At 70.9% G+C, this 457,415-nt stretch carries 420 protein-coding genes, 3 tRNA genes, 2 pseudogenes and 1 riboswitch (2 of these 426 cut by a window edge); of the genes and pseudogenes, 261 read left to right on the plus strand and 164 right to left on the minus strand.

Annotated elements, in window-relative coordinates; genetic code table 11:
• Both OIE47_RS17200 and OIE47_RS17205 read right to left on the minus strand, forming a co-directional pair.
• On the minus strand, positions 1–695 hold the 5' portion of the coding sequence (locus tag OIE47_RS17200; protein ID WP_326562486.1) for an Lrp/AsnC family transcriptional regulator. 406 nt of this gene lie to the left of the window's left edge; the window shows 695 of its 1,101 coding nt (coding positions 1–695); its start codon is at positions 693–695; the stop codon falls past the left edge of the window.
• Positions 695–832, minus strand: coding sequence for a hypothetical protein (locus OIE47_RS17205; protein ID WP_326562487.1), 138 nt, complete (start codon positions 830–832; stop codon positions 695–697). Before OIE47_RS17205 ends, OIE47_RS17200 begins: the two co-directional genes overlap by 1 nt.
• Before the next feature lie 205 nt (positions 833–1,037).
• On the opposite strand from OIE47_RS17205, the gene rsmA reads away from it, so the two are divergent.
• From rsmA to OIE47_RS17230, 5 genes are all read left to right on the plus strand, one after another.
• Positions 1,038–1,907 carry a 16S rRNA (adenine(1518)-N(6)/adenine(1519)-N(6))-dimethyltransferase RsmA gene (gene rsmA, locus OIE47_RS17210; RefSeq protein WP_326562488.1) on the plus strand — a complete coding sequence of 290 codons (870 nt, stop codon included), beginning with the start codon at positions 1,038–1,040 and terminating at the stop codon, positions 1,905–1,907.
• 87 nt (positions 1,908–1,994) lie between these two features.
• Complete coding sequence (locus tag OIE47_RS17215; protein WP_326562489.1) at positions 1,995–2,948, plus strand: 4-(cytidine 5'-diphospho)-2-C-methyl-D-erythritol kinase; 954 nt, start codon at positions 1,995–1,997, stop codon at positions 2,946–2,948.
• 105 nt (positions 2,949–3,053) lie between these two features.
• A complete protein-coding gene (locus tag OIE47_RS17220) occupies positions 3,054–4,898 on the plus strand; it encodes an ABC-F family ATP-binding cassette domain-containing protein (RefSeq protein WP_326562490.1) in 1,845 nt (614 codons plus the stop codon).
• Positions 4,899–5,004: 106 nt separating this feature from the next.
• Positions 5,005–5,463, plus strand: a complete 459-nt coding sequence (locus OIE47_RS17225; RefSeq protein ID WP_326562491.1) for a DUF4383 domain-containing protein — start codon at positions 5,005–5,007, stop codon at positions 5,461–5,463.
• Positions 5,464–5,576: 113 nt separating this feature from the next.
• Entirely contained in the window at positions 5,577–6,053 is a 477-nt protein-coding gene (locus OIE47_RS17230; RefSeq protein ID WP_326562492.1) for a DUF4383 domain-containing protein, read from the plus strand.
• A gap of 33 nt (positions 6,054–6,086) precedes the next feature.
• Here OIE47_RS17230 and OIE47_RS17235 read toward each other — a convergent pair whose 3' ends face one another.
• A complete protein-coding gene (locus tag OIE47_RS17235) occupies positions 6,087–6,773 on the minus strand; it encodes a TetR/AcrR family transcriptional regulator (RefSeq protein ID WP_326562493.1) in 687 nt (228 codons plus the stop codon).
• Between the two features lie 52 nt (positions 6,774–6,825).
• Positions 6,826–7,797 carry an acyl-CoA desaturase gene (locus tag OIE47_RS17240; protein ID WP_326562494.1) on the minus strand — a complete coding sequence of 324 codons (972 nt, stop codon included), beginning with the start codon at positions 7,795–7,797 and terminating at the stop codon, positions 6,826–6,828.
• 153 nt (positions 7,798–7,950) lie between these two features.
• Here OIE47_RS17240 and OIE47_RS17245 point away from each other — a divergent pair, with 153 nt between their 5' ends.
• The 9 genes from OIE47_RS17245 to OIE47_RS17285 all read left to right on the plus strand — a co-directional run bounded on the left by OIE47_RS17245 (position 7,951) and on the right by OIE47_RS17285 (position 16,464).
• Positions 7,951–8,817 carry a helix-turn-helix domain-containing protein gene (locus tag OIE47_RS17245; protein WP_326562495.1) on the plus strand — a complete coding sequence of 289 codons (867 nt, stop codon included), beginning with the start codon at positions 7,951–7,953 and terminating at the stop codon, positions 8,815–8,817.
• A 16-nt stretch (positions 8,818–8,833) separates the two neighbouring features.
• A tRNA-Gln gene (locus OIE47_RS17250) sits at positions 8,834–8,905 on the plus strand.
• A gap of 67 nt (positions 8,906–8,972) precedes the next feature.
• Complete coding sequence (gene glmU / locus OIE47_RS17255) at positions 8,973–10,553, plus strand: bifunctional UDP-N-acetylglucosamine diphosphorylase/glucosamine-1-phosphate N-acetyltransferase GlmU (RefSeq protein ID WP_326562496.1); 1,581 nt, start codon at positions 8,973–8,975, stop codon at positions 10,551–10,553.
• A 49-nt stretch (positions 10,554–10,602) separates the two neighbouring features.
• Positions 10,603–11,583, plus strand: coding sequence for a ribose-phosphate diphosphokinase (locus tag OIE47_RS17260; RefSeq protein WP_326562497.1), 981 nt, complete (start codon positions 10,603–10,605; stop codon positions 11,581–11,583).
• A 266-nt stretch (positions 11,584–11,849) separates the two neighbouring features.
• Entirely contained in the window at positions 11,850–12,536 is a 687-nt protein-coding gene (locus OIE47_RS17265) for a 50S ribosomal protein L25/general stress protein Ctc (RefSeq protein ID WP_326562498.1), read from the plus strand.
• Between the two features lie 77 nt (positions 12,537–12,613).
• Positions 12,614–13,204, plus strand: coding sequence for an aminoacyl-tRNA hydrolase (gene pth / locus OIE47_RS17270; RefSeq protein ID WP_326562499.1), 591 nt, complete (start codon positions 12,614–12,616; stop codon positions 13,202–13,204).
• A 123-nt stretch (positions 13,205–13,327) separates the two neighbouring features.
• Positions 13,328–14,167 (plus strand): 3'(2'),5'-bisphosphate nucleotidase CysQ, encoded by an 840-nt coding sequence (locus tag OIE47_RS17275; RefSeq protein ID WP_326562500.1) that lies wholly within the window; start codon positions 13,328–13,330, stop codon positions 14,165–14,167.
• A gap of 78 nt (positions 14,168–14,245) precedes the next feature.
• Entirely contained in the window at positions 14,246–15,157 is a 912-nt protein-coding gene (gene cysD / locus OIE47_RS17280; RefSeq protein WP_326563138.1) for a sulfate adenylyltransferase subunit CysD, read from the plus strand.
• Complete coding sequence (locus OIE47_RS17285; protein ID WP_326562501.1) at positions 15,157–16,464, plus strand: sulfate adenylyltransferase subunit 1; 1,308 nt, start codon at positions 15,157–15,159, stop codon at positions 16,462–16,464. The genes cysD and OIE47_RS17285 overlap by 1 nt, the downstream gene beginning before the upstream one ends.
• A 60-nt stretch (positions 16,465–16,524) precedes the next feature.
• Here the strand turns inward: OIE47_RS17285 and galK are convergent, their stop codons facing one another.
• Both galK and galE read right to left on the minus strand, forming a co-directional pair.
• Positions 16,525–17,709: a galactokinase gene (gene galK / locus OIE47_RS17290; protein WP_326562502.1), complete on the minus strand. Its 1,185-nt coding sequence runs from the start codon at positions 17,707–17,709 to the stop codon at positions 16,525–16,527.
• Complete coding sequence (galE, locus tag OIE47_RS17295; RefSeq protein WP_326562503.1) at positions 17,706–18,695, minus strand: UDP-glucose 4-epimerase GalE; 990 nt, start codon at positions 18,693–18,695, stop codon at positions 17,706–17,708. The genes galK and galE overlap by 4 nt, the downstream gene beginning before the upstream one ends.
• Positions 18,696–18,930: 235 nt before the next feature.
• Here galE and OIE47_RS17300 point away from each other — a divergent pair, with 235 nt between their 5' ends.
• The gene (locus tag OIE47_RS17300) at positions 18,931–20,001 is read left to right on the plus strand and encodes a hemolysin family protein (protein ID WP_326562504.1); all 1,071 of its coding nucleotides are present in this window, start codon (positions 18,931–18,933) and stop codon (positions 19,999–20,001) included.
• A gap of 33 nt (positions 20,002–20,034) precedes the next feature.
• On the opposite strand, the gene OIE47_RS17305 is transcribed toward OIE47_RS17300, so the two are convergent.
• On the minus strand, positions 20,035–21,294 hold the full coding sequence (locus tag OIE47_RS17305) for a WD40/YVTN/BNR-like repeat-containing protein (protein WP_326562505.1): 1,260 nt from the start codon (positions 21,292–21,294) through the stop codon (positions 20,035–20,037).
• Positions 21,295–21,403: 109 nt separating this feature from the next.
• Positions 21,404–21,913, minus strand: a pseudogene (locus tag OIE47_RS17310) (RNA polymerase sigma factor); the annotation flags it as partial.
• Between the two features lie 134 nt (positions 21,914–22,047).
• On the opposite strand from OIE47_RS17310, the gene trpS reads away from it, so the two are divergent.
• From trpS to OIE47_RS17330, 4 genes are all read left to right on the plus strand, one after another.
• Positions 22,048–23,073, plus strand: a complete 1,026-nt coding sequence (gene trpS / locus OIE47_RS17315) for a tryptophan--tRNA ligase (RefSeq protein ID WP_326562507.1) — start codon at positions 22,048–22,050, stop codon at positions 23,071–23,073.
• Positions 23,074–23,168: 95 nt separating this feature from the next.
• Complete coding sequence (locus tag OIE47_RS17320) at positions 23,169–23,723, plus strand: 2'-5' RNA ligase family protein (protein ID WP_326562508.1); 555 nt, start codon at positions 23,169–23,171, stop codon at positions 23,721–23,723.
• Positions 23,724–23,812: 89 nt separating this feature from the next.
• Positions 23,813–24,703, plus strand: a complete 891-nt coding sequence (locus OIE47_RS17325; RefSeq protein WP_326562509.1) for a YihY/virulence factor BrkB family protein — start codon at positions 23,813–23,815, stop codon at positions 24,701–24,703.
• Between the two features lie 323 nt (positions 24,704–25,026).
• Positions 25,027–25,467: a hypothetical protein gene (locus OIE47_RS17330; protein ID WP_326562510.1), complete on the plus strand. Its 441-nt coding sequence runs from the start codon at positions 25,027–25,029 to the stop codon at positions 25,465–25,467.
• Between the two features lie 96 nt (positions 25,468–25,563).
• Here the strand turns inward: OIE47_RS17330 and OIE47_RS17335 are convergent, their stop codons facing one another.
• Complete coding sequence (locus OIE47_RS17335) at positions 25,564–26,169, minus strand: TetR/AcrR family transcriptional regulator (protein WP_326562511.1); 606 nt, start codon at positions 26,167–26,169, stop codon at positions 25,564–25,566.
• Between the two features lie 100 nt (positions 26,170–26,269).
• Here OIE47_RS17335 and OIE47_RS17340 point away from each other — a divergent pair, with 100 nt between their 5' ends.
• The 8 genes from OIE47_RS17340 to OIE47_RS17375 all read left to right on the plus strand — a co-directional run bounded on the left by OIE47_RS17340 (position 26,270) and on the right by OIE47_RS17375 (position 36,211).
• On the plus strand, positions 26,270–27,280 hold the full coding sequence (locus OIE47_RS17340) for a hypothetical protein (RefSeq protein ID WP_326562512.1): 1,011 nt from the start codon (positions 26,270–26,272) through the stop codon (positions 27,278–27,280).
• A gap of 329 nt (positions 27,281–27,609) precedes the next feature.
• Positions 27,610–28,674 (plus strand): BMP family lipoprotein, encoded by a 1,065-nt coding sequence (locus tag OIE47_RS17345; protein ID WP_326563139.1) that lies wholly within the window; start codon positions 27,610–27,612, stop codon positions 28,672–28,674.
• Between the two features lie 352 nt (positions 28,675–29,026).
• Positions 29,027–30,523, plus strand: a complete 1,497-nt coding sequence (locus OIE47_RS17350; RefSeq protein ID WP_326563140.1) for an ABC transporter ATP-binding protein — start codon at positions 29,027–29,029, stop codon at positions 30,521–30,523.
• 76 nt (positions 30,524–30,599) lie between these two features.
• Positions 30,600–31,955: an ABC transporter permease gene (locus OIE47_RS17355; RefSeq protein WP_326562513.1), complete on the plus strand. Its 1,356-nt coding sequence runs from the start codon at positions 30,600–30,602 to the stop codon at positions 31,953–31,955.
• A 3-nt stretch (positions 31,956–31,958) separates the two neighbouring features.
• The gene (locus OIE47_RS17360; protein ID WP_326562514.1) at positions 31,959–33,239 is read left to right on the plus strand and encodes an ABC transporter permease; all 1,281 of its coding nucleotides are present in this window, start codon (positions 31,959–31,961) and stop codon (positions 33,237–33,239) included.
• A gap of 75 nt (positions 33,240–33,314) precedes the next feature.
• Entirely contained in the window at positions 33,315–34,031 is a 717-nt protein-coding gene (locus OIE47_RS17365) for a cytidine deaminase (RefSeq protein WP_326563141.1), read from the plus strand.
• A gap of 84 nt (positions 34,032–34,115) precedes the next feature.
• Positions 34,116–35,396 carry a thymidine phosphorylase gene (locus OIE47_RS17370; protein ID WP_326562515.1) on the plus strand — a complete coding sequence of 427 codons (1,281 nt, stop codon included), beginning with the start codon at positions 34,116–34,118 and terminating at the stop codon, positions 35,394–35,396.
• Between the two features lie 188 nt (positions 35,397–35,584).
• The gene (locus OIE47_RS17375) at positions 35,585–36,211 is read left to right on the plus strand and encodes a DUF4272 domain-containing protein (protein ID WP_326563142.1); all 627 of its coding nucleotides are present in this window, start codon (positions 35,585–35,587) and stop codon (positions 36,209–36,211) included.
• 12 nt (positions 36,212–36,223) lie between these two features.
• Here the strand turns inward: OIE47_RS17375 and OIE47_RS17380 are convergent, their stop codons facing one another.
• Positions 36,224–37,111, minus strand: a complete 888-nt coding sequence (locus OIE47_RS17380; protein ID WP_326562516.1) for a putative RNA methyltransferase — start codon at positions 37,109–37,111, stop codon at positions 36,224–36,226.
• A gap of 103 nt (positions 37,112–37,214) precedes the next feature.
• On the opposite strand from OIE47_RS17380, the gene OIE47_RS17385 reads away from it, so the two are divergent.
• Positions 37,215–38,291, plus strand: a complete 1,077-nt coding sequence (locus OIE47_RS17385; protein WP_326562517.1) for an adenosine deaminase — start codon at positions 37,215–37,217, stop codon at positions 38,289–38,291.
• A gap of 13 nt (positions 38,292–38,304) precedes the next feature.
• On the opposite strand, the gene OIE47_RS17390 is transcribed toward OIE47_RS17385, so the two are convergent.
• Complete coding sequence (locus OIE47_RS17390; protein ID WP_326562518.1) at positions 38,305–38,592, minus strand: hypothetical protein; 288 nt, start codon at positions 38,590–38,592, stop codon at positions 38,305–38,307.
• A 577-nt stretch (positions 38,593–39,169) separates the two neighbouring features.
• Between OIE47_RS17390 and OIE47_RS17395 the strand changes: the two genes are divergently transcribed.
• The 4 genes from OIE47_RS17395 to OIE47_RS17410 all read left to right on the plus strand — a co-directional run bounded on the left by OIE47_RS17395 (position 39,170) and on the right by OIE47_RS17410 (position 44,068).
• Positions 39,170–42,592, plus strand: coding sequence for a nitrate- and nitrite sensing domain-containing protein (locus tag OIE47_RS17395; protein ID WP_326562519.1), 3,423 nt, complete (start codon positions 39,170–39,172; stop codon positions 42,590–42,592).
• On the plus strand, positions 42,589–42,993 hold the full coding sequence (locus OIE47_RS17400) for a roadblock/LC7 domain-containing protein (RefSeq protein WP_121157211.1): 405 nt from the start codon (positions 42,589–42,591) through the stop codon (positions 42,991–42,993). The genes OIE47_RS17395 and OIE47_RS17400 overlap by 4 nt, the downstream gene beginning before the upstream one ends.
• A 108-nt stretch (positions 42,994–43,101) precedes the next feature.
• The gene (locus OIE47_RS17405) at positions 43,102–43,479 is read left to right on the plus strand and encodes a DUF742 domain-containing protein (RefSeq protein ID WP_326563143.1); all 378 of its coding nucleotides are present in this window, start codon (positions 43,102–43,104) and stop codon (positions 43,477–43,479) included.
• A gap of 1 nt (position 43,480) precedes the next feature.
• Positions 43,481–44,068 carry a GTP-binding protein gene (locus OIE47_RS17410; protein WP_326563144.1) on the plus strand — a complete coding sequence of 196 codons (588 nt, stop codon included), beginning with the start codon at positions 43,481–43,483 and terminating at the stop codon, positions 44,066–44,068.
• A 313-nt stretch (positions 44,069–44,381) separates the two neighbouring features.
• Here the strand turns inward: OIE47_RS17410 and OIE47_RS17415 are convergent, their stop codons facing one another.
• The 3 genes from OIE47_RS17415 to OIE47_RS17425 form a co-directional block, all read right to left on the minus strand.
• The gene (locus tag OIE47_RS17415; protein WP_326562520.1) at positions 44,382–45,599 is read right to left on the minus strand and encodes an ABC transporter substrate-binding protein; all 1,218 of its coding nucleotides are present in this window, start codon (positions 45,597–45,599) and stop codon (positions 44,382–44,384) included.
• A gap of 150 nt (positions 45,600–45,749) precedes the next feature.
• Positions 45,750–48,440 carry a transposase gene (locus OIE47_RS17420; protein ID WP_326562521.1) on the minus strand — a complete coding sequence of 897 codons (2,691 nt, stop codon included), beginning with the start codon at positions 48,438–48,440 and terminating at the stop codon, positions 45,750–45,752.
• 40 nt (positions 48,441–48,480) lie between these two features.
• The gene (locus OIE47_RS17425; RefSeq protein WP_326562522.1) at positions 48,481–49,473 is read right to left on the minus strand and encodes a DNA primase; all 993 of its coding nucleotides are present in this window, start codon (positions 49,471–49,473) and stop codon (positions 48,481–48,483) included.
• Between the two features lie 154 nt (positions 49,474–49,627).
• Here OIE47_RS17425 and OIE47_RS17430 point away from each other — a divergent pair, with 154 nt between their 5' ends.
• Complete coding sequence (locus tag OIE47_RS17430; RefSeq protein WP_326562523.1) at positions 49,628–49,969, plus strand: PadR family transcriptional regulator; 342 nt, start codon at positions 49,628–49,630, stop codon at positions 49,967–49,969.
• A 46-nt stretch (positions 49,970–50,015) separates the two neighbouring features.
• On the opposite strand, the gene OIE47_RS17435 is transcribed toward OIE47_RS17430, so the two are convergent.
• From OIE47_RS17435 to OIE47_RS17460, 6 genes are all read right to left on the minus strand, one after another.
• A complete protein-coding gene (locus tag OIE47_RS17435) occupies positions 50,016–50,693 on the minus strand; it encodes a permease prefix domain 1-containing protein (RefSeq protein ID WP_326562524.1) in 678 nt (225 codons plus the stop codon).
• Positions 50,690–51,370 (minus strand): permease prefix domain 1-containing protein, encoded by a 681-nt coding sequence (locus tag OIE47_RS17440; RefSeq protein ID WP_326562525.1) that lies wholly within the window; start codon positions 51,368–51,370, stop codon positions 50,690–50,692. The genes OIE47_RS17435 and OIE47_RS17440 overlap by 4 nt, the downstream gene beginning before the upstream one ends.
• A 100-nt stretch (positions 51,371–51,470) precedes the next feature.
• Entirely contained in the window at positions 51,471–53,261 is a 1,791-nt protein-coding gene (cydC, locus tag OIE47_RS17445) for a thiol reductant ABC exporter subunit CydC (RefSeq protein ID WP_326562526.1), read from the minus strand.
• Positions 53,258–55,000 (minus strand): thiol reductant ABC exporter subunit CydD, encoded by a 1,743-nt coding sequence (gene cydD / locus OIE47_RS17450; RefSeq protein ID WP_326562527.1) that lies wholly within the window; start codon positions 54,998–55,000, stop codon positions 53,258–53,260. The genes cydC and cydD overlap by 4 nt, the downstream gene beginning before the upstream one ends.
• Entirely contained in the window at positions 54,997–56,004 is a 1,008-nt protein-coding gene (locus OIE47_RS17455) for a cytochrome d ubiquinol oxidase subunit II (protein WP_326562528.1), read from the minus strand. Before OIE47_RS17455 ends, cydD begins: the two co-directional genes overlap by 4 nt.
• Before the next feature lie 9 nt (positions 56,005–56,013).
• On the minus strand, positions 56,014–57,273 hold the full coding sequence (locus tag OIE47_RS17460) for a cytochrome ubiquinol oxidase subunit I (RefSeq protein ID WP_326562529.1): 1,260 nt from the start codon (positions 57,271–57,273) through the stop codon (positions 56,014–56,016).
• Between the two features lie 239 nt (positions 57,274–57,512).
• Here OIE47_RS17460 and OIE47_RS17465 point away from each other — a divergent pair, with 239 nt between their 5' ends.
• Positions 57,513–58,373 carry an alpha/beta fold hydrolase gene (locus OIE47_RS17465; protein WP_326562530.1) on the plus strand — a complete coding sequence of 287 codons (861 nt, stop codon included), beginning with the start codon at positions 57,513–57,515 and terminating at the stop codon, positions 58,371–58,373.
• A 91-nt stretch (positions 58,374–58,464) separates the two neighbouring features.
• Here the strand turns inward: OIE47_RS17465 and OIE47_RS17470 are convergent, their stop codons facing one another.
• From OIE47_RS17470 to OIE47_RS17485, 4 genes are read right to left on the minus strand one after another with little or no spacing between them, the layout of a single operon-like run.
• Positions 58,465–59,370, minus strand: coding sequence for a M56 family metallopeptidase (locus tag OIE47_RS17470; RefSeq protein ID WP_326562531.1), 906 nt, complete (start codon positions 59,368–59,370; stop codon positions 58,465–58,467).
• Between the two features lie 4 nt (positions 59,371–59,374).
• Positions 59,375–59,758, minus strand: coding sequence for a BlaI/MecI/CopY family transcriptional regulator (locus tag OIE47_RS17475; protein ID WP_442792115.1), 384 nt, complete (start codon positions 59,756–59,758; stop codon positions 59,375–59,377).
• A 53-nt stretch (positions 59,759–59,811) separates the two neighbouring features.
• Positions 59,812–60,009: a DUF397 domain-containing protein gene (locus OIE47_RS17480; RefSeq protein WP_326562532.1), complete on the minus strand. Its 198-nt coding sequence runs from the start codon at positions 60,007–60,009 to the stop codon at positions 59,812–59,814.
• A gap of 7 nt (positions 60,010–60,016) precedes the next feature.
• Entirely contained in the window at positions 60,017–60,865 is an 849-nt protein-coding gene (locus OIE47_RS17485) for a helix-turn-helix domain-containing protein (RefSeq protein ID WP_326562533.1), read from the minus strand.
• A gap of 150 nt (positions 60,866–61,015) precedes the next feature.
• On the opposite strand from OIE47_RS17485, the gene OIE47_RS17490 reads away from it, so the two are divergent.
• Entirely contained in the window at positions 61,016–61,396 is a 381-nt protein-coding gene (locus OIE47_RS17490; RefSeq protein ID WP_326562534.1) for a hypothetical protein, read from the plus strand.
• Positions 61,397–61,560: 164 nt separating this feature from the next.
• Here OIE47_RS17490 and OIE47_RS17495 read toward each other — a convergent pair whose 3' ends face one another.
• The 3 genes from OIE47_RS17495 to deoC are packed head-to-tail and all read right to left on the minus strand — an operon-like array spanning position 61,561 to position 64,794.
• On the minus strand, positions 61,561–62,403 hold the full coding sequence (locus OIE47_RS17495) for an aldehyde dehydrogenase family protein (protein WP_326562535.1): 843 nt from the start codon (positions 62,401–62,403) through the stop codon (positions 61,561–61,563).
• The gene (locus OIE47_RS17500) at positions 62,396–63,832 is read right to left on the minus strand and encodes an aldehyde dehydrogenase family protein (RefSeq protein ID WP_326562536.1); all 1,437 of its coding nucleotides are present in this window, start codon (positions 63,830–63,832) and stop codon (positions 62,396–62,398) included. The genes OIE47_RS17495 and OIE47_RS17500 overlap by 8 nt, the downstream gene beginning before the upstream one ends.
• 2 nt (positions 63,833–63,834) lie before the next feature.
• Positions 63,835–64,794 carry a deoxyribose-phosphate aldolase gene (deoC, locus tag OIE47_RS17505; RefSeq protein WP_326562537.1) on the minus strand — a complete coding sequence of 320 codons (960 nt, stop codon included), beginning with the start codon at positions 64,792–64,794 and terminating at the stop codon, positions 63,835–63,837.
• 127 nt (positions 64,795–64,921) lie between these two features.
• Here deoC and OIE47_RS17510 point away from each other — a divergent pair, with 127 nt between their 5' ends.
• Together OIE47_RS17510 and upp are read left to right on the plus strand one after the other, a co-directional pair.
• Positions 64,922–66,274, plus strand: coding sequence for a glycosyltransferase (locus OIE47_RS17510; RefSeq protein WP_326562538.1), 1,353 nt, complete (start codon positions 64,922–64,924; stop codon positions 66,272–66,274).
• On the plus strand, positions 66,255–66,887 hold the full coding sequence (gene upp / locus OIE47_RS17515) for a uracil phosphoribosyltransferase (RefSeq protein ID WP_326562539.1): 633 nt from the start codon (positions 66,255–66,257) through the stop codon (positions 66,885–66,887). The genes OIE47_RS17510 and upp overlap by 20 nt, the downstream gene beginning before the upstream one ends.
• 332 nt (positions 66,888–67,219) lie before the next feature.
• On the opposite strand, the gene OIE47_RS17520 is transcribed toward upp, so the two are convergent.
• A complete protein-coding gene (locus tag OIE47_RS17520; RefSeq protein WP_326562540.1) occupies positions 67,220–67,522 on the minus strand; it encodes an NUDIX domain-containing protein in 303 nt (100 codons plus the stop codon).
• An 82-nt stretch (positions 67,523–67,604) separates the two neighbouring features.
• Between OIE47_RS17520 and OIE47_RS17525 the strand changes: the two genes are divergently transcribed.
• Complete coding sequence (locus tag OIE47_RS17525; protein ID WP_326562541.1) at positions 67,605–68,282, plus strand: GOLPH3/VPS74 family protein; 678 nt, start codon at positions 67,605–67,607, stop codon at positions 68,280–68,282.
• A gap of 23 nt (positions 68,283–68,305) precedes the next feature.
• On the opposite strand, the gene OIE47_RS17530 is transcribed toward OIE47_RS17525, so the two are convergent.
• The 3 genes from OIE47_RS17530 to OIE47_RS17540 are packed head-to-tail and all read right to left on the minus strand — an operon-like array spanning position 68,306 to position 73,847.
• Entirely contained in the window at positions 68,306–70,141 is a 1,836-nt protein-coding gene (locus OIE47_RS17530) for a stealth conserved region 3 domain-containing protein (protein WP_326562542.1), read from the minus strand.
• 53 nt (positions 70,142–70,194) lie between these two features.
• Entirely contained in the window at positions 70,195–71,889 is a 1,695-nt protein-coding gene (locus tag OIE47_RS17535; protein ID WP_326562543.1) for a phospho-sugar mutase, read from the minus strand.
• Positions 71,890–71,945: 56 nt separating this feature from the next.
• Positions 71,946–73,847, minus strand: a complete 1,902-nt coding sequence (locus OIE47_RS17540) for a serine/threonine-protein kinase (protein WP_326562544.1) — start codon at positions 73,845–73,847, stop codon at positions 71,946–71,948.
• Positions 73,848–74,231: 384 nt separating this feature from the next.
• On the opposite strand from OIE47_RS17540, the gene OIE47_RS17545 reads away from it, so the two are divergent.
• Together OIE47_RS17545 and OIE47_RS17550 are read left to right on the plus strand one after the other, a co-directional pair.
• Entirely contained in the window at positions 74,232–75,683 is a 1,452-nt protein-coding gene (locus OIE47_RS17545; protein WP_326562545.1) for an amidohydrolase, read from the plus strand.
• A gap of 157 nt (positions 75,684–75,840) precedes the next feature.
• A complete protein-coding gene (locus tag OIE47_RS17550; RefSeq protein WP_326562546.1) occupies positions 75,841–76,887 on the plus strand; it encodes a hypothetical protein in 1,047 nt (348 codons plus the stop codon).
• 55 nt (positions 76,888–76,942) lie between these two features.
• On the opposite strand, the gene OIE47_RS17555 is transcribed toward OIE47_RS17550, so the two are convergent.
• Positions 76,943–77,932 carry a DUF4349 domain-containing protein gene (locus OIE47_RS17555; RefSeq protein ID WP_326562547.1) on the minus strand — a complete coding sequence of 330 codons (990 nt, stop codon included), beginning with the start codon at positions 77,930–77,932 and terminating at the stop codon, positions 76,943–76,945.
• Positions 77,933–78,150: 218 nt separating this feature from the next.
• Here OIE47_RS17555 and OIE47_RS17560 point away from each other — a divergent pair, with 218 nt between their 5' ends.
• Both OIE47_RS17560 and OIE47_RS17565 read left to right on the plus strand, forming a co-directional pair.
• Positions 78,151–79,140 (plus strand): hypothetical protein, encoded by a 990-nt coding sequence (locus OIE47_RS17560; protein WP_326562548.1) that lies wholly within the window; start codon positions 78,151–78,153, stop codon positions 79,138–79,140.
• Between the two features lie 81 nt (positions 79,141–79,221).
• The gene (locus OIE47_RS17565; RefSeq protein ID WP_326562549.1) at positions 79,222–79,956 is read left to right on the plus strand and encodes an SCO6745 family protein; all 735 of its coding nucleotides are present in this window, start codon (positions 79,222–79,224) and stop codon (positions 79,954–79,956) included.
• A gap of 26 nt (positions 79,957–79,982) precedes the next feature.
• Here OIE47_RS17565 and OIE47_RS17570 read toward each other — a convergent pair whose 3' ends face one another.
• Positions 79,983–80,438 (minus strand): gamma-glutamylcyclotransferase family protein, encoded by a 456-nt coding sequence (locus OIE47_RS17570; RefSeq protein ID WP_326562550.1) that lies wholly within the window; start codon positions 80,436–80,438, stop codon positions 79,983–79,985.
• 106 nt (positions 80,439–80,544) lie between these two features.
• Between OIE47_RS17570 and OIE47_RS17575 the strand changes: the two genes are divergently transcribed.
• The gene (locus OIE47_RS17575; RefSeq protein WP_326562551.1) at positions 80,545–81,948 is read left to right on the plus strand and encodes an NAD(P)H-quinone dehydrogenase; all 1,404 of its coding nucleotides are present in this window, start codon (positions 80,545–80,547) and stop codon (positions 81,946–81,948) included.
• Here OIE47_RS17575 and OIE47_RS17580 read toward each other — a convergent pair.
• Positions 81,905–82,654 carry a DedA family protein gene (locus OIE47_RS17580; RefSeq protein WP_326562552.1) on the minus strand — a complete coding sequence of 250 codons (750 nt, stop codon included), beginning with the start codon at positions 82,652–82,654 and terminating at the stop codon, positions 81,905–81,907. The genes OIE47_RS17575 and OIE47_RS17580 overlap by 44 nt on opposite strands.
• 321 nt (positions 82,655–82,975) lie before the next feature.
• Positions 82,976–83,251 carry a hypothetical protein gene (locus tag OIE47_RS17585; RefSeq protein WP_326562553.1) on the minus strand — a complete coding sequence of 92 codons (276 nt, stop codon included), beginning with the start codon at positions 83,249–83,251 and terminating at the stop codon, positions 82,976–82,978.
• Between the two features lie 729 nt (positions 83,252–83,980).
• Here OIE47_RS17585 and OIE47_RS17590 point away from each other — a divergent pair.
• The 6 genes from OIE47_RS17590 (at position 83,981) to OIE47_RS17615 (ending at position 90,468) form a co-directional block, all read left to right on the plus strand.
• Complete coding sequence (locus tag OIE47_RS17590) at positions 83,981–84,448, plus strand: hypothetical protein (protein ID WP_326562554.1); 468 nt, start codon at positions 83,981–83,983, stop codon at positions 84,446–84,448.
• A gap of 356 nt (positions 84,449–84,804) precedes the next feature.
• Complete coding sequence (locus tag OIE47_RS17595) at positions 84,805–86,445, plus strand: circularly permuted type 2 ATP-grasp protein (protein ID WP_326562555.1); 1,641 nt, start codon at positions 84,805–84,807, stop codon at positions 86,443–86,445.
• Positions 86,439–87,395, plus strand: coding sequence for an alpha-E domain-containing protein (locus OIE47_RS17600; protein ID WP_326562556.1), 957 nt, complete (start codon positions 86,439–86,441; stop codon positions 87,393–87,395). The genes OIE47_RS17595 and OIE47_RS17600 overlap by 7 nt, the downstream gene beginning before the upstream one ends.
• Positions 87,396–87,417: 22 nt before the next feature.
• Positions 87,418–88,281 (plus strand): transglutaminase family protein, encoded by an 864-nt coding sequence (locus OIE47_RS17605; protein ID WP_326562557.1) that lies wholly within the window; start codon positions 87,418–87,420, stop codon positions 88,279–88,281.
• Between the two features lie 250 nt (positions 88,282–88,531).
• Positions 88,532–89,734: a threonine--tRNA ligase gene (gene thrS / locus OIE47_RS17610; protein WP_326562558.1), complete on the plus strand. Its 1,203-nt coding sequence runs from the start codon at positions 88,532–88,534 to the stop codon at positions 89,732–89,734.
• Between the two features lie 143 nt (positions 89,735–89,877).
• Positions 89,878–90,468 carry a TetR/AcrR family transcriptional regulator gene (locus tag OIE47_RS17615; protein ID WP_326562559.1) on the plus strand — a complete coding sequence of 197 codons (591 nt, stop codon included), beginning with the start codon at positions 89,878–89,880 and terminating at the stop codon, positions 90,466–90,468.
• A gap of 36 nt (positions 90,469–90,504) precedes the next feature.
• Here the strand turns inward: OIE47_RS17615 and OIE47_RS17620 are convergent, their stop codons facing one another.
• Together OIE47_RS17620 and OIE47_RS17625 are read right to left on the minus strand one after the other, a co-directional pair.
• Positions 90,505–91,944 carry a GuaB1 family IMP dehydrogenase-related protein gene (locus OIE47_RS17620; protein ID WP_326562560.1) on the minus strand — a complete coding sequence of 480 codons (1,440 nt, stop codon included), beginning with the start codon at positions 91,942–91,944 and terminating at the stop codon, positions 90,505–90,507.
• Between the two features lie 64 nt (positions 91,945–92,008).
• Positions 92,009–93,775, minus strand: coding sequence for an acetyl/propionyl/methylcrotonyl-CoA carboxylase subunit alpha (locus OIE47_RS17625; RefSeq protein ID WP_326562561.1), 1,767 nt, complete (start codon positions 93,773–93,775; stop codon positions 92,009–92,011).
• A 303-nt stretch (positions 93,776–94,078) separates the two neighbouring features.
• On the opposite strand from OIE47_RS17625, the gene OIE47_RS17630 reads away from it, so the two are divergent.
• The 4 genes from OIE47_RS17630 to OIE47_RS17645 all read left to right on the plus strand — a co-directional run bounded on the left by OIE47_RS17630 (position 94,079) and on the right by OIE47_RS17645 (position 97,946).
• Positions 94,079–94,756 (plus strand): PadR family transcriptional regulator, encoded by a 678-nt coding sequence (locus tag OIE47_RS17630; protein ID WP_326562562.1) that lies wholly within the window; start codon positions 94,079–94,081, stop codon positions 94,754–94,756.
• A 152-nt stretch (positions 94,757–94,908) separates the two neighbouring features.
• Entirely contained in the window at positions 94,909–95,868 is a 960-nt protein-coding gene (locus tag OIE47_RS17635) for an ATP-binding cassette domain-containing protein (RefSeq protein ID WP_326562563.1), read from the plus strand.
• Between the two features lie 26 nt (positions 95,869–95,894).
• Positions 95,895–96,650, plus strand: coding sequence for an ABC transporter permease (locus OIE47_RS17640; RefSeq protein WP_326562564.1), 756 nt, complete (start codon positions 95,895–95,897; stop codon positions 96,648–96,650).
• A 66-nt stretch (positions 96,651–96,716) separates the two neighbouring features.
• The gene (locus OIE47_RS17645) at positions 96,717–97,946 is read left to right on the plus strand and encodes an MFS transporter (protein WP_326562565.1); all 1,230 of its coding nucleotides are present in this window, start codon (positions 96,717–96,719) and stop codon (positions 97,944–97,946) included.
• 51 nt (positions 97,947–97,997) lie between these two features.
• On the opposite strand, the gene OIE47_RS17650 is transcribed toward OIE47_RS17645, so the two are convergent.
• From OIE47_RS17650 to OIE47_RS17675, 6 genes are all read right to left on the minus strand, one after another.
• The gene (locus OIE47_RS17650) at positions 97,998–98,651 is read right to left on the minus strand and encodes an O-methyltransferase (RefSeq protein WP_326562566.1); all 654 of its coding nucleotides are present in this window, start codon (positions 98,649–98,651) and stop codon (positions 97,998–98,000) included.
• Between the two features lie 59 nt (positions 98,652–98,710).
• Entirely contained in the window at positions 98,711–99,331 is a 621-nt protein-coding gene (locus OIE47_RS17655; RefSeq protein ID WP_326562567.1) for a Maf family protein, read from the minus strand.
• A gap of 24 nt (positions 99,332–99,355) precedes the next feature.
• Entirely contained in the window at positions 99,356–100,513 is a 1,158-nt protein-coding gene (mycP, locus tag OIE47_RS17660; protein ID WP_442792116.1) for a type VII secretion-associated serine protease mycosin, read from the minus strand.
• On the minus strand, positions 100,510–101,844 hold the full coding sequence (locus OIE47_RS17665) for a hypothetical protein (protein ID WP_326562569.1): 1,335 nt from the start codon (positions 101,842–101,844) through the stop codon (positions 100,510–100,512). Before OIE47_RS17665 ends, mycP begins: the two co-directional genes overlap by 4 nt.
• 68 nt (positions 101,845–101,912) lie before the next feature.
• A complete protein-coding gene (locus OIE47_RS17670) occupies positions 101,913–102,359 on the minus strand; it encodes a hypothetical protein (RefSeq protein ID WP_326562570.1) in 447 nt (148 codons plus the stop codon).
• Positions 102,360–102,442: 83 nt separating this feature from the next.
• Positions 102,443–102,688 (minus strand): acyl-CoA carboxylase epsilon subunit, encoded by a 246-nt coding sequence (locus OIE47_RS17675; RefSeq protein ID WP_326562571.1) that lies wholly within the window; start codon positions 102,686–102,688, stop codon positions 102,443–102,445.
• A gap of 160 nt (positions 102,689–102,848) precedes the next feature.
• Between OIE47_RS17675 and OIE47_RS17680 the strand changes: the two genes are divergently transcribed.
• On the plus strand, positions 102,849–104,957 hold the full coding sequence (locus OIE47_RS17680; RefSeq protein WP_326562572.1) for a serine/threonine-protein kinase: 2,109 nt from the start codon (positions 102,849–102,851) through the stop codon (positions 104,955–104,957).
• 59 nt (positions 104,958–105,016) lie between these two features.
• Complete coding sequence (locus OIE47_RS17685; RefSeq protein WP_326562573.1) at positions 105,017–105,244, plus strand: hypothetical protein; 228 nt, start codon at positions 105,017–105,019, stop codon at positions 105,242–105,244.
• Between the two features lie 136 nt (positions 105,245–105,380).
• Here OIE47_RS17685 and OIE47_RS17690 read toward each other — a convergent pair whose 3' ends face one another.
• A complete protein-coding gene (locus OIE47_RS17690; protein WP_326562574.1) occupies positions 105,381–106,028 on the minus strand; it encodes a hypothetical protein in 648 nt (215 codons plus the stop codon).
• Between the two features lie 235 nt (positions 106,029–106,263).
• On the opposite strand from OIE47_RS17690, the gene OIE47_RS17695 reads away from it, so the two are divergent.
• The 4 genes from OIE47_RS17695 to OIE47_RS17710 all read left to right on the plus strand — a co-directional run bounded on the left by OIE47_RS17695 (position 106,264) and on the right by OIE47_RS17710 (position 110,052).
• Positions 106,264–107,004, plus strand: a complete 741-nt coding sequence (locus tag OIE47_RS17695) for a M50 family metallopeptidase (RefSeq protein WP_326562575.1) — start codon at positions 106,264–106,266, stop codon at positions 107,002–107,004.
• Between the two features lie 111 nt (positions 107,005–107,115).
• On the plus strand, positions 107,116–108,090 hold the full coding sequence (locus tag OIE47_RS17700) for a ketopantoate reductase family protein (protein ID WP_326562576.1): 975 nt from the start codon (positions 107,116–107,118) through the stop codon (positions 108,088–108,090).
• Positions 108,091–108,221: 131 nt separating this feature from the next.
• Positions 108,222–108,725 carry a sigma factor-like helix-turn-helix DNA-binding protein gene (locus OIE47_RS17705; protein WP_326562577.1) on the plus strand — a complete coding sequence of 168 codons (504 nt, stop codon included), beginning with the start codon at positions 108,222–108,224 and terminating at the stop codon, positions 108,723–108,725.
• Positions 108,718–110,052: a hypothetical protein gene (locus OIE47_RS17710; protein WP_326562578.1), complete on the plus strand. Its 1,335-nt coding sequence runs from the start codon at positions 108,718–108,720 to the stop codon at positions 110,050–110,052. The genes OIE47_RS17705 and OIE47_RS17710 overlap by 8 nt, the downstream gene beginning before the upstream one ends.
• 88 nt (positions 110,053–110,140) lie before the next feature.
• Here OIE47_RS17710 and OIE47_RS17715 read toward each other — a convergent pair whose 3' ends face one another.
• Entirely contained in the window at positions 110,141–111,730 is a 1,590-nt protein-coding gene (locus tag OIE47_RS17715) for an acyl-CoA carboxylase subunit beta (RefSeq protein WP_326562579.1), read from the minus strand.
• Between the two features lie 188 nt (positions 111,731–111,918).
• On the opposite strand from OIE47_RS17715, the gene OIE47_RS17720 reads away from it, so the two are divergent.
• Complete coding sequence (locus OIE47_RS17720; RefSeq protein ID WP_326562580.1) at positions 111,919–112,806, plus strand: biotin--[acetyl-CoA-carboxylase] ligase; 888 nt, start codon at positions 111,919–111,921, stop codon at positions 112,804–112,806.
• 140 nt (positions 112,807–112,946) lie between these two features.
• The gene (locus tag OIE47_RS17725) at positions 112,947–113,516 is read left to right on the plus strand and encodes a PH domain-containing protein (RefSeq protein WP_326562581.1); all 570 of its coding nucleotides are present in this window, start codon (positions 112,947–112,949) and stop codon (positions 113,514–113,516) included.
• 41 nt (positions 113,517–113,557) lie between these two features.
• Here OIE47_RS17725 and OIE47_RS17730 read toward each other — a convergent pair whose 3' ends face one another.
• The 3 genes from OIE47_RS17730 to OIE47_RS17740 form a co-directional block, all read right to left on the minus strand.
• A complete protein-coding gene (locus OIE47_RS17730; protein WP_326562582.1) occupies positions 113,558–114,118 on the minus strand; it encodes a MaoC/PaaZ C-terminal domain-containing protein in 561 nt (186 codons plus the stop codon).
• Between the two features lie 14 nt (positions 114,119–114,132).
• Entirely contained in the window at positions 114,133–114,804 is a 672-nt protein-coding gene (locus OIE47_RS17735; protein WP_326562583.1) for a GtrA family protein, read from the minus strand.
• Positions 114,805–114,871: 67 nt separating this feature from the next.
• Positions 114,872–115,414, minus strand: a complete 543-nt coding sequence (locus tag OIE47_RS17740) for a GtrA family protein (protein WP_326562584.1) — start codon at positions 115,412–115,414, stop codon at positions 114,872–114,874.
• A 489-nt stretch (positions 115,415–115,903) separates the two neighbouring features.
• Between OIE47_RS17740 and OIE47_RS17745 the strand changes: the two genes are divergently transcribed.
• From OIE47_RS17745 to OIE47_RS17760, 4 genes are all read left to right on the plus strand, one after another.
• The gene (locus OIE47_RS17745; protein WP_326562585.1) at positions 115,904–117,745 is read left to right on the plus strand and encodes a phosphoenolpyruvate carboxykinase (GTP); all 1,842 of its coding nucleotides are present in this window, start codon (positions 115,904–115,906) and stop codon (positions 117,743–117,745) included.
• 73 nt (positions 117,746–117,818) lie between these two features.
• Positions 117,819–117,983 (plus strand): hypothetical protein, encoded by a 165-nt coding sequence (locus tag OIE47_RS17750; RefSeq protein WP_326562586.1) that lies wholly within the window; start codon positions 117,819–117,821, stop codon positions 117,981–117,983.
• 2 nt (positions 117,984–117,985) lie between these two features.
• On the plus strand, positions 117,986–119,110 hold the full coding sequence (locus tag OIE47_RS17755; protein ID WP_326562587.1) for an NAD(P)/FAD-dependent oxidoreductase: 1,125 nt from the start codon (positions 117,986–117,988) through the stop codon (positions 119,108–119,110).
• Between the two features lie 45 nt (positions 119,111–119,155).
• Complete coding sequence (locus tag OIE47_RS17760; RefSeq protein WP_326562588.1) at positions 119,156–119,926, plus strand: isoprenyl transferase; 771 nt, start codon at positions 119,156–119,158, stop codon at positions 119,924–119,926.
• Between the two features lie 113 nt (positions 119,927–120,039).
• On the opposite strand, the gene otsB is transcribed toward OIE47_RS17760, so the two are convergent.
• From otsB to OIE47_RS17775, 3 genes are all read right to left on the minus strand, one after another.
• A complete protein-coding gene (gene otsB / locus OIE47_RS17765) occupies positions 120,040–120,864 on the minus strand; it encodes a trehalose-phosphatase (protein WP_326562589.1) in 825 nt (274 codons plus the stop codon).
• A 53-nt stretch (positions 120,865–120,917) separates the two neighbouring features.
• Entirely contained in the window at positions 120,918–121,283 is a 366-nt protein-coding gene (locus tag OIE47_RS17770; protein WP_326562590.1) for a hypothetical protein, read from the minus strand.
• Positions 121,284–121,444: 161 nt separating this feature from the next.
• Positions 121,445–121,885: an XRE family transcriptional regulator gene (locus OIE47_RS17775; protein ID WP_326562591.1), complete on the minus strand. Its 441-nt coding sequence runs from the start codon at positions 121,883–121,885 to the stop codon at positions 121,445–121,447.
• A gap of 264 nt (positions 121,886–122,149) precedes the next feature.
• Between OIE47_RS17775 and OIE47_RS17780 the strand changes: the two genes are divergently transcribed.
• From OIE47_RS17780 to OIE47_RS17805, 6 genes are all read left to right on the plus strand, one after another.
• Positions 122,150–122,494 carry a hypothetical protein gene (locus tag OIE47_RS17780; RefSeq protein ID WP_326562592.1) on the plus strand — a complete coding sequence of 115 codons (345 nt, stop codon included), beginning with the start codon at positions 122,150–122,152 and terminating at the stop codon, positions 122,492–122,494.
• A 31-nt stretch (positions 122,495–122,525) separates the two neighbouring features.
• A complete protein-coding gene (locus OIE47_RS17785; protein ID WP_326562593.1) occupies positions 122,526–122,861 on the plus strand; it encodes a hypothetical protein in 336 nt (111 codons plus the stop codon).
• A gap of 500 nt (positions 122,862–123,361) precedes the next feature.
• A complete protein-coding gene (locus OIE47_RS17790) occupies positions 123,362–124,774 on the plus strand; it encodes a PhoH family protein (protein ID WP_326562594.1) in 1,413 nt (470 codons plus the stop codon).
• Positions 124,775–125,061: 287 nt separating this feature from the next.
• Positions 125,062–125,736, plus strand: a complete 675-nt coding sequence (locus tag OIE47_RS17795; RefSeq protein ID WP_326562595.1) for a lytic transglycosylase domain-containing protein — start codon at positions 125,062–125,064, stop codon at positions 125,734–125,736.
• A 165-nt stretch (positions 125,737–125,901) separates the two neighbouring features.
• Positions 125,902–126,552, plus strand: coding sequence for a rhomboid family intramembrane serine protease (locus tag OIE47_RS17800; RefSeq protein ID WP_326562596.1), 651 nt, complete (start codon positions 125,902–125,904; stop codon positions 126,550–126,552).
• 135 nt (positions 126,553–126,687) lie between these two features.
• Positions 126,688–127,656: an NAD(P)/FAD-dependent oxidoreductase gene (locus tag OIE47_RS17805; protein ID WP_326562597.1), complete on the plus strand. Its 969-nt coding sequence runs from the start codon at positions 126,688–126,690 to the stop codon at positions 127,654–127,656.
• A 37-nt stretch (positions 127,657–127,693) separates the two neighbouring features.
• Here OIE47_RS17805 and OIE47_RS17810 read toward each other — a convergent pair whose 3' ends face one another.
• Both OIE47_RS17810 and glpX read right to left on the minus strand, forming a co-directional pair.
• Entirely contained in the window at positions 127,694–128,683 is a 990-nt protein-coding gene (locus tag OIE47_RS17810) for a DMT family transporter (protein WP_326562598.1), read from the minus strand.
• Positions 128,680–129,711 (minus strand): class II fructose-bisphosphatase, encoded by a 1,032-nt coding sequence (glpX, locus tag OIE47_RS17815; protein ID WP_326562599.1) that lies wholly within the window; start codon positions 129,709–129,711, stop codon positions 128,680–128,682. Before glpX ends, OIE47_RS17810 begins: the two co-directional genes overlap by 4 nt.
• Before the next feature lie 158 nt (positions 129,712–129,869).
• Here glpX and OIE47_RS17820 point away from each other — a divergent pair, with 158 nt between their 5' ends.
• From OIE47_RS17820 to OIE47_RS17855, 8 genes are all read left to right on the plus strand, one after another.
• On the plus strand, positions 129,870–130,547 hold the full coding sequence (locus OIE47_RS17820; RefSeq protein WP_326562600.1) for a DUF4245 domain-containing protein: 678 nt from the start codon (positions 129,870–129,872) through the stop codon (positions 130,545–130,547).
• 67 nt (positions 130,548–130,614) lie between these two features.
• Positions 130,615–131,280 carry a GntR family transcriptional regulator gene (locus OIE47_RS17825; protein ID WP_326562601.1) on the plus strand — a complete coding sequence of 222 codons (666 nt, stop codon included), beginning with the start codon at positions 130,615–130,617 and terminating at the stop codon, positions 131,278–131,280.
• Positions 131,281–131,422: 142 nt separating this feature from the next.
• The gene (gene atzF, locus OIE47_RS17830) at positions 131,423–133,273 is read left to right on the plus strand and encodes an allophanate hydrolase (protein ID WP_326562602.1); all 1,851 of its coding nucleotides are present in this window, start codon (positions 131,423–131,425) and stop codon (positions 133,271–133,273) included.
• A complete protein-coding gene (biuH, locus tag OIE47_RS17835; RefSeq protein WP_326562603.1) occupies positions 133,270–133,959 on the plus strand; it encodes a biuret amidohydrolase in 690 nt (229 codons plus the stop codon). The genes atzF and biuH overlap by 4 nt, the downstream gene beginning before the upstream one ends.
• Before the next feature lie 32 nt (positions 133,960–133,991).
• Positions 133,992–134,678: a cysteine hydrolase family protein gene (locus OIE47_RS17840; RefSeq protein ID WP_326562604.1), complete on the plus strand. Its 687-nt coding sequence runs from the start codon at positions 133,992–133,994 to the stop codon at positions 134,676–134,678.
• Positions 134,679–134,690: 12 nt separating this feature from the next.
• Positions 134,691–136,298, plus strand: coding sequence for a regulator (locus tag OIE47_RS17845; protein WP_326562605.1), 1,608 nt, complete (start codon positions 134,691–134,693; stop codon positions 136,296–136,298).
• Positions 136,299–136,301: 3 nt separating this feature from the next.
• Complete coding sequence (locus OIE47_RS17850; RefSeq protein ID WP_326562606.1) at positions 136,302–136,715, plus strand: AtzH-like domain-containing protein; 414 nt, start codon at positions 136,302–136,304, stop codon at positions 136,713–136,715.
• Between the two features lie 134 nt (positions 136,716–136,849).
• Positions 136,850–137,650 (plus strand): hypothetical protein, encoded by an 801-nt coding sequence (locus tag OIE47_RS17855; protein ID WP_326562607.1) that lies wholly within the window; start codon positions 136,850–136,852, stop codon positions 137,648–137,650.
• A 93-nt stretch (positions 137,651–137,743) separates the two neighbouring features.
• Here the strand turns inward: OIE47_RS17855 and OIE47_RS17860 are convergent, their stop codons facing one another.
• Positions 137,744–137,983, minus strand: a complete 240-nt coding sequence (locus tag OIE47_RS17860; protein ID WP_326562608.1) for an exodeoxyribonuclease VII small subunit — start codon at positions 137,981–137,983, stop codon at positions 137,744–137,746.
• Positions 137,984–138,096: 113 nt separating this feature from the next.
• Positions 138,097–139,317, minus strand: a complete 1,221-nt coding sequence (xseA, locus tag OIE47_RS17865) for an exodeoxyribonuclease VII large subunit (protein ID WP_326562609.1) — start codon at positions 139,315–139,317, stop codon at positions 138,097–138,099.
• Between the two features lie 155 nt (positions 139,318–139,472).
• Here xseA and OIE47_RS17870 point away from each other — a divergent pair, with 155 nt between their 5' ends.
• Together OIE47_RS17870 and OIE47_RS17875 are read left to right on the plus strand one after the other, a co-directional pair.
• Positions 139,473–140,501, plus strand: coding sequence for a 4-hydroxy-3-methylbut-2-enyl diphosphate reductase (locus OIE47_RS17870; RefSeq protein WP_326562610.1), 1,029 nt, complete (start codon positions 139,473–139,475; stop codon positions 140,499–140,501).
• Between the two features lie 126 nt (positions 140,502–140,627).
• Entirely contained in the window at positions 140,628–141,077 is a 450-nt protein-coding gene (locus OIE47_RS17875) for a hypothetical protein (RefSeq protein ID WP_326562611.1), read from the plus strand.
• Positions 141,078–141,149: 72 nt separating this feature from the next.
• On the opposite strand, the gene OIE47_RS17880 is transcribed toward OIE47_RS17875, so the two are convergent.
• The gene (locus OIE47_RS17880) at positions 141,150–144,407 is read right to left on the minus strand and encodes a S8 family serine peptidase (RefSeq protein WP_326562612.1); all 3,258 of its coding nucleotides are present in this window, start codon (positions 144,405–144,407) and stop codon (positions 141,150–141,152) included.
• 155 nt (positions 144,408–144,562) lie between these two features.
• Positions 144,563–145,738 carry a DNA recombination protein RmuC gene (locus OIE47_RS17885; RefSeq protein WP_326563145.1) on the minus strand — a complete coding sequence of 392 codons (1,176 nt, stop codon included), beginning with the start codon at positions 145,736–145,738 and terminating at the stop codon, positions 144,563–144,565.
• A gap of 79 nt (positions 145,739–145,817) precedes the next feature.
• On the opposite strand from OIE47_RS17885, the gene OIE47_RS17890 reads away from it, so the two are divergent.
• A complete protein-coding gene (locus OIE47_RS17890) occupies positions 145,818–146,690 on the plus strand; it encodes a hypothetical protein (RefSeq protein ID WP_326562613.1) in 873 nt (290 codons plus the stop codon).
• 196 nt (positions 146,691–146,886) lie between these two features.
• Positions 146,887–147,537 (plus strand): hypothetical protein, encoded by a 651-nt coding sequence (locus OIE47_RS17895; RefSeq protein WP_326562614.1) that lies wholly within the window; start codon positions 146,887–146,889, stop codon positions 147,535–147,537.
• A 75-nt stretch (positions 147,538–147,612) separates the two neighbouring features.
• On the opposite strand, the gene valS is transcribed toward OIE47_RS17895, so the two are convergent.
• The 5 genes from valS to OIE47_RS17920 form a co-directional block, all read right to left on the minus strand.
• Complete coding sequence (valS, locus tag OIE47_RS17900; RefSeq protein WP_326562615.1) at positions 147,613–150,192, minus strand: valine--tRNA ligase; 2,580 nt, start codon at positions 150,190–150,192, stop codon at positions 147,613–147,615.
• A gap of 122 nt (positions 150,193–150,314) precedes the next feature.
• Positions 150,315–152,165 carry an ABC transporter ATP-binding protein gene (locus OIE47_RS17905; protein ID WP_326563146.1) on the minus strand — a complete coding sequence of 617 codons (1,851 nt, stop codon included), beginning with the start codon at positions 152,163–152,165 and terminating at the stop codon, positions 150,315–150,317.
• 53 nt (positions 152,166–152,218) lie between these two features.
• Positions 152,219–154,027, minus strand: coding sequence for an ABC transporter ATP-binding protein (locus OIE47_RS17910; protein WP_326562616.1), 1,809 nt, complete (start codon positions 154,025–154,027; stop codon positions 152,219–152,221).
• A gap of 37 nt (positions 154,028–154,064) precedes the next feature.
• Positions 154,065–154,577: a methylated-DNA--[protein]-cysteine S-methyltransferase gene (locus OIE47_RS17915; RefSeq protein ID WP_326562617.1), complete on the minus strand. Its 513-nt coding sequence runs from the start codon at positions 154,575–154,577 to the stop codon at positions 154,065–154,067.
• A complete protein-coding gene (locus OIE47_RS17920; protein ID WP_326562618.1) occupies positions 154,574–156,097 on the minus strand; it encodes a DNA-3-methyladenine glycosylase 2 family protein in 1,524 nt (507 codons plus the stop codon). The genes OIE47_RS17915 and OIE47_RS17920 overlap by 4 nt, the downstream gene beginning before the upstream one ends.
• Before the next feature lie 106 nt (positions 156,098–156,203).
• Here OIE47_RS17920 and ychF point away from each other — a divergent pair, with 106 nt between their 5' ends.
• The gene (gene ychF / locus OIE47_RS17925; RefSeq protein WP_326562619.1) at positions 156,204–157,289 is read left to right on the plus strand and encodes a redox-regulated ATPase YchF; all 1,086 of its coding nucleotides are present in this window, start codon (positions 156,204–156,206) and stop codon (positions 157,287–157,289) included.
• A 39-nt stretch (positions 157,290–157,328) separates the two neighbouring features.
• On the opposite strand, the gene OIE47_RS17930 is transcribed toward ychF, so the two are convergent.
• Positions 157,329–157,910, minus strand: a complete 582-nt coding sequence (locus OIE47_RS17930; protein WP_326562620.1) for a Uma2 family endonuclease — start codon at positions 157,908–157,910, stop codon at positions 157,329–157,331.
• A gap of 296 nt (positions 157,911–158,206) precedes the next feature.
• Here OIE47_RS17930 and OIE47_RS17935 point away from each other — a divergent pair, with 296 nt between their 5' ends.
• Entirely contained in the window at positions 158,207–159,043 is an 837-nt protein-coding gene (locus OIE47_RS17935; protein WP_326562621.1) for a class I SAM-dependent methyltransferase, read from the plus strand.
• A 365-nt stretch (positions 159,044–159,408) separates the two neighbouring features.
• Positions 159,409–160,452, plus strand: coding sequence for a peptidoglycan-binding domain-containing protein (locus OIE47_RS17940; protein WP_326562622.1), 1,044 nt, complete (start codon positions 159,409–159,411; stop codon positions 160,450–160,452).
• A 19-nt stretch (positions 160,453–160,471) separates the two neighbouring features.
• Here OIE47_RS17940 and OIE47_RS17945 read toward each other — a convergent pair whose 3' ends face one another.
• Complete coding sequence (locus tag OIE47_RS17945) at positions 160,472–160,837, minus strand: PH domain-containing protein (protein ID WP_326562623.1); 366 nt, start codon at positions 160,835–160,837, stop codon at positions 160,472–160,474.
• 92 nt (positions 160,838–160,929) lie between these two features.
• On the opposite strand from OIE47_RS17945, the gene OIE47_RS17950 reads away from it, so the two are divergent.
• On the plus strand, positions 160,930–162,123 hold the full coding sequence (locus OIE47_RS17950) for an FUSC family protein (RefSeq protein ID WP_326562624.1): 1,194 nt from the start codon (positions 160,930–160,932) through the stop codon (positions 162,121–162,123).
• Positions 162,124–162,140: 17 nt separating this feature from the next.
• On the opposite strand, the gene OIE47_RS17955 is transcribed toward OIE47_RS17950, so the two are convergent.
• Positions 162,141–162,455 (minus strand): 4a-hydroxytetrahydrobiopterin dehydratase, encoded by a 315-nt coding sequence (locus OIE47_RS17955; RefSeq protein ID WP_326562625.1) that lies wholly within the window; start codon positions 162,453–162,455, stop codon positions 162,141–162,143.
• Positions 162,456–162,711: 256 nt separating this feature from the next.
• Here OIE47_RS17955 and OIE47_RS17960 point away from each other — a divergent pair, with 256 nt between their 5' ends.
• Positions 162,712–163,107 (plus strand): (deoxy)nucleoside triphosphate pyrophosphohydrolase, encoded by a 396-nt coding sequence (locus OIE47_RS17960; protein WP_326562626.1) that lies wholly within the window; start codon positions 162,712–162,714, stop codon positions 163,105–163,107.
• A gap of 232 nt (positions 163,108–163,339) precedes the next feature.
• On the opposite strand, the gene OIE47_RS17965 is transcribed toward OIE47_RS17960, so the two are convergent.
• The 6 genes from OIE47_RS17965 to OIE47_RS17990 all read right to left on the minus strand — a co-directional run bounded on the left by OIE47_RS17965 (position 163,340) and on the right by OIE47_RS17990 (position 170,895).
• Positions 163,340–164,380, minus strand: coding sequence for a succinate dehydrogenase/fumarate reductase iron-sulfur subunit (locus OIE47_RS17965; RefSeq protein ID WP_326562627.1), 1,041 nt, complete (start codon positions 164,378–164,380; stop codon positions 163,340–163,342).
• The gene (locus OIE47_RS17970) at positions 164,380–166,335 is read right to left on the minus strand and encodes a fumarate reductase/succinate dehydrogenase flavoprotein subunit (RefSeq protein WP_326562628.1); all 1,956 of its coding nucleotides are present in this window, start codon (positions 166,333–166,335) and stop codon (positions 164,380–164,382) included. Before OIE47_RS17970 ends, OIE47_RS17965 begins: the two co-directional genes overlap by 1 nt.
• 9 nt (positions 166,336–166,344) lie before the next feature.
• Positions 166,345–167,151, minus strand: coding sequence for a hypothetical protein (locus OIE47_RS17975; protein ID WP_326562629.1), 807 nt, complete (start codon positions 167,149–167,151; stop codon positions 166,345–166,347).
• Positions 167,152–167,439: 288 nt separating this feature from the next.
• Positions 167,440–168,828, minus strand: coding sequence for a TldD/PmbA family protein (locus OIE47_RS17980; RefSeq protein WP_326562630.1), 1,389 nt, complete (start codon positions 168,826–168,828; stop codon positions 167,440–167,442).
• A 49-nt stretch (positions 168,829–168,877) separates the two neighbouring features.
• The gene (locus OIE47_RS17985) at positions 168,878–170,314 is read right to left on the minus strand and encodes a TldD/PmbA family protein (protein WP_326562631.1); all 1,437 of its coding nucleotides are present in this window, start codon (positions 170,312–170,314) and stop codon (positions 168,878–168,880) included.
• 26 nt (positions 170,315–170,340) lie between these two features.
• Entirely contained in the window at positions 170,341–170,895 is a 555-nt protein-coding gene (locus tag OIE47_RS17990) for a Uma2 family endonuclease (RefSeq protein ID WP_326562632.1), read from the minus strand.
• A 473-nt stretch (positions 170,896–171,368) separates the two neighbouring features.
• Here OIE47_RS17990 and OIE47_RS17995 point away from each other — a divergent pair, with 473 nt between their 5' ends.
• The 5 genes from OIE47_RS17995 to OIE47_RS18015 all read left to right on the plus strand — a co-directional run bounded on the left by OIE47_RS17995 (position 171,369) and on the right by OIE47_RS18015 (position 177,301).
• A complete protein-coding gene (locus OIE47_RS17995) occupies positions 171,369–172,433 on the plus strand; it encodes an ABC transporter ATP-binding protein (RefSeq protein ID WP_326562633.1) in 1,065 nt (354 codons plus the stop codon).
• On the plus strand, positions 172,430–173,410 hold the full coding sequence (locus OIE47_RS18000) for an ABC transporter ATP-binding protein (protein WP_326562634.1): 981 nt from the start codon (positions 172,430–172,432) through the stop codon (positions 173,408–173,410). Before OIE47_RS17995 ends, OIE47_RS18000 begins: the two co-directional genes overlap by 4 nt.
• On the plus strand, positions 173,407–174,420 hold the full coding sequence (locus tag OIE47_RS18005; protein WP_326562635.1) for an ABC transporter permease: 1,014 nt from the start codon (positions 173,407–173,409) through the stop codon (positions 174,418–174,420). The genes OIE47_RS18000 and OIE47_RS18005 overlap by 4 nt, the downstream gene beginning before the upstream one ends.
• Before the next feature lie 12 nt (positions 174,421–174,432).
• Positions 174,433–175,428, plus strand: a complete 996-nt coding sequence (locus OIE47_RS18010) for an ABC transporter permease (RefSeq protein WP_326562636.1) — start codon at positions 174,433–174,435, stop codon at positions 175,426–175,428.
• 115 nt (positions 175,429–175,543) lie between these two features.
• Entirely contained in the window at positions 175,544–177,301 is a 1,758-nt protein-coding gene (locus tag OIE47_RS18015; RefSeq protein ID WP_326562637.1) for an ABC transporter substrate-binding protein, read from the plus strand.
• A 42-nt stretch (positions 177,302–177,343) separates the two neighbouring features.
• Here OIE47_RS18015 and OIE47_RS18020 read toward each other — a convergent pair whose 3' ends face one another.
• A complete protein-coding gene (locus OIE47_RS18020; RefSeq protein WP_326562638.1) occupies positions 177,344–179,542 on the minus strand; it encodes a S9 family peptidase in 2,199 nt (732 codons plus the stop codon).
• Between the two features lie 95 nt (positions 179,543–179,637).
• Between OIE47_RS18020 and mshB the strand changes: the two genes are divergently transcribed.
• The 3 genes from mshB (at position 179,638) to OIE47_RS18035 (ending at position 181,603) form a co-directional block, all read left to right on the plus strand.
• Positions 179,638–180,585 carry an N-acetyl-1-D-myo-inositol-2-amino-2-deoxy-alpha-D-glucopyranoside deacetylase gene (mshB, locus tag OIE47_RS18025; RefSeq protein WP_326562639.1) on the plus strand — a complete coding sequence of 316 codons (948 nt, stop codon included), beginning with the start codon at positions 179,638–179,640 and terminating at the stop codon, positions 180,583–180,585.
• 17 nt (positions 180,586–180,602) lie between these two features.
• The gene (locus OIE47_RS18030; protein WP_442792117.1) at positions 180,603–181,067 is read left to right on the plus strand and encodes a hypothetical protein; all 465 of its coding nucleotides are present in this window, start codon (positions 180,603–180,605) and stop codon (positions 181,065–181,067) included.
• Between the two features lie 71 nt (positions 181,068–181,138).
• On the plus strand, positions 181,139–181,603 hold the full coding sequence (locus OIE47_RS18035; RefSeq protein WP_326562640.1) for a hypothetical protein: 465 nt from the start codon (positions 181,139–181,141) through the stop codon (positions 181,601–181,603).
• A gap of 16 nt (positions 181,604–181,619) precedes the next feature.
• On the opposite strand, the gene OIE47_RS18040 is transcribed toward OIE47_RS18035, so the two are convergent.
• Positions 181,620–182,624, minus strand: a complete 1,005-nt coding sequence (locus OIE47_RS18040) for a GNAT family N-acetyltransferase (protein ID WP_326562641.1) — start codon at positions 182,622–182,624, stop codon at positions 181,620–181,622.
• Between the two features lie 79 nt (positions 182,625–182,703).
• Here OIE47_RS18040 and fdxA point away from each other — a divergent pair, with 79 nt between their 5' ends.
• The 8 genes from fdxA to OIE47_RS18080 all read left to right on the plus strand — a co-directional run bounded on the left by fdxA (position 182,704) and on the right by OIE47_RS18080 (position 195,456).
• Positions 182,704–183,030, plus strand: coding sequence for a ferredoxin (gene fdxA / locus OIE47_RS18045; RefSeq protein ID WP_326562642.1), 327 nt, complete (start codon positions 182,704–182,706; stop codon positions 183,028–183,030).
• Between the two features lie 77 nt (positions 183,031–183,107).
• Positions 183,108–184,193, plus strand: a complete 1,086-nt coding sequence (dapC, locus tag OIE47_RS18050) for a succinyldiaminopimelate transaminase (protein WP_326563148.1) — start codon at positions 183,108–183,110, stop codon at positions 184,191–184,193.
• Positions 184,194–184,490: 297 nt separating this feature from the next.
• Positions 184,491–188,441: a ThuA domain-containing protein gene (locus OIE47_RS18055; RefSeq protein ID WP_326562643.1), complete on the plus strand. Its 3,951-nt coding sequence runs from the start codon at positions 184,491–184,493 to the stop codon at positions 188,439–188,441.
• Between the two features lie 151 nt (positions 188,442–188,592).
• Positions 188,593–189,744, plus strand: coding sequence for an acyl-CoA dehydrogenase family protein (locus tag OIE47_RS18060; RefSeq protein ID WP_326562644.1), 1,152 nt, complete (start codon positions 188,593–188,595; stop codon positions 189,742–189,744).
• Positions 189,745–189,797: 53 nt separating this feature from the next.
• Complete coding sequence (locus tag OIE47_RS18065) at positions 189,798–190,469, plus strand: SIMPL domain-containing protein (protein WP_326562645.1); 672 nt, start codon at positions 189,798–189,800, stop codon at positions 190,467–190,469.
• Positions 190,470–190,479: 10 nt separating this feature from the next.
• Positions 190,480–191,118, plus strand: coding sequence for a nucleoside/nucleotide kinase family protein (locus OIE47_RS18070; protein WP_326562646.1), 639 nt, complete (start codon positions 190,480–190,482; stop codon positions 191,116–191,118).
• 203 nt (positions 191,119–191,321) lie between these two features.
• Entirely contained in the window at positions 191,322–194,420 is a 3,099-nt protein-coding gene (locus tag OIE47_RS18075) for a putative bifunctional diguanylate cyclase/phosphodiesterase (RefSeq protein ID WP_326562647.1), read from the plus strand.
• A gap of 118 nt (positions 194,421–194,538) precedes the next feature.
• Entirely contained in the window at positions 194,539–195,456 is a 918-nt protein-coding gene (locus tag OIE47_RS18080) for a DUF559 domain-containing protein (protein ID WP_326562648.1), read from the plus strand.
• 88 nt (positions 195,457–195,544) lie between these two features.
• Here the strand turns inward: OIE47_RS18080 and OIE47_RS18085 are convergent, their stop codons facing one another.
• The gene (locus tag OIE47_RS18085) at positions 195,545–196,102 is read right to left on the minus strand and encodes a sugar O-acetyltransferase (RefSeq protein ID WP_326562649.1); all 558 of its coding nucleotides are present in this window, start codon (positions 196,100–196,102) and stop codon (positions 195,545–195,547) included.
• Between the two features lie 288 nt (positions 196,103–196,390).
• Here OIE47_RS18085 and OIE47_RS18090 point away from each other — a divergent pair, with 288 nt between their 5' ends.
• Entirely contained in the window at positions 196,391–199,711 is a 3,321-nt protein-coding gene (locus OIE47_RS18090) for a S8 family serine peptidase (RefSeq protein WP_326562650.1), read from the plus strand.
• Positions 199,712–199,768: 57 nt separating this feature from the next.
• Here OIE47_RS18090 and dapD read toward each other — a convergent pair whose 3' ends face one another.
• Positions 199,769–200,728 (minus strand): 2,3,4,5-tetrahydropyridine-2,6-dicarboxylate N-succinyltransferase, encoded by a 960-nt coding sequence (dapD, locus tag OIE47_RS18095; protein ID WP_326562651.1) that lies wholly within the window; start codon positions 200,726–200,728, stop codon positions 199,769–199,771.
• Positions 200,729–200,832: 104 nt separating this feature from the next.
• On the opposite strand from dapD, the gene dapE reads away from it, so the two are divergent.
• Positions 200,833–201,906, plus strand: a complete 1,074-nt coding sequence (gene dapE, locus OIE47_RS18100; RefSeq protein WP_326562652.1) for a succinyl-diaminopimelate desuccinylase — start codon at positions 200,833–200,835, stop codon at positions 201,904–201,906.
• Positions 201,907–201,975: 69 nt separating this feature from the next.
• Here dapE and OIE47_RS18105 read toward each other — a convergent pair whose 3' ends face one another.
• Positions 201,976–202,155 (minus strand): hypothetical protein, encoded by a 180-nt coding sequence (locus tag OIE47_RS18105; protein WP_326562653.1) that lies wholly within the window; start codon positions 202,153–202,155, stop codon positions 201,976–201,978.
• 170 nt (positions 202,156–202,325) lie between these two features.
• Between OIE47_RS18105 and OIE47_RS18110 the strand changes: the two genes are divergently transcribed.
• The 13 genes from OIE47_RS18110 to nudC all read left to right on the plus strand — a co-directional run bounded on the left by OIE47_RS18110 (position 202,326) and on the right by nudC (position 220,687).
• Positions 202,326–203,171: a TIGR00730 family Rossman fold protein gene (locus tag OIE47_RS18110; RefSeq protein ID WP_326562654.1), complete on the plus strand. Its 846-nt coding sequence runs from the start codon at positions 202,326–202,328 to the stop codon at positions 203,169–203,171.
• 4 nt (positions 203,172–203,175) lie between these two features.
• Positions 203,176–203,721: a TIGR00730 family Rossman fold protein gene (locus OIE47_RS18115; protein WP_326562655.1), complete on the plus strand. Its 546-nt coding sequence runs from the start codon at positions 203,176–203,178 to the stop codon at positions 203,719–203,721.
• A gap of 128 nt (positions 203,722–203,849) precedes the next feature.
• Positions 203,850–207,383 carry an ATP-dependent helicase gene (locus OIE47_RS18120; RefSeq protein ID WP_442792166.1) on the plus strand — a complete coding sequence of 1,178 codons (3,534 nt, stop codon included), beginning with the start codon at positions 203,850–203,852 and terminating at the stop codon, positions 207,381–207,383.
• Positions 207,380–210,817, plus strand: coding sequence for a UvrD-helicase domain-containing protein (locus OIE47_RS18125; RefSeq protein ID WP_326562657.1), 3,438 nt, complete (start codon positions 207,380–207,382; stop codon positions 210,815–210,817). The genes OIE47_RS18120 and OIE47_RS18125 overlap by 4 nt, the downstream gene beginning before the upstream one ends.
• Before the next feature lie 225 nt (positions 210,818–211,042).
• A complete protein-coding gene (gene cspE / locus OIE47_RS18130; protein WP_326562658.1) occupies positions 211,043–211,246 on the plus strand; it encodes a transcription antiterminator/RNA stability regulator CspE in 204 nt (67 codons plus the stop codon).
• A 194-nt stretch (positions 211,247–211,440) separates the two neighbouring features.
• Entirely contained in the window at positions 211,441–212,745 is a 1,305-nt protein-coding gene (locus tag OIE47_RS18135) for a DEAD/DEAH box helicase (RefSeq protein ID WP_326562659.1), read from the plus strand.
• 253 nt (positions 212,746–212,998) lie between these two features.
• Complete coding sequence (locus OIE47_RS18140; protein ID WP_326562660.1) at positions 212,999–213,208, plus strand: hypothetical protein; 210 nt, start codon at positions 212,999–213,001, stop codon at positions 213,206–213,208.
• 106 nt (positions 213,209–213,314) lie between these two features.
• Entirely contained in the window at positions 213,315–214,196 is an 882-nt protein-coding gene (locus tag OIE47_RS18145; protein WP_326562661.1) for a hypothetical protein, read from the plus strand.
• Positions 214,197–214,396: 200 nt separating this feature from the next.
• Positions 214,397–215,785 carry an FAD/NAD(P)-binding protein gene (locus OIE47_RS18150; RefSeq protein ID WP_326562662.1) on the plus strand — a complete coding sequence of 463 codons (1,389 nt, stop codon included), beginning with the start codon at positions 214,397–214,399 and terminating at the stop codon, positions 215,783–215,785.
• A gap of 152 nt (positions 215,786–215,937) precedes the next feature.
• Positions 215,938–217,068, plus strand: coding sequence for an LLM class flavin-dependent oxidoreductase (locus OIE47_RS18155; protein WP_326562663.1), 1,131 nt, complete (start codon positions 215,938–215,940; stop codon positions 217,066–217,068).
• A gap of 9 nt (positions 217,069–217,077) precedes the next feature.
• A complete protein-coding gene (locus OIE47_RS18160) occupies positions 217,078–218,388 on the plus strand; it encodes a M16 family metallopeptidase (RefSeq protein WP_326562664.1) in 1,311 nt (436 codons plus the stop codon).
• Positions 218,385–219,740, plus strand: a complete 1,356-nt coding sequence (locus tag OIE47_RS18165) for a M16 family metallopeptidase (RefSeq protein WP_326562665.1) — start codon at positions 218,385–218,387, stop codon at positions 219,738–219,740. Before OIE47_RS18160 ends, OIE47_RS18165 begins: the two co-directional genes overlap by 4 nt.
• A gap of 11 nt (positions 219,741–219,751) precedes the next feature.
• The gene (gene nudC / locus OIE47_RS18170; protein WP_326563149.1) at positions 219,752–220,687 is read left to right on the plus strand and encodes an NAD(+) diphosphatase; all 936 of its coding nucleotides are present in this window, start codon (positions 219,752–219,754) and stop codon (positions 220,685–220,687) included.
• Between the two features lie 155 nt (positions 220,688–220,842).
• Here nudC and OIE47_RS18175 read toward each other — a convergent pair whose 3' ends face one another.
• The 3 genes from OIE47_RS18175 to OIE47_RS18185 all read right to left on the minus strand — a co-directional run bounded on the left by OIE47_RS18175 (position 220,843) and on the right by OIE47_RS18185 (position 222,852).
• Entirely contained in the window at positions 220,843–221,148 is a 306-nt protein-coding gene (locus OIE47_RS18175) for a hypothetical protein (RefSeq protein WP_326562666.1), read from the minus strand.
• Positions 221,149–221,579: 431 nt separating this feature from the next.
• Entirely contained in the window at positions 221,580–221,825 is a 246-nt protein-coding gene (locus OIE47_RS18180; RefSeq protein WP_326562667.1) for a DUF397 domain-containing protein, read from the minus strand.
• A gap of 70 nt (positions 221,826–221,895) precedes the next feature.
• Positions 221,896–222,852, minus strand: a complete 957-nt coding sequence (locus OIE47_RS18185) for a helix-turn-helix domain-containing protein (protein WP_326563150.1) — start codon at positions 222,850–222,852, stop codon at positions 221,896–221,898.
• A gap of 260 nt (positions 222,853–223,112) precedes the next feature.
• Here OIE47_RS18185 and OIE47_RS18190 point away from each other — a divergent pair, with 260 nt between their 5' ends.
• A complete protein-coding gene (locus tag OIE47_RS18190) occupies positions 223,113–223,766 on the plus strand; it encodes a winged helix-turn-helix domain-containing protein (RefSeq protein ID WP_326562668.1) in 654 nt (217 codons plus the stop codon).
• A 32-nt stretch (positions 223,767–223,798) separates the two neighbouring features.
• Complete coding sequence (locus OIE47_RS18195) at positions 223,799–225,070, plus strand: MFS transporter (RefSeq protein ID WP_326562669.1); 1,272 nt, start codon at positions 223,799–223,801, stop codon at positions 225,068–225,070.
• Between the two features lie 75 nt (positions 225,071–225,145).
• On the opposite strand, the gene OIE47_RS18200 is transcribed toward OIE47_RS18195, so the two are convergent.
• Positions 225,146–225,391 (minus strand): mycoredoxin, encoded by a 246-nt coding sequence (locus tag OIE47_RS18200; protein ID WP_326562670.1) that lies wholly within the window; start codon positions 225,389–225,391, stop codon positions 225,146–225,148.
• A 76-nt stretch (positions 225,392–225,467) separates the two neighbouring features.
• On the opposite strand from OIE47_RS18200, the gene OIE47_RS18205 reads away from it, so the two are divergent.
• The 3 genes from OIE47_RS18205 to OIE47_RS18215 all read left to right on the plus strand — a co-directional run bounded on the left by OIE47_RS18205 (position 225,468) and on the right by OIE47_RS18215 (position 228,589).
• On the plus strand, positions 225,468–227,693 hold the full coding sequence (locus tag OIE47_RS18205) for an ATP-dependent DNA helicase UvrD2 (protein WP_326562671.1): 2,226 nt from the start codon (positions 225,468–225,470) through the stop codon (positions 227,691–227,693).
• Positions 227,694–227,837: 144 nt separating this feature from the next.
• Positions 227,838–228,092 (plus strand): hypothetical protein, encoded by a 255-nt coding sequence (locus OIE47_RS18210; protein ID WP_326562672.1) that lies wholly within the window; start codon positions 227,838–227,840, stop codon positions 228,090–228,092.
• A gap of 131 nt (positions 228,093–228,223) precedes the next feature.
• On the plus strand, positions 228,224–228,589 hold the full coding sequence (locus OIE47_RS18215; protein ID WP_326562673.1) for a WhiB family transcriptional regulator: 366 nt from the start codon (positions 228,224–228,226) through the stop codon (positions 228,587–228,589).
• A 380-nt stretch (positions 228,590–228,969) separates the two neighbouring features.
• Here OIE47_RS18215 and OIE47_RS18220 read toward each other — a convergent pair whose 3' ends face one another.
• The 3 genes from OIE47_RS18220 to OIE47_RS18230 form a co-directional block, all read right to left on the minus strand.
• The gene (locus OIE47_RS18220; protein WP_326562674.1) at positions 228,970–230,364 is read right to left on the minus strand and encodes an ABC1 kinase family protein; all 1,395 of its coding nucleotides are present in this window, start codon (positions 230,362–230,364) and stop codon (positions 228,970–228,972) included.
• Positions 230,365–230,488: 124 nt separating this feature from the next.
• Complete coding sequence (locus OIE47_RS18225) at positions 230,489–231,562, minus strand: ThiF family adenylyltransferase (protein ID WP_326562675.1); 1,074 nt, start codon at positions 231,560–231,562, stop codon at positions 230,489–230,491.
• 240 nt (positions 231,563–231,802) lie between these two features.
• Entirely contained in the window at positions 231,803–231,970 is a 168-nt protein-coding gene (locus tag OIE47_RS18230) for a DUF5679 domain-containing protein (RefSeq protein ID WP_165436864.1), read from the minus strand.
• 513 nt (positions 231,971–232,483) lie between these two features.
• Between OIE47_RS18230 and OIE47_RS18235 the strand changes: the two genes are divergently transcribed.
• Positions 232,484–233,014, plus strand: coding sequence for a M48 metallopeptidase family protein (locus OIE47_RS18235; RefSeq protein ID WP_326562676.1), 531 nt, complete (start codon positions 232,484–232,486; stop codon positions 233,012–233,014).
• 29 nt (positions 233,015–233,043) lie between these two features.
• Positions 233,044–233,643: a hypothetical protein gene (locus OIE47_RS18240; RefSeq protein WP_326562677.1), complete on the plus strand. Its 600-nt coding sequence runs from the start codon at positions 233,044–233,046 to the stop codon at positions 233,641–233,643.
• A 28-nt stretch (positions 233,644–233,671) separates the two neighbouring features.
• On the opposite strand, the gene OIE47_RS18245 is transcribed toward OIE47_RS18240, so the two are convergent.
• On the minus strand, positions 233,672–234,901 hold the full coding sequence (locus OIE47_RS18245) for a zinc-dependent metalloprotease (RefSeq protein WP_326563151.1): 1,230 nt from the start codon (positions 234,899–234,901) through the stop codon (positions 233,672–233,674).
• A 182-nt stretch (positions 234,902–235,083) separates the two neighbouring features.
• Here OIE47_RS18245 and OIE47_RS18250 point away from each other — a divergent pair, with 182 nt between their 5' ends.
• The 6 genes from OIE47_RS18250 (at position 235,084) to OIE47_RS18275 (ending at position 242,512) form a co-directional block, all read left to right on the plus strand.
• Complete coding sequence (locus OIE47_RS18250) at positions 235,084–236,100, plus strand: YlbL family protein (RefSeq protein WP_326562678.1); 1,017 nt, start codon at positions 235,084–235,086, stop codon at positions 236,098–236,100.
• Positions 236,101–236,209: 109 nt separating this feature from the next.
• The gene (locus OIE47_RS18255) at positions 236,210–239,236 is read left to right on the plus strand and encodes a UPF0182 family membrane protein (RefSeq protein ID WP_326562679.1); all 3,027 of its coding nucleotides are present in this window, start codon (positions 236,210–236,212) and stop codon (positions 239,234–239,236) included.
• Between the two features lie 236 nt (positions 239,237–239,472).
• A tRNA-Met gene (locus OIE47_RS18260) sits at positions 239,473–239,546 on the plus strand.
• Between the two features lie 224 nt (positions 239,547–239,770).
• Entirely contained in the window at positions 239,771–240,964 is a 1,194-nt protein-coding gene (locus OIE47_RS18265; RefSeq protein WP_326562680.1) for an Nramp family divalent metal transporter, read from the plus strand.
• 68 nt (positions 240,965–241,032) lie between these two features.
• Positions 241,033–241,410 carry a hypothetical protein gene (locus OIE47_RS18270; protein ID WP_326562681.1) on the plus strand — a complete coding sequence of 126 codons (378 nt, stop codon included), beginning with the start codon at positions 241,033–241,035 and terminating at the stop codon, positions 241,408–241,410.
• Entirely contained in the window at positions 241,364–242,512 is a 1,149-nt protein-coding gene (locus tag OIE47_RS18275; protein ID WP_326562682.1) for an oxalate decarboxylase family bicupin, read from the plus strand. Before OIE47_RS18270 ends, OIE47_RS18275 begins: the two co-directional genes overlap by 47 nt.
• Before the next feature lie 64 nt (positions 242,513–242,576).
• Here the strand turns inward: OIE47_RS18275 and OIE47_RS18280 are convergent, their stop codons facing one another.
• The gene (locus tag OIE47_RS18280) at positions 242,577–244,622 is read right to left on the minus strand and encodes a LuxR C-terminal-related transcriptional regulator (protein WP_326562683.1); all 2,046 of its coding nucleotides are present in this window, start codon (positions 244,620–244,622) and stop codon (positions 242,577–242,579) included.
• Between the two features lie 354 nt (positions 244,623–244,976).
• On the opposite strand from OIE47_RS18280, the gene OIE47_RS18285 reads away from it, so the two are divergent.
• On the plus strand, positions 244,977–245,999 hold the full coding sequence (locus OIE47_RS18285) for a DUF695 domain-containing protein (RefSeq protein ID WP_326562684.1): 1,023 nt from the start codon (positions 244,977–244,979) through the stop codon (positions 245,997–245,999).
• Positions 246,000–246,101: 102 nt separating this feature from the next.
• On the plus strand, positions 246,102–246,350 hold the full coding sequence (locus OIE47_RS18290; RefSeq protein ID WP_326562685.1) for a hypothetical protein: 249 nt from the start codon (positions 246,102–246,104) through the stop codon (positions 246,348–246,350).
• A gap of 99 nt (positions 246,351–246,449) precedes the next feature.
• Here OIE47_RS18290 and OIE47_RS18295 read toward each other — a convergent pair whose 3' ends face one another.
• Positions 246,450–247,760, minus strand: a complete 1,311-nt coding sequence (locus OIE47_RS18295; RefSeq protein WP_326562686.1) for an ABC transporter substrate-binding protein — start codon at positions 247,758–247,760, stop codon at positions 246,450–246,452.
• 321 nt (positions 247,761–248,081) lie between these two features.
• On the opposite strand from OIE47_RS18295, the gene OIE47_RS18300 reads away from it, so the two are divergent.
• Entirely contained in the window at positions 248,082–248,912 is an 831-nt protein-coding gene (locus tag OIE47_RS18300; protein ID WP_326562687.1) for a phosphoribosylaminoimidazolesuccinocarboxamide synthase, read from the plus strand.
• A 149-nt stretch (positions 248,913–249,061) separates the two neighbouring features.
• Here OIE47_RS18300 and glpK read toward each other — a convergent pair whose 3' ends face one another.
• A complete protein-coding gene (gene glpK, locus OIE47_RS18305; RefSeq protein WP_326562688.1) occupies positions 249,062–250,549 on the minus strand; it encodes a glycerol kinase GlpK in 1,488 nt (495 codons plus the stop codon).
• Positions 250,550–250,633: 84 nt separating this feature from the next.
• Between glpK and OIE47_RS18310 the strand changes: the two genes are divergently transcribed.
• The gene (locus tag OIE47_RS18310) at positions 250,634–251,572 is read left to right on the plus strand and encodes a ribose-phosphate diphosphokinase (protein ID WP_326562689.1); all 939 of its coding nucleotides are present in this window, start codon (positions 250,634–250,636) and stop codon (positions 251,570–251,572) included.
• Here the strand turns inward: OIE47_RS18310 and OIE47_RS18315 are convergent.
• Positions 251,565–252,023, minus strand: coding sequence for an ATP-binding protein (locus OIE47_RS18315; RefSeq protein ID WP_326562690.1), 459 nt, complete (start codon positions 252,021–252,023; stop codon positions 251,565–251,567). The genes OIE47_RS18310 and OIE47_RS18315 overlap by 8 nt on opposite strands.
• Before the next feature lie 184 nt (positions 252,024–252,207).
• Between OIE47_RS18315 and macS the strand changes: the two genes are divergently transcribed.
• The gene (macS, locus tag OIE47_RS18320; RefSeq protein ID WP_326562691.1) at positions 252,208–253,350 is read left to right on the plus strand and encodes a MacS family sensor histidine kinase; all 1,143 of its coding nucleotides are present in this window, start codon (positions 252,208–252,210) and stop codon (positions 253,348–253,350) included.
• Positions 253,351–253,411: 61 nt separating this feature from the next.
• Complete coding sequence (locus tag OIE47_RS18325; RefSeq protein WP_326562692.1) at positions 253,412–254,074, plus strand: response regulator transcription factor; 663 nt, start codon at positions 253,412–253,414, stop codon at positions 254,072–254,074.
• A gap of 58 nt (positions 254,075–254,132) precedes the next feature.
• Here OIE47_RS18325 and OIE47_RS18330 read toward each other — a convergent pair whose 3' ends face one another.
• A complete protein-coding gene (locus OIE47_RS18330) occupies positions 254,133–254,729 on the minus strand; it encodes a DUF5709 domain-containing protein (protein ID WP_326562693.1) in 597 nt (198 codons plus the stop codon).
• Between the two features lie 504 nt (positions 254,730–255,233).
• On the opposite strand from OIE47_RS18330, the gene OIE47_RS18335 reads away from it, so the two are divergent.
• Entirely contained in the window at positions 255,234–256,433 is a 1,200-nt protein-coding gene (locus OIE47_RS18335; RefSeq protein WP_326562694.1) for a glycosyltransferase, read from the plus strand.
• A gap of 12 nt (positions 256,434–256,445) precedes the next feature.
• Here OIE47_RS18335 and OIE47_RS18340 read toward each other — a convergent pair whose 3' ends face one another.
• From OIE47_RS18340 to aroA, 4 genes are all read right to left on the minus strand, one after another.
• Positions 256,446–257,321 carry a hypothetical protein gene (locus tag OIE47_RS18340; RefSeq protein WP_326562695.1) on the minus strand — a complete coding sequence of 292 codons (876 nt, stop codon included), beginning with the start codon at positions 257,319–257,321 and terminating at the stop codon, positions 256,446–256,448.
• 72 nt (positions 257,322–257,393) lie between these two features.
• Entirely contained in the window at positions 257,394–258,185 is a 792-nt protein-coding gene (gene hisN / locus OIE47_RS18345) for a histidinol-phosphatase (RefSeq protein ID WP_326562696.1), read from the minus strand.
• Positions 258,186–258,282: 97 nt separating this feature from the next.
• A complete protein-coding gene (gene rsgA, locus OIE47_RS18350; RefSeq protein WP_326563152.1) occupies positions 258,283–259,473 on the minus strand; it encodes a ribosome small subunit-dependent GTPase A in 1,191 nt (396 codons plus the stop codon).
• 61 nt (positions 259,474–259,534) lie between these two features.
• Positions 259,535–260,842 (minus strand): 3-phosphoshikimate 1-carboxyvinyltransferase, encoded by a 1,308-nt coding sequence (aroA, locus tag OIE47_RS18355; protein ID WP_326562697.1) that lies wholly within the window; start codon positions 260,840–260,842, stop codon positions 259,535–259,537.
• Positions 260,843–261,018: 176 nt separating this feature from the next.
• Between aroA and OIE47_RS18360 the strand changes: the two genes are divergently transcribed.
• From OIE47_RS18360 to rsrA, 5 genes are all read left to right on the plus strand, one after another.
• On the plus strand, positions 261,019–261,855 hold the full coding sequence (locus OIE47_RS18360; protein ID WP_326562698.1) for an SOS response-associated peptidase: 837 nt from the start codon (positions 261,019–261,021) through the stop codon (positions 261,853–261,855).
• Between the two features lie 199 nt (positions 261,856–262,054).
• Positions 262,055–262,453 carry a WhiB family transcriptional regulator gene (locus OIE47_RS18365; RefSeq protein WP_326562699.1) on the plus strand — a complete coding sequence of 133 codons (399 nt, stop codon included), beginning with the start codon at positions 262,055–262,057 and terminating at the stop codon, positions 262,451–262,453.
• Positions 262,454–262,504: 51 nt separating this feature from the next.
• Positions 262,505–263,122 (plus strand): alpha/beta hydrolase family protein, encoded by a 618-nt coding sequence (locus OIE47_RS18370; protein WP_326562700.1) that lies wholly within the window; start codon positions 262,505–262,507, stop codon positions 263,120–263,122.
• Between the two features lie 289 nt (positions 263,123–263,411).
• Positions 263,412–264,314 carry a sigma-70 family RNA polymerase sigma factor gene (locus OIE47_RS18375; RefSeq protein WP_442792118.1) on the plus strand — a complete coding sequence of 301 codons (903 nt, stop codon included), beginning with the start codon at positions 263,412–263,414 and terminating at the stop codon, positions 264,312–264,314.
• A gap of 4 nt (positions 264,315–264,318) precedes the next feature.
• Positions 264,319–264,606 carry a mycothiol system anti-sigma-R factor gene (gene rsrA, locus OIE47_RS18380; protein ID WP_326562701.1) on the plus strand — a complete coding sequence of 96 codons (288 nt, stop codon included), beginning with the start codon at positions 264,319–264,321 and terminating at the stop codon, positions 264,604–264,606.
• A gap of 144 nt (positions 264,607–264,750) precedes the next feature.
• Here rsrA and OIE47_RS38025 read toward each other — a convergent pair whose 3' ends face one another.
• The gene (locus tag OIE47_RS38025; protein WP_369814844.1) at positions 264,751–264,825 is read right to left on the minus strand and encodes a 50S ribosomal protein bL37; all 75 of its coding nucleotides are present in this window, start codon (positions 264,823–264,825) and stop codon (positions 264,751–264,753) included.
• Between the two features lie 143 nt (positions 264,826–264,968).
• Here OIE47_RS38025 and OIE47_RS18385 point away from each other — a divergent pair, with 143 nt between their 5' ends.
• Positions 264,969–265,184: a biotin/lipoyl-binding carrier protein gene (locus OIE47_RS18385; protein WP_326562702.1), complete on the plus strand. Its 216-nt coding sequence runs from the start codon at positions 264,969–264,971 to the stop codon at positions 265,182–265,184.
• Positions 265,181–265,708 carry a GNAT family N-acetyltransferase gene (locus tag OIE47_RS18390; protein ID WP_326562703.1) on the plus strand — a complete coding sequence of 176 codons (528 nt, stop codon included), beginning with the start codon at positions 265,181–265,183 and terminating at the stop codon, positions 265,706–265,708. The genes OIE47_RS18385 and OIE47_RS18390 overlap by 4 nt, the downstream gene beginning before the upstream one ends.
• A gap of 46 nt (positions 265,709–265,754) precedes the next feature.
• Here the strand turns inward: OIE47_RS18390 and OIE47_RS18395 are convergent, their stop codons facing one another.
• Positions 265,755–266,327 carry a TetR/AcrR family transcriptional regulator gene (locus OIE47_RS18395; RefSeq protein WP_326562704.1) on the minus strand — a complete coding sequence of 191 codons (573 nt, stop codon included), beginning with the start codon at positions 266,325–266,327 and terminating at the stop codon, positions 265,755–265,757.
• 117 nt (positions 266,328–266,444) lie between these two features.
• Here OIE47_RS18395 and OIE47_RS18400 point away from each other — a divergent pair, with 117 nt between their 5' ends.
• The gene (locus OIE47_RS18400; RefSeq protein ID WP_326562705.1) at positions 266,445–268,043 is read left to right on the plus strand and encodes an MDR family MFS transporter; all 1,599 of its coding nucleotides are present in this window, start codon (positions 266,445–266,447) and stop codon (positions 268,041–268,043) included.
• A 60-nt stretch (positions 268,044–268,103) separates the two neighbouring features.
• Here the strand turns inward: OIE47_RS18400 and OIE47_RS18405 are convergent, their stop codons facing one another.
• A complete protein-coding gene (locus OIE47_RS18405; RefSeq protein ID WP_326562706.1) occupies positions 268,104–269,921 on the minus strand; it encodes a tetratricopeptide repeat protein in 1,818 nt (605 codons plus the stop codon).
• Positions 269,922–270,139: 218 nt separating this feature from the next.
• Between OIE47_RS18405 and OIE47_RS18410 the strand changes: the two genes are divergently transcribed.
• Both OIE47_RS18410 and OIE47_RS18415 read left to right on the plus strand, forming a co-directional pair.
• Entirely contained in the window at positions 270,140–271,174 is a 1,035-nt protein-coding gene (locus OIE47_RS18410) for an SIS domain-containing protein (protein WP_326563154.1), read from the plus strand.
• 48 nt (positions 271,175–271,222) lie between these two features.
• Positions 271,223–272,743: a sensor histidine kinase gene (locus tag OIE47_RS18415; protein WP_326562707.1), complete on the plus strand. Its 1,521-nt coding sequence runs from the start codon at positions 271,223–271,225 to the stop codon at positions 272,741–272,743.
• A gap of 25 nt (positions 272,744–272,768) precedes the next feature.
• On the opposite strand, the gene OIE47_RS18420 is transcribed toward OIE47_RS18415, so the two are convergent.
• The gene (locus OIE47_RS18420) at positions 272,769–274,178 is read right to left on the minus strand and encodes a glycosyltransferase family 39 protein (RefSeq protein WP_326562708.1); all 1,410 of its coding nucleotides are present in this window, start codon (positions 274,176–274,178) and stop codon (positions 272,769–272,771) included.
• Positions 274,179–274,662: 484 nt separating this feature from the next.
• Here OIE47_RS18420 and OIE47_RS18425 point away from each other — a divergent pair, with 484 nt between their 5' ends.
• From OIE47_RS18425 to OIE47_RS18445, 5 genes are all read left to right on the plus strand, one after another.
• Entirely contained in the window at positions 274,663–276,396 is a 1,734-nt protein-coding gene (locus OIE47_RS18425; protein WP_326562709.1) for a nitrite/sulfite reductase, read from the plus strand.
• Positions 276,393–276,551 (plus strand): hypothetical protein, encoded by a 159-nt coding sequence (locus tag OIE47_RS18430; protein WP_326562710.1) that lies wholly within the window; start codon positions 276,393–276,395, stop codon positions 276,549–276,551. Before OIE47_RS18425 ends, OIE47_RS18430 begins: the two co-directional genes overlap by 4 nt.
• Positions 276,548–277,312 (plus strand): phosphoadenylyl-sulfate reductase, encoded by a 765-nt coding sequence (locus OIE47_RS18435; RefSeq protein WP_326562711.1) that lies wholly within the window; start codon positions 276,548–276,550, stop codon positions 277,310–277,312. The genes OIE47_RS18430 and OIE47_RS18435 overlap by 4 nt, the downstream gene beginning before the upstream one ends.
• Positions 277,294–278,148, plus strand: coding sequence for a sirohydrochlorin chelatase (locus OIE47_RS18440; protein WP_326562712.1), 855 nt, complete (start codon positions 277,294–277,296; stop codon positions 278,146–278,148). The genes OIE47_RS18435 and OIE47_RS18440 overlap by 19 nt, the downstream gene beginning before the upstream one ends.
• 77 nt (positions 278,149–278,225) lie before the next feature.
• Positions 278,226–279,269, plus strand: a complete 1,044-nt coding sequence (locus tag OIE47_RS18445; RefSeq protein ID WP_326562713.1) for an aldo/keto reductase family protein — start codon at positions 278,226–278,228, stop codon at positions 279,267–279,269.
• Between the two features lie 101 nt (positions 279,270–279,370).
• Here OIE47_RS18445 and OIE47_RS18450 read toward each other — a convergent pair whose 3' ends face one another.
• Both OIE47_RS18450 and OIE47_RS18455 read right to left on the minus strand, forming a co-directional pair.
• Complete coding sequence (locus OIE47_RS18450; protein ID WP_326562714.1) at positions 279,371–279,628, minus strand: WhiB family transcriptional regulator; 258 nt, start codon at positions 279,626–279,628, stop codon at positions 279,371–279,373.
• Between the two features lie 434 nt (positions 279,629–280,062).
• Complete coding sequence (locus tag OIE47_RS18455; protein ID WP_326562715.1) at positions 280,063–281,013, minus strand: diacylglycerol/lipid kinase family protein; 951 nt, start codon at positions 281,011–281,013, stop codon at positions 280,063–280,065.
• Positions 281,014–281,074: 61 nt separating this feature from the next.
• Here OIE47_RS18455 and OIE47_RS18460 point away from each other — a divergent pair, with 61 nt between their 5' ends.
• Complete coding sequence (locus OIE47_RS18460) at positions 281,075–281,464, plus strand: hypothetical protein (RefSeq protein WP_442792167.1); 390 nt, start codon at positions 281,075–281,077, stop codon at positions 281,462–281,464.
• A 76-nt stretch (positions 281,465–281,540) separates the two neighbouring features.
• On the opposite strand, the gene OIE47_RS18465 is transcribed toward OIE47_RS18460, so the two are convergent.
• Positions 281,541–281,903, minus strand: a complete 363-nt coding sequence (locus OIE47_RS18465) for an ATP-binding protein (RefSeq protein WP_326563155.1) — start codon at positions 281,901–281,903, stop codon at positions 281,541–281,543.
• A 302-nt stretch (positions 281,904–282,205) separates the two neighbouring features.
• Between OIE47_RS18465 and OIE47_RS18470 the strand changes: the two genes are divergently transcribed.
• Both OIE47_RS18470 and OIE47_RS18475 read left to right on the plus strand, forming a co-directional pair.
• Positions 282,206–282,655 carry a GNAT family N-acetyltransferase gene (locus tag OIE47_RS18470; protein ID WP_326562717.1) on the plus strand — a complete coding sequence of 150 codons (450 nt, stop codon included), beginning with the start codon at positions 282,206–282,208 and terminating at the stop codon, positions 282,653–282,655.
• Positions 282,656–282,876: 221 nt separating this feature from the next.
• Complete coding sequence (locus OIE47_RS18475) at positions 282,877–283,038, plus strand: hypothetical protein (RefSeq protein ID WP_326562718.1); 162 nt, start codon at positions 282,877–282,879, stop codon at positions 283,036–283,038.
• 22 nt (positions 283,039–283,060) lie between these two features.
• Here OIE47_RS18475 and OIE47_RS18480 read toward each other — a convergent pair whose 3' ends face one another.
• Positions 283,061–283,495 (minus strand): VOC family protein, encoded by a 435-nt coding sequence (locus tag OIE47_RS18480; protein WP_326562719.1) that lies wholly within the window; start codon positions 283,493–283,495, stop codon positions 283,061–283,063.
• Between the two features lie 108 nt (positions 283,496–283,603).
• On the opposite strand from OIE47_RS18480, the gene OIE47_RS18485 reads away from it, so the two are divergent.
• From OIE47_RS18485 to OIE47_RS18495, 3 genes are all read left to right on the plus strand, one after another.
• On the plus strand, positions 283,604–283,858 hold the full coding sequence (locus OIE47_RS18485) for an ankyrin repeat domain-containing protein (protein WP_326562720.1): 255 nt from the start codon (positions 283,604–283,606) through the stop codon (positions 283,856–283,858).
• Positions 283,859–284,047: 189 nt separating this feature from the next.
• Positions 284,048–284,914: an aminoglycoside phosphotransferase family protein gene (locus tag OIE47_RS18490; protein ID WP_326562721.1), complete on the plus strand. Its 867-nt coding sequence runs from the start codon at positions 284,048–284,050 to the stop codon at positions 284,912–284,914.
• 250 nt (positions 284,915–285,164) lie between these two features.
• A complete protein-coding gene (locus OIE47_RS18495) occupies positions 285,165–285,923 on the plus strand; it encodes an SDR family NAD(P)-dependent oxidoreductase (protein WP_326562722.1) in 759 nt (252 codons plus the stop codon).
• Positions 285,924–285,952: 29 nt separating this feature from the next.
• On the opposite strand, the gene OIE47_RS18500 is transcribed toward OIE47_RS18495, so the two are convergent.
• Complete coding sequence (locus OIE47_RS18500; protein ID WP_326562723.1) at positions 285,953–286,369, minus strand: winged helix-turn-helix transcriptional regulator; 417 nt, start codon at positions 286,367–286,369, stop codon at positions 285,953–285,955.
• A gap of 103 nt (positions 286,370–286,472) precedes the next feature.
• Between OIE47_RS18500 and OIE47_RS18505 the strand changes: the two genes are divergently transcribed.
• Complete coding sequence (locus OIE47_RS18505) at positions 286,473–287,411, plus strand: NADP-dependent oxidoreductase (protein WP_326562724.1); 939 nt, start codon at positions 286,473–286,475, stop codon at positions 287,409–287,411.
• Positions 287,412–287,474: 63 nt separating this feature from the next.
• Here the strand turns inward: OIE47_RS18505 and OIE47_RS18510 are convergent, their stop codons facing one another.
• On the minus strand, positions 287,475–288,062 hold the full coding sequence (locus OIE47_RS18510; protein WP_326562725.1) for a TetR/AcrR family transcriptional regulator: 588 nt from the start codon (positions 288,060–288,062) through the stop codon (positions 287,475–287,477).
• A 139-nt stretch (positions 288,063–288,201) separates the two neighbouring features.
• Between OIE47_RS18510 and OIE47_RS18515 the strand changes: the two genes are divergently transcribed.
• Together OIE47_RS18515 and OIE47_RS18520 are read left to right on the plus strand one after the other, a co-directional pair.
• Positions 288,202–288,642, plus strand: coding sequence for a VOC family protein (locus OIE47_RS18515; protein ID WP_326562726.1), 441 nt, complete (start codon positions 288,202–288,204; stop codon positions 288,640–288,642).
• Positions 288,643–288,813: 171 nt separating this feature from the next.
• The gene (locus tag OIE47_RS18520; protein ID WP_326562727.1) at positions 288,814–289,830 is read left to right on the plus strand and encodes a TrmB family transcriptional regulator; all 1,017 of its coding nucleotides are present in this window, start codon (positions 288,814–288,816) and stop codon (positions 289,828–289,830) included.
• A 44-nt stretch (positions 289,831–289,874) separates the two neighbouring features.
• Here the strand turns inward: OIE47_RS18520 and OIE47_RS18525 are convergent, their stop codons facing one another.
• The 3 genes from OIE47_RS18525 to sodN form a co-directional block, all read right to left on the minus strand.
• Positions 289,875–293,636, minus strand: a complete 3,762-nt coding sequence (locus tag OIE47_RS18525; RefSeq protein ID WP_326562728.1) for a S8 family serine peptidase — start codon at positions 293,634–293,636, stop codon at positions 289,875–289,877.
• Between the two features lie 257 nt (positions 293,637–293,893).
• On the minus strand, positions 293,894–294,343 hold the full coding sequence (locus OIE47_RS18530) for a GNAT family N-acetyltransferase (RefSeq protein ID WP_326562729.1): 450 nt from the start codon (positions 294,341–294,343) through the stop codon (positions 293,894–293,896).
• 86 nt (positions 294,344–294,429) lie between these two features.
• Complete coding sequence (sodN, locus tag OIE47_RS18535) at positions 294,430–294,837, minus strand: superoxide dismutase, Ni (RefSeq protein WP_326562730.1); 408 nt, start codon at positions 294,835–294,837, stop codon at positions 294,430–294,432.
• 90 nt (positions 294,838–294,927) lie between these two features.
• Here sodN and OIE47_RS18540 point away from each other — a divergent pair, with 90 nt between their 5' ends.
• From OIE47_RS18540 to OIE47_RS18560, 5 genes are all read left to right on the plus strand, one after another.
• On the plus strand, positions 294,928–295,284 hold the full coding sequence (locus tag OIE47_RS18540) for a S24 family peptidase (RefSeq protein ID WP_442792168.1): 357 nt from the start codon (positions 294,928–294,930) through the stop codon (positions 295,282–295,284).
• Between the two features lie 141 nt (positions 295,285–295,425).
• Positions 295,426–296,604 (plus strand): NAD(P)-dependent malic enzyme, encoded by a 1,179-nt coding sequence (locus tag OIE47_RS18545; RefSeq protein WP_326562732.1) that lies wholly within the window; start codon positions 295,426–295,428, stop codon positions 296,602–296,604.
• A 120-nt stretch (positions 296,605–296,724) separates the two neighbouring features.
• On the plus strand, positions 296,725–297,687 hold the full coding sequence (locus OIE47_RS18550; RefSeq protein ID WP_326562733.1) for a zinc-binding dehydrogenase: 963 nt from the start codon (positions 296,725–296,727) through the stop codon (positions 297,685–297,687).
• 431 nt (positions 297,688–298,118) lie between these two features.
• The gene (locus OIE47_RS18555) at positions 298,119–299,387 is read left to right on the plus strand and encodes a hypothetical protein (RefSeq protein WP_326562734.1); all 1,269 of its coding nucleotides are present in this window, start codon (positions 298,119–298,121) and stop codon (positions 299,385–299,387) included.
• 558 nt (positions 299,388–299,945) lie between these two features.
• On the plus strand, positions 299,946–300,125 hold the full coding sequence (locus OIE47_RS18560) for a hypothetical protein (protein ID WP_326562735.1): 180 nt from the start codon (positions 299,946–299,948) through the stop codon (positions 300,123–300,125).
• A 90-nt stretch (positions 300,126–300,215) separates the two neighbouring features.
• Here the strand turns inward: OIE47_RS18560 and OIE47_RS18565 are convergent, their stop codons facing one another.
• The 4 genes from OIE47_RS18565 to OIE47_RS18580 form a co-directional block, all read right to left on the minus strand.
• Positions 300,216–301,403 (minus strand): acetate/propionate family kinase, encoded by a 1,188-nt coding sequence (locus OIE47_RS18565; RefSeq protein WP_326562736.1) that lies wholly within the window; start codon positions 301,401–301,403, stop codon positions 300,216–300,218.
• Positions 301,400–303,508, minus strand: a complete 2,109-nt coding sequence (gene pta / locus OIE47_RS18570; protein WP_326562737.1) for a phosphate acetyltransferase — start codon at positions 303,506–303,508, stop codon at positions 301,400–301,402. Before pta ends, OIE47_RS18565 begins: the two co-directional genes overlap by 4 nt.
• Positions 303,509–303,593: 85 nt before the next feature.
• Positions 303,594–303,773, minus strand: coding sequence for a DUF6104 family protein (locus tag OIE47_RS18575; protein WP_326562738.1), 180 nt, complete (start codon positions 303,771–303,773; stop codon positions 303,594–303,596).
• Between the two features lie 78 nt (positions 303,774–303,851).
• Positions 303,852–307,616 (minus strand): multifunctional oxoglutarate decarboxylase/oxoglutarate dehydrogenase thiamine pyrophosphate-binding subunit/dihydrolipoyllysine-residue succinyltransferase subunit, encoded by a 3,765-nt coding sequence (locus tag OIE47_RS18580; protein WP_326562739.1) that lies wholly within the window; start codon positions 307,614–307,616, stop codon positions 303,852–303,854.
• 347 nt (positions 307,617–307,963) lie between these two features.
• Between OIE47_RS18580 and OIE47_RS18585 the strand changes: the two genes are divergently transcribed.
• The 9 genes from OIE47_RS18585 to OIE47_RS18625 all read left to right on the plus strand — a co-directional run bounded on the left by OIE47_RS18585 (position 307,964) and on the right by OIE47_RS18625 (position 318,320).
• Complete coding sequence (locus tag OIE47_RS18585) at positions 307,964–308,761, plus strand: GNAT family N-acetyltransferase (protein WP_326562740.1); 798 nt, start codon at positions 307,964–307,966, stop codon at positions 308,759–308,761.
• A complete protein-coding gene (locus OIE47_RS18590) occupies positions 308,758–309,669 on the plus strand; it encodes a lysophospholipid acyltransferase family protein (RefSeq protein WP_326562741.1) in 912 nt (303 codons plus the stop codon). The genes OIE47_RS18585 and OIE47_RS18590 overlap by 4 nt, the downstream gene beginning before the upstream one ends.
• A 228-nt stretch (positions 309,670–309,897) precedes the next feature.
• Positions 309,898–310,740 carry a DUF4097 family beta strand repeat-containing protein gene (locus OIE47_RS18595; protein ID WP_326562742.1) on the plus strand — a complete coding sequence of 281 codons (843 nt, stop codon included), beginning with the start codon at positions 309,898–309,900 and terminating at the stop codon, positions 310,738–310,740.
• Positions 310,737–311,342, plus strand: a complete 606-nt coding sequence (locus OIE47_RS18600; RefSeq protein ID WP_326562743.1) for a PadR family transcriptional regulator — start codon at positions 310,737–310,739, stop codon at positions 311,340–311,342. Before OIE47_RS18595 ends, OIE47_RS18600 begins: the two co-directional genes overlap by 4 nt.
• A gap of 129 nt (positions 311,343–311,471) precedes the next feature.
• On the plus strand, positions 311,472–312,170 hold the full coding sequence (locus tag OIE47_RS18605) for a response regulator transcription factor (protein WP_326562744.1): 699 nt from the start codon (positions 311,472–311,474) through the stop codon (positions 312,168–312,170).
• The gene (locus tag OIE47_RS18610) at positions 312,167–313,735 is read left to right on the plus strand and encodes a sensor histidine kinase (protein WP_326562745.1); all 1,569 of its coding nucleotides are present in this window, start codon (positions 312,167–312,169) and stop codon (positions 313,733–313,735) included. Before OIE47_RS18605 ends, OIE47_RS18610 begins: the two co-directional genes overlap by 4 nt.
• A 91-nt stretch (positions 313,736–313,826) precedes the next feature.
• Entirely contained in the window at positions 313,827–315,551 is a 1,725-nt protein-coding gene (locus OIE47_RS18615) for a trypsin-like peptidase domain-containing protein (RefSeq protein WP_326562746.1), read from the plus strand.
• A gap of 219 nt (positions 315,552–315,770) precedes the next feature.
• A complete protein-coding gene (locus tag OIE47_RS18620) occupies positions 315,771–316,877 on the plus strand; it encodes a glycosyltransferase family 4 protein (protein ID WP_326562747.1) in 1,107 nt (368 codons plus the stop codon).
• Between the two features lie 105 nt (positions 316,878–316,982).
• Positions 316,983–318,320 carry an ABC transporter ATP-binding protein gene (locus tag OIE47_RS18625; RefSeq protein WP_326562748.1) on the plus strand — a complete coding sequence of 446 codons (1,338 nt, stop codon included), beginning with the start codon at positions 316,983–316,985 and terminating at the stop codon, positions 318,318–318,320.
• A gap of 17 nt (positions 318,321–318,337) precedes the next feature.
• Here the strand turns inward: OIE47_RS18625 and OIE47_RS18630 are convergent, their stop codons facing one another.
• Positions 318,338–319,549 carry a hypothetical protein gene (locus tag OIE47_RS18630; RefSeq protein WP_326562749.1) on the minus strand — a complete coding sequence of 404 codons (1,212 nt, stop codon included), beginning with the start codon at positions 319,547–319,549 and terminating at the stop codon, positions 318,338–318,340.
• Positions 319,550–319,788: 239 nt separating this feature from the next.
• On the opposite strand from OIE47_RS18630, the gene OIE47_RS18635 reads away from it, so the two are divergent.
• Positions 319,789–321,369, plus strand: a complete 1,581-nt coding sequence (locus tag OIE47_RS18635; RefSeq protein WP_326562750.1) for a chitinase — start codon at positions 319,789–319,791, stop codon at positions 321,367–321,369.
• 325 nt (positions 321,370–321,694) lie between these two features.
• Here OIE47_RS18635 and cutA (OIE47_RS18640) read toward each other — a convergent pair whose 3' ends face one another.
• From cutA (OIE47_RS18640) to OIE47_RS18650, 3 genes are all read right to left on the minus strand, one after another.
• Positions 321,695–322,030 carry a divalent-cation tolerance protein CutA gene (gene cutA / locus OIE47_RS18640; RefSeq protein ID WP_326562751.1) on the minus strand — a complete coding sequence of 112 codons (336 nt, stop codon included), beginning with the start codon at positions 322,028–322,030 and terminating at the stop codon, positions 321,695–321,697.
• 271 nt (positions 322,031–322,301) lie between these two features.
• The gene (locus OIE47_RS18645; protein ID WP_326563156.1) at positions 322,302–322,487 is read right to left on the minus strand and encodes a DUF397 domain-containing protein; all 186 of its coding nucleotides are present in this window, start codon (positions 322,485–322,487) and stop codon (positions 322,302–322,304) included.
• Entirely contained in the window at positions 322,484–323,284 is an 801-nt protein-coding gene (locus OIE47_RS18650; protein ID WP_326562752.1) for a helix-turn-helix domain-containing protein, read from the minus strand. The genes OIE47_RS18645 and OIE47_RS18650 overlap by 4 nt, the downstream gene beginning before the upstream one ends.
• A gap of 453 nt (positions 323,285–323,737) precedes the next feature.
• On the opposite strand from OIE47_RS18650, the gene OIE47_RS18655 reads away from it, so the two are divergent.
• Together OIE47_RS18655 and OIE47_RS18660 are read left to right on the plus strand one after the other, a co-directional pair.
• Positions 323,738–324,031, plus strand: coding sequence for a hypothetical protein (locus tag OIE47_RS18655; RefSeq protein WP_326562753.1), 294 nt, complete (start codon positions 323,738–323,740; stop codon positions 324,029–324,031).
• Entirely contained in the window at positions 324,028–324,339 is a 312-nt protein-coding gene (locus tag OIE47_RS18660) for a hypothetical protein (RefSeq protein WP_326562754.1), read from the plus strand. The genes OIE47_RS18655 and OIE47_RS18660 overlap by 4 nt, the downstream gene beginning before the upstream one ends.
• A gap of 267 nt (positions 324,340–324,606) precedes the next feature.
• On the opposite strand, the gene OIE47_RS18665 is transcribed toward OIE47_RS18660, so the two are convergent.
• Complete coding sequence (locus OIE47_RS18665; RefSeq protein WP_326562755.1) at positions 324,607–326,169, minus strand: protein kinase domain-containing protein; 1,563 nt, start codon at positions 326,167–326,169, stop codon at positions 324,607–324,609.
• A gap of 135 nt (positions 326,170–326,304) precedes the next feature.
• Complete coding sequence (locus tag OIE47_RS18670; RefSeq protein ID WP_326562756.1) at positions 326,305–327,486, minus strand: hypothetical protein; 1,182 nt, start codon at positions 327,484–327,486, stop codon at positions 326,305–326,307.
• Positions 327,487–327,808: 322 nt separating this feature from the next.
• Between OIE47_RS18670 and OIE47_RS18675 the strand changes: the two genes are divergently transcribed.
• The 11 genes from OIE47_RS18675 (at position 327,809) to OIE47_RS18725 (ending at position 339,626) form a co-directional block, all read left to right on the plus strand.
• A complete protein-coding gene (locus tag OIE47_RS18675) occupies positions 327,809–328,693 on the plus strand; it encodes an ABC transporter ATP-binding protein (protein WP_442792169.1) in 885 nt (294 codons plus the stop codon).
• Positions 328,690–329,547, plus strand: a complete 858-nt coding sequence (locus tag OIE47_RS18680) for an ABC transporter permease (protein WP_326562758.1) — start codon at positions 328,690–328,692, stop codon at positions 329,545–329,547. The genes OIE47_RS18675 and OIE47_RS18680 overlap by 4 nt, the downstream gene beginning before the upstream one ends.
• A 13-nt stretch (positions 329,548–329,560) precedes the next feature.
• On the plus strand, positions 329,561–329,818 hold the full coding sequence (locus tag OIE47_RS18685) for a helix-turn-helix transcriptional regulator (RefSeq protein WP_326562759.1): 258 nt from the start codon (positions 329,561–329,563) through the stop codon (positions 329,816–329,818).
• A gap of 128 nt (positions 329,819–329,946) precedes the next feature.
• Positions 329,947–330,690 (plus strand): SDR family NAD(P)-dependent oxidoreductase, encoded by a 744-nt coding sequence (locus tag OIE47_RS18690; RefSeq protein ID WP_326562760.1) that lies wholly within the window; start codon positions 329,947–329,949, stop codon positions 330,688–330,690.
• Positions 330,691–330,785: 95 nt separating this feature from the next.
• The gene (locus tag OIE47_RS18695) at positions 330,786–331,622 is read left to right on the plus strand and encodes a patatin-like phospholipase family protein (protein WP_326562761.1); all 837 of its coding nucleotides are present in this window, start codon (positions 330,786–330,788) and stop codon (positions 331,620–331,622) included.
• Positions 331,622–332,668: a 1-acyl-sn-glycerol-3-phosphate acyltransferase gene (locus OIE47_RS18700; RefSeq protein WP_326562762.1), complete on the plus strand. Its 1,047-nt coding sequence runs from the start codon at positions 331,622–331,624 to the stop codon at positions 332,666–332,668. The genes OIE47_RS18695 and OIE47_RS18700 overlap by 1 nt, the downstream gene beginning before the upstream one ends.
• Positions 332,669–332,678: 10 nt before the next feature.
• Complete coding sequence (gene cutA / locus OIE47_RS18705; RefSeq protein WP_326562763.1) at positions 332,679–332,999, plus strand: divalent-cation tolerance protein CutA; 321 nt, start codon at positions 332,679–332,681, stop codon at positions 332,997–332,999.
• A gap of 104 nt (positions 333,000–333,103) precedes the next feature.
• A complete protein-coding gene (locus OIE47_RS18710) occupies positions 333,104–336,922 on the plus strand; it encodes an SCO7613 C-terminal domain-containing membrane protein (RefSeq protein WP_326562764.1) in 3,819 nt (1,272 codons plus the stop codon).
• Positions 336,923–337,071: 149 nt separating this feature from the next.
• On the plus strand, positions 337,072–338,103 hold the full coding sequence (locus tag OIE47_RS18715; protein WP_326562765.1) for a fatty acid desaturase family protein: 1,032 nt from the start codon (positions 337,072–337,074) through the stop codon (positions 338,101–338,103).
• Positions 338,104–338,178: 75 nt separating this feature from the next.
• A complete protein-coding gene (locus tag OIE47_RS18720) occupies positions 338,179–338,472 on the plus strand; it encodes a 4a-hydroxytetrahydrobiopterin dehydratase (protein WP_326562766.1) in 294 nt (97 codons plus the stop codon).
• On the plus strand, positions 338,469–339,626 hold the full coding sequence (locus tag OIE47_RS18725) for an FHA domain-containing protein (protein ID WP_326562767.1): 1,158 nt from the start codon (positions 338,469–338,471) through the stop codon (positions 339,624–339,626). The genes OIE47_RS18720 and OIE47_RS18725 overlap by 4 nt, the downstream gene beginning before the upstream one ends.
• A gap of 118 nt (positions 339,627–339,744) precedes the next feature.
• Here OIE47_RS18725 and rocD read toward each other — a convergent pair whose 3' ends face one another.
• The 3 genes from rocD to OIE47_RS18740 form a co-directional block, all read right to left on the minus strand.
• Positions 339,745–340,944, minus strand: coding sequence for an ornithine--oxo-acid transaminase (rocD, locus tag OIE47_RS18730; protein ID WP_442792170.1), 1,200 nt, complete (start codon positions 340,942–340,944; stop codon positions 339,745–339,747).
• 11 nt (positions 340,945–340,955) lie between these two features.
• Complete coding sequence (gene ddaH / locus OIE47_RS18735) at positions 340,956–341,777, minus strand: dimethylargininase (RefSeq protein ID WP_326562768.1); 822 nt, start codon at positions 341,775–341,777, stop codon at positions 340,956–340,958.
• Between the two features lie 325 nt (positions 341,778–342,102).
• Positions 342,103–342,441, minus strand: a complete 339-nt coding sequence (locus tag OIE47_RS18740; protein ID WP_326562769.1) for a hypothetical protein — start codon at positions 342,439–342,441, stop codon at positions 342,103–342,105.
• A 774-nt stretch (positions 342,442–343,215) separates the two neighbouring features.
• Between OIE47_RS18740 and OIE47_RS18745 the strand changes: the two genes are divergently transcribed.
• The gene (locus tag OIE47_RS18745; RefSeq protein ID WP_326562770.1) at positions 343,216–344,409 is read left to right on the plus strand and encodes a low temperature requirement protein A; all 1,194 of its coding nucleotides are present in this window, start codon (positions 343,216–343,218) and stop codon (positions 344,407–344,409) included.
• 73 nt (positions 344,410–344,482) lie between these two features.
• Here the strand turns inward: OIE47_RS18745 and OIE47_RS18750 are convergent, their stop codons facing one another.
• Together OIE47_RS18750 and OIE47_RS18755 are read right to left on the minus strand one after the other, a co-directional pair.
• The gene (locus OIE47_RS18750) at positions 344,483–345,250 is read right to left on the minus strand and encodes an alpha/beta fold hydrolase (protein WP_326562771.1); all 768 of its coding nucleotides are present in this window, start codon (positions 345,248–345,250) and stop codon (positions 344,483–344,485) included.
• A 58-nt stretch (positions 345,251–345,308) separates the two neighbouring features.
• Positions 345,309–346,289, minus strand: coding sequence for a sigma-70 family RNA polymerase sigma factor (locus OIE47_RS18755; RefSeq protein WP_326562772.1), 981 nt, complete (start codon positions 346,287–346,289; stop codon positions 345,309–345,311).
• A gap of 438 nt (positions 346,290–346,727) precedes the next feature.
• Here OIE47_RS18755 and OIE47_RS18760 point away from each other — a divergent pair, with 438 nt between their 5' ends.
• On the plus strand, positions 346,728–347,396 hold the full coding sequence (locus OIE47_RS18760; protein WP_326562773.1) for a YceI family protein: 669 nt from the start codon (positions 346,728–346,730) through the stop codon (positions 347,394–347,396).
• 32 nt (positions 347,397–347,428) lie between these two features.
• Here OIE47_RS18760 and OIE47_RS18765 read toward each other — a convergent pair whose 3' ends face one another.
• From OIE47_RS18765 to OIE47_RS18775, 3 genes are all read right to left on the minus strand, one after another.
• The gene (locus tag OIE47_RS18765) at positions 347,429–348,184 is read right to left on the minus strand and encodes a hypothetical protein (protein WP_326562774.1); all 756 of its coding nucleotides are present in this window, start codon (positions 348,182–348,184) and stop codon (positions 347,429–347,431) included.
• A 319-nt stretch (positions 348,185–348,503) separates the two neighbouring features.
• On the minus strand, positions 348,504–348,992 hold the full coding sequence (locus OIE47_RS18770) for an isochorismatase family protein (protein WP_326562775.1): 489 nt from the start codon (positions 348,990–348,992) through the stop codon (positions 348,504–348,506).
• A 37-nt stretch (positions 348,993–349,029) separates the two neighbouring features.
• The gene (locus OIE47_RS18775) at positions 349,030–349,557 is read right to left on the minus strand and encodes a DinB family protein (RefSeq protein WP_326562776.1); all 528 of its coding nucleotides are present in this window, start codon (positions 349,555–349,557) and stop codon (positions 349,030–349,032) included.
• A gap of 100 nt (positions 349,558–349,657) precedes the next feature.
• Here OIE47_RS18775 and OIE47_RS18780 point away from each other — a divergent pair, with 100 nt between their 5' ends.
• Both OIE47_RS18780 and OIE47_RS18785 read left to right on the plus strand, forming a co-directional pair.
• A complete protein-coding gene (locus OIE47_RS18780; RefSeq protein ID WP_326562777.1) occupies positions 349,658–350,029 on the plus strand; it encodes an MmcQ/YjbR family DNA-binding protein in 372 nt (123 codons plus the stop codon).
• Positions 350,030–350,222: 193 nt separating this feature from the next.
• A complete protein-coding gene (locus tag OIE47_RS18785; protein WP_326562778.1) occupies positions 350,223–351,131 on the plus strand; it encodes a phytanoyl-CoA dioxygenase family protein in 909 nt (302 codons plus the stop codon).
• A 44-nt stretch (positions 351,132–351,175) separates the two neighbouring features.
• On the opposite strand, the gene OIE47_RS18790 is transcribed toward OIE47_RS18785, so the two are convergent.
• The gene (locus tag OIE47_RS18790; protein ID WP_326562779.1) at positions 351,176–352,027 is read right to left on the minus strand and encodes a DUF4262 domain-containing protein; all 852 of its coding nucleotides are present in this window, start codon (positions 352,025–352,027) and stop codon (positions 351,176–351,178) included.
• A 48-nt stretch (positions 352,028–352,075) separates the two neighbouring features.
• Complete coding sequence (locus tag OIE47_RS18795; RefSeq protein WP_326562780.1) at positions 352,076–352,465, minus strand: hypothetical protein; 390 nt, start codon at positions 352,463–352,465, stop codon at positions 352,076–352,078.
• Positions 352,466–352,736: 271 nt separating this feature from the next.
• Here OIE47_RS18795 and OIE47_RS18800 point away from each other — a divergent pair, with 271 nt between their 5' ends.
• The 3 genes from OIE47_RS18800 (at position 352,737) to OIE47_RS18810 (ending at position 355,681) form a co-directional block, all read left to right on the plus strand.
• Entirely contained in the window at positions 352,737–353,360 is a 624-nt protein-coding gene (locus OIE47_RS18800; protein WP_326562781.1) for a TetR/AcrR family transcriptional regulator, read from the plus strand.
• A gap of 202 nt (positions 353,361–353,562) precedes the next feature.
• The gene (locus OIE47_RS18805; protein ID WP_326562782.1) at positions 353,563–354,372 is read left to right on the plus strand and encodes an Fpg/Nei family DNA glycosylase; all 810 of its coding nucleotides are present in this window, start codon (positions 353,563–353,565) and stop codon (positions 354,370–354,372) included.
• 109 nt (positions 354,373–354,481) lie between these two features.
• Positions 354,482–355,681, plus strand: coding sequence for a low temperature requirement protein A (locus OIE47_RS18810; RefSeq protein WP_326562783.1), 1,200 nt, complete (start codon positions 354,482–354,484; stop codon positions 355,679–355,681).
• Here OIE47_RS18810 and OIE47_RS18815 read toward each other — a convergent pair.
• The 6 genes from OIE47_RS18815 to OIE47_RS18840 all read right to left on the minus strand — a co-directional run bounded on the left by OIE47_RS18815 (position 355,632) and on the right by OIE47_RS18840 (position 364,879).
• Positions 355,632–356,825, minus strand: a complete 1,194-nt coding sequence (locus OIE47_RS18815; RefSeq protein ID WP_326562784.1) for a low temperature requirement protein A — start codon at positions 356,823–356,825, stop codon at positions 355,632–355,634. The two genes, OIE47_RS18810 and OIE47_RS18815, sit on opposite strands and share 50 nt — an antisense overlap.
• Before the next feature lie 101 nt (positions 356,826–356,926).
• Positions 356,927–358,351 (minus strand): WGR domain-containing protein, encoded by a 1,425-nt coding sequence (locus OIE47_RS18820; RefSeq protein WP_326562785.1) that lies wholly within the window; start codon positions 358,349–358,351, stop codon positions 356,927–356,929.
• A gap of 90 nt (positions 358,352–358,441) precedes the next feature.
• On the minus strand, positions 358,442–359,818 hold the full coding sequence (locus OIE47_RS18825; protein ID WP_326562786.1) for an FAD-dependent oxidoreductase: 1,377 nt from the start codon (positions 359,816–359,818) through the stop codon (positions 358,442–358,444).
• A 9-nt stretch (positions 359,819–359,827) separates the two neighbouring features.
• Entirely contained in the window at positions 359,828–361,159 is a 1,332-nt protein-coding gene (locus OIE47_RS18830; protein WP_326562787.1) for a carboxylate-amine ligase, read from the minus strand.
• 444 nt (positions 361,160–361,603) lie between these two features.
• Positions 361,604–362,977 carry a DUF1501 domain-containing protein gene (locus OIE47_RS18835; RefSeq protein ID WP_326562788.1) on the minus strand — a complete coding sequence of 458 codons (1,374 nt, stop codon included), beginning with the start codon at positions 362,975–362,977 and terminating at the stop codon, positions 361,604–361,606.
• A 9-nt stretch (positions 362,978–362,986) separates the two neighbouring features.
• Complete coding sequence (locus tag OIE47_RS18840) at positions 362,987–364,879, minus strand: DUF1800 domain-containing protein (RefSeq protein WP_326562789.1); 1,893 nt, start codon at positions 364,877–364,879, stop codon at positions 362,987–362,989.
• 181 nt (positions 364,880–365,060) lie between these two features.
• Here OIE47_RS18840 and OIE47_RS18845 point away from each other — a divergent pair, with 181 nt between their 5' ends.
• From OIE47_RS18845 to OIE47_RS18860, 4 genes are all read left to right on the plus strand, one after another.
• Positions 365,061–365,357, plus strand: a complete 297-nt coding sequence (locus OIE47_RS18845) for a DUF6412 domain-containing protein (RefSeq protein ID WP_326562790.1) — start codon at positions 365,061–365,063, stop codon at positions 365,355–365,357.
• A 139-nt stretch (positions 365,358–365,496) separates the two neighbouring features.
• Positions 365,497–366,249 carry a YidC/Oxa1 family membrane protein insertase gene (locus OIE47_RS18850; protein WP_326562791.1) on the plus strand — a complete coding sequence of 251 codons (753 nt, stop codon included), beginning with the start codon at positions 365,497–365,499 and terminating at the stop codon, positions 366,247–366,249.
• A gap of 88 nt (positions 366,250–366,337) precedes the next feature.
• Positions 366,338–367,765, plus strand: coding sequence for a carbohydrate-binding protein (locus tag OIE47_RS18855; protein WP_326562792.1), 1,428 nt, complete (start codon positions 366,338–366,340; stop codon positions 367,763–367,765).
• A gap of 196 nt (positions 367,766–367,961) precedes the next feature.
• Positions 367,962–369,386 (plus strand): chitinase, encoded by a 1,425-nt coding sequence (locus OIE47_RS18860; RefSeq protein ID WP_326562793.1) that lies wholly within the window; start codon positions 367,962–367,964, stop codon positions 369,384–369,386.
• A 167-nt stretch (positions 369,387–369,553) separates the two neighbouring features.
• Here OIE47_RS18860 and OIE47_RS18865 read toward each other — a convergent pair whose 3' ends face one another.
• Positions 369,554–370,234: a DedA family protein gene (locus tag OIE47_RS18865; protein WP_326562794.1), complete on the minus strand. Its 681-nt coding sequence runs from the start codon at positions 370,232–370,234 to the stop codon at positions 369,554–369,556.
• A gap of 141 nt (positions 370,235–370,375) precedes the next feature.
• Here OIE47_RS18865 and OIE47_RS18870 point away from each other — a divergent pair, with 141 nt between their 5' ends.
• Positions 370,376–372,034, plus strand: coding sequence for an alpha-amylase family protein (locus tag OIE47_RS18870; RefSeq protein WP_326562795.1), 1,659 nt, complete (start codon positions 370,376–370,378; stop codon positions 372,032–372,034).
• Positions 372,035–372,087: 53 nt separating this feature from the next.
• On the opposite strand, the gene OIE47_RS18875 is transcribed toward OIE47_RS18870, so the two are convergent.
• Positions 372,088–374,106, minus strand: a complete 2,019-nt coding sequence (locus OIE47_RS18875) for a DUF7657 domain-containing protein (RefSeq protein WP_326562796.1) — start codon at positions 374,104–374,106, stop codon at positions 372,088–372,090.
• Between the two features lie 312 nt (positions 374,107–374,418).
• On the opposite strand from OIE47_RS18875, the gene fabG reads away from it, so the two are divergent.
• A complete protein-coding gene (gene fabG / locus OIE47_RS18880; RefSeq protein ID WP_326562797.1) occupies positions 374,419–375,177 on the plus strand; it encodes a 3-oxoacyl-ACP reductase FabG in 759 nt (252 codons plus the stop codon).
• A 6-nt stretch (positions 375,178–375,183) separates the two neighbouring features.
• Here the strand turns inward: fabG and OIE47_RS18885 are convergent, their stop codons facing one another.
• A complete protein-coding gene (locus OIE47_RS18885; protein ID WP_326563158.1) occupies positions 375,184–375,546 on the minus strand; it encodes a hypothetical protein in 363 nt (120 codons plus the stop codon).
• A gap of 82 nt (positions 375,547–375,628) precedes the next feature.
• Complete coding sequence (locus tag OIE47_RS18890) at positions 375,629–376,048, minus strand: hypothetical protein (protein ID WP_326562798.1); 420 nt, start codon at positions 376,046–376,048, stop codon at positions 375,629–375,631.
• A gap of 145 nt (positions 376,049–376,193) precedes the next feature.
• On the opposite strand from OIE47_RS18890, the gene OIE47_RS18895 reads away from it, so the two are divergent.
• From OIE47_RS18895 to OIE47_RS18920, 6 genes are all read left to right on the plus strand, one after another.
• Positions 376,194–376,910 carry a hypothetical protein gene (locus OIE47_RS18895; RefSeq protein WP_326562799.1) on the plus strand — a complete coding sequence of 239 codons (717 nt, stop codon included), beginning with the start codon at positions 376,194–376,196 and terminating at the stop codon, positions 376,908–376,910.
• 67 nt (positions 376,911–376,977) lie between these two features.
• Positions 376,978–377,883, plus strand: coding sequence for a Gfo/Idh/MocA family protein (locus tag OIE47_RS18900; RefSeq protein WP_326562800.1), 906 nt, complete (start codon positions 376,978–376,980; stop codon positions 377,881–377,883).
• Positions 377,884–377,973: 90 nt separating this feature from the next.
• Positions 377,974–378,102: a hypothetical protein gene (locus OIE47_RS18905; RefSeq protein WP_326562801.1), complete on the plus strand. Its 129-nt coding sequence runs from the start codon at positions 377,974–377,976 to the stop codon at positions 378,100–378,102.
• A 145-nt stretch (positions 378,103–378,247) separates the two neighbouring features.
• Positions 378,248–379,078 carry an ErmE/ErmH/ErmO/ErmR family 23S rRNA (adenine(2058)-N(6))-methyltransferase gene (gene erm / locus OIE47_RS18910; RefSeq protein ID WP_326562802.1) on the plus strand — a complete coding sequence of 277 codons (831 nt, stop codon included), beginning with the start codon at positions 378,248–378,250 and terminating at the stop codon, positions 379,076–379,078.
• Between the two features lie 236 nt (positions 379,079–379,314).
• Entirely contained in the window at positions 379,315–379,725 is a 411-nt protein-coding gene (locus OIE47_RS18915; RefSeq protein WP_326562803.1) for a hypothetical protein, read from the plus strand.
• Between the two features lie 8 nt (positions 379,726–379,733).
• The gene (locus tag OIE47_RS18920; RefSeq protein ID WP_326562804.1) at positions 379,734–380,990 is read left to right on the plus strand and encodes an erythromycin esterase family protein; all 1,257 of its coding nucleotides are present in this window, start codon (positions 379,734–379,736) and stop codon (positions 380,988–380,990) included.
• Between the two features lie 28 nt (positions 380,991–381,018).
• Here OIE47_RS18920 and manD read toward each other — a convergent pair whose 3' ends face one another.
• Positions 381,019–382,230 carry a D-mannonate dehydratase ManD gene (gene manD / locus OIE47_RS18925; protein ID WP_326562805.1) on the minus strand — a complete coding sequence of 404 codons (1,212 nt, stop codon included), beginning with the start codon at positions 382,228–382,230 and terminating at the stop codon, positions 381,019–381,021.
• Positions 382,231–382,434: 204 nt separating this feature from the next.
• On the opposite strand from manD, the gene OIE47_RS18930 reads away from it, so the two are divergent.
• Positions 382,435–383,121, plus strand: a complete 687-nt coding sequence (locus OIE47_RS18930; protein ID WP_326562806.1) for a hypothetical protein — start codon at positions 382,435–382,437, stop codon at positions 383,119–383,121.
• 50 nt (positions 383,122–383,171) lie between these two features.
• Here the strand turns inward: OIE47_RS18930 and OIE47_RS18935 are convergent, their stop codons facing one another.
• The 3 genes from OIE47_RS18935 to OIE47_RS18945 all read right to left on the minus strand — a co-directional run bounded on the left by OIE47_RS18935 (position 383,172) and on the right by OIE47_RS18945 (position 386,061).
• Complete coding sequence (locus OIE47_RS18935) at positions 383,172–383,687, minus strand: MarR family winged helix-turn-helix transcriptional regulator (RefSeq protein ID WP_326562807.1); 516 nt, start codon at positions 383,685–383,687, stop codon at positions 383,172–383,174.
• A 173-nt stretch (positions 383,688–383,860) separates the two neighbouring features.
• Entirely contained in the window at positions 383,861–384,871 is a 1,011-nt protein-coding gene (locus OIE47_RS18940) for a coiled-coil domain-containing protein (protein WP_326562808.1), read from the minus strand.
• A 3-nt stretch (positions 384,872–384,874) separates the two neighbouring features.
• A riboswitch (cyclic di-AMP (ydaO/yuaA leader) is annotated at positions 384,875–385,005 on the minus strand.
• A 189-nt stretch (positions 385,006–385,194) separates the two neighbouring features.
• On the minus strand, positions 385,195–386,061 hold the full coding sequence (locus OIE47_RS18945; protein WP_326562809.1) for a copper resistance CopC family protein: 867 nt from the start codon (positions 386,059–386,061) through the stop codon (positions 385,195–385,197).
• A 55-nt stretch (positions 386,062–386,116) separates the two neighbouring features.
• On the opposite strand from OIE47_RS18945, the gene OIE47_RS18950 reads away from it, so the two are divergent.
• The 5 genes from OIE47_RS18950 (at position 386,117) to OIE47_RS18970 (ending at position 391,605) form a co-directional block, all read left to right on the plus strand.
• The gene (locus OIE47_RS18950; protein ID WP_326562810.1) at positions 386,117–386,524 is read left to right on the plus strand and encodes a hypothetical protein; all 408 of its coding nucleotides are present in this window, start codon (positions 386,117–386,119) and stop codon (positions 386,522–386,524) included.
• Entirely contained in the window at positions 386,521–387,855 is a 1,335-nt protein-coding gene (locus OIE47_RS18955; RefSeq protein ID WP_326562811.1) for a hypothetical protein, read from the plus strand. The genes OIE47_RS18950 and OIE47_RS18955 overlap by 4 nt, the downstream gene beginning before the upstream one ends.
• 146 nt (positions 387,856–388,001) lie before the next feature.
• Positions 388,002–388,916 (plus strand): cation diffusion facilitator family transporter, encoded by a 915-nt coding sequence (locus OIE47_RS18960; RefSeq protein WP_326562812.1) that lies wholly within the window; start codon positions 388,002–388,004, stop codon positions 388,914–388,916.
• 77 nt (positions 388,917–388,993) lie between these two features.
• A complete protein-coding gene (locus OIE47_RS18965; protein ID WP_326562813.1) occupies positions 388,994–389,614 on the plus strand; it encodes a copper resistance CopC family protein in 621 nt (206 codons plus the stop codon).
• Complete coding sequence (locus OIE47_RS18970; RefSeq protein ID WP_326562814.1) at positions 389,611–391,605, plus strand: cytochrome c oxidase assembly protein; 1,995 nt, start codon at positions 389,611–389,613, stop codon at positions 391,603–391,605. The genes OIE47_RS18965 and OIE47_RS18970 overlap by 4 nt, the downstream gene beginning before the upstream one ends.
• A 158-nt stretch (positions 391,606–391,763) precedes the next feature.
• Here the strand turns inward: OIE47_RS18970 and OIE47_RS18975 are convergent, their stop codons facing one another.
• From OIE47_RS18975 to OIE47_RS18990, 4 genes and pseudogenes are all read right to left on the minus strand, one after another.
• Positions 391,764–392,750, minus strand: a complete 987-nt coding sequence (locus OIE47_RS18975) for a DUF1775 domain-containing protein (protein ID WP_326562815.1) — start codon at positions 392,748–392,750, stop codon at positions 391,764–391,766.
• 66 nt (positions 392,751–392,816) lie between these two features.
• A pseudogene (locus OIE47_RS18980) lies at positions 392,817–393,492 on the minus strand (response regulator transcription factor).
• The gene (locus OIE47_RS18985) at positions 393,480–394,859 is read right to left on the minus strand and encodes a sensor histidine kinase (protein ID WP_326562816.1); all 1,380 of its coding nucleotides are present in this window, start codon (positions 394,857–394,859) and stop codon (positions 393,480–393,482) included. The pseudogene OIE47_RS18980 and the gene OIE47_RS18985 overlap by 13 nt, the downstream one beginning before the upstream one ends.
• A 117-nt stretch (positions 394,860–394,976) precedes the next feature.
• Positions 394,977–395,963 carry a glycosyltransferase gene (locus OIE47_RS18990; RefSeq protein ID WP_326562817.1) on the minus strand — a complete coding sequence of 329 codons (987 nt, stop codon included), beginning with the start codon at positions 395,961–395,963 and terminating at the stop codon, positions 394,977–394,979.
• A 343-nt stretch (positions 395,964–396,306) separates the two neighbouring features.
• On the opposite strand from OIE47_RS18990, the gene OIE47_RS18995 reads away from it, so the two are divergent.
• Positions 396,307–396,966: a TetR/AcrR family transcriptional regulator gene (locus OIE47_RS18995; protein ID WP_326562818.1), complete on the plus strand. Its 660-nt coding sequence runs from the start codon at positions 396,307–396,309 to the stop codon at positions 396,964–396,966.
• Positions 396,951–397,676 carry a GAP family protein gene (locus OIE47_RS19000; protein ID WP_326562819.1) on the plus strand — a complete coding sequence of 242 codons (726 nt, stop codon included), beginning with the start codon at positions 396,951–396,953 and terminating at the stop codon, positions 397,674–397,676. The genes OIE47_RS18995 and OIE47_RS19000 overlap by 16 nt, the downstream gene beginning before the upstream one ends.
• 6 nt (positions 397,677–397,682) lie before the next feature.
• Here OIE47_RS19000 and OIE47_RS19005 read toward each other — a convergent pair whose 3' ends face one another.
• Positions 397,683–398,315, minus strand: a complete 633-nt coding sequence (locus OIE47_RS19005) for an NADPH-dependent F420 reductase (protein WP_326562820.1) — start codon at positions 398,313–398,315, stop codon at positions 397,683–397,685.
• An 89-nt stretch (positions 398,316–398,404) separates the two neighbouring features.
• Here OIE47_RS19005 and OIE47_RS19010 point away from each other — a divergent pair, with 89 nt between their 5' ends.
• The 3 genes from OIE47_RS19010 (at position 398,405) to OIE47_RS19020 (ending at position 399,823) form a co-directional block, all read left to right on the plus strand.
• Positions 398,405–398,848, plus strand: a complete 444-nt coding sequence (locus OIE47_RS19010) for a winged helix-turn-helix transcriptional regulator (RefSeq protein ID WP_326562821.1) — start codon at positions 398,405–398,407, stop codon at positions 398,846–398,848.
• Between the two features lie 88 nt (positions 398,849–398,936).
• A complete protein-coding gene (locus OIE47_RS19015) occupies positions 398,937–399,350 on the plus strand; it encodes a YciI family protein (protein WP_326563159.1) in 414 nt (137 codons plus the stop codon).
• Positions 399,351–399,358: 8 nt separating this feature from the next.
• Positions 399,359–399,823, plus strand: coding sequence for a hypothetical protein (locus OIE47_RS19020; RefSeq protein WP_326562822.1), 465 nt, complete (start codon positions 399,359–399,361; stop codon positions 399,821–399,823).
• Here OIE47_RS19020 and OIE47_RS19025 read toward each other — a convergent pair whose 3' ends face one another.
• Complete coding sequence (locus OIE47_RS19025; protein ID WP_326562823.1) at positions 399,824–400,282, minus strand: PPOX class F420-dependent oxidoreductase; 459 nt, start codon at positions 400,280–400,282, stop codon at positions 399,824–399,826.
• Between the two features lie 84 nt (positions 400,283–400,366).
• Between OIE47_RS19025 and OIE47_RS19030 the strand changes: the two genes are divergently transcribed.
• Both OIE47_RS19030 and gap read left to right on the plus strand, forming a co-directional pair.
• Positions 400,367–400,960 carry a TetR/AcrR family transcriptional regulator gene (locus tag OIE47_RS19030; protein ID WP_326562824.1) on the plus strand — a complete coding sequence of 198 codons (594 nt, stop codon included), beginning with the start codon at positions 400,367–400,369 and terminating at the stop codon, positions 400,958–400,960.
• Between the two features lie 4 nt (positions 400,961–400,964).
• Entirely contained in the window at positions 400,965–401,969 is a 1,005-nt protein-coding gene (gap, locus tag OIE47_RS19035) for a type I glyceraldehyde-3-phosphate dehydrogenase (protein ID WP_326562825.1), read from the plus strand.
• 169 nt (positions 401,970–402,138) lie between these two features.
• On the opposite strand, the gene OIE47_RS19040 is transcribed toward gap, so the two are convergent.
• From OIE47_RS19040 to OIE47_RS19055, 4 genes are all read right to left on the minus strand, one after another.
• Positions 402,139–402,210, minus strand: a tRNA-Arg gene (locus OIE47_RS19040).
• A 155-nt stretch (positions 402,211–402,365) separates the two neighbouring features.
• Positions 402,366–403,046 (minus strand): winged helix-turn-helix domain-containing protein, encoded by a 681-nt coding sequence (locus OIE47_RS19045; protein ID WP_326562826.1) that lies wholly within the window; start codon positions 403,044–403,046, stop codon positions 402,366–402,368.
• 102 nt (positions 403,047–403,148) lie between these two features.
• Positions 403,149–403,922 (minus strand): DUF305 domain-containing protein, encoded by a 774-nt coding sequence (locus tag OIE47_RS19050; protein ID WP_326562827.1) that lies wholly within the window; start codon positions 403,920–403,922, stop codon positions 403,149–403,151.
• Between the two features lie 15 nt (positions 403,923–403,937).
• Positions 403,938–404,762, minus strand: coding sequence for a DUF3105 domain-containing protein (locus OIE47_RS19055; protein WP_326562828.1), 825 nt, complete (start codon positions 404,760–404,762; stop codon positions 403,938–403,940).
• Between the two features lie 95 nt (positions 404,763–404,857).
• On the opposite strand from OIE47_RS19055, the gene argS reads away from it, so the two are divergent.
• The 4 genes from argS to thrC all read left to right on the plus strand — a co-directional run bounded on the left by argS (position 404,858) and on the right by thrC (position 410,467).
• The gene (gene argS / locus OIE47_RS19060; RefSeq protein WP_326562829.1) at positions 404,858–406,525 is read left to right on the plus strand and encodes an arginine--tRNA ligase; all 1,668 of its coding nucleotides are present in this window, start codon (positions 404,858–404,860) and stop codon (positions 406,523–406,525) included.
• 3 nt (positions 406,526–406,528) lie between these two features.
• Positions 406,529–407,914: a diaminopimelate decarboxylase gene (gene lysA / locus OIE47_RS19065; protein ID WP_326562830.1), complete on the plus strand. Its 1,386-nt coding sequence runs from the start codon at positions 406,529–406,531 to the stop codon at positions 407,912–407,914.
• A complete protein-coding gene (locus OIE47_RS19070; protein WP_326562831.1) occupies positions 407,911–409,257 on the plus strand; it encodes a homoserine dehydrogenase in 1,347 nt (448 codons plus the stop codon). Before lysA ends, OIE47_RS19070 begins: the two co-directional genes overlap by 4 nt.
• 160 nt (positions 409,258–409,417) lie before the next feature.
• On the plus strand, positions 409,418–410,467 hold the full coding sequence (gene thrC, locus OIE47_RS19075; protein WP_326562832.1) for a threonine synthase: 1,050 nt from the start codon (positions 409,418–409,420) through the stop codon (positions 410,465–410,467).
• 193 nt (positions 410,468–410,660) lie between these two features.
• Here thrC and OIE47_RS19080 read toward each other — a convergent pair whose 3' ends face one another.
• Entirely contained in the window at positions 410,661–411,152 is a 492-nt protein-coding gene (locus OIE47_RS19080; RefSeq protein ID WP_326562833.1) for a MarR family winged helix-turn-helix transcriptional regulator, read from the minus strand.
• Between the two features lie 204 nt (positions 411,153–411,356).
• Between OIE47_RS19080 and OIE47_RS19085 the strand changes: the two genes are divergently transcribed.
• From OIE47_RS19085 to rho, 6 genes are all read left to right on the plus strand, one after another.
• Positions 411,357–414,611, plus strand: a complete 3,255-nt coding sequence (locus OIE47_RS19085; protein WP_326562834.1) for an efflux RND transporter permease subunit — start codon at positions 411,357–411,359, stop codon at positions 414,609–414,611.
• Positions 414,612–414,719: 108 nt separating this feature from the next.
• Positions 414,720–415,967 (plus strand): MFS transporter, encoded by a 1,248-nt coding sequence (locus tag OIE47_RS19090; protein ID WP_326562835.1) that lies wholly within the window; start codon positions 414,720–414,722, stop codon positions 415,965–415,967.
• Positions 415,968–416,036: 69 nt separating this feature from the next.
• On the plus strand, positions 416,037–416,891 hold the full coding sequence (locus OIE47_RS19095; RefSeq protein ID WP_326562836.1) for an SPFH domain-containing protein: 855 nt from the start codon (positions 416,037–416,039) through the stop codon (positions 416,889–416,891).
• A gap of 14 nt (positions 416,892–416,905) precedes the next feature.
• The gene (locus tag OIE47_RS19100) at positions 416,906–417,145 is read left to right on the plus strand and encodes a hypothetical protein (protein ID WP_326562837.1); all 240 of its coding nucleotides are present in this window, start codon (positions 416,906–416,908) and stop codon (positions 417,143–417,145) included.
• An 87-nt stretch (positions 417,146–417,232) separates the two neighbouring features.
• The gene (gene thrB, locus OIE47_RS19105; RefSeq protein ID WP_326562838.1) at positions 417,233–418,309 is read left to right on the plus strand and encodes a homoserine kinase; all 1,077 of its coding nucleotides are present in this window, start codon (positions 417,233–417,235) and stop codon (positions 418,307–418,309) included.
• 295 nt (positions 418,310–418,604) lie between these two features.
• Complete coding sequence (gene rho, locus OIE47_RS19110) at positions 418,605–420,644, plus strand: transcription termination factor Rho (RefSeq protein ID WP_326562839.1); 2,040 nt, start codon at positions 418,605–418,607, stop codon at positions 420,642–420,644.
• 64 nt (positions 420,645–420,708) lie between these two features.
• Here the strand turns inward: rho and OIE47_RS19115 are convergent, their stop codons facing one another.
• Positions 420,709–421,605 carry a phosphatase domain-containing protein gene (locus tag OIE47_RS19115; RefSeq protein ID WP_326562840.1) on the minus strand — a complete coding sequence of 299 codons (897 nt, stop codon included), beginning with the start codon at positions 421,603–421,605 and terminating at the stop codon, positions 420,709–420,711.
• A 3-nt stretch (positions 421,606–421,608) separates the two neighbouring features.
• Entirely contained in the window at positions 421,609–422,700 is a 1,092-nt protein-coding gene (locus tag OIE47_RS19120) for an RNA ligase (protein ID WP_326562841.1), read from the minus strand.
• A 214-nt stretch (positions 422,701–422,914) separates the two neighbouring features.
• On the opposite strand from OIE47_RS19120, the gene rpmE reads away from it, so the two are divergent.
• Both rpmE and prfA read left to right on the plus strand, forming a co-directional pair.
• Complete coding sequence (gene rpmE, locus OIE47_RS19125) at positions 422,915–423,139, plus strand: 50S ribosomal protein L31 (protein ID WP_121156762.1); 225 nt, start codon at positions 422,915–422,917, stop codon at positions 423,137–423,139.
• Positions 423,140–423,253: 114 nt separating this feature from the next.
• On the plus strand, positions 423,254–424,342 hold the full coding sequence (gene prfA / locus OIE47_RS19130) for a peptide chain release factor 1 (protein WP_326562842.1): 1,089 nt from the start codon (positions 423,254–423,256) through the stop codon (positions 424,340–424,342).
• Positions 424,343–424,364: 22 nt separating this feature from the next.
• On the opposite strand, the gene OIE47_RS19135 is transcribed toward prfA, so the two are convergent.
• Positions 424,365–425,921 (minus strand): GGDEF domain-containing protein, encoded by a 1,557-nt coding sequence (locus OIE47_RS19135; protein ID WP_326562843.1) that lies wholly within the window; start codon positions 425,919–425,921, stop codon positions 424,365–424,367.
• Positions 425,922–425,995: 74 nt separating this feature from the next.
• On the opposite strand from OIE47_RS19135, the gene prmC reads away from it, so the two are divergent.
• The 16 genes from prmC to OIE47_RS19215 all read left to right on the plus strand — a co-directional run bounded on the left by prmC (position 425,996) and on the right by OIE47_RS19215 (position 439,274).
• Positions 425,996–426,964 (plus strand): peptide chain release factor N(5)-glutamine methyltransferase, encoded by a 969-nt coding sequence (gene prmC / locus OIE47_RS19140; RefSeq protein ID WP_326562844.1) that lies wholly within the window; start codon positions 425,996–425,998, stop codon positions 426,962–426,964.
• Entirely contained in the window at positions 426,964–427,608 is a 645-nt protein-coding gene (locus OIE47_RS19145) for an L-threonylcarbamoyladenylate synthase (protein ID WP_326563160.1), read from the plus strand. The genes prmC and OIE47_RS19145 overlap by 1 nt, the downstream gene beginning before the upstream one ends.
• A complete protein-coding gene (locus OIE47_RS19150; protein ID WP_326562845.1) occupies positions 427,609–428,232 on the plus strand; it encodes an arsenate reductase/protein-tyrosine-phosphatase family protein in 624 nt (207 codons plus the stop codon). It abuts the gene before it with no gap.
• 100 nt (positions 428,233–428,332) lie between these two features.
• Positions 428,333–429,610 (plus strand): serine hydroxymethyltransferase, encoded by a 1,278-nt coding sequence (glyA, locus tag OIE47_RS19155; protein ID WP_326562846.1) that lies wholly within the window; start codon positions 428,333–428,335, stop codon positions 429,608–429,610.
• A 55-nt stretch (positions 429,611–429,665) separates the two neighbouring features.
• Positions 429,666–430,109, plus strand: coding sequence for a hypothetical protein (locus tag OIE47_RS19160; RefSeq protein ID WP_326563161.1), 444 nt, complete (start codon positions 429,666–429,668; stop codon positions 430,107–430,109).
• 162 nt (positions 430,110–430,271) lie between these two features.
• A complete protein-coding gene (locus OIE47_RS19165) occupies positions 430,272–430,514 on the plus strand; it encodes an AtpZ/AtpI family protein (RefSeq protein ID WP_326562847.1) in 243 nt (80 codons plus the stop codon).
• Between the two features lie 12 nt (positions 430,515–430,526).
• Positions 430,527–431,321, plus strand: coding sequence for a F0F1 ATP synthase subunit A (atpB, locus tag OIE47_RS19170; RefSeq protein ID WP_326562848.1), 795 nt, complete (start codon positions 430,527–430,529; stop codon positions 431,319–431,321).
• Between the two features lie 67 nt (positions 431,322–431,388).
• A complete protein-coding gene (locus OIE47_RS19175) occupies positions 431,389–431,619 on the plus strand; it encodes an ATP synthase F0 subunit C (RefSeq protein WP_121156754.1) in 231 nt (76 codons plus the stop codon).
• Between the two features lie 31 nt (positions 431,620–431,650).
• The gene (locus OIE47_RS19180) at positions 431,651–432,190 is read left to right on the plus strand and encodes a F0F1 ATP synthase subunit B (RefSeq protein ID WP_326562849.1); all 540 of its coding nucleotides are present in this window, start codon (positions 431,651–431,653) and stop codon (positions 432,188–432,190) included.
• On the plus strand, positions 432,190–433,011 hold the full coding sequence (locus OIE47_RS19185) for a F0F1 ATP synthase subunit delta (RefSeq protein ID WP_326562850.1): 822 nt from the start codon (positions 432,190–432,192) through the stop codon (positions 433,009–433,011). Before OIE47_RS19180 ends, OIE47_RS19185 begins: the two co-directional genes overlap by 1 nt.
• Before the next feature lie 67 nt (positions 433,012–433,078).
• Positions 433,079–434,731: a F0F1 ATP synthase subunit alpha gene (gene atpA / locus OIE47_RS19190; protein WP_326562851.1), complete on the plus strand. Its 1,653-nt coding sequence runs from the start codon at positions 433,079–433,081 to the stop codon at positions 434,729–434,731.
• Positions 434,732–434,740: 9 nt separating this feature from the next.
• Entirely contained in the window at positions 434,741–435,670 is a 930-nt protein-coding gene (locus OIE47_RS19195) for a F0F1 ATP synthase subunit gamma (RefSeq protein WP_326562852.1), read from the plus strand.
• Positions 435,670–437,106 carry a F0F1 ATP synthase subunit beta gene (gene atpD / locus OIE47_RS19200; protein ID WP_326562853.1) on the plus strand — a complete coding sequence of 479 codons (1,437 nt, stop codon included), beginning with the start codon at positions 435,670–435,672 and terminating at the stop codon, positions 437,104–437,106. Before OIE47_RS19195 ends, atpD begins: the two co-directional genes overlap by 1 nt.
• A 190-nt stretch (positions 437,107–437,296) precedes the next feature.
• Positions 437,297–438,433, plus strand: a complete 1,137-nt coding sequence (locus OIE47_RS19205) for an LCP family protein (RefSeq protein ID WP_326562854.1) — start codon at positions 437,297–437,299, stop codon at positions 438,431–438,433.
• Positions 438,434–438,521: 88 nt separating this feature from the next.
• On the plus strand, positions 438,522–438,806 hold the full coding sequence (locus OIE47_RS19210; protein WP_326562855.1) for a F0F1 ATP synthase subunit epsilon: 285 nt from the start codon (positions 438,522–438,524) through the stop codon (positions 438,804–438,806).
• Positions 438,807–438,818: 12 nt separating this feature from the next.
• The gene (locus tag OIE47_RS19215; RefSeq protein WP_326562856.1) at positions 438,819–439,274 is read left to right on the plus strand and encodes a DUF2550 domain-containing protein; all 456 of its coding nucleotides are present in this window, start codon (positions 438,819–438,821) and stop codon (positions 439,272–439,274) included.
• A gap of 166 nt (positions 439,275–439,440) precedes the next feature.
• On the opposite strand, the gene OIE47_RS19220 is transcribed toward OIE47_RS19215, so the two are convergent.
• Positions 439,441–440,091: a class I SAM-dependent methyltransferase gene (locus tag OIE47_RS19220; protein WP_326562857.1), complete on the minus strand. Its 651-nt coding sequence runs from the start codon at positions 440,089–440,091 to the stop codon at positions 439,441–439,443.
• 121 nt (positions 440,092–440,212) lie between these two features.
• Between OIE47_RS19220 and OIE47_RS19225 the strand changes: the two genes are divergently transcribed.
• From OIE47_RS19225 to OIE47_RS19235, 3 genes are all read left to right on the plus strand, one after another.
• Positions 440,213–441,400, plus strand: coding sequence for a sensor histidine kinase (locus tag OIE47_RS19225; RefSeq protein WP_326562858.1), 1,188 nt, complete (start codon positions 440,213–440,215; stop codon positions 441,398–441,400).
• Positions 441,401–441,422: 22 nt separating this feature from the next.
• On the plus strand, positions 441,423–442,142 hold the full coding sequence (locus OIE47_RS19230; protein ID WP_326562859.1) for a response regulator transcription factor: 720 nt from the start codon (positions 441,423–441,425) through the stop codon (positions 442,140–442,142).
• Positions 442,143–442,223: 81 nt separating this feature from the next.
• Positions 442,224–442,988, plus strand: coding sequence for a DedA family protein (locus OIE47_RS19235; RefSeq protein WP_326562860.1), 765 nt, complete (start codon positions 442,224–442,226; stop codon positions 442,986–442,988).
• A gap of 17 nt (positions 442,989–443,005) precedes the next feature.
• Here OIE47_RS19235 and OIE47_RS19240 read toward each other — a convergent pair whose 3' ends face one another.
• Positions 443,006–443,578, minus strand: coding sequence for a cob(I)yrinic acid a,c-diamide adenosyltransferase (locus tag OIE47_RS19240; RefSeq protein WP_326562861.1), 573 nt, complete (start codon positions 443,576–443,578; stop codon positions 443,006–443,008).
• Here OIE47_RS19240 and murA point away from each other — a divergent pair.
• Entirely contained in the window at positions 443,577–445,178 is a 1,602-nt protein-coding gene (gene murA / locus OIE47_RS19245) for a UDP-N-acetylglucosamine 1-carboxyvinyltransferase (RefSeq protein WP_326562862.1), read from the plus strand. The two genes, OIE47_RS19240 and murA, sit on opposite strands and share 2 nt — an antisense overlap.
• 118 nt (positions 445,179–445,296) lie before the next feature.
• On the plus strand, positions 445,297–446,145 hold the full coding sequence (locus tag OIE47_RS19250) for a 3-hydroxyacyl-CoA dehydrogenase family protein (RefSeq protein ID WP_326562863.1): 849 nt from the start codon (positions 445,297–445,299) through the stop codon (positions 446,143–446,145).
• A 133-nt stretch (positions 446,146–446,278) separates the two neighbouring features.
• Here OIE47_RS19250 and OIE47_RS19255 read toward each other — a convergent pair whose 3' ends face one another.
• The 4 genes from OIE47_RS19255 to OIE47_RS19270 all read right to left on the minus strand — a co-directional run bounded on the left by OIE47_RS19255 (position 446,279) and on the right by OIE47_RS19270 (position 449,688).
• Entirely contained in the window at positions 446,279–447,115 is an 837-nt protein-coding gene (locus OIE47_RS19255; protein WP_326562864.1) for an ABC transporter permease, read from the minus strand.
• A complete protein-coding gene (locus OIE47_RS19260) occupies positions 447,115–447,960 on the minus strand; it encodes an ABC transporter ATP-binding protein (protein WP_326562865.1) in 846 nt (281 codons plus the stop codon). The genes OIE47_RS19255 and OIE47_RS19260 overlap by 1 nt, the downstream gene beginning before the upstream one ends.
• 108 nt (positions 447,961–448,068) lie before the next feature.
• Positions 448,069–449,001 (minus strand): polysaccharide deacetylase family protein, encoded by a 933-nt coding sequence (locus OIE47_RS19265; RefSeq protein WP_326562866.1) that lies wholly within the window; start codon positions 448,999–449,001, stop codon positions 448,069–448,071.
• Between the two features lie 69 nt (positions 449,002–449,070).
• Positions 449,071–449,688, minus strand: a complete 618-nt coding sequence (locus OIE47_RS19270) for a DUF4126 domain-containing protein (RefSeq protein WP_326562867.1) — start codon at positions 449,686–449,688, stop codon at positions 449,071–449,073.
• Positions 449,689–449,783: 95 nt separating this feature from the next.
• On the opposite strand from OIE47_RS19270, the gene nucS reads away from it, so the two are divergent.
• The gene (gene nucS / locus OIE47_RS19275; protein ID WP_326562868.1) at positions 449,784–450,443 is read left to right on the plus strand and encodes an endonuclease NucS; all 660 of its coding nucleotides are present in this window, start codon (positions 449,784–449,786) and stop codon (positions 450,441–450,443) included.
• A gap of 192 nt (positions 450,444–450,635) precedes the next feature.
• On the opposite strand, the gene OIE47_RS19280 is transcribed toward nucS, so the two are convergent.
• The 4 genes from OIE47_RS19280 to OIE47_RS19295 form a co-directional block, all read right to left on the minus strand.
• Positions 450,636–450,842 carry a DUF397 domain-containing protein gene (locus OIE47_RS19280; RefSeq protein WP_326562869.1) on the minus strand — a complete coding sequence of 69 codons (207 nt, stop codon included), beginning with the start codon at positions 450,840–450,842 and terminating at the stop codon, positions 450,636–450,638.
• A 15-nt stretch (positions 450,843–450,857) separates the two neighbouring features.
• Positions 450,858–451,493 carry a DUF5753 domain-containing protein gene (locus OIE47_RS19285; RefSeq protein WP_326562870.1) on the minus strand — a complete coding sequence of 212 codons (636 nt, stop codon included), beginning with the start codon at positions 451,491–451,493 and terminating at the stop codon, positions 450,858–450,860.
• Positions 451,494–451,609: 116 nt separating this feature from the next.
• Complete coding sequence (locus OIE47_RS19290; protein ID WP_326562871.1) at positions 451,610–452,269, minus strand: class I SAM-dependent methyltransferase; 660 nt, start codon at positions 452,267–452,269, stop codon at positions 451,610–451,612.
• An 81-nt stretch (positions 452,270–452,350) separates the two neighbouring features.
• Positions 452,351–453,850 carry an aldehyde dehydrogenase family protein gene (locus tag OIE47_RS19295; protein ID WP_326562872.1) on the minus strand — a complete coding sequence of 500 codons (1,500 nt, stop codon included), beginning with the start codon at positions 453,848–453,850 and terminating at the stop codon, positions 452,351–452,353.
• A gap of 213 nt (positions 453,851–454,063) precedes the next feature.
• On the opposite strand from OIE47_RS19295, the gene OIE47_RS19300 reads away from it, so the two are divergent.
• The 4 genes from OIE47_RS19300 to OIE47_RS19315 all read left to right on the plus strand — a co-directional run.
• Entirely contained in the window at positions 454,064–454,600 is a 537-nt protein-coding gene (locus OIE47_RS19300; RefSeq protein ID WP_326562873.1) for an FHA domain-containing protein, read from the plus strand.
• Positions 454,601–454,717: 117 nt separating this feature from the next.
• Positions 454,718–455,770 carry an alpha/beta fold hydrolase gene (locus tag OIE47_RS19305; protein WP_326562874.1) on the plus strand — a complete coding sequence of 351 codons (1,053 nt, stop codon included), beginning with the start codon at positions 454,718–454,720 and terminating at the stop codon, positions 455,768–455,770.
• Positions 455,767–456,678, plus strand: a complete 912-nt coding sequence (locus OIE47_RS19310) for an alpha/beta hydrolase (RefSeq protein ID WP_326562875.1) — start codon at positions 455,767–455,769, stop codon at positions 456,676–456,678. Before OIE47_RS19305 ends, OIE47_RS19310 begins: the two co-directional genes overlap by 4 nt.
• Positions 456,679–456,764: 86 nt before the next feature.
• Positions 456,765–457,415, plus strand: partial view of a 3-hydroxyacyl-CoA dehydrogenase family protein gene (locus OIE47_RS19315; RefSeq protein WP_326562876.1) — the 5' portion only. 1,026 nt of this gene lie beyond the right edge of the window; 651 of the gene's 1,677 nt are visible here — the first part of the coding sequence; it begins with the start codon at positions 456,765–456,767; its stop codon lies beyond the right edge, outside the window.

A 457,415-nucleotide genomic window follows, 5' to 3' on the forward strand; every position in this document is an offset into this window, starting at 1 on the left:
AACCCGAGCGCCGCCGCCGGCACCAGGGTGATCACCTGTACGCACCCGGCACCGTGGAGTGCCTCGAACCGCCGCCGTACGGTGCTCTCGCTGATCCCGAGGCCGAGCGCGACCGCGTGGAAACTGGTCCGCCCGTCGTGCCGGAGAGCGGCGACGATCCGTTCGTCCACCTCGTCGAGGTGGTCCGGTGGACAGTCGTGCACCGGCGGCGTCGGCGGCCGGCCGTCGTCCCCGAGCAGCCGGCGACTCCACTCGTGGTCCGACTTGTACGTGTGCAGCAGCAGGTCGGCGATGGTCGCCTGCACCCCCGGGATCCGCTGCACCGCGCTGAGCACGCTGTGCATGCTGGTCCCCCGGGGCACCAGGAGCTCGGCGACCAGGTCGTGGGCACCGGTCAGCACGGCGACGAACCGGACCTCGGGTCGGGCGGCCAACGCCCGCGCGGTCGGGAGCTGACTGCCCGGCGTACAGCGGACCCGGACGATCAGCAGGTCGACCGGGCCGCCACCGGGCTGGGGCGCGACGGCCACCTTGACCAGCCCGCCGGCGATCAGTTGCTGGGCCCGGCGGGCCACCGTGGTCACCGAGGTCCCGATCAGCGCGGCGATCTCCGTCCAACTCGCCCGGCCGTTGACCTGGAGCGCGGCGACGATGCGTCGGTCGGTCGGGTCGAGGTCGTACGGGCCGGAAGCCATCACGCGGGGGAGACGGTCGACGGGGCGCCGGAGATCGGCGCCGCGATCGTCCGGCCGTGACGGGCGGGCATCATCGGGTTCGGTCGTTCCACGGTGACCAGCGTGGGGTACGGAACGCCGGTCAGCAACGCCGCCATGTCCGGTTTTCGGCTAGCTCGTAGGCAAAGCGGAGTTGTACGCGAGGTGTCGGATCGGTAGGTTTCCGGCGGCGGCAGCCCGAGGACCCGACCGTCACCCCCGACCGAGGTCCCGTCCCGGTGCCCGGCCACCTCGCCGGTCGCGGGAAACGCCACGACGGCGCGCCGGTCGGCGGCCCGACGCCGCACCGTAGGCTCTGGCCTCATGACCGGACTCCTCGGCCCGGCGGAGATCCGGGAACTGGCCGCCCGACTCGGCGTCGCGCCGACCAAGAAACTGGGCCAGAACTTCGTCCACGACCCCAACACCGTCCGCCGGATCGTGGCCGCAGCCGAACTCACCCCGGACGACGTGGCCCTGGAGGTCGGCCCGGGACTGGGCTCGCTCACCCTCGGACTGCTCACGGCGGCCGCGCACGTACACGTGGTGGAGATCGACCCGACGCTGGCCGCGGCGCTGCCGGCGACCGTCGCCGACCGGGCCGGTGCCGCCGCCGACCGGTTGACCGTGCACCGCGCCGACGCGCTGCGGATCACCGCCGCCGAACTGGCCGAGCCGGCACCGACCGCGCTGGTCGCGAACCTGCCGTACAACGTGGCCGTGCCGGTGGTCCTGCACCTGCTCGCCGAACTGCCCACCCTGCGCCAGGGACTGGTGATGGTGCAGAAGGAGGTCGCCGACCGGCTGGTCGCCGGTCCCGGCTCGAAGACGTACGGCATCCCGTCGGTCAAACTCGCCTGGTACGCGACCGCGCGGGGCGCCGGCAAGGTCCCGCCGAACGTCTTCTGGCCGGTGCCGAACGTCGACTCCGGCCTGGTCGCCTTCACCCGCCGGGAGCCGCCCCGCACCGACGTACCCCGGAAGAAGGTTTTCGCGGTGGTGGACGCGGCCTTCGCGCAGCGCCGCAAGACCCTGCGCGCCGCGCTCGCCGGCTGGGCCGGTGGCGCGGACCGGGCCGCGGCGGCGCTGATCGCGGCCGGCGTCGACCCCGGCGCCCGGGGCGAGGCGCTGACCGTCGAGCAGTTCGCCGCCATCGCCGCGTCGGCCCCGACCGACCCCGAACGTGCCGAGTAGGCTGACGCCCGTGCTGTCGACGAGGCCCCTACCGTCCCCACCCGACGTCACCCCGGCGGTGGCGCCACGGGTCCGGGGCCGTGCCCGGTGACCGAGGCATGGCGGCCCGACGACGATGAACGGTCCCGACGCGCGGCGACCGGCCCGGTCCGGGTACGCGTCCCGGCGAAGATCAACCTGCACCTCGGGGTGGGTCCGCTGCGCCCCGACGGCTACCACGAACTCAACACCGTCTACCACGCCATCGCGCTCTACGACGAGCTGACCGCCCGGCGCGGCGACACCCTCACCCTCACCATGGAGGGAGAGGGGACCGGCGAGCTGGCGCTCGACGACGACAACCTCGTCATCCGGGCCGCCCGCGCGCTCGCCGCACACACCGGCGTGCCCGCACACGCCCGGCTGCACCTGCGCAAGCAGATCCCGCTCGCCGCCGGACTGGCCGGTGGCAGCGCCGACGCCGCCGCCGCCCTGGTCGCCTGCGACACGCTCTGGGGCACCAACCTCTCCCGCGACCAACTCGCCGCGATCGCCGCCGACCTCGGCTCCGACGTACCGTTCCTGATCTTCGGCGGCACCGCGCTGGGCACCGGCCGGGGCGAGACGGTCAGCCCCGTACTGGCCCGGCCGACGACCTGGCACTGGGTGGTCGCGATCGCCGACGGCGGCCTCTCCACCCCGACCGCGTACCGGGAACTGGACCGGTTGCGCGCCGACGGTGCCGCACCCCCACCGCTGCCGAACGCCGACGCGCTGCTCGCCGCCCTGCGCCAGCGCAGCCCCGCGGTACTCGCCGCGACCCTCGGCAACGACCTGCAGGCCGCCGCCCAGTCGCTGCGCCCCGCCCTGGCGGCGACCCTCAAGGCCGGCGAGACCGCCGGTGCGCTCGCCGGCATGGTCTCCGGCTCCGGCCCCACCTGCGTCTTCCTCGCGGCCGACGCCGCCGGTGCCAGCCGGATCGCCGCCGAACTCGAGGCCGCCGGGGTCTGCCGCGCCGCCCGTACGGCCACCGGCCCGGTTCCCGGTGCCCGCGTGATCTGACCGGCCGACGGGTCCGCCACCCGCGTAGGCTTGAACTACTCCAGGCGTCCCCTCGTGCCGGCCCGACCGGCACCCGGGGCGCCTTTGATCATGGAAGGTGGGCTCGTGGCCAACATCGTCAACCTGGACCGGGCGTCCAAGGGCTATGGCGCGGCCGGGCAACTGCTCACCGACGTGTCCCTCGGCCTCGACGACGCCGACCGGATCGGCGTCGTCGGGCTGAACGGGGCCGGCAAGTCGACCCTGCTCCGCCTGCTCACCAAGATCGAGGAACCGGACAACGGGCGGGTCACCCACCGCCGCGACCTGCGGGTCGCCTGGCTGCCGCAGACCCTCAACCTGGACGCCGAGGCGACCGTACGGGACGTGGTGCTCGGCACCGCCTGGCTGGACCAGAGCATGGGCGCCGAGCACGAGTGGGCCGGCGACGCCGGAGTCCGGGGCATCCTCGACGGGCTCGGCATGCCGTACCTCGGGCTGGACCAGCCGGTCGGACCGATGTCCGGCGGTGAACGGCGCCGGGTCGCGCTCGCCGCGCTCCTGGTCCGTACCGCCGACCTGCTGATCCTGGACGAACCGACCAACCACCTCGACGTGGCCGGGGTCGACTGGCTCGCCCGCCACCTGGTCAACCGCCGGGGAGCACTCGTGGTCGTCACCCACGACCGCTGGTTCCTCGACGCGGTCTGCACCACCACCTGGGAGGTCGGCGACCAGACCGTACGGGCCTACGAGGGCGGGTTCGCCGCCTGGACGCTGGCCCGGGTGGAACGGGAACGGGTCGCCGCCGCCACCGAGGCCCGCCGGCAGAACCTGCTCCGCAAGGAGATCGCCTGGCTGCGCCGGGGACCGCCGGCCCGGACCTCGAAGCCCCAGTTCCGGATCGACGCCGCGAACGCGCTGATCGCCGACGTGCCACCGCCGCGCGACACCATGTCACTGCAACGGATGGCCACCTCCCGGCTCGGCAAGCAGGTGTACGACCTGGAGAACGTCACCCTGATGGCCGGACCGAAACTGATCCTCGACGACCTCACCTGGCAGGTCGGGCCCGGCGACCGGATCGCGATCGTGGGCGCCAACGGGGCCGGCAAGACCACGCTGCTGCGCCTGCTGGCCGGCGTACGCGAACCGGAGAAGGGCCGGATCAACACCGGTTCCACCGTACGGCCGGCGTTCCTCTCCCAGGAACTCTCCGAGCTGCCCAACCAGTTGCGGGTGCTCGAAGCGGTCGAGGAGGTGGCCCGGCGGGTCGTACTCGGCGACCGGGAACTCGGCGCGTCGCAGCTCGCCGAGGTGTTCGGTTTCGACGACCGTCGACTCTGGACCCCGGTCGGGGACCTCTCCGGTGGTGAACGCCGCCGGTTGCAGATGCTCCGGCTGCTCGCCGCCGAGCCGAACGTGCTCCTCTTCGACGAGCCCACCAACGACCTCGACACCGACACCCTGGCCGCGCTGGAGGACCTGCTCGACTCCTGGCCCGGCACGATCATCGTGGCCAGCCACGACCGGTACCTGATCGAACGGGTCACCGACGTGGTCTACGGCATGTTCGGCGACGGCCGGCTGATCCACCTGCCCGGCGGCGTCGACGAGTACCTCGCCCGCGCCGAGGCGGGCCAGGGCGGCCGGACCCAGACGGCGACCGTCGCCTCCACGACCGCCGCGCCGGTGGACGCGAACGGGGCCGGCGGCACCGGCGACGGAGCCGGTACGCCCCACCTCAGCGCCGCCGAGGTACGGGTGGCGAAGAAGGAACTGAGCAAGCTGGAGCGGCAGATCGGCAAACTGGACCAGCGCGAGTCGGCGCTGCACGACCAGATGGCCGAGCACGCCACCGACTACGCCAAGGTCGCCGAGCTGGACGGCCAACTGCGCGCCGTACGGGCCGAGCGGGAGCAGATCGAGGAGAGCTGGCTGTCCCTCGCGGAGCAGGTGCCGGGGTCCTGACGTCGGGCGCCCCGGCGGTGGGGGCCGGGCGTGTGCGGCGTCACACCGCCGCATGCGGGACAATGGTTGACGACCCCCACCGGCACGGCGTTGGAGAGTTACGACTATGGCCCACAACCCCGTCAACCACCCCGCGCGCCCGATCTACCGGGCGATCGGCGGCCTGACCGGTCTATACCTGGTCATCTTCGGTGTCCTCGGCCTCATCGAGACCGGTGGCAGCGAAGCGTTCGCCCAGGACGAGACCACCACGGTGCTCGGCCAGGGCACCAACCTCGGCCACTCGGTGCTCGCCGTGGTCCTCGGCATGATCGTCCTGATCGCCACCGGCCTGGGCCGCAACATCGACGCCGCGGTCAACAAGTGGTTCGGCTACCTGCTGATGGCGGTCAGCCTGGCCGGCCTCGCGGTGATCCGTACGGACGCCAACTACCTCAACTTCAGCATCGCCGGAGTCGTGGTCACCATGCTCGTCGGGCTGGTCCTGCTGATGGCCGGCATGTACGGCCGGGTGGGCTCCGAGGACGAGGCGCAGGCCTGGCGGGACGGGCGCCTGGTCCTCTGAACCGGGACGGGCGCCGGGTGCGCTGACCGGGGCTGATCCGTGTTCGCCGGAAACCGCCTCCTCATCTGGGTGACAATTCGGAAGAATCATCACCCGTACGGGAGGAGAAGTCGGTGGCGCACATCCCCATCAACCACCCGGCGCGCACGCTCTACCGGGTCATTTCCGGGCTCGTCGGCCTCTACATCCTGATTTTCGGGATCTTCGGGATCGTCGAGACCGCCGGCGAGTCGCTCTTCGCCCGAGAAGGCAACTACGCCCTCGGTCTGCGTACCAACCTGGCGTTCTCGCTGGTGTCGGTGGCCTTCGGGATCGTGATCATGATCGGCGCATCCCTGCGGGGCAACCTCGGCCACTTCATGAACCTGACCGCCGGGGTGGTCTTCCTGGTCGTCGGACTGGTCATGCTCAGCGTGCTCCAGACCGACGCGAACATCCTCAACTTCTCCGTCGCCACCGTCGTGGTGTCGCTGATCTTCGGCCTGATCACGCTCGCCACCGGTCTCTACGACAAGATCGGACCACCGGAGCGCGCAGCGGCGGAAAGCCGATACCGGCGCGCCGCCTCCCCGGACAGCCAGCCCGGCTGACCCCGGCGACAACCGTCCCGCCGACCGCCGGGCTCAACGCCCCCGGCCGGTCAGCAGGGTCGGCTTCGCCTCCAGGTGGGACAGCCCGTGCCAGGCCAGGTTGACCAGGTGCGCGGCCACCGTCTCCTTGCGCGGCTTGCGTACCTCCAGCCACCACCGACCGGTCAGGGCCACCATGCCGACCAGCGCCTGCGCGTACAGCTCGGCCAGCTTCGGGTCAAAACCACGGCTGGAGAACTCCGCACCCAGGATGTGTTCCACCTGGTGCGCGACGTCGTTGAGCACGCTGCTGAAGTTCCCGGTCGCCGACATCACCGGCGACTCGCGTACCAGCACCCGGAACCCGCTGGTCTCCTCCTCGATGTAACTCAGCAGCGCCAGCGCGGCCTGCTCCAGCAACTCGCGGGGATGACCGGCGGTCAGCGCGGCGGCCACCCGGTCCAGCAGGGCCCGGACCTCCCGGTCGACCACAACCGCGTAGAGGCCTTCCTTGCCGCCGAAGTGCTCGTAGATCACCGGCTTCGACACCTTGGCCCGCGACGCCACCTCCTCTATGGAGGTGGCGTCGAAACCCCGCTCGGCGAAGATCTGCCGCCCGATGGCGATCAGTTGCTCGCGGCGCTGCGCCGCTGACATCCGTACCCGGGAAGATGGTTTGGTCGGCGCCGCCGGCGGTCGCCCACGCCCGCTGCCCCCGCTGCTGCTCGGGCTCTCTGTCACCCGGCCATCCTGCCAGGTGGCGGCTTCCGGCACGGTGCCCGGCGCGGCGCGGTCACTGTGGCGCGGCCGGTTTCACCAGTTTCGCCGCGATCCGCTCCGGCTTCGGCCACCGTACGTCGAACGCCGCACCGGTCTTTTCGAAGATCCAGATCACCCGTGCCGAAATGTCCACCTGACCGCGCAGCACCCCGTGCCGGGCGCAGGTCGGGTCGGCGTGGTGCAGGTTGTGCCAGCTCTCGCCGAAGGAGAGGATCGCGAGCGGCCAGAAGTTCGACGCCTTGTCACCCTGGCGCACCTCGAACGGGCGCTCCCCGTAGACGTGGCAGACCGAGTTGATCGACCAGGTCACGTGGTGCAGCAGCCCGACCCGGACCAGACCGGCCCAGAAGAACGCGGTCAGCGCGCCCTGCCAGGACCAGGTGACCAGGCCACCGATGGCGGCCGGGGCGAGCAGCGAGATGCCCACCAGCAGCGGGAAGAGGCGGTCGACCCGGCTGATGTCCTTGTCCGCCAGCAGGTCCGGGGCGAACCGTTCGCGGTTGGACAGCTCGCGGTGGAACAGCCAGCCCATGTGGGCGAAGAAGAGACCCTTGGTCAGACCCCAGACGCTCTCGCCGAACCGCCACGGCGAGTGCGGGTCGCCCTCCACGTCGGAGAAGGCGTGATGGCGGCGGTGGTCGGCCACCCACTGGGTGATGTTGCCCTGGACCGCGAACGAACCCGCGACCGCCAGGGTGACCCGCAGCCACCGCTTGGCCTTGAACGAGCCGTGGGTGAAGTAGCGGTGGAAGCCGACCGTGATCCCGATCCCGGCGACCACGTACCAGACCGCGGCGATCGCGACGTCGGTCCAGGTCAGCCAACCGCCCCAGGCCACCGGAACGGCGGCGATCAGGGCGATGAACGGCACGATCACAAAGGACCAGAGGGCGATCAGGATGCCCGTCTGCTGCTTACCTTCGGTGAGCGGCTTCGGGCCCTTTTCGGTGGCTTCCGTGGGCGGTCCGGTCAGGGTGGTCGACATGGCACCTCGCTGGGCGGAGACGGGGACGAGATCGGTAACTTACGCCTACGTCACCGTAACCTACGCTCCCGTAACTCGCCATGGGTGCGTTCCTGGCAGTTCCCTACGGGGTCTTGACGAAACCTGTCGTACATGCGTACTAACTTGCTGCTCATGACCGACAATCTCGCCGCCGAGGCCCGGCGGCTGCGTACCGTCGAGGGCCTTTCCGTGGCCCAGATCCGGGCCCGCCTGGGCATCGGCAAAGACCGGCTGTACGGGCTGCTGCGCGGTGTCCCGGCACCGGAGTGGACCCGACGGCCGAACGCCAAGGACGAGTTGCGCGACCGGGCGGTGCGGTTGCGGGAGGATGGCTGGTCGGTCACCGACATCGCCACCGAACTCGGCGTCGCCAAGTCCACCGCCTACCAGTGGGTCCGCCACCTGCCGCTCGACCCTGATTCGCCGCAGGTGAAGGAGCGGCATGCGGGGGCGAACCTGCTCCGGGCGACGAAGGCGGAGCGGCGGCGGGATGCGGTTGCGGACCAGGAGGACGCGCTGCGCCTGCGGGCGCAGCAGTGGACCGGTGACCTCAACCTGCGCGAGCTGATGCTGGTCGGCGCGATCATGTACTGGTGTGAGGGTGCCAAGAACAAGCCCCACCGTAAGCAGTACGAACTGGCCTTCGTGAACAGCGATCCTCGGCTGGTGGAACTCTTCCTGCGGTTCGTGGAGGCGACCGGGAGGAGCCGGGCCGAGTTGCGTTACCGGCTCAGCATCCACGAGACCGCGGACGTGGCCGCCGCGGGCCGGTGGTGGGCCGAGCGGCTGGGGATCGAGCAGGCGTTGTTCGGGGCGCCACAGATCAAGCGGCACAAGCCAAAGACGAACAGGCGCAACACCGGCGCCGACTACCACGGCTGTCTGGTCGTCCGGGTGCCGCGGGCGCGGGAACTATATGTGTGGATCGAAGGACTGACAGCTGGCACTGTGGCTGGAGTGACGCCCGCTGGCTTCACCCGAGAGGTGGCCTCGGGTTAGGCTGAACGAGTCACGATCGGCCGTGGTGTAATTGGCAACACGTCGCCCTTTGGAGGCGATTTTCTAGGTTCGAGTCCTAGCGGCCGAGCTGTTCCCTTAGTCCGTTTTGTTCGGTTCAAGGGAACCCCGCGACCGGTTCCGGTGGCGCGGCTAGCATGGGGCCGCAGACTGCCAACCGTTCTGACGGGAGCTCCCTCGTGTCCCAGCCCCGCGTCCGCACCGTAGTCGTCCTCGCCGCAGGCGAGGGCAAGCGGATGAAGTCGGCACTGCCCAAGGTGTTGCACCCACTGCTCGGCCGTACGTTGGTCGGTCATGTGCTGGCCGCCGCCGCGCCGTTGGCCCCGGACCACACCCTGGTCGTGGTCGGACACGGCGCCGACCAGGTCACCGGGCACCTCGCCGAGGTCGCCCCCGACGCCAACGCGGTCCTCCAGGCCGAGCAGCGTGGCACCGGGCACGCCGTCCGGATCGCCCTCGACGCCGCCCCCGACCGGGCCGGCACCGTGATCGTGATCAACGGCGACGCCCCCCTGCTCCGGCCGGAGACCGTGGCCGCGCTGGTCGAGGCGCACGAGACGGCCGGTGCCGCGGCCACCGTGCTCGCCGCCGAGGTGCCCGACCCGACCGGCCTGGGCCGGATCGTCCGGGACGAGGTCGGGCGACTGGAGCAGATCGTGGAGGAGCGCGACGCGACCCCCGCGCAGCGCGCCATCCGGGAGATCAACGCCGGCATCTATGCCTTCGACGCGGCCCGGCTGCGGGACACGCTCGGCAAGCTGTCCACCGACAACGACCAGGGCGAGGAATACCTCACCGACGTCTTCGGGCTGTTCGCCGCCACCGGTGAGCCGGTGGTCGTGCACGTCGCCGCGGACGCCACCGAGACCCTCGGGTGCAACGACCGGGTCGAGCTGGCCGCGCTGCGGCAACTGCTGCGCGACCGGGTGAACACCGGCTGGATGCGTGCCGGGGTGACCCTGCTCGATCCCGCCACCACCTGGATCGACGTCACGGTGACCCTCGACCGGGACGCGGTGGTGGACCAGAACACCCAGCTGCGCGGTGCGACCTCGGTCGGCACCGGTGCGGTTGTCGGCCCGGACGTGACGCTGATCGACACGAGCGTCGGCGCCGGTGCGACCGTACTGCGCAGCCACGCGGTGAGCGCGGTGATCGGTGACCGGGCGAGCGTGGGACCGTACGCCTACCTGCGGCCGGACGCCCGGCTTGCCGAACAGGCCAAGGTGGGTACGTTCGTGGAGGTGAAGAACTCCGAGGTCGGCGCGGGCGCCAAGGTGCCGCACCTGTCGTACGTGGGTGACGCCACCATCGGTGCCAGGGCCAACATCGGCGCGGCGACGATCTTCGTCAACTACGACGGGGTGGCCAAGCACCGCACCACGGTCGGCGAGGCGGCCTTCGTCGGTTGCGACACGACCCTGATCGCCCCGGTCGAGGTCGGCGCGGGTGCGTACGTGGCGGCCGGCAGCGCGATCGACTCCGACGTGCCCCCGGGCGCGCTCGGGGTGGCCCGTGGCCGGCAGCGCAACATCGAGGGTTGGGTGGCCCGTCGACGGGCCGGTACCCGGTCGGCGGAGGCGGCGGAACGGGCCCAGGCCGCAGCGGCGGAACGCGCACTGTCCGGTGCCGACGGCGCAAGCCAGGGTGAGGCAATCCACGCGGCGGCCGATGCGGGTGGCGTCGGCCCGGCCAAGGGAGATACTGCAACCGAATAGTCCCTGGTCCACCGCCGGGAACCACCGACCAACGGGAGCAGACGAGCCGATGGGCAGCATCGTCGCCGAAAACCGCAAGAGCCTGATGCTCTTCTCCGGGCGGGGCTTCCCGGAGTTGGCGAAGGAGATCGGCGAGGTACTCGGAGTGGCGCCCACGCCCTCCGATTCGTACGAGTTCGCCAACGGCGAGATCTTCGTACGGTTCAAGGAATCGGTACGTGGTTCGGACGCCTTTGTCGTCCAGTCCGTCACGCACGGGGTGAACCGGTGGGTGATGGAGACGCTGATCATGGTCGACGCGCTGAAGCGCGGTTCGGCCAAGCGGATCACCGTGGTCCTGCCGTTCTATCCGTACGCGCGGCAGGACAAGAAGCACCGGGGGCGGGAGCCGATCTCGGCCCGGCTGGTGGCGGACCTGCTCAAGACCGCGGGTGCGAACCGGATCCTCACCGTCGACCTGCACACCGCACAGATCCAGGGTTTCTTCGACGGGCCGGTGGATCACCTGTTCGCGATGGACATCCTGGCCGAGTACGTCGAGCGCCAGTACGCCGGGCGGCCGATGACGGTGGTCGCGCCGGACTCCGGCCGGGTACGGGTCGCCGAGCGGTGGACGGACCGGTTGGGTGGTTGCCCGCTGGCGTTCATCCACAAGACCCGTGATCCGATGAAGCCGAACCAGGTGGTGGCGAACCGGGTCGTCGGTGACGTGGAGGACCGGGTCTGCCTGATCGTGGACGACATGATCGACACCGGTGGGACGATCCGCAAGGCGGCGGACATCCTGTACGACTCGGGCGCCTCGGACGTGATCGTCGCCTCGACCCACGCGCTGCTGTCCGACCCGGCGACCGAGCGGTTGAAGAACAGCCGGATCAGCGAGGTGATCGTCACCAACACGCTGCCGCTGCCGGCGGAGAAGCAGTTGGACAAGATCACCGTACTGTCGATCGCTCCGCTGTTGGCCCGGGCGATCCGCGAGGTGTTCGACGACGGCTCGGTGACCACGCTGTTCGGTGGTCTGAGCTAGGCCGGATCCGGTCCGCGCCGGTGCTCGTCAGGGCGTCGGCGCGGTTACCCGGGGTACCGCCTGAATGCTTTGCTCGACCTCGGGTAGGATAGTGCGGTTGCCACGGCGAGGGTGCCCAGCGGGCCGCTGACAGAAGCGCCGCACGGAGGTTCCGTCATCGACGCGGTGCTCCGGGCAGTGCTCTGCACGCAAGAGCCCCAGCGAGCCCCTCGCCCCAGCACCGCCAGCCGACGTTCCGCCGTAGCGACGATATCAGGAGTTTCCCCGTGTCCGAGGTAAAGATCAGCGCCGAGCCCCGTACCGAGTTCGGCAAGGGTGGTGCCCGTCGTACCCGTCGGGCAGGCAAGGTGCCAGCCGTGCTGTATGGCCACGGTGAGGCCCCCAAGCACATCGCGCTTCCCGCGCGTGAGTTCGCCGCGGCGATCCGCCGTGGCGGCGCGAACCAGCTCTTCGCCATCGACGTGAGCGACGGCACCCAGGCGCTCGCCCTGCCGAAGGCGATCCAGCGTGACCCGATCAAGGACACCTTCGAGCACATCGACCTGCTCCTGGTCCGCCGGGGCGAGAAGGTCACCGTGGAAATCCCGGTGCAGCTCGTCGGCGAGGCGGCCCGCGACACCCTGGTCATGCCGCAGATCGACACGCTCTCGGTGAGCGCCGACGCGACCCGCCTCCCGGACCACCTCGACCTCTCGATCGAGGGACTGGGTGCCGGCTCGCAGATCACCGCCGGTGACGTGAAGCTGCCCGAGGGCGTCGAGCTGATCGCCGACCCGGAGCAGGTGCTCGTGGTGATCACCGGTGCGCCGACCGCCGAGCAGCTCGAGGCCGAGGGTGCCGGGGTTGTCGAGGAGGCGCCGGCCGAGGAAGCCGAGGAGGCTGCCGAGGGCGAGGAAGCCGCCGAGGGCGGGACCGCCGAGGCGAACGAGGCCGAGGCTCCGGCCCAAGCCTGATCGATGTCGTGACGCAGGCGCCCCCGACGAGGTCGGGGGCGCCTGTTCCGTACTGCTGACACGCAGGGGAGACGGGTGTGGCGGACGAGGCGGAGCCGTGGCTGGTCGCCGGGCTGGGCAACCCCGGCCGGGAGTACGCGGGTAACCGGCACAACGTCGGGTTCATGGTCGCCGACCTGATCGCTTCCCGGATCGGGGCGAAGTTCGGCCGGCACAAGCGGGCGGTCGCCGATGTCGCCGAGGGGCGGCTGGGCTTCGGCGGTCCGAAGCTGGTGCTGGCGAAGCCGCTGACGTACATGAATCTTTCCGGTGGTCCGGTGGTGGCACTGGCGCAGTTCTACAAGGTGCCGGCGGTGCAGGTGATCGCGGTCCACGACGAGCTGGACATTCCGTACGGGCAGCTCCGGGTGAAGGTCGGTGGCGGCGAGGGCGGTCACAACGGGCTCCGGTCGATGTCGAAGTCGCTGGCGACGAAGGACTACGTCCGGGTACGGGTCGGCGTCGGGCGACCGCCGGGGCGGCAGGATCCGGCGGACTACGTGCTCTCGGACTTCTCTGCCGTGGAGCGCAAGGAGCTGGACTTTCTGGTCGATCGGGCGGCCGATGTGGTGGAGTCGGTCATCCTCCGGGGAGTGGAGTGGACGCAAAACGCGTACCACAGCGCCTGACCACCACGAGGTCGGCGGTAGTGTGCCGCAGAGGGTGGGGAGGCGGGTTCCGTCAGCGAGGAGGCGGTCAGTGATCGTGTGTGTTGTGGTTCTCGAGGCCGCCCTGACTCCGGGAGTCCGCTGATGGCCACGCCGCCGGTGATCGACGGTGCCTTCGCCCGCTGGTTGGCGGCCCGGGCCGGGGATGCGCTGATGGAGTTGCGGACCGAGTTGGGGCACGCGGATCCGGGGGCGCTCAAGGCGGCCGGGGACAAGGTCTCGCACGATCTGCTCCGTACCGAGTTGGCCCGTTGGCGGCCGGCGGACGCGGTGCTCTCCGAAGAGGACGACGGGGCGCGGCGGGCCTGGTCCGCCGATCTGGGTCCGGCGGCGCCGCCGAGGATCACCGCCGACCGGGTGTGGATCATCGACCCGCTGGACGGGACGCGGGAGTTCTCCGAGGAGGGCCGGTCCGACTGGGCGGTGCACGTGGCGCTCTGGGCGCGTACCGCGACGAGCGAGCACGGGCTGGTCGGCGGGGCGGTGGCGTTGCCGGCCCAGCACCGGGTGCTGGGTACGGACCATCCGCCGGCGTACCCCCCGATGACGTTGCTGTCCGCGACCGCGCCGGGCGCGCGGACGATCCGGTTGGCGGCGAGTCGGAGTCGGCCGCCGGCGTTCCTGACCGAGTTGGCGGACGAGGTCGGTGCGGAGTTGGTGCCGATGGGGTCGGCCGGTGCGAAGATCGCGGCGGTGATCAGTGGTGAGGTCGACGCGTACGTGCACGCGGGCGGGCAGTACGAGTGGGACTCGGCCGCGCCGGTGGCTGTGGCGACGGCCACGGGGCTGCACGCTTCCCGAATCGATGGTTCTGCGTTGAAATACAACGAGGCCGATCCCCGGTTGCCGGACCTGGTGGTCTGCCGGAAAGATCTTGCGACCCGGCTGCTGGCAGCGCTGCGGCGGCATCTCCGGGTAGCCTAGGCACCAGTTTTCTCGGCTTGACCGACCGGAAAGGTCTGGAATGCGCATGGGTGGCGGCGGATGCAGCGGACGCGCGGCATGAACGGCACGGCGGCGTACCGGGTGTCGCATCTGGATGCGCTCGAGGCGGAGAGCATCTTCGTCATGCGTGAGGTGGTGGCCGAGTTGGAACGCCCGGTGTTGCTGTTCTCGGGTGGCAAGGACTCGATCGTGATGTTGCGGTTGGCGCAGAAGGCGTTCGCGCCGGCGCGGATCCCGTTTCCGGTGATGCACGTCGACACCGGGCACAACTTCGCCGAGGTTCTCGACTACCGGGACCGGCGGGTGGCGGAGTTGGGTTTGCAGTTGGTGGTGGCGAGTGTGCCGGAGGCGTTGGAGTCCGGCCTGGTGCGGGAGTCCGCCGACGGGATGCGGAACCGGATCCAGACGCCGGTGTTGTTGGCGGCGGTGGAGAAGTACCGGTTCGATGCGTTGTTCGGGGGTGCGCGTCGGGACGAGGAGAAGGCGCGGGCGAAGGAGCGGGTGTTCTCGTTCCGGGACGATTTCGGGCAGTGGGATCCGAAGAACCAGCGGCCGGAGTTGTGGTCGTTGTACAACGGGCGTCATCATCCGGGTGAGTCGATCCGGGTGTTCCCGTTGTCGAACTGGACCGAGCTCGACATCTGGCACTACATCGCCAGGGAACAGTTGTCGTTGCCGTCGATCTACTACGCGCACGAGCGTGAGGTGATCGAGCGGGACGGGATGCTGTACGCGGTGAACGAGTTCATCGCGCCCCGTGGCGCCGAGGAGCCGTTCGTGACCCTGGTGCGGTACCGGACGGTCGGTGACGCCTCGTGCACCGCCGCGGTCCGGTCGGTCGCCGACACCGTGGAGTTGGTGATCGAGGAGGTCGCCGCGACCCGGATCACCGAGCGTGGGGCGACCCGTGGCGACGACCGGGTCAGTGAGGCCGCGATGGAAGACCGCAAACGGGAAGGCTACTTCTGATGAGCACCACGGCGGTCACCGTCACCGAGACCGGGCCGGTCGAGGGTCGGGCGATGGACCTGTTGCGTTTCGCGACGGCGGGCAGTGTCGACGACGGTAAGTCGACCCTGATCGGCCGGCTGCTCTACGACACGAAGTCGCTGTTCACCGACCAGTTGGCGGCGGTCGAGGCGGTCTCCGCCGCGCGTGGGGACGAGTACACGAACCTGGCGTTGCTGACCGACGGCCTGCGGGCGGAGCGGGAGCAGGGCATCACCATCGACGTGGCGTACCGGTACTTCGCCACGCCGAGGCGGAAGTTCATCATCGCCGACACCCCCGGGCACATCCAGTACACCAGGAACATGGTCACCGGGGCCTCGACCGCCGACCTGGCGCTGATCCTGGTCGACGCCCGCAAGGGTCTGGTCGAGCAGTCCCGCCGGCACGCGTTCCTCTGCTCCCTGCTGCGGGTCCCGCACCTGGTGCTGTGCGTGAACAAGATGGACCTGGTCGACTGGTCCCAGGACGTCTTCGAGCGGATCTCCGACGAGTTCACCGCCTTCGCCGCGAAACTCGAAGCCCCCGACCTGACCGTGGTCCCGATCTCCGCGTTGCGCGGCGACAACATCGTCACCCGGTCCGAACACACCCCCTGGTACGAGGGCCCGTCGCTGCTGCACCACCTGGAACGGGTGCACATCGCCTCCGACCGGAACCTGGTCGACGTACGGTTCCCGGTCCAGTACGTGATCCGCCCCCAGTCGACCACCATCACCGACTACCGCGGGTACGCCGGACAGGTCGCCTCCGGCGTACTCAAGCCGGGTGACGAGGTGATGGTCCTCCCGTCCGGGTTCACCAGCAGGATCGCCGGCATCGAGACCGCCGACGGACCCGTCGCCGAGGCGTTCCCCCCGATGTCGGTCACCGTCCGGCTCACCGACGAGATCGACATCTCCCGCGGCGACATGATCTGCCGGCCGAACAACGCCCCCGCCGTCGCCCAGGACATCGAGGCGATGATCTGCTGGATGGACGAGAGCACCCCGCTGCGCCCCGGCGCCAAGTACGCCATCAAACACACCACCCGTACCGCCCGAACCGTCATCCGCGAACTGCACTACCGCCTCGACGTGAACTCCCTGCACCGCGACGAGACCGCCACCGAACTCGGACTCAACGAGATCGGCCGCGTCCGCCTCCGCACCACCGTCCCCCTCCTCGCCGACGAGTACCGGCGCAACCGCACCACCGGCGGTTTCATCCTCATCGACGAGACCACCAACCGCACCGTCGCCGCCGGCATGATCGTCGACACGGCCTGACGCGTAGGCAAAGGGGCCCTTTCCGTCGCGCTGGCGACAGGAAGGGCCCCTGCTCGCATCTCAGCCGAGGCGGTGGGCGCCGGGGGAGGGGATGGCGGGGAAGGCGCGGGGTGGGGTGAAACCCCGGGCGGCGTACGCCTCCGTGACGGCGGTGGCTACTGCTTCGACCCGGTTGGTGTCGACCAGGGCCAGTACGCAGCCGCCGAAACCGCCCCCGGTCATCCGGGCGCCGTACGCCCCGGCGGACAGGGCGGCCTCGACGGCGGTGTCGATCTCCGGGACGGTGATCTCGAAGTCGTCCCGCATCGACGCGTGCGAGGCGGTCAGCAGGGGACCGATCTCGCGTACCCGACCGGCGCGGAGCAGGGCCACCGTCTCCAGGACCCGCTGGTTCTCGGTGACTACGTGGCGGACCCGACGCCGTACCACCGGGTCGTCGAGGCGGGCGAGCGTCCCGTCCAGCCCGTCGACCGTGACGTCCCGCAGGGCAGGCACACCGAGTGCGGTTGCCGCCGCCTCGCAGGCCGCCCGGCGGGCCGCGTACTCGCCGGTGACGTGCCGGTGCGGGGCCCGGCTGTCCACCACGAGCACCGCCAGCCCGGCCGCGTCGAGGTCGAACGGGATCTGCTCGACCTCGAGCGACCGGCAGTCCAGGAAGAGCGCGTGCCCGTCCCGGCACCGGATCGACGCGGACTGGTCCATGATCCCGCAGGGCATGCCGGCGTAGACGTTCTCCGCCCGCTGGGCCAGGGCCGGCCGGTCGTCCACCGGCAGGTCCAGCCCGCCGAGGTCGGCCAGGGCGGTCAGCACGGCCGACTCCAGCGCGGCCGACGAGGAGAGCCCCGCCCCCAGCGGCACGTCGGAGGCGATTGCCAGCCTGGCTCCCGGTACGTCGAAACCGGCGTCGCGCAGCGCCCAGACCACCCCGGCGACGTACGCGCCCCAGCCGGTGACCCGGCCGGGTTCGGTCACGTCGGCGAGGTCGAAGTCGATCCGCTCGCCGGACTGCTCCGACCAGACCGTCCAACCCGGCTCCGGGCGGGGCGTGACGGCCACGACCGTCTGCTGCGGCAGGGCGAACGGCAGCACGAAGCCGTCGTTGTAGTCGGTGTGCTCACCGATCAGGTTCACCCGACCGGGGGCGGCCCATGTGCCGGCGGGCTGGTCGCCGTACCCGGAGGTGAAGCCGTCGGTGGCGCGGGCGGCGACCCCGGCCGCGACCTCGCGCTGGTCGACCCGGCTCATTCGACCGGCTCGGCGAGGATGTGCGCGCGGTAGAAGCTCCATGCGTCGGTGACCATGTCGGCCAGGGTCGGCTTCGCCGGCACCCAGCCGAGTTCGGTCCGGGCCCGCTCGGACGAGGCGACCAGGGCGGCCGGGTCGCCCTCCCGGCGCGGGGCCATCTCCACCGGCAGCGGGTGGCCGGTGACCTCCCGGACCACCTCGACCACCTGACGGTTGGAGAAGCCGTTGCCGTTGCCGAGGTTGTAGACCCGGTGCTCGCCCGGCGTCGCCGCGTCCAGCGCGAGCAGGTGGGCCCGGGCCAGGTCCTCGACGTGGATGTAGTCGCGTACGCAGGTGCCGTCGACGGTCGGGTAGTCGTCGCCGAAGAGCTGCAACTTTTCCCGGCGACCGGCGACGACGTCCAGCGCGATCGGGATCAGGTGGCTCTCCGGGTCGTGCCGCTCGCCGAGCGCCCGGTCGGGGCGGATGTACGCGCCGGCCACGTTGAAGTAGCGCAGCGACACCGCGCCGAGCTGGTGTGCGATCGCCTCGGAGGTGAGGGCCATGTCGACGGCGAGCTTGGTGGCACCGTACGTGTTGGTCGGCGCCTTGGTGGCCTGCTCGGTGATCGGCAGCTCGGTCGGGTTGCCGTAGACCGCGGCGGTGGAGGAGAAGACGAACCGGGGCACACCGGCAGCGCGTACGGCGTCGATCAGCGCGAGCGAGCCGACGGTGTTGTTCTCCCAGTAGATCTCCGGTCGGACCATCGACTCACCGGCGGCGATCAGGGCGGCGAAGTGCAGCACCCCGTCGAAACCGGCGTCCGGGGTGAGCACCTGGGCGGCGTCGTGGATCCGGGCCTGGACGAAGGTCGCCTCCGGGGCGAGCGCCTCGACGTGGCCGGTACGCAGGTCGTCCAGGACGACCACCTGGTGCCCGGCGTCGATCAGGAGCCGGGTGACGATGCTGCCGATGTAGCCCGCGCCGCCGGTGACGAGCAGTTTCACGTGGTGCCCTCCCTGCCTGGCCCGCCGGGGTGTGTGCGCCGCGCACGCGAGGACCCCGGGGGGTGTGCGGGACAGATTACGGGCGTTGCCGGACGTCGCCGAACCGACGCTGTCCCACCGCGGTCCGGACCTGTCCACTGTTATCAGGTTCCACCATAATCCAACAGACTCGAACACCGGGGTCGGCGCTGGCGTGTCCCCACCCCGTACGCGTCCGGTGTCTACCATTTCTGACATGCGGGTATCCGGCAGTACCGGGCCCCGGCGCAGACCGCCGGGGCGTCCTGTTCGACAACCCGGCCCGGTCGCCCGGGGACTGGCCAGGGTGGTGGTGCGCGCCGCCGACGCGGCGACCCGCCTGGTCACCGGGATGCTCGGGGCCAGCCCGATCTCCGGCCGGGAACGGATCAGCGAGGCAGAACTGCGCGCCCTGGTCGCCGCGAACGACCTGCTCGACCCGGTGGAACGCCGGATCATCGACGAGGTCCTGGTGGCCGGGGCGAGCCTGGTCCGCGAGGTGATGATGCCGCGTACCGAGGTGGTCTTCCTCAACGCCCGGCTCACCCTCGAAGAGGCGGCCAGGCTGGTCCGGGCGGAGACCCACACCCGGTACCCGGTGGTCGACCTGCCGCACGACGACGTGATCGGCTTTGTGCACCTGCGCGACGTGCTGCTCCACCCGGAGGACGACGGGCGGGCCACGATCCGCGAGCTGACCCGGGAGGTCAAGCAGCTCCCCGGCAGCAAACGGGTGCTCGCCGCCCTGACCGAGATGCGCCGGGAGGGGCAGCACCTGGCCGTGGTGGTCGACGAGTACGGCGGCACCGCCGGCATCGTCACCCTCGAAGACCTGATCGAGGAGCTGGTCGGCGAGATCCACGACGAGTACGACGCCGTACCCGAGCCGGTCCTCGCCGGGGCGCCGGCGGTGGTCGACGGCCGGCTCAACCTGGCCGACTTCGCCGAGCGGGCCGGGTTCGCCCTGCCCGACGGCCCGTACGAGACGGTGGGCGGGTTCGTGATGGCCGCACTCGGGCGGCTCCCGGCACCGGGTGACGAGATCCCGGTACCGGTGGAGGCGACCGGTGCCGGCGCAGCCCTCCGTAACCTCGACCCGGGCCCGGCGACCCCGGACGGTGACGACGGAACCGACCGGGGTGGATCCGGCCACGGCTGGGTGCTGCGGGTGCTCGCCCTGGAGGGTCGACGGGTGGCCCGGATCGGCATCTCCCCGGCCCGTCTGCTGGAGCAGCGCCGGGCGCCCCGGTCGACCCCGCCGGACGAGTCACCCGTCCGTACCGCCTGAGATCCGTGCCGGCCGGGAAGGCGCGGGGCCGGGTCAGCGGATCTGGAGCTTGCGCCAGGTCGAGCCGTCCGCCGAGTACGCCACCCAACCGTTGACGAACAGGTCGTACGCGACGTATCCGGCGTCGGTACGCGCCAGTCGACCCACCTCGGGCAGGTTCCCGGTGGCCCGGCCGAAGCTGTGGCCGTCGTCGGCGCTGACGTACCACCCGTTGTCGGAACCGGAGAGCAGCAGCCGGCCGTCGAGCAGGGGCACCGGGTCACCGGTCATCCGGTCCGGCCCACCCACCGGCACCCCGGCCGAGGTACGGGTGAAGTTCCCGCCCCCGTCCGTCGACCGGAACACGCCGCGCAGCTCACCGCCGGGGCCGAGGACCACCGCGTACACCCGGTTGCCGAGGACACCGACCCGTACCGTGCCGGGTCTGCCGTCCGGGGTGTCGAGCGGGGTTTCGGTCCAGGTCGCGCCCCCGTCCCGGGTCACCGCCGCGACCGGGTGCCCGTCCCGGGTTCCGCCGATCCACCAGCCCCCGTCGGCGGTGGCGTCGGTCGCCACCCAGCAGACCCCGATCCCGTCGACGGGGAGGCTGCCCACGTCTGCGAGCTGATCGGCGCGCCAGACCCGTACGGTCTCGGCGCAGCCGCCGTCCGGGGAGCCGCCCGGCGCCTGGCCGCGCAGCCGGTCGCCGGGTTGGAACCCGCCCGCCGCCGAGGTGCCGGCCGGCGCGCCGACCCGCCAGGTACGCCCCCCGTCGACCGAGGTGTACGCGGTGTCCCCGGTGACCGCCAGCCGCCCGCCGGGGAAGGCGAGCAGGTCCATCCCGGTCCGGTCACGGGTGGCACCGGGCAGCTCGGTCACCTGCCAGGTCCCGCCACCGTCCTCGGTCCGGGCCACGCTGGCCGGGCACGGCTCGACGTCGACGCACTCGGAGAGCAGGTAGCCATGGTCGGGGTCGGTGAACTCGATGTCGGTGATCGAGCCGGGCACGCCGGTCACCGGCCCGTTCAGGCCGTTGATGGTGATCCCGTCGTCGGTGTAGACCGGCCCGCCGGGCGGTGCCTGGGCCACCGGTGGCGGTTCGTCGGCCGCCGGGGTCCACGGGTGCAGCAGCAGGGTGCCGGTGACCGCCAGGGCCGCCAGGGCGCCGCCGGCCGCGCCGCGCCCACGCCGCCGGCGTCGGGCCGCCCGGTGCCGGATCCGGGCCAGCGGCGGCTGTTCGATCCGGTCCAGCAGGTCGGTCCGCCCGCGCGCCAGGTGGGCGTCGAGGGGGGTACGGGCTTCGGGCTCAGGCATGGGTCACCTCGGTCGTGCCGGCACGGGGCGGCTGGGCGGGGGTCGCGTCGGTGGTGCCGGCGGGGGTCGGCTGGGCCGGGGTTGTTCCGGGAGGCCCGCCGAGGGATTCGCCGTAGTCGCCGAGCCGGGCGGCGAGCGCGGCCCGACCCCGGTGCAGCCGCGACTTGACCGTGCCCACCGCCACCCCGAGCAGTCCGGCGATCTCGTCGACCGGCAGGTCGGCGAAGTAGTGCAGGACCAGGACCTCCCGGTAGCCGACCGGGAGCCCGGCCAGCGCCTCGCGCAGGTCGGCCCGCTCCGGTCCGGGCGCCGCCTCGACCAGCCGGAGGATCGGGCGGTCCCGGCGCAGGATGGTGTCGAGCAGTTGCCGGCGGCGCCAGCGGCGGCGGACGACGTTGATCGCGACGGTACGCAGCCACGCCTCCGGGTTGTCGACGTCGGTCAGCCCGCGCGGCCGGGACAGGGCCCGGGCGAACGCCTCCTGGACCACGTCCTGTGCCTCGGCGAGGTCGGCGGTGAACGCGTAGACCTGCGCGACGAGCCGCCGGTAGCAGGCGTGGTACAGCTCGCCGATCGCCTCGTCCGCCGTGGTGGACCCACGGCCGTCCTGGTCGCGCACCCGATCGCCACCCTTCAGATCCTCAGCGTACGAGTCCCCGCGAGCGGTCCGGGTTCCCGAGCCGGTGGAGGTCGGGCCGGGTTGGCATAGGCCCGTCATGACGCGGGTCCGGGCTTGCTGTCAGAATTGCCGGCATGCCCGACGTTCCTGCCCGCCCCAGAGTGCTTTCCGGCATCCAGCCGACCGCCGACTCGTTCCACCTGGGCAACTACCTCGGTGCGGTCCGCAACTGGGTGGCGATGCAGGAGACGCACGACACCTTCTACTGCGTGGTCGACCTGCACGCGATCACCGCCGGGCACGACCCGGTGGTGCTGCGCCAGCGCACCCGGGTCGCGGCGGCACAGTTGCTGGCGGTGGGGTTGGACCCGGAGCGGTGCACCCTGTTCGTCCAGTCCCAGGTGCCGGAGCACGCCCAGCTTGCCTGGGTGCTGAGCTGCATCACCGGGTTCGGTGAGGCCAGCCGGATGACCCAGTTCAAGGACAAGTCCGCCAAGCAGGGCGCGGACCGCTCCAGCGTGGGGCTGTTCACGTACCCGATCCTGCAGGCGGCGGACATCCTGCTCTACCAGGCGGACGCGGTTCCGGTGGGCGAGGACCAGCGCCAGCACCTGGAGCTGACCCGGGACCTGGCGCAGCGGTTCAACACCCTGTTCGGGCCGACCTTCACGGTGCCGGCGGCGTACATCGTGCGGGACACCGCGAAGATCGTCGACCTCCAGGACCCGACCGCGAAGATGTCCAAGTCGGCGTCGTCGCCGGCCGGTCTGATCGAGCTGCTGGACGACCCGGCCAAGTCGGCCAAGAAGATCAGGTCGGCGGTCACCGACACCGGCCGCGAGGTCCTCTTCGACCAGGAACAGAAGCCGGGCGTCTCGAACCTGCTCACCATCTACGCGGCCCTCACCGGCCGCGGCATCGAGGACCTGGTCTCGGCGTACGACGGCAAGGGGTACGGGGACCTGAAGAAGGACCTGGCCGCGGTGGTGACCGAGTTCGTCACCCCGATCCAGGAACGTACCCGGGCCTACCTGGACGACCCGGCCCAGTTGGACAAGCTGCTGGCGATCGGTGCGGAGAAGGCCCGTGCTGTCGCCTCGACCACCCTGGCCGCCGCGTACGACCGGGTGGGGTTCCTGCCGGCGGCGCGCAATGACTGACCGGCGGGGCGGCACCGGCCAGATCCGGACCGGGACGACCCGGCGACGTTGAGGGTCGGCCGGCGTGTCTCGCCGGCCGGTGGGCAGAGCGGAGCGTGGTTCGGACGGACGGGTCGCAGCAGACCGAGGGCACCTCGACCCGGATCGGGGTCGCGGTGGACATCCCGCAACCGTGGGGTGACGTGCTCACCCGACGCCGGGCCGAGGCGGGTGACCCGCAGGCGGCGTACGTGCCGGCGCACCTGACCCTGCTCGGGCCGACCGAGATCCCGTTGGACTACCTGCCGGCGGTGGAGGCACACCTGGACAAGGTGGCCGCCGACCACCAGCCGTACACCCTGCATCTGCGGGGGACCGGGACGTTCCGGCCGATCACCGAGGTGGTCTTCGTCGCGGTGGCGGCCGGGATCAGCGAGTGCGAGCTGCTGGCCGAGGCGATCAACGGGGCGCCGGGGCTGGTCCGGGACACCCGTTTTCCGTACCACCCGCACGTGACGGTGGCGCACGACGTCGCCGCCGAGGCGTTGGACCGGGTGTACGAGGACCTGGCCGGCTTCTCCGCCCGGTTCGAGGTACGGAAGTTCACCCTCTTCTCGCACAGTGGTGCGGCGCGCTGGCAGCCGCGTCGGGACTACCTGCTGGGCGGCTGAGACCCCGTGCGGACCCGCGTGGGGCGTACGGTCCGATCTCGTTGCGCGCCCGACGCGCCGAAAGCCGCCGGATCGGCGAGGATGACGGCGTGAACGTCCTGGATCGGGTGGTGTCGCGCGCCGAGCGGCGGGTGCAGGCGTGGCGTGACCGCTCGCCGGTGTTCGACCACTTCTGCCGTGCGGTCGGGCGTTACGTCGAGGTGCTCGGTGGACGGCTCGCCGCCGGGATCGCGTACTACGGCTTCTTCGCGGTGTTCGCCCTCGGCCTGGTCGCGTACTGGATCTTCGGCACGATTCTGGGTGAGAGCGCCCAGGTCAGTTCCGGAGCGGAGCACTTCTTCCGGCAGAACCTGCCGTTCCTCGACCCGGAGCAGATCCAGCAGGGTGCCCGTCGGGTCGGCATCATCGGCCTGGTCCTGCTGGTGATCACCGGCGTGGGTTGGGTGGAGGCGATCCGTTCGTCCCAGCGCCTGATCTACCGGCTCAACCAGCAGCCCGGGTACGTGGTGATCCGGCAACTGATCGACCTGGTGGTGGTCCTCGGGGTGTTCCTGCTGCTGGGCATCTCGGTCGGCGCGGTGGACACCCTGCAGTCGCTGTTCCGGATGGTGTTCGGTTCGCACTCGATCCTGGTCTCGATCACCAGTTGGCTGCTGGCCGTGGTGATCAACATGGTGCTGGCCACGGCGCTGATGTTGGCGGTGCCCCGGCTGCGGATAACCCCGCGCCGGCTGTTCTCCCCGGTGCTGCTGGTGGCGCTGGGGGTGACCCTGCTGAACTCGGTGGGTCGCTACTACGTGATCCGGTTCGAGCGGAACCTGGCGTACACCGCCGTCGCCGGTACGGTCGGCCTGCTGGTCTACCTGTACCTGTTGAACCAGTTGCTGCTGTTCGGTGCGGCGTTGGCGGCGACCAGTCGACGGGGTCGGGTGATCGACCTGGCGGCGGACGACCCGCTGCCGCCCGGTCCGCCCCGCTGAGCCTCGGCGGTTCTCCTCGGCCTGCCGCCCATCGCCACCCACCTATACGGTGAGTGAGATTGTCGCAGCCTCTTGTAACGAAGATCCACTTGATGGCATGCTGTCCCGGTGTTCGCGATCATCGCGTGAGCTGGGCCGACGCCTGTCGTCGACCGGTTCTCGGTACGCGTCACCGATGGGCCCCCGGCGGTTGTCGCTGCCTGAGCTGAGGCGACCGCCGGGCCAGTATCCCGTCCCGACTCGTCGGGATGATCGCCATCCTGAGCTAGGGCAATTCGGGCAAATGCCTACGAGACGGTCAATCGGCCGCCATGATGGTTCGCGTGGGCGCACTAGTGACGCTGGAACTGCCGGACGACTCGCCGATCCACGATCTGCCGTGGATCATCACGTTCGGCCCGTTGGGCGACGACGACGAGTGGGAGCCGGTGGTCTGCGGCCCGTACGAGCGACCGCACGCCCTCGCCCTGGCCGAGTCGGTGGTGGCCGACGAGGATCTGATGGCGGTGGTCGAACCGTTGTTGCCCCGGCTCAGCGCGGACGAGATCCGCGGCGAGATCGCGGCGTCCCGGATCGCGGCCGAGGACGACACGGTCCAGACCGAGGACGCCGACATCTACGGCGACTACGAGGACCTGCTCGAAGACGAACCCGGCCCGGAGACGGTGCAGCAGCACGCCGAGGCGCGACCGGCGCCGAGTCCGGAGGACCTGCGGGCGGGGATGGCCCGGATCGCCGACAAGCTGGGCAACCTGAGCGGCTGACGGAATAACCCCAGTCGCCCGTCGGCGCGGGGCACAACGGACGACCAGGTTGACGCCGGCATACCCGGCCGGCGGCGGTTCGAACCCCTGGGCCGGTCAGCCCCGCACCGGTGTCGCCGCCAGCAGGGCCCGTACGCCCGCGAGGTAGGTTGCCCGGTCCGGACCGTCGGCCAGGATCCGCTGGAGGAAGTAGCCGGGGATCAGACCGAACAGGGCCGTCCCCATGGCCTCGGGATCGGCGTCCGACGGCAGCTCGCCGGTGTCGCGGGCCCGCTCGGCGAGGGCCACGAAGTGGTTGCGGAACCCGGTGTACTTCTCGTTGACGAACTCCGCCAGTGCGGGGTCGCGCAGCGACTCGGCCCAGACCTGGATGGCGATCCGGAGTATGCCGTCCGGGCCGGTCTGGGCGTCGACGAAGGTCAGCGCCCGGTCCATCGCCGCGACCAGGGGTAGTGGCGGGTCGTGCTTGGTGATCTCCACGAAGAGCTGGTCGGCACTGTTGATCACGGTTTCGGCGATCGAGGTGATCAGCTCGTTCTTGCTCCTGAAGTAGCGGTACACGGCACCGACCGAGAGTCCGGCCTCGTTGATCACATCCTGCATCGAGGTGCTGTGGAAGCCGTTGCGCAGGAAGCAGCGCCTGGCCGCGTCGAGGATCTGCTGACGGCGGGCGGCGAGGTGTTCGTCGGAGACGCGGGGCATGACGCAAACAATAAAACGAGCGTTCGTTCTTGACGACCGATCCGGGCCGATGGGACGCTGGGTTTTAAAGAGAACGAACGCTCGTTTTAAGGAGAGGGAGATGGCTCAGCCAGCTCACCGGCTCGGCTCACCGATCGTCGTGGCGGTCCTGCTCGCCGCCGTTGCGGTGGTCCTGCAGGCGCTGCTCGTACCCCTGTTTGCAGCACCGGCGGCGAACCTGGCGCCGCGCGACCTGCCGGTCGCGGTCGCCGGGCCGGCGCCCGCCGCCGAGGCGTTCGCCGCGCGACTGGCCGCAGCCCAGCCCGGTGCCTTCGACCTGCGTACGCTGCCCGACCCGGCGGCGGGCGACCGTGCGCTGCGCGACCGCGAGGTGTACGCCGTTTTTGTCCCCGGCCCGGACGGGCTGACCCTGCGCACCGCCGCCGGTGCCAGTCCCACCGTGGCCGCCCTGCTCACCGAGGTCGCCCGAGGTGGCGGCGTCCCGGTACGGGTGGTCGAGGTGGTGCCGGCCGACCCGGACGACCCGCGCGGCACCGGTTTCGCGGCCGGTTTCCTGCCGCTGGCGCTGGTTAGCGTGCTGGCCGGAGCCCTGCTCGCGCTGCTCGCCGCCAACCGGCCCGCCCGGCTGACCGGCCTGGTGGCGTACGGCGTGCTGGCCGGCCTGACCGGCGCGGCCGTGCTCCGGGGCTGGCTCGGTGTGCTGCCCGGCGACTATCTTTCCAACGCCGGGGCGATCGGCCTGTTCGCGCTGGCGACCGCGGCGATGGTGACCGGGCTCGGCGCACTGCTCGGCCGGGCCGGGATCGGGCTCGGCGCGTTCCTGCTCTTCCTGGTCGGCAACTCGCTCGGCGCGGTGGCCGCCGCACCCGAACTCCTGCCCCGTCCGTGGGGGGACCTCGGCCAGTGGCTGCCGGTCGGTGCCGGGGCCGACCTGCTCCGTTCGGCCGCGTTCTTCGACGGGGCGGGCGCGGGCGCACCGCTGTCGATCCTCGCGGGTTACGCCGCACTCGGCCTGCTACTGGCTGTGACCGGTCGGGCGGCGATCGCGATCACCGAAAGCGCCCCCGCCGACACGGAGAAGAACCGAATGGTGTCGAATTCGGTAGCCTGAGGAATTGTTATTAACGCGGAACTTGGCCAAACGTTTCCGGTTAGTCACCGAGCGGTACGGCTCTGAGCAGGGAAAACTCCCCTTAGTGTCCGTTTAGGTGGTTGTGGCCGATCACGTACCAGCACGAAGAGTGATTTCGACCACGAGAGAGTTACGTGAGGGTAACAGCACCTCAACAGTCGGGCACGATTGTCGGCCGGTGGGTGGGCGCGGGCGTACGCTCCCGTCCTAACGTGGGACGCCGGGTGCAAGGTGCAGGCCGGCTTTTGGGCTGCCACCGCGAGTCGGTGTGCATGGGGAAGGAGACCGTCTTGCGCTCAGTGCGTGGGATGCGGATCGTTTCGGTATTCGCGGTTGGTGGGCTCGCGTTGGGCGTTGCCGCCTGCGGCGAGGCGCCGAGCGAGAGTGGTGGCACTGACGCCGCCGCGAAGAAGTACAACGCATGCATGGTGACCGACGTTGGTGGCATCGACGACAAGTCGTTCAACACCTCCGCCTGGAAGGGCCTGCAGGAGGCCAAGGCGGCGGACAGCAACATCGACATCAAGTACGTCGCCTCGAAGGCCGAGGCCGACTACGAGCCCAACCTGACCCAGTACGTCAACCAGGACTGCGACTTCATCCTCGCGGTCGGTGGTCTGATGGGTGACGCCACCTCCAAGATCGCGAAGGCGAACCCGGACCAGCAGTTCGGCATCGTCGACGCGAAGCTCCCGGAGAGCAACGTCTACCCGATGCAGTTCGACACCGCACAGGCCGCGTTCCTCGCCGGCTACGTCGCGGCGGGCATGAGCAAGACCGGCAAGGTGGGCACCTACGGCGGCATGAAGATCCCGCCGGTGACCATCTTCATGGACGGCTTCGCCGACGGTGTGGCCCAGTACAACAAGGTCAAGGGCAAGACGGTCCAGGTCCTCGGCTGGAACAAGGCCACCCAGGACGGGTCGTTCACCAACGACTTCGTCAAGCAGGACGAGGGCAAGAAGGTCAGCGACACCCTGGTCGCCCAGGGCGCGGACATCGTCATGCCGGTCGCCGGTGGCGCCGGTCAGGGCACCACCGCCGCCGCGCAGGCGTCCGGTGGCAAGTTCAACGCGATCTGGGTCGACGTCGACGGCTGCGAGAGCACCCCGAACTGCCCGGCCCTGGTCACCACCGTGGTCAAGAACATCCCGGACGTCGTCCGGGACGCCGTGACCAAGGCGGCCAAGGGCGAGAAGCTCGCGCACGACCCGGGCTTCACCGGCACCCTCGCCAACAACGGCGTCGAGCTGGCCCCGTACCACGACTTCGACAGCAAGGTTCCGGCCGAGCTGAAGGCCGAGGTCGACAAGCTGAAGGCGGACATCGCCGCCGGCACCATCACCGTCACCTCCCCGGCCCAGCCGAAGTGACGTCGAACCGGCCGCCGGGGGTGAGAACATCACCTCCGGTGGCCGGTTCACCCCAGCAGCAGCGACAGCCGGCCGCGCCGGCATTCGGGGTAGCACCCCGGACGCCGGGGCGGCCGTGTCGCGCCACGCCCGGCCGCACCCGGCCCGGACAGCCCCTGAGCGTACGTTCAGGCAGGCGCCGTACGATGCTCAGCCGTCGGCCGAACGGGTCGACACGGCTGACCCGTTCCCCCTCCCGCCCCGCCCCGGTGGCGGCTAGGCTGCACCATCGCCCGCACTCCAGGAGGTTGCGCTGAGACTCGAACTGCGCGGCATCACCAAGCGGTTCGGTGACCTGGTCGCCAACGACCACATCGATCTGACGGTAGAGCCCGGAGAGATCCACGCGCTTCTCGGAGAGAACGGCGCGGGCAAGTCCACTCTGATGAACGTGCTGTACGGCCTGATCCAGCCCGACGAGGGCGAGATCCTGGTCGACGGCGCCCCACTGCGGATCAAGGGCCCGGCGGACGCCATCGGTGCCGGGATCGGCATGGTGCACCAGCACTTCATGTTGGTGCCGGTCTTCACCGTCACCGAGAACGTCATGCTCGGCGCCGAGCAGGTACGCGGCGGCATCGCCGGGTTCCTCGACAAGCGGCGGGCCCGCAAGCTGGTGGCCGACGTCTCCGCCCGCTACAACCTGCGGGTGGACCCGGACGCGGTGATCGAGGACCTCCCGGTCGGCGTGCAGCAGCGGGTCGAGATCGTCAAGGCGCTGACCCGCGACGTCGACCTGTTGATCCTGGACGAGCCGACCGCGGTGCTAACCCCGCAGGAGACCGACGAGCTGCTCGCGGTGATGCGGGCGCTCAAGGAGTCCGGCAAGTCGATCGTGTTCATCACGCACAAGCTCAAGGAAGTCAAGGCGATCGCCGACCGGATCACCGTGATCCGGCGCGGCCGGACCGTCGGTACGGCGAGCCCGCAGGCCAGCGAGGACGAACTGGCCGCCCAGATGGTCGGCCGTACGGTCAATCTCCTGGTCGACAAGGGTCCCGCCGATCCGGGTGAACCGGTCCTGGAGATCGAGGGGCTGGTCGTCGACGACGAGCGCGCCTACCGGGCGGTGGACGGCGTCGACCTGACCGTGCGGGCCGGTGAGGTGCTCGGCATCGCCGGGGTGCAGGGCAACGGCCAGACCGAACTGGTCGAGGCGATCATGGGCCTGCGGCCGGTGCTGGCCGGCTCGGTGAGCCTGGTCGGGCAGCGGATCGACGGCTGGACCACCAAGAAGGTGCTCCGGGCCGGGGTCGGCTACGTCCCCGAGGACCGCAGCGTCGACGGGTTGGTCAAGGAGTTCAGCGTCGCCGAGAACCTGGTGCTGGACATCTACGACCAGCCGCCGTTCGGGGCCGGGCTCCGGCTGCGTCCGGAGGAGATCGCCCGGTCGGCGGCCGAGCGGATCGAGCAGTTCGACGTCCGTACGCCCAGCGCGGACGCGGCCGTCGGCACGCTCTCCGGCGGCAACCAGCAGAAGGTCATCGTGGCCCGGGAGCTATCCCGCCCACTGAAGCTCTTCGTCGCCGCGCAACCGACCCGCGGCGTCGACGTCGGCTCGATCGAGTTCATCCACCAGCGAATAGTGCGCGAGCGGGACATCGGCACCGCCGTATTGTTGATCTCCAGCGAGTTGGACGAGGTGATCGGCCTGGCCGACCGGATCGCGGTGATGTACCGCGGCCGGATTCTCGGCATCGTCGGCCCGGACACCCCCCGCGAGGAGATCGGGCTGCTGATGGCCGGGATCACCGACGAGTCGGCCACCCCGACTCCCGGTAGCACCCCTGCGGACGAGGAAACGGCATGAGCGAGCGGAGCGAGCGAATCATGGGGCTCAGTGCGTTTGTGCCTCGTGACGGCGGCGAGCGAAGCGAGGCGTCGGCATGAGCGAGTTGGCTGGTGGGGCGTCGCCGGACAAGGATCCGGCGGACCAGGCGCGGGCCGCGCGATCCGCGGCCGCGAACGCCGACCCGCCGAAGCCGGGTACGGGCGACGAGCCCACCACCCCGCCCGGCCGTGGTCCGGTCCTGCTGCGCAGCTTCCTGCAGAACCTCTGGGCGGCCAACACCGTCACGGTGACGGTGCTGGCCATCGTGCTGGCGACGGTGATCGGCGCGATCCTGATCATCATTTCCGACCCGGAAGTGCTGCACACCTACAGCTACATCACCGCCCGGCCGCAGGACGCGCTGAACTCGAGCTGGTCGGTGGTCAGTGAGGCGTACGCCAACCTGTTCAAGGGCGCGGTGTTCGACCCGGCGGCCGTACAGGGCTGGATCAACGGCACGAATGGCTGGGAACTGGTCTTCGCGCCGATCTCCGAGACGCTGACGTACACCGCACCGTTGGTCTTCACCGGGTTGGCGGTGGCGCTGGCGTTCCGGGGCGGGCTGTTCAACATCGGCGCACAGGGTCAGGCCACGCTCGGCGTGATCGTGGCCGCGCTGGCCGGCTTCCTGATCCCGCTGCCGCCGGTGATCCACCTGATAGTGGCACTGGTCGCCGGTGCGCTCGGCGGGGCGATCTGGGGCTTCATCCCGGGCTTCCTGAAGGCACGGACCGGCGCACATGAGGTGATCAACACGATCATGCTCAACTACGTCGCCGTCTACCTGCTCTCCTGGGTGATCCTGCAGAAGGTCGTCCACGACCCGAACCGGACCGACGCGATCAGCCGCCCGGTCGACTCGTCGGCCCAACTGCCCCGGCTGCTTGGCAGCGACCTGCGGGTGCACGCCGGGATCCTGCTCGCGGTGGTCGCCACCGGGGTGGTCGCCTGGCTGCTCAACCGGTCCACGTTCGGCTTCGAGCTGCGCGCGGTCGGTGCCAACCCGGACGCCGCCCGGACCGCCGGCATCAGCGTCACCAAGACGTACGTGCTGCTCATGGTGATTTCCGGGGCGCTGGCCGGACTCGGTGGGGCGAACATGGTGGTCGGCTCCACGGCCAGCGCGCTCACCCCGCTGGTGGTGGCACAGATCGGCTTCGACGGCATCCTGGTGGCCCTGCTCGGGCGGGTGAAGCCCTGGGGCGTCCTGCTCGCCGCGCTGCTGTTCGGCGCGTTGCAGGCCGGCGGCAACCGGATGCAGTCGTACGCCGGGATCTCGCTGGAGCTGGTGACCGTGCTGCAGGCGCTGATCGTCATCTTCATCGCCGCACCCGCCCTGATTAAGGCGATCTTCCAGCTCCGCGCCGCGCGAGCCGCCAGATTGCAGACGAGCCTGGCGAAGGGCTGGTAGTCGATGTCCACGATGGCAGTGGGGGATGTCGCTCTGGCCCCCGTACACCAGGGGTTCTGGACCCGTAACCGGCGGATCGGCCTCGGGCTGCTCGTCTTCGGCCTGGCCGCGGCGATCGCGTTCGGGGCGCTCGCCACCGGCGAGCTGGCCCGGTTCACCCTCAGCGAGGACGCGGCCGGTGCCGCACTGGAGATCAACGGTACGGCCGGCGCCATCCTGTTCGGCCTGATCGCCGCCGCGGCCGGTGGTGCGCTGCTGTTCGGGGTGCCCAAGCGCTGGTTCACGCTCCTGCTCGGCATCGGCGTGGTCGGCTTCGTCCTCTCCTTCCTCTGCTGGCAGGTCTCGGCCGCCCCGGCGGGGCAGAACTTCATGCCCCTGGTCAACATCGTCCGGAACACCTTCCTGCTGGCCCTGCCGCTGATCTTCGGGGCGCTGGCCGGGGTGCTCTGCGAACGCTCCGGTGTGGTCAACGTGGCGATCGAGGGCCAGTTGCTGATGGGCGCCTTCGCCGGTGCCCTCTTCGGCTCGCTCACCGGGAGCGTCTGGGTCGGGCTGGTCGCGGCGGCCATCGGCGGCGCGTTCATCTCGCTGCTGCTCGCCGTCTTCTCCATCCGCTACCTGGTCGACCAGGTGGTCATGGGCATCGTGCTGAACCTGCTCGCGGTCGGCCTGACCGGGTTCCTCTACGAGCGGCTGATGCAGACCGACGCGGCGACGTACAACCAGCCGCCGCACTTCGGCAACTGGTCGATCCCGGTGCTGTCGGAGATCCCGGTGATCGGGCCGGCGATCTTCGAGAGCAACATCTTCCTCTACCTGGCGCTGGTCCTGGTGCTGGTGATCCACTTCGGGTTGTTCCGGACCCGCTGGGGGCTGCGGACCCGGTCGGTCGGCGAACACCCGACCGCCGCCGACACCCTCGGCGTACGGGTGCTCCGGCTGCGCTACCGCAACGTGCTGCTCGCCGGCGCGGTCGCCGGGATCGGCGGTGCCTCGTACACCCTGGCGCTCTACACCTTCAGCAAGAACATGATCGGTGGTAAGGGGTTCATCGCCCTGGCCGCGCTGATCTTCGGCCGGTGGAGCCCGACGGGGGCCCTGCTCGCCGCGCTCTTCTTCGGCTTCGCCGACCAGCTCGGCACCTACCTGAGCGCGATCAACAGCGTCATCCCCAGCGACTTCCTGGCGATGCTGCCGTACCTCGCCACCATCCTGGCCGTCGCCGGGCTGGTCGGCCGGGTCCGGGCACCGGCCGCGGACGGCAAGCCCTACATCAAGGGCTGATCGGACAAGCGCAAGCGCGCAGCGCCGGTCGGTTGGCGGGTCTGACCAGCGGCGGGGCAGGATGGGGACGTGACTATGGAGATCGACTGGGTGCAGCTACGGGCCGCCGCGACCGAGGCCATGCGGCACGCGTACGCCCGGTATTCGAACTTCCCGGTCGGCGCGGCCGGGCTGGTCGACGACGGCCGGGTGGTGGTCGGCTGCAACGTGGAGAACGCCGCGTACGGCGTGACCCTCTGCGCCGAGTGCGGGGTGATCTCCGCCCTGCACGTCACCGGCGGGGGCCGGCTGGTCGCCCTCTCCTGCGTCGACGCCACCGGAGAGCCGCTGATGCCCTGCGGCCGGTGCCGGCAACTGCTCTGGGAACACGGCGGACCGGACTGCCTCGTCGAGGCGTACCCCCGGCCGCTGCGGATGGACGAACTGCTGCCGCACGCGTTCGACGTGGCGGACCTGGAAGCGGTCGTCGCACCACCGGTGCTGCCGACCGTGCCGGAACGCCTCGCCGCCTGGCGGGGGCGGGGCACCGTTTTCGTCCACCCGGACGTCTCCGGCGGGCAGCAGGTCTGGACCGGGTACTGGGAGCGGTCCGCGGGTGACGGCGGTGACGAGCCCACCGGAGTGCTGGAGGAGGCGCCGAGCTGGGAGAAGCCGGACGACGCGGTGGCCTGGGGCCACGCCCGTACGCCCCGGGTGGTGGTGGTCGACGCGGCCGGCACCCTCTACTGGGCCGGGGAGGGCGAACCGCCGATGGAGATCCCCGTCCGCTGGCCCGGATCCGACATCGACTGACCCGGCAACTCACCTGGTCCGCGCACGGGACCGAACCCGGTGCGGTCAGATCCGATCTCTCTCACAAGGCAGGGTGGAAGGCTCATGAGCACGTTCAGTGCGGTCGAGGTGATCCGGACCAAGCGGGACGGTGGGGTGCTCAGCGACGGGCAGATCGACTGGGTGGTCGACGCGTACACCCGGGGGCTGGTCGCGGACGAGCAGATGTCGGCGCTCGCCATGGCCATCCTGCTGCGCGGCATGACCCCGGCGGAGATCGCCCGGTGGACCGCCGCGATGATCAACAGCGGGGAACGGCTCGACCTGTCCGGCGTACGTCGCCCGACCGTGGACAAGCACTCCACCGGTGGCGTCGGTGACAAGATCACGCTGCCGTTGACCCCGCTTGTCGCCGCCTGCGGTGCCGCCGTACCGCAGCTCTCCGGTCGGGGTCTCGGCCACACCGGCGGCACCCTGGACAAGCTCGAGTCGATTCCCGGCTGGCGGGCCGCGCTCAGCAACGACGAGTTCATCGACCAACTCGCCGGCACCGGCGCGGTCATCTGCGCGGCCGGCGACCACCTGGCCCCGGCCGACCGCAAGCTGTACGCCCTGCGCGACGTCACCGGCACGGTCGAGGCGATCCCGCTGATCGCCAGCTCGATCATGAGTAAGAAGATCGCCGAGGGGACCGGCGCCCTGGTGCTCGACGTGAAGGTCGGCAGCGGAGCGTTCATGAAGTCCGTCGACGACGCCCGTGAACTCGCCCGGACCATGGTCGAACTCGGCACCGCGCACGGCGTACGCACCGTCGCCCTGCTCACCGAGATGTCCACCCCGCTGGGCCTGGCGGTCGGCAACGCCGTCGAGGTGACCGAGTCGGTCGAGGTGCTGGCCGGCGGTGGACCCGCCGACGTGGTGGAGCTGACCCTCGCGCTCGCCCGGGAGATGCTCGACGCCGCCGGGCTGACCGACGTCGACCCCGAGCCGGCACTGCGCGACGGTCGGGCGATGGACTCCTGGCGGGCCATGATCCGGGCCCAGGGCGGGGACCCGGACGCGCCCCTGCCGGTGGCGAACGAGACCGAGCTGGTCCGCGCCGACCGGGACGGGTACGTGTCGACCGTGGACGCGTACACCATCGGGGTGGCCGCCTGGCAGCTCGGCGCCGGGCGGGCCCGCAAGGAGGACCCGGTCAGCGCCGGCGCGGGTGTGCTGCTGCACAAGCGTCCGGGTGACCGGGTACGCGCCGGTGACGTCCTCTACGAGCTGCGCGCCGACACGGCCTCCCGGATCCCGGCGGCACTCGCCACGGCCGCCGCCGCGGTCACCGTCACCGACGCCGCCCCGGTACGGCCGCCACTGGTCATCGAGCGGATCGGCTGACCGGTGAGCCGTTCGGTCAGCCCACCCGGTACGACCGGCGGGGCGGCATGGTGCCGGCGCCCGGCAGCCGCTATTCTCGCTGGCCAGGGGGACCATCCGGCGCTGAGCCGCTGAAGACTTGCAGGGACGAAGCCGTGACCGTACCCGCTCCCGACCCCCGCGCCGTGCGAACGGCCAACCTCGACGAGATGAGCCGCCTCGGGCTCCCGCTGCCACCCGCCCAGTTCCCGCTCGTCTGGGAACCGGGCGACGAGGTGGAACTGCGGCCGACGGCCGAGATCGAGGCCCGGCTCGCGGTTCTGCAGGTCGTGCTGGCCCGCTGCTTCGGCATGCCGGCCGAGGCCGGGATGAGCTGGCTGCTCGGCTCGCACCTGGTCGAGACCGTCACCCCGCCGGAGTGGCAGTTCGTGATGGGCGGCCGGGGTGACCACCGCTCGTTCGTACTGCACCACGACGCGGCCTTCGCGCTCGCCTGGGTGCTCGGGCTGACCAAGCACCTCGACCCGTCGGAGCCCACCGACGAGCGGTTGACCGAGCTGCTGCCGAACCTGGTGGGGGGGGAGACGTTCGCCCAGTGGCGTTCGCGGACCCTGGTCGCGCCCAGGGACGCGGTGGAGGTCGCCGCCCTGCTCGACTTCTACTACTGCCTCGACTGGGGACACCTGGAACTGGAGCGGCTCGGCGGGACACACCCGAGCCTGATCGACGCGAACGCGATCGGTCAGCGCCGGTGGGCGCTGGAGTGGGCGGTGATCCTGCGCGGCCCGTACCACGACCCGCCGGCCGGCTGGGAGGAAGTCGACCTGTCGACCTGATCCCCGCCGGCCTCAGCGTGGGCGGTAGTGGCCGAGTTCGACGGTGGCGGTGACCGTCACCGGTTCCGGCAGCGACTCGATCCGGTCGGCGAGGCGGGCCGGGTCGACGTGCCAGGCACTCGGTCCCATGCCCACCAGGGTGGCCACCTCGCGCCGGTGCAGTCGCATCGGGTGGGTGTGCCGGCTCCGGTCGACCAGGTCGAACTCGCCGGCCAGGCTGCCCGCGACCCGGTCGGACTTGGTCGGGTCGACCCGGAGCAGGTCGAGCCGGTCGACCAGCTCGGCGAGATGATCGGCGGCCGGGGTGACCACCAGCAGGGCACCGTCCGGCCGGAGCACCCGCCGGAACTCCGGCCCGTTGCGCGGGGCGAAGACGTTGAGCAGCAGCGCGGTGGACGCGTCGGCCAGGGGGAGCCCGGCCCAGGTGTCGCAGAGCGCCGCCGCCGCCCGGGGATGGGCGCGGGCCGCCCGGCGCAGTGCCGGCTTGGAGACGTCCAGCGCCAGCCCGACCGCGTCCGGGACCGCGTCGAGCACCGCGGCCAGGTGCCATCCGGTCCCGGCCCCGGCGTCGACAACCAGACCCGGGTACGCCCCCTCGCCGTCGGTGGGGGCCTCGGCGTGACGGGCCGGGCTCATGACGGCGGCGGCTGCCTCGGCCAGGGCGGCGGAGATCATGTCGTAGTGGCCCGCGCCGAGGAACTCCGCCCGCGCGGTGACCATCTCCGGGCTGTCCCCGGTGTGCTGGGCGCGGCCGGCGAGCAGGTTGACGTACCCCTGACGGGCCAGGTCGAAGCTGTGCCCGCGCGGACAGCGCAGGGCCCGCGCGGTCCCCGTGTCGACCGCGTCGAGCGGCTGGCCGCAGAGCGGACAGCGCAACAACCGCAACGGATCGGGACTCATCCCCGCCAGCCTAGGCGGTGCCCGATCACCGGCCGCCCACCCCCGTGACGCGCCGACCGCTGGTCCCCGATGCCGCCGGCAGGCGGAGCACTAGGGTCTTGTCATGGTGGCAATCGCATACGAAGACATCGTCAAGGCACCCAAGGCGCTCCTGCACGACCACCTGGACGGCGGGCTGCGGCCGGCGACCATCATCGAGCTGGCCGACGCGATCGGGCACCCGCTGCCCAGCACCGATCCGACCGAGCTGGGCCGGTGGTTCGTCACCGCCGCCGACTCCGGATCGCTGGAGCGGTACCTGGAGACGTTCGCGCACACGGTCGCCGTGATGCAGACCGCCGACGCGCTGCGCCGGGTCGCCGCCGAGTGCGCGCTGGACCTGGCCGCCGACGGGGTCGTCTACGCCGAGATCCGGTTCGCCCCGGAGCAGCACCTGGAGCAGGGACTGAGCCTGGACGAGGTGGTCGAGGCGACCGTCGCCGGCTTCGCCGAGGGGGCCGCGGCCGCGGCGGCGGGCGGCCGGAACATCCGGATCGGCACGCTGCTCACCGCGATGCGGCACGCCGCCCGGTCGCAGGAGATCGCCGAGCTGGCGGTCCGCTTCCGGGACGCGGGCGTGGTGGGCTTCGACATCGCGGGCGCCGAGGCGGGCTTCCCGCCCACCCGGCACCTGGACGCCTTCGAGTACCTCCAGCGGGAGAACTTCCACTTCACCATCCACGCCGGTGAGGCGTTCGGCCTGCCGTCGATCTGGCAGGCGATCCAGTGGTGCGGCGCCGACCGGCTCGGGCACGGCGTACGGATCGTCGACGACATCACCGCGGGTACCGAACCGGTCCTCGGCCGGCTCGCCGCGTACGTCCGGGACAAGCGCATCCCGCTGGAACTCTGCCCGTCGTCGAACGTACAGACCGGTGCGGTGCGGTCCATCGCGGAGCACCCTATCGGGCTCCTGCGGGATCTGCGCTTCCGGGCCACCGTCAACACCGACAACCGGTTGATGAGCGGTACCTCGATGTCGCGGGAGATGCTCCTGCTGGTGGAGGCGTTCGGTTATGGCTGGGCCGAGCTGCAGTGGTTCACGATCAATGCGATGAAGAGCGCGTTCATCCCGTTCGACGAGCGATTGGCGATCATCAACGAGGTGATCAAACCGGCGTACGCCAAGTTGCTGCCCTGATCCGGTACGAGGGTCAGGCCGTACGCCCGGGGTTGCCGACCGCGGCGCCGGTGCCGAACGCGTTGCCGCCGTCGGCGACCGTCCCGGTCCCGGTCGCGGCGTGGTGCAGGGCGGCCACCCGCCGGACGACCTGACCGCCGCGGGCCGGCTGGCAGCCGAGACCGGTCTGCCGGCGCAGCACCACCGGTTCGTTGCGGGCGAGTGCGATTCCCCGACGAACCAGCAGCCCCGGTGCCTTACGCCGTTCGCTGAGGTCGCGTACCAGCCGGCGAAAGAACGTCGCGCCGCGCGGACGCCGCAACGTGTACGCTCCGGCGAGCAACCCGAGTCGACGGCATTCGGGTACTATCTCGGCAGCAAAAATCCCTTCGGCGATAAAGAGTGGCGATCCGGCTAGATCGAATGTCCGACTGTCCACCCGCCGGTCCGCGCCGATCGCGTAAACCGGCACTTCGGCACTGCCGTTCCGGACCAGCGCGGCAATCGCCGCCACGGCCGCTGTGGAGTCCCAGGCATGTGGTGACTCCCAGTCCACAAGACCGGCCCGGCGCGGCAGCGTAGGGTCGTCACCGTCCTTGTAGAAATCGTCGAGGGAGAGCACGGGAAGCCCGGTGCGACGGGCGATGTACGACTTTCCGGAGCCCGAAGGTCCAGCGAGCAGCACCACTCCGACAGAGGATCTCATTACTTTGAGTTACTCCCAGCAGACGGATTGCTAGCAAATTGCATGAACATCCCATCACACGGTCCGCGACGGACAACCTGGGCTTTCTCTTTGACTTGTGTCGTGATGGAATCTCGGAGGTCCGACCCGCCCGGGTCGGTCGATGGGCGGTGCCCGCTGCAACGCGCGGGCGCCGAAAAGGGAGGGCGGTGACGTGAGCAAGCGGCCGAACACGGCGAACTCTTTCCTGTCGCGTCTCCGCCGGCCAATGGGCCGGCTCCGTGACATGCCGATCTGGTCCAAGCTCGGCATCATCATGATCGTGCCGACGCTCGCCACCATCGTGGTCGGCACGACCGGGCTCATCGACCACCTGCAGACCTACAACAACGCGGAACGGGCACGCACCCTCGCCAACCTGGCCCAGGCGTCCGGCGCCCTGGTCGACGGGCTGCAGGACGAGCGGGCCGCCGCCGTACTGCTGCTCGGTTCGCCGAACCAGGAGGCGAAGGCGAAGTACCAGGACGCGTACAGCAAGGTGCACCCCCGGATCGACGCGGCCAAGGGCCCGTACTCCGAGCAGCGCGCCGAGCTCGACGACCTGCCGGCCAACTTCAACGGCCTGCTCACCCGGATCGACCGGAGCCTGGCCGACCTGCCCGGCACCCGCAGCCAGGTGGTCAACGCCAAGCTGAAGCTCACCGACGCCTCGCAGTCGTACGAGGGCCTGATCAGCGACCTGCTCGACATCCGCGACTCGGCCTCCCAGCTTGCCGGCGACAGCGCACTGAGCGAGCGGATGCGGGCCGCCACCGCGACCTCCCGGGCCAAGGAGTTCCTCTCCGTACGCCGGGTCGTGGTGCACCGGGCCCTCATCCAGAACGAGCTGACCCCGGTACTGCGCACCGACTACATCGCCACCGAGACCGGGCAGCAGCAGGCGCTGCAGTCCTTCCAGTCGGTCGCCACCCGGTCCGAGGCCGAGTTCTACGAGCAGACGGTCGCCGGTTCCGACCAGCGCGAGGCGGACAACTACAGCGGCTACATCCGGGGCAAGACCAACGACGACATGTCGGATGCCCCGTTCGACGCGGACAAGTGGGACGCGGCGATGGTCGGCAACGCGAAGCTGATCCGTACCGTCGAGGCCCGCCTCGACACCGACGCGGTCAACCGCGCGACGGAGATCCGCGACGACGTACGCCAGCAGGTCTTCGTCGAGACCACGCTGCTGCTCGCCACGCTGTTCCTGGCCATCCTGTTCGCCTGGATCGTGGCCCGCTCGATGGCCCGGTCGCTGCGCGAACTGCGCCACGGTGCGCTCTCGATCGCCCAGTACGGCCTGCCCCAGGCGGTCGCCCGGCTGCGTGACCCGGCGCTGTCGGCCCAGATGTCGCCGGTGCAGCTCGCCAACCAGATCGCCGAACCCCTGCCGGTACGCGGCAAGGACGAGTTCGGACAGGTGACCGAGGCCTTCAACGCGGTCCACCTCGAAGCCGTCCGGACCGCTGCCGAGCAGGCCGCGCTCCGCTCCTCGGTCGCGACGATGTTCGTCAACCTGGCCCGTCGTTCGCAGATCCTGGTCGACCGGTTGATCGGTCACCTGGACCGGCTGGAGCGCGGTGAAGAGGACCCGGACCGGTTGGCCGAGCTGTTCCAGCTCGACCACCTGGCCACCCGGATGCGTCGTAACGACGAGAACCTGCTGGTGCTCGCCGGTGCGGACTCCACCCGTGTGCAGCGGGAGCCGGCCGCCCTGATCGACGTGCTGCGGGCCGCCCAGTCCGAGGTCGAGCACTACACCCGGATCGAGTTCGGGGTGGTCGACCGCGATATCGAGGTGGCCGCGCACGCCGTCAACGACCTGGTCCACCTGGTCGCGGAGCTCTTCGACAACGCGACCGCCTTCTCGCCGCCCGACTCGCAGGTCATGGTCGAGGCCCGGCGGGTCGGCGACCGCGCGTCGCTCTATGTCGAGGACCGGGGCATCGGCATCACCGCCGACCAGCTCTACGACCTCAACGAGCGGCTCGCCACGCCACCCCAGGTGGACGTCGCGGTCTCCCGGATGATGGGCCTGGTGGTGGTCGCCCGACTGGCGGCCCGGCACGGGGTCAAGGTCGAACTGCGACCCGGCTCCGACCGGGGCACGGTCGCCGACGTGACCATGCCGACCTCGGTGCTCGTTCCGCGGGCACTCTCCGGTCGGGCCCAGCAGTCCGGTGGTTACACCACCCCGGCCCAGCAGCCGCCGACCCAGCGGCCGAACTTCGGGCCCCCGCTGGCCCTGGAGGGCACCCCGGTCCCGCCGGCCCAGCGGACGCCGGAGCGCGACTTCGGTTCGGCCGGGCGCCCGTTCGAGCCGGCCGCGTTCAACAGCGGCGGCCTCGGCAACGCCGGCTCCGGTCTCGGCAACGGTTCCGGTCTGGGCAGCAACGGTGGCGGGTTCGGTAACGGAGCCGCTCGCGGCAACGGTGCCGGGCGCGGAATGCCGGCCTGGTCCGACCTCACCGGCGCGAAGGCCGGCAACGGCAGCGACGGGTTCAACCCGCGTCCGTCCAACGGGCACGGTGTCGACCCGCTGCCGCAGCGCCGGGTGACCGAGTCGGGCAACGAAGGCGAACCGACCGGTACGCCGGGACCGAACATCCCCCGGCAGCTCCCGGCCAACCCGGAAGCGCGACCGGCCAGCGCCGGACTGGCGCCTCCGGCCGCTCCGCCGGTCTCGGCCCCGCCGATCTCCGCTCCGCCGGTCTCGGCCCCGCCGGTGTCGGCGCCCCCTCAGTCGGCACCGCCCGCGGTCTCCGCCGCAGGCGCCCCGCCGGCCTGGCCACCGGTCAGCGCCGCCGACCGGGAGGTACCCGCACCCTCGGTTCCGGAGCGGCTGGCAGCGGCGCTGGACATGACGGCCGAACTGCCCCGGGTCGTCCGGCCCCCGGTCGAGCCACCGATCACGGTGCCCTCGGCGGCGGCGGTCGAGGCCCGACCGAGGTTCGCCGACGAGACCATGGAACTGCCGATCTTCCGTGAGCTGGAGTCCGCCTGGTTCCGTACCCGGCGCACGGTCAACGACGAGACCAGTTCCGACGACAGTGCCGCTCCGGCGGGCAACGGCCAGTACGTCACGGCCGACGCCGCCCGGAGCACGGCCCAGAACGGTTCCGTCAATGCTCCGACCAGCCCCGCGATGGCGGCTCCGGCGGTTTCCACCGCAGCGAGCCGTGCCTCGGGGTCGACGGCGGAGACGACAGCGGGATCGGTCGGTTACGGCAACGGCGCCGGCCGGCCGGGAGGCTCGCCGGTGGGCGGCTGGCAGACGGCCGCCGACGACGGCTGGCGTGCCGCGTCAGCGGCTACCGACGTGCCGGTCGCCGAAACCACCCAGAAGGGTCTGCCCAAGCGGGTGCCGATGGCACAGTTGGTACCCGGCGGGGTAGAAAAGCCGAGCGTCTCGGTGCAGCGCCGGACACCGGAGGCGGTACGTGGCCTGCTGTCCGCGTACCACCGGGGTGTGCAGCGCGGTCGTACCTCGGAAGACCCGTCGACCAACCCGGAAGGGACTCCGGGAGGTCAGCAATCCCCGCAGGCCGGCTTAGGCCCCGCGGCCGGGAGCGGTCAGAAGGAGCATGAAGCATGACATCTACGCAGGATCTCGGTTGGCTGCTTGCCAACTTCGCCGACCGGGTGCCGGGCGTCGCGCACGCGATCGCCGTCTCCGCGGACGGTCTGCTCCTCGCGTCGTCACGGGACCTTCCGCGTGACCGGGCCGACCAGCTCGCCGCGATCGCGTCCGGACTGGTCAGCCTCACCCAGGGTGCGGCACGCTGTTTCGAGGGTGGCGCGGTTTTGCAAACCGTGGTCGAGATGGACAATGGCTTCCTGTTCCTCATGTCCATCTCGGACGGTTCCTCGTTCGCGGTGCTCGCCGCTCGCAACAGCGACGTGGGACAGGTCGGGTACGAAATGGCACTGCTCGTCGACCGGGTGGGAGACGCGCTCACGCCCGCGCCGCGCGCCGCGGCGGGGATGCTGGGCTAGGAGTGCCGCCGGTCGGCCACCCGGTCAACGGGTGCGACGGCAACGATAGAACGACGAGCTCCACGGGCTCGGGTCACGGACAGGACGAGAAGGGGGTGAACGGCGATGATGGCTGAACGCGACGAGCCAACTGGCGCGCTCGTCAGGCCATACGCCGTCACCCGTGGACGGACCCGGCCGAGGCTCAACATCGCCCTGGAGGCACTGGTCGAAACGACGGTGCGCGGCCGGTCCGCCGGTAACGGCAACGGCGGCCAGGGTCGGGAGCACCAATACATCGCCGCGCTGTGTGACGGTCAGCTGCAGTCGCTCGCGGAAATCGCGGCGCGGATGCAGCTACCGCTCGGAGTGGCCCGGGTCCTCATCGCTGACATGGCCGCCGAAGGCCTCGTCGCGGTGCATGAACCGACAATCCTGGACGACTCTAACGACGCGGTGGGCACTGAACTGCTGGAGAGGGTGCTGAGTGGACTTCGCAGGCTCTGACATGTCGCACCGCCCGATGCCCGGGCGCGTGACATCGGCGAAGATCGTCATCGCCGGTGGGTTTGGCGTCGGCAAGACGACGCTGGTCGGCTCGGTCTCGGAGATCACGCCGTTGACCACCGAGGCGATCATGACGTCCGCCGGCGTCGGCGTCGATGACACGCGACAGGTGCCGGGAAAGACGACCACCACGGTCGCCATGGACTTCGGTCGTATCTCGATCGACCGGGACCTGATCCTCTACCTGTTCGGTACCCCGGGCCAGACACGTTTCTGGTTCATGTGGGACGAACTGGTACGGGGCGCGATCGGGGCGGTGGTGCTGGTGGACACCCGTCGATTGGCCGACTGCTTCGCGGCGATCGACTTCTTCGAGCATCGGCGGCTGCCGTACCTGGTGGCCATCAACTGCTTCGACGGAATGCAGTACCACGATCCGCAGGACGTGCGGGACGCGCTCGCCATCTCGAGCGACGTTCCGGTGGTGGCTTGCGACGCGCGTAACCGCGAGTCGACCAAGCACGTGCTGATCTCGCTGGTGGAGTACGTACTCACCATGCGCAGGTCACGCGCTGTCGCGCCCGCCTGACGCGAGTTAGCGGATCAACCGCCCGGCTGGGAGTTCGCTCCCGGCCGGGCGGTTGGCGTGCGTACGCGGGCGTGGGGTGACAGCGGACCCGTGCGTGGCCCGGTGAGCGTGGTCAGGTGTGGCGGCGTGAGCGTCGAGGATGCCGGCTGGGCATGCGGAAGCGCCGGCTGGCGTCCGGGAGGATGCTGCTCGCCGCGCGTAGGGGAACTGTGCCGGCCGATGGTGGGCGTGCTGCGTGGGCAGGCGCGTACGGCGGCGGTTCGGGGGCTCAGAGAGCGGTTCAGGGCTCGGGAACGGCCCTCTGCGGATCAGGTCAGGAGATCCGGGTCCACTCGCCGCGGCTGACCGTGAACACTCCGAGCGAGTCCGGTTCCATGCCGCCGTGGCGGATCGGGGCGAACGCGTACGAGCCGGCGATTCCCTCGGTCACCTGGCGGGCCAGGTACACCCGGAGGCGGCCACGGTCGACGCTGTTCGCGAGCCGGGCGGCGGCCGTGATCAGGTGCACCGCGTCCGAGGCGTACGGCGCGAACCCGCTGAACGAGCCGTGCGCCTGGATGTAGCGGAAGACGAAGTCCCGTCGGGCGAGGCCGGCGCTGGTGGTGTTGGTCAGTGACGAGCCGCTCAGCGACATCGGGTGGACGACGAAGGATCCCTCGACGGCCTTGGCGTTCTCGGCCGAGAGTGTCTCCTCGGCGACCGCACCCGCGTCGAAGAAGATCGGGCCCTCGAACCCGGCGTCACGCAGCGCCCGAGCCGCCGCACCGGAACTCGGCGCGGTCGCCCAGACCGTCACCCCGTCCGGCTTGCTGCTCACGATCCGTTCCGCGGCACTGGTGAAGTCGGCACCGGTGGCCGGTAGACGCACGGTCTTGTTCAGGCTCACGTCGACCGTGTCCAGTGCCCCCGGCATGACCCGTACGCCGGAGTTTCCGTGCAGGCCTGGTGCGGCCAGCAGGGCGACCTTCTTGAGCCGCTGCGAGCTGATCAGGCGGGCCAGTTGGCGGGCGACGTCGGTGGCGTCGGGGGTGAGCTTGTAGACGAAGGTCCGCTGGGGCAGGGGGACCACGATCTCGTCGGCGGCGGCGAGGGAGACGAACGGGACCTGCGCCTCCTGCGCGACCGCGATCATCGACATCGAGGTCTCGGCGAGAGTGCCCCCCACCAGGGCGTGTACGCCCTCGCGGTTGACCATGTCGGTCGCCTGCTCGGCTGCGGTCTTCGGGTTGCTGCCGTTGTCCTGGACCACCAGACGAAGCTTGCGGCGGAGGTTGCCGACCGGCACGCCTTCCTCGTTCAGCGTGTCGAGCGTGATCCGTAGTGCCCGCTCCTGGAGGACGCCCAGTGCCGCGCCGGCGCCGGTCAGCTCCAGGCTGGCGCCGATGGCCAGGTCCTGGGGTCCCTTGCTGGTGGGACCGGTCTGCTCGTCCTCGTCGCCGTTCCCGCAGGCCGCGACGAACAGGGTGGAGGCGCTGGCCAGAAGCAGGCCGCGACGGGTCAGGGCTGATGAACCGATCGCCGGTGTCGTCATCAGATGCCGCCTCTCACGCCGCCAGGTTTCACCGGCCAGCTACTGGCCCGCCGGTATGTTGCCGAGCGGATAGTCCTGCCGTCAAATATTTATGGTGTGGCCCGTACCACTCAATGGGACGTGGGTCCGGTCACAGGAGTTGTCGGTCGGTCAGGAGCGGTATCCGGCGGACCGGTACTCGTACTCCCGATCGTCGTCGCGCTCATTGTGGTCGCGGGTGAAGTCCCAGCCCCCGGCGGCCTCGCGTCCGGGACGACCGCCGACAGCGAAGCCGCCGATCTCCTGGCCCCTGCGCCAACCACGGAAGTAGCCGGTGGTGTGTTCGGCGATCCGGGCCGCGTCGCGCACGATGCGCAGCGGTCGCTCGTCGCGCAGCGGTGAGCCGGGGACCAGGTTGGCCTGGGGCACCCGCTTGGGCAGACCGGCCCGTGTCTCGTCGCCGACCGATGGACGGGCGGCCTGTTCCGCTGCCCGCCAACCGGTGTCGGCGGTAGAGGCCCACTCCACCTGGGCGTCGTCCTCCGGATGTCCGGTGAACCAGGCCGAACGCGCGGCCGCGAAGATCAGCAGGTCACCGTCGCCCTCGTCGGCAACCGGCGGAGCGCTGGGCTCGGCGGCACGGCGGGCCGATCGGGTGAGCCGGCCGTTGCGGTCCGGGTCCTCGGGCTCCACCAGCCGCAGCGGCGGGCCGTCCAGACGTGGGTCCGCGGTCGGTCCGGCCGGGTCGCGCAGGGCGCGGTCGGCCAGCGGTGGCGGCTCGACGAGTCGCAGCATCGGTGGTTCCTGCGGCAGGTCGTCCGCGAGCCACGGGGGCGTCACCCGCCCGTCGCCCGGCCCGGACGCCGCGGGCAGGTCGAGACCGGCCGCGGTGCGCTTGTCGAACTGGTACGCGGGCTCGGCGCTGGCAGCCAGGTCCCGCCCGGCCCGGTCGCGCTCGCTCCGCTCCCGGTCGGCCCGGCTGCGTTCGGCACGCTCGTTCCGTTCCCGGTCGGCACGTTCCCGTTCGGCGCGCTCACCGCGTTCGCGGTCGGCCCGTTCGCGGTCGGCGCGTTCGCGGTCGGCCCGGTCACGCTCGGCGCGCTCACCGCGTTCGCGGTCCGCCCGGTCACGCTCGGCGCGTTCGCCGCGCTCCCGGTCGGCCCGGTCACGGTCGAGCTGCTCCAGCCCGAGCTGGTTCTGGTCCCGCTCGTCGCCGGGGCCGACCAGGGGCCAGTTGGCCCGGGAACCGGGCGGCGCGCTGACCGCGTCCGGACGGGGGGTGGGTACCGGCACGTTGAGGTCGGTGGCGCCGAAGCCGGTCGAGGAGAGACCCGGCTCCCCCTTCGTCTTCGGGCGCGGCACGATCGGCGTCGGGCGCTGGCGCTCGCTCCGGGCGCTGTTGATCGCGGCGGTGGTGAGGGTGGCGCGGAACGGTTCGCCCGCGTCGGCGGGCGGCACGCTGCTGCTGCGCTGTACCGGCACGATCGGGGTGATGCCCGGCGGCGGCGGGGGCGGCGCGGACACGGGCCGGTTGGCCGGCGAGTCGCGCCACTGCCCCGGTGATCCGGGTGCTGCGGGCATCGGGGCCGGCAGGTCGCGTTGCGGTTGCGCCACCGGCGGCGGGAGCTGCCGACCGGGCAGGCTGGCCGCGGGTGCGAGCGGCTGCGGTGCGACCGGCGGCGGGGCCAGTGGTGCGGGCGCGGTCGGCGGCGGTGACATCGGCTGCGGGGTGACCGGCATCCCGTTGCTGGATGCCGGCTGCGGGCGGCTGCGTCGACCGACGGCCGGCACCGGCTCGTGGTTCGCCGGCCGTACGCCGTGGTTGCCCGATCCCTGGTTGCCGACGCCGTGGCTGCCGACAACGCCGTGGCTGCCGGTCCCGTGTGCGCCGGTGGTGGTGGCATCCGCCGCGGCCCGGCGGACGGTGCGGCGGCCGGCGAGCGGCGGGGGCGTGGTGACCCGCGCGGCCAGGGTCGCCACGAGCGCGTCGCAGCCCGCGTCGCAGGCACGCACCGCGGCGACGGCCTGCCGGACCGCCTCGGCGACCGCCGAGGTGAGGGCCTTGTTGCTGACCGTGGCCCGGCGGGGCGTCTCGACGATCGCCACCTGGAGTGCGGTGATCGCCTCGGCGATCTCCTCCGGGTCGGCGATCCCGTCGCCGGCGAGATGCGCGGTGACGGCGTCGGCGACCGAGGTGTCCCGGCCGCGCCCACCGGTGCCGGCGAGCATGCCCGGCTCGGGTAGCGCGTCGAGCACCGCCAGCGGCACCGGATCGGCCGGATCCGGGTACGCCCGCAGCGCCGCCGGGTACAGCTCGCGGAGGACCTCGCGCAGCGTCGCCGCGGCCGAGTGGCGCCCACTGGCGAGCGCCGCGTGGGCCGCGAGTACGGGCTTGTAGCCGGCCAGGTCCCGGGGTGCGGGGAGGGTCATCGCGGAGAGCGCACCGGCCTGCAACGCGCGGGCCAGTCCGACCGCCCGACGTTGCGTGGGCGAGCCCTCCATCTCCTCCACCGACTCGTCGTCGGCGAACCGCTCGGCGAAGTCGTCCACCGAGTCGTCGTCGGCGATCGCGAGGGGTCGGCCGGCCGCGCTCAACAGCGAGGTGACCAGGTGGTCGTCGCTGTCGGCGGCGATCGCCACACCGCTCATGCCGCTCGAACGTTCGACGAGCAGCGTGCCCAGCTGGGCGTAGCCAGCCGGGTCGTCGCCGATCTCGCCGACGTGGAGCAGCCGGCCTGCGTCGTCAACCACAGCAGACGTCAGCGTGGATCCGGCCGAAGCCGGTCCAGCGGACGGATCCGCTGAGGCCAGACCGCAGTACACCCGCACGAGCGCCACGGCGTCGTCCTCCTCCCGAGACACAGGTGGTGTGTGCCAAAGACTGATGCTCCCTGGTGAGGGGTCAGTCGCGCCAGTCCACCGCTGCAGAGATCTTGCCGATAATCGTGCGCCAACCCAAACTTGCGGTTTGTGCCCCGATTTTCTTCAGTCGGCGCCGCCCCATGAACGCGCCGAGGCCGCCGTTGGCCGTCGCGCGCAGCGCCTCGTCCAGGTCATCGAGGCTGGAGCCGGTCGAGAGCATATCCAGTACGGACGGCAGGCGCAGCGCGTACGAGAGGTCGCGGGCGATCTCCCCGGCCGAGATCAGCAGCGTCGGATCCCACGTGTCGTGGCCGCCGCGGAGGTTCTCCACGACCAGGTCCAGCTCGTACGAGTCCTCGTCGAGCGGGACGATATCCGCTGGTTGGAGCCGTGCCACCAGGTCGTCCCAGGTGTCGAGCCCGGACATGTCGTGCGGTGCTCCGGACAGGACGAAGCTGACCAGTGCCTCGCGGCTCTTGAAGAGCAGCAGTTTGCCCCGGTGAGTGAGAAAGACCGCAACTTCTTCGGCTTCCTCATCGTCGTCGGCTTCGTCCGCTTCGTCATCGTCGAGCTCGTCGTCGGCGAGCAGTTCCTCGTCGTCGACCTCGTCGCCGTCGCGGGTCCGGCGGGGCCGTCCGGGCTTGTCGTCGTCCTCGAAGTCCTCGGCGAACTCCTCGTCGAGGAAGACGACCGTCTCCTCGTCCTCGACCCGGCGGGCGCGGGCGTCGAACGGGTCGACCTCCCGCTCGCCGATCTCCGTCGGGGTCACCGTGTTCGACAGCCGGTACGCCCGCAGGGTGAAGCCACTGCCGGAGGGCAGTGCGATCTCCACCGGGTCGATCCGTACGTCTTCCCACAGTGCGCGGTTCGCGGGCTCGGTTCCCTCGTTGTCGTCGAGGTCGGTGTCGTCCTCGACGGGGTCGGCTGCCGCGTCCGCTGTGCTGTCGGTCGCGGTGTCGGTGGTCCGGCTGCTCTCGTCGAACTCGGTGTCGGGTTCGTCGGCGTCGGGCCGGTGGGGCGACTGGCGGGCCACGCTGACCTCCGTGTGCACTCAAGGTTTGCGGCACCCGATCGGGGTGGAACTGTCGGGTGGGTGACTCTGCGCACATACCCTAGTGGGCGGCTCGACGGGGCGGGTGCCGGCACCCCGTTGGCGAACCCACCATCTATTAGTAGTCTTGCTACCTATGAAGGCCCAGGCGCTGCACGGCCACCTCGACGCGCTCCTGCTCTCGGTGCTCGAGCAGGGCTCGCTGCACGGCTACGCCATCATCGAGGCGCTCAAGGAGCGCAGCGGCGGCACGCTCAACCTGCCCACCGGGACCATCTACCCGGCCCTGCGCCGGCTGGAGCGGGCCGGCTACGTCGACAGCACCTGGAGCACCGTGAACGGCCGGGAGCGGCGCACGTACCGGCTCACCGGGGCGGGACACCGGGCCCTGGCCGGGGAGCGGACGAGCTGGCAGGAACTCAGTTCGACGGTGGGCCGCTTCCTCGGTGTGGGCGGCCCGTCCGAGGCACCGGCCTGATCGGTTCCGTCCGGGACGTGCCGGCGGGGAGCGAACTCCGCCGTACTCACCGGTTCGCGGTCCGCCCGGCCGGGTCGCCGGTTCCGGTCGCCAGGCAGGCGTACGCCGACCGCCCGAGCCACCCGTGTACGGCGATCAGCGCGATCCCGCCCACCAGCATCGGTGGCCAGGTCAGCGCGGAATCCCAGAGCGTCACCGACCAGGCGTAGACCGCGGCGGTGCCGATCCAGCCGAGGCAGAGCGAGGCCGACAGCCCGATCCCGGCCGCCCGCGCCACCCGTACCTTGCCGAGCCGTCCGTGCCGGGCGTGCCAGCCCAGCCACAGGTAGGCGCCGAGCGCGAGCAGGTCGATGCCGAGCCAGAGCCAGTCCAGCGAGCCGGCGAGCAGCCGGTACGCGGTCGGCGGCGGTGGGCCGTTCCACGGGGCTCCCTGCCACATCAGGTCGGCGGCCACCATCAGGACGACACCGACGACGAGGACCCGGACGGCCAGTGAGCGCAGGGTGCCGGCGAGCAGCTCGGACTGGTACTCGTGGGCGAGTCGGCGTACGGGTCCGAACTCGGTGACCGCCCGCCGTTCCGCCTCGACCGGGTGCAGACCGGCGTCCCGGTAACCCTCGGCGCTGTCGGTCAGGCTGTGCCGGGCCTCGGTCAGCAGGTCGGACTTGAGCCGGGCCGGGCCGTGCAGCGCCCGGTCCAGCGCGTGGACGTACTCGTCGATCATGCGGTGACCGGCCGGGGTCCGGTGGCCGCGATGACCCGTACGGTCATCCAGGTGAGCAGGCCGAAGGTGGCGTTCAACATGATCCAGGCGGCGATCATCGGCGGCCAGGTCAACGCCGCCGGTGACTCCAGGGTCGCGTTCACCCCGGCGAAGGCGCCGAGGGCCCAGATCAGCCCGCCGACGACCAGGGCGACCAGGGCCAGCGGGCGGACCACCGTACGCGGGGCGAGGTGCCAGCGGCGGCTGGCCGGACCGAGCAGGAGGAGGGTGACCAGGGCGAGCGCCCCGGCGGCGTACGACGCCCAGTCCAGGGCCCGGACCATGAGCAGGAAGCCCGACGGCGCCGAGGGGGTTGTTGCCGGCGGCTGCCACCACATCAGGTCGGCGGTCAGCATGGCGACCGGCACGAGCGCCACCACCAGCGCGAGCCGGCGTCCCTGTCCGGCGGTCAGCTCGGCCTGGTACGCCGGTGCGAGCTGGTCCGGGGTGCCGAACTCGGCCACCGCCCGGCGTTGCGCCGCGACCGCCTCCAGACCGGAGTCCCGGTACGCCTCGGTGGCGTCCCACAGGCTGTCGCGCGCCTCGGTGAGCAGGTCACGCTTGCGGCTGGCCGGGCCGCGCAGCCGTTCGTCGAGCAGTCGCAGGTAGTGGTCGATCGGGGCCTCGCACGTCGACATCCGTCCAGCCTGCCATGCCCGCCCGGTGCCGGGGGTCCGGCGGATCCCCGGTTCGGCCCCCGAGAACGCTCAGGGTTCGCCGCACAGGAGTGGTCGGAGTTCAGTGGACGGTGAGGGCGAGGTAGCCGCCCTCGGCCGCCTCCTGGGCCAGCCACTGCTCCCGGTACCAGCCGGGCTGGTCGAGCAGGTCGGCGTGCCGGCCGCGTTGCAGCACCCGGCCGCTGTCCAGGACCAGGATCTCGTCGTACCGGTCCAGGCCGCGCAACCGGTGGGTGACCAGGAGTACGGAGTGGTCGGCCGGGATCGTCTCGGTCGCCGCGGCGAGCACCCGGTCGGCGGCGGCCGGGTCGAGTCCCTCGGTCGGCTCGTCCAGCACCAGGACCGGTGGCCGGGCGAGCAGCGCACGGGCCAACGCCAGCCGCTGCCGCTGACCGCCGGAGAGCTGGCCCCCGTCCTCGCCGACCACGGTGTCCCAGCCGGCGGGCTGATCCCGTACCCAGTCGAGCAGGCCGGCGGCCCCGGTCGCGGCGGTCAGCTCGTCGTCGCCCGCGTCGGCCCGTCCGAGCAGCAGGTTCTCCCGTACCGACGCGTGGAACACGTACGCCTCGGCGAGCAGGCCGCCGACCAGCCGGGGCACCTGCTCGGCCGGGTACGCGGACAGTTCCCGCCCGCCGAGCGTGACCCGCCCCCCGTCCGGCACCACCGCACCGGTCAGTACGCCGATCAGCGTGCTCTTGCCGGCCCCGCTCGGCCCCACCACCGCGACCCGTCGCCCGGCCGGCAGGTCGAGGCTCACCCGGTCGAGGGCGGCCGGTGCCCCGTCCCGGTACCGGACGGTCACCTCCTCGACGAAGCAGTCGTGGTGCTCGACGTCGAGCACGGTCGTCTCCCGGTCGGCCGCCGGCCCGTCGCCGATCTCCGCCGTCAGCAGGGGTGCCACCCGGCGGAGGGCGGCGCGCAACTGGGTCCACTGGCGGGCGGCACCAACCAGGGCCAGGGTCACCTCCACCGCAGCCAGGGTGCCCACCGCCAGTACGCCGACCAGGACCCCGTCGACCCCGGCGGAGAGCGCGGTGGCGGCCACGGCGGCGCTGGTCGCGCCGGACACCAGCACCCCGAGCCCGTCGATCGCCCAGCCGGCGGCGGCCAGCCGTCGTTCCAGTCCGGCCAGCTCACGGGCCCGCCCGTCGGCCCGCTCCAGGGCGGCCCGGGTGGCACCGAAGGCGGCCAGGTCGGCGGCACCGTGGGTGAGGTCGACCGCGTCCACCGCGAGCGCACCGCGCAGCGGGGCGACCCGGTCGGCGGTACGTCGGGTCAGTGCGGTGGCGGCGACCGGCAGGGCAACCCCGGCCAGCAGCAGCCCGACGACCAGTGGGGCGGTCGCGGCGGGGGCGATGGCGGCCGTACCGGCGATGGCCAGGAGGCTGACCACCGCTGCCGCCCCGGCCGGCACCAGCACCCGCAGCAGCAGGTCCTGGACCGCCTCCACGTCGGAGACGAGCCGGCTGAGCGAGTCCCCGGTGTGCTCGGCGGCCGTGGTGCGCCGCCCGGCGAGGGTGGCGAAGACCCGGGCCCGTACGTCGGTGATGAAGCGCAGGGTGGCGTCGTGCCCGGCCAGCCGCTCGGTGTAGCGCAGCACGCCCCGGCCGATGGCCAGCGCCCGGACCGCGACGATGGCCACGGTGAGTACGTCCAGCGGCGGTTGCCCGGCGGCGGTGATCAGCAGCCAGGTCGCGGTCGCCATCAGCGCCAGCCCGGCCAGTTCGGTGCCGGCGGCGAGCAGTCCCGCCCCGACCAGCCGTCCCAGGTAGGGGCGGGCGAGCCGGAGCACCGCCCGTTCGGTCCCGAGGCCCTGTTGCCGATCCTGCCGCTGCCTGTCCTGCTCGTTCATCGGGCCGCCCCCGCGCCGCTCCGGTCGCCGGCCGCGTCCGGCCGTTCGACACCGTCGGGAACCTCCACCGGTTCCGGTAGCCGGCCGGGGGTGAGTTCGGTCACCCGGCCGTCCTCGATCCGCAGGACCCGGTCGGCCTCGGCCAGCAGCGCCGGCCGGTGCGCGACGAGCACGGCCGTACGCCCGGCGACGAGCTTGCGGGTGGCGGCCAGTACGGCGGCCTCGGAGACACCGTCGAGCCGGGCGGTGGGTTCGTCCAGCAGCACGATCGGTGCGTCCCGCAGGAACGCCCGAGCGAGCGCGACCCGCTGCCGTTGCCCGCTGGACAGCCCGTGCCCGCGTTCGCCGAGCAGGGTGTCCAGCCCCTCGGGCAGGTCCCGCAGTACGTCGTCGAGCACGGCGGCGCTCGCCGCGACGCGTACGGACTCGATCGTGGCCTCGGGCTGGCCGAGGCGGATGTTGTCGGTCAGCGACGCGGCGAACAGGTGTGCCCGTTGCGGCACCCAGGCCAGTCGCCGGCGCCACTGCTCCAGGTCGGCGGTGGCCAGGTCGACCCCGTCGACGGTGATCCGTCCGCTCGTCGGTACGACGTTGCCGAGCAGCAGGCCGAGCAGGGTGCTCTTGCCCGCCCCGCTGGGTCCGATCACCGCGATCCGGTCGCCCGGTCGGATGGTCAGGGTCACGTCCCGCAGTGCGGTGGTCCGCTCGTACTCGACCGTCACCCCCTCGAACCGGATCTCGCCGGGGGTGACGAGTGCCCCCCTGTCAGCGGGTCCGGTTGCGGAAGGGGCGCCGGCCAGGACGGTCAGGGCGTCGTCGAGGGCGGTCAGGCCCTCCATGCTGGCGTGGAAGCGGCTCCCGGCGGTCCGCAACGGCAGGTACGCCTCCGGCGCGAGCAGCAGCACCAGCAGGGCGGTCTGCAACGCCAGCCCGCCGTCGAGCAGGCGCAGCCCGATCGGAACCGCGACCAGGGCGACCGAGAGGGTGGCGACCAGTTCGAGCACCAGCCCGGAGAGGAAGGCGATCCGGAGCGTTTTCATGGTGGCGGCGCGGTGCCCGTCGGCCATCCGCCGGACCACGTCGACCTGGGCGCGGGCCCGGCCGAAGACCCGCAGTGTCGGCAGCCCGGCGACCATGTCCAGGAAGTGCCCGCCGAGCAGGCTGAGCCGGCGCCACTGCCGCTCGGTGGCGGCCTGGGCCTGCCAGCCGAGCAGGGCGCCGAAGACCGGGATGAGCGGCAGCGTGGCCGCGATGATCAGCGCGGAACTCCAGTCCGCGAACGTCAGCCGGGCGAGTACGGCAACCGGCACGGTCACGCTCAGCACGAGCTGCGGCAGGTAACCGGTGAAGTACGCGTCCAGCGCGTCCAGCCCGCGCCCGGCGAGGGTGGCGATCCTGCCCGCCTGCTGACCGGCGAGCCAGCCCGGTCCGCGCTGCCCGACGGCGTCGAGCAGGTCCGTACGCAGGGCCGCCTTGACCGTTGCCGCCATCCGGGCCGATACCGCGCCCTGGGCCCAGAGGACGGTCGCGCGTCCGGCCACGGCGGCGACGAAGCCGAGCAGCGCGGCCCGGTCGAGGTGCCCCCCGGCGGCGGTGGCGAGCAGGTCGGCGAGGGTGGTGGCCTGGGCGATCACCAGGGCGGCGGCGACCACCCCGAGCCCGCCGAGCACGGCCACCTGGCGCCGGGTCGAAGGGACCCGGCGCAGCAGCCGCGGATCGAACGGGGGGCGTCGGCTCACCAGTACACCGGCGCCCGGTTGTCGATCCGTCCGCGGAACACCCACCAGCTCATCGCCTGAAAGCCTAGTAGGGCCGGGATCAGCGGGATCAGCAGCCAGCTCAGCAGCCGCAGAGTGGGTGTGCTCGCGGCGGCGTCGGTCACAGTGAGGCTGGCCGCCGGATCGACGGTGGAGATCAGGGCGTGGGGCCACGTGGTCGCGGCGACCAGCAGCACCGGCAGGGCGAGGGCGGCGGAACTGGCGACGAAGGCGAGACCTGCGCGCCGTCGGGCGAGCCCCCGGCCGGCGGCGAGCAGGGCCACCGCCAGGAGCACCGGCAGGAGCAGCGCGGCGACGGGTTGCTGGGCGGTTTCGCGTACCCGGTCGGTGAGCAGGCCCAGGACGGTGGCCGAGGCGAGCGCGACGAGGGCGACCGGGACGAGCCGGCGGCCCAGTCGGGCGTAACGTTCGCCGGCCGCACCGGGCAGTCGCAGGGTGAGGAAAACCGCCCCGTGTACGGCAACCAGCCCGACCAGGGTCAGCCCGCCCGCGGCGACGAACGGGGTGAAGAGGTGGCCGACCCCGTCGATGTGCCCGTCGCTGTGCAGCGGCACCCCCTGGAGCAGCCCGGCGAGGACGGCTCCCCAGCCGAGCGCGGCAAGCGCGCTGCCGGCGATGATCAGCCCGTCCCAGCGGGCGCGGGCGGCGGCGCCGCTCGGCCGGCTGCGTAACTGGACAGCGGCGGTGACCAGGATCACCCCGGCCAGGGCGGCGGCGACCGCCGGATAGAGGCCGGAGAGGAGTTCACCCTCCAGCATCGGGAACGCGCCGAAGAGGATGCCGACGGCGGCGACCAGCCAGACCTCGTTGCCGAGGAAGAACGGACCGAGCGCGGTCAGCGCCTTCCGTCGGGGGTTCTCGCCGGGGGTGGCGGCGAGCAGGAGCCCGACCCCGTAGTCATAGCCGCCGAGGACGAGGTAGCCGGCGAGGAAGAGGCCGAGCAGGGCGTACCAGAGGATCTCCATGTCGGTTTCCTATCCGGCCAGTACGTGCGTGGGCTGGTGGTCGTCCAGGCCGTTGGTGGGCTGTGGCGGGCGGCCGAGGGCGAGGTCGTGCGCGCCCCGGTGGGCCCGGCGGGCGAGCAGGGTCCAGTTGGTCACGGCGAGGGCGATCAGCAGTACGGCGAAGCCGATCAGCGAGGTGAGCAGGACACCGGCGGAGATCGGGGTGACCGCGTCGGAGACGGGAAGCAGCCCGTACACCGCCCAGGGTTGGCGTCCGCCCTCGCGGGCCAGCCAGCCGAGGATGGCCGCGACGAACGGCAGCGGTACGGCGATCAGCATCAGGTAGAGCGGGAACCTGAGCCGGATGACCCAGTCCCGGAACAGCAGGGGCAGCAGCAGCCAGCTCCAGGCCAGCGCGAAGCCGATCAGGATCATGAAGCCGAGCGCGGCGGTGCTCCAGACCGGCGGGGTGTAGTCGCCGGGTCCGAACCGCGCGGTCCACTCGGTCACGATCGCGGACCGCTCGGCGTCGCCGCCGAACTTGGTCGGCTGGACCCCGCCGATCGCCCCGAACTGGGCGAACCCGAAGCCCATCACCATCGAGCTGGCCAGCGCCGAGGTGATCAGCCCGATCCGCAGTGACCGCCGGAACAGCGCGTAGTCGGCGGTACGCCGGATCAACTGGTACGCGCTGATCCCGGCCATCAGCAGCCCACCGGTGAGTACGGCGGCGCTCACCACGTGGCCGAACGCCATGCCGAGGGTGGGGTTGGTCAGGAGCGCGGTGAAGTCGGTCAGATGGGCGACGCCGCCTTCCATCCGGTAGCCGACCGGGTTCTGCATCCAGGAGTTCGCCACCAGGACCCAGAACGCCGAGGCGTACGCGGTGATCGCCACGCCCCAGATCAGCGCCAGGTGTACGCCCCGACGCAGCCGGTGCCAGCCGAAGATCCACATGCCGAGGAAGGTCGATTCGAGGAAGAAGGCGACCAGGGTCTCCATGGCCAGGGGTGCGCCGAAGACGTTGCCGACGTACCGCGACAGCCCGCTCCAGTTCAGCCCGAACTGGAACTCCATCACGATCCCGGTGGCGATGCCGAGGGCGTAGTTGATCAGGTAGAGCGTGCCCCAGAAGCGGGTCAGTCGCTCGTACTCCGGCTTCCCGGTGATGACCCAGGCGGTCTGCAGGTAGACCAGCAGCGTGACCAGGCCGAGGGTGACCAGCACGAACAGGAAGTGGATGGAGGTCGTGGTGGCGAACTGGAGGCGGGCGATCAGTAGCGCGTCCATGGCCATCCCCAAACCGGTCGACTCACTTGTCATAGCGAGCCTACACGTAGCTTCGCTACCTATATCTACTACGTCTCGTCGTAAATCAACTATACGACGAGACGTAGTAGATGGCCGCGAGCGTCTTGTCACCGCGAAGGGGGACCGGCCCCGGAAGTCGCCGATGACCGCGCCGACGCGCTGATCTGATGGCGGATGACGCCTGCGGGCCAGGTCAGACGCTCACGATGGGATCGGTCATGCGCCTCGACGAACTCGGCGACCTCGCCGACCTACGGCTCGACGACCAGCGGAGCGTCCGGTACCTCCGGGCCGGTTCCGGACGTCCGCTGGTGCTGCTGCACACGATCCGGACCCAGCTCGAATACTTCACCGACGTCGTACCGATGCTGACCGGGCACTACACCGTGTACGTCCTGGACCTGCCCGGCCACGGCCGCTCCTCGAAGCCCACCACCGTCGAGTACGACGAGCCCTACCTCCGGCGCGGGGTCGTCGACACCATGGCGAAACTCGACCTCCGCGACGTGACCATGGTCGGCGACTCGATCGGTGCCGTGCTCGCGCTCACCGTCGCCAGCCAGGTCCCGAAGTCGGTCGCCCGGGTCGTGGCGTCGAACCCGTACGACTACGACACCCGCTTCGCCGACGGGATCCGGCGCGGCAACCGGTTCGCCGACCTGATCCTCGGCGGTGTGGCACTACCGGGCGTGGGACCTGCGCTCGGCGCCGCCGAGAACAGGTACGTCACCAGCCGGATCTTCCAGGGCGGCCTGGCGGACGGTAAGCGGATTCCCGGACCGCTGCTCGACGAGTTCGACGCCACCCTCAAACGCCCCGGCTTCCACTACGTCGAACGGAACGTCTACCAGAACTGGCGCTCCTGGGGCGCCGCCCGGGACCTGTACGCCGGCGTCACCGCGCCGGTGACCCTGGTCTACGGCGAACAGGACTGGTCCCGCCCGGTCGAACGGGCCCGTACGGCACGGGCGCTGGACGTGGAACCGATCGTGCTGCCCGAAACCGGGCACTTCGCCTTCCTGGAACAACCCCAGCGACTCGCCGAGATCGTCATCGGCCACCCGGACCCGTCGATCTGACAGATGCCCGGTGTCCGGTCGGGCGCAGCGGTCCGGTGTCCGGTCGGGCGCAGCGGTCCGGTGTCCGGGCGGGCGAAGTACCGCCTGGGTGTCAGGCGAAGAAGAGGGTGATCGGCAGGGCGACCAGGGTCGTCGCGACGGCGAGACTGGTCAGGCCGCGTACCCACGGGCGGGGACCGGTGACCAGCAGGCGCTGCACCCGCGCGTCCAGGTGCGCGTCGGCGAGGCCGAGAGCGCCGGCCGGGGCCACCCGCGAGCCGGCGGTGGCGAACCGGAGCAGCGCGTTGGCCAGCGGCCCCTCCGCGTGCAGCCGCCGGGCCTTGTCGTCGGCCCGCATCTCCACCAGCAGCGCCACCGTCTCCGACGCCCGCCGCAGCCAGCCCACCAGGGGCAGCGCCCGGCAGAGCGCGCTGAACGGCAACAGCACCAGGTCGTGCCGCTCGTCGGCGTGCGCCCGCTCGTGGGTGAGCACCGCCGCCAGTTCGGTGCGGTCCAGCAGGTCCAGGGTGCCGGCGCTGACCACAACCGTCGGCCGCATCCCCGGCAGGCAGTACGCCGCCGCGCTCGGGTGGTCGAGCACCAGCGCGCCCGGCGCGGCCGGATCATCCCGACCCACCAGGTCGAGCAACTGCCGGTGCCGGGTCTGCACGCGTACGGCGCTGACCAGGCCCCGTACGGTCGAGCCGAGCAGGGCGGTGGCGATACCGAAGCCGACCCCGACGAGTGCGAGCTGGGTCACGCCCAGCCCGGCCGGCAGGGTTCCGTGCCACAGGTCACGGACCAGGTGCAGCAGCGCGCTCCCAATCCCCTCGTCATAGGCGGCCAGTCCGATCGACATCGGCAGCCCGATCGCGCAGAGCCCCAGGGCCAGCCCGATCGCCTGCCAGCAGATGATCGCCACCCGTGGACTGCGCGCGGTCCAGGTGGAGCGGAGCAGCACCGTGGCGGTGAGGTAGCACGCCACGGCCGTACCGGCGAGATGGGCGGCGTACGTCATGGTCTCAACCCTGCCGGTCCGCTGCCTCGTCGGTCAGTGCGGCCCGCAGCACCTCGGCCTCGGTGCCGGTGACCGACCGGGCGAACCGCACCAGGGCGGCGTCCCGGCTGCCGGCGAGGTCGAGCGCGTCCAGCATCAGCCGGGCGATGTGCGCCTCACGGGTGGCCGCCGGACGGTAACTCCACGCCCGGCCTTCCCGTTCCCGCTCCACCATGCCTTTGCCGGCCAGCCGGTCGAGCACGGTCATCACCGTCGTGTACGCCAACTCGCGCTCGCTCAGGGCGTCGGCGACCTCCCGTACGGTGACCCCCGCGCCGCTGGTCGAACCGGCGGTCCGGTCCCAGAGCACGTCCATCACCGCACGTTCGAGGTCACCCAGTCGTGTCACGCGTCCAGCCTACTACTCGCCGTCGTAACAGCCCAGGTCGCGGGCGGTGACCCTCAGGCCCGAGCCGTCTTCGTGGTGTTGAGGAACGTGGCCCACGCGGTGCGGTCGAAGGCGAGTGCCGGGCCAGAGGGGTCCTTGGAGTCGCGTACGGCGACCGCTTCGGGCAGTTCGGCGATCTCGACGCAGTTCGCGTTGGTGCCGCTGCGGCTGGACTTGCGCCAGGTGGCGGTCGACAGGTCGGGGGCGGTCATCCGGGGCTCACTCTCGTTCGTGCTCCGTTGCCACCCGCGCAACGAAGTCGACCGACTCGGTGGGGCTCAAGGCTACCGCCCCGAGCCGCTCCGCTTCCCGCCGGAAGAACGCCACCTGCGGCGCCTCCTCCAAGAACAGTCCGGAGATCTTGTGGTCGAGGTAGACCACCGACTTGTTGCGGGGGAAGTCGAAGAGTGCGAATCCGCCGTCGAGCCCGGAGTGCCCGCCGACCGCGAGCGGCACCACCCGCAGGGTGATGTTCGGCCGGTCCGCCGCCTCGATCAGGTGCCGCAGTTGGCGGGCCATCAGCCGATGGCTGCCGAGTACCCGGCGCAACACCATCTCGTCCATGATCGCCAGAAGTTCCGGCGGTTGTGGCCGGGTGAGGATCGCCTGCCGGCCGAGGCGGGCCGCGACCCGGGACTGGGCGTCGGACTCCTCGACGCCGCCGTCGCGCATCAGCGCCTGGGTGTAGTCCGCCGTCTGGAGCAGTCCGGGAATCAGCAGCGGTTCCCAGTTGACGACGGTGGTGGCCTCGGTCTCGAGGCGGATCAACGTACGGGACTCGTCGGAGAGCCCGCCGATCACCTCCCACCAACCCGACTCGGCGGAACGTTCGGCCAAACCGAGCAGGCGCTTGCGTTCGTCGCCGGTCACGCCGTAGATCACCAGCAGGGAGGCGACGTCCTCGGCCCGGATGCCCTGGATGCCGTTCTCCATCCGGGACAGCTTCGACGCCTGCCAGTCGAGCCGTGCCGCAACCCGGCGCAGGGCCAGCTTCTTCGCCTCCCGCAGACCGCGTAACTCGCCGCCGAGCCCACGTCCCACCACGGTTGGCTGATTCGACTTCGCCATCTCGCGCTCCCGGTTCCGATCGGCTGGCCGTCACGGTGATCGACTGTTGTCGTCGCGTTGAGTATTGACACTGGTGCCCGGTCAGCGCAAGCATGAGTTCGCAACGTTGCTCGATAGTCAGCTCAATCAGCAATACGCCGGGAGGTCGTTGTGAACGGGACAGCTTCAGCGAAATACACCCCGCCGTGGGCGCAGCCGTACGACCCGGCGGACTCGCCGGGGCCGATCGGCTCGGTGCTGGAACGGTTCCGGCGTGGCCGACCCGAGGAGCCGGAACCGAGCGAGGCCGAGGCGGAGGCCGCCCGGTACACGATCGTGCTGGTGCCACCGGAGGCGGCCGAGGTGGTCGGCTACGACCGCTCCGACGTGGGCCTGCGGATGTACCGGGGCGGGGACTGGGACCACAACCCGGGCGATCTGGACGAGGCGGCGGGCATCATCCAGGAAGCCTGCGGCGAGCCGATCAGCCTGGTCGAGCACCACTCCGACCTGACCTACTGGACCGCCCGGCTCCGCGAACTCCCCGGCTGATCCGTCGCTGCCGGTGGCGTCCGTCTCTGCAAGAAGCGGACACACAGTTTTTTCGTACATCTTCTTTGATGTATTTACGCCAAAGAAGATGTACGAAAAAATTCGCGTTAGTGCCTCCGGCGGCGCTGGGGAGCCGGAGCCGACCAGGCAGGGCCGGGTAGGGGTCAGATGCCCTTGGGGTGCCAGACGGTCTTGGTTTCCAGGAAGGCGGTCATCCGGCGCAGGCCGGGGTCGGCGGTCCAGTCGGTGGGCTGCGCCGGGGGGCGGAGCACCCGCTTCAGGTTGCCGGCCGCCGCCTCCTCCAGGCTGCGGGCCAGCTCCGGGTCGTCCACCCCGGTCAGGTCGATCGCGTTGACGTCGGCGTGCGAGGCCAGCCAGGGCGCGGTCTCGGCGGCCCGGCCGGTGAGCAGGTTGACCACCCCGCCGGGCAGGTCCGAGGTGGCCAGCACCTCGGCCAGGGTGATCGCCGCCAGCGGTGCCTGCTCGGCAGCCAGCACCACCACCGTGTTGCCGGTCACGATCGCCGGAGCGACGACGCTGACCAGCCCGAGCAGCGCCGAGTCGGCCGGCGCGACCACACCGACCACGCCGGTCTGTTCCGGGCTGGAGAGATTGAAGTACGGGCCGGCGACCGGGTTGGCGCTGCCGTACACCTGGGTGATCTTGTCGGCCCAGCCGGCGTACCAGACCCAGCGGTCGATCGCCTCGTCCACCTCGGCGGCGTCGAGGCCGAGGCCGACGAACTGGTCCCGCCGGCCCTCCAGCATCTCGGCCACCCGGTAGAGGATCTGACCCCTGTTGTACGCGGTCGCCCCCGCCCAGCCCTTCACGGCAGCGCGGGCCGCCACCACCGCGTCGCGTACGTCCTTGCGGGAGGCGAGCGCCACGTTCGAGTCCTGCACGAGATACGACCGTCCCGACTCACTGCGCGGGAACTTCCCGCCCACGAACAGCTTGTACGTCTTGCGTACCGCCAGCCGCTGCGACTGCTCCACCACGTCAGACATCGAGGTACGCCTCCAGCCCGTGCCGGCCGCCCTCGCGACCGTAGCCCGACTCCTTGAACCCGCCGAACGGCGAGGTCGGGTCGAACTTGTTGAACGTGTTCGCCCAGACCACACCGGCGCGCAGCCGGTCGGCCATCCACAGGATCCGGGAACCCTTGTCGGTCCAGATCCCGGCCGACAGCCCGTACGGCGTGTTGTTGGCCTTCTCGACGGCCTCGGCCGGCGTGCGGAAGGTGAGTATCGACAGCACCGGCCCGAAGATCTCCTCGCGGGCGATCCGGTGCGCCTGGGTGACCCCGGTGAAGATGGTCGGGGCGAACCAGAAACCCCGGTCCGGCAGCTCGCACGGCGGCGACCAGCGTTCCGCACCCTCGGCGCTGCCGACCTCGGAGAGTTCCCGGATCCGGTCGAGCTGTGCGGCCGAGTTGATCGCGCCGATGTCGGTGTTCTTGTCCAGCGGGTCGCCGACCCGCAGTTGCGCCATCCGCCGCTTCAACGACTCCAGTACCGGCTCGTAGACCGATTCCTGGACCAGCAGCCGCGACCCGGCGCAGCAGACGTGCCCCTGGTTGAAGAAGATGCCGTTCACGATCCCCTCGACCGCCTGGTCGATCGGGGCGTCGTCGAAGACGATGTTGGCGGCCTTGCCGCCGAGTTCCAGGGTGAGCTTCTTGCGGGTGCCGGCCACCGAGCGGGCGATGGCCCGCCCGACCTCGGTCGAGCCGGTGAACGCGACCTTGTCCACACCCGCGTGCTCGACCAGCGCCCGGCCGGTCTCACCGGCGCCGGTGACGATGTTGACCACACCCGGCGGCAGGTCCGCCTGCTGGCAGATCTCGGCGAAGAGCAGCGCGGTCAGCGGGGTGGTCTCGGCCGGCTTGAGCACGACCGTGTTGCCGGCGGCCAACGCCGGGGCGATCTTCCAGGCCAGCATCAGCAGCGGGAAGTTCCACGGGATGACCTGGCCGGCGACGCCGACCGGGCGCGGGTCCGGCCCGAAACCGGCGTGGGTCAGCTTGTCGGCCCAACCGGCGTAGTAGAAGAAGTGCGCTGCGACCAGCGGAATGTCGGTGTCCCGGGACTCGCGGATCGGCTTGCCGTTGTCCAGCGACTCCAGCACCGCCAGCTCCCGGCCCCGCTCCTGGATGATCCGGGCGATCCGGTACAGGTACTTGGCCCTGTCCCGGCCCGACATCGGACCCCAGACCTTCTTGTACGCCTTGCGTGCCGCGCGTACCGCCCGGTCCACGTCACCGGGGCCGGCCTCGGCGACCTCGGCCAGCACCTCCTCGGTGGCGGGGTTGACCGACTTGAAGCTGCTGCCGTCGGTCGGGTCGACGAACTTCCCGTCGATGAAGAGGCCGTACGACGGCCGCAGGTCCACCACGGACCGCGACTCCGGCGCCGGCGCGTACTCGAAGACAGCCATGATCAGTCCAGGGTGAAGTAGTCGGGACCGGAGTAGGTGCCGGTCGTCAGTTTGGTCCGCTGCATCAGCAGGTCGTTGAGGAGCGTCGAGGCACCGAACCGGAACCAGTCCGGTGACAACCAGTCCTCGCCGGCCGTCTCGTTGACCGTGACCAGGTACTTGATCGCGTCCTTGGTGGTACGGATACCGCCGGCCGGCTTGACCCCGACCTGGCGCCCGGTGGTCTCGCGGAAGTCGCGTACCGCCTCCAGCATCACCAGGGTCACGGGCAGGGTGGCGGCGACCGGGACCTTGCCGGTGGAGGTCTTGATGAAGTCCCCGCCGGCCAGCATGGCCAGCCAGGAGGCCCGCCGCACGTTGTCGTACGTGGCCAGCTCGCCGGTCTCCAGGATGACCTTCAGATGGGCGTCGCCGCAGGCCGCCTTCACGGCCACGATCTCGTCGTAGACCTCGCGGTACCGCCCGGAGAGGAACGCGCCCCGGTTGATCACCATGTCGATCTCGTCGGCACCGGCCGCGACCGCCGCCGCCGTGTCGGCGAGCTTCACCTCCAGCGGCGCCTGCCCGGACGGGAAGGCGGTCGCCACGCTCGCCAGGTGCACACCCGAGCCGGCCAGGGCCTCCGCCGCGACCGGAACCATCGCCGGGTAGACGCAGACGGCGGCAACCGCCGGGCAGGACGGATCGGCCGGATCGGGCCGCTGCGCCTTGGCGCTCAACGCGCGTACCTTGCCGGGGGTGTCGGCGCCCTCCAGCGTGGTCAGGTCGACCATGCGGATCGCCAGGTCGATCGCCCAGGCCTTGGCCGTGGTCTTGATCGAACGGGTGCCGAGCATGGCCGCCCGCTGCTCCGCGCCGACCTGGTCCACTCCGGGCAGGCCATGCAGAAAGGTGCGCAGCGTGGCCTCGGACCGCCCCAGATCGGAGAGGTCGGACCGCGCCGACGTCGTTGTCGCCGTCATGGCGGCAAGTCTACGCACCCGCGCGTCTATGTGATCTTGGTCACCGGTCGGACCGGACCGCCAGACTTCACCGCCCGGTCCAACCAACGACATCCGCCGTTGGCACCGAAGCCTCACCGTCCTCGGCGTGCGAGCAGTGCACTTCACCGATACGTACCTGCCCCGTCGAGACGGGGTGGTCAGCTCGATCCGCACCCTGGTGCGCGCGCTGGCCGACCGGGGACACCCCGGCCTCACCGTCGTGCCCCGGCACCCCGGCCAGGCCGGCGAACCCGACCTGATGCGGCTGCGGGCACTGCCCTGCGGCGTCGCCGACCTGCGGCTCTCGCCCTGGCTACTGCACGGCGCCACCGCCACCGGCACCATCGCCGAGATCGCCGCCACCGCACCCGAGGTCGTGCACGTGCACACCCCCGGCCCGGTCGGGCTGCTCGGCGTACTCACCGCGCGGCGGCTCGGGCTGCCGCTGGTCCAGACGTACCACACCGACCTGCACGCGTACGTCGACGCGTACCGGGTGCCGACCGGGGCGCTGCGCGGGGCCGTCCGCCTGTACGCCCACCGGCTCGGCGTACCCCGGCCGGCGGTCGGGACGGAGGCGGACTCCGGGAGCGCCGAACAGGCCCGACACGACCCGGCCGCACTGCGCCGACGGGCCGCCCTCGACGCCACCAACCTGCTCCTGCTCGGCGGCGCCGACGCGGTCGTGGTGCCGACCAGGGCCGTGCTCGACCGGATCAGCCTGCCGGTCCCCGCCGACCGGGTCTTCCTGGTGCCGACCGGCGTCGCCGCCCGCCGCACCACGGCCGGCGAGGTCGCCGCGTTCCGGACCGGGCACGGCATCGCCGACGCCGACAAGGTGATCCTCTTCGTCGGCAGGGTCAACCGGGAAAAGGGCGTCGACCTGCTCGTCAACGCCTTCGCGGCACTGCTCGGACGCTGCCCCCGCGCCCGGCTGGTGCTGGTCGGGGCGATCTACGAACCCCGCTGGCTGGCCGAACTGCTCCGCAGCGTCGGCGCCGAGGTCGCCGGCCGGATCAGCGTGATCGGGCAGCAACCGCCCTCGACCGTCGCCGCCGCGTACGGGGCCGCCGAGGTGCTCGCCTTCCCCTCCGGCACCGACACCCAGGCACTCGTCCTCCAGGAAGCGGCGCTGGCCGGTGTCCCCGCCGTACTCGTCGACCCGGTCCTGCACCGTCACGGACCGCTCGCCGGTGCCGCCGACTGCGCCGACCCGACCGCCACCGGTTTTGCCGCCGCCCTGCTTCGGCTCCTCGCCGACCCGGCCGCCGCCCGGCGACTCGGTGAACTCGCCGCCGACCGGGCCGCCGAACACACCCCCGAGCGGTACGCCGCCGCCATCTGCGACGTCTACCAGCACGCCGCCAGGAGGCAGGCGGAATGGGCCGGTCGACCCGGTCGGCCCCAACCGGTCGGGGCATTCGGTAGGTTGAGCGATCGTGGACGTACTCGTCGTTGATCATCCTGTCGCCCAGACGCGGCTCACCGCGATGCGCGATGCCCGTACCGACGCGGCGTCGTTCCGCGCCGCCCTACACGAACTGACCACCACCCTGGTGTACGAGGCCGCGCGCTCATTCCCGATCGTGCGGTACCCGATCCAGACCCCGGTCGCACAGACCGACGGCATCCGGCTGGCCAACCCGCCGCTGCTGGTACCCGTACTCCGGGCCGGCCTCGGGATGGCCGACGCGGCCCTCGCGCTGCTCCCCGAATCGTCCATGGGCTTCGTCGGGCTCGCCCGCGACGAGCACACGTTCGAGCCGCGCGCCTACATGGAGTCGTTGCCCCGCGACCTGGCCGGCCGCCCGGTCCTGGTGCTCGACCCGATGCTCGCCACCGGCGGGTCGCTCGAACACTGTTGCCGGCTGCTCGCCGAACGCGGCTGCACCGACATCACCGTCGTCTGCGTCCTCGCCGCCCCCGACGGCATCGCCCGCCTGGAACGCTCCGGTCTGCCCCTGCGCCTGGTCACCGCCGCCATCGACGAACAACTGGACGACCGCAAGTTCATCGTCCCCGGCCTCGGCGACGCCGGCGACCGCCAATTCGGCGGCATGCCCCGCTTCTAACCCCCGCCCCCGCCCCCGCCCCCGCCCGCCCCCGCCCCCCGCCCGCCCGCCCCCGCCCCGTCGATCTTGCAGTTATGGTGCCTCAGAAGTCGGATTCACGGCCTTTGTGAGGGACCACAACTGCATGATCAACAGGAGGGAGGGGTGGGGAGGAGGGTGGCGGTCCAGGGGGCGGGGGTGGTTTGGTGGAAGGGTTGGGAGGCGTGGAAGGTTTGCGGGGGTTTGCCGAGGACCAGGGGTAGGAAGTTCTGGTCGGAGGGCCGCACGGGGACGGTGCCGGCGAGTACGTCGGCGACCTCGTTCCAGATCAGAGTGCCCTCGGGACATGTCTCTTACGGCGTGCCGGACCAGCGGGTAATGCGGAACAGGAAGCCGAACCAGTTCTCGCCGTTGCGGCCGAAACCGGGCCAGGAGATGGTGCCGGCGAGTTCCAGCGCCTCGCACTCGATGCCGGCTTCCTCGCGGATCTCCCGCCGCATGCCGGCGACAACGTCCTCGCCGGGTTCGAGCTTGCCGCCCAGCCCGTTGTGATAGCCGAAGTGCAGGTCGTCGGGGCGGGTATCGCGCCGGATCATCAGCACTCGGCTGCCGTCGGGGGAGAGTACGTAGCCGAGGGTGGCGAGGATGGCCTGCACCGGGACACCCTACGGCGGGTTGGGGCTGGTGGCGGAGAGGCGACCTTCGCGTTGGTGCGTGGACCGACTACCGTCTCGGGCCATGACTGGTGTTGCGCTGGCCGAAGAACTGCTGTTGCTCGCGTACGACGACGAGTCGGGCAAAGCGACCGGATCGCGGATCGGGCTCGACCTCGCGATGGCCGCCGGGGTCCTGGTGGACCTGGCGCTCGCCGGCCGGGTCGCGTACGCCGACGGTTCGATCGTGGTGAGCGACCCGTCGCCGACCGGGTACCCGATCACCGACGAGGTGTTGGGGCGGATGGCGGCGGACACCCCGCACACGCCGGCCTCGTGGGTGCAGCGGCTCCGGCACGGCCTGCGGGACCGGATCCTGGCCGACCTCGTCGCCCGGGGAGTTGTCCGGGACGTCGACGAGACCGCGCTCGGGCACATCCACGTGCACCGGTACCCGGTGGTGGACCCGACGCTGGAGGCGGAGATCCGGGGCCGGTTGGCGGTCGCGCTCACCGGCGACCAGGTGCCGGACGAGCGTACGGCCGCGCTGGCCGCCCTGGTCGGGGCGAGCCGGATGGAGCCGAGCCTGGGACTGTCCGGCCCGGCCCTGACGGACGCGCACCGAAGGTTGGCGGAGATCGCCGGTGGTGCCGGGTTCACCGGTGAGGTGAGCCTGGAGGATTCCACCATCCGCCCCTCGGTGGCGCTGGTGATCGCCGCCCTGGCGAAGGCGATCACGGCCGCGCTCGGCGCGCCCCGCTGAGAGCCGACGGCTGACCCGAGCGCTCAGCGGGGTTGGAGCAGGCCGTTGCCGGTGGGACGGTTGGTCGTGCCGGGCTGGCCGGGGCGGGCGGTCGGCACCGGGCCGGCGACACCCACGCCCGGTTGAAGCAGGTGGGCGAGTTCGGTGGCCGTCTGCTGGGTGCGTTCCGCCTCGACCTCGGCGGTCACCTCCCACGGGGACCGGACCGGGAGGTAACCGGCCAGGAAACTCCGGGCCAGGACGTCCGCCCGGTCCCGGTCGACACCGGCGCCCGCGGTGCCGTCCAGGCTGATGGTGTCGTGGTCCCGCCGTGCCAGCAGGTCGTTGAGGCGTACCGGGGTCTGCGGGTCGGTGGGGTCGGCGTGGAAGTGCCGGAGCTGGCCGGGCACCGCCGTGGCGCGCAGGTACGACCAGTGGTGGTGCAACGCCGAAGCCAGGCTGACATCTCCGGGGTGCCCGAACTGGTGGCGCCTCGTCTCGGCGAGTTCCTCCGAGACGGCGGCGCAGATCTCGGCGAGCATCGATCGGCGCAGGGCGTACGGGGCCTGTTTGAGCTGCTGGCTGATCACCCGCCCGAACCGGCGGTTGATGATCCGGCGGTTGTTCTTGGCGGCTGCGGTGGCCGGGGCGTCCGTGTACGCGGGTTCGCCGAGGTCGATCTGTGCCGACCGGGACGGGAAGAACCTGGTCAGGCCGTTGGGGTGGAAGAACGTGCCGGGTAGCACCGGCCGCCCGAGCAGGACGTTTCCGCCCAGGTAGAGGAAGTGTTCGGCGAGGCCGGGGATCAGGTGCAGGACCGACTCGATCGCGTACGGGTTGAAGGTGGGCAGGACGGCGTCGGCGGTGAACAGTTCCCGGTGGCCGACCACGGTCAGGCCGGGTTGACGTACGTCCAACCAGCGGGGCACCTGCCCGTCGGTGACCAGGTAGATGTGTCGTAGCCAGGGCGCGTACAGGTGCAGCGAGCGCAGCGAGTGGCGCAGGTCGTCCCGGTCGGGTCGGTGGGGTTCGTCGGCGGTCTGCGTACCGGTCGGTGCCTGCCGGTGCCGGGCCGCCTGGTAGCGCGAACGCCAGTGCGGGTCGGTGCCGTCGAACCAGGTGTAGACGGCGTCGATCGGGAAGGTGACCGCGTCCGCGCCGACCCCGGCGAAGTCGGCCCTGACCGGGTAGCGGGCGTGGTACCCGGCCGGCACGAACGGGTTCAGTGAGGCGCCCGGCACCCGTACGTTCGGTCGGTAGCTGGGCAGGCTCCGGGACAGCGCGTTCGGTCGGGGCGCGGTGAGGCGGCCGTCGTCGGCGTGCCAGAACTCCAGCTCACAGGCGTACGCGGCGCCGTAGGCGAGGTGCTCCCCGGTCCACAGCGGTCGGTAGACGAGGACGACGTCGGCCCGCCGGAGGCGGTGTGGGCGGCGGCCGGGGCGTGGGCGTACGACCCGGCGGTTGGGGCGTCCGACCAGGACACCGGGCAGGCCGGCGACCGCCCGGAGCGCTTCGGTGCGCTGGCTGGCCGGCACGCCGACCCTGCTGCGCAGCCCCCGGTGGTGCGGGATGGCGAAGTGTTCGACCGAGGCGTCGGCGAGCGCGCCGAGGACCCGGTCGAGATTGCCCTGGTGCACGGTGAGCGGGGTGGCGTCGGGGTCGACGTCGGCGGCCACCCTGCGCCCGTCGAGGTGGACCCAGCGCCGCCCGGTGGCCCGTTCGGACCGGTCGTCGTACCACTGGCGCACGGTGACCGCGAGGGTTCCGCCCGGCCGACCCACCCAGCGGGCGAGTTGCACCTGGCGGTCGAAGGGCAGGCGCCGGTGCAGACGTCGTCGGAGGGCGGTCGGGATCAGTGCGTAACAGCGGCGTGCGAGCACACCTGCTGTAACGACTGGTCGCGAGCAAAGGTGGTGGGCCGGGCCCACCCCGGTCAGCCGATGCCGAGCGCCGTGGCGATCTCGGCCCGCAGCGTGACCAGGGCTTCGGTGGCGGACTGCCGGGCCAGCGTGACCGCTCGGGCGGGGTCCGCGTGCCCGTCCGGGCCGTCGGTCGGCGCCACCACCTCCAGGTACGCCTTCAGCTTCGGCTCGGTGCCGGAGGGCCGGATCACCACCCGCGCGGCGGCGGTCCGCAGGATCACCACGTCCGCCTCGGGCAGCAGGTCCTGCACCGAGGTCACCGGGGCGTCGAGCAGGGTGGTCGGGGTGTCGGTCCGGATCCGGTCCATCGCGTCCCGGATCTCCCGCAGGTCGTCGACCCGGAGCGAGAGCTGGTCGGTCAGGTGTACGCCGAACTCGGCGGCGAGTTCGTCCAGCCGGTCGAGCAGCGTACGACCCTCGGCCTTGAGGCCGGCGGCTAGTTCGGCGACGGTCAGGGCGGCGGTGATGCCGTCCTTGTCGCGGACCAGGTCGGGGGCGACGCAGTAGCCGAGCGCCTCCTCGTAGCCGTAGACCAGCGGGGTGTTGCCGGACTCGGCCCGGACGATCCACTTGAACCCGGTCAGCGTCTCGTCGTACGGCAGGCCCCGGGCGGCGCAGACGGCCCGCAGCAGCGAGGAGGAGACGATCGTGGTGGCGTACAGCCCGGTGACGCCGCGTCGGATGAGCCGGTCGGCGAGGAGTATCCCGAGTTCGTCACCGCGCAGCATGCGCCACTGCCCGTCGGGTCCGCGTACCGCGACCGCGCACCGGTCGGCGTCCGGGTCGTTGGCGATGGCCAGGTCCGCGTCGATCTTCTCGGCGAGGGCGAGCAGGAGGTCGGTGGCGCCCGGCTCCTCCGGGTTCGGGAACGCGACGGTGGGGAAGTCGGGGTCCGGTTCGGCCTGCTCGGCGACAACACCGGGTACGCCGAACCCGGCGCGGGCGAAGGCCGCGGTGAACACGGCGGCACCGACACCGTGCAACGGGGTGTACGCCACCTTCAGTTCCCGTGGGCCGTCCGGTTCGAGGACCGCCGCCGCGGCACCCACGTACGCGGCGACGAGGTCGTCACCGAGCACCTCACCGGCCGGGCCGAGCGGCACCTCGTGCAGCGGGCCGACCGCGCGGATGGCGGCCTCGATCTCCGCGTCGGCCGGCGGCACGATCTGCGCCCCCGCGCCCCGGGGACCGCCCAGTTCGGCGCCGAGGTAGACCTTGTAGCCGTTGTCCTGCGGCGGGTTGTGGCTGGCGGTGACCATCACCCCGGCCGCCGCACCGAGCGCCCGTACGGCGTACGCGAGCACCGGGGTGGGCAGCGGTCGGGGGAGCAGGAACGCCGGCCGTCCGGCGCCGGTGGCGATCTGGGCGGTCCGTTCGGCGAACGTACGGGAGCCGTGGCGTGCGTCGTACCCGATCACCAGCGGTCCGGTGGCGGCGCGGGCGGCGAGCCAGCCGACCAGCCCGGCGGCGGCCTGGCTGACCACGGCGAGGTTCATCCCGTTCGGGCCGGCGCGCAGGGGGCCGCGCAGCCCGGCGGTGCCGAAGGTGAGCGGGCCGGCGAACCGGTCGGCCAGCTCGGCGGCGCTGCCCGGCAGTTGGTCGACCAGCGCCCGCAGCTCGTCCCGGGTGGCCGGGTCGGGGTCGTCGGCCAGCCAGGACTCGGCACGGGTACGCAGGTCGTCGGGGTCGTTCGGGTTCGCCGTCACCCCGACTTGATAGCACGGCGGGGGACCCGGTCGGTGAGGGTCCCCCGGTCGGTGGGTCAGCCGATCCCGGTGATGGTGAAGCTGCGGACCATCTCGTCGAAGATCGGCTTGCTCTCCTGGAAGCGCGCGTCCGGGGTGGTGAGGTAGAACTCGTACGCCTTGCCGTCCTGGATGATCGCCCGCCAGATGCCGTGCCGCTTGGTGTCGCCCTCGCCGCAGGTGTATTCCAGCTCGCCGGCCGGCTTGCCGCCGATCTCGACGTCCTGGAGTGCGACCTGGGCGTACGGCTTGGTGCAGGACTTCGAGTCCGGCTTGGCGAGCTGGCCCCCGGCGGCCTCGAGGAACTTGGTCGGGGTCGGGTTGCTGCTGGCCTTCTCGATCAGCACCCGGACCCGGCGACCGGCGTCGGCGGGGTCGGTGAAGTCGATGTAGACCGCGTTCTTGGGGGCGTTCTTCTTCCAGCCCTCCGGCACGTTGACCGACACGCCGCGTTCGGCGTGGGTCTGGACCGGGAACGTCGGCCCGGCCGGTGCGGTGGGGGTCGCCCCGGCCTGGGGTACCGGGGCGGCCGGATCCGAGTCGCCGCCGGACAGGGCGATGATGCCGATCACCAGGACCAGGACCACGCCGCCGGCCGCGGCGAGCTGCATCTTGCGGGGCCAGCCCTTGACCGTGGTGAGGGCGGTGTCGCCGAACCGGCGGGCGCCGGCCACGGCGTTGCCGAGGGCACCGTTACCGCCGGACCGGGAGCCGCCATAGGTGCCGGTGCTGCCGCCCGGGGTGCCGTAGATCGCCGGCCCGGTCTCCTCCCAGCGCCCTCCGGCCGGCATGGCGCCGGTCGGGGTGCTGAGCGCTCCGCCGGCCTTGGTCTGGTCCCCGCCGCCGGAGTGGGCCCCCTGGCCGCCGGACTTGCGTAGCTGGGCCAGCCGGTCGGTCAGCGACTCGCCGGGTGCGAGCATCGCCGAGCCGCCGATCTGGCCGCTGGGCTGCGGGGTCGCGGGCGGGGTCGGCGGCTGCCACGGGGCTCGCTGGGCCGGCACCACCGAGTACGGGTCGGTCACGAAGTGCCCGGCGGCGGTGCTGGCCAGTGGGCCGGCGAGCAGTTCGCGCAGCATGTTGCGCGAGGTGTCCACGTCGAAGCGGCGGGACGGGTCCTTCTCCAGCAGACCCATCAGCACGTCGGTCAGCGGCCCGGACCGGCTCGGCGGTGCGGGCGGGTCCTCGACCACCGCGTGCATGGTCTCGATCGGGTCGCCCCGGTCGAACGGCGGGCGCCCCTCCACCGCGGTGTAGAGCGTGACGCCGAGCGAGAACAGGTCGCTGGGCGGCCCGAAGTCGCTGCCCATGGCGCGTTCCGGGGAGATGAAGTGCGGTGAGCCGAGCACCATGCCGGGGGTGGTGAGCTGGACGTCGGTGGGCATCCGGGCCACCCCGAAGTCGGTCAGTACGCACCGGCCGTCGGAGGCGATCAGCACGTTCGCCGGTTTCACGTCCCGGTGCAGTACGCCGATCGCGTGGGCCACCTCCAGCGCGCCGAGCAGGGCGATGCCGATCTTGGCTACCGCGCGGGGGGCGAGCGGCCCGTCCTCGATCACCATGTCGGCGAGGCTGCGCGCGTCGAGCAGCTCCATCACGATCCAGGGCCGGCCGCCCTCGGTGACCACGTCGTAGACCTGCACCACGGCCGGGTGCTGCAGGGCGGCGGCCGCGCGGGCCTCCCGCAGGGTGCGTTCGTACATCGCGTCGCGGTCACTGGGGGCGAGCCCCGGTGGCAGCACGACCTCTTTGACGGCCACGTCGCGGCGGAGCAGGGTGTCGGCCGCGCGCCACACCGTGCCCATGCCGCCATGGCCGACCGCTGCCCGCAGCGAGTAACGACCGCCGATGGTGGCGCCGGGAGCTGCACGTCCGCTGGTGGGGCTGACTGGTCCGCCACTCCACGTCGGAATCTGAGTCACAGGAAAGGCCGCCGGGAAAAATCGAGGGGCATGGGACACATCCCCCCTATCTTGCGGGTTGTGGCACCGGTAGGGAAAGCCAACCCGGCGTGCCTTCTTCGGAACTCGTACATCCACATCAACTCACTCACTCAACGTACTCAATTCCGGACGCAGTGTATCTAATGACGCGACGAACTGTGGTTTGACGGACACGGTGTGCGTAAGGGGGTGAACGGGGTATGTCAGGGTCACGGTCGCGCTGCTCGCCATCGGGCGCGCCGGCCGTTCGAGGGTCGGGTGCCGGCGGCGAAAATTCCGGCAATTCGGGCGTGGTTGGTGCCGTCCGGATGGGGGTACGTGTCCGGCGCAACCGTCACGCGTTGTAGGAGGTGAGGGGGCCACATGCTGGCGTTTGAGGGTGACCCTCGGACCGGACCGAAGCTTTCCGAACGCTCCTACCAGGACTTACGTGACGCTACGCGGTCCGATCACTACCAAATTGATGTTGCGCAGCGTCACCGTCGGAGGTCTAGGCTGTCCGAGTCCCATCCCATCCACAGTGATCGAGAATTCGACGTGACGAGTGCGTTGACGCTGCCGCCCGGCAGTCCGCTGGCGTCGCCCCCACCCGAGCTGCCGCCCGGCGCCATGCCCCTTCCGTACGAGCTCGACCGGATGCTGGCACTCCGGATGCCGGACCTGGTGGCCACCCGGCGCTTCATCCACGCACACCCCGAGCTGTCCGGGCAGGAGTTCGGCACCGCCGCGCTGATCGTCCGCGAGCTCTCCGCCGCCGGTCTGGAGCCGCGACTGCTGCCGAAGGGGAACGGGGTCCTCTGCGACATCAACGGCCGGTCGAACGGTCCGGTGCTCGCCCTGCGGGCCGACATCGACGCGCTGCCGCTCACCGACATCAAGGACGTGGCCTACCGGTCCACCGTCGACGGTGTCTGCCACGCCTGCGGGCACGACGTACACGCCACGATCCTGCTGGGTACCGGCCTGCTGCTGGCCCGGCTCGCCGCCGAGGGCGGGCTCGACGGCCGGATCCGGCTGATCTTCCAGCCGGCGGAGGAGGCGTTCCCGTCCGGAGCGCCCGAGGTGATCGACGCGGGCGGGCTCGACGAGGTGTCGGCGATCTACGCCCTGCACTGCGCGCCACAGTTGCCCACCGGCGTGGTCGGCGTACGGACCGGGGCGATGACCGCGGCCTGCGACATGGTCGAGGTCACGGTCACCGGTACGGGTGGACACACCGCCCGCCCGCACCTGACCACCGACCTGGTCTACGCGCTCGGCCGGCTCATCGTCGACGTGCCCGGCCTGCTCAGCCGCCGGATGGACCCGCGTACGCCGTTGTCGATCGTCTGGGCCGCGGCCCACGCCGGTACCGCGTACAACACGATCCCGGCCGAGGGCGTGGTCCGGGGAACCATCCGCACGCTGAGCAAGGACGCCTGGCGGGAGGCCCCCGACCTGGTTCCCGAGCTGATCCGCGACGCGCTCACCGGCACCGGGGCGAAGGCCGACATCCGCTACAACCGCGGCTTTCCGCCGGTGATCAACGAACAGCGGGCCACCGAGACGATCGCCACCGCCGCCGGTCGCGCACTCGGCCCGGAACAGGTGCTGGAAGCCGCGGTCAGCATGGGCGGTGAGGATTTCTCGTTCTACCTGGAGCACGTACCCGGGGCGATGTTCCGCCTCGGCACCGGCGGTCCCGGATCGGACCTGCACCACCCCGGTTTCGACGTGGACGAGCGGGCCATCGGGTACGGCATCCGGGTCATGACGCACGCCGCCCTGGTGGCCTTCCCCGGCGTACGGCGACCGGCCCGGACCGACCAGGAATAGCGCGTGGGGCAAGCGGTCGGATCGCCGGTGGCACCGGGCGGCACGAGGCCTCCCGAGCCGACCGCTGACGGGTTGTGGGGCCCGTTCCGGTGAACCACATCCATCGTGTGCAACTCGCGCAGCTTCGCAGTGCGCCCTCAGAACAGGAGGAACGGTCGTGCGCCAAAGCGTGATGACGGCCGAGCTCGACAGTACGGGCGGAGCTTCGCCATTCCTGCGGCACCAACGGGAACATCTCTGCGTCGACTGCGGACACGCCCATCTCGGTGGCCCCGCGTCCACGGCCGGCCCGCACCACCGCAAGCAGCGGTTCGGGGCCGGCACGATCGTCCGTAGTGCCCGCGGGCCGATCACCGAACTGCACATCGTCCCGCACGGCGGCACCGAACTCCCGGCCGACCTGATCGAGGAGACCGACCCGGGGAACTTCCAGCCGCTCGCCGAGCTGGTGCACCAGAACGTCGACCTGGGCACCGGGGCGATCTACCGGCGGTTGGTCGACGACGTCCGGTCAGGGGCGGCCGAGGGTGTCGCCGTGGCCGGCTTTCACCTGTCCCGCCTGCTGATCGACGCGAACCGGGCCAGTCTGGAGGGCCAACTCCCCAACGACCCGTACGTGGGCAGCGCCGAGCTGTACCGGACGTACCTGCGTCGGCGGGGCCGGGACCTGCGGCACGAGGCGCTGCTGCCGTGGCTGGCCGCGGTGGACGAGGTGCTGGAGTCCATGGACAGCCGGGGCATCGTGTACCACCACCACACGTACGACGTGCTCTCGATGAGCCCCCGCCCGTGGGACCGGGGTGTCGCCGCGAAGCGACCCGCCTTCCAGCTCATCTGGAAGCGGCCCTCGTTGGACGGGGTGATCGACGACCGGGTACCCGATCCGGGGCTGGCCCCGCTGGCCGACGTCGAGGACGTACGGCGCCGGATCCGCGCCTTCCTGGAGCGGGAGATCGGGCTGAGCAACGGCAACGGTGACATCGACTACCCGCTGCTGCTGCCGGTGATGCCGTTCAAGGGGTCCCGGCGGGGTGATCCACCGAGCCTGCCGCAACACCTCGTGTACGACCTGCGCAAGGACATCCTGGCCACCGACGAGCAGATCCGGGCGTGGGTGCTCGACGGCCCGTGGCGGCTGGGCGGCGGCCGGCGCAACGGGGCGAGGTCGGGCGGCGACGGGGCCGTCTCCGCGTACTTCGGCTGACCCGTCCGCCGTCGGGTGACCGTGGTGGGTCACCCGACGGCGGCACCGCCCCGGCTCAGTCGGTGCGGTCGGACGGAATTCCGGCCGGGGGCTCGTTGCGTGGCGCGGGCACCGGGGCTGCCGGATGGCCCGCCGGTGCCGCCACCGGTGGACCCGCCCGCCCCCGACGGTCGCGCCGGACCAGCCAGATCACCACCCACGCCGGTACGCCGACCGCGATCAGCCACGGCAGCAACGCGCCGAACACGACCAGCACCACCCGCACCGTGCCGAGCAGCGCCTCCCAGCCGCCGCGCAGCCCGTCGAGGAAGCCGTCCGCCTCCTCTTCCTCCTCCACCACCACGGCCTCCGGCCCGACCAGCCGTACGGTGATGGTGGAGAGTGCGGTCAGGTCGCCCAGCCGGCGCTGCCGGGCCTGGAGCGCGACCAGGTCGGCCTCCCGCTTGGCCAGCTCGCTCTCCAGCATCACCAGGTCGGTCAGGGACTTGGCCTGTGCCAGCAGCCGCCGCCCGCTCTCCACCCGGGCCTGCTGGGTGCTGATCCGCGCGGCCAGGTCGAGGGTCTCCTCGGTCACGTCCTCGGTCTTGATCTCACGCCGTTCCTGGCGGCCGAGCTCGGCCAGGGCGTCGACCACCGAGCCGAACCGGTCCGCCGGCACCCGCAGGGTCAGCGACGCCTCGGCGTCACCGGTGACGCTGGTCCGCTGGTCGCCACCGACAAAACCGCCGGCACCGGTCGCGATCGTGACCGCGTCCGCGGCGGCCCGCTCGACCTCCTTGACCCGGACCGTCATCGAGCCGGTGTAGACGATCGACCGCTGGTCCACCCGCAGGTTCGTCGGCACCTCCGCGCCCGGCTTCGTCTCCGCGGCGCCGTCCTGCTGCAAGCCCGGTTCCCGGGCGGCGTCCGCCCCGGCCGGCTGGGCGGCGCCCGAGGTGCTCGCACTGTCATCCGACCCGGCGGTGCATCCCGTCAGGACCAGTACGGCGATCAGCCCCACCGTGCCCAGGAGCCCGCCCCATCGTCCTCGCGTCCTATCGCGCATGAGTCCTCCGAATGTCATTTCCCCGTTGCGGGTGTTGCTCAGACGCGAGGCGGTCGCGCCCCGGTTCCGGCAGACTGCGCTGGGGGACATCACGATTCGGTTGTCGAGGAGTCACGATGCGGTGCACCGGTTACGAGCATCCGGTTATATCGTCCGAACTGGACGCAGCCGGATGGTCCAGCCCCAGGTGAACCCGCTCGGAGCGCGGGGCGGGGTCCATGTCCGTTGATCTCGTGGAGCGGCTCTACACCGCTCCACCGGACGGGTTTGTCGTCGCCCGTACCGAGGCGATCGCCGCGGCGCGGGCAGCCGGCGACGAGGCCACCGCCCGGCAGATCGCCAAGCTGCGCAAGCCGACCGTCGCGGCCTGGATGGTGAACCTGCTCGCCATCCGCCGCCCCGACCTCGTCGCCGACCTCGTCGAACTGGCCGGCGAGCTGCGTACCGCCCAGCGGGAACTGCGCGGGCCGCAACTGCGCGAACTCTCCGCCCAGCGGCGCACCACGGTCTCCGCCCTGGTGGCGCAGGCGCGGGCGCTGGCGACCGAGGCCGACAGCCGGCTGGCGGCGGGCAAGCTGCCGCTGGCCGAGGTGGAGGCGACCCTCCAGGCCGCGCTCGCCGACCTCGACGTCGCCGAACAGGTACGGTCCGGCCGGCTGGTCCGGGCCGCCAGCTACGCCGGATTCGGCGAGGTCCCCCGACCACAGCTACGCCTGGTGGCCGGAGGACCGGAACTGTCCCTACCGGTGCCGGGAACCCGCGCCGGCAAACCGTCGGCCGGTACTGGTGCCGGTGGCGGTCGCGGTGACGGGAGCGGCGGCGGGGGAGAGGGGCAGGGCGGGGAACGGTCGGGTGCCGGGCGGGACGCAACCGAGTTGTCAGCGGCCGAGCGGGCCGCCGAGAAGCGGGCGGCGGCAGAGCGGGCCAACCTGCGCCGGACGCTGGCCCGGGAGCTGGCGAACGCCCGTACCGAACAGCGGCGGGCGGAGACGGACCTGGACCGGGCCACGGCGGCGGAACGGGACGGCGCCGCCGCCCTGGCCGACGCGGAACGGGCCCTGGCCGAGGCGGAACGTCGGCGGGCCGGGGCTGAGCAGGAGGTCAGCCGACGCAAGCTGGCCCGGAAGACGGCCGAGCGGGCCGCAGCCGCCGCCCGGCGCCGCACCGGGGACGTCGAGGCGGCGGTCGAGGCGCTCGATGCCGAGTAGGGTGCCCGCAGACCGGGGGAACGAACAAGCTCGATCAACGGCCGACCGACCGGTACGCCGGATCGCGGGAAGGGTGACCAGTTGACCCCTGAACAGGCCGCCGCGGCGGCCGGACCGAGCATCACGGCACTGGTCGGCGCGTTCGGCGAAAGCCCGCAGACGCAACACCGTGCCCGCGTGTTCGGCCTGTCCGGCTGGGCGTTCCAGGTCGCCGGGCGCGGCGGGGTGCTCGGCGACGTGGCCGCCGAGACGGTGGCCGCCACACTCGGCTTCCTCGCCCCGGACGCGGTCGCCGAGGGCTGGGAGGCCGCCCGCCGGGTGGCCCGGCCGACCGAGGTCGCGGCGAGCAACCTCGCCGAATGCTGCCGCTGGGGTACGGAACGCCTGCACGGGTTCCCCAAGCTGGACCGGCTGGTCGAGTTGACCTCCCGGGTGGTCGAGGACGCCGACGCGACCGGGATGCCGCTGTTCGCGGCGTGGCGGGCGGTGCCGCCCCCGGTCCACGACCCGGCCGGCCGGATGGCGGTGCTGCTGTACCTGCTGCGGGAGCACTACAGCGCCGCCCACCTGATCGCCGTACGGGTCGCCGGGCTGACCCCGCTGGAGGCGATCCTGGCCGGGCCGGACGGCGAGGCGGGTGCGCTGGCCAACGGCTGGCAGCCGCCGTACCCGCAGGTCGCCTCGCTGATCCGGCGCCGGCTCTGGGCGGACGCGGTCACCGACAAGCTCGCCGCGACCGGGTTCCGCAACCTGCGCGGCACCGAACGGATCGAACTGGTCGACCTGCTCGGCAGCCTGCGTACCGGCCTGACCTGACCCGTCGGTCTTCGTGTGGCCGGGGGTCAGGTGGTGGCGGTGCCGGTCGGGCGGGCGCGCAGTTCGGCGACGTAGTCGTCCGGGGCGCCGGCCTTCTCGGCCGCGTTGGCGATCTCGGAGAGGTACCAGGCGGTGGGCAGGCCGCCCTCGTACCCGGCGAAGACGTAGACCCAGGCGGTGACCTCGCCGTCCAGGGTCACCACCCGTACGTGCAGCTTGCGGTAGGTCTCCGCGATCACCCCCTCGACCTCGTCGAGTTGGGCAGCATCCCAGGGATGCACGTCGTAGATCGCGACGAAGACGCGATCGCCGGGAGATTCGACGATGGTGGTGACCGCACCCTCCCAACCGATCACCCCCTCACCGGCGAAGGTGAGGCGCCAGCCTTCCAGCCAGCCGGTGCCGATCATGGGCGAATGCGGACAGTAGGCACGCATCCGGGCAGGATCGAGGTTTGAGCCGTACGCGGCGTAGTGACGCACGGCGATGACGATAGCCCGGCGGACGGGTGGTGGAGAATACGACCGTGCGTGTCGGACGGGTTGGGGAGAAGAAAGTCACTGTGAGCGTCAACGAAGGGCAAGTTCTGTGAGCCGTATCGTGATCATCGGCGGGGGGCCGGCCGGTTACGAGGCCGCGCTGGTAGCGGCCCAGTTGGACGCGGACGTCACCGTCATCGAGGCCGAGGGGGCCGGCGGGGCCTGCGTGCTCTCCGACTGCGTCCCGTCCAAGACCTTCATCGCCAGCTCGGACGTGGTCACCGGGTACCGGGACACGGAGGAGTTCGGGGTGCACTCGGACGGTCTGGAGGCGGTCACGGTCGACGCCGAGGCCGTGTACGGGCGGGTCAAGCGCCTCGCGCTGGCCCAGTCGGCGGACATCCACGCCAAACTCATCAAAGCGGGCGTCACCTTCATCGCCGGTCGGGCCCGGCTCGGTGAGGACACGCTCGGTCACACCCACCGGGTGCTCGTCACCCCGACCGGTGGTGACTCCGAGTACCCGGTTGACGCCTCCACGGTACTGATCGCCACCGGGGCCACGCCCCGGGTGCTGCCGACCGCCGTACCGGACGGGGAACGGATCCTGACCTGGCGGCAGGTGTACGACCTGGACGAACTCCCCGAGGACCTGATCGTGATCGGGTCCGGGGTGACCGGGGCCGAGTTCGCCAGCGCCTACCTGGCGATGGGGGTCCGGGTGACCCTCGTCTCCAGCCGGGACCGGGTGATGCCGCACGAGGACGCCGACGCCGCCGCCGCGATCGAGCAGGTGTTCCGGGCCCGGGGCATGACCATCCTGAACAACTCCCGCGCCAACGGCGTACGGCGTACCGCCGACGGGGTCGTGGTGGAACTCTCCGACGGTCGTACGATCACCGGCTCGCACGCCCTGATGGCGGTCGGCTCGATCCCCGACACCGCCACCCTCGGCCTGCCCGAGTACGGCGTCGCGGTCTCCCCGGGCGGGTACGTCACCACCGACCGGGTGTCCCGGACGAACGTCCCGGGCATCTACGCCGCCGGGGACTGCACCGGGGTCCTGCCGCTGGCGAGCGTCGCCGCGATGCAGGGCCGGATCGCGATGTGGCACGCGCTCGGCGAGGCGGTCCAGCCGCTGCGGCTGCGTACGGTCGCGGCGAACGTCTTCACCGATCCGGAGTTGGCCACCGTCGGGGTGTCGCAGGACGAGGTGGACTCCGGGCGTACCCCGGCCCGGCAGGTGATGCTGCCGCTGGCCGGCAACGCGCGGGCCAAGATGGCCGACCTCTCCGACGGCTTCGTGAAGCTGTTCTGCCGGCCGGCCAGTGGTCAGGTGATCGGCGGTGTGGTGGTCTCACCGAAGGCCAGCGAGCTGATCCTGCCGATCACGCTCGCGGTGGAGAACAACCTGACCGTGGACCAGTTGGCCCACACGATCACGATCTACCCGTCGCTGTCCGGCTCGGTCACCGAGGCGGCGCGTCAGCTGATGCTGCACGGGTCGGAGTGATCCCGGAGGCTGCCAGCGCCGGCTCCGGCGTTGGCAGCTCCGTCGGGGTCCGCCCGGTGGTCAGGGTCAGCGCCCAGCCGGCGGCGGCGAAGCCGGCCGCGGCCACCAGGGCCACCGTGGCCAGCCGCCACACCGAGTCCGTGAGCGCGGCGCCGCCGAGGTGGCCGACCAGGGCGCCGTAGGCGGCCCAGCCGAGCGCGGCCAGCGCGTCGTAGACGAGGAAGCGCTTGTACGGGTAACGGACCCGACCGGCGTTGAAGCAGGCGATCATGCGTCCGCCCGGTACGAAGCGGCAGAGCAGGATGACCAGCGGTCCGGGTTGCCGCAGTGCGCGGGTGAAGCGTCCGGCGGCCTGCCTGGACCGGGAGCTGTTCGCCCGCTCGCCCTGCTCGTCGGCGTTCCCGGCCCGGCTCCGTGCGCTGCGCCAGCCGCTGAGCAGCCGTCCCGCCCCGGTTCGGCCGAGCAGGTAACAGGCGGTGTCGCCGCAGAACACACCGAGCGTGCCGACGCCGATGGTGAGCGCCAGGTTCAGGTTGCCGTAGATGGTCAGGGCACCGCCGGTGATCATCACTACCTGGGTCGGTACCACCGGCACGAAGGCGTCCACGACGAGGAGGCCGAACAGCGCCAGGTACGCCGACGTGGGGGACGCGACGTTGGTGAGAAGTTCGAGCACTCGGGTCACCTCGACGCGATCGGCCGCCATGGTCTCCGTCGAGCCTGAACCGGCGCTCTCCGCCGCTGTACACAGGCCCGACCAGTGGTGATACCGGCCACGCTACGGCCACCGGCCGCGGAACGGGGTGTGATATTGCCGGTGTCGCGCCCGTGGCGTTCGTGTTGCGCCTGGGTGCGGTTCGCGGGACCCCGGCAAACCGGGCTGTCGGCGTACCGTGGGTAGGGCGCGACCCGCCACCTCAGGTCCCCCCGTTCCTGACGGTTACGGCTAGCCATCGGGCCGCCGGCGGGTCCCGCGCCGGCGGCCCACCACTGTGCTTCGGGCGCGGGTCGGACCGCCGGGCACCGGTCAGGTCACGGGTTGGGTCACCGGTTGGGCGTCGTTGCCCGGTGCCGAGGCCAGCCAGGGCAGGAACCGACGCAGCCACTGGTCCACGCCCGGAACGGCCAGGATCCGGGTGATCACGCCAGCCACGACGATGAGCTGGGCAACCGCGGGTACGGTGTCCAGCCCGGCGGTCGCGGCCACGGTGGGAACCAGGGACAGGGCGCCGACGAGGGCGGCGAGGATGGTCCGGGCGGTAGCCCGCCAGGGGTGCCGGGTCTGGGTGGTGGTGGGGGTCATGAGGTGCCTCCAGGGGTCTGCGGGGTTCGGTGGAGCTGCCATTGATCGCGAAGCAGCGGGCTGTGGGGTCCGACTACTCCGGATGCCACTGCATTGCGGTGGTCCGGCCCAGCTGATCAGGGTGGATATCCTGCTCAACCAATTTGAGGTGGGGTAGGTGCGCATATGTCGGGAACCTGATTGATCGGTACCTATTGGGTCAAGGTTGCGGTGTTTGTGTCGATGGGAGGGGCAGCTCAGGCAAGGTCGTGATGCCGACAGAAGGTTGGACTTCGTTCCATCGCGCGTCCCTTGCTTCAACTCCTGTTGGGAGAGTTCGAACGTCTTGGCTGCGGGCTGGCGACCTCGGTCGATGTTGACGAACGTGAATAATCATCGATTCTTCTTCGCGTTGTGCGAGGAAGTGAATTCGTCGCATTCGGCGATGGTCTTGTAGCTCCCCGCATATCGTCAGCCTCGTGGCTATTGGATTCGGGAGTGACCCTTCCTACGATGGAGGCGACCAACCAGGTACCACCCCTCGCCAACCTGGAAGGCGCCAGATCATGACTAATCCCGCCGTTATAGAAAGTCCCGACGTCGAAGTGGTTCCGCTGACGAACTCCGAGTGGCGTGAGGCCACCGAACGGGGTCTGCGTCGCCTCGGTCTGACCTACGACCAACTGGCCGCTGAGGCTGAGAGCCGGGACTTCTCGTCGAACGAGGCAAGGAAGCTGTGGATGGCAATCGGTGGCCGGCGCCCCTGACCTAGGGAAGCAGGCGCGCAAGTTCGCCGAGACGCTGTCGGAGTTGCTCAACCGCACCGTCTGCGACAACGCAAAGGTCGTGGCGGTGCTGCATGCGAACGAGGAAGTGGTCGTGGGTACCCTCCTCAATCGTCAAGAGCTTCTTAGCGAACCCGTGCGCATGCGTTCCCGTGCCCGTTTCTCAAGGATCTGGCTCGATCTGAGCTGCAGGTTGTTTCTGAACGAAGAGGGCTACCTCACCGTCCGGACCTCCTACTGCGGTATCTACCTGGGCCCGGAGCATGAACACACGCTTCTGCACTACGACTACGAGCGAGACAAGGAGATCTACACGGAGGCTCATGTGCAGGTCGATGCCCGCCATGAGTCGCTGGAACAGCTTCTGCGTGAGTTGGGCCTGCGAGACAGACTCCGCAAGCTCCATCTACCGGTCGGTGGCCGGCGGTTTTGACCGGCGCTCGAGGATCTGCTGGAGTGTCTGATCGTCGAGGGCCTGGTCGAGCCGAAGGGCGGCTGGCAGAAGGTGTTGAACGAGGAGCGCGAGGTCTTCCGCCGTAAGCAGGTGGCGGCAGTGGTTCGCTCGCACCCGGATACCGCGATCGAGACGCTCGAACGCCTCGGCTACGAGGTCACCGAACCTGGACATGTATCCGCAGTAAGGGCAAAGCTCAACAAGCTGAAGCCTCGGCGGTCGCGGTAGGGATCTCCGCCCGCATCGTGGCGCTGACCTGCTTCCCCGGCAGGTAAGGGCGAACTGTCGAGTTCCGTCGTTACGTGGGCGCAACGAGATCGGCGTAGCGTCAGGACATGGCGGACTTGTTCGAGGACTACCGCCTCGGCCCTGGATGGGACGAGATGTTCGGCGAGCCGGGCATGCCGCGGGAAACGTACGAGGCGTTGCACGCCACCCTGCAACCGCTGTCCAGCGTCGAGTTGGGCATCCGGGCCGAGGTGCTGGCCAGGGCGTTCCTCGACCAGGGCATCACGTTCGCGCTCAAGGGCATCGAGCGGCCGTTCCCGCTCGACATCGTGCCGAGGATCATCGCCGCCGACCAGTGGCGGGTGGTCGAGGCCGGGGTGGCGCAGCGGGTCCGCACCCTGGAGGCGTTCCTGGCCGACATCTACGGTGCCGGCCAGGTGCTCGCCGACGGGGTGGTGCCGCGCCGGATCGTGGTGACCAGCGCGCATTTCCACCGCGAGGTCGCCGGGGTCAACCCACACAACGGCGTACGCATCCACGTCGCCGGGGTCGACCTGGTCCGCGATGAGCAGGGCACGTTCCGGGTGCTGGAGGACAACGTACGGGTTCCCTCCGGGGTCAGTTACGTGATGGAGAACCGGCGGGCGATGGCTCACGTACTGCCCGAGGTCTTCGCCGCCACCCGGATCCAGCCGGTCGAGTCGTACCCCGGGCAGTTGTTGCGGGCCCTGCGCGCCGCGGCCCCGGTCGGTGTCAGCGAGCCCACGGTGGTGGTCCTCACCCCAGGCGTGCACAACTCCGCCTACTTCGAGCACGCCCTGCTCGCCCGCGAGATGGGCGTCGAGCTGGTCGAGGGTCGGGACCTGGTCTGTGTGGGTAACGAGGTAGCCATGCGGACCACCGCGGGTGAACAACGCGTCGACGTCATCTACCGGCGGATCGACGACGACTTCCTCGACCCGGTGCACTTCCGGGCCGACTCGGTGATCGGCGTGGCCGGGCTGCTCAACGCCGCCCGTGCCGGTCGGGTCACCATCGCCAACGCGGTCGGCAACGGCGTCGCCGACGACAAGCTGCTCTACACGTACGTGCCCGAGCTGATCCGCTACTACCTGGACGAGGAGCCGATCCTGCCCAACGTGGAGACCTACCGGCTGGAGGAACCGGACGTGCTCGACCACGTCCTCGACCGGCTCGACCAGTTGGTGCTCAAGCCGGTCGACGGCTCCGGGGGCGCCGGCATCGTGATCGGCTCCCAGGCGAGCGACGAGGAACTGTCCCTGCTCGCCGAGAAGGTACGGCACGACCCGCGCGGCTGGATCGCCCAGCGCGAGGTCGCCCTGTCCATGGTGCCGACCCTGGTCGGCAACCGGCTGCGGGCCCGGCACGTGGACCTGCGACCGTTCGCGGTCAACGACGGCGAACGGGTCACCGTCCTGCCCGGCGGGCTGACCCGGGTGGCGCTGCCGGAGGGCGCGCTGGTGGTCAACTCCAGCCAGGGCGGGGGGTCGAAGGACACCTGGGTGCTCGCCGAGGCGCCGGTCGCCGCGATCACGGTCGGCGGCCCGGTCGAAACACCGCCGGCCGTCTACCTCGCCCCCGACGAACCCGCCGGAGCGGGTGCGTCCACCGGCACCAGCGTGCCGGCGCCGCGCAGCCCCGACCCCGGCCCGGACTCCGGTCCGGTCGCCGTGCAGCAGCAACAGCAGCAGCAGTCCGCCCGGATCGACGGGGCAGTGTCATGCTGAGCCGGATCGCGGAGTCGCTCTACTGGATCGGCCGGTACGTCGAGCGGGCCGAGGACACCGCCCGCATCCTCGACGTACACCTGCACCGGATGCTCGCCGACCCGTGGGCCGACGAGGAGACCGCCTGCCGTTCACTGCTCGCCGTGATGGGCGTACCGCCACCGGAGCAGCCGGTCTCCGCCGCCCGGGTGGTCGGCCTGCTCGGCCTGGACGAGAGCAGCCACAGCTCGGTGGTGGGTGCGCTCGCCGCTGCCCGGGAGAACGCCCGTGGGGCCAGGGAGACCATCTCCGCCGACATGTGGGAAGGGCTCAACGCCACCTGGCACGGCCTGCCCGACGCCCGTCGCCGGGTCGAGCAGCAGGGCGTACACGCCTTCTTCCGCTGGGTACGCGAACGCTGCGCCCTGCTCGCCGGGCTCGCCGACGCCACCATGAGCCGGGACGAGGGCTGGCTGTTCCTGGTCCTCGGCCGCAGCGTGGAAAGGGTCGACATGACCGCCCGGCTGCTCTCCACCCACGTACGCGCCGGCGGCAGCATCCCGTCCTGGCTGACCCTGCTGCGTTCGTGCGGCGCCTGGGAGACGTTCCTGCGCACCTACCGTGGCTCGCTCGACGACCGGTACGCCGCCGAGTTCCTCCTGCTCGACCGCCTCTTCCCGCGCTCGGTCTTCGCCGCCCTGTCGGCCGCCGAGGCGTGCCTGACCGACCTCGAACCGACCGGTGGGCCCGGCGGCCAGCCGGGTCGGGTCGGTGTCGCCACCGAGGCGCAGCGGATCGTGGGTCGGGCCAGGACCAACCTGGAATTCCGGGGCGCGGAGGAACTCCTGGCCGACTTCCCGAGCGTGCTGGCCAGCCTCGAACGCACCTGTTCACAGGTGAACGAGGCGGTCTCGCGCCGCTACTTCCGCCAGACCTCGGCGGTCCTGTGGGTCCCGGAGGCAGTGGCATGAGGGCAGCACCGGAGGAAGCCGCGTGAGCGTCAACAGTTGGCGATTGAAGATCATCCACCGGACCGGGTTCAGTTACGCCGGCAAGGTCGCGTCCTCGTACAACGAGGCCCGGATGTCGCCCCGCAACGAGACCCGCCAGGCGGTGCTCGACGCCCGGGTGGAGGTGTGGCCGTCCGCCAGGACCTACCGGTACGAGGACTACTGGGGCACCTCGGTCACCGCGTTCGACGTACACAGCGCGCACGAGGCGCTGCGGGTCACCGCCGCCTCGACGGTGGAGACCCTGCCCGCGGGTGACCTGCTCCCGCCCACCGGCGGCGCGACCTGGGCCGATCTGGCCCGGCCCGAACACGTCGACCGGTGGCACGAACTGCTGCTGCCGACCCCGCGTACCGCCCTGGATGAGGAACTGACCGCGCTGGCCGAGATCGCCCGCGCCGGTCACCCCACCCCGCACGCCACCGCGCTGGCGCTCTGCGAGCAGATCCGCGACGAGGTGGCGTACACGGCCGGGGCGACCGGCGTACAGACCGACGCGGTGCAGGCGTGGCGCCAGCGCAAGGGCGTCTGCCAGGACATCAGCCACCTGCTGGTGGGACTGCTCCGGTCGGCCGGCATCCCCTCCCGCTACGTCTCCGGTTACCTGCACCCGTCGCCGTCGGCGAGCATCGGGGAGAGCGTCGTCGGTCAGAGCCACGCCTGGGTGGAGTGGTGGGTCGGCCGGTGGACCGGCTTCGACCCCACCAACGGCATCCCGATCGGCGAGCGGCACGTCGTGGTCGGGCGGGGCCGGGAGTACGGCGACGTACCGCCGCTCAAGGGCGTCTACTCCGGTCCGAAGAACACCGGCCAGGGCGTGGAGGTCACCATCACCCGGCTGCGGTGAGGGCAAATGTGGGTGCGGTGGGTGCCGAGGGCGGCGTAACCTCCCCGGCATGCAGCATTTCGTGGCAGTGACGACGACGCCGGGACACCCCGGCGTGCCGCGCTGACGCGAATTTCTCACCGTCAACCAACGGCCCCGGGGCGAACCGCTCCGGGGCTGCTTCGTACTCCGGACCGGTCCGCTCCGACCGGTCCACTCGATTGACACGGGTGGCCGGGCTCAGGGTCGTACCCGAGTCAGGAGCATGGACATGGTCGACCACCGCAGGTTGGGCCGCGAACTGGAGCTGTTCCACGCCGACCCCCTCTCCGGCGCGGGCCTGCCGATCTGGCTACCGGCCGGCGCCGCCGCCCGGCACGCCGTCGAGGAGTACGTCCGCGAGCTGGAGCGGCGGGCCGGCTACCAGCACGTCTACTCGCCCCCGATGGGCAAACGGGAGCTGTTCGAACGGTCGGGACACCTCGGCTACTTCGCCGACGACATGTTCCCGCCGATGCGCCTCTCCGACGACGACGAGTTCGTCCTCCGGCCGGCGCTCTGCCCGCACCACTGCCTCGTCTTCGCCGCCCGCGGCCGGTCGTACCGCGAGTTGCCGCTGCGCATCGGTGAGCTGGGCGGGATGTACCGGCCGGAGCGGTCCGGGGTGCTCGGCGGCCTGAGCCGGGTACGCGCGATCTGGCTCAACGACGCGCACAACTTCTGCGCCCTGGAGCAGGTCGGCGACGAGGTCGCCGAGATCCTCGGACTGATCCGGACCGCGCACGCCGCGCTCGGCGTACGCCCGGCCGGGTTCCGGCTGTCGCTGCGCGGACCGGGCGAGAAGTACGTCGGCGACGACGACGTGTGGGAGCGGGCGGAGAACCTGCTCCGGGAGGCGCTCGACGCGGCCGGGCAGCCGTACGTCGAGGCGGCCGGGGAGGCGGCGTTCTACGGGCCGAAGATCGACATCCAGATCCAGGATCCGGCCGGGCGGGAGTCAACCCTCTCCACCATCCAGCTCGACTTCGACAAGGCGGAGAAGTTCGATCTGTCCTACATGGACTCCGATGGTCGGCCCCGTCGACCGGTGATCGTGCACCGGAGCCTGGTCGGCAGCATGGAGCGGCTGTTCGCGTACCTGATCGAGGTGCACGAGGGGGCGTTTCCCGCCTGGTACGCCCCGGTGCAGTTGGAGGTGCTCCCGATCGGCCCGGAGCAGTACGAGGTCGCGGCGGCCTTCACCCGTACCGCCGTGGAGGCGGGCCTTCGGGCGGAACTCGCCCCCGACGGGTCGCTGGGCGCCCGCGTACGCGCCTCGGCCCGCCGCCGGGTCCCGTACGCCGCCGTGATCGGCCCCCGCGAGGCAGCCGAGAACCTGGTCTCGCTGCGCCTCCGCGACGGCCAAGCCCTCGACCCCATCCCGGCGCCCGAAGCCCTCACCCTCATCACCACCGCCGTCTCCCCCCTCCCCTGACCCCCGCCCCACCCCGCCCAAGATCAGCGCTCTTGTAGAGAAAGAGGTGGAATCCAAGGCGGAATTCCCACACTTTCTCTACAAGAGGGCGATCTTGAGGGTGGGGTGGGGGGATCTTGGCGGCGGCAAGATAGGGTTGGGGGGTGAGTGGGGAAACAGCGGCGGGGCGGCCTTATCACCATGGTGACCTGCAGCGGGTGTTGTTGGAGGCGGCGGTTTCGGCGATCGAGGAGTCGGGGCCGACGGCGCTGAGTCTGCGGGACCTGGCTCGGCGGGCCGGGGTCTCGCATGCGGCGCCCACCCACCACTTCGGCGACAAGGCCGGCCTGCTGACAGTGCTCGCCACCCAGGGCTTCCACCTGCTCGCCGACGACCTCGGCCGGGTACGCAAGGAAACCGGGAGCCTGCTCGAGATCGGTGTTGGTTACGTCCGGTTCGCCGTCGAGCACCGGGCGCACTTCGAGGTCATGTTCCGCCCCGAGCTCTACCGCCCGGACGATCCGTTGCTGGTCGCAGCCAAGCAGCGGTCCACCGATGAGCTGCAGGCCGGGGTGGCGACGCTGGACGAGTCACCGGGCGACGAACGTGATCCCCGGCTCGCCGGGCTGGCCGCCTGGTCGATGGTGCACGGCTTCGCCACGCTCTGGCTCAGCGGCGCACTCCCGCCGGAGGTCGGCGACGACCCGACGTCGGTGAGCCGAGCCGTGATCCAGGGCCTGTTCCGCGTCGGCTGACCCTGCGCGTCGGTTGACACGGAGCGACGGCCCTCGTCACCAACCCGCCGGAAGGGCCATCCCCTCGGTGTAACCGGCGGCGCTCTGCACCCCGATCAGCGCGTTCGCCGAGAACTCGGCCAGGTTCCTGGCGCCGGTGTACGTGCAGGCGCTGCGTACCCCGGCGATGATCTCGTCGATCAGGTCCTCGACACCGGGGCGGGACGGGTCGAGGAACATCCGGGCGGTGGAGATGCCCTCCTCGAAGACCGCCTTCCGGGCCCGGTCGAACGGGCTGTCCTCGGCCGTACGGGCGCTCACCGCACGTGCCGACGCCATGCCGAAGCTCTCCTTGTAACGCCGGCCGTCCGGATCCGCGTACAGGTCACCTGGGGATTCGTAGGTGCCGGCGAACCAGGAACCGATCATCACGTTCGAGGCGCCGGCGGCGAGTGCCAGGGCTACGTCGCGCGGGTGCCGTACGCCGCCGTCGGCCCAGACGTGCCGGCCCAGTTCGGCCGCAGCGCTGGCGCAGTCGAGTACGGCGGAGAACTGCGGTCGGCCCACCCCGGTCATCATCCGGGTGGTGCACATCGCGCCCGGACCGACGCCGACCTTGACGATGTCCGCGCCGGCGTCGACCAGATCGCGTACGCCGTCGGCGGTGACCACGTTGCCGGCGACCAGGGGAACCGCCGGGTCGAGCGCCCGTACCGCCCGCAGGGCCGAGATCATCCGTTCCTGGTGCCCGTGCGCGGTGTCCACGACCAGCGTGTCGACGCCCGCTTCGAGCAGCGCCGCCGCCTTGCCGGCCACGTCACCGTTGATCCCGATCGCCGCCGCCACCCGGAGTCGCCCCTTGCCGTCCAGCGCCGGGCGGTACAGGGTGGCCCGCAGCGCGGCCTGCCGGGTCAGCACCCCGACCAGGCGCCCCTCGACGTCGACCACCGGGGCGAGCCGTCGCCGTCCCTGGGACAGCAGGTCGAACCCCGTACGCGGATCCGCCTCCGCCGGCACCGTGTGCAGTTCGGTCGACATCACGTGCCGTACCTGGGTGAACCGGTCCACGCCCTCGGTGTCGGCCTCGGTGACCACCCCGAGCGGGCGGTTCTCCTCGTCGACCACCACCAGCCCACCGTGCGAGCGCTTCGGCAGCAGGTGGATTGCGTCGCCGACGGTGTCGGTCGGGCCGAGCGTGATCGCGGTGTCGTGCACCAGGTGGCGTTGCTTCACCCAGCCGACGACCTCGGTCACCACCTCGACCGGGATGTCCTGCGGCAGTACGGCGATCGCACCGCGCCGGGCGACCGTCTCGGCCATCCGTCGACCCGCCACCGCGGTCATGTTGGCGACCACGATCGGGATCGTGGTGCCGGTGCCGTCGGAGGTGCTCAGGTCGACGTCGAGCCGGGACGCCAGGTCCGACCGGACCGGGGCCATGAACACGTCGTTGTACGTCAGGTCGTGCGCGGAGGCCGCGCCGGAGAGAAACCGCACCCGATCATCATGCCCCCGGGCGGGACCCGTTATTCCTGGTCAGCGGGACCCGCTCCGGCCGGGGTCAGCGGATGGTGCAGATGGTGGCGCCGGCGGTGATGACGGCACCGGGCTCGGCGCCGAGGTCGCCGATCACACCGGCCTTGTGGGCGTGCAGGGGCTGTTCCATCTTCATCGCCTCCAGGACCACCACCAGGTCACCCTCGTCGACGGTGTCACCGTCGGCGACCGCGATCTTCACGATGGTTCCCTGCATCGGCGAGGTCAGCGCGTCGCCACCGGCACCCGCGCTTGCGCCACCACGGGCGGCCGAACCGCGGGCGGCGCCACGGCGGGCGACCGGGCCGGGGGCCGGGCTGGTGCCCGTACCGGTGCCGAAGCCGGCGGGGAGGCTGACCTCGAGCCGCTTGCCGCCGACCTCGACCACGACGGTCTCGCGTGGTCCGGCCGCCTCGGCGGTCGGGGCGGCGGCGGTGAACGCCGGTACGGTGTTGTCGAACTCGGTCTCGATCCACCGCGTGTGTACGGCGAACGGCTCGGCGGTGAAGGCCGGGTCGCGGACCACCAGCCGGTGGAACGGCAGCGCGGTGGCCATCCCGTCGAGGGTCATCTCGTCCAGTGCCCGCCGGGCCCGCTCCAGCGCCTCGGTCCGGGTCTCCCCGGTGATGATCACCTTGGCCAGGAGCGAGTCGAAGTTGCCGCCGATGACGTCGCCGGCCGAGATGCCGGTGTCGACCCGTACGCCGGGGCCGGAGGGGAGCCGGAGCGCGGTGACCGTGCCGGGTGCGGGGAGGAAGCCCCGGCCGGGGTCCTCGCCGTTGATCCGGAACTCGATCGAGTGCCCGCGCGGCGTCGGGTCGTGGGCCAGCCGCAGCTTCTCGCCGTCCGCGATCCGGAACTGCTCGCGGACCAGGTCGATGCCGGCGGTCTCCTCGGTGACCGGGTGCTCCACCTGGAGCCGGGTGTTGACCTCCAGGAACGAGATGGTGCCGTCCACGCCGACGAGGTATTCGACCGTGCCGGCGCCGTGGTAGCCGGCCTCCCGGCAGATCGCCTTGGCGCTGGCGTGGATCTCGGCGCGCTGGGCGTCGGTCAGGAACGGCGCGGGCGCCTCCTCGACCAGCTTCTGGTGCCGGCGCTGTAACGAACAGTCGCGGGTGCCGACCACCACCACGTTGCCGTGCTGGTCGGCGAGGATCTGCGCCTCCACGTGCCGGGGGCGGTCGAGGTAACGCTCGACAAAACACTCGCCGCGTCCGAAGGCGGCGACCGCCTCCCGGGTGGCCGACTCGAACAGCGCCGGGATCTCCTCCAGGGTCCGGGCCACCTTGAGCCCGCGACCGCCGCCGCCGAACGCCGCCTTGATCGCCACCGGCAGGCCGTACTCGGTGGCGAACGCGATCACCTCGTCCGGGCCCTCGACCGGGTCCGGGGTGCCGGGCACCAGGGGAGCGCCGGCCCGCTGCGCGATGTGCCGGGCGGTGACCTTGTCACCGAGGTCGCGGATCGCCTGCGGGGTCGGCCCGATCCAGGTCAGACCGGCGTCGATCACGGCGGTCGCGAAGTCCGCGTTCTCGGAGAGGAACCCGTAACCCGGATGTACGGCGTCCGCGCCGGAACGCGCGGCCACGTCCAGCAGCTTGTCGATCCGCAGGTACGTCTCGGCGGCGGTGTCACCGGCGAGGGCGTACGCCTCGTCGGCGAGGGTGGCGTGCAAGGCGTCCCGGTCGGAGTCGGCGTAGACCGCCACGCTGCCCAGCCCGGCGTCCCGGCAGGCGCGGACGACCCGGACGGCGATCTCGCCCCGGTTGGCGATGAGTACCTTGCGCACGCTCGTCCTCTCCTGGCCGTGGGCGGCCCCGCTCGTCCGGCAGGTGCCGGTCACCGCGTTTCTCGGTGCGACCGACCCGCCGCCCGCGTACGGGCCCGGCGTTTCCTCGTCGTCCCTGGTTCGTTGTTCCCGCATCCACCCCTGGTGGTGGGTACTGCGGGGAGTTTATCGGCGCTTTTGATCAACTTCACCGGCCCGGCGTGTGTCCTGTGGCACTGGCCGCCCGGCTGGTCGGCCCCGCCCGGGCCGGTCGACCGCAGTGGCCTCCGGGGCTTAGTCAAATTTGTTTATTACGCTTGTGCTGTGTCGAGTACCCGCATGATGATTCTCGGTCTGGTCCGCTGGATGCAGCCGGTGCACGGTTACGACGTGCGCCGCGAGCTGCTGAGCTGGAGCGCCGACGACTGGGCCAACGTACAGCCAGGTTCGATCTACCACGCGTTACGCAAGCTGACCGAGGAGGGACTGTTGCGCGAGGTGGCGACCGAGCAGGTCGGTGCCCGTCCCGCCCGGACCACGTACGAGGTGACGGAGAAGGGGGAGGACGAGTTCGAGACGCTGCTGCGGGACATGTGGTGGCGGTTGCAGACCCCGCCCGACCCGTTCGCGGCGGCCTTCTCGTTCCTGCCGGCCCTGCCTCGGGAGGAGGCGGCGGCGGCGCTGCGCAACCGGGCGCAGCTCCTGCGCGCCGCGCACGAGTCCATGCGCGCCTCCCTCGATTCCGACTGGGTACGCAAGTCGAAGCCGGTGCACGTGGGCTGGATGTTCGAGCTGTGGATGGCCCGCGCGGAGGCCGAGAGCGGCTGGTGCGAACGGATCGCGGAGCGGATCGACTCCGGAGTGTCGTACCTGCCTGATCAGCTGGCCGATGCCGAGGGTTGGGGCGCGATGCGGGCGCAGACGCAGGCACTGGCCGAGTCCCGGGGCGGGGAGCGTGCCGCACCCGACGGTACGGACCGTGAGACACCCGGCGACGAGTAGCACTCACGACATAACTCAAGTAATAATCAACCTTGACTAGATAAGTTATATCGCGTTAGCCTCGGGCCGAGTGTTGGGGTGCGCGCCAGCGGCGTTGGTCCCCGGGGGACGGTGGTCGGCGGTCTGCCGGCCCGACCAACCAGGAGCTGAAAATGATCGAGACCAAGGGACTGCGGAAATCGTTCCGCTCCCGCCAGGGCCGACAAACCAAGACAGTGGAGGCGGTGCGCGGCGTCGACCTCCTGGTGCGCGAGGGGGAGATCTACGGCTTCCTCGGCCCTAACGGCGCGGGCAAGACCACCACCCTGCGCATGCTCGCCACCCTGATCGAGCCGGACGGGGGAGAGGCCGTGATCGCCGGCGCCGACCTGCGCGCCGACCCCGCCGAGGTGCGCCGCCGGATCGGCTACGTCGCCCAGGGCGGCAGCACCTGGGACGAGTCCACCGCCCGTGAGGAACTCGTCCTACAGGCCAGGATGTACGGCATCGGCAAGGCCGAGGCCCAGCGGCGCGCGGTCGACGCCCTGGCCGCCTTCGAACTCACCGAGTACGCCGACCGCAAGTGCAAGACCTACTCCGGCGGGCAGCGCCGCCGCGTCGACATCGCGCTCGGCATCATCCACGAGCCGAAGATCGTCTTCCTGGACGAGCCCACCACCGGCCTCGACCCGCAGAGCCGGGCCCACATGTGGGACGAGATCCGGCGGCTGCGCGCCGACGGCATGACCGTCTTCATCACCACCCACTACCTCGACGAGGCCGACGCGCTCTGCGACCGGATCGCGATCATGGACCACGGCGAGATCGTCGCCGAGGGCACGCCGGCCGAACTCAAGCGGGAGATCTCCGGCGAGATGGTGCAGGTCGGCATCGACGCGGCCGCCACCCCGAAGGCCGCCGAGGCCCTCGACACCCAGCCCTTCGTACTCAAGCTGGAAACCCTCGACGAGGGCGGGCTGCGCCTCTACGTCGACGACGGCGCCACGGCCATCCCGCAGATCCTGCGCGCACTCGACACCAGCGGCGTCCCGCTGCGCGCGATCGAACTGCACCGGCCCAGCCTCGACGACGTGTTCCTCACCAAGACCGGCCGCTCGCTGCGCGAGTCCTGAGCCCGCCCCCGCTACAGGAGACTGTGATGAAATTCGCCCGGGACACCTGGCTGATCTTCGAGCGGCAGATGCTGCTCCTCCTCCGTCAACCCATCTGGGTCTTCGTCGGCGTCTTCCAACCGGTGATGTACCTGCTCCTCTTCGCGCCGCTGCTCAAGCCCGCACTGAACGCACCGACCCAGGCGGACGCGTACCGCATCTTCGTACCCGGCCTGCTGGTGCTGCTGGCCATCTTCGGCGGGCTGTTCCAGGGCTTCGGCCTGATCGCCGAACTGCGCGCCGGGGTGATCGAGCGGTCCCGGGTCACCCCGATCAGCCGGCTCGCCCTGCTGCTCGGCCGATCACTGCGCGACGTCGTGTCGCTGATCGTCCAGGCGATCATCATCACCCTGCTGGCGCTCCTGTTCGGACTCACCGTCTTCATCGGTGACCTGCTGCTGGCGTACCTGATGCTCGCCCTGATCGCGCTGATGACCTCGGCCGTCTCGTACGGGATCGCGCTGCTGGTCAAGAGCGAGGACGCCCTCGCACCACTGATGAACACCATCGCCCAGCCGGTGCTGCTGCTCTCCGGCATCCTGCTCCCGCTCACCTTCGCCCCCGGCTGGCTCCAGGGCGTCGCCGACTGGAACCCGTTCTCCTGGGCGGTCGAGGGGACCCGGGCACTCTTCGCCGGTGACCTCGGCGACGACCGGGTGTGGCAGGGCCTGAGCATCGTGGCCGTCCTGACTGCCGCGGCGGTCGCCTGGGCAGCCCGGGAGTTCGCGCGCAGCGTACGTTAATCCTTTTTCCGAAGGTGTTTCACCTGGTCAAAGGGGCACGCTCCGAACGCTTGTAGCGTAAGGGGCGTGCCCCGCCTCCTCCATGACCGGATCACCTGGCTGACCTACGCCCAACTCGGCGTCTGGGGGTTCTTCCTCTACGGCTTCGGGCCGGTCGTCCCGCTGCTCCGCGACGAACAGGGCACCACCGCGGCCGTCGCCGGACTGCACAGCACCGCACTCGCCGTCGGAGCCCTGCTCGGCGGCTTCGTCTTTCCCTCGCTGTCGGCGAAGATCGGTCGGGGGCGGACAAACTGGCTCGGGCTCGCCGGGATCGTCGTCGCGGTTGTCGCGCTCTGCCTGTTCCACACCCTGCCGGCCACCCTCGCCGCCGCGACCATCGCCGCCACCTTCGGATTCATGCTGGTCAACGGCGTCAACACCATCCTCGCCGACCACCACGGACCCAACTCCCCGGCCGCGATCAGCGAGGCCAACGCCGTCTGCGCCGGCATGGGCATCATCGCCCCGATCGTCATCGGACTCACCGTCGGCGCCGGGCACGGTTGGCGACCCGCGATCGCCATCGAGGTCGGGCTGATCGCGCTGGTCGCCGCGTCCGCGTTCGTCTTCCGGGTACGCCTACCGCGAGGCATCCCCGCTACCGCGGCTGCCGGCACCCGACCCGGCCGGCTGCCCCGCACCTACTGGATCGCCTGGCTGCTGCTCGGCGTCACCGGCTCGATCGAGGTCTGCCTCTCCCTCTGGGCCGCCGACGTGCTGCGCGGCCACGCCGGGATGTCGGCCGGAGCCGCCTCGGCGGCGCTCGCCGCGATCGTCGCCGGCATGTGCCTGGGCAGGCTGGCCGGTGGCCGGATCGCGCTCCGGGTCGCCCCGGTGCCGTTCCTGCTCGCCGCCCTGGCCGTCTCGATGGTCGGGTTCGGCATCTTCTGGGCCGCGCCGATCGGCTGGCTGGCGGTCACCGGCCTGGTCGTGGTCGGGCTGGGCAACGCGATGCACTACCCGTTGGGCATCTCGATGGCGCTGGCCGCCGCCCCGGGACAGCGGGACCGGGCGGCGGCCTACTCGTCGTACTCGGTGGCGATCGGGTTCGGGGTCGCTCCGGTCGTACTCGGCCGGGTCGCCGACTCGGTCGGCCCGCACCCGGCCTTCCTGCTGCTGCCCCTGTTCATCGTGATCGCCGCGCTGCTCGCCCTGCGCCTGGCCCGCGCGCTGCGCCTACCTCCGGCCCCCACCCCGCCCCTCGACGCCCGGATCGACGGCCCCACCGCCCCGGCTGTCGAAGCCGGGACCTGAGGGTCTGCGGACGGGACCTGTTGTCGCCGTGAGCCGGTGGCGGGGGTGTGTTCAGCGGCGGCGGGCCAGGGTGAGGCCGTCGGCGATCGGCAGCATCACCACGTCGACCCGGACATCGGCCCGTACGTCGGCGTTGAACGCCACGATGGCCCGGTCGCCCGCATCCTGCGGAGCGAGCACCCGGCCCCCGCGTAGGACGTTGTCCACCACGATCAGCCCACCCGGCCGCATCCGGGGAACCAACTCGTCCCAGTAGATCGGGTAGCTCGTCTTGTCCGCGTCGATGAAGGCCAGGTCCAGGTGCGGCTCGGTCGGCAGCGACCGCAGCCCCTCGGCCGCCGGCCCGATACGCAGGTCGATCCGGTCCTCCACCCCCGCCCGGGACCAGTACCGGCGGGCCACCGAGGTGAACTCGGCGGAGATGTCGAAGCAGGTCAGCCGACCGTCGGCGGGCAGCCCGCGGGCGATCGCCAGGGACGACATGCCCGTGAAGGTGCCGACCTCCACCGCCTGCCGCGCGTTCACCAACCGGGTGAGGAAGGTGAGCAGCGCCGCCTGTTCCGGGGCAACCTGCATCTGAGCATCGTCCGGCAGCGCGTCGATCGTCTCGTCGATCAACTCGCGGGCGATGTCGTCGGGCGGAGAACCGTGCGCGATGAGGTACGAGTGCAGTTCCTCGGTCAACGGCAGCGACTTCGTGGTCATGCCCAGACGCTAGACCAGTACCGGCGGGGTGCGGTAGAACCGCGCTCGGCCCGCTGGCGTCACCGCTGCCACAGGTCGGTGATCCGGACGTCGAGCTCGGCGAGCAGGTTACGCAGCAGGGGCAGGGAAAGCCCGACCACGGTGCCCGGATCACCCTCGACCCGCTCGACGAACGGGCCACCCAGTCCGTCGATCGTGAACGCGCCCGCCACCTGCAGCGGCTCACCGGTAGCCACGTACGCGGTGATCTCGTCGTCGGCGATGTCGGCGAAGTGCACCGTCGTGGAGGCGACCGCCTCGGCCCGGCGACCACCGGTCACGTCGATCAGACAGTGACCGCTGTGCAGGACACCGGAACGCCCCCGCATCTGCTTCCACCGCCGGATGGCCTCGTCGGCGTCGACGGGCTTGCCCAGGATCTCACCGTCGAAGGCCAGTACGGAGTCGCAACCGAGCACCAGTGTCATCGGCTCGCTGGTCGGCCGGACCCGCTCGGTGATCGCCTCCGCCTTGAGCCGCGCCAGGTCGAGACAGAGCGTCTCCGCCAGGTCGGCGTTCGCCTTCGACTCGTCAACGCCGCTGACCAGCACCTCCGGCTCGATGCCGGCGGCCTGCAGGCTCTTGCGCCGGGCCGGACTGGCCGAGGCGAGCACGAAGCGGAGCTGATTCGTCGGGCGCATGAAGCCGTACGCTACCGTGCCGGCTCAGACCGGGTCGCCGGGCGAGGCACTCCGCGCAGCGGTGCGCCGATGCGACCGTACGACCAGCAGCGCGATCAGGATGGCCAGCACCAGGAAAACGGCGAAGACGGTCAGCAGTGTTCCGGTGCTCATGCCCCTGGGAGCGTCGTCGGGCAGGGGCTCCGCGGCCGCCGTCGTGCTCGGGCTGGTCGTCGCGGTCGCGCTCGGCGTCGCACTGGCCGCCAACGGGGGTACGTCCGCCGTCAGCGCCGCCATCAGATCGAGTACGCCGTCCCCGTACTCGTCGTCGTGTCCCGGCGGCCCCTTGTCCACGGCAGTCGCCGTCAACCGGTGTACCACCTCCTCGGCCGAAAGATCCGGATACCTGCTCCGGATCAGAGCCGCCGCCCCGGCCACGATCGCAGTGGAGTCCGAGGTCCCCGTACCCTTTCGGTATTTCCCATCCAGGCTGGTGCTATAAATATCGACGCCGGGGGCAAGGATTCCCATCTTGTTGCCCGTAACCGAGACTTCGGCTCGGTTTCCATCACGATCGCTCGCGCCAACCGCTAGAACGCCTTCGTAAGAGGCAGGGAAGCCAATTCCGTAGCTTTGGGGTATGTTGCCGGCGCCAGCAATAACGACTATGTCGGAGGCAATCGCTGCACGGATGGCGGCGGCTTCGCGGGGAGAGGTCCCTCCTCCAATAGAGATGCTTATTATCTGGACTTTCTTGGCCGTCGCCCATTCGATTCCCTTGGCGACGTTGTCGCTGTCGGGTTCGCCGGGATGGCGGACGTAACGGATCGGAATCACCTTTGCTTGCGGGGCGACCCCCAGAGCTCCGTTACCACCCGGCTTCCCATGCCCAGCGATCAAACCAGCCATTCCTGTTCCGTGGCTGTCGACGTCCTCCCGGCCATCGTCGGTGCCGCCTGGAAAGGTCTCCGTGCCGGGCAACAAGTTGTCGCGCAGGTCCGGGTGGGGGTCCGCGCCGGTGTCGATGACCGCGACCGTGACTCCGGCACCCTGGCTCAGCTTGTGGGCCTCGGCCACCTTCAGGTACCGGAGGTGCCACTGGTCGTCGCGGATTCGGTCGGCGTGCGCCGGGGCCGCAGGTAGGACCGCGATGGCCGTGGCGCAGAGTGCTGCCACGGCCCTGCGAACCGTACGCAAGGTCACCGATCAAATCCGATAGCTGGTCCGGGATCGATGCGGCCGACTTCCCGAGGAGCATGCATGACGGGTGCGACGCCCTCGTCGGTCTCCCACGGATTGTCGGGATCCCATTGCTGACCGCTCTCGTCGTCGCCGCGCCTGCCGGAGCGACTACCCGGCGGGACGATTGAGCGCTGGCCGCCATTGGCACCGATCGGCGCCGCGCCGCCCGGTCGCTGGCCCGCACCCCCCACGGGAGCCGTGCTGCCCATGCCTCCGGCGCCGCCGATCATTCCGCCAACGGGATTGATCTGCCGGGCCGGCGACATGCCGGCTCCGGGCTGTCCCATTCCCGGCATGGTGCCGATCATCCCGCCGGGAGGCATCGCGCGGGGAACGGTCGGCACCCCGCCCATGCCCGGCTTGGTGAGTCCACCCGCGGCAGGACTGGTGCCGCGAGGCCCGGGGTAGGTGTTGCCGATACCGCCGGGTGTTGGCGCCAACGGGGCTGGAAATCCCGGCCCGATACCGGGAGGGGACGGCGGAGTGGGCGTGATGACGGGCGGGGACACCGGGGGAGTCGGAGCGGTGGGAATGGTCGGAGTGACGCCCCCGAGTGTTGGCCCGTTGCCGCCGAGAATCGGTCCGACGGAGGGTGCCGTCGGCGCCGGCACCACGTGGTGAACCGGGGGACTCGCGCTCGGCATCCCCGAACCCGCCCCACCGGTTGGCACCGGTACCACCGGCGGAATGACAGGTGGTGAACCCCCGCCATACACATCAGGGTTCTGATCGGTATCGATTGCAGGTCGGCCCCGGTACGGAGGGGGCTGCTTCAGTTGGGCTTGGGCCTGGACGAGTTCGCCGCTGAGGCCGTACATGATGGAGCGGGCGCGAGCGTTCAGGCGCTCGAGGTCGGCCTGGGTCACCTTCGGGGTGGGCGCCGGTCCGGGGGATGGCGACGGAGTCGGCGTCGGGGACGGGGAGGACGAGGCCGACGGAGGGCTCTGGGTGCGCTCGTACTCGAGTTTCGCCGCGAACTTGCGCTCGTACTCTTCGTGGATGGTCTTGAGTTCCCGGCGTGCGTCGCCGATCGCGCTGGTGGCGCCGGACAGGGCGGTACGGTTGGCGATCGCCGCCTCGTACGACTGCTCGACGCTCTGGATCAGGAAGTCCAGCCGTTCGACGTACGCCCGCGACGCCGCGCTCTTCCCCGGCGGCCACGCCTGGATCAGTCCCTCGCGGTACGAGCGCAGCCGCGACAGGTGGGTGCCCGCGAGCTCATGGGTACGGCGCCAGCCCGCGACGCGTTGCCAGTGACCGTCGGTCTCCTGGTTCTCGAGCGTCGCCCACATGCCCCGTACGTCGAAGTTGAACCAGTTGGTGGCACCGGAGTAACCGCCACCCACGTCGGCGATGAGCATCAGGACACTCCCGAGTTGTCCGTGACCGGGGGCGGGTTGGTGCCCGGCTCCGGGAGGCGCGCGGCCGACGTCTTGTCCAGCGCGGACTCGACCTCCTTGACCCGGGCCAGCGCGAACGCATCGGACTTGCCGTAGTTCTCGCTGACCTCCTTCGCCGCCTGGGCGAAGCCACCGGTCGCGTCCCGGTAGTGGAAGACGACGTTGGTGCTGTCCTGCTGGATCGCCCGGTGGGTTTCGAGGAAGTCGAACAGTTCGGTGAACTCCAGCGCCGGATCAGGAATCTTCGCGGTCACGTCCTCGCGGAGATAGTCCAGGTGCGGGGCGTAGTTCTGCCGGACCTCGGCGTCGAGGTTGGCGGCGAACTCTTCCATCTTGCTGATGTCGGCTTCGATGTCGCCGTAGTCCCGCAGCCAGGCCGGCGGGAGATCCTCCTCGGGAATCGCCATGTGTCCCCTCCCCAGGTGTCACGACGTGGTGCCCACCCGAGGCTAGTCGGCGAGGGCCGGTGTCAGCAGCCCCGTTCGGACGTTCAGCGGGGCAGTCCGGACAACCGCCAGGCATCGACACCCGGACGTGCGGGTAGGCCGGACGGGGACACCGTACCGGGTTGCGAAGCGCGTACCCAGGGTGATCTGGCGGTGCGGCGGGCCGGCGCGGTCGGTCGCGGCCGGAGCAGGAGGGCGCCGACCAGCGCGGCGAGTTCCTCCGCGGTGGGGGTGCCCCGCACCACGCGGAACGCCGGCTCCCGGTCGGGCGCGGCACGAGGATCAGACACGGGACGAGTTTACGACGCCGGGCAGCGTGGTCGTAGTCAAGGCAACGACCTCGGCCGTAGGTTGCACCGGGCGACCGAGGTACGTCTCACATGCTCGGGTACGTCTCACATGCGCGTGCCGCTGGTGTGAGGAAGCTCCGCTCCGGGTACCGTCCACGGGATGTCCGAGGCGCCCCCCCAATTGATCGCTGACCGGTACCGGCTCGTGGAGCCGCTCGGTCAGGGCGGCATGGGCCGTGTCTGGCGTGCCCGCGACGAGGTGCTGCACCGCGATGTGGCCATCAAGGAGTTGGTTCCGCCGCCGGGACTGACCACCGATGAGCGGCGCGAGATGCGCGAGCGGTCGTTGCGTGAGGCTCGCGCGATCGCCCGGCTGAACAACATCAACGTGGTCCGCGTCTTCGACGTGCTGCGTACGGACGCCGATCCGTGGATCGTGATGGAGTACGTCCGGTCCCGTTCCCTGCAGGACGCGCTCGCCGCCGACGGGCCGGTGTCGCCGGGGCGGGCGGCCGAGATCGGCCTCGGTGTGCTGGGTGCGTTGAAGGCGGCGCACAAGGCCGGGGTCATGCACCGGGACATCAAGCCGGGCAACGTGCTGCTCGGCGAGGACGGCCGGGTGGTTCTGACCGACTTCGGGCTGGCCACGGTGCCGGGTGACCCGAACGTGACCCGTACCGGGTTGGTGCTGGGGTCGCCCGCGTACATCGCGCCGGAGCGGGCCAGGGACGGCACCGCCGGTCCGGAGGCGGATCTCTGGTCGCTGGGCGCGACGCTGTACGCGGCGGTCGAGGGACAGTCGCCGTACGCCCGCTCGTCGGCGATCGCGACGCTGGCCGCGCTGGCGACCGAGCCGCCGCCACCGGCGAAGCGGGCCGGGCCCCTGAAGGCGGTACTCAACGGGCTGCTGCGCAAGGATCCGGCACAGCGGATCACCGCCGACGTGGCGGAGCGGTTGTTGCGGCGCGCGGCGGACAAACGGCCGCGCGGGGCGATCTCACTGCTCGACGGGGTACGCCGGCCGAGCCCGTACGGTCCGCGCGAGGCGCGTACCCGGGTGGTTCCGCTGCCGGCGCAGCGTCAGCCGGCCAGACCGGCCGAGCCGGCGGAGTCGTCGTCGTCCTCCATCGCCGACTTCATCGGTACGGCCGGATCCGGTCCTGCCGTTCCGGTCGTGCCCGCCGCCGCGGCAGCGGCGGAAACCGCCGTTCCCGAAAGGTCCGCCGAGGACCAGCCGGACGTCGACGGTACGCCGACCGCCGCCGAACCAACCGTCGTCGCGTCGAGCCCGGCCGACCCGGACGAGCACGCCGATTCGCCCGCGTCCCCCGTCGACAAGCCCGGATCCACCGCAGACAAGACGGCGAAGGTGGATGCTCCCGCCACGTCCCCGTCAGCGGCCGATTCATCGACGGCCGTTGCCGCCGTACCGGTTCCCGACCGGGACGAACCGGCACTGGTCGCCGCCGCGCCCACCGAGGTTGTCGGCGGTGCGTCGCGGGGTAGCACGTTCGGCCCGTTCAAGCCGCGTCCCGAGTCCGGCGACAAGGGTCCGTTCCTCAACAAGCAGCGGATGTGGCTGGTCGGCGGGCTGGTCGCGGTGCTGCTGATCGCGCTCGTGGTGGTCATTCCGCTGGCCACCCGCGACTCGGACGACGGCCGGAACACGGCCCAGACGGGTGGGGAGCCGAGTCCGTCGGCGTCCGCCTCGGCCCCCGCTGCCACGACCGCGCCGGCCGTCCCGCCACCCGCCGCCGCTCCGACAACCGAGCCGGCCGCCCCGCCCTCGTCGCCGGCGGCGATGGTCCGGGGCGAGGGTCCGCTGCCGACGGGCTGGATCTGGCACAAGGACCCGACCGGGTTCACCGTGCCGGTGCCGGCGGGTTGGCGGGTGCAACGCAACCGGACCTCGGTCGAGTTCCTCGAGCCCAACGGTGCACGGATGCTCATGATCGACCAGACGAGCACCCCGCAGCCGGACGCGGTGGCGGACTGGAAACGGCAGGAGGAGGCCAGGGTCCGCGCCGGCCGGTACCGCAATTACAAGCAGGTAGTCATCAAGAAGATCGACTACTTCCTCGAAGCGGCGGACTGGGAGTGGACCTACACCTCCAGCAACGGCAACCCGCTGCACGTGGTCAACCGGGGTTTTGTCACCGGTCCCAAGCACGGGTACGCGATCTACTGGTCGACGCCGGCCGCAGCCTGGCAGGACAACCTGGACGAACTGCAGCTCATCTCGGACGGATTCCTACCCGCGCCGAACTGATCCGCATGACCTTCCCTCCGTCGGGGTACTGATGCCCCAACGACGGAAGGAGGTACGACATGAGTTTCCGACAACGTACGACGAAGCCGAGTGTGGCGCTCTGGATGCTGGTCGCCGTCGGCGATCTCGCGCTGATCCTGGCGAGCTTCGGAATGGTCGCGCTGATCGCACTCGCGAGCGTCGTGACCATGGCCGTCGGGGTGGTTGGCGCTTGGCGGCTGCTGCGGCCGACGGTGCCGGCCAGGGAAGTTGCGCGGGCCCCGATGACTGCCCGACGGAGGGCTTGAGAACTCCGCCGGGTGCGACCGCCCCGGACCAGCGTCGACGCGGTGTTCGGAGCGTCAACGACAGCCGGACCGGTGATCCCGCCCAGACGGGATGACCGATCCGGCTGTTGCTGTTTGCCGGTCCGTACGACTCCGGTCAGCCGACCCGCTCGATGACCGCCCGCCGGATCAGGAACTTGCCCGGCTCCCGGACCTGCTCGAACGCCGCGTTGTTGAGCAGTACGCAACTGCCCGACGGGCTGGTCACCCGTACCGTGGTGCTCTTGTTGTTGTCCAGGTTCGTGACCTTGAGCTGGGTGCCGATCGGGAACGTCCCACTGGACGCGCCGGGTGCCGCGTCCTCGTTGAAGAGGGTCACCGTCGAGCCCTTGCAGACGACCTCACCGGCGCCGGTACCACCGCCACCGGCAGCGGCGTCACCGCCGACCGGAGCGGCCGGCGGGTTCACGGGGTTCGCGGCGGCGGGAGGGTTCGCCGGAGCCGGCGGTGCCGGGCGATCCGCGTTCACCTGACGGGTGCACCCCGCGGTGACGCGGCGCTGCTGGATGAGGTCGACGACCGCCTGCCGGTTGGCGATCCGGGCCTCCGACAGGGCGTCCGGGTTGGCCCGCTGGTCGGCCATGAAGTTCAGGTTGTTCCGCAGCGCGGTGTCCAGACCGTTGCAGTTCTCGCCCGCGTTGCTCATCCCCGTACCGACCGCCAGGGCGGTGCCGAGCAGGGCCGTCGCGGCCACACCGATGAGCAGCTTCCGCGCCCGGCCGGTCGTCCTGCTTGTCCTGTACATGCACCGCTCCCTTGATCACCTGCTGCCCGGTTGCAGCATCTTTGGGTACGGGCACGGAGGGCGAGCGGATCAGATCGTTTGCCTTAAATGTTCATCAAGTGCTGCGTCTCCGGTGGGCGCGCGTCGGCGCGATCGTCGCTGCCCGTCACCGGGTATTCGACGCAGAGCTTGCCCTGGGAGGAGGAGTTCATCGCCAGGTCGTCGGGCTCGCACAGGTGGGTTAGGCTCCCCGGCTGTGTCGATCGACGGCTTTACCGACGTCTGGAACCGGCTGTTCGACGCCCAACCGGATCCACCGCCACTACTCGTACTGCTCACCGGGCTGGCCGCGCTCGCCGTGGTGCTGACCCGGCTGCCGTGGCGAATCGGCCGCAACGCCATCACCATCGCCCACGAGGGCGGGCACGCCCTGGCCGCGCTGCTCACGGGGCGACGCCTGCACGGCATCAGGCTGCACTCGGACACCTCCGGCCTGACCCTGTCGGCCGGGCGGCCGTCCGGACCGGGCATGGCGTTCACGCTGCTCGCCGGCTACGTTGCCCCGTCGCTGATCGGGCTGGCCGGGGCCTGGCTGCTCGGTGGCAACCGGATCACCCTGCTGCTCTGGATAGCGGTGGTGTTGCTGCTCGCCATGCTCGTGATGATCCGCAACGCGTTCGGTGTCGTGTCGATCGTGGTCACCACCGCGGTGGTCTTCGGCGTCTCCTGGTTCGCCGGCCCCCAGGTGCAGGCGGTGTTCGCGTACACCGGGGTGTGGTTCCTGCTGATCGGCGGGATCAGGCCGGTCGGCGAGTTGCAGACCCTGCGGCGGCGCGGCCGGATGCCGGCCTCCGACGCCGACCAGCTCGCCGGGGTCACCTTCCTCCCGGCCATCTTCTGGGTCGGCCTGTTCGGCCTGGTCAACCTGCTGGCGCTCGGCATCGGTACGAGCCTGCTGGCCGGCGCCCACCTGGCCAACCTCGACCTGCCCTTCTGACCCGGCGCCGCCCACCCGGCAACGGGCCGCCGAGCCGGTCGGCAGATCCCGCCCGACCGCTGCCGCCGGGCCAACCGAGCCTGGCCCGGCGGGCAGGAGCAGAATGAATCCGTGCGGTATGTGATCATCGGCGCCGGTGCGGTCGGCGGGACCATCGGCGTACGGCTGGCCCAGGCCGGCCACGACGTGACCCTGGTGGCCCGCGGCGCCCAACTGGACGCGCTCCGCTCCCGGGGGCTGACCCTGGCCACCCCGGAGGGCGAGCAGACCGTCACCCTGCCCGCGGTCGCCGGCCCGGCCGAACTGGTGCTGACGCCGGAGACCGCGCTGGTGCTCACGGTCAAGTCCCAGGACACCCAGACCGCGCTCGGCGAGTGGGCCGGGGCCCCGGTCACCGGTGGCGGTACGGCCGCCGACCGGTTGCCGCTGCTGACCGCACAGAACGGGGTGGCCAACGAGCGGGCGGCGCTGCGCCGGTTCGAGCGGGTCTACCCGGTCTGCCTCTGGCTACCCGCCACCTTCCTGGAGCCGGGCGTGATCGCCGCCGAGGGGCATCCGCACCCGGGCATGCTCCAGCTCGGCGGCTACCCGACCGGCGCGGACGACACCGTCCGGCAGATCGCCGACGACCTGTCCAAGAGCGGGTTCGTCACCCGGGTACGGGACGACGTGATGCGCTGGAAGTACGGCAAACTACTGGCAAACCTGGGCAACGGGCTGGACGCCCTCTTCGGCCGTGACCCCGACCCCGAACTGGTCGACCGGCTGCGTGCCGAGGGGGTCGACGCCCTGGCCGCCGCCGGAATCGCGCACACGTCCAGGGCGGAGGAGGCGGCCGACCGGGCCGACAACGTGAAGGCCCACCCGGTGGCCGGACGGGAGCGGGCCGGCAGCTCGACCTGGCAGAGCCTGGCCCGGGGCACCGGCTCGACCGAGACCGACTACCTCAACGGCGAGATCGTGCTGCTGGGCCGACTGCACGGGGTGCCGACCCCGGTGAACGCGGCCGTCCAGCGAGCCGTCCGAAGGGCGGTACGGGAACGGATCCCGGCCGGCGGCTTCCCCCGCGCCGAACTGTTGCCGTAGGCCGGGTACGGGAGCACTCCGACCCGGCAACCGGCACCGACGGCGCCGGACCGGCGGGAAAGTACGTGCCGGGCGGCAACCGACCACCCGCCCGTACGCGTATGACCTCCGACGCCCAGGGGAGGTAGCTGGTGCCCGACGTCGGCGGATTCGACGAGTTCTACCGGGGGAGCCGGCAACGGTTGCTCGGCTACGTGTACCTGCTGACCGGTGACCTGTCGGAGGCACAGGACGCGGTCCAGGAGGCGTACATCCGGGCCTGGCAGCGCTGGTCGACGGTGAGCGGGTACGAGGACCCGGAATCCTGGGTACGGGTGGTCGCCGCCCGGGTCGCGGTCAGCAGGTGGCGGACCATCCGCAGCCGGGCACGGGCGTACCTGCGTCACGGTGCGGTGGAGTCCGTGACGCCGGGACCCGGCACGGACACCGTCGACGTGGTGGCGGCGCTGCGTCGCCTGCCCGAGGAGCAGCGGACCGCGCTGGCCCTCTACTACCTGCTCGGCCTTCCGGTGGCCGAGGTGGCACGGGAGACCGGCGCGCCGGTCGGCACCGTCAAGGCCCGCCTGTCCCGGGGACGGGTGGCGCTGGCCGGACTGCTGGCCGTTGTCGAACTGGAGGAGGCCGCTGATGCCTGAGCCGTGGGTCGAGCGGGTGCCGGAACCGGACCCGGCAGCGGACGCGACGACGGAGCCGGGGTCGGACCGGAAGTCGGGAGTGGATCCGGCGGAACCGATGGTGGACCTGTCGGCGGAGCCGAGGCGTGACGTGCTGCCGGAGTCGTTGGCGGCGCTGATGTCGGAGCCGCCACCGGACCCGTACCCGGATCCGGTCCTGCCCGATCTGCTGGACGACCGGGCCCGGGTGCTCGCCGAGCGACTCGCCGCCGATTTGGCCGGGGTGAGCTGGCCCGCGCCGGAACAGATCCGGGCCGTCGGTCGCAGGCGGTCCCGGCGTACGGCGGTCGCGGTGCCGGCCGCCGTGGTGCTGGTCTTCGCCGCGATCTGGGGACTGGCCGGCGGACTGCCCGTCGCCAGTATCGGACCGCAGTCCATCGCGGGGCAGCCCGGTGCGGACGACGTGGGGCCGGCGAGGGCACCCTCGCCACCGGACGGGCCGGCACCGTTGCGCTCGGCGGGCGGGGTGACGAGCCACGACCCGGCCTGGATCCCGTCCGTCGCCCTGCTCCAGCCGGCCGACGTCGGACTCAACTTCCGGATCAGCGACGACCGCGGCGGCGCGCCCGGTACGTCACCGGACTGGCCGTTCCGCCTCGCCCAGAGCTGCCCGGCCTACTCCGGCCTGCACCTGACCGGCTACCAGAACTACCGGTACAGCCGTGGGCACAGTGTCGGCGGGGACACCGAGGACGGCCGTTGGCAGTCACTCAACCAACAGGTCACCCGGTACGCCGACGGCGGCGCCGCCCGGATCGTGGTGGACGACGTCCGACGGGTGGTCGAGGCGTGCCGGACCTACGACGCCCCGCCGACCGTCTCGACGGGTTACGTCACCCCGACTCCGCCGGCCACCCCGACCGGTTCGGCCTCCCCGGGTGAACCCGGCCCTCCGGTCGCGTCGGTCGCGCCGTCCGGTCCCCCCGGTTCGACGGGTCCCGGTGGCCCGAGAGATCCAGGTGGCACGCGCGACCCCGGTACGCGGGGCGCCGACGCCGGCGCGGGGCGGACCGATCCGGGTGCCACGGGTGGGACCAGGCATGCCTGGCGAGTGCTCGACGACGGGTTCGCCGGCAACCAGTCGCTGATGATCCGGCAGGAGGTGACCGCGCCGACGAGTCCCGTGGGTACGGGACCCGGCAGCGGCACGGTCACCCTCTACGCGGTGGTACGGGTCGGCGACCTGGTTGCCGTGCTGGAGTCGTACGACTACGACGACGCGCGGATGCGCCAACTCGCCGACCGGGCCGCCGCCTGGCTCTGCCCGTTCGCCAATCCGGGCTGCTGACCGGCCGACCCGCGCTGCTGACCGGCCGATCCGGGCTGCTGACCGGCCGAGTGCCCGCGTCGGCACCCGGCCGCCGGTCGGCAGCGGGCTACAGCGGGATGTTGCCGTGCTTCTTCGGCGGCAGCGTCTCCCGCTTGGTACGCAGCACCCGCAGCGCCCGGACGATCTGGGTACGGGTCTCGGCCGGTGCGATCACCGAGTCGATGTACCCGCGTTCGGCGGCGACGTACGGGTTGGCCAGGGTTTCCTCGTACTCGGCGATCTTTTCGGCGCGTACCGAGGCCGGATCCTCGGCGGCGCCCAGTTCGGCGCGGTAGAGGATGTTCACCGCGCCCTGGGCGCCCATCACCGCGATCTGTGCCGTCGGCCAGGCGAAGTTGAGGTCGGCGCCGAGGTGCTTCGAGCCCATCACGTCGTACGCGCCGCCGTAGGCCTTGCGGGTGATGACGGTGACCTTCGGGACGGTCGCCTCGGCGTACGCGTAGATGAGTTTCGCGCCCCGGCGGATGATGCCGTCCCACTCCTGGCCGGTGCCGGGGAGGAATCCGGGTACGTCCACAAAGGTCAGTACGGGGATGTTGAACGCGTCGCAGGTGCGGACGAAGCGGGCGGCCTTCTCGGCGGCGGCGATGTCCAGGGTGCCGGCGAAGTGCATCGGCTGGTTCGCCACCACACCGACCGGGCGTCCCTCGACCCGGCCGAAGCCGACCACGATGTTCTGCGCGAAGAGCGGGTGCACCTCGAGGAACTCCCCGTCGTCGAGCACGTGCTCGATCACCCGGTGGATGTCGTACGGCTGGTTCGCCGAGTCCGGGATCAGGGTGTCCAGCTCGCGGTCGGCGTCGGTGATCTCCAGGTCGGCGTCGGTGTGGTACACCGGCGGCTCGTCGAGGTTGTTCGCCGGCAGGTAGGACAGCAGCGCCTTGACGTAGTCGATCGCGTCTTCCTCGTCGGTGGCGAGGTAGTGCGAGTTCCCGCTGCGGGTGTTGTGCGTACGCGCCCCGCCGAGCTCCTCCATGCCGACGTCCTCGCCGGTCACCGTCTTGATCACGTCGGGGCCGGTGATGAACATGTGCGAGGTCTGGTCGACCATCACGGTGAAGTCGGTGACCGCGGGGGAGTAGACGGCGCCGCCCGCGCACGGTCCCATCACCAGCGAGATCTGCGGGATCACGCCGGAGGCGCGGACGTTGCGGAAGAAGATCTCCCCGTAGAGGCCGAGGCTGACCACGCCCTCCTGGATCCGGGCACCGCCCGAGTCGTTGATCCCCACCACCGGGCAGCCGATCTTCATCGCCAGGTCCATCACCTTGACGATCTTCTGGCCGAAGACCTCGCCCAGGGAGCCGCCGAAGACGGTGAAGTCCTGGGCGAAGACGCAGACCTGCCGGCCGTCGACGGTGCCGTACCCGGTGACCACGCCGTCGCCGTACGGGCGGGTGCGCTCCAGTCCGAAGTTGGTGGACCGGTGCCGGGCCAGCTCGTCCAGTTCGACGAACGAACCGGGGTCGAGCAGCAGCTCGATCCGCTCACGGGCGGTCTTCTTGCCGCGCGCGTGCTGCTTCTCCACGGCACGGGCGGATCCGGCGTGTACCGCCTCGTCCACCCGCCGTTGCAGGTCCGCCAGCTTGCCGGCGGTGCTGTGGGTGTTGCTCTCGACCTCGCTGCTCGCGCTCACGTTCGGGTCTGCCTTTCCTCGCGACTGCGGCGCCAGCCTCGCTCCTCGCGCGCACGGTGCCCGTGCCCGCCCGGCGCTGCTCTTCACGTACGCCCAGCTCTGGATCGTAACGATGCGCCTGCCGGCTCGCGCCGACCGCCGGGGTGGGCTTGGCCTCACTCACCTGGGGGCGGCCGTAGGCTGGGCTGATGCCGGGCTCCCCGTACACCGATCTTGACCGCCCCCCGCTCGACGGCCGCGGGCTGCGGCGGGCGCTGATCACCCCGGACAGCTTCTGGACCCGGTTGGACCTGCGGGCCGAGACCGGTTCCACCAACGCCGACGCGGTCGCCGCCGCGACCTCGGGGGAGCCCGAGGGGCTGGCGGTGGTCGCGGAGGTGCAGACCGCAGGGCGGGGTCGCCGGGGACGGAGCTGGCAGTCGCCGCCCCGGGCCGGAATCGCGACCAGCGTCCTGCTCCGGCCGGGAGTGCCGGTCGCGGACCGTGGCTGGCCGGGTGTCACCCCGGCGGCGTACGGATGGCTCCCGCTGCTCGCCGGGGTGGCCCTGGTCGAGGCCGTGACCCGGATCGGGGAGCTGCCCGACGAGCTGGCGGTCGGCCTGAAGTGGCCGAACGACCTGCTGCTCGGGACGGCGAAGGGTGCCGGGATCCTGGCCGAGTCGGTGCCGGGGGCGACGGTGGGCGAGCCGCCGGCGGTAGTGGTCGGGATCGGGCTGAACGTGACCCTGCGCGCCGACGAGTTGCCGACCAACCCGACGGGCCTGGTGGCCACCTCGTTGCGGCTGGCCGGGGCGGAGGTGGTCGACCGCGATCCGTTGCTCCGGGCGCTGCTGCGCGGCCTGGCCGACTGGTACGGGCGCTGGCGCTCGGCGGGTGGCGACGCCGAGGCGTCCGGCCTGCGGGACGCCTACCTGCGGCACAGCGCCACGGTCGGCCAGCGGGTACGGGTCCTGCTGCCGGCCGGGGACGAGTTGGTCGGCTCGGCGGGCACGGTCGATCCGGAGGGCCGGTTGGTGGTTCTGGCAGCCGACGGTGAGCATCGGGTGGCGGCCGGTGACGTGCTGCACCTGCGCTGATCACCGGCGGCCGAGTCGGACAACCGGGGCGGAACCGCCGACGGATCACATCGGGGGAGTGTCGACGATCAGGTGACGCGCCCGGTAACCCGGAGCCGTTACGGTCAGCGCGAACACCGACGTATCCCAGGAGGTTCTGCGTGGCTTTCCCCGAAGATGTGCTCACCGCGGACGAGCACGTCGTGCTGCACCTGCACCCGCACTGGAAGGCCCTGATCCGGCCGGTACTGGTGCTGGTGCTCGCCATCGCCGCGGTGATCGCCGGGGCCGTCCTGCTGCCCGACGGCAACGGCGGCACGATCGGCCTGTACGTGATCGCGGCGATCGGCCTGGTACTCGTGCTCTGGCTCAGCCTCTGGCCGTTCCTGGTCTGGCGCGCCACCCACTACCTGTTCACCAACGAGCGGGTCGTCCTGCAACAGGGTGTCTTCCACCTGGACCGGCGGGACATCCCGCTCGGCCGGGTGAACGACCACACGATGAACCAGCACTTCATCGAGCGTCTGCTCGGCTGCGGCACGCTGACCATCGAGTCCGCCGGTGAGCGCGGGCAGACCGTACTCACCGACATTCCGCAGGTCAGCCACGTGCAGACCCGGCTCTACGAGCTGGTCGAGGCGGACCACGACAAGCACTCGCTCGGCGAGGGCGAACTGCGTGAGGTGCTCGCCGACGTCAGCGAGGGCAAGCCGCTGCGCGAGAAGCCCTGACCGGGCTCGCGCGGTTACGGACGGATCGTCGGCACCGGGTGTCACACCCCGGTGTCGTCACCGCCGCCGGACGGGATCACGGTTGGCTGGCGTAGGACGAACCAGCCGCGGAACCTGGTCCGGAGCACCTCCTGTTCCGGCTGGTCGTCAGCGTCCAGCCGGACCATGGTGGCGTTCAGGGTGACCGTGCCGAGTCCGGGTCGGGCGGTGGAGTGCCTGCGGTCGACCACGTCGAGCCGGACGGCGAGCCGGTCACCGGCCCGGACCGGGGCGAGCCAGCGCAGCTCCTCCAGCCCGGGGGAGGCGTCGGCGGCGGTACGGGACAGCACGTGGTCGACGTACGCGCGCATGAACAGGCTCACCGTGAAGAAGCCGCTGGCGATCCTCGTCCCGTAGTGACTCTCCCGGGCGAGTTCGGCGTCGACGTGGTACCACTGCGGGTCGAAGCGCTCCGCGAAGGCCAGCATCTCGGCCTCGTCGACGTCGGTCACCCCGAGGTCGAAGGTCCGGCCGGGGGTGAGGTCCTCGAAGAAGAGGTCGGCCGGGGCTCCCGTACCGGATCGCACCGGCGGGCCGGTCCGGGCGGTGTTGCTGCCGGTCACCGTGGCCGGGTCGCTCAATGGGCGGCGGGACGGGGAGCGGCTGCGGCCCGCAGTTCGTCGGCGAACTCGGCCGCCAGGTCGTCCTTGACCGCGAGGAGGTCCTCCTCGACCACCGGAGGCCTGCCGTTGGTGTGGCCGTCCGACGCCCGGTGGGACGACTCCTCCAACTCGGTCACCGCCTCGGCCAGTTCGGCCACCGGGTCGAGTTCGAGCAGCCCGTCCGCGCTGTGGTCGTGTCCGCCGTCGGGGGTTGCCACCGGCTGGAAGACGAAGGTCCGGTACGACCAGAAGCGGAACACCGTTGCCACGGCCACCCCGACGACCTTGGCGATGTTCAGTGCGAGCAGCCCGTGGATGCCCAGGCCGTACTTTGCCGCCGCCACCGCACCGAGTTCGATGGCGAGCCCGGTGGTGTTGAACAGGAAGAACAGGAGGTATTCGCGGCGCATCGCCGACTTCGGGCGATCCCGGTACGTCCAGTACCGGTTCATCAGGTATGAGCTGGTAGCGGCGATAACGGTGGCGATGACCGTTGCCTTGAGCTGCCCGTTCACGAAGATCGTCAGCACCAGCGCGTTGAACACCGCGAAGTTGACGACGGTGTTCACCCCGCCCACGATGCCGAACTTCGCGGCCTCGCGGGCGAACTTCTGCCAACGGTCGGGGAGCAGCCGGACAAGACGCATTTGGTCACCTTAGGGCAGGACAACTCCGACCGGCAGCGGCCGGCGCGCAGGTGGGCGCCAGGTCACGCTACTTGTCACTCTTGGTAATTACGTCCGGAGCATCCTGTGCTGCCGGACCAACAAAGACAAACCGCCGATAAGACCAGAACCGGAACAGAGTGCCCAGTGCGGCACCGACCAGGTTCGCGGCGATGTTGTCGGCGAGCAGCGACTTGAAAACGCCGGGCCAGACGCTGCCCAGGGCGTAGTGGCTGATCCCCAGGCAGGCCAGGGCGATGCCCAGACCCACCGTGTTGAAGAAGAAGTAGAGCCCGTATTCACGGGCCATGCCGGTGCGTTCGCGATGCCGCCAGGTCCAGAACCGGTTCCCGACGAAGGCGATCGACGCGGCGACGACGGTGGAGACCGTCTTCGCGCTCAGTGTCTCCATGTCCCAGGCCTGCCGGGCGACGTTGAACACCGCCAGGTCCACGGCAAACGCGACCCCACCCACCAGACCGAATTTGCCCAACTCGCGGACGAGATGGCCGAACCGGTTGAGGAGGGTGCGGAATAGGCCCTGCCGGGTGCCCGGGGAAGAGGGCTGGTCGCCGGTTACGGTCGCTGACACATGTCGAGCCTACCGGCTCCGGGGTCGCCCTGACTCCCGGCTACCGCGAGTCGTCGCCGGGCGCGCCGGACGCGCCGAAACCGCTGCACCGCAACGAGTCCACTGTCACCGGACGGTGACAACGGGACAGGTGCGACGTGGTGGTACGGCTGGGAGGCCAACCGCCTCGGCCGGGTGCGGTTCTCGCGCCCTCCGCGAATCGTCGCGGTGGTACATCCGGTGGTACATCCGGCGGCACATCCGGTCGCCGCGCGCCGGGAGCGCTCGCAAAGATTTGCGTGAAACTGCGCGTGGGAGCGGGAGATTGCTCGCCTTACCGCAAAACCACCGTATCTTGTGCAGTTCTTCACAACCGGTCCCGCTGCCCCGATCGGTTATTCGGTTTAGGCTGGTGGAAATCCCAGGCTTTTACACCGGCGAGCATCTCCAGCCCGTCGGGTGTTGCTTCACCCCTCATATCGGTCAGCGTCGACCACAAGGAGATTCGTCATGTCTGCTCCGGCAACCATCCGGGGGCTCGATCAAGCTCCTACGTCCCACTCGAAGCTGCTCGCCTGGGTCAAGGAAGTCGCCGAGCTGACCCAACCCGAACGCGTGGTCTGGGTGGACGGCTCCGAGGCCGAGTGGCAACGGCTCACCGAAGAGTTGGTGCAGGCAGGCACGCTGGTCCGGCTCAATGCGGAGCGCAAACCAAACTCCTTCTGGGCGCGTACGGACCCCTCCGATGTGGCGCGGGTCGAAGACCGTACCTACATCTGTTCGGTCGACGAGGACGATGCCGGTCCTACCAACAACTGGATGGCACCGGCCGAGATGAAACGGCTGATGACGGACCTCTACCGCGGTTCAATGCGGGGACGGACGATGTACGTCATCCCGTTCTGCATGGGCCCGCTGGAGGCGGAAGACCCCATGTACGGCGTGGAAATCACCGACAGCGCGTACGTGGTCGCGTCGATGCGCATCATGACCCGGATGGGTTCGACGGTGCTGGAGGCGATGGGCAAGAACGCCAACTTCGTGCCCGCCCTGCACTCGCTCGGTGCCCCGCTGGCCCCGGGTCAGCAGGACTCGATCTGGCCGTGCAACGAGACCAAGTACATCTCGCACTTCCCGGAGTCCCGCGAGATCTGGTCGTACGGGTCCGGGTACGGCGGTAACTCGTTGCTGGGCAAGAAGTGCTACTCGCTGCGGATCGCCAGTGTGATGGCCCGGGACGAGGGTTGGCTGGCCGAGCACATGCTGATCATGAAGGTCACCTCGCCGGAGGGGAAGGTGCACTACATCGCCGGCGCCTTCCCGTCCGCCTGCGGAAAGACCAACCTCGCCATGCTGGAGCCGACCATTCCGGGGTGGAAGGTCGAGACCATCGGTGACGACATCGCCTGGATGCGGTTCGGCGAGGACGGCCGCCTGTACGCGGTCAACCCCGAGTTCGGTCTGTTCGGGGTGGCGCCGGGCACCGACTGGAAGACCAACCCGAACGCCATGCGCACGCTCGACCGCGGCAACTCCATCTTCACCAACGTGGGACGTACCGACGACGGTGACGTCTGGTGGGAGGGGATGGGTGAGCCGCCGGCGCACCTCATCGACTGGAAGGGCAAGGACTGGACGCCGGACAACGGCGAACTGAGCTCGCACCCGAACTCGCGGTTCTGCACCCCGCTGGCCCAGTGCCCGATCGTGGCGGACGAGTTCAACGACCCGAACGGGGTGCCGATCGACGCGATCCTCTTCGGCGGCCGGCGCAAGGACACGATTCCGCTGATCACCGAGGCGCGGGACTGGGTCCACGGGGTCTACATGGGAGCGACGCTCTCCTCGGAGACCACGGCCGCCGCCGCCGGTCAGGTGGGTGTGGTGCGCCGCGACCCGATGGCGATGCTGCCGTTCATCGGCTACAACGCGGGTGACTACTTCGGACACTGGATCGAGATGGGCAAGGGCACCGACGGCGACGCCGCCAAGCTGCCGAAGGTGTACTACGTCAACTGGTTCCGCAAGGACCAGGACGGCAACTTCCTCTGGCCCGGGTTCGGCGAGAACTCGCGGGTGATCAAGTGGATCGTCGAGCGGATCGAGGGCCGAGGTGCCGCCGTCGAGACGCCGATCGGGATGGTGCCGGCGCAGGACGCGCTCGACGTCGAGGGGCTGGGGCTCACCCCGGAGGATGTCCGGATTGCGCTGAAGGTCGACGTTGACGAATGGCGCGACGAGCTGCCCATGATCAACGAGTGGTTCGAGAAGTTCGGGGACAAGCTGCCGGGCGTGCTCTGGGCCGAACTGGACGCGCTCCGGGCCCGCCTGGACGCCGAGCAGCCCGCCTGAGCGGAGGAAAGGACACGCCGGCCGAGGCGGGACAAGCTATCCGTCTCGCCCGGAACCGGGCATCATCAGCAGCATGACAACGGCCGCCGGGACCCACGCCCGGCGGCCGTCCCGCTTCCCGCCCGCCACCGCCACGACCGGACGCCCGATCGGGTACGCACGGACCGCCGGCCCGCTCGACCACGCGCCGACGGCCGGCCCGACCTGCCCCGCGCCGACGGCCGGACCGACCCGGTGACCATGGACTGTTACGACGTTGCCGTTATCGGTGCCGGCCCGGCCGGTGCGAGCGCCGCGCTGGCCGCCTGCCGGGCCGGTGCGAGCGTCCTCCTGCTTGACCGCTCCGACTTCCCCCGGGACAAGGCGTGCGGGGACGGGATCGCCGCACACACCCTGGACGTACTGGCCGAACTGGGGGTCCGGGACGCGGTCGACGGCTTCGCGGAGGTGCCGGCGCTGCGGTTGGTGGCACCGGGCGGGGGCCAGGTCGCCCGACCGCTGCCCCGGCCCGCGTACACGGTCCCCCGGCGGGTCTTCGACGCCCGCCTGGTCGCCGCCGCGGTAGCAGCCGGTGCGGAACTGCGGCGGCACACCGTACGCCGGATCGAAACCCGGCCCGACCGGGTGGTGCTGGATCGGATGCTGGCCGCGCGGGCCGTGGTCGGCGCCGACGGCGCCGGCTCGGTGGTCCGCCGGGCGCTCGGACACGGCAACAACCCCGACGGCCATCTCGCCATCGCCATCCGGGGCTACGCCCCGGCCGGTAACGGGCCGCTCGAACAGCAGATCATCACCTCGGGCCCCGGGTGGCCGGCCTATGCCTGGTCGTTCCCGATCGGCGACGGCCGGGCCAATGTCGGGTACGGGGAGGTCCTGCGCGGCACCCCGGTCAGCCGATCCCGCCTGATCGACGGTCTGCACACCCTCCTGCCCGACCTGGCCCCCGACTCCGTGACCGACCTGCGCGCCCACCACCTGCCGCTGTCCACCCGCCGACCGGCGCCCGGCCGGGGCCGGATCGTGCTCGCCGGTGACGCGCTCTCCCTGATCAATCCGTTCACCGGGGAGGGGATCTTCTACGCCGTCCTCTCCGGCGCCCTCGCCGGTACGGCCGCGGCCCGTTCCCCGCGCCACGCCGCCGACCGGTACGCCCACGCGCTGCGTCGCCGGCTCGGCCGGCACCTGCGGCACAGCTCGGCGGTCGCGCGGCTGGCCCGGCACCGGGTGGTGGTCGACGCGGCCATCCGGGCGGCAGAGCGTGACCGGCGGGTCTTCGGGGTCATGGTCGAGCTGGGGCTCGGTGACGGGCTGCTCGACCTGCGCACCATGCGGAAGATCGGACGCGGACTCGCCGCCCTCGGATAGGCGCCCCCGGCTCGCCCCAGGATTTAGGTCGTTAGTCTGCAGGGGATGACTCTGCGGGACCTGGTCTACTCAGCGTACGAACGGCGGTTGGCGGCGAAGCTGGCCGGTAAGCCCGTGCCCCAGCACGTTGGCGTGATGTGCGACGGCAACCGAAGATGGGCCCGCGAGATGGGCTACGTCGACCCGAACGACGGCCACCGGGTCGGTGCCGCCAAGATCAAACATGTCCTGGAATGGTGCGACCAGGCCGACATCGGGCACGTCACGCTCTACCTGCTCGCCACCGACAACCTGCGCCGGCCGGCGAGCGAACTGGACCCGCTGCTCCAGATCATCGAGGACCTGGTCGTCGAACTCGCCGAGGAGGGCAACCCCTGGCGGCTCCGGATGGTCGGCGCACTGGACCTGTTACCGGCACAGACCGCCACCGCGCTGAAGGCCGCCGAGGAACGTACCCGGGAACGGGCCGGTGGCGCCCAGGTGAACATCGCCGTCGGGTACGGCGGCCGCCGCGAGATCGCCGACGCCGTACGGTCACTGCTCTACGAACACGCCGCCGCCGGCGGGACGATCGAGGAACTCGCCGAGGTCCTCGACGTGGAACACATCGCCGAGCACCTCTACACCCGTGGTCAGCCCGATCCGGACCTGGTCATCCGTACCAGCGGGGAGCAGCGCCTGTCCGGCTTCCTGCTCTGGCAGTCGGCGCACTCCGAGTTCTACTTCTGCGACGCGAACTGGCCCGACTTCCGCCACGTCGACTTCCTCCGCGCCCTGCGCTCGTACGCCAGCCGCCAACGCCGCTACGGCGTCTAACCCACCCCGCACCCCACCCCCGGTCCGCTCTTGTAGTGGAAGAGTGCGAAACCGCGCCATAGCCCCTCTTTCTCTACGAGAGGGGCCACGGAGCCACGTGGGGAGGGAAGGGGTCAGTTGAAGCGGTTTACGGCTTCGGTGAGGAAGTCGCCGAGGGCTTCGGGGGAGTCGATGGTGAGGTCCGCGGCGGTGGCGACCTCTTCGCCGGTCTCCGGGTTGGCGACCGCGACACAGACGCCGAAGAAGTCGGGGTGGGTCTCCTCGCGGGCGCGCAGCGCGGCGAACGCCTTGATGTCCGAGACGTCGTCGCCGAAGTACCACGCACACCCGGCGCCCTGTACGGCTTCGCCGATGACCATGCCCTTGTCCCGGTCGACCGGGGGCTTGATCTCGATGACCATCCGCCCGACCTGCACCCGCAGCCCACGGCGTTCGGCCTGCTCCCGGCCCCAGGACTCGATGGCCGGGCCAAGTTGCGGCGCGGTGCGGTAGTGCAGGGCGACGGAGAGCCGCTTGTACTCGACCAGGGTGCCGCCGGGTAGCTCGTCGCGGGCCTGCTGGGCCAGTTCGGCCATGGTCGGCACCCAGGGCAGCGCGGTCGGCTCGGTCACCGTCTCGCCGGAGCCGTGGCTGTGTTCCAGCCCGTAGAGGCCGTAGAGGTCGACCTCGGTCAGCCCGTTGAAGTGGTCGCGGAGGAACTCGACCGGGCGGGCCGAGACGATCGCCACCCGCTGGACCGCACCGGCCAGGGCGTCGAGGGCCGCGAGGACCTTCGGCGCCGGCTGGACCGCGGTCGGGTCGTCCTGGACCGGGGCGAGCGTGCCGTCGAAGTCGAAAAAGAGCACGCACTGCTCGGCCCGGCCGGTGGTGGCCTGCCAGGCCTGTTCCGCAGTCAGGGGACGGGTCGGGCGCTGATTGCCCGTGTTGATCGGCCGCACGGGCGTCAGCGTACCCCGGTCGTTACGGTCTTAGATGGAGTCCAGCTGAACCTTCAGTCGTCGCCTCCGAGCATGGCCCGTCGGCTGTGCATCCGTGGCCCGATCGGCACTACCGACGGGTCGGGGTGGCTGAGCAGGTAGCCCTCGACGAACCCGGTGTTGCGGTCGCCCGCGTGGCTGTCGAGTTCGTTCAGGCGGGCAATGAGGAATTCGGTGAGCGCGGTGACCCGCTCGTTGAGTCGTTCGTGCAGATCGGCGACGACGGCAAGAACGGTCGCGACCCCGGTGGCGGTGAGAGCGATCATGTTCACCACAACCGGAAGTTCCGCGCCGTTGACCGTGCCGAGCACGACGTTGGCGGTCACGCACAGTGTCACTGACACCGCCGCGACCATGACTGCCATCCATTTCAGGGTCATGGCTAGACCCCTCCTTCTGTCCCGCAGGGCTGGGTTCGGCTTTGTCCCGTCCCCCCGCCGACGACGAGCCCAAGCAGTACGAAAAGGCACGTTAGCGCGCGTGTTCAGGTGCTGGTGCGGTACGCGTGAGACGCATGTTGATTCTTGCGCCATTTGAGGAACTAGCCTGCCCGCTTACCCCCTTTTCGGACATCTCCTGGCAAGGTGGGCCGGTAAGCCAGATATCTGATTGTCTCTCTGATGTGAAATTTCTCCGCCTCGGAGACATTTGGATCTACCAGTCGGCGGAGCAGCGCCTCGACGTCCGGATCCATCGGCGGAGCGCTCGGGGCGGGTCGTCCGGAGGTGGCCCGGTCCCAGCCGAGCACCCCGAAGGCGGTGGTAGGCGGGATGCCGAGTCCTTCACAGAACGCGACGACGCGTTCGGCCTCCGGGTCGCTGGCCCACTCGCCGCGTACCCATCGGTTGATGGTCTGGCGGGAGACGCCGGTACGGCGGGAGACCTCCGTGCCGGACCACGCCCGGGTGGCGCGGGCGTCGTCGAGGGCCTTGCGTACGAAGGCGGCGAAGGCGATCTTGCGCCCGTGGGCACTGTCCGGCACGCGGTGACGGTACGGCCAGTCGTCCGATTCTGCCGGGGGCGGTGTGCTTTCGTGCCGTGCACGTGACACTTGGGTGGGGATCCCGGTAAACGACTTGGTGCTCGTGTTGAGGGGTATCACGTGGTCAGACTAGTGGTACGCAGGTCTGGGGGTAATCAGACGAAAAGATGATACTGTCACGTACGTGGGACGATCTAACGTGTGTCACGTGCTTGAGACCATCTGTGCTCACGTGGGTCACTTCCTCGTGACAGGAGGGATTCGGTGACCGAACTCGCAACCCGTGCCCAGGCATTCGGGTTGATCGCCGACGGGGTGGCCGCCGGGCTCAGTGCCCCGTGGCGCCTCTATCTGGCCCGTGGTTGTCGTTACCTGTCGCTGAACGTCGGCGACCGGGCCGAGTGGAACTCGTGGCGTACGCACCTGGGCTGCCCCGAGTTGAGCGTGCGGGTCTACGACGCGGGCGGGGAGATCCGTCGGGCCTCGGTGGCCGAGATCGTGCTCGACGGCTGCCGGATCAGTGTCGAGCTGGTCGAAGAGGTGAGTACGGACGATCTCGATCGGCTGCTCATCGCCGATCCCACCCCGACCGAGTCGGAGGACTCATGAACGGGCGACACGTACCGGCCGGGGTGGCCCGATGAGCCCCTTCTTCGCGGTTTTCCTCGTACTCCTGCTTGGCTCGTCCAGTTACGCCGCAGGGCGACTGCACGGCCAGCTCAGTTACCGGATCGGCTACCGGTTCGGTTACCGCCAGGGCTACTTCGACGGCGACCGGGGGGCCTGGAACCGCCGTCGGCGGGAAGCCCAGGCCGCCATCGCCTCGGTACTTGCCGGCCCACCGGCCGGTACTCCATCCGCCCCGGACCCCGCCGCCGGGGACCAGGGCACGACGTACACGGGTTCTTCTTTCGCGGGGACCGCAACCAACGGCGGACGGCACTCCACCGACGCGTACGCCGGCCGGAACGCTTAGCCGGTGGCGCGGTGGGGTGAGCGGTCACTCGCGATCACGGTGCGTCGTCCGCGGCGGACGCGCACCGTCGGGATCACGTCAGACCGGTGACGGTGATCCCACCGGCCGGGGTGCGCGCAGGGGGCATGCATCCCGGCCGGTCTCCGTACCGCCGGGTCGGGGGTCGAGCGGACTCCCGGCCCGGCGGGTTCCACCGGTGGGTCGGCCCGGTCCGCCGGATCCGGCCCCGACCGTGCTCACCTGCTGTTACCGGTACGGACGCGCGGCTGTCACCGGCGCGGACGAGGGGCGGGCGGGCTATGGCGAGATGCATTCCGTATGCCCTAGCCGCGTCGGCGTCCGGCAGCTAGCGTCTAGGCATGGCGAGGGGTCCTCCCACGCCAGCCGGCCGGCCCGGACTCTGAGTACTGATCCATGGGGCCCGCATCCGACCCCGTGGTTCCGGGCACCGGACGAGGCGGAACGCGGGTGGACCGGGTGCACGCCCGCCGGAGCAGCCTGTGACGACTCGCCGTACCAACTCCAGGGCCGACCAGGACCCGGGCGCGACTCCCGCGACCGGCCGTGCAAAGGGCGGACGGAGGGCCACCACGGCCCCGGCCGCCGGTCTGGAGCCCGCACCAACCGGCCGTGCCTATGTTCTGGACACCTCGGTGTTGCTCTCCGACCCGGCGGCTTTCCACCGGTTCGCCGAGCACGAGGTCGTCCTCCCGCTCGTGGTGATCTCCGAGTTGGAGGGGAAACGACACCATCCGGAGCTGGGCTGGTTCGCCCGCCAGGCCCTGCGCATGCTCGACGAACTGCGGATCAAGCACGGCCGGCTGGACCAGCCGGTGCCGACCAACGACGCCGGCGGCACGCTGCGGGTCGAGCTGAACCACGCCGACGACTCGGTGCTGCCGCCCGGTTTCCGGAACGAGTCCAACGACACGCGGATCCTCTCGGTCGCGCTCAACCTCGCCGCCGAGGGCCGCGAGGTGATCCTGGTCAGCAAGGACATGCCGCTGCGGGTCAAGGCCGCCTCGGTCGGCCTGACCGCGGACGAGTACCGGCACGGCCAGGCCAGCGACCCGACCTGGACCGGCATGGCCGAGCTGGAGCTGGGGGAGGAGCAGATAAACCAGCTGTACGCGGGTGAGCCGCTGGACCTGGACGAGGCGGCCGGGATGCCGTGTCACACCGGTCTGGTCCTGCACTCGCCCCGGGGCTCGGCGCTCGGCCGTACCGCCCCGGACAAGACCGTACGGCTGGTTCGCGGCGACCGGGAGGCGTTCGGGTTGCGCGGGCGCTCGGCGGAGCAGCGGATCGCCCTGGACCTGTTGCTCGACGAGTCGATCGGGATCATCTCGCTCGGCGGACGGGCCGGCACCGGGAAGTCCGCGCTGGCGCTCTGCGCCGGGCTGGAGGCGGTGATGGAGCGCCGCCGGCACAAGAAGGTGATCGTGTTCCGCCCGCTCTACGCGGTCGGTGGCCAGGAGTTGGGCTACCTGCCGGGGTCGGAGTCGGAGAAGATGTCGCCGTGGGCCCAGGCGGTCTTCGACACCCTCGGCGCCGTGGTGCACGACAACGTGATGGACGAGGTGCTCGCCCGCGGGATGCTCGAGGTGCTCCCGCTGACCCACATCCGGGGCCGGAGCCTGCACGACGCCTTCGTCATCGTGGACGAGGCGCAGTCGCTGGAGCGTGGGGTCCTGCTCACCGTCCTGTCTCGGGTCGGTCAGGGGTCCAGGGTGGTGCTCACCCACGATGTCGCCCAGCGCGACAACCTCCGGGTCGGCCGGCACGACGGGGTCACCGCGGTGATCGAGGCGCTCAAGGGGCACCCGCTCTTCGCGCACGTCACGCTGACCCGGTCGGAACGGTCCCCGATCGCGGAGGTTGTCACCGATCTGTTGGAGGACATCCCGTTGTAACGGGAACGTACTGGGGCCTTTGACCTGGTTTAGGGCGAATATTTGAGTGGTCCGGGTCACAATCATGGTTGTTGGTTTCCCAGCCGACTCACTGTGCGCGATGGTGTGCTTCGAGCAACTCCTGTCCCAGGGACATCGGTAAAGATCGGTATCCTGGGGGCAAACGGTACGGATGATCACGAGTCGTCCGGTCCGGAGATCCCCGTGATCTGGGTGCTCGCGGTGCGTACGTGCCGGCCTCCGGGTCGGCTCGCGCCAGTCCTTGTCCCCGACGAAGGGATCACTTCGTGAGTCGGCTGTGGAGCCGCTTCGGCGTCCGGACACTCGCGGTCTCACTGCTGGTGGTGGGCGTCACCGGCGGATATTTCCTGGGCCAGGACCGGGAAACCCAGCAGGTCGGCATCAACGCCCAACTCATCGCCGACGCCGAGCGCGCGGAGTTCGACCTGTTGCGTGAGCGCAACGCCGCGCACAAGCAGGCGATGGCCGCCCAGTTGACCGCCGAGCGGGAAGCCACCCGCAAGGCCGCCGAAACCGCGAAGGCGGCTGCTGAGCGGGCGCGCAAGGCCGACGCGGCGGCCGACCGGAAGAAGCGGGAAGCCAAGGCGGCCAACGCACCGGTCAAGCCGTACGACGGGCCGATCCCGGACTCGTGCAACGAGTACAGCGGCAACCGCGCGGTCGGCTGCGCGCTCATGCTGGAAGCCGGGTTCCCGCTGGCCGAGATGCCCTGCCTGGAGAAGCTCTGGACCAAGGAGAGCGGCTGGAACCCCAAGGCGAGCAACCCCTCGGGGGCGTACGGCATCCCGCAGGCCAAGCCCGGCAACAAGATGAGCAGCGCCGGTGCGGACTGGCAGAACAGCGCCGCCACCCAGATCAAGTGGGGGCTGGGCTACGTCAAGAGTCGGTACAAGACGCCCTGCGGGGCGTGGTCGTTCTTCCAGAGCAAGGGCTACTACTGAGCACGGACGAACCGCAGCGACGTCGAAGGGTACGGGCGAGCGCCCGTACCCTTCCGTCTGTTTCGGGGCGGACCGGGAGATTCGCCACGGGCTGGCCGGTGGGAGCGGTGCCGGTCGTGCCGAGTCGGGTGGCGGTTGTCGGCGATAGCTGATAGCTACTTGAGGGTGACATTCGATTCCCGTAGCGGCGGAGACCCGTACCGGTTCGGCACCGACGCCTTCTACGCCTCCCTGGGCAAGGCGTTCGTGGCCATGTGCGCGGTCGTCCCGGTGCTCTTCGCGATCGAGGGGATCGACTACTGGCTGGGCGCGGGACTGGACGCCACGGCCGGGATCATCCCGCACCGGATCGACGGCCTGGACGGCGTGTTCTTCGCGCCGTTCCTGCACCACGGCTTCAACCACCTCTACAGCAACAGCGTGCCGCTGATCCTGCTCGGTACGTTCGTGCTCGCCGCCGGAGCCCGCCGGTTCCTCTACTCCACCCTGGTGATCATGTTCGTCAGCGGGCTGGGGGTGTGGTTCACCGGCTCGGCGAACTCGATCGTGGTGGGTGCCAGCGGGATCATCTTCGGCTACCTGGGACTGCTGCTCATGCGCGGCATCGTCGAGCGGAGCTGGTGGAACTTCGCGGTGGTCCTGCTGGTCGGGCTCCTGTACGGCGGGCAGCTGTTCGGCGTACTGCCGACCGACGAGCCGATCTCCTGGCAGGGGCACCTGTTCGGGCTGATCGGCGGGCTGGTGGCGGCGATCCTGTTCCGGCGCCGCCCGCAACGGGACGCCTACTCCTCCGAGTCGACGCTGAGCTACCCCTGACCGGAGTTCCGCCCCGCCTCGGCGTGCCGACGCCGGACACATTGGCCGTGGGAGTGTCTTGCCTAGTCCTCATCCGTCCGCCTACGGTCGAAATCAGCAGATGTTGATCCGTAGGCGGAAGGCGACGGTGAGCACATGCGCGAGGTCGATGTCGCCATAATCGGGGCCGGTCCGACCGGCCTCTTCGCCGCCTACTACGCCGGCTTCCGGGGCCTTTCCGTCGCGCTGATCGACGCGTTGCCCGAGCCCGGTGGCCAGGTCACCGCGATGTACCCGGAGAAGGTCATCTACGACGTGGCGGGGTTCCCGTCGATCAAGGGTCGGGACCTGGTGTCGAACCTGGTGGTCCAGGCCGCCGCGTTCGACCCCGAGTACCTGCTCGGCGTACGGGCCGAGAAGCTCTCGTACCAGGCGGACCGGCCGGTGCTGAGCCTGAGCGACGGCACCGTGCTGCACTGCGGGTCGGTGCTGATCACCGGCGGGCTGGGCAGCTTCACCCCCCGCCCACTGCCGGCGGCGGACAGCTTCGTCGGCGGCGGCATCGTCTTCTTCGTACCGCACCTGGCCGACCTGGCCGGCCACGACGTGCTGATCATCGGTGGCGGGGACTCGGCCTTCGACTGGGCTCAGGCACTGGCGCCACTGGCCGCGTCGGTCACCCTGGTGCACCGGCGGGAGAAGTTCCGGGCACACGCCGCGACCGTGGACCGGGTACGCAAGCTCCCGGTCCGGATCGTGGTCAACGCCGAGGTGACCAGGATCCACGGTGACGGCACGGTCACCGGCGCGGACATCGTCGTCAAGGGTGGGGTCGCGGAAACGGTGCCGGTGAACACCGTGGTCGCCGCGCTCGGCTTCACCGCCGACCTCGGTCCGCTGGCCGAGTGGGGGCTGGCGCTCGACAAGCGGCACATCCTGGTCGACAGCACCATGCTGACCAACCTGCCGAGGGTCTTCGCCGCCGGTGACATCACCGAATATCCGGGCAAGGTCCGGCTGATCGCCACCGGGTTCGGCGAGGCGGCCACCGCGGTCAACAACGCCGCCGTGGTGATCGACCCGGCCGCCCACCTCTTCCCCGGCCACTCCTCCGACGCCGGCTGACACCGCCGCCCCGGCCACTCCTCCGACGACCCTCGGGTCAGGAGGAGCCCTTCCGTGCGGCCTTGTTACGGCGGCCGCCTACGACCACCGCGACCAGGGTGAGGGCCGCTCCGAGCAGGGTGAACGGTCCCGGTCGGGCGGCGTCGCCGGGTGCGGCGAGGTCGATCAGGACCGCGCCGACCACCTGCCCCGCGATCGTCGCCAGGCTGAGCAGCAGCACCCCGGTGAACCGGACCAGGGCGGCGGCGATCGCGATGAACAGGATCCCGATCGGGCCGCCGAGATACAGCCACGGCTCGGTGGGCAGCGAGCCGGACGGCCAGCCACGGAACAGGAGGCTGACCGCGAAGGCGGCCAGGAGGGCCGCCGCGCCGACCGCGAAGTTGACGAACGTCGCGGTCAGGACGCTGCCGGAGGCGGCCCGTACCCGGCCGTTGACGGCCTGCTGCCAGGCCAGGCCGAGCCCGGCGAGGAGCGGCAGCAGGGCCAGGACCAGCCCGGCCGGGTCGTCCGGGCGGTCACCGACCGCGAGGAACACCGCCGGTACGGTGAGCGCCGCACCGGCCAGCCGGGCCGGGGTGACCAGTTGCCGCCCCGCCGGCCCGATTCCGGCCCGGTCGACCACCAGACTGCTCGCCGACTGGCCGGCGACCACGGCGACGGTGAAGATCGCCACCCCGAGCCGGCCGACGGTCAGTCCCTGGTTGGCCACCATGAACGCGCCGCAGGCACCGCCGAGGCACTGCCACGGGCGCAGCGAGCCGTCGCGCAGGGCGGAGCGGAACACCCCGAGGTGGCGGCGTCCGGCGCGACTGCCGAAGACCAGCAGGACGAGCGCGATCAGCCCCAGGCCGAACGAGACGACGGCGGCGGCGATGCCGTCGTGCAGCCGTACGCCGAGTTCGCCGTTGATCCGGGACTGCACGGCGACCGCGCCGCCGGAGACGACGGCGAGTCCGACGGCGCCGGCCCGGCGGCGGGTGTCGGGGGCTGGTTGTGCGACGGTACGCGTCTCGAGCAGGCTCATTCCTGCTCGGCCAGCGGACGGCCGTCGTAGTCGACGGCCGAGTAGAGGTTGAGCTTCTCCAGCCGGTGGTAGGAGTCGATCACGCGGATCGTGCCGCTCTTGGACCGCATCACGATCGACTGCGTGTACGCCCCACCGGAGCGGTAGCTGACCCCGCGCAGCAGGTCGCCGGAGGTGACCCCGGTCGCGACGAAGAAACAGTTGTCCCCGGTGACCAGGTCGTCGGTGAACAGCACCCGGTCGAGGTCGTGGCCGGCGGCGAGCGCCTTGGCCCGCTCGTTCTCGTCCTGCGGCCAGAGCTTCGCCTGCATCGCCCCGCCCATGCACTTGAGGGCGCAGGCGGCGGTGATGCCCTCGGGGGTGCCGCCGATGCCCATCAGGACGTCGACCCCGGACTCGCCCCGGGCGGCGGCGATGGCACCGGCGATGTCGCCGTCGGAGATGAACCGGATGCCCGCGCCGACCCGTCGGATCTCCCGGATCAGCCCGTCGTGCCGGGGCCGGTCGAGTACGCAGACAGTGACGTCGGACACCTCGGTGTCCTTGATCTCGGCGATCCGGCGCAGGTTGTCGGCCACCCCGGCGTTGATGTCGATCACGTCGGCGTACGCCGGGCCGACGGCGATCTTCTCCATGTAGAAGACGGCGCTCGGGTCGAACATGGCGCCCCGCTCGGCGACCGCGAGCACGGCCAGGGCGTTCGGCATGCCCTTGCTCATCAGCGTGGTGCCGTCCACCGGGTCGACCGCCACGTCGACCTCGGGACCGGTCCCGTCGCCGACCACCTCGCCGTTGAACAACATGGGCGCGTTGTCCTTTTCGCCCTCACCGATCACCACCACCCCGCGCATCGGGATCGAGTTGATCAGCTTCCGCATGGCGTCGACGGCCGCGCCGTCGCCGCCCTCCTTGTCGCCGCGGCCGACCCAGCGACCGGCGGCCATGGCCGCGGCCTCGGTCACCCGGACCAGGTCCAGGGCAAGGTTGCGGTCCAGGTCCTGGGGGATTCGAGTCCTGGTGACGGTCATGGCGGGGCTCCTCCTCGCGACGGTGCGGGGTGAACCGGCGGAAGGCCGAGCCTGCCGCCGGCCATGTCATAGATCCTGGCATGGTTCCGAACGTTGATCAGGTTCGGGGCGCGGGTGGTCCGGGTCGCGGCGGCCGGAGCGGCTGCCAAGATGGGTACGTGGACTCCGCTGCGCCTACCGACCGTGACTCGTTCGACGGCACCCCGACCGACCGTACCCAGAGTGACCGCGCGCCGGGCCGGCTCGGGTCAAGTGACCGCACTCCGAGTGACCAGTATCGGGCCGATCCGGACGGCGCCGCCACGGAAGAGGTTGTGGCGGCCGCCACCCGTTCCGAGCGCTCGCCGAAGGACATGGCGATCTCGCTGCTCGTTCTCCTGATCCCGATCGCGTTGCTGATCGGGTTCTACCGGGTCTTCCTCGGTGGGGACCAGGCGGCCGAGATCGACCCGTCCCCGACCGTCGCCCAGGCCCGGTCGATCAACGCGTTCCCGGTCAGCGAGCCGGCCGGGCTCGCCGACGGCTGGCGCAGCATCACCGCGACCCTCCAGCGGCCCGAGGGCGCCGTGACCCTGCGGCTGGGCTACCTGAGCCCGGACGGCGGCGGCGTCCAGCTCGTGCAGAGCAACGTACCGGCGGAGCGGTTGCTGCCGGCGGAGCTGACCGACCAGGGTCAGCCGCAGGGCCCGGCCGACGTCGCCGGGCGGAGCTGGCTGACGTACACGGCTCGGGCGGGCGAGCGGGCTCTGGTGCTGATGGAGCCGGGACGAACGGTGATCGTGGTCGGTTCGGCCCGGGAGAGCGAACTGCGCGATCTGGCCGGATCACTGCGCTAGCGAGCGGCGCCGGTGTCGGAAAACCGGGCCGGGGGCGGATCGGGCCGGGAATGGCACACTCATCAGGGTGAGCGACGTGGCCGCATCGCCGGTGGATGGTGAGCTGGAAAGCTTCAGCCTGGTGGAACTGGCCGTGCTGCGGCTGAGCCGCGAGATCCTGAGCGGCAAGAGTGATCCCGGCCAGCGCCTGGTCGAGGAGCAGCTGACCCGGCGGCTGGGGATCAGCCGGGCACCGTTGCGGGAGGCGCTGCGGCTGCTGGCCCAGCAGGGGCTGGTCGAGCACGTACCGCGCCGGGGAGCCAGGGTCGCCACCCTCTCCGACCGGGACGTGGCCGAGCTGTACGCCGTACGGGACGTGCTGGAGCGGCACGCGGTGGAGTCGGCGTTGCCGGTGGCGCAGGACAGTGACCTGAGCGGGTTGCGGGACGCGATCGAGCGGATGCGCGAGGCGACCGCGTCCGAGGACCGGTTGGGGGTGGCAGAGGCGCACCGGGCGTTCCACGTGGCGGTGGTCGCGCTCGCCGGCAACCGCCAGCTCACCGTGATCTACGAGTCGATCCTGGTCCGGTTGCAGCTCTACATGGCGGTAAACCTGCGCCGGGAGTCCGAGAACGCACAGCCGTCGGACGCCGTACGCCGGCACGAGCGGCTGCTCAAGGCGGTGGCGGCGGGGGAGCCGGCAGCGGTGATCGCCGAGTTGGGCGCGCACGGGGGCCGTTCGTACCTCGACTGATCCGGGTCCGGCGGGCTCCCGCTGCCGGCCGGAGTCCGGCGGCGGTGAACCGAACTGCCGACGGGCGGGGGAGTGATCCGCGACACATTGTCGTTACCTTTGCCGCCGTTGGCGGAAACAGAAACTGTCGACAATCGACCGTATGGCAGCCCCGACATCCCCGCTGACCGACCTCCGGCAGGCGTACACCGGTGGCCGGCGGACCACCGTCGACACGGTGGAACAGGTCCTGACGGAGTTGGCCCGCGAGGACGACCGGAACGTCTGGATCAGCACGGTGCCGCCGGCCGAGCTGCGGGCCCGCGCAGCCGACCTGCACCGGATGAGGGACCGGATGGACCGGCTCCCGCTCTACGGGGTGCCGTTCGCGGTCAAGGACAACATCGACGTCGCGGGGCTGCCCACCACCGCCGGCTGTCCCGAGTTCGCGTACCTGCCCGAGCGGACCGCCCCGGTGGTCCGGCGACTGCTCGACGCGGGCGCGATCCTGGTCGGCAAGACCAACCTCGACCAGTTCGCCACCGGGCTGACCGGATCGCGGTCGCCGTACGGCAGGGTCGAGAGCGTCTTCGGCGGCGGTCTCGTCGCCGGCGGCTCCAGTTCCGGTTCGGCCGTCGCGGTCGCCGCCGGCTCGGTCACCTTCGCACTGGGTACGGACACCGCCGGCTCCGGTCGGGTGCCGGCCGCCCTCAACGGCATCGTCGGCCTCAAACCGACCCGAGGACTGCTCAGCACGTCCGGCGTGGTGCCGGCGTGCCGCTCGCTGGACTGCGTCTCCGTCTTCACCGCCGAGGTGACCGACGCGGTGACCGTCCTGGAGGTCGCCCGTGGTGTCGACGCCGAAGACCCGTGGAGCCGGCCGCTGCCGGCTCACCTGGTCGAGCCGCGCGACCCGGCGACGCTCCGGCTCGGTCTCCCGCCCGTGGCACAACTCGACTTCTTCGGCGACCAAGGCCAGGCCGACCGGTACGCACACAGCCTCGCCGGGCTGACCAAAGCGGTGGCCGGCACGTCCCCGATCGACCCGGTGCCGCTGCTCGAAGCCGGTGACCTGCTCTACCAGGGCCCCTGGGTCGCCGAACGGCTGGCCACCCTCGACGGTTTCCTCCGGGCACGTCCGGACGCGCTGCTGCCGGTCACCCGTACCGTCCTGGAGAGTGGCCGGCGGTTCGACGCGGTCGACACGTTCCGGGCGCTGCACCGGTTGCAGGAGCTCCGGGCCTGGACCGACCGGCTCTGGGAGCGGGTCGACGTGCTGGTGCTGCCGACCATCGGGACCACGTTCACCCTCGCGGAGATCGCCGAGGAGCCGATCGCCCGCAACCTGGTGCTCGGCCGGTACACCCAGTTCGTCAACCTGCTCGACCTGGCCGCCGTGACGATCCCGAACGGCTTCACCGCCGACGGCCGCCCGGCCAGCCTCACCCTGATCGGACCGGCGTTCAGCGACACCACGCTCGCCCGGCTCGCCGCCGCGATCACCGCACCGGACCAGCCGGCTGTCGCTCCCGCGCCACCCGCGAACGGGAGCGCGGTCACGCCTGAGCGGATCGACGAACCCGCGCTGCTGGTCGCCGTGGTCGGTCGGCACCTGACCGGTGAGTCGCACAACGGTGAACTGGTCGAACGCGGAGCGGTGCTGGCGGGTACGGCGTACACGGCTCCGCTCTACCGGCTCTACCGCCTGCCCACGCCGGACGGGACCGGGCTGCCGGGTCTGGTCCGGGTGAGCACCACCGGGCACTCCGGCACCGGGGTGTCGATCGAGGTGGAGCTCTGGCGACTGCCCCCGACCGCCCTCGGCGGCCTGCTGGACGGCGTACCCGCCCCGCTCGGGCTGGGCCGGCTCCGGCTCACCGACGGGCGCGAGGTCCTCGGCTTCCTCTGCGAGTCCTACGCCGCCGGCGCCGGAACCGAGGACATCAGCGCGACCGGCGGCTGGCGGGCGTACCGCCGGACCGTGGCATCGACGACAACAGGGAGGACCACATGACGCGGATAGGGCCGGTCAAGGCCGACCCGTACCTCTGGCCGTACGACGGTTCGGCTCCGGTCGAGCGCACCGCACTGCTCTGCATCGACTGGCAGACCGACTTCTGCGGGCCGGGCGGCTACGTCGACAGCATGGGTTACGACATCGGGCTGACCAGGGCAGGCCTGCCGGCCACCGCCCGACTGCTCGCCCACGTCCGGGCGCTCGGGATGCTGGTCGTACACACCCGGGAGGGACACGATCCGGACCTGTCCGACCTGCCCGCCAACAAGCGGTGGCGGTCCGCGCAGATCGGCGCGGAGATCGGTGCTCCCGGCCCGCGTGGCCGGATCCTGGTACGGGGCGAGCCGGGCTGGGAGATCGTGCCCGAGGTCGCACCGGCACCGGGGGAGGTCGTGGTCGACAAGCCCGGCAAGGGCGCGTTCTACGCCACCAACCTCGACCTGGTGCTGCGTACCCGGGGCATCACCCACCTGATCCTCACCGGGATCACCACCGACGTGTGCGTGCACACCACGATGCGGGAGGCCAACGACCGGGGCTACGAGTGCCTCATCCTCGCCGACTGCACCGGGGCCACCGACCCGACCAACCACGCCGCCGCGCTGCACATGGTGACCATGCAGGGCGGCGTCTTCGGTGCCGTCGCCACCGCCGACGACGTCATCAACGCCACCACGACCTGATCCGGCACCCCCCGAGTCGTTGAGGAGTGGTCATGCGCAGCGTCGACGCGCGCCCTTCCCCGTACACCTTCGACCCCGCGACCACCGCGCTGCTGGTGATCGACATGCAGCGCGACTTCCTGGAGCCCGGCGGCTTCGGCGAGAGCCTCGGGAACGACGTCGCCGAACTCCGGCGCACCATCCCCCCGCTGGCCGCGCTGCTGACCGCCGTACGGGCGGCCGGTCTGACCGTCATCCACACCCGTGAGGGCCATCGGCCCGACCTGTCCGACTGCCCACCGGCGAAGCTGCACCGGGGCGCCCCGAGCAAACGGATCGGTGACCCCGGCCCGAACGGCCGGATCCTGATCCGGGGCGAGTACGGCCACGACATCATCGACGAGCTGAGGCCGGTCGCCGGTGAGCCGGTGGTCGACAAGCCGGGCAAGGGCGCCTTCTACGACACCGAACTCGAATCCCTGCTCGCCGAGCGGGGGATCCGCAGTCTGCTGGTGACCGGGGTGACCACCGAGGTCTGCGTACACACCACTGTCCGGGAGGCCAACGACCGGGGGTACGAGTGCCTCGTGCTCGCCGACTGCGTCGGGTCCTACTTCCCCGAGTTCCAGCGGATCGGGCTCGACATGATCGCCGCCCAGGGCGGGATCTTCGGCTGGGTCGGGGACTCCGCCGACCTGCGCCACGCACTGCACACCACGTCCGTGTTGCAATCCTCCTGACCGGGAGCAGTCATGGTCAAGATCGAGTCGTCCGCCGCCCCGCTGCCGTACTGGGTCCGCGGCGACACCAACGCCTTCTTCGGCTTCGGCGTCAACGTCCTGGTCAACGTACTCACGTTGACCGGGCTCTGCCTCGGAGTGATCAAACTCGGCTCCGGTGACGTGTTCGGCACCATCCTGCCCGCGCTGGGCATCGCCCTGGTCGCCGGCAACGTCTACTACACGCTGCTCGCCCGCCGGCTGGCCCGCCGGGAGAACCGGACCGACGTCACCGCGCTGCCGTACGGGCCGAGCGTGCCACACATGTTCATCGTCATCTTCGTGATCATGTTGCCGATCTACCTGCGTACGCAGGACCCCCGGCAGGCCTGGCAGGCCGGTGTCGCCTGGGCGTTCATCATTGGCGTGATCGTGCTCATCGGCGCGTTCGTCGGCCCGTACATCCGCCGGTACGCGCCGCGCGCCGCACTGCTCGGCACCCTCGCCGGCATCTCCATCACCTTCATCTCGATGAACCCGGCCGGTCAGATGTGGCGGATGGCCTGGATCGCCCTGCCGGTGCTGGCGCTGCTGCTGATCGGCCTGCTCACCGACGTCAAACTTCCCGGCAACATCCCGATCGGCCTGGCCGCCCTGCTGCTCGGTACGGCCATCGGCTGGATCGGTGGGGCGATGTCGGTGCCGGACGTGAGCGCCGCGGCGCGGGACATCGCGTTCGCCGTACCGTCGTTCGAGTTCGGGTTGCTGGTCGACGGGCTCACCGACATGGCGCCCCTGCTCGCCACCGCCATCCCGCTCGGGGTCTACAACTTCACCGAGGGCATGACAAACGTGGAGAGCGCGGCCACCGCCGGTGACAACTACAACCTGCGCAGCGTGCTGCTCGCCGACGGTGCGGGTGCGGTGGTCGGGGCGGCGCTCGGCTCCCCGTTCCCGCCCGCGGTCTACGTCGGGCACCCCGGCTGGAAGGCGGCCGGTGGCCGGAGCGGCTATTCGATGGCCACCGGCGTGGTCATCGCGCTCCTCTGCTTCCTGGGCATGTTCGGCCTGTTGTCCACCATCTTCCCGACCGCGGCGATCGTACCGATCCTGCTCTACATCGGACTGCTGATCGGGGCGCAGGCGTTCCAGGCGACTCCCCGGGCCCACGCGGCGGCGGTGGTCGCGGCGCTGATCCCGAACATCGCGGCGTGGGCGACCGGTCAGATGGACAACGCCCTGGCCGCTGCCGGTACGAGCGCCGCCGAGGTCGGCGATGCCGCGCTGGCCGGCGCCGGGGTGGTGTACGACGGGCTGCTGGTGCTCGGTCAGGGCGCCATCCTCGCCGGGCTGGTGCTGGGCGCACTGGTCGCGTTCATCATCGACAAACGCTTCTGGCAGGCGACGAGCACAGCCGGGGCGGGAGCGGTCCTGTCCTTCATCGGGTTGATCCACGGCCCGCAGATCGAGTGGAACGCGAACGGTCAGGTCGCCCTCGGTTACCTCTTCGTCGCACTGATCTGCGCCGCCTTCGCCCTCGCGAAGATCCCCCCGCGCGTACCCGACCCCGACGAACAGGATCTCGACTCCCCGCCCACCCCGGAACCCGCCCCCGTTCCCGCCCCCGCCTCGTCGGTCTGAGCCATGGGGGTGGAGACGGGCGTGGAGTTGGCGGTGGATCGGGGTGAGGTGGTGGCCGAGGTGATGGCGGCCTTCCTCGCGTACGAGGAGGCGTTGGTGGCGGGCGATCCGGAGCGGATCGTCGGGTACTTCTGGGATGCGCCGCAGACGGTACGGTTCGGCATCGCCGACCATCAGGACGGCTTCGAGGAGCAGCGGGCGTGGCGGGCGGCCCAGCCGCCGCTGCCGCCGGGCCGGTGGCTGCGGGGCACCCGGGTCACCACGTTCGGTGCCGACTTCGCCGTGGTCACCACCCTCTTCGGGTACGCCGACGGCGACGCGACCGGACGCCAGTCCCAGACCTGGGTACGCCTGCCGGTCGGTTGGCGGATCGTCGGCGCGCACGTCTCCGAACCGCAGTCGACGGTGGTGCCGTGAGGGAAATTTATGGCAGACCTGAGCTAGGTTTATGTAACAATTAAGGGTTTCTGCGGCAAAGATGTCCAGGCGTTAGGCTACGGCGTTCAGCCAGCGGCGTACCGACGCCGAGACATCTCGAAGGGGATCCCCACGTGAGAATTCGGCGATCGAGCGTCATCGTTCTCGTCGGCGCGGTTCTGTTCGTCCCCGGGCTCGCCGCGTGCGAGCCGGGGGGCGTCAAGACCGCCGCCTCGCAGAGCCCGTCCACCTCCACCGATCCCAAGCAGGCCCTGCTCGCCTCCACCCTGGAGATCGCCAAGGGCAACTTCAGCTTTGCCATGAAGGGCGACAGCCTGGCCGGCGAGGGTGTGGTGCACCTGCCCAGCAACAGCGCCCGGGTGAAGCTGACCACCGGCGACGCCGGCAGCTCCGCCCTGGCGATGGACATGATCTACATCGGGTCGGACAGCTGGATCAAGATCAAGGGCGCGGGGCTGGAGAGCGTGCCCGGGTTGGGTCAGCTCGCCACCGGCAACTACCACCACCTCGACAAGACCAAGATCAAGGGGATCGCGGCGCTGGACTTCGACTTCCAGGACGTCGACCCGGCCGGTGCCGCCCAGCTCACCCAGGCCGTGGTTGACGTACAGAGGAGCGGCGCCGACCTGTTCACCGGCAACATCGACCTGACCAAGGCAACCGATTCCCGGCTGGCCGAGCAGTCGGTCATCGAGAACCTCGGCGCCCAGGCGACCAAGCTGCCCTTCGAGGCGAAGGTCGACCAGCAGGGCCGGCTCGTCCAGTTGACCATCAAGGTGCCGGCGGTCGGCCAGAACGCGGCACAGGACCTTCAGGTGACCTACTCCGACTACGGTTCGGCCACCGCGCCGACGGCACCGCCGGCCGGCGAGGTCGTCGAGACGCCGGCCTCGGTGTACGACCTGTTCAAGTAGGTCGACACCCGGTACTGACCCGATGGGGACGGCCACGTGCCGTCCCCATCGCGTACCCGGATCCGGGCTGCGGACCGGCGGCGGGGTCGGGGATCAGGCGGTGGCGTTGCCCTCCCGGGCCCGGCGGGCGGCGTCGATCCGGTCCCGGGCGCCGTCGAGCCAGCGCTGGCAGACCTCGGCCAGCCGCTCGCCGCGCTCCCAGAGCGCCAACGACTCCTCCAGCGAGGTCCCGCCGGTCTCCAGCCGCTCCACCACCGACGCCAACTCGGCCCGGGCCTGCTCGTAACTGAGCTTCTCGTCCGGGGCGGCGGTCCGCTTCTTCTCGTCAGTCATGATTTCCCATCTCGGCACGGCAGGTCACGTCGGAGGCACGGCAGGTTACGTCGAAGGCGCGGCAGGTCACGTCGAAGGGCACGGCGCGGCAGGTCACGTCGGAAGATCACCCGTCAGTCGTTCACGGTCGCGGACAGCTCACCCTCGGCGAGGCGGATCCGGAGCCGGTCACCGTCGGCCACCTCATCCGAGGCGCGTACGACCTGGTTGTCGGCGCGCTGCACGATGGCGTACCCGCGCTCCAGGGTCGCCGCCGGCGAGAGAGCGCGCAGCCGCGCCACGGTCTGGCGCAGGTCCCCGGTCGCGGTGCCGATCCGGTGGTCCAGGCATCGGCCGGCCCGGTCGCGCAGCGCACCGAGATCGGACGCGCGCTGGTCGATCATGACCTCCGGCCGGGCCAGCACCGGTCGGGACCGGAGCCCGTCGAGCCGGTGCGACTCCCGGTCCAGCAGACCGCGTACGGCCCGGTCCAGCCGGTGCCGGGCCTGCCCGATCAGCCGCTGCTCCTCGCCCAGGTCGGGGACGATCCGCTTGGCGGCGTCGGTCGGCGTGGAGGCGCGCAGGTCGGCGACGTAGTCGACCAGCGGGGCGTCGCTCTCGTGCCCGATCGCGCTGACCACCGGCGTACGGCAGCCGAAAACCGCCCGGCACAGCGCCTCGTCGGAGAAGGGGAGCAGATCCTCCACCCCGCCCCCGCCCCGGGCCAGCACGATCACGTCCACGCTCTCGTCCGCGTCCAGTACGCGCAGCGCGTCGATGATCTGCGGTACGGCGGTCGGCCCCTGGACCGCCACGTTGATGGTCCGGAAGTCCACCGCCGGCCACCGGCGCTGGGTGTTGAGCAGGACGTCCCGCTCCGCCGCTGAAGCCCGTCCGGTGATCAACCCGATCCGGTTCGGCAGGAACGGCAGGCGTCGCTTGCGGGCGCGGTCGAAGAGGCCCTCGGCGGCGAGCAGCTTCTTCAGCTTCTCCAGCCGGGCCAGCAGCTCGCCGAGCCCCACCTGGCGGATCTCGTCGGCCCGCAGGCTCAGGGTGCCGCGCCCGGCGTAGAACTCCGGTTTTGCGTGCAGGATCACCCGGGCTCCCTCGGCGAGCTCGGGGGCCCCGGTGTCGAGCACGTCCCGGCTGGCGGTGACGGTGAGGCTGAGGTCGGCCGAGGGGTCACGCAGGGTGAGGAAGACGGTGGCGGCGCCGGGACGACGGCTGATCTGGGCGATCTGTCCGTCGACCCAGACCCAGCCCAGTTTGGCGATCCAGGCGCTCACCTTCTGGCTGACCACCCGTACCGGCCACGGCTCTTCGGGGGTGCTGCGCCCAGCGCCGGCCTCGGTCATCCGGTCAGCCTACGGCCGGCCCGCCCGAGCGCCGGCCCGGCCCGCCCCGCGCCCGGCCATCGGCGCGTCCCCGGTCACAGCGGCCGGGTGCCCCCGGTGTGCGGTGCTGCGGCGGCCCGCTGCCCCGGCCCGGATCGGCACGTAGACTGACCCCTGTGATCGAGGCTGAGGCGACTCCCCAGACCCGCAAGCGTGTGCTGCTGGCCAAGCCGCGCGGCTACTGTGCCGGCGTCGACCGGGCGGTGCAGACCGTGGAGGAGGCTCTCAAGCTCTACGGCGCGCCGATCTACGTACGCAAGCAGATCGTGCACAACAAGCACGTGGTCTCGACCCTGGAGCGGCAGGGCGCGATCTTCGTCGAGGAGAACGACGAGGTGCCCGAGGGGGCGACCGTGATCTTCTCCGCGCACGGGGTCGCCCCGGAGGTCTACGAGCAGGCGAAGCAGCGCTCACTGCGGGCGATCGACGCGACCTGCCCACTGGTCACCAAGGTGCACCACGAGGCCCGTCGGTTCGCCGCCGAGGACTACGACATCCTGCTGATCGGCCACGAGGGCCACGAGGAGGTCGTCGGTACGGCCGGCGAGGCTCCCGCGCACATCCAACTCGTCGACGGGCCGGACGGCGCCGACCAGGTGACCGTACGGGACCCGTCAAAGGTGGTCTGGCTGTCCCAGACCACGCTGTCGGTGGACGAGACGCTGGAGACGGTGGCCCGGCTCAAGCAGCGGCTGCCGCTGTTGCAGTCGCCGCCGAGCGACGACATCTGCTACGCCACCTCGAACCGGCAGCACGTGGTCAAGCAGATCGCGGCGGACTGCGACGTGGTGATCGTGGTCGGTTCGCCCAATTCGTCCAACTCGGTCCGCCTGGTCGAGGTGGCCGTCGACGCCGGTGCCCGCGCGGGCTACCTGGTCGACTACGCCTCGGAGATCTCCGACGAGTGGTTGACCGGCGCCACCACGGTCGGGCTGACCTCGGGTGCCAGCGTCCCGGACGAGCTGGTCATGCAGGTGCTGGACCACCTCGCCGAGCGCGGTTTCACCGACGTGGCCGAGGTGACCACCGCCGACGAGCGGCTCACCTTCTCCCTGCCGCAGGAGCTGAAGCGGGACATGAAGGCCGCCGCCGCGGCCCGATCCGTCGAAGCCGCCGCGCTCGCCGCCAGCGCCGGCAACGGCTGACCGGGGTACGCGGTGCCGGCCGACGAGCACACCACGCGGACCGTACCGCGCCCCGCCCACAACGGGGTGCGGACCGGGTCACCGCTGTGGTGGAACGGGCCGGGATCCGGCAGCGTCCCATCCCCCATGAAGTCGATCCGGATCGGATTTGCCGCGGTGGCCGCCTGCCTGGCACTCGGCGCCTGCGGGGAGTCCGGGAACGCCCCCTCGGTCAACCCGTCAGGAGGACCGTCGTTGTCATCCGTGAAGCCCAGTGACCCCAACGCGGAACCGCCGGTGCCGCCGGCCAACTCGACCGCGCCGGCCAGCCCGACCCGATCCAACCCCGCAGGTCCCACGCCGACCAAGTCGCCCGGTGCGCCCGCCTCGGCCGGTGCGCTCACCCTGACCGGAGTGGTCACCGCGGGGGTGGAGCCCAACTGCCTGCTGCTCGACGGTTACCTGCTGCTCAACGGCCCGCGCGATCAGCTGCGCAGCGGTGCGCGGGTCACGGTGACCGGTCAGGTGCGACCGGGCATGATGACCACCTGCCAGCAGGGCACCCCGTTCATGGTGGAGAGCGTCAAGCCGGCCTGACCCGACAGCCCGTACGCGTAGAGCCCGCCCCCTGCCGGGGACGGGCTCTACGTTTTGTTGCGGCGGTACCGGTTAGCTGACCGAGCCGATCGACACGTTGCCGCGGCCGACGACCGCGCCCTCGTTGGTCACGACCTGGAGCTCACCGAAGAGCTGCCGGCCGGCGGCCGGTGCGCTCAGGGCGGTGACCGAGCCGGTGATGCTGGCGGTCGCGCCGGTCTTCGGCAGGGTCACCGACGTGCTGGACGCCGAGACGTTGCCGAGCGCGGCCGAGTAGAACACGTCCCGGTAGTCGTACGCGGTGGTCCCGGCGGGTACGGCGTACCCGTCGATCTCGACCGTGTAGACGCCCGCGGGCGGGTTCGTCACCGCCACCGCTTCCTCGGAGTCACCATCGGCGGCCTGGCCGACGAGGGTGCCGTTGCGGTAGACGAACAGGTCCAGGTCGGCGCCCGGGTCGCTGGTGTTGCCGATCCGGACGTCGAGCCGGGTGGCGCCGGCCGGCACCGTCACCTCGAAGGTCTGCACCTCGTGGTTGGCGATGGTCGGACGCTCCGACTGGGCGCTACCGAGCGAACCGCCCTGGCCGGCCACAGTGACCGGGCCGTAGGTGTTGCTCAGCGACCAGGTGACCGGGGTCGGCTGACCGGCGGTGACGCTGGGCAGTTCGACCACGGCCGGCTGCACCGCGACACCCTGGATCCGGGCCTGCAGCGCGAACGGGTTCTCCAGCAGCGGAGACGTACGGCGGGACTCCACCTCGATCTCCCAGATACCCGGAACCGGGTTCAGGTACGACCGCTCGTCCGGCTTGCACACCGCCGGGTCCGAGAAGTTGGTGTAGCAGTTCAGGCTCGAGGTGCTCTCGACCGGAACGCCGTACGGGTTGTTCGCGATGAACCGGGTCTGCGAGCCGCCGGCCACCCCGGAGAGGTTGACCTGCAACGCCGCCGCACCCTCGGGAACGGTGACGAAGTAGCTCTTGAAGTTGTTCCGGTCCACCGTGCCGCTGGTGGTGAAGTCGAAGTTCGGCTTCGTCGGCACGTTGGAGACAACAACCGTGTTGAGGAAGGCGAAGTCGACGATCGGGGTCGCCGGGTCGTCCACCTGCATGATCGCGCTGTGCGTCCCGTACCCGGGCCGCGCCTCGATCGTGAAGGTCACGGTCTTGTTCAGCGGGAGGATCAGGTTCTTCGGCGCGTTACGGAAGGTGCCGTCGTTGCCGACCCACTTGACCGTGTGCTTGATGTCCTTCTTGGCCCCGGTGGTACGGGTGACCTTGACGGTGTAGTTCTTCGCCGTGTTCGGCCGCTGGCCGCCCTCGGTCACCGCACACCGGTTGTAGATCCCGACGCCCTTGTCCGGGGTGGCCAGGAAGTCGGAGAGCGGGGTGCAGACCGGAGCGCTCGCCTCGTAGCCACGGACGTCGAAGCCGGTGGCGAGCAGGTCCCAGGCACCCGGCACGTTGAACTTGCCGTTGCCCTGGCCCTGCGCGCTGACGCCGTCGATCCACGTGGCGGAGGAGTAGATCGCCTTGCGGAGCTTGACCGGGGAGGCGTCCTTGCCGGTGGCCTTGGCCGCCGAGAGCAGCAGTGCGGCGGCGCCGGTGGCCTGCGGCGAGGACATCGACGTGCCGTTGATCATCTGGATGCCCGGCGGGAGCTGGTAGCCGGCCTCGGCCACCGGGATGCCCGGCTGCCACACCGGCGTGGTCGACAGGGCCGACCCCGGTGCGGTGATGCTCGGCTTGAACGCGCCGTCCTCACGCGGTCCACGCGAGGAGAAGTTGAACAACTGGTACGGCGTGCGGGTCTCCGAGCCGTAGTTCGCCAGGTAGGTCTCCTGGCTGATGCCGGCGGCCACGCTGACCACGTCGGTCGCGGTAGACGGGTCGCCGAGGGTGTTCACGCCCGGGCCGTCGTTGCCGGCCGAGATGAACATCTGCACGCCGTAGTCCTGGATGAGCCGGTTGTAGAGCTCAGCCCGGGCGTTGTTGCCGTCGTTCAGCGTCGGCAGGCCGCCGATCGACATGTTGACCACGTCGACGCCACGGTTGACGACCAGTTCGACCATGCCGTCGGTGAGCGCGGCGGCGGTGCAGCCACCGCCCCAGGAGCAGGCGCGGGCGGAGACCAGCTTGGCGCCGGGGGCGGCGCCGTCGAAGTTGGCGTTGCCCAGCATGTCGTTGGCTGCGGTGATGCCGGCGACGTGCGAGCCGTGCTCGTCCTCGATGATGCCGATGTTCACGAAGTCGGCGACACCGGGCAGGCCGGCGGGGGTCACGTCGACGTCCTCGCGGTACTCGACCACGAACGGGATCTGGTCACGCACGGCGGTGGCGGGGTTGTCGGTACCGAAGTGACCGATGTCGTACCGCTCGCCGTAGGGGCGCATGACCGCGTCGTCGTTGAAGTCGCGGTTCTGGTTGGCGTCGACCCGGATGTCGTGGCTCACCGGGTCGTAGAGCACGCCGAACGCGTCGGTGGTGTCGCCGTCCCGGTTGACGTCACCGCCGGGGGAGCTGGCCGCGGTGATGTTCTCCGAGAACCGGTTGATCTTGTAGGTGCCGGCCGGCGCGGTCCAGCTCGTCCCGCCGTAGTTGAAGGCCGGGCCGACCACGTCGGTCAGCATCGCGCGCCAGGTGCCGTCCGAGTCGAACAGCGGGTCGGTCGCGGTGAACCAGTCGACGATCTTGCGCTCGCCGGTGGTGGTGGTCTGCAGCGCCGGGTTGTCCAGGTCGACGCCGGAGTCCATGATGCCGATGGTCACCCCCCGGCCGTCCCACTCGGGGTGCGCCTGCTTGAAGGCGACCGCGCCGGTCTCGCTGGTCGGCATGTACGGGTTGACCGCGGGGGTTTCCGCGTTCGGCCCGCTCGCCGTGACCGCGGCCTTGACGCCCGCCTTCACCGGCTCGGGCTTCGGCAGTTGGATCGTCTCGTTCAGGTCCAGTGCGGCGACCCCGGGCAGCTTGGCCGCCTTGAGTACGGCACTGGTGGGGACGCGGGCACGGACGTAGCCGACGCCGTCCACCTGCTTGCCGACGATGCCGCCGAGCTTCTTCAGCTCCGCCGCGACATCGCTGGCCTCACCCTTGTCCGTCGCCACGATGACCGTGACGTCCTTCTCGCGGTTGGCCTCGGCCTTGGCGAGCAGTTCGAGGTCATGGGAACCCAACGTGTCCGTGGGGGTCCCCTTGAGAACGTCGGCTTCGGTCGACGGGTTGGCGCTGGCGGTGGTGACACCACCCGTCAGTGTCATGGCGCCCGCCGCCACGACTGACGCGAGGAGACCGGCGGAGGTACGCCGACTCCAGGTGCGGGGTTTACTCACGTTCTCTTCCTCCAGAGAACAGGGCCCTTAGAAACAGGGCACGTGTGAGCGCATCCTTCGCGTCGGCTCGGATCCTGTCACTAGTCCTGAGATCGTTGTGACCAGCCCGTGATATTGACTGGACGGTATTCGAATATTCATATGTTACTATTCCGCTACTCTGTGTGAGTTTCGTGCTGGCCGTTATCGGTCAGCTCCGGCGCCTGTAGCTGGCGCGTGGTCAGCTCGACCTGTGCCGGTGCCGGCAAATCCTCGCCGGACACCCCGAGGTCGGCCAGCTTGCGCGCACTGACCAGCACCCGTGACTCCAGCGATCCCACCGCACGGTTGTAAGCGGTCACCGCCCCACCGAGCGAGCTGCCGAGCTTGGCCACGTGTTCACCCAGAGTGGACAGTCGACCGTAGAGTTCCCTGGCCAGGGTGTGCACCGCCACCGCGTTGCGGGCGAGCGCCTCCTGCCGCCAGGCATAGGCCACCGTACGGAGCAGAGCGACCAGGGTCGCCGGTGTGGCAAGCACGATGTTGCGGGTGAAGGCGTGCTCCAGCAGCGTCGGATCGCGCTGCAACGCGACGTCCAGGAACGGGTCGGCCGGCACGAACAGCACCACGAACTCCGGCGTCTGCGCGAACGCCGACCAGTACGCCTTGGCCGACAGGGCGTCCACGTGCGCACGCAGGTGCCGGGCGTGGTTGTCCAGGTGGGCGTCGCGCCCGCGTTCGTCGCGCGCCTCCAGCGCGGTCAGGTACGCCTCGAACGGTGCCTTCGCGTCGACCACCACCGACCGGCCACCGTGCAGCCGGACCACCAGGTCGGGGCGGACCACCCGGTCCTCGACGGTCGAGGTGACCTGCTCGGCGAAGTCGCAGTGCTCCAGCAGCCCGGCCGCCTCGACGATCCGGCGCAACTGGTGCTCGCCCCATCTGCCCCGGACCTGGGGGGCCCGCAGCGCCGCCACCAACTGCTTGGTCTCCGTACGCAGCTCGCCGGAGACCGCGCCCATCGAGCGGACCTGCTCGCGCAGCTCGGCGTACGCGTCGACCCGGTCGCGCTCCAGCTCGTTCACCTGGGACTCGTAGCGGCGTAACGTCTCGTGCAGCGGTGCCACCGCGCGGGCCACCGCCTCCTGGGACTGCGCGGTCGCCTCGTAGGAGAGCGCCCGCATCGACTGCTCCAGGCGGGCCTCGCCGTCGCGGGTCGCGCTGAGGGTGGCGTCCAGTCGGGCGATGTCGGCCGCCGAGCGGGCACGGGCGGCGAGCCAGCCCAGCGCTCCACCGGCGCCGAGACAGACGATCACCAGGAGCACCGCCGACAGTCCCACGGTGGTGAGCATGCCAAACGCGTACGACACCGGTGTGACCTGGATCGCCGGGAAGGCGGGCGGGTTGGCGGACGGCGCTACCGTCGTACGCATGGTATGGGTCTTGGTTCTGCTGGTTCTGCTGGTCGGCGGCGTCACCTGGTGGCGGCGGGAGACCAGCGCCCGACAGGCGCGCGAGCTGGCCGACGCGCGGGCCGACGCGCTGCGCTGGTACGAGCGCCTGGGCGGGCAGGTGCTGGGGCTGCGGGGCGACGAGCCGGCGGTCCGGCAGGCGCTCAGCGACGCCGGGGAGCGTTACAACGCGGCCGGCGGCCAGTTGGAGCAGGCCCGCAGCCTGAAGCAGTACGAGCTGGCCCGGGAGACCTCGCTGGAGGGGCTGGCGTACGTCCGGGCGGCCCGGATCGCGCTCGGTCTCGACCCCGGTCCCGAACTGCCGCCGCTGGCCGCCGCGCGGGGTGCCGGAACGCTCACCCGCGAGCGCGAGGTCAACGTACAGGGGCAGACCTTCCGGGCCGGTCCGCAGCCGGGCGCCGGCACGCCCTACTACTACCCCGGTGGTCGCTATCAGGGCCGGCCGGTGCCGTCGGGTTGGTACTCGACGCCCTGGTGGAAGACCGGCCTGGCGGCCGGGGCGGGCGTACTCGGCGGGATGTTGATCGCCGACGCGCTCTTCTCGCCCGCGTTCGCCGACCCCGGGTACGGCTACGACGCCGGTTACCAGGAGGGCTTCACCGACGGCGCCGACTCCGGCGACGCTGGTGACCCCGGCGCGGCCGACGCCGGCGGTGCGGGCGACCCCGGCTACACCGATGCCGGCTACGACGGCGGCGGCGACTACACCGCCACCGACTACTCCTCCGACTCCGGCTTCGGCGCCCCCGACTCCTCCGACTGGTCCAGCGGCGGCGACTGGGGCGGCGGCGGCGACTGGGGCGGCGGCGACTTCGGCGGCGGCGACTTCTAACCCCACCCCCCACCCCCCACCCCCACCCCCCACCCCCACCCCCACCCACCCCGTTGATCATGAAGTTAGCGACGCCCCGGGGCCCTTGGAGCGTCGCTAACTTCATGATCAACGGGGTGGGGGTGGGTTAGCCCGTCTGGGGATGGTAGGGCTGGCGGGATGGTATGGGGGCGTTTGAGGGGGCAGAGTCGGCGGGGTGAGCACAGACATCCGTACCGTGGGATCGGGTCGGCCGGGAGCGGCGGCGAGCTGGCTGGGGAGTGTGGCCGTGGCGGCCCTGGCGGTCGCGGCGGTGACCGTGACCGCACAGTCGATCGACCGGTTCCACTGGTGGGCCGGTTTCATCCTGGTGCCCGGAGCGCTGATCGCGGCCACCGGTGGCCCGCTGCTGATGCGCGGTGGGGGGAGGGCCTTCGGTGGCTACCTGGTCGCCTGCATCGGCACGCTGGTCTTCACCGTGGGCGCCCTGCTCATGTTCGGCGCGATGGGCCAGGGTTGGCCACTCATGATCATCCTGCCGTCGTTCGCCGTCGCCGGTACGTACGGGTGGCACGCGGTGCACCCGCTGGCCCGCGCCGCCCACCGTACGGTCGCCATGCTGGCGCTCGGCGGGGTGGCGCTCGGGGCGACCTTCCTGCTGATCCATGCCGGCCGGGTCGACTTCGGCGGGACCGACTGGTGGGGCGGGTTCATGATGCTCGCCGGTGTGATCGTCTTCCTGAACGCGGTGGAGCTGACCCGGCACCGGATCCCGTACCGGTTGCAGGCCATCACCCTGCTGCTCGGGCCGGCGGTGATCACCTTCCTGCTCGGCCTGCGTTTCCTGCGCGGCGACTGGCCGTACTGAGCCGACCTGTTCCGCCGACCCGTGCCAGAAGAAAGGGCCGCTTCCGTGCAGACACGGAAGCGGCCCTTTCCCTACTCAGAAGGCGCAGGCGATCACGAGGTCGGGGGCGCGGTCGGGCAGGAAGTCGAGCTTGGCGATCCGGCCCGCGGCCCGCAGGTCATCGCCGACCAGGGCCAACCGCTCCAGCACCTCGGCCGGACCGAGCGCCTCGGCCAGCGGGACATCGGTCCGCATGGAGAGCTTGCGGTCCGACTTGGCCCGGCGGACCTGGGTCAGCGCCGCGCCGGCGAGCCGGAGCAACTCCGGGTCGCCGTCCGCCGCCACCGAATCCAGCTCGTACGTCGTCGGCCACGGCGCCTGGTGCACCGAGCCGTACCGCCACCAGGACCAGACCTCCTCGGTGACGTACGGCAGGAACGGGGCGAAGAGGCGCAACTGGACCGACAGCGCGGTGGCCAGGGCGGCCCGTGCCGAATCGGCGGCCGGACCGGACCCGTACGCCCGTTCCTTCACCAACTCGATGTAGTCGTCGCAGAAGGTCCAGAAGAAGGACTCGGTGGCCTGGAGAGCGGCCGTGTGGTCGTACGCGTCGAAGGCGGAGGTGGCGGTGGCGACCACCGTGCCGAGCCCGGCCAGCATGGCCCGGTCCAGCGGCTCGGTGACCTCGGCCCGCAGCGCGTCGGCGGCGCCCAGCCCGAGCGCGAACTTGGACGCGTTGAGCAGTTTGGTGGCGAGCCGCCGGCCGACCTTGATCTGGGCCGGATCGAACGCGAGGTCGGTGCCGGGACGTCCGTTCGCCGCCCAGTACCGCACCGCGTCGGCGCCGCTTTCCTCCAGCAGCGCCATCGGGGTGACCACGTTCCCCTTCGACTTCGACATCTTCTTCCGGTCCGGGTCGAGGATCCAGCCGGAGAGGACCGCGTCCCGCCAGGGCAGCACCCCGTGTTCCAGGTGCGCGCGGACCACCGAGGAGAACAACCAGGTACGGATGATCTCCTGCCCCTGTGGCCGCAGGTCCATCGGGAAGACCCGGTCGAACAGGTCCGGATCGGTCTCCCAACCGCCGACGATCTGCGGGGTGAGCGAGGAGGTGGCCCAGGTGTCCATCACGTCCGGATCAGCGGTGAAACCGCCCGGTTCACCGCGCTGTCCCTCGTCATAGCCGGGCGGCACGTCGCTGGATGGGTCGATCGGGAGCGCGGACTCGTCCGGCGTGAGAGGGTGACGGTAGTCCGGCTCGCCAGCGTCGTCGAGCCGGTACCAGACCGGGATCGGCACCCCGAAGAAGCGCTGCCGGCTGACCAGCCAGTCACCGGTGAGACCGCCCACCCAGTGCTCGTAGCGGTGCCGCATGTGTGCCGGCACCCAGTTCAGCTCCTCGCCCCTGGACAGCAGGTCGGCCCGCAGCTCGGGCTCCCTGCCCCCGTTGCGCAGGTACCACTGCCGACTGGAGATGATCTCGAGCGGGCTCTCGCCCCGCTCGTAGAACTTCACCGGGTGGGTGATCGGCTTCGGTTCGCCGACCAGGTCACCGGAGGCGGTCAGCAGGGCCACCAGCTCCCGCCGGGCCGCGTTCACGCTCTTACCGGCGAGCGGCAGGTAGGCCACCGGGTCCACCCCGGCCGGCGGCTCGGGCAGCAACCGACCGGTGCGACCGATCACCACCCGGGTCTCCAGTTGCAGATCCCGCCACCAGGTCACGTCGGTCAGGTCGCCGAAGGTGCAGACCATCACCAGACCGGTGCCCTTGGCCGGGTCGGCCAGCGAATGCGCGTGCACCGGCACCTCGACCCCGAAGACCGGTGTCCGTACGGTGCCGCCGACCAGGTGGGCGTACCGCTCGTCGTCCGGGTGGCAGACCAGCGCCACACAGGCCGGCAGCAGCTCCGGTCGGGTGGTGTCGATCTCCACGTACCCGTCGGCGGGCCCGGTGCCGTCGGCCGCGACCGCGAAGCGGAGCCGGTGGTACGCACCCGACCGCTCCCGGTCCTCCAACTCCGCCTGGGCGACCGCGGTGGCGAAGCCGACGTCCCAGAGCGTCGGCGCCTCGGCCTGGTACGCCTCACCCCGGGCCAGGTTGCGCAGGAACGCCCGCTGCGAGGTCGCCTGGGCGTGCGCGCCGATCGTCGTGTACGTCAACGACCAGTCCACCGACAGGCCGAGTCGCCGCCACAGCGCCTCGAAGACCTGCTCGTCCTCACCGGTGAGCCGGGTGCACAACTCGACGAAGTTGCGCCGGGAGATCGGGATCGGGTTCTTCCGCGCGTCGGCGGTGATCGGCGGCTGCGGCGGTTGCCAGTCCGGGTCGTACGGCAGCGACGGCTCGCAGCGGACGCCGTACACGTTCTGCACCCGGCGTTCGGTGGGCAGGCCGTTGTCGTCCCAGCCCATCGGGTAGAAGACCGTACGGCCGCGCATCCGCTGGAACCGGGCCACCGTGTCCGTGTGGGTGTACGAGAAGACGTGACCCATGTGCAGTTCGCCGGATACGGTCGGTGGCGGGGTATCGATGGCGTATACGCTCGTCCGCCCCTTTGAGCGGTCGAACGCGTACGTGCCCTCCTCCTGCCAACGGCGCGACCAGGTCTCCTCGAGTCCGTCCAGGGTGGGACGCTCGGGGACACCGGCGCGCTGGTTCTTCGCCGTATCCGTCATGACCCGAATGCTACCGAGCCGGCGGACCGGATCGTGGCCGCCAATACCGACATCCGGGACGGTGGTCGGTCACCGGAGGTAACCACCGGGCCGGTGGCCCACCGGGTTGGGAGGAGCCGGGTTCAGACGAGGGAGTCGCGCCACTGGCGGTGCAGTACCGCGTACCGGCCGCCGGTCCGGACCAGTCCGGCCGGCGGGCCGTCCTCGACGATCCGGCCGGCGTCGACCACCAGCACCCGGTCGGCGATCTCGACGGTGGAGAGCCGGTGCGCGATCACCAGCGCGGTCCGCCCCCGCAGGATGGTCCGCAGCGCCCGCTGCACCAGCCGTTCGCTCGGTACGTCCAGCGACGAGGTCGCCTCGTCCAGGATCAGCACGGTCGGGTCGGCGAGGAAGGCTCGGGCGAACGCGACGAGTTGGCGCTGCCCGGCGGAGAGCCGCCCGCCGCGCCGGTGCACGTCGGTGTCGTAGCCGTCGGGCAGGGCGGTGATGAAGTCGTGCGCGCCGATCGCCCGTGCCGCCGCCTCGACGTCCCGCCGGGCGGCGCCGGGACGGCCGAACCGGATGTTGTCGGCGATCGAGCCGGCGAACAGGTGGTTCTCCTGGGTCACCATCACCACTGCCCGGCGCAACCGGTCGTCGTCGATCTGGCGCAGGTCGACCCCGTCCAGGCTGACCGTACCGCCGGTCGGGTCGTAGAAGCGGGCGACCAGCTTGGCCACGGTGGACTTGCCCGCCCCGGTCGCACCGACCAGCGCCACGATCTGCCCCGCCGGAATCCGCAGGGTCAGCTCCGGCAGGACCGGGGTTCCGTCCCGGTAGCCGAACGTCACCCCGCGGAACTCGATCGCGCCGCCGCCGGTGGCAGGCAGCGCCGCCGGGGTTTCCGGTTCGGGTACGCCCGGTTTCTCGTCGAGCACCCCGGACAGCTTCTCCAGCGCGGCGGTGGCCGACTGGAGCGCGTTGTAGAACTGGCTCAGCTCCTGCATCGGCTCGAAGAACCGGCGCAGGTAGAGCAGGAACGCCGCCAGTACGCCGATCTCGGCATGCCCGCCCATCACCCGCCACCCGCCGTACGTGAGTCCCACCGCCACGGTCACGTTCCCGATCACCGTGATGCCCGGGGAGTAGGTGGCGATGAGCCGGAAGGCGCGCAGGTTCGCCCGCCGGTACTCGTCGTTGACCTCGGCGAAGATGTGCTGGTTGCGGGGCTCGCGGCGGAACGCCTGGACCGCCCGGATCCCGCCCAGCGACTCCACGAAGTGCACGATCACCAGGGCGACCGCCTCCCGCGTACGGCGGTAGGCGAGTCCGGACGCGCGGGCGAACCACCGGGAGATCAACAGCAGGAACGGGAAGGCGAGCAGGGTCACCGCCGCGAGCGGGGCGTCGAGCCAGAGCAGGATGCCGGCGACCGAGACGATGGACAACCCGGCCAGCACCAGATCGTCGATGCCGCCGTCGACCAGTTCCGCGATCGAGTCCATGTCGCTGGTCAGCCGGGCGATCACCCTTCCCGAGGTGTACCGCTCGTGGAAGCCGACCGACAGGCGCAGGAAGTGGGCGTACACCCGCTGGCGCAGGTCGATCAGGACGGCCTGGCCGATCCGCGAGGAGAGGGTGAGGAAGCCGCGCTTGCCCACGTACTCGCCGGCCGTGGCGGCGGCGAACGCGATCCCGACCGCGATGAGGATCCGCGGGTCACCCTCGCGCAGCGGCTCGATGGCCCGGTCGATGCCGAGCATCACCAGGTACGGGCCGGCCATCCCGGCGGCGTTCTGGAGCAGGAGCAGCAGCACCGCCGCCCCGATCAGCCGACGGTGCGGCCGGAGCAGGGAGCCGAGCAACGCCCGGCTGCGGGACCGGAGCCGGGCGAGCGCAAGGGAGCCGCTCTGCTCGGCGACGGTCCGCTCGGCGTCCGGGTCGGTCGCGATGCCCCGCCAACCGGTACGCCCACCGTCCGGGTCCGCGATCGACCCGGCGGCGGTTGCCTGACGGTCTCGGCCGCCCTCCGGCACCGTGGTGGTCACGAGCGGATCAGGCCGGAGTCGTCGGGTTCCCCGGCGGCGGAGAGGACCGCCCGGTAGTCCGGCACGGTGGCGAGCAGTTCCGAGTGGGTGCCGACGGCGACGATCCGGCCGTCGGCGAGCAACGCCACCCGGTCGGCGAGGGCGACGGTCGACGGTCGGTGCACCACCAGCAGTGCGGTGGTGTCCCGCAGCATCCGGGCCAGCGCCGCCTCCACCAGCGCCTCGGTGTGTACGTCGAGCGCGGAGAGCGGATCGTCGAGCACCAGTACCCCCGGTTGGCCGAGTATCGCGCGGGCCAGGGCGATCCGTTGCCGCTGCCCGCCGGAGAGGGAGAGCCCCTGCTCGCCGACCCGGGTGGCGAGGCCCCACGGCAGGTCGTACACAAAATCGGCCTGGACCACGGCGAGCGCGTCGCGGACCTCGTCCTCGGTGGCGTCGGGCCGGCCCAGGGTGAGGTTCTCCCAGACCGACATGGAGAACAGCGTCGGTTCCTCGAAGGCCACTCCGACGACCCGGCGCAGCCCGGTGAGCCGGATGTCGCGGATGTCCCGCCCGTCCAGGGTGACCCGCCCCGAGGTGACGTCGTAGAGCCTCGGTACGAGGGACAGCAGGGTGGTCTTGCCGGAGCCGGTCGCGCCGACGATCGCCATCGTCTCGCCCGGTTCGACCTCCAGGGTGACGTCCCGGAGCACCGGTCGGGCGACCCCCGGGTAACCGAAGGCCACCTGTTCGAACCGGAGCCGGCCGCGGACCATCGGCGGGTGCAGGGCGACCGCGTGCGGGCGGTCCACGATGGTCGGCTCGGTGTCGAGCACCTCGTGGATCCGGTCGGCGGCGGTGATCGCCTCCTGCCCGTTGGCGATGATCCAGCCGAGGGACTCGATCGGCCAGATCAGCATCAGTTGCAGGGTGACGAAGGCGACCAGTTCACCGATGGTCAACGCGTTCCGTGCCACCGCGACCGTCCCGGCGACCAGGACCACCGCCAGGGTCAGGTTCGGCACCAGGTCGAACTCGGCCGACGAACGGGCGAGCAGCCGGCCCTTGCCGGTCGCGGTGTCGTGCAACTGCCGGGCCCGTACGGCGAACCGCCGCGCCATCTCCGGTTGCCGCCCGAATGACTTGATCGTGCGCAGTCCCTGGGTCGACTCCTCGACCAGGGTGGCCAGATCACCCTGCTCGTCCTGCATCTGCCGGGAGGCGGCCAGGTAGGACCGGGTGAACCGGCGGCTGACGACGAACAACGGCACCGCGCTCGCCGCGACCAGCAGCCCGAGGGGCCAGTAGAGATGGGTCAGGAGCACCACCACGGCGAGGTAGGTGACGGTGTTGACGATCAGGAAGAGCAGTCCGAAGGAGAGGAACCGGCGGATTACCGAGAGGTCGGTGGTGATCCGGGAGAGGAGCTGGCCCGACTGCCACCGGTCGTGGAAACCCACGTGTAGTTGTTGCAGGTGGGCGTAGATGTCGTCGCGGATGGCGGACTCGATGCCGAGGGCGGTGGACGACTGCACCCAGCGCCGTACGAAGATCAGCGCGGCCTCGGCCAGCCCGAACAGCAGGGCCAGGGCGCCGAGCCGGAACAGGCCGTCCGAGTCGTGCTCCGCGATCGGACCGTCGACCACCTCCCGGATGACCAGCGGTACGGAGATGCTCGCCCCGGTGGCCGTGAACGCGGCGATCAGCAGCCAGCCGAGCCGTCCGGCGTACGGGCGGACGTAGCGTCGCAGGCGCCAGAGGTTGTGCAGGAGGTGCGGACCGGTGCCCGCTCGGGAAGTGGTGTCATTCTCACTGTCCGGAGGCACTACTGAACGGTATCGGTAACTGCCGATCCGGTGGAGGTCAGCTTCCCGTCAACTGGCGCTCATGACCGAGCAGCCACCGCTTCACGTCCAGCCCCCACCGGAACCCGCCGAGGGTGCCGTCGGTGCGCAGCACCCGGTGGCAGGGGACGAAGAGCGCGGCGGCGTTGCGGGCGCAGGCCGCCGCCGCGGCCCGGACCGCGAGCGGCCGGCCGGCCAGCTCGGCAAAACCGGTGTACGTCACCGGCTCACCCGGCTTCACCTCCCGCAGCGTCTGCCAGGCATGGGCCATGAACTCGCCGCCGGTGTACTGCTCGACTGGCACCTCGTCGATCGCGGTCAGCTCACCGTCGAGATAGGAGCGGGCCGCGACGGTCACCGCACCCAGGTCGGCGCGGGCCCGGACCGGGGCGCGCAGACTCGGGTGTACGACCGCCAGCAGCGGCTCGACGTCGGCGGTGAAGCCGGCGGCGCGTACCCGCCCGTCGGGGCCGGTGAGGATGGTCAGCGGACCGGCCGGCGTGGCCAGGGTGCTGCTGTTCAGCTCGTTCATGCTGCTCTCCAGAGTCGGATCGTGGCGTAGGAGCGCCAGGGGCGCCATCCGGTGGCGTGCTCGGCGAGGGCCGCCGGGGTGTCGGGTAGGCCGAGCGCGGTCGCGCCGTGGCGTACGCCGAGGTCGGTGGGGAGGAACGCGTCCGGGTCGCCGACCGCGCGCAGCAGGACGTACGCGGCGGTCCATGGGCCGATGCCCGGCAACCCGGTGAGTTGGGCGGTGAGCTGTTCCCGGTCCGCGCCCGGATCGAGGTCGAGGCTGCCGTCGGCGACCGCTCGGGCCACCGTACGGATCGTCTCCCGGCGGGCCGCCGGCATGGCGAACGCCGAGTCGGGCAGTGCCAGCAGGTCCGTCGCCGACGGGAACGCCCGCAGCACCCGCTCGCCCGTTCCGGCGGGCGCCGTCGGCTCAGACTGCTCCGTCTGCTCCGTCTGCTCCGTCGGCTCAGACTGCTCCGTCTGTCCGGGTTGCTGCTCCCGGTCGACCGGGTCGGCGTCGACCAGCCGGGTCAGGACGGTTCGGGCACCGGCGACGGAGACCTGCTGGCCGACGATCGCCCGTACCGCCATCTCGAAGCCGTCGACCGCGCGCGGTACCCGTACGCCGGGTTCCTTCGCGACCGAGGCGGCGAGCGCGGGGTCGGCGGCGAGCGTGCCGTCCACCGCCTCCGGGTCGGCGTCCAGGTCCAGCAGCCGGCGGCAGCGGGCCACCGCCGGGGCCAGGTCGCGTACGTCGCTCAGGCGCAACGTCGCCGCCACGTATCCGGGCAGCGGGGTGAGCGTCACCTCGGCCGGACCGTGCGGGAGCCGCAGCGCCCGGGTGTACGACCCGTCGCCGACCCGTTCCACCCCCGGCAGCGCCCGCAGGGCGAAGAAGTCGAGCAGCGCGTCGACGTGCAGCGGCGCCCGGTACGCGAGCCGCAGCGAGACCGTGCCCGCCCCGGTACCGGACGGCCGGTGCCGGGCGGTCGCCCGCAGTTGCGACGGTACGGCCGCGTACACCTCCCGGATGGTGTCGTTGAACTGCCGTACGCTGCCGAAACCGGCGGCGAACGCGATCTCGGCCAGGCCGAGGTCGGTCGTCTCGATCAGGATCCGGGCGGTCTGCGCGCGCTGGGCCCGGGCCAGTGCCAGCGGACCGGCGCCGACCTGGGCGGTGAGCATCCGGTGCAGGTGCCGTTCGGTGTAACCGAGCCGGGTGGCGAGTCCCGGCACCCCGTCCCGGTCGACCACCCCGTCCGCGATCAGTCGCATGGCCCGGCCGACCACGTCGGCGCGGACGTCCCAGTCCGGTGAGCCGGGTGCCGCGTCCGGCCGGCACCGACGGCAGGCCCGGAGCCCGCCCCGCTGCGCGGCAGCCGCCGACGGGTAGAAGTCGACGTTCTCCCGCTTGGGCGTGACGGCGGGGCAGGACGGCCGGCAGTAGATCCCGGTGGTCCGTACGCCGGTGTAGAACCAGCCGTCGAACCGCTGGTCACGGCTGTCGACCGCCCGGTAGCACCGCTCGAAGTCCAACTCCATGTCACCGATCGTGCCCCGTGATCCCGCCCCCTGCTAGCGGGATTCGGACCTCACCGTGCGGCCGTCCCGGCGGGGGTGCCGGGACCCTTGCGTATGCTGGTCTGTCGTGGCTATCTCGCTTGGCATCGTCGGCCTGCCCAACGTCGGCAAGAGCACGCTCTTCAACGCCCTCACCAAGAACGACGTGCTGGCCGCGAACTACCCGTTCGCGACGATCGAGCCCAACACGGGCGTCGTCGGGCTGCCGGACGAGCGGCTGGACAAGCTCGCCGAGATCCACGGGTCGCAGAAGATCCTCCCCGCGCCGGTGACGTTCGTCGACATCGCCGGGCTGGTCCGGGGCGCGTCCAAGGGTCAGGGCCGGGGCAACGCGTTCCTCGCCAACATCCGCGAGGCGGCAGCGATCTGTCAGGTGGTCCGCGCCTTCTCCGACCCGAACGTGGTGCACGTCGACGGCAAGGTCTCGCCGGCCGACGACATCGAGACGATCAACACCGAGCTGATTCTCGCCGACCTGCAGACGCTCGAAAAGGCGCTGCCCCGGCTGGAGAAGGAAGCGCGGATGCGCAAGGACCGGGCGGCGGCGGTGGAGGCGGCCAAGAAGGCGTCCGAGCTGCTCAACACCGGCGTGACCCTCTACTCCGGCGCCGCCCGCGCCGGGATCGAGGTGGAACACCTGCGCGAGCTGCACCTGCTCACCACCAAACCCTTCCTGTACGTCTTCAACGTCGACGAGGCCGAGCTCGGCAACGCCGAGTTCCTTGACGAGCTGCGCCTGCTGGTCGCACCGGCCGAGGCGGTGTTCATGGACGCCAAGGTCGAGTCGGAGCTGATCGACCTGCCGGCGGAGGAGGCCCGCGAACTGCTGGAGTCGATCGGGCAGTCGGAGCCGGGGCTCGACCAGTTGATCCGGATCGGTTTTCGTACGCTCGGGCTCCAGACGTACCTGACGGCGGGGCCCAAGGAGGCACGCGCCTGGACCATCCCGGTCGGGGCGACCGCGCCCGAGGCGGCCGGGGTGATCCACACCGACTTCCAGCGCGGCTTCATCAAGGCCGAGATCGTCTCGTACGAGGATCTGGTCACCGCCGGGTCGATGGCGGCGGCGAAGGCGGCCGGGCGGGTCCGGCTGGAGGGCAAGGACTACGTCATGCAGGACGGCGACGTGGTCGAGTTCAGGTTCAACGTGTAGTGACGTTCCGGTTCAACTCTGACGGAGTCGGCGCCCGGCTCAGCCCTTGCGTCCAGGCAGCAGCCCATTCAGATCGAGCGTGATCGTGAACGGTGTCGTGGTGCGCAGCTCGCTTCGATGAATCGCGCTCGGCACATACGACCGAGTGGGCCCGTCGAGTTCATAGGCGTGGACCACAGGTGATCCATCCTCCTCCTCGATGCGCCAGTAGTTGGCGATGCCGGCTTCCGCATATTTGCGCAGCTTGACCGTACGATCGCGGTGGGCTGACTCCGGGGAGACCACCTCCACGACCAGGAGAGTCTCCTCCGGCGTGTAGAACGTTCGGGACGGATCGTAGGATGCTGCTGCGGCCAAGAGGTCGGGCTCGGGACGATTCCATCTGTCGAGTCGGATCGTGATCTCCCGATCGACCTCGACGCCGGGCGGTGCCTGGGCAGTGATGCTGTTCACCAGCGCGGTCACCACCCGTGCGTGCCAGACCCGCTGGGGAGACATCATGAAGACGAGGGCTCCATCGATCAGTTCGGTATGACGGGGTGCTTCGGCGAGTTTGTCAAGATCTTCGGCGTACCACCCCTCGGGGCGAGGCGGCCGCATCCACTCGGGCACCGCAGTCATGCCGTCACGGTAGCATTCGGTAGTCACGGCTCCGGCCCGCTGAGCTCGACCATCCCGGTGTCGCATGGCGACGGAATCCGGTCGAGTTCAGGTTCAACGTCTGGGCACGGCGCAGCAGTCGGGTGCTCGGCAAGCGGACGGGCCCTCCGATGAGCGCCGAGCATCGCCGCTGGCGGGATGGACGCGCGAATGGCCCCTTTCGTCAGTCCTCGTCGTATTGAACCAGGTCGCGTCGAGTTCAGGTTCGAGGTCTGAAGTCCAGGTGCCCGTCGGAGGTGCAATTCGAGGAGGCCCGGATGCCCGTCGGCTGGGAGTGGGACGAGACGCTGTTCCGGGGCAGTGCGCCCTACTACGAGGCGGGCCGGCTGCCGTACGCCCCCGGGGTGGTCGACGCGCTGACCGACGCGCTGGCGCTCGACGGCACCGGGCGGCTGCTCGACGTCGGCTGCGGGCCCGGCACCGCCACCCTGCCGCTGGCCGGCTCGTTCGAGGAGGCCGTGGGGGTCGACCCGGACACCGACATGCTCGCCGAGGCCCGGCGGCGTGCCGAGCGTGCCGGCATCGGCAACGTCCGATGGGTACGCGCCCGCGCCGAGGACCTGCCCGCCGGTCTCGGCACCTTCCGGGTGGCGATGTTCGCGCAGTCCTTCCACTGGATGGCGCGTGACCGGGTGGCCACGACGATTCGCGGCATGCTTCAACCGGGCGGTGCTTTCGTCCAGCTCAGCGACGTCAAGGAGCCGGTGTCGACAACCGACCTCCCGTTCCCGGCGCCCCCGTACGCCGCCATCGCCGAACTCGTACGCGACTACCTGGGACCGGTACGCCGAGCCGGTCAGGGCGTGCTGCGCAGCGGGACACCCGGCGACGAGGCGGCCGTGCTGAGCCGGGCGGGCTTTGCCGCTCCACTGCGGTTGCGGGTGCCGGCCGGCGCCGTGTTGGAGCGGTCGGTGGACGACGTGGTCGCCACGGTCTACTCACTCTCCTTCTCCGCGCCCCACCTCTTCGGCGAGCGCCGGGAACGTTTCGAGGACGACCTCCGGAGACTGCTGCATCGGGCGGCGGACCACGGCAGGTTCGCGCAGCGGGTGCCCGACAGTGAACTGTTCGTCTGGCGTACGACGGATCGCTAGCCGGTACGGGCGGGGTGACGGTTCCGACGCCCCCGTTAGTTGCCGGAACCATCACCCTCGCGGCCGGTGCCGGCCCCCCGACACCACACCCCCGGCACCAGGAGGATGGTGCCGGCCCTTCGCCCCCGACAGCGCTCGTCGGTACTGGAACCAGCTTGACCAACTCGGTCGGAATCCGGAATGGGTTGACCTTGTCCCGGACATGTCGGTAGCTGTCCGGCCTGCTCAGGACGGGTGTGGACGATCTGTCCGGGACGACCGGAGGGGGTATGCGGGCTGGGGCTCCGGCTTGCGCGGGTGCCGGGCATCGACGTGTACTGGTGCGGAAGGGTGTCTGACGGTGACCAGTACCTCGGGGGGAACGCGTGTTGCGCAACGACGCCGACCGGACCGACGTCGCGTCGGTGGCCACGGCCGGCGACTACGTCGCACTGCTGCGAGGCATCCGGGAAGAGTCCGGACTGACCTATCGGGAGATCGAGCGCCGCTCCGCGGCTGCCGGCCACTGGTTGCCACGGAGCACGCTGGCGAACTCGCTCGGTCGCGCCACCCTGCCCCGTGAGGATCTGGTGGTCGCGCTGCTGACCGCCTGCGGCCGAAAGCCGGGGGAGGTGCAGTGCTGGCTGTCGGTCCGGGAACGGATCGCGGTCGGCCAGGTCGAGCGGGCAACGGCCGCCTCGGCGGATCCGCCCTCGACAGGCTCGCCCTCGGCGGCCTCGACCCCGCCGGCCTCGACCCCGCCGGAGCTTGGGAGGCGGCGCTGGCGGCTGCGTGGTCGGCGGGCGGCGATCCTCATGACGTGTGTGCTGCTCACCGCCCTGGCGGCTGTTTTTGTGGTGGCGGTCGGGCCGTCCGCCAACGCCCGGCGTACGGAGGTTCCGCTGCTGCTGTCGGGTTCCTGCCCGGCCGCTCTGGAGATGGGGGCGAACAGTCGCTGCGTACAGGAGTTGCAGGAGCGGTTGCAGGCCCACGGCTTCGGCCTGCCGGCGGATGGCTGGTTCGGGCCGTACACCGGAACCCGGGTGATGGCGTTCCAGGTCATGTCCGGGCTGCCGTCGACGGCGATCGTGGACGAGCGGGTGAAACGCGCCCTGTACGCCGAGCCGATCAACGCCCCCTCCTGGCCGAGGAGCGAGATCAAGCGGACTCTGCGGGAGGCGTTCCCGGAGGATCCGGCCAGCGCGGTGCAGCTTGCCACCTGCCTGTCACAGCTTGACCCGTACTGGATCCAGGGTGCTCCGGACGGGTCGCGGCGGTGGGGGCTCTTCCAGTTCTCCGACCGGGAGCTGATCGCGCTCGGGGTCGAGCCCCGGGTGGCGCTGGACCTGCGGTGGAACGTGCAGGCGGCCCGGACCGTGTGGAGCCGTACCGGGGACTTCCGGCACTGGAAGTGTGCCGCCCCGATCTGAGCCGGCCGCTCCGGGGATCTCAGGAGATGTACTGGAGGATCACGTTGTGTACGTGGTGGCTCTTCTGGTCACCGCGGAACTCGACCTCGTACGTGTGCGTACCGACGTGGATGGCGATCGCGCCGGTGGAGAAGAAGGACCCGCCCCAGGACTTGTTGCTCACCACGCTCACACTCGTGATCTTCGAGTACGGGATGCTGGTGATGGCGAACTTCTTGCCGACGAACGACTTGTCCTGGATGATCACCCGGCGGTTGGTCAGGCCGATGAAGCCGGTGCCGGTGCCGATCGCGTCGTAGACCGCGATGATCTGCTCACCGTCGAGCAGCCCGCTCTGGATCTGCTGGAACTGCTCGCGCCGGTCGTACGTGACGTTGTTTGCCATACGGCCGAGGGTAGGAGCGGCCCGCCACCCGGCCCCGCCCCGCCGTTGCCCGTGGTGATGGTTCAGCTCGGGCGGAGCGGGTAACCCCCGCCGTGATCTCGGTCCGGATCGGCTCCGTCCGTCAGCGCGCTCCCGCGCTGCCGGCCGACTCGATCACGAAACGCATCGACGGGATCCTTGCCGGCTGGGCGGAGGCGAGCAGGACCAAACTGCGCGACCGGTTCCGTCAGCTCGAGATCAACATCATGGTCGCGGTCCAGGCCGGTGTCGCGGCGGCGCTCGCCTGGGGCATAGCGCACGAGGTCCTGAACACCCCGCAACCGGTGTTCGCGCCCGCGGCCGCGGTGGGCACGATCGCCTCGTCCGTGGGTCAGCGCCTGCCCCGGACCATCGCGCTGATCCTCGGGGTAGCCGTGGGCATCGGGTTCGGCGACCTGTTGATGCTGCTCGCCGGCAACGGTCCATGGCAGTTGGGGGTGATCGTCGGGCTCGCCGTGATCGGCGCGCTCCTGCTCAGTGGCCGGGGCGTGCTGGTGGCACAGGCGGGCGGTACGGCGGTGCTGATCGCGGCCCTCTCCCCCGAGGTGGGCGAGCTCGAGTACCCACGGTTCGTGGACGCCCTGATCGGTGGCGGGGTGGGGTTGGTGGTCGTCCTCCTGCTCCTGCCGCTGAATCCGCGTCGGGTGGTGCAGCGGGCGGCCAGCTATCCGATCGAGGAGTTGGCCCGGCAGTTGAAGGTGACCGCGCAGGCACTGAGCGACCGGAACGAGGCCCGGCTCGGTCAGGCGGTGGAGGGGCTCGGGGCGATCGAGTCGGATCTGGAGAACCTGAAGACGGCGGTGGAGGGGGCGAAGGAGGTGGTCCAGCTCTCGCCCGCACGATGGCACCGGCGGCAGACGCTGGCGCTGTTCGCCCAGGGGGCCGAGCACATGGACCACGCGGTGTGGAGCAGTCGCGGCCTGGCCCGGCGTGCGGTCGGACTGATCGAGGACAACGAGCCACTGCCGGCGGGTCTGCCGATCGCGGTCGACCGGCTCTCCGAGGCGGTGCTCATGCTGCACGACGAGTTCCGTCACGGCCGGGTTCCGGAGGAGGCGCGCAGACGGGTGCTCCGTGCGGTCCACGAGGCCACCCTCGCGTACGAGGACGGGGTCGAGCTGTCGGGCGCGGCGGTCGTGGCCCAGGTCAGATCCGCGGCCACCGACCTGTTGCGGGCGACCGGGATCGACAACGACGATGCCAACCGGTTGATCCACCAGGCGGCCGAGTCCGCCGTCGGGTCGTGAGGGGACGCCCGGCGGGGTCAGTCGCTGCTGGTGACGCCGCGGTAGACGTCCTCGATCCGGGCGGCGAGGGTGACCACGTTCTCGGTGATCGTGTCCTCGTCGGGCGCACCGATCTTGATCTGGGTGTGGCCGTCGAGTCGGCGGATCTCGGGGCGGATGTGCACCGCGTCTGCCACGATCTTGATACGTTCGGTCAGCGCCGCGTGCTGGGTGTCGTCGAGAATGAGGGTGCGCTTGAGTTGGCGCCCCTCGCGAAGCCAGCCGGGCAGTAGGGTGAGCGCGTCTGTCAGGTAGTCACGCTGGGATCGATTGCGCCAGAGCGCACGCTTCACGATGCCTCCCAAGCGTCGTTGCCGGCTTGTGGCCAAATCGTCGCTATCCCGTGTCCTAGTCGGTGCCCCCTAGTCTGTCGCCGGCCGGCTGGTGTGTCCACGTCCACAGTTCCGTGTTCTTTTGCCCTACGGTCTACCCAAGGCACCCGAACCGCCGATTGATCTGGCACCGTTGATGCCCGTGCAGACCGAACGGGCGAGTGGGGACGACAGTGGCGGTTACAGCAGCGATTCATCTGATCACGCAACGCGAAGAATGAGGGTTATTGTCGGGGCCGCCATCATCGAGGGCGGACGCGTACTCGGCTGTGCTCGGGCGAAACCGCCGGAGGTAGCTGGAAAATGGGAGTTTCCCGGCGGGAAAGTCGAACCCGGTGAAACCGAGGTCGCCGCGCTGGTCCGGGAGTGTGTCGAGGAACTGGCCGTACGGATCGAGGTCGGCGACCGGGTCGGTACGGACGTCCCGCTCGCCCACGGCCGGGCGGTTCTCCGGATCTACCGGGCCCGGCTCCTCGGCGGGGACCAGCCGCAACGCCTCGAGCACGCCGAGCTGCGGTGGCTCGCTGCCGACGAGCTCGACCAGGTGCCCTGGCTGCCCGCGGACGAGCCGATCGTGGACGCCCTCCGCCCACTGCTGACCGCCACCGACTAGCGGTACGGAAGCACGTCGGCGACCGCGTACCGGGCGGGAGTGGTCCTGGACGGTATCCGTCAGTCGTGGAGAAATGCACCGGGGAATGCGTTGATCGGCGGATGAGCGGGGTGTCGTACCAGAAGGGCCTGGAAGGGGCTGTCATGCCCCAATGGGTGTTGTGACCGGAATACGACGAGGGATCGGCGGACAACCGCCGATCCCTCGTTGACGTACGGCTGAATGCGCCGAATCAGTCCTTCTGGTCCGGGTGCGCGTAGTTCAGGTGGTCGGCCGGCAACGGGAAGCTCACGTCGTCACCGAAGGGCGACGGCGCGGCCGGCCGGTCGAAGGTGAACTCGCTGAGCGGCATCTTGCCCCGCTCGTCCACCATGGGGGTGGTCGGGTGTGGCACCTGCCGGTGCCAGTTCACCCCGCGCTGCCCCTGCTCCTCGGCTGCCACGTCACCGGACGCGCCCCCGTGGGAATGCGCCTCGGGGACGGCCGGATCGGTGCGTGCACCGCTCTCGTTGCCGTCCGTCTGACCCCGTCGGAATATCTTGCTACCAAGCCACACAAGAGGATCGTACCTGCGATCGACCACGCGTTCCTTCATCGGGATGATCGCGTTGTCTGTGATCTTGATGTGCTCGGGGCAAACCTCCGAGCAGCACTTGGTGATGTTGCAGTAGCCGAGGCCCTGGGACGCCTGGGCGTACTCCTTGCGGTCGGTCTTGGTGTCCAGCGGGTGCATGTCCAGCTCGGCGGCCCGGATGAAGTAACGCGGGCCGGAGAACGCGACCTTGTTCTCCTCGTGGTCACGTACCACGTGGCAGGTGTTCTGGCACAGGAAGCACTCGATGCACTTGCGGAACTCCTGCGACCGCTCGACGTCGACCTGCTTCATCCGGTAGTCGCCGGGGGCGACGTCCGTCGGCGGGGCGAACGCGGGCGTCTCACGGGCCTTCTCGTAGTTGAACGAGACGTCCGTGACCAGGTCCCGGATCACCGGGAACGTACGCAGCGGGGTGACCGTGACCGTGTCGGTCTCCTCGAAGGTCGACATCCGGGTCATGCAGCCCAGCCGGGGCATGCCGTTGATCTCCATCGAGCAGGAGCCGCACTTGCCGGCCTTGCAGTTCCAGCGGCAGGCCAGGTCGGGCGCCTCGGTGGCCTGGAGTCGGTGGATGACGTCGAGGACAACCTCGCCCTCGTTCACCTCGATCTGGTAGTCCTGCAGGTCGCCGCCGGTCTCGTCGCCCCGCCAGACCTTGAAGTGGCGCTTGGTGCCCATTACTTGCCCGCCTCCTCAGCGTGCACGCCGCCGGTGCGTACGCCCTCGCTGAGGGCATCGAAGTCGGCCAGCTCGTCTTCGGTCAGGTACTTGGACAGCTCGGTGCGGTCGAAGAGCTGGATCAGCTCCGCCCGCATCTTCGGCAGGGGCTTGTGCTCCAGCCGTACCTTGTCGCCGTCGAGCGAGCAGACCAGGTTGACCATGCGCCAGTCCGGCGCCATCTTCGGGAAGTCCTCCCGGGTGTGCCCGCCGCGCGACTCCTCGCGCTCCAGCGCCGCCTTCGCGGTGCACTCCGAGACGATCAGCATGTTGCGCAGGTCGAGCGCCAGGTGCCAGCCCGGGTTGTACCGCCGGCCCCCGGTCGCACCCACCTTCGCCACCCGCTCCCGCAGGTCGGCCAGGCGGACCAGGGCGTCCTCCAGCTCGCCCTTGCGCCGGATGATGCCGACCAGGTCGCCCATCACCGCCTGGAGGTCCTGCTGCAGCTTGTACGGGTTCTCGCCGTCCGGCCGCTCCAGCGGAGCCAGGGCCCGGTCCACCGAGGCCGCGACGTCGGTCGCCGACACCTTCGGGCGCGAGGTCAGCCCGTCGGCGTACGAGGCGGCGTGGCCGCCCGCGCGCCGGCCGAAGACCAGCAGGTCGGACAGCGAGTTGCCGCCGAGCCGGTTGGAGCCGTGCATCCCGCCGGAGACCTCACCGGCGGCGAACAGCCCGTGGATGTGACCGTGTGCCGCCGCGGTGTCCGGGTCGACCTCGACCCCGCCCATCACGTAGTGGCAGGTCGGACCGACCTCCATCGGCTGCTTGGTGATGTCGACGTCGGCCAGCTCCTTGAACTGGTGGTACATCGACGGAAGTCGCCGCTTGACCTCCTCGGCCGGCAGCCGGCTGGCGATGTCCAGGTAGACGCCACCGGCCGGGGTGCCGCGCCCCGCCTTCACCTCGCTGTTGATCGCGCGGGCGACCTCGTCGCGGGGGAGCAGCTCGGGCGGGCGCCGGTTGTTGTCCGGGTCGGAGTACCAGCGGTCCGCCTCCTCCTCGGTCTCCGCGTACTGCTTGCGGAAGACGTCGGGGACGTAGTCGAACATGAACCGCTTGCCGTCGGAGTTCTTCAGGACGCCGCCGTCACCCCGGACCGACTCGGTGACCAGGATGCCCTTCACCGACGGCGGCCAGACCATGCCGGTCGGGTGGAACTGGAGGAACTCCATGTTGATCAGGGTGGCGCCGGCGCGCAGGGCCAGCGCGTGCCCGTCCCCGGTGTACTCCCAGGAGTTCGAGGTGACCTTGTACGACTTGCCGACCCCGCCGGTGGCGAGGACCACGGACGGCGCCTCGAACAGGACGAACTCGCCGGACTCCCGGTAGTAGCCGAACGCCCCGGCGACCCGGGGGCCGTCCGGGCCGGACGAGTCGAGCAGCAGCTCGGTGATGGTGGTCTCGGCGAACACCTTGATCCGGGCGTCGTAGTCGCCGAACTCCCGCTTGTCCTCCTGCTGCAGCGAGACGATCTTCTGCTGCAGGGTACGGATCAGTTCCAGCCCGGTCCGGTCACCGACGTGCGCCAGGCGCGGGTACTCGTGGCCACCGAAGTTGCGCTGCGAGATCTTGCCGTCCTTGGTGCGGTCGAAGAGCGCACCGTACGTCTCCAGCTCCCAGATCCGCTGCGGCGACTCCTTCGCGTGCAGCTCGGCCATCCGGAAGTTGTTCAGGAACTTGCCGCCGCGCATGGTGTCCCGGAAGTGGACCTGCCAGTTGTCCCGGCTGTTCACGTTCCCCATGGCCGCCGCCGCGCCGCCCTCGGCCATCACCGTGTGGGCCTTGCCGAACAGCGACTTGGAGATGATCGCGGTGCGCTTGCCGGCCATCCGGGCCTCGATCGCCGCCCGCAGGCCGGCGCCGCCGGCCCCGATCACGACGACATCGTAGTGGTGCCGTTCGATTCGCGTAGTCATGTCAGGCCCTCAGTTGATGAACCGCAGGTCGCCGAACCAGTCGGCGGACAGCGCCATGATGTAGAAGTCGGTGAACGCCAGCGTGCCCAGCGTGATCCAGGCGAGTTGCATGTGTCGGGTGTTGAGTTTGGACACGAAGGTCCAGAAGCGGTAGCGCACCGGGTGCTTGGAGAAGTGCTTCAGCCGGCCACCGGCGATGTGCCGGCAGGAGTGGCAGGAAAGCGTGTACGCCCACAGCGCGATCACGTTGATCCACAGGATCACGTTGCCCAGCCCGAAGCCGAAGCCCTCGGGGCTGCGGAAGGCGAGAACGGCGTCCCAGGTGTTGATCAGCGAGATGATCCCGGCGGCGTAGAACGCGTACCGGTGCGCGTTCTGGAAAATGAGCGGGAAGCGCGTCTCGCCACTGTAGGTCTTGTGTCCGTCCGGGACGGCGCAGGCCGGCGGGGAGAGCCAGAAGGCCCGGTAGTAGGCCTTGCGGTAGTAGTAGCAGGTGAGCCGGAAGAGCAGCAGGAACGGCAGGGTCAGCGCGGCGTCCGGGATGATCCACCAGCCCGGCAGGATCCGGCCGAAGTGCGCGGCCTCGGGGACACAGGTCTGGGTCACGCAGGGCGAGTAGAACGGGGTCAGATAGTGATAATCCTCGACCCAGTAGAAGTCGTGCATGAACACCCGGACCGTGGCGTAGGTGACCCAGGCGCCGAGCCCGATGACCGTGATCAGCGGCGCGAGCCACCAACGGTCGGTACGCAACGTCCTCGCCGCAATGGCGGCGCGCGGTCGCGCACCCCTCGGCCTCGTTGCCGTCGTAGTCATTCCTATGTCTCCCTGACAGGGCCCTGTCTGGCTGACGGGCACGGATGGTCTTCCGGCGGGGGTGCACGGAGGCAGCGATGCAAACCCACAGCCGCGCCACCCGCGCGTAGTACACCAGGACCTATGCCTTCCGGCGCAGTTCGGCGTACACGTTACGCCGCACGCCGGGCGTACGATGCGCAAGGGAGTCTCGCGTGTGTCCTACCGGTTACGAAAGCCCCAGCCCCTATTCCGGGCGTGGTTGTGCAGAACTTCACTCATGATCGTGAGCGCGGATGACGCCGGTGATCAGCCGGAGGCACCGCCGGTGAAGTTCCACGAGGCGAGTCGCAGCGCCGGTGCCGACCACCAGGACGCGTCCCAACTGTCCGGCAGCAGTGACGCGTACCGGCCGATGCCGAGGACCGAGCCGGGGGCGAGGGCCTGCGGGTACGACTGGGTGAAGCGGAAGTTCTGCACCGCCGTGGTCACCTGGCCATCCTCGACCAGCCACACCCCGTTGCGGGTAAGACCGGTGATGACCAGGGACTTCGGGTCCAGGACCCGGGTGTACCAGAAGTCGGTGACCAGGAGTCCACGTCGTACACCGGCGATCAGGGCGGCGGTGTCGGAGTCGACGACCGGCCCGTCGACCTCGGTCGGCGCGGTGCCGTCCCCGGCCGAGCCGTCCGGCAGCAGTCGCAGGTTGGTCGGTACCGCGCCGAAGGACGCGCCACCGGCGATCGCGTGCCCGGTCGAGGTCGCGCCCGCCTCGGCCGCGGTCCGGCGGTCGTGCGCGACCGTACGGGTGACGCCCTGCTCGACCAGCGCGATCCGGCGCTTGGGCGTGCCCTCGGCGTCGAACGGCAGGCCGAGCGTGCCGAGCGCGTCGTCGACCAGCGTGATCGCCGGGTCGAACTGCGCCGCGCCCGGTTCGGCGAAGGACCGCCGCTCGTTGTACGCCTTGCCGTTGAAGCCGAAGAGGGCGAAGTTCTGCAGGATGTCGACCACCGCGGTCGGTTCGAGTACCACCTCGTAGCGCCCCGGTGCGAGTTCGACCGGTGCCGCCGCGGCGCGTGCCTTGGCCGCCGCCCGCGCGCCGAGCACCGCCCCGTCCAGATCGGAGAGCCGGCCGGTGTTGCGCCGGGCCACCCCGTCGATGCCCCCGGTGCGGGCCACCCCGTCCATCGCGGCCTCGGCCGACCGGCCGGTCACCGCCTGCCCGGCGCTGTTCGCGAACGCGCCGGCCCAGTTCACCGTACGGCAGTAGCCGGCCGTCTCCAGCCCGCCGGCCGCCTCGACGAACGCCCGTACCCGATCGGCCCGGTCGTCCGGGGACGCGTTCGCGGTCGCCTCGTCCCAGTTGCCCGGTCCGGCCACCGGCGACGTCTGGGTCAGCCCCGGCCACGCCTGGTCGGGCGGGCAGAGCCGGGCGGCGGCGACGGTCCGCTCGACCAGGCCGCGCAGTCCCTCGTCGGTGACGACGGTGCTGGAGCCGGCGGCGGTCCGACCGTCGACGTGCAGCCGCAGCCGCAGGCCGGTGGTCTCGTCGGCCACGTTCTGGTGGATGGACGAGTTCGCGAACCGGGTCAACGCCCGGTCGGTGTACGTGACGGCGGCTTCCGCTTCGGCGTCCGGGCCGGCGATCTCCCGGACCAGTTCCACCACCCGACCGGCGAGATCGAGTTCCCGGCTCATCGAGACAGTTCCCTTCGCTTGTCGCGTACCGCCATGGTTGCCGTGCCGGTCATCCGCGTACCCCCACCCGGACGTTGGTGAAGCGGGCCGGTGCGGCCGGGTGGCCGGTGTGCCCGACCTGGCCGGGCTGGCCCTTTCCACAGTTGGGGGTGCCCCAGGCGACCGTCTCGCCGGAGAGCATGTCCATCGAGCGCCAGAACTGCGGCCCGATCCCGGTGTACGTGGGGTTGCGCAGCATCCGACCCCGCCGACCGTTCTTGATCTCCCACCCGACCTCGCAGCCGAACTGGAAGTTGAGCCGCTTGTCGTCGATCGACCAGGACCGGTTGATGTCCATCAGGATGCCGTCGTCGGTGGCGTCGATGATCTCGTCGAGGGTGTGCGGTCCCGGCTCCAGGCCGACGTTCGTCATCCGTACCATCGGCAGCCGCGACCAGCCGTCGGAGCGCACGCTGCCGGCGTAGTCGAGCCCGGCGACGGCGGCCGAGTCGCGTCCGGCCAGGACGCCCACCCAGCGGCCCTCGCGGACCGCGTCGCGTTTGGTCGCCGGGGTGCCCTCGTCGTCGAAACCGAAGCTGCCCAGTGCGCCGGGGATGGTCGGGTCGATGGTGATGTTCATCAGCTCGGAGCCGTACCGGAGCTGACCGAGCTGGGTGAGGTCGAGCCAGGAGGTGCCGGCGAAGGCGGCCTCCCAGCCGAGGATCCGGTCCAGCTCGATGGCGTGCCCGACCGACTCGTGGATCTGCAACGCGAGCTGCTCGCCGCCGAGGATCAGGGTGGTCTCGCCGGAGGGGCACATCGGTGCGGTGAGCAGCTCGCGGGCCTCCTGGGCGATCCGGGCCGCGTGCGCGCCGAGGTCGAGCGAGTCGACCAGCTCCCACCCGCTGGTGCCGTACTGGCCGCGGTAGCTGGGGTAGGAGCGGCGCTGGGTCTCCCCGTCGCCGATCACGGTGGCGGAGATGCCCGCCCCGCACTCGCGTACGTGCTGGTCGATCCGGTGTCCCTCGCTGGAGACGAACCACTTGCTGGTGTCCCAGATCTGGTAGAGCCCCTCGGCGACGTCGGCACCGTTCTCGTGCGAGATCTTGGTCGCGTGCACCAGCAGGTCGCCCTTGTCGGACAGGGCGACCGACAGCGGGTCGACCGCGCAGGCCGAGGCCCAGGATCCGCTCTGCCCGCCGGTCGGGACCAGGTCGACGGCGGGACCGGGCACGCGGGCACTGGCCTTGGCGATCCGCGCGGCGCGGGTGCCGGCCGTCCGGGCGGCGGCGTCGGAGAGATCGGGTACGGCGAAGAAGCCCCAACTCGAGCCGACCAGCGCCCGTACGCCGATGCCGGCGTCCTCGTCCTGGGACAGTTCCTCGATCTCGCCGTTGCGGGCGGACATCGACTCGTAGCGCCGGTGCATCACCCGCGCGTCGGCGTAGCGCGCGCCCGCGTCCAGCGCTGCCTGCACCGCGGCCGTGGCCACGTCGAAGTGGGTCATGACCCGACCCTAAACGAGATCGCCGCTCAGCGGCGGGGCAGCAGGGCGGTCGGGTTGATCTCGGCGGTCACCGGTTCGGTGAGGTGCAGGGTGTCGCCGGGCTTGGTCACCGACTGCTCGACGTAGTGGCTGCCCTGGAGTCGGTAGAGGTGCAGTGCCCCGGTGTCCTGCTCGACCAGGAGGTACCAGGGGATGCCGGCGGCGGCGTAGTAGTGCATCTTCAGCACCTTGTCGGCGGACGCGTTGCTCGGCGAGATGATCTCGCAGACCAGGTGTACGTCGGCGGCCTCGACGACCGGCTGGTCGAAGTCGATCTCTCCGGTGATGACCAGGTCCGGGATGGGCATCCGGCCCGGTCGGAGCCGGACGTTCACCGCCTCCAGCACGTGCAGGCCGACAGTCTCCGCGCCCGGGTCGAGGGCGCCTGCCAGCCGCCGCGAGAGGTGCTGGTGGCGGGGGGTGGGTGCCGGGGTCACGTAAAGGCTCCCGTCGAACAGTTCCACGCGTTCCGGAGTTTCGCCGAGCGCCAGGTACTCCGCTTCGGTCCACGGCCCGGCGTGCCCGAACAGCGCCGAGGTCATGGTCACCTCCGACTTTTCCCGGCGAACAGCGTCGCATGGCGACTTTCCGCTGCTCAGTCTCGCACAGACGCACGATTTACGAGGTCCGCGAAGCCGCGAGGATTCGGCGGCTATGGGTCACGCACGGTAATGGTCGATCAGATCTTGCGGGGCGCGGTGGGAGCGGGTGGGGCGGAGTCGTCGGGGGTTGCGCGATCCGGTTTACGGGTTGTCCGGTGGCCGGTTCGGTCGGGGGTTGTCAACGCGTCAGCCAGTTATGTTAACGGTTCAATCGCGGTGGAATCAGGACAGTGGGCTGAGACCGTCCTCGATGCGGAGTCGTTACTGTTTGCCGGCTGACACGCCCGATTTTGTAGCTTAGTTTCGCCCTCTACCCCCGTCGTAGGCGTTTTCCGGCGACACGCACCGGGCTCACCGGCTGTGACGAACGGAGATCCAGTTCCGACGGGAGTGGAGAAAGGCGGTCGAGGAGCATGCCCGGATTACCGCGTCAGCGGGTGGACGACGGTCCATACCTGCGGGTCGATGACCTCAAGGTGCGCTTCGATACCCCGGACGGTTCGGTGCGTGCCGTGGACGGCGTCTCGTTCACCGTCGACCGTGGTCGTACGCTCGGCATCGTCGGCGAGTCGGGCTCCGGCAAGAGCGTGACCAGCCTGGCCGTACTCGGGTTGCACGACCCGAGGCGGACTCGGGTCAGCGGCGAGATCCGGGTGGGTGGGCGGGACATCGTCGGCCGACCGGAGGAGGAGATCCGCCGGCTGCGCGGGCGGGACATGGCAATGATCTTCCAGGATCCGCTGTCCGCACTCCATCCGTACTATTCGGTCGGGCGGCAGATCGGTGAGGCGTACCGGATCCACCATCCGGACGCGAGTCGGCGGCAGGCCCGCCAGCGGTCGATCGATCTGCTGGACCGGGTCGGTATTCCACAGCCGGACAAGCGGATCGACCAGTATCCACACGAGTTCTCCGGCGGCATGCGTCAACGGGCGATGATCGCGATGGCGCTGGTCAATGACCCGGACCTGCTGATCGCCGACGAACCCACCACCGCCCTCGACGTCACCGTGCAGGCCCAGATTCTCGACCTGCTGGCCGATCTCCAGGCCGAGTTCAACTCCGCGATCATCCTGATCACGCACGACCTCGGGGTGGTCAGCCAGGTGGCACACGAGGTCCTGGTGATGTACGGCGGACGGGCGGTCGAGCACGGCAGCGTCGAGCAGGTGCTCCGCCGGCCGCAGCATCCGTACACCTGGGGTCTGCTGGCAAGCGTGCCGTCGTTGCGCGGTGCGCCGGACGCGGACCTGGTGCCGATCGGTGGCAATCCGCCGAGTCTGATCAACCTGCCGCCGGGCTGCGCGTTCCACCCCCGGTGCCGGTACGCCGACCGCAACGGCGACCGGTCCCGCACCGACGTCCCGGAACTGCGGCAGGTGCAGGAACGCGGCCACCTGGTCGCCTGCCACCTGGCCGAGCCCGAACGCAAACGGCTCTACGCCGAGGAGATCGCCGCAGCGGGGGCCGACCGATGACCGAGCCGTTGCTGCGGGTCGAGGGACTCGTCAAACACTTCCCGGTACGCGGCGGCTGGCGCTCCCCGGCGCTGGTCCGTGCGGTCGACGGCGTCGACTTCGAGGTACGCGCCGGCGAGACGCTCGGCCTGGTCGGTGAGTCCGGGTGCGGCAAGACCACCACCGGTCGGATGCTGGTCCGGCTGCTCGAACCGAGCGGGGGACGGATCACCTTCGAGGGGCGGGACATCACCCACGCCCGACGTGGTGAGCTGCGCCCGCTCCGCCAGGACCTCCAGATCATCTTCCAGGACCCGTTCGCCTCGCTGAACCCGCGACACACGGTCGGCCGGATCGTGGCGATGCCGTTGCAGGTCAACGGGATCAAGCCGGCCGGCGGCGTCCGGGCGCGGGTACGCGAACTGCTGGAACTGGTCGGGCTGAACCCGGAGCACTACAACCGCTACCCGCACGAGTTCTCCGGCGGGCAACGACAGCGGATCGGGATCGCGCGGGCGCTGGCCCTGCAACCGAAGCTGATCGTCGCCGACGAGCCGGTCTCCGCGCTGGACGTGTCGATCCAGGCGCAGGTGATCAACCTGCTCCGGCAGTTGCAGCGCGAACTGGACCTCGGTTTTGTCTTCATCGCCCACGACCTCGCCGTGGTCCGGCACTTCTGCCAGCGGGTGGCGGTGATGTACCTCGGCAAGATCGTCGAGGTGGGCGACCGGGCCGACATCTACGCCCGGCCACAGCATCCGTACACCCGGGCTCTGCTCTCGGCCATCCCGGACGTCACCCGGCTGGGCCCGACCGGGCGGATCCGGCTCACCGGTGACGTACCGACGCCGTTGGATCCGCCGTCCGGGTGCCGGTTCCGGACCCGGTGCTGGAAGGCGCAGGAGATCTGCGCCTCGACCGAACCCGAACTCGTTTCGCGCGACGGCGGTCGGCAGCTCACCGCCTGCCACTTCCCGGAGAAGGGGGACCTGGCATGAGCGAGCAACAGGTGGTCGCGCAGGCGGCGGTGGTCGACGGCGCAGGCGGGCTGGAGCCGGGTGCCGTACCGGCCGGTGGCGGGGGGTTCGTCGGCCGGTCGCCGGGACAGCTCGCCTGGCTGCGGCTGCGCCGCGACCGGGTCGGCCTGGCCAGCGGCGGGGCACTGCTCTTTTTCATCCTGCTGGCCCTCGCCGCGCCGCTGGTCGAGCGGCTGTACGGCAAGGGCCCGCTGGAGCGGTTCCCGGAACGGCTGGACCGCAACGGGTTCCCGCTCGGGTACGCCGGGGTGGACGCCGACCACTGGCTCGGCATCCAGCCCAACCTGGGGCGGGACGTGTTCATCCAGCTCGTCTACGGGCTGCGTACGTCGCTGCTGGTGGCGTTCACCGCGGCCCTGCTCACCATCGGGCTCGGCATCCTGGTCGGAGTGGTCGCCGGTTACCTGGGCGGGCGGATCGACGCCGTGCTGACCTGGTTCATCGACCTGACCATGGCGTTCCCGTTCTTCATCTTCTGCTTCGCGTTCATCCCGGTCGCGGTCAACCAGTTCTACGGCGTACGCGACGCCGAGGCGTCCTGGTTCCGGCCGATGCTGCTGATCGCCATCTTCGTCCTGTTCAACTGGACCTACACCGCCCGGCTGGTCCGGGGACAGGTGCTGTCGCTGCGGGAGCGGGAGTTCGTCGACGCGGCCCGCGCCGCCGGGGCGGGACTCGGGCACATCCTGTTCCGGCAACTGCTGCCGAACCTGTGGGCGCCGATCCTGGTCACCTTCTCGCTGAACGTACCGGCGTTGATCACCGCCGAGGCCGCGCTGTCGTTCCTCGGCATCGGGATCCTCGAACCCACCCCGGACCTGGGTCGGTTGATCAGCGACAGCGTCGACTTCATCCGGGAGGTGCCGACCTTCACCATCGTCGGCGGCACCACGCTCTTCCTGCTCGTGCTCTCCTTCAACCTCTTCGGTGACGCGCTGCGGGATGCGCTGGACCCGAAGTCGACCCGATAGGGGGCGGCGACGATGCTCCGTTTCTTCGTACGGAAGCTGCTGCTCGCGGTGAGCACGCTGTTCGCGGTCAGCGTGCTGACGTTCGGACTCTTCTTCGCCGTACCGAACAATCCGGCCGAGCTGATGTGCGGCAACGGCAAGGTGTGCAGCCCGGAACGGCTGGAGATGATCGAGCGCCGGATGGGCCTGGACGTGCCGGTGCCGCAGCAGTACGGCGCCTTCATGAAGGGGATCTTCGCCGGTCGTACGATCGGCGAGGGTGACGCCGCCCGCGAGTGCCCTCGCCCCTGCCTGGGGTTCTCCTTCCGCAACGACGAACCGGTGTCGCGGATCGTCGGGCGGACCCTGCCGGTGACGCTGAGCCTGGTCGCCGGGGCGGCGGTGGTCTGGCTGCTGATCGGGGTCTCGGTCGGGATGATCTCGGCGCTGCGCCGGGGGACCGTGTTCGACCGGCTGGCGGTCGGCTTCTCGCTGGTCGGGGCGTCCATGCCGATCCTGCTCTTCGGGCCGCTGCTGCTGATCGTCTTCGTCTACGAGACCGGTTGGCTGAGCTATCCGCGTTACGTGCCGCTCACCGAGAACCCGTTGGCCTGGGCGAGCGCGATGATCCTGCCCTGGCTGGCGCTGGGCTTCCTCAACTCGGCCTCGTACGCCCGGCTGTCCCGGGCCCAGATGCTGGAGACGCTCACCGAGGACTTCGTCCGTACGGCGAGGGCGAAGGGCCTGCCCAAGGCCACCGTGTACGGCCGGCACGCGCTCCGGGCGGCGATCACCCCGATCGTCACCATCGCCGGGCTGGACCTCGGCACGTACCTCGGCGGCACGGTGATCACCGAGACCATCTTCGGCTTCACCGGCCTGGGCAAGGCGTCGCTGAACGCGGCGATCAACCTCGACATGCCGGTGGTGATGGCCACCGTCCTGCTCGCCGCGGTTTTCATCGTGGCCGCGAACGTGGTGGTCGACGCCCTCTACGCGGTGATCGACCCGCGAGTACGACTGGGCTGACCCGGCCGGCGTCGTCGGCGCCGCCGCCCGCTGCCCGGTAACCGAAGGAAAGTTCTGTCAACCAACGGTGGAGGCGCACTTTTCCTTCATCGGAGTCGAACGGGAGGACCGACTGATGCGAACAGGACGTGCGGTGGCCGTGACGGGCGTCGCGCTGCTGCTGGCCTCGGCGCTGGCGGCGTGCTCGGAGAACACCGGGGACACCGACGCAGGGCCCGACGACGGCAACATCCAGCAGCAGACCAGCGCGATCGCCACCGACCCGAAGGAATCGCAGGGACCGGCACCGGAGATCGCCGGGGCCAAGCGGGGCGGCACCATCCGGACCATCGTCCAGCAGGACTTCGAGCACCTCGACCCGCAACGTACGTACCTGGTGGGGGCGATGGCCGCCGAGCACCTGCTGGTCCGGACGCTGACCCAGTTCCGCGAGGACGGCAAGGGCAAACTCACCCTGGTCGGTGACCTCGGTGAGACGCCCGGCAAGGACGTCAACGGCGACTGCAAGGTCTGGGAGTACAAGATCAAGCAGGGCGTCAAGTACGAGGACGGCACCGACGTCAAGGCGGCCGACGTCGCGTACGGCATCGCCCGCTCGTTCGAGGAGTCGATCGACGGGGGTCCGACGTACATCCAGGAGTGGCTGGCCGACAACCAGGCCTACAACGCGAACTACAAGGGCCCGTACACCTCAGGCAGCACCACCGTGCCGGGGCTGACCACGCCGGACGACCGTACGCTGGTCTTCACGTTCGCCAAGCCGCACTGCGACCTGCCGTTCGCGGCCTCCCTGCCCACCACGGCGCCGGTGCCGCAGGCCAAGGACACCAAGACCGAGTACGACCGCAGGATTTTCTCCTCCGGCCCGTACAAGATCAAGGAGTACCTCAAGGACACCCGGCTGGTGCTGGAGCGCAACCCGCACTGGAAGGCGGAGACCGACCCGCTGCGGCACGACTACCCGGACAGCTTCGTCTGGGAACTCGGCCCGGACGACACCGCCCAGACCGAGCGGATCATCGCCGACGCCGGTGACGACGCGTACGCGATCAGCACCGACGGCGCCCCGCAGGCACTGGTCAACCAGGTGCTGAACAACCCTTCGCTGAAGGAGCGGACGATCTCGGCGCCGCAGCCGTTCGTGCACTACCTGAGCATCAACAACGAGCGGATCAAGGACATCAACGTCCGCAAGGCCATCGCGTACGCGATCGACAAGCAGGGCATCGTGCTCACCCAGGGCGGCGACGCCGGTGGCAAGGTCACCAACACCCTGCTCGCCGACAGCACGATCGGGTGGAAGAACTACCCCAACCCGTGGGACGGCGGCCCGAACGGCAACCCGGAGAAGGCGAGGGAACTGCTCGGCGGACAGAAGATCAAGCTGGTCTTCATGGCCCGGAGCAACGCGTTCGGCCAGGTCACCGCGCCGGTGGTCAAGGAGAGCCTGGAAAAGGCCGGCTTCGAGGTCGTGGTGAAGACCGTCGAGACCCCGCAGCACAACCCGACCGCCCGGACCCGGGGCAACGAGTACGACATCTACATCTCGAACTGGGCCGCCGACTGGCCCAGCGCGGCCTCCACCATCCCGGTCCTCTGGGACGGTCGCAGCCTCGGCCCGAAGGGCAACTCGAACGTGTCGTACTTCAACTCCGACGAGGTCAACCAGAAAATCGACGAGGTGAGCGCCCTGCCGGCCGGTGAGGCCGGACCGAAGTGGGCCGAGATCGATCAGTTGATCAACGAGAAGTACGTCCCGGTGGTGCCGCTGTTCCAGGCGTACTTCACCGGCGTGGTGGGCTCGAAGGTCGGCGGGGTCTTCTTCTCCGACGTCATCGGCACCCACGTGCTCTACAACGCGTACGCCAAGTAGGCGCACCGGTCGGGGAGGGGCCGCGTGCTCCTCCCCGACCCCTCACAGGTGGCGGCGGAGGAAGTCGAGTTCGAGGCGGAGCAGGCGCTCGGCCGTGCCGCCCGCGGCCATGTGGGTGGCACCGGTCAGCGGGATCATCGCGTGCGGGCGGCCGGTGGCCAGCATCGCCGCCGACAGGCGCAGGGTGTGCGCGGCCACCACGTTGTCGTCGACCATCCCGTGCACCAGCAGCATCGGCCGGGCGTCGTCCGGGGTGACCGGCGGCTCACCGGCGATCTCCAGCAGGCTGTGGTGGGCGTACACCTCCGGGCTGTCGTCCGGCAGGCCGAGATAACGCTCGGCGTACGCGGTGTCGTAGAGGCTCCAGTCGGTCACCGGCGCCCCGACGATGGCGCACCGGAACAGGTCGGGCCGGCAGAGCGCCGCCAGCCCGGCCAGCCAACCCCCGAACGACCAGCCACGGATCGCCACCCGGCCCAGATCCAGGTCCGGGTGCTTGCCGGCGAGCGCGGTCAACGCGTCCACCTGGTCGAGCATGATCACGTCGGCGAGCCGCCGGTGGATCACCTTCTCGAACGAGGGCGCCACGCCCGGCGTACCCCGGTTGTCGATCGTGACCACGGCGAACCCGGCATCGGCCCACCACTGCCGCTCCAGCCACCGGGACCGGGCGGCCCGCACCTCCTGGACTCCCGGCCCGCCGTAGATGTCGACCAGCACCGGCAGCCGCCGGCCGGCGACGTGGCTGCGCGGGTAGAGCACGGCCGAGGGCAACCGGCGGTCGGTGACCCGTTCCAGCACCGGACGCGGCGCGTACGGCGGGTTCGCGGCCAGCGAGGCCAGCGTGCCCAGCTCCCGGTCGCCCTGCCAGACGGTCCACCGGATCCCCGCGTGGTCCAGCGACGCGGCGCCGACCACCAGCACGTCCCCGCCGACGACCCCGGTGTGCCAGCCCGGATCGGCGGTCAGCCGGCGCGACTCGACCCCGCCGCCGATCGCGGTACGGACCCGGAACAGGTGCTGCTGGCTGGGCTCGCCGTCGCTCGCCTCGACCAGCAGGTCGGCCGCGCCGGACCCGGCCGGCAGCGGGCCGACCACCCGGCGTACGTAGAGCGACGGCGGGGTGAGCAGGGTCCCGTCGGCGAACAGGCACCGGGCGTCGTAACCGTCGTGGGCCAGTTCACCGCCGACCAGGACCCGGCCGTCGGGCAGGTGCCTCGGGGTGCCGGCGACCGGCTCCACCCAGCGCGGATCGGCCAGCTCGGCGTGCACCTGGGTCTCCCCGGTACGCGGGTCGACCGCGAGCACCAGACCGTGCTGCTGCAGCCGGCGCAGGACCGTGATCAGCGGCCCGGTGTCGGCCCACCGCACCGACACCAGGTACGGGTAGGTCTCCCGGTCCCAGTGCACGTCGACCCAGCCGCCGTCCAGGTCGAGCAGGTGCAGGCTCACCTCGGCGTTCGGCCCGCCGGCCCGGGGGTACGCGACACTGCGCGGCAGGCTGGCCGGGTCACCGGGATCGTGCAGGTGCCACCGGGGCAGCCGGGACTCGTCGACCCGGGCGGCGAGGATCGACCGCCCGTCCGGCGCCCACCAGTAGCCCCGGAAGCGGGAGAACTCCTCGGCCGCGATGAACTCGGCCAACCCCCAGCTCACCCCGGCTTCCTCCCCGGCGAGGAGGTTGTCGGTCCCGTCGGCCTCGATCACCCGCAACTGCCCGCCGCACTGGCCGCCGTTGCCGTTGCCGCTGTTCGGGCCGAGCGTGCGGCCGGGGACGCCGGGGCCCTCGGTGACGTACGCCAGCCGTTCCCCGGTCGGGTCGGGGCGGGGGTCGATCACCGGACCGGTGACCGCCACCTCCACCACGTCGCCGTGCACCAGGTCGGCCCGGAAGAGGCGACCGGCCAGGGCGAAGACCGCCACCCGGGCGGCGGGGTCGGTGGCGTACCCGCCGATGCCGCCGGCCTGCAGCCGCTGCCGTTCCCGCAGGGCCTGCTCGGCGGCGGGCAGCGGCACGATCCCGACCGGGTTCGCCGGGTCGGTCTCCAGCAGCATGGCCGGGTCGGCGACCAGCCGTTCCGTCGCCGAGGCGACGTCGAACAGCCAGAGCGCGTCGGCCGGGTCCTCGGGGCCCGCGGACCGGAGGAAAACCACCCGGGAGCCGTCCCCGGCCACCGTCAGCGACCGTGGCGCGCCGTGACTGAACCGGCGGGTACGGGCGGCCAGTTCCGGATACTCCACATCGCCGATCGTAGAGTGGCGCGATCGATGATGGGGCTGAGCTGGTTATCGTGTCCGGTCCGCGACCCGGTTGGCCCGATGCGTGGACGCGTAGAGTGACTGGCGTGACGAACCCGGCCGCGCGGCGGCTTCTCCTGGTCCACGCACACCCCGACGACGAGGCGATCGGGACCGGCGCGACGATGGCGCGCTACGCCGCCGCCGGAGCCGGGGTCACCCTGGTGACCTGCACGCTCGGCGAAGAGGGCGAGATCCACGTGCCGGCGCTGGCCGGACTGGCCGCGGACGCCGCCGACCAGCTCGGCGGGTACCGGATCGCCGAACTCGACGCCGCCTGCGCGGCGCTCGGCGTGACCGACCACCGCTTCCTCGGCGGCGCCGGCCGCTACCGCGACTCCGGGATGATGGGGCTTTCCACCAACAACCATCCGCGGGCCTTCTGGCAGGCGGACCTGGACGAGGCCGCCGGGCACCTGGTCGAGATCATGCGGGAGGTACGCCCGCAGGTCGTGATCACGTACGACGCGAACGGCTTCTACGGACATCCGGACCACATCCAGGCCCACCGGGTCGCCATGCGCGCCGCCGAACTGGCCACCGAGGAGGGCTTCGGCCCGTCCAAGATCTACTGGACGGCGATGCCGAAGAGTGTGCTGGAGGCGGGCATGGCCGCCTTCGGGGAGTCCTCGGACAACCCGTTCGCCGGTATCGACCAGTTCGAGGACCTGCCCTTCGGCACCCCGGACGACGAGGTCGCGGCCCGGATCGACGGAACCGACGCGCACGCGGCCAAGGAGGCGGCGATGCGGGCGCACGCCACCCAGATCCCGGACAACTCGTGGCTCTACACGATCGCCGGCAACTTCGGCAGCGAGTTCATGGGAGTGGAGTACTACACCCTGGCGGTGGGCGAGCGCGGACCCGGCAACGGCCCGTTCGGCTGGGAGGACGACCTCTTCGCCGGCCTGGCACTCGAACCCGGGGGCCCGACCGGACCGGCCGGTACGGGCGCCGACCGGCTGGCGGAGAGCGGAGCGCGGTGACCCTGTCCAGTCCACCGGTGTCCGAGTCCCCGCAGTTGTCGCCCGATCCGCAGCCACCGCGCCGGGCGGCGCTCGCCGGGATCATCGACCGGCTGCTCCGGATCGCCGGTGGCGCGGTGGCGGTGGTCGCCGCCGTGGTGACCGCCACGCTGGAACTCCTGCTGTCCACGCTCCGGGTCGACGGGCACCTGATCGGCGCGTCGGTGCTGGTCGCGGTGCTGGCGAACCTGGTGTTGAGCTGGTTCGCGTACCGGACGGTGGGGCGGCGCTGGGCGGTGGCGCTGCCCGCCGTCCCGTGGTTCGGGCTGATGGTGGTGGCCGCCGGCAAGACCAGCGAGGGCGACGTCCTGCTGGCCGGGGACAACTGGGTCGGCATCGTCATGATCTTCGCCGGGTCGATGGCCTTCGCCGTGATGGCGTTCCGGCTGATGCTCGCCCCCCGCCCCGGTACGCCCCCGCCGCCAACCCGCCTGGCTGGCTGATGGAACCTCCCAGGTCGGGATGGTAAGTATCTGGGAGCGTTACGGGGTTCGGCTGCTTCTGGAGGCGTGCGATGAAGGACCGTTGGCTGCCGGTCGGGGTGCTCGCGGCAGTGCTTTTCCTGATCAACGTGGTCGCCCGGCTGGTCATCCGGATCGGGTTCGACAACGATGCCGAGACCTCCGACCGGCTCTCGCTGGGCATGTTCGCGCTGATCGGGCTGATCCTGGCGACGATCGCGTTCGTACGGGGACGGCGCCAACCCGCCGCCCGGTGGGGCGGGGACGTGGCGGTCGCGGTGCTGAGCGCGATGGCCCTCACCGTCATCGTCGGGCCGTTCGTCAGCGGTAGCTACCCGTTCGCCAACGGCGCGGGGGAGTTCTTCTCCCAGATCTGGCTCTATGCCGGGTTCGCCGGTGCCGGCACGCTGCTCGGGTTCCTGGTGCTGACCGCGCTCGGGCTGGACTACCGCTCCCAGTCCCTCAAGCGGTACGCCGAGACCAAGCTCGCCAAGCCCCGCCGGGTGGTACGGCGCTGAACCGCGCCGTACCGGCTCATCCGGTGGGTTGCACCCGGGTGAGGTAGGTGTGGTGGGTGGTGAAGCCGAGCCGCCGGTAGAGCGCCACCGCGGCCGTGTTCCGCTCCTCGACCTGGAGGAACACGTCGGTGGCGCCGAGTGCTGCGGCCCAGTCGACCAGCGCCCGCACCACGTGCTGGGCGAGCCCCTGCCGGCGCGCTTCGGGCACCACCTCGATGCTCATCAGGCCCAGCCACCTTCCGGCACCGGTGACCGTGCCCCGACCGGCGGCGAGCAACGCGCCGCTGGGTCCGTACAGGTGGGCGAAGCGGACCTGGTCCACGGCGGTGAGCAGGTGTCGGGCGGCGGCCGGGAGGCTGTCCAGCGGGTCCGCGCCGACGGTGCGGCCGGCGTGGGCGGCCTTGCGGGCGGCGGCCAGGGCGAGCCAGCCGTCCGACGGGGTCGCGGCCAGCTCCACCGGGGGCAGGTCGGTCCGGTCCGGCGTACGGCCACGGACCGTGGCGAGCGGGGCGGTCTGCATCAGGGTCGGCGGGCGGGTGGTCCAGCCGCGCTCGTCGAGCGCCACGCCGACCGGTGCGGCGAGCGGTAGCGGCGTGTTGACGATCGCGGGTTGGCCGCGGTCGGCGTACCAGCGTTCGACGGCGTCGATCGCGGCCTCCAGGGGCCGGTCCGGGTCGCCGATCGGCAGCGCGGAGTTGCCCCGACCGGTCCACCCGTCGGCGGAGCGCAGCAGCCAGCCGCCGAGCCGGTCCTGTACGGGCGCCGGCCAGGCCTCGTTGGCGGCGAGTTCGAGGTCGACGACCGCCGTCGCGTTCGGGCGTCGGGCCGGCGGCACCCGCTTGGCCCGGTGCACCTCGGCCAGCGGCACCTGAAGCTTCCCCCGGTCGGTGGCGAGGGTGAGATGGGTCTCGGTGAGGTCGACCAGTTCACCCAGAGCATCGGTGAAGACCTGCCGGTCGTCACGAACCCCTACAATTCGACGGACTACCACCCGGTGTCCCACATCCTGCCGTCGGAGCACGATCGCCCCCCTCCTCGGCGAGATACTAGGCTCTTACCCGTCGCGGTTGATCGCGGCGTAGCTTGCGGAGGAGAGATCGGTGACCTACATCATCGCCGAGCCGTGCGTCGATGTGCTCGACAAGGCATGTATCGAGGAGTGCCCGGTCGACTGCATCTACGAGGGCAACCGGATGCTCTACATCCACCCCGATGAGTGCGTCGACTGTGGGGCCTGTGAGCCGGTCTGTCCGGTGGAGGCCATCTTCTACGAGGACGACGTGCCGGAGCAGTGGAAGGACTACACCTCGGCGAACTACGAGTTCTTCGAGGACCTCGGCTCGCCCGGGGGCGCATCCAAGGTCGGCAAGGTGGAGAAGGACGCCACCTTCGTCGCGGCACAGGAGCGGCGCGGAGAGGGACACTGAGCGGCGTACCGACCGGTGGGGGCGTCGCCCCCGGTGGTGGGAACGGGAGTGGGCCGTCGGGTCCGGCGCGGAGCCGGATCGACGGCCTGCCGGACTTTCCGTGGGACCTGCTGGCGCCGGCGAAGGTCGTCGCCGGCGGGCACCCCGACGGGATCGTCGACCTCTCCATCGGCACGCCGGTCGACCCCGTACCGGAGCTGATCCGGGACGCGCTGGCGGCCGGTTCGGACGCGCCGGGCTACCCGCTCACGGCGGGCACACCCGCGCTGCGGGCGGCGATCGCCGCCTGGGCCGGGCGTAACTGCGGCGCCGATCCTGCCGGGATCGGCGTACTGCCCACGCTCGGCTCCAAGGAGCTGGTCGCCTGGCTGCCCACCCTGCTCGGCATCGGGCCGGGTGACGTGGTGGTCATTCCCCAGGTCTGCTACCCGACCTACGAGGTCGGCGCCCGGCTCGCCGGGGCCACCGTGGTCCGGGCCGACTCGATGACCGCGGTCGGTCCGACCTCCCGGGTACGCCTGGTCTGGGTCAACTCCCCGTCCAACCCGACCGGCCAGGTGCTGCCGCAGGCGCACCTGCGCAAGGTGGTCGACTGGGCCCGTGAGCGCGGTGCGGTGGTGGCCAGCGACGAGTGTTACCTGACCCTGGGCTGGGAGTCCGAGCCGGTCTCGGTGCTCTCCCCGGAGGTCTCCGGTGGCTCGTACGACGGGCTGCTGGCGGTGCACTCGCTCTCCAAGCGGTCCAACCTCGCCGGCTACCGGGCCGGGTTCGTGGCCGGTGACCCGGCGCTGGTGAGCAACCTGCTGGCGGTACGCAAGCACGCCGGCATGATCGTGCCGGAGCCGGTGCAGGCGGCCATGGTCGCCGCGCTCGGCGACGAGGAGCACGTGGCGGTGCAGCGCGACCGATACGCGGCCCGGCGCGAGGTGCTGCGGCCGGCGCTGCTGAAGGCGGGCTTCACGCTCAGCCACTCGGTGGCCGGGCTCTACTTCTGGGCCAGCCGGGACGAGGACTGCTGGACCACGATCGACTGGCTGGCCGAGCGCGGCATCCTCGCCGCTCCGGGCGCCTTCTACGGTCCCGCCGGCCAACGACACGTCCGGTTCGCGGTCACCGCGACCGACGAGCGGATCGCCGCCGCGGCGGAGCGCCTCGCGGGTTGATCGGCTGCGCCTCGCCGGCTGATCACCCGCCGGCGGGGCCCGGTAATCCCGGCGCGGAAATTCTGTAATCGATCAAGGGCTTTCCGGTCCACTCGGGCTTTTGGGAGAGCGCTCTCAGGATTGTCGAAACAATCCTTGACGAGCCCGCAATCCAGCCGTAACGATGTATGCGCATACCTCGCTCAGCCACCGACCGTCGGCGTGTCGGTCATGGGCGGGAGAGCGCTCTCGTCACCACACACCGCAAGGGCGTGATCGGCGCACGCCGTCCTCCATCGCACCAGGAAAGGACTCCCCGTGCGTAGATCACTGCGATCGTGGCTCGGCGCTGTGCTGAGTGCGGTCCTCGTGGTGGGCGGCATCGTCGCCATACCACCGGCGGCCAGTGCCGCCGCGTTCAGTGTTCTCGTCTTCTCCAAGACCGCCGGCTTCCGGCACGGCTCGATCACCCCCGGCATCGCCGCCATCCAGGCGCTCGGCTCGGCCAACGACTTCACCGTGGAGGCCACCGAGGACGCCGCCCAGTTCACCGACGCGAACCTGGCCCGGTTCAAGGCGGTCATCTGGCTCTCCACCACCGGGGACGTACTCAACGCGGCGCAGCAGGCCTCGTTCGAGCGGTACATCGCGGCCGGTGGCGGTTACGTGGGCGTACACGCCGCCTCCGACACCGAGTACGACTGGCCCTGGTACGGCGGGCTCGTCGGCGCGTACTTCGCCTCGCACCCGGCCGAGCAGACCGCGACGGTCAAGGTGGCCGACCAGGTGCACACGTCCACCGTCGGCCTGCCGCAGCGCTGGTCCCGGTTCGACGAGTGGTACAACTACCGGACCAACCCCCGGGGCACCGTGCACGTGCTCGCCACCCTGGACGAGACCACGTACACCGGCGGCAGCAACGGCGCCGACCACCCGATCAGCTGGTGCCAGAACTACGGCGGCGGCCGGTCCTGGTACACCGGGATGGGGCACACCGACGCGTCGTACGCCGACGCGAACTTCCGCAAGCACCTGCTCGGCGGCATCCTCGGCGCCTCCGGCACCGTGGCCACCGACTGCGGCGGCACCGTCAACAGCAACTTCCAGCAGGTCGAGCTGGCCAAGGGGGTGGCCGAGACCGGTGAGCCGATGACCCTCACCGTGCTGCCCGACCGGGGCGTACTGCACACCTCGCGCAACGGGGTGGTCCGGCACACCGACGCCGCCGGCAACACCAAGGTCGCCGGCACGCTGGCCGTCTACACCGGTGACGAGGAGGGTCTGCAAGGCATCAAGGCCGACCCCAACTTCGCCACCAACCGCTGGGTCTACCTCTACTACGCGCCACCGCTGAGCACTCCCGGCGGCGGTGCGCCGGCCACCGGCACCCCGGCCCAGTTCGCCCCGTGGAACGGCGTCAACCGGCTCACCCGGGTCACCCTGAACGCCGACAACACCCTGAACCTGGCCAGCGAGGTGCTGGTCCTGGAGGTGCCGACCAGTCGGGGCATGTGCTGCCACGTCGGTGGTGACATGGACTTCGACGCCGCCGGCAACCTCTACCTGTCCACCGGCGACGACACCAACCCGTTCGACTCGGCCGGCTTCAGCCCGATCGACGAGCGGACCGACCGCAACCCGGCCTTCGACGCCCAGCGGACCTCGGCGAACACCAACGACCTGCGTGGCAAGGTGCTGCGGATCAAGCCGAGCGCGGCCGGCGGTTACACCATCCCGACCGGCAACATGTTCGCGCCGGGCACCGCCCGTACCCGTCCCGAGATCTACGCGATGGGCTTCCGCAACCCGTTCCGGATGAGCGTCGACAAGGCCACCGGCGTGGTCTACCTCGGTGACTACGGGCCGGACGCGGGCGCCGCCGACCCGAACCGGGGACCGGCGGGCAACGTGGAGTTCGCCCGGATCACCCAGCCCGGCTTCTACGGCTGGCCGTACTGCACGGCGCGCAACGACGCGTACAACGAGTACACGTTCCCGAGTGGCCCGTCGGGTGCGAAGTACAACTGTGCCGGCGGTGCGATCAACAACTCGCCGAACAACACCGGCCTCACCCAGCTCCCGCCGGCCGTCCCGGCCTGGCTGCCGTACGGTGGCTCGGGCAGCCCGCCGGAGTTCACCGGTGGCGGCCTGTCGCCGATGGGTGGCCCGGTCTACCGGTACAACGCGGCCTCCACCTCGGACGTGGCGTTCCCGCAGTACTACGACGGCACCTTCTTCGCCGGTGAGTTCGGCCGCCGCTGGATCAAGAACGTGAAGATCGACTCGGCCGGCGAGCCGTTGAAGATCAACTCGTTCCCGTGGACCGGCACCCAGATCATGGACATGGAGTTCGGTCCCGACGGAGCCCTCTACGTGCTCGACTACGGCACCGGGTGGTTCAACGGCGACGCGAACTCCGCCCTCTACCGGATCGAGTACGCCCGCGAGGGCAGAGCGCCGCTGCCGAAGGTCACCGCGACCCCGACCAGCGGGGTGGCACCCCTGACCGTGGCGTTCTCCTCGGCCGGCACCCTCGACCCGGACGGCGACCCGTTCACGTACGCCTGGGACTTCGACAACAACGGCACCACCGACTCCACCGCCGCGAACCCGAGCTTCACGTACACCACCAACGGCGTACGCAGCCCGACGCTGACGGTGCGGGACAGCACGGGCAAGACGGCCACCGCGAGCGTGGTGGTGACCGTCGGCAACAGTGCGCCGGTGGTCACCGTGAACACCCCGCTCAACGGGTCGACGTTCAACTTCGGCGACGCGGTCCCGTTCACCGTGACCGTCACCGACGCCCAGGACGGGGCGATCAACTGCGCCCGTGTCAAGGTCAACTACGTACTCGGCCACGACTCGCACGGTCACCAGCTCGGCAGCGTGCAGGGCTGCACCGGGGTCATCCAGACCTCGGCCGACGGCGAGCACGACACCGCGGCGAACATCTTCGGCATCATCGACGCCGAATACACCGACCTGGGCGGCGGCGGCCAGGCGCCACTGACCACGCACACCCAGGCCGTGCTGCAACCGCGTACCCGCCAGGCCGAGCACTTCGGCGACTCCAGTGGCATCCAGATCACCGCACCCGGCAACGCACAGGGCGGCGGGGCGATCGGGTACGTCGACAACAACGACTGGATCTCGTACACCCCGTACAACCTGACCGGCATCCAGTCGTTCAGCGCCCGGGTCGGCGCACCGGCCGGCGGTGGCGGCACCCTCGAACTGCGGGTCGACTCACCCACCGGACAACTGGTCGGCTCGGCCACGGTGGTGCCGACCGGCGGATACAACACCTGGGCCACCGTCACCGGCGCGGTCACCGCACCGACCGGCACCCGCACGCTCTACCTGGTGTTCAAGGGCACCGGCCCGTACTTCGACGTGGACGAGTTCACCCTCTCCACCCAGCCCGGCGGCGGCCCCGGACCGGACCCCGATCCGGATCCCGAACCAACCGGCAACCTGGCCCTGAACAAGCCCGCCCGCACCTCCAGCATCGAGGGCGCGTTCGTCGCCGGGAACGCCTTCGACGGGGCGATCGGCACCCGCTGGGCCAGCGCGTTCAGCGATCCGCAGTGGATCGACGTCGACCTCGGCGCCTCGTACGCGATCAACCGGGTCAAGTTGACCTGGGAGGCGGCGTACGGCAGCGCGTACCAGATCCAAACCTCGCCGGACGGGGTCACCTGGACCACCATCCGGAGCGTGACCGGCGGTGACGGCGGGGTCGACGACCTCACCGGCCTGACCGGCACCGGCCGGTACGTACGCCTCAACGGCACCACCCGAGGCACCGCCTGGGGCTACTCGCTGTTCGAGTTCGAGGTGTACGGCGGCGGCAGCGGTCCGAACAACCCGCAGCCCGGCGCCAACCTGCTGCTGAACAAGCCGACCCTCGTCTCCAGCAGTGAGGGGGCCGGCATGTCCGGTGCCCAGGCGGTCGACGGCAGCCTCACCACCCGCTGGTCGTCGCTCTTCGCCGACCCGCAGTCGCTCCGTGTCGACCTCGGCACGCCGACCGCGATCGGCCGGGTGAAGCTGACCTGGGAGGCGGCCTACAGCAGCGCGTACCAGATCCAGACCTCGAACGACGGCACCACCTGGACCACCGTGCGCTCGGTGACCGGTGCCAACGGCGGGGTGGACGAACTGACCGGCCTCGGCGCCAACGGCCGCTACATCCGGGTCAACGGCACCGCCCGGGGTACGGCCTACGGCCACTCCCTCTGGGAGTTCGAGGCGTACGCCAGCTAACCACCACCACAGATGTGGCCGGTACGGGATCTCCCGTACCGGCCACATCGCTACGTGTACCGCTCGCCGCTCGGCCGATCCGGCCGAGCGAGCTGTCCGGATCTTGACCCTCTTCGATGCCTCCGGGGTGCCACGTCCTACGCTGGCGGCCATGGCGCAGGCGTTGATCGACGAGGTTCGTGCTCTCTCCGCCCGGATCGCGGCGCTCGCGCCGCAGATCGAACACGACCGGACGATGCCGGAGGAACTCGTCTCCGAGCTGGCCGGGCTGGGACTGTTCCGGCTCGCCGCGCCGCAGAAGGTGGGCGGCATCGAGGCAGACCCGCTGACCATGTTCGAGATTTTCGAGGAGTTGGGCCGGGCCGACGGCTCGGTCGGCTGGTGCACCATGATCGCCGGCGCGACCGGGTTCACCCTCGGCCACCTCGACGAGTCGACCGCGACGGAGCTGCTCACCGACCCGCGGTTCCTGGTCACCGGCGTCGCGGCACCGTCGGGCCGGGCGACCACCGTGCCCGACGGATACCGGGTACGCGGCCGCTGGTCGTTCGCCAGCGGCAGCCGTCAGGCCACCCACCTCGTCGGTGGCTGCCTCGTGTACGACGGGGACGAACTCGTCACCGGGCCGGGCGGGGTGCCGCAGATCCTGCACGTGATCATGCCGGCGGCCGAGGTGACCGTCCACGACAACTGGGACGTGGTCGGCCTCTCCGGCACCGGCAGCCACGACATCGAGGCGGTCGACGTGTTCGTCCCGTCGGCGTACACGTTCTCGATCTTCGGGCCGGCGCGGGAGGACCGGCCGCTCTACCGGTTCCCGGTGTTCGGCCTGCTCTCGTTCGGGATCGGCGCGGTGGCACTCGGCATCGGCCGTGCCGCGCTCGACGAGTTCGGGCGGTTGATGGGGGAGAAGCGCGACGCGTTGACCGGGCAACCGATGGCGGGCAAACCGATGAGCCGGGTCGTGCTCGCCGAGGCCGAGGGGATCCTCGGCTCCGGCCGGGCGTACCTGGTCAGCGAGATCGCCGAGTGCTGGCGGCTGGTCTCGGCTGGCGAGGTGGTGCCGGTCGACCGCCGGGCGCGGCTGCGACTGGCCGTCGCCCACGCGGCCGGGAGCGCAGCCCGGGCGGTCGACCTCGTCTACCACGCCGGTGGCGGGAACTCGGTCCGGCTGGCGAGCCCGCTGCAACGCTGCTTCCGGGACGTACACGTGGCGACCCAGCACGCCATGGTCAACCTGGACGTACTCGAAACGGTCGGCGGGGTGCTCCTCGACCAACCGGTGTCCACCGTACGGCTGTGATCCCGCGACCCGATCGCTCGCCCGATCGACCGCCGACCCCTAGGGTTGGGGACATGGTCGATGGTCCGGTGGTGGTGGTACGCGGCGAGGCGTTTCGTGAGGTGCCGCCCGAACTGGCGCGCTTCCAGGTCACCGCGACCGCGCGGGACAAGGACCGGCAGGCCACCCTGGCCCGGCTCGCCGAACGGGCCGAGGCCGTACGCACACTGATCGACTCGTACGGTGCCGCGATCGAGCGCCGGGAGAGCGGCCAGTTGCAGGTGTACCCCGAGGTCAAACGCGCCTCCGAACGGGTGGTCGCGTACCACGGTAGCGTGAGCACGACGGTGACCGTCACCGACTTCACCGTGCTCGGTGAACTGATGCTCCGACTGGCCGACCGGGACCAGACCCAGATCGCCGGCCCGTGGTGGGAACTGCGGCCGGGCAGCCCGGTCCACCGGGAGGCGCGCCGGGCCGCTATCGGCGAGGCCGTCGACCGGGCCCGGGAGTACGCCGACGCGCTCGGCGCCCGGGTGACCGCCCTGGTCCAGCTCGCCGACGCCGGCACCGACCAGCCCCGGCCGATGATGATGGTCGGCTCGGCGCAGAGCTACCGGGCCAAGGGCGCGATGGACAGCGTGCCCGAACTCGACCTCGATCCACAGCCGCAGAGCATCCAGGCGAGCGTCGAGGCGCGGTTCACCATCAGCGAGCCGACGGTGCTCGCCGAGCCAGGCGACTGAGCCGGCCATCGTGCCCGTACCGGCGCAGCCGTACACCTTCGACCAGCTTGTCGCGCGGGCGCGCGCCCTCGCCGGAGCCGGCCCCCGTCGAATGCTCGGCATCACCGGCGCACCCGGTGCCGGCAAGTCCACCCTGGCCGGTCGGTTGGTCGACGCCCTCGGCCCGACGGCGGCACTGGTCCCGATGGACGGTTTCCACCTCGCCGAGGTGGAGCTGCACCGGCTCGGCCGGCACGCCCGCAAGGGTGCCGTCGACACCTTCGACGGCGCCGGTTTCGTGGCCCTGATGCACCGGCTCCGTACGGTCGTCGACACCACCGTGTACGCGCCGGAGTTCCGCCGGGACCTGGAGGAGTCGATCGCCGGGGCGATCGCCGTGCCGCCGCAGGTACGGCTGGTGGTCACCGAGGGCAACTACCTGCTGGTGCCGACCCTGCCCTGGGGCGAGCTGCGCGGGCTGCTCGACGAGGTGTGGTTCCTCGACCTCGACGCCCCCGAGCGGTTGCGGCGGCTCACCGAACGGCACGTCGGCTTCGGTCGGGCGGCGGCCGAGGCGGCGGCCCGGGCCCGTGGCACCGATCAGGTCAACGCCGACCTGATCGAGACCACCGCGATCCGCTCCGATGTGGTCGTACGACTTTCCGAATGACACATCGGCCGGGTTGGCAGGCAACCGGTGCCAACCAGGTGAATATCCCTCGCCGAGAGTCGTGTACCCGACGCGGACGCCCATCGGAGTGAACCACTACCCGGCGGGGTGATAGCGAAGCGCATCGAGGACTGGTAAACCGGGCGGACAACGTCGTTTCGGTGGGTTCGGGACGTTGACTTTCGAACATCGACAGGAGGCCCGTGTCCGCACGGAAGGTATTGACCTGGTACGCCGTTGGAATGGGCGTACTGGTCGGCTGTTTCTTCGCCGTGCCGGCGCTGCGTACCGTCCTGTCCGGGCTGGTGGGCCTGGGTGGCGCGGCAGCCATCGCGGCCGGCGTACGGTGGCACCGCCCCCGCCGCGGATACACCTGGTGGCTGCTTTCCGCCGGCATGGCCCTGCTGGCCGTCGGCGACCTGCTCTACAGCTTCGACACCGGATTGCCGAGCGACACGCCGGCCTCGGCTGCGGACGTTTCCTACCTGTTGATGTTTCCGCTGATCGGCGCGGGACTACTCGGACTCACGAGATCAAACATTGTCACCCGTGACCGCTCCCAGTTCTTCGACTTTCTGATCTTCAGCACCGCCGCCGGATTCCTACTATGGATCTTCGTCCTCGCTCCGTACCTGACCGAGCCCGGAGTGAGCCCGTTCAGCAGCTCGACCCTGGCCGCGTTCGCCCTGGCCGACCTGCTGGTGCTGGCGACCACCGTCCGGCTGCTGACCAGCACCCGGATCAACCCTGCCGCCGTACTGCTGGTGATCGGTGCCGCCGGCATGCTCGCCGCCGACCTGGGCTACGGCATCGCCCTGCTCGACGACGGCTGGCAGCCGGGTGGGCCGTTCGAGCTGGGCTGGTTCGCCTTCTCCGTCTGCTGGGGCGCCGCCGCCCTGTACCCGGACATGACCCGGCTCACCGAACCGGCGCAACCACGGCAGATCGAGGTCGGGCGGCTGCGACTGGTGCTGCTCGGGATGGCCGCCGTACTCGCCCCGGCGGTCCTGCTCCTGCAGGCCGTGACCGGTGACGTACGCGACGGGACCGTGATCGCGGTGGTCTCCGGGGTGATGTTCGTGCTGGTCCTCAGCCGGCTCGCCGATGCCGCCGACGCGCACCGGCTCGCCGTGACCCGGGAGCGCAGCCTCCGCAAGGCCGCCGCCGACCTGGTCTCGGCGACCGCCGCCCGCGAGGTCGACCGGGCGGTACGCGCGGCGATCGCTCGGCTGGTGCCCAAGCACGCCGCGCACCGGGTGGTGTTCACCGTCAACCGGGCCGACGGGGTGCCGGCGGTGGCGACCAGCATCTGGGGCCCGACCGTCAACGAACCGTCCGCGTACTACCCGGCGCCGAGCGTGGCGACCGCCCGCCGGACCCGGGTGCTCCGGGTGGGCGCGCTCCAGCCGGCGCTGGCCGAGCAGTTGGGACAGTTCAGGACCGCCGTGCTCTGCCCGCTGGTGCTCGACGAACGGGCCACCGGACTGCCCCGCGTCGGCGCACTGCTCGTCGCCGCCGACCCCGAGGTGCTCGCCGGGCTGCGCGACTCGCTGGAGGTGCTGGCCGCACAGGTGGCGCTGGCCCTGGAACGGATCGGGCTGAGCCAGGAGATCAGCCGCCGGGACAGCGAGGCGTACTTCCGCAGCGTGGTGCAGAACGCCACCGACGTCATCCTGGTCGTCGACGACGACCGGTCGATCCGGTACGCGAGCCCGTCGGTCCGGGCCGTGATCGGCATCGAGCCGACCGACTGCACCGAACTGACCTCGGTGGTGCACCCCGACGACCAGGAGATGCTCGACGACCTGCTGGAACCGGTGCACACGGCCGGGGAGTGGGCCGACTGGACCGTACGCCGCCCCGACGGGGAACGGATCCACCTGGAGGTGAGCTGCCGGGACCTGCGCCGGGACCGGACCGTCCGGGGGCTGGTGGTGACGATGCGGGACATCACCGAGCGGCGCCGGCTCGAACAGGAGCTGACCCACCGGTCGATGCACGACGTACTGACCGGCCTGGCCAACCGCGCGTCCTTCCAGGACCAGGTGTACGCGGCCGTCGGCCACTCCCGGCGCAGCGGCCGTACGGTCGGGGTGCTCTGCGTCGACCTGGACGAGTTCAGCTCGGTCAACGACGCCCACGGTCACGCCGTCGGCGACGGACTGCTGATCGCGGTCGGGCAGCGGCTGCGGGAGCTGGTGGGCGCCACCGGTCTGGTGGCCCGGCTCGGCGGTGACGAGTTCGCCGTCCTGGTGCCGGACGCGGAGAACCCGGAGCAGGCCGAGCAGCTCGCCGACGAGATCATCCGTGCCCTCGCCGAGCCGCTCGCCGTCGGCGACACCCTGGTCAACGGTTCGGTCAGCGTCGGCGTGGCGACCAGCGCCGACGCCACCGACGCGGGCGAACTGCTCAAACACGGCGACCTGGCCCTGTACGTGGCGAAGGGTGCGGGCAAGGGCCGCTGGTGCCGCTACCAGTCGGAGCTGCACACCGCGATCGTGCAGCGGCTCGAACTGCGTACCGCCCTGGCGGAGGCGGTCGAGCGGCGCAGCTTCGTGGTCGAGTACCAGCCGATCGTCGAACTCCGCAGCGGTGCCGCCGCCGGATTCGAGGCACTGGTCCGCTGGCACCACCCCGGCCGTGGGCTGGTCCCGCCGGACCAGTTCATCGCGTTGGCCGAGGAGACCGGCCTGATCGAGCAGATCGGCGACTGGGTGCTGCGCCAGGCGGTCGCCGCCGCCGGCCGGTGGCGGCAGGACCGACCCCCGACCGCCACGCCGTACGTCAGCGTCAACGTCTCGGCCCGGCAACTGCGCGCCGGTGGTTTCGTCGACCGGGTACGCGACGCGCTGTCCACGGCCGACGTACCGCCGACCCTGCTCATGCTGGAGATCACCGAGAGCCTCCTGCTCCGCGACGACGACCGGGTGTGGGCCGAGCTGACCGAACTGCGGACCCTCGGCGTACGGGTGGCGATCGACGACTTCGGGACCGGGTTCTCGTCCCTGAGCTACCTCCAGCAGATGCCGGCCGACGTGATCAAGATCGATCGGTCGTTCACCGCGACCGTCGCCTCGTCCCGCAGGCAACTGCTGCTCCTGGAGGGCATCATCCGGCTGGCCGGAACCCTGAGCCTGGACATCGTCGCCGAGGGGGTGGAGACCGAGGAGGTACGGATGCTGCTGATGGACATGGGCTGCGCCTCCGGCCAGGGCTACCTCTTCTCCCGCCCGCTCGGCGAGGAGGACGCCAGCCGATGGGGCCCGCAACGCCGTACTCCCGCCCCGATCCAGCGCGGCTGACGCATCCCGCGTAGCACAGCGGCGCTTGATCGGGTTGTTTTCCACAGCCGTCGAGGTTGTCCACAGGGCAGCTTCGCGCCGATTGCCGGCGTAGCAGGGCTCGGGCACCCTCGGCCGGGTGGACCCGGAACTGCGTACGCTGCTGGTGGCGGGCGGCGGCCTGGTCACCCGATCGGGGAGCCGGCGTGCCGTGCCAGGATGGGCGATCGACAACGCCTGTCGGTCCGGTTCGCTGCGGCGAGTGCTTCCCGACGTGTACCTGGACCCGGATCGGGAGGGCGAACCGAATCTGCGGTGCCGGGCGGCGCTCGCGTACGTCGGTGACCGGGGTGCGCTGAGCCACACCACCGCGCTTGCGCTCTGGGGATGCCACGAGTGGGCGCCCGGCGATCCGGTGCACGTGACCGTGCCCGCGGCGGTACGGCTGCGTTCCTTTCCCGGCCTCGTACTGCACCGGGTCGACGGGTTCGAGCCGGAGCCGCCGTACGCGGTGCGTCGGCAGGGCCGGCCGGTGACGCGGCTGGAGCGGTCCCTGGTCGACTCGTGGCCGCTGCTGCCCATGGACGAGCGCAGGGCGGTGGTCATCGAGGCGGTCAACGGGCGGATGACCACAGTGGCGCGTCTGGGCGAAGCCCTCGCGGGCGCACCCAGGTTGGCTGGTCGGCGGGAGTTCCGGGTGCTGCTGGAGCGGCTGGCGATCGGCTGCCGCAGCCCGCTGGAGATCTGGGGTCACGAGCGGGTCTTCAGCGGGCCGGGCATGCCGACCTTCCTCCGTCAGGAGCGGGTACGGGTTGCCGGGCGGGCCTTCGACCTGGACGTCTACGCCGAACGGGAACGGGTCGACTTCGAGTTGGACGGGGCGGCCTGGCACGGCGACCGACGGCAGCGGGAGGCTGACGTACGCCGGGACGCGCTGCTCGCCACGCTCGGCATCCTGGTGGTCCGCTTCACCCACCGCCGACTGACCCACGAGCCGTCCGAAATCCGCCACGAGATCCTGGCCATCCTCGCCGCCCGCAACTCGCGTCTCTCTTGATCCACGCGCTCTTATCTGTTCCCGAATGCCCCCGGCCAACAGCTCAGAGCGCAATGATCATGAAATTCAGTGCGACTGGCGGGGCGGGTCAGGGGAGGTGGCGGTGGATTCGGGCGGGGTTGCCCAGGGCGATGACGTTGGGGGGTAGGTCTCGGGGGACGACGGCGCCGGCGCCCACCACCGTGTTCTCGCCGATGGTGACGCCGGCGAGGACGATGGCGCCGCCGCCGAGCCAGACGTTGTCGCCGATGACGATCGGTTTGGCAGCCTCCCACTTGGCCCGGCGTGGCTCGGGCTCGGTCGGGTGGGTGGGCGTCAGCAGTTGGACGTTCGGACCGATCTGTACGTCCGCGCCGATCGTGATCGGTGCCACGTCGAGCATGACCGCACCGTAGTTGACGAAGGTGCCGGAGCCGATGCTGATCCGGTAGCCGAAATCGCAGTAGAACGATGGGCGTACGACGACCCCGTCGTCGACCGATCCGAGCAGTTCGACGAGGAGTTGTCGACGCAGTTCCGGTGTGCCGACACTGCTTGCATTGAAGCGTTCCATCAGCAGCGCCGCCCGTTGGGCGTCGGCGATGATCTCCGGATCGTCGGCGAGATACAGCTCGCCCGCGAGCATCCGTTCCTTGTGCGAGGCCATCGCTTTCCTCCGGATTGTGCGACCACCGTAGGCGCGCCGGAGCTGGCCCTGCCTGCCGCGATCCGTCCCCGCGATGATCATTGCGTCGAATGTGGGGGGAGCGTCGGAAATGATCACAAGCGATTGAATGGTCTAATTCTAGATAGCCTTGGGGCTATCCGATGCATACCCAGTATGCAATGCTGACCGGTGTCCATGCAGGACCTGGCATCCATGAGATGTCGACCGGGGAGGTTTGCGTTGCAGTTGCCCAGGAGATTGACCGCAGTCGTACTAGGGGTCGGGTTGGTGCTGGGCACCGGCTCGGCCGGCCTGGCCGCACCCGTACCGACGGCGGCGAAGCCGTCGACCGCGGCACCGACCGCAGGGGCCAAGGCCCAGCCGGTGACGGTGACCCTGCTGACCGGTGACCGGATCACGCTCGCCTCGCCCGACGCCCGGGCCGGCGCGGTCCAGCCCGGCAAGGGACGCGAGAAGATCCAGTTCATCGTCAACCGGGAGCCCGACGGCCTGTACGTGATCCCACGGGACGCGTCCGCGCTGATCCGGTCGGGCCAACTCGACCGGCGACTGTTCAACGTCACCGGGCTGGTGCAGGCCGGATACCACGATTCCGCGCGCGACAACCTGCCGCTGATCGTGACGTACGGCGCCGGAGCCCGGGCCTCGGCCGCCGGCACGCTGCGGGTCGCGGGTGCGCAGGTCACCCGGGAACTACCGGCCATCGGCGGAGCCGCGGTCGCGGCCACCAAGGCCGGAGCCGGTGCCTTCTGGGCCGGTGTCACCACGGGCCAGGGCGGTGCCCGTACCGCCACCGCCGCCGGGATCGAGAAGATCTGGCTGGACGGCAAGCGGCAACTGACCCTGGACCACAGCGTTCCCCAGATCGGTGCGCCGGCCGCGTACCAGGCCGGATTCACCGGCAGTGGAGTCACCGTCGCGGTCCTCGACTCCGGGGTCGACGTGAACCATCCCGACCTGGTCGGCAAGGTCGCCGACGCGCAGAACTTCAGCGAGGAGGCCGAGCCGGGCGACATCGTCGGACACGGCACCCACGTCGCCTCGATCATCGCCGGCAGTGGCGCCGCCTCCGGCGGCAAGTACCGGGGCGTCGCGCCCGACGCCACCCTGGTCTCCGGCAAGGTCTGCGAGGAGTACGGCTGCACCGAGTCGGCGATCCTCGCCGGGCTCCAGTGGGCGGCCGTGGACAAGCAGGCGGACGTTGTCAACATCAGCCTCGGCGGCTACGACGGCCCGGAGATCGACCCGATCGAGGAAGCCGTCAACACCCTCACCGCGCAGACCGGCACGCTCTTTGTCATCGCCGCCGGCAACGACGGCTCGGACGCCTCGGTCGGCTCGCCGGGCAGCGCGGACGCCGCCCTGACCGTCGGTGCGGTGGACCGCGACGACAAGCTGGCAGACTTCTCCAGCCGCGGCCCCCGGACCGGCGACGACGCCGTGAAGCCCGACATCACCGCGCCCGGCGTCGAGATCGTCGCGGCCAAGGGCGCCGGCACCGAACTCGGTGCGCCGGTCGGCGAGCACTACGTGACCCTCTCCGGCACCTCGATGGCAACCCCGCACGTGGTCGGCGCGGTCGCACTGCTCGGACAGCAGCACCCCGACTGGACCGCGGCACAGTTCAAGGCGACCCTGATGGCCTCGGCGAAGCCCGACCCGACGCTCACCGCGTACCAGCAGGGAGCCGGCCGGGTCGACGTGGCCCGCGCCATCACCCAACCGGTGACCACCGACCCGGCCAGTCTCTCGTTCGGTCGCACCATCTGGCCGCACGCGGACGATGCGGTCGTCACCCGGACCGTCACCTACCGCAACCCCGGCACCACCGAGCTGACCCTGGACCTGGCCCTCCAGGTGACCGGTCCCGAGGGCGTGGCCGCACCGGCGGGTCTGTTCACCACCAGCGCGGCCCGGGTGACCGTGCCGGCCGGTGGTCAGGCGGCGGTCACCGTGACCGCCGACACCAGCGTGGCCAGCGCCGACGGCTACTGGTCCGGCCGGCTCACCGCCACCGCCGGAACAACCGTGGTGACCACCCCGGTCGGGGTGAACAAGGAGGTCGAGAGCTACGACCTGACGCTCACCCACCTCGACCAGACCGGCGCGGTGCCCGTCGAGTACAGCAGCCTGCTGGTCGGACTCGACCGGTTCCTCTTCGCCAGCGTGTACGACGAGGACGGCACCGCGACCGTACGGCTGCCCAAGGGCACCTACGGCCTGAGCACCATGATCTTCCGCGAGCGGGCCGAGGAGGAGTACGACTCCACCATGCTGGTCCAGCCCGAGCTGATCATCGACAGGAACACCAGCATCACGGTCGACGCACGCAAGGCACGGCCGGTCGAGGTGACGGTGCCCCACCGTTCCGCCACTCCGGCGCTGATCGACCTCACGGCCAACTGGTCGACGGACGAGTTCGGGTACGGCACCAGCGTGCTGGCCGACACGTTCGAGGGCCTGTACGCCGGCCAGCTCGGCACCGGCGGGGCGATGGAGGGCTTCGTCGGCCAGATCGGCAGCCAGTGGGCCGAGCGGGATTCCGAGGGCGGCTTCGCCAACAGCCCCTACCTCTACGCCGTCGCCGAACAGTTCTCCGGCCGGTTCCCGAACGGGTACGTGCGCCACTACCGGGACCGGGACCTCGCCACCGTGCGCAACGAGTTCCGGGGCGGCGAGGCCGGTCAGGACGCGCACCGGCTGCTGTTCCCGGTCTTCCCCGAGGACATGGGTGCCTGGGCGGTCGTCCTGCCTGTGGAACTGCCGGGGCAGCGGGTCGAACACCTCGGCACCAACGGCGGGGTCCGCTGGGAGTCCGCGCTGGAGTTGAGCGTGCCGGGCGACGACGGCTGGCCGGTGCTCCAGGCCGTCCTGGAGACGCCGCCGACGGCGTACAAGGCCGGGCGGGAGTACCGGGACGTCTGGAACGAGGCGCCGTACGGTCCGTCCTTCCCCGAGTCGCGTTGGCCGGAGTCGGGCATCACCCGGCAGGGGAACACGATCGTGGTCGCCCTGCCGGTCTACAGCGACGCGGCCGGGCACGGGGGTGGCTCGCTCACCACGACCGCCCGTACCGCGCTCTACCGCAACGGCAAGCTGGTCGGGGAGAGCCCGGAGCCCGGTTTCGGCGTGTTCGAGGTGCCGGCCGGTCGGGCCGACTACCGGGTGGTGGTGTCGGCGACCCGGGACGTCTCGGATCTGGCGACCTCGACCGAGGCGGCGTGGACGTTCCGGTCCGGGCACGTGCCGGGCGACGAGTTCGCAAAGCTGCCGGCGTCGGCGATCAGGTACGCGCCGAAGCTCGACGCGACCAACGCCGCCCCGGCGGGCAGGGCGTTCGACATCCCGGTCAACGTGCAGCGGCAGCCCGGCGCGCCCGGTGCCCAGGTGCGGCGGCTGACCGTGGAGGTCTCGTACGACGACGGGCGTACCTGGCGGGACGCGGAGGTTCGGTCGACGAAGTCCGGCTGGGTGGCGAGCGTACGGCACCCCGGCGGGGCGAAATACGTCTCGCTGCGCGCCAAGGCGACCGACTCGGCCGGTGACACCGTCACCCAGCAGGTGATCCGCGCGTACAGACTGAAGTAGCAGGAACGGGAAACGGGGTGCCGGCTCGATCGAGCCGGCACCCCGCTTTCGTCCGGGTCAGTCGTTGGCGTGCAGGGCGGCGTTGAGCTTGATGCCGTGTCCGGTGCGGGGCCGGGCCTCCAGGGCGCCGGTCAGCGAGTTGCGCCAGAACAGCAGCCCGGCCACGCCGGAGAGTTCGCGGGCCTTGACCACGGTCCCGTCCGGGAGGCTGATCTTGGAGCCGGCGGTGATGTAACAACCCGCCTCGACCACGCAGTCGTCGCCGAGCGAGATGCCGATCCCGGCGTTCGCGCCGAGCAGGCTGCGCTCGCCGATGCGGACCTTCTCGGTGCCGCCGCCGGAGAGGGTGCCCATGATCGAGGCACCGGCGCCGACGTCGGAGCCGTCGCCGACCACGACCCCGGCCACGATCCGGCCCTCGACCATCGAGGTGCCCAGGGTGCCGGCGTTGAAGTTGCAGAAGCCCTCGTGCATGACCGTGGTCCCGGGCGCCAGGTGGGCGCCGAGCCGTACCCGGTCGGCGTCGGCGATCCGGACCCCGGACGGCACCACGTAGTCGGTCATCCGGGGGAACTTGTCCACCCCGTACACGGCCAGGTGGCGGCCGGCGGCGCGCTCGATCACCCGCAGCTCGTCCACCCGGTCCGGCGGGCACGGCCCGGCCGAGGTCCAGGCCACGTTCGCCAACTGGCCGAAGATGCCGTCGAGGTTGAGCTCGTTGGGCCGGACCAGGCGGTGGGAGAGCAGGTGCAACCGCAGGTACGCGTCGGAGGCGTCCTTGATCGGGTCGGCCAGCGAGCCGATTTCCGTGATCACCACCACCGTACGCAGACCGGGCAGCGCCCGTTCGCCGACCGCTCCCGGCGGCAGGTCGAGTACGTCCGCCTGCTCCTCGCCGGGCACCAGCGGCAGCGCGCCCAGGCCCAGCTTGCCGGTCGGGTACCAGGTGTCGAGCACCTGGTCGTCGGCGGTTACGGTGGCCAGTCCGATACCCCAGGCGGGCTGCGCGGAAGTCATCGAGTCATCCTTATTCTCGGAAGCTGGGAGCCCGGCGAGTCATGGACAGCACAGCTCGCCCGCTCGGTCCGCGCCCGCACAATCTTGACGGTACCGTGCCGGACATGGAGAACCCGCTGACCCCCGAGGTGTTGGCCGATCCGGTCGCGTTGACCCGCGCCCTGGTCGACATCGAGTCCGTCTCGCTCAACGAGAAGGAAATCGCGCACCACGTCGAGGAGGTGCTGCGGTCGGTTCCCCACCTGGACGTGCAGCGGCACCAGAACACGGTGATGGCCCGTACCGAGCTGGGCCGCTCGCAGCGGGTGGTGCTGGCCGGGCACCTGGACACGGTCCCGTTGAACGACAACTTCCCGTCGAAGCGCGAGGGTGACCTGATCTACGGGTGCGGCACCTCGGACATGAAGTCCGGCGTGGCGTACGCCCTGCACCTGGCGGTGAGCCTGGCCGAACCCCGGTACGACGTGACGTACCTGTTCTACGAGGCCGAGGAGATCGACAGCCGCTACAACGGCCTGACCCTGGTGGCGCAGGCGCACCCGGAGTGGCTCACGGCCGACTTCGCCGTGCTGCTCGAACCGACGTACGGCGTGGTCGAGGCCGGTTGCCAGGGCACCCTGCGGGCGATCGTGACGACCACCGGCCGGCGGGCGCACTCGGCGCGGTCCTGGCGCGGGGTGAACGCCATCCACGCGGCCGGCGAGGCGCTCAACCGGCTGGCCGGTTACCAGGCCCGGACGGTCACCATCGACGGCTGCACCTACCGGGAGGGGCTCAACGCGGTCGGCATCCACGGCGGGGTCGCCGGCAACGTGGTGCCCGACCGGTGCGAGATCGAGGTCAACTACCGGTTCGCGCCGGACCGGTCGCCGGCCGAGGCGGAGGCACACGTACGCGAGGTGTTCGCCGGTCTGGAGGTGAAGTTGGTGGACGTGGCACCGGGGGCGCTGCCCGGACTGACCGCGGCGCCGGCCCGGGAGTTCCTGACGGCGGTCGGCGAGGAGCCGGTGGCGAAGCTGGGCTGGACCGATGTGGCCCGGTTCGCCGCGCTCGGCATCCCGGCGCTGAACTTCGGGCCGGGCGACCCGAACCTGGCGCACGCGCCGGACGAGCACGTCGAGATCGGGAAGATCCGCGACGGGGCGGCCACCCTGCACCGCTGGCTCGCGCCGGTCTGACGGTCGCCTTCGACGACGGCACGCGGGGCCGACGCCGAACGCGGGCCGGCCCGGCCGGATCGGGCCGGCCTATCCGCCGATCAGCGAACCCTCGCCGGTGCCGCCGGACGTTTCTGCGGCGATGGTCGAGTCGAACGCGGTGTCGTCGGCCGAATCCTGTTGGCGGGCAACCCGGCGTTCGGCCACCACGGCGCGGATTCGCTGGTGCATCTGTCGCCGGAGCCGGATGATCTCGTTGTTGTTGATCACGGTGCGCCTCCCCCCAAAGGTGTCCGGCGGCGCTGCCGGACCCCGTGCATACCCGGTATGTGAATAGTAAGACGCGTACGGAGCCGCTCAGGTTGCACCTGAGCGGCGCTCTTTTCCCGCAGCCGGGGTGAGTTGCCGACGTGGACTGGCCATCCCACTACCGTGGACGCATGAGTCACAGCAAGGGACGCAACGGCAGGGCCCGGGGGCCGGAGCGGCACGGCGGCGGGGTCACCCTGCGCCGGGACGCCATCCCATCCAGTACGGCCGACCAGCGCCTACTCGACTCCCGGAGCCGGGCCGACTGGAAGACCAAGGACGCCTGGCGGGCCCTGCGCATCCTCTCCGAGTTCGTCGAGGGTTTCGACACCCTGGCCGACCTGCCGCCCGCGGTGAGCGTCTTCGGGTCGGCGCGCAGCCTCCCCGACAGTGACGAGTGCAAGCTCGCCGAGGAGTTGGGCGCCGCTCTCGCCCGCGCCGGGTACGCGGTCATCACCGGCGGCGGACCCGGCGTGATGGAGGCGGCGAACCGGGGCGCCACCGACGCCGGCGGTCTCTCCGTCGGGCTCGGCATCGAGCTGCCGTTCGAGCAGGGCATCAACGACTGGGTCGACATGGCGATCGACTTCCGCTACTTCTTCGCCCGCAAGACCATGTTCGTCAAGTACGCCCAGGCGTTCGTGGTCCTGCCCGGTGGGTTCGGCACCCTGGACGAACTCTTCGAGGCGCTGACCCTGGTGCAGACCGGCAAGGTCACCCGGTTTCCGGTGGTCCTGATGGGCAAGGAGTACTGGGGCGGGCTGCTCGCCTGGCTGCGGGACACCCTCGCCGCAACCGGCAAGATCGGGGCGGCTGATCTCGAATTGATACTGGTCACCGATGATGTGGCCACGGCCGTCGGGCATATCGTAGATGCCGACGCCGCGCTCGCCGCGGAACAGGAAGCGCTCCAGGAGACGGCCATCGCCCAGGCGGGAGCCGACCAGCAGGCAGCTTCCACCTCTCGCGAAGGGTGAGTTGATGGCCGCCATCTGCGTTTTCTGCGCTTCCTCCCGTACGCTCGACCAGCGCTGGCTGGACCTCGCCACCGAGACCGGCGGTGAGCTCGCCCGGCGCGGCCACACCCTGGTCTCCGGCGGCGGCTGCGTCGGCATGATGGGCGCGCTCGCCGACGGCGCCCGCGCCGCCGGTGGCCACACGCTCGGCATCATCCCGCAGGCGCTGGTCGACCTGGAGGTCGCCGACCGGCACGCCGACGAGCTGGTGATCACCGAGGGCATGGCCAGCCGCAAGACCGCGATGATCGACAAGTCGGACGCGTTCCTGACCCTGCCCGGCGGGCTCGGCACCCTGGACGAACTCTTCGAGGTCTGGACCACGGCCACCCTGGCCATGCACCACAAGCCGGTCGTCCTGCTCGACCAGGACGGGTTCTACACCGGGCTGATCGACTGGCTGTACGGACTCGCCCCCACCCGCTTCGCCCACCAGCGGGCGATGAACCTGCTGGTGGTGGTCGACTCGATCGGCGCCGCGCTGGACGCCATCGAAGCCCGCCTCGACTGACCCACGCTCCCGTCACCGTCACCACCCGGTCACCCCGCGCGGTCCTCGCTCGGGAAGGGCTCCGGAAAGCGCGACAAGCCGCCGTTGCCTACGCGGGAGCGTCGGGGCGGCATGGTGTGATGGGCGGCGTGCAGGCGTACCAGCTCGTTCGTCGGCCGGCCGAGGCCGCGCCGGCGTGGGTTGGCGACCCCCGGCAACAGCAGGTCGTCGAGCACGTCGACGGGCCGCTGCTCGTACTCGGCGGGCCGGGGACCGGGAAGACCAGCACCCTGGTCGAGGCGGTCGCCGCGCGGGTGGCCGGGGGAGTCGACCCGGAACACATCCTGGTGCTGACCTTCGGTCGGCGTTCCGCCACCGCGCTGCGCCACCGGATCGAGGCCCGCGTCACCGGCATCGGCGCCCGGGTGATGCACGAACCCCTCGTACGCACCTTCCCCGGCTACGCCTTCGGCCTGCTGCGCCGGGCCGCCGCCGAACGCGGTGAGCCGTCACCGCGCCTGCTCACCGGCCCCGAGCAGGACCTGATCATCCGTGAGCTGCTCGACGTCGTCGGCGACCAGAACCCGACCGACGCGAACGCACCGGCAGACGCGCACGCACCGGCCGACCGGATCGGCTGGCCCGAACAACTCCGCCCGGCGCTGCGCACCAGGGCCTTCGCCGGCCAGCTTCGCGACCTGATGCAACGTGCCGCCGAACGCGGGGTCGGACCGGTCGAACTGGCCCGGCTGGGCGAGCGGCTGGGCCGGGCCGACTGGCCCGCCGCAGCCCGCTTCCTGCGTGAGTACGTGGCCGTACTGGCGCTGCGGGACGCGACCGGCCGGGGCTCGATCGCGTACGACCCGGCGGAGCTGGTCCGGGCCGCCAGCGGGTTGCTCGTCGACGACCCGGAGCTGCTGGACGCCGAGCGGCGCCGGCTGACCCACGTCTACGTCGACGAGCTCGCCGACACCGACCCGGCCCAGCTCGAACTGCTCAACCTGATCGCCGGAGGCGGCAAGCCGCTGGTCGCGTTCGCCGACCCGGACTCCTCGACGTACGCGTTCCGGGGTGCCGACCCGGCCGGTGTCGCCGCCTTCCCGCACCGGTTCCGTACCGCCTCCGGTGCGGTTGCCCGGACCGTCCTGCTCACCACCAGCTACCGGGGCGGTACGGGACTGCTCGGTGCCGCCGCACGGGTCGCCCGACGGCTGCGTGGACCGATCACCCACCGGCAACTGGCACCGCTGCCGGACGCCGCACCCGGCACCGTCGAGGTCCGTACGTTCCGCTCCGCCACCGGCGAGTCGGCGTACCTGGCGCACGCCCTGCGTGCCGCCCACCTGATCGACGGGGTGCCCTGGTCCCGGATGGCGGTGCTGGTCCGTTCGGCGCCCCGACAACTGCCCTCGTTGCAACGGGCGCTCCAGGCTGCCGGGGTGCCGACCGTGGTCCACGCCGAGGACCTGCCGCTGCACCTGCAACCGGCGGTGGCGCCGCTGTTGCTGCTGCTGCGCTGCGCCCTGGAGCCGGACCGGCTCGACGAGGAGGCGGCGGTGGCGCTGCTGCACTCGCCGTTCGGCGGGGCGGATCCGCTGGCCGAACGGCGGCTGCGGCAGGGCCTGCGCGCACTCGCCCTGGCCGGCGGTGACCGCAGGCCCTCGGGTGAGCTGCTGGTCGAGGCGTTGCGCGAGCCGGCGGAACTGGCCGCGATCGAACGGCGCTGGGCGGCACCGGCCCAGGCGGTCGCCGGGCTGCTGGCCACCGCCCGGACCGCCGCCGCCACCCCCGGAGCCACCGCCGAACAGGTCCTCTGGGCGGTCTGGCAGGACAGCGGGCTGGCCGAACGCTGGTCCGGCGCGATCGGCCGGGGCCGGACCGCCACCGGCGAGGGCGAGAACGCGCCCCGCTGGCGGGCCGCTGCCGCCGACCGGGACCTGGACGCGATAGTGGTGCTCTTCGACGCGGCTGCCCGGTTCGTCGACCGGCTGCCGGGTGCCCGTACGGAGGTGTTCCTCGACCACGTGCTGGGGCAGCAGTTGCCCGCCGACACCCTGGCCCCGAGCGCCGATCCCGGCGAGGCGGTACGGCTGCTGACCGCGCACGCGGCCAAGGGACTCGAATGGGACCTGGTCGCGGTTGCCGGCGTACAGGAGGGGATCTGGCCGGACCTGCGGCTGCGTGGCAGCCTGCTCGGTTCGGAGCGGCTGGTCGAGGTGCTCGCCGGCCGCGCCGACGGCAGCGGGCTGGCGGCCAGCCTGGTCGGGCAGACCTCGGCATTGCTGGACGAGGAGCGCCGGCTGTTCTACGTGGCGGTCACCCGCGCCCGGCGCCGACTGCTGGTCAGCGCGGTCGCCTCGGCGGCGGTCGGCGGGATGGACCACGAGGAGCAGCCGAGCCGCTTCCTCTACGAGCTGGCCCCGCCGGCCGACCCCGGCTCCCGCCCGGTCGGCTCGTCCGCCCCGGGTCCCTCTCCGAACGGCCCGGCCCCGGACGATGCGCCGCACCCGGCTCCGGAAGGCCCGAACGGCTCCGCTCCGGAGGGCTCGAACGGCCCGGTTCCGGTAGCGGAGGCGGCACCACAGGCAGCGCCGGCGGCAGTAGCGGAGGCGGAGGGAGCACAGGCGGGGGAGCCGGGGGAGTTGCCGGTGGAGCGGGCGCCGAGGGCGCTCACCCTGCCGGCGCTGGTGGCGGAGCTGCGTACCGTGGTGATCGACCCGGCCTCGTCCGACCAACGGCGGCAGGAGGCCGCGGCCCAGCTCGCCCGGCTCGCCGTCGCCGGTGTGCCCGGCGCCCACCCGGACGACTGGTGGGGGCTGCGGGCGCTCTCCGACGACCGGCCGCTGGTGGACGAGGGCGAACCGGTCAAGGTCACCCCGTCCACCATGGAGAGCGCGTTGCGGTGCAGCCTGCGCTGGCTGCTGGAGCGGCACGGCGGCGCGGCCCCGGCGAGCGGCGCGCAGGGGGTGGGCAACCTGGTGCACGCCGCCGCGATGCTGGCCGAGGACGCCAGTGCCGACCGGAGCCAGCTCATCGAGTACGTCACCGCGCGGTTCGACGTGATCGACCTGGCCGCACAGTGGATGGCCGGGCCGGAGAAGCAGCGGGCCGAGGCGATGGTCGACAAGCTGCTCCGCTGGCTGGCGACCAACCCGCGCCGGCTGCTCGCCATCGAGCACGAGTTCGCGGTCCGGCTGGACGACCCCACCCGGCCGATCGACCTGACCGGTCGGGTGGACCGGCTGGAGGTCGACGCCGACGGCCGGCTGGTCGTGATCGACCTCAAGACCGGCAAGTCGACCGCGGTCACCGGCACCGAGCTGGCCGAACATCCGCAGCTCGGCGCGTACCAGGCGGCCGTGGAGGCGGGTGCGTTCGCCGAGTTCGGCGACTCCTCGGGCGGTGCCGCGCTGGTGCAGCTCGGCACCGGGACCAAGGACGCGAAGGAACAGGGCCAGGCCCCGGTCACCGCCGCCGACGAGGCCGGCTGGGCGCGGGCGATGGTACGGCGTACCGCCGATACGATGGCCGCTTCGACCTTCGCCGCGGTGGCCAACAGCAAGTGCCGGGTCTGCCCGGTCCGGACCAGCTGCCCGGTCTCCGGCAAGGGCCGCCAGGTGGTCGAACCGCCCGCACGGCGGCCGGGGATGACACCGCCGACCCAGCGTGGAGAGCAGGATTGAGCCAGTCGTCACTGTTCGCCGCCACGGCGCCGACGCCGTCGCGGAGAGCCGACGCCGGCCCGCGCTACACCCCGTTCGAGCTGGCCAAGCTGCTGCGGATGGACCACGCGCCGACCCGTGAACAGGCGGCGATCATCGCCGCGCCGGTCGAGCCGCTGCTGGTGGTCGCCGGGGCCGGCTCGGGCAAGACCGAGACGATGGCCGCCCGGGTGGTCTGGCTGGTCGCCAACGGGTACGTCCAACCCGAGCAGGTGCTCGGGCTCACCTTCACCCGCAAGGCGGCCGGTGAACTCGCACACCGGATCCGTACCCGGCTGGACCAGTTGGTCCGCCGGCTCGGACGGGACGGCCGGGATCCGGAGGGCGATCAGCTCGGCGGTGAGCCGACGGTGGCGACGTACCACTCGTACGCGGCCCGGATCGTCACCGAGCACGGGCTGCGGGCCGGGTACGAGCCGTCCACCCGACTGCTCACCGAGGCGTCCCGGTGGCAGCTCGCCGACCTGCTGGTGCGCACGTACGACGGGGACATGTCCGATGTCGACCGGATGCCGAGCACCATCACCGACGCGGTGCTCGCCCTCGCCGGTGAACTGGCCGAGCACCTGGTCACCCCGGACGAGCTTTCCGCCTGGACCGGGCGGTTCTACGCCGAGGTCAGCTCCCAGCCGGGAAAGATCTACGCCGACGTCCGCAAGGCGTTGAAGATCCAGCAGATCCGGCTCAAGCTGATGCCCCTGGTCCGCGCGTACGACCAGCGCAAGGACGACTTCGAGGCGATGGACTTCGGCGACCAGATGGCCCGGGCGGCCCGGGTCGCCCGGGACCACCCGGAGGTCGGTGCGATCGAACGCGAGCGCTACCGGGTGGTGCTCCTCGACGAGTACCAGGACACCAGCCACGCCCAGGTGGTGCTGCTGCGGGCGCTCTACGGCGGCGGTCACCCGGTCACCGCGGTCGGCGACCCGTGCCAGTCCATCTACGGCTGGCGCGGTGCGAGCGCCGGCACCCTGAACCGGTTCCCGACCGAGTTCAACCACACCGGTGGCCGTCGGGCGCGCACCCTGACCCTCACCACGAGCTGGCGGAACCGGCCCGAGATCCTCGGGGTCGCCAACGGGCTCGCGGTGCCGCTGCGGGCCGCCGGTGCCCAGGTGAGCGAACTGGCCGCGGCGATGCAGGTGAAGGACCCGATTCCCGGACGGACGGCGCGAGGGGCCGCCGGCGGGACCGTGCACTGTGCGCTGCTTTCCACGTACGAGGAAGAGGCCGACTGGATCGCGGACAGCCTGCTCGCCGCCTGGCGGGGCGCGGCCCGGATGCCGACGGCGCTGCCCGAGCACATCCCGGTCGAGCGGCGGCCGACCAGCGCGGTGCTGGTCCGGGTACGCAGCCAGATCCCGGCGATCGAGGCGGCCCTGCGCGAGCGGGGGCTGCCGGTCGAGGTGGTCGGGCTCGGCGGCCTGCTGGACACCCCCGAGGTACGGGACGTCGTCTGCACCCTGCGGGTGCTCGCCGACCCGACCGACGGGGCGGCCCTGCTCCGGCTGCTCACCGGGGCCCGGTGGCGGATCGGCCCCCGCGACCTGGTGGCCCTGCACAAGAGGTCCCGGGCCATCGCGACCGCCCGGCGGGAACTGCCCCGCGCCGACGGTGACGCCGAACCGGAGATCAGCACCGACCGACTGGATGACGCGACCCTGGTCGAGGCCCTGGCCGACCTGGGCCCGGCGCAGCTCTACTCGGCCGAGGGTTATGCCCGGCTGCGCGCGTACGGCCTGGAACTCGGACTGTTGCGGCACCGCCTGGACCAGTCGCTGCCGGACCTGGTGGCGGACGTGGAACGGACCATCGGCCTGGAGGTGGAGGTCGCCGTACGGGCCGGTACGGACGGTCGTGGCGGTGACGCCGGCCTGGCCCGTGGCCACCTGGACGCCCTCGGTGACGTCGCCGCCCGGTTCTCCGGTGACTCGACCAACGCCTCCCTCTCCGGTTTCCTGGCCTTCCTCGCCGCCGCCGAGGAGGAGGAACGGGGACTGGCGCCGGGCGAGCTGGAGGTGATGGAGGGGGCGGTGCAGATCGTCACCGCGCACGCCGCGAAGGGCCTCGAATGGGACGTGGTCGCGGTCGCCGGGCTCACCCGTGGCGTCTGGCCCGGACCGGTCCGCAACTCCGACCACTACCTGCTCGGCCTGGGGGTGCTGCCGTTCCCGCTGCGCGGTGACGCGGACGGGCTGCCGGTCCTGGCCCTCGACGAGGTGGCCGACCAGAAGGGCGTGATGAAGGCGCTCACGACCTTCACCGAGCAGTGGCGGGCACATGACGAGCGGGAGGAGCGCCGGCTCGCGTACGTGGCGGTGACCCGACCCCGGCGGCTCCTGCTCTGCTCCGGCTACTGGTGGGGTGACGGGGTGAAGCTGGCCCGTGGCCCGTCGGTCTTCCTCCGCGAGGTGTACGACCGGTGCCTGACCGGTGACGGTTACGTGATCGACGCGTGGGCGCCCGAGCCGGCCGGTGACGCGGTCAACCCGACGACCGAGGTGGTGCTGAGGGCCGAGTGGCCCGCCGACCCGCTGGGTGGCCGCCGTCCGGCGATGGCCGACGCGGCGGCCCTGGTCCGCCAGCACATGGCGGCCGACACCGGCCCGCCGTTGCCGGCCGCCACCGTCGACCCGCCCGCCGAGCGGGATGCTGCCGAGCCCGCTGCCGATCCGGCTGGCGGGCGGGAGGCGGAGGCCGCTGCCGATCCGGATCTCGACCGGTGGCGGCGGGAGGCGGACCTGCTCCTCGCCGAGCGGGCGGAACTCGCCCAGCGGGTCGGGCCGATCGAGGTCGCCCTCCCCGGCCACCTCTCCGTGTCGCAGCTCGTGGCGCTGCGTCGTGACCCGCACGCGCTGGCCCGTACGCTGCGCCGGCCGATGCCGTCCCGCCCGGACCCGTACGCCCGCCGGGGCACGGCCTTCCACGCCTGGTTGGAGCAGCGGTTCGGGGCCGGTCGACTGCTCGACATCGACGAGTTGCCCGGAGCGGCCGACGAGGACGCCGCGCCGGACGAGGCGCTGGTCGAGTTGCAGCAGCGGTTCCTGGCCAGCGAGTGGGCGGACCGGATGCCGGCCGAGGTGGAGGTGCCATTTGCCACAGTGGTCGCCGGGGTGGTGGTCCGGGGCCGGATGGACGCGGTGTTCAGCGGGCCGGGTAGCCGTTTCGACGTGATCGACTGGAAGACCGGCCGGGAGCCGGTGGGTGCGGCGGCGGACGCGGCAGCGGTGCAGTTGGCCGCGTACCGGCTGGCCTGGGCGGAACTGGCCGGGGTGCCGTTGGAGCAGGTACGGGCCGCTTTCCACTACGTACGCGAGGGCACCACCGTGCGCCCGGTCGACCTGCTCGACGCGGACGGTCTGGCGGCGCTGATCACCGCACTGCCGGTGGCTTGATGGCTGTTCCGGCACGTACGTGCTAGGCTGACCAAGTTGCAGTTTTGGTTCCCAGAGACTCTGTGTGCGCCTGCGGGATTGTAACCCAGGCGCTCTTTGTTATGTCCGGAGTTCTCCGGGCGGGGCGACCAGGGGGCGACACCGATCCGCGCCTGCCGGGCGCGGGCGATTCTCTTCGGCCCGCAAAAGTGCGGGACCGATCGTTCCGTCAAGGAGACGAAACAAATGGCAATTGGCACCGTCAAGTGGTTCAACGCTGACAAGGGCTTCGGCTTCATCACCCCGGACGGCGGCGGCGCCGACGTCTTCGCCCACTTCTCGGCGATCCAGTCCTCCGGCTACCGGAGCCTGGACGAGAACCAGCGGGTCGAGTTCGAGGTGACCCAGGGCCAGAAGGGCCCGCAGGCCGAGAACATCCGGCTGATCTGAACCCAGTTACACCCCACTGCGCCCGCCGGGCGCGGTGACGTGACCGGCCCGCGCCTTGCTGGCGCGGGCCGGCCCCGCGTATTACCCATCGGTTCGTGCTTGCGATCGCTGGTGGAGCCCTTCACGGCTCCCGGCGGCCAGTGCCCCACGGGCACCTTCCTCGACACGTGCCGCCCTTGAGGAAGGTGCTATCCATGACTCATGCCATCGCGTCGTTCACCGACGCCCTCGCCCCCGCGCTGCGTTCCGCGCTGGTGGCGAACGGCATCACCGAGCCTTTCCCGATCCAGTCCGCCACGCTGCCCGACTCGCTCGCAGGTCGGGACGTACTCGGTCGGGGCCGCACCGGATCGGGCAAGACGCTCGCGTTCGGGCTTCCGCTTCTTTCCCGTACCGCCGGTCGCCGGGCCCGCCCCGGTCAGCCGCTGGCCCTGGTCCTGGTGCCGACCCGCGAGCTGGCCCAGCAGGTGACCACCGCGCTCGCCCCGTACGCCCGCGCGGTCAACCTGCGCTGCGTCACCGTGGTCGGCGGCCTCTCGCTGCAGCGCCAGGCCGACGCCCTGCGCGCCGGTGCCGAGGTGGTCATCGCCACGCCGGGTCGGCTCGCCGACCTGACCAACCGGGGTGACTGCCGGCTCGACCAGGTCACCATCACCGTGCTCGACGAGGCCGACCAGATGGCCGACATGGGGTTCCTGCCCCAGGTCACCCGGCTGCTGGAGCAGGTCGCGCCGAACGGGCAGCGGATGCTCTTCTCCGCCACCCTGGACCGGGGCGTCGACCGGCTGGTCCGCCGGTTCCTGACCGACCCGGTGTCGCACTCGGTGGATCCGGGGACCGCCACGGTTACCGCGATGACCCACCACGTGCTGCACCTCGACGCGGCCGACAAGGCCGCCACCACGACCCAGATCGCCGCCCGTGAGGGCCGGACGATCCTGTTCACCGGTACGAAGCACCGCGCCGACCGGCTGGCCCGGCAACTCCTGGCCAGTGGCGTACGCGCCGCGGCGCTGCACGGGGGCAAGTCGCAGCCGCAGCGGACCCGGGTGCTGGAGCAGTTCCGCAACGGCCAGGTGACCGCGCTGGTCGCCACCGACGTGGCGGCCCGTGGCATCCACGTCGACGGGCTGGACCTGGTGGTGAACGTGGACCCGCCGACGGAGGCGAAGGACTACCTGCACCGGGGCGGTCGTACCGCGCGGGCCGGCGAGTCCGGTGCCGTCGTGACGCTGGTCACTCCCGACCAGCGCCGGGACATGGCCCGGTTGATGGCCACCGCCGGGATCCGTCCGGAGTCGGCGCAGGTCCGGCCGGGTGACGCGGAGCTGGTCCGGGTGACCGGTGCTCGCGTACCGTCCGGCGTACCGGTCACGGTCGTCGCGCCGAAGCCCGCCCAGGCTCCCAACCAGGCCGGCGGCGCGTCGCCCCGGGCGCAGCACCGTGGCTCGGGTCGTACCCGTCGCCCGCGCCGCCCCGCCGCTCCCCGCGCCGTCTGATCCACCCCCTCCGCCCTTCTGCTTCCTCCCCGCTTCCCCGCTCGTCGTTCCAGGGTGAATGGTTGCCCTAGAAGATCCACAAGCCCCCTTCTGTCCGGATCGGCGGAGGGGGTGGGCGAGGGGGCGGGGGTGGGAAGCCGATCGGGTCATCGGATTGCGTCCGATGGATGACTGCGATGTGTCCGGTCATGGGTGATCCTGTTCCCTGGGGAGCTGGCGGGCTGGTCGACGGGTTCCCGATGGGGAGGTCGTCATGATCTTGACTGCCGGACCGGGGGCGGTACGAGAAATCCTCGTTGTGCTCGCGGTTGCCCTCAGTGGACTTCTCCTCGCCCTGATCGCCGCCTTCACCCCCTGGTACGACGCACCGGCCGGGCCCAGCCGTCCACACGTGGTCGAGTTGCAGGCCCCACCGCCCCGCGCCGCCGACACCGTCGAGCCGAACCTCGTCGGCTCCGGTTGAACTGAGACGGTTTGCCCGGACTCGACGTGTGGCCCGGATCCGAAAGTGACCGTCAGCCGTGAGGGCTGGTCGGCGACACGTCGGATGCTGGTGTTGACTAGAGCAGATGCCTCCCGCGATGCCACCCGAGCCGCCGTCCCGGCCCACGCCGGGTACGGCATGGGCGGCCGGCCCGGTGACCCGGCTCGGTGGCCCGCCCGTCGGGGATCCGTCCCCTGTGGCGCCGCCGGCACCGGTCGGGCGCGAACGGTACCGCCTCTGGTGGTTCGCCGGAGCGGCCGGTGCGGTCCTGGTCACCGGCCTGGCGGTGGTGCTGGTGATGACCCTCGGCTCGGATCCGCACCTGTTCGGTGACGACTTCTCCGCCCCGGCCGACACCCGGCCGCCACTGGCCCGGATGTGCCCACCATCCACCGCATCACCGCAGGCCGCGCCGTCACCGCCGGCAACCGTGGTGCCGGCGGTGGGGCCGCGTACGGTCGACGAGGAGGCGGGCATCTCCTACACCGAGTACGGGGCACCCTGGCTGCCGTGGGACACCGAGTGGAACGCGGGCATGCTCGAGGTGCCGTACCGGGTGGGGCAGCACTTCGTCACCGAGTCGGCGTACGACGGTTTCAGTGACTACCATGCGTCGATCCTCTCCGCCGCCGTGCCGGCCGCCGAGAACGACGCCCTCACCTTCGACCTGGAGTGCGTCGGCCGGCAGGTGGCCGCCGACGTGCGGGCCGAGTACTACCCGCAGCCGAGCCGGATGGAACTGCTCCGCGACGAACGGACCCTGCTCGGTGGTCGGCCCGCCTGGGTGACCGTGTTCCGGCTGCACTTCAGCCGGCCGGGGCTCAAGGCGACCGACGAGTTGGCCGCGGTCGCCTGCATCGACGTCGGCCGGGCCACCGCCGCGGTCTTCTACGTCTCCATTCCGGGCACCCACCGCGAGCTTGACTGGGTGGTCGACGACGCGCTCGCGTCGGTCCGCCCGATCTGACGCCACGCCGACACCGAACTGCGCCGAAACGGTCGGGGCGGGTGGTCGTCCTGGGTACGGTTCTTCCGTCGGTGCCGTCCGGAGTGTCCCGCATTCGTCCTCCGGATCCCGCCGAATTTGTCACGACCGCTAGCGGGCGAGGTCGTTGATCTCCTACTTTCTGCATAGGATTTTCCAGATCAACATCGAGGGGCGGCGGGATGAGCCGGACGGTGCTGGTGGTGGGTGGTGGCTGTAGCGGCGTGCTGGTCAGCCGGGAACTCCTGCGGCACACCGCCGCCTCGGTGACGATGGTCGATCCGGCCGCGTCCCCCGGCACCGGAGTGGCGTACGGGCCGGCGGCCCAGCCGTGGCACCTGCTCAACTCACCCGCCGGGACGATGAGCGCCGACCCGGACGCGCCCGGCGACTTCGTCGACTGGTGTCGGGTCCGCCGCCCGGCCGTCGCCGCCGGTGACTTCATGCCCCGGAGCTGGTACGGCGACTACCTGCGGGACGTACTCGGCGCGGTCGGGCGGGACGCGCCGGGTCGGCTGCGGATCGTCCGGGACCGGGTACGCCGGATCGTCGACACCGGTGGGCGGGTGCGCGCCGAACTCGAATCCGGCGAGTGGCTCTCCGCCGACCGGACCGTACTCGCGATCGGGGCCCCTGCCTCGGCGGACCCGGCGCAGCGGTGGCCGGCCTCGGGTGCGCGGGGATCGGGTTACGTGCGCGACCCGTGGTTGCCCGGCGCACTGGACACGGTCCCGCCCGACCAGCCGGTACTGCTGGTCGGCACCGGCCTCACCGCGGTCGACGTGGCGCTGAGCCTGGATGCCGCCGGCCACCGGGGCCCGATGGTCGCCGTCTCCCGGCACGGGCTGCTGCCGAACGCCCAGCACCGGCCGGGCCCGCCGGCACCGGTCCCGACCGTGCTGCCGCAGGCGCCCGAGTCGCTGCGTCGGCTGGTCCGCCAGGTTCGTGCCCTGGTCGAGGCGGGTGCCGACTGGCGGGCCGTGGTCGATGGGCTGCGTCCCCGGCTGGACACCTACTGGGCCGGGTTCTCGTCGGCGGACCGGGACCGGTTCCTGCGGCACCTGGCCCGGCACTGGGAGGTGCACCGGCACCGGATGGCCCCGGAGATCGCCGACGAGGTGGGGCGGCTGCGGGACACCGGCCGGCTGGCCGTACGGGCGGCCGTGGTGGAGGCGATCGAGCCGAGGTCGGAGGGCGGACTGAACGTACGGCTCGGGCACCGTGCCCCGATGCCGGGCGCCGACAACCGTCTCGACGGGTACGGCGCGGTGGTCAACTGCACCGGTCCGGGTCGGCTGCCCGCCTCGGCGGACCCCCTGGTACGGCAGTTGCTGGCCGACGGTCTCGCCCGCCCGGGGCCGTACGGGCTCGGGCTGGACGTGGACCACGCCGGTGCGGTCCTGGGGCGCGACGGTACGCCCACCGCCCCGCTCTGGACCCTCGGTTCACCGCGCCGGGGCCGGCTCTGGGAGACCACCGCCGTACCGGAGATCCGTGGCCAGGCCAGGGGCATCGCGTACCGGTTCGCCGCCCTCGACGGGGTGACCAGCCCACTCGTCGCCACCGCCTGACGCGCGGATCGCCGATCACCGCACGCCGGATCGAGCCCCGTCTGTCCGGCAGCACGAATGCCTCTGGACAAGATCCCTATCTAACTAGTAGGACTTACGGAGATAGAGATCCGATCCACCGAGCGCGCCCCGGCGCGGGAGGCGAGCAGACCGTGACCTTCCACTGGTTCCTCCCCACCTCCGGCGACGGTCACCAGGTGGGTGCCGCGACCGTACGGGCCGGGGCCGCCCGGCACGACCGGGTGGCGAGCGTGGACTACCTGAGCCGGGTGGCCAGGGCCGCCGAGGAGTCCGGCTTCACCGCGGCACTGACCCCGGTCGGCTCCGGGTGCCCCGACCCCTGGATCGTCTGCGCCGCCGTCGCCCGGCACACCACCCGGCTGCGGCTACTGGTCGCGGTCCGGGCCGGGTTCGCCCTGCCGACCCTGCTCGCCCAGCAGGCCGAGGCGTTCCAGGCGATCTCCGACGGTCGGCTGGCGATCAACATCGTCACCGGCGGCGACCCGGCCGAGCAGCGGGCGTACGGCGACTTCCTCGACCACGACGCCCGCTACGCCCGGACCGCCGAGGCCCTGGAGGTGCTCCGGCTGGCCTGGCAGGGTACGCCGTTCGACTACTCCGGCGAGCACTACCGGATCGAGCGCGGCGGCCTGTCCACCCCGCTGGCCGAGCCGCCGCCGATCTACTTCGGGGGAGCCTCCCCGGCCGCCGAGGCGGTGGCCGCCCGGCTCGCCGACGTGTACCTGATGTGGGGCGAGCCGCCGACCGCGATCGGCGAACGGGTCGCCCGGATCCGCCGGCTCGCCGCCGAACACGGCCGGGTGCTCCGTACCGGTCTGCGGTTGCACGTCATCGCCCGGGAGAGCGCGGACGAGGCGTGGGCCGAGGCCGACCGGCTGCTCGCCGGGATGGACCCGTCCCGGATCACCGCCGCGCAGGCCCGGTTCGCCCGGATGGACTCGGTCGGCCAGGCCCGGATGGCCGCGCTCAACGCCGGCACCACCGACGGGCTCACCATCGCACCGAACCTCTGGGCCGGGGTCGGCCTGGTCCGCGAGGGCGCCGGGACCGCGCTCGTCGGCAGCTACGCCGAGGTCGCCGCCCGGCTCGACGAGTACGCCGCGCTCGGCGTCGACGAGTTCGTCCTCTCCGCCTGGCCACACCTGGAGGAGGCGTACCGGGTCGGCCGGGAGGTGCTTCCGCTCACCCGCATCGGCGCGGCGGTCGATCCGCTGTCCCCGGTCGGGGCAACGGCGCCGCACGCGGGTGTGGGGACGCGCTAGGGTCGGGTCGTGGCGGCGCGGAGATCAAAGATTCCAGCAACGAAGTATCCGGTCGAGCGGTTCACCCTCGACAACGGTCTGCGGGTGGTGCTGACCCAGGACCGCAGCGCCCCGGTGATCGGTGTGGCGGTCGTCTACGACGTCGGCATCCGATCCGAACCCGAGGGCCGGACCGGCTTCGCCCACCTCTTCGAGCACCTGATGTTCCAGGGCTCGGCGAACCTGGAGAAGCTGGCCCACTTCAGGTACGTGCAGGGCGCCGGCGGCACGTTCAACGGCTCCACCCACCTCGACTACACCGACTACTTCGAGACGTTGCCCAGCAACGCCCTCGAACGCGCCCTCTTCCTCGAGGCCGACCGGATGCGCGGTCCCCGGCTGACCGAGGAGAACCTGCGCAACCAGGTCGACGTGGTCAAGGAGGAGATCCGGGTCAACGTCCTCAACCGCCCGTACGGCGGTTTCCCCTGGCTGCGGCTGCCGCCGATCATGTTCGACACCTTCGCGAACGCGCACGACGGCTACGGCTCCTTCGACGACCTGGAGAGCGTCACCGTCGACGAGGCGGCCGAGTTCTTCGACCGTTACTACGCCTGCGGCAACGCCGTACTCGCGATCGGCGGGGACCTGGACGTGGCGCAGACCCGGGAACTGGTCGCCCGGCACTTCGACTCCGTACCGGCGCGACCGGCGCCGATCCGGCCCGACTTCGCCGAGCCGGACCTGACCGCCGAGCGGCGGCAGTCGTACTCGGACCGGTTGGCGCCGCTGCCCGCGGTCGCGGCGGCGTGGCGGGTGCCGGACCCGGTCGCCGACCTGGCCGGTTACCTGCCGTACGTGGTGCTGGCCGAGGTCCTGACCGACGGCGACGCCTCCCGGCTGGTCGAGCGGCTGGTCCTCCGCGACCGTACGGTCACCAGCATCGGCGGCTACCTGGGCTTCATGGGTGAGCCGTTCGGCGTACGGGACCCCACCGCGCTGCTGGTGGAGGCACACCTGCCGCCCGGCGGTGACGTGGAGAAGGTGCTGCGCACCATCGACGAGGAGACGTCCCGGATCGCGGTGGACGGGCTGGTCGACGGCGAGTTGGCCCGTACCCAGGCCCGGATGGCGACGCACCTGCTGCGGGGGACCGACGCGGTGCTCGGCCGGGCGTTGCAGATGGCCGTGCTCGAACAGCAGCGCGGCGCCCCCGAACTGATCAACGACCTGCCCCGGCTGCTCGGCGAGGTCACCGAGGAGCAGGTACGGGCAGCCGCCGCGACCCTGCGTCCGGAGCGTCGGGCGGCCGTCGAGGTCATCCCCGGAGGAGCGAAGTGAACGGCACCAACAGCTCCACCGGCGACGAGGCGAAGCTCGCCCTGCCCGCGCTGGGCCCGACCCGCAAGCTCAAGGTGCCCACCCAGGCGGAACGGACGCTGCCCAACGGGCTGACCGTGATCGCCGTCCGACGGCCCTCGGTGCCCCTGGTCGAGGTACGCCTCTGGGTGCCGTTCGGCCGGGCACCGCTGGCCCGCGCGGTGCTGCTCTCCCAGACCCTGCTCTCCGGCACCGGCACGATGTCCAACCTGGACATCGCCTCCGAGCTGCAGAAGGTGGGCGGCGGGTTGGCCGCCGGTGCCGACCCGGACCGGTTGATGATCTCCGGCAACGGGCTGGTCACCGGCCTGGACCGGATTCTGGAACTGCTCGCCGAGGTGCTCACCGACGCGGCCTACCCGTCCGACGAGGTGGCCAACGAGCGGGACCGGATGATCGACCACATCCAGGTCGCCAAGAGCCAGCCGTCGCACCTGGCCCGGGAGGCGCTGCTGCACCGGATGTACGGCAAGCACCCGTACGCGGTGCAGACCCCGGAACCGGAGCAGGTACGGGCGGTCCGGCCGGGCCAGTTGCGTACCCTGCACACCGATCGGGTGCACCCGAACGGCGCGGTCCTGGTCATCGTCGGTGACGTACGGCCGGAGCGGGCGCTGGACGCCGCCGAGGCCACCCTCGGCCGGTGGAAGGGTGCGGGGCGGGCGCTCGAACTGCCGCCCGCGCCGGCGCTGACACCGGGGCCGTTGGTGCTGGTGGACCGCCCGGACTCGGTGCAGTCGTCGCTGCGGATGGCGCTGCCGGCGGTGCCGCGTACGCATCCGGACCATGCCGCGCTGCACCTGGCGAACCTGGTCTTCGGCGGGTACTTCTCGTCCCGTTGGGTGGAGAACATCCGCGAGGACAAGGGTTACACGTACGGGCCGCACTCGGTGATCGAGCACGGTGTCGCCGGTTCGGCCCTGATCGTGGCGGCCGACGTGGCGACCGAGGTGACCGGTCCGGCCCTGCTGGAGACGATCTACGAGCTGGGCCGGTTGGCCTCGTTGCCGCCGAAGGAGGACGAGCTGGAGCAGGCCCGCCAGTACGCCCTGGGCACCCTGCAGCTCGGCGTGTCGACGCAGGCCGGACTGGCGGCGGTGGCCAGCGTGTACGCCGGTTACGGGCTGCGGCTGGACTACCTGGCCGAGCACTCGGCCCGGTTGGCCCGGGTCACCCGGGACGAGGTGGCCGCGGCGGCGGCGAAGTACCTGGCTCCGGCGGGTGCGGTCACCGTCGTACTCGGTGACGCGGCGCGGATCGCCGGGCCGCTCGCCGCGCTGACCCCGGTAGAGCCGGCGGCCACGGCGTCGTGACCTGGATGGAGATGGCGGACGGGCCACCGTTGGCCCGGACCACGCTCGACCGGGCGGCGCACCGGCGGGCCGATGCGGAGTGGTTGGCCGCCGCCTGGGAGCGGGCCCGGATCCTGGTGGTGGACATCGCCGGTGGCGGTCGGGCGCTCGCCGGCCCGGACACCGACCAACCGACGTTGCTGCTGCTGGCGGCCTCGGACGTGCCGGAGGACGCCCTCGGTCGGCTCTTCCTCGGGGTGGAGCCGGACGGCACCCCGGTCTTCGCGGTCGACGCGCCGCTGCCGGTGCTGCCGGACACCAGGGCGGTGTCGCTGCGCGACGTGGGGCACCTGCTCAGTGACTCCGACGCGGGGCTGTTCACCACGGCGGTGGCGCTGGGGAACTGGCACGCGCGGCACGCGTACTCGTCGACCACGGGGTTGCCGACGGAGGTGATCGAGGCGGGTTGGTCGCGGGTCGACGACGGCGGCAACCATGTCTGGCCGCGTACCGATCCGGCGATGATCGTGCTGGTGCATGACGGCAAGCCTGGTCCGGAGGGGCTGTGCCTGCTCGGCAACAACGCGGCCTGGCGTCCGCGCGACGGGGTCCGCCGGTTCTCCTGCCTGGCCGGGTACGTCGAGCCGGGTGAGTCGGCCGAGGCGGCGGTGCACCGCGAGGTGACCGAGGAGGTCGGCATCGGCCTGGACCACCTCGCGTACGCGGGCAGCCAGGCCTGGCCCTTTCCCGGCTCGCTGATGCTGGGCTTCCTGGCTCGGGCCGACCCGGCGCAGCCGGTACGGGTCGATCCGACCGAGATCGCCCAGGCCCGCTGGTTCAGCCGTCGGGAGATCACCGACGTGCTCGCCGGTGCCCGGGTCGACGCGGACGCGGAGCTGCGGGTGGGGCTGCCGCCGCCCTCGTCGATCGCGCTCTACCTGATCCACCGGTGGCTGGACGAGGCCTGAACCGCCGCGTTCCTCTGGGCCCCTGATGCTCCCGCAGGACAATCTTGGCCCGTGACCGTCGTTGCCGCGGCGGTCACGGGCCAAGATCATGGGCCGCCGAGGCCGGCTGTGGCGTGGTGCACGGCGGGGGAGCCGGGCCGGCGTACGGCGGTCGTCTATCGGGTGGTGCGTGGTGGCGGGCCGGTTGTCCCCGGCTGTTCCCGCCACTCGGCGTGGGGTTTCAGTTCGGGCTCGCGCAGCGGCACCACCTTGACCCGCTGCCGGCCGGAGCGTACGGCCCCGACGGTGGACAGCGCGCGGGCCAGGATCAGGGCGGCGTCGCGATCGTCCGCGCGGACGATCTGACGGCGGTTCTCGGGCGCGGTCTGCTCGTCGCGCAGCCGGCCACCGCCGGCCCAGATCGAGGCCAGGTCGTCGTCGGCCGCGGTACGGATGTCGGTGCGAACGATCAGAAACCGCATGGGCGTCTCCGGATGAACCGTGACGGATGATGATCGTGTAACTACTGAGTGGAGTTGCTCCGTGGAACTTCCACGTAGTTCCACTCGTCATGTTACGCACCGGAGCGTCGCCGGCAAGTGATACGCGCTGATTGGTTTTGCGGGTCAGCCATTCGGGTGATGCCTGCTCAGTGGTGGTGTCACAGTGGATCAGCAACCGACCGGGCGCCCCGGAGGAGCGCCGGGGAGCCGGATCCGTTGCGGCGAAAGGTGACTGAGCGCTTCGGACGGTTCCACAGAGGCCGATGACCGCTCCGTCACCACCGGCCCGCGAGCGGAGACGTTCCGGGGCCGCCGGTTCGTCGGGGGGCGGCCCGGTTTCGTGATCGGACACGTCGAGGGCTGCCGGCTCGCGCGGTCACACGCGGCAGGCAGCCCTCGATGACGGGACGTCAGTTCAGGTCGAACTCGCCGTCCTTGGCGCCGGCGATGAAGTCCAACCAACCGGTACGGGCGAATACCAGCACCGGCCCGCCGCGGTCCTTGCTGTCGCGCAGTGCCACCGGTGCCCGATCGTCGCCGAGCGGCGCGACCTCCACGCAGTTGGACGTCTGGCTGCGCGAACTGGTCCGCCAGGCGGCGCCGGCCAGGTGCTCGCCGAGCGGGTCCGGCACCGGGGACGAACAGGCAGTGTTCATGGTCAGCTCCTACCTGACTGGTGCATCGTGACGGGTGGCCGTCCCTCCAACGGCGTCCGGCCGCGACGAGTCACTGGTCGGTCAGGCGTTCGGTCCGCCGACGCTGGATCGGCGGTGTCGTCGAGCCGCGACCCAACGAACTCCGGCCCGGCTCGCTGGAGACCCGTCCGGCCGCGTCGGCCAGCCACGTCAGGGTGTCCTCGGCGGTCAGCGCGGCGGACTGGAGCCAGTCGAAGACCACGGTGTACCGGTCGAGTTCGTCGCGATCGGTGAGCACCTGATTGGTGAGGTGTCCCTCGATCGCCAGCGTCTCCGGATCCTGAGGGTCGGCGAACCGGTAGAGCGAGAAGCCGGTGTGCGGCAGGTACCAGTTGGCGATCCGCGCCTGGCTCGGCAGCACCTGCAACGTCACGTTCGGCAACGCGGCGAGCTTGCAGAGCTGGTTGAGCTGCCCGCGTACGACCTCCGGTGAGCCGGCCCGGCGGCTGAGCGACGCCTCCTCGATCACGGCGGAGTAGCGCGGCGGGTGGGTCTCGTGGATCAGCCGGGCCTGCCGGGCCATCCGGGCCTCGACCTCGGTTTCCGGATCCTCCACGTCCGACTTCTCCGCGTCGGTCGAGTGGTTGCCGAGCGGGCGGAAGGAGATGATCCGGGTCCGGGCGTACTCCCTGGTCTGGAGCAGGCCGGGCACGACGACCGGGCTGTACTCGCGGATGTCGGCGCAGCCGGCCTCGAATTCCGCGAAGCTGCGCTGCCGTGGCGTCATCACCGGGTACGAGCGCAGCCAGCTCCGTACGTCCCCGGCTTCCCGGGTGATGTTGGCGAGATCCTCGCGGAGTGGCCCGGTGACCCCGTATAGCTCCAGCAGGACCATGACGTCCTGTGGATCGGGTCGGCTTCGACCATTCTCCAGTCGGGACAGTTTCGATGCCGATGCCCAGCCGATCTGCTCGATCACCTGGTCGCCGGTGAGCCGGGCCGACTCGCGCAGGCGACGCAACTCGGCACCGAGCCGGCGACGACGCATCAGCGGGCTGGGCACGGCCGACTTGGAGTCGGCCGAGTTGGACTGAGCTGGAGGCAACTGGTCCTCGCTCTCGATCGTTTCGAGCCCGGCGGACGCCGGACATCGTGTGTCGAGCCCGGTTGTGCCGGGCGATGACCGCTTCAGACTGCCCCCCACGGTCAGTATGCCGGCCGTCGCACTCCGGTGCGGAATTGGGGTCCCGGCGTGTCCAAGAAAGGATCTCTTTCCAAAGAAAGCTTTCGAAAGCTACGCTTCCGGCCATGCCGCAACCGGCCGTCCGGGACATCCGGGATCCACGGATGCTGCGTGCCATGGCCCACCCGCTGCGGTTGCGCATCCTCGACGTGGTCGCGCTCTCCGGTCCGGCCACCGCGACGGAGATCTCCGAACAGGTCGGCGAGAGCCCCGCGAACTGCTCCTGGCATCTGCGTCAGTTGGCCCGTTACGGCTTCGTCGAGGAGGCCGGCGGCGGCACCGGACGGCAACGTCCCTGGCGGATCGTGCTCCAGCCGTACCGCTGGGGACCGGGCGACCCGTCCCGTACGGACGATGTCGAGCCCGCGTACGCGGATCCGGAGCCGGACCACGTCGACGCCGATCCGGGGTCACGGGCCGGCACCGCCGCCCATCAGGTGCTGCTCGACCTCGAATACCGGGCGCTGCGCGAGTGGCTGGGCGGTCGGCACGAGGAGACGCCACAGTGGCGCGAGGCGGGTTTCCTCACCCAGTCGATGGGCTGGTGCACGCCGGCGCAGCTCACCGAGATCGGCGAGGCCATCACCGAGCTGCTCTCCCGCCGGCTGCCGAGCCTGACGGACCCCGAAGCCCGACCACCCGGTTCGCGACCGGTCCGGTTCATCGCCTGGGGCGTGCCGGCTCGGCCGCCCGAGCCGATTGACGCGGACGACGGCTAGGGCCGCTGCCGCGCACGAAGGGACCCCTCGCCATGCGTGCCATCCTCCGCCGCCCCGACTTCCGCCTCCTCTTCGGAGGGCTCGTCGCCAGCATGGTCGCCGAGTCGATCCTGCTCCTGGCTCTCGCCATCTGGGTCAAGGACCTGACCGGTTCCGACGGGATGGCCGGGGCGACCATCTTCGCGATCGTCGCGCCGATGGGGCTCGCGCCGCTGGTCGGTTGGATGGTGGACCGGTTCCGCCGACGGGTGTTCTTCATCGCCGTCAACCTGGGCACCGCGGCGCTGCTCACCCCGCTCTACGCGGTCCGGGACCGGGACGACGTGTGGATCATCTACGGGGTGAGCGCCCTCTACGGGCTCTCCTACGTCGCGCTCAGTGCGACCCTGATCGGCTTGATCAAGGAGATCGTCCCGGGTGACCTGCTGGCCGAGGCGAACGGTGCGCTCCAGACGGTCAAACAGGGACTGCGGCTGGTCGGCCCGCTGGCCGGAGCGGCCCTCTACGCGGGCGTCGGCGGCTGGGCCCTGGCCACGCTCGGCGGGCTGGGTTTCCTCACCGCGGCCGCCGCGGTCAGCCGGATGCGGGTACGCGAGGACGCACCCGCCCCGCGGCAGCCGGGGTGGCTGGCCGAGATCGGAGCCGGCGTACGGCACATGTTCGACGACCTGGCGCTGCGGCGGGGGGTGTCCGGGACCGCGATGACCATGCTGGTGCTGGGCTTCAGCGAGTCGCTGATCTTCGCCTACGTCGATCGGGGGCTCGGCCAACCGCCGGCCTTCGTCGGCGTACTGCTCACCGTGCAGGGGATCGGTGGGCTGCTCGGCGGCCTGTCGTCGGCGACGATCGTCGGCCGGCTGGGCGAGGTCGGTGCGCTGGCCACCGGGGTGGCGATCTTCGCGCCGGCGGTGCTCGCCCTGGTCCAGCCGAATCTCCTGCTCGGGTTCGTGGCGATGGTGATGGCCGGCTTCGCCCTGCCGCTGGTGATCGTCTCGCTCAACACGCTGACCCAGCGACGTACGCCGGTGCCGCTGGTCGGCCGGGTCGCGGCGGCGTCAGAGGCGCTGATCAGCGGCCCGCAGTCGCTGTCCATCGGGCTCGGTGCGGTCCTGGTCGGGGTGGTCGACTACCGCCTGCTCTTCGCCCTGATGGCGGTCGCCATGCTCGCCGTGGCCCGCTTCCTCTGGCTGGGCCGCCACCTCTCACCCCCCACCCCGCTCCCGCCCCCGCCCCCTCTCCCTCTCCCGCCGATCCCCACCTACCCACCCAACCCGGACCCCACCCCCGCTGTCACGCCTCGTTGATCATGAAGTTAGCGACCTGCTGTTCGGCGTGTCGCGTCGCTAACTTCATGATCAACGAGGTGGTGGGGGTGGGGGTTAGGCGGTGGTGGGGGTGGAGAGGTGGGTTTTGACCTGGGTTATGGAGGGGTTGGTCAGGGCGGTGCCGTCGGGGAAGAGGATGGTGGGGACGGTGGCGTTGCCGCTGTTGACGCTCATCACGTACTCGGCCGCCTTCGGGTCCTGCTCGATGTCGACCACCTGGTAGGCGATCCCCTCCCGATCGAACTGGGACTTGAGCCGGTGGCAGTAGCCGCACCAGGACGTCGAGTACATGGTCAGCATGATCAGGTCCTCCAGTAGTCGTCGATCGACAGGCTAATCGCTGCAACGCCGAAGCCGACTGCGATGATTCCTAGCTGTGGCGGTTGACTCAAGCGCGGAACGGGTGCTGGCCGGGCTGGATCCCGAGCAGCGCGCCGCGGTCACGGCGCCGGCCGGTCCGGTCTGCATCCTGGCCGGCGCGGGCACCGGCAAGACCAGGGCGATCACCCACCGGATCGCCCATCGTGCGCTCACCGGGGAGATCGCCGCCCGACATGTGCTCGCGGTCACCTTCACCGCCCGCGCCGCCGCCGAGATGCGTGCCCGGCTGACCGCGCTCGGGGTGGGCGGCGTACAGGCCCGCACCTTCCACGCGGCGGCACTGCGCCAGGTCCGCTACTTCGCGCCCCGGCTGCTGGAGGGTCGGCCTATGCCGGAACTGCTGGACAGCAAGGTACGGCTGGTCACCCTCGCCGCCGCACGATCCGGGCTGCGTACGGACCGGGCTGCCGCCCGGGACCTCGCCGGTGAGATCGAGTGGGCCAAGTCCTCGCTGGTCGAGCCGGCCGAGTACGTGGTGGCGGCGGCCAAGGCGCTGCGCGAGACACCGCACGACCCGGCTCGGGTGGCCGAGGTCTTCGCCGCGTACGAGCAGGTCAAGCGCGCCAACGGGGTGATCGACTTCGAGGACATGCTGCGCGCCGCGGTCTGGGGGATCGAGGAGCACCCGGACGTCGGGGAGCAGGTACGCGCCCAGTACCGGCACTTCGTGGTGGACGAGTACCAGGACGTCAACCCGTTGCAGCAGCGACTGCTGGACGCCTGGCTCGGCGGGCGGGACGACCTGACCGTGGTCGGCGACGCCAGCCAGACGATCTACTCGTTCACGGGTGCGACCTCGGCGTACCTGGTCGACTTTCCGCGTCGGCGGCGGGACGCGGTGGTGGTCCGGCTGGTCCGGGACTACCGCTCGACCCCGCAGGTGGTCGGACTCGCCAACGCGGTGATCCGGCAGGCCCGTGGCACCGAGGCGCAGCTCCGGCTGGAACTGGTCGGTCAGCGGTCCCCCGGACCCGAGCCCGATCTGCGGATCTTCCCCGACGAGCCGGCCGAGGCCGCCGCGGTGGCCGCCCGCTGCCGGCAGCTCATCGCCTCCGGTACGCCGGCCCGGGAGATCGCCGTCCTGTTCCGTACCAACGCGCAGTCGGAGGCGTACGAGAAGGCACTGGCCGAGGCCGAGGTGCCGTACCTCGTGCAGGGGGCCGAGCGGTTCTTCGAGCGGACCGAGGTGCGCCAGGCGATGATCGCGCTCCGCTCGGCGGTGCGCTCGACGCCGGCCGAGACCCCGTTGGTCGAGGCGGTCGTCGACGCGCTCTCCGCGGTCGGCTGGGCCCGCGAACAGCCCCCGCCCGGTGGGGCGGCACGGGAGCGCTGGGAGGCCCTGGCCGCGCTGGTCCAGCTCGCCGAGGAGTACGCGAGGACCCCGAACTTGCTGCCGATCGGTGACGCCGCGGCGGCGACCGCGAGGAGTGGGCTTGCGAGCCCCGCAGTCGCGAGCGACCCGGTCGGGTGGGTGGAACGGGCGGTGTCGTTGGCGGACTTCTGTACCGAGTTGCAGCGCCGGGCGACCCAGCAGCACGTACCGACCGTGGACGGGGTGACGCTGGCGTCGCTGCACTCGGCGAAGGGGCTGGAGTGGGACGCGGTGTTCCTGGTCGGGCTCGCCGACGGCACCCTGCCGACCACGTACGCGAAGACGGTCGAGCAGGTGGAGGAGGAGCGGCGGCTGCTCTACGTCGGGGTGACCCGGGCCAGGGAGTGGCTCTGGCTCTCGTACGCCTCGGCCCGCTCGCCCGGTGGTCGGCCCCGGCGCCCGTCCCGGTTCCTGCCGCAGCTCGACCGCTCCGGCGGCGAGCGGGCGGCGAGCCCGACCGGTGCGGTCGCCGGTCGGAAACCCGACCCGCGACGGAACCGGGTCATCTCCTGCCGCATCTGCGGGGCCACCCTGCTCGCCGGGGTGGACCGCAAGTTGGGGCGCTGCTCGGACTGCCCGTCGGATCTCGACGACGAGTTGTACGCCCGCCTGCTCGACTGGCGTTCACGGGTCGCCCGTGCCCAGAAAGTCCCTGCGTACGTGGTGTTCACCGACGCCACCCTGACCGCGCTGGCGGAACGCCGTCCGGGTGCCGTCGACGGGCTCCTGGCGATCGCCGGAATCGGCCCCCGCAAGCTCGGCCTGTACGGCGAGGCGGTGCTCGCTCTGGTGGGCGGCGCGACAGTGGACGAGTTGGGCCCGGAAAAAACTTCGACAATCGAGCCGTAAAACCGTTTGCCCTCGCCCCCGGATGAGGAATAGCCTCAAGGCACACCTCGCGAGCAGGGGCTAAAGGCCTGCTCAAGAGGGGTAACAACGGTTTTCGGCAACATCGTGATGTTGGCGACGAGTGTGAGACAGGAGGCGAGTCCCATGGAGATCTACCGCTACGAGCGACCGTCGGCATCGCTGACTGTTCTCGCACCGGTGTCGACGGCCAGGACTCTGCTGACCGTCGGTACTCCGTTGGTTCCCCAGGCGCACCAGGCTCCGGTCCAGGCCGAGCTGGTCCGGGTTGCCGCGTCCGCGGGGATCAATGGCACGAGTGGCTTCACGGGCGAAGGCATCCAGCTGGCCAAGAAGCGGATGGATGTTCGCGGTGTTCCACCTCGAGGAAGGCCGGTCTGATCTACAGACCACCGGCTCACCTCGAGGCCGCGGAACCCGCTTACCGGGATCCGCGGCCTCAGTTTTTGTTTCGCCACAAGTACGTAGGACAGCGATCCACGAGATCGAAGCGAGAGAGAGGTGACCGGGCCATGAGTCTGGCGTTGGCTCCACTTGACCTGACCGTTGAGCTGGAGGCGAATCTGCCCTGCCGGAAGTTCGACCCCGACCTGTGGTTCGCCGACTCGCCCACCGAGCTGGAACTGGCAAAGTCGCTCTGCGGGGACTGCCCGCTGCGCGTCGAGTGCCTCTCCGGTGCGGTGGACCGAGCGGAGCCGTGGGGCGTCTGGGGCGGCGAGATCTTCGAGCGTGGCGCGGTTGTTCCGCGCAAGCGGCCCCGTGGCCGTCCGCGCAAGGAGGACGTCGCGCGTGACGTGATGCTGCGGGTCGAGGCCGAGGCGCGGTTGGCGGCCGATGGGCTGTCCGAGTCGCGCGGCGCTGTCCGGTTGGCGGCCTGACATGAACCCGATCCAGTCGTACGCCGGCATCCTGCCGGTATCGAACGTTTACCCGAACACCGCGATCCAGAATCCAAACGGAGTCGAAGAGATGCATCTCATCCAAGAAGCGTTGTCACGTGCTCGAATGCGACTGCCTCAGGCCGGTCGTCACACCACGCGCACTGAGGCAACCCGTTCCGCCCGTGTCATCGCAATCGAGGCCCACCGTCGGGCCGCCCGCGAGCAGGGGCTCTACTAACCATCCGGCGAGCCGCCCGCTGATGAGCGGGCGGTCCCGCTGACCGTCCCGCCGGTCGTCACCGAGCGGCCCGAATGACCGAGGGCGGATCCGAGAGTGCTTCCCAGCACCCGGATCCGCCCTCGGCTCGTTCTCGTCCCTAGTCGTTTTCCGCCGTGCTGGCAGGCGGGGCGAAACCGGGCAGCCAGCGTTCCACGATGGCCCGGTACGGTGCCTTCGCCTCCAACTGGCTGAGGATCCCGATGGAGCCGAGGGTGACCCGGTGGATCAGCAGGTACGACGGCGGGAGGTTGAGCTGCCGGCTCAACTGGTACGCCGGTGACCTCGGGTTGGTCAGCCGTCCGGCCTCGACCCGCAGCCAGGCGCGGGTGAAGCGGAACTCGTCCACCGAGAGCGGTTCGAGCACCGGCATGATGAAGTCGAGCACGGCCTCGGCGTCGATCACCTCGGTCGGTTTGATGAAGCCTTCGCCGCGCAGGCCCGCGACCACGGCCTCGGCCTCCCCGGCGAGGGCCAACCGGACCAGCCGGCCGACGGGCTCGGGGTGCCCGCCCGGCAGCCGGGCCACCGCGCCGAAGTCGATCACGCCGAGCCGGCCGTCCGGCAGCAGCCGGAAGTTGCCCGGGTGCGGGTCGGCGTGCAGCAGCCCGGCCCGACCGGGCGCGGAGAAGTGCAGGGTGGCCAGGTGCCGCCCGGCCTGGTTGCGCTGTTCCTCGGTGCCGGAGGCGATGATCTGGGACATCGGGATGCCCTCGACCCAGTCGGTGACCAGCACCCGGGGGCTCGCCGCGACCACCTCCGGCACGAAGATCTCCGAGTCACCGGCGTACGCGGCGGCGAAGGCCCGTTGCGACTCCGCCTCCAGTTCGTAGTCGAGTTCCTCGCTGATCCGGTCGCGCAGCTCGGCGAGGAGCGGCTTGATGTCCAGTCCGGGCTGGATGGCCCGGAACATGCTGCCGAGCCGGGAGAGCTGCTTGAGGTCGGCGAGCAGGGCGTCGCCGGCACCGGGGTACTGCACCTTCACCGCGACCGGTCGACCGGTCGCGGCGGCCTTGGCCTTGGTGCCGCGCCGCCGGGTGCCGGCCGGTACGACCGGCGGCCCGTTCCAGATGGCCCGGTGCACCTGCCCGATACTCGCCGCCGCGGCCGGTTTGTCGTCGAACTCCAGGAAGTACGACCGCCAGTCCGGTCCGAGCTGTTCGGCCAGGACCTTGTGCACGCTCGCCACCGGCAGCGGCGGAGCCGACTCCTGGAGCTTGGTCAGCGCCTGCCGGTACGGCGCGGCGATCTCCTCCGGCAGCGCGGCCTCGAACACCGAGAGCGCCTGGCCGAACTTCATCGCGCCGCCCTTGAGCTGCCCGAGGACGCTGAAGAGTTGTTCGGCCGTACGTTGCTGGATCTCGGCCGAGATCACCTCCGAGGCGAGGCCGGTGACCCGCTTACCGACGCCGAGCACGGTCCGACCGGCGAAGCCGAGCGGCAGGGCGGCTAGCTTGGCGGTCCGGGAGACGGCCCGGCGTGGGATGTCGGTCACCAGATCATTGTTACCGACTTTCGGTGGTCACGACCGCCGTCAGCGGGTGGCTCGGGCCACCCTGGCCCCGGTTGACCGATATTCCTTGTGCCGAGGCCGCAAGATGCGCCCCCGATGACGCCTGCTACACCGCCGGGGACCGTGGTTTCCGGCGGCGGGTGCCGCACCCGCAGTCGGGGTGCGGGGGCCAGGTCCGGCGCCGGAACCGCCCCGGTGTCCGGATCTCCACCGCCGCACCGATCGTCTCCGGCACGCCGCCGTCGAGGAAGGCGAGGACCTCGCCGGCCGCGTAGCCGACCGCCGCGATCAGGGTGGGTGTGCTGCATGCCTGGAGCGCGGGGTCGGCGGCGAGCTGTGCCGCGAGTTCCGGCCAGCCCGGGTCGCGGTCGCGCCGGTGCAGGTCGCGGCAGTTGAGGCAGGGGGCACCGGTCGCCCGGACCAGTGGCCCGACCACGGGTACGCCGTCGTGCAGGCTCAGCAGCAGGTGCGCCTGCCGGCGTTGGGCGTACCCGGCGGCGAGCAGGCTGGCCGGGCGGTCGGCGCCGAGCTGGATCACCAGGCTGGCGTGGCCGCGCCGGACCGGTCGGGTCTCGGTGCCGGGAGCGGCGCGGGTGATGGCGTCGGCGACCGCCTCGGCCCTGGGCCGGTGCACGTCCGTGGCGGCCGGCCCGGTACCGGTCACGTCGTCGGCCTCGACCCGACCGTCGAGGTCGGGGTGCACGTGGCCGACGCCGGCCTGGGCGAGGGCGACCGCGATCGGGCCGCCGAGCCGGCCCCGGCCGGTCACCACGACCCGCGCGGCGCGACGCCGACGCAGCAGTTGGGCGGGGGTGGCGGTGGCGTCCGGGCCGCGCAGGGCGATCGCCGCCGCCTCGCTGGAGAGCCGTCGCCGGGCCGGCTCGGGCAGGTCCGCCGGGAGGAGGGTGTGTGCCCCGACGACCAGGCCCGCGGCGCGCAGGGTGTCGATCAGCGTACGGGCGTCGTCGCGGCTGACCTGGAGTCGTACGGCCTGGTCCAGGATTGCCCGTTCGCTGCGGGTGCCGTCGAGCAGGTCGAGCAGTCGGGCGGCACCGGGGTTGGCCACTTCGAGCAGGACGGCGCGGCTGGGATCGAGGCCGAGTTGCAGGGTGTGCCGGTCGCGCCAGAGCCTGGCCAGGCCGGGAAGGAGGGTGGGCCGGGGGAGCGTGGTACGTGTCATGGGTGACACGCTGTCATCGTTGCCGAACGGTCGGTCGATCGTTATCCACAGGCGTGCCCGGCCCTGCCGTGCACTATCCACAGGACTTGGCGGGTTATCCACAACTGACGGGTAACTTCTGTCGCCGTCGGGACATGACGCGCGGTGTCCGTACCGCGACAGTGCCCGTAACCCGCGGGTACGGGAAGGGGCGGCCGGGTGGCCGCCCCAACCCCCGCGAGCGGGTTCGTCCTCGGTCGTTCAGACCTTGGCCTTGCCCAGGATCCGGTTGACCGTGGTGCCGCAGACGGGACACTTGCCCTTGGCCATGTTCATGCCCGTCTTGGACACCTCGACGTTGCCCTCGAAATCGCGCTTTTCCTTGCACTTCACGCAGTAACCGTTGTAGGTCTGGGCCTTTTCGGCCACGGTGCCCCTCCTCGTCCTATCCCGTCGGCTGGCTCACCCGACGGGTGCCCGGCGGCGGGCCTCCAAGCCCTGGCGCTGGGGTTTCTCCGCGATCACGACTGTGTGACCGCCGGTCCGGCGGACCCTACCCAGGTGCGGGCGGTTCCATGTCAGCAATGCGCCGGCACTGTGAGTAAGCCGACGACGAGAGTGTGCATGCCGGAATAGGTCGGATAAGTCAGTTTCGCAGGGACACGCCGGTTGAATGCCTTCAGAACGTCATTCCGGGGGTACCCGTGAGGAGCGCTCAGGTTGATCGTTTACCGTGGGGACGCCCACCGGTTGCCCTCGTGTACGCACCGGTCAGCCCCCGGCGCGGGTCCCGCCGAGGGGCCGATCAAATATTTTTTTCGGACGGCAGGCCGCTAACCGGGATTTTCCTGGCGCGTGTTGACGGGTTGACTCTTGCGGTCCCCTGGTCACTACGCATTAGTTTTCCTTCGTGAATGAAACCCGGGCTGTCGCGAACCGGTAATGGCTGTGGCGCGCAAGCCGGTCGTCGAGGTACGGCGCAGTGAGCGCCGGCGCCGGACGGTGTCCGCGTACCGGGACGGCGAGCGGGTCGTGGTGCTCATCCCGGACCAGTTCTCCCGCGCCGAGGAGAGCGAGTGGGTCGACAAGATGCTCGCCCGGCTGGCCGCCAGGGAGGAGCGCACCGGTCGCTCCGACGACGACCTCCTGCTGCGGTCGCAGCGGCTGATCGACCGCTACCTCGCCGAACACGGGCGGGCCGCGATCCCGGCGAGCGTGCGTTGGGTGACCAACCAGAACGGGCGGTGGGGCTCGTGCACGCCCGCCGACCGGACCATCCGGATCTCGCACCGGATCCAGGAGATGCCCGACTGGGTGATCGACTACGTCCTGCTGCACGAGCTGACCCACCTCGTCGTACCGAGTCACAACGCCCGGTTCTGGGCGCTGGTGGGGCGCTATCCCAAGGCTGAGCGGGCCCGGGGATACCTGGAGGGGGTCGCGGCCGCCGCCGGGGTCAACCTCACCGACTGAGCGCGGGAGCGCCCGGCTAGGGTCACCGGATGGCCCGACGACTGCTGGTAACGCTGCTGGGGCCGGTGCGCTGGTCGCCCCCCGGAACCGACCCGAACCGCTGGCAGACCGCCCTCGCCGAGGACGTGGTCGACCTGATCGCCACGCTCAGCGAGGTGGAACCGGCGATCGCCGCCACCGCCGAGCAGCGGGCGCTGGCCGACGCGGTGGTCTGGCCGGGGATGCCGATCTACGACCTGCCGGCCCGTACCGTGGGTGCCGCTCTTGCCGCCGCTGCCGCCGACGGGTACGACCAGGCGGCGGTGATCGTCGCCGACGCCCCCGACCTGCCCGGCCTGATCCTGGGCAAGCTGCTCCGGCCGCTGACCAGCCGGAGTGTCGCGGTCGCCCCCGCGGCGCCGGGACCAGGGCTGTTCGGGGTGGCAGCGCGGCTGCCCGCGCCGGACTGGCTGTCGGAGATCGACCTGGACACCGCGGACGCGGACGCGCTCCGGGCCGCCGCGCCGGACCCGGCCCAGGTGGCGGTCACGCCGGGCTGGCGTCGCCTGCGCAGCCCAGCGGAGCTGGCCACCCTGGATCCCGCCGTCGAGGGGTGGGACACCACCAGGGCGCTGCTCTCCGCCCCCTGACGGGGGCGGAGAGGCACGTCACGGGCGGTCAGGAGGGGTTCTTGTCCCCGGGCTGCTCCGGGCCCTCGCCCTCGTTGTCGCCCTGGTCGCCGCCCTTGGGCCCGCCGGGCTGGGTGAAGTCGAAGCTGTCCAACTCGTCGAGGTCGAGCTGGGCGCGGGCGAAGCCCTCCGGGTCGGCGAAGTCCTCACCCGAGGGCAGCAGGTCCGGGTGTCCCCAGATGGCGTCCCGGCCGGCGATGCCCCGGTGCTCGGTCAGCGCCGCCCAGAGCGCCGCCGCCTCCCGCAACCGGCGCGGGCGCAGCTCCAGCCCGACCAGGGCGGCGAAGGTCTGCTCGGCCGGCCCACCGGCCGCCCGGCGCCGCCGGAACGCCTCACCGAGCTTGACCACGTTCGGCAGCCGCTCTGCGGCGGCGTTGTCCACGACATGGCAGACCCAGCCCTCGACCAGGGCCAACGCGGTCTCCAACCGGGCCAGCGACGCCTTCTGCGACGGCGTGTCCTCCGGAGTGAAGATCCCCTCCAGGGCCAGCTCCTGCAACGACTCGGGATTGGTCGGATCGACCCGACCCATCGCCTCCTCGATCGCCTCCCGGTTCACCGTGATGCCCGCGGCGTACATCTCCACGGCGGTGAGCACGTGTCCGCGCAGCCACGGCACGTGGCCGAACAGGCGCTGGTGGGCCGCCTCGCGCAGGGCCACGTAGAGGCGTACCTCGTCCTCCGGCAACTCCAGGCCGGTGCCGTACTCCCGGATGTTCGCCGGGACCAGCGCGGCCGTGCCGGCCGGTCCGAGCGGCAGGCCGATGTCCCCGGCCGAGAGGACCTCGGCGGCGAGCGAGCCGAGCGCCTGGCCGAGCTGACCGCCGAAGAGGGCACCGCCGAGGCTGGCGACCATCGACTGCATCGGGCCGAGCTGGGCCCGCTGCTCCGGCGGCACCAGGTCACCCATGGCCGCGACCATCCGGCCGGCGACCGGGTCACAGAGCTTGCGCCACACGTCGAGGGTCCGGAAGATCCACTCGTTCCGGTTCCACGCCACCGAGGTCTGGATGCCCGAGGGCAGCGCCGAGCTGGGCTCCAGCCAGAGGTCGGCGAGGCGCAGGGCCTCCTCCACGGCGTGTCGCTCGAACGGGGTGACCGCCGGGTCCCCGGTCGAGGAGAGCTGGCTGGCCGCCACCTGGCGGGCCAGGTCCCAGTTGACCGGGCCGCTGCCCGGTGCGGCGAGCAGCTGTTGCAGCTGAGCCATGAACTGCTGCATCTGCTGCGGGTCGTTGGGGTCGGGCGGCTGGCCACCCGGGAGCGCGAAGCCGAACGGAATATCAGGCACCCGTCCACGGTACGCGCGCGAGGGGCCCGGATGCCGGTCCAGGTGTTGCGCTCAGGGAGAACTAAGGGGTTCGACCGGCGGGACCCCCGGGGGGCCTCGGTACGCTCTGGCGCATGAGACGTCGCGGGGTCACAGTCCTGCTCGGTGCGCTGCTCACCGCCCTGCTCAGCCTCGGCGTGATCGGAGCACCCATCCCGTACGTGGTGCTCGGCCCCGGACCGACGGTCAACACGCTGGGCACCGAGGACGGCAAGGAGGTGATCCAGGTGACCGGCCGGGAGACCTCCACCTCGGCCGGGCAGTTGCGGCTGACCACGGTCGGTGTGCAGCCCGACGTACGGCTGCTGTCGGCCATCTCCGGTTGGCTGTCCGACTCCGAGGCCGTGGTGCCGCGCGAGTTGATCTACCCGCCGGGGCAGACCCAGCAGCAGGTCGACGAGCGCAACGCCGAGGACTTCACCGCGTCCCAGACCAGTGCCGAGACCGCCGCGCTGCGGGAGCTGGGCTTCCCGGTGCAGGTCGCGGTCAAGGTCGTCACCGCGGGCGGCCCGTCGGTGGACCGGCTCAAGGTCGACGACGTGATCACCTCGGTCAACGGTGAGCCGGTGCCCACCGCGACCAGGCTCACCGAGCTGGTCCGGGCCCATCCGGCCGGCACCGCCCTCACCGTCGGGTTCGTACGCGGCGGCACGCCCGGCACCACCACGGTCACCACCACCGCGGCCAGCGGGCAGCCGCCCCGGATCGGGGTGGAGATCGAGCAGCGGCAGCCGCACCCGTTCGAGCTGAAGATCGACCTGGGCGACATCGGGGGACCGAGCGCCGGGCTCATGTTCACCCTCGGCATCATCGACAAGCTGACCCCCGAGGACCTGACCGGCGGGAAGATCATCGCGGGTACCGGGACCATCGACGACGAGGGCAACGTCGGACCGATCGGCGGCATCCCGCAGAAGCTGGTCGGCGCCAAGCAGGCCGGCGCGGTGTCGTTCCTGGTGCCGGCGGACAACTGCGAGGAGGCGGCCCGCAACCCCCAACCGGGCCTGCCGCTGTACCGGATCGCCACCCTCAAGGACGCACTGAACGCGTTGAACCTGTTGCGCACCGGAGGCCAACCGCCACGCTGCTGAACCGGCCCGCTCACCTTCGGCTCACCTTGGGCTCATCCCGCTCAGGTGGACCCCGTACTCTGGGTGCCTGGTCGGAGCCGATCACCGTGGAGCGGAGCCAACAGTGGTCATGCGTAGCAGTCCCCTACCGAGAATGAGCCGGCGCGGTCGCGTGACGGTCGGCGTACTGGTCGGGGTGTTCCTGCTGTTCACCCTGCTGGGCTGGGGGGTACAGGCCTGGACCGACTGGCTGTGGTTCGACGAGGTCTCGTACACCCAGGTCTTCACCGACGTCCTGGTCACCCGGATCGGGCTGTTCGCCTCGGTCGGTGCGGCCATGGCCGTGATCATCGGCGGCAACCTGTGGCTGGCCTACCGACTGCGCCCGGTGCTGCGCCCGCACTCGGCCGAACAGGCCACGCTCGAGCGCTACCGGATGGCCCTGGCACCCCGGATCGGCGCCTGGATCAGCGCGATCGCGGTCATCGTCGGCCTCTTCGCCGGCCTGTCCGCGCAGAGCCGGTGGAGCCAGTGGCTGCTGTTCCGCAACGGCCAGGACTTCGGGGTCAAGGACCCGGAGTTCGGCATCGACATCGGCTTCTACGTCTTCCAGTTCCCGTTCTGGCGCTACCTGCTCGGGGTCGGCTTCACCGTCGTGGTCCTCTCGGTGATCGGCGCCCTCGCCGTGCACTACATCTTCGGCGGGGTCCGGTTGCAGGGCGTCGGCGACCGGATGACCAACGCCGCCCGAGCCCACCTGACCACCCTGGTCGCGGTCTTCGTGCTGCTCAAGGCCATCGCGTACGTGCTGGACCGGCGGGCGATGCTGCTGGAGTTCAACGAGAGCGTCAACACCTACGGTGCCGGGTACGCCGACATCAACGCGCTGCTGCCGGCCAAGGAGATCCTGGCCTACATCTCGATCGTGGTCGCGATCGCGATCATCGTGTTCTCCAACGCGGTGATGCGGAACCTGGTCTGGCCGGGCATCTCGCTGGCCCTGCTCGGCATCTCGGCGGTGGCGATCGGCGGCATCTACCCGTGGGCGGTGCAGACCTTCGAGGTCAAGCCGAGCCTCCAGGACAAGGAATCGCAGTACATCCAGCGCAGCATCGAGGCGACCCGGGCGTCGTTCGGGCTGGCCGCGACCCAGACCACGCCGTACGGCGCGGGCAACCTGAAGCCCCCGGCCGCGCTGGCCACCGACACCTCCGTGGTGCCGAACATCCGGCTGCTCGACCCGCAACTGATCTCCGAGACCTACACCCAGTTGCAGCAGGTCCGTGGGTTCTACGACTTCGGTCCGAAGCTCGACATCGACCGCTACAACGTCAACGGCGTGACCCAGGACTACGTGGTCGGCATGCGGGAGATCAACTACGGCGAGCTGACCACCCAGCAGAGCAACTGGATCAACCGGCACACCGTCTTCACCCACGGGTACGGACTGGTCAGCGCCCCGGCGAACCAGGTGGTCTGCGGCGGCCAGCCGTTCTTCGTCTCCGGCTTCCTCGGCAACCAGGCCCAGGCCGGGTGTTCCGCCTCGGCCGAGCAGATCCCGGCCGACCAGCCGCGGATCTACTACGGCGAGCAGATGGACGACAGCGACTACGCGATCGTCGGTCAGACCGACGCGGGCCGCACCGTCGAGTTCGACCGGCCGACCGGCAACGACAACGAGAACAACAGCGGGCAGACCTACACCTACACCGGCACCGGCGGGGTGGAGATCGGCTCGTTCACCCGCAAGCTGCTCTACGCGATCAAGGAGCAGGAGAGCAACTTCCTGCTCTCCGCCGCGGTCAACGAGAACTCCAAGCTGCTCTACGTGCGTAACCCCCGCGAACGGGTGGAGAAGGTCGCCCCGTTCCTGACGCTGGACGGCGACCCGTACCCGGCGCTGGTCGGTGGCCGGATCCAGTGGATCATCGACGGCTACACCACGGCCGCCACCTACCCGTACGCGGAGCAGGTCAACCTCCAGACCGAGACGGCCGACGAGCTGACCGGGCGGGGCACCTTCCAACTCGCCCGGGAGAACGTCAACTACATCCGCAACTCGGTCAAGGCCACCGTCGACGCGTACGACGGGACCGTCAAGCTGTACGAGTTCGACGAGGCCGATCCGGTGCTCAAGGCCTGGAACAAGGCCTTCGGCGGGGACCTGGTGACGCCGAAGTCGGAGATCCCGGCCGACCTGGCCGCGCACTTCCGCTACCCGGCCGACCTGTTCAAGGTGCAGCGCAACCTGCTGGCCAAGTTCCACGTCACCGACCCGAGGGAGTTCTTCTCCGGGCAGGACTTCTGGGAGGTTCCGAACGTCCCGGACGCCCCCGACACCGGCCAGCGGCAGCCCCCGTACTACCTGTTCACCCAGTTCCCCGGCCAGGACACGCCGAGGTTCCAGCTCACCTCGGCGGTCACACCGGCCAGCCGGCAGAACCTGGCCGCGCTGATCTCCGGTTCGTACGTGAACGGGCAGCCGCAGTTGCAGGTGCTGGAGTTACCCGACCAGACGGCGGTCTCCGGCCCGGTGCAGGTGCACCAGAAGATGACCAACAACGCGGCGATCCGGCAGGAACTCAACCTGCTCTCGTCCAACCAGGCCCAGGTGCAGTACGGCAACCTGCTCTCACTGCCGTTCGGCGACGGCATGCTCTACGTCGAGCCGGTGTACGTGAAGAGCAACCAGCAGAACGCGTACCCACTGCTTCAGCGGGTGCTGCTCTCCTACGGCGACGGCGGCGAGTACGTCGTACTGGCCAACACGTTGCAGGACGGCATCAAGCAGCTCGTCGAGCAGGGCAAGGCGGCCGGCGCCAACAATCCGCCGCCCGCCACGCCACCGGCGCCGACCGACAATCCGTCGGCCACCCCGAGTCCCGGTGCGACGCCGACCCCGCCACCGGCACTCACCGGTGAACTCGCGGCGGCGGCGGCCAAGGTGCAGCAGGCGATCGCCGAGGTCCAGGCCGCTCAGGCGTCCGGTGACGTCGAGCGGTGGGGCAAGTCGCTGAAGACGCTCGACACGGCGCTGACGGAGTTCCAGGCGGCCCAGCGGGCGGCCGGGGTGCCGGGTTCCACGCCGACGGGGGCGGGTTCACCCACGCCACCGGCGAGCACGCCGAGTCCGCCGGCCGGTACGCCGAGCGGCTGAACGTCGTACGGCCGGTAAAGCATTCGCTCGGGGTACGGGAATCAGTTCGCTGATTTCCGTACCCCGAGCTCTTTTTTGGGGTATGGGTCGCTCCGCCGAATACCGCGCAGCGCCGGTCGGGAGCGTTCCGCCCCACCCTCCCGTACGGCAAAGTGCCTGGTCAGCGCCGAAGTACGGACCTTGTGTCGGCTCGTTTTGCGGGCGCGTGTCCCGGTGCGCTAGTGTTAACGAGCCGACGCGGGGTGGAGCAGCTCGGTAGCTCGCTGGGCTCATAACCCAGAGGTCGCAGGTTCAAATCCTGTCCCCGCTACAAAGAAAAAGCCCGTCCCCTGTGTCTCGGGGGGCGGGTTTTTGCTTTCCCTGCCGAACGAGGTCTCGCCGTCCCCGCCCAGGGGACATGCCCGGCAAATCCCCCGTGTTCGCGCGATGTGGACCGACCGGCGGCGGGGCCACGATCGGGTGGTGACGACGGATGCGCTTGCGCCGAGCACCGAGGCACCGGTAGCGGGTCGCGGCCGGTCGAGGCTGACACCCATGCTGGGTCCGGCCCTGGTCGCCGCGATCGCCTACGTCGACCCCGGCAACGTGGCGACCAACCTGACGGCCGGTGCGACCTCCGGCTACCTGCTCGTCTGGGTGGTGGTGGCGGCGAGCCTGGTCGCCATTCTGGTCCAGTTCCAGGCCGCGAAGCTGGGACTGGCGACCGGGCGGAGCCTGCCCCGGCTGTGTCGGGAGCGGTTCCCCCGGTGGGGCAACCGGCTGCTCTGGCTCCAGGCCGAGGTGGTGGTGCTCGCCACCGACCTGGCCGAGTTCGTCGGTGCCGCGATCGGCATGCACCTGCTCTTCGGCCTACCGCCCACGCTGTCCGCCGTGGTCACCGCGGTCGTGTCGCTGCTCCTGCTGGAGCTGCGCCGCCGGGGACGGACCCGGCGGTTCGAGCTGATGAGCGCGGCGGCGCTGGTGCTGATCGGCACCGGCATCGGCTACGACCTGCTGGTGGTCGGCCACCAGTCGGCCGGCGGACTGGCGGCCGGACTGGTGCCGCGACTCGACGGTGCCGAGTCGCTGGTCCTGGCCATGGGGATCGTCGGCGCGACGGTGATGCCGCACGCGGTCTACCTGCACTCCGCCCTGGTCCAGGACCGGGGACCGGCGGCGGCCGTGGCCCGGGCGCAACCCACCCTGGTACGCCGTGCGCTGCGGCTGGACTGCGTGGTCGGCCCCGGCGTGGCGACGATCGTCAACGTTTCGATGATCGCCCTCGGTGCGGGACTCGGTGCGGCCACCGCCGGTGGGTGGACCGGTGATCTCTTCGCGGCGCACGAACACCTGGCCACCCAGGTCGGTGGCGCTGCCGCGCTGGCGTTCGCGATCGCCCTGCTCTCCTCCGGCATCTCCTCGTCCGGCGTCGGCACGCTCGCCGGGGACGTGGTGCTGCGCGGCTTCCTCGCCCGGCGGGTGCCGGTGCACCTGCGCCGGTTGGTGACCATGACCCCGGCGGTGCTCGCCCTGGTCCTCGGCGCCCCGCTGACCGGCCTGCTGATCCTCAGCCAGGTGGTGATCTCGCTCGGCGTCCCGGTGGCGCTCTTCCTGCTGGTCCTCTTCTGCCGGGACCGGTCGCTGATGGGCCCGCTGGTGAACGCCCCGCTGACCACCCATGTGGCCGCCGCGGCCGGCACGGTGGTCGCCGTACTCGGGCTCAGCCTGCCGATCGTCCTGCTGCTGTGAGACCCGACCGGCGTACGGCGGAAGACCCGGACCGATCCGGTGTGCTCGACCCGAGAGGAGTCGTACCAGTGCGAACCCCGACCCGGCACCGCCCGGCGGCATCGGTCACCCGGCGGCGAACCCCGCCCACCGCCGCGGCACCGCCCACCGGACCGACCCCGCCCACCGGACCGACCTCGCTCGCCGGTCTGCGCACCCGGCTGGTGGTGCTCGCCGGGCTCGCCGTCGCCGGTGCGGCGGCCGGGATCTCCTGGTGGGCCGTTGCCGCACTGCTGCTCACCTGCCTGGCGATCCCGGTCGCCGTGGCCGTCCAGGGCGGGCCGTGCCCGGCCCGGGCCCTGTTCTTCCTGCCATCCCGGCCGCGCTCGACGCGGCACCGACCCGAGAGGACGAACCACGATGCCCGACTTCGCTCGTCAGGACGTACTCCAGCCCATCCGGGGTGACCAGGGCGGTCTGGACCCCGGCCCGCGCAACGTCGAGCTGGACCGGCAGAACCCGGACCTGCTCCTGCCGCCGCCGACCGACCAGGGCACGGTGCCGAACCTGAAGTTCTCCTTCTCGATGGCGCACACCCGGATCGAGAAGGGCGGGTGGACCCGCGAGGTGACCCAGCGCGAGTTGCCGATCGCCAGCCAGCTCTCCGGGGTGGACATGAAACTGGAACCCGGTGCGTACCGCGAGCTGCACTGGCACCAGGCGGCCGAGTGGGCGTACGTGCTGGCCGGGAGTTGCCGGATCAGCGCCGTCGACCAGGAGGGCCGCAACTTCCTCGAAGACGTGGAGCAGGGCGACCTGTGGTTCTTCCCGAAGGGCGTGCCGCACCACATCCAGGCGCTCGCCGACGGGGTGGAGTTCCTGCTGGTCTTCGACGACGGGGCGTTCACCGAGAACGGCACCTTCCTGATCAGCGACTTCTTCGCGCACGTGCCGAAGAACGTGCTGGCCAAGAACTTCGGCTGGACGGTGGACCAGTTGGAGAACCTGCCCGAGCGGGACAAGTACATCTTCAGCGGGCAGGTCCCGCCCGCGCTCTCGGCCGACAAGGTCGTCAGCCCGACCGGTGACGTGCCGCGTACGTTCAAGCACCGGATGCACGCGCAGGCGCCGCAGCGGTTCAAGGGCGGTTCCGTACGGATCGCCGACTCGACGAACTTCGCCGCCGCGAACACCATCTGTGCCGCCCTGGTGGAGATCGAACCGGGCGGGATGCGGGAACTGCACTGGCATCCGACCGACGACGAGTGGCAGTACTACATCTCGGGCTTCGGTCGGATGGGCGTCTTCGCCAGCTCCGGAATGAACCGTACGTTCAACTACCAGGCCGGCGACGTCGGCTACGTGCCGTTCGCGTACGGGCACTACATCGAGAACCTCGGCGACGAGCCGTTGCGGTTCCTGGAGATGTTCCGCAACCCACGGTTCGAGGACATCTCGCTGGCCCAGTGGATGGCGAACACGCCGCCGCAGATCAGCGCCGACACCCTGAACCTGCCGCGGGAGATGATCGAGGCGCTGCCGAAGTCGAAACAGCCGGTGGTCCGCTGACCGTGGACCGGCGGTGGGTCCCGGCGCGACGAGCGTTCCCCACCGCCGGTCCGAACCGCTTCCGTCAGGAGGTCTCCCCGGCGGGCCTGTCGCCGTCCCAGATCCGGGCCAGTTCCAACCGGGTACGGATACCGAGCTTGGCGTAGATCGCCCGCAGGTGGGTGTCGACGGTGTGGAACGAGACGAAGAGCCGGGCCGCCGCCTGCTGCTTCGTCGCCCCGGCGGCCAGGAGTGCCGCCACCCGTACCTCGCTCTGGGTGAGCGAATCCAGGCCGGCTCGGGGACGGGTGTCCCGGGACCGCTGTTCGGTCGCGCCGAGGGCCCGGAGCTGCCGCTGGGCCCGCTCCTGGTCGCCGGTGGCGCCGATCCGTCCGTACAGCCCGGCGCTCTCCTGGGCGGCGGCACCGGCTTCGGCCGACGGGACGCCGGGCAGCCGGGCCAGGTCGAGCAGGGCGTCGGCCAGCGCCGGGCGGGCGGTGGTGGCCCGCAGCCGGGCCACCGCCTGCCGCAGGGTGGCCGGATCCCGTTCGACCAGGGCCGCCGCGTGGTCGGCGAGACCCGACCAGAGCGGGCCGTCGACCCGTTCGGCGATCTTCGCGGTGTGGCCGGCAACGGTACGCGCCAACGCCGGTTCACCGATGGCGAGGGCGGCCCGTACCAGCGCCGGCCCCCGGTGCGGCAGCCGGACCAGGTGGGCCAGCGAGTGGCGCAGCCCGTCGACGGTGTGCCGGAGCAGGTCGGCGTGCCGTACCGGGTCGGGATCGGTCGCCGCGGCGCAACCCAGCCGGATCCACGGCATCAGGTCCGGCCAGCCGGTGGCCGGGGACTCGGCGCGGAGCAGGGTCCGGGCCCGGTCGGGGCGGCCCCGGCGGATCAGCGCCTCGACGGCGACCGCGAGCAGGTCCAGGCGTACGTCCTCGGGTAGTTGCCGGTCCGGGCGCGGGCGCAGCGCGAGCCGGGCCCGGACCTCGGCCTCGGGCAGCTCGCCGACGGTGATCCGGAGCAGGCAGTCGAGGGCGGTCAGCATCGGCTCGACCACCGGGGCGAACCGTCCGACCTCCACGGTGGCGGCGGCGAGCGCGGCCCGCGCGTCGTCGAACTCCCCGAGCGCGAGTTGGACGGCGATCCGGTCGACGCGGAGCAGGGCGGCCGGCGCCCGGGACGCGGGCGTGTGCGGATCCACCCGCCCCAGTACCTGCCGGGCCGTGGGCAGGTCGCCGTCGGCCAGCGCCACCCCGGCGTGGGCCAGCGCCAGGCGTACGGTGCCGCCGGGGGCGGGCGCTTCCCGCTCGGCCCGTTCCGCCTCGCCCAGCAGCCCGGTCATGTCGGGCTGGCCGAGCGGTCCGGCGGTGGCCGCGAGTGTGGTCAGCAGCCAGGCCCGGTGGACCGGTGCGCACCGGTCCTGGGCCAGCGCCCGGTGCAGGTACGCCAGGGCGAGTGACGGGCGTCCGGTGGCGTGCCACGCTCCCAACCGCCCGAGCAGGACGGCACGCTGTTCCGGGCCGTCCCGGTCGGCCGCGATCTCCTCGGTCAGTACGGCCAGCGCCCGCTCGGCGCGACCGGCCAGCATCAGGTGGTCGACGAGTGCGGGCAGCAGCCGCCGTCGGTGTCGCGGGTCGAGTCCCGCCCCGGAACGGGTGTGTACGGCGAGCAGCAGTTCCGCCGCCACGGACGGGTCCACCGCGGAGTCGACGGCGAGTCGGGACACCAGGTCGAGGTCGACCCGCTCCGGTCCGGTGGCGGTGCCGTCCGGGGGAGGGGCCGTGTTCAGCACCCGGAGCAGTTGTTCGGCGGCGAGCGTGGGGCAGGACCGCTCCAGGATCGCGGCGGCCCGTACGTGGGTGGCGGCGCGCAGCGAGGGTGGGGTGACCCGGTACACCGCCCGCCGTACGCCGGGGTCGGCCAGGTGCAGCCCGTCGGTGGCGTCGCGCAGGAGGCCGTACCCGATGAGGGTCTCGATGTCGTGTTCGAGTGCCGGCCCGGATCGCCGTACCATTCGCTCGACGAACGACAGCTCACCCGGTGTCCCGGTCAGCGCCAGCGCCCGCAGGATCGACCGCTGTACGGCCGACAGGGCCGCCAGTGGCCTGCCGCCGCCGCCCGTACGCATCCTGGTTCTGCGTCCCGGGATCCCCGGTCGGGTGGCCCGTGCTCCAGGTCGGCTCAACGGTGGCCATGTGGGCACGGGACACCCCCTCGGCGGCGGCCGGTCGGGACGGCTCGGATCCGTCCGGAAGGTTCGGACGGTGCGAATGTGAATCGAATTCGGACCGGCAAGTCGAGGCTATACACGGGTTTCCGACGGCGTCGGTGATCCGCGAATCTTCGGTTGCCCCCATCGAGCAGGGTCGGAAATCACCGGGTGCCGCCACCTGTCGGGGTCGGGAAGATATCGGTGAAGATCAGCGAGTCAGGCTGATCGGCCGATCAACAGTTGGCGAGTTCGGTCGTACGCTCCGTTGCCATGCTGTTCTCGCGCCAGCACAGGAATGTCGGTCCGGTGATCGCCGAATTCTGGCGGTGGTGGCCCGGGGTGCGGCCCAGGGTGGAGGCGGCCATCGCCGACGGCACCTGGTCCGACGACCTCATCGCCGAGGTGAGCGGGCGGGTGAAGGCGATCGACCGGGAACTGGAGTGGGAGTTCGCCCAGGGCACCCGGTCCGGTCACGCGCTTGTCGTCTCGGCCGCCGGAGCGCCCCGGCTGCGGGCGGTCGCCGAACGCTGGCGCCGGGCGGCTCCGGCCGCCGACGACCGGTGGGAGTACCACTCGACCCGGCAGCCCGATCCGACCTCGCTGTCGGCCGCGTTGACCGTCTCCGGGCACGAGATCAAGCTGACCGAGCTGCGGTTCGCCTGCCGGATCGACCCCGATCGGTACGAGGTGGACGTGCTCGTACATCACCCGGACTTCGGCCGGTTGGGTGAACCGGATCGGATGCGGGTGGCGTTCCTGGCCCTGGACTGGCTGCTCGGTGAGGTCGCGGTCGAGCTGTGGGTGGGCGGGGTCGAGGTGAGCACCACGCTGCCGCCCCGTACCGAGTCGGGTGAGGCGCTCACCGCCGTGGTGGCCCAGTTGGCCCGGCGGTTGCGGGAGACGAGCTGGGTGCTGCTCGAACGCGCCCCGGTCGGTGGGAGTCCGCAGACCGCCGCGGTGCGTCATCCGCTCAAGCCGGTCCGTTGGCCGCACCTGGACACCCACCTGGGGGTGGTGGTGCCGTACCGGGCGGCGGAGACCGGGCTGCCGACCGAGACGGCGCTCGTCGCGCTGGAGCGGCTGGAGGAGCAGATCGCGGCGGCTGCGTCGGGCGCGGTGCTGGTCGCCCACGAGAGCTGCGCCGGACGCCGAACCTTCCACCTGTACGCCGAGGCGGGCGCGTCGCCGCTCGGGCCGGTACGGGACGCCGTCCGGGGCTGGGACCAGGGGCGGGTACGGCTGCGGACCCGCTACGACCCGGGCTGGCAGGCGGTCCGCCCACTGTGCCCGTGACCGTTCCCCGGCGCTCCGAGGGTACTTTCCGCCCCGCCGTGGGTAACGTCCCTTTCGAGCGAGCGAGGCGTAAGGTTTGCGCCCAACACGGAGGATGTAGCCATGGCTTCTCTTGGAAAGTGGTGGGCAAGGCTCAGCGCCGTCGTACTCACGGCGAGCCTGGCCGTATTCGTGCCGGTGGCGGCCTGGGCGTCGTCCGGCACCGGTGAGTTGGTGCTGGAGGCGGCACGCCGGCCGCGCCGCAGCGGTATCGGTGCCGGGTTGTTCGGGCTGGTCTGCTGCGGTGTTGTCGTGGTGGCGATCGTGGTGGTGCTGGTGCTGCTGCTCCGTCGCCGGTCCGGCCGCCGCTGATCGGGTCCCGGCCGGCCGGTGCCCGACCCGGCGCCGGCCCGGCCGCTGACCTCAGTCGTCGCCTTCGGACGCTCAGCCGCCGGTGAGGCCTTCGGACGCTCAGCCGCCGGCCAGCGACGCGTTGGCCTCGCTGACGAAGGCCCGCGCCGCCTCCTTGGAGGTCGCCCGGCCGGACTGCGCGCTCTCGGCCACGCTGATCAGGAGGGCACGGACCTTCGCGTGACCTCGGGGCGGCGGCGTCGGGGCGGGTCCGAACCGGTCGACCATCGAGGTCTCGAAGGACGCGGTGAGTTTCATGCTCTGATCGGTCAGCGTGTCCTCGACGTACGAGCGGACGTCGAGGTTCGCGCTCAGACCGCGTTCCGTGCCGAGGATCTGCCCGGCCTCCACGTCGTTCACCAGGAAGTTGATCACGTCCACCACGATTTCCGGGTGGCGGGACCCGCGGAAGGCGGCCCAGTACATCGACGCCCGCGCCCACTGGGCCTTCGGGGCGCCGGGATAGGTGACCAGGCCCAACTCGTCCTGGGTCAACTTCTGCAACTCGGGCAACTGGTTCGACCACATGAAGCTCGTCGCGGCCTTGCCGGTGGCGACCAGTTGGCGGGTGACGTCGCCGCTGTTCGCCTCCGCGGTGACCGCCGCCGACGGGGTGGCCCGATCGGCGCGGGCGTCCCGCCACAGGTCGAACCAGCGGGTCATGTCCGACTCGGTGAAACCGAGCTGCCGTCCCCGGTACAGCTCCTTGCCCTGCGCCCGCAGCCACAGCCAGAGCGCCTTGTAGTCGGCGGAGGGGTCCATCGTCCCGGCGACCTTGCCGTCGGTGGCCTCGGTGACCTGGGCCGCCCAGTCGACGAACTCGTCGTACTCCATGCCGATCCGGGGCTCGGGCAGGTTGTGGCGGCGCAGCAGGCTCTTGTTGTAGATCAGACCGGGGGTGTTCTCGGCCGCGGCGACCGCCATCGTCCGGCCGGCGACCTGGCCGTACTGGGCCAGGCTGGTGGGCAGGCCGGTGAGGTCGAGCCGGTTCTGGCGTACGTGTTCGGTCAGGTCGAGGATGATGCCGCGTTCGGCGTACTCGGTCAGGTAGTTGTCGTCGATCTGGAACAGGTCGGGCGGGTTGCCGCCGGCGGCCTGGCTCGACAGACGGTCGTAGTAGCCGGTGTTGCCCTGCCAGGTGACCTGGAAGGTCACCTCGGGGTGCCGGGACGAGTAGAGCTGGAGCGCCCGCTCGGTCAGCTCGGCGCGCTTCTCGCCGCCCCACCAGAAGATCGAGAGTCGGATCGGGCCCTCGGACGGTGTGTCCCGGGCGCCGTCGCAGGCGGTCAGGGTGCTGCTCAGGAGCAGCCCGAGGGCCAGGGTGGCGGCGGCCAGCGCCCGGCGCCGGGACGGGCGGAAGGCAGGGGGCACGTTCTCTCCCAACGGCGCCGGTCAGAGGCCAATCGGGAACATTTACACAGGTACGGCCACCGGGTGTCAACGGCCGTCCGGTCGAGATCCACAGCCCGGTCAAGTGCCGTCGGCAACGACGCATTGACATGTGTGACCCACCGCCGTAACGCGTGGGACGGGGAGTGGGGTGTGCCCGGTCGCGTACGGTGTCCGGATCTGCGCCCGGTCGCGCCGTTCCTGCCCAGGTCAGAGCCGGTGCGTCGGGTCACGGACGGAGTCGCGTCACACCGGGGCGACGGCGCGTGGGATGCCGCGACCGGGCGTGATGTACTTGCCGGCGTGGAACTGCTGCACTCGGGCAAGGTACGGGACGTCTACGCGGACGGCGATGACCTGATCCTGGTCGCCTCCGACCGGGTGTCGGTCTACGACGCGGTCCTGCCGACGCCGATTCCGGACAAGGGCAAGCTGCTCACCGCGCTGTCGCTGTGGTGGTTCGAGCAGCTCGCCGACATCGTGCCGAACCATGTCATCTCCGCCACCGACGTACCGGCGCAGTGGGCCGGGCGGGCGATCCGGGTCCAGCGGCTGGAGATGGTGCCGGTCGAGTGCATCGCCCGTGGCTACCTGACCGGTCTGGGACTCAAGGAGTACGAGCGCGACGGCTCGGTCTCCGGGGTCGAGCTGCCGCGCGGCCTGGTCGACGCGTCGATCCTGCCCGAGCCGATCTTCACGCCGACGACCAAGGCGCCGATGGGCGAGCACGACGAGTTCATGACCTTCGCCGACGTGGTCGACAAGGTCGGCGCCGAAACCGCCGAGCAACTGCGGCAGATCACCGTTGACGTCTACTGCCGGGGCGCCGAACTGGCCGCCGAGCGGGGCATCCTGGTGGCCGACACCAAGCTCGAGTTCGGGTGGGCGCCGGACGGCACCCTGGTCCTCGCCGACGAGGTGCTCACCTCCGACTCGTCGCGCTTCTGGCCGGCGGAGTCGTACCAGCCGGGACGGGGGCAGTTCTCCCTCGGCAAGCAGTTCGTCCGGGACTGGGCGGTCAGCACCGGCTGGGACAAGAAGCCGCCCGCGCCCGAGGTGCCGGAGGAGATCGTGGCCGCCACCCGCGCCCGCTACGTCGACGTCTACGAACGGCTCACCGGCCGCCAGTGGTAGCCCCCGGCGCAGCCGGAGCGCTTCATGATCCACGCGCGCTCATCTGTTCGTGGGCCGCCCTCGCCGACAGCTAGGCGCGCGTGGATCAAGCTGGCGAGCACCAGTGCAAGATCGTCGGGCCGCCTGGTCTGTGGCGCATGTGTGTGAGGTCAGTCGTCGGTCCAGTTGAGGGTGCGTTCGACGGCCTTGCGCCAGTTGCGTAGTTCCCGGTTGCGGTGATCCGGGTCCATCGCTGGCTGCCACTGGGCATCCTGGCGCCACTGGGCCCGTAGCGTCTCCAGATCGGGCCAGAAGCCGACCGCCAGTCCGGCCGCGTACGCCGCGCCGAGGCAGGTCGTCTCGGTCACCGCCGGCCGGACCACCGGTACGTCCAGGACGTCGGCGACGTACTGCATGAGCAGTTCGTTGCCGGTCATCCCGCCGTCCACCCGCAGGTTGCGCAGCGGCACCGCGGAGTCGGCGTTCATCGCGTCCACCACCTCGCGGGTCTGCCAGGCGGACGCCTCCAGCACCGCCCGGGCCAGGTGCCCCTTGGTGATGTAACCGGTGAGGCCGGCGATCACCCCGCGCGCGTCGCTGCGCCAGTGCGGCGCGAACAGGCCGGAGAACGCCGGTACGACGTAACAGCCGCCGTTGTCCTCGACGGTGCGGGCCAACTCCTCCACCTCCGGGGCGGCGGAGATCAGTCCCAGGTTGTCGCGCAGCCACTGGACCAGTGATCCGGTGACCGCGATCGCCCCCTCCAGGGCGTACGTCGCCGGCTGGTCGCCGATCCGGTACCCGACCGTGGTGAGCAGTCCGTGGCCGGAGACGACGGGCTCGGTGCCGGTGTTGAGTAGCAGGAAGCTGCCGGTCCCGTAGGTGCACTTCGCCTCGCCCGGCTCGAAGCAGGTCTGGCCGAACAGGGCCGCCTGCTGGTCGCCGAGGGCGCTGGCCACCGGTACGCCGTCGAGTACGCCGGTGGCCGTACCGTAGATCTCGGCGGAGGAGCGGACCTGCGGCAGCATCGCCGCGGGAATCCCCATCAGGTCCAGGATCTGCGGGTCCCAGTCCAGGGTGCGCAGGTCCATCAGGAGCGTACGGCTGGCGTTTGTCACGTCGGTGACGTGCTCACCGGTGAGCTTCCAGATCAGCCAGCTCTCCATGGTGCCGAAGAGCACCTCGCCGCGTTCGGCCCGCTCGCGCAGCCCGTCGACCTCGGCCAGCAGCCACATCAGCTTCGGCCCGGCGAAGTACGTGGCCAACGGCAGCCCCGTACGCGCCCGGAACCGGTGCTCTCCGTACGTCTCGTCCAGCCGGCGCAGCAGCGGGACCGTACGGGTGTCCTGCCAGACGATGGCGTTCGCCACCGGTCGTCCGGTGACGCGGTCCCAGACCAGGGTGGTCTCGCGCTGGTTGGTGATGCCGATCGCGGCCAGCCGTTCGGGGCCGATCGAGGCACCGGCGAGGGCCTCCCGGATCGTCCACTCGACGTTCTCCCAGATCTCCTCGGCGTCGTGCTCGACCCAGCCGGGCTGCGGGAAGAACTGCCGGTGCTCGCGCTGTGCCACGGAGATCGGGGTGCCGGTGGCATCGAAGACCATGCACCGGGAGGAGGTGGTGCCCTGGTCGATGGCGGCGACATACTGCTCGGTCACCGCCGCACCGTACCCGGAACGGGCCGGGGTGCGCACCGGCCAGGTCACGCACCGGACGGCGGCCGGGAAACCTAGGATGCGACCGTGCGCGACATCGCCGTCTTCAGCGGAAGTGCCCATCCCGAACTCGCCGCCGAGATCTGTGCTCACCTCGGCGTCCCCCTGCACCCGGTCCGGGTCTCCCGGTTCGCCAACGACTGCCTGGAGGTGCAGCTACAGGCCAACTGCCGGGAGCGGGACGTGTTCCTGATCCAGCCGCTGGTCCCGCCGGTGCAGGAGAACCTGGTCGAGCTGCTGCTCATGCTGGACGCGGCGCGTGGCGCCTCGGCCGGCCGGATCACCGTGGTCCTGCCGCACTACGCGTACGCGCGGTCGGACAAGAAGGACGCTCCCCGGATCAGCATCGGCGCCCGGCTGGTGGCGGACCTGCTGGTGGCGGCCGGCGCCGACCGGGTGCTCGCGCTGACCCTGCACTCGCCGCAGGTGCACGGTTTCTTCAGCGTGCCGGTGGACCACCTGCACGCGCTGCGTGAGCTGGCCGACCACTTCAAGCGCTACGACCTGTCCGAGACCGTGGTCGTCTCGCCCGACCTGGGCAACGCCAAGGAGGCGGCGGCCTTCGCCCGGATGCTCGGGACCCCGGTCGCGGCCGGCGCGAAGCAGCGGTTCAGCGACGACCGGGTGCAGATCAGCGCGGTGATCGGCGACGTGACCGACCGGGACGTGATCGTGCTCGACGACGAGATCGCCAAGGGCAGCACGATGGTCGAGCTGATGGACCACCTGCGGGACCTGAAGGTGCGTTCGATCCGGCTCGCCTGCACCCACGGGCTGTTCTCCGGCGACGCGTTGGAGCGGCTCAGCCAGCAGGACGGCGTACTCGAGGTGGTCTGCACCAACACGGTGCCGATCCCGCAGGCGAAGCGGGTGCCCAAGTTGCAGGTGCTGTCGGTGGCGCCGGCGCTGGCCGAGGCGATGCGGCGGATCCACAACGGGGAGTCGGTCAGCGCGCTGTTCAGCTGACCGCCGCCGGGTCGTCCGGGGGCAGGCTGGCGGTGATCCGTACGGTGGTGCCGGCCGGACCGGTCTGCACCGTGATCTCGTCGCTGAGCCGGCGGGCCAGCCACAGCCCCCAGCCCCCGATGGTGTCCGGCGGGGGTCTACGCCGGTCGTCCAGCCGGTCGGCGTCGATCCCGGTGCCGTGGTCGGAGATCTCGCACCCGATCGTCCCGGGCGCCCGCCAGAGCCGCAGCCAACCCCGGCCCCCGCCGTGCCGTACGGCGTTCGTGATCAGCTCGTTGACGACCAGCACGAAGTCGTCGAGGCGTTCGCCGGTGAGCCCCGACGCCTCGGCGGAGGCGGCGACGGAGTGCCGGACCTCGGTCACCCGGGCGCGGTCGAAGGTCTCGGTGAGCAGTGGGGGTGCGTCGATGGGCACCACCGTACGCGGAGTGCGGGGTGCGGTGCTGGTCATGGTCGGCTCGCCATCGATCGAAAGATGCTTTATGGCATTTCCACCCTACGTCAGGTTATGCCGCAACAGTCGCGCGCCCGACGGTGGCGCCCCACCGGATCGGCTCCCGCCGGGGGCGCTTCAGCGTGTTCACGGGACGTCGGGGGGATCGTCCCGGCCGCGTCGATGTGACATCGTCGGGTTCGTGCCGGAGAGACCGATCGAGCAGCCGGCGAGCGGCTTCCAGGTGCCCCTGTGGCGGGCGATCGCGGTTTTCCGGTTCGCCTCTCTCGGCTACGTCTTCGCCCTGGTGCTGATCAACCTGGGCGAGTACGCCCATCCGGCGGCGGCCGTACCGGTGCTGGCGTCGATGACCGCCTGGACGGTCTTCGCCAGCTACGCGTACGCCCGACCCGCCCGGCGACGCTGGCCGCTGCTCGTCGCCGACCTGCTGGTGGTGATGGCCGTACTCCTGGCCAGTGTCTGGGTCGCCGGGCAGGCCGCGCTCGCCTCGGGGGTACCCACCCTGGCCGTCGCCTGGCAGGGCGGACCGGTGCTCGCCTGGGCGGTCACCGGGGGTCGGCGGCGGGGCGCGATCGCGGCGTTGGTCCTCGGCGGCACGGACCTGCTGATGCGCGACGAGGTCATCCAGGCCACGGTGAACGGCGTGATCCTGATGCTGCTCGCCGGGATCGCCCTCGGGCACGTGGCCCGGCTCGCCGCGATCGCCGAGCAGAGCCTGCAACGGGCGACCGAGTTGGAGGCCGCGACCCGGGAACGGGAACGGCTGGCCCGTGGCATCCACGACTCGGTGCTCCAGGTGCTCGCCCTGGTCCAGCGGCGGGGCGCCCGGCTCGACGGCGAGGCCGGTGAGCTGGCCCGGCTGGCCGGTGAACAGGAGGCGGCCCTGCGGGCGCTGATCGCGACCCCGCCACCGACCCGGGCCGATGACACCGCCGAGGTTCCGGAGGCGGATCTGCGTACGGTCCTCGGCGGGTACGCCTCGACGACGGTCTCGGTGGCGATGCCGGCCACCCCCGTACGGCTGCCCGGTGTGCTGGCCCGTGAGGTCGGGGCGGCGACGGGTGCCGCCCTGGACAACGCCGCCCGGCACGGCGGCGGCCGGGCGTGGGTGCTCGTCGAGGAGGAGGCCGGCGTGGTGACCGTCTCGATCCGCGACGACGGCCCCGGCATTCCGGCCCAGCGGTTGGCGGAGGCCGCGCGGCAGGGACGGCTCGGGGTGGCGCAGTCGATCCGGGGCCGGATCGCGGCCCTCGGCGGCACGGTACGGATCACCACCGGCCCCGGCCAGGGGACCGAGATCGAACTCCGCATCCCGATCGGCTGACCAGTGGGGATCGGCATCGAGGTACGGCTCACGAAAAACGACACCATCTAGGGTGGGGGACATGAGTACGGGCACGCCGATCCGGGTGATGGTGGTCGACGACCATCCGATGTGGCGGGAGGGGGTGGCCCGCGACCTGACCGAGGCCGGTTACGCGGTCGTGGCCACCACCGGTGAGGGCCGCCAGGCGGTCCGGATCGCCGCCGCCGCCCGGCCCGACGTGGTGGTACTCGACCTCCAGTTGCCGGACATCTCCGGTGTCGAGGTGATCGACGGGCTGGTCGGCGCGGTGCCGGGCGTACGGGTTCTGATGCTCTCGGCCAGCGGTGAGCAGCAGAGCGTGCTCGACGCGGTCAAGGCCGGTGCCAGCGGTTACCTGGTCAAGTCGGCCGCCCCGGAGGAGTTCCTGGAGGCGGTACGGCGTACCGCCGCCGGCGACACCGTGTTCACCCCGGGGCTGGCCGGTCTGGTGCTCGGTGAGTACCGCCGGCTCGCCGCGGTCCCCGATCCGGTCGAGGACGACGGCACACCACGGCTCACCGAGCGGGAGACCGAGGTGCTCCGGCTGGTCGCCAAGGGGCTGTCGTACAAGCAGATCGCCGAGCGGCTGGGCCTGTCGCACCGTACGGTGCAGAACCACGTACAGAACACGCTCGGCAAGCTCCAGTTGCACAACCGGGTCGAGTTGACCCGCTACGCCATCGAGCAGGGCCTCGACAACTGAACGACGGACAACCGGCCCGGTTCGTCACGGGTCCGGTGTTCGTCGGAGAGTTGGTCGGTCAGGGCGGTGGCTGGGTCAGGCCGGGTTCCCGGTCGCCGGGCGGCTCGGTCTCGTGGATGGCCAGTTCCTCGGCGGTCGGCCCGCCGCCGGCCGACCCCGCGTCGGCGGCGATCGCGTCGGTCTCGGTGTCGTCGCGGCTGCCCTCGTCCGGCTCCACCAGCCGACCCACGATCGGCTGGGTCGGCCCGCCCAGATTGCCGTGATCGTAGATCGACACCGCGGAGGCCGGGTCCGAGCTGGGGCCTGGATCGATCACGTCCGCGTCGAACTGGGCCTGGGCGGCGGCCTCGTCGCTGTCCGCCTCGCGCGCGATCGCCGGGTCGACCGGTCCGGCGAGCGGGTCGTCGATCGGAGGTTCGGGCTGTTCGCGCCCGATCTTGTAGTCCACCGACTCGCCGTCGAGCTGTTCCTGGGCGGTGTTCCCGAACCGGTCGACCGCCTGCGGCACGTCGGCCGGTAGCGCGGCGGGCTGTGGACCGTCCGCCTCCCGGCCCGTGTTGACGTCGTCCCCGGCGGTCGAGTCGTCGTCGGCGGTGCCGGGCAGGCCCTCGGCCTCCGGGTCGGACAGGGGTACGGGGTAGTCGTCATCACGCATACCGAGGGAACTACCCGTTGCCCCACGGGCATAACCGGCGACCGGTGTCCGGGTGTCCCGGCACCGTGACCGTCTGACTGGTTCGTCCCGACGAACCCGCCCGACCCGTTCCCCGTCCCAATCCATAGTGGACTCCTGGTCGACGAGCGCGGTCGGGCGGTGACGGTGCGGGCGAACCCTGTCGGTGATCGGCACCCGTGTGCCGCGCCGGGCACGACGGGTGCTTCGTGCCGATCCCGCGCCGCGGGTGCGGCACGGGGCGGACGGGGTCGCCGACCGGTTCGGGCGCTCCCGTCCGATCGTCCGGGTACGCCGAGCGCTGGGCGTACCCGGCCGTCGGGGGCCACCGGCCCGAGTTGCAGGTTTCGGCTCCGCCGGGCCCGGTTAACGGGAGACTCTGTTCGAAAGCCTGTTGGCCCAGTCACCCGTTCGGCGTGCCCGCCACCGGGAGACCGCCCCGGCCAGTCTGCCGCTGGTCCGGCCACCCTCGATGGAGGTGACCCGATGCGTGTCGGCCTCGTCCGCGCACACGCTGGCCCACCCGGCCCGTCCAGTACGGCGACCGGTACCCAGCAGCATGTGGCGCGGGTAGCCGCCGAACTCAGCGGCCGGGGTCACGACGTACGGGTCTACGAACGGCGGGAGGATCCGGAGCTGCCGGACACCACCGACGCCGACGGTTACCGGGTGGAGCGGGTGCCGGTCGGCCCGTCGACCCGCGCCCCGACCGCCAGCCTGGTGCCGCACGTCTCCGAGTTCGGGCGCTGGTTGATCGAACACTGGTCCGCCGACTGGGCCCCGGACGTGGTGCACGGCCACTTCTGGATCGGCGGCCTGGCGGCGGCGAACGCCGTACGGGAGACCAGGATTCCGGTCGTACAGACCTTCCACTCGCTCGGTGCCGAGCAACTGCGCCACCTCGGCCGGGAGTACGCCGGACCGGGGGAGCGGATCGCCCTGGAACGCGCGCTGACCCGGGCGGTCGACCTGGCGGTGGCCCAGTCGACCGACGAGGTGGACGAGCTGACCCGGATGGGCCTGGACCGGGCGGCGGTCACGGTGGTCCCCGCCGGTGTCGACGTCGACCGGTTCACCCCCGACGGCGAGGCGGCCCCGCGCGGGCGCCGGTCCCGGATCCTCTCCGTCGGCGGCCTGTCGGCCGGACACGGACAGGAGGACCTGATCCGGGCGCTGCGCCTGGTCGGCGACGCCGAACTGATCATCCTCGGTGGCCCGCCGGGGGACGCGCTCGACCACGATCCCGACGCCCGCCGGATCCGGGAACTGGCGGCGCAGAACGGCGTCGGCGACCGGGTGCTCCTGATCGGTGACGTGCCGCACGTACGGATGCCGGCCTGGTACCGCTCCGCCGACGTGGTCGCCTGCACCCAGCGGTACGCCGCCGCCGGGCGGGTGCCGCTGGAGGCGATGGCGTGCGGGGTGCCGGTCGTCGGCTACGCCCTGGGCGGCATCGCCGACACCGTGGTGGACGAGGTCACCGGACGTCTCGTCCCGGCCGGTGACGTACGCGGGCTCGGGGTGACCCTGCGCCGGCTGCTCACCGACGACGCCCGGCGGTTCGCGTACGGGCACGCGGCGGTGGACCGGGTGCGGTGCAGCTACACCTGGGAACGGACCGCAGGCGCTTTGGAGCGGGTCTACGAGAAGGTGGTACGCCGCCGCAACCCCGACGCCGAGCTGTAGGGCCGGCAGGGGCTACACGGGCACCCGGGGCGGGTGCCGGACGGTGGTGGCGGCGCGCTGGTGCTGCGGTTCGGCGTACCGGGTCAGGCCGACCACCGTGGCGAGGGTGAGCAGGAAACCGAGCCCGGCCAACCACTCCCGCCCCGGCCAGATCCGGTCACCGAGCAGCAGCAGCCCGACCACCGCGGCCGGCAGCGCCCCGGCGGCGTCCATCGCGGCGACCGCGGCGGTCGTCGAACCCCGCTGCATGGCCAGCCCGAGCAGGAGCTGACCGACGATCGAGTGCGCGATCAGCAGGTAGAACAACGGGTCGCGGACGCACGCGGCGAACGACTCCGCCGAGGCCAACGGTCGGGCGGACACCGCCGCCGCGGAGAACGCCAGCCCGGCCAGCGCGCCCAGCGCCACCGAACCCGGCGCGCCGTGCAGGCGTACCGCGAAGAAACCGAGCGCACCGATCAGGCCGAGGGTCGCGACCAGGGCGACCACCGCCGTCGGGCCGAGCGGCCGGGAGTGCGCCGGCCTCGCGGCCAGCACCAGGGCGGTGATCCCGACCAGGAGCAGCACCAGCAGGACCACCTCGGTCACCGGCAGCCGCCAGTTGAGCAGCAGCACCCCGAGCAGCGCGGTGACACCCAGCCCGGCCGCCACCGCGGCCTGGACCAGGAACAGTGGCAGGTCCCGCCGGGCCAGGAAGGCGAGCACGAAACCGAGCACCTGGCAGCCGAGCCCCAGCAGGTACGTCCGCTGGCAGGCCAGGCGCAGCAGCAGACCCGGATCGAAGCTGTGGTGGACGGTGGTCCGCGCGGCGGCCACCGACTGGAGCAGGTTGGCGACACCGTAGGCGATGATCATGCCCGCCAGGAAGCACCAGCCCGCAGAAGCCATCCGGCGAGGATAGAGGTTCCCGCCCCGAGCCGCCGATCGGCCCGCGACGGTGGACAAGGGGCGGGAAGACGCCTAGCCGAGGCGCTGGAGCAGGTCCTCGTGCAGGAGCCCGTTGCTGGCCACGGCGCTGCCCCCGGCCGGACCCGGACGCCCGGCGAGGTCGGTGAAGGTGCCGCCGGCCTCGGTGACGATGGGAATCAGGGCGGCCAGATCCCAGAGCGACAGCTCCGGTTCGACCATGATGTCGACCGCTCCCTCGGCGACCAGCATGTAGCCGTAGAAGTCGCCGTACGCGCGGCTGCGCCACCCACCCTGGATGAGGTCCAGCATCGCCGGCAGGCGCCCGTTCTCGGCCCAACCGTCGAGCGACGAGTAGCAGACGCTCGCGTCGGCGAGTCGCCGTACGCCGGAGACCTTGATCGGGGTGGCCGCGGCGGTGTGCCGCCCGGCGTACGCCCCGTGGCCGGTGGCGGCCCACCAGCGGCGCCCCAGGGCCGGTGCGGACACCAGCCCGACAACCGGCTGGTCCCCCTCCATCAGGGCGATCAGGGTGGCCCAGATCGGCACCCCCCGGACGAAGTTCTTGGTGCCGTCGATCGGATCGATCACCCACTGCCGGGTGCCGGAGCCGGCGGACGGCGCGGCGCTGCCGTACTCCTCGCCGATGACGCCGTCGCGGGGGCGGGTACGGGCCAGGGTGGCCCGGATCGCCCGCTCGACCGCCTGGTCCGCGTCCGTCACCGGGGTCAGGTCCGGCTTCGACTCCACGTGCAGGTCGTGTGCTCGGAACCGGGCCGTCGAGATCGAGTCCGCGGTGTCGGCGAGCACGTGGGCGAGGGACAGATCATCCGCATACCGGGCCATGGCCGGAAAGGTAGCGGAGTTCGGGGGGCGACGCGATCAAGGACCCACCCTCCGCGTGGCGCGGGCCACCCGGTCCGCGTGGGTCGCCGACGACGGGCTACTCGGTCTCGCCGGCCCGGGACGCCAGCAACCGGCGGTACGACGCCAGCCGGCGCGCGTCGGCGTGTCCGGCGGCCACCCAGGCGGGCAGCGCGCACTCGGCGTCGGTGGCGGTGTGCTCGCAGTTGGGCGGGCAGTCCACCGTCCCCTCGACCAGGTCGGCGAAGCCGTGCAGGAGGCTGTCGGCGGAGACGTGGGCGAGCCCGAAGCTCCGGATCCCCGGTGTGTCGATGATCCATCCGGCGCCGACGTCCCTACCGGGCTTGATTTCCTCGCCGCCCGACACGACGCCGGATTCGACCAGCCCCGGCTCGCCGCCGTCCGTCTCACCGCCGGAGGCGTCCGGCTCGGCGTCGATGCCGGAGTCGGGGGCTGCCGCGGTCGGCAGCGGAGGCAGGTGCAGCGCCACGGCACTGGTCGAGGTGTGTCGGCCCCGGCCGACCGCGCTGACCACACCGACCGCGCGGTCGGCGTCCGGGACCAGCCGGTTGACCAGGGTCGACTTGCCCACCCCGGAGTGACCGACCATCACCGACACCCGGTCGCCGAGCAGGCGGCGCAGCTCGGCCAGGTCGGAGTCGGGCCGGACCAGGACGTGCCGCAGGTCCAGCTCGGCGTAGTAGTCGAGCACCTCCTCCGGCCCGGCCAGGTCCGACTTGGTCAGGCAGAGCAGCGGCTCGACGTCCGCGTCGTACGCGGCGACCAGGCACCGGTCGATGAACCCGGTACGCGGTGGCGGGTCGGCCAGCGAGCTGACGATCACGAGCTGGTCGGCGTTGGCCACCACGACCCGTTCGAGCCGGCCCTCGGGGGTGGTGTCGTCGTCGTCGGCGGTACGCCGCAGCACCGACCTGCGTTCGGCGATCCGGACGATCCGGGCCAGCGCCCCGTCCCGGCCGGTGGTCTCCCCGACTAGGAAGACCCGGTCGCCGACCACCACCGACTTGCGGCCCAGTTCCCGGGCCCGCATCGCGGTGACCATGGGGGCGGCGGCCGATCCGTCGTTCGGCCCGTGCCGCCCGTCGTCGTCCTCGGAGAGCACACAGATGTAGCGGCCCCGAGCGACGGTGACCACGAACGCGGGTACGGCGTCGTCGTGCGCGGGCCGGGTGCGGGTACGGGGGCGCGACGAACGGCCCGGCCGGATCCGGACGTCCTCCTCGCGGTACTCCCGCCGTTTGCCGGTCAGCTCAGCCCCCTCGTTCGGTGCCGCGTCCGCGCCCTTCGCGGAGCGGATCGGGGGTCGGCTGTCACGCGTTCTCGTCGCCGGCCACCATCGCTGACCATAGTGCCGGGAACTCCGGCAGGGTTTTCGAGGTACACCCCACGTCGTCCAGTTCGATCCCGGCGACGGTCAGCCCGATCACGGCGGCGGCGTGCGCCATCCGGTGGTCGGCGTAGGTCCGGAAGGTCCCCCCGTGCAGCGGTCGGGGGTGGATCTCCAGGCCGTCGGGGGATTCGACGACGTGCGCGCCGAGGCTGGTCAGCTCGTTGGCCAGGGCGGCCAGCCGGTCGGTCTCGTGGCCCCGGATGTGTCCGACCCCGCGCAGCCGGGACGGGCCGTCCGCCAGGGCCGCGAGCGCGGACAGCACCGGGGTCAGCTCGCTGACGTCGGAGAGGTCCGCGTCGATGCCGCGGATCACCCCGGTGCCGCGTACGGTCAGCCCGTCGGTGTCCAGCGTGACCTCGCCGCCCATCCGGCGCAGCAGCGTACGGAGGGTGTCGACCGGTTGCAGGCTGCTGTGCGGCCAGTCGGTCAGGGTCACCGAGCCGCCGGTGACCAGGGCTGCGGCGAAGAACGGCACCGCACCGGAGAGGTCCGGCTCGATGTCCCAGCCGCGACCGGACAGGCGCCCCGGCTCGACCACCCAGACGTCCGGCGTGGTGTCGTCGACCCCGGCCCCGGCCGCGCGCAGCATCTGCACGGTCATCCGCAGGTGGGGGGCGGACGGGACCGGCGGGCCGACGTGGCGCACGGTGATGCCGTTGGTGAACCGGGGTGCGGCGAGCAGCAACCCCGAGACGAACTGGCTGGAGGCCGAGGCGTCGATGACCACCTCGCCGCCGGCCACCTCGCCGACGCCGTGCACGGTCAGCGGCAGCCGGTCCCCGGGGGCGGCGTCGATCCGTACGCCGATGTGGCGCAGCGCGTCGAGCAGCGGGCCGACCGGGCGGGTCCGGGCGTGCGGGTCGCCGTCGAAGGTGACCGGACCGTGGGCCAGCCCGGCGACGGCCGGTGCGAACCGCATGATGGTGCCGGCCAGGCCGATGTCGACGTGGGCCGGTCCGCGCAGCGGGTTCGGCCGGACCAGCCAGCGTTCCTCGTCGACGGTCGACACCTGGGTGCCGAGGGCGCGCAGCCCGGCGGCCATCAGTTCGGTGTCGCGGGCCCGCAGCGGCCGGCGGAGGGTGGACGAGCCGACCGCGACGGCGCTCAGTACGAGGGCACGCGCGGTCATCGACTTGGACCCGGGCAGGGTGAGCGTCGTCACCACCGGGTCGGTCGCGGTCGGCGCGCTCCACGGCTGGGTGGGACGGGTCGCGGTCAGGTTTGCCACCCGTACATTCTGCCGCGCCGGGTGGCTGCGCCGGACTCGGCGGTCCGGGCGCTCCCGCTTGCCGGGACGGCCGGAATTCGGGTTGATCTCCGCTGGCCGCCCGATTGATCTCGGTGCGGTAGCAGGTTGATCTCGGGGGCGGCCGGCGACCGGCTCCAGGGGCTAGCGTTGGGGTCATGTGTGGGAGGTACGCGACGACCCGCAGCGCGGCTGACCTGAGCCAGCTCTTCGAGTCGTTCGACGAGACGGGCGGCCGGCTCGACGCGGACTACAACGTGGCGCCGACCGATCCGGTGCCGATCGTCCGGATGTCCGCCACCGCCGGCCCGGCCGACGACCGCTCCGCCGGTGCCGACCTCCGGGACCGGGACAACCAGGCCGACCCCGACGTGGCGGATGACCGGGCCGACGGCACCGGCGACGCTCCGGCCGCCCGGCGCCGGGCGCTCTCGGTCGCCCGGTGGGGACTCGTGCCGGCCTGGGCGAAGGACGCCCGGGGCGGCGCTCGCATGATCAACGCTCGGGCGGAGACGGTCGCCACCACCAACGCGTACGCGCGGTCGTTCGCCCGGCGCCGCTGCCTCGTCCCGGCCGACGGCTGGTACGAGTGGGTACGCGGTGACGGCGGCACCAAGCAGCCGTACTTCATGACTCCCGCCGACGGCGGCGTGCTGGCCCTCGCCGGCCTCTGGTCGGTCTGGAAGGGTCCGGACGGCCCACTGTTGAGCTGCAGCGTGATCACCACCGCTGCGGTCGGTGAGCTGGCCGACGTACACGACCGGATGCCGTTGCTGCTCGCGCCGGAGCGCTGGGACGACTGGCTCGACGGCGGGGACTCGGCGGAACGTCTGCTCGCGCCGCCGTCGGCGCAGATGCTCGCCGGAATCGAGATCCGTCCGGTCGGCCGGGGCGTCGGCGACGTCCGCAACGACGGCCCCGAACTCGTCGCCCGGGTCAGCGCACCCCCATTGCGTACGGACCCGGCCGCGCCCGACGAATTGACGCTTTTCTGAGCGTCGCCCGCCACATTGGCGCGTGCTGATTTGCCAGAGTTAGGGGTGAATCGTCGCCCTGGACTTCGCGCAGGTTCCCGGCAAACCCTTGTCTCCGCCCGCAATAGTGCGATAGAACACAGCGCCGGCAGTGGGTACGGATTCGCACCGGGCGGGTGAGGCCCACCGATCATGCCGGTCCCACGGGGGAGGTGGGTGGATGACACGGGCGCGGATGCCACGCCCGCACGAGGTTGCCGCAGCACGGCGTGACCCGCGATTGTTGCGGGCAGTGGCGGAGCGGCAACTTGACGATGCCTGGCGTACCAGGGGCGTATGCCAGAGCGTGGACCCGGAAACATTTTTTCCGGCACCGAGTGAACCGGCCGATGCGGCAGTTGCGCTTTGCCGTACCTGCGATGTCCAGGGGGCCTGTCTGGCCTGGGCGTTGGAGGTGGGCGACTGCCACGGCGTATGGGGCGGCACCACGCCCCGGGAACGCAGGGCCATGCTGGTCGCCTGGCGGGGTCAGGTGCAGCGTGATCCGGACGCGGTGGTGGACGACGGCGGGCCGCCGGTGAGAGACCGGCTGCTGACGCTGGTGCCATTGAGCCGTTGAGCTGACGACCGGGCGGGCCGGCGCGGTTCCGGCGGGGAGCAGAATGACCGGGTGCTCCACGGTGACCAGGTTGTTGATACCCCGAGAGGGCCCGCGCGGGTCGAGGTCGACCCGCCCGACGCCGGCTCGCCCGTCAGTCTGCTGATGCTCGGACATGGTGCAGGCGGTGGCGTGGACGCTCCCGACCTGATCGCTCTGCGTGATCGGGCGGGGGCGTCCGGTGTTCTTGTGGCGCGAATCACCCAGCCGTACCGGGTCGCCGGGCGGCGGGCTCCGGCACCCGCGGGGCACCTCGACGAGGCCTGGACGGCGGTGGTCGCCGTGCTGGCGGATCGGTATCCGGGGCTGCCGCTGGTGGTCGGCGGGCGGTCCAGCGGTGCCCGGGTGGCCTGCCGGACGTCGGTGGCGACCGGTGCGGCCGGAATCGTGGCGCTCGCCTTCCCGCTCCATCCGCCGGGTCGGCCCGAGCGGTCCCGTGCGGCCGAGCTGCTGACCGGGCTGCCCACGCTGGTGCTCAACGGGGATCGGGATCCGTTCGGACTCCCGCCCGCCACCGCCGGGGTGAGCGTGCTCGTACGCCCCGGCGAGGGGCATGACCTGCGCCGGGATCCGGCCGGTACGGCGTCGCTCGCGGTGACCTGGCTGCGGGAGCGGGGTTGGGCCCGCTGACGGGCGTACCAGTGGTCATTCTGACCGGCTGCTGACCCGGAACCGGACCGTTTCCCCGGCCTGGGGAGATCGTTGCTTCTCATGATGCCGGACACCCGAGGGGACAGCAGCAGTACGTAGGACGAGGGCTCGGCATCATCCTCCCAGGCCCTTCCTGGTCCCAGTCGTGGACGGCCCCAGCCACGGGTTGCCGGCCGGGACCAGGGATGGGGCCGGGATCACCGGAATGCCCCACCGGTCGCCCAGCGTTACAACCTCCGGAAGCTACTCAGCGCGAGGGGGTTGACCGGTGCCGACCGAAACACGGAATCCGCAGCGCGCCGAACACCACACGGGCCCACATCGCCCGGTGGGTGCCCGAGGTGTGGGACGAGCGACACGCGAACTGCGCACGGTGAGCACCAGCACGGCCGGAACCCGATCTACGGGCCCCGAATTCCGCGTATCCTCGGCGGGAAAGTCGACTGGTTCCGTGGCGTCGTTGGCGCCGTCGGGGCTGGTCCTGAGCACGTCCCGGCCGTCCGTCTCCGGCCGCTACCGGGACGCGCAACCGAGGCGGGGGGATGTGCGGTTGACACAACCGGACAAGGCGACGGACGAGCGTCGGGCGCGGTTCGAGCGCGACGCCCTGCCGTTCGTCGACCAGCTCTACGCCGCCGGCCTGCGGATGACCCGTAATCCGGCCGATGCGGAGGATCTGGTCCAGGAGACCTTTTTGAAGGCGTATGCGGCCTTCCACCAGTTCGAAGAGGGCACCAACCTCAAGGCCTGGCTCTACCGCATCCTGACCAACACCTACATCAACTCGTACCGGCGCCGGCAGCGTCAGCCGATCCAGGCGCCGACCGAGGAGATCACCGACTGGCAGTTGGCCGAGGCGGAGTCGCACACCTCCAGTGGCCTGCGGTCCGCCGAGACCGAGGCACTGGACCGGTTGCCGGACAGCGACGTCAAGCAGGCGTTGCAGCAGTTGCCGGAGGAATTCAGGCTGGCCGTCTATCTGGCTGATGTCGAGGGCTTCTCCTACAAGGAGGTCGCGGACATCATGGGAACGCCCATCGGTACGGTAATGTCCCGGCTGCACCGGGGTCGGCGCAATCTGCGCAAGCTGCTCGAGCGTTACGCCGCAGACCGGGGCTTCCATGCGGCGGCGACGTCCAAGGACTCCGCCGCAGCCGGCCGGGAGGTGTAGGACCGTGAGTTGCGGTGAACCGCACGAGACCGATTGTCGTGAGGTGCTTGCCGAGGTCTATCTGTACCTCGACCTGGAATGCGCCGACGAGCGACGGAATCTGATTCGCGACCATCTCGACGATTGCACGGGATGCCTGCGCGAGTACGGCATCGAGCAGGAGGTGAAGGCGCTGGTCGCCCGCTGCTGCGGCAACGAGACCGCGCCGACGGAGTTGCGCGAGCGGCTTCGGCTCCGCCTCACCGAGTTGGTCTTCGAGACCGACCAGTCCCGCGAATACCTGCCGGACTGACCCACCCGACCCCGGAGCCTGCCGCCCGGGGGATCGGCCACCCGCCAGACCCGTACGCATCGACGTTGTGGTCCCGCGCGGGCCCTGGTTCAGGGCCCGCCGCGGGACCGCCGAGCATCTCCGCCGGGCGGCGTCGAGCTTCGGTCAGGAGTTGGGGCGCTTGCCGTGGTTGGCGGCGCTCTTCTTCCGAGCCTTCTTCTTGCGAGACTTCTTCGCCATGCTGGCCTCCCGTCGGACAGGTTCTCCCGGGACCGGGAGTTGACCCGATGATGTTAGTCCGCCCCGCCGTGGCCCCGGCGCGGGCCGCCGCATGATTGGATACCGTTCGCAGCAACACCGCGTCGACGAGGGAGGGCCACACCATGGCCGAGGAGATTCGCGCCGAGATGGTGGCGAACGTCTGGAAGGTCGTCGCCACCGCTGGCGACACCGTTTCCGAGGGCGACACGCTGGTGATTCTCGAGTCGATGAAGATGGAGATCCCGGTCATCGCGGAGTCCGACGGCGTGCTCAGCCAGCTCGCGGTCAACGAGGGCGACGTGGTGCAGGACGGTGACCTGATCGCGGTCATCGAATGACGGATCTGCTCGTCCGGCCCGCGGTGTCGGCGGACTTCCCGGTGATCGCCGAGCTGACCGTGGCGGCGTACCGGGCGAGCGGGCAGCTCAACAGCGAGCACGACTACGCCAGCACGCTGAACGACGTTGCCGGGCGGGCGGCCGAGGGCGAGCTGCTGGTCGCCGTCGACACCCGTACCGACCGGGTGGTGGGGTCGGTGCTGTTCGTGCTGCCCGGCACCCCGTACGCGGAGGTCTCAAGCCCCGGTGAGGCGGAGTTCCGGATGCTGGCGGTCGATCCGGCGGCCCAGGGACGGGGCGTCGGCGAGCTGCTCGCCCGGACCTGTCTGACCCGCGCCACCGAGCTGGGTTTCGGTGCCGTGGTGATCTGCGTACGCGACTTCGTGGCGGGCGCCCGGCGCCTCTACGCCCGGCTGGGATTCGTCCGGATCCCCGAGCGGGACTGGGCCCCGGCCGCCGGGGTGGACCTGCTGGCCCTGCGCCTGGAACTGGCCCCGTCGACCGCCCCCACCGCAACCGCCTGACCGTCCTGCCGCCCGGCGGGTCCCGTCGGGCGGTGACGAGCGCCGGTTACGGCGTGCCGTCGATCCGGTCGAGCAGTTCGTGGGCGATCTCCAGCGCGAGTTCGCGCCGCTGCGCGTCGGTGATCTCCGGGCTGCGGATCGCGAACCAACTGCTGTGTACGGCGAACAGCGCGAGCGTGGCCCGCAGCTGTGCGGTCGGTGAGTCCTGTGGCCAGGCCAGCACCGTGGCGAGTTGGAGCAGGCGCTCCCGCATCATCTGCCCGGCCGGCAGGCTCTTGAGCACGGTCTGGTTCTGGTCGAAGAACCGCATCACCGAGTGCCCGGTGCTGCCGAAGAACTCGTCGGCGTAGCGGCTGAGCAGTTCCCGCCGCCGTGCCGCCACGTCGACCGGCGGCTCCGCACCCATTTTGATCAGTCCGTCGAGCCGGTCGAGCCGGTCCTCGACGAAGCTGTTGACGATGTCGTCCTTGCTCTTGAAGTGGTAGTAGAGGGCGGCCTTGGTCACGCCCAGTCGTTCCGCGATCTCGCGCAGCGAGGTCTTCTCGTAGCCCTGCTCGGTGAAGAGCTCCAGCGCGACCGACTGGATGCGGGCCCTGGTGTTGCCTGTGTTCTCAGACACCCGACCCCCGCATGTCGAATTGGCTTGACTGGACCTGGGCGCCAGCTTACCGTACGGCTAGTAAGGGCGCTAGCCGGCCGGCAAGTAAGTTGGTTACAGCTCAGGGGGAGCTTACCGATGACCACAACCGAGCAGGCGGTGGCACGACCGAACATCCGGGTCGTGCTCACCGGTCTCATGATCGCGATGATGCTCGCGATGCTCGACAACATGATCGTCAGCACCGCACTGCCCCGGATCGTGGGCGAGTTCGGCGGGCTGAACCACTTCACCTGGGTAGTGACGGCGTACGTGCTCGGCACCACCGTCTCGACGCCGATCTGGGGCAAGCTCGGCGACCTGTACGGCCGCAAGGCCGTCTTCCTCACCTCGATCGTGATCTTCCTGATCGGCTCCGCGCTCTGCGGCATGGCCGGCTCACCGATGTTCGGTGGCGCCAAGGACGGCATGATCCAGCTCATCGCGTTCCGGGCCATCCAGGGCCTCGGGGCCGGCGGTCTGATGGTCGGCGTGATGGCCATCATCGGTGACCTGGTGCCGCCCCGCGAGCGCGGTCGCTACCAGGGCCTGATGGCCGGCATCATGGCCATCGCCATGGTTGCCGGGCCGCTGGTCGGCGGCTTCATCACCGACAACCTCTCCTGGCGCTGGGCGTTCTACGTGAACCTGCCGCTGGGCGGCCTCGCGCTGATCGTGCTGATCACCCGGATGCACCTGCCGAAGTACCGCACCGAGCACCGGATCGACTGGCTCGGCGCGGCCCTGCTGTCGGTCGGCATCACCGCGATCGTGCTGATCACCACCTGGGGCGGCAACGAGTACGACTGGACCTCGCCGCAGATCCTCGGCCTCGCCGCACTGGCCGTGGTCACCCTGGCGGTCTTCGCCGTGGTGGAACGGCGGGTGCAGGAGCCGATCCTGCCGCTGAACCTCTTCACCAACCGCAACTTCGCGGTCATCTCGGCGGTCGGCTTCCTGCTCGGCTTCGCCATGTTCGGCGCGATGAACTTCCTGCCGCTGTTCCAGCAGACCGTGCAGGGTGCCTCGGCGACCAACAGCGGCCTGCTGCTGCTCCCGCTGATGTTCGGCATGCTGGTCGTCTCGATCATCGCCGGTCGGATGATCACCAAGACCGGTAGGTACCGGATCTACCCGATCATCGGCGGGGTCGCGATGACCGCCGGCATGGCGCTGCTGATGATGATCGACGTACACACCAGCAAGACCGTGCTGTCGCTCTACATGGTCGTACTCGGCGTCGGCATGGGCTTCCTGATGCAGACCTCGATGCTGATCGCACAGAACAGCGTCGAGCAGAAGGACCTCGGCGCGGCCAGCGGTGCGGCGACCTTCTTCCGGTCGATCGGTGGCTCGTTCGGCATCTCGCTGTTCGGCGCCGTGTTCGCCAACCGGCTGCACGACAGCCTCTCCGACCGGCTCGGTGCCCAGGCCGCGGACCAGCTCACCAGCGGCGGCGGGGGCGGGGTGGACCCGGCCAAGCTGGGCGACCTGGCGCCGAACGTACGCGACGGGGTGCTCGGCGGGCTGGCGGACTCGATCTCCGGCGTCTTCACCTGGGCGGTCTTCTTCGCCGCCGCGGTCGCGGTGCTCGCCTGGTTCATCAAGGAGATCCCGCTGCGCGACAGCAACGCCCCGACCGACGGAACCCCGGAGGAGCAGGCCGAGACGGCTCTGGCCAACGCCCCGGTGCACTGACCTGTCCCGTACGAACGCGCCGGTCCCGCGGTCAACGGGGCCGGCGCGTTCGTGTCCACGTCAGGGGCGGGGGCGGCGCAGGTGGTGCCAGAGCCGGGACAGCCAGCGGTACGGGCGGGCGGCGGGGGTCTCGGTGGCCAGGATCGTGCGTGCGGTGGCCCGGGTGTCCGGGTCTATCTCGGGGGTGGCCAGGACCAGTTGGGCCAGGGAGCGGGCGATCGAGACGGGGCGCTGCCGGGCCACGGTGACACTGTCGGCGAGCCGTTCGGCGGCGATCGCGGCCACGTCGGCGCGGACCGCCGGATCGACCCAGGCCGCGGTGACCAGCGCGCAGAGCGCCGCCTCGGTGACCCAGTCCTCGACCCCCCAGACCAGGTCGACCAGGACCCGGCGCCGGGTCGAGTCGGCCCACGGTTCGTCGGTGCGGTGGTGCAGCAGCCCGAGGCAGGCCCAGACCTGCACGCACCGTACCCAGAGGGTCGGGTCGTGTTCTGCCAACGTCCGGCCCAGCGGGGTGGCCGGTGGCGCGGGCGGGTGCACCAGGAGCCCGAGCAGGTCGTCGACCTCCAGGGTGGCCAGGCCGACCGCGGCGTCGTACGCGGCCGGCGGGTGCGGCCAGGCCGGGTGAGCGAGCTGGCGGATCCGGTCGACGGCGGTGGGTGACGGTGCCGGCAGCGCCGGTACGGCGATCGTGCCCTGGTAGCTCCAGAGCCGTCGGGCCGACGACCGTCGGGGCTCCCGGATGTCCGGGGCGGCCACCTCGGCCACCTCCACGGCCAACCCCGGTACGGCAGCGGCCACCGCCCGCATCGCGCTCGGCGGCTCCAGCCCGCTGAGCCGCAACTGCCCGCCCCGTACCGGGCCCTCGTCGGCCAGCACCTGCCGGAGCACGTTGGTGACCGCCTCGCCGGCCGCCGGGATCTGCCCCAGCCAGGGCTGCCCCTGGCAGCACTCGGCCAGGTCGCCGTGCTCGTGGGTGTCGTCCGGGTGGTCGCGGCGGAAGTCGGCCAGCGCCACCAGGTGTGCGAGGCGGCCGTCGCGCTGGTAGCGGAGCCGGTGACCGGTGTGCACCGCGCAGTCGAAGGTGGGATCCCGCAGCAGGGCCCGGTCGATCCAGCCGAGTGCCTCGTCCAGGCGCCCGTGGTCGGCCAGGGTGCCGGCGATGTCGGCGTACACGGAGAGGTCGTCGGGGTCGTGGTCGACGGCCCGGTTCAGCGCGGCGAGCGCCTCGGCGGTGCGCCCGGCGCTGCGGTAGGCGTAACCGAGCCACACCTCGGCGAGCTTCGACGGCATGATCCGGGCCCCGGCGTCCGCCCAGGTCACCGCCTGGTCGATCGCCCCGACCCGGCGGGCCAGCGCGGACGCCGCGCCGAGCAGCAGGCCGTGGTCCGGGTACGTGTCGATCGCGTGCCGGGCCAGCAACAGGTACGGCCGCAGCGGCTCCCGTTCGTCCTCGTCGACCGGGTCGGCGACGGCGGCGCAGATCTGCATCAGCAGCCGGGCGATCTGCTCCGGGTCGAGCAGGGCCGGCAGTTCGGGGGTGCTGACCCAGGGCACCCCGGCCCAGTCGGCGCCCGGGGCGTGCGCGGTCGCGGCGGCGAGCAGTTCGAGACCCTCGTCGGGTTTGCCGGTGGCGGCGAGCAGGTGGGCGCGGGCCACCACGGCACCGATGAACGGGTGGTGGTCGAGCGGGAAGAGGTCCACCCCGCCCTCGCTGCGGGCCGCCAGCCGGGCGAGGACCTCGTGCACCTCGGGCATCGTCGGCGCGTACGCGAGCGCGCCCGCGAGGTGCCCGGCCGCGTGCCGCAGGTCGCCCTCGTCCAGGGCCAGTCGGGCCAACGCCAACTCCCCCTCGGCCGACAGCCGTGGGTCGTCCATTCCCTCGGACACTCCCTCGGACACGGTGTCGGCCTCTCGTCGCGCGTTCGTTCCCCCCTGGGTCGGGAAGCCTAAAGCATGATCGGGAGAGGCGGTGATTATCTGCTCGATACTGCTTGCTTGATTGCTCCTACGCTTATCTTCGTGCAAGACTGAGCATGAAACGCGCGGCAATCGCGCATGATGGGGAGGTCCTCGTGGCACATCCGGGAGCCGGTATGGCGGCCGACATCGCCGAGCAGCCGGCCGGTTTCGCGCGCCTGCTGGAGCCGGCGCAGGCCGACCCGATCGCCCGGATCGCCGCCGTCATCGCCGAACGCCGACCCCGGCACGTCGTGTTCACCGCCCGTGGCACCTCCGACCATGCCGCGCTCTACGCCGCGTACCTCACCGAGATCCGGCTCGGTCTGCCCGCCGGGCTCGCCTCGCCGAGCGCGGTCACCCTCTTCGGCGCCCGCCCCGACCTGTCCGGCGCGTTGGTCATCGCGGTCAGCCAGAGCGGCGGGTCGTCCGACCTGGCCGAGGTGGTGCGGCAGGCCCGTGCCTCCGGCGCGCTCACCCTCGCCGTGACCAACGCCCCCGACTCGCCGCTGACCGGAGTCGCCGAACTCTCGATCGACGTCGCCGCCGGACACGAGCGGGCCGTGGCCGCCACGAAGACGTACACCGCCGAGCTGTTCGCCCTGCTCATGCTCATCGAAGGGGTACGCGCCGGGAACGGCGTACTGCCCGAGGAGGAACGGGCCGCACTGGCCGCCCTGCCGGCACTCGCGGAACGTACGCTCGCCGACCCCACCGCGAGCCAGCTCGCCACCCGCTACCGGTTCGCCGCCCGGGTCGTCACCACCGGCCGGGGTTACGCCTACCCGACCGCCCGCGAGGCGGCGTTGAAGCTGATGGAGACCTCGTACCTGCCGGCACTCGCCTTCTCCGGTGCCGACCTGCTGCACGGCCCGCTCGCCATGACCGACCCGGACGTACCGGTGCTCGCGGTCGTCGGCGCCGGTCCCGGCGGGACGGCCATGCGGGACGTGCTGGCCCGGGTCGGCGAACGCGGGGCCGACGTGGTCGCGATCGGGCCGGCGGACGTCACCGGTGCCACCGCCCGGCTGGTCGTGCCGGAGGTCGACGAGCGGTACGCCCCACTGCTCGACATCCTGCCGTTGCAGCAGCTCGCGCTCGCACTCGCGCTGGCCCGGGGCGAGGACCCGGACGCACCGCGCGGCCTGCACAAGGTCACCTCCACCCTCTGAGCCGGCCGCCATGCCGGCCCGGGGCGGTGGACGTGGCAGGCTTGCCTGATGTCCACGCTGCGCGACCTTGCCGAGGAGCACACGCTGCTCCGTCCGGCCGACATCGACCACCTGCACCGGGTCGCCGGCGACTGGCAGCTCCTCTCCGACCTCTCCTTCGCCGACCTGCTGCTCTGGGTCCCGGTGGACGGGGACAACGACGCCTTCCTCTGCGTGGCCCAGGTACGCCCGACCACCGCACCGACCGCGTACCAGGACGACCAGGTGGGGCGGATCGTCGGCGGGCCGGAGGTGGCCCACCTGACCATCGCGTACACCCAGGGGCGGATCTGGCGCGAGGGTGACCCGGTCTGGTACGGCGACACCCCGGCCCGGCACGAGGCGATCCCGGTCCGGCTCCGCGCCGCCGACGGTGAGTCGGGTGAGGTGATCGCGGTGGTGGGACGGGACACCAACCTCTCCACCGCCCGGACCCCGAGCCAACTGGAGCTGAACTACCTGACCACCGCCGACGACCTGGCCCAGATGCTCGCCGACGGCACCTTCCCGCCGCCCCGGCATCCGGGTGAGACCACCTCGGCACCCCGGGTCGGGGACGGGCTGGTCCGGCTCGACGCCAGCGGAAAGGTCACCTACGCAAGCCCGAACGCGCAGTCGGCGTACCGGCGGTTGGGTTTCGCCTCCCACCTGGTGGGGGAGGACCTGGCAGCCCTGAACACCCGGCTGGCCGCCGACCCGCTCGACGGCACCGAGGCGGGCAACCGGGTGCTGGCCGCACTGCGGGGCGAGGCACCGGCCCGCCGGGAGATCGAGGCGCGGGGTGCGACCGTACTGACCCGGGCGTTGCCGCTGATGCCCGCCGGGGTGCCGATCGGCGCGCTGGTCCTGGTCCGCGACATGACCGAGGTACGCCGCCGCGACCGGGCCCTGATCACCAAGGACGCCACCATCCGGGAGATCCACCACCGGGTGAAGAACAACCTCCAGACGGTCGCCGCCCTGTTGCGCCTGCAGGCCCGCCGGGTCGACATCCCGGCCGCCAAGGCGGCACTGGAGGAGTCCGTACGCCGGGTCGCCTCGATCGCCCTGGTGCACGAGACCCTGGCCATGTCCAGCGACGAGGCGGTGGAGTTCGACGGGATCGTCGACCGGGTCGCCTCCGCCGCCACCGAGGTCGCCGCGACCGAGGTGGCGGTACGGATGCGCCGGGAGGGCACGTTCGGCGTACTGCCGGCGGAGATCGCCACCTCGCTGGTGATGGTCCTCAACGAACTGCTGCTCAACGCGGTCGAACACGGCTTCCCCCCGCCCGACGAGGAGGGCGGGATGGAGGAGGGCGCGGCCGAGGTGGTGGTGTCGGCGCACCGGTTCCGCAAGCAGTTGCACGTGACCGTCGCCGACAACGGCCAGGGACTGCCCGCCGACTTCGACGCCGCCAGCGGCGGTCGCCTCGGCCTCCAGATCGTCCGCGCCCTGGCCACCGGCGAACTCGCCGGCACCATCGAACTGCGCAACCGCGCCGAGGGCGGCACCGAAGCCGTCCTGGTGGTCCCCCTCGGCAAACGTTGAATCGGAATTGGTGGTCCGGGTCCCGTTAGCGGGTCAGGAGGGTGAGGGTTAGGCCGGGGACGGTCCAGGTTTGGGTTATCCGGAAGGTGTTGCGTAGGGCGGTGGCCTTGGCGGGGGTGGCGGCGGCCAGGGGGTCGGATCGGTGCTCGCCACGGGTGAGGAGCCAGACCCGGTTGACGGCGGTCAGGCAGGTGGCCGGTCGGGGGCACTCGGGAGTGTCCAGGGTGGCGGCGGCGACCGGCCCCTCGACCGCGAGCACGTCGCGCGGGTGGTGCTCGCGCAGGTAGTACAGGACCGCGATGTCCAGGAAGGCACGCGGGTCACGCGGGGAGTAGACGATCCCGTCACCGGGTTGCTGGTGGGCGCCGATGATCCGGGTGGCGGCCGGGTAGTCCACCGGCGCCGAACGGGGCGTCTCGTGCGTACGGCGGAGGCTGGCCTGGGCCGGCGCGCCGAGCAGTCCGGCGAGCGCGACGATCGGCAGCGCCCACCGCAGCCGTAGCGGCGCCAGGGTGCCGGCGGCGAGCAGGCAGGCGAACGGGACGGTGAAGAGCAGGTAGCGCGGCACCCAGAGCGGGGTGACCAGGCCGCCGACGTACAGCAGGGCGGCGGGGAGCAGGACGCAGGCGCCGAGGACCACGCCCCAACGTCCCCGGGTGACCAGCCCGATCGCGGCCAGTCCGACCAGGAGGCCGCCGACGGTGCCGTTCTGGAGCAGGTCGCCGGGGAGGTCGGGCAGGTCGGTGAGGGTCGGTGGCCGTACCCAGTTCAGTTGCCGCGCCTGCTGGTCGCGGCCGAGCCGGGCCAGGGGTGCCAGGACCAGGATCGCCGGTACGAGGGCGACCGGCCACCGCCACAGCCGGCGGTCGTGGCCCTCCCGCCAGGCGAGCAGTACCGCCACGGCGTGCCCGAGGACCAGGCTCGTCGCCAGCAGGTGGGACAGGCCCAGGCCGACCAGCGCGGCGGCGTACCCGGTCCACCGCCACCAGCCGGGGCGGTCCAGGGCGCGTACCAGCAGCAGGGTGGCGAGTACGGCGAACAGGGTGGCCGGGGCGTACGGGCGGGCTTCCTGGCCGTACCGCGACGTGCTCGGCAGTACGGCGAAGAGCAGCCCGGCGACCAGCCCGACCCGCCCACCGAACAGCCGCCCCCCGAGTACGGCGACCAGTGCCGCCGCGCCGGCCAGGCTGAGCGCGGCCGGCAGTCGCAGTGCGGTCGCCGAGTCGCCGAAGAGTTCGATCCAGCCGTGCATCAGCAGGTAGTACGCGACCGCGACCCCGTCGATGTTGGCGGCCAGCCGGAGCAGGTCACCGGTCGGTCGGGAGGCGGCGCTCCAGGTGGCGAGTTCGTCGCGCCAGAGCGGGGCGCGGTCGATCTGGACCAGGGTGATCGCGAGGGTCAGCAGTGCCGGCCAGAGCCACCGGGTCCGGTCCAACCAGTGTGGGAGATCGCGCCCGCCGGATCGCTCACCGGCGTCGGTCGATGTCGAGGGCGGCACAGCCCGGTAGTGACCACCCACTGTTGCCGCCTCATGACGTCACGAGACAAAAATGCGGTATGCGGCATTAGCCCGAATATTGGTTATATTAACGTGAACCGGGCCACAGTGTGGTCCGGGATGCGGGATCGCGGCATCGGTCGGTGGTTCAGGACCGGCGGGTATGGCAGCATGGCGGTTATGACCGCCGTCGAAGGCCGCGTCGTGACGCTGGGGCTGACCTGCCGCCGTCACGTCGACTACGGCCGCGTACGTAGCGCGATCTGTCCGGCTCACTGACGCCACCTGGACCAAATCTGTCTCGGGTGCGCTCCGCGCCGGCCTGCTGACACCGTTGTCTCCGCCCCGCTGATCAACCGGGGTGCCGTCGCTTCCGCGTACGTCGAGCAACTCGTCTCAGCAGACAACGGAGGACGCCGCGATGGCGGTCAGCAGCACCCCGGCCCGGCCCGTTACCGCCCCCGAACAGGTGACCGCCGCCGCGACCCGGCCGGCACGGGCACCCCGCCGGCCACGCGGCGAGGGCCAGTGGGCGCTCGGCCACCGCGAGCCGCTCAACCCGAACGAGCGGTCGAAGAAGGACGACAACCCGCTCAACGTACGGGCCCGGATCGAGAACATCTACGCGCACCGGGGCTTCGCCTCGATCGACCCCGCCGACCTCCGTGGACGTTTCCGCTGGTGGGGGCTCTACACCCAGCGCAAGGCCGGCATCGACGGTGGTCGTACCGCCGTACTCGAACCGCACGAGCTCGAAGACGAGCACTTCATGCTCCGGGTCCGGATCGACGGCGGCCAACTCAGCCTGGAGCAACTGCGCACCATCGCCGACATCTCCACCACGTACGCCCGCGACAGCGCCGACATCACCGACCGGCAGAACATCCAGCTCCACTGGATCCGGGTCGAGGACATGCCGGAGATCTGGCGCCGGCTGGAAGCGGTCGGCCTCCAGACCACCGAGGCGTGCGGCGACTGCCCCCGGATCGTCCTCGGCAGCCCGGTCGCCGGAGTCGCCGAGGCCGAGGTGATCGACCCGACCCCGGCGATCGACGAGATCGTCGCCCGATACGTCGGTGACCCGGCCTACTCGAACCTGCCGCGCAAGTTCAAGTCCTCGATCTCCTGGCTGGCCGACACCCCGTACGAGGTCAACGACATCTCGTTCCTCGGCGTCGACCACCCCGAACACGGCCCCGGTTTCGACCTCTGGGTCGGCGGCGGCCTGAGCACCAACCCGATGCTGGCCCAGCGCCTCGGCGTCTGGGTGCCGCTGGCCGAGGTGCCGGACATCTGGGAGGGGGTCGTCTCGATCTTCCGGGACTACGGCTACCGCCGGCTGCGCCACCGCGCCCGGCTGAAGTTCCTCGTCGCCGACTGGGGCGTGGAGAAGTTCCGCGAGGTGCTGGAGAAGGAATACCTCGGCCGTACGCTGCTCGACGGTCCGGCCCCGGAGCTGCCGGAGAAGCCGATCGACCACATCGGGGTGCAGCGCCAGCGCGACGGAAAGTTCTACGTCGGCGCCGCCCCGGTCGTCGGGCGGGTGTCGGGCAGCCAGCTCACCGCCCTGGCCGACCTCGCCGCCGAGCACGGCAGCGACCGGGTACGGCTCACCCCGTACCAGAAGTTGTTGGTCCTCGACGTCGCCGAAGAGCGGACCGAATCGCTGGTCACGGCCCTGCGTGGGATCGGCCTGGAAGCCCGGCCGTCGGTCTGGCGGCGCAGCACGATGGCCTGCACCGGGATCGAGTTCTGCAAGCTCGCCATCGTCGAGACCAAGGCCCGTGGCCAGGAACTCGTGGCCCGGCTGGAGGAGCGGCTGCGCGACTTCGACGCCGACCTGTCCATCCACATCAACGGCTGCCCGAACGCCTGTGCCCGGACCCAGACCGCCGACATCGGACTCAAGGGCCAGATCGTCGTCGGACCCGACGGGCGCCAGGTCGAGGGCTACCAGATCCACCTCGGCGGCGGCCTGGGCATGGCCCAGGGGCAGACCGCCGGGTTCGGCCGCAAGCTGCGCGGCCTCAAGACCACGGCAGAGGAACTTCCGGAGTACGTCGAACGAGTGGCCCGCCGTTACCTGGCCGGGCGCCAGCAGGGCGAGGCGTTCGCCCAGTGGGTGCTCCGGGCCGACGAGGAGGAGCTGAGATGAGCGACACCCGCGCGGCACCGATGTACTGCCCGTACTGCGGTGAGGAGGACCTGCGGCCGAACGAGGAATCGCACGGCGCCTGGGAGTGTCACGCCTGCGCGCGGGTGTTCACGGTCAAGTTCAGCGGACTACTGGGACGGGCGGTGGCGCGATGAACATGCTCTCGGCAACCAACCTCGGGCTGGTCAACCTCGGCCCGGCAGCCGCACCGGCGGATCCGGCCCGGCGGTCACCCGCCCAACTCAAGGCACTGGCCGACGAGGCCGCCCGTGAGCTGGAGGGCGCCCCGGCGGAAGTGATCGCCCGCTGGGCCGTCGACACCTTCGCCGACCGGTTCTGCGTCACCAGCTCGATGGCGGACGCGGTTCTCGCCCACGTCGTCTCGCGGGTGGCACCCGGCGTCGACGTGGTGTTCCTCGACACCGGGCTGCACTTCCCGGAGACGCTCAAGGTCCGCGACACGGTCGCCCGTACGCTCCCGGTCACCGTCCGGTCGATCCGGCCGCGACTGACCGTCGGCCAGCAGGACGGCGAGTACGGCCCGCGCCTGTTCGCCAAGGCGCCGGACGAGTGCTGCGCGCTGCGCAAGGTCGAGCCGCTGGAACGGGCGCTCGGCGACTACGACGCCTGGGCCGCCGGGCTGCGCCGGGACGAGTCGCCGACCCGTGCCAACACACCGGTGGTGACCTTCGACGCCCGGCGGGGCAAGGTGAAGGTCAACCCGATCGCGGCGTGGAGCCAGGCGGACGTGGACAACTACATCTCCCGCTGGAACGTGCCGGTCAACGAGCTGTTCCGGTCCGGCTACACCTCGGTCGGCTGCTGGCCGTGCACCCGCCGTACCAAGGCCGGGGAGGACCCCCGGGCCGGACGGTGGGCGATGTTCGAGAAGACCGAGTGCGGCCTGCACGTATGAGATCCGGACCGGATCCGGTGATCCTGGTTGCCCACGGCAGCCAGGACCACCGGGCGGCGGTGGCGACCCGGTCCCTGGTACGGGCGGTCGAGCTGGCCCGTCCCGGCCTGCCGGTACGGGCCGCCTACCTCGACCACACCACGCCGGGTCCGGCCGCGGTCCTGCACGAGCTGGCGGCGGCCGGTCACCGGGGCGCCACGGTGGTGCCGCTGCTGCTGACCGCCGCGTACCACGGTCGGGTCGACATCCCCGGTGTGATCGCCGCCGCGCAGGCCCAGGGCCTCCGGCTGCCCGTACGCGTCACCGACGTTCTCGGACCGGCCGAGGTGTCCGTTGCGCCCGACGAGCTGCTGCTGGCCGGGCTCCGGCACCGGCTGGCCGAGGTTCTGTACGCCGGGCCTGCCGGGGCGGCTCCAGGCCCGCTGGACGGGTTGGTGCTGGCGGCGGCCGGAACGCGGGTGCCGGAGGCACGTCGTACGGTCGAGGCGGTCGCCGGGGCGCTGGGGGAGGCGCTGGGTGTCCCGAGCCTGGCCGCGTACGCCTCGGCCGCCCCGCCCACCGCGGGCGCGGCGGTGGCGCGGCTCCGGGCCGGAGGTGCGCGCCGGATCGGTGTGGCCGCCTACTTCCTCGCCCCCGGCCGCCTGTACGAGAGCGCGGTGGCTTCGGCCCGCGCCGCCGGTGCGGTGGCGATCGGTGCCCCGCTGACGGACTCGCCGGAGATCGCCCGGTTGGTACTGGACCGGGTCGATGCCGCGAGCGGCGCCGGCTCGCCGGTCGCGCCGGCAGCGGATCCGGTACGCGGACGCCCTGACGCGGCCCCGCGGGTAGCGGCCTGAGCCTCCGCCCTGCCGGAGATCGTCGGCCCGTCTCGGGGGACATCGACGCGCCCCATCGCTGGCTAGGGTGACCGATCATGAAGCATCGTCAGCTTGGTCGCAGCGGCCTGCGGGTCAGTGAGATCACCTACGGCAACTGGCTCACCCACGGGGAGCTGGTGGCGCGGGACGCCGCCCTGGTCTGCGTACGGGCCGCGCTCCAGGCGGGCATCACCACCTTCGACACCGCCGACGTCTACGCCCGGGGTGCCGCGGAGGAGTTGCTCGGCGAGGCGCTGCGCGGCGTACGCCGGGAGTCGGTCGAGATCGCCACGAAGGTGTGCCTGCCGACCGGGGACGGACCCAACGACCGTGGCCTGTCCCGCAAGCACATCCTGGAGTCCTGCCACGCGTCGCTGCGCCGGTTGGGCACCGACTACGTCGACCTCTACCAGGCCCACCGGTACGACGACCGGACCCCGCTGGAGGAGACGCTGATCGCCTTCGACGACCTGGTACGCCAGGGCAAGGTGCGCTACCTGGGCGTCTCGGAGTGGACCGCGCCGCAGATCCGGGACGCGCTCGCCCTCGCCGACCAGCTCGGGCTGCGCGGCCGGATCGTGTCGAACCAGCCGCAGTACAACATGCTCTGGCGGGTGATCGAGCCCGAGGTGCTGCCGCTGTGCGAACGGGAGGGGCTCGGCCAGATCGTCTTCCAGCCGCTCGCCCAGGGCGTGTTGACGGGCAAGTACCGGCCGGGGCAGCCGCCGCCTGCCGGGTCCCGGGCGGCCAGTGGGGGCAGGGCGCCGGTGTTCATCCGGCGGGTGCTCGGTGACGAGCTGTTACGGCGGGTGCAGGCGCTGCGCCCGGTCGCCGAGGAGGCGGGACTGTCGATGGCCCAACTGGCGATCGCCTGGACCCTGCAACACCCCGGCGTCGGTACGGCGCTCATCGGCGCGACCCGGCCGGAGCAGGTGACCGAGAACGCCGCCGCGGCGGGCGTACGGCTGGACGCCGATGTGATGCGCCGCATAGACGAGACGTTGGCAGATCTGATCGAGAATGACGTTACGAAGACCGCTCAGATGATGGCGGTGAAAGCTAACTGGGCGCGGGCCGAGACATCAACTACCGATGCGTAGTGATCCTTCTATGACACGCGGTGTTGATCCATTTGGCATATCCACAACAGAACGCGCCGGGGGAGTTACTCCCCCGGCGCGTTCAGCGTTTGTGTGGTTGGTCAGGCGGTGTGAGCGCGCAGGACCCGAAGTCCGCCACGGCGCTTGACCGCGCGCCGCTCTTCTTCGCTCATTCCGCCCCAGACGCCCGCGTCCTGACCGGATTCGAGTGCCCACTGGAGGCAATCTTCGGTCACGGAGCAGCGCCGGCAGACGGCCTTGGCCTGCTCGACCTGAAGGAGAGCCGGGCCAGACGTCCCGATCGGGAAGAACAGCTCCGGGTCTTCGTCGCGGCAGACAGCATGGTGACGCCAGTCCATGGCGGCAACACTCCTCAATCTGGGTGGGTGGCAGTGGATAGCGTGGATCTTTTCCTATATGCATCCGTGGCGCGCCGATCCCGACGGTGTACACCCATCGATTCGACAAGCACGTGCGCAGGCTGTTGTGCGCTTGGGAGCGCCGCGTGAGCAACTCGCTTAGCGAGTAGTTCGAGGCAACGTCCCGGTAACTCAAGTTCGCTTGTGAATACTTTCACGAACTCCCGTGATGTCAAGGGGACCGCTCGGAAAAACTCTGAACGGGTGAGCAAGCCCACAACCCTTTTGTCCGAATTCCGGCGCTTGCCGGGACCCAGGGTGCCACAGCCAAGGATCAATATAGTACAGTCCACGCGACATTGCTGGCATTTCCGACACTCGTCTCCTCGTCCGGCTTGTTTTCAGGGGGCCATGGAGGAGGCTGTACCCCAGCGCTAGCAGATTACTCTTAGTGCGGCGCTTACGGAGGCGAATCGAACTTTTTCTCGTTCGCCGAGGTAGTCCCCGTCGAGCTGGAACGCCTGCGGACGGCCTGCGACCAGGGAAAACTCCTCCAGGTCGTGCAACCGAAGAATTTGCCGGCCGTGCGGCTGAGTTTTCCGCGAGAGCAGCTGTGTCACCGTACGTGTGGTGCTCGGCACGCGGAGCCGGCGTACGGCCATCACGTCGAGCCCGAGATCGAAGGACGCGTCCGGGTTCGGGTTCACTTCCCGGTCCCCGATGTACGTCCACGGGGCGGTGTTCTGGATCGCCACCGTGGCCAGCTCGCTCGCCACGACGCCGTCCGGAAGTTCCAGCGAGATGTCCGGGTGCCGGCGCTCCGGGCCGAAGGCGTACTGGGTGAGCATCGCGCGCAGGTAGAGCGAGGGAGTGGAGACCCGACCCCGTCGCCGGGCCTGCTCCACCCGGTGGATGACGGCGGCGTCCAGCCCGAAGCCGGCACAGAACGTGAAGTAGCGATCGTCCGCCCGGCCCAGCCCGACCGACCGGAACCGCCCCAGCCGTACGCCGTCGAGGATCACGCTGGTCGCCTCCGGCCACTCCCGGGGCAGACCCAGCGCCCGCGCGAAGACGTTGGTCGAACCACCCGGCACCACCGCCAGGGCGGGCAGCCGCTCGGCCGACGGCCGGTCCGGGTCGACGGTCGAGGTCTCGGCGGTCATCAACCCGTTGACCACCTCGTTGACCGTGCCGTCACCACCGAGCGTGACGACCAGGTCCATCCGATCTCGTACGGCCTCCCTGGCCAGGCTCACCGCATGATCCCGCCGCCGGGTGTACTCGACGGTGAGATCGACCTCGCTGCGCAGGGCCCGGACGAGTACGTCCCGGCTGCGCTGGCTGGTGGCGGTGGCCTTGGGATTGACCACCAGAAGGGCCCGCATGGGCGGCACTGTACCGCGACAAAGCGCGGGTATCGTTTCGCGCGTGACCACCGACTCACCCGTGACCAGCGAATCTGCCCTGGTGCCCGGACCGCTGCGCTGGGCCGTGTGGCTGCTGCGCGGCGAGGCGACCGGCCTCGGGTTGCTGGCGGCCTACCTGATCTACGCGGACCTGACCGCAGACGCCACCGACCTCGTCAACGCACTGTTCGTGACCGCCTTCACGGCCGGCGGCGCGCTCGTACTGTGGCTGCTCGCCGCCGCGCTCGTACGGCGCCGGGCCGGTGCCCGCGCACCCGCGATCGTGCTCCAGTTGATGTTGCTCCCGGTCGGCTACTACATGATCCAGGGCGGCCTGGCCTGGCTCGGCATCCCGCTGATGGCGCTCGGCGTGTTGGTCATCGGCCTGCTGGTCTGCACCCCCACCGCCCGCGCCCTCGGCGTCGGCTGACCGCTCGGACCGCTCCCGCCCCGCCCGGAGTCCGGTGTCGGTGCGTCCGGTCCGGGGTGCGGCGGCGCCTCGGGGCTCAGAACTCGGCGGCGCGGCGGGTGAGCAGGGTGATCGTCGCCTGACGCCCGTTGGCGGTGGCGTTGGCGGAGGTGGTCAGCGCGGTCAGTACCTTCCACGCGAACGACGACTCGGCCGGCAGTCGGGCACCCGAGGTGGTCGGCACGGTCACCTCGACGGTGAGGGCGTCGTCGGTCACCGAGAACCGGCACTCAAGCTCGGCGTCCCGGGTGGCGATCGCGAGCAGCATCGCGCACGCCTCGTCCACCGCGATCCGTAGATCCTCGATCTCGTCCAGGGCGAAGTGCAGGCGCGCGGCCAGGCCAGCGGTCGCGGTACGCAGCACCCCCAGATACCCGCCGTCGGCGGGCACCGTGAGCATCACGATGTCGTCGTCGACCGTCGGCTGGGTATTAGATCGAGTCACCGGTGCCCATCTCCCTCGGCTGCGTACGCTCGGCGATCACGCCGGTCCCCTGAACGGGACCCGCCCCGGCACCGGCGAGCACCCTCACCGTACCGCCCGCCCCCTCCCCCCGCCCCGCGCCACCGCCCCACCCCACCCCCCGACCCCGTTGATCATGAAGTTAGCGACGGCATTCGAGCCTCGGGGCGTCGCTAACTTCATGATCAACGAGGCAAGAGGGTGGGTGGTGGGGCAGGGTTTGTGGTGTGGTGATTTGTGTGCGCGCGGTTCGGCGAGAGGACGCGGCGGGGGTTGCTGTTCTGCTTGGTCAACTTGGTTATCCGACCGATGGCGCGGCTGTGCGTGAACGCCTGACCTACTGGTTGGGTGACGAGGCGAGCGTGTTGCTCGGCGCTGACGATGACGGTCAGTTGGTCGGAGTCGCCGCCCTGCACGTCTGTCCGATCCTGGAGGTCACCGGCAAGTTCGGCCGGGTCGTGGCCCTGGTGGTCGACGACCGGTACCGAGGTCAGGGGGTAGGGCGCTCGTTGATGGCCGAGATGGAGAAACGGGCGTACGCCGCCGGCTGCATCCTGATGGAGGTGACAAGCGGTGGCCACCGGGAATCGGCGCACCGGTTCTATGCGGGATTGGGGTACCAGGACGCCCATGAGAGATCCAAACGCTTCACCAAGTTCCTGCCCGGGGACACGAAAGAACCCGTGTAGGCGAGGAGGGCCGCGGATATCGCTTGGTGAGTACGCTGGTGAACGAGGTGTCCGGTTCGATGTGGAGCCGCGAGGGTGGGATTTCAACCCGGGAGCGGGAAACGTGCCGGGCGTGGATGGCGTACGGGACACAAGGGACCGTGACGGCGGGGTACTGACCTTCGTACCCGGCCGCCTGGCGGGCGTTTGTCGGCTCGATCGCGGGAAGTGGGGTGGGTAACGTGTCGGATGAGTGGCTGGTGATCATGTTGATGGTCGGCACCCCGATCGTGGGAGCGGCCCTGCTGTTGGCCGTGCTCATGCCGATCGGGCGTCGCGCGCGGGCCGCCGTACGTTCCGGGCGCAACACCGCGCGGCCCGGCAACTCGTGGAACATCTCCTGACCCGGCCGTGAGCCGAGAGGGGTCAGCCGGGCGGGGGCTGGATCAGCTCGATGAGGTTTCCCTCGGGATCCTTAACGTAGGCGAACCGGGCGCCGGGCTGGACCGCGTCGGCCGGTGGCCAGACGGGCTGTGCACCGGTCCGGGTCAGGCGCATGAAGGCGTCGTCGAGGTTGTCGACCTCCAGGGCCCAGTGGCCGTACCCCTGGCCCCGCGCGGTGTCGAGCGGATCGGTGAAGATCTCGGGACGGGTGGAGCCCTCCCGTTCGATGAGTTCGACCCGTACGCCGTTGCTCGCCTGGAGCACGGCTGTCCGTACCGGCGGTTGGGGAAGTTCGAACTGCTCGATCACGTTGGTGAACCCGAGCGCGTCCTGATACCAGCGTTGCTGGGCGTCGAGGTTGGCCACGGACAGGCTGACGTGATGGAAGCGGACCTGGAAAGGGTTGATGCTCGCCATGTCGGAACTTCCTCGTCGAAGTCGGCGTGAGCAGGTCAGCACCGCGATCGTAACGATCGGGCAGGGTGCGGCGCCGCGGAACCTCGATTCGCGCGGCGGGCCCACGCGGTGAACGTACGGCGGCGTAAGAAACTGACGGCACGCCTGGTCGAGGCAGCATTGCGGGACGATGTGTTGGCCGCCGCCTGGGGTCACACCGACGTCGTACGCGCACTCCTCGCCCACGGTGCGGACGCCGACCTGCGCGAGGATCGGGGGAGCGGTGACTCGCCACTCGACTGGGCGCTACGCGGCAGCCACACCGGGGCGGCGGAACTGCTGCGTGCCGCGGGCGCCCACCCGAGGCCGTCGCAGAGCGGCTAGCGCAGTGCCGGCAGGCGGTCGGGCCCGGCCGAAGAGAGCAAAGCGGTCGGGCGCGGCCGAAGTGAGGAAACTGGCGCGGGTACCGCTCAGCGGCGGCGGAAGTCGTTCCCGGCCGGCGGTAGCCGGGTCGACGCTGTGCCGGGCGCAAACTTGGTTGCGACCGGCTGATGCCCGTACAACCCTGGTCGGATGGAGCAGAACGGAACGGACCGGGTGGACGCCGACGCCTTCCCGACGATCGACGTGGCGCTGGCGCGCCGGCTGGTCCGGGCGCAGTTCCCGCAGTGGGCCGACCTTCCCGTCCGGCCGGTGGAATTCGGTGGCTGGGACAACCGCACCTTCCACCTCGGCGACGAGATGACCGTACGGCTGCCCAGCGGACCGGGGTACGAGCCACAGGTCGCCAAGGAACACCGGTACCTGCACACACTCGCCCCACATCTGCCGCTGCCCATTCCCGCGCCGCTCGCGATGGGCGTGCCGGGCGAGGGGTATCCGCTGAACTGGTCCGTCTACGGGTGGATCGAGGGCGAGGTGGCAGGTCCCGACCGGATCGGTGACCTGACCGAGTTCGCCACCGACCTGGCCGGTTTCCTCAACGCACTGCAACGGATCGACGCGAGCGACGGGCCGCCGCCGGGACTGCACAGTGCGTACCGGGGCGGGCCGCTGGAGACGTACGACGACGACACCCGGCGGGCGATCGCGATGCTGGGGGATCGGATCCCCGGTGACACGGCCACCGCGTTGTGGGAGGCGGCGCTCAAGACGACGTGGGAACGTACGCCGGTGTGGTTCCACGGTGATGTCGCCTCCGGGAACCTGCTGGTCCGCGACGGCCGGTTGTCGGCCGTCATCGATTTCGGCTGTTCCGGGGTTGGCGATCCGGCCTGTGATGTGACGATCGCCTGGACCCTGCTGTCGGGGCCGAGCCGCGAGGCGTTCCGGACCGCGCTCGACGTCGACCCCGGCACCTGGGTCCGGGGACGTGCCTGGGCCCTCTGGAAGGCACTGATCGTCTTCGCCGGTCTTGCCGGGGCTCACCCCGGTCGCTAGGCGGCCGAGAAGCTGATCCTCGACGACATCCTCGCCGAGTACGAGCGCACCGCCTGATCCACCGTCGCTTCCTCCGACGCGGCGTCGACGGTCCCGGTCGGGCGGTTCCCTGCGGGGAACCTGCGCACTTAAAACTGCCTTCTTGTCGATCAGCGTGTCCACGGGCAGCCTTGGTCGTGTGACCGGACGGCCCCGAAATTGGGGCTCCGGTCGAGTCGTTCGACCAATTCCGGAAAGGGACTCAGGGAAGATGTCTGCGCGACTTCAATCGAAGGTAATCATTGTCACTGGTGGCACCATGGGAATGGGACGGGCGTTCGCGCAGCGGGCCGCCCGGGAGGGCGCGAAGGTTGTCATCGGCGCCCGCGACAAGGCTCGCGGTGTGGAGGTCGCCGCCGAGATCGCGGCGAGCGGTGGCCAGGTCCTGTTCGTGCCGACCGACGTCACCGTGGAGGAGCAGGTCGCTGAGCTGGTACGGGTCACCGTCGCCGAGTTCGGCCGGCTCGACGGGGCGTTCAACAACGCCGGTGGTGGCAACGCCGTCGGTGCCGTACGCGAGATCGACGACGCCTTCTGGCGCAGCACGATCGACCGCAACCTGACCAGCGTGTTCTACAGCCTCAAGTACGAGATCCCGGCGATCGTCGCGTCCGGCGGCGGTTCCATCGTGAACAACGCCTCGACGGTGGGTGTAATCGGGGATCCGATGGTGGCGGCCTATTCTGCGGCGAAGCACGGTGTCATCGGACTCACCCGTTCGGTGGCGCTCGACGTCGCGAAAGAGGGCGTACGGGTGAATGCGTTGGTGACCGGACTGGTCGATACCCCGTTGTGGCGTCAGGTCTCGGCGAACCCGGAAATCGAGCAGTACTTCCTGGGTTTGCAGCCGAATGGCAGGGCCGGTGCGGAAGAGGACATCGCCGCGTTCACGTCGTTTCTGCTCAGCGACGAGGCGACCTTCATCACCGGGGCGGCCCTCGCGATCGACGGCGGCCTGACCGCGAAGTAGTCACGGCCAACGAGCCGCCGTCGGTGGCGTCACAGGTCGGCGGTGGTCGGGTCCTGGTGGCGGCGGTCGTACGCGACTCGGGTGGCCCGGATCCCGTCGAGGTTCTGCTCGGTCCAGCCGGCGAGGTCCTGCACGATGGTGAGCAGGGTCTGCCCGGCGGGGGCGAGGGCGTACTCGACCTGCGGCGGGACGGTGGGGTGCACCGTACGGGTGACCACTCCGTCGCGCTCCAGGCCGCGCAGGGTCGCACTGAGCATCCGCTGGGTGATCGGGTACGCCAGCCGCCGCAGTTCGTTGAACCGGCGGGACCCCTTGCCCAGTTCGCAGATCACCACCACGGACCACTTGTCACCGACCCGTGCCAGGACGCTGCGCATGAGCTCTGCGTCGCAGGTGACCGCGGGCTCCGCGGTCGGGGTGATCTTGTCGACGAGCGTGGCCGTCATGGTGGTTCCTCCACGGGGTGACCCTGGTATTCGAAACGTACTAGCTAGGCAACCAATAGGGGCCGGGCTCTGTTCCCGGCGATTCACGGAGAGGGTGTCGGACGTGCGAGCGGTGGGACTGGACGAGTTCGGTGGACCGGAGGTGCTCCGGGTGGTGGAGCTGCCCCGCCCGGAGGCGGGACCGGGGCAGATCGGGATCCGGGTGCACGCGGCCGGGGTCACCCCGGGTGACGTGCTGCTGCGCTCCGGTCGGATAGCGGCCCTGATGCGGGGCGTGCGGCAGCCGTACCTGCCGGGTCAGGAGGTGGCCGGGGTGGTCGACCAGATCGGTGCGGACACGGCCACCGACTTGCGGATCGGGGACCGGGTGATGGCGATGGTCGTCCCGATCCGGCCCGACGGCGGCGGGTACGCCGAACACGTCGTGCTGGACGCGAACTGGGTGGGCCGTGCACCCGCCGGCACGAGCCACGCCGAGGCGGCGACGGTCCCGATGAACGGGCTGACCGCGCGGATGGCACTGGACCAACTCGACCTGCAGCCGGGAGCCACGCTGGCGGTCACCGGTGCCGCGGGCGCGGTCGGCGGGTTCGTCGTACAGCTCGCCAAGCATGCGGGGCTGACGGTGTACGCCGACGCCAAGGCGTCGGACGTACCCCGGGTGTCCGCCCTCGGCGCGGACCAGGTGGTCGAACGCGGGCCCGGTGTCGCGGACCGGTTCCGCGAGCTTGCGCCCGGCGGCGTCGACGGCGCGGTCGACACGGTCGGCACCGCCGACCTGTTCGACGCGATCCGCGACGGTGGCGGCCTCGCGTGGGTCAGCGGCGGCTCGACCGAAGCGCCGCGCGGGATCAGAACCGGGTACGTCTACATGCCCGACTACGGCGGCCGACCCGACGAACTCGACGACCTGCGGCGTCTCGCCGAGACCGGAGTCCTGACCCTCCGGGTCGCCGACACCTTCCCGCCGGAGCAGGCAGGGCAGGCCCACCGCCTGGTCGAAGCCGGTGGCGTACGCGGTCGCCTCGTCATCGCCTTCTGACCCGAACGGGTTCCGGGCCGGCTGATCCCAAGCGCGTTCCGGTCGGCGATATCGGAAACGGGGTCAGGCCGGCCGGCGGAGCCCGCCCAGCAGGTGTTCCAGGGCCGTCATCGTGGCGTCGAGGGCGGCCGGGTCGGGGGACTGGGCCAGCCAGAGAGCGGCCTCGTTCATCGCCCCGGACAGCAGTCGGGCCAGCGGCTGGACCGGCTGCGGGGTGACCACCCCGGCGGTGATCAGCGACTCCAGCGCCTCGGTCAGGTGATGGGCGGAGGAGGACTCGTCCATCAACCGCCACTCGTTCCAGCCCAGCACGGTTGGCGCGTCGACCAGCATGATCCGCCGGATCGCCGGGTCCGAACCAGCGGCCAGGAAGGCCCGGCACCCGGCGAGGAGTTGCTGCCACGGATCGTCGTACGCCCCGGCGGCCTCGGCCACCCTCTCCCCCAGGTCCCGTTGCGCCTGTTCGACCACCGCCCGGAACAGCCCGGCCTTGCTCCCGAAGTGGTGGTACGCCGCCCCCTTCGTCACCCCGACCGCGTGGGCGACCTCCTCCAGCACCACCGCGTGGAAGCCGTCCCGGGCGAACCGTCGCCGGCCCTCCGTCAGCAGCGCACGCCGGGTCTCGGCCCGCTGCTCGGCCCGACTCACCATCGCAGGCCCGCCCCGCCGATCCCGCCGACCGTTCCGTTCATCCCGCCGCCCGTCCCGTCCACCGCGATTGACATACCGAGAGTATGTCACTAGCGTCCGTTCGCATACCCAAGGTATGTGAACCGATGACGGAGGTCCCATGGAAACCGCGCTGACCAGCTTCTACCCGGTGATCTGCACCCGTGACGTGGCCGCGTCCCGCGACTTCTACACCCGGCACTTCGGCTTCGAGACCACCTTCGAAGCCGACTGGTACGTCAGCCTCCGCCGCCCCGAATCCCCGCACTACGAGTTGGCGCTGCTCGACCACACCCACGAGACGCTGCCCGACGGCTACCGCCGACCGGTCCAGGGGCTGATCCTCAACTTCGAGGTGACCGATGTGGACGCCGAACACCGGCGGCTGGTGCACGGGGCCGGGCTCACCGAGGAACTCTCCCTGCGCAGCGAGGACTTCGGCCAGCGGCACTTCATCGTCGCCGCCCCCGACGGCGTACTGGTCGACGTCATCACCCCCATCGCCCCCGGCGAGGCGTACGCGGCACAGTTCAACCCGGCCACCGCCCCGGCCGGCGACTGAGGGACCACCACCCCGGACCCACCCCGATTTGTGATCAATAAATTTCTCCGTCGGTGGATCCGTGCCGCCGAACCGGGCGTCGAATGATCACCGCGTCGTCCGTACGGGCATGCCGGGCGACCGCGGGGTTCGTAGAGTTCGACCCGGTGTGGGTGGCAGGGGAGGCACGTGATGTTCGACGACACGGGGCTGCTGGGGGCCGCGGAGGAGCGGGCGTACCGGCTGCTCCTGCGGCTCTCCGCGGCCAGTCCCGCCGACCTGGCCGGGCTGGCCGCGCTGCCGGTGACCGAGGCGGCCGAACTGCTGGAGGCGTTGCGCAGCAAGGGACTCGCCGTCGCCCGTCCCGGCCCCGAGCCGGTGTTCGAACCGCTGCCGCCGGACGTCGCCCTCGGCAACACCCTGCTGCGCCGGCAGGAGTCGCTGGAGACCGCGCGGCAGGCGGTCGCCGCGCTGACCGAGGAGTACCGGGCCAGCGACCGCCGCCGCAACGCCGACCACCTGGTGGAGGTGGTCGTCGGCGCCACCGCGCTACGGGAACAGCTCCGGGACCTGCAGAACTCGGCCCGCGAGGAAATCCTCTGGTTCTGCCGGGCCAACCCGCTGGCGATGTCCGGACCGGAGAACTCCGAGGAGTCGACCGCCCTGACCAGGGGCGTACGGTACCGCGCGATCTACGAACGGGCGCTGCTGGAAATGCCCGGCGAGTTGGACAGCATCGCCGAGAGCGTACGCGGCGGCGAGGAGGCCCGTACGCTGCCGGCGCTGCCGGTCCGGCTCGCCATCGCCGACCGCTCCACCGCGATCTGCCCGCTCGTGCCCGACGACCACCAGGGCATCGGCGAGCCGACCGCCGCCCTGATCCGGCGCAGTGAACTGCTCGACGCGCTGTTCGCCCTCTTCGAGAGCCACTGGGACCGGGCCAGCCCGATCCGCTGGGACGGAGAGCCCGGCGGCACGGGGGGCGAACTGACAGTGGCCACCGAATCCGGCGTCGACGAGGTGCTGGACGGGAGCGAACGCTTCCTGCTGTCGCTGTTCGTGGCCGGGTTCCCGGACAAGTCGATCGCGTCGCAACTCGGCGTCAGCCGCCGTACGGTGCAACGCCGGCTGGAGCGGTTGATGCTGCTCGCCGGCGTGGACACCCGTACCGGCCTGGCCTTCCAGGCCGCCCGTCGGGGCTGGCTCTGAGCGTCGGGCGGGACGACGGGACCGGTCGCCCCGCCCGACGGGCCTCAGCGCAGGCCGTACGCCCGGATCACGGTCTGGGTGACCGCGTTGCCGGACCGGTCGGTGGCCTTGACCCGCAGCGACACCGTGCCCCTGCCGGCCGGGATCGTCGCCCGGTAGTCCGTGCCGTCCCCGGACACCCGGGCCTTCTTCCACGTGCGTCCCTCGTCGAAGGACACGTCGACGGTCAGCTCGGTCCCGCGCGGCGCAGACAGTCCGTCCTGGCTGCGCAGACCCAGACCGAGCGTGTGCTGGCGGTCGGTCGCCCGGCCGTTCGCGTCCACCGGTGCGGAGTAGTCGACCTGCAACAGCGGCAGCGGCCTGGCCCGGTCGCCGGACTGCTGGCCGGAGCGGAAGTCCCACACCGTCTCGGTACGGGTACCGAAGCTCCACTCCTCGCCGTCGCGTTGGGTGGTCAACGCCAACCGGTACCGTGCCTCCGGCCCGGTGGTGGTGACATCCTGGCGGGCGTTGGGCAGCTCGGCGAGCAGCTTTCCGTTGCGCCACAGCTTCGCCCCGACCTGGGTCGCCTCACCGATGGTGAAGTGGCCGTCGGAGTCGACGAACTCCGGCACCCGCAGCGCGAACGCGTTCCCGGTACGGGTGGAGACCAGCTCCGGCACCCCGGCCGGCGACGCCGGTCGGACCACCGGGGCGATCCAGCTCTCCTGCGACCTACCGGCACGGTAGGAAGTGGGCGGCTCGGTCATCCCACCAGCCAGCGAGCCGAAGTCGTTCCACGGCCAGTCGTGCACCACCCGGTGCTGCCACAGTGAGTCCCCGCTGGTCACCCACTCCTCGCGGACCTTCGGGGTCTCGACGAAGCGGGACGAGTCGTTCCACGAAAACGTCTGCCAGGGGCGCCATCCGAATCGCTGCTCCTTCTGCCACGGGATACCGCCGTTGTCGGCGTAGGTGGAGGTGATCCGTACCGAGTTGGCTTCGGTCACCCGGTAGACGACCCGGTCCGGAACCCGGCCGGTCTCGACATGCTGGACGTCGTACAGGTATGGGCTGGACGTGGTCAGGGTCAGCTTCAACCTGGCCCGGCCCTTGGCGGCGCGGGCGATCAGCTTCTCCCCGGCGTCGGCCGTCACGGCCAGCATCGGGATCGCCTCCCGGTCACCGATCGGCCGCCACACCGTCCAGGCCGACCAGTCCGCCGGGCGGACCATCAGGGTCACCGCCGCACCGGCGGCAGCCGCGGCAGCGGTCACCTCGCTCTCGCTCGGCGCGTCCTCCCCACCCGGCTCGTTGGCCGAGCGGATCACGACCGCGGCGCCGCGTACCTTCGCCGCCGCCAGCTCGGCCGGGGTGCCCCGGCCGGCGTAGACCAGCGGGAACTCACGCTCACCGTCGTACGCCGGGGACTGCCCGGTCAGGTTGATGTCCAGCGGACCGGACACCCCGTCGACCTTGGCCTGCACCATTGGCGCGACGAGCTGCCAGCGGGAGGAGAACTCGAACTTCCCGGTGGAGACCCGCTTCGTCGGGGTGACGTTGACCTGCTGGACGGTGCTGAAGCTCATCACCCCGAGGTCCATCTGCCGGCCGGTGCCGGTCACCCGGTGCACGTAGTAGCTCAACACCGCCTGCTGCTCGGACGGCTTGGGCGTCTCGATCCGGATCGGGGTGCCCTTGCGGGCGTCGAGCAGGACCTCGATGTCCCGGTCGACCCGCAACTCCGGATCGATGATCGCGGTCAGCTGCTCGTTCTGCACCCCGCCGTCGGAGATCAGCGCGTTGAGCAGGTAGGTGCCCTCCTCGACCTGTACCTGCTGGGTCGTGCCCTCCCACAGGAAACCGAGGAAGTCCGACCGGCTGCTGTCGCCCTGGAGCATGACGACCGGAACCGCCACCGGCTTGCCGGCCCGGTCCACCGCGCGCAGGGTCACCGTGTGCCGGGGACCCTCCGAGGTGACCGCCAGCGCCGTGGTGACGAGTACGCCATCCGGCCCGGTCGCGGTGACCCAGCCGCCGTACTGGCCGGGTGCCAGGTTCGCCAGGTCGACGGTGACCGGTACCTCCACCGAACCCTTGGCCGGCACGGTCACCGTACCGGTGCCGGTGGTGATCGCGCCGTTCTGCGGGGCCCTGGTGCCGAGGTTCGACACGTCCACGGCGAGCGTGAGCGTCACCGGTGCCGTCCCGTCGTTGGTGTACGTCACCGTCCGGCTGACCGGAGCGGTGCCGGGTCCCGCGCCCGTATGCAACCCGAAGTCGGCCACACCGGTGGCGAACACCCGCTGGCTCACCGCACGGGCCACGTCCACCCGACCGGCCCCCTCGGCGAACACCGACAGCTCCCTGTTCGTACGGGCGGTGCTGACCAGCGCGTCCTTCAGCCGTGCCGGCGACCAGTCGGGGTGCTGCTGCGCCAGGAGTACGGCCGCACCGGCCACGTGCGGGGTCGCCATCGAGGTGCCGGACGCGGCCGTGTAGAGGTCGTCGACCGGCGTACCCATGGTGGTGCCGGCGGCACGGGCGGCGACGATGTCCACACCCGGGGCGGTGATCTCCGGCTTGAGGCCCTCGTCACCGAGGCGCGGGCCCCGGCTGGAGAACTCGGCCAGCGACTCGTCCCGGTCGACCGCGCCGACGGTCAGCGCCGACGGGGCGACACCGGGCGAACCGACGGTGTAGTCCGCGCCCTCGTTGCCGGCGGCGATCACGAACAGGGTGCCGTCCTCGGCGGTGATCCGGTCGACCGCCTGGCTCATCGGGTCGGTGCCGTCGGTTCCGCCACCGCCGAGGCTCATGTTGATGACCGCCGCGCCCTGGTCGGCGGCCCACTCCATGCCGGAGATGATCCACGACTCGTAGCCGCTGCCGTCGTCGCCGAGGACCTTGCCGACCAGCAGGCTCGCGCCCGGCGCGACCCCCTTGCGGGTGCCGCCGGACCCGGCGCCGGTGCCGGCGACGGTTGCCGCCACATGGGTGCCGTGGCCGAAGTGGTCGGTGGTGTCGGGGCTATCGCTGAAGTTCTGCGCGAGCGCCACCTTGCCGGCGATGTCGGGGTGGGTCTGGTCGATTCCGGTGTCGAGCACGGCCACCTTGACCCCGGTGCCGTCGAACCCGGCCTGCCAGGCGGCGGGGGCGCCGATCTGGGCGGTGCTGCGGTCGAGCACCGGGTGGACCTTGCCGTCGAGCCAGATCTGGCTGATCCCGTTGCCGAACGCGGGTGCGCCGGAGCCGGCCGACCGGGCACCGGGTGCGGTCGTCGCCGGTGCGGCGCCCTGCCAGAACCCGGCCAGCGAGTCCTTGCGGGCGGTCAGTGCGGCACCGCCGATGCTGGCCAGCGGACGGGCGGCGGTCGTACCGGCCAGGGCGCGGGCGGTGGTGGCGGCGCCGGGGTCCCGGTACCGGACGATCAGCGGGAGGCTGGCCGCCGAACCGTCGCCGTAACCGTCGGCGATCAGCTCCTCGACGTCGAACAGGTCCGCGTCCAGGGTGCCGGCGGAGACGTACGGGACGACGTCGCTGGGCAGGACCCGCATCCCGCCGTCGACCTCGACGGTGTGGAAGGTGATCCCCTCCCGGCCGGGGGCGGGGTGGACCGAGGCGGCGTACCGGCCACCGCCGGCCGGGGCGACCTCGACGACGTCACCGGTGATCAGGGTGACCCTGGACGAGCCGCCCAACGGGTTCGGCACCGCTCCCGGCGGTACGGCCGTCGGTGGGGCGGCTGAGGCCGGTGGCGTACCGGCGGCGGTGATCGCGAGTACGGCCACCAAGCCGGCGGCCGTACGACGCAGGGGGGTGGACATTTGCCAGACTCCTCGGGTTCAGCGGACCGCCATCAAAATGGCGACAGCTCGGAGTCTGTGGCTGGAACATTTCGCCGGTCCCGTATCGGCGGTGCCGCAGAGGCGACATGGCGCTAAGTGGACATCCCACCGCAGCACCGGGTAAACCACCGGTCAACAGTTGGTGATCGATGGATAGTGCCCGGCGACCTGCGGCCTGTTTCGCGGGCAGCGCTCATCGCCGGCAGGGTGAGGGCCGGCGGGGCGGGTCGGGGGCGTCAGTCGGCGTGCCGGGCGAGATCGGTCAGCGCGTCGCCGGTGAGCCGGTACGGCAGCCACTCGTCCATCGCGGCGGCGCCGATCGAGTGGTAGAACTCGCGGGCCGGGTTCCAGTTGAGCACCCACCAGTCCAGCCGCTGGTAACCGCGCTCGACGCAGACGGCGGCCAGGGTGGCGAGCAGCCTCCGGCCCGTACCGGTGCCCCGGGCCGCCGGTCGGACGTAGAGGTCCTCCAGGTAGATCCCGTGGACGCCGCGCCAGGTGGAGAAGTTGAGGAACCAGAGCGCGAAACCGATCGGCTCACCGTCGGCGTCGAGCGCGACATGCCCGAACAGCGCCGGCTGCTCGGCGAAGAGGGCCGCGTGCAGCTGCTCCTCGGTGAGGTGGCACTCGTCCGGGGCGCGTTCGTACTCGGCCAACTCGTGCACCATCGCGACGATGGCCGGCACGTCCGAGGGACGCGCCGGCCGAATCGCGGGTGGGGGACTCTCGTCCCCCCGGTCGGCTTGTGGCCGGCCGGTGGAAACAGTGGAGCTCACGCCTGCTTGGTCTCCCAGAAGATCTTCGAGATCTCGTCGATCTTCTGCAGCAGCTCGTCGGCCTTGGCCGGGTCGGTCGACGCCTTGGCGCCGCCGCCGCCACCGGCCAGCTTGGTGGCCTCGTTGAACAGCGAGTGCAGGTTCGGGTACTTCTCGAAGTGCGGCGGCTTGAAGTAGTCGGTCCAGAGCACCCACAGGTGGTGCTTGACCAGCTCGGCGCGCTGTTCCTTGATGATCAGGGCACGGGTCCGGAACTCCGGGTCCGTGTTGGCCTGGTACTTCTCGCAGATCGCCTTTACGGACTCGGCCTCAATCCGAGCCTGTGCCGGGTCGTAGACCCCGCAGGGCAGGTCGCAGTGGGCGTGCGCGACGAAACGTGGTGTGAGGATGCGTGGAAGTCGCATCAAGGCCCTCCGTGGGATGTTTGCGATGATCCGAGACGACATTACTCCTGACTTACGTCCCCAGGGGCGGAGAGGTGAAACCTGGTGCGGATGGGACCAGCGGGAAATCGACCGGATCGAACGGTGCCACCGGGGCGCGGGCTGTTCGCCGTACTCGTGATCGGTCCGTCCATGGTGCCGACGCTGCGTCACGGCGACGCGGTGCTGGTGCGGCGGCGTGGTCGCGCGATCCGGCCCGGTGACGTGGTCGTCGCGGTCTTCCGCACCCGCCCCGACCTGGTTGTGGTCAAGCGGGTGGTCCGCGCCGAGGATGGTGGGTGGTGGTTGCACGGTGACAACCCGCTGATCACGGACGACTCCCGAGCGTACGGAGTGGCCGATGTGCTCGGTCGGGTGGTGCTGCGGTACTGGCCGCGCCTGCGGAGGTTCGGTTACCACCCGGTATGACCCTGCTCACAGGTACGGTAAACAGACGACAGTATGCTCATTGGCCGTGCCTGGGTGACCCCCCGCACCGCACCGCCGGTCTTTCGCCGACCTCGCGTCGAGCCGGTTGGGTCCAACTGCTCGACGAATCCTGGAGTTCCCATGTCATCGTCTTCTGTGGATCATGCTGATCCGGTTTTCGAACTGCACCGAGGCGGCAAGCTGGCGGTGGCCTCGACGGTACCGCTGACCAGCCGGGAAGACCTGTCGCTCGCGTACACCCCCGGGGTTGCCCGGGTCTGCGAGGCGATCGCCGCCGACCCGGGACTGGTCGACGACTACACCTGGGTCTCGCACACGGTGGCCGTGGTGACCGACGGCTCGGCCGTACTCGGGCTGGGCAACATCGGTCCCCGCGCGGCGATGCCGGTGATGGAGGGCAAGGCGGTGCTGTTCAAGCAGTTCGGCGGCGTGGACGCGGTGCCGATCTGCCTGGACACGCAGGACGTGGAAGAGATCATCTCGGTGGTGACCGCGCTGGCCCCGTCGTTCGGCGGGATCAACCTGGAGGACATCAGCGCCCCCCGCTGCTTCGAGATCGAACGCCGGCTGGAGGAGGCGCTGCCGATCCCGGTCTTCCACGACGACCAGCACGGCACCGCGATCGTGGTGCTCGCCGCCCTGCGCAACGCCGCCACCCTGCTCAACCGCAAGCTCGGTGACCTGCGGGTGGTGGTCAGCGGGGCGGGCGCGGCCGGCGTCGCGGTGACCAGGATGCTGGCCGCCGGCGGGGTCAACCCCGATGACATCGTGGTCTGCGACTCGCGCGGCATCCTGCACCCGGAACGCGAGGGGCTCACCGAGGTCAAGGCGGAACTGGCCGACTTCACCAACTCCGCGCGCCGGCAGGGCGACATCACCGCCGCACTGCACGACGCCGACGTGCTGATCGGCGTCTCCGGCGGGCAGATCCCGGAGGCGGCGATCGCCGGGATGGCTTCCGGCGGGATCGTCTTCGCCCTGGCCAACCCGACACCCGAGGTGCACCCGGACGTCGCGGGCCGGCACGTCGCGGTGGTCGCCACCGGCCGCAGCGACTTCCCGAACCAGATCAACAACGTCCTCGCGTTCCCGGGGATCTTCCGGGGCGCGCTCGACGCGCGGGCCACCCGGATCACCGACGGCATGAAGGTGGCCGCCGCCGACGCGATCGCCGCGGTGGTCGCCGAGAACCTGACCCCGGACGCGATCGTCCCGTCGCCGCTGGACCCCCGGGTCGCCCCGGCGGTGGCCGAGGCCGTCCTCGACGCCGCCCGCCGCGACGGCGTCGCCCGCGCCTGAGGCGTGGGCAAGGGTCCCTTCCTGTCGTTTCCCCGGCAGGAAGGGACCCTTGATCGTCCACGGGGCCGTTGCGCGCGATGGCTGGGCGGGCGGTTCCGGTGGTGGGCCGGCGCTGTTAGCGTGCGGATCATGCGTGCCGCCTTCGCCTCGACGTTCGATGCCGACAATCCGCTCGCCGCGCTCACCGTCGGGGAGCGTCCGGAGCCGGTGCACCCGGCCGACGACTGGCTGACCGTGGAGGTCAGGGCCAGTTCCCTCAACCGGCACGACCTGTGGTCACTGGTCGGGGTCGGGCTGAGCGTGGAGCAGTTGCCGATGATCCTCGGGTGCGACGCCGCCGGGATCGACCCGGACGGCAACGAGGTGCTCGTCTACCCGGTGGTCCTGGATCCGGCCGACCCCCGTGGCGTGTCGATCCTGTCGGAGAAGTTCCAGGGCACGCTGGCCGAGCGGGTTGCGGTGCCGAGGGGGAACCTGGTGCCCGTACCGGCGGGGCTCTCGCTCACCGACGCGGCCTGCCTGCCGACGGCGTGGCTGACCGCGTACCGGATGCTCACCGACCGGGGGCGGATCGACGAGGGTGACGCGGTCCTGGTGCAGGGCGCCGGGGGCGGGGTGGCGACCGCCGCCGTCGTGCTCGCGGTGGCGATGGGCAAGCGGGTGTACGCGACCAGCCGGGACGCCGCCAAGCGGGACCGGATCGCGGCGCTCGGTGCGACGGCGGTGGCACCGGGAGCCCGGCTGCCGGAACGGGTCGACGTGGTCATCGAGACCGTCGGCGCGGCAACGTTCGACCACTCGATGAAGTCGGCCAGGCCCGGCGCCCGGATCGTGGTGTCGGGGGCGACCTCGGGTCACGAGCCGAAGGTGAACCTCCGTCGGGTCTTCGCGTTGCAGTTGGAGATCCTCGGCACCTCGATGGGTACGCCTGCGGAGCTGGCCGAACTGCTCGCGTTCTGCGTCGACCGGGGGGTCCGCCCGGTGGTCGACTCGGTCCACGGGTTCTCGCAGGTGGCCGACGCGTTCGCCCGGCTCCAGTCCGGCGAGGTGTTCGGCAAGGTGGTGCTCGACCACACCCGGTGACGAGAGCCCCCACCGCACCGGGCCTCCCGGAGCCCGACCGTCCGCTTCGGACGGCGATGCCCCACCTTTCGCCGACGGTAGCCGACCGAACACGCGCGACCCCGCGATTTGAAAATCCGGACCTTTCCCCCTGGGCAAAGCGGGGCAAACGAGCGGCGTAAGGCCCCTGAAAAGCGGAGATAAGCCGTGGGAAAGGCCCCCTTTAGGAAAACTAAAGGTTCGGTTTCCGATCTCCTTGTGATACCCCAAGGTCACCTTGAGTGCGCGGTACAGTCATGCGGTTCTGCTCTGCTGATTGCGGACTATTTGTAGGTCGAAGGGGTTAGATCTTGAGGTTCTCGGCGGCGCACGCAGATATTGAACAAGCATCACGATCCTCGCGAGGCGGGCATAAGTTATTTAGCCGCCGGCCGCGTTCATTGTTGGTAATTTTGACGACCCTTGTTATTGCCGTTGCCGGCATCGGGGTGGCCGTCGCGGGCAGCCGTGACGGTTCGATGGCGGTCTACAAGGACGGCACCGTGATCGACGGCGCCGTGGTCAACGGCTACATACACGTACGGGCGAACAACGTCACGATCAAGAATTCGACGATCCGCTACGGCGGGGCGTCGCACGCGGTGCGAATTTTCGACGGTTTCTCCGGCACCGTGGTCGAGGACACCAAGATTCATTGCGGTTCGGCCCGTACCAATGGGCTCGTGTTCGGCAACTACACCGCCCGGCGGGTGCAGATTTTCGGCTGCCGCAACGGCTTCATGTATTCCGACTCCGCACCCGCGACGATTGTCGAGTCGACCTGGAACGGCAAGGCGGTGAACGCGGGAGCGGAGATCGGACCGGCTCCCGAGCCGCCGCCGTCGGAATCGACCGCCACCCCCAGCGCCCGCCCCAGCGCCAGCCGTACCACCGCACCGCCCGCCTCCAGTGCGCCGCCGCGTGAGGTCGCCGGGCGGATCCCGGAATCGTTCCCCGGTCCGGACAACACCGGCGTACCGGCCGGCACCACGCTCAAGGCCTCCGGCTCGATCAACGCGACCAAGGACGGCCAGGTCTTCACCGGACTCGACATCAAGGGCTGCTTCACCGTCACCGCCAAGAACGTGATCCTGCGGAAGTCGCGGATCAGTTGCGGCGGGCTCTACTCGATCAGGACCCTCGGTGGGGCGGCCAACCTGCTCGTCGAGGACGTCGAGATCAACGGGCAGGCCAAGAACTCGGCGGCCGTGTGCTGCGGCGACTACACCCTGCGCCGGGTGGAGATCACCAATACGATCGACGGCCCGCGCCTGGGCAGCAACACGGTGATCGAGAACTCCTGGATCCACCATCTCGCCCGGACCAGCGGCTCGCACAACGACGCGTTGCAGACCACCGGCGCCTCGAACATCGTGGTACGCGGCAATTCGCTGGAGACGTACAACCCGACGACCGGGGACCCGTTCAACGCCTGCATCATGATCGGCTCGACCACCGGGCCGAGCGTGAACAACCTGACCTTCGAGCAGAACTACTGCAACGGCGGCAACTACTCGGTCGGGATCCGCGAAGACCTCAAGGGCTCCAACATCCAGTTCCGGCAGAACGTGTTCGGCCGGAACTACCGGTTCGGTGTGGTGGCCCGCCCCGGACAGGCCGGAATCAGTTGGGACAAGGCAAGCAACGTCTGGGTGGACAACCGCAAGCCGGTGGTCCCGTAGCTCTACCCCCACCACCCCCCGTCGCGGGCCCGTGCATCACGCACGGGCCCGCGACGTTTCGTCTGGTGGGGTGCGCAGGTCGGAAGGGGCGGGCGGTACCGCGGCCGGGAGTGAGCGTACGCACGCCGACCGCGTACGTTCTCTCCGGCGCTCGGCGGGGTGCGGTGCGGTGCACGGCGCCCCGGGGCGGCGACCGCCCGCCCGCGACCGGTGTGCGTGTGCGACCGGGCGGGATGACAGACCCGATCCACGGTCGTTTCCGCGCACCACATTGACCGTAAGCGCCCGCTCCGCCGTACGCGGCCACCCGTCCGGGTGCGGTACGGCGGCCAGCCGGTCGATGTTGACCAGCCACCTCGGTGGCCGCGGCGCCGCCGTACGGGCCGCGCAGTGGCGGTACGGGTCGCGGGGCGTTACCCGGCGCGTGGGCCGGCTGCGCTGCGCAGTTGTCGAGCCTCGGCCGATTGCGGTGGGATTCACCCGGTTCAGTACGGCCCGGATCGCCCCCGCCGCCAGCACTCGACCGCCTGCCGGTGGCTGTTCGCTATGGTCTTCGGCATGCCTGACAGTTACCAGGACCCCAGTGGCAACACCGAGGCGTTCCGTGCCTTCGCGCACCCGTCCGCCGAACCGCCCGCCGCACCCGCCAAGCCGTCGCCGAACCTACCCCTGATCATCGGCGCATCCGTAGCCGCAGTGGTAATCCTCGCCCTAATCGCCTGGCTCACCCTCTCCTGACCCGCTCCACCTGGTCCCACCCCCGCCTCACCTCGTTGATCATGAAGTTGGCGCGACGACACGCCGGTGCCGGGCGCGCCAACTTCATGATCAACCGGGAAGGCGGGGGGACCGGGGGGACTGGGGGGTGAGGAGGGTGGCGGTTTGGTGGGCTATTTCTAGTTCCTCGTTGGTGGTTATTACGTAGACGGGGGTTCGGGAGGTGTCGGGGGAGATGGGGCGGTCGCCGGACTGGGTGGTGTTGCGGTCTGGGTCGATGGTTATGCCCAGGTGGTTTAGGTTTTCCAGGGCGGCGGCGCGGACGGGGGCGGCGTGCTCGCCGACACCAGCGGTGAACGTGATCGCGTCGAGCCGGCCGAGCAGGGCGTAGTAACCGCCGACGTAGAACCGGATCCGCTGGCAGTAGACCTGGAAGGCCAGCTCGGCGGCCGGGTCACCGGCCTCCCGGCGACGCAGCACCTCGCGCATGTCGTTCGCGCCGGTGAGCCCGTACAGGCCGCTGCGGTGGTTGAGCAGGTCGTCGATCTCGTCGACCGACAGGCCGGCGACCCGCCGGAGCTGCATGATGACCGTCGGGTCCAGGTCACCGCTGCGGGTCCCCATCACCAGACCCTCCAGCGGCCCCATCCCCATCGAGGTGGCGACACTGCGGCCACCGGCGACCGCGCACGCGCTCGCCCCGTTGCCCAGGTGCAGCGTGATCGTGTTGACCTGCCCGTACGGGCGGCCGAGCAGTGCCGCCGTACGCCGGGAGACGTACGCGTGTGAGGTGCCGTGGAAGCCGTAGCGGCGGATGTCGTACCGGCGGGCGGTTTCCGCGTCGATGGCGTACGTGGCGGCGGCCTCGGGCAGGGTCCGGTGGAACGCGGTGTCGAAGACCGCCACCTGCGGCACGCCGGGCAGCAGTTGCCGGGTGACCGCGATCCCGGCCAGGTTCGCCGGGTTGTGCAGCGGGGCCAGCGGCACCAGGTCGGTGATCTCCCCGAACACCTCGTCGTCGACCAGGGTCGGCTCGGCGAACCGCTGTCCACCGTGGACCACCCGGTGCCCGACCCCGGTCAGTCCGGTCAGGTCGATCCGGTCCAGCACCTGCCGGATCGCGCTCTCGTGGTTCGCCGGCCCGCCGCCGGGCTCGCCGATCCGCTCGACCGTGCCCCGGGCGAGCACCACCGGCCCGCCGGCGCCGTCCACCGGTGTCTCGTCACCGGCGTCGACACCGTCGTAGAGGCGGTACTTCAGCGACGACGAACCTGAGTTGACCACCAGGATCCGGCTCACGACGCCACGTCCTCTCGCCGGTCGCCATCGGCGGGACCGGTTGCCGCCGCCTGGATCGCGGTGATCGCCACCGTGTTGACGATGTCCTTCACCGTCGCCCCCCGGGACAGGTCGTTGACCGGGCGGCGCAGGCCCTGCATCACCGGGCCGACCGCCACGGCACCGGCCGAGCGCTGCACCGCCTTGTACGTGTTGTTCCCGGTGTTCAGGTCGGGGAAGACGAAGACGGTGGCCCGGCCGGCGACCGTACTGCCGGGGAGTTTGGTCGCCGCCACCGCCGGGTCGATCGCGGCGTCGTACTGGATGGGTCCCTCGACCAGCAGGTCCGGCCGGCGGGTCCGGACCAGTTCGGTGGCTGCCGCGACCTTCTCCACGTCGGCGCCCGCACCGGACGCCCCGGTCGAGTACGACAGCATCGCCAGCCGGGGTTCGACACCGAACCGGGCGGCGGTGTCGGCCGAGGAGAGGGCGATGTCGGCGAGCTGGTTCGCGTCCGGGTCCGGGTTCACCGCGCAGTCGCCGTACACCAGGACCCGGTCCGACAGCAGCATGAAGAAGACGCTGGAGGCCACCGACACGTCCGGCACGGTACGGATGATCTCGAAGGCGGGGCGGATCGTCGCGGCGGTGGTGTGGGTGGCGCCGGAGACCATGCCGTCGGCCCGACCCAGGTGGACCATCATCGTGCCGAAGTAGTTCGGGCTCACCACCACGTCCTGGGCCAGGTCCGGGGTGACGCCCCGGTGGGCGCGCAGGTGGACGTACTCGGCGGCGAACTCGTCCCGCCACGGGCTGGCGGCCGGGTCGACCAGGTCGGCCTGCTCGATGTCGACGCCGATCTCGCGTGCCCTGCGGCGGATCTCGTCCGGGTCGCCGAGCAGGGTCAGGTCGGCCACCCGGCGGCGGAGCAGGATCTCGGTCGCCCGCAGGATCCGTTCGTCCGTACCCTCGGGCAACACCAGCCGGCGGCGGGCCGCGCGGGCCCGGTCGATCAGGTCGTACTCGAACATCAGCGGGGTGACCCGCGCGGACCGGGCGACCCGCAGTCGCCGGGCCAGCTCGGGGGTGTCCACCGCGGCCTCGAAGGCGCCCAGGGCGGCCTCCACCTTGCGCGGGTTCGCCGCACTCGGTCGGCCCTCGATCCGGCTGGAGGCGGACACCGTGTGGTAACTGTCGCCGGGCACCGAGAGCACCGCCAGGCCGGTACGCAGCCGCTCGACCAGCCGCATCACCCTCGGGTCCGGCTGCTCGCCGAGGGTGAGCACCAGCCCGGCCACGGACACCTGACCGGCGACGTGCGCCGCCGCGGCGGCGACCAGCAGGTCCGCCCGGTCCCCCGGAGTGATCATCAACGCGCCGTCGGTCAGGTGGTCGAGCAGGGTCGGCACGTGTGCCGCCCCGACGACGAAGTCGAGGACGTCCCGCTCCAGCGCGGCCCGGTCACCGGCGAGCAGGGTGGCGCCGAGCGCGGTGGCCACCTCGGCCACCGTCGGCGCCGACACGGCCGGCACCTCGGGAATCGCGTACGCGGGCACCGGCAGCTCCGGCAGGGTCATCGCCCCCGGCACCCGGTTGGCCACCACCGCCAGTACGGTCGCGCCCAGGTCCTCCAGGTCGTGGTACGCCCCGCGCGCCGCCGCCGCGATCGCCTCCGGCTCCTGCTCGAACCCGTCCACCACCGGCACCACCACGCTGCCGAACTCGGTGGCCAGCCGGGCGTTGAAGGCGAGTTCGCGGGAGAGCCCGCCGGTGCCGCCCTCGGCCGCGTCGTCGAAGTCGCTGCCGACCACGACCACGGCCGGGCAGCCGCGTTCGACCGTACGGTAGCGCTCCACGATCCGGGAGATCAGTTCCTCCCGCTGCCCGTCGGCGACCAGCCTGGACGCCTCGGCGTAGGTGGTGCCGTACAGGTCCTCGGCCGGGGTGTCGATCCGGTAGCGCTCGCGCAGCAGGGCCAGGATCGGGTCCTCTTCGGTGTCGCTGACCAGGGGCCGGAACACACCGATCCGCTCGACCTGCCGGGAGAGGAGTTCGGCCAGCCCGAGTGCGATCGTCGACTTGCCGCCGCCGTGCCCGAGCCCGGCGATATAGACACTGCGTGCCACGCCCCCAACCTACAAGATCGGGCAGCCGGTCGGCTCGCTCCGGAGAGGTCTGTCCGGACACAGTCCGGCCGTGCCGGATGGGTGGCTACTCGTCGTCCTCGTCGTCGTGGCGGGCCAGCCAGGTGGCGAAGCGTTCGATGGGGGTTTCGAACTCGGGATTGAGGTCGACGAACTCGCGCAGGCGCTCGCCGAGCCACTCCAGGGTGACGCTCTCGTCGCCCCGGCGCTCGACCAGTTCCTCGATGCCCCGGTCGGTGAAGTACATGGGTGGTCCTCTCAGACTCCGGGGCGGATCGAGGAGTTCCTCGATCCGCCCCGGTCTCAACTCAACGCGGTACGGCGATCAGGGGCGGGGCAGTGCCGCCTCGATCAGTGCGCCCTGCTCGACCTCGTGCATCTTCGCCGAGCCCACCGCGGGGGCGGCGGCCGACGGACGGGAGATCCGCCGCAGCCGTACGCCGTCGAGGTGCTCCAGCAGGTTGAGCGCCACGAACGACCAGGCACCCTGGTTGGCCGGCTCCTCCTGGACCCAGGCGAAGTCCTCGGCGTTCGGGTACTCGGCCAGGGCCGCCCGGATCTCCTCCACCGGGAGCGGGTAGAGCTGCTCCATCCGTACGATCGCGGTGTCGGTGATCTTGCGCTCGTCGCGGGCCTGGAGCAGGTCGTAGTAGATCTTGCCGGTGCAGAGCAGCACCCGCTTGACCGCCTCCGGCTTGGCGATGGTCCGGTCGCCCAGCACCGGCTGGAAACCGCCGGTGGTGAAGTCCTCGACGCTGGAGACACAGAGCTTGTGCCGCAGCAGGGACTTCGGCGTGAAGACCACCAGCGGCTTGCGCTTCTCCGACAGCGCCTGGCGGCGCAGCAGGTGGAAGTGGTTCGCCGGGGTGGTCGGGATGGCCACCCGCATGTTGTCCTCGGCGCACATCTGCAGGAAGCGCTCCGGCCGCCCGGAGGTGTGGTCCGGCCCCTGACCCTCGTGGCCGTGCGGCAGCAGCAGCGTCACCGCCGACTGCTGGCCCCACTTCACCTCGCTGGAGGAGATGAACTCGTCCACCACCGACTGGGCGCCGTTGGCGAAGTCACCGAACTGCGCCTCCCAGAGGACCAGCGCCTCGGTGTTCTCTACCGAGTAGCCGTACTCGAAGCCCATCGCGGCGTACTCGCTGAGCAGCGAGTCGTGCACGAAGAACCGGGACCGGTCGTTGGTCAGCGCGGACAGCGGCAGGTGCTCCCGGCCGGTCTTGGCGTCCACGATGACCGCGTGCCGCTGGACGAACGTGCCCCGGCGCGAGTCCTGACCGGCGAGCCGGACGGTCACCCCGTCGTGCAGCAGCGAACCGAACGCGATGATCTCGCCGAAGCCCCAGTCGATGTTGCCGTCGGTGGCCATCTTGGCCCGCCGGTCGAGCAACTGCTGGATCCGCTTGTGCGGGGTGAAGCCCTCGGGCAGCGTCGTGTGCGCCGTACCGATCGCGTGCACCACGTCCGCGCCGATAGCGGTCTGCACCTGCGGCTCCGGCTCGGCCTGGCGGCGCGGGCGGGTCGGCTGCCGGCCCGGCGTCGCGGCGTCACGGGTGGCCTTGAAGACCCGTTCGAGCTGGGCCTGGAAGTCGCGGAGCAACTCCTCGGCGTCCTCGACGGTGATGTCCCCGCGCCCGATCAGCTCCTCGGTGTAGAGCTTGCGGACCGACCGCTTCGAATCGATGATCTGGTACATCTGCGGGTTGGACATCGAGGGGTCGTCGCCCTCGTTGTGGCCGCGCCGCCGGTAGCAGACCATGTCGATAACGACGTCCTTGTTGAACTCCTGGCGGTACTCGAAGGCCAGCCGGGCCACCCGAACCACGGCCTCCGGGTCGTCCCCGTTGACGTGGAAGATCGGCGCCTGGATCATCCGGGCGACGTCGGTGCTGTAGAGGCTGGAGCGCGAGTACTCCGGTGCGGTGGTGAAGCCGACCTGGTTGTTGACCACCACGTGCACGGTCCCGCCGGTGCGGTAGCCCCGCAGTTGCGACAGGTTGAGCGTCTCGGCCACCACGCCCTGCCCGGCGAACGCGGCGTCGCCGTGCACCGCCACCGGGAGCACGGTGTAGCCCTCCAGGCGCAGGTCGATCCGGTCCTGCTTGGCCCGGACGATGCCCTCGAGCACCGGGTCGACCGCCTCCAGGTGCGACGGGTTGGCGGTCACCGACACCTTGATCGCGTGCTCGCCGTCCGGCGTACTGAACTTGCCGGCCTGGCCGAGGTGGTACTTCACGTCGCCCGAGCCCTGGGTCGAGCGCGGGTCGAGGTGTCCCTCGAACTCGGAGAAGATCTTCTCGTACGGCTTGCCGACGATGTTGGCGAGCACGTTCAGCCGACCACGGTGGGCCATGCCGATCACGACCTCGTCCAGGGAGCCCTCGGCCGCCGCCTCCAGCACCTCGCCGAGCAGCGGGATCAGTGATTCGCCGCCCTCCAGCGAGAACCGCTTCTGGCCGACGTACTTGGTCTGGAGGAAGGTCTCGAACGCCTCGGCCGCGTTCAGCCGGTTGAGTACGTGCTTCTGCTCGTCCGCCGACGGCTTCTCGTACTTCCGCTCGATCCGGTCCTGGATCCAGCGCCGCTCCTCCGGGTCCTGGATGTGCATGTACTCCACGCCGACCCGGCGGCAGTAGGAGTCGCGCAGCACCCCGAGGACCTCGCGGAGCTTCATCTTCTGCTTGCCGTTGAAGCCGCCGACCGGGAAGTAGCGGTCGAGGTCCCAGAGGGTCAGGCCGTGCTGGAGCACGTCCAGGTCCGGGTGCTTGCGGATCTTGAACTCGAGCGGGTCGGTGTCGGCCATCAGGTGACCGCGCACCCGGTACGCGTGGATGATCTCGATGACCCGGGCGGTCTTGTTGATCTGACCCTCGGAGCTCACCGCCACGTCGCGCATCCAGCGCACCGGCTCGTACGGGATCCGCAGCGAGGTGAAGATCTCGTCGTAGAAGCCGCGCTCACCGAGGATCAGCTCGTGCATGACCTTCAGGAACTCGCCGGACTGGGCGCCCTGGATGATCCGGTGGTCGTACGTGCTGGTCAGCGTGATGATCTTGCTGACGGCCAGCTCGGCCAGGGTCTCCTCGGACATCCCCTGGTACGGCGCCGGGTACTCCATCGCGCCGACACCGATGATCGTGCCCTGCCCGACCATCAGCCGGGGCTGGGAGTGCACGGTGCCGATCCCGCCCGGGTTGGTCAGCGAGATCGTCGTGCCGCCGTAGTCCTCCATGGTCAGCTCGTTGCGCCGGGCCCGCCGGACCACGTCCTCGTAGGCCTGCCAGAACTGACGGAAGTCCATCTGCTCGCACGCCTTGATCGACGGCACCACCAGGTTGCGCGAGCCGTCCGGCTTGGCCAGGTCGATCGCGATGCCCAGGTTGACGTGCTCCGGCTTCACCATCACCGGCTTGCCGTCCACCTCGGCGTACGAGTGGTTCATCTCGGGGTGCTCGGCCAGCGCCCGGACCAGGGCGTACCCGATCAGGTGGGTGAAGCTGACCTTGCCGCCCCGACCCCGGGCGAGGTGGTTGTTGATCACGATGCGGTTGTCGACCACCAGCTTCGCCGGCACCGCGCGCACGCTCGTCGCGGTCGGCACCGACAGCGAGGCGTCCATGTTCTGCACGATCTTCGCCGCGACACCGCGCAACGGAGTGGTGCTGCTGCCCGCGGCCGGCGGCTGGGCCGGTGCGGCCTTCTTGGCCGGCGCAGCGGCGGCGGCCGGTGCGGCTGCCTTCGGCGCCGGTGCGGCCGGAGCCGGCTTCGGCTCGGCAGCCTTGGGCTCGGCAGCCTTCGGCTCGGCGGCCGGAGCGGTCGCCGGCTGGGTCTTCGCGGCAGCCGGGGGAGCGCTGGCCGCTTCCTTCTTCACCCCCGGTGCCGGCTTGGCCGCTGTCGCTGTTTTCGGAGCCGACCCGTTGCCGTCAGCCGTGTCGGCTGCCGGACGGTAGTCGGCGAAGAAGTCGTGCCAGGCCGAATCGACGCTGGTGGGGTCGGCGAGGTAACGCTGGTACATCTCCTCGACGACCCACTCGTTCGGGCCGAAACCCGCCAGTGGGTTCTCCTGCGAAGTCTGCTGGGTCGACACGGCCAGTGATCGCCTCTTTCACGCGGGTTCTGCGGTTCACGCGGGTTCTGCCACCGCCTGGGACCGGGGTCAGAAATCACTGTCCAGGCTACGCCGTACGCTATCGGCCGGCATTGCCGCATCCGGCCCGTGTTGCGATTCACAGCGTGAAGGTCTTGTTCACCTGGTATTCAAGCCCCTGAAGCCGGTCGCTCGCCGGGGTCTGGGCCGCCCCCGACGGCCGCGATCGATCCCGTGGCGCCGGGGTGCCCCGCCCACGCACTCCGTACAGGGCCGTTCACCCGATCGACACCCACGCATCCGGTGCGCGACACGCCGACGGTGGGCAGCGACCTTACACATACCCCATGGCTGTTCTGCTCACCGCTCCCGCACCCACCGGGACCAGCGGCTACACCCTGCTGATCGCCGACGACGCGGCCCAGATCGCCGCCGCGCAGCGGCTGCGCCACGACGTCTTCGCCGAAGAACTCGGCGCCAACCTCCACTCGGCCGTCCAGGGACTCGACACCGACGAGTTCGACGCGCACTGTGACCACCTGCTCGTCCGGGACGACAGCACCGGGGCCGTCGTCGGGACGTACCGGATGCTGCCGCCGGACCGCGCCGCGCGCGCCGGCCGGCGGTACGCGGAGAGCGAGTTTGACCTGTCCGCCTTCGCCCCGCTCCGCGACGAGCTGGTGGAGATCGGGCGGTCCTGCGTGCATCCGGACCACCGCACCGGCGCGGTGATCAACCTGATGTGGGCCGGTATCGCCCGCTACCTGCACCTGCGCGGGCTGCGGTGGCTGGGCGGCTGCGCCTCGCTGCCGCTGACCGACGGTGGCGCGAACGCCGTCGCGGTCTGGCAGCAGGTCTCCGCCCGGAACATGGCCCCGCCGCCGCTGCGGGTACGCCCGCACCGGCCCTGGCTGGCCGAACCCGCCGGGGTCGCCGCGCTCGCCGCTCGGGCGGAGCGGGCCGAGAAACCGTCGGCGGCCGTACCCGCCCTGCTCAAGGGTTACCTCCGGCTCGGTGCCTGGGTGTGCGGGGAGCCCGCGTACGACCCGGATTTTGACGTGGCGGACCTCTACGTACTGCTCTCGATGGATCGGATGCACCCCCGTTACCGGCGGCACTTCCTCGGACTCGGAGAAGACGGATGAACCCCCTCTGGCAGCCCCGCTCGGCCTGCGGGCCGCACTGCCTGCCCGGCCCCCGCGAGACGCCGACGGTGTCCCGGCTGCACCAGGCCGGGCGGCTGACCGCCCTGTTCGGCGCGTTGCTGTTCGGGGCGCTGCTGGTGCCCGTACTTCCGGTGTTGCCAGCGGCCGGGCGCCAGGCCGCCGGCCGCTGGTGGGCCCGGCTGGTGCTCGGCTCCCTGGGCGTGACCCTCCAGGTACGCGGCCGGCTGCCCCGGCGGCGGGCGCTGCTCGCCGCCAACCACATCTCGTGGCTGGACATCATGGCCACCCTGGCGGTCGCGCCGGCCCGGATGCTGGCCAAGCAGGAGGTACGGCAGTGGCCGCTGATCGGCCCGCTGGCCGCCTCGGGCGGCACCATCTTCGTCAACCGCACCCGGCCCCGGGCGCTGCCGCAGACGGTGGCCAAGGTGGCCGAGGCACTGCGGTCCGACCGGGTGGTCGCGGTCTTCCCGGAGGGTACGACCTGGTGCGGCAAGCCCCGTGCGGCCGGCGCCTGCCCGGCCGGTGGACGGTTCCGGCCGGCGATGTTCCAGGCGGCGATCGACGCCGGTGCGCCGGTGGTGCCGCTCACCATCAACTACCGGACCGGACCGGGGCGCGACGGTACGACCGCAGCCGCCTTCCTGGGCGAGGACAGCCTCTGGGTGTCGCTGCGCCGGGTGCTCGCCGTACGGGGGCTCTCGGTGACGGTGACCGCCGCGCCGGCCCTGCACCCGGAGCAGTCCGCCTCCCGCCGGCGCCTGGCCCAGGCAGCCGAGTCCGCAGTCCGCTTCGCCGGCCCACCCACCCCCCACAGGCACCCCACCCCGCTGCCCACCCCGACCCCGCTGGCCCCCACCTCGCCCAGCGGCCTCTCCCTCGCCGCCTAACCCGCCCCGCCCCCCCCCCCCCCCCCTGCCCCCGCCCGCCCCCTGCTTCGTCGATCTAGGGCAAATGGTGGTGAGCAGTGATCAACTAGCACGTATTTGCCCTAGATCGACGGGGGAGAGAGGGAGGGGGAGAGGGAGGGGGAAGCGGAAAGTGGAGGGCTGGTGTGTCGCGATGTATCGCGTTAGGATCGGGGTGCGGGTACGGGGTAGGCGACGGGATGGGTGATCATGGCGAGATGGACGATCAACGGGCCGCAGCGGATCGCGCTCGATGAACCGGTCACCCGGTTGGAGGTCCGCCTGATCGGCGGGCGGCTCAGCGTGATGGCTACCGACGGGCCCGCCCGGGTGGAGATCACCCGAGCCAGCACCCGACCCCTGATCACCGTGGAGCACCACGACGGCCGGCTCTCCGTACGCCAGGACTGGCCCCGGAAGTGGCAGCGGCTCTTCTGGTGGCTCGGCCACCGCTACCGGGTCGACGTGTCGATCGCGGTGCCCGCGCACGTCGTCGCCGACCTGCGACTGGTCGACGGCGCGGTGCTCGTCTCCGGACTCCGCGAGCACACCCAGGTCGACGTCACGTCCGGACAGGTCACGCTGATGGGGCTGGCCGGTGAGACCAGGGCCAAGGTGGTCTCCGGCCCGGTCGAGGCACTCGGTGTCGCCGGCGAACTCGTGATGGAGACGGTCTCCGGGGAACTGGTCCTCGCCGACGGTTCCGCGGCCCGCGTACGCGCCACCACCGTCTCCGGGTCGATCACCTGCGACCTCGACAACCCCAGGCGCAGCGAGATCCGGCTCAGCACCACCTCCGGGAGCGTGACCGTACGGGTCCGGGCGGACAGCGACATGGCGGTGCACCTGCACAGCACCTCCGGCCGGATCACCAGCGCGTTCCCGCAGCTCAAGGCGGGCAGCACGTACTGGTCGACGGACAGCCACGGGGTGCTGGGCGCAGGTGAGGGCAAGCTCTGGGCCAACTCCACCTCGGGCAGCATCGCGCTGCTGGCCCGCCCGGCGGACACCGACGACGAGTTCGTCGACGACGACCGGGAGGGGGCGGCGTGACCGGGGTGTTCAGCCACGGGCGGCTCCGGCTCTACCTGCTGAAGCTGCTCGACGACGGACCGAAGCACGGGTACGAGCTGATCCGGCTGCTGGAGAACCGGTTCCTCGGCCACTACGCTCCCAGCGCCGGCACGATCTACCCCCGGCTCCAACGGCTGGAGGTCGAGGGCCTGGTCACCCACACCGCCGCCGGTGGGCGCAAGGTGTACGAGATCACCGACGCCGGCCGGACCGAGCTGGGCCAGCGCGACGGCGAACTGGCCGATCTCGAATCGGACATCAAGGCCTCGGTGGCCGATCTCTCCAGCCTCGCCGGGGAGATCCAGACCGAGGTACGCGGCTCGGTGCGGGACCTGAAGCGGGAGCTGCGCGCCGCCACCAGGGAAACCCGGTACGGCGGCTGGACGGTCCCCGGCGGCGCCCGCCACGTCCCGCCGCCCCCGGACGCGGATCTCGGGGCGGAGTTCGACCGCAGACTCACCGACTTCACCACAGAGGTACGCGCCCTGGTACACAACCGGCGGCTCACCGACACCCAGCTCCGTACGCTGATCCGGACCCTGGACGGTGCGCTCGACGGGTTGCGCCGGCTGCTGCGCTGAACCGGGCGGACCGGGCGGACCGGGCGCTCCCGTGGCGCCCGGACCGCTCCCAGCTTGCTCCGAGCTGTTCCCAGGCAGTTTTCAGGCTACCTCCAGCCCGCGCGCAGCGGAGCGGCGGATGATGTGGTCATGGCTGCGCAGACCGAGGCACGACTACTCGTGGTGGAAGACGACCCCAACATCCTGGAGTTGCTCTCCGCGAGCCTGCGTTTCGCCGGCTTCGACGTGGCCACGGCGACCAGCGGCAGTGCCGCCGTCACCGCGGCCAAGGACCGCCGTCCCGACCTGGTCGTGCTCGACGTCATGCTGCCCGACCTGGACGGCTTCGAGGTCATCCGGCTGATGCGGGAGAGCGGCACCCGTACGCCGGTGGTGTTCCTGACCGCGCGGGACGCCACCGACGACAAGATCCGTGGGCTGACCCTCGGCGGTGACGACTACGTCACCAAGCCGTTCAGCCTGGAGGAGCTGACCGCCCGGATCCGGGCCGTGCTGCGGCGTACGGCGACCGGGGAGCAGGCGCCGTCCCGGCTCAGCTTCGCCGACCTGGAGCTGGACGAGGAGACGCACGAGGTGCACCGGGCCGGGCAGCGGGTCCAGCTCTCCCCGACCGAGTTCAAGTTGCTGCGTTACCTGATGCTCAACGCGAACCGGGTGCTCTCCAAGGCGCAGATCCTCGACCACGTGTGGAACTACGACTTCCGGGGCGACGACAACATCGTCGAGTCGTACATCTCCTACCTGCGGCGCAAGGTCGACACGAGTCAGCCCCGGCTGATCCACACCCTGCGGGGCGTCGGCTACGTGCTGCGTAAGCCCGCGGCGTGACCAGTCCGGTTTCCTCACTGAAGGGTCGGCTGCGGAGCACCCCGCTGCGGTTCAAGCTGGTCACCGCGGTCCTCGCGCTGGTCGCCGCCGCACTGCTGGTGATCAGCGTGATGACGACCTTCTTCCTGCGCAGCTACCTGGTCAGCCAGGTGGACGCGGAACTGCACACGTCGGTACGCAGCCTCCAGTCGCTGTCCACCTCGCCGCGCGGCGGGACCATCTCGCTGCCGCTGGCCGACTACATAGTGGTGCTGACCACCGACGACCCCAAGCAGCCCGACCTGCGGTACGACACCGACCGGTTCACCCCCGAAGACCTGCCGCCGTGGCCGTCCGACCCGGACGGCTTCGCCAAGTTGCAGGGTGACCCGTTCACTGTCAAGGCGCACGACGGCACGGTCCGTTGGCGGATGCTCTACACCGAGCTGCCCGGCGGCCAGATGGCGGCGGTGGGGCAGCACCTGACCGACGTGGACCAGGCGGTGAAGCAGCTCGTCTGGATCGATCTGCTGGTCGGCGGCGCGGTCCTGATCCTGCTCGCCTCGTTGGGGGCGGCCATAGTCCGGACCAGCCTCCGGCCACTGATCAAGATCGAGCAGACCGCGGCGGCGATCGCCGACGGTGACCTGACCCGGCGGGTGCCCGATCCCGAGCCGGGAGCGGTGGAGCCGAAGACCGAACTGGGCCGGCTCTCCCGCGCCCTGAACGCGATGCTCACCCAGATCGAGGCGGCGTTCACCGCCCGCGCCGCCTCCGAGACCGCCGCCCGCAACGCCGAACTGGGGGCGCGGGACGCGGCGTTCGCGGCGCAGGCGTCCGAGGCTCGGGCCCGCCGTTCCGAGGAGCGGATGCGGCAGTTCGTCGCGGACGCCTCGCACGAGTTGCGTACGCCACTGACCACCATCCGGGGCTTCGCGGAGTTGTACCGGCAGGGTGCGGCCGGCTCCCCGGAGGAGACCGCCCGTCTGGTCCGCCGGATCGAGGACGAGGCCGCCCGGATGGGGCTGCTGGTCGAGGACCTGCTGCTGCTCGCCCGGTTGGACCGGGAGCGCCCGCTGGTGCTCGGTCCGGTGGAACTGCCGGTGCTGGCGACCGAGGCGGTGCAGGCCGCGCAGGCGATCGCGCCGGAACGGAACATCACCCTGGAGACCGCTCCGGGCGCCGGGGACCTGGTTGTCCTGGCCGACGACGCGCGGCTGCGTCAGGTCCTCGGGAACCTGGTGACCAACGCGCTCACGCACACGCCACCGGACGCCTCGGTGACCGTGCGGCTGCGTTCCGAGGCCGGCAACCTGGCCGTGGTCGAGGTCGCCGACACCGGCCCGGGCCTCCCGCCGGAACAGGCCGAACGGGTCTTCGAACGGTTCTACCGGGCCGACGCGGCCCGTACCCGCCGGGTCGGCGGCGCCGCCGGTACGGGTCTGGGGCTGGCGATCGTGGCCGCGCTGGTGGCGGCGCACAACGGCAGCGTGGAAGTGCTCGAGACGCCGGGTGGCGGCGCGACCTTCCGGGTCAAGGTGCCGCTCGCCCCGACCGTGGCCGACGATTCGTCCGAGGGCGAGTAGCGGCCGTGTGCCGCTGCGGGTCGCGCGATTCACAGCGAACATCCAGTGCGATTCCAGGTGGGTCGCAGAGCTTCGGGGCAAGGTAGGTGTCATGAGCGAGTACGAAACCGACCCGCAGCGGCCTTCGGCCAACGCCGACGCCGACGCCACGCCGTCGTATCCCACCGCGGAGTTGTCGCCCGTCGAGCGCGGGCCGGCCGACTCCACCCCCGCGGCCTCCGGTCAGGCCGTCGGCGGCACCGAGCCGACCGCCGCCGCCTCCGAGCAGCAGACCACCGCCTACTCCGCGCCGACCCCGTACGGCACCGTCACGCCCACCACGGACGGCGGCGCCGCACCGAGCACGGACGGCACCGCCACGCCGACCACGGACGGGAGCACCGCCCCGACGACCGGTGGACCGGTCGGGCCGACCGGAGCGACGACCGACCCGTACGGCAACCCGTACGCCGGGCACGGCGCTCCCGCCCCGCACGCGGCCGGGCCGTACGCCGGTTACCAGCGGCCGACCGACCCCTACGCCGGCCAGTACGGCGGCGCCCAGCCCGGTTCCGCCGTGCCGGCCTCCTACCCGCCGAGCCCCTGGCACCCGGCCGCCCAGAACCAGCCGGGCTGGACGGGCAACCCCAGCTACGCCGGGCAGCACACGCCCGGTGCCCCGATGCCGCCGCAGCCGCCGCACCTCGGTGGCAACCCGCCGCCGATCTGGGCCCAGGGCCCGGGTGGACCGGGTCACCAGCCCCGGCCGAGCCGGCTGGGCCGGTTCGCGGCGATCGGCGCGGCCGCCCTGGTCCTGATGGCCGGTTCCGGCATCGCCGGTGGCGCGGTCGCGTTGGCCCTCGACGACGGTTCCTCCGGCCCGACCCGGACGTACTCCGCCGCTCCGATCATCAACAGCGCCGACCTGCCCAAGATCGCCGCCTCGGTGGAGAACAGCGTCGTCTCGATCACCACCGGCAGCGGTGAGGGTTCGGGTGTGGTGCTCAGCGCCGACGGTTACGTCCTGACCAACAACCACGTGGTGGCCAGTGCCACCGGGGACACGGTCAAGGTGGTCTTCGCGGACGGCAAGACCGCCCAGGCGAAGATCATCGGTACCGACCCGAAGACCGACCTCGCGGTGGTCAAGGCGCAGGACGTCAGCGACCTGAGCCCGGCGAAGCTCGGTGACAGCGACGCGATGCAGGTCGGCGACACGGTGCTCGCCCTGGGCAGCCCGCTGGGGCTGCAGGGCTCGGTGACCGCCGGCATCCTCAGCGCCAAGGACCGGACCATCCAGGCCGGTGGCGAGGACGAGTCTCAGCCGCAGAACCCGTTCCAGCAGCAGCAGCCGCCGCAGGCGGCCAGCTCGATCTCCGGGCTGCTCCAGACCGACGCCCCGATCAACCCGGGTAACTCCGGCGGTGCCCTGATCAACACCAAGGGCGAGGTGATCGGCATCAACACCGCCATCGCCACCGCCGGGAGCAACGGCAACATCGGTGTCGGCTTCGCGATCCCGAGCAACAAGGCCAAGGACGTGGCCGGCAAGCTCCAGCAGGGTCAGAAGGTCAGCCACCCGTACCTCGGGGTGAGCGTGACCGAGGCGGACAACGGCGGTGCCGTGGTCGGCGGGGTGACCGAGGGCAGCCCGGCCGCCCAGGCCGGTATCCAGCAGGGCGATGTCATCAGCCGGTTCGGCGACAAGGTGGTCAACGACTCCAACGATCTGGTCGGGGCCGTGCAGACGGGCAAGGTGGGCGACAAGGTGCAGTTGACCTTCACCCGAAATGGTGTGGAGAAGACGGCAACCGTGACGCTGGCTGAGACGTCATAGCAGGAGGACCCGTTCGTACCTGAAGGCGGTTCTTCCGTAACCCGGAAGTGCGCCTCCTCCCCAAGCGGCGGGCGATGTGACCAAGGGGGTTGGTCACGTCGCCCGCCGCACCTTTTTCCCACCCGTCGGTTCGGCCGGTTATCCCCGGCCGAGCAGGGAAACCCGAAGTATCCGGCGGGTCAGCCGGAGCAGTGGGGAGGGCTCGACGTCGTGAACCACATGCCGATCGACCGATTCGACCAGACCGTACCGTTGCGGATCGCCATGGTCGTACCGCCCTGGTACGAGCTGCCGCCGAAGGGGTACGGCGGGGTCGAACAGGTCTGCGCGGCACTGGTGGACGCGCTGGCCGCCCGTGGGCACGAAGTGACCCTCTTCGGCGCCGGGACGGGTTCCGGCACCGCTGCCCGTTTCGTCGGGACGATGCCCGAGCTGCAACACGAGCGTCTCGGGCAGTCGTTGCCCGAACTGGCCCACCTGGCGCGGGCCGACCAGATGATCAACCCGGACGTCTTCGACGTGGTGCACGACCACACCACCATCGGCCCGTTCGTGGCGCCCCGGCGCTCGGTCCCGACGGTCGCGACCGTCCACAACAGACCAACCGGGGAACTCGGGGACATCCTGGCCGACGTCGACCGTTCGGTGGGACTGGTGGCGATCTCGCACGCCCAGCGGCGGCTGCGTCCGTACCTGCCGTGGGCGGCGACGGTGCACAACGGGTTGGCGCTGGACGACGTACGGCACAAGTCGCAGCCGGGTACCGGACCGGTCCTCTGGCTGGCCCGGTTCAGCCCCGACAAGGGTCCCGACCTGGCCGTACGCGCCTGCCGGGCGGCCGGGCTGTCGCTGGTGCTGGCGGGCAAGTGCGACGAGCCGGAGGAGCAGCGTTACCTGACCGAGGTGATCGAGCCGTTGCAGGGACCGGACCTGACCGTGCTGCGCAACCCGGACCGGGCCACCTGTTTCCAGCTCATGCTCGACGCCCGGTGCCTGATCATGCCGATCCGGTGGGAGGAGCCGTTCGGCATGGTGATGGTCGAGGCGATGGCCACCGGTACGCCGGTGGTCGCACTCGACCGGGGTGCCGTACCGGAGCTGGTCCGGTCGGGGGAGACGGGCCTGATCTGCGTCGACCCGGACGACCTCCCGCAGGCCCTGCTCGACGCGGGGGACCTCGACCCGGCCGCCAGCGTGGCCCACGTACGCAACGCCTTCTCCGCCGAGATGATGGCCGAAGGCTACGAGCGGGTCTACCGCCAGTGGGCCAACACCGCCCGCGAACGCCCGGCCCACGCCGCCCTCACCCCCACCGGCGCCTGGTAACCCGACGACGGCGTCCCCGTCCGGCGCAGTGGGCCGGGCGTCGGGCGCAACCGCGTCACGGGGGTAGCGCGGTTGCCGTACCGGCCCGGACGATGGGGGCAGGAGGTGGTCGTATTGGTCACCATCACCATCGACCGGCTGACGAAGGTCTTCGACGGCGGGATCGTCGCGGTCGACGACCTGAGCCTGGAGGTCGCCACCGGGGAGTTCGTGGCCCTGCTCGGGCCGACCGGGTGCGGTAAGTCGACAATCCTGCGGCTGGTCGCCGGACTGGAGGAGCCGACCGCCGGACGGGTGCTGTTCGACGGTGAGGTGCCCGACGAGCGGGCGGCACACCAGCGCCGGGTCGCCATGGTCTTCCAGGACTACGCCCTCTACCCGAACCTGACCGTGGCCCAGAACATCGGCTTCCCGCTGCGGCTCGGTGCCGAGCCGGAAGGGGCCCTCGCCGCCCGGGTCGCGGAGGCGGCGGCGCAGCTCGGCATCACCGACCTGCTGCCGCGCCGCCCCGGTCGCCTCTCCGGGGGCCAGAAGCAGCGGGTGGCGATGGCACGGGCGCTCGTCCGCCGGCCGCACGCCTTTCTCCTGGACGAGCCACTGTCCAATCTGGACGCTGGCGTACGCGCCGAGCTGCGTACGGAGATCGCCGGGTTGTCCCGCCGACTCGGGGTCACCACCGTGTACGTCACCCACGACCAGGTCGAGGCAATGACGATGGCGGACCGGGTGGCGGTGCTGCGCCGGGGCCGGCTGCAACAGGTCGGTACGCCGGCCGAGGTGTACGGCGACCCGGTCAGCCTGTTCGTCGCCGCCTTCCTCGGCACCCCGCGCCCCAGCCTGTTCCAGGGAGCGGTCTACGTCGACACCGACCGGGTCCTGATCGACCTCGGTTCACAGCTCCTGGAGCTGTCCCGCGCCGATCCGCGTACCCGGACGCTGGTCGGCCGGCACACCGAGCGGGTGACCCTGGCCGTACGCCCGGACGCCCTGACCCCGGTCGTCGGCGACACCGAGTCGGGTGCGGTCCTGCGGGGCCGCGTACGTTCGGTCGAACAGCTCGGCCACGAGGCGTTGGTGCACGTGGACATCGGCGGGGTGCCGACCTCGGTGGCCGAGTCCCGGTTGGAGCACCCGGACACCGGTCAGCACCTGGCCGACGTACTCGCCGAGGACCCGCCGACCGGGCACCCGTTCCGGCACACCATCGCCCGGATGATCCCGCACCAACGTACGGCCGAACCGCCCGCCACCGCCCGGACCGAGTACGGCTTCTACCCCGTGTACGACCCAGCCTCCCGCGACGAGCCCCCGCCCGCCGGCGACCTCGTGGTACGGGTCCCCGCCCTGACCCCGCCCCGGCCCGGTGCACCGATGGCGCTCGCCGTCGACCTGGACCGACTGCTCCTGTTCGACCGGGCCGGTCACCGGATCAGACTCGACTGACCGGCCCGTGAAACAGCTCAGTACGCCGACGCGCGGACCGCGAACACCGACCGGCTGCCGGCGTACTCGGTCAGCGACCAGAGCTGGTTCTTCGCCGGCCAGTAGGAGAGGTCTTCGGGGCCGATCGGCAGGGCGTCGGTGTGCATGACCACCGAGCCGCCGGGACTGAACGTGGCCAGGTCGCCCTTGTTGCCGCTGCCGTCACTGGTGGACAGGTAGAACTTCCCGTTGATCGCGGTCGCGCCCTGCATGCTGGTGACCGAGACGTCGTACGCCTGCGACCCGTGGGCGTATCCGTCGCTGCCGGTGGTGAGCATCCGGGTGGTGTAGTCGATCGGGAAGCGGACCAGCCGGGTGCCGGTGCCGGGGTTGGCGTACTCGCCGACGACCACGCTGTCCGGGGTGCTGGTCCGGTCCAGGGCAACGAACGAGTACGTCAGGTTGGTGTAACCGCCGGTGGTCGACCGGGTGTACGTGAGTGCCTGCGGCAGCACGTACTTGTAGCCGTACGCCTGGTAGGTGCCGTCGGTCTGGAGGCCGATCACGGCGTCGTTGCTGGTGGCGGTCTGCCACAGGTGCCGCATGTCGAAGACCCGGAACCCGGCGCTGGTGGAGGCGACGTAGAGGTAGTAGCCGTACCAGAACATGCCACCTGCGTGGATGTTGACCGGGCGGAACGAGGCTTTGCCGTCGCTGCGTGCGTACGGCTCGACCAGGAGGACGTGCCGGTAGGTCGGCGCGCTGGGCGTGGAGTAGTCCACGAAGGACACCCGTACGCCCCGGTCGATCCCGTCGGAGGCGTCGTCGTACCAGCTCACCAGGATGGCGGTGGCGCCCTCGTAGGTGCCGACCTCGTACGCGTCCGCGGTGGTGGTGATCGCCTGCGGAATCCAGTACGTGACGTTGTTGTCGCCGCTGTTCCAGCAGAACGAGGCGACCCGGTTGGCGGCGGCGGGGGAGCACGCGGTCGCCACCCGGTTCCCGTCACCGACGACGGTCGGCACGCTGACGTTCGGCAGCGCGGCGTCCAGGTCGTCGATGAGGCCGCCGTACGCGCTGGCCTGTAACCGGAAGTTGGCCGCGTTCAGGGTGACCGCGGCGGCGGCGACGCCGTCGCTCTCGACGGCGGTGCCGGTCGGATCGCCGCCCGGTGCGGCGGTGACCGGCCCGGCAACGGTGACGAGCAGCCCCGCAACCAGCGCCGTGACGAGCGATGTCCGTGCTTTCACCAGGATCCTCCTTGGACGCAGCGTTGTGCCCGTTTGGTACGGAACTCTCGCCGCGCCCGCGCCGGGTGTCAACGAACCTCGATCGACTTCGTCCGCTGTTTACCCGACGGTGACCATGCTTCGGTGCACGTCGATCCGGGCCATCGATGGATGCCAGGGCTTTACAGAAACAGTTAACAGTCCTAATAATTGGCCAACTGTCGATGGCCGCCCGCGCCACGACCGGTCGGGAGGACTGGATGAGACGCTCCAGATCGTTGTTCATCGGTGTGGTGGCCGCGCTGGCGGCCGGGGTCGGCGCGATCGCGGTGGCGGTGCCCGCCTTCGCCGCCGGTCCGACGGCGACCTTCGTCAAGGTCTCCGACTGGGGCTCCGGCTGGGAGGGCAAGTACACCGTCACCAACGGCGGTACGACAACGCTCGCCTCCTGGAGCGTGGCCTTCGACCTGCCGTCGGGGAGCACCGTCGGGACGTTCTGGGACGCCTCGATGACCTCCTCCGGTCAGCGGTTCACCTTCACCAACCGGTCCTGGAACGGCAATCTCGCTCCGGGTGCGTCGGCGTCGTTCGGCTTCAACGCCACCGGTCCGGGCACCCCGGGCAACTGCACCCTGAACGGGGCAGCGTGCGGCGGCGGGACCACCCCGACCACGCCACCGGCCACCACCGCCCCGCCGACCACCCGGCCGCCGACAACTCCGCCGCCGACGACCCGGCCGCCGACGACGCCGCCACCCACCACCGCCCCGCCGACCACGCCACCGCCGACCACCGGCCCGCCGCCGAACACCGGCCTGCCGAAGCACGCGCTCATCGGGTACCTGCACAGCAGCTTCGCCAACGGCTCCGGCTACGTGAAGATGGCCGACGTACCGGCCGAGTGGGACATCATCAACCTCGCCTTCGGTGAACCGACGTCGGTCACCTCCGGTGACATCCGGTTCCAGCTCTGCCCGGTCGCGGAGTGCCCCGGCGTCGAAACGGAGGCGCAGTTCACCGCCGCCATCCGGGCCAAGCAGCAGCAGGGCAAGAAGGTGCTCATCTCGATCGGCGGCCAGAACGGACAGGTGCAGCTCACCACCACCGCCGCCCGGGACGCGTTCGTCAGCTCGGTCAGCGCCATCATCGACCGGTACGGCCTCAACGGGCTCGACATCGACTTCGAGGGGCACTCGCTGTCGCTGAACACCGGCGACACCGATTTCCGGAACCCGACCACCCCGGTGATCGTCAACCTGATCTCCGCCATCCGTACGCTCAAGGCCCGCTACGGTTCCGGTTTCGTGCTCACGATGGCGCCGGAGACCTTCTTCGTGCAGCTCGGTTACCAGTTCTACGGATCGGGGCCGTGGGGCGGTCAGGATCCGCGCGCCGGGTCGTACCTGCCGGTCATCCACGCGCTGCGCAACGACATCACCGTCCTGCACGTGCAGGACTACAACTCCGGTCCGATCATGGGGCTGGACAACCAGTACCACACCATGGGCGGGGCGGACTTCCACATCGCGATGACCGACATGCTGCTGGCCGGCTTCCCGGTCGCCGGCAACACCGCCAACGTCTTCCCCGCTCTCCGCGAGGACCAAATCGCATTCGGTACGCCCGCAGGCAGCAGCGCCGGCAACGGGTACGTCGCACCCGCTGGCGTACAGCAGGCGGTGAACTGCCTGGTCCGGGGCACGAACTGCGGCGGCTACACCCCGCGCAGCGGCACCAACCCGAACTTCCGTGGCCTGATGACCTGGTCCATCAACTGGGACAGGTTCTACAACTGGGAGTTCAAGAACAGCCACGACCCCTTCCTCAACGCCCTCCCCTGACCCGCGCACCCCAGGTCAGACACAGAAGAAGGGCTCCAGCATCCCGCTGGAGCCCTTCGTCGCTCGGCAGGGGGCTCGGACGCCCCGCCCTCCCCGACGATCTTGCAGTTGTGGCGCCCGGATAAGCGAGGTTCACCCGGATTTGTGTACCACCACAACTGCAAGATCGTCGCGCGTCTAGCGGGTGCTCCTCGTGAAGGCGACGGACGCCGTTGGTTTCTCCGGCGATCTTGCAGTTGTGGTGCCCGGATAGGCGAGGTTCACCCGGATTTGTGCACCACCACAACTGCAAGATCGCCGGAGGTCTAGTGGGTGCTCCTCGCGGCTACGGAGTGGACTCGGTCGCGGCTACTGATTGGCGGAGCCACTCCAGGCACCCGGTAGCGCCGGCAACGATCGGTGTCGCGATCACCTGGGGATTACGCCAGGGGTGGTGCTCCAACAGGTGCGCCTCCAGTTCCGCGTACCGGTCGGAGGACGTGTAGAGCAGCAGGCGCCACTCCTCCCCGGTGCCCAGCTCGCCGAGGTGCCAGAACACGCTTCCCACCGGACCGATGATCTGCGCGTTGCCGGCCAGCCGTTCGGCTACCGCAGACTGCGCAAGTTCGAGAGCTGCCGCACGGGTCTCGGTCGCCGTCGCCACCTGGAGGAAGTCGGTCATCAGCGGAGCCTAACGCCGTCCAGGACGGGTTGAACTCGGTAGCGGACGACATCTCCTGTCCATGCGCTGAACGCGGGCGCGGCTATATGGCGGTCGAGGTGAGCAGCGAGGCGGAGCAGATGATCCGGGACGCGCTGCGGGCAGTCGTACAGCACCGGGGGCAGGTGGGAGTCGATTTGGGCGAGATACGAAGAGAACCCCAGCATCGCGCTGGGGCTCTCTTGGCTGGGACCCTGTAACAGGGGACCGAAGTACCGCCGTTGCTCGGGAACTAGCTGGCACTCTTCGCGAAGCCGACGAACGCCGTCCACTCGGCCGGGCCGAAGGTCAGGGTGCCGCCGTCACGGTCCTTGGTGTCCCGCACGAGCACGCGGCCGGGCAGGTTGTCGGCAACCTCGACGCAGGCGCCGCCGTTGGTGGAGGAACGGGTTGACTTTCGCCACTGGGCGCCGGTCATGTCCATGATTGTGCCGCTTCCTTGAGGAGATCCAGGGTCTGGCTACGTGGTAGCGCCTCATCGCGCACGGCATCCCACGACAGAGTAAGGGTAGCAATGTCGTCTGGCCGCTCGACGATCTGAGCCGTTAGCTGGTTATCGACGTAGCCGGCACGGTGGGCGTCCGGAAGGTCGGCGAGGATGAATGCCCCGGCGAGCCCCGAGTACATACCAAGGGATGTGGGGATCACCTGCAAGTGCATTTTCGGCTGCTCAGCGCAAGCTAGTAAGTGCGCCATCTGCTCAGCCATCACCTTGCCCTGCCCGGCTTGCCGCTTCAACACCATGGCGTCGACCACGACGAATAGATTTGGCGCGGTGTCGCCGGTCAGAATTTTTTGACGCTCCAGACGCGATGCGACCTGCTGCTCTATATCGTTGGCCTGTAGCCGATGACTTGCCGAGAAGATCGCCCGCATGTACGCCTCGGTCTGCAGTAGGCCGGGTACGAAGGCGTGTTCGTACCAGCGCAGCGCTGTCGCCTCGCGCTCCAAGACCATCCACTCGCGCAGCCACACGGGCGCATCGCTGTCCTTGACCAGTTCCTCCCACATCACCTGGAAGTGGTCGTCAAGGCCGAGTGCCTCATCCACAAGCCGCAGGTAAGCGAAGGTCACAGGCTTGCTGCCCGTCTCGATACCGCTGACGTGTGTGTCCGAGTAGTGGATCCTCTCCCCAAGCTGGGCCTGGGTGAGTCCTGCCTTCAGCCGCTTTCGCTTCAGGTCGCGTAGCAGGTACTCCGAAGCCGAGATTCCCACGTGTTCCCCAACCTTTCCTCGAATTAGAGATCCACCCCCTGCTGGCCAGGGTTGGGAGCCGGCACCCCCCGAAGTGGACTGAGCTATTCCGACAGTAAGGGTTTCGATAGCAGCCTGTCATTAGGTGGTCCCGCTCGAATCCAACCCCCTCGAATGTCGCCTCATCCAAAGGACGGGCGGGGCTGCGCGGGGACACCCCGGACTCCCTGCCGGGGTGTCCCCGCTTCCAACATCAATGCTCGCAATGTCAAGGAGGTGCGGAATGTTTGCCTGGCCCGTCTGGTGTGACTGGATTGTGAGACTGCTCGTGCCACCACCACCAGCTCCGCCCCCAGTGCCCCCACCCCCGGCGCAGCCGGCATGGGCCACGGAAGAGACCACTCTTTTCCAAGAGCGCCCATGGACCCTGGGCCAACGGACCTGCTACGGCACGACGGGAAGGAGCGAGAGGCGATGATGCTCCAGGTGGGAGACGTGCTCGATCTTCAGCCCTCGGACTACAGGCGCGAGAGTGAGGGCCGGGACGACAAGCGTCCGCTGCGCATGCGCGTTACCCACATTCCCGACCGTCTCGGCCTGGTCGTCGCGCAGTGGGTGGCCCTCGTCGGCGTCGAAGTCCTGTACGAAGGCGACGGCGAGAAGCTGGAACTCGCGGTCCACCGCCGGGCTTTGCCCGACGGCCACCCTCACCTGCGCCTGGCCGAGCCGCACTTCGTGTCCCCGCTGCCCGGACGCGGGGAATTGTGACCGGCGACCCGATCGTCCCCGAACTGGCCGAGCACACGCCGCTGCGGCCACTCTGGATCTGCCGGGTCGACGCCCACCCCTGGCCGTGCGCGGACGTAAGGCTCAACCTGCTGACCGCCTACTACCCCGCCCGCCGAATCGAGTTGTACCTGTACCTCGGCGCCCAGTTCGTTACGGCCCTGGCCGAACTCGACACCATCGTGGTGGACGCGGGCGAGCGCCCGGACCCTCAAACCCTGCATTCGCGCATCCTCGGCTGGGTGGCCGTACAGGACGCCAAGCGGCGGAGGAATCGCCGCTCAATCTGACTGAAACAACAGCGCCGACCAGCGGCTCCTTGCTGCCCTGACGGCTGCCGTACGTACTCAAATTGCTTCGAACTCACGACGGCCGACGTCGAGTCGGGAGCCTTTCTGGGATAGCGGCATCGAGACACCCCACCCCTGTCGGTCGACACCCGCAGGGCAGGGCAACCGGGGCGCCGGCAACGCTCTCGGTGGAAGCCCGTGCCCGCCCAAGGGGGTAGGGGGAGCAGGTGGGGGTGCCCTTGAGGGGTGCCCCCACCTGTCCGTTGGTCAGCCTGCGGCGGCGGCGAGCCGGGTCAGGGCGGCGTCGAGTTGCTTGGCGTAGTCGACCGTGATGGTGCCGTCGCGTACCCGGACGGCGACGGCTCTGCGTATCCGGTCCACCGGTCCGGTCAGTTCGACCGGTCCGTCCATCATCGACGCCTCAAGGTTGCGCATCTGGTTGCGCAGGTCGAGTCCGACGTCCTCGCGGATCGCGCCCTCGGCCAGACCCTCACCGACGAGCTGCTCGAACTGGTCCACCGCCTCGCTGACCGTGGGTGAGGCGACGAGGCCCGGCGTGCTCGTGACCGGATCTGGCGACGGGGTGCCGGCCGGCGGTGGTGCGGGGGCGGCGGACGACCGGAACTCCGAGCCGGTCGGGGTCGGTGCGGTCGGCAGGCCGACCTGCCGGGCCGGGGGCGACTCGCTGAGGAAAATGCCGGCGAGGACGGCCAGGCCGAGCACGGCGACCGCGCCGAAGGCGATGCCGATCTTCTCGATCCGGGGCCGCCCACCCTGCCGGTTCGGCGGCCCGGCGGGTGTCCCGGTGCCGGGGGAGAAGGCCCGGGGCGCCGGGATGGGCACGCCCGCCCCGGACGGCCCGACGTGGTCGGGGCGCGGGGGCAGCACCCGTACGCTCGCGCTTGCCCTTTCCCGGGCCTGTGCCACCGCGGCCGGTGCCAGTGGTGGCAGGGTGATGGTCGCCGGCCGGGCGGGCGGCGGTCCCGGCGTTTCTGCGGCGATCAGCTCGTCCCGGAGCAGTTCACCGACCTCCTGCGCGGTCGGCCGGTCCGCCGGGGCGCGGGCCAGGCAGCGCAGGCAGGCGTCCGCGACCCTCGGCGGCAGATCGGGTACGCCGGTCAGCGGCGGCACCGGGCTGCCGGTACGCAGCGCCTCCGTCAGGTCGTCCCACGTCTCGGCCGGATAGGGCACCCGCCCGGTCAGCGTCTCGTAGAGCAGCACCCCGAGCGAGTACGTGTCGGTGGCGGGCTGCGCCGGGGTGCCGTCGAGCCGCTCCGGCGCCACGTACGCGGGCGTGCCGAACGTCTCGCCGTCCTCGTCCTCGTCCGGCGCCCCGATCTGGGTGGCGATGCCGAAGTCGAGCACCTTCGCACCGACCGAGGTCATCATGATGTTGGACGGGGTGATGTCCCGGTGGACGATGCCGAGTTCGTGCGCGGCGGCCAGCGCCTCGGCGACCTGGGCGCAGATCTCCACCGCCTCGACCCAGGGCAGCGGCCCGTCCAGCAGCCGGGTCTCCAACTCCTCGCCGGTGAGCAGTTCCATCACCACGAAGGCGGTGACGGTCCCGTCCGGCGAGATCTCCTCGCCGTAGTCGTGCACGGCGGTGACGTGCGGATGGACGAGCTGGGCGGCGGCGCGGGCCTCCTCGCGGACCATGTCGCGGAACTTGGCGTCGGCGGCCAGGGACGCGGAGAGGACCTTGATCGCGATCACCCGGTCCAGCACCTCGTCGCGGGCACGCCAGATGACCGACATGCCCCCGGCACCAATTCGGTCGATGAGACGGTACCTGCGGGCGAGCAGGCCGCCCGCGTACATCGCAGCCATCGTTCGCAGCACCTGCCTGGGGAGGGGGTCGTATCAGGTTGCGCGAATGTAACCAGTATGTCAACGATCAATGGCCCGACCCGGCATTTGCCGCCAACCCCTGGTCGAACCCCTATACCCGTGACCTCCGGCGGGTCATTTCGCGGTGCCGGTCTGCCAGAGCGTCCGGCCGTTCGAGGAGATGACAACGTTGCCGTCGGCCCGCAGGACCAGCGTCGCCCCGTTGTGGCCGGACGTGCGCGTGCTCCACACCGTCGACCCGCTACGGGAGTAGAGGACCAGGTTCCCGTCACCCTGAAAGACCAGGACTTCGCCGCCCCGGCCGCCGGTGTTCGTCTTCCAGACCGTCTGTCCCTGGTCCTGGAGGGTGACGTCCCCGTTGTCGGTGAGGGTGAGACGCAGCCGGTTCGAGGTCCACGACTGACCTTCGCGCAGCACGGCGGTCGACCGGACCACCCGCTCCTGCCACACCGGGGTGGGTGACGGCGCGGCGGAGGTCGGCGCCGGTGAGGAGTTCGTGGAGTTCGAGGCGGGTGCGGTCGGGCTGGGAGTCGGCGTACGGCTGGGAGTCGGGTTGGGGTTCGCACCCGCCGACGAGGGAGCCCGGCGGGTCGGTGCGACCGTTTTCGGCTCCAGCCGTGGGTCCTGCTCGTAGTACGCGGTGTAGTCCGACACCATCTCGTTGAACGTACGCAGGCTCGGGGCGTCCGGCACCCCGCCGGCCTTGCGTACCGCCTCGGTTCCCCATTGGAACGCGGCCAGTGCGACCGGGTACGCCTCCCCGGCGAGCGGTTCGAAGTCGTTCACCAGCGCGCACATCGCCCGCCCGAGCGCGGGTACGGCCTGGTTGGGGTCGGACGGTGAGGCGGTGGCCGACGGTGCGTACACCTGCCACAGCTCGGGCCGGAACTGCGCGACACCCTCCGCGCCGTCCTCGCCGAGCACGTCGGTTTCGAAGCCGGAGGCGGCCATGAGCTGCGCCGCGATCCGGGCCGCCGGGATCTCCGGGCACACCTTTCCGGCGGTCACCACCAGCGGTACGTAGGTGTCCGGCACCGGTTTCGGCGCGGTGCCCGGACTCGGGGCAACGCCGAGCGGTGCCGCCGCGAGGCCCCGGTTGCCGCCGTCGCTGTCCAGGGGACGGGCGTCCACCACGGGTACGCGGCCGAGCCCGGTACTGACCACGACTCCGACCAGCACGATGATCCCGACCAGTCCGATGAGCGTGCCGATGGCGACCCACCGCAGTGGACCGGGCGCACGGAAGATCGTGCGCCGGAGCCGGGCGAGGGCGTCAGAGCCGGGCGATAGGGGCACTTCCTGGTCTCCTCAACCACCGGTTCGGGGCTACCCCGAAGGGGCGTTGCGCGATTGGTCCGGCCGTCCGGTCCCGACACGTCGGCCGAAGCACTCGCGGTGGTCAGTGCGGGCGGCTCATGTTACCGAAGCGCGGGCGGGCGCAAGAAATTCAGTTACCCGACAAGAGGGTGCCGCGAAATGTAGTACACCTGCTATGGTCTGCCGGACCAGTTAGACGGGGAGGTGAAGGTCTGTGACAACGTTGCGGGAGCTGAGCGCACCCGCCGGCGCACCCGGCCGGACCGACGATTCAACCGTGCTGGACGTACGCGACCTGCGGATGCGTTACGGCACCACGGACGTGCTCGACGGAGTCACGTTCACCGCGCAGCGGGGCGAGGTGCTGGCGCTGCTGGGGCCCAACGGTGCGGGCAAGACCACCACCATCGAGATCCTCGAAGGCTTCCGGATGCGTTCCGCCGGAGACGTCTCCGTACTCGGGGTGGATCCCGGACGCGGCGACGAGCGGTGGCGGGCCAGGCTCGGCGTGGTCCTGCAATCATGGCGTGACCACGGCAAATGGCAGGTACGCGAACTCCTCGCCCACCTCGGCTCCTACTACGTCCCCTACTCCACGCCGACGCTGCGCCGCCCCTGGGACATCGACGAACTGGTCGACGCCGTCGGCCTGACCGAGCACGCCGGCAAGCGGGTCAACCGGCTCTCCGGGGGCCAGCGCCGCCGGCTCGACGTAGCGATCGGCATCGTCGGCCGCCCCGAGTTGCTCTTCCTCGACGAGCCCACGGTCGGTTTCGACCCGGCTGCCCGGCGTGAGTTCCACGACCTCGTACACCGGCTCTCCGACATCGACGAGACCACGATCCTGCTGACCACCCACGACCTGGACGAGGCGGAGAAACTGGCCGACCGGATCCTGATCCTGGCCGGTGGGCGGATCATCGCCGACGGTTCGGCCGACGAACTGTCCCGACGGATGTCGACCGAGGCGGAGGTGCGCTGGAGCCAGGGCAACGGGCGGTTCGTGCACAGCAGTTCCGACGCCACCCGGTTCGTCCGCGAGCTGTTCCAGCAGCACGGCGAGTCCATCACCGACCTGGAGGTACGCCGGGCCAGCCTGGAGGACACGTACATGGCCATGGTGCGGGAGGCCGAGTCGGGCCGGGCCGGGCCTGCGGCACAGACCTTCGAGGAGGTAGTCCGATGACGTCGCCCATGCTCACCGCGGCCCGGTCCGGGCTGGCCCGGGGCGGGATCGAACTGCGCCAGACCTTCACCACCGCGCAGGACCTCTGGACCTACCTCTTCCCCACGGTCATCCTGCTGGTGGTGATGGTCTTCACCCGCAGCGCCACCGTGCCGGGCACGGACTTCTCGCTGGGGTCGCGGACACTGCCGAGCGCGCTCGGCATGGGCATCGCCTTCGGCGGGCTGGTGAACCTGGCCCAGCAGCTCATCGTCGAACGCGAGGACGGCACCCTGCTGCGGGCCAAGGCGGTCCCGAACGGGATGCTCGGCTACCTGATCGGCAAGATCGTACTGATCTCCGGGATCACCCTGGTCAGCCTCACGCTTCAGCTCGTACCCGGACTGTTCCTGCTCGACGGGTTGGCGGTGAACAGCCTGAGCGGCTGGACGACGCTGGCCTGGGTGCTGCTGCTCGGGCTGGTCGCCACCATGCCGATCGGCGCGATCCTCGGCTCCCTGTTCGACAACCCGCGCAACATGGGTCTGATCATGTTGCCGATCATGGGACTCGTCGCCACCTCCGGTATCTTCTATCCGATCACCAACTTCCCGGCCTGGTTGCAGGGGATCGCGCAGGTGTTCCCGATCTACTGGCTGGGGTTGGGGATGCGTTCGGCGCTGCTCCCGGACAACCTGTCGGTAGTCGAGATCGGACAATCGTGGCGACACCTGGAGACGTTCGGCGTACTCGGCGCATGGGCCGTGGTCGGCCTGGTCGCCGCGCCGATCGTGCTGCGCCGGATGGCCCGCCGCGAGTCCGGATCGCGGGTCGCCGCCCGCCGGGAGAAGGCCCTGCAACGGGTCAACCCGTGAGCGGGGGAACACCATGAACGAAGTGATCTACGACCGGATCGCGGTGCTCCGGGTGGAACGGGGAATCTCCCGCCGCCAGCTCGCCGAGGCGCTCGGGGTGCACTACCAGACGGTCGGCTACCTGGAGCGGGGCGAGTTCCGGCCGAGCCTGCACCTGGCGTTGCGGATCGCGGCGTACTTCGAGGTGCCGGTGGAGGTCGTCTTCTCCACCGAGCCCTTCCCCCGGATCGGGAGCGGTTCCACCACCGCCGCCGAACAACAGTCCGCCTGACCCACCCCGCGCCGGGTCGATTGCCGATCGGGAGCGACGGGCGCGGCCGAAACCGGCGTGCCCGGACCGCCGCCGAGTTAGGTTTGTCCTGATTCGGTGCACCATCCCCGGTGGCGAAGGGCGGCAACGTGGCTGAGGGCGAGGATCTGTACGGTCGGTGCGCGCTGGTCACCGGCGGCTCCGGTGGGATCGGTGGGGCGATCTCGCTCAGCCTGGCCGCCGCCGGTGCGGACGTCGCCCTGACCTACGCCGGTCATCGAGCCCCCGCCGAGGGGATCGCCGACCAGATCCGGGCACTGGGGCAGCGGGCCCTCGTCCTCCCCGCCGACCTGCGCCAGCCCGAGGTGGCGGCAGCCACGGTCGAGGCCACCCGAGCCGAACTCGGCAGCGTCGACGTGCTGGTGGCGAACGCCGGGGTCGGGCAGAAGCTCTCCTGGGACCAGGTGGAACTGGACCTGTGGGACGAGACGATGGCGGTCAACCTGCGCGCCCCGTGGCTGATGACCCGCGCCGTACTCCCGGACATGATCAGCCGAGGGTTCGGTCGGATCCTCTTCCTGTCGTCGATCGCCGCGCTCAACGGCGGGGTCATCGGCCCGCACTACGCGGCCAGCAAGGCCGGTCTGCACGGACTGATGCACCACCTCGCCGGCCGGGTCGCCGGGAACGGCGTCACCGTCAACACCATCGCCCCGGCGCTGATCGCCGGCACCGGCTTCGTAGCGGCCAACCCGGACAATCCGGGAACTCCGGTGCCGGTCGGACGCCTGGGCACCGCCGACGACGTGGCCGCGATGGTGCTGGCGATGCTGACCAACTCGTACCTGACCAACAAGGTGATCACCCTCGACGGCGGCATCTACCCGGACTGACTCTCCTGCTCCACGCATCGAGCTGCCGGGCCGACCGGAGGTGATGACCGGGCGCGCCGAGTGCGACCGTGACCGGTCGTGCCACGATGAAAGGCATGGTCAAAGGTCCGGTCGCGTTTGTGCTCGGCGGTGGGGGCGTACTCGGCGCGGTCGAGGTCGGCATGCTCCGGGCGCTGTTCCGCGCCGGCATCCGCCCCGACCTCGTCATCGGCACGTCGATCGGTGCGGTCAACGGTGCCCTGGTCGCCGCCGACCCGACCGAGGCGGTCACCGACCGACTGGTACGCCTCTGGGCGTCCCCCGAGGCCAGCGAGGTGTACGGCGACTCGGTCGCCCGGCAACTCCGCCGGTTCGCCGCCCGTACGCACCTGCACTCGCCGCGCCCGCTGCGCCGGCTGTTGGAGGCGGAACTCGGTGAGCGGACCACCTTCGCCGACCTGAAGGTGCCGTTCCGGTGCTGCGCGGCGAGCATCGAACGGGCCGCCGAACACTGGTTCTCCACCGGGCCGCTGGTCGAGGCGGTCCTCGCCTCCGCCTCCGTACCGGGGCTGCTGCCGCCGGCCGAGATCGGCGGCGAACACTTCGTCGACGGGGGGATCGTCAACTCGATCCCGATCGGCGAGGCGGTGGAGAGCGGCGCCAAGCAGATCTTCGTACTCCAGGTGGGCCGGATCGAACGGCCGCTGACGCCGCCGCGACGACCCTGGGAGATCGCCCAGGTCGCGTTCGAGATCGCCCGCCGGCACCGGTTCGCCCGGGAGATGGCGGCGCTGCCCGACGACGTGGACGTGCACGTGCTGCCGACCGGCGGGTCCCAGCCGCGCGACGACACCCCGTGGGCGTACCGGGACATGGCGGCGGTCGGGCGGCGGATCAGCCGGGCGTACACCGCCTCCCGGCGTTACCTGCACTCGCACGTCGAGGGCGTCTGATGCGGTTGCCGCCCCGGTGGCTTCGACGGGTGCTGTTCGGCCCGGCGGTGGTGCTGCTCGCGGCCCTGTTCGTCAGCGCGCTCCCGATCTGGTTGCTGCTCGCCGCGGCGGCCTCGCCGCTGGTGCCGGGCTACCTGCGCCCGCTGCGGGTGCTCTGGATGGCGATCATTTACGTGGCCTGGGACGCCAGCGCGCTGATCGCCCTGTTCGGGCTCTGGATCGCCTCCGGCTTCGGTTGGAAGAAGCGTTCGCCCCGGTTCCAGCGGGCGCACTACGTGCTGACCGGCTGGTTTCTCAACTTCCTGTTCTGGCAGGCCCAGTGGGCGCTGCGGTTGACCATCGAGGTGGTCGGCGCCGACCCGGACACCGCACTGCCCGGTCGTCCGGAGCTGGTGCTCTGCCGGCACGCCGGTCCCGGTGACTCGTTCATCCTGATCCACGCGCTGGTCAACTGGTTCGACCGGGAGCCGCGGATCGTGCTGAAGGAGACCCTCCAGTGGGATCCGGCGGTCGACGTACTGCTGAACCGGTTGCCGAACCGGTTCATCGCGCCGGGCCGGGCGCAGGATCCGGTGGTCGGTGCCGACAGTCGGCAACCGGGCAGGACACTCACCGAGCAGGTCGGTCACCTGGCCGTCGGGCTGGACAGCAACGACGCGTTCGTGATCTTCCCGGAGGGCGGGAACTTCACCCCGCGCCGCCGGATCCGGGCCATCGAGCGGCTCCGGGCCCGAGGGCTGGAAAAGATGGCCGTACGGGCGGAGGGGATGCAACACGTCCTGGCGCCGCAGCCGGGTGGCGTACTCGCGGCGTTGGACGCGGCGCCGGACGCGGGGGTCATTTTCGTCGCGCACACCGGTCTGGACCGGATGCTCACGGTGGCGGATGTCTGGCGTGAACTCCCGATGGACAAGAAAATTGTGATGCGGTTCTGGTCGGTTCCGCCGGAGGAAATCCCTGCCGGGCGGCAGGAGCGGATCGACTGGCTCTACGACTGGTGGAAACGGATCGACGAATGGGTCGATATCCACCGCACCAACGCGTAGGGTGCGCGGCGTGGACCAGCTCTGCATCGTAACGACCGTGGTGGATGCCCGGTCGGTGGCGGATCTGCTCGCCGCCGCGGCGGTCGCCGGCCGGCTTGCGGCCTGCGCCCAGGTCGGTGGCCCGATGGACAGCACCTATTGGTGGCAGTCCCGAATGGAAACCACCCGGGAATGGTCGGTGCAGTTCAAAACCGCACCGGACCGGGTGGAGGCGCTGGTCGAGCACCTGCGCAGCGCGCATCCGTACGAGGTGCCGGAGGTTCTGGTGCACTGGGTCGAGGGCGGAAACCCGGACTACACCGCCTGGGTGCACGAACAGACCCGTACCTGACGCCGGCACCCACCCGTCGGCCTGAGTACACAAGCCGACCGCCGGACCATTGATGAGTACGCGGACTCTGGGCCGGGTCCGACCGGCGGGGCCACCATGCCAGGGTGAGCACTCCGCCGAGTCTGTATCCCTGCCCCGCGTGCGGGGCCGGGGCCAATCTGAGCACCGGCTGCCCGCGCTGCGGTCGGGCACCGGATCCGGTCGCCGCCGAGGTGGTCCGGTTGGACGGCGAGATCGTCGCGCTGACCGGACGGGTCGAGCAGGCCCGGCAGGCGTACACGACGCTGAACGCCGCCCTCGACGACCTGCGGCGACGGCGGGCCGACCTCGCCGCCCAGGTGCGGGCGGCGATGTTCGCCGCCCGTCCAGTCGCCCCGGTGGCCGCCGCGCCGGTCCCTCGGGTCGCCCCGGTCACCGCCGCCCCGCAGGTTCCACCGGTACGCCCGGAGGCGTCCACCCGGGCCGTACAGAATCTGCTTTTCGTCCTCGGTGGACTGTTGCTCTGCACCGCCGCGGTCGTCTTCATGGTCGTCACCTGGTCGGTTGTCGGCGTGGCCGGGCGGGCGGCGATCCTGGCCGGCATCACCGGCTTGGTGCTGGCCGCGCCCCCGCTGGCGAAGCGGCGCGGGCTCACCGCCACCGCGGAGACGTTCTCGGTGGTCGGGCTGCTGCTGGTGGCACTCGACGGTTACGCCGCCTGGTCGGTGAACCTGTTCGGGGTCGCCGGCTGGCCGGGCGCCTCCTACGCGGCGCTGGTCTGGGGGGTCAGCGCCGCGGCGGCGACCGGGTACCGGCGGCTCACCCGGCTCTGGGCGCCCTGGTTCACCGCGCTGGTGTTCGCCCAGCCGGTGCTGCCGCTGCTCGCGTCCCGGTGGGAACCCGACGCCGCCGGTTGGGCGCTCGTGTTCGCCGCGTTGGCCGCGTTCAACCTGGCGGTCGTCCACACCACCCGCACCACCGGGCGGAACACGGCCGTGGCCGGTTCGGCTCCGGCTCAACCGGATGCGGCGGGCGTAGCCGGTTCGGCTCCGGGTGAACCGGACGGGGCCGGCGTGCGTGTCGGCGATGGGGGAACTGACGGGACGGCGCCCGGAGGGGTGGCGCTGGCTCGTCAGGTGCTCGGCTGGGTGGCGTACGCCGCCGCACTGGCCGCTGCCGGGCTCTGCGGCCTGGTCGCGCTGCTGGTGGCCGACGGCCCCGGAATGCCGGCACTGGCCGGCGGCCCGCTGCTGGTCGCGGTGGCGGTCCTGGTGGCGGGCGCGGTGCTGACGCGCAACGCCGGCTTCCAGGCCGCCGCCGGACTGGTGGTCGTCATCGGCCTCGCCGGTACGGTCCTGCGGCCGGTCGCCGAGTGGGCGGGATCGTTCCTGCTGCTCGCCAGCGGCCTGGTCGTCGCCGGGCTGGCCGTCGCGGTCACCCTGACCGGGCCACGCCTGCCGGCCGGGGTACGGGGCGGCCCGAGGGTCGGCGGGCTGCTGCTCGGCGGCGTACTCGGCCTGCTGGTCGGGACGATGACGCTGTCGATCGCGTACGAGGCGGCGACCCGGTCACTGCCGGTGTGGCGGGGGACCGGCACCGGGCCGGTCAGCATTCTCGACTGGCAGGTGTCGGTCACCGCGCTGCTGGTCGCGGTCGCGTTGGCGGTGCTGCTGCCCCGACCTGCCCGGGAACCGATCGGCGTGCTCGGGATCGGCCTCGCGGTGCTCGCGATCCCGGCCGGGGTGGCGCTGCCCTGGTGGGCGCTGGCCGTCGTGGAACTGACCGTGGCGGCGGTCGTGCTCGCCACCGCCGTACGCGTCCCGGCGCCGGGTGCGCTGACCCTGCTGGTCCGAGCCGGTACGGGAACCGTGCTGGTCGGGCACGCGTTCCTGCTCGGCCTCGCCCGACCGGGAAGCGCGGCGGCCGTACTCGGCGCGATCCTGGTGATCGGGGTGGGTGTCGCCGTACTCGCCGGGAACGGGTCGCAGGACCGGCTGGCGGGCGTACGACGGGCGATCGGCGGGACCGCGCTCGGCATCGGGCTGCTCGCCGTACCGGGCACGGTGACCGTGGGACTGTTCGCCGCCGGGGTGGAGCCGTGGTGGCAGTCGCGGGCGGCCCTCGCCAGCGGTGTACTGCTGCTCGGGGCGGTTGCCGTACTGCGTCGCCGCCGGACCCATTACCTGCCGTACGCCGACACCGCGCTCGCGCTCACCGCACTGGTGACCGGGCTGGCGCCGCTGTTCGGCCGGACCGGCGAACCCGTCGCTCTCTACGCGGCGGTCGGCCTGCTCCTGCTGGTCGGTGGGCTGTACCTCACCGGCCTGCTCGGCGCCGGCCGGGCAGCAGGGGACGAAGTGGCCGGGCGTGCGGTGGCAGCGCACCAAGCGGTCGGGCGGGAGGTGGGGGTGATCTCGCCCGGTCTGTTCGGGGTGCCGGTGCTGGCGTTCGCGGCCGTCCTGGGGGTGGCGCCCGCGATCGGGGCGGTCCTGCTCGGCCCGTACGGATGGCTGGGGCGGATCTGGTCCGGGGCGCCCGCCGGGGTGGGACTCGCCCCGACCGGGTGGCCGGTCGACGGCCCATCCGGGGCGGCGCTGGTGGTACTCGCCGTCACCGCGACCCTGGCCGGCTGGGGGTGGTACCGGACGATCACCGGGGCGACCCTGGCCGGGCTCCCGCTGGCTGCCACGGCTCTGCTGGTGGTGCTCGCCGGGGCGGGTGCCCGGTGGCCGGTCGTACCGGCGGTGGCCCTGCTCGGCGGTCTCGCCGCCCTGCTCGTCGCCACCGTCCCGACGCGCCGGACGGCAGCGTCCACCGGTGCCGGCCCGGCGGGCCCATCGGACGGGCCCGGCGGTGCCGGGTCGGCGCTGCTCGGTGGTGCCGGAACAACGCTGCCCGGTGGTGCAGGCTCGGCGCTGCTCGGTGGTGCCGGGACAACGCTGCTCGCCGGTGTTGGTGGCGGGCTGGTGCTCGTACCGCTGGGGGTGATGCTTGCCGGAGCGGGCCTGGCGGGCGCGTTGCCGACCGAGGCCACCACCCTGGTCGCGCTGGGCCTGGTCGTGCTGACCGGCGCGGCGATCGGTGCCGGTGCGGTCAGCACGGCGGCGGGCCGGGTGCCGGTGGCGAGGGTCGCCGGGTGGCTGGCCGCGATCGGCGCCGGACTGGCCTTCGCGGTCGCCGCGTCCCACGCAGCCGACCTGCCGCTGCGGCTCGCCGCGTTCGCGGCCCTCGGGGTCGCCGCGGTCGCGCTCGCCGGAGGTGCCGTCCTGCGCGGCCGGCGGCCGGTCGAGTCGGTTGCCGTCGAGGCGGCAGCCCACGCCGGTGCGGTCGTCGCGCTGCTGCTCACCACCGGTGCGATCCGGTACGCGGCCGCCGTCGCCACCCTCTGGGGAGTGGCGGTCGGCCTGCGCGCCCTGCGCCCCGGTGAACCCGCCCGACGCCGGGCGGTCCTCGCCGCCGTGGCCGTCGGCTGTGAACTGCTCGCGGTCTGGCTGCTGCTCACCTCCGCGCAGGTCGCGCTGCTGGAGGCGTACACCCTGCCGGCGGCGCTCTGTGCGCTGATCGTCGGCGCGCTCGCCCTGCGGGCCCGGCCGGCGCTGAGTAGCTGGGTGACGTACGGGCCGGGGCTGACGGCCGCGCTGCTGCCGAGCCTCGCCTCGATCCTCGTCGCCGGGGACCAGCCGTGGCGGCGGCTCCTGCTCGGGGTCGGTGCACTCGTGGTGGTGCTCGCCGGTGCGCACTGGCGGCGGCAGGCACCGGCGGTGCTCGGCGGCGCCACCCTGGCCATCGCCGCGCTGTACGAGGTGGTCGGCGCCTGGGACCGGCTGCCCCGTTGGATCTTCCTGGCCCTCGGCGGCCTCGCCCTGATCGGACTCGCCATCACCTACGAACGCCGCCGCCGTGACCTCGCCCGATGGCGTGCCGCCGTCGGCCGGATGAGTTAGATTCGCTGCCGGAAAGGATGAGTGAGGTAGTGCTGGCCCTACCCCGCATTAGGGGGTTTCCAGGGTTACTCAGCGCAAGCCCACCCGTGACACTTGAGTAAGCACGTCTCGCCCGGGGCGTCATAAAATCCCAGCTCCTAGGAGAAGCGATGACGGTCGGCGCGGTGGTTGAGCCTGCTCTTCGTCGGGGTAGTGACTACGCCAAGTTATCTCGACGGATCAATCAGGCAGGTCTCCTGGAGCGCCGCCCCGGTTGGTACGCGACGAAGATCGCGATCACCGCCGGTCTGTTCGTCGCCGGCTGGGTGGCGGTGTTCCTCGTCGGCGACTCCTGGTGGCAACTGCTGGTGGCGGTCGGACTCGCGATCGCCAGCACCCAGGTCGCCTTCCTCGGCCACGACGCCGGGCACCGGCAGATGTTCCGCAGTCGCCAAGCCAGCCAGGTCGCCGGACTGCTCGCCGCGAACCTCGCCACCGGGATCAGCTACGGGTGGTGGATCGACAAGCACAACCGGCACCACGCCAATCCGAACCACGAGGACCACGACCCCGACGTTGGCGCGGGCGCCCTGGTCTGGACCGACGAACAGGCACGGGAAACGAAGGGGTTCGGCCGCTGGCTGGCCCAGCGTCAGGCGTACCTGTTCTTCCCGATGCTGACGCTGGAAGGGCTGAGCCTGCACGTCGACAGCTTCAAGGGGCTGTTCCGTTCGCCGATGCGGTACCGGGCGATCGAGGCGGTACTGCTGGTCGTGCACGTGGCCGCGTACTTCGGCGTACTGTTCACCGTCCTGTCGCCGGTGAAGGCCCTGGTCTTCATCGCCGTACACCAGGGGTTGTGGGGTGTCTACATGGGCTGCTCGTTCGCGCCCAACCACAAGGGCATGCCGATGCTGACCGCCGAGGACGACCTCGACTTCCTGCGCAAGCAGGTGCTCACCTCGCGCAACGTACGGGGCAGCCGGCTGGTCGACTTCACCCTCGGCGGGCTCAACTACCAGATCGAGCACCACCTCTTCCCGAGCATGGCGCGGTCGAACCTGCGCAAGGCACAGCCGATCGTCAAGGCGTACTGCGCCGAACAGGGCATCCCGTACGAGGAGACCGGACTCGTCGACTCGTACGCCCAGGCCCTGCGGCACCTGCACAGCGTGGGCGCGGAGCTGCGCGCCGGTCGGTGACGCGACCGCCCTCGGTGGGTGGGCCGACCACGGTTGCCCTCCCCGGTCGGGAACGACGACGGTAAGGTCTGCCCCATGGCAGAGGTGCTGGACGCCGACGCGGTGCGCGGTGAGCTGGAGAAGTTGGACGGCTGGTCCGGCGACCCGGCGGTGCTGACCCGTACGGCCGAGCTGGGCAGCTTTCCCGAGGCGATCGATGTGGTGAACCGGGTGGCGGCGGTGGCCGAGGAACTCGACCACCACCCCGACATCGACATCAGGTGGCGCACCGTGACCTTCCGGTGCGCCACCCACTCGGTTGGCGGAGTGACCCGGCGCGACTTCCAACTTGCCCAGCGTATTGACCAGATCCTCGGGGGAACGGCGTGAGATTCGAGATCAGCAAGGTCCTCGACGCGATCGAAGGCCGGGTCTGCACCGATCCGTCGCTCGCTCGGGCCGTACTCGACCTGGCCGAGGTGGTCCGCTACACGGACTTCGACGGCGGCCGTCCGGCCAGCATGCTCCGGCTCGGCATCGTCATCGACGCGCTCAGCCGGCAACTGGAGGAGGACAGCGTCCCGGTCTACCCGGTGGTCCACCGGGCTCTGCTCTCGGACGCCGACCTGACCTCGAACGAGCGGATGGTGGTCCGCCGCTGGGCCGACGACGGCCTGGTCGAGGTGCTGCCCAATCCGGTGGAGCGGATGCTGGAACTGGCCGACCTGCTCGGCCTGCCGGTACTCAGCCGGATGCGGTTCGACGGCATGCTCGGGCGCTACCCGTGGCTGAACTCGCAGCCCGGCCGCCTGCTCGCCCCGGTGAGCGGCGCCAACGGACCGACCCTGGTGCCGCAGTCCGGTGGCAACGCGGTCTGGACCTCACCCGGCCCGTCCCCGACCGGGGCGAAGCTCCTGGCCCGGCTCTGGCGCTGCCCCGAGCCCGGCTGCGTGTTGTTCGGCGACGGTGGCGGTGGCGGCGGATCCTTCGCCGACCTGGCCCGCTCCGACCGTGAGCCGGGCGGACAGCCGCCACCGACGCTGCGGTCCGGCGCACCGAGCTGCCCCCGGCACGACCGGCGGCTCACCGACGCCGGCCCCCGCCCGGACACCGAGGTCCTGTCGGTCCGGGTCGGCGGCCAGGTACGCCGCCGGTTCGTGGTCGCCGCCGACCGGCCGGTGGTGGTCGGACGGGCACCGGAGGAGAGCGGCGGCATCATGCTCGGCCAGTGGTTGAGCGAGGAGGCCCGGCGCTGGATCAGCCGCAGCCACGTACGGTTCGAGCTGCGCGGCGGTGACCTGGTCGCCTACGACGTGAGCACCAACGGCTCGGGGATCCGGCCGGGCGGTTCGATGGACGAGGACGAGCGGATCGCGCTCACCCAGCAGGCCAACCGGGTGCTGCGCGGCGGCGACTTCGTCGAGCTCTACCCCGGCGTCCAGGTCGGCTCCTCCGGCAACTGGACCTCCGGCGGCGTAATCAACCCGACCTCCGTCATGGCCGAAGCCCCCACCATGGCCATGCGCGTCATAGAACGCCCCTGACCCCCGCCCTCCCCCCTCCCCGAGTTCCATCCCGCACTTGTAGAGGAAGAGTGGTTATCCGGCTACGGATAACCACTCTTCCTCTACAACAGGTGTCTCGAAGAACAGGCGCCTCGGGTCAGGCGAGGATCTCGCGGAGTTGGGTGACGGCGAAGTCGAGTTCTTCGGGTTCGACGACCAGGGGCGGGGCTAGGCGGAGGGTGGAGCCGTGGGTGTCCTTGGCCAGGACACCGCGCTCGGCCAGCCGTTCGCACGCCTGCCGGCCGGTCATCAGGGACGGGTCGATGTCGATCCCCGCCCAGAGCCCGCGACCGCGTACGGCGACCAGGCCCTCGCCGATCAGCCCGTTGAGGGAGGCGTGCAGCCGGGCGCCCAGCTCGGCCGAGCGGCGCTGGAACTCCCCGGTGGCGAGCAGGCGTACGACCTCGGTGGCGACCGCGCAGGCCAGCGGGTTCCCGCCGAAGGTCGACCCGTGCTCACCGGGGCGCAGCACACCGAGTACGGACCTGTCCGCAGCCACCGCGGAGACCGGCACGATGCCGCCCCCGAGCGCCTTGCCGAGCAGGTACATGTCCGGCCGGACACCCTCGTGGTCGAGGGCGAACGTGGTGCCGGTACGGCCCAGCCCGGACTGGATCTCGTCGGCGAGGAAGAGCACGTTCTGCTCGGTGCAGAGCTGACGTACGCCGGGCAGGTAGCCGACCGGCGGTACGACCACACCCTGCTCACCCTGGATCGGTTCGAGCAGTACGGCGACGGTGTTCTCGTCGATCGCCTCGGCGAGCGCGGTCAGGTCCCCGTACGGCACGATCTTGAAACCGGGGGTGTACGGCCCGAAGTCGTTGCGGGCGTCCGGGTCGGTGGAGAAGCTGATGATGGTGGTGGTCCGGCCGTGGAAGTTGCCGTCGGCGACCACGATGGTGGCCTTGCCCGCCGGTACGCCCTTGACCTGGTAGCCCCACTTGCGGGCGACCTTGATCGCGGTCTCGACCGCCTCGGCGCCGGTGTTCATCGGCAGGACGAGTTCGGTGCCGCAGAGGTCGGCCAGTTCGTGGCAGAAGGTGGCGAACTGGTCGTGGACGAAGGCGCGGCTGGTCAGGGTGAGCCGGTCGAGCTGTTCGTGCGCGGTGGCGATCAGCTTGGGGTGGCGGTGGCCGAAGTTGAGCGCCGAGTAGCCGGCCAGGCAGTCGAGGTAACGCTTGCCGTCGATGTCGGTCACCCAGGCGCCCTCGGCGGAGGAGATCACCACCGGCAGCGGGTGGTAGTTGTGCGCGGTCCAGCGTTCCGCGTCGCGTACCGCACCGGGGGTCAGCAGCATGTCGTCCACGATCACTTGCTTGCCTCTCGTTCCCGCAGCACCAGCGTGCAGCACTTCGGCCCGCCACCTGCCTTGAGCAGCTCGGACAAATCAACACCAATTGTGGTGTATCCGCGCTCGCGCAGCTTAGTAGCCAGGCCGGTGGCCCGGGTGGGAAGCACGACATTACGACCGTCGCTGACCGCGTTCAGCCCGAACACCTCGGCGTCCGCGAGGTCGGCCAGGACCGCGTCCGGGAAGAGCCGACGCAGTACGGCCCGACTCCCCGGCGAGAACGCCTCCGGCAGGTACGCCACGGTCCGGTCGTCGAGTACGCAGAGCGCGGTGTCCAGGTGGTAGAAGCGCGGGTCGACCAGTTGCAGCGTCACCACCGGCCGGCCGAACACCTCCTGCAACTGGGCGTGCGCGGCATGTGCCGTACGGAACCCGGTGCCGGCCAGGAGCATCCCGTTGACGAGGAGGATGTCGCCCTCGCCCTCGTTGACGTACTTGGCCTCGTGCACCGGATACCCGGCCCGCTCGAACCACGACCGGTACGCCGGCGCCTCATCGGCCCGCTGCGGGTCACGGAACTGTACGGCGAGAACCTCCCCGTCCACCACGGTCGCCCCGTTCGCGGCGAAGACCATGTCGGGCAGGCCGGGCACCGGCTCGATCTCCTCGACCGTGTGCCCGAGATCGAGGAACGTTTGGCGCAGCGTCTCCCACTGCGCGATGGCGAGCGCCGGGTCGACCGGGGCGCTCGGGTCCATCCATGGGTTGATCGCGTACTCGACGGCAAAATATGTGGGCCGGCACATCAGGTAGTGGCGGCGGGTGGCATCCAGCGTCATGCCCTGCTCCCAGTGGTCGGGCGCGCCCGGCCAAGGTCGGCTCACGGGCTGGCGCGATACCCAACGCTATGCGGCAGGACCCGGCGGAAACCACTGGTGGAACTTGCGTCGTACCGTCGATCGTTGCGTCTGGACGGGGTACGAGCGGCGATTCGTTGCGTCCTGTGATCGCCGACGCCCGAGGTCGCCCGGATGCGGGTTGGTGGTGCACCGTTGCGGGGGCGGCGCATCGCCGCCCCCGTCACCGAATGAGCCCTGGCGGTGAACCACCGCCGGTGAGCCAGGCCGGAGCGGTGAACCACCGCTCCGGCGTCATATGTGCCCCCTAGAACCGGTCCACAAACTGTGCGTCAAGCCACTCCCGGAAGCGCAGGACCCAGTCGCCGTCCGTGGTCGGCCAGGTGAACTGGCCGGTCATCGCGAGGATGCCGATGACCACCGCGGTGAGGCCGAGCCCCAGGCCGAGCAGCGCGTCGGACTTGCCGGCCACGTGCCGCCGGCTGGTCGCCGAGATGCCGCCGACACCGAGCAGCGCGCCGAGGGCGCCGACCGCGATGCCGTACCCGGCGAGGGTGCCGGTGAGCACGAAGAGGACGGAGGCGACGCCGAGGACGAGGCTGAGGGTGGCGAGCAGGCTGGCGCGCGGGCGGGGCCCGGCGGGCACCACCACCGGCGGGGCCCGGCGGGCACCACCACCGGCGGTTCGCGGTCGGTCCGTTCGGTGCCGGTTGTCGTACCGTCATCGATCTTGTCCCCGGTCCGGCTGTCGGTCCGGTCGGTCCTGATGTCGGTCCGGTCGAGGTCGTCGCGGACCGGGCGGCCGTCGACCGTGGTGTCGTCGCCGCGCGGGCGGTCGAGCACCGGCGCGGTCGCCGTCCCGGCGGACGAGCTGCGGTACGTCGCCCGCTCGCTCGGCGGCGTCACCTCACCGGTACGCGCCCGCTCGCTTGCCGGCAGGACGGCGTCGCTGTGTGCGACCGCCCGATCCGTCGGTCGATCGGTGCCGATCGGCGTGGTATCGCGTTCGTCGATCCGGCCGTCGGCGTTCTCGTCCCGCGTCGGCACGGTCACCGGTTCGGGTGCCTTCTCCGCGCGCCGCGAGAGCGAAGGAATTCTGACCACAACACACCTCCTGGTCGTAGCGCGGCTACCCAAACCCATCAGCCCCGGCACCCACGCGGTCTACCCCCCCGAATTACCCCAACCCCCAACCCCCAACCCCCACCCCGCCCCTCGCCCCGCCCCTCGCCCCGTCCCTCGGCCCGTCGATCATGAAGTTAGCGACGAATTCACGCCGGAAAATGGTCGCTAACTTCATGATCAACGCACCAAATAGGAGGGTGGGGAGGGGTGGGTGGGGGAGGGTGGGGTTGTTTGGTGGGAGTGGGGTGGGGGCGCGGGGGTGGGGGTGGGTGGGGTGGGGGATGTTGGGGAGAGTGTGCGGGTTTTGCGGGGGGCGGCGGGGCGTGGGCAGGTCACGTTCGTGGAGTTGTTCTTCGACCTGATCTACGTACTCGGGGTTACGCAGTTGACCCACCTGCTCATCACGCACCTGACCCCGCTCGGGGCGTTGCAGACCCTGCTGCTGTTGCTCGCGCTCTGGTTCGCCTGGGTGGACACCTCCTGGGTGACCAACTGGTTCGACCCGAACCAGCTCGGCGTACGGCTGATGCTGGTGGTCCTGATGCTGCTCAGCCTGATCATCTCGGCGTCGGTGCCGGAGGCGTACGGGCAGCGGGGCATCTGGGTCGCCGGGGCGTACGCGGCGATCCAGGTGGGGCGGAACGTTTTTGTCGTACTCGCGCTCGGCCGGGCGGGGGCGGACGAGTCGCCCGAGCAGAGGAGCCAGCGACTCGGACTGCGGCTGAACTTCGAGCGCCTGCTGTTGTGGAAGTCGGTGTCCAGCGCGCTCTGGGTGGCGGGCGGCCTTTCGCACGGCTCGGTGCGACTCATGTTCTGGGCGATCGCGGTGGTGATCGAATACTGTGGCGCCGCCGCCGGTTTCTACGTTCCCCGGCTGGGCAGATCCACCCCCGCCGACTGGCACATCAGCGGTCGGCACCTGGCCGAACGCGGCCAACTGTTCATCCTGATCGCGCTCGGCGAATCCATTCTGATCACCGGTACGGTATTCGGTGAACGGCCCGCCGTGGCGCCGCATCTGCTTGCCTTTGTCGTGTCGTTCCTCGGCAGCGTGGCGCTCTGGTGGCTCTATTTCGACCGCAGCGCCGAGGCCGCCAGTGCGGTGATCGACCAATCCGAGGATCCGGGGCGGATCGGCCGATCCGCGTTCACCTACTTCCAGTTGCCGATGGTTGCCGGCATCATCGTCGCGGCGGTCGGGGACGAGCTGGTGATCGCCCACCCGGACGGCCATTCCGGGTGGGCCACGATCGTCACCGTGCTCGGCGGACCGGCCCTGTTCCTCGCCGGTCACGCGTTGTTCAAACACTCCGTCTTCGGCGGGGTGTCGAAGCCCCGGGTGGTCGCGTTCGCCGTGCTGGCGGCCCTGGTGCCGGTGGGCCTCGTGGTCCCGCCCCTGGTCCTGTCCCTGCTCGCCACCCTGGTCGTGGCGGGCGTCGGGGTCTGGGACTCGCTCCTGCCGGCCCACCACGCCCCCGCGACCACCTGAGCGCCCCAGCGCCCCAGCGACCACCTGAGCGCCCGGCGCCCGCGCGGAGGCACGGGCGCCGCGAACCGTCCGCTCAGGGCTGGTTGTCGGCGCGGCGGATCGGCATGAAGGTCGGCGGCCGATCGGTGGTCAGGAAGCCGGTGATCAGGCGCAGGCACAGCTCGGGGTGTTCGAACAGGAGCAGGTGCGAGGCGGCCGGGATGATCGCCAACTCGCCGTCGCGCAGCCCCCGGTACAACTCGACGGTGTGGTCCAGGGTCACCAGGTCGTCGTCACCGGCCAGCACCAGGGTCCGGCACGTCACCTCGCCCAGGTCGGCGACGGTCAGGCCGGGTTCCTCGGCCACCGCCCGCGCGATCTTGTCGATCACCGCCGGGAAGTGGTCCGCACCGTCGGGGGAAACCTCGGCGTACGCCTCGACGAGCTGGGCCGGCGGTTCGCCACCGGCGGTCGGGCGGAAGATCAGCCCGTCGGCGTGGAAGGCGGCGCTGACCAGCACCAGCCGCTCGACCAGATCCGGGCGCCTCAGCGCGACCAGCAGCGCGACGCTCGCCCCGGCGCTGTACCCGACCAGCCGGGCCGGGCCGCCCACCACCCGGTCGAGGAAGGCGATCATGTCCTGCGCCATCAGCTCGGCGGTGATCGGGCCGGGCACGTCCGCCGTGTGGCCGTGCCCCCGGCGATCGGGCAGGAAGAGGCGGAACCGCGAGGCCAGGGCGTCGAGGTTGCCGGTGAAGCTCCGGCTGTCGGTCAGCCCACCGTGCAGGAGCAGCACCGGGTCACCGTTGCCGCGCTCGTCGTACCAGGTCTTGACGCCGTTGCAGTCCGCGTGTTTCGCCATCGGGTGCCGCCTCTCCTACCGTCGATTCACCGGGTAGTACGACGCGGCGGGGCGGAACTCATCGGTCAGCGCGGGGCGGTTGTCCGGGCAGGCCGAACAGCGGGAACAGCCGGTCTGGGTCGAGGTACGTCGTGGTCTCGGTGATCAGCCCGGCGGAGACCTCGAGGACGAGCAGGGCGAACGGCCGGTACGCGCCATCCGGGCCGGTCGGCTGGTACTGGCCGAAGGCCGGTGACCCGTTCGCCACCGTCGGGACCAGTCGCGTGCCGGCACAGGGCGCACCGGCGGCGAGCAGCACCCGACCGATCTCGTCCCGACCACGCAGCCACCAGGCGAACGGCGGCATCGACATGGTCGCGTCCTCGTGCAGGAGTGCGACCAGGGTTTCCACGTCATACCGTTCGAAGGCGGCGCAGTAGCGGGCGAGCAGATCCCGTTCCGCCGGGTCGACGGGACGTGGCGGGGCCGTCTGCCCGGCCAGGGTCGTACGGGCCCGTTGCAGGGCGCTGTTGACCGAGGCAACACTGCTGTCGAGCAGGTGGGCGACCTCGTCGGCCCTCCAGCAGAGCACGTCGCGCAGGATCAGCACCGCCCGCTGCCGGGGCGGAAGCCGTTGCAGGGCGGCGACGAAGGCCAGCCGGATCGTCTCCCGCCAGACGGCCACCTCGGCCGGATCGCCCCCGTCCGGCAGTACCCGGTGGTCGGGCACCGGCTGCACCCACGCCTGCTCCGGCAGCGGTACGCCGAGCGGAGCGCCCGCGTACGCCGGGGGGTTGAGGTCCATCGCGCGGGCCCGGCGCTGGCTGCTGCGTTGCATGTCCAGGCACACGTTGGTGGCGATGGTGTAGAGCCACGACCGCAGGGGTGCGCGATTCTCGTCGTACCGGTCGCGGTGTTGCCAGGCCCGCAGCAGGGTCTCCTGTACGGCATCCTCGGCCTCGAACGCCGAGCCCAGCATCCGGTAGCAGTAGCCGGTCAGGGGCACCCGGAACTGCTCCAGCCGCAGCTCGACGGTCATCGGTTCCGGTCCGGTCCGCACCCCGGCCACGATAGACCAACACTCCGGCTGCGAATCCGATCGATATTCCCACGCCCCGGTGGGCGGTTCCGGCGGGCGGAATGGCCGGGCGTGGGCTTCGAACCATTCGCCGAATGGTGAGCGTTGTCACGGGGATCCTCCATCGTGCCCGCGTCGCGTCGCGATCGAGTCCTGTCGAATTACGCCCCGAGTCACCTCCCGGGAGCGTCGATTTCCGTGGAGGAATGACCGAAATGCGGCACAAGATCATCACCGTACGCACCCACCTCGTCGGCGAGCGGTCAGTCAAGATCCACCGTACGGTGGAGGTCAGGGAGCAGCCCCGGAGCGTCCCTATGCTGGGCGAGAGTACGGGCGGGCGACTGCTGCGCAGACTCCGCGCGCTCCAGCAGCACACTGGTAAACACCCGGGCACCGTCCGGGGGGAAAGGCAACACGATGACCGATTTCGCCACACGTACCTGGGACGGCATGACCATCCCGGTTGCCGGCACCTATCTACTCGATCAGGCGCACAAGCGGATCGGTTTCCTGGCCCGACACATGATGGTGAGCCCCGTACGCGGTGAGTTCAGCGAGGCGACCGCGCAGATTTTCGTGGGCGACGACCCGTTGACCTCCTCCGTGACGGCGACCATCCGGGCGGCGAGCATCACCACCGGTAGCGTCGACCGGGACACGCACCTGAGCAGTGCCGATTTTCTCGACGTGGAGCGCTACCCCACGCTCGAATACCGGAGTACGGGCATCAGGTGGCAGGGCAACGAGGACCCGATTTTCCAATGGGCCCGATTGAGAAACCACCGGCTGGGCCAGCGGGGCAGAACCCAGAACGTGCCGCAGCAGTCCGCGAACACTCCCGGACGGTTCGGCCTCACCGGCGAGTTGACGGTCAAGGGAATAACTCGTGCGGTCGATCTCCAGGTGGAGTTCGGCGGTGCCCGTCGTGATCCGTACGGGCAGGACATCTTCGGATTCAGCGCGACCGCGGAAATCAACCGCGAAGACTACGGCCTGCTGTGGAATGTGGCACTCGAAAGTGGTGGAGTTCTGGTCGGCAAGACCGTACGGATCGAAATCGCCGGCGAGGCCATCCGCCAATCCTGAGCCGCCCGACCCGGCCGCCGCACCGACCCGTGCTACTCGAACACCGCCTGGCCGGTGTCGATCCACACGTTGCTCCGCTCCCAGGTCAGCCCGGGGTGGTCGACTCGTGCGATGACGCCGAAGACGCAGTCGCGGCCGAAGCTGTTCCGACGGAACACGATGTTCTCCACGTCCAGTTCGGGAGGCATGCCGATGGTGTAGTTTCCGCCGTTGCAGTAGTTGTCCTCGAAGAGCAGGTCGCTCACCGGCCCACTCGTGGAACTGAGGGACAGGCAGGCGTTCATCGCATCGTCGCTGCTGTCCCGGTAGGCGTCCAGGCGGTTGTGTCGTACGAGGATCCCCGACCCTCCGGTGGTCGCCAGGGTGTCGTTGTGGGAGCCCGGTAGTTTGGCCAGGTCATGGATCCAGGAGTCGACCACGATGGTCTGTGATCCGAGTCTGGGCCCGTCCACCACGTCGTGGACGTCGACCCGACGGAGGGTGTAGTTGTCGCCGTAGGTGGTGCCTCCACCCTGTCCCTGGCCGTCGATCTCGACGTCCTCGACCAGGAGGTTCGTGGCCCCGTCGAAGGTTCGGATCGCCGGCCGTCCCGTGCAGTTGATCCTCGATCGCCGGATCACGACATCGTTCGCGTGGACGTTCACCGGCCCGGTGATATCGAGGTTCGACACGATCTGACCGTCCACGGTCAGATCCAGCGGACCCGAGGGCGTGAGTGCGGTGCCGGCGGGGACACCGGTGGTGTCGGGGCCCGGCCAGTAGGTCAACGAGTTCGGTAGTACGGACATGACTTCTCCTAAGAGGCCGATGAACGCATGGGCCGGCACGTCGTTACGTGCCGGCCGATGGCACCGTCGTGCTGATCGATGTACCTCGGCTGCTGGCGATCGACCGTGGAGACCGCCATCGCGAAGCGCGCCCGGCGAGCCGGGGCTGTTCCGTGGGTCGGTCGTATGGGACCAGGAGCCGTGCCTTAACTAAACGGTACCTCCCGCCGGACGTTTGTCCAGGTCAGGGGCATGCCACATCGGTCAATGGCCCTTACGGTCACCGCTCGCAGTCGGGCAGTGGACACAACCCGCGACCCGACGGCGACCCGATTGGTGATCAGTTGTAGGCGTCGGTGTTCTGTACCTTGCCGAACCGAGGGAAGATCCTCTCGACCGTGAAGTTGTGCTCGTCGGCGTCGAGGGCGGACATCGCGTCGGCGACGAATTCCACCTCGTATCCGTGGTCGCTGGCCGCCCGCGCGGTGGACTCCACCCCCATCGTCGTGACCAGTCCGGCGAACACCAACGTGTCGACGCCACGGCCCCGCAACTGCGCGTCCAGGTCGGTGTTGTGGAACGCGCCGACGGTGCGCTTGACCACCACGATGTCGCCGTCCTGTACCAGCCCGTCGACCAGGTCGCTGCCCGGCGGCTGCTCGGCCACGTTCGGCCGCTCGACCCGTACCAGCGCCACCGGAAGTCCGTTGGCCCGGAACACGTCGGCCAGCCGACGGCACCGGGCCAGCACCTCCTCACCCGTGTGCGGCGCCACGGGCAGCGCGACGATTCGTGGCATCAGGTCGATCAGCACCAACGCGGACGTCATGGAGTAGATCTTTCCACCTGCCGCCGTTCGTCCGGCGTCACCGTGGGACGGCGGCGCGGAGGAGTCGGAGTTGACCGATCTCGGCGGCGTTTTTCATGAGTTCGGCGTTGAGCCAGGCGAGCATGTGGGCGAGGGTGTGCTCGGGGTCGTGCTGCCAGGGAAACGGTGCGGTGTGATCGAGGTCGGCCTCGGTGAGCCCGTCGAGTACGGCCAGCCACTCCGTACGCAGCTCGCGCAACCACGTCACCGTCGGCTCGCCCGCGCCGGGCCAGTGAATCGCGGCGCGGTCGGGTGGGGTGTCGCCCCGGGCGTGTCCGATGGCCGTGGTCCACCACCAGCCGATGTGCCAGGTGAGCCAGCCGATCGTCGGGACCGGGATCGGGTCCGGCACGGAGTCCGCCCAGTCCGGCACCCAGCCGCCGTCGATCGTCGGCCGGACCGTCCAGCAGTGTGCGGCGGGCTCCCAGAGGAAGTCCGCCGGCTCCAACCGTTCCAGGTGGTATTCGAACAGCGACCAGGTCAGGTCGAACTGCCAACGTAGAAGATCACCACGGGTTACCGGCACCCGGCGATCGTTGCACCAACGTGAGCGCCGGTCGAACGGGTTCCGCTCGCACGTAATGTCGTACCAGGGGGAGAGCCTGGTCGCCGGAAGTGGGGATCGGATGACAGTGGGGTTCCGGGTGAAGTGGGATGACGTGCTCGACTACTGCCTGGCCAAGCCGGGCGCGTGGCGGGACGAGCCGTGGGAGACCGACGTGGTGGCGAAGGTCGGCTCCAAGATCTTCGCGTTTCTCGGCGGGGAGTCGGGGTCGACCGTCGGGGTGAAGTGCGGCCCCAACCGGGAGGTGGCCGACGAGTGGCTGCTGCGCTACCCGCACGACGCGACCGTCATGCCGTACATCGGGCGGTACGGATGGAACAGCCTGCGGATCGGCGGTCTGATCCCCGGTGACGAGCTGTTCGAGGCGATCGACGCCTCCTACGACGTGGTGGTCGCGAAGCTCCCTCGCATCGAACGCCCGACCACCGTCTGACCCCCTCCGGGCAGTGGTCGCAATCACTCTGACCTGCGGATTTGTGAAAAGATCACAAAGATTCGGCGCGGCGGTGATGAGCGCCGGCAGCGGTACGGCGGCGGCACCGATCCCTGACCGGTTCCGAAGATCTTCTTAACGACCCGACGATTCACTCCCTGGCAGGTAACACACGTCAGGAGAGGTCAGCGCAATGTTCGAATACCAGGGTCGGACGGGGTACGAGCCGATCGGCGACGTGGATCGCAAGGAGTTCCACGAGAACGGGTTCCTGCTGCTGCGTCAGGTGCTCACCGAGGAACATCGGGCGGCTCTGGAGCGGGCGGTCGACCGGATCTACGACCGGGCTGCAGGCGCCGGCAACACCGGTGGCAACGGCACCCTGCACCTGCTCGGCTTCCTGGAGCGGGACGAACTCTTCGGTGACCTGCTCACCCACCCGATCACGTTCCCGTACATCTGGGGTCTGCTCGGTTGGAACATCTACACCCATCACAATCACCTGGACGTGACCCCGCCGGAGCCCATGGCCGAGGCGGAGCGACCGTACTGGGGCTGGCATCAGGACGGGTACCGGCAGAACTCCGACCCGCAGACGCTGGACGTGGGCCAGCCCCGACCGATGTTCTCGCTCAAGGTCGCGTACGTGCTCTCCGACCTGTCCGTGACCGGGCGCGGGGCGACCAAGGTCATTCCGGGCAGCCACATCAGGAACTCGCTGGCCCGCCCGGACGACCTCTCAGGGCACCACCCGGATCCGGAGGGGACCGTGGAGATCACCGCGAACCCCGGTGACGCGTTTGTCTTCGACCGCCGGCTCTGGCACTCCCGGTCGATCAACCGCTCGGAGATTACCCGCAAGATGCTCTTTGTCGGTTACACGTACCGGTGGATCCGACCGCTGGACGACCTGCGCCTCGACCAGGACGGCCCGTGGTGGGCGGCCCGTACGCCGGTGCAGCGGCAGTTGCTGGGGGAGAGCCCGCACACCGCCAACAACTGGGGTGTCAACTGGGACGGGTACGTGGACGACGAGATCCCGCTGCGCCGCGAACTCAAGCGGCGTCGGCGGCTCGACCGCGACATCCCCTGGCTCCGCTGAGCCGGTGGGGTGCCGCTTTGCGGCGCCATGACCGAGCCGGGCGACTACCGGGGCTTGGCGGACTCCCAGACCCGGCTGCTCTCCCGGCGTTCGTGCTCGGCGAGCTGGGCCCGGAGCCAGACCCGGTCGTCGCCGGTGATCGCCACCTGCCCCTCGCCGAGATCGGCGCACATGGCCAGATCCGGATACGCGATCACCAGGTCACCGAGGAAGGCCAGGCAGAGATCGTCGGCGTCGTAGCCTCGCCCGTCCAGCACGTCGTAGGCGCCCTCGTCCAGGCTGACCCGGGCCACCGGCCGTACCCCGTCCAGGACCGCCCTGGTGGTCAACGCCCACGAGTCCGGGCCGACGGGGAAGGGGAATCCCGGTTCCAACTCGCCGACCAGCCGCCACGCCCCGGCCGGGTGCGCGGAGACGGGCAGCCAGGCGAACGCCTGCCGGTTGCGGCTGCTCGCCGTGGCCCGGTCGTCCCACGGCCACCGTCCGTCCCGGTCCGGCCAGACCAACTGCTGTACGGGCACCGCGACGCCGCCGTAGAAGCGGTGTGCGGTGCCGAACAGCGCGTCCCGCCACGAGTCGTCGACCGGCCGCAACTGGGTGGCGAAGCCCTCCAGCACACCTTCGAAGGGTTCTCCCGGCTCCGGCCAGCCCCGCTCCCGCCCCAGCGCCACGCAGGCGTTGAGCCAGTGCTGCATGCCCTCGCCGTCGAGGCCGAACATCACGATCTCGGGCCGTCGGAACGTGTGCCACAGCCCGACCGTGTACGCGAACTCGACCGCGCCACCGCCGATCCGCAGCGCCGACCAACCGTGCTTGCGGATCGTGTCGAGGATCCGGCCGTCCCCGGCCGCGGGATCGTCGGCGCAGATCAGGCAGGGGCACGGGGATTCGAGCACCGGCCGACTCTACCGATGCCCGGCAGGTCGCCGCCCCGCGACCACTTGTCAGGTGCCGGCCGGTGGGTTGAGCGACTGGAACCGGCGGAGCAGTTCCTGCGCGGGCTTGCTGTCCGGGTCGAAGGTGAACATCTCGGTGTCCGCCACTGCCGGGGAGAGCAGCAGCCCGTTATGGCACTGGAAGCAGAACGCCGCCTCGGCGAGCACGGTCCGCCCCCGGCGCAGGCGGATCCCGTACACAGGGATGAAACACCGCATCTGATCCGACTCGGGCAGTGCCGCCACGAGGCCGAGCACCTCGTTGACCCGCTCGTCGTCCCAGGTGCCGATGATGTCGCCGGGAACCTCGTCCCACCCGCCCCAGTGCGCGTCGCGGTCGAGGCGGACCGCGATCACGTCGATCTCGCGTACGTTCTGTGCGCTTTCGATCACTGGCATGAACGCATCCTGCCCGATCGGGTCGGCAAAGGGCTACGTCGGGTTTCGGCGCGGGTGGGGACGACCGGGTCCGAGCTCTCCTGTGCCCCGGCTCTGACCGTACGTACCTGTCGCGGGTGGCGGGCGAGCCGGATACTACGACGAGTTTCATACGGCACCGGAGCACCGCCGAGCAGCCGTTACCGCGGGGTACGCAATGATGCCTGTGTTGTTGCGCGCTCCCAACTGGAGGTCACCGGTGTCCCCTCGTTCCCCCCGGGTGAACGTACAGATGCGTCATCGGTCCCAGGAGCGGATCATCGGCGCGGCGTTGGAGGTCTTCGCCGCGCACGGGTACGAGGGCGCGACGATCTCGCAGATCACCGAGCGTGCGGCGGTGTCCCGAGGGTTGATCTCCTACTATTTCGCCTCGAAACGCGACCTGCTGGAGGCGGTGCTCGGCCGCTGGCTGGACGCCACCCTCGGGATACTGGACGACCAGGGTCCCGAGGTGTCGCCCGACGAGCTGCTCGCCACGGTGATCGACCGGGCGGTGTACGGCGCTCGGGGCAGCCTCGACACCCAGCGGCTGATGCTCTGCCTGATGCTCCAGCCCGGCACCCGAGAGGTCTTCGCCCGGGTGGAGCGGTCGCGGGAGGTCGCCGTACGGGCGTTCGAGGACCGGCTGTGGGCGATCTTCGCGGCTCGCGGGGCGGCCGACCCGGCGGTCGAGGAGGTGCTGTTGCGCAGCCTGCTCGAAGGTGCGATCTACAAGCTCGCCGTATACGAGGACACCTATCCGCTGGCCGAGGTCCGGAGCCGGCTGTACGCGATCTACCAGCTCGGGGAGCCCGGCCCGCTACCGTTGCCGCCCAACAGTTTCCGGGGTGCGGAGCGGTTGCGCGTACCTGCCTGAGCAGTGGACTTGCCAACGGGTTGTTGACTAGCTGATGATCAGGCTCGTAGGGTCGAGTCGACAATGGACTGGACGGACGTACAGTCAAAGTCGATGAACCCCAGTGTCCCCTCGCGCCTCCGCCATGGCCGGGGGGACACTGGTTCGTCCCGACGCGGGGGATGGGGCGGGTCCCGGCACCGGGCGTCTACGCTTGTCGGTCATGCCAGAGGGACACACCATCCACCGGCTCGCGGCGCGCCACCGGGCGCTCTTCGCGGGCGACAAGGTGCTGGTCGACAGCCCTCAGGGGCGGTTCGCCGAGGGCGCCGCCCTGCTCTCCGGCACGGTCCTGGACGAGACCGAGGCGTACGGCAAGCACCTGCTGCACCACTACGCAAGCGGGGTCAGCCTGCACGTGCACCTCGGGCTCTACGGCAAGTTCGCCGACGGCGACGGTGAGCCGCCGGCTCCGGTGGGGCAGGTCCGGCTACGGCTGAGCACCGACCGGCACTGGCTGGAACTTCGTGGTCCGACCGCCTGCGAACTGCTCACCCCGCCCGAGGTCGACGCGCTGCGACACCGGCTCGGCGCCGACCCGCTGCGGGCCGACGCCGACCCGGATCCGGCGTACGCACGGATCGCCCGGAGCCCGACGCCACTCGCCGCGCTGCTGCTGGACCAGACGATCGTGGCCGGCACCGGGCTGATCTTCGTGACCGAGGCGCTCTTCCGGGCCGGGACACATCCGCGTACGCCGGGCCGGCAGTTGACCCGTACGGGCTGGGCGGCGCTCTGGATCGACCTCGGCCGGCTGATGCGTACGGCGGTGGGCACCGGCCGGATCGACACCGTGCACGACCGGCACCTGCCGGAGGCGATGGGCCGCCCGCCCCGGGTCGACCGGCACGGTGGCGAGGTGTACGTCTACCGCCGCGCCGGCCAGCCCTGCCACGTCTGCGGTACGCCCGTCCACCAGGCCGAACTGGTCGGCCGCAACCTGTACTGGTGCCCCACCTGCCAGCCCGGCTAGCCGTTCGGCTGTCTGATCACGCCGGATTTTGTATGTTCGGAGTGATACCAAGACAGCCAGGGTGCCAGCGCCTCCTCTTCCGGTCCGGCGTGCCTAGGAGGCGTACGCCGTGACGTCGAGCCCGCTACCCCGGATCCTCCGCAAGGGTGACGAGCCCAAGTACCCGACGTTCCTGGAACTCTTCTTCGACCTGGTCTACATCTTCATCTTCTCCCGGATCGCGGGAGCCCTGGCCGCCGATCCCACCCCGACCACCGGGGCGCAGATGGCGGTGGTGCTGCTCGCCGTGTGGTGGGTCTGGGTGCTGACCGCGTGGCTGACCGACCTGTTCAACCCGCAGCTGCCGATCATCCAGGCCACCGTCCTGCTGGTCATGTTCGGCACCCTGGTCATGGCGGTCACCACACCACGGGCGTTCGGCGAGCAGGGATGGATCTTCGTCGTCGGCTACTTCGGCATCCATATCGTGCGGGACGCGGTGCTGATCCCCGGCACCCGGGTGAACCGGGCGATCCAGGCCCGGAGTATCCGGGTCTTCTTCTGGTTCGGCGTCACCGGCCCGCTCTGGGTGGCCGGTGTGCTGGTCGACGGCTCGGCCCGGCTGGTGCTGTGGGCCGTCGCGGTGGCGCTGGACCTCGGCTCGGCCCGGATCGGCTGGCCCACGCCGAGACTCGGGCGGACGGAACTCGCCAGCCAGATCTTCACCGGCACCCACCTCGCCGAGCGGCACCGGGAGATCTGCATCATCGCGCTCGGCGAACTGATCCTGACCATCGGGATACAGCTCTCGGCCAGCGATTACGAGGCAGGCCGCGTGGTGGCCTGCGCGGTGGCGTTCGCCAGCGCGGTGCTGCTGTTCCAGATGTACTTCCACCGGGTGCGGCAGTTGTTGGCGCCGCACAACGTCGCCCTGGTGGAGCGGGTCCGGTCCGGCACCTCCACCTCGTACACCCACCTGGTCATGGTGGCGGGGGTCGTGGTCATGTCGGCCGGCAACATCCTCGTCATCGGACGCCCGTTCGGCGAAGCCCCCACGAACTGGATCGTCATGATCCTGGGCGGACCCGCGCTGTTCCTGCTCGGCGGCTGCCTCTTCGACTTTGTGGTGACCGGCGGGATCCTCTGGTCCCGTGCGATCGCGATAGTCGTACTCGGCGCCATCGGGCCGGCGATGCCGCTCCTGTCGCCGCTCGCCATCACCATCGTGGCCAACCTGGTCCTGCTGCTGACCCTGCTCGTCGAGACGGCGGCCCGGCGGATCAGCCCAGTACCGGCGGCGTCGGGGAGCGCGGGTGGGCCCGGTTCATGACGAGGTTCGCCACCGCGATCAGGCACAGGATGACCATGACCAGGAGGGCCGTCTCGATCATCGAAAGCAACTGGACCACGGGGGCCGCCGCGCCGAGCAGGACCAGGCCGACCGGCCGGGACCGGGACACCCGGCGGAACACGATGTAGTCGAGCATTCCGCGGCCGATCAGGAACAGGGCCGACCCGCCGAGGATGGACGCCGCCCAGGGCGCCGGGGTCTCCTCGAAGGGGTGCTCGATGACGAACTGCCCCGCGGCGGCCGTACCGACGATCCCGGCCACCATGATCAGGTGAGCGACCGCGGTGAACTGGCTCAGCCGGGACGGGTCGTCCGACCGGGCGACGGCGACGGTCATCATCTCACCGGCGCGGTAGATGTAGATCCGCCACATCAGCACCGTGATCACGAAGACGACCACGAGCGACCATGCCTGGTCGATGCGTTGCGTCCTCGGCTCGCTGAAGGAGGAGCCGGCCACGAAGATCGATGTTCCGAGCGCGATGATGACGAACCTCCGGTAGCGCTCGGCCAGCCGCTCCCCGGCCAGCCGCCGTCTCCGTGGCGGGTGGGGACCGCGTAACGGGAGGCCGGGCCAGCCGAGCACGACACCGGTGTACTCGATTCCGACCGCCACCGCCCAGAGCACGCCTCGGGCCGTACCGGTGAGCAGACCGCCGACGATCCAGCCGATCCCGGCGACACCCTCCCAGAGGAGGACCCAGCGACGGGAATCCATCAGCTCCGGGCCGGGCCCGCCCGTGCTCAGGTTGTAGAGGATCGACCCGATGTGGATCAGCACGTAGGTGATCGCGAACAACAGACCACGGCTGCCGTACGCGTCGGGCACCGTGGCCGCCAGCAGCAGGCTGCCGGCCATCGCCCAGATTACCTGCGGCTGGGCCATCGGCCGGCTCAGGTCGGCCGTGCTGCCCGTCCACGCGGTCAGCACCCAGATCAGTGCGAACGCCAGCAGCAGCACCAGGACCTGACCGGCCACCGCCCAGGTCATCCGGTTCACCAGCTTGTCGGCGAGCGAGAGCAGCGCGAAGACGTAGACCAGGTCGAAGAAGAGTTCCAGGAACGCCGGCCGTTCCGCTTCCTGCGCGGACGTCTCCGCCTCGGTGCTGCCATCCGTCGCCATCGACCACCCCCGCCCGTCCGGTCCGCCGCCGTCCCAGCAACCCGACCATAAGGGGAGAAGAGTGTCGGTGTGGGGCGAACCGGTCCGGGCTGGGGGATCGGCTAGTCGCTCAGACGGCGGATGTCTCCGTACGCCCGGTAGAAGCCGCCCCGGCCGGACTCCCGGACCTCCGGGACCAGATAGCGGGCCCGCGGCTCCCGGATGCCCTTCGGGAACTGCACCAGCCAGTCCCGCCGGAAACCCGGCGAGAGTACGTGGATACGCAGCCGCCCGCCCTCCTCGACGCACTCCACCAGGACCCCGTCGCCCGCGTCGTGGGTCACCTCGACCGTGGTCGACACCGGCACGGCCGGCATCCGGGGCGGCGCCTTCACGTCCACCACGGTCGGCACGGTGCCCTGCTCGGCCGCCCGGATCGCCGCCTCGCTCGCGTCGACGCAGGCCAGCGTCCCGCTGGTGGTGACCAGGTAGAGCCGCTGCTCGTGGTACTGCATCGAGTAGGCCGACCCGCACCCGGTGCCGAGCTTCCACAGCCGGTTGCCGGCGGCGTCGAAGCAGTAGATCGACGAGTGGCTGTCCCCGGCGAAGACGAACTCGCCGTCGGCCGAGGTGGCGCAGGAGTAGACCGGGGCGTCGCAGCGGTAGGTCCGCTCGAACTGGCCGGTCTTGCTCAACCGGGCCACCTGGTTGGTGGCGGTGCCCGCGTAGAGGCTGTCCGGCTCCTGCCAGCCGAACAGCACCGCCCCGGTGGACTGGTGCCACACCTCGCGACCGGTACGCCAGTCGTAGCTGGTCACCCCGCGGGAGTGCCCGTGATGTACGGCGTCCGCGTCGCAGCGGACCATCCAACCGGACGACCCGTTGCCCTGCCGCCGCCAGAGGAACTCGTCCTCGTGGTCGATGCTGGCGATCCCGCCGCCGGAATCGGAGACACCGAGCACCCCGTCGTGGATGTCCAACCAGTAGATGTCGATGTCGTCGGCGATGCGGTACGCCAGTCGGGGCACCTTGCCGGAGATGTCGTACACGTTGCCGTCGTCGCAGCCGGCGTACCGCCAGTCGTCGTCGGCGACGATGCACTTCACCCCGTCCGGCAGCCGGTACTGCTGCATCACCTCGGCGTCGTGGTTCAACGCGGTGATCACCCCGTGCTCGTTGCCGACCAGGCAGCCGTACCGGTCGACGAAGATGCCGAACGCCGGTGCGCCGGAGTCGTAACGCCACAGCACCGGGGCCCGCCGGGCGGTGGACCGGACACTGGCGATCTGGCGGCGCGAGACGCCGCGCTTCTGCCGCTGCCCAGCCACGGCCGGGGCGTAACCCTTGCGTACCTTCTCGCCGACCTTGCGGGACGCCTCCTGGCGGGCCCGTTCCTCACTGGCGAAACTGCTCCGCTTGACCTGCCCGGTGTCGCCGATCCGGCCGTACCGGATCGTCAGGTCCGGTCCGTCGACGGTCACCTCGTAGAACTTGTGCGAGGCGCCGTCGGTCTCGGACAGCTCGAGATACGTCGTCTCCTGCGGCATCGGCCGTTACCTCCGGGGTGGCGTGACTGGCGCCGGCGGGGGCACCGGGCGCATCGACCGACCACACCGTAGAGACGGGGACCGACAAAGTCAGCGCAGGGGGTGCAGCTTGTCGACCGCCTTGCGGGCCGCGACCAGGACGGGGTCCCAGACCGGGGAGTACGGCGGTGCGTAACCGAGGTCGAGCATCGACATCTCGTCCACCGTCATCTTGTTCCACAGCGCCACGGCCAGGGTGTCGATCCGCTTCGCCGAACCGGACCGGCCGACGATCTGCGCGCCGAGCAGCCGTCCGGTGCCCCGCTCCGCGGTCAGCTTGACCGTCATCGGGGCGGCGTCGGGAAAGTACCCGGCGGTGTTGGTCGACTCCACGGTGACCGTGATGAACTCGAACCCGGCAATCCGGGCCTCCGGCTCCAGCAGGCCGGTCCGGGCCACCTCCAGGTCGCACACCCTGGTTACGGCGGTGCCGACCACGCCGAGGAAGGTGGCGTACCCGCCGCCGATGTTGATGCCGGCCACCCGGCCCTGCTTGTTGGCGTGGGTGCCCAGCGGGACGTACACCGGTTGGCCGGTCGTCTTGTGCAGCGTCTCGACACAGTCGCCGGCCGCCCAGACCCCGGGTACGCCGATGACCCGCATCCGCAGGTCGGTACGGATCCCGCCGGTCGGGCCGATCGGCAGCCCGGCCTCGGCGGCGAGCCGGACGTTCGGCCGTACGCCGGTGCCGAGCACGACCACGTCCGCCGGGATCGTGGTGTCGTCGGTCCGTACGCCGGTGACCCGGCCCTGTTCGGTGGTGAGCCCGGTGATGTCCACCCCGGTACGGACGTCGATGCCGAGCCCGACCAGGGCGTCGCGGACCAGCCGGCCCATGTCCGGGTCGACGGTCGACATCGGCTGCTCGCCCCGCTCGACCAGGATCACCGAGAGCCCGCGTTCGATCATCGCCTCGGCCATCTCGACGCCGATGTAGCCGCCGCCGATCACCACGGCCCGCTTCGGTTTCGGGTCACCGTCCAGCCATTGGCGCAGGGCCTTGCCGTCGTCCAGGGTCTGCACCCCGAACACCCCGCCCGCTTCGGTACGCGCCCAGTGGGGAACGGTCGGCACCGCCCCGGCCGCGTACACCAGGTCGTCGAAGCCCTCCCGGACCTCGCGCCCGCCGTTCTCCAGGTCCCGCGCGACCACCTCGCGGCGCTCCAGGTCGATCTCGGTGACCTCGTGCCGGATCCGGACGTCGATCTGGTGGTCCCTGCGGTGCGTCTCCGGATCGCGGGTGATCAACTCCTCGTACTCGACCAGCCCGCTGATCCAGTACGGGATGCCGCAGGCCGAGTACGACGTGAAGTGTCCCCGCTCGAACGCGATGATCTCCAGGTCGTCCCGGTCCCGCCGACGCCGTGCCTGGGATGCGGCGGACATCCCTGCCGCATCCCCACCGATCACGATCAGCCGATCAGCCATGGCTTATTGTCACCGCTCGAAGGCGTCGCCGCGGGTCTGCCGCGCAAGGTCGGCGACAACGTCGGAGAGTTCACCCCGGCGCGCGTACGCCGCCCGCTGCCGGGTTGCGCCGGTGCCCTCCTTGCGCAGCCGGTCCAGCAGGTCGGAGATCTCCGACAGGTCACCGTGCCGCTCCAGCTCCGGGGTCACCTTCTCGACCAGCCTGTCCAGGAGTTGCCAGGCCGGCAGGGTGCCGCCGCGTACCGGGTCGACGGCGAGGCCGTCCAGTCCGTCGTGCGCCGCCCGCCAGTGCGCGGCGGTGAGCAGGTGGTGATCGATCCGGATCGGTTCCCGGCCCTGCTCGATGTCGGTCAGCGCGGTGCCGACCAGCGACCGGACCAGCCCCGCCACCAGGATGGTGTCGTCCAGACTCGGGCACACGTCACCGATCCGGATCTCCACCGTCGGATAGTGGGCGGAGAGGCGGGCGTACCAGTAGACCATTCCCTCGTCGAGGAGCATGCCGGTCGCCACGAGCTGGTCGACCAGCCACTGGTAGTGCGCGTACGACTCCAGCCAGGGGGTGGGCGCGACCGAGGGCCAGCGCTCCCAGAGCACCGAACGCCAGCTCGCGTACCCGGTGTCCTGGCCGTTGTGGAACGGCGAGTTGGTGGTCACGGCGTGCAGGATCGGCAGCCACGGCCGCAGGTGGTTGAGGACCTGCACCCCGGTCTCGGGGTCGGGGATGCCGACGTGCACGTGCATCCCGTTGTTGCCGGGGCCGTCGACCAGCGGACCGAACTGCTCCACCATCCGGTGGAACCGGGGGTTGTCGAACACCGGTGGTATCGGTCCGTCGACCAGCCCGGCGCCGACCGCGACCAGGCGTACGCCGGCAGCGTCGGCCGCCCCGGCGAGCCCTGCGCGGAGCAGCCCGAGCGAGTGCCGCAGAGCGCCCAGTTCCAGTCCAGGCGGGCTGCCGATCTCGATCTGGCTGGTCTGGAACTCGTGCTGCACCTGCCCCCGCAGGTCGTCCGGCACGTGCTCGAACACCCGGTCCACCGCGGGTACGCCCTGCCCGGTCTCCGGGTCCACGAGCAGGAACTCCTCCTCGACCCCGACCGTACGCAGTCCGGCCACCCCGGCCGGCGCCGGTTGTCCGGCCGTCTCCGGGACGGCACCGCCCCGGGCTGCCGCGCCCTCCCGGTCCGCCGTGCCCTCCCCGTCCGTCGTGCCCTGGCTGGCCGTGCCTTGGGAAACTGTCGTGCCCTGGCTGGCCGTGCCTTGGGAAACTGTCGTGCCCTGGCTGGCCGTGCCCTCGGGAACCGTTGCGCCCTGGGCCATCGCCACGCTGCCGGCCATCGCCACCACCCGCCGTCCATCGGTTGCCGTCGCGCCGAGATCGGCGCCTACCGACCTCGTTACCCAGCGCAGTCGCTCCGGAAAACGCCGAATCGGCGTGGCGCCACGCACTCCGGACCCGACCAGCGAGTCTCCGGGCACGATCGGGGTGTGGACCGACCACCCGTAGGCATGAAGGGTTCAATTCGGGCGTAAGTAGCTGGCCCGGAGCGGATAGTCGATCAGGACGTACATCAAAGATGATGTGAATACCCGTCTGGGTATGTAGAGAAAAATTGCGTTGCCACTTTCAGTGGCACTACGCACCGTAGGGAAGTGGCTGCATGGCGAGGGCGGCCGGGGGCGCAGGACCGGGGTGCATGGGCCGGGCGCAGGACCGGCGGCGCAGGACCGGCGGCGCGGGACCGGCGGCGCAGGACCGGGGGCGCACCGGCGCTCGGTCGGCTAGCGGAAGACCCCGATCTCCCGGGGCTTGAGGCCGGGGAAGATGGTCTTCGGGTCGGCCACGCCCATCCGGGTCTTGAGCAGCTCGGTCAGCACGTCGCGGTAGTCGTTGGCGCCGGCCAGGTCGCCCTGGTCCAGGGCCGAGGCGGCGAGCCCCGGCCATCGGCCGTGCACCTTGCCGCCGTTCATCCCGCCACCGAGCATCAGCATCAGCCCGCCGTGCCCGTGGTCGGTGCCGGAGCTGCCGTTCGCCTCGACCCGGCGGCCGAACTCGCTCATGGTGACCACCGAGACGTCGTCCAGCGCCGGGCCCAGGTCGGTCGCGAAGGCGCCGAGCGCCCCGGCCAGCTCGTTCAACCGGTTGCGCATGTCGCCGCCGTCGGGCCCGCCGATGTTGGTGTGCATGTCCCAGCCGCCGATGTCGACCGCTGCCACCCGCAGCCCCACCTTCGCCTTGATCAGCCGGGCCACGTCGCGTAGCTGGTCGGCGAAGCCACCGCCCGGCCACTGCGCCGTCGACCTGTAGTCCTTGCTGGCGATCTTGCGGGCAGCCGCGATCGACGCCAGGGTCTCGGTCGCCTGGGTCGCCAGCGGGTGGTCGTCCAAGCCGGTGTAGAGCGCCTTCAGCGCGGTCAGCGTGCTCGCCCGTACGCCGCTGAAGCCCTGCAGGTCGAACTCGCGGATGCCCTGGAGCACCAGCTTGTTCTCGCCGCCGACCAGCGAGCGGGGCAGCGCCGCGCCCTCGGCGATGGCCCGGAACGTGGTGCCCGGACCGAGTGCGGTCAGGACCCGGTCCAGCCAGCCGGTGTGTACGCCGGTCGAGGCGGCGCCGCGTTCCAGGCAGTCCTGCGCCTGGAAGTGGCTGCGGCTGGCGTCGGGCGAGGCGACCGCGTGGACGGCGGCCATCTTGCCCGACTTCCAGAACGGTTCCAGTGGCGCGAGGGCCGGGTGCAGGCCGAACCGGTCGTCCCCGGCGATCAGGGCGCCGGGCTGCACCGCGATGTTGCGGCGGGCGTTGAGGTAGTTCCGGTCACCGCGCGGCACCACCACGGAGAGGCCGTCCATGCCGCCGCGCAGGAAGACCACCACCAGGGTGCGGTTGGTGGTGGCCGGCGCACCGAACGCGACCCGGGTGGTGGCGATCTGGCCGGCGAGACTGGCCACGCCGACCGCACCGGCACCGGCCATCACCCGGCGCCGGGTGAAGCCGTGCCGCCAGCGGTCGCGCTGCCCGGTCAGCTCCTCGGTGACCGCCTCGGCGTGCACCCGGATCGCCGCCTCGGGCAGGTTCGGCCCGTGCCGGCGCAGCTCCTCGGCCGTACGCGGACGCGGCGCGACGTCGTCGCGCGTACCGGGAGAGTTGTCCTGCGTCATGGTCTCTCCTCAGCGCAGCGCGTGGTAGATCGAGTCGAGGAACAGCGGGGCCAGGTGTTCGATCTTGCCGCCGAGGGTGGCGTTCTTGACCGCCGTACCCTCCTTCGAGCCGAGGAAGGTCAGCATCGCCTGCTTGTCCTTGGCGGTGAGCGGCTGCTGCAGCAACCGGGCGGCGAGGGCGTCCAGGTACTGGCCGGTGGTGGGCGGCCGTTTGCCCACCAGCCCCTCCGGCTTCGGGTACGACAACCCCTTCTGCGCGCCCTGCACCAGGGCCCGGTGGCTGTTCCAGATGGCCAGGGTGGCGTGCGCCGAGCGCCAGGCCGCCGCCACGTCGGGGTAGCCGTTCGGCGGCACCCAGCCCAGCGGCGGCTGCCCGAACCGCTGGGTGAGCCGGTAGAGCCCCTCGATCCCGGCCCGGGTGTCCGCGCCGGGTGCCACGCCGAGCGAGCGGGCGGTGGCGACGAAGTTCTCCAGCGGACGGCGGGCCTTGAGCCCGGTGGAGATCCAGAACTCCTGCGAGCGGAACAGCACCCGCAGCACCGGGGCGATCGCCGTCCCGTTGGCCAGGTACGCCTCGGCCAGCCGCTGCACCAGGTGATGCGGCGGGGTGTCGGCGACGAACCGGACCGCCAGTTTGCGGGCGATGTTCTTCGCCGTCGCCTCGTGGGTGGCCAGGTATTGCAGGTAGCGGTCGCCGAGTGCGAGTCCCTTGGGGCGGGACGGGTTCTTGTCGGTGAAGCCGAGGACCTTGACCGGGTCGATCCAGTGCCGGTCGTTCTCGTACCGGAACTCGCCCTCGTTCGTCACGGTCCGGCCCGTCATGATGTACGCGCTGTTGCGTACGTCGGATTCGGTGTAGCCGCCGTCGATCCCGACCGTGTGCAGCTCCAGCAGCTCCCGGCCGTAGTTCTCGTTGACCGACCTGCGGTGCGACTCGTTGTTGTTCAGGTAACGAAGCATCGCCGGGTTGCGGGCGCTGGCGGCGAGCATGTCGGAGAACTTGCCGAGGGCGTGCTTGCGGATCACCTGACTGTCGAACGAGGTCCGTACGTCCCAGCCGCCGTCGAACGGGTTCGTCACGTTCAGGTGGTTGGACCAGAAGTCGACCATCACCTCGAAGAGCTGGCGGCTGCTCCAGAACTGGCGGGCCAGGGTGGCGTGCCCCAGCTCGTACTGGGCGGCCCAGTCGAACTCCTTGACCGCACGCCTGATCTGCGCGGTCGACATGCCGACGGTGGGGAACGAGGCGAGCACCTGGTCGCCGATCGGGTCCTCGACCCTGCCCGGTTCGAGCTGCCGGTCGATCCAGGCGTCGATGCCGACGGCCCGGATCGCGTCCGCCTCGGTCCGGGTCGGTCCGAAGGTGGCCCGGCGCAGCAGGTGCAGGACCGGGTCGCGGCTGAGCGGGTTGGGGAAGACCGGGGTCGCTTTCAGGGCCGCCTCGGCGGCCTTGGCCGGGGTCTCGGCCAGCCCGGTTGCGCCGAAGTTGATCGACTCCCCGAGCGACTGGCTGTAGCTGGCGTCGCGGTCGGCGAAGGATCCCGCGTCCCGGGGCGACCGGGTCGAGGTGGCCTGGTCGCTCACGGCCGCGGCGATCCCACCACCCCCACCGAGTACGGCGGCAGCCGAGCCGACCGCGCCGGTGGCGACCGCGGCGGCGCCGAGCCCGATGACCACCTGGCGGCGGTTGCGCAGCAGGTTGAACAGGGCCGGTTCGCCGGCTCGGGCGGCCCGGGCCATCGTGCCGAGCACCGGGGCCAGGCGGTTGGTCGCGCCCCGGCGTTCGCCGGTGCCGGTGTCCCGCCGCGCCGGTGCCCGGTGCCGGGACTCCCCGTTGGGGGCTCCCACTCCGGCCGCCCGGCCGTCGCGCTCCGCCGGGCCCGACTGTTCCCGCTCGGCCATTCTGGGCGCACCTCTTCGTCGATCCGGGGGTTGGGTCGGGCGTCCGGCAGCCAGCGCCCCAGGCGCACCCTAGCCAGCCTCCGAGTTGTCGCTCAACCATCGAGGCGGATTGTTAAGCCGTACCAAAGGAACCGTGGCGGGACACGTCCGGTGGGGTGGCGCGGGTGGCTACACTGGGCCGGTGCCGGAGTCGCTGATGGTCGTCGTGAGCTGGTGGGCGTACGCCCTCGCGCACGTCGCCACGGTGGCCACCCGCCCGTCCGAGCTGCTCGCCGGTGCGGTGGCGGTGGCCACCCTGCTGGCGGTCGCGATCGCCCTGCACCTGGTCAGCGGCCCACACGGGACGGCCGGTGCGGCCACCCGTGGGCTGACCATCCGGGACCGGGCGCGCCGGGCGCGTGTTCCCCGCCAGCTCGACCCGGACGCGGCCGGTCGGCCCCGTCCCCGAGCACCGACGGTGCTCCTCTCGGCCGCGTAGCGGCTTCACCTCCCCGCCGCCACGCGGCCGGTTCCGTCCTTCACCGTCCACATCGGACGTTCTCTCCAGGCTCCGCACCCGGTGCTGACCACACGCACCCGGTGCCGTGCCTTCCCGGAATCGGACCGAGGGGTTCACCATGTTTGCCTTCGCACCACTCGACGGCGCCGTCGGCGTCGCCGCCACCGTCCTCGACGCGCTCGCCACGGCGGTCGCGCCACTGGCCGGCACCGCTGCGACCGCCGCCGCCGTTGTGCTCTTCACCATCGCCGTACGGCTACTGATCACGCCCCTGACCTGGGCCCAGGTACGCGGCGAGCGGCGCCGTGCCGAACTCGCCCCGCAGATTCGCGAACTCCAGCGGCGCTACAGCAAGGACCGGGCCCGGTTGCAGCAGGAGATGGTCACGCTGTACCGGGACGCCGGGGCGAGTCCGGTCGCGGGTTGCCTGCCGGGGCTGCTGCAGGTGCCGTTCTTCGTGGTCATGTACCACCTCTTCACCGCCGCCGGATCGGACGACGGGGGAGCGGGGATGCTCGCCGAGCGGCTGGCCGGGGTGCCGCTCGGGCACCACGTCGCGGACGGGCTGGGCGGTGCGGCGGGGCCGCTGTTCGGCGTACTCCTGGTGTTGTTGCTGGTCCTGGCGTGGTGGACGTCCCGGCGGATGCGTCGGGACGCCGCGGTGGCCGCCGCCGCCCAGCAGCCGGGCGGTACGGAAATGCCCGGCGCCGCCGTGCTGACCCGGATCCTGCCGCTGCTGCCGTACGGAACCGTGCTGGCCGCCCTGGTGCTGCCGCTGGCGGCGGTGCTCTACCTGGTCACCACCACCGCCTGGACGGCACTCGAACGGGCGGTGCTGCGCCGGCCGCAGGCAGCGGTGGCGACCACCTAGACATCGACAAACGTTGACATGAGTGAGTCCGGGACGTACAACCGGAGAGAGAGCGCTCTCTCACCCGTCCCGTAGAGAGGCCAACATCATGACCAGCACCGTCCCGGCCCCGGCCGGAATCGCACCGAGACGCCGCAGACTCCTGCTGCTGGCCGTGCTCACCACGATCGTCACCGTGGTGAGCACGGTCTCGGTGACCGCCCGCGCCGCCGTACCGCCGACCCCGCCCGGCTGGAGTCTGGTGTGGAGCGACGACTTCAACGGCGCCGCCAACACCCTCCCGTCGACCGGCAACTGGATCATCGACACCGGGACCAGCTACCCCGGCGGACCCGCGAACTGGGGCACCGGCGAGATCCAGACCTACACCAACAGCACCGCCAACGTCAGCCACGACGGCGGCGGCAACCTGCGGATCACCCCTATCCGCGGTGCCAACGGCCAGTGGACCTCGTCCCGGATCGAGACCGTACGGACCAACTTCAAGCCGCCGGCCGGTGGTGTGCTCGCCATCGAGGGCCGGATCCAGATGCCGAACGTGACCGGTGCCGCGGCGGCCGGCTACTGGCCGGCGTTCTGGGCGCTCGGTGCGCCGTACCGGGGCAACTACCAGAACTGGCCGGGCATCGGCGAGTTCGACGTGATGGAGAACGTCAACGGGATCAACTCGGTCTGGGGCGTACTGCACTGCGGGGTCGCACCGGGCGGGCCGTGCAACGAGTTCAACGGCATCGGCACCAACCGGGCCTGCCCCGGCAGCACCTGCCAGTCGGCGTTCCACACGTACCGCTTCGAGTGGGACAGCGGCTCGAACCCGCAGCAACTGCGCTGGTACGTCGACGGCCAGCAGTTCCACACGGTCACCCAGAACCAGGTCGGCCAGCCGTACTGGAACAACATGACCAGCCACGCCGGCTACTTCCTGCTGCTCAACGTCGCGATGGGCGGCTCGTTCCCGAACGGGGTCGCCGGTGCCACCACGCCGACCGCGGCAACCGTCTCGGGCCGGCCGATGCTGGTCGACTACGTGGCGGTGTGGAGCCGGGGCGGTGGCACCCAGCCCACGACCCCGCCGCCCACGTCGCCGACCACCCCGCCGCCCGGTGGTGGCGGCAGCGCGTACTCGACGATCCAGGCCGAGGCGTACAACGGGCAGAACGGCGTACAGGTCGAGGCGTGCAGCGAGGGCGGGCAGAACCTGAGCCACCTGGCCTCGGGTGACTGGGCCCGGTACGACAACATCGACTTCGGCACCACCCCGGCGCGTGACTTCGTGGCCCGGGTCGCCTCCGGTGCCGCCGGTGGGGTGAGCGGCCTGGTCGAGGTACGCCTGGACAGCCCGACCAACCCGCCGATCGGCAGCTTCGCCCTCGCCAACACCGGCGGCTGGCAAACCTGGCGCTCGGTCCCCGGCAACATCACCCCCACCACCGGCCGCCACACCGTCTACCTCACCTTCACCAGCGGCCAGCCGGCCGACTTCGCCAACATCAACTGGCTAACCTTCCGCCGCTGACCCTCCCCGCCCCACCCATCCCCCCGTCGATCTTGCAGTTGTGGTGGCCACGATGCGCCTTTAGAGGCTTTTGTTCGGCGCCACAACTGCAAGATCGGCGCTATCCGGGGGTGGGGTCTGGACAGCAACAGTTAAGAGTCTTAATAATTGGCCAACTGTTGATGGTTGCCGATGGCTTGATGGCGTGGAGGACTGTGTGAAGCGCTCCAGAACTGTGCTCCTGTCCCTGATCGCGTCGCTGGTGGCGGCGTTCGGGGCTGTCTGGGTGGCGATGCCGGCGTTCGCCGCCGGCCCGACCGCGACCTTCGTGAAGACCTCCGACTGGGGCTCCGGCTGGGAGGGGAAGTACACCATCACCAACGGTGGTACGACCGCCATCCCGTCCTGGAGCCTGGCCTTCGACCTGCCCGCCGGCACCACCGTCGGGACGTTCTGGGACGCGCTGATGACCTCGTCCGGCCAGCGCTTCACCTTCACCAACCGATCCTGGAACGGGAACCTGGCCCCGGGCGCGTCGGCGTCGTTCGGGTTCGTGGCCAGCGGTCCGGGCAGCCCCGGCAACTGCACGTTGAACGGCACGGCCTGCGGCGGCGGCACCACGCCGACCACCCGCCCGCCGACCACCCCGCCCACCACACCACCGACCACCCCGCCCACCACCCGCCCGCCGACCACTCCGCCACCCACCACCACCCCGCCGGTCACCCCGCCGCCGAACTCCCCGCTGCCGAAGCACTTCCTCACCGGGTACTGGCACAACTTCGACAACCCGGCGGTCGAGCTGCGGCTGCGCGACGTACCGAACGAGTACGACCTGGTAGCGGTCGCCTTCGCCGAGGCCACCAGCACCCCCGGCGCGGTCACCTTCGGGATCGACCCCGGCCTGTCCAGCGCCCTCGGCGGCTACGCCAACGCCAACTTTGCCAGCGACGTACAGACGCTGCACTCGCGGGGCAAGAAGGTGATCCTGTCCGTCGGCGGCGAGACCGGTCGGGTGGCGGTCAACGACGCCGCCTCCGCTACCAACTTCAGCAACAGCGTCTTCGGCCTGATCCAGCAGTACGGGTTCGACGGCGTCGACATCGACCTGGAGAACGGGCTCAACCCGACGTACATGGCGCAGGCGTTGCGCAGCCTGCGGAGCAGGGTCGGGGCGAACCTGATCATCACGATGGCACCGCAGACCATCGACATGCAGTCCCCGACGGTCGGCTACTTCAAGCTCGCGCTGGACATCCGGGACATCCTCACCGTCGTACACACCCAGTTCTACAACTCCGGTTCGATGCTCGGCTGCGACCAGCAGTTCGCGTACAGCCAGGGGACGGTCAACTTCATGACCGCGCTCGCCTGCATGCAGCTCGAGGCCGGACTCCGGCCGGACCAGGTGGCCCTCGGCCTGCCCGCCGGACCCGGCGCGGCCGGCGGCGGGATCGTCGCACCGGCACTGGTCAACCAGGCTCTCAACTGTCTCGCCCGGGCCACCAACTGCGGCAGCTTCGTGCCGCCGCGCACCTACCCCGGCATCCGGGGCGCGATGACCTGGTCGATCAACTGGGACGTCTCCAACGGCAACAACTTCGCCCGTACGGTCAAGCCGCACCTGGCCACGCTGCCGTGACGACCTCCGTGACCGCGCCGACGGAGTTCACCTCCACCACCGCCCGGTACTGACGACCGGTGCCCCCGGGGCCCAGCCGGAACGGCACCGACACCCAGGGCCCGCCATCAGGGCGCGCGGGACGAGTGGCTGATCAACGGCGATCGGCCACTTGTCCCGGCCCGGTCTCAGCGGGCAGGCGTGCGTTCCCGGTCCTCGTTCTCGTCGCGCCGGGACCGGCGGTGACGCAGGCGCTTGACCACCCAGGACGAGACCACGAGGACAAATCCGGCGAGCAGCGCCAGGTCGAACCAGGTGCTGTACCGGTCGATCTGCTGCCAGCGCGAGCCGAGCGCGAAACCGAGCCCGACGAAGATCGAGTTCCAGATACCGCTGCCCAGCGTGGTCAAGGCCAGGAACCGGCCGATCGGCATGTGGTTGGCGCCGGCCGGCACCGAGACGAGGCTGCGTACCACCGGCACCATCCGGCCGAGCAGCACCGCCCAGCTCCCGTACCGCTCGAACCAGCGGTCGGCCCGGTCCAGGTCGTCCGCGTCCACCAGCGGTATCCGGTCGAGCCAGCGTTTGAGGCGTTCCTCGCCCAGGGCCGCACCGACCCAGTAGAGCGCGAGCGCACCGACCACCGAACCGGTGGTCGCCGCGACCCCCATCACGAACACGTTGGCGCCGCCCTCGGCGGCCAGGTAACCGGCGAGGGCGAGCACGATCTCGCTCGGCACCGGCGGCACGATGTTCTCCAGGGCAACCAGCAGGCCGACCCCTAGCGGGCCCAGCGCGTCGATGACCGAGGCCACCCACCCGGTCAGCCCGCCCATCTCGGTCGGCTCCGCCTCGGTGGTAACCAACATCGACACCGCTCCCTCCGTCGCCCTACAACCCGCCGGACGGGTGGTTGGACAAACCCGTACCCATCTCGATCCACATCTACACCCGTGGGCCCGACCAGGGGTTCGTTTGCCGGGACGGCGTACCGGATAAGGCAGTCGGGCATGGGTGACCGGTGGTATTCGGAGGCAGTCGTCTACTGCCTCGACATTGACACGTACGCGGACACGAACGGCGACGGGGTCGGTGACCTGCGTGGGCTGATCGGGCGGCTGGACTACCTGGCCCGGCTCGGGGTCACCTGTCTGTGGCTGCACCCGATCCACCCGTCCCCGAACAAGGACGACGGGTACGACGCCACCGACTTCTACAACGTCGACCCGCGCTTCGGCACCCTCGGCGACTTCGCCGAACTGCTGCACCAGGCCCAGAACCGGGGCATCCGGGTGATCATCGACCTGGTGGTGAACCACACCTCGGACCAGCACCCGTGGTTCCAGGCGGCCCGGTCGTCGCCGGACTCGCCGTACCGGGACTGGTACGTCTGGTCGGACCAGGCGCCGCCGGACCGCAAGCAGGGCATGGTCTTCCCCGGCGAGCAGGACGAGACGTGGAGCTACGACCGGACCGCGAAGGCCTGGTACTACCACCGGTTCTACCGGTTCCAGCCGGACCTGAACATGGCCAACCCGGCCGTCCGCGAGGAGATCAAGAAGATCGTCTCGTTCTGGCTCCAACTCGGGGTCTCCGGATTCCGGATCGACGCCGTGCCGTTCATCATCGAGCTGACCGAGCCGGGGAACCCGGACTCACCCAAGGACTTCGAGTTCATCACCGAGCTGCGCCAACACGCCCAGTGGCGTCGGGCCGACGCCGTACTCCTGGCCGAGGCGAACGTCGAACCGGCCCAGCTCGTGCACTACTTCGGCGACCGGGGCGGCTCCGCCAACCGGCTGCACATGCTCTTCGACTTCATGCTCAACGGGCGCCTGGTGCTCGCCCTGGCCCGGCAGGACCCGGAGCCGATCATCGAGGCGCTCCGGGACACCCCCGAACTCCCGTACGGCGGGCAGTGGGCCACCTTCCTGCGCAACCACGACGAGATCGACCTGTCCCGGCTCACCGCCGAGCAACGCGACCAGGTGTTCGAGCAGTTCGGCCCGGACGAGGGCATGCGCCTCTACGGCCGGGGCATCCGCCGCCGGCTCGCCCCGATGCTCGGCGGCGACCGTCGGCGGATCGAGCTGGCGTACGCGTTGCAGTTCTCGCTGCGGGGTACGCCGGTGCTCCGGTACGGCGAGGAGATCGGAATGGGGGAGGACCTGTCCCTGAACGGCCGGGACGCGATCCGTACCCCTATGCAGTGGTCCTTCCAGCCCAACGCCGGGTTCTCCACGGCCGCGCCGGAGGACCTGATCCGCCCGGTCATCTCCGGCGGCGAGTACGGCTACGAAACGGTCAACGTGACCGAGCAGCGGCACGACCCGGGCTCGTTGCTGTCCTGGTTCGAGCGGATGATCCGTACCCTGCGGGAGGCCCCGGAGGTCGGCTCGGGCCGGTGCACGGACCTCAACCGGGTGATGCCGCCGGGGGTGCTCGCGCACCGGGCCGACGGACCGACCGGGACGATGCTCTTCCTGCACAACCTCGGTACGACCGACGCGGTCGTCGACCTCGGTGACCTGTACGCCGAGGCGGAACTTCCCGGTGACGTGCTCGCCGACCAGGAGTACGCCCCGGTCGGCAAACTCGACGCGCTGGCCGTGGCCGGGTACGGCTACCGCTGGATCCGGCTGCACCGGGGCCAGGGCCTGCCGGGCTGAGCCCGCCTCAGGTGTGGACCGGGGTCGGTTTTCCCGGTCCACACCCCTCCGGGCTACCGTATCCGGTAGATGAGGAACGTGGCGGTCGGGTAGGGGACCGTTTCGCGTAGTTCCAGGCACGACCCGTCGAGCGGGGTTCCGGTGACGACGTACCTCACCTGGTGCTGTTGCAGGAACGCTCCGCACGGCTCGGTGTTGACCTCGAAGTGGTCGGGCGTCAGCAGGTTCAGGGTGGTCGGTGACGTGACGGCGGGATCCCGGTCGAAGTTGAACCAGACGTGGGCGTACCGGTTGTAGACGTGTTCCTGCTGGCCCGTCTCGTCCGCGGTCTTCCACAGGTCGAGCTGCGGGTACGCGTACACCCCGGTCATCGACCGGGCGCCGTTCATGTACGCGAAGTTCTGGATGCTGCCGACGTCCGTGGCCCACACGGCGCCGGGATCCTCGGCATGGATCGCGCGGACGGCCTGGGACAGCGGCGTACGGGTCAGCACGTCGGTGCCCCGGTAGAGCGGATGGATGAGGGCGGTCATGCCGACCGAGAAGACCAGCAGGACGGCGGCACCCCAGGCGAAGCGCCCACGAAGCACCAGGTAGGTGACCAGCGTGATCGGGATGATCGAGATGAGCAGGCCGCGCTCGCTCATGAAGCCCGGATAGGCGTCCATCACGTGCAGGCCAAGCAGCACCTGGACGAGAAGCACGACGGCGGTGTAGCCGAGGACGATCCGGTGGCCCGGCAGCGCCGACCGGTTCTCCTCCCGTCGCCGGGCGAATTCCTCGTCCAGCCGCCGGGCGAACAGGACCACCCCGATGAAACTCAGCAGTCCGATGCCGATGAGCAGCCGGGGGTGCGGCACCCGCTCCAGGAACAGCAGCTTGCCGACGAGGCCCAGGTGGGGCACGAACATCCAGGACAGCAGGCCCAGCAGGGCGATGCCGGTGAACAGCAGCGGCCAGTCGGTGGCACGCCGGGTGCGGAACAACCGGTAGAGCAGGAAGACGGAGGGCACCACCAGGTACGGGAACACGAGCAGGAAGTTCGAGTTCTCGCTCTGGTTCGACAGCGCCTGGTAGAGCGGGGCCTTCTCCGCGAACTGGAGGCCGAAGCTGGTGGAGCCGGAGAACGTGTGCGCCACATCGAAGCCGCCGCTCTCGATGAGGCGCTGGCCGGGGTACGCGGTGTTCTGGACGGTTTCGATAACACCGATGCGGGTCGCGACGAAGGCACCGATGAGTGCGCCACCGACCCCGAGCGACCCGGCGATGATGCCCAGTTGCCGCAGCAGCAGCCGGCGCGGGAGCAACCGCCCCTGTTCGATCAGGTAGCCCACGGCAAACGCGGCCACCACCAGGGCACAGGGAATCTGGAACGGCGGATAGAGCACGAGCGCGAAACAGGTCAACAGATAGGCCAGCAGTACGCCCCAGGCGATGCTGGGCAGCAGCCGTTTCGAACGGACCAGGAAAATGAAGACCGTCGCCGCGAACAGTGCGTAGTACAGCGGACCGAGGGTGATGTACTGGTACCACCACTGCACGAACGGGGCGAACAGCAGCGCCAGGGAGAGACCGGTGGCGAACCAACGCCGTTTCGGCATCAGAGCGAGCACGAAGAAGTAACAGCTCAGCACGAGCAGGTACGCCATCGACCACCATTTGAAGGCGAAGGCGTTGTCGAACGGCAGCACCAGGAACACCAGGTTGTGCGGCTTGAAAACCGTCGACCACTCTTTGTACGGGACGTCCACGATCAGCGAGACGTCCTCGCCCTGCCCGATGTTCGGGTTGATCCTCGGGTACCCGGCGGCATCCTGCGCGATGGTGAGTTGGGTGTTGACGATGAACTCGTCCGAGCGGATCGGCTGCGGATTGTTGAACAGCGTGTGGGTGTCCTCCGCCTGCGCGCCGTACAGAACGCTGTGGTAGACCCCGATCGACGATCCGCTTATCTGTAGGGCGGTGAGCAGCAGCAACGCGGCGGTGAGCAGAGCCGGGAAGAACCAGATGCTGCGGACGAATTTCCCACCGAGCCGCAGGGTCCGGCCACGGAAACCATTGTTGTCTTTCATCGGTGCCATTCTGTGTCTGCGGACGAGGGGTACTCGCGGCTCAGCGGCAGGGACCTGGCGAACTCCGTACGTGATGTGCAGACACACCCCGGCGGGCCGGGTGGGGTACGCCATGACCACCGGTGGCCGGCACCCGGTTCCGGACGGGCACGTTGTGAATCACGACCGCACATGATGCCTGATCAAGAAGGGCGACGCCACCCGCCCGCCCGGTCGCGAGGACCCGGCGCGACCGGCCTCGCGGGGAGCGCCCATCCGGTCGGTGCCGGGGTTAAGCTCCTCCGACCGAGCGCAAGTTACCGGGAGGTAAACATGTCGGAGCAGTCCCGAGTCGCCATCGTCACCGGCGCCGCCCGAGGCATCGGCGCGGCCACCGCCCAGCGGCTCGCCGCCGACGGACTGGCCGTCGCCGTGGTCGACCTCGACGAGTCGGCGGCCGGGGCCACCGTGGAGTCGATCGTCGCCGCCGGCGGCCGGGCACTCGCGGTCGGCGCCGACGTGGCCGACCGGGATCAGGTGCAGGCCGCGGTCGAGCGGATCGCCGCCGAACTCGGCGCGCCCGCCGTCCTGGTGAACAACGCCGGGGTGCTCCGGGACAACCTGCTGTTCAAGATGACCGACGCGGACTGGGACACCGTGCTCGGTGTGCACCTGCGGGGCGCGTTCCTGTTCACCCAGGCGGCCCAGAAGTACATGGTCGAGCAGCGCTGGGGTCGGATCGTCAACCTCTCCAGCACCTCCGCCCTGGGCAACCGGGGCCAGGCGAACTACGCGGCGGCCAAGGCGGGTCTGCAGGGCTTCACCAAGACTCTGGCGATCGAGTTGGGCCCGTTCGGCGTCACCGCGAACGCGGTCGCCCCCGGTTTCATCGTGACCGACATGACCGCCGCGACCGCGGCCCGGATCGGGGTCGAGTTCGCCGAGTTCCAGCGGCTCGGCGCGGCCGAGATCCCGGTCCGCCGGGTGGGTCGACCGGAGGATGTGGCGCACACCATCTCGTTCCTGGCCAGCGAGGGGGCGTCCTTCGTCTCCGGTCAGGTGATCTACGTCGCCGGCGGCCCCCGCGACTAGCGGCGGTCAGACCGCTTCGCGGGTACGGCGCAGCCAGAGCAGGCCGAGCACCGGCAGTACCAGCGGGATGTAGCCGTACCCCTGGCCGAAGCCGGACCAGACGGTGTCGTCCGGGAACAGGGCCCGGTCGAGCAGGCTGGTGGCACCGACCGCCAGCACCCCGACCAGTTCCACCGTGCAGCAGACCAGGGCGGTACGCCGACCGGTGCGACCGCCCCTGGCCAGCCCCACGGTGGCCACGATGTAGACCACCGCCGCGAACGCGGAGAGCAGGTACGCCACCGGGGCCTCGTGGAACTTGGTCACGATCTGCAGGGTGGCCCGGGAGGTGGCGGCGATGGCGAACAGGATGTAGACCGCGATCAGCACCCGCCCCGGCCCGGAGTTGGTACGCCGGGCCGGCGGCTGTTCGGCCGTCGATGCCCCGGTCCCGGACGTGCCCGTCGACGGTTCAGCCACCGGTGACCTCCCATGTCTGCTGGAGCCGTACCACCACGACCGGGATGACCAGGCAGACCACGGTCACGATCACCGACCCCCACCGGGTCGGTTCCATCCGGGCCAGGACCCCGGCCAGCGGCGGCAGGCAGACCAGGGTGACCAGGTAACCGAAGAAGGTGCCGGGCTCGCCGGGATGCTCACCCCCGGCCCACGCGGCGAGGGCCAGGCCGGCGAGGACGAGCAGGCTCGCCTCCACGATCGCCAGGCCGACCAGGTGGGTCAGGTCCGGCGGCCGGTTGCGCAGCGTCGTGATCAGGCTCCACCCGGCGAGTACGAGTGAGAGCACGATCGTCACCGTCACCAGGGAGCCGTTCACGCCCGACAGCCTAGTGAGCCCGCCACCGGCCGCTCCGACCTGCCCACCGACCATCCGTCACCCCTGGTCACGCCATCAACACGCGTCTATCATCGGTCCGGTTGGGCACCGGTGGCGGGCGTACCTGCTCCGGCCGGGGTCCGGTGGGGCTCCGGGCCAGGGCCCCGGTTGGGCGACACGGACCGTGGGGAGCGACGGCGTGGGCGCGACGGGCGTGTGGGCGTTGCTGATGGCGGGCGGTTTTGTCGTGCTCGCCCTGCTCGGGCTGGCGGTGCTGGCCGACCATTCCCGTACCCCGCGTCCCGACCTGACCCGGTTGCGCGCGGAGGCCGACGAACTGGCCGCCCACGCCGCCCAGGCCCAGGTCGACGCCGCCGCAGCGGCGGAACAGGCGGTCCTGGCGCGGGCCGAGGTGACGGTGGCGGAACAGGCCAGGGACGCCGCCTGGACCGCCCAGGAGACCGTCGAGCAGGCGTACGACCGGGCCTGGCAGGCGGCGCTCGCCGGCAGGCGGGCGGCCGGGGTCACCGACGGCGCGGCGCCCGACGACGCGGACCGGGAACGGGCGGTGTCGCGGGCGGCGCTCTCGGCCTACCGGCGCGGGGACATCTCGGTGCAGGAGCTGCGTGAGGTGTTCCGCCGGTCCGGGGACTGGGACCCGGCGCAGGAGGAGCGGGAGCGGGCGGCCGAACGCTGCCGGATCGAGCAGGGGGCGGCCAGACGCGCCCACGACCGGGCCGCGGCCGGGGTCCGGCGGGCCGAACAGGCGGCCAGGGTCGCCGAGGTGGCCGCGGAGGCGCTGGTCGACGAGGCGGCCGAATCCGCGGCCGAGGCCGACGAGGCCCTGCTCGCCGTGCAACGGCACAGCACCCGCCGCCTCTTCCGCCGTCAGCCGCCGCCCCGTCCGCTAGGTTAACCACGGTGGCCGGGTACGGGCGGACACCGGCGCTACCCGGCGGGCGGGGCGAAGAGAGGAGCCGGCGTTGCTACGGTTCGGGCTGTTCGGCACGGGGCACTGGGCCGCCGAGACACACGCGGCGGCGCTCACCGCGCACCCGAAGGCGCAACTCGCCGGCATCTGGGGCCGTGACCCCGACAAGACCAGGGCACTGGCCCAGCGGTACGGCGTACCGGCCTTCGACGACGTGGACGCGTTGATCGAGGCGGCCGACGCGGTCGCGGTCGCGCTGCCGCCGGACATCCAGGCGGACATCGCGGTCCAGGCCGCCATCGCCGGTAAGCACCTGCTGCTGGACAAGCCGCTGGCGCTGAGCCTGCCCGACGCCGAACGGGTGGTCAGCGCCACCGCACGGGCCGGGGTGGCGTCGCTGGTCTTCTTCACCAACCGGTTCCACGCGAACGTGGCCGGATTCCTCACCTCGACCGCCGCGGCCGGCGGCTGGTACGGCGCCCGCGCCACCATGTACGCCTCGATCTTCGAGCCCGGCAACCCGTACGGCGCCTCGCCCTGGCGGCGGGAGCGGGGTGCGCTCTGGGACATCGGCCCGCACGCCCTGTCGATCATCGTGCCGGTGCTCGGCCGGGTGACCCAGGTGGCCGCGCTGGACGGCCCACGGGACACCGTCCACCTGCTGCTCGCCCACGCCACCGGTGCGACCAGCACCCTGTCGCTGACCCTGAACGCGGCACCGGCCGCCCGCGCCTTCGACTTCGTCTTCTACGGCGAGAACGGCGTCGAGAGCGTGCCCCGCGGGGACGGCACCGCCGTACAGGCGCTCTCGCTGGCGCTGGACCAGTTGGTCCAGGACGTCGACTCGGGTGCCCGGGACAATCTCTGCGACGTCCGGTTCGGCCGTGAGGTGGTGGCCGTACTCGACGCCGCCGAGGCGGCCCGCCGGCAGAGCCGTACGGTCCGGCTGCCCGGCTGAGCCGGCGGGATCCCTGCTGCGGGAACGGCCGGACGAGCCGTCGGCGGAAATCGGTTGCCGGGTGTATCGGCCCTGGTTAGCGTGGCCGCCATGTGCACGTTCACGCATGCCCTGATCAACGTGGCCGCTACGTCGGCCGCGCGGGGCCCGCTTCCGGCGTCCCGCCCGCGAGTCCGGCGTACCGCCCTGGCCTGCCAGGACGAGCCCGCCGCCGCCTGATCTTTCTCCGCTGCGCCGCGTTCGCCGCGCACGCCCAGGGCCACCCGAGTCCAGATCCCGCTCGGACAGGCCCCGACTCGTGTTGTGCCTGTCCGGATCGCCGCCCGGTGTTTCTCCACCGTGGCGGCAGACAAGGACACCGGCCGTGGCATCTCGCCAATCCGTCAACAAACCGCACCAACCGGTACGGAAAGCCGAACGCGACCGCTCCCGTCGGGCGCTGTCGCAGAACTTCCTGCACCATCCGGAGGCGATCAGTCAGATCGTGCGTACCGCCCGACCCGGACCGGACGACCTCGTGGTCGAGGCCGGCGCCGGACGGGGGGTGCTGACCCGGGCGCTGGCCGAACAGTGCGGCCGGGTGCTGGCGTACGAGATCGACCCGTACCTGGTCCCGGTGCTGGCCGAGGCCTGCGCCCCGCTGGGGAACGTCACCTGCCTGGCCGAGGACTTCCTGGCCGCGAGGGCACCCGACCGACCGTTCTCGGTGGTGGGGAACATCCCGTGGGCGTTGACCTCCGGCATGGTCGACTGGTGCCTGCGGGCACCCCGGCTCACCTCGGCGACCCTGCTCACCCAACTCGAGTACGCCCGCAAACGCACCGGTGACTACGGCCGGTGGAGCCGGCTGACCGTACTGACCTGGCCGTCCTTCCAGTGGCGGTTGGGCGGGAGGGTGCCCCGGTCGGCGTTCCGTCCGGTGCCCCGGGTCGACGCGGGGATCCTGCGGCTCGACCGGCGGGACAACCCGCTGGTGGCGCCGGCGCTACTGCCGGCGTACCGGCGGCTGGTCGAGCTGGGTTTCGGCGGCGAGGGTGGCTCGCTGTACGGGTCGCTGCGCCGGCACTACCCGAGGGCACGGCTCGATGCCGCCTGCCGGGCCACCCGGCTGCCCGTCGACACCCCGGTCGGGTACGTCTGGCCGGAGCAGTGGCTCACCCTCTTCCGCCTGCTCCATTCGGCCAGTCGCCGGTGACCGGGCGGGAGCACGCACTGACCGGACCGGCCGGTCGCCGGTGACCGGGCCGCCCGACCGGCACTGACCGGGCCGGAGCAGGCACTGCCGGAGCGCCGGCCGTCAGGACCGCGTAGCGATCTTGTCGGCCGGCGTATGGGCTCCGTCAGGCGGTCACCACCAGGGCGTACGCCCGCGCTTTGCTCGTCCGTGGGGTCGCCGGGCGCGGCGGCCCGAGGTACGCAGAAGGAGCGGCGATGGACCCGGAACGCGGTGGCCGGACGGAACGTCGCGGGGTCCCGCCGGCACCGTTCGGCATCCGCCTCGGCAGTGGGGCGGCGCTGGTCGTCGCCGCGACGTGCCTGGCCGCCGCGCTCTTCCCGCCGTCTGCGCCCCTGGCCCGGTTACTGGTTGTCGCGGTGGCGGTCGGTGGTTTCGCGGCGGTGGCACCGGACCCGAGGGCGGATGTCGCGGTGACCCTGCTCGGCTTCCTCTGCTTCACCGGCTTCCTGCTCGACCGGTACGGCGAACTGCACTGGCACACCGGTCGCAGCGGCGGCTACCTGCTGCTGCTCGCCGCCGCCACGGTGCTCGGGGCGGCCCTGGGCACGATCCGGCGGGTGCTGACGGGCCGCCGCGCCCGGTTTGTCGCCCGGTCGTCCGGGTAGCCCCGGGCATGCAGGTGCACCGGCTCGGGGGACCGGGCGACTTCGACCCGTTGCTGGAGCACGTCGGCCGTGCCCGGGTGGTGATGCTGGGTGAGGCGAGCCACGGCGGGTACGACTACTACCGGCTCCGGGAGCAGTTCACCCGCCGGCTGATCGCCGAGTGCGGGTTCAACTTCGTGGCCGTCGAGGGTGACTGGCCCGACTGCGACCGGGTGCACCGGTCGGTGACCGGCGCACCGGACAGCGACGCGGACCCGCAGGTCGCGTTGGAGCGGTTCGAGCGCTGGCCGACCTGGATGTGGGCCAACGCGGAGGTGGCCAGGTTCTGCCGGTGGCTGCGGGCCTGGAATCTGGACCGGGCGGAACCGGACCGGGTCGGCTTCCACGGGCTCGACGTGTACAGCCTGTGGGACTCGATGCAGGCGATCTTCGACTACCTGGGCGAGGACGACCCGGACGCGCTGGCCGCCGCCCGGGCCGCGTACCGGTGCTTCGAGCCGTACGGACAGCAGGTCGAGGAGTACGGGCTGGCCAGCCGGTTCGTCTCGGCGAGCTGCGAGGACGAGGTGGTCCGGTTGCTGGCCGCCGTCCGGGCCCGTGCCGCCTCCGACGGGGCGGACCGGTTCGCCGCCTGGCAGAACGCCGAGGTGGTGGCGGGTGCGGAGCGGTACTACCGGGCGATGGTGGCCGGCGGCCCGCAGTCGTGGAACGTACGCGACACGCACATGGCGGACACGCTGGACCGGCTGCTGGAGCGGTACGGGCCGGACACCCGGGCGGTGGTCTGGGCGCACAACACCCACATCGGGGACGCGCGGGCCACCGACATGGCCGAGGCCGGAATGATCAACATTGGTCAGTTGGCCCGGGAACGGCACGGTGACGACGCGGTGTCCCTGATCGGGTTCGGCGGCTACCAGGGAACGGTGGTCGCCGCGCCGCGCTGGGGAGCGCCGGCCGAGACCATGACCGTGCCGCCGGCCCGGCCCGGCTCGCTGGAGGACCGGATGCACGGCATGCTGCCCGAACGGGCACTGCTCGTGCTCTCCCACGGCGACCGGCCGGACTGGCTGAACGAAACGGCAGACCACCGGGCGATCGGGGTGGTCTACGACCCGTCGTTCGAGGAGTGGGGCAACTACGTACCGACCCGGTTGGCGGACAGGTACGACGCGTTCATCTGGTGCGACCAGACGACCGCCGTACACGAGTTGCCGGCCAATGCGGAGCCGGGCGAGCTGGAGACGTACCCGGCGGGGCTCTGAGGCCGACCCCGCGCGGCCCGGCGGCGGCTCACCAGTCGTGCATCGAGCCGTCGGTGAGCCGGTTCACCGGCAGGTACCTCGGCGTGTACGGGTACCGCGCGGCGGCCTCCTCGTCGAACCGGACCCCGATGCCCGGCTCGTCGTCCAGGTGCAGCATCCCGTCGGCGAACCGGTAACCGACGTGGAACACCTCACCGGCCGGGTCGAGGTGGTCCATGTACTCCTGGATGCCGAAGTTCGGGATGCTCAGGTCGAGGTGGAGCGCGGCGGCGATGCCGATCGGGGAGATGTCGCCGGCACCGTGCGACCCGGACTTCACCCCGTAGGTGTCGGCGAAGTCGAAGACCCGCTTGGTGTGGGTGATCCCGCCGGTGTGCGGCACCGAGGTACGGATGTAGTCGATCAGCCGTTCGGAGATCAGGTCCTTGCAGTCCCAGATGGTGTTGAAGATCTCCCCGACCGCGAGCGGGGTGACCGTGTGCTGCCGGATCAGGCGGAACGCCGACTGGTCCTCGGCCGGGGTGCTGTCCTCGATCCAGAACATCCGGTACGGCTCCAGCGACTTCCCCAGCCGGGCCGCCTCGATCGGGGTGAGCCGGTGGTGCACGTCGTGCAGCAGGTGGAAGCCGTAACCGAGCTGTTCGCGGGTGGCGGCGACGAGCTTCGGGACGAAGTCGAGGTAGGCGGCGGTGTCCCAGACGTCCTCGGCCGGGCGGTCGTGTGCCGCCGGTTCGTAGGTCAGGCCGCCGCCGACCCGGATCCCGTAGGTCGAGGTCAGTCCGGGGATCGCGGACTGGACGCGGACCGCCCGGTAGCCGTCGGCCAGGAACCGGGCGACGTCGGCGACCGCCTCGTCGATCCCGGCGCCGCTGGCGTGGCCGTAGACGGTGACCCCGTCCCGGGCCGCCCCGCCGAGGAGTTGGTAGACCGGGAGGCCGGCGGCCTTGCCCTTGATGTCCCAGAGGGCCACGTCGACGGCACCGATGGCGGTCATGGTGACCGGACCCCGCCGCCAGTACGCGCCCCGGTACAGGTACTGCCAGGTGTCGGAGATCCGCGCCGCGTCCCGCCCGATCAGCAGCGGGACGAGATGGTCGCGCAGGTACGACGCGACGGAGAGTTCACGGCCGTTGAGGGTGGCGTCGCCGTACCCGACCAGGCCGTCATCCGTGGTGATCTTCAGGGTGACGTAGTTGCGGCCGGGGCAGGTGACGAACACATCGGCGGCGATGATCTTCATGGGGTGCCTTCCGGGGGACGGGACGGGCGCGGGGGAGGTGGTGGCCCCCAGGGCAGCGTAGGGCTTCCGGTTTGGTCGATGTCCGGTTCTGGGTAGCAGAAGCGGTGGGCGGATCCCGTGACGCCGCGATCGGTGTCGCGGGCCCGACGAAGCGCCGCGATCGGCGCGACGGGTAGCCGCCCCGGACGAACTGGAGGAGGACGAATGCGTACTTCGGCGATAGCGGCGGTGGCGACCCTGGCCGGACTGGGCCTGGCCGTGAGCGGCTGCACCGAAGGGGGAGCCGTCGGCCTGGCCACACCGAGCCCGTCCGGCGGCACGAGCGCCGTGGCGCCGTCCGGCAGCGCGACCGCCGCGCCGGCGACCGGTGGCCCGGTGGCGTCCTGCGTGACCGGGGACTGGCGTACCGCCTCGGCCGCCGGGCAGACCGGCGGGGCACTGGCCAGCGCCAGCATCGGTGGCGGGGACGGGGTACTGGTCAAGATCGGGCCGAACGGCGAGACCACGGTCGACTTCGGCTCGATGAAGCCGGTGACCTTCAAGGCCCAACTCGGCGACGCCAGGATCGCCGGCACGTTCAGCTACGCCGGCAAGGCCAGCGGCACGGTCAGCACCGGCGCCGGTGGCGGCACCACCGGCGACTGGGCCCCGGTGCCGCCGTTGCAGTGGGGCGACACCCGGGTCACCGTGGGGTTGACCGAGCCGACGCCGGCCACGCTCTTCGAGAACGTCAGGATCTCGGAGTACGTCGGTGACGGCGCCAGCCGCAGCGGCGACGTGGTCGACATCCAGCCGCTGCTGGGCGAGGGCCGTTACCAGTGCGGGGGGAACACCCTGACCCTGACGCCGAAGGACGCCAGCGGCCTGACCTGGGTCCTCAACCGCGCCTGACGCGGTGGTGCACAGCTTTCAGTGGGGCCGGCCCCGGTTCGGGGCCGGTCTCACTCGTCGCAGGGCACCCGCTGCGGGTCGTCCTCGGTGTCGGCGTCGCAGGGCTCGGCGTCGAATGCGGCCCGGATGACGTCGGAGAGTTCCCCGAGGGTGTCGAGTTGCTCCGGGGTGAGTACGTCGACCACCAGGCGCCGTACGTGCGACACGTGCTTCGGCGCCGCTCTGGTGATCTCCGCCAGGCCGGTCTCGGTGATCTGGATGAACGCGCCCCGCGGGTCGGTCACGCAGGGCTCCCGGTCGACCAGTCCGCGCCGGGCCATCCGCCCCAGGTGGTGGGTGAGGCGGGTCTTCTCCCACTGGAGGTGGCCCCGGAGCTGGAAGATCCGCAGCCGCCCCTCGGGGGCCTCGCTGAGGTGGACCAGGACGGCGTAGTCGCTCTCGGAGAGGCCGGTGTCGGCGAGCAGTTGCCGGTTCAGCTTGCTCTGCAACTCCATCTGCATGGTGATGAAGGAACGCCAGGCACGCTGCTCCCGCTCACTGAGCCACCGCTCCCCGTTCGCCGCCACCCGCTCATGATACCCGCCAGGATGACACGTCACCCCACCTCAAGCTCTCCCCCCGCCTCTCCCCCCGCCCCCCTCGCCCTCCCCGCTCCACGCCGCGTCGATCTAGGGCAAATGGGGGTGGATAGAGATCAACAAACACCCATTTGCCCTAGATCGACGCGGCGTGGAGCGGGTCAGAGCATGGACATGTGTACGTGGTCGGTGTGGTCGCTTTCGCCGCTGTAGGAGCTCCAGCCGGTGGCGGGGAACCAGATCTGCTTGTACCAGATCACGTAGAGGATGCCGAGCCGGTCCGCGTTGCGGACCAGGAACGCGGTCAGGTTGTTGCCGTACAGCCGCTGGTCCTGCGTACGCGCGGAGGCGAACCCGCTGTTCAGTAGTGACCAGTCGCAGGCGCGGCCCTTCGGGTGCTCGAACGGACCACCGTTGCGGTGACAGCCGACGAACCGGTTGAAGCCCGCCTTCTTCACCTCGTTGTACGCGTGCAGGGTGCGCGGGGTGACGCAGCCGCTGGTGGTCGGGTCGTCCTTGTTGCACGACTCCTTCGGCCAACCGCCACTGGCCGTACGCGGGGCCGCCTTGGCCACCGGCGAGCTGGCGTTGACGAAGCCGTTGGTGAGCTTCTTGCCGCCGACCAGGGCGAGGGAGCGTTCCGCGTCCTGCTTCTGCCGTGCCATCACGGCCTGCTGCTTCTCCTGCTCCTTGACCTCGGCGTCGGCCAGGGCCTTGGCGCGTTCGACCAACTCCTGGGCGGTGTTGAGCTCGTGCAGCTTCTGGTCGTTGACCGCGTTCATCTCGTCGAGCGCGACGGCCCGATCCAGGAAGGAGTCCGGGGACGCGCTGTTGAGCAGCGCCGATACCGCGCCCAGCTTGCCGGTGCGGTAGGAACGGGCGGCGATCTCGGTGACCTGGGGGGTCAGCTCCTCGATCTGGGTCTCGGCCTTCGCCAGCTCGGTGGCCAGGACGGCCTGACGCTTCTTCGAGGCGTCGAGAGCGGCCTTGGCGTCGGCGAAACGCCGGCCGGTCGCCTCCAGTACCTCGCTCAGCAACTGGTTGTCGGACTCGGCCGCCGGGGCCGGCGTTGCCGGCGCGGCCTGCACCGGGACCGAGAACGGCGCCACCATGAGCACGGTGGTGACCAGGGTCAGGGCAGGCGTGAACCATCGGCGGAGGGGTGCCGTCATGCAGGATCCTTCCGTTGGTCGCCGACCGGGTTAGCTGACGGGTTCGGGATGGAAGTGATCCCTACCGCTGTTGCGGATTCACCCCACGTACTCGGTTCCCCGGTTCGTCCAGGACGATTAGGCGACGGTCCCGCCGGCACCGGTTGGCGCCGATTGGCGTTGACCGCGAAGAATCTTACCGTGTGACGCGTCCCGATGGGCATGCCCATCCGGTACGAAAAGCGTTATGGGACAACAACTTTCGGTTATTATTCGCGGTTCCGGCCAACATGGATACCCGCTGTAATGGTGATGGCGCCGATTGTCGAATCAGCGATCGCCGATCAGCGGTTGCCGCGTTTGCGCGACGGCTGCGCCTTTCCCGCCGACTGGTTGCCGGCCGCGGCTTTCCGGGCCGCCGCCGCACGTCTGGCCGCCGCGGTGGTGACGGGCCGCCCACGGTTCGCCGGACCGGTGTTGATTCTGGCCGTACGTCGCGGCCGGATCGCCAGGGCGACGATGACAATCACCCCGACCAGCAGCAGCACCGGCAGCAACCAGACCATCGGGCTGCCGTCGTCGGAGGCGCCACTGGCGTTGTCCGGCACCGGCGACGCGGGTGCGACGGTGTTGCCGGCACCGGGATTGCTCGACGCCGGCCTGTCCGGGTTCTCGGCCAGGGCGAGCAGTGCCGGGTCGGCGGCGTTCGTCGGTGCGCTCCAGCCCTGCGGCGCGCGGGTCGGCGCCCCGGAGTAGGAGAACTTCACCGTTCCGCGTACGGGCTCGCGGTCCGAGGCCACCGACAGGTAACTGGCGGTGTACTCGCCCTTCTCCGGCCAGTGCGAAACCTGGACGAACGCCGAGAATCCGGTGTGGTAGAGCTTCGGCTCCCACTTGCCGTTGACCAGGTTCAGCTCGGTCACCGGGCGGTCGAGCCGCTTGTCCGGGCCGGGCCGCCAACCGGCGTCGACCCGTACGCCGCTCGGCGCGGTGACGGTGAAGTAGGCGTTGGCCGCCGGAGCCTCGGTGAAGTACAGCTCCAACGACTGCATCGGTTGGGACAGCGTGGCGCCGGCAACCGGGTTGGAGACGGCGAGCTGACCGTGTGCGGACGCCGGTGATCCGGCCACCGCGAGGGCGATCGTGGCGCCGAGAACAACGGCGAACAGGCGGCATGCCGCGCGGACGGTAACCAGCCGGGTCGATCGCATCGGCCCATCATGGTGGCTTCCGCTGTGCCCGGCAAGACGCTACAGTCGCTTCCCGATGTCACGGGACCGGCTGACCGGGGAGATGTTGATGATGCCCTCTATCGGCCGTCGCCGTGCACTGGCCGCACTGACCGGTGCCGTCCTGCTGGCCGTCGCGGGCACCGGATGCGGGTCCACCGACGAACCGGTTGACTCCAGCGCGCCGGTCGAGGTGGCCATCACCATCACCGAGGGCCGGTCCGAGCCGCAGCCGGGCCGGGTGGACGCGAAGAAGGGCCAGTCCGTCCGGATCACCGTGACCAGCGACGTTCCGGACCGGGTGCACGTGCACGGGTACGAGGTCGGCGCGGAACTGCCCGCGGGCCAGCCGGCCACGGTCGAGTTCGTGGCGGACATGGACGGCCTGTTCGAGGTCGAGACGCACGAGTCGGGCGTGTTGCTGTTCCAGCTACTGGTCCGATGAGGACGGTCCCCGAACTGCTGGCCCACGGGGTCGGCGGGCGGCAGGACCTGCCCATCCCGTTCGCGTACGCGGTGACGGGTGCGGCGTTGGCCCTGGTCATCTCGTTCGTGGTGCTGGGCGCGTTCTGGCGGGAGCCGAGGCTGGGTGACGCCGAGGCGGGTCGGCCGCTGCCGGACCGGGCCGCCCGGCTGGTCGACTCGGCCGGTTGGCAGTGGATCCTGCGGATCCTGGGACTGGTGTTCGCGGGCTACTTCGCGATCGGGCTCTTCTTCGGCCCGGACGTCGACCGCAACCCCACCGCCGGGCTGTTCTACGTGCTGTTCTGGGTCGGGCTGGTGCCCGCCTCGCTGCTGTTCGGACCGGTGTGGCGGGCGCTGAATCCCCTGCGTACGGCCTATCTGCTCGCTGCGGCGCTGCTCCGGCGGGATCCGCGTCGGGGGCCGCTGGCGCTACCGTCGCGGCTGGGTTACTGGCCGGCGGCGCTCGGCCTGCTGGCGTTCGTCTGGCTGGAACTCGTCGCGCCGGACCGGGCCACCGTCCCGGTCATCCGCACCTGGCTGGTCGCGTACGCGCTGCTGATGCTGGTGGGGGCGGCCGTGTTCGGGGTCGGGTTCTTCGACCGGGGCGACGCCTTCGAGGTGTACAGCGACCTGGTCGGCCGGCTGGCGGTGGTCGGCCGTCGCGACGACGGGGTGCTGGTCTGGCGCAACCCGCTGGAGGGGATGAGCGGGCTCGCCCCGGCTCCGGGACTCACCGCGGTGGTGGTCGTCCTGCTCGGCTCCACCCTGTTCGACAGCCTCTCCAACGCCCCCGCGTGGTTCCGGTTCGTGCAGAACACGCAACTGCCGGCGGTGCTCACCAACACCGTCGGGATGCTGGTGCTGATCGGCCTGGTGCTGGCCGCGTACGGCCTCACCTGCCTGATCGCGGCGAAGCTGGCACCGGGCGTGCGGCCGGCAGACGTGGCGGCCGAGATCGCCCACTGCATCGTGCCGATCGCGGTCGGGTACGTGCTCGCGCACTACTACTCGCTGCTGGTCCTGGAGGGGCAGCGGACCGTCGCGCTGCTCTCCGACCCGCTCGCCACCGGGGACGCCAACTGGCTGGGTACGGCGGACTGGTCGGTCAGCGCGGCCCTGGTCACCCCGACCGGGGTGGCCATGTTGCAGGTCACGCTGATCGTGCTCGGGCACCTGCTCGGCACCGTGCTCAGCCACGACCGGGCGTTGGTGCTGTTCCCCGGCCGGTCCGCGATCGCCGCGCAGGTGCCGCTGCTGGTGCTGATGGTCGGCTACACGATCGCCGGCCTGCTCCTGCTCTTCGCCGGCTGACCCGCCACCGGCCCCTTCCTGTCGCTTTCCGGCCCGTCACCGCCCGAATCGATCGAAGCTGGCAATGAGTCCCACTTCTGACTTGCACACATAGCGATGTACGCATACTTTGTGGGAGACGGCGCGGCGACGAGGGAGGGCGACCCATGGGTGCAGGCCACGACCACGGCGGTCACATGCTCAGGGCAGGCGAGAAGCACCGCCGCCCACTCTGGGCCGCGCTTGCCGTACTGACGGTGTTCATGCTGGTCGAAGCCGTCGCCGCCTGGCTGACCGGTTCACTGGCCCTGCTCTCCGACGCCGGCCACATGTTCACCGACGTGCTCGGCATCGGCATGGCCCTGGCCGCGATCACCGCCGCCAGCCGCGCCCGCCTCGACACCCAACGGACGTTCGGCCTCTACCGGCTGGAGGTCCTCGCCGCCCTCGGCAACGCCGTACTCCTCTTCGGGGTGGCGATCGCGGTCCTGGTCGAGGCCGTACGCCGGTTCGGTGACCCGCCCGAGGTCGCCGCCGGACCGATGCTCGTCGTCGCCGTCGGCGGCCTGCTGGCGAACATCGTCGCCTTCCTGCTGCTGCGCTCCGGAGCCAAGGAGAGCCTGAACGTTCGCGGGGCGTACCTCGAGGTGCTCGGCGACCTGCTCGGCTCGGTCGGCGTCATCGTCGCCGCAGTCATCATCACGTTCACCGGGTGGCTCTACGCCGACCTGGTGGTCGCGGTGGCGGTCGGTCTGTTCATCCTGCCGCGCACCTGGCAACTCGCCCGGGCCGCGATCCGGGTCCTGGTCCAGGCCGCCCCGCCGCACGTCGACGTGACCGAGGTACGCACCACCCTGGCCGGCGTCGCCGGGGTCTGCGACGTACACGACCTGCACGTGTGGACGCTGACCTCCGGCATGGACGTCGTCTCGGCCCACCTCAGCCTCGATCCCGGTGCCGAGGTCGGCCGGGTGCTCACCGCCGCCCGGGAACGGCTGCACGAGAGCTTCGGCATCGACCATGCGACTCTTCAGGTCGAGCCGCTAACCTCGGCCCGGTTGTGCCAGGACAGCCACTGGTGACTCGGCGGGAACCATCCGGCCGTCCGGCACGACTACCCGTGGGGGCTGTCTGCCATCGCCGTTGGGAGTTGAGCTGGATGCGAGTGTTCCGCCCGCTTGCCGTCATCGCCGTCGCCTGTGCCGCCGTACTCACGGCCGTGCCGGCGCCCGCCTGGGCGCACAACGAGCTGCGTGCCAGCAACCCGGCCAAGGGCGCCCAGCTCGCCAGCGCGCCGGCCGAGGTGGTGCTCGACTTCGCCGAACGCCTCAACCCCAAGTTCACCACCGTCGCGGTGACCGACAAGGCCGGTGCGGCCGTCGGCACCGGCCAGCCGGAGGTGACCGGACCCCGCGCGGTGCAGCGGCTCCGGCAGCCGCTCGACGCGGGCGACTACACGGTGGCGTACCGGGTGGTGTCGGTCGACGGTCACCCGGTCAGCGGCAAACTCACCTTCACCGTGACCGCGCCGCCGCCCGCCACCGCACCGGTGAGCCCCTCGGCGGCGACCCAACCGTCGACCGGGCCGGACCCGACCGCCGCACCCGCCGGGGCGACGGCGTCCCCCTCGGACGAGCTGCCGGGTGAACTCGCCGGGGACGAGTCCACCACCGAAGGTGGGGGCAGCCTCGTACCGGGTCTGCTGCTTGCCGGCGTCGCCGTGCTGGCGATCGGCACCGGCTTCCTGCTCATCCGGCGCCGCCGGACCACCCAGCCGTGACCGGCCCGGACCAGCCGGCCGTGGGCACACCGGTCGTGGATGGGCCCGACCCCGTCGTCGGCACCACCGACCGCCCCACCGCCACGGCCGGGCCCGGCCCGGCCCACCCCGGCGGGTGGCCGGTCGCCGCCGCCGGGCTGCTGGTCGCCGTCGGGGCGCTGGCCGCACTGCTGTCGTACGGGGGAGCCACCCGCCGGGAGATCCTCCCCGGCCTCGCCGACGCCGGCCCGATCACCCCGTGGGCGTTGCCCATCGCCCGGCTCGGCATGCAGGTCGGTGCGGTTGTCACCGTCGGCCTGCTGCTCGCGGCGGTGCTGCTCTCGGCCCGTGCCGCCGGAGGTGGCCTCTCCGCCACCGGCTACCGGCGGGTCCGGGCGGCGGCCTGGTCCGCGCTCGGCTGGTGCCTCGCCAGTGTCGCCGCGCTCTGCCTCACCCTCGCCGACGTGCTCGGCCTGCCGATCGCCGAGGCGGTGTCGGTCACCTCGGTCGTCAACTTCGCCACCACCGTCCAGCTCGGGCAGGCGTTGGCCCTCTCCGGCTGGCTGGCCGGGGCGATCTTCCTGATCTGCCGGGCCGCGCTCACCCCACGAACCGCCGGTGTCGCGCTCCTGCTCGCCGTACTGGCGATGGTGCCGCCGGTTTTCACCGGGCACGCCGCCGCGGCCAGCAACCACAAACTCGCGGTCTCCGGGCTGCTGCTGCACGTCGTACCGGTGGCGGTCTGGGCCGGTGGGCTGCTGGCCCTGGCGCTGACCGGTCGCGCCAGGACCGACCAACTGGCCATCGCCGTACGCCGGTTCTCCCCGCTCGCCGCCGGCTGCCTGGTCCTGGTCGCCGCCTCCGGCCTGGTCTCGGCGTACGTGCGGCTGCCCGGCCTCGGCGCCCTCGTCGACACCCGGTACGGCCAGCTCGTCCTGCTCAAGACCCTCCTGCTCGGTGCGCTCGCCGCCGCCGGCTGGTGGCAACGGCGCGGCGCGCTGCCCGGTCTGCTCGACGGCGACCGGAGCCGGTTCATCCGGATCGCCACGGTGGAGGTGCTGATCTTCGCCGCCGCGATGGGCACGGCCGTGGCCCTGTCCCGGACCCCGGCGCCGGTGCCCGGTGAACCCGAGGAGAGCATCGCGCAGGCCCTGCTCGGCTACCCGCTGCCGGCGGCCCCCGACGCCGCCCGGCTGCTCGGCGAGTGGCTGCCCGAACCGGTCCTGATCGCCGTCGCGCTCACCATCGCCGGTTACTACCTGGGTGCGGTGGCCCGGCTCCGGCGTACGGGCGGGCAGTGGCCGGTGTGGCGTACGGCCACGTTCCTGCTCGGCTGTGCGGTGATCGTGGTCGCCACCTCCAGCGGCCTGGCCCGGTACGCCCCCCTGCTGTTCAGCGTGCACCTGCTCCAGCAACTGCTGCTGACCACGGTCGCGCCGATCCTGCTCGTGCTCGGCGCCCCGCTCACCCTGGCCCGACAGGTGCTGCCGACATCCGTCACCCCCGGCTGGCCGGGCGTACGGGAATGGCTACGGGGAGCCGGGGCGTCCCGTACCGGATTGCTGCTGACCCGGCCGGTGGTGGCGGCGATCCTGCTCGCCGGGACGGGTTTCCCGCTCTACTACACCGGGATCTACGACCAGACCCTGCGGTCACACGCCGCCCACCTGGTCATGGTCGGGTACTTCCTGGCCACCGGTTGGCTCTTCTTCTGGGTGGTGCTCGGTACCGACCCGGTGCCACGCCGCGCGGGCTACCCGGAGCGGCTGTTGGCCGTACTGCTGCTGGTGGTGTCGCAGGTTGCCCTCGGGCTGGTCCTCGCCGGCTCGGACACCCTGCTCGCCGCCGACTGGTCCACCGCGTTGGCCCGTCTCTGGGGTGACCCGCCCCTGGTCGACCAGCAGAACGCCGGTCGTCTGCTCTGGTCGCTCGGCAGTCTTCCTCTCCTTGCCGTCCTGGCCACCCTCGCCGTCCGCTGGCGCCGCGCCCGCCCGCCGTCCACTCCCGCATAGCCCCCGCCCGCGTCCGTCAACGTGACGCCGTGTCCGCCGCGAACCCGCACTTTCACTGAAAGAGTGGTTATTCGGCGTGGGATAACCACTCTTTCAGTGAAAGTGCGTCGATCCGCGTGCGTGCGTGCGTGGAGGAGTGCGGGGGCGTGTAGGGGCGGTCAGGAGCGGAGGCGCCAGCGGGTGGGGGTGCCCGAGGCCGGCGCCGACCCTGCCGAGGTCGCCTCGGCGGGCTCGGGTTCGGGTTCGGTGGTTGACGGTTCGGTGGTTGACGGGTCGGACGTTGTCGCGGCGGGTGCGGTGGGGTCGGCAGGTGCGGTGGGTGTGGCGGACTCGGTGGTCGAAGCGGCAGCCGGGGTGGCGGCCGGGGTCGGGGCGGCGGGTTCCGGGTCCGGTGCGGGCTCGGGTTGGCGGCGGCGGGCGATGGCGGCACCGGCGAGCGCGGCGGTGATGAGCAGGGCGATCAGCAGCCCGACCCGCAACACGTCCGAGAAACGGTCGGTGGCGACGTCGTCGCTGGCGGTGGCCCCGGTGCCGTCCTCCGCGTCGGGGGCCGCACCGGGTGCGGCGGGTGGGGGAGCGGCCGGAGCCAGCAGGGCGACCACGGGTGCCGGACCGGTGCCGGCGGCAGCGGCCGAGCCGGGCGGGGTGCTCCACCGCACCTGGGTACCGTCCGAGTAGGTCTGGGTCACGTCGAAGACGAGCTGCTCGGTGTCGGGCATCGGTCCCAGGGAGACCACCAGCTCGGCGACACCCGGCGCGGCGGGCGGTGCCGTACGGGTCCAGATGATCGCCGAGGTCACCTCGGTCACCGCGCCGTGGTGGATGCCACCGAGCGGCTGGTTGAGCGGGCGGGTGGTGGTGGTCGGTCCCCAGTCCGGCACCGACATCGGGTACACCTCGGCGACCGGCGCCGACTCGGGCAGCCGCAACTCGACCCGGGTGGTGTACGCCCCGGCACGCTCGTCCGGAACCCGGAAGGTGAGCTTCGCGGCGTCACCCCGGTACGCCTGAGCCGGGGTCACGGTCACATCCGCCGCCGCCGGTACGGCGAACGCCGCCCCGCCCCCGAGCACACCGGCGAGCAGGGCGCCCAGCAGCGCGGCCCGTACCGCTGTTGTTCTTCCGGCTCGTACCGATCCTGTCATCAGCGACCCTCCTTCGACCCGTACCCGTGCCCCATCCTGGTAGTTCGCAGGCGGGACCGGAAAGGTTCAATCCACCGGCAGATCGGTATCGCTGCCCAGGTACGCCAGCACCGCCAGGACCCGACGGTTGGTGTCCTCGGTCGGGGGGAGGTCGAGCTTGCCGAGGATGTTGCCGACGTGCTTGCCGACCGCCGCCTCCGAGACGACCAGTGTCCTCGCGATCGAGGCGTTCGACCGCCCCTCGGCGATCAGGCCGAGCACCTCCCGTTCGCGTACGGAGAGTCGGGCGAGCGGGTCGCGACGGCGGCGCAGCAGTTGCCGTACCACCTCGGGGTCTACCACGGTGTCGCCGTCGACGATCCGGCGCAGCATGCCGACGAACTCGGCGACGTCGACCACCCGGGTCCTTCAGCAGGTAGCCGACCCGTCGGCCGTCGCCGGAGTCGAGCAGCTCGGCGGCGTAGCCGAGCCGGACGTACTGGCTGAGCACGACCACGGCCAGGTCCGGACGGGTGCGGCGCAGCCGTACCGCCGCCCGGAGCCCCTCGTCGGTGAAGCCGGGCGGCATCCGTACGTCGGTCACCACCAGGTCCGGTGCGTGCTCGGCGACGGCCGCGACCAGGGTCTCGGCGTCGCCGACCGCCGCGACCACCGCGAACCCGAAGCGGTGCAGGAGCCCGACCAGCCCCTCCCGGAGCAGCACCCCGTCCTCGGCGAGGACGACCCTGGTCACCGGGGACACGGCAGCTCCACCCGGAGCAGGGTCGGCCCGCCGGCCGGGCTGGAGAGCAGCATCCGCCCGCCGACCACGGCGACCCGGTCGGCCAGCCCGGTCAGCCCGGTGCCCCGGTTCGGGTCGGCCCCGCCCCGACCGTCGTCACCGACCTGTACGACCACCCGCCCGGCCCGCTGTTCCACGGTCACCGAAACCTCGGTCGCGCCGCTGTGCCTGGCCGCGTTGGTGAGCGCCTCGGCGACCACGAAGTAGACCGCCGCCTCCAGTTGCCCGGGCAGCCGCCCGGACGGTTCACAGCGGACGGTTACGGGAATCGAACACCGATCGGCGAGTTCGCTCAGCGCGGCCGGCAGCCCGCGTTCGGTGAGGATCTGCGGGTGGATGCCGTGGACGATCTCCCGTAGCTCGACCATGGCCTGTTTGGCCTGCTCGTGCGCGGTGGCCAGGGTGCCGGCCGCAGGTGAGTCGGCGGGCAGGTCGAGCCGGGCGAGGCCGAGTTGCAGGGTGAGGCTGACCAGCCGTTGCTGGGCACCGTCGTGCAGGTCGCGCTCGATTCGGCGACGTTCGGAGTCGAACGCGTCCACCAGCCGGGCCCGCGACCGGGCGACCTCGACCAGCTCCGCCCGCAGCTGCTCCCCGGTGCCGCCACCGCCGTCGTGCAACAGCAACCGGGCGACCGCGCCGTGCGCGCCGGCCAGGACCGCGAGCAGGTACGGCACCGAGGGCAGCAGGAGCAGGCCGGCGACCGCGTACCGCAGCGCGTCTCCGACCGAGTCGACCGTGTCGAACCCGAGCGACACCGGGCCGACGTCCTGCCCGACCAGGAACGGGCTGGCCACGAGGGTCACGATCAGCACCGGTACGGCGAGGACCGCGCCGTACAGCACCGGGACGGCGGTGACGAGCAGGAACGTGTAGCCCACTGCCCGCCAAGTGGTCGCCTCGGCGTACCGGTGGCGCAGCCAGGGCCACGGTCCGGGGGCGATCGGCGGGTGGTGGACGACCACCGGCGGCCCGGTGTCGACCAGTCGCAGCCGGCGCCTTTCCACCGCCGCCACCGGCATCGCCACCAGCGGCCCGAACGCCGCCACCAGCACCGCTCCGACCAGTACGGTCATCAGCAGGGTGCCCAGTGGCTGGAATTCACCGGTGGTGACCCGGCGGAGCGCGATCAGCCAGGGGAAGCCGAGCACCAGCGACGGCAACCCCACGGCGGCGACCAGCGGCGCCGTGGTGAGCAGATAGGCCAGCGACCGCCACGGCCAGGCGCCGATCAGGAATCGCCGACGCCCAACCGATTCCAGCGGGGTTCGGGAGATGCTGTCGAGTGTGGATTGTCGTTCGATGACCGCGGTTTCTCTGTCGGGAAGCACGGAATCGACGCTAACGGTCGGCCATCGGTGGATACATCCGTCTGAGGCTAGACCTCGGGTATGGCCAGCCCTACCCCGAATGGGAGATTGGTCTTACCGTCGCCCGGCATTTCCGGGTCATATTCTTCCGGCGGCGAGCACCGGTCGCTTTTCCGTTGCCAGTCGTTCCAACAGCGGCACCGCATGGTCGGGTCCGGGCAGCGCGGCGATCTCGTCCCGAAGCCGTACGGCGGCCCGGCGGTAGCCGTCGTCGGTGAGCACGGTGGTGACCGCCTCGGCGGCGGCGTCCGGGGTGACGCTGAACGCGTCGAGCACCCGGCCGACACCGAGTTCCGCACAGCGGGCCGCGTTCGCCGGCTGGTCGGCGCCCATCGGCGCCAGCACCATCGGCAGGCCGTGTTCCAGCGCCCCGAGCACGCTGCCCGAGCCCGCGTGCGAGACCACCAGGTCGGACCGGGGCAGGACGAGCGCCTGGGGCACGTAACGCTCGATGCGTACGTGTTCCGGTTGCCGGCCGAACTCCGCCGGATCGAGCTGCTTTCCGACCGTGACGAGCAGGTTGATGTCCAGTTCCCCGAGCCCGGCGATGAGCCGGGGAAACAGGTCACCGGATTCGATCGGGAACTCGGTGCCGAGGGTGAGGTAGACACCGGGCCGACCCTCCGTCCGCCCCTCCCACGGCAGGGCGGTCGGGGCCGGCGACGGCGGTGGTGTGACCGGGCGGATCGAGTGCGCGGTGGCGGGCAACGGGCAGGCCGGATCGCGATAGCTCGGTGGGGCGGGGGCGAGCACCAGGAAACGGCTGAGCATGGCGAGTTCGGGGTCGGGCGGCAGGTCGTACGCGGCGCGCAGCTCGTTCAGCGGTTCGGTGACGAGGTCGGGCCGGATCAACGAACCGGCGGCCAGGACCAGCACACTCGCGTACGGCAGGCCGAGGCGTTCGGCCGCGACCATGGTGCCGAAGTCCGCCTCGTCGCAGACCACCACGTCGGGTTGCCAGGTGCGGCAGATGTCGAGCGTCCGTTCGGCGTTCCGCCGGGCGGCCCGGCCGGCGAAGATCTCGCGTACCTCGCGGTCGATCTGCGCGAAGTCGATCGGCCGCAACGGGATGCGCTCGGGGGCGCGGTGGGCGTACCCTGCGGCGGGCCGTCGGCCGGGGGTGTCTCGGTGACGAGGGCCGTGAAGCCGGATGCTTCGACCGTTGCGGCCATCCCGGCCGTGCAGGCGAAAGCGACCTGGTGACCGGCGGCCCGGGCGGCGCCGGCGATCGGCACGAGCGGGATGAGGTGGCCACTGCCACCGGCGAAGCTGAAGAGGATACGCACCCACCGACCTTTCCCTATCGGATCGGCGGGTTCAACAGGTATTGCCGGATTCACGAACCGCTCGCTGAGTAGGCACTGTCGGGTTTTATTTCGCACGCTTGTGTTGAAACGCTGGTCGATGGGTGCTACAAAGGGTCGTGCCGAAGGTCGTCGACCATGATCAGCGTCGGGAGGAACTCGCTCGGGCGGTCTGGGCCGTGGTCGCCCGAGCCGGCGTCGAGGGTGCGACCGTACGCGCGGTGGCCGCCGAGGCCGGCTGGTCGATGGGGGCCCTGCGCTACTACTTCGCCACCCAGGAGGGCCTGTTGCGGTTCGCCCTGGAGGTGATGCTCCGCCGTACGCCCGAGCGACTCCGGGTCCAGCTCGCGACCGGCCAACCCGGCCTCGAACGGGCGCAACGGATCATCGAGGAACTCCTGCCGCTCGACCAGGAGCGACTCGCCGAAGGGCTGGTCTGGTTGGCGTTCCTGACCAGGGCCAGGGTCGACCGCGGCTTCGACGACCTGCGCGAGGCGGGCTGGCGCGGCGAACGGTACATCTGCCGGCTCGCGGTGGCCGAGATCGCCGGGTGCCCCTGGCCGGCCGACCTCACCGCGCCCCTGCCCGGCGAGGTGCTGGAAGCCGGAGCGGCGGACCTGCACACCTTCGTAGACGGACTCACCCTGCAGGGCGCCACCTTCCCCGAGGAACTACCGCCGGCACAGGTACGCCACCTGCTGCGCCGGCGACTCGAAACGCTGGAATCCGCCGTACGAGAGGATGGTCGATGGACGCCGGGTTGATCGGATCCCTGGTCCTGTTAGCTCTGATCGACAGCACGAGCTTCGGAACACTGCTGATCCCGATCTGGATGATGCTCGCCCCCGGCCGCCTGCACGCGTCCCGGCTACTGATCTTCCTCGGCACCGTCGCCGTCTTCTACCTCGCGCTCGGCGTCGCACTGACCGCCGGTGCCGCGGCGCTGCTGGACGACATCCGACCGCTGCTCGACACCACACCGGTCCAGGTGGTGCAGCTCATCCTCGGCATCGTCCTGCTCGTCCTCGCCTTCCGCACCGGTCGGAAGAAGTCGGGATCCGAGCCGGGTCGGCTGATGCGGTGGCGTGAGCGGGCGATGACCGGCGAGGGGTCGTCGAAGGCACTGATCGCCCTGGCCCTGACCGCGGTCACCCTGGAGGCGGCGACGATGCTGCCGTACCTGGGCGCCATCGGGCTGCTGAGCGCGGCCGAACTGGCACTGCCGGTGACCGCTGCCGTACTCGCCGGATACTGCCTGGTGATGATCCTGCCGGCGCTGGTGCTGCTGGGCGCGCGGATGATCGCGGCCAACGCGGTGCAGCCCGTACTCGTCTGGGTCAACGGGTGGATGACCCGCAGCGCAGCCGAGACCACCGGGTGGATCGTCGGCATCGCCGGTTTCCTGCTGGCCTCGAACGCGGCCGGGGAACTGGGACTCTTCGACGCGATCGACACCCTCTCCGGGGCGAAGTAGGGCGGCTCAGCGGGCTATCGCCAGCCCGAACGGGACCGGTCCGAGGGCGGCGACCAGTGGGCGTACGGCAAGCGGGAAGGTCTCGGTCCACCGGGCCGTGACGAGGCCGCCCAGGTCGACCACCCACTCGGCCCGCCAACCCAGGTCGGCCAGGAACCGCCCGGTGGCCTGTCTGGCCTCGGCCCGGTCGCCGGACACGAACACCGTGGGCGGGGTGGGCAGGCCGCCAGGGTCGGCCATCAGCGACACGTGCATGGTGTTCAGCGCCTTGACGACGAAGGTCGCCGGCAGGGCCGCCTGGATCTGTTCGGCCAGACTGCTGCCGGGGTGGAGCAGCGCGGTGGCGAACCCGTCGTCGCCGATCCGTACCCCGTTGGCGACGTCGACCAGGATCCGGCCGGCGAGCGGACCGCGCAGGTCCGCCAGGGCCCGGACCGAAACCGCGCCGGGCAGGGCGTTGACCACGATCTCGGCCCCGGCGACGGCGTCGGCCGGGGACGCGACGGCGACGCCGTCGCCACCCCAGATCAAGCCCTCCGGCGTACGGGAGCCGACCACGACCGGGTGGCCGTGGGCCGCGAGCGGGTCGGCGAGCGCCCGGGCCACGTTGCCGGATCCGAGGATGGCGATGCGGGTCATCTGTGCCTCCGAGTGCGCACGTGCGGGGGAGTGGGAGCCGGCGCAGACGTTACGGTTGACCTCCAGCCGCAGGTAGTAGGCACTTCCGGGTGCCCAGGGCACTTCGGGAGGACGTGGTGGTGACACGGGACGCCGCGCGACGGCGGACGGCGGCACGGGAAACGCACCTGGACGCGATGGCCGGGTGTCCGGGGCACCGGGTGCTGGACCGGCTCGGTGACAAGTGGGTCAGCCTGGTGCTCAAGGAACTCGGGTCGGGCCCCCGCCGGCATGCCGACCTGGCCCGCTCGGTCGCCGGGGCGAGCCAGAAGATGCTCACCCAGACGCTGCGCGGACTGGAACGCGACGGACTGGTCATCCGTACGGTCACCGCCGGGGTGCCGGCTCGGGTCGACTACCGGCTGACCCCCCTCGGCGTCGGGCTCCTGGAAGCGATGCTGGTCGTGGTCGACTGGGCCGAGCGACACGTCCCGGAGATGGACGCCGCCCGCGCCCGCCACGACGGGAAAATCGTCGGTCCGGCGGCGGGTTGACCTGTCCGGACCGGGCCGGCGGCTCCGACGTCCCGGTCGAACGGCACCACTCAGGTGCCGGCGGAGAAGGAGGACTCTCGTGAAGTACATGATCCTGTTGTCCGGTTCGCAGCGGGACTACGACGTCCTGGCCGGCAAGCCCGGCAACGGACCGGCATGGTCGGCGGAGGACGTGGCGGCGATGCACGAGTTCATGGCGGCGTGGAACAACGAGCTGGTCGAGTCCGGTGAGTTCGTCGACGCCCAGGGGCTGAGCGCCCCGGTCCACGCCCGGCGGATCGAGTTGCGTGACGGTGTTCCGGTGGTCACCGACGGGCCGTACGCCGAAACCCAGGAGGTCCTGGCCGGCTACACCATCGTCGAGTGCAGGAGCTTCGACCGGGCCACCGAGATCGCCGCGCGCCTGGCGAACACCCCCCACCCGGACCGGAGCGGCTCCGGTCCGGAGTGGTACGTCGACGTACGGCCGATCGTGGAAGGCGTCGAGGAACTGAGCATCTGATCAACGACGTGCCGGACACCGAGGTCGAGGACCTGCTGCGCAACCCTGGCGTCGGCCTGCTCACCGAGGCGCTGCCGCGCGGGGCGACCGGCCCGTATCAGCTCCAGGCGGCGATAGCCGCGATCCACGACGAGGCACCGACCGCCGAGGCGACCGACTGGCCCCAGATAGTCGCCCTGTACGAGCTGCTCCTGCGCCTGTCCGACAGCCCGGTGGTGGCCCTGAACCACGCCGTCGCGGTGGCCATGGCCCGGGGCGCGGACGCGGGGCTGGACCTGCTCGGCAAGCTGGAAACCGACCAGCGGATCGCCGGGGACCACCGCCTGCATGCGGTCCGCGCCCACCTGCTGGAGATGTCCGGCGACCACGGCGGCGCCCGCAGGTCGTACGAAAAGGCCGCCAGCCTGGCCACCAGCCTCCCGCAACAGCGCTACCTCAACACCCGCGCCGCCCGCCTCGCCGAGAACCAGTAGTTACCCGACCTGGTTGTTGTCCTTGAGCGCACCCCAGCCGTGCCAGTTGTCGATCTCGATCCAGGCACTGACCCGAGCACGATCCCGCCGTGCGTACGCCTGCCCCCGGTAGTGCAGGGAGAGTCGGTCGATGTCCGCCAGGTCGGTGTCCTCGCGCAGCTCGACGACGCGCCCCATGAGGCTGACGTGGGTGTACCAGCCGCCCTCGTCCAGGACGGTGAGCGCCACCCGGGGATCGTTGCGGATATGGCTCAGCCGGCGGCGTCCCTCGTCCATGTTCACCAGGATCCGGCCGTCGTCCCACAGGTACCAGGTCGCGGTGGACACCGGCTGACCATCCGACTTGAGGGTGGTCATGACCGCCGGGTTCGGCTTGCGCAGCAGGGCAACGGCGGGTTCGGGAAGCGGCGGTTTGGACATGTTCCAGCTCTCTTCTTCGGGCAGCGTGACTTCCCCCACGTTACGCAGGTTGCCGGGGCATGATCCACCTCGTATGCGCGGAACGGGTTGCGCTGTACCTACTGGTATGTACAGACTGTCGGCATGGACTCGCGACAACTGCTGGTCGAGACGATGAGCGAGCTCATGTGGGAGCGCGGCTACGCCGACACGAGCCCGCGTGACGTACGCGAGCGGTCCGGGGTGGGCCAGGGCAGCATGTACCACCACTTCCCGACCAAGCGGGACCTCGCGCTCGCCGCCCTCGAGCGCAACGTCGCCGACCTGCTGCCGGCCACGTCCGAGCTCGACGGTCCGGGCGACCCGATGGCCCGGATCGAGGCCTACCTGAAGCGTCCCCGCGACGCCCTCAAGGGCTGCAAGGTCGGCCGGATGACCCAGGACCCGCAGGTCCGCGAGGACCCGGTGCTGCTCGAGCCGGTCGGGCGCGCGTTCACCCAGGTCCACGCGAGTTGGGTGAAGGTGCTTCGCGAGGCGGTCGCCGCCGGCGAACTGCGGGACGACCTCGACCCCGAGCGCCTCGCCCACACCCTGATGGCCGTCCTGCAGGGCGGCTACGTGCTCGCGATCGCGCAGCAGGACCCGGGCCCGTTCGACGACGCCCAGGCCGGCGCCCTCGACCTGCTCCGGGCGGCGGCACCAGCCACGCCGAACGACAAGAACGACAAGAGGAAGTGAGACCATGACGGTACGCATCGGCATCAACGGGTTCGGGCGGATCGGGCGCAGCTACCTGCGCGCCGCCCTGGCGAACGACGCCGACGTCGAGGTGGTGGCGGTCAACGACCTCACCGACGCCCGTACGCTCGCCACCCTGCTCGAGTGGGACTCCATCTCCGGCCACCTCGACGGCGTCGCCTTCGACGGCGACGCGATCGCCGTTCAGGGCACGCGCATGAGGGTCTTCGCGCAGCGCGACCCCGCCACCATCCCCTGGGGTGACGTCGGCGCCGACGTCGTCATCGAGTCCACCGGCCACTTCACGGACGGAGTCACGGCCGCGGCCCACCTCAAGGGCGGCGCGAGGAAGGTCATCATCTCGGCGCCGGCCAAGGGGGACGTCCCCACGTTCGTCCTCGGGGTGAACGACTACACGCTCGACCCGGACAGCCACGATGTCTTCTCCAACGGCTCGTGCACCACGAACTCGCTCGCGCCGCTGGCGAAGGTGCTGAACGACTCGTTCGGCATCGAGTCCGGCCTGATGACGACGGTCCACGCGTACACGGGCGACCAGCGACTGCACGACGCCCCGCACTCCGACCTGCGTCGGGCCCGTGCGGCCGCCGTCTCGACCATTCCGACGTCCTCGGGCGCGGCCAAGGCGATCGGCAAGGTCATCCCCGAACTCGACGGGCGCCTCACCGGCGCCGCCCTGCGGGTCCCCGTCCCGGTGGGTTCGATCACCGACCTCACCGTGGTCCTGCGACAGAGCGCCAGTGTCGACGAGGTCAACGCGGCGTTCCGCGAGGCGGCCAATTCCGAGCGGCTGCAGCGCTACCTGCAGTACTCCGAGGCGCCGCTGGTCTCGGCGGACATCGTCGGCAATCCCTACTCGTCGATCTTCGACGCGCCGCTGACCCAGGCCGTCGGCAACCAGGTCAAGGTGCTCGGCTGGTACGACAACGAGTGGGGGTTCTCCAACCGCCTCGTCGAGTTCTCCGAACGGATCGCCGCAGCCGCCTGACGTCCGGCAGGCACCCTTGACAGCCCCGGAAACGTTGGCGCGTATTTGGCGCTGTTGGCGGCGGATGGCTGTGGACAGCCGAACACGCTGGATGAACGATGAAGGCCCGCGACCGGGTTTCCCCTGGTTACGGGCCTCTTCGTGCTGGTCAAAGCTTTCTTAGCAAGTGTGCCCCCGGCAGGATTCGAACCTGCGCCCCCGCCTCCGGAGGGCGGTGCTCTATCCCCTGAGCTACGGGGGCTCAGCGACCGGGAAAGAGTAGCAAACACCCGGCTCGGCAGCCGAATCGGTATCCACCAGGCGTGCCGCCAGGGGTTGGGGGCGGCGTGCCCCACGTCGGGATCAAGCATGACCGCCCAGAGTGGGGTAGGTACGCCGCCCCCAACCCCACCACCTTCAGGAACGACCACACGAAGGCAACGCGTACGGGGCGATCCGGGGTGGGAGCCGCCGGGGCCACTCGCCCCGCCCCCAGGATCCGTCCACCACCACGTGCACCAACCGGCCGTCCACGCCGCTCAGCCGCAGCAGGAAGTCCCGGGGCAGCGGTGGATCCACGGTAGGCGTGGTGATCATGAACTTCATCCGTCCTCGCTGGGACATCGCGGAGATGACGTCGGCCGCCGGTGCGACACCGTGCAGTCGCGTACGACCGAGCCAGCAGAGTTCCGCGCGGTGCTCCTGGGCGGAACGGACGATTCCGGGGTACTCCTGCCGCATCCAGATGCGTACGGCGTCGACGCAGAGGCCGCAGGCGCGGTCGGTGGGCTCCCGTGGGCCGAGTCCCCAGGCGTGCAGGTACTCGCCGACGGTCGCCGGTTCGATCGTGAGCCCGAACTGGCGCTCGACCAGGGCGGTGACGCTCTGCCTGGTCCAGAGCGGATCGTCGAACCCGAACTGGTCCGGGTACCTGCCCCGCAGCGCGTCGATCAGTTCGAGCTCCTGATCGCGGCTGAGTGCCTCTGCCGGGCCCGACCGCTGCCCGCGCCGAGCGGCCACCGCGCCGTCGCCGCCGATGGTGTGCCGCCGGCACCAACTGGTGACGGAACGTCGCGCGTCCTTGAGAACAACCCCCACGACTGGGGCAACGAGCCCGGATCATGACTGGTCACGATATCTACGGAGAAAACTCCCTAAAGTGCACAGTCGGGCATAACGGTACGTACGGGGTAGAGCGGGCTACTTTGCGCCTACTTTGTCAAGCAGTGCCTGGATTGCGGTGATTTCCTTCTTCTGGCCCGCGACCATGGTCCCGGCCAGGGACTGCACCTGCTCGTCGTCGGACTCGTCCAGCGCCGCCTCGGCCATGTGGATGCCGCCGAGGTGGTGGTTGAGCATCAGCCGGAGGAACATCGTGTCGAAGTCCTGCCCGGTCGCCGCCCGTAGCTGGGCCCGCTCGGCGTCGGTGGCCATGCCCGGCATCAGACCGTCCCGGACCGTGCCGCCGCCGTCCGACATCCACGCCATCCTCGGGGCCGAACCGGTTGGGCCGAGTTTCCAGTCGCGCAGCCAGGTCAGCATGATGCCGATCTGGGCCTGCTGGGTCAGCGCGATGTCGGCACCGAGCGTCCGTACGTCCGGGTCGGTGGCCTTCTCGTGCGCGAGCATGGCCATCTCGACGGCCTGGGCGTGGTGGGTCGACATGTCCCGGGCGAACCCGGCCTCGACCGAGGTCTCACCGGGCCGGGTCAGCCCCGGGATCAGCAACCCGGCGACCACGCCGAGGACCAGTCCGACCGCGATCCCGATGGCCACCCAGCCGGTGCTGAACCGGCGATGGCCCTCACCGGTGGCCGAGTTGTCGTCGAAGTCGTCGGAATCGTCGTCGTCGCCCGACGAGCCGTCCCGCTCGAAATCCTCGTCTCCGAGGTCTTCGAGCTGTTCGAGTCGCGGATCGTCGGCGCCCGACGCGCCGGCCGGAGCCGACGCGTCGGGGCGGGTTGCTGTACCCATCGGTGTCCTTACTTCTTACTGGGTTGCGCCGTCTTTGCCGAGGTCACGCGGGGTGGTGCCGGTGGCGGTGATGCCGCCGGAGCAGCTGGCGCCCTGCTCGATGCCGGCGTTGGTACGCAGCGACCGGATGAACGTGTCGATCCGGCTGTCGTCCGCGTTGTCGACCTTGAGCTGGTAGCCCCAGGCCTGCAGCGAGATCGGCTTGTCCAGGTTGTCGACCGGGCTCATCAGCATGTACTCGTTGCCGCGCACCTTCTCGGCCAGCTTCGACACCTGGTCGGCCGGGAGCCCGGTCTTGTACGAGACCCAGACCGCGCCGTGCTCCATGCTGTGCACCGCGTGCTCGCTGGCGATCGGCGCGTCGTAGACGTCACCCATGCAGTTCTGCCAGTTGAAGTTGTGCTTGCCGCCCACCGGCGGGGTGAGCGAGTAGCTGACCGGGCCCCAGGCGTGGTCCGAGGCGGTCAGCGACTTGTCCGGCGATTCCCGGTAGTCCTTGATCCCGTCGATGCCGGCGGCCTGCTCGGCCCAGGGCTTGGCACCCTGGAACACCGCCCAGCCGCCCCAGCCGATGATTCCGACGGCGAGTACGCCGACGGCGACGAACAGGGCGATCGGGCCCCAACTGCGGCCCTGGCTGACCTTGACCGGGGCGATCGGCTTGCGGGGGCCCTTGCCGCCACCGCCCGCGCCTCGACCTTGCCCGCCGGGACGGCCGCCACCGGAGTTACCGGTTGCTGGCTTGCCACCCGCCGCCGGCTTTCCACCGGCCGCCGGCTTCTTACCGGTGCTGACCACGGACGGACGGCTTTGATCGCCACCCTGGGTGCTGATGCTCATGGTGCCTCGTCAGGTCGGTCGGTCAGGGGGTGGCGGGTCACAAAGGCGCAGGGTGTCCGCCGAGTGACCGAGTCTACCCCCGGTAACATGTTTCGGTGACTCCCGCCAATCTCGCCGAGGTCGTCCGTACCGCCGCACAGGCGGTCTTCATTTCCCGTGGGCTCGATCCCTCCCTGCTCCCGGAGTCGGTGACCCTGGAGCGACCGCGCAACCCCGAGCACGGCGACTACGCCTCCACGCTCGCCATGCAGCTCGCCAAGCAGGTCGGCGTACCGCCCCGCGAGCTGGCCGCCGGCCTGGCCGAGGAGCTGAGCCGGGCAGTCGGCATCAAATCGGTCGAGATCGCCGGACCGGGCTTCCTCAACATCCGTCTCGACGCGGCAGCCGCCGGGCAGTTGGCCCGCGTGGTGGTCGAGGCGGGTCGGGCGTACGGGCGCAGCGACGTACTGGCCGGCGAGCGGATCAACCTGGAGTTCGTGTCGGCGAACCCGACCGGGCCGGTGCACATCGGCGGGGTCCGGTGGGCGGCGGTCGGCGACGCGCTCAGCCGGCTGCTCCGGGCGACCGGCGCCGACGTCACCACCGAGTACTACTTCAACGACGCCGGGTCGCAGATCGACCGGTTCGCCCGTTCGCTGCTCGCCGCCGCGAAGGGGGAGCCGGCTCCCGAGGACGGCTACGGCGGGGCGTACATCGCGGAGATCGCCGAGGCGGTCCGGGCGCTGCACCCGGACGTGCTCGACCGCCCCGACGCGGTGGCCCAGGAGGTGTTCCGGGTCGAGGGCGTCGCGCTGATGTTCGACGAGATCCGTTCCTCGTTGGACCAGTTCGGGGTCCGGTTCGACGTCTACTTCAACGAGAAGGACCTGCACGACCGGGGCGAGCTGGACCTGGCCCTGGTCCGGCTGACCGACCAGGGGCGGACCTACGAGCTGGAGGGCGCCACCTGGCTGCGTACCACCGACTTCGGTGACGACAAGGACCGGGTGCTGCGCAAGTCCAACGGCGAGTGGACCTACTTCGCCGCGGACTGCGCGTACTACCTGGACAAGCGGGAGCGCGGCTTCGGCCGGGTCGTGATCATGCTGGGCGCCGACCACCACGGGTACGTCGGTCGGATGCGGGCGATGGCCGCCTGCTTCGGTGACGACCCGGACCAGACCCTGGAGATCCTGATCGGGCAACTGGTCAACCTGGTCCGGGAGGGCCAGCCGCTGCGGATGTCCAAGCGGGCCGGGACCGTGGTCACCCTGGAGGACCTGGTCGAGGCGATCGGGGTGGACGCCGCCCGGTACGCGCTCGCCCGCTACTCCAGCGACTCGCCGATCGACATCGACGTCGAACTCTGGACCCGGGCCAAGAGCGACAACCCGGTCTACTACGTCCAGTACGCCGGCGCCCGTACCGCCGGGGTCAGCCGGCATGCCGCCGAGGTCGGGCTGACCAGGGGGGAGCCGGAAGCGTTCCGCCCCGAGCTGCTCGAGCACGAGAAGGAGAACGAGCTGCTCAAGGCACTGGCCGAGTACCCGGCCGTGCTCGCCACCGCGGCCGAGCTCCGTGAGCCGCACCGGGTCGCCCGCTACCTGGAGGAGCAGGTGGCGCAGTCGTTCCACCGGTTCTACGACAACTGCCAGGTGGTGCCGAAGGGCGACGAGGAGATCACCGACCTGCACCGGGCCCGGCTGTGGCTGGTCGACGCCACCCGCACGGTCATCGCCAATGGACTGGAACTACTTGGGGTCTCTGCCCCGGAGAAGATGTAAGTGATGCGTGCTCACGAGGCCGGGGCGCTGCACGGCGACCTCGGCAGCCGGGGACCGGCGTGGCTGCGTACCCCCGAGGACGTCAACGCCCTCGTGCCGCAACTCTGGCCGCGGACCGTCACCCGCGACGCCGACGGTGAGCTGACCGTCGGCAACCTGCGGATCGGGGCGCTGACCAAGATGTTCGGCACCCCGATCTACGTCCTCGACGAGGAGGACCTGCGGTCGCGCTGCCGGGACTTCCGGGCCGCCTTCCCGGGCGAGGACATCTTCTACGCGGGCAAGGCGTTCCTCTGCAAGGCGGTGGTCCGGATCATCGCCGAGGAGGGGCTGTTCCTCGACGTCTGCTCCGGCGGTGAGCTGGCGGTGGCGCTCGCCGCCGACATGCCGGCCGAGCGGATCGGTTTCCACGGCAACAACAAGTCGGTCAGCGAGCTGTCCCGGGCGCTCGACGCCGAGGTCGGCCGGATCATCGTCGACTCGTTCGACGAGATCGACCGGCTCACCGAGCTGGCCCGGGAGCGCGGGGTCCGCCCCCGGGTGCTGCTCCGGGTCACGGTCGGGGTCGAGGCGCACACGCACGAGTTCATCGCGACCTCGCACGAGGACCAGAAGTTCGGCTTCTCGCTGGCCGGTGGGGCGGCGGCTGCCGCCGCGTTCCGGATCCTCGACGACGACGTGCTGGAGCTGCGCGGGCTGCACTCGCACATCGGTTCGCAGATCTTCGACACCAGCGGGTTCGAGGTGTCGGCCCGGCGGGTGCTGAGCCTGCAGGCGCAGATCCGCGACGCCCGTGGGGTCGAGCTGCCCGAGCTGGACCTCGGCGGCGGGTTCGGCATCGCGTACACGACGCAGGACGACCCGTCGACCCCGCACGACCTGGCCAAGCGGATCAACAAGATCGTCGACGGTGAGTGCGAGGGGCTGCGGCTGGCCAAGCCGCACCTGAGCTTCGAGCCCGGCCGCGCGATCATCGGCCCGGCCATGTTCACCGCGTACGAGGTCGGCACGGTCAAGGACGTCGACGGCCTGCGGACGTACGTGAGTGTCGACGGCGGGATGAGCGACAACATCCGTACCGCCCTGTACGGCGCCTCGTACTCGGCCACCCTGGCCAACCGGCGTTCCGAAGCGGAGCCGATCCTCGCCCGTGTGGTGGGAAAGCATTGCGAGTCCGGGGATGTGGTGGTGAAGGATGAATTCTTGCCCGCCGACGTACAGCCCGGAGATCTTCTCGCCGTGCCCGGCACGGGTGCCTACTGCCGGAGCATGGCCAGCAACTACAACCATGTCCCGAGGCCCCCGGTGGTGGCGGTCCGCGGCAACGAGGCACGCGTGATCGTCCGGCGGGAGACCGAAGACGATCTGCTGGCATTGGATGTGGGATGACAAAGCCTGTCCGCTTGGCGCTGCTCGGTTGTGGAACGGTCGGCAGCGAGGTGGTACGGCTGCTGCACGAGCAGGCCGCCGACCTCACCGCCCGGATCGGCGCACCGCTGGAGATCGCCGGCATCGCGGTCCGCAGGCAGGGCCGCAACCGGGGCGACCTCCCGGTCGATCCGGCGGTCTTCACCACCGACGCGCTCGGACTGGTCAAACGGGACGACGTCGACGTGGTGGTGGAGATGGTCGGCGGCATCGAGCCGGCCCGCACCTGGCTGGTCGAGGCGCTTCGGGCCGGCAAGAGCGTGGTGACCGCGAACAAGGCGCTGCTCGCCGAGGACGGCGGGTCGCTGCACGACGCCGCCGCGGAGAGCGGCGCCGACCTCTACTACGAGGCGTCGGTCGCCGGTGCGATCCCGCTGCTGCGCCCGCTGCGCGAGTCGTTGCAGGGCGACAAGATCACCCGAGTCACCGGCATCGTGAACGGCACCACCAACTTCATCCTCTCCGCGATGGACGCCACCGGGGCCGGCTTCGCCGAGGCGCTCGACGAGGCCACCGAACTCGGGTACGCCGAGGCCGACCCGACCGCCGACGTGGAGGGCTTCGACGCCGCGGCCAAGGCCGCCATCCTCGCCTCGCTGGCCTTCCATACCCGGGTCAGCGCGGCCGACGTCTACCGCGAGGGCATCACCGAGGTCACCGCCGCCGACGTGGCCAGCGCCAACGCCATGGGCTGCACGATCAAGCTGCTCTGCATCGCCTCCCGCGGCCCGGACTCCACCGGGGCCGAGTCGATCGGGGTCCGGGTCTACCCGGCGATGATCCCGCGCAGCCACCCGCTGGCCAGCGTCGGCGACGCGTTCAACGCGGTTTTCGTGGAAGCGGTCTCCGCCGGGCAGTTGATGTTCTACGGCCGGGGTGCCGGCGGGGCGCCGACCGCGAGCGCGGTGCTCGGCGACGTGGTGGCGGTCTCCCGCAACCGGCTGGCCGGCGTCCGTACGCCCAGCGAGTCGGCGTACGCGGCGTTGCCGATCCGACCGATGGGGGAGGCGGTCACCCGCTACCACATCAGCCTCGACGTGGCCGACCGCGCCGGGGTGCTGGCCACCGTGGCCGGGGTCTTCGCCCGACACGAGGTGTCGATCGCGACCGTCCGGCAGGCGTCCGCGAGCACCGGCGGCAACACCGGCGGTACGGCGACCGTCGGGCGCGGCGGTGACGCGATCCTGGTGATCGTCACGCACGCCGCCCCGGACGCCGCCCTCGCCGCCACCGTCGAGGAACTGCGCGGTCTCGACATCGTCCGCTCGATCGCCAGCGTGCTCCGGGTCGAGGGCGGCGTCTGAGTCCGGCTGCCGGGCGGAGCCGAGCGGGGGACGACGGTGTCCCGCCAGATGGGTAACCATGGGTGCGCGGGCGTGGCCACCGGCACCCTGGGTCACGCTTGACCCACCTTCACCCGGCGTCCGCCCGTACCGGCGGCAACGCATCGACGAGGAGATCGACATGTGGCGGGGTTTGATCGAGGCCTACCGGGACCGGTTGCCGGTCACCGACGCCACGCCGGTCGTCACGCTGCACGAGGGGAACACCCCGCTGCTGCCCGCGCCGGTGCTCTCCGCCCGTACCGGCTGCGACGTCTACCTCAAGGTGGAGGGGGCCAACCCGACCGGTTCGTTCAAGGACCGGGGGATGACCGTGGCGGTCTCCCGGGCGGTCGAGACCGGTAACAAGGCGATCATCTGCGCCTCCACCGGGAACACCAGCGCGTCGGCCGCCGCGTACGCCGCCCGCGCCGGGCTGAGCTGCGCGGTCCTGGTGCCGCAGGGCAAGATCGCGCTGGGCAAGTTGGCCCAGGCGCTGGTCCACGGGGCGAAGCTGTTGCAGGTCCAGGGGAACTTCGACGACTGCCTGGCGCTCGCCTCGAAGCTCTCCCAGGACTACCCGGTGGCGCTGGTCAACTCGGTCAACCCGGACCGGGTGCACGGCCAGAAGACCGCCGCCTTCGAGATCGTCGAGGCGCTCGGCGACGCCCCGGACATCCACTGCCTGCCGGTCGGCAACGCGGGGAACATCACCGCGTACTGGCTGGGCTACCGGGAGGACGTCCAGGCGGGTAACGCCACCCGCCACCCGAAGATGTACGGCTTCCAGGCGGCCGGTGCCGCCCCGATCGTCAACGGCGAGGCGGTACGCGAGCCGTCCACCATCGCCACCGCGATCCGGATCGGCAACCCGGCGAGCTGGACCGGGGCGCTGGACGCGCGGGACGCCTCCGGCGGGCTGATCGCCGCGGTGACCGATCGGGAGATCCTCGCCGCGTACCGGTTGCTCGCCCGTGAGGTGGGCGCGTTCGTGGAGCTGGGCAGCGCGGCCAGTGTCGCCGGGCTGCTCCAGCAGTCCGAGGCGGGTACGGTTCCCGCCGGCTCGACGATCGTCTGCACGGTGACCGGCCACGGGCTGAAGGATCCTGAGTGGGCGATCTCCACCGCCCCGTCCCCGACCACCATCGGCAACGACGTGATCGCCGCCGCCCGCGCCCTCGACCTAGTCTGACCACCCACCCACCCACCCACCCACCCACCCACCCACCCGCACACCCACCCACCCGCCCACCGGACAGCGCGACGATCTTGCACTTGTGGTGGGTCACAAATCCGGATGAGTGCCCCGAATCCAGGCGCCACAAGTGCAAGATCGTCGAGGGAATCGGTGGTGCGGGGGTCGGCGGGGGGTTGTCGGGCGGGTTCTACTGGTTGGCGTTCGGGGGGTCGGTGCTCGCTGTTGTGCCGGGTTCGGTGGGGTCGTCGTAGGGGGTCGCGGCGGGGTCTGGGGTGGACGGGGCGGCATCGAGTTGCTCGGCGGCCGCCGCGGCGACGAGCAGGGCGGTGGCCCGCTCGACGGTCGCCAGCTCGTCGACTGAGAGCCGGCTGAGGAGGCTTTGCATCCGGGTGTTGCCGGCGTTGAGGATGCCCTCCATGAGCTTATGGCCGGACGGGCTCAGCTCGACCCGGCGGACCCGACGATCGCGCGGGTCCTCACCCCGTACCACGAGATCCTGCGCGACCAGGCGGTCGACGATGCCGGTCATGGTCGCCAGGCTGACCCCGACGGTGCCGGACAGCTCCCGGCCGGACGCGCTGCCGCTGTGCGAGAGCAGGATCAGAATTTTCAGCTGCGGCAGGGTGAGGTGCAGCGACAGGAACGGATCGGAGCGGTCGGAGGCGAACAACTGTTGCATCCGACGTTGACCATCCATGATGGCGCCGATGAGCCGGGTCCGGTCGGCCAACGCTCCGCCCGCCTCCTCGCCGCGGTGGTGGCGGTGACGGAGGTCGTTGCCACTGGCCACCGGACGTTAGCAGGCACCCCCGGCCTCACGCGAATTGTTCGTGTCAGGCAAAATATTCGTGTCGCGCCCTGACTTCCCCAGGAGAGCTCGCCCATGTCGTTGTTTGCCAGACTCAGTCTCGCCAACCGGGGGCTGGTCGCCCTCATAGCGGTGGTGATCACGGGCTTCGGGGTGTACGCCGTCCCCTCGCTGAAGCAGCAACTCCTACCGTCGCTGGAGTTCCCGGCGGCCTTCATCGTGGCCAGCTACCCGGGCGCCTCGCCCGAGATCGTCGAAGCGCAGGTCACCGAGCCGATCGAGAACAGCCTCCAGGGCGTCGCCGGCCTCAGCAAGGTCACCTCGACCTCGCGTGAGGGCGCCACGACGGTTCAGGTCGAGTACGAGTTCGGCAGCGACCTCGACGACATGGTCAACAAGATGGAGACCGCGCTCAACCGGATCAGCACCCAGCTGCCCGAGGGCGTCGACCCGCTGGTCTTCGCCGGCAGCACCGACGACCTGCCGGCGGTCGTACTGGCCGCCAGCGGCAGCGGGGACAAGCAGGCGCTGACCGACAAGCTGCGGGCCACGGTCGTACCCGAACTCGAGGGGATCGACGGGGTGCGCACGGTCGAGGTGACCGGTGCGCCCGACCAGCAGGTCGTGATCACCCCCGACCCGGTCAAGCTCGCCGGGCTCGGCATCGCGCCGACAGCCATCGGCACCGCGCTCAAGGCCAACGGGGTGGCCATCCCGGCCGGCACCCTGGTCGACGGCGGCCAGGCCCGTACGGTGCAGATCGGTACCCGGATCGGCACCATCGAGGACCTGCGCGGCATCTTCGTCAGCCCGACCGCTCCGGGCGCCCCCGCGGTCAAGCTCAGCGACATCGCCACGGTCGAGCAGCAGGTCGCCCCGGCGACCGGGTTCACCCGGACCAACGGTCAGGAGAGCCTCGGCATCCAGGTCACCGCGTCGCCGGACGGCAACGCGGTGGGGATCTCCCACGAGATCCGGGACAAGCTCGCCGACCTCGGCGAGGCGTCCGGAGCCGACCTGACCGTCGTCTTCGACCAGGCGCCGTACGTGGAGAAGTCGATCGAAAGTTTGACCACCGAGGGCCTGCTCGGCCTGGTGATGGCGGTCCTGGTCATCCTGGTGTTCCTGCTGTCGGTGCGGTCCACCCTGGTCACCGCGGTCTCGATCCCGCTCTCCGTGGTGGTCGCCCTGATCGCGCTCTGGATCGGCGACTACTCGCTCAACCTGCTCACCCTCGGCGCGCTGACCATCGCGGTGGGCCGGGTGGTGGACGACTCGATCGTCGTCCTGGAGAACATCAAACGGCACCTCGGGTACGGGGAGGACAAGCGCGGGGCCATCATCACCGGCGTACGCGAGGTCTCCGGGGCGGTGACCGCCTCCACCCTCACCACGGTCGCGGTGTTCGCGCCGATCGCCCTGGTCGGCGGCTTCGTCGGGCAGATCTTCGCCCCGTTCGCGATCACCGTCACGGTGGCCCTGCTCGCCTCGCTGGTGGTCTCGCTGACCGTCATCCCGGTGCTCGCGTACTGGTTCCTCAAGCCGGCAGCCGGTGGCGAGGGGGAGGCCGCGGTGCGCGCCGCCGCCGAGGAGAAGGAACTGCGCAGTCCGCTCCAGCGGGCGTACCTCCCGGTGATCGGTTTCGCGACCAAGCGCCGCTGGTCCACCGTGGCGATCGGCCTGGTGGTGCTCTTCGCGACGTTCGGTCTCTCCACCCAGCTCAAGACGAACTTCCTGGACGACTCCGGGCAGGACACCGTCAGCATCAGCCAGAAGATGCCGGTCGGCACCAGCCTGGCGACCACCGACGCCGCGGCCAAGCAGGTCGAGGGGATCCTGGCCAAGACCGACGGGGTCGAGACGTACCAGGTGACCGCCGGGGGCGGCGACAGCCCGTTTGGCGGTGGTGGCGGCGCCGCCAACGCGAGCTTCTCGGTGGCGCTGCACGAGGGGACCGAGGCCGGTCCGCTCAAGGACAAGCTGCGGGCCGAGTTCGACAAACTGAGCAACGCCGGTGAGATCACCTTCGGCGGCGGCAGCCAGTCGACCAACCAGCTCGCGGTGATCGTCCAGGCCGCCGACAACGACGTGCTGGCGCGGGCGACCGAGCAGGTACGCCAGGCGATGGTCGACACCCCCGAGGTGGAGGACGTCGAGAGCAGCCTGGCCGACAGCGCACCGCGGATCGACGTGACGGTGGACCGGGCCAAGGCGGCCCAGTTCGGGCTCTCCGAGGCGGCCGTCGGGCAGTTCGTCGGGCAGGCGTTCCGGGGCAGCCCGCTGGGGCAGGTGTCGCTCGGCAACGACCAGCAGGACGTGGTGCTGCGCTCCGGGTCCGCCCCGGCAACGGTGGACGAGCTCAAGGCGCTGCCGATCGGCCCGGTCAAGCTCGGTGACCTCGCCACGGTCAACGAGGTGGCCGGTCCGGTGTCGGTCACCCGGATCGACGGCGAGCGCAGTGTCACCGTCACCGGCACCGCCACCGGGGCCAACCTGGGCGCCACCAGCACCGAGCTGCAGAAGAAGCTGGACGCGCTGGACGTACCGGGGGCGACCTTCACCATCGGCGGGGTCACCGCCGAGCAGGCCGACGCCTTCGCCGACCTGGGGCTCGCCGTACTCGCCGCGATCGCGATCGTCTTCGTGATCATGGTGGCGACGTTCCGGAGCCTGATCCAGCCGCTGATCCTGCTGGTCTCGATCCCGTTCGCGGCCACCGGTGCGATCGGCCTGCTGCTGGTCACCGGTACGCCGCTCGGCGTACCGGCCCTGATCGGTGTGCTGATGCTGGTCGGCATCGTGGTGACGAACGCGATCGTGCTGCTCGACCTGATCAACCAGTACCGGGAACAGGGGCTGGGCGTGCAGGAAGCGGTGGTCGAGGGAGCACGGCGCCGGTTGCGGCCGATCCTGATGACCGCCATCGCGACCATCTTCGCCCTGCTGCCGATGGCGCTCGGTCTGACCGGTGAGGGCGGCTTCATCTCGCAGCCGCTCGCGGTCGTGGTGATCGGCGGTCTGCTCAGCTCGACCCTGCTCACCCTGGTGCTGGTGCCGACCCTCTACACCATGGTGGAGGGCCGCCGGGAGCGTCGCCGCGAGCGGCGCAACCTGGCCAAGGGCGACGGCGGCATCCCCTCCGGGCCGGAGCCGGCGCTGGTCGGCGCGGGCGCGCCGGTCACCGGTACGGCCGGCGGCACGACCGACGGGGGCGGCTTCGGTGTCGACGCGGCACCCCGTCCGTCGGGTGCGCTGATCGACGGCACCGACCAGTTCGAGGTGCTCCGGCTGCCGAAGACCCGGCGTTCGCCGCTGCCACCGGCGGAGTAGTCCGGGGAACGAGCAGTACAGCTAGTCCGGGTCGTCCCGGGTCGGTGCGGTTACCGGCCCGGGACGACCCGTCTGTGGGGTCGCGGCCTGCGGGTAGGGTGCCGATCCGTGTCGTCGTCCCCGCTGCAACTCGTCGTCCGCAACCGCGACTTCCGGAACCTGTTCGCCGCCCAACTGGTGGTCTTCGGCGCCGACTGGTTCGTGATGGTGCCGCTGCTGGTGCTGCTGCCACAGTTGACCGGCAGCGGGGTGTGGGGCGCGCTGGTGCTGGCCGTCGACACCGGACTCACCGCGCTGATCCTGCCGTACAGCGGCATGATCGCGGACCGGATCGACCGCAAGAAGATCATGATGGTGTCGAACCTGTGCGGCCTGGTCGCACTCCTGCTGCTGCTCTGGGTACGCAGTGCCGACACCGCCTGGTTGGCGCTGGTGTCGATCGGGGCGGTCGCGGTGGCGAAGGCGTTCTACTCACCCGCCTCCCAGGCGGCGCTGCCGAACGTACTGGATCCGGAGGACCTGGCCACCGGGAACGCGGTCGCCGGGGCGGCCTGGGGCACCATGGGCGTGGTCGGTGCCTCGCTCGGCGGGGTGCTGAGCGAGGTCGTCGGCCCGTACGCCTGTTTCTGGATCGCGGCGGTGGCACTGGCCGTCGCGGCCGGCCTGGCCTGGTTGATCCGCCGCCCGTTGCAGGCACCCCGCGACCACGCGGTGCCGGTGCAGCGGGGTTGGGCGGCGCTGGGCGAGGCGTTGCGTTACATCTGGGCCCGGCCACGGCTGCGCGCCCTGGTCACGGTCAAGTCGGCGGTCGGCCTCGGCAACGGGGTGCTGACCGTGTTCCCGCTGCTCGCCGGCGTGTACGGCGTCGGCGCGATCGGTGCGGGCCTGCTGTTCGCCAGCCGGGGAGCGGGTGCGTTGGCCGGTCCGGTGCTGATGCGCCGGGTGCTCACCCGGCGGTCCTGGCTGCTGCCCGGCCTGGCGCTGTCGATGTCCGGCTACGGGTTGGCCTACCTCGGGGTGTCGGTGGTCAACTGGTTCCCGCTGGTCCTGGCGCTGGTCTTCGTGGCGCACTTCGCCGGCGGCAGCAACTGGGTGCTGTCCAACTTCGCGTTGCAGGGTGAGGTGCCCGACCGGCTCCGGGGGCGGGTGTTCGCCACCGACCTGATGCTGGCCACCTTCGCGATCTCGGTCAGTCAGCTCGTGGTCGCCGCGGTGGTGGACCACGTCGACGAGCGGGTGGTGCTCGCCGGCTGGGGGCTGGTCACCCTGGTCTACGCGATCGGTTGGCGGATCGCCACCCGCAAGCTCTCCCTGACCGAGTCGGAGCCCGCCCCGGACGTCGAGCCGTCCCGGTAGGGAACGGGGTTGTCCGACGGGCGGTGGCTCGCTATCGTAGTGATATCACTTTGCTACTAAGGAGATGTCATGGAGCGAGTGGTCTTCCGGATGTCCGGCTTCCTCATGATCGCGGTCCTCGTGGTGCTCGCCGCCGCCGCGGCCGGTGTCCTCGTCGCGGTCGGTAACGACGGGGCGATCGTGGCCACCGCCGTCACCTACGCCGTACTGGCCGCCATCGCGGGCACCGGTTTCACCATCGTCAACCCCAACAACGCGCAGGTGGTGCAGTTCTTCGGCCGCTACGTCGGAACCATCCGCGACGCCGGGTTCCACTGGACCATGCCACTGACCGCCCGTACCCAGGTGACGCTGCGGGTACGCAACTTCGAGACCGCCCGGCTCAAGGTCTCCGACGCCGACGGCAACCCGGTCGAGATCGCGGCCGTGGTCGTCTGGCGGGTCGTCGACGCCGCCAAGGCGGTGTTCGCCGTCGACGACCACGTCGAGTACGTCGCCGTGCAGGCAGAGACGGCCGTACGGCACCTCGCCACCAGCTACCCGTACGAGGCACACGACTCCGGTCGGGCCAGCCTGCGCGACAGCGCGGTGGTGAGCGAGGAGCTGACCCACGAACTGCGGGAGCGGTCCGAGATGGCCGGCGTCGAGGTGCTCGAATCGCGTACCACGCACCTGGCCTACGCTCCGGAGATCGCCCAGGCGATGCTGGCCCGCCAGCAGGCCAGTGCGATCGTCGGCGCCCGCTACAAGATCGTGGAGGGCGCGGTCGGGATGGTCTCCCTCGCGTTGGACAAGCTGCGCGAGGAGCACGTGGTGGACCTCGACGAGGAGCGCAAGGCACAGATGGTGGCCAACCTGCTGGTCGTACTCTGCGGCGACCGGGCCGCCCAGCCGGTCGTCAACGCCGGCTCCCTCTACAGCTAGAGGCGGTCCGGCTGATGGCCGAGCGCAAGAAACTCCTGCTCAGGCTCGATCCGCAGGTCTACGACGCGTTGGCCCGGTGGGCCGGTGACGACCTGCGCAGCGTCAACGCCCAGATCGAGTTCGCCCTACGGCTCGCCCTGCGTACGGTCGGGCGATCACCGAAACCGTCGAACGAGCCGGCGTCGGGCGAGTCGGGACCGGCGTCGGACGAGTCGGGATCGGATGAGCGGGCGCCGGGTGAGTCCGGCGGGTAGCGGGTCAGCCCGCGACTCGCCGTCCGAATACTGATCAGGCGTTGGGCGGCCGGCTGCCGTGGTGGCCGGCCGCCCTAGCATGGGCGGATGGTGTTGTCCTTCGTCTCCGGGCCGGTCCGGGTCCGGGTGCCCGCGACCAGCGCGAATCTCGGGCCGGGTTTCGACTCGCTCGGTCTCGCGCTGGCCCTTTACGACGAGGTCGGCGCCAGGGTGACCCCCGGCGGTTGCCGGGTCGCGGTCACCGGTGCGGGCGCGGGCGAACTGCCCGACGACGAGACCCACCTGGTGGTCCGGGCCATGCGGGCCACCTTCGACCTGCTCGGCGGCCAGCCGACCGGGCTGGCGCTGGACTGTGTGAACCGGATCCCGCAGGCTCGTGGCCTGGGTTCCTCGTCGGCCGCGATCGTCGCCGGGGTGCAGTTGGCCCGTGGACTGACCGTCGACGGTATGGACCGGCTCGACGACGCCGGTGCGCTGCGCCTGGCGGCCGAGATCGAGGGACATCCGGACAACGTCGCGCCCTGCCTGCTCGGCGGCTTCACCATCGCCTGGACCGAGACGGCGCCCCTCTCGGCCGGGCTGGCCGGATCCGACCAGCCCGTCGCACCCGTCCCCGGAGCGGGAGTGACGGATGGGACTCAGGGGAGCACTGAGGCGCAGGTGGCGGCCGATGCCGGGCGCCCCGGGGTGGGTCCGGGTGCGCGGGCGGTTGTCCTGCGGCCGTCGCCGGATGTCACGCCGGTGATTTTCGTGCCCGAGGAACGGGGACTCACCGCCGTTGCCCGTGCCGCACTGCCGGCCACGGTGCCGCACCAGGATGCCGCGCGGAACGCCGGACGGGCCGCGTTGCTCGTACACGCGCTCACCGCCGACCCCTCCCTGCTGTACGCCGCGACCTCCGACCGGCTGCACCAGGACTACCGCGCGGCCGGGATGCCGGGCACTGCTTCCCTGCTCACGGCCCTGCGAGCGGCTGGAGTGGCGGCGGTGGTCAGTGGTGCGGGACCGACCGTACTGGCCCTGTCCGCGGTGCCGGAAAACTTCGACCCGGGAATGGGCTGGTCGGTCCGGCTGTTGCCAGTAGACGTGACCGGCGCCCAGGTTGATAGGGTTAGACTGGGACACGCCGAGCGGGACCCTGTTGCCGCAGGTCGGAAGAGTTGATTACGCTCTAGACTTAGCACAGCCGCGAAGCATGCGATCTCCTGCGGGTCGGTGCACCCCCGAAGCTTTCGGCGGTTAGCCCGTCTCACCCTTGCCTAGGCCCACGCCGCACCGCAGTTTTCCACCGGTCGTCGCAGACGGCGAAGACTGCTCACCGACGTTGGTGAGTCGGGAAAACCGGCTGCTGTGTTACAGACTCCCGTTACGCGCGACGCGAGGCGGGTGTACCGAGGCCGCCCGGCCACCTTGTTAGTCGATCCCGGGTAGCCCCGGCCTTATCGAGGGAAGGAATCCATTGAGCGACACCACCGACGTGACGTCGGATGTTTCCAACGTCGCTGGCGAAGCCACCGCGGGTCCCGTCCGTCGCCGCCGGACTGGCACCGGCTTGTCGGCGATGCTGCTGCCGGAGCTGCAGAGCCTGGCCGCGTCGCTCGGCATCTCCGGTACTGCCCGGATGCGCAAGGGCGAGCTGATCAGCGCGATCTCCGAGCGTCAGGGGGGCGCCGCCGCCGGTAGCCCGCCGCGTCCACGGGCCGAGGTCGCCGCCGCGGCCGCGCCGGCCCGCGAAGAGGTACGCGCCGAGGTGCGGGACACCACCGAACGGCGTGGCGCGGACGAGACTCCGGCTCCGGCTGCCCAGCCGGCGGCCACCGAGGCGCCCGCGCCCGTACGCGAGCGTTCCTCCCGCCGGTCCAGCCGTGCCGCGGCAACCGCCGCCACGGCAGCGGTGGAGCCGAAGGCCGACGAGCCGGTGGCCGAGACCACCGAGCGGGTCGAGCGGACCGAGTCCCGGACCAGCCGGGAGCGGGGTGACCGGGCCGAGCGCGGTGAGCGCACCGAGCGCGGCCAGCGCAACGGCGAGCGGAACTCCGACCGCAACGGCGAGCGGAACACCGAGCGGAACAACGAGCGCAACGCCGAGCGTGGCGGCGACCGCAACGCGGAGCGTGGCAACGACCGCAACGCCGAGCGCGGCAGTGACCGCAACGGTGAGCGGAACGCCGACCGCAACGGTGAGCGGAACCTCGACCGCAACAACGACCGGAACATCGATCGCAACGATGACGGCGACGATGACGGCGAGGGCGGTGGTCGCCGCAGCCGCCGCAGCCGGTTCCGGGACCGTCGGCGCGGTCGCAACGACCGCCCCGAGGGCGCCGAGACCACCGGTGGCGGCCGGGACCCGCAGGTCAACGAGGACGACGTGCTCGTCCCGGTGGCCGGCATCATCGACGTGCTCGACAACTACGCCTTCGTCCGGACCACCGGTTACCTCTCCGGCCCGAACGACGTCTACGTGTCGATGTCCCAGGTCAAGAAGTACGGCCTGCGCCGAGGTGACGCGGTCACCGGTGCGGTCCGCGCGGCTCGCGACGGTGAGCAGCGGCGGGACAAGTACAACCCGCTGGTGCGGCTCGACACCATCAACGGGATGGAGCCGGACGAGGCGAAGCGGCGGCCGGAGTTCTACAAGCTGACCCCGCTCTACCCGCAGGAGCGACTCCGTCTGGAGACCGAGCCGCACATCCTCACCACCCGCGTCATCGACCTGGTCATGCCGATCGGCAAGGGCCAGCGGGCGCTCATCGTCTCCCCGCCCAAGGCGGGTAAGACGATGGTGTTGCAGGCGATCGCCAACGCGATCACCCACAACAACCCGGAGTGCCACCTGATGGTGGTGCTGGTCGACGAGCGGCCCGAAGAGGTCACCGACATGCAGCGCTCGGTGAAGGGCGAGGTCATCGCGGCCACGTTCGACCGGCCGCCGCAGGACCACACCACGGTCGCGGAGCTGGCGATCGAGCGGGCCAAGCGCCTGGTCGAGCTCGGCCACGACGTGGTCGTACTGCTGGACTCGGTGACCCGGCTCGGGCGGTCGTACAACCTGGCGGCACCGGCCAGCGGCCGGATCATGTCCGGTGGTATCGACTCGACCGCGCTCTACCCGCCGAAGCGGTTCCTCGGCGCGGCCCGCAACATCGAGAACGGCGGCTCGCTGACCATCCTCGCCACCGCACTGGTGGAGACCGGGTCCATGATGGACACGGTCATCTTCGAGGAGTTCAAGGGCACCGGCAACGCGGAGCTGAAGCTGGACCGGAAGATCGCCGACAAGCGGGTCTTCCCGGCCATCGACATCCACCCGTCCGGTACGCGTAAGGAAGAGATCCTGCTCGCGCCGGAAGAGTTGGCCATCACGCACAAGCTGCGCAAGGTGTTGCACTCGCTGGACTCGCAGGCCGCACTGGACCTGCTGCTGGACCGGCTCAAGCAGAGCCGTACCAACATCGAGTTCCTGATGCAGATCGCGAAGTCGACCCCGGGGGAGTAATCCCTCGCGACGTACGCGAAAGGGGCACGGCCGGAAACGGCCGTGCCCCTTCGTCGTGGCACCGTCAGAAGTCGCCCTCGGCCACCTGGAAGACGGTGAGGCCCAGGTCGCGCCACATCCGGACCACCTGCATCCGGTCGTCGAAGACGCCGACCACCTGGAAGCGGGGGTGGATCTCGGCTTCGAAGATCTCCCGCTTGACCACCGAGTCCTTGCGGCTGTCGCCGTACTCGCGCATGTGGAGGCCCAGGTACGGCACTGCCACGTGCAGGTCCAGCCAGGCTTCGGTCTCGGCCCGGCAGGAGTCGTCCCGTCCGGAGCAGAAGACCACGCCGTAGCCGGCCGAGTGCATCGCCCGGACCGCCGCGATCACCGCCGGATTCGGCCGGTCTTCGCCGACCCGGCTCATGTCGTACGGGCTGCGTTCGCCCAGCAGCGCCACGGTCCCGTCGATGTCCACCAGTACGATCTCCGGCGCGCCGGACGTGGGCCGGTAGACGGTCGCCGGGCCGCCCGGGGTCACGTACGGCACCGGCAGCGGCAGGGTGCGCCCGGCCAGGTACCGCTGGTGCATCCGACGGATCGCCTCCTCACCCACCCGGTCGTCCTCGGGCCGGTCGGCGTCCCGGCGTACGCACTCGTCCACCGGTACGTCGGTGAAGTCGTGCACCTCCAACGTGGCGCCGAACCGGGCACCGAGTTCGGCCCAGTCCCGTACGGTCCTCGACCGCAGGTTCGTGTCGTCGACGCAGACGTCGACCCGTGCCCGGAGCAGCGCCTCGACCTGTGCCCGCTGTACGGCGGTCACCTGGCCCTCGGCCCACTGGGTGAACAGGCGGGTCCCGTGCAGCATCCGGCGCAGGTCGTCGCGGTTGACCCGGACCACGCCCGGCTGAAGTTCGCGGGCGAAGGTGGTCTTGCCGGAGGCGGGCAGCCCACGGGTGAGGATCAGTCGGGTCATCGGTCACTCCGGGTTGTGCGGGGTGCGGTCACCGGCGGGCTTGGCCTGCTGCCAGAGCAGCGGATGGTGGTCCTTGCCGTCGAGTCGGAGGAAGAGGGCGGCGCGTTCCGGGTGGGCCAGGGCCCGGCCGGCGAAGTCGCGTCGGGTCCACCCGTCGGGCAGGCCTGCGACGATTTCACCGTACGCGGTCTCGATCCGGGCGGCGCGGGCCGCGACGGTCGCGGTCAGCTCGGCCGCGACCGCCTCGACCCAGGCACGGAACTCGTCCGGCAGCGGCTCGACCAGGTCGGCCAGGCTGCCGCCGTGGACCATGACGTCCCAGACGGTACGGGCGCTGAGGCCGTAGACCAGGCGGTGCAGCCGGACGTAGTCGGCGTACTTGATTTTCACCCGCTGGTCGGTGTCCGGCCAGTGCACCACCAGCCCTTCCCGGTTGTCGCGCGGCGGCGCGGCCAGCGCCTCGGCGAACGTGCGGTAGGGCAGCGGCTCCACCACCGGACCGGGCCAGCCGGGGACCGCCGCCGGGCCGTGGCTGCGGCCGGTGGCGATCTCGACCGAGCCGAGCAGCACCAGGTCGTCCAGGCCGGCGTAGTCGAGCACGATCCGGTTGGTCGGGTAGATGATCTCGACCAGTACGGTGTGCCCGGCCGGCGGGACGAAGCCGGGATAGCGGGTGCGCAGCAGTTCGGTGGCGTGCCGGGCCTGGTCCGAGGTGAACGAGCCCCGGGTGGCGACCGTGTACCCGTCCGGGGTCGGGAAGATCACACCGAGCGAGCCGTCCGCCTTGTCCGTCACGGTCGCCGGTGCGTCGAGCCGGAGGTCCGGCGCCCCCGGCTGGTCGTGGTTGAAGAACTTCGGGTACGGCCGGGCGAGTACCGCCCCGGTCACGTCGTCCACGATCAGCCCCCGACAGGCCAGCGTCACCGGCGTCCAGATCGAGGCGTACGTGCACGCCTCGGTGTAGTTGTAGATGGACAGCGGCAGCTCGGGGTGCCGTTGCACGCGTACGAGACCCTCGGCGAGCGCCTCGGCCAGGGCCGAGGGATCGAAGACGTGCGCCAACGGCGTCACCGGTACGCGGACAGGGGTGGTCACGGGGAATGCCTTCCGGCGGGAGGGGAATGCACAGGGGTGCGGGGAACGTTAACCACCACGGATCAGGTGTGCAGCCCGATTTCGGGGTGGGCCGAGCCCCATGGCACACTGGTCAATCGGCCACCGGTTCCGGTTCACGCCCGAGCGCGCCACGCGATCGTGACGAGCGTTGACGGCGACCCGGCGACCACTTGACGAAAGGGACCGAGGCGACATGAAGCCCAACATCCACCCGGAGTACGTCACCACCGAGGTGACCTGTTCCTGCGGTAGCACGTTCACCACCCGCAGCACCGCCAAGGGCGGCTCGATCCACGTCGAGACCTGCAGCGCCTGCCACCCGTTCTACACCGGTAAGCAGCGCGTTCTCGACACCGCCGGCCGGGTTGCGAAGTTCCAGCAGAAGTACGCCAAGGTTCAGGCCAAGAAGGCCAAGTAGCTGCGTCGACGGCGCCCGCGTCCCGGTTCGTACCGGGCGCGGGCGTTGTCCGTATATGCCCGCGGTCCCCCATTCCGCCGCGGTTCCCCCGCTCGGTCACAAGGAGTACGGGTTATGAGCAGTGAGCGGTTGGCTGGCCTTCTGGACGAGTACGCGCAGCTCGAGAAGCGGTTGGCGGATCCGGCGATCCACGCCGACCAGGCGACCGCCCGACGGGTCGGACGTCGGTTCGCCGAGCTGACCCCGATCCACAAGGCCGCCGGTGAGCTGTCGGAGGCCCGGGCCGACATCGAGGCCGCCCGTGAGCTCGCGGCCGAGGACCCGTCGTTCGCCGGCGAGGTGGACGCGCTGGCGGCGTCCCTGCCCGCGCTCGAACAGCGGCTGGCCGAGCTGCTCGCCCCGCGCGACCCGCACGACGCCAAGGACGTGATCCTGGAGATCAAGGCCGGTGAGGGCGGCGACGAGTCCGCGCTGTTCGCCGGTGACCTGCTCCGGATGTACACCCGGTACGCCGAACGCCACGGCTGGGTGACCGAGGTGCTCGAGGTGCAGGACTCCGACCTCGGCGGGGTGAAGGACATCTCGCTCGCGGTGAAGACCAAGGGCGTACCGGAGGGCGGGAACGGGGTCTGGTCCCGGCTGAAGTGGGAGGGTGGGGTGCACCGCGTACAGCGGGTGCCGGTCACCGAGTCCCAGGGCCGGATCCACACCAGTGCCGCCGGTGTCCTGGTGCTGCCCGAGGCGGAGGACGTGGACGTCACCATCGACCCGAACGAGCTGCGGATCGACGTGTTCCGCTCGTCCGGCCCCGGCGGCCAGTCGGTCAACACCACCGACTCGGCGGTGCGGATCACCCACCTGCCGACCGGGATCGTGGTCTCCTGCCAGAACGAGAAGAGCCAGCTCCAGAACCGGGAGCAGGCGTTGCGGATCCTGCGGGCCCGGCTGCTCGCCGCCGCCCAGGAGCAGGCCGACGCGGCTGCCTCCGACGCCCGCCGGCTCCAGGTGCGTACGGTCGACCGCTCGGAGCGGATCCGGACCTACAACTACCCGCAGAACCGGATCACCGACCACCGGATCGGCTACACGGCGTACAACCTCGACCTGGCGCTCGCCGGGGACCTGGACGCCGTGCTGGACGCGCTGACCGAGGCGGACCGGGCGGCCAGGCTGGCCGGCGAGAGCGAGCTGTCCCGCCGCTGATCCGCCGCCCTCGCGGACCGGGTCAGGAGACGATCCGGGGCCGGGTCTTGGACCGCAGCATCTCCCGGTCGGCGACCTTGAACGCGGTGCTCAGTGCCTCCCGCAGGTTGGCACCGGCCCCGCTCACCTCGGCGAAACCGACGCTGACCCCGACCGGGGTGCCCGGCACCAGCGAGGCCCAGTCCTCGGCGTACACCGCGGCGGTGATCCGGCGGCCCACGTCGTCGGCCTCGGCCATGCCGGCGCTCGGCAGCACCACGATGAACTCGTCACCGCCGAACCGGGCCACGAAGTCACCCCGCCGCATCACCCGGTTGATCACCCCGGCGATGCGTTGCAGGACCAGGTCGCCGGAGTGGTGGCCGTGCGCGGTGTTGACGGCCTTGAAGCCGTCGAGGTCGCAGACCCCGATCACCGCCCGCTCGCCCCGTCCGACCATCGCCGCGACGTAACGCTCCAGCCGGCGGCGGTTGGGCAGGCCGGTGAGCGGGTCGGTGAGCGCCTCGTCCTCGTACCGGGCCGCCTCGCGGCGCAACTCCTCGTGGTCGATCCGGGCCGCGATGCCGTCGACGTACACGTCCCGGAGCCGGTCGTTGCGCTGGGCGGCGAGCCGGAACGCGAACCGGTCGGCCCGGTGTGCCGCCGGATGGTCACCCGCCCTGCTGTACGCCATGCTGCGCAACCGGGCGTGCTCGGCCGCGCCGAGGGTCTCGGCGGCCACGGTGATCGTGTCCAGCCGGGTCATCGCCTCGATCGGCCGCCCGGCGGCGATGGCCAGGCACGCCTCACCGAGCTGGCGCATGTCCCGCGCCCGGGCGCTGTCCCCGCCCTTGCTGAGCAACGAGGTGGCGGAGATCCCGGCGGGCAGCTCGGTCGGCTCACCGAGCGCCGCCCGGCGGGCGACCGCGTACCCGTACGCGACCAGGCTGCTCGGGCGCAGCCGGGCCCCGCCCCCGGTCGCGACGAACCGGTCCAGGTCGCCGCCGATGTCGCGGAGCACCCGCAGGCAGCCGTCGCTGTCGCCGTGGTGGTCGAGGGTGACCGCGTTGCGCAGCCGGATGCCGGGGGCGGCGAACGTCTCGTCCGGTATACCGGCGGCGGCACCGAGCTGGCGGGCCCGTTCGATGGCGGAGAGCGCATAACCGTGGAAGCTGAGGTAGGAGTAGGCCATCGCCAGGTCGTGCCAGGCCCAGGCGGTCTCCCGGTCCGGGTCCTCCACCGCGGCCAGCGCCTGGGCGCTGCGGACCAGGTGGGTCACGCACCGGTCGAGGGCACCGTGGTCGTGCGCGGCGAGCGCGGCCAGGGCGTGCAGGTGCCCGTGCAGGTACGGCTCGGAGACGAGATCGCGGGCGGCGTCGAAGGCGCGCTCGACGGCGGTGGTGTATTCGGCGGTCCGGCCCAGGTTGATCAGCGCGGAGAGGCGTTGGACCAGCGCGTCGGCGCGGGAGTACGGGTCCTCGGTGGCGTCGATGACCTGCTCGAAGGTCTGGCACGCCGCGGCGGACCGGCCGGCCTCCATCAGCCCGCGAGCGTGCATGAGGACCTCGGCCTGGTCTTTGACCTGGTCGAGCCAGCTCACGCGGAACCTCCTACGAATCGCGGACGAGCGGCGCCCGTGTCCGGTGCCCCCGTCCGACGTCTCATGATTATGGCGTGACAGATTTCCTACAGCAGCCCGCCGAAGGGTCAGAACGGTTGCGGCCCTCGGTTGCCGTCGGTCGGGCGACCGGTGCGTTGGCCGCCGCCGGAATCGGCCCCGCCCGGGCCGAAGCGGAGCTGCTGGCCGCGTACGTGCTGGATACGTCGCGTGGGCGGTTGGCGCTGACGGCCAGGTTCACCCCCGCCCAACTCGACCGGTTCGCCGAACTTGTCCGTCGTCGGGTGGAGCGCGAACCGTTGCAGTACCTCCTCGGTTCGGCACCGTTTCGTTATCTGGAGCTGGCGGTCGGGCCGGGCGTCTTCGTACCCCGTCCGGAGACCGAACTGCTCGCCGGCTGGGGGATCGAGGGGGCCCGCGCGATGGTCGGGGGCACGGGTGCGCCCGCCGCGCCGCTCGTGGTCGACCTGTGCAGCGGCAGCGGGGCGATCGCCCTGGCGGTGGCCGACGAGGTGCCGCAGGCGCGGGTGGTGGCGGTCGAGCGGTCCCCGGAGGCGCTGTCCTGGCTGCGCCGCAACGCGGCCGAGCGGGCCACCGCCGGGGACCGGCCGGTCGAGGTGGTGGCCGGCGACGTCACCGATCCCGAGCTGCTCGCCGGGCTGGCCGGGCAGGTGGACATCCTGCTCTGCAACCCGCCGTACGTACCGTCGGCGACCGCCGTACCCCCGGAGGTGGCCGACCACGACCCGGCGGAGGCGGTCTTCGGTGGCCCCGACGGCCTGGCGGTGATCCGCCCGGTGCTGGCCCGCGCGGCCGACCTGCTGCGCCCCGGCGGGCTGCTCGGCATCGAGCACGACGACACCCACGCCGAGGCGGTACCGGCGCTGCTCCGCGCCGACGGCCGGTTCGACGAGGTACGCGACCATCCGGACCTGACGGGTCGGGCCCGGTTTGTCACCGCGTGTCGCACTGACGGCACCCGTGCCGCCGATGCCGTTCCGGCGTGGCAGACTGGCTCCTCGTGATGCTCTACGACTGTCGGTCCCTCGCCGAGCGCGACCGCGGTATCGCCGCCGCGATCGAGGCGGTCAAGAACGGCGAGCTTGTCGTGCTACCCACCGACACGGTGTACGGGATCGGCGCGGACGCCTTCACGCCGTACGCCGTCACCGCGCTGCTGAACGCGAAGGGTCGCGGTCGGTCCATGCCGCCGCCGGTCCTGGTCGGTTCCCGGCACACCCTCGACGGGCTGGTCTTCACCCTGCCGTCGGCCGCCCGGGACCTGGTCGCGGCGTTCTGGCCGGGCGCGTTGACGATCGTCGTCGAGCACTCGCCCAGCCTCCAGTGGGACCTCGGCGACACCGCCGGCACGGTCGCGGTACGGATGCCGATGCACCCCGTCGCGCTGGAAGTGCTCCGGGAGACCGGGCCGATGGCGGTCTCGTCGGCGAACAAGACCGGGCAGCCCGCGGCGACCACCGCCGAGGAGGCCCGCGACCAGCTCGGTTACTCCGTCCGGGCGTACCTGGAGGCCGGCACCGCGCCGGACCCGGTGCCGAGCACCATCGTCGACCTCACCGGCGAGATCCCCCGCGTGCTGCGGGAGGGGGCGATCCCGCTGGAGAAGCTGCGCGACGTCGTACCGGACATCCAGGGCCGGGTGGCCTGAGTGCCGCCGTTCACCGTCCTGCACGTCTGCATGGGCAACATCTGCCGCTCCCCGATGGCCGAGCGGCTGCTCGCCCTCGCGATCCGGGAGCGGCTGGCCCGGCGGGCCGACGGTGCGACGGGCGGGCCGGGGCTCGCCGACGAACTGCTGCACAGCCACAGCGCCGGCACCGGCGGCTGGCACGCGGGTGAGGAGATGAACCCGCCCGCCGCCCGTCAGGTCCGCTCCCGTGGTGGTGACATCGACGGCTTCGCCGCCCGCAAGCTGCGTTCGGACCAGATCGACGCGGCCGACCTGGTGTTGACCGCCACCGCCGACCAGCAGGACTACGTGGTCGCGCTCCGCCCCGACGCGGCCGGGCGGACCTTCGTGCTCGGCGAGTTCGGCCGGCTGCTCGCCGCCGTCGACCTGACCGGGCTGCCCGCCGCCTCGGCCACCCCGGACGAGGTGTACGCCCGAGGGGTCGCCCTGGTCGAGGCGGTCGACGCCGCCCGGCGGGGCAGCACCCCGCTGCCGGCGGACGATCTCGACGACCCGTGGGGCCGGGGTGACCAGTGCTTCAGCCGGGTCGCCGACGAGATCGAGGAGACCGTCGACCCGCTCGCCGCCGCCCTGCTGCCCTGAGCGCATCGCCGGGGGTTGTCGTCCTGACCAGGGCATAGGTCGATCACGCCGGGCCGCTCCGTACACTCCACTGCGGTGGCGCACTCGACGAGGAGACCACATGAGCAAGTTCTACGGGCCCGACTTCGACGAGTTGGCGGCCACCGATCCGGAGATCGCCGACGTGGTCCTGGGCGAGTTGGACCGGTTGCGGGGCGGCCTGCAACTCATCGCCAGCGAGAACCTCACCTCGCCGGCCGTACTGGCGGCGCTCGGCTCGACCCTGACCAACAAGTACGCCGAGGGGTATCCCGGACGGCGTTACTACGGTGGCTGCGCCGAGGTGGACCGGGCCGAGGAGATCGGCATCAACCGGGCCAAGGAGCTGTTCGGGGCCGAGCACGCCAACCTGCAACCGCACTCCGGGGCGAGCGCGAACCTGGCCGCGTACGCGGCGCTGGTGCAGCCGGGTGACCCGGTGCTGGCGATGGAGCTGCCGCACGGCGGTCACCTGACCCACGGCAGCCGGGTCAACTTCTCCGGCAAGTGGTTCTCCCCGGTCGGCTACACCGTCCGCCGGGACACCGAGCTGATCGACTACGACGAGGTACGCGACCTCGCCCTGGCGCACCGACCGAAGCTGATCATCTGTGGCGCGACCGCCTACCCCCGACTGATCGACTTCGCCCGGTTCCGGGAGATCGCCGACGAGGTCGGTGCGTACCTGATGGTGGACGCCGCGCACTTCATCGGGCTGGTGGCCGGCGGGGCGATCCCGTCCCCGGTGCCGTACGCCGACGTGGTCTGTTTCACCACCCACAAGGTGCTCCGGGGACCGCGCGGCGGCATGATCCTCTGCCGGGAGGGGCTCGCCGAGCGGATCGACAAGGCGGTCTTCCCGTTCACCCAGGGTGGTCCGTTGATGCACTCCGTCGCGGCCAAGGCCGTCGCGCTGCGCGAGGCCGCGTCACCCGACTTCAGGACGTACGCCACCCAGGTGGTCCGCAACGCCCAGGCGCTGGCCGCCGGGCTCGCCGCGGAGGGGATGCGGCCGGTCTCCGGCGGCACCGACACCCACCTGGCCCTGATCGACCTGCGCGAGTTGGACGTGACCGGACGGGACGCGGAGGAACGGGCCGGCCGGGCGGGGATCACGCTGAACAAGAACGCCATCCCGTACGACCCGCAGAAGCCGATGATCGCCTCAGGGATCCGGGTCGGCACCCCGAGTGTCACCACCCAGGGCATGCGCGAGGGTGAGATGCGGCAGATCGCGACCCTGATCTCCCGGGCCGTCCGGACCGATCCGACCGCCACCGGTGGCGAGGAGACGCTGGCCGCCGTCGCCCACGAGGTCACCGAGCTGGTGGCCGGCTTCCCGGCGTACCCCCGTGGCTGAGCTGGCGGCGGATCGCGCCCTGGACGCCGACCGCGACCCGGTCGAGGGCGCGACAGTGGACGACACATCCCCCGCCGACGCTGTCACGGACCCGGCCGCCCCGGCGGACAAACACTGGCGATTGCAGCATCTGCCGGTGCTGCTGTTGGCCTCCGCGGGCCTGGTCGCGCTGGCCGCCCTGGTCGGCGGGCTGACATCCGGTACGACCGGAGCGATCGGTGCGGCGATAGGCGTTGCCGTCGTCACTTTCAGTTACACATCGTCCACCCTGGTCGTGGCCTGGGCCGATTCGGTGGACCCGCAACTGGTCCTGCCGTTCGGTCTGGCGATGTACGCGGCCAAATTCTCGGTGTTCGGCGTGTTGATGGCCGCGGCGGCTGCTACTGGCTGGCCAGGGCTGGTGCCGCTGGCGCTCGGCGTGGTCGCCGGCGTGGCGGTCTGGACCGGTGTGCACATCTGGTGGATCACCGCTGTTCACCTGCGGCGGACCACCACTTAGCACGGCGCGGCAAAAAACTGTCCGTGATCGGTCATTTCCCAGCGGGCCTAAGCGGAGTAGCGTGCCTCCAGACGACGCTGCGCCCCAGAACGCCCACACACCTCGGTTGTGCGGGGGGTGCCTCCTTGCCTCGTATTTCTGGCTGATACCGTTCGCCGTGTCATGGCCGGTGACCAAACCCCCCAACCCGCTGACGGCACAGGCGACTATCAGCCGCCCAACGCCGGACAGGGATGGACCGCGCTCGCGTACCTGATCGCAGGGATGTTGGTGTGGGGCCTCATCGGCTGGCTGGTCGACCGGTGGCTCGAGACCGATGGCGTCGCCATCGGGATCGGCGTGGTACTCGGCGCGGCTGGTGGGATCTACCTGGTCATCCGCCACTTCGGCGCGCCGCCTAACTAGGGAAGGGACGCGGTGATCGGACAAACGGTCGTCCTCGCGGAGGGCGATTCCCCGTTTCCACCCAGCGTGGGGGACTTCTTCCTGCCCAGCATCGCCCCGTGGGGCGGACACTCGCTGTGGGTCACCAAGATCACCCTGCTGGTCTGGCTCGCGGCCGGTTTGCTCATCCTGTTCTTCCTGCTGAGCTACCGCAAACCGCAGCTGGTGCCGACCAAGAAGCAGTGGTTCGCCGAGTCGATCTACGGCTTCGTGCGCAACAACATCGCCGTGGAGATGATCGGGCACCGTGGAGTCGCCTTCGCGCCGTACTTCACCACGCTCTTCTGTTTCATCCTGCTGACGAACCTGTTCAGCATCGTTCCGCTGATCCAGATCTCGCCGAACTCGCACATCGCCTTCCCGGCGATCTTCGCGGCGATCAGCTACGTGATGTTCATCTGGGTGGGCATCCGGCACCACGGTGCGGGCAAGTTCTTCAAGAACGCCCTCATCCCGCCGGCGCCGTGGTACATCCTGCCGTTGCTGATTCCGATCGAGGCATTCTCGACGTTCCTGGTTCGCCCGTTCTCGCTGGCCGTGCGTCTGTTCGCGAACATGTTCGCCGGCCACATGCTCCTGCTGGTCTTCACCCTCGGCGGATTCGCGATGCTCAACGCGACCCCGCTGTTGGCGCCGGTCTCGGTGCTCTCCTGGGTGATGACCGTCGCGCTGACCTTCCTCGAAGCACTGGTCATCGTCCTACAGGCCTACGTCTTCGTCGTGCTGACGGCAAGCTACGTGCAGGGCGCTGTCGCCGAAGAGCACTGATTCACAACCGCACAACCGTTGTCGTCCCGCGTGACCGTCACGCGAGATACCCAGGAGGAACCAACTAATGGACATCGCCGCAGTAGAGGGCAGCGTCGCCGCCATCGGTTACGGCCTTGCCGCCATCGGCCCCGGCATCGGCGTCGGCCTGGTCTTCGCCGCGTACATCAACTCGACGGCGCGTCAGCCCGAGTCGTCGCGGATCACCCTGCCCTACGTCTGGATCGGCTTCGCCGTGATCGAGGCGCTCGCGCTGCTCGGCATCGCATTCGGCTTCATCTGGCAGGGCCAGCTCTAGTTCCGCCCGCCTTCGTCAACGGAGGGTTCACATGCTTTACATCGCCGCTGCGGAAGGCGCCACCGAGCACAACCCGATTCTCCCGCTCTGGCAGGAGATCGTCGTTGGATCGGTCGCCTTCGCGCTGCTCTGCTTCGTGCTGATGAAGTTCGTCTTCCCGCGCATGGAGCAGACCTTCCAGGCGCGGGTCGAAGCGATCGAGGGTGGCATCAAGCGGGCCGAGGTCGCACAGGCCGAGGCCAACCAGCTCCTCGATCAGTACCGGGCCCAGTTGGCGGAGGCACGTACCGACGCCGCCAAGATCCGCGACGACGCGCGGGCCGACGCCGAAGGCATCCGACAGGACGTCCTGGCCAAGGCGCGCGAGGAGTCCGACCGGATCATCGCGCTCGGCAAGGAACAGCTCGCCGCCGAACGGCAGACCATCGTGCGTGAACTGCGCGCGGAGGTCGGCACGCTCGCGGTCGACCTGGCCAGCAAGATCGTCGGTGAGTCGCTCGCCGACGAGGCGCGTCAGAAGGGCACGGTCGAGCGCTTCCTGACCGGGCTCGAGAGCGCGGGGGCCCGCTGATGCAGGCCGCCAGCCGGGAGTCGTACGCCGCCGTGGCGGAGCGTCTGGACGCGTACGCCCAGACCGCCGAGCCGTCGGCGATCGCCGACACCGCCGACGGGATCCTCGCCGTGGCCGATCTGCTGCGCCGTGAGGCGCGGCTGCGGCGGGCCCTGTCCGACCCGGCCCGCTCCGGCGAGGAGCGGGCCGGCCTGCTGGGCAGCCTGGTCGCCGGCAAGGTCAACTCGGATGCGTCCGAGTTGCTCACCGCGCTGGTCGGTGGTCGCTGGTCGGCTCCGTCCGAACTGCTGACCGGCACCGAGCGGCTCGGGGTGGAGGCACTGCTCGCCAGTGCCGACCGGGCCGACGACCTCGGTGAGGTCGAGGACGAGCTGTTCCGCTTCGGCCAGGTGGTCGGGGGGGACACCGGACTGGGCAACGCCCTGTCCGACCCGATCGCGCCGGTGGCGCAACGGGCCGAGCTGGTTCGGACCCTGCTCTCCGGCAAGGCGAAGCCGTCGACCATCCGCCTCGCCGAGGTGGCCCTGGCCGGCTTCGGTGGACGGTCCTTCTCCAACGGGCTCACCCGCCTGGTGGAGCTGGCCGCCGACCGCCGTGACCGGCAGGTGGCCTACGTGACCGTCGCGGCGCCCCTCGGTGAGGAAGAGGAGCGCCGGCTGAGCACCAAGCTGACCGAGATCTACGGTCGGGAGGTCACCGTCAAGCAGACGGTCGACCCGCACGTGCTCGGCGGGCTGAGCGTCCAGGTCGGTGCCGATCTCTACGACGGCACCATCCTGCGCCGACTCACCGAAACCCGTAACGCGCTCACCAAGCGCTGAACGAACTACGCCGTACTTAGCCTGCCGCTCTGAGTTAACTCCGGGCCCTGAATAGAGGAAGCAGAGGATGGCCGAGCTGACCATCTCGTCGGAGGAGATCCGCGGCGCCCTGGAGCGCTACGTCTCCTCCTATTCGCCCGACATCTCCCGCGAGGAGGTCGGCGCTGTCGCCGACGCCGGTGACGGCATCGCGCACATCGAGGGGCTCCCCTCGACGATGGCCAACGAGCTGCTGGAGTTCGAGGACGGCACGCTCGGCGTGGCGCTCAACCTCGACGTCCGGGAGATCGGCACCGTGGTGCTCGGCGACTACGCCGGCATCGAGGAAGGCCAGCGCGTCAAGCGCACCGGCCGGGTGCTGTCCGTTCCGGTCGGCGACGCCTTCCTGGGTCGCGTGGTGAACGCGCTCGGTGCCCCGATCGACGGTCTCGGTGAGATCGCCAACGAGGGCTTCCGCGAGCTCGAGCTGCAGGCGCCGAACGTCATGGCCCGGCAGGGTGTGACCGAGGCCCTCCAGACCGGCATCAAGGCCATCGACGCGATGACCGCGATCGGCCGGGGTCAGCGTCAGCTGATCATCGGTGACCGGAAGACCGGCAAGACCACGGTCGCGATCGACACGATCCTGAACCAGCGGGACAACTGGCGGTCGGGTGACCCGGCCAAGCAGGTCCGCTGCATCTACGTGGCGATCGGCCAGAAGGCCTCCACCATCGCCTCGGTGAAGGGCCTGCTGGAGGAGCAGGGCGCGATGGAGTACACCACCATCGTCGCCTCGCCCGCCTCCGACCCGGCCGGCTTCAAGTACATCGCCCCGTACGCCGGCTCGTCCATCGGGCAGCACTGGATGTACGGCGGCAAGCACGTCCTGATCGTCTTCGACGACCTGACCAAGCAGGCCGAGGCGTACCGCGCCGTGTCGCTGCTGCTGCGTCGCCCGCCGGGCCGTGAGGCGTACCCGGGTGACGTCTTCTACCTGCACTCCCGCCTGCTGGAGCGCTGCGCCAAGCTCTCCGACGAGCTGGGTGGCGGCTCGATGACCGGTCTGCCGATCATCGAGACCAAGGGCAACGACATCTCGGCGTTCATCCCGACCAACGTCATCTCGATCACCGACGGGCAGATCTTCCTCGAGGGCGAGCTGTTCAACCAGGGTGTCCGGCCGGCGATCAACGTCGGTACCTCGGTCTCCCGGGTCGGTGGCGCCGCGCAGGTCAAGCCGATGAAGAAGGTCGCCGGCCGGCTCCGGCTGGACCTGGCCCAGTACCGCGAGCTGGAGGCGTTCGCCGCCTTCGCCTCCGACCTGGACAAGGCCTCCCGTAACCAGCTGGACCGTGGCGCCCGCCTGGTCGAGCTGCTCAAGCAGCCGAACTACTCGCCGTTCCCGGTCGAGGAGCAGGTGGTGTCGGTCTGGGCCGGCACCGAGGGCAAGCTCGACGACATCGCGGTTGCCGACGTACGCCGGTTCGAGAACGAGTTCCTCGAGTTCCTGCGGCACAACTACAAGTCGACGCTGGATTCGATCGCGGCGTTCAACTGGAGCGACGACGAGCCGCGCGCCCTGGACGAGGCGATCAACCGGTTCAAGGCCCAGTTCCTGGGTAAAGCGGACGACGTGAAGGTCAACGAGGCCGCAGCCGCGCCCCTCGAAGGGGAAGAGAACCGCGAGACCGTAACCCGGTACCGGGATGGCGGGACCGACGCTGCGGTAGAGAAGTAGGGCTGACCAATGGCGGCCCAGGTTCGCGTTCTTCGTCAACGAATCCGCTCGGCGAAGTCGATGAAGAAGATCACCAAGGCGATGGAGCTCGTGGCGACGAGCCGGATCGCCAAGGCCCAGGCCCGGGTCGCGGCGTCCCTGCCGTACGCCCAGGCCATCACCGGTGTGCTCACCGCGCTGGCGTCCAACGCGGCGATCGACCACCCGCTGCTCACCGCCCGTCCGCGGGTACGGCGAGCCGGGGTCGTGGTGGTCACCAGTGACCGCGGCCTGGCCGGCGGTTACAGCTCCAACGCGATCAAGATGGCCGAGTCCCTGCTGGCTCGGCTGCGGGACGAGGGCAAGGAGCCGGTGCTCTACGTCATCGGCCGTAAGGGCGTCACCTTCTACCGGTTCCGCAACCGGCCGATCGAGGCGAGCTGGACCGGGTTCTCGGAGCAGCCGTCGTTCGCGAACGCCCGCGAGGTGGGTGAGACGCTGATCAAGGCGTTCGGCCACGGCGCGGACGACGAGAGCGGCAGCGGCGGCATCGACGGCGTGCTGGGCGTGGACGAGTTGCACATCGTCTACACCGAGTTCAAGTCGCTGATGACGCAGAACCCGGTTACCAAGATCATCGGCCCGATGGAGGTCGAGGACCGTCCGCGGTCCGAGGGCCTGCTGCCGGCGTACGAGTTCGAGCCGGAAGCCGAGGCGCTGCTCGACGCACTGCTGCCGAAGTACATCAACACCCGGATCTACGCGGCGTTGATCGAATCGGCGGCGAGTGAGTCGGCGGCACGCCGGCGCGCGATGAAGAGCGCGACCGACAACGCCGAGGACATGATCGACAGATACACGCGTGAGATGAACTCGGCCCGCCAGGCCGGGATCACCCAGGAGATCAGTGAGATCGTCGGCGGCGCCAACGCGCTGGCCGCGTCGGGAAGTGAAGTGTGATGACTGCACCAGTAGAGACGAAGACCGCCACCGGTCGGGTGGTACGGGTCATCGGCCCGGTCGTCGACGCCGAGTTCCCGCGCGACGCCATGCCGGAGATCTTCAACGCCCTCAACGTCACCGTCTCGCTCTCCGGTGGAGAGAAGACGCTGACCCTCGAGGTCGCCCAGCACCTGGGCGACAACATGATCCGGGCCATCTCGATGCAGCCGACCGATGGCATGGTCCGCGGCGCCGAGGTCCGGGACACCGGCAACCCGATCATGGTCCCGGTGGGTGACGGCACCAAGGGTCACGTGTTCAACGCGATCGGCGAGTGCCTCAACCTCAAGGAGGGCGAGAAGCTCCAGGTCTCCGACCGGTGGGGTATCCACCGGAAGGCCCCGGCCTTCGCCGACCTCGAGCCGAAGACCGAGATGCTGGAGACCGGCATCAAGGTTCTCGACCTGCTCGCCCCGTACGTCAAGGGTGGCAAGATCGGCCTGTTCGGCGGCGCGGGTGTGGGCAAGACCGTGCTGATCCAGGAAATGATCATCCGGGTTGCGAACAACTTCGGTGGTACCTCGGTGTTCGCCGGGGTGGGGGAGCGTACCCGTGAGGGCAACGACCTCATCCACGAGATGACCGAGTCCGGCGTCATCGAGAAGACCGCGCTGGTCTACGGCCAGATGGACGAGCCGCCGGGCACGCGTCTGCGGGTCGCCCTCTCCGCGCTCACCATGGCGGAGTACTTCCGGGACGTGCAGAAGCAGGAGGTGTTGCTCTTCATCGACAACATCTTCCGGTTCACCCAGGCCGGCTCGGAGGTTTCCACCCTGCTGGGCCGGATGCCGAGTGCGGTGGGTTACCAGCCGACGCTCGCCGACGAGATGGGCGAGCTGCAGGAGCGGATCACCTCGGTCCGTGGCCAGGCGATCACCTCGATGCAGGCGATCTACGTGCCGGCGGACGACTACACCGACCCGGCACCGGCGACCACCTTCGCCCACCTGGACGCGACCACCAACCTGGAGCGGTCGATCTCCGACAAGGGCATCTACCCGGCGGTTGACCCGCTGGCGTCCTCCTCGCGGATCCTCGCCCCGGAGTACGTCGGTCTGGAGCACTACACCGTCGCCTCCGAGGTGAAGCGGATCCTGCAGCGCTACAAGGACCTGCAGGACATCATCGCCATCCTCGGTATCGAAGAGCTCTCCGAGGAAGACAAGATCACCGTTGGGCGTGCCCGGCGGATCGAGCGCTTCCTGTCGCAGAACACCTTCGCGGCCGAGGTCTTCACCGGCATCAAGGGTTCGTACGTGCCGGTCAAGGACACCGTCGAGGCGTTCAAGAAGATCAGCGAGGGTGAGTTCGATCACTTCCCCGAGCAGGCGTTCTTCATGTGCGGTGGCCTGGACGACCTGGAGCGCAACGCACGCGAGCTGATGAAGGACTAGTTTTTCCGTACTGCGACTGGGGACCGTGCCGGCTGACCGCCGACACGGTCCCTTTTCGCGTACGCGGGGTGCAGCGGCGGCCCAGTTGATCTTCCAGGCGTTTACCCAGAAACCAGCGCTACGCTCTGCAACGTTCGTGCCCTCGTAGGGCCGTCCGTTTCCGTCGGGGCGCGATGATGGGAGATGCCTGGTGACCGACCTCGGTACGCCGACCACACACGGCAAGCGCAGGAAGAAGTCGGCGGTGCCGCGCTGGGCGCGACTCTGCACGATCTTCGGTACCGTGCTGATGCTGCTCAGTGGGGTCGTACTGGTCGGGTTCGAGGCACTGCTCTCCCGCTACCAGGGTGCGGTGGCCAGTGCCGACCTCTTCGGTGACGAGGGACCCGGCACCCCGCCGCCGAAGGTGTCCGACATCAAGGGGCCGGTCAACATCCTGCTGGTCGGCATCGACCCGCGGCAGCCGTCCACGCCCCCGCTCGCCGACTCGATCATGATCCTGCACGTGCCGGCCGGGATGGACCGGGCGTACCTCTTCTCGCTGCCGCGTGACCTGCGGGTGGACATCCCCGCCTTCCCGAAGGCGAACTACGCCGGGGGCAACGACCGGCTCAACGCCGCCATGTCCCACGGCAGCCTGGTGCCCGGGAAGAACCCGGACGCGGCCAAGGGCTTCGAGTTGTTGCAGACCACGATCAGCAACTACACCGGCATCAAGCGGTTCGACGCGGGCGCGATCCTCAACTTCGGCGGTTTCAAGAAGATCGTCGACGCGATGGGCGGCGTCGACATGTACATCGACGCCGACACCAAGTCCGAGCACCTCCAGCCGGACGGCACCCCGCGCCCGGGCAACCCGAACGGGGAGGGTTACATCGGGCCGCAGCGCGAGTACAAGAAGGGCCAGGCCCACCTGAACGGCTGGCAGGCCCTGGACTACGTACGGCAGCGCAAGACGCTGGTCGACGGCGACTACGGGCGGCAGCGGCACCAGCAGCAGTTCATCCGGGCGATGGCGAGCCAGGCGCTCAGCCGGGACGTGGTGACCAACCCGCTCAAGCTGGACGCGGTGCTGCGCGCCGCCGGCCAGTCCCTGATCTTCAGCGGCCGTGGGCACAGCGTCGCCGACTGGGCCTTCGCCCTGCGTGACCTGCGGTCCGACTCGATGACGCTGATCAAACTGCCGCACGCCGCGCTCGGCTCCTCCAGCAACTACCAGGGCGAGCAACTGAAGGACCCGGCCCCGGACTTCTTCGCCTCCGTACAGGCCGACACGCTGGACACCTTCGTGGCCGCGCACCCCGAGCTGATCAACACGGACAAGTAGCCGGGGGTGCTTCTCGCCACCCGCCGTGGGAACGGGACGGATGCGCGACTAGACTCGGTGGAATCCCGTAGCTATACAAGGAGTCAGCGTGGCAAATCAGCTACACGTCGAGCTCGTAGCCGTCGAGGAGAAGGTCTGGTCCGGCGACGCCGAAATGGTCGTTGCGCGGACGACCGAGGGCGAGCTCGGAGTGCTGCCGGGCCACGCTCCGCTGCTGGGGCAGCTCGCCGAGCCCGGACAGGTCCGGATCAAGCTCGCCGGTGGTGAGCAGATCACGTTCGAGGTGGCCGGTGGCTTCCTCTCGGTGACCGGCTCGGGCGTCACCGTCCTCGCCGAGAGCGCCACCCCGGTTACCGCCGCTTCGACCCGCTGACCCGGCACGTCGGTGCTGGTTCTGGAGTGGATCGGGGTCGGCGCGCTGGTCGTGCTCGCCGGCCTGCTCGTGCTCTTCGTCCGGCGTGCCCTGGTGACCCGCTCGGGCGGGATCATCCGGCTCAGCGTACGGGTGTCGACGATGCTCGACGGCCGGGGCTGGTCGCCAGGATTCGGGCGCTTCACCGACGACGAACTGCGCTGGTACCGGATGTTCAGTTTTGCCATCCGGCCCAAGCGGGTGCTCGCCCGTCGGGGGCTCGCCGTCGAACGTCGCCGGTTGCCCGAGGGCCAGGAACAGTTCTCCATGCCGGCCGACTGGGTGATCCTGCGCTGTACCAGTCACCAGGCGCCGGTGGAGATCGCGATGGCGCAATCCACGGTGACCGGGTTTCTTTCGTGGCTCGAGGCCGCTCCTCCGGGGGCGGTCTCGCCGCGTCTGGGGGCTCATGATTGGCCTGCTGCTTGAGGGTGTTCGTTGGGGGGTTGGGCCTGCCGTGCCCGGCTCCGAGCGGTCAGGCTTGATCTCTCCGCCGGGCACGGCAGGCCCAACCCGAAACCTTTGTTCGTCAGCGCCCGGTCCCGATGGGGACCGGGCGTTTGTGGTCTGGGGGCAGGGGTGATCGGCGGACGGGTCAGGTGGTGGTGTTGCCGGTGTTGGTAGCGGCGAGGCCGGAGTGGGGGCGGGTGGTTCGGATGGGGCGGCGGCAGTGGTAGACGAGGGCGGGGGGCAGGTTCGCCCAGACCGTACGGCCCATGGTGACCTCTTCGAACCGGGACCGGAGGGCGGTGCGGAGTCGCTGTGCCGGCGGGGTCCAGATCGCGAACAGGTAGGCGAACGTGGTGAACGCGCCGTCGTCGGCGAGCCCGTCGGCGACCGCGTCGAGCAGGTTCTGCTGCAGGTCGTTGTTGAAGGCGGCCCAGGGCAGGCCGCTCACGATCACGTCCGCCTGCCGGTGGCCCCGTGCGGCCAGCAGGTCACGGAGTTTGCGGGCGTCGTCCGAGATGACGTCCACCGCCGGGTAGCGCCGACTCAGGGCACCGGCGAAGTCGGGGTTGATCTCGATGGCGAGCTGGTGGCCGCGCCCGCCGAGCCGGCGCTGGATCTCGCCGGTGAAGGAGCCGGTACCCGGTCCGAGTTCGACCACCACCGGATCGCCCGTACGCGGAACCGGTGCGGTGATCTTGTCTGCCAGTGCCCGTGAGCTGGGCGCGATCGCACCGACCGCCATCGGCTGGCGGACAAACTGGGTCAGGAACGTTAATTTCTCATTGGCCACGGCCACCAAAATAGGCGATGACCGTCCGTACCCGGTCGTCCGGATGGTCGGAACTTCGGCCACCCGGAGGAGGCGGACCGGCCGGTGGCCGGACCGGCTGCCCACACCCGCTACGTATCGTTGGCGGGTGCGAACGGGGCGGTGGCGGTGGGGTCCGGATCTGTTGCTCGGGCTGGTCGGGCTCGCGCTGGTCGCGGCCAACGGCCTGCTCGGCTGGGCGGAGATCCAGGACAACCCGGTCGTCGCCGGCCTGGCCACCGCGACCGGGCTCGCCCTGTTCGGGGCGCGACGGTGGCCGTGGCCGACGATGGCGGTCGAGGCGACCCTGCTGGTGGTCGCCGACGCCGTCGCCCCGCCGAACAGCGTCATCACCCAACTGGGGCTGGCGGTCGCGTTGGCCGTGGTCGGCTACCGCTCGCGCTGGTTGGGCACCACCGCGGCGTTCCTGCTGGCCCTCGTCGCGACCCTGATCGACGTGGTCGACCCGGGCGGGGAGCCGCTGGGGCTCACCGACAAGGAGGCGACGGTACGGGTGCTCGCCATCGCGGCACTGGTCGGCGCGCCGATCGTGTTCGGCCGGTACCTGCGCCGGCAGCGGGATGCCACCCTGGTCGCCGAGGAACGTGTCTGGGAGGCGGAGACCCGGCAGGCGGCGGAGAACCGGGCGGCCCGGCTGGCGGAGCGCACCAGTATTGCCCGGGACCTGCACGACATCGTCGCCCACCATGTCAGCGCCATCGCGTTGCAGGCCGGTGCCGCCCAGTTCGCCGCCCGGCACACCGGCCGGGTGGACGACGCCGTGGTGGCCCTCGGCGAGGTGCGCGGTACGGCCGGTCGGGTGCTCGACGAGCTGCGCGAGCTGCTGGAGGTCTTGCGCGACCCGGAGGCGGTCGAGGCGACCACGGTGCTGGTCGAGCCGGAGCAGATCTTCCGGGACGCGGTCCGCCAGGTCGAGGCCGGTGGGTTGGAGGTTCGGCTGGCGGGTGCCGAACTGGTGGCCGGGGCGCCGCTGGTGGTGCGTACGACCGCTGCCCGGGTGATCCAGGAGGGGCTGACCAACGCGCTCAAACACGCCGGACCCGGCAGCTCGGTGTCCGTACGGCTGTGTCGGGAGGACCGTGGCCTGCTGGTCGAGGTGCTCGACAGCGGGTCGGTACGGGCCGACCCGGTCCGTACGGCGCTGCCGCCGTCGGGGCACGGCCTGGCCGGCATGCGGGAGCGGGTCGGGCTGCTCGGGGGTAGGTTGGCCGCCGGTCCCGCCGCCGACGGCGGTTGGCGGTTGACGGCCCACCTACCGGTGAAGGAGACCCCATGATCCGCCCGGTCGAGGAGACCCGATGATCCGCGTACTCGTCGTGGACGACCAGGCGCTGGTCCGCGCCGGCGTCGCCCTGCTGCTGCGTACGGCCGGGGGTTTCGACATCGTCGGGGAGGCGGCCGACGGATCGGAGGCGGTACGCCTGGCCCAACGGCTGCACCCGGACGTGGTGCTGATGGATCTGCGGATGCCGAGGATGGACGGGATCGAGGCGACCCGGCGGATCCTCGACCATCACCCGGCCGCCAGGGTGCTGGTGCTGACCACGTTCGCCGACGACGCCAACATCTACGGCGCCCTGGGTGCCGGTGCGATCGGTTACCTGGTCAAGGACGGCGAGCCGGAGGCGCTGATCGAAGCGGTCCGGCGGGCGGCCAACGGGGAGTCGCTGCTGGCCCCGCCGGTGCTGGCCCGCATCGTCGGCCGGGCGCTGTCCGCGCACCGCGAGGACGCCCAGCGGGACGCCGAGCAGGTCTCCGTCGGGCAGCGGCGCCTGCTCACCGACCGGGAGCGGCAGGTGCTGGCCCTGGTCGGGGTCGGGCTGTCGAACGCGGAGATCGCCGGCCGGTTGCACCTGGGCGTCACCACGGTCAAGACCCACGTCTCGGCCGCGATGGAGAAGCTGCGGCTGCGCAACCGGGTGCAGGCCGCCGTGGTGGCCCACCGGCTCGGGCTGGTGGACGACGGGTTCAACCTGGTCGAGGCGGCCGACCCCGACCCGGTGGTCGGCGCCCCCTAGGGCTGCCTCCGGCCACCCGGAGGAGGCCCGGCGGCCGGCTGGACGACGTGGCGGCGTACCGGTGGGCGTCAGGGTAGCCGGGTGGAGATCATCAGCACCTTTGTCGACTGGCTCGCCGGGTTGTCGACCGGCTGGTTGTACCTGACCGCGGCGGTCGTACTGGCCGCGGAGGTGGCGGTGCTGCCGGGGATGGTCCTGCCGGCGGCCACCACGATGCTCACCGTCGGTTTCCTGGCCCGGGCCGGTGACCTGGACCCGGCCACCGCCCTCGTGGTGACCAGCCTGGCGGCGATGCTCGGCGACCACCTCGGCTTCCTGGAGGGGCGGCTGGTGGGGCCCCGGCTGCGGCGGGGTCGGTTCGGCCGCCGGATCGACGCCGGGCGGTGGGAGCGGGCGGAGCGCCTGCTGACCGCCGGGGGCGGCCCCGCGATCGTGCTCGGCCGGTGGACGCCGTACGTCCGGACCCTGGTGCCCCGGATGGCGGCGGTGGCCGGGCTGCCGTACCGGCGGTTCGCGGTGTACGACGCCGCCGCGGTGCTGGTCTGGGTGCCCGGCATCTTCCTGATCGGCTACCTCGCCGGGGCCTCGTACCTGCGGATGGGCGGACTGATCGGCACGGTCGTGGTGATCGTGGCGGCCGTGGCCGGGCTGGTCACCGCCGGCGTGTGGGCCCACCGCCGTCGGGGTCGGGGCCCCGCCGGCCGTGACCGGGAGTCCGCCACAGGATGCCGGGGACGGGTACGGCGTGCCCGGTCGCCACTGCGGCGGTCCGGCCCGGACCAGGGGCGGCGTACCCGCCCGGACACCCGTACGGCTCGGCCGGAGCGGGACCCGTCCCGGTGGTGATCAGCGTTCGCCCGGCGTCACTTCCGGCCGCCGGGGACCCATAGCACATCCCCGTCGGGATTGGCCGTTCTTGCCAGGATGAAGAGCAGATCGGATAGCCGGTTGAGATACTTTGCCGGAAGGATGCTGGTTCGTTCCTGATCGTGGTTCACCAGTGCCCAGGCCGCTCGTTCGGCGCGCCGGGCCACCGTGCGTGCGACGTGCAACAGAGCCGCTCCCGCGGTGCCGCCGGGCAGGATGAAGGAGTCGAGCTTGCCCAGTTCCGCGTTGTACTCGTCGCACCAGGTCTCGAGCCTGGTCACGTACTCCTCGGTCACCCGCAGCGGCGGATACGCCGGATCCGGCTCGACCGGGGTGGCCAGGTCGGCGCCGACGTCGAAGAGGTCGTTCTGGATCGCGGCCAGCACCGTACGCAGACCGTCGTCGAGTTGGCCGAGCGCGAGGGCCACCCCGATCGCCGCGTTGCACTCGTCCACGTCCGCGTACGCGGCGATCCGCGGATCGGTCTTCTCGACCAGTTCGTTGTTGCTCAGCCTGGTCTGGCCGGCGTCGCCGGTCCTGGTGTAGATGCGGGTGAGGTGAACGGCCATGACGGACAGCGTACGGAGGTCCGACGGCGAGCCGCCCACCCAGACGGTGACCGGTGACGGAACCGACCCGACCGGCGGGCTGCCGGGTGACTGGCCGGCGTCCGGGGTGACCGCGGAGGTGGCTGCCGACCCTACGATTGCCGACGTGGACGTGATCAGGGTCAGCGGTGGCGCCCGGCTCGCCGGTGAGGTGCACGTCGTGGGCGCGAAGAACTCCGCGCTGAAGCTGATGGCGGTGGCCCTGCTGGCGCCCGGCCGCAGTGTGATCACCAACGTCCCCCGGATCACCGACATCGCGATCATGGGCGAGGTGCTGCGCCGGCTCGGTTGCGAGGTCTCGTTTGGCGAGGACAACGGCACCTCGACCGGGACCATCGAGGGCATCCCGGTGGTCGGGGTGGCCGACGGCGTATCGGTGGAGGTGCCGCCGGTCGACGGCGCCGGACCGGTCCGCGACGTCGCCTCGACGGCCAGCGGCGAGGCCCAGGCGGCGGTCGACCTCGGTGCGCTGCCCGGCCGGGCCCGGACGGTGACCATCGACGTGCCCGCCGAACCGGGCACCGACGCCGACTACGACCTGGTACGCCGGCTGCGTGCGTCGATCTGCGTCCTCGGCCCGTTGCTGGCCCGGCGCGGTTACGTCCGGGTGGCCCATCCCGGTGGTGACGCGATCGGCTCCCGGGGCCTGGACATGCACGTGTCGGGCCTGGCCCGGATGGGTGCGGAGATCTCCGGCTCGCACGGCTTCGTGATCGCCTCGGCCCCGAACGGGCTGCGCGGCGCGACAATCTGGCTGGACTTCCCCAGCGTCGGCGCGACCGAGAACCTGGTCATGGCGGCGGTGCTGGCCAAGGGGATCACGGAGATCGACAACGCGGCCCGCGAACCGGAGATCGTCGACATCTGCACCATGCTCTCGGCGATGGGAGCCAAGATCGAGGGAGCCGGCACCTCGACCATCCGGATCGAGGGCGTCAGCGAGTTACGCCCGGTGCAACACCGTACGGTCGGCGACCGGATCGTCGCCGGCACCTGGGCCTTCGCGGCGGCCATGACCCAGGGGGACGTGACCGTGACGGGTGCGAGCCCGAGCTTCCTGGAGATCGCCTTGGACAAGGTGATCTCCGCCGGCGGCCTGGTCGAGACCCGGACCGACGCCTTCCGGGTACGGATGGACCGACGCCCGACCGCCGTCGACGTGGTCACCCTGCCGTTCCCAGGCTTCGCCACCGACCTGCTGCCGATGGCGATCGGGATGGCCTCGGTCAGCGAGGGCGCCTCGCTGATCACGGAGAACATCTTCGACGGCCGGTTCATGTTCGTGAACGAGATGGCCCGGCTCGGCGCCGACATCAAGACCGACGGGCACCACGCCGTGGTCAGGGGCCGGGAGCGCCTCTCCAGCGCCCCGGTCCGGGCCACCGACATCCGGGCCGGCGCCGGCCTGGTGATCGCCGGCCTCTGCGCGGACGGGGTGACCGAGATATCGCACGTGCACCACGTCGACCGGGGGTACCCGGACTTCGTCGCGGACCTGCGTGCCCTCGGCGTCGAGGTCGAACGCACCACCGCACCCGCCGAGCAGAACTTCTCCCTCTGACCCCTGCTCCACCCTCGCTGCCGTCCCCGCCTGCTGCTCGTCCGCGTCGCCTGAGGTGTCGTTCAGGTCGACGGATAGAGTGCGGTGGAGACAGGCGTACCAGGGGAGGAGCAGGCGGATGGCGGGTCGACTCGCGGTCATCGGGGCCGGACTGATGGGTTCGGGCATCGCACAGGTGGCGGCGCTGGCAGGTTGGCAGGTGACGCTCCGCGACCTGGACGACGCGGCGACCCAACGCGGCCTGGACGGCATCCGTACCTCGCTGGACAGGTTCGCCGCCAAGGGCAAGATCGAAGCCGGTGAGGTGGAGAGCACCCTGGCCCGGATCACCCCGACCACCGACCTGGAGGCGGCGGCCGACGCCGACCTGGTGGTCGAGGCGGTGTTCGAGCGGCTGGAACTCAAGCAGGAGGTGTTCCGCGAACTGGACCGGATCTGCCGGCCGGACGCGGTCCTCGCGACCAACACCTCGGCGATCCCGGTCACCCAGATCGCGGCGGTGACGAAGCGGCCGGAGTCGGTCGTCGGCACCCACTTCTTCTCGCCGGTGCCGATGATGCAGCTCTGCGAGCTGGTACGCGGCTACAAGACCAGCGACGAGACGCTCGCCACCGCCCGCGCCTTCGCCGAGGAGATCGGCAAGACCTGCGTGGTGGTGAACCGGGACATCGCCGGCTTCGTCACCACCCGACTGATCACCGCCCTGGTCATGGAGGCGGTCAAGCTCGTCGAGTCCGGCGTCGTCTCCGCCGAGGACCTCGACGTCGCCTGCAAGCTCGGCTTCGGCCACGCCATGGGCCCGCTCGCCACCACCGACCTGACGGGCGCGGACGTGCTCCTGCACGCCACCAAGAACATCTACACCGACACCGGCGACGAGAAGTTCTTCCCGCCCGAACTCCTCCAGCGCATGGTCACCGCCGGAGACCTGGGCCGCAAAACCGGCAAGGGCTTCTACTCGTACTGACGGGCTCGTCGTGGGGGCTGTGGCCCTCCGTGCCCGGCTCCGAGCGGTCAGGCTTGATCTCTCCGCCGGGCACGGAGGGCCACAGCCTTTCGCAGGTCAGGGCGCGTGCGTTGGCGCGGCGTCGTGGACTGCGTCAGCCGTCGCGTCTGGTGGTCCAGCGGAAGGTGCGTAGGCAGAGGACCAGGCCGATGACGCACCAGGCGGCCAGGACGAGGGCGACCCTGCCCAACTCGTACGAGCCGGCGGGCTCCTGGGCGCCGAACGAGTCGGGCAGGAAGACCGAGCGCAGGCCCTGGCACATCCACTTCAGCGGGAAGATCGCCGCCACCTGCTGCATCCAGGTCGGCAGGTCGGTGAAGACGAAAAAGACGCCGGAGATGAACTGGAGGATCAGGGCGACCGGGGTGACCGTACTGGGTGCGCTCCGGCCGCTGCGCGCGAGCGACGAGAAGGCGATGCCGCAGAGGGTGCAGGCGGTGATGCCGAGGGCGGAGACCCAGCCGAAGGTGAACCACTTGGTGGCGGTGTCCGGCAGTTTGAGGTCGAACAGGAGGACGGCTACGGCGAGCAGGAGGACCGTCTCGGCGATGCCGATGACGGCGACCATGATGGTCTTGCCGGCGAAGTAGACCCATTTCGGCATCGGGGTGCCGCGCAGGCGCTTGAGTACGCCCCGGTCGCGTTCGATCGGGATCTGGATGGCCAGGCTCTGGAAGCCGACGGTGAGCAGGCCGGTGGCGATCATGCCGGTGACGAAGTACTGGGTGAACTTGACCCCGCCGCCGATCTCGCCCGAGAAGATCGACGCGAAGATCAGGATCAGGACCACCGGGAAGAGCATGGTGAAGACCACCGACTCGCGGCTGCGCAGGAACTGGCGCAGTTCCAGCCGTCCCTGGCGCAGGCCGAGTTCGATCGGGCCGGTCCGGCGGGGCACCGCTACCGGGGCGGCTTCCGTGGTCGTACTCATCACTGTCCGATCATCCGCAGGTAGACGTCTTCCAGGGTCGGGCGGGACACGGTGAGGCCGGGCACCTCGCCGCCGTACCGCGCGGCCAACTCGGCGATCAGGGCCGTCGGCGTCGCACTCTCCGCCTGCTGCGGCGTCCCGTCCGGGGTACGCCAGGAGACGACCGGTAACGCCTGCTGCCGGTTGCCCAGCTCGGCCGGGGTGGAGACCTCGACGAGCTGGCCGGCGGTGATCACGCCCACCCGGTCGGCGAGTGACTCCGCCTCGTCCAGGTAGTGGGTGGTCAGCACGATGGTGGTGCCGGCGGCGGCGAGGTCGCGGATCAGCTCCCAGAACTCGCGCCGCGCCTCGGGGTCGAACCCGGTCGTCGGCTCGTCGAGGAAGAGGAGTTCGGGGCGGCCGATGATGCCGAGGGCCACGTCGAGCCGGCGCTTCTGGCCGCCGGAGAGGGTGTGCGTACGGGCGCGGGTCTTGTCGGTGAGCCCGACCCGGCCGATCACCTGGCGCGGATCATCCGGATTGGGATAGAACGCCGCGAAATGGTCGACCACCTCGCCCACGGTCAGGTCGTCGAACTCGCCGGTGCCCTGGAGCACGATGCCGACCCGGGAACGCCAGTCCCGCCCGGCGGTGTTCGGGTCGACGCCGAGGACGTTGACCTCGCCGCCGTCGCGGCGCCGGTAGCCCTCGAGGATCTCGACCGTCGTCGTCTTGCCGGCACCGTTCGGGCCGAGCAGGGCGAACACCTCACCGGCCCGGACCGCCAGGTCGAGACCGGCGACGGCGACGTGCTCGCCGTACGACTTGCGCAATCCCCGTACGGAGATCGCGAGCTGGTCACTCATGACGAACACTATGCGCGTCGGTGACGAACGGTGGGTAGCTGGGGTCCGGCCGGCGGCCGTCCGAGCGGGGTCCGGGGCGGCGGCGGTTCGGCGGCCACCCGGACCGGGTCAAGATCCGCTGAGGACCTCGGAGAGGGTCGCCGGGACCAGATCGCGGTCCCGCAGGCCGGCCAGGATGTGCGGAAGCGCCTCGTCGGTCATCGCGGCGTTCGCCTCGGTGACGTGCATGATCACCACCGAGCCCGGACGTACCTTGTCGAGCACCGCCCTGACGATCGGTTGCCAGGCGGTGGCGAACGGGTCCCCGCTGACCACGTCCCCGTCGACCACGGTCAGGCCGAGCGGGGCGAGCGCGGAGAGGGCCGCCGTGTCGTGGCACAGGCCGGGGAAGCGGAAGTAGCGGGTCTGCCGGCCGCCGTACGGCTCGATCACCCGGAAGGTCTTCGCCACGTCCTCGGTCATGTTGTTGGCCGGCACCCGGGGCAGGTCGTAGCAGTCCCCGGTGAACGCCAGGTGCCCGTACGTGTGGTTGGCCAGCTCGAACCGGGGATTCGCCGCCAGTCGACGGGTCAGGTCGGGGTAGCGCTCGACCCACTTACCGGTCAGGAAGAAGGTGGCCGGCAGTTCTTCCCGTTCCAGCAGGTCGATGATCTTCAGGTTGGCGTACGACTTCACCTTGCCCGTACGCAGGCTGTAGAGCATCGAGTCGGTCATGTCGGCGTCGAAGGTGAGCGCGACCCGGTTGCCCGTACGCGGTCCGTTGTTGACCACCGGTGGCCTGGTCCCCGCCCGCGTCGCGCCGGGGACGGTGCCACCCGGCGCGGCGCTGCTGGGCCTGGTCTTGCCCGGCTTGGTGGCGGCTCCGGTCGGGGTGCCGGCCGGACCGATCGCGTGGGTGTCGGGGCCCGGTGCGCCGCCGGTGGACGGCGCGCGGTCCGGGGGCGACAGCGTTCCGGTCAGTCCGACAGCGGCGGTGGCGGTGCCGAGTACGGCCACCGCCACCAGTACGCCCAGCAGTAGCCGGGACCGGGGTCGACTCACCGGGCAGATCATTCCAGAAGTGAGGAATGTTCATGGCCCTATCCGGAGCCCTTCACCCGTTGGTGCTGCTCAGACGCGGAAACCGGCCGCTCGGGCGGCGTCCCGTTCCCGTTTGCGCTCCCGTCGGCGGCGCAGCAACCAGGGCACCAGGATCGCGAAGCCGACCAGGAAGACCAGTACCAGCACCGGCAGGACGATCGCCACGAGCGACACGACCACGCTGGTCGCGTCCTCGGCGGTGCTGGCGACCGGGGCGCCGAAACCGGCGGTGCCGGCGTTGATCAGCGGCCGGGCCGCCGACTTCACCGCGTGTACGCCGAACGCGATCAGCATGCCGGTCACGATCGGCACCCACTGGTTGGAGGAGAAGAAGCTCCCCGGGTCGGTGACCGTCACCGTCTCCGAACTGGAGCCGGCGCTGAACGCCAACCCGCCGGCGGTCGGCCGGACCACCGTCTGCACGAGATCGTTGACGTGGTCGACCACCGGCACCTTGTCGGCGACGAACTCGACCGCGAGCAGCACCGCCAGGATCGCCAGCACCCAGCCGTTGGACAGCCACTGCCAACCGCTGGGCAGGTCGATCAGACCGGTGAACCGGGACAGCAGTCCCATGATCATCAGGGGGATGTACGCGTTCAGGCCGGACGATGCGGCCAGGCCCGTACCGGTGAGGGCTTCCAGCACGTCGTCAGCATCTCATCGACGCGCCACTTCCGCTCAACGGGCGGCGCGCGGCGTGCGCGGCGGGCGGCGGCAGGGCTCTCCGCTACCCTCGTCGGGTGCGGTTGGTGATAGCGCGATGCGCGGTGGACTATGTGGGACGACTCTCGGCGCATCTGCCGCTGGCCACCCGCCTGCTGATGGTCAAGGCGGACGGGTCGGTGTCGATCCACGCCGACGACCGGGCGTACAAGCCGCTCAACTGGATGAGCCCGCCCTGCAAGCTGGAAGAGGCACCCGGTGTGTGGCGGGTGGTGAACAAGGCCGGCGAGGAACTGCGAATCACCCTGGAGGAGGTCTTCCAGGACACCTCGTACGAGCTCGGGGTGGACCCCGGCCTGCGCAAGGACGGGGTGGAGGCGCACCTCCAGGAGTTGCTGGCGGCGAACCCGACCACCCTCGGCGACGGGTTCACGCTGATCCGCCGGGAGTACCCGACCGCGATCGGCCCGGTCGACCTGCTCTGCCGCGACGGGGCATCGGCCACCGTGGCGGTCGAGGTGAAGCGGCGCGGCGACATCGACGGCGTGGAGCAACTTACCCGCTACCTCGAGCTGCTCAACCGCGACCCGCTGCTCGCCCCGGTGCACGGCGTCTTCGCCGCCCAGGAGATCAAGCCGCAGGCCCGGGTGCTCGCCACCGACCGTGGCATCCGCTGTGTCGCCGTCAACTACGACCGCCTGCGCGGCATCGAACGCGACGAGCTGACCCTGTTCTAGCCCTTGCTGGTCTAGCCCTTGCTGGTCCGGGCGGCCGGTTCCGCGCGTAGACGAAGTAACGCGGTTGGGACGTACATCAAAGATGATGTGAAAACATCAAATTCGATGTACGAGTTTCGGCGAATGTTTCGATTCGCCCGACACCGCCGTCGGCAGATGTCACCCGCCAGCGGTGGATGTTGGCGGCTGAAGCTACCCCTGGAAGGCGGTGCGGCGTACCGCGCCGACGAAGGTTGTCCAGCAGTCGGGGGTGAACACCAGCACCGGGCCGGCGGGATCCTTGGAGTCCCGCAGGCCGACGGCGCCGGACCGGACCGCCACCTCCACGCACTGACCGCCGTTCGAGTCGCTGCGGCGGCTCTTGCGCCAGGTCGCGCCGGAGAAGTCCGGGGTGTTCATGACTCTGCTCTCCCTCTAGCCCTGCCGACCCGGATCCTCGCTGTCCTGTTGGTCGGCCAGGCGCAGGATCAGTTTCCGTGACTCGACCGGTCCCAGCGCGGCGGCGGACAGCCGGTCCCACAGCGTCGAGTATGACCGCACCGCGTCGAGCCGGTCCAGGTAGCTTGCGTCGGTGTAGTCCTCCAGATAGACCACATCGGACGCGGCGTCGTGGTCGAACCGGAGGAGGGTGAACCCGAACGAGGCGATTGCGTAGGTCGGTGCGTCCAGCGGGAGCACCTGTAGCTCGATGTTGCGGCGCTCGGCCACCTCGGCGAGGTAGCGGAGCTGTGCCCGCATCACCTCGGGGCCGCCGACGTTGCGGCGCAGGGCGGACTCGCTCAGGATGACGTTGAGCTGCGGCGGATCCGGTTGGTCGAGGATGTTCGCCCGCGCCTTCCGCAGGGCGATCTGCTGGTTCAGCTCGTCCTCGTCGATCTTCGTCTGCCCGGCGGTGAGCACCGTACGGATACAGCCGCCGGTCTGGAACAGGCCCGGCATGATCTCCGCCTGGTACCAGCGGATCTGTGAGGCGCCCGGCTCTCGGCAACGAGCCCGACATCGACGACTGGAACGACGCCCCCGACTGGATCCGCATCCACCGCTAACCACCGTCCCGCCCTGCTCCCGTACCCGAAGTCCGGCGCGTCGATCATGAAGTTAGCGACAGAGAATCGACCGGGATCTGTCGCTAACTTCATGATCAACGCGTCGAGGCGGGTGGGTGGTTAGGGGGCGCCGAGGATGGCTATTAGGGATTTGGGGAGGGTGGCCAGGCGTTCGATGCGGATGCGGGAGCGGGGGAAGTAGTGGCGCATCTGTGAGCGGTCTACCAGTTCGGTCCAGAGCACCTGGCGGATCGCGGCCTCGTGGTTCTTCGCCGGGGAGTGGGCCAGCGGCCACTTGCGGGCCATCAGGGTACGGAGGCGGACCGGCAGGAACTGCATGCCCGGGGCGATCCAGTGTGGCTCGATCGGGAAGTACCGGTACGGGGTCTGCACCCAGTGTGCGTTGCTGAGCAGGTGCACCGTCTCGGCGAACCGTACCCGGCGTTCGTGGCCGCCGACGTGTTCCAGCACGGAGTTGGAGAAGACGAGGTCGTAGCGGCGGTCCAGGATGCCGGGAGGAAGCGCGCAGGCGTCGCCGTGGTCGACCTCGGCCCAGGCCGGGATCTCGGACGGCGGCTTCTCCAGGTTGACCACGTGTACGTGCTTGGGGCGGACGGCTGCGCGGGCCCAGGTCTCGACGCGGCCGCCGAGGTCGATGACGGACATCTGGGCGAGGTCGGGAAACGTCTCGACCAGCCAGTCCGCTCGTCGGCTACGGCGCCGGGCGGCGAACGAGTCTTCGCTCTCGACCAGGCGCGACCGCAATCCGTGTATGCCCACTCGACGGAATGTAGGGGTCGGTCGGCTTGGGCCGGTATATCCGAAACGCCTATTCGTCGAGCACGATCGGTTCGGTAAGGGTCACCGACCGTACATAAACTTGACGGCTTTTGCGATTTTTGCGACCTGTGCCGGGGTTCGGTCGAAGGTTGTCGAGGGCAGCAGGGACGGTCCACGTCGTACGGTGATCGCCTTCGCCCGGCCGAACTCGCGCAGCCCGTCGTCGCCGTGGATTCGCCCGAAACCGGAGTCGCCCACCCCGCCGAAGGGCAGTGTGGACATCCCGACGAAGGTCAACGACGAGTTCACCGCGACCATCCCGGAGCGCAGTCGCCGGGCGATCTCGACCGCCCGGCGCTTGCCGAACACCGAGCCGCCGAGCCCGTACGGAACCGCGTTTGCCCTGGTCACGGCAACATCGGCGTTCTCCACCCGGCTGATGGTGAGGGTCGGTCCGAAGGTCTCCTCGCGGACCGCCAAGGCATCCTCCGGCACGTCCACCAGGATGGTCGGTCGGACGTACGGCGGCTGCACCGCGTCGGCACCGCCGAGCACCGCGCGACCGCCCCTGGCCAGGGCGTCGTCGATGTGGCGACGGATCACGTCGAGCTGTCCGGGCATGGTGATCGGGCCGAGATGTGCCTCGGGTTCCGACCCCACGGTGAGCTTTTCCGCCTTCGTCACCACCCTGGCCACGAAGTCGTTATAGACGGCCTCCACCGCATAGACCCGTTCTATCCCGATGCAGGTCTGGCCGGCGTTCGTCAGCGCACCCCAGACCGCCGCGTCGGCCGCCGCGTCCAGGTCGGCGTCGGCGTCCACGATCATCGCGTCCTTGCCGCCCGCCTCCAGCAGGACCGGGGTCAGCGACTCCGCGCACGCGGCCATCACCTTGCGGGCGGTCGCGGTGGAACCGGTGAACGCCACCTTGTTCACCCCGGCCCGGCAGAGCGTCGCCCCGACGTCGCCGAGCCCGTGCACCGCCTGGAGTACGGGCTGCTCCGGCACCACCTCGGCGAAGGCGTCGACCAACCACTGTCCGACCGCCGGGGTGTACTCGCTCGGCTTGAGCACCACGGCATTTCCCGCGGCGAGCGCGTACGCGATCGAACCCATCGGGGTGAGCACCGGATAGTTCCACGGGCCGATCACGCCGATCACCCCGTACGGCTGGTATTCGAGTCGGCCGGAGAACTCGGCGACGATCAGCCGCGAGCGGACCCGCCGCCGGCCGAGCACCCGTTTGGCGTTGCGGGCCGCCCAGTCGACGTGCTCGATGGCCGAGGCGATCTCCACGATCGCGTCCGCGACCGGTTTGCCGCCCTCGGCGTGCACCAGAGCGGCGAGTTCGTCGATCCGGCGGGCGAGCAGCGCCCGCCAGTGCAGCAGCCGTACCCTGCGGCCGGCGAAGCCCAGCCCGGCCCACCAGGTCGCGGCCTCGCGCGCCAGGGACACCCGCTGGATCAGGTCGTCGGCGCCGGCCACGGGGAAGCGGCCCACCTCCACGCCGGTGGCCGGATGGGTGGAAACCAACTCGCCGTGGTCGATCACCGGAACGCCGGGACCAAACGGAGCCGTCATGTCGGAAGTGTAAACCTGAAAATTACTCACGGGTAAGTCTCGGGCCCCCACCGAACCGGTGAGCCGAATTAACCCGCCGGACGAGGAAGTCCATCCTGGGGGCAATGGAGATGGGAGCCGCTCGATGTCAGGCTGATCCCGTGCGCCAAGGGGGGCGCGGTGGCCGGCACCGTGGGGGATGCCGGCCCGCAGACGTACGGGTGTGGAGAGTCGATGTCGGACGAGTTGAATCTTCTTCCACTGCTGACGGTGGCCAACGGCCCGCTGCGCGGGGCGAGCTTCCGGCTGCGGCCGGGTACCCGGCGGATCGGCCGCGACGAGGGGGTGGACATCGTGATCGACGACCGGAAGGTGAGCCGGCGGCACGCCACGGTGGAACTGGTCGACGGTCGCGCCCTGCTGACCGACTGCGGGTCGACCAACGGCACCTGGCTCAATGACCAGCGGATCTCCCAGGTACGGGAGTTGCGCGATGGCGACCGGGTCCGGGTCGGTCACGTCGAACTGCGGTTCTTCGACCCGGCCGCGGCACTGACCGACCCGGTGGGCGCGATCCGGTACACCCCGAACTTCCCGCCCCCGGCGCTCCGGGCGGTTGACGAGGCGTCCGCGTCGTCGACCGCCGCCGCGCTCGGCGCCCCGACCCAGATGATGTCGACCGGACCCCGGCCAGCCCGGCTGTTCTGGATCTTCGGCGGGGGTGCCGTACTGGCCGGGTGGGCGGCCTGGGCCCTGCTGATACTCAACTAGCGAAATGTCCGGATCGATGGACTGAGGTGGTGCGGCTGGGCCCGCCATGGCGCTCCCACCGCCTTGTGTGGGAACGCCACACTGCAGGGCTCCCGAAGGAGTGGCACCATCGCGGGGATGGAAACCGAACAGGTGAACATCACCGCCCGGGGCATCACCCAGAACGTGCTCGTCGCCGGGCCGGCGGACGGCAGCCCGGTCCTGCTGATCCACGGCAACTGCTCGTCCGCCGACTTCTGGCAACCGCTGCTGCGCCACCTGCCGCCCACGCTCCGGGTGGTCGCACCCGACCTGCGCGGTTACGGCGCGACCGACAGCGCCCCGGTGGACGCCACCCGGGGCCTGCGTGACTTCTCCGACGACGTCGCCGCGTTGCTCGACGCCCCGGGCCTGTTCGGTGCCCCCGGCGCCCGGCCGGTGGTGGTGGCCCACTCGATGGGGGCCGGTGTCGCCATGCAACTCCTGGTCGACCACCCGGACCGGATCCGCGCGCTGCTGCTGGAATCGCCGCTGTCGCCGTACGGGTTCGGGGGCACCCGGGACCTGGACGGCACCCCGACCAGCGCCGACTTCGCGGGCACCGGGGCCGGCACGGCCAACCCCGACTTCGTCGCCCGGATCGCCGCCAAGGACCGGGGCGTGGACGCGCCGACCAGCCCCCGCAACGTCATGCGGACCGCGTACGTGGCCGACCCGGCGACGTTCGGCGACGACGAGGAACTCCTGCTGGACAGCATGCTCAGCACCGCGATCGGCGAGGCGAACTACCCCGGTGACGCGACCACCACCGACACCTGGCCGGGCGTCGGTCCTGGCCGTCGGGGGGTGCTCAACACCATGGCCCCGAACCACTTCCGGGTCGCCGACGAGCTGGTCGCCGTCGCGGTCAAGCCACCGATCACCTGGGTACGCGGCGACGCCGACGCCATCGTCTCGGACACCTCCCTGTTCGACCTGGCGTACCTCGGTTCGCTCGGCCTGGTCCCCGGCTGGCCCGGCGAGCAGGAGTGCCCGCCGCAGCCGATGGTCGGGCAGACCCGGGCGGTGCTGGAGCGCTACGCGGCGGCCGGTGGGGCGTACCGCGAGATCGTCTACCCCGAGTGCGGCCACTCGCCGCACGTCGAGCGCCCGTCCGAGTTCGCCGCCGCACTGCTGGACCTGATCCTGTGACCGGACCGGGGGAGCCGGAGGGAACACCGCCGTACGCCCGGCGGACCGTGCCGGTGGACGGCGGGGAGCTGACCGTCGGTGAGTGGGGGCGGGGCGGCGGCGGGCCGCTGCTGCTGGCCGTACACGGAATCACCTCGTCCCACCTGGCCTGGTCGGTGGTGGGTGAGCGGCTCGGCGCCGACCACCGGCTGGTCGCGGTCGACCTGCGGGGACGCGGCGGCAGCCGGGACCTGCCCCGCCCGTACGGGATGGCCCGGCACGCGGCCGACCTGGTCCGGGTGATCGAGGCGTACGGCGGCGGCCCGGTCGTGCTGCTCGGCCACTCGATGGGCGGATTCGTCGCCGTCGAGCTGGCCCGAACCCACCCGGAACTGGTCCGGCGGCTGGTGCTGGTCGACGGCGGCGCGCCGCTGCCGGCCCCACCCGGTCTGGACGCGGGCGCGGACGAGCAGGCCGTCACGGCGCTGATCTCGGCGACCGTCGGACCCGCGTTCACCCGGCTGACCAGGACCTTCCCGGACCGGGAGACGTACCTGACGATGTGGCGGGAGCACCCGTCCTTCGCCGACTGGACCCCGGCGATGCAGCGGTACGTCGACTACGACCTGGTCGGCACCGCCCCCGAGCTGCGCCCGGCCTGCCGGCTGGAAGCGGCCGTACGGGACGCCCGCGACCAGTACGCCTACCCCGGTCTCGAGCCGTCCCCGCTGCCGGTGCCGGCGGTCTTCCTGCGGGCGCCGCGCGGAATGCTCGACGAGCCGGACAAGCCGCTCTACCCGGCCGGGTACGCCGCGCACTGGCTGCCCGGCACGGTCGAGGAGACGGTGCCGGGGGTGAACCACTACACCATCGCCCTCGGTGACGGCGGCGCCGCGGCGATCGAGGCGGCGGTCCGGACCGGCGGCTGACCCGCAGGGCGACCCGTGGCAGACTCGCCCGCAGAAACTTAGTGGCCGTTCACCCACCGGGCGGCCCGGAAGCGGTGGAGGCGGCTGTGGCACGCGAGATCACCAACGTCGGCGTCATCGGCCTGGGCACCATGGGCGCCGGGATCGTCGAGGTGTTCGCCCGCAACGGGATCGACGTACTGGCGGTGGAGATCTCCGAGGAGGCGCTGGAGCGGGGGCAGACCACGCTGACCGGCTCCACCGACCGCGCCGTGGCCCGGGGCAAGCTCGCCGCCGAGCAGCGCGACGCGCTCCTGGGTCGGGTCACCTTCGCCGTCGGACTCGCCGCGCTGGAGAACGTCGACCTGGTCATCGAGGCGGTACCCGAGCGGCTCGACCTCAAGCGGCGCCTCTTCGCCGAACTCGACCGGATCTGCCGGCCGGACACCATCCTCGCCACCAACACCTCCTCGCTCAGCGTCACCGAGATCTCCGTCGCCACCACCCGGCCGGCACGGGTCGTCGGGATGCACTTCTTCAACCCGGCCCCGGTGATGAAGCTGGTCGAGGTGATCCGGACGGTGGTCACCGCCCCCGAGGTGGTGGCCGACGTCGAGGCGCTCTGCGCCCGGCTCGGCAAGGTCGACGTGACCATCAACGACCGGGCCGGCTTCATCGCCAACTCGCTGCTCTTCGGCTATCTGAACCAGGCCGTGGCGATGTTCGAGGCGCGGTACGCGACCCGCGAGGACCTCGAC

This window comes from Micromonospora sp. NBC_01796 (assembly GCF_035917455.1).
GTDB lineage: Bacteria > Actinomycetota > Actinomycetes > Mycobacteriales > Micromonosporaceae > Micromonospora_G.

Excerpts from the sequence above, each read along its gene's own strand:
- OIE47_RS17485 (WP_326562533.1), bottom strand. The coding sequence starts at position 60,865 with ATGGCGAAGTCGAATCAGCCAACCGTGGTGGGACGTGGGCTCGGCGGC.
- OIE47_RS18765 (WP_326562774.1), bottom strand. The coding sequence starts at position 348,184 with ATGTCCGTACTACCGAACTCGTTGACCTACTGGCCGGGCCCCGACACC.
- OIE47_RS18365 (WP_326562699.1), top strand. The coding sequence starts at position 262,055 with ATGACACGGGCGCGGATGCCACGCCCGCACGAGGTTGCCGCAGCACGG.
- OIE47_RS19050 (WP_326562827.1), bottom strand. The coding sequence starts at position 403,922 with ATGGGTACAGCAACCCGCCCCGACGCGTCGGCTCCGGCCGGCGCGTCG.
- OIE47_RS17745 (WP_326562585.1), top strand. The coding sequence starts at position 115,904 with ATGTCTGCTCCGGCAACCATCCGGGGGCTCGATCAAGCTCCTACGTCC.
- OIE47_RS18415 (WP_326562707.1), top strand. The coding sequence starts at position 271,223 with ATGTCCACGCTGCGCGACCTTGCCGAGGAGCACACGCTGCTCCGTCCG.
- OIE47_RS17860 (WP_326562608.1), bottom strand. The coding sequence starts at position 137,983 with ATGACTGACGAGAAGAAGCGGACCGCCGCCCCGGACGAGAAGCTCAGT.
- OIE47_RS19195 (WP_326562852.1), top strand. The coding sequence starts at position 434,741 with ATGGCGGCCCAGGTTCGCGTTCTTCGTCAACGAATCCGCTCGGCGAAG.
- OIE47_RS18005 (WP_326562635.1), top strand. The coding sequence starts at position 173,407 with ATGAGCGAGCAACAGGTGGTCGCGCAGGCGGCGGTGGTCGACGGCGCA.
- OIE47_RS18335 (WP_326562694.1), top strand. The coding sequence starts at position 255,234 with ATGCGTGTCGGCCTCGTCCGCGCACACGCTGGCCCACCCGGCCCGTCC.
- OIE47_RS18825 (WP_326562786.1), bottom strand. The coding sequence starts at position 359,818 with ATGGCTGATCGGCTGATCGTGATCGGTGGGGATGCGGCAGGGATGTCC.
- OIE47_RS19305 (WP_326562874.1), top strand. The coding sequence starts at position 454,718 with ATGGAAACCGAACAGGTGAACATCACCGCCCGGGGCATCACCCAGAAC.
- OIE47_RS18450 (WP_326562714.1), bottom strand. The coding sequence starts at position 279,628 with ATGGACTGGCGTCACCATGCTGTCTGCCGCGACGAAGACCCGGAGCTG.
- OIE47_RS18150 (WP_326562662.1), top strand. The coding sequence starts at position 214,397 with ATGAGCCGGACGGTGCTGGTGGTGGGTGGTGGCTGTAGCGGCGTGCTG.
- OIE47_RS19055 (WP_326562828.1), bottom strand. The coding sequence starts at position 404,762 with ATGAGCATCAGCACCCAGGGTGGCGATCAAAGCCGTCCGTCCGTGGTC.
- OIE47_RS18975 (WP_326562815.1), bottom strand. The coding sequence starts at position 392,750 with ATGACAGGATCGGTACGAGCCGGAAGAACAACAGCGGTACGGGCCGCG.
- OIE47_RS18110 (WP_326562654.1), top strand. The coding sequence starts at position 202,326 with ATGAGTCACAGCAAGGGACGCAACGGCAGGGCCCGGGGGCCGGAGCGG.
- OIE47_RS17245 (WP_326562495.1), top strand. The coding sequence starts at position 7,951 with ATGACCGACAATCTCGCCGCCGAGGCCCGGCGGCTGCGTACCGTCGAG.
- OIE47_RS18250 (WP_326562678.1), top strand. The coding sequence starts at position 235,084 with ATGAGACGTCGCGGGGTCACAGTCCTGCTCGGTGCGCTGCTCACCGCC.
- OIE47_RS19005 (WP_326562820.1), bottom strand. The coding sequence starts at position 398,315 with ATGACCCGCATCGCCATCCTCGGATCCGGCAACGTGGCCCGGGCGCTC.
- rocD (WP_442792170.1), bottom strand. The coding sequence starts at position 340,944 with ATGCTGCTGACCCCCGGTGCGGTACGCGACGCGGAACGCTGGACCGCG.
- OIE47_RS17410 (WP_326563144.1), top strand. The coding sequence starts at position 43,481 with ATGTCGCACCGCCCGATGCCCGGGCGCGTGACATCGGCGAAGATCGTC.
- OIE47_RS17465 (WP_326562530.1), top strand. The coding sequence starts at position 57,513 with ATGCGCCTCGACGAACTCGGCGACCTCGCCGACCTACGGCTCGACGAC.
- OIE47_RS18750 (WP_326562771.1), bottom strand. The coding sequence starts at position 345,250 with ATGGCGAAACACGCGGACTGCAACGGCGTCAAGACCTGGTACGACGAG.
- OIE47_RS18280 (WP_326562683.1), bottom strand. The coding sequence starts at position 244,622 with ATGCGTACGGGCGGCGGCGGCAGGCCACTGGCGGCCCTGTCGGCCGTA.
- OIE47_RS17945 (WP_326562623.1), bottom strand. The coding sequence starts at position 160,837 with ATGGCAAACAACGTCACGTACGACCGGCGCGAGCAGTTCCAGCAGATC.
- OIE47_RS18135 (WP_326562659.1), top strand. The coding sequence starts at position 211,441 with ATGACTCATGCCATCGCGTCGTTCACCGACGCCCTCGCCCCCGCGCTG.
- OIE47_RS18330 (WP_326562693.1), bottom strand. The coding sequence starts at position 254,729 with ATGCGTGATGACGACTACCCCGTACCCCTGTCCGACCCGGAGGCCGAG.
- OIE47_RS18850 (WP_326562791.1), top strand. The coding sequence starts at position 365,497 with ATGTTTGCCTTCGCACCACTCGACGGCGCCGTCGGCGTCGCCGCCACC.
- thrS (WP_326562558.1), top strand. The coding sequence starts at position 88,532 with ATGGTCGACCACCGCAGGTTGGGCCGCGAACTGGAGCTGTTCCACGCC.
- OIE47_RS17710 (WP_326562578.1), top strand. The coding sequence starts at position 108,718 with ATGCCTGAGCCGTGGGTCGAGCGGGTGCCGGAACCGGACCCGGCAGCG.
- OIE47_RS18085 (WP_326562649.1), bottom strand. The coding sequence starts at position 196,102 with ATGGCCTCGCACAAGGAACGGATGCTCGCGGGCGAGCTGTATCTCGCC.
- OIE47_RS18410 (WP_326563154.1), top strand. The coding sequence starts at position 270,140 with ATGGCGGCCGACATCGCCGAGCAGCCGGCCGGTTTCGCGCGCCTGCTG.
- OIE47_RS18210 (WP_326562672.1), top strand. The coding sequence starts at position 227,838 with ATGGAGATCTACCGCTACGAGCGACCGTCGGCATCGCTGACTGTTCTC.
- OIE47_RS18455 (WP_326562715.1), bottom strand. The coding sequence starts at position 281,013 with ATGCGGGCCCTTCTGGTGGTCAATCCCAAGGCCACCGCCACCAGCCAG.
- OIE47_RS17995 (WP_326562633.1), top strand. The coding sequence starts at position 171,369 with ATGCCCGGATTACCGCGTCAGCGGGTGGACGACGGTCCATACCTGCGG.
- atzF (WP_326562602.1), top strand. The coding sequence starts at position 131,423 with ATGGCAGCCCCGACATCCCCGCTGACCGACCTCCGGCAGGCGTACACC.
- OIE47_RS17375 (WP_326563142.1), top strand. The coding sequence starts at position 35,585 with ATGAGCCGCCTCGGGCTCCCGCTGCCACCCGCCCAGTTCCCGCTCGTC.
- OIE47_RS17720 (WP_326562580.1), top strand. The coding sequence starts at position 111,919 with ATGCCGGGCTCCCCGTACACCGATCTTGACCGCCCCCCGCTCGACGGC.
- OIE47_RS18035 (WP_326562640.1), top strand. The coding sequence starts at position 181,139 with ATGAAGGACCGTTGGCTGCCGGTCGGGGTGCTCGCGGCAGTGCTTTTC.
- OIE47_RS17990 (WP_326562632.1), bottom strand. The coding sequence starts at position 170,895 with ATGACCTCGGCGCTGTTCGGGCACGCCGGGCCGTGGACCGAAGCGGAG.
- hisN (WP_326562696.1), bottom strand. The coding sequence starts at position 258,185 with ATGGCCCGGTATGCGGATGATCTGTCCCTCGCCCACGTGCTCGCCGAC.
- OIE47_RS18675 (WP_442792169.1), top strand. The coding sequence starts at position 327,809 with ATGCGTTACGGCACCACGGACGTGCTCGACGGAGTCACGTTCACCGCG.
- OIE47_RS19230 (WP_326562859.1), top strand. The coding sequence starts at position 441,423 with ATGATCCGCGTACTCGTCGTGGACGACCAGGCGCTGGTCCGCGCCGGC.
- OIE47_RS18500 (WP_326562723.1), bottom strand. The coding sequence starts at position 286,369 with ATGACGGCCACGCTCGTCGACAAGATCACCCCGACCGCGGAGCCCGCG.
- OIE47_RS17845 (WP_326562605.1), top strand. The coding sequence starts at position 134,691 with ATGGTCAAGATCGAGTCGTCCGCCGCCCCGCTGCCGTACTGGGTCCGC.
- OIE47_RS17885 (WP_326563145.1), bottom strand. The coding sequence starts at position 145,738 with ATGCTCACCACCGTGGGACTGTCGGCGGTGCTCCTGGTGATCGTCTGT.
- OIE47_RS19145 (WP_326563160.1), top strand. The coding sequence starts at position 426,964 with ATGCTCTACGACTGTCGGTCCCTCGCCGAGCGCGACCGCGGTATCGCC.
- OIE47_RS18955 (WP_326562811.1), top strand. The coding sequence starts at position 386,521 with ATGAGGACGGTCCCCGAACTGCTGGCCCACGGGGTCGGCGGGCGGCAG.
- atpD (WP_326562853.1), top strand. The coding sequence starts at position 435,670 with ATGACTGCACCAGTAGAGACGAAGACCGCCACCGGTCGGGTGGTACGG.
- OIE47_RS18060 (WP_326562644.1), top strand. The coding sequence starts at position 188,593 with ATGGCGCAGGCGTTGATCGACGAGGTTCGTGCTCTCTCCGCCCGGATC.
- OIE47_RS17385 (WP_326562517.1), top strand. The coding sequence starts at position 37,215 with ATGGTGGCAATCGCATACGAAGACATCGTCAAGGCACCCAAGGCGCTC.
- OIE47_RS17495 (WP_326562535.1), bottom strand. The coding sequence starts at position 62,403 with ATGTCTGACGTGGTGGAGCAGTCGCAGCGGCTGGCGGTACGCAAGACG.
- OIE47_RS17785 (WP_326562593.1), top strand. The coding sequence starts at position 122,526 with ATGAGCCCCTTCTTCGCGGTTTTCCTCGTACTCCTGCTTGGCTCGTCC.
- OIE47_RS19175 (WP_121156754.1), top strand. The coding sequence starts at position 431,389 with ATGGACATCGCCGCAGTAGAGGGCAGCGTCGCCGCCATCGGTTACGGC.
- OIE47_RS18770 (WP_326562775.1), bottom strand. The coding sequence starts at position 348,992 with ATGACGTCCGCGTTGGTGCTGATCGACCTGATGCCACGAATCGTCGCG.
- OIE47_RS19095 (WP_326562836.1), top strand. The coding sequence starts at position 416,037 with ATGGAGCGAGTGGTCTTCCGGATGTCCGGCTTCCTCATGATCGCGGTC.
- OIE47_RS18840 (WP_326562789.1), bottom strand. The coding sequence starts at position 364,879 with ATGGCCGAGCGGGAACAGTCGGGCCCGGCGGAGCGCGACGGCCGGGCG.
- OIE47_RS18595 (WP_326562742.1), top strand. The coding sequence starts at position 309,898 with ATGGCGAGATGGACGATCAACGGGCCGCAGCGGATCGCGCTCGATGAA.
- OIE47_RS18950 (WP_326562810.1), top strand. The coding sequence starts at position 386,117 with ATGTCACGGGACCGGCTGACCGGGGAGATGTTGATGATGCCCTCTATC.
- dapD (WP_326562651.1), bottom strand. The coding sequence starts at position 200,728 with ATGACTTCCGCGCAGCCCGCCTGGGGTATCGGACTGGCCACCGTAACC.
- OIE47_RS17985 (WP_326562631.1), bottom strand. The coding sequence starts at position 170,314 with ATGACCCACTTCGACGTGGCCACGGCCGCGGTGCAGGCAGCGCTGGAC.
- OIE47_RS17240 (WP_326562494.1), bottom strand. The coding sequence starts at position 7,797 with ATGTCGACCACCCTGACCGGACCGCCCACGGAAGCCACCGAAAAGGGC.
- OIE47_RS18180 (WP_326562667.1), bottom strand. The coding sequence starts at position 221,825 with ATGAACACTGCCTGTTCGTCCCCGGTGCCGGACCCGCTCGGCGAGCAC.
- OIE47_RS17655 (WP_326562567.1), bottom strand. The coding sequence starts at position 99,331 with ATGCGCCCGACGAATCAGCTCCGCTTCGTGCTCGCCTCGGCCAGTCCG.
- prfA (WP_326562842.1), top strand. The coding sequence starts at position 423,254 with ATGAGCAGTGAGCGGTTGGCTGGCCTTCTGGACGAGTACGCGCAGCTC.
- OIE47_RS17300 (WP_326562504.1), top strand. The coding sequence starts at position 18,931 with ATGCGGGTATCCGGCAGTACCGGGCCCCGGCGCAGACCGCCGGGGCGT.
- cutA (WP_326562751.1), bottom strand. The coding sequence starts at position 322,030 with ATGACCGACTTCCTCCAGGTGGCGACGGCGACCGAGACCCGTGCGGCA.
- trpS (WP_326562507.1), top strand. The coding sequence starts at position 22,048 with ATGCCCGACGTTCCTGCCCGCCCCAGAGTGCTTTCCGGCATCCAGCCG.
- OIE47_RS19280 (WP_326562869.1), bottom strand. The coding sequence starts at position 450,842 with ATGAACACCCCGGACTTCTCCGGCGCGACCTGGCGCAAGAGCCGCCGC.
- glpX (WP_326562599.1), bottom strand. The coding sequence starts at position 129,711 with ATGACCGTCACCAGGACTCGAATCCCCCAGGACCTGGACCGCAACCTT.
- OIE47_RS18795 (WP_326562780.1), bottom strand. The coding sequence starts at position 352,465 with ATGCCAGTGATCGAAAGCGCACAGAACGTACGCGAGATCGACGTGATC.
- OIE47_RS19295 (WP_326562872.1), bottom strand. The coding sequence starts at position 453,850 with ATGACGGCTCCGTTTGGTCCCGGCGTTCCGGTGATCGACCACGGCGAG.
- OIE47_RS18145 (WP_326562661.1), top strand. The coding sequence starts at position 213,315 with ATGCCTCCCGCGATGCCACCCGAGCCGCCGTCCCGGCCCACGCCGGGT.
- OIE47_RS18190 (WP_326562668.1), top strand. The coding sequence starts at position 223,113 with ATGCCGCAACCGGCCGTCCGGGACATCCGGGATCCACGGATGCTGCGT.
- OIE47_RS17525 (WP_326562541.1), top strand. The coding sequence starts at position 67,605 with ATGACTGGTGTTGCGCTGGCCGAAGAACTGCTGTTGCTCGCGTACGAC.
- OIE47_RS17205 (WP_326562487.1), bottom strand. The coding sequence starts at position 832 with ATGGCGGCGTTGCTGACCGGCGTTCCGTACCCCACGCTGGTCACCGTG.
- sodN (WP_326562730.1), bottom strand. The coding sequence starts at position 294,837 with ATGCGACTTCCACGCATCCTCACACCACGTTTCGTCGCGCACGCCCAC.
- OIE47_RS18385 (WP_326562702.1), top strand. The coding sequence starts at position 264,969 with ATGGCCGAGGAGATTCGCGCCGAGATGGTGGCGAACGTCTGGAAGGTC.
- OIE47_RS18915 (WP_326562803.1), top strand. The coding sequence starts at position 379,315 with ATGGACCCGGAACGCGGTGGCCGGACGGAACGTCGCGGGGTCCCGCCG.
- OIE47_RS18115 (WP_326562655.1), top strand. The coding sequence starts at position 203,176 with ATGGCCGCCATCTGCGTTTTCTGCGCTTCCTCCCGTACGCTCGACCAG.
- OIE47_RS17810 (WP_326562598.1), bottom strand. The coding sequence starts at position 128,683 with ATGAGCCTGCTCGAGACGCGTACCGTCGCACAACCAGCCCCCGACACC.
- OIE47_RS18930 (WP_326562806.1), top strand. The coding sequence starts at position 382,435 with ATGCGTACTTCGGCGATAGCGGCGGTGGCGACCCTGGCCGGACTGGGC.
- OIE47_RS19240 (WP_326562861.1), bottom strand. The coding sequence starts at position 443,578 with ATGGCCGTTCACCTCACCCGCATCTACACCAGGACCGGCGACGCCGGC.
- OIE47_RS18805 (WP_326562782.1), top strand. The coding sequence starts at position 353,563 with ATGCCAGAGGGACACACCATCCACCGGCTCGCGGCGCGCCACCGGGCG.
- OIE47_RS17260 (WP_326562497.1), top strand. The coding sequence starts at position 10,603 with ATGGGCAGCATCGTCGCCGAAAACCGCAAGAGCCTGATGCTCTTCTCC.
- OIE47_RS18315 (WP_326562690.1), bottom strand. The coding sequence starts at position 252,023 with ATGACCAGCACCGCACCCCGCACTCCGCGTACGGTGGTGCCCATCGAC.
- deoC (WP_326562537.1), bottom strand. The coding sequence starts at position 64,794 with ATGACGGCGACAACGACGTCGGCGCGGTCCGACCTCTCCGATCTGGGG.
- OIE47_RS17365 (WP_326563141.1), top strand. The coding sequence starts at position 33,315 with ATGGAGATCGACTGGGTGCAGCTACGGGCCGCCGCGACCGAGGCCATG.
- OIE47_RS18240 (WP_326562677.1), top strand. The coding sequence starts at position 233,044 with ATGGCCCGACGACTGCTGGTAACGCTGCTGGGGCCGGTGCGCTGGTCG.
- OIE47_RS18515 (WP_326562726.1), top strand. The coding sequence starts at position 288,202 with ATGGAAACCGCGCTGACCAGCTTCTACCCGGTGATCTGCACCCGTGAC.
- OIE47_RS17750 (WP_326562586.1), top strand. The coding sequence starts at position 117,819 with ATGACAACGGCCGCCGGGACCCACGCCCGGCGGCCGTCCCGCTTCCCG.
- OIE47_RS18645 (WP_326563156.1), bottom strand. The coding sequence starts at position 322,487 with ATGACCGGCGCCCAGTGGCGAAAGTCAACCCGTTCCTCCACCAACGGC.
- OIE47_RS17875 (WP_326562611.1), top strand. The coding sequence starts at position 140,628 with ATGAAGTCGATCCGGATCGGATTTGCCGCGGTGGCCGCCTGCCTGGCA.
- OIE47_RS18870 (WP_326562795.1), top strand. The coding sequence starts at position 370,376 with ATGGGTGACCGGTGGTATTCGGAGGCAGTCGTCTACTGCCTCGACATT.
- OIE47_RS18480 (WP_326562719.1), bottom strand. The coding sequence starts at position 283,495 with ATGGCGAGCATCAACCCTTTCCAGGTCCGCTTCCATCACGTCAGCCTG.
- OIE47_RS19085 (WP_326562834.1), top strand. The coding sequence starts at position 411,357 with ATGTCGTTGTTTGCCAGACTCAGTCTCGCCAACCGGGGGCTGGTCGCC.
- OIE47_RS18200 (WP_326562670.1), bottom strand. The coding sequence starts at position 225,391 with ATGCTGACCATGTACTCGACGTCCTGGTGCGGCTACTGCCACCGGCTC.
- OIE47_RS17930 (WP_326562620.1), bottom strand. The coding sequence starts at position 157,910 with ATGACTGCGGTGCCCGAGTGGATGCGGCCGCCTCGCCCCGAGGGGTGG.
- OIE47_RS17595 (WP_326562555.1), top strand. The coding sequence starts at position 84,805 with ATGGCGGACTTGTTCGAGGACTACCGCCTCGGCCCTGGATGGGACGAG.
- OIE47_RS17560 (WP_326562548.1), top strand. The coding sequence starts at position 78,151 with ATGTCCGTTGATCTCGTGGAGCGGCTCTACACCGCTCCACCGGACGGG.
- OIE47_RS18540 (WP_442792168.1), top strand. The coding sequence starts at position 294,928 with ATGGGACCAGCGGGAAATCGACCGGATCGAACGGTGCCACCGGGGCGC.
- OIE47_RS17635 (WP_326562563.1), top strand. The coding sequence starts at position 94,909 with ATGATCGAGACCAAGGGACTGCGGAAATCGTTCCGCTCCCGCCAGGGC.
- OIE47_RS17555 (WP_326562547.1), bottom strand. The coding sequence starts at position 77,932 with ATGCGCGATAGGACGCGAGGACGATGGGGCGGGCTCCTGGGCACGGTG.
- OIE47_RS17685 (WP_326562573.1), top strand. The coding sequence starts at position 105,017 with ATGAGTTTCCGACAACGTACGACGAAGCCGAGTGTGGCGCTCTGGATG.
- OIE47_RS17405 (WP_326563143.1), top strand. The coding sequence starts at position 43,102 with ATGGCTGAACGCGACGAGCCAACTGGCGCGCTCGTCAGGCCATACGCC.
- OIE47_RS18520 (WP_326562727.1), top strand. The coding sequence starts at position 288,814 with ATGTTCGACGACACGGGGCTGCTGGGGGCCGCGGAGGAGCGGGCGTAC.
- OIE47_RS18235 (WP_326562676.1), top strand. The coding sequence starts at position 232,484 with ATGGCTGTGGCGCGCAAGCCGGTCGTCGAGGTACGGCGCAGTGAGCGC.
- OIE47_RS17335 (WP_326562511.1), bottom strand. The coding sequence starts at position 26,169 with ATGCCCCGCGTCTCCGACGAACACCTCGCCGCCCGCCGTCAGCAGATC.
- OIE47_RS18465 (WP_326563155.1), bottom strand. The coding sequence starts at position 281,903 with ATGCTCACGGTGCCCGCCGACGGCGGGTATCTGGGGGTGCTGCGTACC.
- OIE47_RS17840 (WP_326562604.1), top strand. The coding sequence starts at position 133,992 with ATGCGCAGCGTCGACGCGCGCCCTTCCCCGTACACCTTCGACCCCGCG.
- OIE47_RS17890 (WP_326562613.1), top strand. The coding sequence starts at position 145,818 with ATGGTATGGGTCTTGGTTCTGCTGGTTCTGCTGGTCGGCGGCGTCACC.
- biuH (WP_326562603.1), top strand. The coding sequence starts at position 133,270 with ATGACGCGGATAGGGCCGGTCAAGGCCGACCCGTACCTCTGGCCGTAC.
- OIE47_RS17545 (WP_326562545.1), top strand. The coding sequence starts at position 74,232 with ATGCTGGCGTTTGAGGGTGACCCTCGGACCGGACCGAAGCTTTCCGAA.
- OIE47_RS19000 (WP_326562819.1), top strand. The coding sequence starts at position 396,951 with ATGGACGCCGGGTTGATCGGATCCCTGGTCCTGTTAGCTCTGATCGAC.
- OIE47_RS17735 (WP_326562583.1), bottom strand. The coding sequence starts at position 114,804 with ATGCGTCTTGTCCGGCTGCTCCCCGACCGTTGGCAGAAGTTCGCCCGC.
- OIE47_RS18680 (WP_326562758.1), top strand. The coding sequence starts at position 328,690 with ATGACGTCGCCCATGCTCACCGCGGCCCGGTCCGGGCTGGCCCGGGGC.
- OIE47_RS17370 (WP_326562515.1), top strand. The coding sequence starts at position 34,116 with ATGAGCACGTTCAGTGCGGTCGAGGTGATCCGGACCAAGCGGGACGGT.
- OIE47_RS18015 (WP_326562637.1), top strand. The coding sequence starts at position 175,544 with ATGCGAACAGGACGTGCGGTGGCCGTGACGGGCGTCGCGCTGCTGCTG.
- OIE47_RS17920 (WP_326562618.1), bottom strand. The coding sequence starts at position 156,097 with ATGGAGTTGGACTTCGAGCGGTGCTACCGGGCGGTCGACAGCCGTGAC.
- OIE47_RS17345 (WP_326563139.1), top strand. The coding sequence starts at position 27,610 with ATGCGGATCGTTTCGGTATTCGCGGTTGGTGGGCTCGCGTTGGGCGTT.
- OIE47_RS17305 (WP_326562505.1), bottom strand. The coding sequence starts at position 21,294 with ATGCCTGAGCCCGAAGCCCGTACCCCCCTCGACGCCCACCTGGCGCGC.
- OIE47_RS17975 (WP_326562629.1), bottom strand. The coding sequence starts at position 167,151 with ATGACTACGACGGCAACGAGGCCGAGGGGTGCGCGACCGCGCGCCGCC.
- OIE47_RS18390 (WP_326562703.1), top strand. The coding sequence starts at position 265,181 with ATGACGGATCTGCTCGTCCGGCCCGCGGTGTCGGCGGACTTCCCGGTG.
- OIE47_RS18255 (WP_326562679.1), top strand. The coding sequence starts at position 236,210 with ATGCGTAGCAGTCCCCTACCGAGAATGAGCCGGCGCGGTCGCGTGACG.
- OIE47_RS18340 (WP_326562695.1), bottom strand. The coding sequence starts at position 257,321 with ATGGCTTCTGCGGGCTGGTGCTTCCTGGCGGGCATGATCATCGCCTAC.
- thrB (WP_326562838.1), top strand. The coding sequence starts at position 417,233 with ATGGTGTTGTCCTTCGTCTCCGGGCCGGTCCGGGTCCGGGTGCCCGCG.
- OIE47_RS18000 (WP_326562634.1), top strand. The coding sequence starts at position 172,430 with ATGACCGAGCCGTTGCTGCGGGTCGAGGGACTCGTCAAACACTTCCCG.
- OIE47_RS18185 (WP_326563150.1), bottom strand. The coding sequence starts at position 222,852 with ATGCGTCGTCGCCGGCTCGGTGCCGAGTTGCGTCGCCTGCGCGAGTCG.
- OIE47_RS17355 (WP_326562513.1), top strand. The coding sequence starts at position 30,600 with ATGAGCGAGTTGGCTGGTGGGGCGTCGCCGGACAAGGATCCGGCGGAC.
- cspE (WP_326562658.1), top strand. The coding sequence starts at position 211,043 with ATGGCAATTGGCACCGTCAAGTGGTTCAACGCTGACAAGGGCTTCGGC.
- OIE47_RS18715 (WP_326562765.1), top strand. The coding sequence starts at position 337,072 with ATGACGGTCGGCGCGGTGGTTGAGCCTGCTCTTCGTCGGGGTAGTGAC.
- OIE47_RS18865 (WP_326562794.1), bottom strand. The coding sequence starts at position 370,234 with ATGTTGGTTACCACCGAGGCGGAGCCGACCGAGATGGGCGGGCTGACC.
- glmU (WP_326562496.1), top strand. The coding sequence starts at position 8,973 with ATGGGGCCGCAGACTGCCAACCGTTCTGACGGGAGCTCCCTCGTGTCC.
- nudC (WP_326563149.1), top strand. The coding sequence starts at position 219,752 with ATGGCGGACGGGCCACCGTTGGCCCGGACCACGCTCGACCGGGCGGCG.
- OIE47_RS18525 (WP_326562728.1), bottom strand. The coding sequence starts at position 293,636 with ATGTCCACCCCCCTGCGTCGTACGGCCGCCGGCTTGGTGGCCGTACTC.
- OIE47_RS18615 (WP_326562746.1), top strand. The coding sequence starts at position 313,827 with ATGAGCGAGTACGAAACCGACCCGCAGCGGCCTTCGGCCAACGCCGAC.
- OIE47_RS17480 (WP_326562532.1), bottom strand. The coding sequence starts at position 60,009 with ATGACCGCCCCCGACCTGTCGACCGCCACCTGGCGCAAGTCCAGCCGC.
- OIE47_RS18815 (WP_326562784.1), bottom strand. The coding sequence starts at position 356,825 with ATGGCGACGGATGGCAGCACCGAGGCGGAGACGTCCGCGCAGGAAGCG.
- OIE47_RS19250 (WP_326562863.1), top strand. The coding sequence starts at position 445,297 with ATGGCGGGTCGACTCGCGGTCATCGGGGCCGGACTGATGGGTTCGGGC.
- OIE47_RS17380 (WP_326562516.1), bottom strand. The coding sequence starts at position 37,111 with ATGAGTCCCGATCCGTTGCGGTTGTTGCGCTGTCCGCTCTGCGGCCAG.
- OIE47_RS18400 (WP_326562705.1), top strand. The coding sequence starts at position 266,445 with ATGACCACAACCGAGCAGGCGGTGGCACGACCGAACATCCGGGTCGTG.
- OIE47_RS18245 (WP_326563151.1), bottom strand. The coding sequence starts at position 234,901 with ATGCAGCAGTTCATGGCTCAGCTGCAACAGCTGCTCGCCGCACCGGGC.
- OIE47_RS17670 (WP_326562570.1), bottom strand. The coding sequence starts at position 102,359 with ATGGCGATTCCCGAGGAGGATCTCCCGCCGGCCTGGCTGCGGGACTAC.
- OIE47_RS17275 (WP_326562500.1), top strand. The coding sequence starts at position 13,328 with ATGGCCACGCCGCCGGTGATCGACGGTGCCTTCGCCCGCTGGTTGGCG.
- OIE47_RS18835 (WP_326562788.1), bottom strand. The coding sequence starts at position 362,977 with ATGACGCAGGACAACTCTCCCGGTACGCGCGACGACGTCGCGCCGCGT.
- OIE47_RS18590 (WP_326562741.1), top strand. The coding sequence starts at position 308,758 with ATGAACCCCCTCTGGCAGCCCCGCTCGGCCTGCGGGCCGCACTGCCTG.
- OIE47_RS17935 (WP_326562621.1), top strand. The coding sequence starts at position 158,207 with ATGCCCGTCGGCTGGGAGTGGGACGAGACGCTGTTCCGGGGCAGTGCG.
- OIE47_RS18720 (WP_326562766.1), top strand. The coding sequence starts at position 338,179 with ATGGCAGAGGTGCTGGACGCCGACGCGGTGCGCGGTGAGCTGGAGAAG.
- OIE47_RS18175 (WP_326562666.1), bottom strand. The coding sequence starts at position 221,148 with ATGCGGTTTCTGATCGTTCGCACCGACATCCGTACCGCGGCCGACGAC.
- OIE47_RS18855 (WP_326562792.1), top strand. The coding sequence starts at position 366,338 with ATGACCAGCACCGTCCCGGCCCCGGCCGGAATCGCACCGAGACGCCGC.
- OIE47_RS17340 (WP_326562512.1), top strand. The coding sequence starts at position 26,270 with ATGGCTCAGCCAGCTCACCGGCTCGGCTCACCGATCGTCGTGGCGGTC.
- OIE47_RS18620 (WP_326562747.1), top strand. The coding sequence starts at position 315,771 with ATGCCGATCGACCGATTCGACCAGACCGTACCGTTGCGGATCGCCATG.
- OIE47_RS18010 (WP_326562636.1), top strand. The coding sequence starts at position 174,433 with ATGCTCCGTTTCTTCGTACGGAAGCTGCTGCTCGCGGTGAGCACGCTG.
- OIE47_RS19080 (WP_326562833.1), bottom strand. The coding sequence starts at position 411,152 with ATGCAACAGTTGTTCGCCTCCGACCGCTCCGATCCGTTCCTGTCGCTG.
- OIE47_RS18425 (WP_326562709.1), top strand. The coding sequence starts at position 274,663 with ATGGCGGTCAGCAGCACCCCGGCCCGGCCCGTTACCGCCCCCGAACAG.
- OIE47_RS17285 (WP_326562501.1), top strand. The coding sequence starts at position 15,157 with ATGAGCACCACGGCGGTCACCGTCACCGAGACCGGGCCGGTCGAGGGT.
- OIE47_RS18945 (WP_326562809.1), bottom strand. The coding sequence starts at position 386,061 with ATGCGATCGACCCGGCTGGTTACCGTCCGCGCGGCATGCCGCCTGTTC.
- OIE47_RS18490 (WP_326562721.1), top strand. The coding sequence starts at position 284,048 with ATGGAGCAGAACGGAACGGACCGGGTGGACGCCGACGCCTTCCCGACG.
- OIE47_RS19260 (WP_326562865.1), bottom strand. The coding sequence starts at position 447,960 with ATGAGTGACCAGCTCGCGATCTCCGTACGGGGATTGCGCAAGTCGTAC.
- OIE47_RS18890 (WP_326562798.1), bottom strand. The coding sequence starts at position 376,048 with ATGGTCGGTGGGCAGGTCGGAGCGGCCGGTGGCGGGCTCACTAGGCTG.
- OIE47_RS17640 (WP_326562564.1), top strand. The coding sequence starts at position 95,895 with ATGAAATTCGCCCGGGACACCTGGCTGATCTTCGAGCGGCAGATGCTG.
- gap (WP_326562825.1), top strand. The coding sequence starts at position 400,965 with ATGACGGTACGCATCGGCATCAACGGGTTCGGGCGGATCGGGCGCAGC.
- OIE47_RS17665 (WP_326562569.1), bottom strand. The coding sequence starts at position 101,844 with ATGTGGGCGACGCTCGAGAACCAGGAGACCGACGGTCACTGGCAACGC.
- OIE47_RS18405 (WP_326562706.1), bottom strand. The coding sequence starts at position 269,921 with ATGGACGACCCACGGCTGTCGGCCGAGGGGGAGTTGGCGTTGGCCCGA.
- OIE47_RS18920 (WP_326562804.1), top strand. The coding sequence starts at position 379,734 with ATGCAGGTGCACCGGCTCGGGGGACCGGGCGACTTCGACCCGTTGCTG.
- OIE47_RS17360 (WP_326562514.1), top strand. The coding sequence starts at position 31,959 with ATGTCCACGATGGCAGTGGGGGATGTCGCTCTGGCCCCCGTACACCAG.
- OIE47_RS17580 (WP_326562552.1), bottom strand. The coding sequence starts at position 82,654 with ATGGCGGCCGATCGCGTCGAGGTGACCCGAGTGCTCGAACTTCTCACC.
- dapE (WP_326562652.1), top strand. The coding sequence starts at position 200,833 with ATGGAGAACCCGCTGACCCCCGAGGTGTTGGCCGATCCGGTCGCGTTG.
- OIE47_RS18605 (WP_326562744.1), top strand. The coding sequence starts at position 311,472 with ATGGCTGCGCAGACCGAGGCACGACTACTCGTGGTGGAAGACGACCCC.
- OIE47_RS17960 (WP_326562626.1), top strand. The coding sequence starts at position 162,712 with ATGAGGGTTATTGTCGGGGCCGCCATCATCGAGGGCGGACGCGTACTC.
- OIE47_RS18685 (WP_326562759.1), top strand. The coding sequence starts at position 329,561 with ATGAACGAAGTGATCTACGACCGGATCGCGGTGCTCCGGGTGGAACGG.
- OIE47_RS18275 (WP_326562682.1), top strand. The coding sequence starts at position 241,364 with ATGCCCGACTTCGCTCGTCAGGACGTACTCCAGCCCATCCGGGGTGAC.
- OIE47_RS18065 (WP_326562645.1), top strand. The coding sequence starts at position 189,798 with ATGGTCGATGGTCCGGTGGTGGTGGTACGCGGCGAGGCGTTTCGTGAG.
- OIE47_RS18430 (WP_326562710.1), top strand. The coding sequence starts at position 276,393 with ATGAGCGACACCCGCGCGGCACCGATGTACTGCCCGTACTGCGGTGAG.
- glyA (WP_326562846.1), top strand. The coding sequence starts at position 428,333 with ATGAGCAAGTTCTACGGGCCCGACTTCGACGAGTTGGCGGCCACCGAT.
- OIE47_RS18785 (WP_326562778.1), top strand. The coding sequence starts at position 350,223 with ATGTTCGAATACCAGGGTCGGACGGGGTACGAGCCGATCGGCGACGTG.
- valS (WP_326562615.1), bottom strand. The coding sequence starts at position 150,192 with ATGACGGATACGGCGAAGAACCAGCGCGCCGGTGTCCCCGAGCGTCCC.
- OIE47_RS19255 (WP_326562864.1), bottom strand. The coding sequence starts at position 447,115 with ATGAGTACGACCACGGAAGCCGCCCCGGTAGCGGTGCCCCGCCGGACC.
- OIE47_RS18325 (WP_326562692.1), top strand. The coding sequence starts at position 253,412 with ATGAGTACGGGCACGCCGATCCGGGTGATGGTGGTCGACGACCATCCG.
- OIE47_RS17650 (WP_326562566.1), bottom strand. The coding sequence starts at position 98,651 with ATGACCACGAAGTCGCTGCCGTTGACCGAGGAACTGCACTCGTACCTC.
- OIE47_RS19165 (WP_326562847.1), top strand. The coding sequence starts at position 430,272 with ATGGCCGGTGACCAAACCCCCCAACCCGCTGACGGCACAGGCGACTAT.
- murA (WP_326562862.1), top strand. The coding sequence starts at position 443,577 with ATGACGGACAGCGTACGGAGGTCCGACGGCGAGCCGCCCACCCAGACG.
- OIE47_RS17455 (WP_326562528.1), bottom strand. The coding sequence starts at position 56,004 with ATGGAGATCCTCTGGTACGCCCTGCTCGGCCTCTTCCTCGCCGGCTAC.
- OIE47_RS18585 (WP_326562740.1), top strand. The coding sequence starts at position 307,964 with ATGGCTGTTCTGCTCACCGCTCCCGCACCCACCGGGACCAGCGGCTAC.
- OIE47_RS17400 (WP_121157211.1), top strand. The coding sequence starts at position 42,589 with ATGACATCTACGCAGGATCTCGGTTGGCTGCTTGCCAACTTCGCCGAC.
- OIE47_RS17755 (WP_326562587.1), top strand. The coding sequence starts at position 117,986 with ATGGACTGTTACGACGTTGCCGTTATCGGTGCCGGCCCGGCCGGTGCG.
- OIE47_RS18360 (WP_326562698.1), top strand. The coding sequence starts at position 261,019 with ATGTGTGGGAGGTACGCGACGACCCGCAGCGCGGCTGACCTGAGCCAG.
- OIE47_RS17770 (WP_326562590.1), bottom strand. The coding sequence starts at position 121,283 with ATGACCCTGAAATGGATGGCAGTCATGGTCGCGGCGGTGTCAGTGACA.
- OIE47_RS18965 (WP_326562813.1), top strand. The coding sequence starts at position 388,994 with ATGCGAGTGTTCCGCCCGCTTGCCGTCATCGCCGTCGCCTGTGCCGCC.
- OIE47_RS18940 (WP_326562808.1), bottom strand. The coding sequence starts at position 384,871 with ATGACGGCACCCCTCCGCCGATGGTTCACGCCTGCCCTGACCCTGGTC.
- OIE47_RS17850 (WP_326562606.1), top strand. The coding sequence starts at position 136,302 with ATGGGGGTGGAGACGGGCGTGGAGTTGGCGGTGGATCGGGGTGAGGTG.
- OIE47_RS18800 (WP_326562781.1), top strand. The coding sequence starts at position 352,737 with ATGCGTCATCGGTCCCAGGAGCGGATCATCGGCGCGGCGTTGGAGGTC.
- OIE47_RS18760 (WP_326562773.1), top strand. The coding sequence starts at position 346,728 with ATGACCGATTTCGCCACACGTACCTGGGACGGCATGACCATCCCGGTT.
- OIE47_RS18290 (WP_326562685.1), top strand. The coding sequence starts at position 246,102 with ATGGCTTCTCTTGGAAAGTGGTGGGCAAGGCTCAGCGCCGTCGTACTC.
- OIE47_RS18780 (WP_326562777.1), top strand. The coding sequence starts at position 349,658 with ATGACAGTGGGGTTCCGGGTGAAGTGGGATGACGTGCTCGACTACTGC.
- xseA (WP_326562609.1), bottom strand. The coding sequence starts at position 139,317 with ATGACCGAGGCCGGCGCTGGGCGCAGCACCCCCGAAGAGCCGTGGCCG.
- thrC (WP_326562832.1), top strand. The coding sequence starts at position 409,418 with ATGTGGCGGGGTTTGATCGAGGCCTACCGGGACCGGTTGCCGGTCACC.
- OIE47_RS17460 (WP_326562529.1), bottom strand. The coding sequence starts at position 57,273 with ATGGACGCGCTACTGATCGCCCGCCTCCAGTTCGCCACCACGACCTCC.
- OIE47_RS19180 (WP_326562849.1), top strand. The coding sequence starts at position 431,651 with ATGCTTTACATCGCCGCTGCGGAAGGCGCCACCGAGCACAACCCGATT.
- OIE47_RS18495 (WP_326562722.1), top strand. The coding sequence starts at position 285,165 with ATGTCTGCGCGACTTCAATCGAAGGTAATCATTGTCACTGGTGGCACC.
- OIE47_RS18700 (WP_326562762.1), top strand. The coding sequence starts at position 331,622 with ATGCGGTTGCCGCCCCGGTGGCTTCGACGGGTGCTGTTCGGCCCGGCG.
- OIE47_RS17680 (WP_326562572.1), top strand. The coding sequence starts at position 102,849 with ATGTCCGAGGCGCCCCCCCAATTGATCGCTGACCGGTACCGGCTCGTG.
- OIE47_RS17440 (WP_326562525.1), bottom strand. The coding sequence starts at position 51,370 with ATGTCGACGTGCGAGGCCCCGATCGACCACTACCTGCGACTGCTCGAC.
- ddaH (WP_326562768.1), bottom strand. The coding sequence starts at position 341,777 with ATGACGCTGGATGCCACCCGCCGCCACTACCTGATGTGCCGGCCCACA.
- OIE47_RS19300 (WP_326562873.1), top strand. The coding sequence starts at position 454,064 with ATGTCGGACGAGTTGAATCTTCTTCCACTGCTGACGGTGGCCAACGGC.
- OIE47_RS17600 (WP_326562556.1), top strand. The coding sequence starts at position 86,439 with ATGCTGAGCCGGATCGCGGAGTCGCTCTACTGGATCGGCCGGTACGTC.
- OIE47_RS18265 (WP_326562680.1), top strand. The coding sequence starts at position 239,771 with ATGCTGGGTCCGGCCCTGGTCGCCGCGATCGCCTACGTCGACCCCGGC.
- OIE47_RS18960 (WP_326562812.1), top strand. The coding sequence starts at position 388,002 with ATGGGTGCAGGCCACGACCACGGCGGTCACATGCTCAGGGCAGGCGAG.
- OIE47_RS18875 (WP_326562796.1), bottom strand. The coding sequence starts at position 374,106 with ATGAAAGACAACAATGGTTTCCGTGGCCGGACCCTGCGGCTCGGTGGG.
- OIE47_RS18285 (WP_326562684.1), top strand. The coding sequence starts at position 244,977 with ATGCTGTTCTCGCGCCAGCACAGGAATGTCGGTCCGGTGATCGCCGAA.
- OIE47_RS19070 (WP_326562831.1), top strand. The coding sequence starts at position 407,911 with ATGACAAAGCCTGTCCGCTTGGCGCTGCTCGGTTGTGGAACGGTCGGC.
- OIE47_RS17760 (WP_326562588.1), top strand. The coding sequence starts at position 119,156 with ATGACTCTGCGGGACCTGGTCTACTCAGCGTACGAACGGCGGTTGGCG.
- OIE47_RS18435 (WP_326562711.1), top strand. The coding sequence starts at position 276,548 with ATGAACATGCTCTCGGCAACCAACCTCGGGCTGGTCAACCTCGGCCCG.
- lysA (WP_326562830.1), top strand. The coding sequence starts at position 406,529 with ATGCGTGCTCACGAGGCCGGGGCGCTGCACGGCGACCTCGGCAGCCGG.
- OIE47_RS18830 (WP_326562787.1), bottom strand. The coding sequence starts at position 361,159 with ATGGCCGGCAGCGTGGCGATGGCCCAGGGCGCAACGGTTCCCGAGGGC.
- OIE47_RS18905 (WP_326562801.1), top strand. The coding sequence starts at position 377,974 with ATGTGCACGTTCACGCATGCCCTGATCAACGTGGCCGCTACGTCGGCC.
- OIE47_RS17915 (WP_326562617.1), bottom strand. The coding sequence starts at position 154,577 with ATGAACGAGCTGAACAGCAGCACCCTGGCCACGCCGGCCGGTCCGCTG.
- OIE47_RS18695 (WP_326562761.1), top strand. The coding sequence starts at position 330,786 with ATGGTCAAAGGTCCGGTCGCGTTTGTGCTCGGCGGTGGGGGCGTACTC.
- atpA (WP_326562851.1), top strand. The coding sequence starts at position 433,079 with ATGGCCGAGCTGACCATCTCGTCGGAGGAGATCCGCGGCGCCCTGGAG.
- OIE47_RS17805 (WP_326562597.1), top strand. The coding sequence starts at position 126,688 with ATGCGCGAGGTCGATGTCGCCATAATCGGGGCCGGTCCGACCGGCCTC.
- OIE47_RS17585 (WP_326562553.1), bottom strand. The coding sequence starts at position 83,251 with ATGACCCCCACCACCACCCAGACCCGGCACCCCTGGCGGGCTACCGCC.
- OIE47_RS17690 (WP_326562574.1), bottom strand. The coding sequence starts at position 106,028 with ATGTACAGGACAAGCAGGACGACCGGCCGGGCGCGGAAGCTGCTCATC.
- OIE47_RS18195 (WP_326562669.1), top strand. The coding sequence starts at position 223,799 with ATGCGTGCCATCCTCCGCCGCCCCGACTTCCGCCTCCTCTTCGGAGGG.
- manD (WP_326562805.1), bottom strand. The coding sequence starts at position 382,230 with ATGAAGATCATCGCCGCCGATGTGTTCGTCACCTGCCCCGGCCGCAAC.
- OIE47_RS17415 (WP_326562520.1), bottom strand. The coding sequence starts at position 45,599 with ATGACGACACCGGCGATCGGTTCATCAGCCCTGACCCGTCGCGGCCTG.
- OIE47_RS18140 (WP_326562660.1), top strand. The coding sequence starts at position 212,999 with ATGATCTTGACTGCCGGACCGGGGGCGGTACGAGAAATCCTCGTTGTG.
- OIE47_RS19015 (WP_326563159.1), top strand. The coding sequence starts at position 398,937 with ATGATCCTGTTGTCCGGTTCGCAGCGGGACTACGACGTCCTGGCCGGC.
- OIE47_RS18655 (WP_326562753.1), top strand. The coding sequence starts at position 323,738 with ATGATGCTCCAGGTGGGAGACGTGCTCGATCTTCAGCCCTCGGACTAC.
- rsmA (WP_326562488.1), top strand. The coding sequence starts at position 1,038 with ATGACCGGACTCCTCGGCCCGGCGGAGATCCGGGAACTGGCCGCCCGA.
- OIE47_RS18575 (WP_326562738.1), bottom strand. The coding sequence starts at position 303,773 with ATGTACTTCACCGACCGGGGCATCGAGGAACTGGTCGAGCGCCGGGGC.
- OIE47_RS18510 (WP_326562725.1), bottom strand. The coding sequence starts at position 288,062 with ATGGTGAGTCGGGCCGAGCAGCGGGCCGAGACCCGGCGTGCGCTGCTG.
- OIE47_RS19100 (WP_326562837.1), top strand. The coding sequence starts at position 416,906 with ATGGCCGAGCGCAAGAAACTCCTGCTCAGGCTCGATCCGCAGGTCTAC.
- OIE47_RS18820 (WP_326562785.1), bottom strand. The coding sequence starts at position 358,351 with ATGCCGCAGGAGACGACGTATCTCGAGCTGTCCGAGACCGACGGCGCC.
- OIE47_RS18560 (WP_326562735.1), top strand. The coding sequence starts at position 299,946 with ATGCCTGACAGTTACCAGGACCCCAGTGGCAACACCGAGGCGTTCCGT.
- cysD (WP_326563138.1), top strand. The coding sequence starts at position 14,246 with ATGAACGGCACGGCGGCGTACCGGGTGTCGCATCTGGATGCGCTCGAG.
- OIE47_RS17500 (WP_326562536.1), bottom strand. The coding sequence starts at position 63,832 with ATGGCTGTCTTCGAGTACGCGCCGGCGCCGGAGTCGCGGTCCGTGGTG.
- OIE47_RS18545 (WP_326562732.1), top strand. The coding sequence starts at position 295,426 with ATGTCATCGTCTTCTGTGGATCATGCTGATCCGGTTTTCGAACTGCAC.
- OIE47_RS19185 (WP_326562850.1), top strand. The coding sequence starts at position 432,190 with ATGCAGGCCGCCAGCCGGGAGTCGTACGCCGCCGTGGCGGAGCGTCTG.
- OIE47_RS17965 (WP_326562627.1), bottom strand. The coding sequence starts at position 164,380 with ATGGGCACCAAGCGCCACTTCAAGGTCTGGCGGGGCGACGAGACCGGC.
- OIE47_RS18635 (WP_326562750.1), top strand. The coding sequence starts at position 319,789 with ATGAGACGCTCCAGATCGTTGTTCATCGGTGTGGTGGCCGCGCTGGCG.
- OIE47_RS18225 (WP_326562675.1), bottom strand. The coding sequence starts at position 231,562 with ATGACACGTACCACGCTCCCCCGGCCCACCCTCCTTCCCGGCCTGGCC.
- OIE47_RS17470 (WP_326562531.1), bottom strand. The coding sequence starts at position 59,370 with ATGACGTACGCCGCCCATCTCGCCGGTACGGCCGTGGCGTGCTACCTC.
- OIE47_RS18665 (WP_326562755.1), bottom strand. The coding sequence starts at position 326,169 with ATGGCTGCGATGTACGCGGGCGGCCTGCTCGCCCGCAGGTACCGTCTC.
- OIE47_RS17970 (WP_326562628.1), bottom strand. The coding sequence starts at position 166,335 with ATGACTACGCGAATCGAACGGCACCACTACGATGTCGTCGTGATCGGG.
- galK (WP_326562502.1), bottom strand. The coding sequence starts at position 17,709 with ATGAGCCGGGTCGACCAGCGCGAGGTCGCGGCCGGGGTCGCCGCCCGC.
- rpmE (WP_121156762.1), top strand. The coding sequence starts at position 422,915 with ATGAAGCCCAACATCCACCCGGAGTACGTCACCACCGAGGTGACCTGT.
- OIE47_RS17980 (WP_326562630.1), bottom strand. The coding sequence starts at position 168,828 with ATGAGCCGGGAACTCGATCTCGCCGGTCGGGTGGTGGAACTGGTCCGG.
- OIE47_RS19030 (WP_326562824.1), top strand. The coding sequence starts at position 400,367 with ATGGACTCGCGACAACTGCTGGTCGAGACGATGAGCGAGCTCATGTGG.
- OIE47_RS17225 (WP_326562491.1), top strand. The coding sequence starts at position 5,005 with ATGGCCCACAACCCCGTCAACCACCCCGCGCGCCCGATCTACCGGGCG.
- OIE47_RS19115 (WP_326562840.1), bottom strand. The coding sequence starts at position 421,605 with ATGACCCGACTGATCCTCACCCGTGGGCTGCCCGCCTCCGGCAAGACC.
- cydC (WP_326562526.1), bottom strand. The coding sequence starts at position 53,261 with ATGAACGAGCAGGACAGGCAGCGGCAGGATCGGCAACAGGGCCTCGGG.
- OIE47_RS18445 (WP_326562713.1), top strand. The coding sequence starts at position 278,226 with ATGAAGCATCGTCAGCTTGGTCGCAGCGGCCTGCGGGTCAGTGAGATC.
- OIE47_RS18215 (WP_326562673.1), top strand. The coding sequence starts at position 228,224 with ATGAGTCTGGCGTTGGCTCCACTTGACCTGACCGTTGAGCTGGAGGCG.
- OIE47_RS17430 (WP_326562523.1), top strand. The coding sequence starts at position 49,628 with ATGAAGGCCCAGGCGCTGCACGGCCACCTCGACGCGCTCCTGCTCTCG.
- OIE47_RS17435 (WP_326562524.1), bottom strand. The coding sequence starts at position 50,693 with ATGATCGACGAGTACGTCCACGCGCTGGACCGGGCGCTGCACGGCCCG.
- fabG (WP_326562797.1), top strand. The coding sequence starts at position 374,419 with ATGTCGGAGCAGTCCCGAGTCGCCATCGTCACCGGCGCCGCCCGAGGC.